Genomic DNA, 461,373 nt, shown 5'->3' on the forward strand with positions numbered 1-461,373 from the left:
GGCAGTAAGACCCCCACCTCAAAATGCAGCGAAAGCAAAGAAGTTAGGTGGGGGATCAACTGCCCATAAAAGTCCGATTGGTGAGGGCTAATAATCAGTGGGGGATGAAGAAAACCCCCACTGATTAAAGTTTCACTTTATGCATTATTGATTAGCATTGCTTATTGTGCTAACGAATCAGGATAGTGTGGCGACCGACAAACTAAATAGTTGCTTATCCTCAATTATTAGAAGGGAAGTTCTATCATTTCGCGAATTTATTAGACATAGACGAGTGCTATAATTTTCTATATGTACATAAAGAGGTGACTACGCATGAATCAAAGACCGTCAGAAGAAGAATATGCCGGGAACTCCGGCGAATATATCCGTTTGGTGCCGGACGGTAACATCATCGACATTTTGCTCGCCCAGGAAAAGCAAATGACCGAGCTCCTGGCATCGTTGACCGAAAGCCAGGCCGCATATCGGTATGCGGAAGGAAAATGGACGCTGAAAGAAGTCGTGGGCCACATTGCCGACGCGGAACGCGTCATGACCTACCGCCTGCTCCGGTTTGCAAGAGGGGACCAGACGCCTTTGATCGGTTTCGATCAGGAATTGTTCCTGCCTCCTTTCGAAAGCTGGACAACCGAGCAATTGGCCGAAGACTACCGGGCCGTACGGCAATCAACGATCACATTGCTGCGCGGGCTACCGGCGGAGGCGTGGACCCGCAAGGGCATAGCCAACGACCTAGGCATTACGGTGCGCGCCCTCGCATATGGCATCGCAGGACACGAACTTCATCACATGGGGGTCATCCGAAATCGGTACTTGAGTTAATCGTCGGCTGAGGCCTTTGGAATGGAACTAACACCTCTCATACAACCTTAGATACCGTTCTTATTGGGGTCCCGCTCCACAACCATCAACTTAAGGATTTAGACTATTTTTGAAATTAAAAGCACATTACTATTCTCTTATGTTAATGAGAAAGGGTGACGTGCTTTTTATGAATATGTACGAAAAACAAGAGTTATCTTTATTTGCCGAAGAGTTATATCGATTTTTTTCATTTGGGGGTATTTGTTTTTCTTAGCTTGATGTTGATGGGGCACTACTCTATAATGGTCAAATTAAAATTTAAAACAGTTATAGAGACTCCATTCCTCGGAAATATTGTAACTATTAAGTTGTAAAAATAACCATAGTTTTTTATTTTTGAAAAGGCTATGGTCTTTTTAGTTGTAGCAAAGATATGATGTGAGGAAGTTTTTATAAATCAAAAAAATTTGATTAACTAGTTGCATAATAAATTAATCAGCGTATATACTATAAATATCAAAAAAAGTTGATGAAGGGAGAGTGAACTACAGTGGCGCAAGATTTTCAGCTCTATGAGAAAAAATTCAAAGCATTAGCGGATCAGAAGCGTTTAGAGATTATGTATGAACTTTGTCAGCGAGGCCAGACTTGTGTATGTGATTTAACAGAGGTTTTTGACATGACGCAATCTAAGTTGTCCTATCATTTAAAGATCTTATTAGATGCAGGTTTAATTGTAAAAGAAACAAAAGGTACGTGGAGTTATTATGATTTAAATGATGCGGAAGTAAATAATTTATTATCAGAAGAATTGTGCTGTATCTTTAGAAAAACAGGCAAAGGTAGTTGTTGTTAAAATTTTGCACTATTAATCAAAAAAAATTGATTAATAACATTATAAAGAGGAGGAATAAGCTATGAGATATGTTCACGTTGGTATAAATGTTACGGATTTAGAGAAGTCTATCGAATTCTACGAAAAGGTATTTGGTGTGTCACCAGTTAAGGTGAAAGTAGAGTATGCAAAGTTTTTATTAGAGACGCCAGGACTTAACTTCACGCTGAACGTAAGAGATGAAGTGAAGGGAAATCAGGTAAATCATTTCGGTTTCCAAGTGGATACTGCTGAAGAAATTACGTTACATAAAGAAAGATTAGAAAAAGAAGGTTTCTTTGCTCGTGATGAGATAGATACGACTTGTTGCTATGCGGTTCAAGATAAGTTTTGGGTAACAGATCCTGATGGGAACGAGTGGGAATTCTTTTATACGAAAGCACATAGTGATGTTCATAAAATAGAAGAGGCATCTTGTTGCACGACTTCTAACGTAGTAGAACAAAATTCTTGTTGTTAATAGGAGATGGAAAATAAAATGAAACGTTTATCTTTTCTAGATCGATATTTAACACTATGGATTTTTCTAGCTATGGCTGTTGGGATTGGTTTAGGGTTTGTATTTCCTAGTGTAGTAGACGGACTAAATACATTACAAGTTGGAACAACGTCTATCCCGCTAGCTGTTGGTTTAATTGTCATGATGTATCCACCATTAGCGAAAGTTCGCTACGAGGAAATGGGCCGTGTATTTAAAGATGTAAAAGTATTGGTTTTATCTTTAGTACAAAACTGGATTATCGGACCTGTACTTATGTTTGTTTTAGCAATTATTTTTCTTCCTGATAAGCCAGAATACATGGTCGGACTCATTATGATTGGTTTAGCACGCTGTATTGCAATGGTAATCGTTTGGAACGATCTTGCTGATGGGGATAAAGAGTATGCAGCAGGTTTAGTGGCTTTTAACTCCGTATTCCAAATGCTCTTTTTCTCGGTTTATGCATACGTGTTTGTAACAGTCATTCCAGAATGGTTAGGAATTGAAGGGGCTATTGTCGATATTACAATGATAGAAGTAGCAAAATCCGTATTTATCTATTTGGGAATTCCTTTTATAGCAGGTATGTTGACACGCTTTGTATTCGTTAAGTTAAAAGGAAGACAATGGTATGAAAAAGTATTTATACCGAAGATTAGTCCACTTACATTACTTGCACTACTATTTACAATCATCGTTATGTTCTCATTAAAAGGGGAAATGATTGTTAGCGTGCCACTAGATGTAGTAAGAATAGCGATTCCATTATTAATCTATTTTATTGTGATGTTTTTTGTTTCTTTCTTTATGGGAAGAAAAATTGGTGCAAACTATTCGGTAACTACAACGTTAGCATTTACAGCAGGTAGTAATAACTTTGAGTTAGCAATTGCTGTAGCAGTTGGTGTGTTTGGTATTCATTCAGGCGCAGCATTTGCAGCTGTTATCGGGCCGTTAGTAGAAGTACCTGTAATGATTGCACTTGTAAACGTCGCTTTTTGGTTTAAGCGAAAATATTTTAGTGATCAGCCAGTATAATTTAAAAACAAAGGCGGAAAACAACATGGAAAACAAAAAGACAATTTATTTCTTATGCACAGGAAATTCATGCCGAAGCCAAATGGCAGAAGCATGGGGCAAACAATATGTAGGTGATAAGTGGAATGTATATTCTGCAGGTATTGAAGCACACGGAGTAAATCCAAATGCTATTAAAGCGATGGAAGAAGTAAATATCGACATAACAAATCAAACATCAGATATAATTGATGCAAATATTTTAAATAACGCTGACCTAGTTGTTACCCTTTGTAGTCATGCGGATTCTGTTTGTCCGTCTACACCAAAACATGTGAATCGTGTTCACTGGGGATTCGATGACCCAGCAGGAAAAGAATGGTCTGAATTTCAACGTATTCGTGATGAAATTGGAGAACGTATAAAGAGATTTTCTGAAACAGGGGAGTAAATAAAGGAAAGAGCCAATCTTCTATCGTATAGGAGATTGGCTCTTTCCTTTATTAGTCATGACTGCATTGGTTCGCATAAATTACTGGAAAATAGAGGATCTTCTATTGGATTTCTAAAGTTAGAAATGTATTTAATCATGTAGGTGTTCACAAATAATAAAGTCATTTAAAAAATAATAAAGTTGTTTAGAATTAGAGATGGTATGATGAATAATCACACTATCTTTTTTATCTATAATTAGATAAAACGATTTTTGGATATTAAAATAAAGGGTAGTATATTAGCGCAAGGGGGAGAATGATGGATAAGTTGTTACAAGAAATTATAAATTGGTTAAAGATGAGAGATGAACAAATTGTTATCGGTATTTCAGGACATGGTGCAGCTGGAAAAACGACGTTTACTAATAGACTCGTAAAGCTACTAAATCAAAATGAAGTAAATTATATTAATACAGATCCTTACATTGTTAGTTCAGATATCCGCAAGCATGCAGTGATTCACTATACATATCAAAATGAAAATCATCGTTATAAAATGACAGCTTGTCATCCGGCGGCGCACCATTTGGCAGCTTTAGAAAGAGATATTCATATGGTTAGAGCTGGGCTAGATTTTTATACGATAGATACGCATTATATGAAAAGTAAGTTGATTTCTTCGGAAAATAAAGTAACGATTGTGGAAGGAATGAGCGCTGCTTTTATTAATCCTGATTTATTTGATTTGAAAATTTATTTTTATACAGATGGCGAAACGGAACTAATGAGAAGATCAAGCCGGGATATAGCTGAAAGGGGAGCCGATATAAATTATTTAAGGCAGTCTCATGAAGAACGCCGGATTCAATATGAAGTATTTATGCATTCGTATAGTCAGCGTTTTGATATAATTATCAAAACTTCGGATGAAACAATATGTTTAGAAAAAAATATATTTGAGTTTTATAAAGTTTAAATGAAAATCCTCAATTTGTTAATTGCATTATGACGGTTAATTTTTCTTATTTAGTACTTGTATTAAACAAATGTATTATTTAATCAATAATACATTCACTATGAAATAACTAGATTTTTAAAAAGATTTAGTAGCCTTCTTTCATCTACATAGACAGAAGGCTACTGTAATTTTGGCGGCAAAATTACATAACTGTATTATTGCTCACAGTAGGAGATGCATCTTAAAAATCCGCACTTTAAAAGGTTTTATTCGGAAATACAAAAATGAATTTTTGTATGTAAGGAGAATAGGATGAAACACATAATAAAAGACATATTAATAAACTACTTTAAAGAAATTCATTCACTACTAGTTGAAGAAGAACTACATAAGAACAGTTGGAATACAGATTTACACTACAAAATTATAGTGAATGGAAAGCGGTATTCCGCACGGTTTATTAATAGCAAGCGAACAATCAATCCAGCTTTTGGGACTTTATCAAATGAACAATTGAAAGAGCAAGTACGGTTTACGTATTATTTACGAGAGCATGGAATTCCGTTTATGCAGATTAAGGAGAATATGGCGGGGGATTGCTTTACATTACTCACTTGGAATGAGGAACAGTACCGGTTTGTATTGTCTACTTGGATTGAAGGGGAACATGTTACTCATTGTACAGAAACGATGGCAGGAGTCTTTGGAAAGGAAGCAAGAAAGATACATGATCTTTCTAGTACGTTTCAAAGCTCGATTTTTCAAAAGAAATCTCATTTAGATGGATATGGTGAGTTTATAAAGTTGTTAGAAAATAAAGGTGGTACATGTAAGGAATTGCAGAGGTATATGAATCTAGCTAAGTATCATTTTGAATGCGCACATACGAATGGTTTGGAGTTTATTGTGCAAACAGATTTAAATCCTTTAAATGTCATATGGAACTCCGATCAATGTGTAAAAGGAATTGTAGATTTTGAATCGATTGGATATGTAGATAGAATTGAAGGATTAGCCTTTTTAATAAAATGGTATTCCCGGACAGAAGGAATAGAGTCGCATGTAGTATGTTCGAAAGTTGCTAGTGCATTTTTAAAAGGGTATGGAGCTAATAATATTTTAACTTTAAATGATTGTAAAAGACTTTCTTCGTTGCTATGGTTATCCGGTAGTCTAAATTGGAACTTCGTTAAAAAGACAATGAGTCTATTAGGTGATGAAAGGGAATTAGTAGAACATTTGAGAGTTTATAAAATAAGGGGAGAAAGACTGTTGTCATTGTTAATTTGTAGATAACATTTATCCCGCATTAACGGGCAGTAAGACCCCCCCTCAAAATTCAGCGGAAGCAAAGAAGTTAGGTGGAAGGTCAACTGCCCGTAAAATCCCGATTGGTTCAACTAATAATCAGTGGGGGATGAACAAAACCCCCACTGATTAAAGTTTCACTTTATTCTTCTAATTTGGGATTCAAAAAAGAAATCATGTGAGGTGTTCAAAAAATGAAAATACAAATTGTATTGTTTGACGGTTTTGGAGAACTTGTCTCCTTTGCACCTTTTGAAGTATTGAAAAGAGCGATAGAAGAAGGAGCTCCGTTTACAGTTGAATTCGTTTCAAGTGAGCCGAAACAAGAGGTTACTACTTCATTTGGAGTTACGGTGAAATTACATGATTTTTTACGAATGGATAATCGCCCAGATTTGTTAATTGTACCTGGTGGTGGCTGGAATCATAAAGCTGAGCACGGGGCACGAAAGGAAGCAGAACTTGGTACTTTAACTAAAATCATTAGAGAGATGCACAACGAAGGTACGATTGTTGCGGGAGTTTGTACTGGAGGTATGTTACTAGCTACATCCGGTATATTGAATGGTAAAAAGGCGACAATGCATCATTTGGCGCAGAGTGAAATGAGTGAATATGGAGCAGAACTTCTTCCTTACAGAATTGTGGAGCAAGGGAATGTTATTACCGCAAGAGGAGTTACTTCAGGACTTGATTTAGGACTTTGGATCACGGAAAGATTTGCAAGTCCCAAAATTGCAGCTGCTGTTGAAAATAGAATGGAATACGAGCGGCGAGGTGTTGTTTGGAAGTGATTTGACTGTAATCATAGTTTTTTTGCTGTAGAGTGTATTAGATATTGTAAAAGAGAAAGAGCTAACTCATACGAGCAGGCTCTTTTTTTATGTATTCATTTTCTATGTTTAATAATTAGGCTGAATATAACCTAATTTTATTCCCTTCGTGACAGCTTCCAAAATGAGGGAAGTGCAACATAATGGACATAAACGTTGCTTATACATGTAAAGTAAGATGTCATAAAAATGAATAAAGACTGCTAATTTTCGTGCACTTTGATTATGTAGAAATAGGGGAGATGACATGAAAGACAATACGCCTAAGAAAATCTTATTTATTCAATCAGGCATTCCTTTTTATTACCCAATGATCGAAGAAGCAATTTTGAATAGTTTACAAAAGGTAAACAGTAATACAATTATGGTAAACCCAGAACGAGCAATAGAAACCGCATTAAAAATGAAACCAGATTTTATTTTGGTACTCGGTGGTTTAAACGAGGGAATTATTAGTGTCATGCCAGTACTAAAGAGTGCGGGTTTTACTACTGGACTTTGGCTGACAGATGATCCGTATTATACGGATGTAACACAACATCTTGTGCCGTATTATGATTACATATTTACGCAAGATTTAAATTGTATCAAGTTTTATAGAGGGTTAGGATGTAAGAATGTGTTTCATCTTCCGTTAGCAGCAAATCAAGATGTGTTTAAACCTTCTCAGAAAGAAGATACATATAAGTATGATCTTAGTTTTATAGGCACAGCATTTGAAAATAGACTTACCTTTGTTGATTCTATTTCAGAGTATTTAGTAGAAAAAAACATAAAAATTGTGGGGTTCGGTTGGGAGAAGTTAAAGAATTATGAACGATTAAAGGATAAAATACAAGTCTTGCCACTTGCGAAGTATGAGGATGCATTGCAATATTACGTATCGACTAAAATCAATATAAATTTACACCGTTCACCAAATGATCAGGAATTGAATTGTAATGCTGCAAATATCCAAGCATATTCAGTAAATAATAGGACGTTTGAAATTAATGCTGTAGGCTCTTTTCAATTAACTGATATACGACCAGATGTAGCGAAACATTACATACCAGGTGTTGAAATAGAAACTTTTAATAGTGCACGGGAGTTTATACAAAAAGCAGAGTATTATTTGGAACATGTACAAGAAAGAAAACAAATAGCAAAAAATGGACTGGAACGAACTTTGAGAAATCACACATACGATAAACGTATAGTACAATTATTACACTATATTAATTTCATAGGCGTGAAGATGTAGTCTAACCATTAACTTAAATGATAAGCGCTTAGTACTTTCTAACTTTCGTAGTCTATAAAGACCATTTACGAAAAAGGGATTTGGATAATTTTGTTGAAGTTATTTATTATGAAAAAATAATTTTACATTCAAACTAATTTATATCTAACAATTAGAGGAGATTAAAAATGAATCACTTTTTTGTAGAATTTGGTGAATATGAAGCAAGTGTTTGTGAATGGGGAGATAAAAGTAATCCTCAAATCATTTGTTTTCATGGTCTAGGAAGTACAAAATTAAGTTTTATAGAAATAGCGGAACTTTTAAAAGATAAATTTCATATTGTATCGTTTGATCTACCTGGACATGGGAAAACACCAAGTTTCGGGAAGGATGAAGATTACGGTGCATCTCATTTAACAAAATGGGTAGTAGCATTACTTGAGCAGCTAGGAAAAGAAACATTTCATATAGTAGCACATTCATGGGGAGCAAGCGTTGCGCTTCATTATGCAGCAGGATGCCCAGAAAAAGTGAATAAAATGGTATTGTTAGATGGTGGTTATCATCATGGTAAAATGAACGCGGATTATTTTGCGAATCTATATAAAGGTGCGAAAGAAGGAGAGTGCCCACCTCGGTCATTAGAAGAAGAAATCACCCATTACGAAAAAGATTTTGATGAATATATTTTTGGCAGTAAAGAAGCATTCATCCAATCAGAAAAAATGGTTTACAGCAGGTGGTCACCATTAATAGAACGTGCGGTTTACGATTTAATGCGAGAAGAAAATAGCAAAGTGAAATGGCATGCTACTGGCGATACCGCTAGAAGTGTAATTAAGTTTCAATATACGGTGTATAGAACGTTGAAATCGCATAAAATTAAAAACGATATTTTATTGTTGTATTGCGATCTTCCAGATAATTATTTGAAAATAAGAGAATTACAAATTGCGGAATTTAAGAAGCATATTGATATTACGACTAAGCTATATGCAGATACAGGGCACCTAATGCATTGGGATAGACCGGAAGAGATTGCCGAGGATGTTTTACATTGGTTCATATAAAGGAGGTCCGTTGTTCGAATTTGAGCAACGGATTTTCTTGATACGTTACCTGAAAAAGAAACAAGTATCTCTAAACTAGAGGAAAGTAAAAAATAAAGAAAAGAGGTTGCCAAAAAGTAACTATTCAGCGACTTTTTGGGACAACCTCTTCTTTTTGTTGTGGATTTTCAAGAAAATTTAGAATAAAATAAAAATATATTCACCTACCTATTATTCACTAATGAAAAGAGGCTAGCGAAATGCAACTGAAGTATGGGAAGCACATTAATATATTATCTATTGTTCTAACTTTGTTCTCTTTTTCTGTAATTGTAAGTTTCTCTACCTGGTTGAGTAGATATTCAATTCCCAACCTTTCTACAATACTTAAGGTAACAATGTTGAGTGCATTTATTCTTGGAATTATAGGGTTTAGACAAGAGAAAAGCGCACTAGCGATTATAATTATGGGAATATGTGCCTTTGCTCTAGTCGTTCTATATACTTATGCGGTTATAAGTTTTCTTGAGCATTAAGCACCAAAAAAAGAAACGAACATATATGTTCGTTTCTTTTTTTGGGATGATTATTATAAAATAGCCTCTTCTAATGATTGAGTGCTGAATCCAAGAATTAATTTTTGAATGTTATTTTCATGATCTTTTACAATGATATATGGAACGCCCTGTACGTTAAAGGATTCAAACTCTTCTTTTTTTCTGGGGCATTAGGGGGACCCCCATATTAGAAAAAATATATTTTGATGCGAATTTATGGTGTAAGCAAGAGCATGAAAGTTCTATCACCAATTCTTTTTTTGCTATAATAGATGCGTGGCAGAAAATAGATAGAAAGATACTGCTAGTACTTTATATTTAAAATGTAGGGAGATTGAACAGAGTTATGGGGAATGAAAAAGAAATTAGTTCCGCTAAATTAATATGGAAGATGACGCGCCCGCATACATTAACGGCGACGTTTTCTCCTGTAATTTTAGGAACAGTAGCATCACTTTATGTTACAGACATTCATTGGCTTTTATTTATTGCGATGATGGTTGCATGTTTAGCATTGCAAATAGCAACGAATTTATTTAACGAGTACTATGATTTCAAACGTGGATTAGATACCGCTGATTCTGTTGGGATTGGTGGTGGAATTGTCCGTCACGGATTGAAACCAAAAAATGTGTTAACAGTTGCGCTTTTATTGTATGTAGTAGCAGCAATTATTGGAGTTTATATTTGTATGAATAGCAGCTGGTGGTTAGTCATCATTGGTTTAATTGGGATGGCGGTTGGCTACTTATATACAGGTGGTCCATTACCAATTGCGTACACTCCGTTTGGAGAATTAGTTTCTGGATTGTTAATGGGGACATGTTTTGTACTCATCGCTTTCTTTATTCAAACGAATACGATAACGATTGAAAGTGTATTAATTTCCATTCCAATTGGAATTTTAGTCGGTGCAATCAACATGTCGAATAACATCCGAGATATCGAAGAAGATATTAAAGGTGGAAGAAAGACGTTAGTAATTCTCCTTGGGAGAGAAAAAGCAATAGTAACACTAGCTGTAGCCTTTTTCATTGCTTATTTATGGATCGCCGTAATTGTATTGATGGGTTATATAAGCCCTTGGGCATTAGTTATGTTCCTAGGTTTGAGAAAGCCAATCTCTGCCATTCAAAGTTTCCAAAAAGGAGCAAAGGATCCCGGGTATATGCGCATCGCAATGAAATCAACAGCGATGACAAATACGATTTTTGGTTTCTTATTATCAGCAGGATTATTAATTAGTTATCTGTTTTAAATAAAAACTATTGTTACGTGACTAAACCCCAATTTCTCGATTTTAATATAGAGAAATTGGGGGTTTATTTTGAGTTTTTTTACGTTATAAACTATTCTTATTTGAAATGAAAATACCAATAAATTGCAACTTCATCACTTGTTATATCCAAACCTTTATAAACAAGAAAATCAAATCCACCAATTACAAATCCGCATTTTTCATAAAATTTACATGCTGCGACATTATTATTTTGCGTTTCAAGCATAATACCGGGCATATTGTTTTCTTTTGCCCACTGCTTTGCTTGATCAACTAATCTTTTACCAACTCCGATTGTACGATATTTTTTATCCACCGCTATATCTTCTATGTAAGCATAGTGATTCCAATTCTTTTTCAATACTATGAATCCAATGATTTGGTTATGTAACAATGCTATGTAAATTACTTGATTCGGCTTATTTATATATTCATTGTACGCCAGTTCTTCATTATTATTTTGATTTTGTAAATAACTTTTTTCATAACTCGGAACGTCTTCTACTGTATATTCTATGCGTCTATTTACTTTTGAAAGAGAAAGAATTAACCGAGCATTCACTATAAAACTGTCATCAATCTCCGGGAAATTATCTAAATCATTTGTTTCTAACTCTCTAATTAAAAGGCTCATCGTGATACCTCCAAATCATATTATTTCTTCTGGTTCTTTATGTGATTCAAATTCATTCCAATTACAAAATTATAATAGAATTTCAATAGTAAGGCTATCTCTGCATTTTATCTTTATACCGGTATGCTATTATCTTGATATAACTATGTTGTATGTAGTAGTGCCGGAAATAGTGAAAGATTTCTAATTGGTTAACATATAAAATGAACTATTTCTTCCTAACAATAAAGTGAAACTTTAATAAGTGGGGGTTTTCTTCATCCCCACTGATTATTAGATGAACCAATCGGACTTTAATGGGCAGCCCGACCCCCAGCTAAATTCTTTGCTTTCGCTGCATTTTGAGGTGGGGTCTTACTGCCCATTAAAGCGGGATAAAATAAATCGTGGAGAAGATAAAGGATGCAAAGAACAATATTAATTGTAGAAGATGAAGATATTTTACGTGAAATTATGAAAGATTACTTATTAAACGAAGGGTATACCGTCTTAGAGGCGATGGATGGGAGAGACATCAGTTTGACGCATACAAAATTTGAAATAGTAACGTATCTCATGCGAAATCAAGGAATTGTAATTTTGAGAGAACAACTAATCAATAAAATATGGGGTTATGAATTCGCTGGGGATGATCGCACTGTTAATAGTCATATTCGTAATTTGCGTCATAAATTAGGACAAAAAGCAGCTTGTATTGTAACTGTTGTACGAGCTGGTTATAAATTTGAGGGATAAGTATGAAAAAAGGAATTGTATTAAAGTTATTTATATTAACAACAGCATTATGCACACTTATTTTAGTAACTATTTTTATCGGACAAACTATATTTTTTAAGCAATACTATGCAAATCGAAAAGTGAATGATATTAAAACAAATATTCAATCCTTTGAAAAAGCATATGTAAAAGCTGGAGATGATGCGAAAGCAATTCAAGAATTGGAACAAAATTTCTATCAAGAAAATGCGACATGGATTACAACGTTAGATCATGCAGGTAATATAAAATATGCAAATGATTTTTCTATAGAAATTCAATTAGATCCTAACAAAAATAAGAGATTTTCTGAACGTTCCATTCACATACCGTTGTATAGTTTTATCAATTTAGAAGATATACAAAGGATGAAATATAGTCTAGAACAAGGGAGCAATATTATTATCGACGGAGTACAGAAGGGGGATATAGCAGTCCCTGCGATGTTAACGATAAAAGAGAAAAATGTTGGGCTGGAGAACAAGCAACTGTCAGAAAGATTGTATGGGCCAAAAGCTGTATCTTCAAAAGAAAGTTCACAATTATATTTAGCAGGAATCATTCAAAACGTACAATTACCGGAGGGGACTGTAGGAACGAACTTTATATATGGAAATCGTGTGCTTATAGATAGAATAAAACAATTTCAGGTTGATTTATTATTGGATCAAAAATTTAATGATGTTACTTCTACAGAAATAATGGATTACGAAGAAAATGATATTAAATATAAGCTATTAATCAAGCCAACAAAAGACGCAGAGGGTAAGACAAACTATATATTTGCTATGACATCATTGCAACCAGTTGATGAAGCGGTGCAAATGATTAAGGATTATTATGTATATTTAATTATCTTTGTACTGATTTTAATTGTTTTGATATCGTTCTATTACTCAAAAAAAATCGCCAAGCCATTATTACAAATAAATGATACTACAAAAAAAATTGCAGGTTTAGATTTCTCAGAGACGATACCTATTACGACAAAGGATGAAATAGGTGATTTATCACAAAATATTAATACACTTTCTAAAGCTTTGCATTCGTATATTCATCAATTGCAGCAAGATATAGAGAAAGAAAAGCAATTAGAAAATACACGTAAAGAATTTATCGCGGGTGTTTCACATGAATTAAAAACACCTTTAAGTATTATGAAGAGCTGTATTTCAATTTTGGAGGATGGCGTTGCTAGTAATAAAAAGGAGTATTACTTTAAAGCAATGTCAAAAGAAGTAGATAAAATGGATATGCTCATTATTGATATGCTCGAGTTAGCAAAATTCGAATCTGGTACGTATAAAATGGAAATGGATGTCTTCCATATTGATGAGATGATTGATTATATATGTGAGCAATTAACCGCAGATATAACAGCTAAGCAATTACATGTTCATAAACAACTTTCTAAAATTGAAGTTGTTGCAAACCAGCATCGCATAGAACAAGTTATAACAAATTTTATTACGAATGCGATTCGTTACACGCCAGAACAGGAGAATATTATTATTTCTACAATAGAAGAGCATGAACGTGTAAAAGTATGTGTAGAAAATAAAGGGGCTCATATCGCGCCAGAACACATAGCAAAAATATGGGATCGTTTTTATCGAGGAGATACGTCTCGTCAACGCTCAAAAGGTGGAACAGGATTAGGCCTTGCTATTTCAAAAAATATATTAGAGCTGCATGGCGCGGAATATGGTGTTTTGAATACAGAAGATGGAGTATTATTTTTCTTCTATTTAAATAAAAACGCGTAGAATTTATTCTACACGTTTTTATTATTTTTAAACAAAATCGACATTATCTGCATTTTATCTTTATCAGCATTCATTACTATTTTCATTAGAAACAGAATGAAAAGTTGATAAGGAGATTGTTAAAATGAAAAAAAGAGCGATATTGCTTTTGCTTATTATAATAATAATGGGTACAGGCGTTAGTTTCATACATGCTAAAGGGCACAAAAATATATCAAAAGAGGATTTACGATTAAAAGGAAAAACTATTGTAATTGATCCGGGGCACGGTGGAGGAGATAGAGGGACGAAAGGAAAGAAATTTGGAACGATTGAAAAAGAACTAAATTTAAAAGTAGCACAAAATATAAAGAAAGAATTAGAAGAAAGAACGGATGCACAAGTTATATTAACACGTGAAAAAGATACGAGTTTACTTCCCGAAACAAAACAAAAAGAAGAATTACAAGCGCGTGTCAAAGTAGCGAAAGAACATGCGGCGGATCTTTATATTAGCATTCACCATGATGCTTTTGAGGATACCAATGTACAAGGAATAACAACTCATTATGGATCTAATAAAAGGAAAGATAAAAAATTAGCTAAGATCGTACAAGAAGCTATTTTTGATCAAAATATAGACAGCCGAGATCGAGGTGTTCATGGAAGTGATTTTCTTGTCTTACGAGAAAATCCTTCTCCAGCTATCTTAATTGAATTAGGATTTACATCTAATGTGAGTGATGAAAAAAGAATGAATTCAGAAGAATTCCAAGCAAAATCGCAAAAAGGAATTGTGGATGGCATTATTAATTATTTTACGATGTAATAAAATAGGCAAGTAGAAAAATACTATTCTTTCTAAATCTTAATTAGAAAGAGTAGTATTTTTTATTTTGAGTGTATATCCAGTTTTCAAATTTAAGAATTAACTTTATTCTTTAACTGATTTCGACATTATCTGCATTTTATCTTTATCATTCTCTATTAATCTATGTATTGTAAACACCGGTTGAAACTAACGATTCAGTCGAGTAAAGGCTCAGCCTTTTAAATAATGAATATAAAAATTAATAGAGAAAGGATCGAAAAATAATGAAAGAATCACAAAGTAAGAAAAAAACAAGTCGATTAACTAAGGTAATAATATCTCTAGGAGTTGTTTTAGCAACGATCTTTTTCACCTTCTTTTTAATTGGGAAATGGAACTCTACCCCAGCGAAGGGAGTAGCTAATGAAAGTAGTAATCAAGTTAATACGCAACAACAAGAAAAGAAAAAAGAAACAACACCGGCAAAACAGAAAAGACCTGATGGAAAACCGGTAGGAAAGGTTGTGTATTTAACATTCGATGACGGTCCTAGCGAATTAACTGGGAAATTTTTAGATGTACTAAAAGAGCAAAATGTTGCTTCGACATTTTTTATGCAAGGTAGCAATTTACAAAATACAGGTTTTCAGGAAAACGTAAAAAGAGCGGTAAAAGAAGGACATTATATTGGTGCACATAGTATGACACATAATAGTGATAAGCTATACAAAAAGGGACAATTTGTACCAGAGATGAAAGAAACGTTAGATCTTATCCATAATATTACGGGTACATCTCCTAAACTAGTCCGTCCACCATATGGATCTGCACCAGGATTAAAGGGCGAGGAAATTCGTAATCAAATTGTAGAAGCAGCAATAAAAGTTTGGGATTGGACAATAGACTCAAATGATTGGAAATTAAAAGATAATCCAACTCAGATTATCGAAAATGTAAAGAAACAAACAACAGAAGAAGTAGAAGTTGTTTTAATGCATGAAAAGGCGCAAACATTACAAGCACTTCCTGAAATTATTAAATTTTATAAAGAGCAAGGATATGAATTTGGGGTATATAATGATGAAGATCATTTTCGTTTAAATTTCCAGAAAGATCAACGTTTATAGTATGAACATAGTTATCTTAAAAAGGTGTTTTTATTACTAAATCAATAATTAATCAACAAGTCGATTTCCTATATGATAAAGAAATCGGCTCTTTTTTTATAAAGTTGACTTTTTTATTAAAAGGGTTTATTCTACTTGTGCAAGTGACAACTTGCATTCGAGTTTGGATGTTGGATAAAGATTATGTGAAAGTTGGATGAAACGTGAATGAAATGACAAATACATCAGAACGTATTATTGAGGCTTTTTTAGAACTATTCCGCACTCATGGCTATAAAGGAACGACGACCCGCGCAATTTCGGAACTAGCGGGCGTAAACGAAGTAACCATCTTTCGGAATTTCGGAAGTAAAAAGAATATTATGGAAAAAGCTGTTGAATCCTTATCACGTGATATGGAATTGAATAAATTAATGCCTGGAGAGATGACTTGGAATCTTGAAAATGACCTGCTGTCTATTGCAGAAGGATATCTTGCATATATAGAAAAATTAAAGGATTTAATTTTGATTAGTTTTCAGGAAGCTGAAATGTTCCCAGAGCTCAAAGAAAAAATTGCATTAATTCCTAAACAATTAAAAGATAATTTGGTTGTATATTTCATTGAGATGAGAGAAAAGGGGAAGCTTATTGAAACTGATATGGAAGCCCAGGCGATGAACTTTATTTGGATGAATTTCGGTTACTTTCTTTCTAACTCACGCTTCGGTGACAATTTATTTTCAAATTCAAAAGAGACTTTTCTAAAACATAGTGTCCAACTATTTTCTAGGGGGTTAACTCCCTAGTTCTTTTTTTACACCCGATGCAAGTAAGTACTTGCTATAATAAACCAACAAGGAGTACGACAATGAAAACTTTAAAAAATTTCTTTAAATTCCCCCCAACATTCATTGGAATTGCAACAGCATTTGCCTTTCTGTTAATTTTCTTTTGTGTGTGGATGACTGCATACGATGGTGTTACTGATCGGGTAAACCAATTAAAAGTTGGGTTAGTTAATGAAGATAATCAAATAGGAGCCGATATTGAAAAAAACTTGAAGGAAAATCTGCCCTTTAAAGTTAAAAGCTATGGCTCTGTAACGCATGCCAAAGAAGATATGGATAACCGTAATTTAGATATGGTTATTCAAATTCCTGCAAATTTCTCAAGTCTATTGAAAGAAGATAATACTGCAGAGATTAATTATTTCATCAATCAAGCGAATTCATCTTTGACAAAGCAGATTATGGAAGGCGCGACAAAAGATATTACGCAAACAATTAATAAAAATGTATATACGTATAAACAAAAACTTATTTCTTCCAACTTATCTAAAGAACTAAGTACAGTGATACCATCAGAAGAGGTAGCTCAAAATGTATCAGAAAGCATTAAGAAAGTGTTACATTCGTTAAACGTTGATTCTGTGCAATCATCTGTCAAAAAAACAAACAATACAGACGGCTTTGCAGCAACCATGATTCCATTTTTAATTGTTCTTGCTTCATGGGTTGGAGCTATGCTTATGAGTTTAAATCTTAATATTGTTGCAACAATATTAAAAAACACTCACGGAAAATGGTCTATATTTTTATCAAGACAAGTTATTAATATTGTTGTATCTGTTATTTTAGCTATTATCACGTTATTATTAATGATCTTATTTAATATCAAATTGAATACAAGCTTGTTTGAAACATGGATATTCCAAACTCTTGTCTTTTTCTCTTTCTTAAGCGTAACACAAATGTTCATCGTTCTATTCGGTCCTGCTGGTATGATGTTTAATATCATATCACTGTCAGTACAATTAGTTACTTTTGGGGTAATTGTTCCAAAAGCGTTACTATCAAGTTTTTATCAAACTGTAGGTTCTCTTTTCCCTGGAACTTATGTAGCTGACGGGTATCAAACAATAATTTTTGGAGGGGGAAATCTATCACACGATATGAATATTCTTCTTTGCACTTCAATTATTACCATTTTTATAGCAGTGGGGAGAATTATGCTGCAAAGAGATAGTAAAAGTGAATTGATCAAACAAACTGCCAACAGATAAAAAGTTTATGGTACATTAGATGATGATGCACTAGAAATCGAGAGGATCTCTATATAAAAAGCACGTTTCAAAAAAATGTGCTTGATAGACATCTATTAAATAGAGCGATTGAAATTGCGATTGAACATAATAAAAAGAAAATTTGGCTAGGCACTTGAGAAAAGAATGAAAATGGGGTTTGTCCAAGTTGGAGCCCACTCTTTTTATAGGGGGTTATGAGGAACAAATAGACTTTATAATGACTAAAACACTTATATAACTTTGAAGTGCACCCGGATTGCTAAACACAGTCTAACAATCGAGGGGCACTTTTTTTATAGTCAAATTCTCTTAGCGTACGAAATTCGCGATTTTCCCCGTAGCGAAATAGGAATTACATGCTCTAACCGCATTCAATTAGTAAATGACCAGCACTCATTGTCCTCTGTACATGAAATAAATTTGGTTTGTAATATAATCTGAACTAAAATGAAGTCCATTTTTTATCCACCACATAATGATTCCTACCAATGAAGCGGTTTTAATCTCAATGGCAACATAATCTTCAGGTAGCTCTGTCTCACTATTATTTCTGCGCGTTTCTACTAATTTCTTTATTAATAGAAATAATTGTTCCTCAAAATGATTCATATTAAATAAAACAGATAAATAATTTCGATGAATATATAAATAATCAAGCAATTGTGTGAGCTGTTGTTTTTCTGATAAATTGCTTACGTGTATTAAAGCGGTAATTTTATTAGAAAGTTCGTTTAAAATTTCATCAGTGAGTTGCATGAGTAAATCCTGAATATCCTGATAGTGTAAGTAAAATGTTGTCCGATTTAACCCAGCTTTGTTTGCTATTTTCTGGACTGTTAAATTTGAAATAGTGGATTCCTCTTGTAAAAGGGAATAGACGGCATTTTTAAACATTTCTCTTGAACGAAGTGTACGAGGATCCTCTTTTTTTGATGTAGACATTTTTAAACTCCTTTATAGATTTTTCTTTGACTTTCTCGACACAGCATATTTCTAATGTCGATTAATGAACATTTTCAACAAAATTGTTTATGGTCAGGAATATGTATCTTTGTTACTATGAATTTTATCGACACTGTGTCGATAATGCAACTATAGAAAAAGGGAGTTTAGAAATGGAGAAGGGAATAACAGAAAAAAATAAAAAGGTTTTATTAATTGTACTAATTGCTGGCTGTTTTTTATCAACATTAAACCAGACGTTACTGAATGTAGCGATGAGTAATTTAATGGAGGTATTTGATGTTACGGCTGCCACTGTACAATGGCTATCAACAGGTTTTATGCTCGTAAACGGTGTGTTAGTGCCAATTACAGCATTTTTAATGAAACGTTTTACAACGAGGCAATTATTTACTAGCTCAATGTTCTTTTTATTCATCGGAACATTACTATGTGCCGGTGCTATAAATTTTAGCATGCTATTAACAGGAAGAATGATTCAAGCAATTGGGGCAGGAATTATTATGCCGCTCATGATGACAGTTATTTTATATTTATACCCTAGTGAAAAGCGTGGGAGTATTATGGGAACCATTGGCTTTGCTATAATTTTTGCGCCAGCTATCGCTCCAACATTATCTGGTTTTATTATTGAATATGTATCATGGAGATGGTTATTTATTGGATTAGCTCCATTTGTATTAATCGTCATTATTCTTGCGCTGAAATATTTAATGAACGTTACAGATACGACAAAAGCAAGTTTGGATATTGTAAGTGTCATTTTATCAACGATTGGTTTTGGTTGTATTTTATTTGGATTCAGTAGTGCGGGAAGCAAGGGATGGGATCATCCGATTGTTATTACAACAATTATTACTGGGATAATTGTTACAGCACTATTTTGCTTACGTCAAATAAAATCTAAGAATCCACTATTAAATTTATCCGTATTTAAGTATAAAATTTTTACTCTTACATCAGTGATTAACGTACTCATCACGATGATTATGTATGCTGATTTAATTCTTTTACCGATATACTTACAAAATGGAAGAGGCTTTACCGCATTTGAATCAGGTTTACTTCTATTACCTGGGGCTGTCATTAATGCATTCTTATCACCTATTACAGGTAAAATGTATGATAAATACGGGGCAAAACCACTCTTCATTACAGGATTAGTATTAATCATTATTTCGATGTGGGATGCAATTGATTTAACTGAATCCACAACGTATATGTATTTAATGGTGCGTACTATTATTTTACGGGTTGGATTAAGTTTCATTTCGATGCCTTTAAATACAGCAGGATTAAATGCTTTACCTAGAGAATTAGGTTCACATGGTTCAGCGGTAAATAATACGATTCGTCAATTAGCAGGTGCTATCGGAACAGCAGTTGTTATTACTGTATATACGGCTCAAGCAACTTCACATGCTTCCGAGTTATCTTTGGAAAATGGAAACATTACAGCTATTCAACTAGCGAAATTATCTTCTGTTTTCGGCTCAAGTGATGCGTATCTATTTATGTTATTCTTGTCTTTCGTAGCATTAATTTTTGCGTGTTTCATGCCTAAAAAAGTGGCGACTCAAAAACTTGAAAGAAAAGCAAGTAATTAGAATAGTTTATCGAAACAATATAAAAAGGACTCTTAAATTTATAAGAGTTCTTTTTTGCAATTACTATAATTTCTACTTAGGAATTGAAAATAAAATTAATCCAGATTATTATATTGTTATTGTAAATTTATTTTATTGAAGGAGGATACATAGATGAAAAGCTCAAAAGGCTCTATTGAATCAGAGATAAGCAAAGCAATTACTCACTGGGAAAAGGACTATCTAGGACGCGGGTCTATATCCGTTAAGACAGATATATTACGGGATATGATTATCGTAAATTTACAAGGTATTTTAACACCAGCTGAATATACTGTTTGCGAAACAAAAGACGGTATGCTAACGATAAAGAAAAATCGTTCAGAGTTAGTTGAATCTGGAATAGAAGATCTAAAAGAGATTATACTAGAATTAACTGGAGAGAAAGTGAAAAGCTTTCATACGGATATAAGCTCCCGTACAGGCGAACGAGTAATGATTTTTAAATTGCTTCATAATCTTGAGGGAAAGTTTTAAAAATAAAAAACACCTTAAGGTTAGGGGAAGGGTTAAGAAACCTACAAGTTTTGCACTTTATTAACATACTAATAATTAAAAGTTTGAAGTTATTTAGGTATAATAAATCTTTGAAAACTGATAAAGAAATTGACAAACTGTTTAATATGGTTTATCTTATAATTGTTTTAAAAAATTGATAGATGCTCATTTTAACAGTTTGCTATAATTAAGGCTTTAGCATTTTTTTAATATGTAATATTGACTAAATGAAAAAGTTTCTTAATGAAAAGATAGCACATAACATAAATTGATATATTGATTGTATAATTTAGGAGATCAGAAATATACTTTTCTTTTTAATAGGAGTAATACATACATTATTATCCTCTATAAAATGGGAGCTCTTCAAAAAACTTTATTGAAGTTAGTTGAAGGGAAACCGACAATCTCCATAATTCAATGATGATATAAAATCATTGAATTATGGAAGTTGTCGGTTTTTTTTATGGGAAAAAACGATGTACTAAAAAGAGTGAATGAAATTTGAAATTAAAAAAATATCTTACTTAAAAGGAATTTTTATAGGTTATTTTCGTTTGGAAGGGAGTATTGTACATGTTAATTTCGCTGAGTTCATCAACACTGTTAACATTATTTTTTATGGCGCTTAGTGCTTCTTGGCTAAGTGGATTCTTGTTTTTACATGCAAGGGTGCCTTTACGTTTTGTTCATATCCATATTGGTATCGCTGCTTTGCCTTCATTGGTTTCTTTACTCGCACTTGTTAAGCACAATGGAGATAGAGTTGTAGGACCTTGGCATTTGGATACTTTAGCTTGGTTCATGGCTTTCTTTGTTCTTACAATTGGTTTAATCATTCAACGTTTTTCTATACGTTACTTACTGGGGGATCGCTTATATCGAAAATATTTTGCACTTTTTACATGTACTACAGGTGTATCTTCAATCGCATGGTTAAGTAATGATCTTCGTTTCATGATTATTTGTTGGGGAGCAACTCTTATAGGATTGGTTCTACTCATAGGGCTAAATAAAGGGTGGAAAGTAGTTAGTGAAGCAACAAAAATTTCTAGTTATTTATTTACAATAAGTTGGATCGCTTTGCTAGTATCTATCATTTGGCTTTTTCAAATTACTGGACAGTGGCAGTTAACATCAGTTTTAACGAATGAAAATGTAGCTCAATTTGGAACGTTGGAGAAAATAGGAATTAACTTATTGATTATAGTAGCTGTGATGATTCCAGCAGCACAATGGCCTTTCCAAAGGTGGTTAATTGAGTCAGCTGTTGCTCCAACTCCTGTTTCTGCTATTATGCATGCAGGGTTAGTAAATGCTGGCGGTATCATGTTAACTAGATTTTCACCTCTTTTTCATGATGATATTGCACAAATCATTTTACTAATTTTCTCTAGTATTTCTGTCTTAATCGGAACAGGAATTAGCCTAGTTCAAGTTGATTATAAACGTCAGCTAGTGGGATCAACTATTGCACAAATGGGGTTTATGCTTATTCAATGCGCATTAGGAGCCTATTTAGCGGCTGTTATTCATTTAATTTTACATGGTTTGTTTAAAGCGACATTGTTTTTACAAGCTGGTTCTTCCGTGCAACGTTTTGGGGCAGTGAAGCCGTTTAATGAAGGGATATCTAATTTATGGATTATGGTTGGACGTGTTTTCGGATTATTTATAGCGATTGCTTTTTGGTTTACGACTTCTGGAGAAGGGTATGAATTAGTTAGTGCGTTTATCTTAGGGTGGTCATTATACTTTTCATGGAAACAGCTTGTTGTTTTTGGAGAGGGAAGAATGGGACGAATTGTTGGCGTATTTATTTTAGCTGGATTTTCTCTCATTTACTTTACCGTTCATAATTCTCTTTATAAATGGTTGCATACTGACATGTATCAAAATGTTCAACCTTCAGCTTCAGCCGTTATTTTTGTTATATGTCTCTTATTATTTGGTAGTGCTATTAGTACTCTCGTTACTCGTAATCAATCCTCTACTATATTTGCTGTAATGTATCTTTGGTTCGTTCGAGTAGGTGAGGCGAGACAAAAGTCAGTAGAAAGTCATCCAAGCTATCTGAAACATTATGTATCAAAGGGAGGTAATCAGTGATGAGCATATCGTCAGTAACGAAAGAAACTTTAAAAAAGAAAGAGACAAATATTGAAGTACAAGAAAAGAATATGAATAATTTAGTTGAATCTGCTAGCCGAGTTGTTGCACCACTTTGGCCGATCGCTACATTTGCAGCTCATCACCCTTGGATGGGACTTGAAAAACAATCATTTGAACAAGTTGCCGATTGGTTAAAAGAAATTCGTAATGTGGATATATATCCTAGTGCTTCTATGATTCATTTGGCAAAGGCGAAAGGTGAAATTGAGGAATCATTTTTACAAAGTGGCTTGTCTCGTTGGCTTGATTCACAATCTTTTCATATCAAGCGAAAGAAAGCGGAGCAGTTTTGCCAAGCAGCTTTAAAATTAGAGGAATTACCTTCTAGTCTATTATCATCGCCACAATTAAATAAACTGGCAGAAGAAATGAGTTATATAAATACAGGAAGTATGAAAGACTCTTCTATGCAACCTGTAAGTTCACTTATAGAGAGTCAAAAGGGTGAAAACCTATCAGATATTCTTAATTATCATATCATTAAATGGTGTAAATTATATCTTGATGACTCTGGGTCAAGTTGGACGATGCCAAATCGAGAGAAAGGTTTGTATCGTGCATGGCATCACCTTATTACATTTGATCCAGCGCTCAGTAAAAATGAGCGTAAAGTTTTAAAAGATTGGCCACAGGATGCCAAAGTAGCTTTAAAGAGAGCGTTATCTGAACTAGGAATTTCTGAATCTAATATGCAAGCTTACCTTGAAGGACACTTGCTTGCTTTGCCTGGGTGGGCAGGAATGATACTATGGCGTTCCCAACAGTCGACTCAGGAGCAGGAACTTCTCATAGAATATTTAGCAGTTCGAATTTCTATGGAGCTGGCCATTGTAAAACCGTATTTACCTATAAAAAATCAAAAGGGTGAGAAAAAAGTTGCGATTATCCCACTTATAGCTTCTTGGATCTATTGGGGGAATATTTCAATCCTGGAATGGTCACAAATGTCTGCAGCTGAACAAAGTGAATTATTAGCATTTGCATATCGTTTTGATGAAAATATTCGTAGGAAACTTTGGCTGGAAGCTTGGGAACAAACGCATGCAGAGCAATTAAGGGAGAAGATTGCTTCTAAACAACGTGCAACTAATGATAAAAAGCGTGTATTAGCTCAATTAGCATTCTGTATTGATGTACGTTCAGAACCGTTTCGTCGCCACGTAGAAAAATTAGGTCCGTTCGAAACGTTTGGAATAGCTGGTTTCTTTGGGTTACCAATTGCGACTAGTGAACTAGGTAGTAAAGACAACCACCCTTCTTTGCCAGTTATATTAAAACCGAAACATCAAATAAAAGAGCTCGCGGATGAAAATGAATATAAATCTTATCAACAACGTAAGAAGATAGACAGCTCAGTAAGTTATACGTTTAAAACGATGAAACAAAATGTAATGACAAGTATGTTACTACCTGAGGTAAGTGGCCCTGTACTTGGTTTACAAATGGTGACAAGGAGTTTTGTGCCAAGAAGAGTAGGTAGTTTCCTTCGTAATCTTCGTAAAACGATGTTACAAAAACCCGATACAACATTCTCGCTGAATCATGTTCATGATACAAAATGTGAGATACCTATCGGTTTTACGAAAGAAGAAAAAGTGAACTATGTGCGCCAAGCTTTAAAAATGGTGGGATTGACAGAAAAATTCGCGCCTTTAGTGGTAATGTGCGGACATAGTAGTCAAAGTACGAACAATCCTTATGCTGCAGCGCTTGAGTGTGGTGCTTGTGGCGGAGCGGCGGGAGGATTCAATGCAAAAATTTTCGCTACTTTATGTAACCTTCCAGAAGTAAGAGAGGCTTTGTCTGCTGAAGGTATTAACATTCCTGAGGACACCATTTTTGCAGCAGCTGAACATAAAACAACAGTGGATGAATTGGAATGGATTTACGTCCCAGAACTTTCGAAAACTGCACAAGAAGCATTTGATAGTATTGAGTCGGTTATGCCAAATGTCAGCCAACATGCAAATAGAGAGCGCTTAACACAATTACCTAATTTTAAAACGAAAATAAAAAATCCGAGTAAAGAGGCGCATCGCTTTGCAGAAGATTGGAGTGAAATACGTCCAGAATGGGGATTAGCCCGTAATGCATCTTTTATTATCGGACAGCGTGAATTAACTCAGGGTTGTGACTTAGAAGGAAGGGCTTTCCTTCATAATTATGATTGGAAACAGGATGAAATTGGAGATATATTAGGTAGCATCATTGCAGGACCTGGAACGGTAGCTCAGTGGATAAATTTACAATATTACGCTTCAACTGTAGCACCTCATTATTATGGTAGTGGAAACAAAACAACCCAAACCGTAACGGCAGGTCTCGGTGTTATGCAAGGAAATGCAAGTGACTTGTTGCCAGGTTTACCTTGGCAATCCGTTATGCAGTCAGATAGTGAGACGTATCATTCACCACTTCGTTTATTAATTGTCATTCAAGCACCTATTGAATATATAGAGCGTTTGCTAAATAATGATTTCACATTTCGAGAAAAAGTTCAAAATGGATGGGTTAGACTTGCAAGTGTTGATCCAGAAGGACATTGGAAAAACTGGTAACAATCATGTCATGTAATGAATAATCAACTATCGTTACTAGTTTAAAAGTTTCATAGCTACAATAATGAAGAAGGAGTGCTCCATATGAATTTAAAGAATAAAAAAGTATTATTATTAACAGAAATTGAACACGGAATAGAGCCTATTATCCAACAAGTAACTAACATTCAACAAGAAAACATGTTGACTATACACAGCTATGATTCTGTAATTATACATCCTTATGGAGATATAATGAGATCTGTTATTATTGCTATTTATGAAGAAAATGTTGAAGAGATTTTTGTTGTAGGAATAGAGGATAAAGAAACTGATGTAGTTAATCTACAAACTCAACATGATTTCATAAAAGAAAATATAGAATTAGACTATCTTTTTAAAAATTGCATGCCTGAATTTTCAAGTGGTAGCCTGAATGCATGGTTAAGTGGAAAAGAAAATGTTAGTGAAAATATTGAGAAGAGTATAGATATGATTCGTCACCATCCATTAGTGCCTTCTGATATTAAAGTTCATGGTTTCAAGATTGATAGAACAGGTGAAAAAGAAATGGTTGTTAAAATCGCTACTAATAAAATAGTTGCAAAAGTTAATTAATCTATGAAAGACAAATAAATTCTTATGTGTCAATCGCTGTTGTATAATAAATTTTATTATGTTTTAAGAATCAGAAGAGGTAGCCATGCAAAATAAAATTATTGTTATGTTTCAAAAAGATTTTCGTTTATATGATAACCCAGCTTTATTTGAGGCTGCTCAGTCCGGTGAGGTTGTTCCGGTATATGTACATGACGAAACTTTTTCAATAGGAAGTGCGTCAAAGTGGTGGTTACATCATGCTATAATAGATGTTCAAAAGCAACTTGAGGCATTGGGCTCTACTTTAATAATTCGCAAAGGAAATACACAGGAAGAAATACCTTCTCTCATAGAACAGTTAGGTATAACGGCTGTGTATTGGAATATTTGTTATGATCCGGACAGATTACAATCTAATCAAAAAATGAAACTGATGTTAGAAGGTAAAGGTATTATCTGTAAGGAATTTAATTCACATTTATTATTAGAACCGTGGATTATAAAAAAGAAGGATAACACTGAATATAAGGTGTTTACACCGTTTTACAATGCATTTCAAAAGCAGGTAATACCTAAGCCTATTAGTAAAGTGCAGCGTATAAAGGGAGGAAACTCTTCACCAGCAAGCTTATCTGTTTCAGAATTACACTTGCTTCCGACTATACCGTGGACATCTCATATTGAATCAATATGGGAGCCTACAGAAGAAGGGGCATACAAAACATGTAAGAAATTTTTCTCTAGCAAATTAGCCTCTTATAGTGAAGGAAGAGATTTTCCAAATCAAAATGCTCATTCGATGTTGGCACCTTATCTTTCATTTGGTCAAATATCGGTGAGATGGATGTATCATTATTTAATAAATAAAAGTACCGAAAGACAATGTAGTCTTTTTGAAGAACAAGTGAATAGTTTTATACGTCAATTAATTTGGCGAGAGTTTTCTTATTATTTGCTATATCATTATCCATTTACAGTATATAAACCTCTTAATAAGAGCTTTGAACATTTTCCGTGGAATAATGAAGAGGCGTTATTAACAGTATGGCAGAAGGGTGAAACTGGTTATCCATTTATTGATGCGGGAATGCGGGAACTATGGCAAACAGGTTTTATGCATAATCGGGCAAGAATGGCTGTAGCCTCTTTTCTTGTAAAGCATTTGTTAATTCCGTGGCAGGAAGGAGCGAAATGGTTTATGGATACATTGCTAGATGCTGATATTGCAAATAATACAATGGGGTGGCAATGGGTTGCTGGAAGTGGAGCAGATGCATCACCGTACTTTCGTATTTTTAATCCCATCACACAAGGAGAAAAATTTGATAAAGATGGGGAGTATATAAGAAAATGGGTACCAGAATTAAGAGGTATGCCTAATAAATATATACATAAACCTTGGGAAGCACCTGAGCATATTTTACAAAAGGCCAATATAACGCTTGGTCATACATATCCTTTGCCAGTTGTTAATCATAAGGCGGCACGGGAGAGAGCACTTTGTGCATATAAAAGTATGAAAGAGTTCGTATAAAATAGGTTAAACAATATATATTTGAAATTTAAATATTAGAATTTTATCCATTACAAGGACATACTAATCATATAAAGCTTCTATAATCTTCTAGTAAAAAGGAGAATGTTTATGAAAAAATCTAGTATTCTAGTATTTTTACTAACATATGGTTTGTTTTATGTTTCTAGTATTTTATTTCCTATTGATCGTATGTGGTACGATGCGCTAGAAAAGCCGTCTTGGACACCGACTGGTATGACAATCGGAATAGTTTGGGCTGTATTATATGGACTTATTGCATTATCAGTTGCAATTATTTACAACAAATATGGATGTAAGCCAAAAATATTTTGGTTTGTATTCCTTTTAAATTATATGTGCAATCAAGCGTTCAGCTACTTTCAATTCAGTCAAAAAAATTTATTTTTAGCAACAGTAGATTGTTTACTAGTCGCTATTACTACGTTACTTCTCATAGCGGTTTCTTCCAAATTATCTAAAGTATCAACATGGTTGCTGATTCCATATTTTTTATGGTCTACATTTGCTACATATTTATCTTGGACAATTTATAGTATAAATTAAAGACGTAAATAAAAACTTGAGCATAATAAAAATGCTCGAGTTTTTATGTTTACTAATGAAAATCTAAAATATAGAATATACACATCTTAGGGAGGGCATATATGTGAAGAAGTGGATAAAAATTATTCTGTACTCTTTACTAGGTATTTTACTTATGGGAAGTATTAGTTTTTTTGTTTGGTCTCAGTTTACTTACAAACCAACGAAAGAGGCTTTGTCGTTAGTAGATGATAAAAAAGATGAAGCTAATATAGTTTTTGGAGAGAAAGATGCTAAAGTAGGGGTTATTTTTTATCAAGGAGCTAAAGTAGAAGCTGAGGCTTATAGTTACTTAGGAGAAGCTCTTGCAAAAGATGGGCATTTTGTAGTGATGCCTAAGTTGCCATTAAATTTAGCGATATTTGGAATCAATGCAGTAGACAGTGTAATGGAACAGTATCCTAAAGTTCAAAAATGGTATGTTGCAGGGCATTCAATGGGGGGAGCTATGATTTCTAAGTATGCCTTCCAACATGACGACAAGGTAGACGGGATCATTTTCTTAGGTTCTTATCCTGCAGATGACTTCTCTAAGAAATCGATTCCGATGTTATCAATTTATGGGGAAGTAGATGCTTTAGCAACTGTAGAAAAAATAGAGAACCATAAAAAGTTAATGTCAAAGAATACAACTATGCACATGATAAAAGGCGGAAACCATGCTCATTTTGGCATGTACGGTGAGCAAAAAGGTGATAATGCAAGCTTAATTACGCCAAAAGCACAGCAAGATGAAACAGTGAAAGTAATGGAAGAATGGTTGTTAAAACAATGATAATGAATGTAATAAAGTGATCGAAAGAATTCTCCTTCCTCAAGATATCCTAATGGTAGGTTGGAGAGGTAATCAAGAGCCAGCTCATAAGAGTAGGCTCTTTTATTTAATTTCTACCTCTAATTGCTTTCTTATTTTCTCCGGAATATCCTTTCCAGAAATAACGTCGTAAGAATACACATATTTTCCTTTCACATGAATTTTCAAGTAAGTTTTTCTTATAAAATCATTAGGCGTGTTTGTTCCAACTTTATATTCTTTTTCATTGTTTAATTCATCAACACCTTTTAGGGCGTACATAGCTCGTCCTTTATGATGATAATCCGGAACACCATATCCTTTCGCGATGGCGTATACATTTTTTTCTTCAGCAATCGGATTAAATCTATCCAAATCCCCTCGTAATATGAAAGGTAGTAAGTATATAGGGAGGCCTATTCCTAGTATGCAAAGTACAAATTTCTTCATGATCATTTCTCCTCTTGTTCATTTACATGGTTCAGTATAGAAAAAAATTCTTATAAATATAGAGGGGAATTCCTTAAGGTTTTCTTAATACAGTTTAACCGTGTGAAAAAGATTAACTTGAGTATTAAATTTACAGAATGAATAGCCAAATAACCTGTTTTCTTTATTTTTTGATGGTAGGTTATTTGTTTTTATATTGGTATGAGTGAATTAAGAAATAAATGAGATTTAGGAAGTAGAATAAATGTATTTTATAGTAATAATAGAATTACCTAAATAAATTTATAGTGCGAACAATGAAAGAAAGCATCTAGTAAGATGCTTTTTTCTTTTGGAATAGAGAATCTCATGGGGTAGTTACATGTAATGCAGCGCTATGCTTCTATGTCATTGGAAAATCCAATGACAAAAAAAGAGGCTTGCCTTCCAAACAAATTGTTATTTGTAATACTGTTATCAAAGCAAAGTGCTCGTGACATTTCTTTGATATTCAAAAACATTAATAACCTATTGTATAAAGTTTTTTGAAAATTTAGGTTTAACATCTTTAAAATAGGTGTATTACATATTACATAACAACTAAATAAGAAAATAAAAAATCTAAAGGAGGAAAAATACAATGCATAAGAATGAAAGAAAACCGGTGGTTCATGAATATGAAAATGAACAGGAAGTAGTTATGAAAGTAAAAGAGCTAGAATTGCAAGGGATTCACCAAGATGACATTTACGTGTTAACACATGAAACACATCTAACAAAAAAGATTGCGGATGATACAAACATAAATACGATTGGAGTAAAAGAACAAGGATTGGGCACAAGTATTATCAATTTTTTCTCCAAAAAGGGGGACGAGCTCCGAAATCAAATGGAGGAAATGGGGTTGTCGAAGGAGGAAGCTAACTTATATGAAGAAAAACTAGATCAAGGGAGAATTTTACTTCTAGTAACAGCTGAAACACCAACGGCGAGTGATAGGCAGCCGCAAAACTATCATTCTCTCTAATAGATTGCAATATCTGATAAATAGATAAGTTAATTATTTTAGGTTGTAGCATGGAAGAAAATAAAAGTAGAGAAGGGTGAGAAAAATGAAACATACAATATTTAAATATGCTGCGATTGGGATTACGACCGGAGTCATGGTATCCCTATTAAAAAAAGAAAATCGGAAAGTCATACAAACAAAAGGAAAAAGCGTAAAAGACAAATTACAAGAAGGAAACATAAAGGAAACATTAGAGAAGGTAACTGAGACAAGTAAACAATTCTCTGTAACTGCAGCTAATGTTGCAAAACAAACATTACCACAACTGCTTACAGCCACACCGGTTGTTATTTCTACTATTAAAGATCTAACAGAAAGCGAAAATAACAAAAAGAAAAAAGATGAAAAGGATAACGAAATAAATCAAAGTAGTAAGGACATAGACGGAGAAAAAACAAAAAATGAAAAGAAATATATGAAAGAAGGGAAAGAAGAGAGTGCTTAGATTTAATTCTAAAAAGAGAAAGTGAGGAAAAAAGTATGAAATCTCTGTATGCAATTGATGTAGGAATTGGTTTTACTAAGCGGGCATATCGACAGGATGTAGATTCTGAGGTGACGATTAAGAGTGAAGCTTCTACACTAGCTCCTGTACCTAATCATGCTGAAAGTGAAGATTTAACAAAGGTAAGTTTTATAGACTTAGACTTTGCATACTACATGGGAAATGAAGCGCATCAATCTGACGCTTCATTTCTTCCTCCATTTGACGAAGAAATAGAAAATTATTATGAAAGCGAACAGTTTAAACAACAAATATTTGGTTGCATTGCAAAGGATTATAAAGAAAATGTCGTGTTACCTTTAGTTGTTACCGGGCTTCCCGTTACTTGTTTTGGTAGTCAGCATGAGCAATTACAACGTGCACTAAAAAAAGAAACTTCCGTGCAAATTGATGGGAAATTTATTAATATTACGGTGGAAAATGCTTTGATTCTTCAGCAACCGGTCGCTTTACATGCTTATTTCTTAAAAGAGGGAATCATTCAGGAACAAGATCGTATCTTAATTATTGATGGTGGATTTCGTACATTAGAAATGACAGATATGAAACAGAATGTCATTTTAAATCATTATGAGACGGAACTAGGATGTAGCAAGCCTTTGAAAAATATTAAGAATATCCTGCAAAATCATGCAGGGGAAAGTGATCACTTGCATATTAACGACATGCCAAACATATTAGAAGAAGGATATGGAGGTCGAGAAGAAAATTATCAGACAAGTCAGGTTGATACTTTGATTCAAAAAGAGTTGGATACACACTTCCAAGACGTTATGCGTGTATTACAAGAACAATTTAAGTTAGACCAGTATGACACTATTATTTGGACAGGAGGAATAGTAGACCTCCACAAAAAACGAATTGAAAAAATGCAAGGCGAAATTTCTTCTTTCCGTATGGTAGACGCTTCGAAAGAGGCTGCACTTCATGGATACTATATGATTGGAAGTCAAGTATTTGACGACATCACCAATCAATCTGCATATGAATCCAAATTATAATGACGACCGAAAAGGAGTTCGTTGAATAGACGTGCCAAATTATGTAGCTTCTTTTCCACATATAAATAAGAAAAGATAAAAAGTACTTGTATAGAGGAAATGTTTAAAATTGAGAATAAAAAATAACTAATATATAGGGGGTCTTCCTTCTAACAGAAGGAGACCTCCTATGCCATTTATTATCTAAAAACCTTTCCTCCAAGACATGAATACCTACATACAAATTTCATATTACGGATATTATTCGATGAAACATAAAACTATTCAGAAAGGAAGAATAATATGGAATGTATAAAAATGCCGAAATGGGATTGGTATCATGTGAAAACTAGTGAGCTTGAAAAACTTTCTTCTATAATCCTTCGTGATGTAACAACTTATTTCTCTCAATTTGTAAAGAAAATAAGTTCTCCTTGTGAAAATGGATTATATGTTTATACGCTATCACCAAGTCGAACTTGCGTATATGGTTCGTTTTTATATGATCAAGATAAAAAGGACGCCAAAATTCAAAAATTTCTTCATTATTTCGTAGCTCATGGAATACTGATAACGGTCCAAGAAAAAGAGGAAGAGGATTTTCAAAAATTAATACATAATTTCCCTATAGGTATAAAAAATTGTAATAGTTCCGCTGAAGGACTATGTACTATCTTATCAATATTTATATCTCACTATTTACGAAAGGTTGACTATTTTGAAAACAATTTCAGAAATGTGTTATGGGATTTTTATCATCATAATAACATAGCAGTTTTAGAAAGAATTTATCATATTCGTCATGAATTATTTATGAATACACATGTGTTTCGCTTAATACAAGAAGTGTTACAAGGCTTGGAGGAAGCTTGGTTAGAAAACATAACAAACACCCTTTGTTATAAACAAACATACGTAAAATTAGAGCGTGGATTACAACTCGTTAAAGAGTACCAAGAAGAATTAGACACGATGATTCATTTACAAGAAGTTGTTTCTTCTCATCGTGGGAATGAAATTATGAAAGCTCTTACTGTATTAACTGCTGTAAGTACGCCGTTGACAGCTTTAGGAGCATTATGGGGTATGAACTTTAAATATATGCCTGAACTAGAATGGAAATATAGCTATTTAATCGCTCTCTTGTTTATTATTTTCACAACAGGGGGTATGTATTTGTATATGCGATTCAAAGGATGGACGGGCGATTTATTACGAGTAAAGAAAAAGAAATCTTTTTTTAAATCTAATTAGTCCTGTTTATAAAAAATATGATAGATATATAGTTAATAATATTTATTAATTGGGGTAGTGCCATATCCCTATCAAGTTAAAGTTTTGATGTCCTCGCAATGATAAAAATAAACTTAGTTACCATAAAAAAAATAATATTTTCATGTAAAGGCAATGAGCTAAAATTTCATCATCTTCATCACATTTGACCTCCAGAAAATAAAAAGTTAAACTATCCTTGTACTCAAAGTACTACGATAGTACTAAAGAGATAATAACTTTACTATTTTGGTATGAGGTGAATAAATGATGAAAGATCGGATTGCCAAAACTGCTATTGCGCTTTTTCATGTAAGGGGAATAAAATTCACAATGAGTGATTTAGCTCGAGATCTAGGTGTAAGCAAAAGTACGATCTACGAGCATTTTCCATCTAAAGACGCGCTTATTGGTTATGTAGTTGAACAAATAAATGAAGAATCTCAAATACGTTTTCGGGAAATTATCGAAGATTCTAATTTGACCATACCGGAAAAATTAAAAGGGGTTCTTTTAATTGTGCCTAAGGATTTTCAGCACAGCTTCTTACGTTTATTGGTTGAACTGCGACGTTATCACCCAGAGCAGTGGCTAAAAATAGAACAAGGCATAAATGAAGAATGGGAGGTAATTACTGGACTAGTTGAAGAGGGGATCAATAGCGGCGTTTTACGTTCAATGGACATTCCAGTACTAATCCAAACACTCAAAACGTTAATGACATCAATTTTCGAACAGGGTAATATATCCTCTAACCAAATTACTCTACAAGAGTCACTTGCGATGATGGTCGATATTATATTGCATGGAATTACAAGTAAGGATTAAATAGCACTTCTACATAAAAATGAACATGATAACAATAACCATACAGGTTAATGTTATCATGTTCATTTTTATTTTTATGCTGATTTGAGGAGAGGGAAATTATACTTTACAGGTTGGAAGGTATCGGTATAATATAAAGTTAAGTACCAAAAAAAACTTTTTGGTACTGTAGGTACAAAATAAAAAAATCAGGGATATTCTTGTAGATAAAATAAAGGTATGGGAGGAATGTAAATGGATTTTTTTGAGACTGTTTTAATCATTGTGAATTTCAGTTTTCTAGGCTGTACACTGTTTTTTAGTGAAAAAATAAAACGATGGTCTGTCTTTATCCTAACAGTTGCCTTCGGCGTGGTTGTTGTGCAACTTATCGTAGAAGGCTATCGCTGGCAAATGATTCCGGCTTATTTGTCCCCAATTATTTTAACAATCTGCTATTTATTTGCTGAATCAAAAAAGAACGTTAAAAGTTGTGCGGCAGTTACAGTTAAGATATTGCTACTGGTCATTTATTTGACTCTTGCGGTCATGTTTCCTTCTCTCATGCCGGTAGTTTTATTTGAAAAAGTGAGCGGTCCCTTCAAGGTTGGTACTACACTTTATCATTGGATTGATTATGAGCGAAAAGAACCTTATATGAAAGATTTGAATGACCAGCGCGAGCTGATGGTTCAGGTTTGGTATCCTGCAAAGGAAAAAGGAGCGATGACTCGCGCACCTTATATCCATAACTCGGGTGAAATTTCTAATGGGTTGGAAAAATCATTGTCTATTCCAGCATTCGCGTTTCACCATCTAGGCTTGGTGAAATCGAATGCATTCATGGAAGCTCAATTGTCAGATTTAGAGGAACATTATCCAGTCCTAATCTTTTCTCATGGCTTAAGTGGTTTTCGCAATCAAAACACGTTTGAGGTGGAGGAGTTGGCCAGCCGAGGTTATATTGTCATAGGGATTGATCATACCTATGATGCTGCAGCAACCGTCTTTCCAGATGGTAGAACTGCTATTGTACAGTCGATTAATTTAACTAATTTTGCCGATCGAGATCGCCATATTAAACTATGGAAGGAAGATGTTGTTTTTGTGCTTAATCAAATAGAGAAGCTTAACCAAAGCGATAAAGATGGTCGTTTTACAGGAAGAATTGATACATCCCGAATTGGAATGTTTGGGCATTCTTACGGTGGAGCTACAGCTGCGCAAGTGTTAGTAGAAGACTCTCGTGTCAAAGCAGCTATCAATATGGATGGTACATTGTATGGGGAAAATGTTCCGAAATCTGGAGTCGGAAAACCGTTTTTGATTATGAATGCTGAGATTAGTGATGATTCCACGGAAGATTTTTTAGAGGGAAAAGTTCGTAGTGACCAGGCACTTACAGGTGGTGGCATGTCGATGGTTATTCCTCATACCGATCACACTAGTTTCACTGATTTTCATTTGTTCTCGCCTTTGTTACGGAGTTCAAGTGAAGATCCAAGATACGTTCACCGTATCATAAACGAATTCAGCCTTGCTTTTTTTGACAAATATGTGAAACAGGTAGACGATGGCTTTACGCTTGAAAAATTGGCAATCAAATACCCAGAAGTAAAATTTAAAGTAAATGAATGATAATATTTTTGCTAACAGTTGGATGTATTTTAAGCGTAAAGTAAGAATACAGAGGGCAATCTTTTTATTATTAATATAAAGGAGCTTTTTTATGTTTAATAGATTGCAGCATTTTCTTTTATCTGAGAAAGAAATAGTTAAAACTATGAAAAATTACAAGGAGGAAAAAATAGACTGTCCTAAAGGAAGAAAAACTTTGGGGGATTTAATCTTAATAAGAACTTTTATATTTTTAATGTTTGTTCCAATATTAACTTTTATTTTTTCAGTTATAATTTATGGAGCTGTTTTCTTTTTATCAGGTATTAAAATTATTGTTTGGGGCATCGCTATAATGTTATTTGTTCCAATAACATTGCTTTTCTATATGAATATAACTAATACATCTATTATTTTCACTGACTTAGTGAAGAAATTTTTATTAACCATAAAATATTTAAATCCATTTTACTCAATTTTAAATAAACCTTGGTTATTTATATTTGAATTATTATTTGCTTTTTTATATGTCATTGTGCTAACTTTGTTTTCTATTTGTATAGTTTTACATTCATTAGAAATAGATTTCTCTGCATTTAGTCCAGGGGACAGTCGAAGTTTTCAATTTTCAATTATTATTTTACATACAGCAATTTATTTGTTCATAAGAGTTCATGGGCAGCCTTGTAAGACAACTAAGCAAAAAATTAAAAAGCTAAAAATGAAATTTTATTTATGGTTTTGTTCTATGATTGCAAGCATTGTATATATATTTGAATCACTCTTTAATTATATGAATGGAGTCCAAGCAATTTATTTTATTTTTGTTTTAATGATTGCTTTAGAAAGAACAGTGACGCATTACAAGAAATTTATAGATTTTTTAGAATCTGAAAGCCTGTATGAAAAACAATTTTAGAGAAAAAAGTCTTTTGAGATACAAAAAGTTATACCTACTAAGTATTAGATAAGTAAATAATCCGTTATTCTTTCCCTAGAATCATAGGAAAGGGTAGCGTTTTTTTTGCATGACTATTTTTGTATTTGATGAACTATGATTAGTTGTTCAAGAAATTCAAAGTTTTTTATCTCCCAATCTCTTACGAAATCTTGTCAGAGAGTTTGTTTTCATGCAATGAACCTGTAAATTTCAAACAAAAGCTTTTCTCAATTCATGAGTACGGATGGAAAAAGAATGAGATTCTATAATATCTTATTTAATATTATTTTTGGATGGAATATATGAGGGGAATGCTATAAAGAGTAAATATGAAATAAAATCAGGCGAATATTATTTGAATGTGTATAAATTTGATTATAAAAATGGTGAATATTTATATGAAAGATTAGAGCTCTCCTACGTGAAGGGGGGCTCTAATCTTTGTTTAAAAACTATATCATATACATGGGCAGAATCATCATCTGAAATTTTCCTAGAATATGACAAAAGAGAACTTGCGTTAGAAAACAAGCTCTCTTTAAAAGAAATAACGTAATTGAGATACTTATATAATAACAATTGTTTTCTTCTAATTCCATATGTCTTATGTTGAGAAATAAATTATAAGTGGCTTGATAAAGAACAAACGAATTATTGACATAATATTTTGACGATAATATAATGAATCTCGAATTCAAGATAACTTGTAAAGGATTGGGAATTATGAGCGTGATTAAAGATGAAAGCTTATCTTTAAATTTACTCGTTATATTATCAAGGGCAGTACAGTCAATACTAAACGTATTGAAAAGGTTATAAAAAATTATGGACTTAATTCAACTGAATTTGCAGTGCTTGAGCTACTATACAGTAAAGGTGATCAGCCTATACAAAAACTTGAAGACAAAATATTATTTGCAAGTAGTAGTATCGCGTATGCGTTAAATATTTCAGAAGGTATCGAATTGATGGATACTATTTTTCCTCAGCATAAAGAGGGGATTCGGCAAATATTTGGTAGTTTGGATTATATTGAGAAAAAATGATAATTAAACAGTTGAAAAAGTTAGGATATTACGCGCAGAAATTGTAAGTTTTTAGAGGTTATTTCTGTTTAGTAATATCCTAATTAAATATAAATTAAATAAATAGGAGGAAAAATTAATAAGTGGTAGTAAATGTATTGTAATACAAAATGAATAAATCATGTAATTGCAAGTAGTATAGTAAGAAATGAGATTGTTATGTTAACGTATACATATTATCCTTTTCATTATAAATCTTTCATAAAGCGGAGAGTGGGTATCAAGAATGGAATTACGTCATTTAGAGTATTTTATTCAAGTTTGTAATAATAATAGTTTTACTAAAGCTGCGGAAGTTCTAGGTATTTCACAGCCGACTTTAAGTCAACAAATCCGTGTGTTAGAAGGTGAACTTGATACACCTTTGTTTCATCGAGTTGGAAGAGGTATTAAAATGACAGAAGCGGGTAAGCTGCTATTTGATAAAGGAAAATTTATCATGCAACAATTTGATGACGTTTATAATGAAATTTTTGAATTAAAGGGTGTAAAAAGAGGTGTAATTACTATAGGAGGTTTATTAGAGGATCTCACCTATTTAACACCTTATATTATGAAGTTTCAACAACATTATCCCAACATCGTAGTAAAAATTATAGAATCCGAAGTTGCTGTAAATCAAATCGTTGAGAAAAATATTGATTTAGGAATTACACGTAGTGCTCAAATTCCAGACACATTAACAAGTACCCTTTTGTATAGCGAAGAGCTTGTCCTTGTCATCCCAAAAAATCATCCTTTGAATGAAACATCATCGGTTTCTTTTCGAGAATTAGTAGGGCTAAGTAGAATAATGGTTTCATGTAGTTGTCGTGAATCTATTAAAATATATTGTGAGAGTTTAGGGTTATCTTTATCTGAAGCAAATATAGAAACAAAATCTTCTATTTCTTTATTGAGCCTTGTATACAATGGACATGGTGTTGCTATAATACCTCTTTCACTAGTTGACTTTGTTAATAATGATACTTTGAGCATAGTTCACATTACTGATCCAACACCAAGTCAAGATATTAATCTGATACACTTTGATGATAAATTTTTAAGTTTTGCAGCACGTATCTTTATGCAGAAGTTACATGATCCTGAAAAAGTATTAGTCTAATAGAAATAATAATGATTATAGTGTGAGAATTAAAAATGATACATAACTCTTGGGATAAGTCCTAAATTACGGTCAAAGGGCAAGTAGATTTATATTTGTGGTATAGTCGTTTCAAATGGGAGTACCATTGACTTTTACTTAAGGGAAAAAGGGCAGACTTTGCAAGGAGAGAAGGCTGTGAAAAACAAGTCAAGTTAATCAATTAACTCTTCGGTCTTATCGCATAGTAATAGATTCCATTAGGGATATATTACTATTTCTTTCTACATATCCTTATTGCATAAAGAAAACCACCGACATTATACCGGTGGTTTTGACTTAGAAAGCAAAGCAAGTACAACCAATACCCCATTTAGTTCCATCTTTTCCTATTACGGTATGAGTGTGCTGATGGAGAGGGTTACTGCAACTATGTAACTTGTGATCATGGGCATCGTGGGAAAGTATAGTGTGGGATAGGTTAGCACCACCATAACCATAAACTCCCGTCGGTGACCAATCGGGTGATGCTGGCGGCAGTTCAGGTGATAAATTTTTAAATTCATCATTTCCATAAACAACCTGCCCACCCATAATGGTGAGTAATGATTCAAGGTTCTTGATTTCTTCTTCTGGTACAGTAAAGTAGTCAGCAGACAATACAGCAAGATCAGCAAACTGACCTACTGCAAGGGTTCCTTTTTTACCTTCATCACCAGAGAACCACGCACTTCCTTTTGAATATAATTCCAGGGCTACTTTTCTATCAAGTTTATTTTTTTCATCGTATATCGAAAGTCCACCAATGGTTTTTCCGGCAACCATCCAGTAAAGAGCGACCCAAGGGTTATAGCTGGAAACCCTAGTTGCATCACTACCAGCGCCAACAGGTATACCTAGGTCTAACATACGATAAATTGGCGGAGTATGCTTTGCAGCTTCCTTTCCGTATAAATCAACAAAGTATTCACCTTGAAAAGCCATGCGGTCTTGGATGGCAATACCGCCATTTAAAGCCTTAACACGTTCCATACTACGGTCTGAGATTGTTTCTGCATGGTCAAACCACCATCGTAGACCATTAAAAGGAATTTCTTTGTTGACTTCCTCAAATACATTTAAGAATCGTGTGATTGACTCGTCATAAGTTGCATGTAAACGGAATGGCCAACGGTTTTCCACCAATAGAGAAATTACTTTCTTTAAGTCAGCTTCCATCATCGTAGCTAGTTCAGGCCGTGGCATTTGAAATTTTTCGAAATCGGCTGCCGAGAACACTAACATTTCTCCGGCACCATTCATTTTATACTTATCAGTTCCTTGACCTGGAGAAACAATTTTGGCCCATGAAGCAAAGTCTTCATATTCATGATTAGGATTTTGTGTAAATAGATTATAAGCAATACGCAAAGTTAATTGTTCCTTCTCGGCTAAATGCTCAACAACTTTGTAGTCATCAGGGTAATTTTGGAATCCGCCACCTGCGTCAATAGCACTTGTAATACCTAATCTATTTAATTCGCGCATAAAATGGCGAGTTGAATTAATCTGGTCGTCAAAATTAAGTATTGGTGCTTTACCCAAACTTGAATAAAGAATAGAAGCGTTAGGATTCGCAATTAAAAGGCCTGTTGGATTACCTCGTTTATCTCGCTCAATTAAGCAGCCTGGAGGGTCTGGGGTATCTTTTGTGTATCCCAGTGCACGCAGCCCAGCACGATTTACAAGTGCTCTATCGTAAAGATGTAGCACAAAGACAGGTGTGTCTTCAGAAACAGCATTAATCTCTTCCAAAGTTGGCAACCGTCTCTCTTTAAATTGAAATTCAGACCAACCTCCAACTACTCTTACCCACTGAGGAGCAGGTGTACGCCTTGCCTGTTCTTTGAGCATTTCGAGAGCTATGGCAAGTGAAGGCACGCCTTCCCATCGTAATTCCATATTATAATGAAGACCGCCACGAATAACGTGTATATGAGAGTCATTCAGACCTGGAATAGCTCTCTTTCTTTTAAGGTCAATTTTTTTTGTTTTTTCTGTGGCACTATTAAGAAGCTCATCTCCACCTACTGCAGTTATTAACCCATCAGTTATGGCGATAGCAGATACCTCAGGTTGAGAGGGATCAAGGGTAGTAATTTTTCCGTTATATAAGATCATATCCGGCAAATTCATATTCACACCTCGTCTACTTCCTATTATTTTGTAACCATGGATGAAATAATTTACCGAAAATCGGCATAACTAGCCATGATAGCAAGGACACTATACATACAGAAACAAAAAAAGCGGACATAATAGGATTCATATGTTTTATGATAGGTCCTATCAATTTAGGAACTAACATGCTAAGAGGCCATACACCCAGAAGGGTAACGATAGACATTTTCCATTTTGGCGGTGGAATTGGCGTTTTCGGAGTAACAAACCAATAAGCCAAACTACTTTCAGTTTTGTAACTTGGATTAGTAGCTTTAAATTGTTCTGCCTTTTTTAACAAATCTCGGCGAACATCTGATTCTTGCCAAGCACGTAGATGCTCATACGTATCAAAGCGAAAAATAACAGTATACTCTCTGGATTCGTTATTTGGGACTATTAGATTTACACCTAAATGCCCTTGGAATTTAGTAGCGGCAGCTTCGATTTCATGTCTCCATGTTTCAAACTGTTTTTCTTTACCTTGTTGAATTTTCCATGTAACAATCGTTGTTACTGGATCGGCAGCACCCATCGTGTTCCTTGTATGAGTCTCTTCGACAGCTACTCCTTCGTGTTTCATATTTTCCTGCTTGGAAGCGCGCCATGCACCATAGTATATGCGTATTCTACACCTTGACCATAAGCACCAGTGTGTTCCTTTACAATCTCCATTACAGCGTCATAAGTGTCTTTGTGTGCCCAGTCACGTTGGTATTCAAGTAAAACTTGAATTGCTGTCACTGGAATTGCACCAGCTTGTTCTACACGACGCATAGCAGCGTTATGTGCTGTCAAACTAGTACCACCTGAAGCATCATCAACTGCATACACCTCATAGCCAGCTTTAATTGCTTCAAGCACAGGGAATGCAAGGCAAACTTCAGTCCAAAGTGCTGCAAATATTAATTTCTTTCTACCTGTTGCTTTAACTGCTTCAACAAATTTTTGGTCTTCCCAAGAGTTCATTGAACTGCGTTCTATAATTTCATGGTTTGGGAATATGTCAAGAATTTGTGGCCAAAAATAACCAGAAAAGCTGCGTGTCTCCACTGTAGTAAGAATAGTAGGTACGTTAAAAGTTTTTGCAGATTTAGCAAGCAACATAACGTTATTAATCAATGTTTGTCTATCAATACTTGCAACTCCAAAAGTCATTTGAGGTTGAAAATCAATCAAAATTAAGGCACTGTTCTCCGGATTTAATAATTCTAAATTACTCATAATAAAACACTCCTTTTTTTATTATTTTCAAAAAGTTAATTTAAGTTGTAATCATAAAAATAAAAGCTTTGCTAAGCTTTTTAATTTAAAATTTAGTGCTGATTTAATCAGCACTAAATTTATACTATCTACTTTGAAAAAAGTAATTTAAAGCTATTTCTTTGGAATATATTTATGCATTTTGTTTACTAAGATCTCGTTGAGCTCCTAAATAGCTTCCAATTATATTTTGATAACCTGGAAGATTACTAGCAAGTAAATTGCCAAAACCTTCGACATCGTTGCGCCAATCGCGTTGTAATTCGCAAGCTACGCTAAACCAGTTCATAAGTTGTACGCCATTATGTGCCATACGCGTATTGGCAGCATCTGCAACTTGTTTGCTGAAAGTTCCTGAAGCATCAGTAACAGCAAATACTTCATATCCAGCTTTTATAGCAGAAAGTGCCGGGAAAGCAACACAAACGTCCGTAACTACGCCCGCGATGATAAGTTGTTTTTTTCCAGTTTCTTCGATTGCTTTTACAAAATCATCATTATCCCATGCGTTAATTTGTCCAGGTCGAGCTATTTTTTGTGCGTGAGGAAAGAGATCAACCAATTCTTGCATTAAAGGTCCATTAGGTCCGTTTTCAAAGCTAGTTGTTAAAATAACTGGTAAATCAAAAAACTTAGCAGTGTGGGCAAGAGCTAAAACATTGTTTTTGAATTCATCAACACCATAGTCACGTACTAGTCCGGACATAAGACCAGTTTGATGATCTACTAAAAGAACGACAGCATCATCTTTGTTAATACGAGAATAGAGATCAGTCATTATGTATTCCTCCTAAAAATTAAGTAATCGAAGAAATTTTAAACAGCAGAATATCATCCTAAATTTCTTCGTTTGTTACGATTAGTTTGTAACTAAACTGACCGTTCATATGAGTTATAGCAGCATTCACGGAACATGAAGCGCTATACAAATTTATAGTATTTGAAAACGAATTGGTTAATCAATTCTAAATTATCTATAATTTGTATAGGTCGTAACTATAGTTGTTTTTCACTATAAAATAGATTGATTTTACCTATACATTCTATAGATAGAACGATATTGATAGTCACCTATTTTTGTTATTAGAATTGAATAGGAGGAATTTTCAGTAAATAATTCGTGATGAAAAAGGTAGGAGATGGGGAATTGTCCATAAACAGAAATTCATCGGAACAGTAGAGTTTCATGCATAGAGTTCACAATATAAATGTGCATAAATAGGTTATGAGATTCATTCAGATTATTGAAGAGAAGGATATATATTAAAGGAGGTAGGAGAATGGCAAAAATTACTGTAGGAACCGAAAATCAAGCACCAATTGAGATATATTATGAGGATCATGGTATAGGGAAACCAGTTGTACTCATTCATGGTTGGCCGTTAAGTGGTCGATCTTGGGAATACCAAGTTCCCGCTCTTGTTGAGGCTGGATACAGAGTTATAACATATGATCGTCGAGGTTTTGGAAAATCATCTCAGCCGTGGGAAGGGTATGAATATGATACCTTTACTTCTGATTTACACCAACTATTAGAACAGTTAGAGCTTCAAAATGTCACACTCGTTGGTTTTTCTATGGGTGGAGGCGAGGTAGCCCGGTATATTGGGAAATATGGAACCAATAGAATAGAGAAGGCTGTATTTGCAGGAGCTGTACCACCATTCCTTTATAAGTCAGCAGATCATCCTGAGGGTGTATTAGATGATGTAGCAATTCAAGGATTTGAAAATGGAGTAAAAAATGATCGCCTAGCATTCCTTGATGAGTTTACGAAAGGATTTTTTGCTGCTGGAGATCGAACTGACTTAGTTAGTGAACCATTTCGACTTTACAATAGGGATATAGCTGCGGATGCATCGCCTAAAGGAACACTAGATTGTATCGCTGCTTTCAGCAAAACAGACTTCAGAGGAGATTTAGCCAAGATTAATATACCTACCCTTGTTATTCATGGTGATTCAGATGCAACTGTACCATTTGAATATAGTGGGAAATTAACGCACGAAGCAATTCCTAATTCTAAAGTAACGTTAATAAAAGGTGGTCCACATGGACTAAATGCAACGCATGCCAAAGAATTTAATGAAACACTCTTATCATTTTTAAAGGGCTGATTACAACTATATAATTGTTAATTGATACATTATAAACCAGTTGTAATTCTATCATATTTTTTCTAATAAATGGAAATACCTAAAAATGAATAATTTTGAGGAGGTTTTCAATTATGGCAGAAAACCAAGATATGAACTCTTTAGATGAACAAGACGTGAAACGTGAGACATTGACAACACGACAGGGGCACCCTGTGAAGGATAATCAAAATATCCGAACAATTGGGAATCGTGGGCCAGCAACACTTGAAAATTATCATTTCATCGAAAAAATTTCTCATTTTGATCGAGAAGAGGTTCCGGAACGTGTAGTACATGCGCGAGGAGCTGGAGCATTTGGGTATTTTGAAACCTATGGAAAAGTTGGAGATGAGCCGGCAGAAAAATATACTCGTGCGAAAGTATTTTCAGGGGCTGGCAAAAAAACACCGTTAATGGTTCGTTTTTCTACAGTAGCTGGAGCTAAGGACTCACCAGAAACAGCAAGGGATCCACGAGGTTTTGCAGTGAAAATGTATACGGAAGACGGTAACTGGGATTTAGTAGGGAATAATTTGAAGATTTTCTTTATTCGTGATGCGATGAAGTTCCCAGACATGATTCACGCATTTAAGGTTGATCCAGTTTCAAATGTGTCGAATCCTCAGCGGATGTTTGACTTTGTTTCTCGTACCCCAGAGGCAACACATATGATTACATTTTTATTTTCTCCATGGGGTATTCCAGCAACATATCGCCATATGCAGGGATCTGGTGTAAACACTTATAAATGGGTAAATGAAAAAGGCGAAGCTGTATTGGTGAAATATCACTGGGAGCCGAAGCAGGGAATTCGAAATTTAACACAAGAAGATGCAAACAGTATTCAAGCAATGAATGTTAGTCATGCGACACAAGATTTATATGAAGCAATTGAGCGCAAAGATTATCCAGAGTGGGAGCTATTTGTACAAATCATGGAGGATGGATATCATCCAGAACTCGATTTTGATCCTCTTGATGATACGAAGCTTTGGCCAGAAGAGCAGTTCCCATGGTTACCGGTAGGACGTATGGTTCTTGATCGTAATCCAGTTGATTACCATTCCGAGATTGAACAAGCTGCTTTTGGTACAGGAGTACTTGTTGATGGAATGGACTTCTCAGATGATAAAATGCTACAAGGTCGTACTTTCTCTTATTCAGATACTCAACGTTATCGCGTTGGTGCAAACTATCTGCAATTACCTGTTAATGCACCTAAAGCACCTGTTCGTACAAATCAACATCGTGGTCAAATGGATATGCGTAATCCGAAAGAGTCTGGAGAAAATCCGCATATTAACTATGAGCCATCTATGCTGGGTGGTTATAAAGATGCAAAACAGGAAAAGCATCATCCACACCAACCAACTTACAATGCGGCTGCTATGAGTGCACCAATCGATCGTCCTAATAATTATGGTCAAGCAGGTCACACATATCGTAGTTTTGAGGAGTGGGAACGAAATGAGTTGGTTAAAAATCTATCTGAAGCACTTGCAGTATGTGACAAAAGAATTCAGAATGCGATGGTTGTACACTTCACACAAGCTGATGAAGATTATGGCCGTCGTGTTAAAGAAGGTATTGAAAAGAAAATGCAAGAAGTTAAAACGGAAAACAAACTTCCAGGCCGCGAAGTAAGTAAATCCAAATATGGTCAAGGTTCATTAGCTGCAAACGAAGCAACACAAGATGCAGTGAAGAAAAGCCATGAATCAGATCCTTATTAATTAGACGTAAGCACAATAGGATATACTTAGAGGTGCCGTAAAAATGGTTAGGTAGCCTTTCATACGATTACTAAAGTAGTTTTGTTTAAAAATATGAGAGGTACTAAATATCATAAGATAGTTGATAAACAAGTGAAAAATAAAGTTTCATAAAAGATGCTCTTGGATAAATCCAGGAGCATCTTTTTAAATGCGGAGTAGTGCACTACTGTAATCAATTTAAAGAATTGAAATCCTCCATAACGAAATTTTTGTTCATTTCTAAATAGTGATATTGAGATGTTCGGTTGATAAACCTCCATTAGTTTCGAATTGAATATTCTTCTTAACAGCTAAAATGTATGGATTAGCTTTTTTTAGGTCTCTTAGGTGGATTGCTATATTACTATCAAGATAATATTTTGAATAATCCTCAAAACAAAGAAATGCACATATTCTTCTTTTGTGTAGTGAAGTTTCTTAAGTTGGGTGGGGGATCTTTATATCCTAATCTAAAAGTGTAGACTACAGCCTGCAAATAATCATCTCCCTCTTAAAATTGTCGTTTTACATCTTCGCATTTTTGAGAAAGAAATACCTTGTCAGAAAACAATAAAATCTTATTAATTTTTATAATTGATAGAATTTTTGTGGAAATAATTCTCTTAATATATTAAAATAACATCGTATTATGTCAGATTTTAATTAGGGGAGAGAAATTTTATGTTGAAAAAAATCATTCCAGTTGCTTTAGCAATAAGTACAGTTACTTTTACTAGTGTATTTGCCGCGCCTTCAGCACAAGCAAGTACAGCACCAAACCGCTACATAGATGTGCAAATGCTCGGTATTAACGATTTTCATGGGCAGGTAGACACTGTAAAAAAAATTAACAATAAAGATGCAGGGGGAATTGAGTACTTAGGGGCTTATTTACGTGATCGTGAAAAACAAAATCCGAATACATTAAAGGTACATGCGGGCGATGTTGTTGGAGCAAGTACTCCTGTTTCAGCATTATTACAAGACGAACCTACGATTGAATTTCTAAATGATTTGAAATTCGATGTTGGAACTATAGGCAATCATGAATTTGATGAAGGTGTTGCCGAAATGAACCGCCTTATTTATGGTGGATATCATGAGAAAACAGGGAATTTTAAAGGAGCAAAATTCCCATATGTTGCTGCAAATTTCTATAATAAATCCACTGGTCGTTTATTTTTACCACCATTCACTATAAAAAAGGTACAAGGAGTTCCTGTTGGATTTATCGGAGTCGTAACAACGGATGTTCCTAATCTTGTTATGCCTACTATGCTAAAGAATGTGGAAATTACAGATGAAGTTGAAGCTATTAACAAATCCGTAAAGCAATTAAAAAAACTAGGCGTTAAATCTATTGTTGTTCTTGCGCATAACGGAGGTACAACAGATGGGAACGGCGTAACAAATGGTGATATTGTCCGATTAGCAAATGAGACTGATCCAGAAGTCGATGTTATTTTTGGTGGGCATAGCCACACTTATGTAAATGGAACTGTTAATAATAAACTTGTCGTACAAGCAAATTCTTATGGTATGGCTTTTGCAGATGTTGATGTAAAGATTGATCGTAAAACACAAGATATTGTTGAGAAAAAAGCAGAAATTGTTACAACTTACCATGAAGGCATGGAACCTGATAAAAAAATAAAGAAGAAGATGGAGAAATATCAAGCAAAAATCGCACCTCTTGTTAATGAAGTTGTAGGTAAGTCTATTGCCCCACTAGATCGCAAACTAAATACGGCTGGTGAATCTACTCTTGGAAATTTAGTTGCTGATGCCCAGCGTACAACGATGGAATCACAAATTGCACTTATGAATCCTGGTGGTATTCGTAATGACTTAGATGCTGGTGATATTACATGGGGAGAGATCTATGGTATTCAACCATTTGGAAATCAATTAATAAAAGTAAATTTAACAGGCCAAGACATTCGTGATATTTTAAATCAACAATGGCAAAAAGACATAACAAGAATGCTTCAAATTTCAGGGATCCAATACACTTGGGATGCGAACAAGCCTAATGGAGAAAAAGTAACAAGTATTCGTCTAACAAATGGAGGAGAAATTATTCCTTCTAAAACTTATAGCGTCGTTGCGAACGCATTTCTAGCTTCAGGTGGAGATGGATTTGTATCCTTTAAAAACGGGAAAGATGCTGAAACAGGACCAACTGATTTTGAAGCATTAGTAGATTATATAAAAAAATCAAAAGGACCAATTCAATCTGTTATTGATGGAAGAATTCAAAAAATAAATTAGATTTTTATTAGTCTCAAAAACAAATAGATTACCTGTACGCTAACTTTTTCGTGTGCAGGTAATCTATTTTTTATGGGCTTGAAATAAAGTCTTACTGTGGCCAATGGGTATACCGTCTAGATGCAGAGTGCAGAAAACAATGGAGTAGACAAAAAATAACCCCTAAATTAACTCTATGATGAAGAGACTACAAATAATTAAAATTTGGAACTTCATATTAGCCCAATATTAACTACACTATAATGGATTGAAGTTCATGTAGTTTTATATTCGTATGAGTGAATTAAGGATTTCTTAAGAACCTATTAAGAAATAAGTGAGTTTTAGGAATTAGAATAAATGTATCTTAACAGTAATAAGAGAGGTAATGGTATTAAACGGTAGTCCTTATAGTATGTAAAAAATTAATAAATTAGTATTTCAGGAGGTTTTTATGAAAAAGAAAATAATTATTGCACTTAGTGCTTCTGCTATAATACTGACTAATTTTGTAGGAAGTACTTATGCGGATTCGAAAATAGAAGTTTCTGTTACAGCTCCCTACAATACAAATCAAATAGCGGGATGGTTAGAAGCACATGCAAAGCCTTTAAAAACAACTAATCCAACTGCATCTCTTAATGATTTAAAACCACTTAAGAATATGGTAGGTTCAGCTTCAATCGTAGGTTTAGGTGAAGCAACACATGGGGCTCATGAAGTTTTTACAATGAAACACCGTATTGTTAATTACTTAGTATCTGAAAAGGGCTTTACCAACTTAGTTTTAGAAGAGGGGTGGGACAGAGCTTTGGAACTTGATCGATATGTTCTTACTGGTAAGGGAAACCCAATCCAACATCTATCACCTACATTTAAAACGAAAGAAATGTTGGATTTACTTGATTGGATTCGGCAATATAATGCTAATCCAAAACATAAATCTAAAGTGCGTGTCATCGGGATGGATATTCAATCAGTAAATGAGAATGTTTATAATAATATAATAGAATATGTAAAGAGGAAGAATTCAGATCTTGTGCCTAGAATAGAAGCGAAGATAAAAGGTCTTATTCCTGTAACAAAGGATATGAATACTTTTGAGATTCTTTCGAAAGAAGAAAAAGAAAAGTATATTTCAGATGCTAAACAAATCAGTGCTTTATTAGAACAAAATAAAAGTTATCTAAATGGAAAATCCAAAGAGTTCGCATGGATAAAACAAAATGCCCGTATTATTGAACAGTTCACTACAATGTTAGCGTCACCTCCTGATAAAACATCGGATATTTTTTTGAAACATGATATCGCAATGTATGAAAATGCGAAGTGGACTGAAGAACATTTAGGAAAAACCATTGTATGGGGACATAATGGGCACGTTTCGAAAACAAATATGATTCCTTTTATATATCCTAAAGTAGCTGGGCAGCATTTAGCAGAATACTATGGGAAACGGTATGTATCTATTGGAACATCAGTTTATGAAGGACAATATAATGTTTATAATAGTGACGGTGAATTTGGCCCTTATGGAACATTAAAATCAGATGATCCAAACAGTTATAACTACATCTTCGGACAAGTTAAAAAAGATCAATTTTTTATTGATTTACGTAAGGCGAACGGAGTGACAAAAACTTGGTTAAACGAACAACATCCAATTTTCGCGGGGATAACTACCGAAGGGCCTACTATACCTAAAACTGTTGATATATCATTAGGGAAATCATTTGATATACTTGTTCAAATTCAAAAAGTGAGTCCATCTCAAGTGCATCAATAAAAGTAGAATCATATGTCTTAATGACAACGTGATAAATGTTTCATATAGCGCTATGAAATTTTGTTATATAGCAAGAAAAATAATCATATTAGAAAAAATCAGCAATGTAACTTATTAAGAATAAAAAGTATATTCAATATTTAAAACGCAAAAAAACACCGAAGCGACATCGGTGTTTTTTTGCGTTTTCGGCACAGATGCTACTTCAATCCTATCATTATAGAAACGATTTCGAATGTAAGGAATTCGTAAGGGATAGGTAAGGAAAAAGAGATTTTCATTGTGTAGGATAAAAATATAAAGAGGCATGAAGGGGGGATAAGTACGGCCTACATATAAAACAATCAGTAACAAGAGTGTTTTGTGAAAATAATGAGTACAATGATTGCAAATACATTTTTGCCTTTTCATCATTGAGAGAATTAGCAGCTGTATGGTTCGTATATGACACAGCTATCAACCATTTATACAATTTTAATAGAAGAGAGGAATACCTTATGAAAACACGCAGTAAAATTACATGTGCAAGTCTATCACTATTAATAGCTGGGAGTTCCCTGTTATACATAACACCAACATCAGTTGTAAAAGCAGAATCTAAGCAAAATGTATCTAGTTCGTTACAAACAAGTACGCAAAGCGATCGTACTGCCGTTAAGAAAGCAATGCGAGATGAACTGCAACTTGGATACCCCGGAATACTCGCTCAAATTTCTAAGGGTGGTAAAACTTGGAGTTATACTGCTGGGGTAGCGGATCTGAGAACTAAGAAACCAATGAAAGAAGATTTTCGCTTTCGCATTGGCAGTGTGACGAAAACGTTCATTGCAACAGTTCTGCTTCAATTATCTGGAGAGAACCGTTTAAATTTAGACGACCCCATTGAAAAATGGTTGCCTGGTGTCATTCAAGGAAACGGATATGATGGTAACCAGATTACGGTCCGGCAACTATTGAATCATACAAGTGGTATTGCTGATTATATAAATTCAAAAGACTTTGATATTACGGATATAAAAAAATCATATACGGCTGAAGAATTTGTAAAGATGGGGATTTCTCTTCCACCAGACTTTGCTCCAGGGAAGGGTTGGTCTTATTCAAACACAGGATACGTAATAATGGGGATCCTTATCGAAAAAGTAACAGGAAACAGCTATGCGGAAGAGGTTGAAAATCGGATTATTGAACCGCTTGATTTGTCAAATACATTCCTACCTGGCAATTCAAGCGTGATTCCAGGAACCAAGCATGCCCGTGGATATTTACAACTAGACGGAGCAAGTGAGCTAAAAGACGTTACTTATATTAACCCAGGTAGCTCGGATGGAGATATGATCTCTAATGCTGAAGACTTAAACAAATTTTTCTCTTACTTACTCAGTGGCAAATTACTGAAGGAACAACAACTAAAACAAATGCTTACTACTGTTCCTACAGAAAGAGAGGGAACTAGATATGGTCTTGGAATTCTTGAAATTACGCTTCCGAATGGTGTTACGGTATGGGGACACAGGGGTGCTGTTCCAGGGTTTTCCACTTTTGCTGGTGGAATACTTGGAGGAAAACGTACATTTGCTATCAACGCGAACAGTTTAAACATTCAGAATTCTGAATTTTTTAAAGATATTTTACTTGCTGAATTTAGCAAGTAGGCAAAAAGAAAAAACGAAAAAATTTTGTCATTTGTAATTTCAATCGGAATAGATTATCGCTCGAAATGAGTATAGAGGGGATGAAATATATAGAAACAATCAAACCAATCATGAGGGATAGCTAAGTAAAAGGATTAGTTTATGCATTGGTCGATTAAAAGAGTAACACATATAATGAGTGATTATGATATATACTATTGTATTTGTATGGGTATTGTCACTAATTGTAAATTCATATAAAGTGCGAAGTCTAATTTAAGACTTCGCACTTTTTTCGTTTAACAGCTTTTATTGTGAAGCTAGTAACAATAGAAAAAAGGAGGATGTAACTAGCTTTGCGGATGGATCTTGGTACATGTGCTATGTAGGAGATTTTGCTGAAAAAATATACAAGAAAAAATCAAATTTAGAAGAATATATGTATGGGAGACAAGAAAGCTGAAGTAAATTAAAAATCTTTGCCTTTTTTGTTTTGGAAATAGTATTTTATCATCTTCACACATATAAGAAACAAAGGAATTTATATAAATTATGTTTTGATAATAAAGGTTTAATTGTTTTTTTTTTATTAGTTTTATACTTATGAGTTAACTGGAAATTATAGCGATTTTGTATACGTAGTTTTTCTCGCCTTAATTGATAGCGCACAGATATGACGGTTATTTTAACCAAAATTTTCATGAAAATACCTTTAAAAAGAACGTTGGTTCGTATATAATAAGAACAAATGTTCCTTTTGTTAGGAGTGATAACCTTGTATGATTATTCTCTTTTACCGAATCGTATTATTTTATGTGTAGATCTTCGTAGCTTTTATGCAAGCGTATCATGTATTAAAAAAGGACTTGATCCACGATATACGAAATTGGCTGTCGTAGGAGATGCAAACCGGAGTGGATCAATCGTATTAGCAGCAACACCACCATTAAAAGCGTTAGGAATTAAGAAAATGGCTAGGTTGTACGAAATACCGAAGCGGCCAGATATTATTATTGTGAATCCGATTATGCATACGTATATGAAATGTTCAACTTACATAACAGGTTTAGCTTTACAGTATGTTGCGCCGGAAGATTTTCATCAATATAGTATCGATGAGTTTTTTATGGATATGACCGCAAGTATTCATTTGTTTGCGAGTAATCCGTGCGAGTTTGCATTAAAGTTCAAGCGAGAAATATATGAACGTACACGGATCGAAAGTACGATTGGTATTGGGCCGAATTTACTATTAAGTAAAGTAGCGATGGATGTAGAAGCAAAAAAGAATAAAGATGGAATAGCGCAGTGGACGTATGACGATATACCCGAGAAGTTATGGAGTATTAGACCACTCAGTAAATTTTGGGGTATATCGTATAAAACGGAAATGAAATTAAATCGAAAAGGTATACATACGATTGGGGATTTAGCGCAGTACCCGTTGAAGTATTTAAAACAATCGTTTGGTGTAATAGGGGAAGAATTACACTTGCATAGTAACGGGATTGATTTTAGCAGAATAGCAGAGAAATATGTTCCAGCGACAACATCTATAGCAAAAAGCCAAATATTATTTCGTGATTATTCAATAGAAGAGTTCGCTGTTATTTTATTAGAGCATACAGAAGAAGTTTGTTACAGATTGAGAAGCGAAAAGAAATACGCACAAACGATTCATTTTTCAGTGGGATATAGTAAGGAATACGGAGGAGGAATAAAAAAAGCACATACGTTAAATAGAGCAACAAATTTAACGATGGACATTTACAACGTTTGTACCTATTTTTTATACGAGAGGCATACAGGAGAACCGATTCGATCGGTAAGCCTTTCCTTAACAAATCTAATAAATGAAGGAGAAGAGCAAATTTCGCTTTTCGATAACATTATACAAAGAGAAAAAGAAATGAGATTAACGAAGGTTATGGACGAAATTCGAACACGATTTGGTAAGAACAGTATTTTACGTGGGATTTCCTACACAAGCGTCGCAACAGCAAGATATAGAAACACATTATTAGGAGGGCACAAATCGTGAAGAATGCTAATATGCCAAAAGGAAGAGGAATGGTAAAGTGGCAACCGTTTGCTAGTATGCCAGAGCAGTTCGTCTGTATTAAAGGCATGATACAGGAGCAAACAAAGATCCCGCGTCCAATCTTAACGCAAGATGAAAAAGAAAGGATTGAAAATAAGCTGTTAATTTCATATTTAGGTGAAGAAGAGGTTTTACTTACATATTATAAAAATGGCTCTCTATATAAAAATTACATAACAGTAGCTGATATAAATCCATTAAATCAGACGATTACTTGTACCGATGCTTTTCGTAATCAAAAAATGTTTAAGTTTGGTGATGTAATGGAAGTGGAATAAAGTGTAACTGGAATCCATATAAAGGTTTATGGCCAACCATGAATAAATAGTTGGCCATAATGATCTTAAAGATCCATATCTTTTAATCCGGGACTATGCTCATTTGGCATTTCAGGAAGTTCTGGTACAGGAAAACCTTTTGGTGGGTCAGTTACTGTTAATGTTCCTTTATTTCTACTTGGGGATTCACCTTGGAATATTTCTCCCATTCTTGTTGGATCTAAGCTGAAATTAAATTGTGCATTATGGAATCCCATGTCTACATATTTTCTACACTCTGGATATTTATTGATATCATAGTTGGGCACAGGGAAGAGTTTCCCCCATTCAACCCCTAATGTCTCTAAAGCTTTTGCAAAAGCATTTTGATGTGCATTATCACGTACAATTAAAAATGCAAGAGTTTCTCTAAATGTTTGATTGGAACTCATTTCATAAATTCTAGTTTTTTGAAGTACACCTGTAGATTCAAGTACGACATTATCTAGTAAATCGCTAATTAAGTTTCCATGACTATATACCCAAGATCCATTCCAAGGATTACCAGCTGCATCAACAGGCAATGAGCTTTGAGCACCTACAATAAAATGGTGAGGGTTTGCATGTTTAACCGCTTCATCAAGCGGTGCTTTGTCAATACCAGCATTTCCTGGCGTAGGTTCACCAGATCCAGTTAATAGCTGATTAATTGTATGTTGAACAAGTTCTACGTGGCTTATTTCCTCTAAAAAAACACCTCGAAGTAAATCACGATATTGCTTCTCTTTACCTCTAAAATTTGAGCTTTGGAAGAAATATTGCATCATTGTACGCATTTCACCATAATGCCCGCCTAATATTTCTTGTAAAACTTTTGCAGCAGCTGGGTCTGGTTTATCCGGCTTAATCATATTAATTATTTCCTCTTTATAATAAAACATGAAGTACACCTCTTTTTAAGTTAGTTAACATTGTTATCGTGTCCGCTAGTTGGTTACTTAATACTTAAATTCATTTTTTTACCAATTAACCGTTAATTTAGAATGCAAAGTCTTTTTGAAATAACCATTTTCCATGTGAGATGAAAGTGGGGGAATAGCTACTTACAATGTAATAAAAAAGATAAGATTACGGGATGTAATCTTATCTTTCATTAAGAATAATGAATTGTATCTTCAAGGTTTCAAAATGACTTTTATACAATCATCTTCACGATTATTAAAAATTTGATAACCGTAGCTCGCTTCTTCAAGGGGAATTTTGTGTGTAATAATCTCTTTTGGATCGAATTCTTTGTTTGTTATTTTTTTAAATAGTTCCGGCATAAAATGAATAACAGGTGCTTGTCCCATTTTTAGGTTAATATTTCTAACCCAAAATGCCCCGAGTGGGAATGCATTATAATTGCCACCATAAACACCAGTCATTTGAACTGTTCCGTATTTTCTTACGGCTTTCGTAGCAATTTGAATAGGACCGAGAGTACCACCTTGTAACTTCAATTTTTGTTCTAGAAATTCTAGTGGTGATTTTTTCCCATCCATGCCCACGCAATCAATGACTACATCCGCACCGCCATGTGTGATTTCCTTTAAATGTTCTCCCATATCAGGAAATTTTGTAAACTCAAATACCTCAACATTGTTAATCTTTTTTGCATAATTCATTCGGTAATCTAAGTAATCGACTGCGATTACGCGCTTAGCTCCTTGCATCCAAGCGAATTTTTGTGTCATTAATCCAACAGGTCCACAACCTAGGACGATAACAGTATCACCTGGCTTAACACCTGCGTTTATTACACTCCAATAGGCTGTTGGTAAAACATCGGATAAAAACAGTAAAGATTCATCTTCAAGTTCGCATGATTCTGGTATAACAAATGGAGTGAAATTTCCAAAAGGAACTTTTAAATATTCTGCTTGTCCACCTGGATGGTTACCAAATTTCTCTGTATAACCAAAGTATCCACCAGAATCATAATGAGGATTGGAGTTATCACATTGGCTTTCCATTTCATGTTGGCAATAAAAACAATGTCCACAAGCAACGTTAAAGGGAATAACAACACGATCTCCTTTTTTTACTTTAGTAACATCTGGACCAACTTCTTCAACAATGCCCATTGGCTCATGACCAATAATGTATCCTGGAGGTAACGGCATGTTTCCTTGATACAAATGTAAATCAGAACCGCAAATAGCGGTTGAAGTAATTTTTATAATAATATCATCTTTTTTCTCTAACTTTGCATCATCCACCTGTTTAACTTGTACTTGGTTTGGCCCTTGATAGGTTACAGCTTTCATCTCATATCTCCTTAGGAATCAGTTTTTATAATTTATCCCGCTATTTGCGGGCAGTAAGACCCCCACCTCAAAATTCAGCGGAATCAAAGAAGTTAGGTGGGGGATCAACTGTCTGTAAAACTCCCACTGATTAAAGTTTCACTTTATATGTATTTCTTGGCAAAACAGAAATCTATACATAATGTTGTTATGAAAGTACGTTATAACAACTCTTCTTTCTTATGTCTTTTGCCCTATTTTAAGAAGAAACTCAATATTTATACATAATCTAATTCCCATAAAAAGGATAACTATTATTTCATGACTCGTAGCATATTAAAAACATTGGAGGTGAAACGATATGGCAAACAATAATAGTGGAAGTCGTAATGAATTGTTAGTTCGAGGTGCTGAACAGGCTCTTGATCAAATGAAATATGAAATTGCACAAGAGTTTGGTGTACAACTTGGTGCAGATACAACAGCTCGTTCAAACGGATCTGTTGGTGGTGAAATTACAAAACGTTTAGTAGCAATGGCTGAACAACAACTTGGTGGTAGAGCTAACCGCTAAGTAAATTGGCATACAATATAGCAAATATGTAAATCAATTTCTTTTGTATATGTATAAAAATAAAAACCCTTATAGTAAATGGATTCTTACTCAAAGATTATTGATAATCTTCCTTCATAATCTTTGAGTATTTTATTTGTAAACTACTTTCCTAAACAATAAACACGCAGTGTTGGAAAGGTGTTTTCCATGCATAGTAGAAAATCTTTTGCAGGAAAAAGCATACTTAAAAATTTGATTTCAATATTGAAATCAATATTAATTATGATATTTTCGAAAGGGAGGAATTTAAAAATGGGTATTTTAAGTGGAAATCCTCAAAATGAACCGTTACATTACGGAGAAGTATTTGATATTTGGAGTTATCTTCTGGCAGCACAAGGTGGAATCGCAAGCCATCAAGTGTTTATGAATCACACAGGTGACGAAGATTTGAAAAAGTTTTTAGAAAGCTTAATTGAAAATGATATGAATTCAGAAGTAGAAGAGTTAAAAACTCTTTTAAAGGTTAATGGCGTAGCATTACCGCCTGCTCCTCCAGAACGACCAGTTGCATCTATCGAAGACATTCCTCCAGGGGCACGTATTAATGATGCTGAAATAGCAGCAGCTGTTTCTACAGGATTAGCAGCTGGACTTGTGACATGTAGTCAAGTGATGGGAAAATGTCTTCGAGAAGATGTAGGGATGCTATTCGGACAATTTCATATGAAAAAAGCGCAAGCAGGTGTAACTTTGCTGCGTTTAAGTAAGAAAAAAGGATGGGTAGTTCCACCTCCGTTGCATGTAAGAAATTCTGATCAAGCTTAATAAACAAAAATAAAAAAGTGGCATTGGCCACTTTTTTATTTTTTAGATGTATCCTCAACTTTGGATTTATTTAATGTGGAAGAATCTATATATTCATCTGACATTTCCATAGCATATTTATCATGATGAATATGATTGTGATTTCTTAATTCATCATCGTTACGCAGTACTAATCTCTTCATATAAATGTGGAAGAAAACCTCTATTCCGCCAATAATTAATGTGGCAATAAATGAAGAAAGTCCAATATTACGAGTAGCATCTAAATTAGTAAATAAGGATGTTAAAAGCCAAATTCCGAAGAAGCTTAAGCCGAAATCTGCTATTGTAGCAATCATATTTCCGTATTTAGGCAAAATGAAGAGATCGCCGATTAAATAGGCAGCTCCTGTTAGGAAAAGAGAGATGAGTAATACTCTAGGAATGGAAATGCCTTGAAAGATACCGAGTATGATAAGTAATACCGCAGTTATCGCTGTGTATTTAATTAATAAAGCAACAATATGTTTCATCATTTTCCTCCATTGGTTAAACGTATATGGAATAAAAGATTTCATTAAAAATGGATTATGCTATATAGCGTAACCCATTTTAATCAACCTTTAATGGTAAGAAGTACAACCTGGGTAAGAAGCAGGCTTATACTACAGATAGTATTTTCGGAATATCGAGTTTTATTCACAAGGTGTAGTTCCATTCTTATAGTAGTGATATTGCCTCAGTAACAGTGTTTTTTTATTTCTTAACTATAAGAATAAAAAGTATTTTCGTGCTTAATGTATATTTTTGTCTACATATTTTCCATAATCGGGTACAGCGATTTTATCAAATTCTTGAACGAGTGTTTTGAGGCTTGTTGATAGCAATTCACCTGACATTGGTATCCCATGTCCAGAAATAGCGATCAGGGGCTTTAATGCTTCTAATTTAATGACTGATTCTTTAGCGGCTTTCCAGTCTGTTGTTAAATAACGAGGGGGGCCGCTTATTTCCTGTTCCTGAGTAAATACTTTATATAGATATTCCTGTTTCACTGTAACAAAAGCATCACCAGCAATTAAAGCTCGGTCTTTTTCTCGGAATAATGAAATCTGCCCAGGAGTATGCCCTGGTGTGTGAATCCATCTAAACTCTGGCATATGGGGAACAGTTCCATCGGTAGGTAGTGCTTTTACGCTATTTCCTAAATCAATTGGTTCAGTAGGGAACAGGGGAGACATTTTGGCTACCATACCACCTTCAACTGTTGGATCTGGTTCAGGATAGCTTTGTTGTCCAGTCAAGAACGGTATCTCCATTTGATGGGCATAGACTGGAACATCCCAATATTTAATGAGTTCAATTATTCCTCCAACATGATCAAAATGCCCATGAGTTAAAATAATTGCTTTTGGACGGCTATTTGTACCAAATCGCTTCTCAGTAACAGAGATAATTTCATTTGCACATTTAGGCATTCCAGCATCAACTAAAACAAAATCATCGGTATGCGGATTCCCAACAAAACATATGTTGACGATTTGAATCGTGTAACAAAATAAATCAGGCAATACTTCGAGGCCATGACCACTTTCAATTGAAGTTGCTGGAATAAACTTGTAATCACTTCCATAATTCATTTCCTTGTCCACTTGTTATCCCCCCTTAATATGTTTCAATACGACATTATAGTTCCCTAATTTCTCGAATCCATTTTGGGGGATTTGAGAAAAGAATTAGTGGGGATTACAAAAATTAAGGTGGAGACATACCAATTTATATAAAGTGCAAACAGATAATATTGATTTCACAATTGTAGTTTTTACTATTTTTTGAGGAGGGGTTATGACTTAATAAAAGATTCATCTGAATATTTTCATGTAGGTTTATAAAAATACATAACAGTAGCTAATAGAAATCCATTAAATGAGGCGATTACTTGTACCGATGCTTTTCATAATCAAAGGATATTCAAGTTTTGTGATGTAATTGAGATTGATTAAATTATGCTTTTCTATGCAGCAGACTTATTTTTTCGAGCCAGCTGTATAGGAAGGTCCGTAGGTATTTTTCAAGGTCTATTAACAGACCTTGAAAAATACCTCTTACCACCTATTCCTCATACATCATTTTCCTCGTCATTCCACCGTCTACGACAAGGTTTATACCTGTAACAAAATCATTTTCACTGGCTGTTAAATACAGACAGGCTCGTGCAATATCATCTGGTTTTCCTACACGCTTTGATAGATGCTGTTCATGATCAATTTTACTTAATTTTGCATAATCTCCGGTTTCAATCCAACCTGGGGAAATAGCATTCACTGTAATCCTATCTTCGCTAAATGAGGCTGCGAGCGCATGTGTAATAGCAACGATTCCACCTTTTGTGGCAGCATAAGATTCTGAATTTGGCTCAGACATAATCGCCCTTGTAGAGGCGATATTCACAATAGATCCACCTTCTTTGTTATGACGCATATACTTTGCTGCTTCACGCGAACCCAAGAAAACACTTCTTAAGTTTGTATTGATCACATCGTCCCATTCTTCTAACGAAATATCGTAAGGAGACTTGAATAACTCTTTTCCGGCATTATTGATTAAAATATCTATCTGACCGTATGTTTGATTAGCTACTTCCATTAATCGAACTATATCTGTTTCGAGCCTTACATCTGTTTGTACGAAAAGCGCTTCTTTACCCTGTTCTTTCATCTTAGTAACTGTTTTTGTACCTGCTTTTTCATCTATATCTGCTAAAATAACATTGGCCCCTTTTTCTGCATAATGTAAAGCAATTCCTCTCCCGATTCCATTTCCAGCCCCTGTTATGATCACTGATTTATTAGAAAAGTCCATTATAATTACACTCCTTTTTAAAAAATATAACGTCTTTATTTTTTAATATAACATACAAAAATTATCCTTCTGCATAAGCAATAGTTAATTAATTATGCCAGTATTTTTATTCCTCACTAATAAAAGGAGTAATTATCTTTTTTTCATAAGAAGATAACACGATATTCGTTGAAGGTGTACCATATTGCATTGTATCATCAATAAATTCTTCTAAACTTTCTACAGAATATGTTGCTATTTTGACAATATAGCTAATTTCCCCTGCTACTCTGTAACATTCAAGTACATCTGGATGATTATAGCAAAAATTAGCTAATGATTTACAATCCTTTGATTTAAACAATATAAGTGCAGAAATTGGACGGTTTATTTTTTTTAGAGAAACATGTGCATGGTAACCCTCAATAATTTGTTGTTCCTCTAACTTTCGTACTCGCTCAGTTACTGACGGAGAAGATAAGTGAACGGCTTCTGCTAAATCCTTCATTGAAATTTTTGCATTTGACTGTAATAGTCCCACAATTTTTTTATCAATTTGATCCATAAATTATCCAACCTTTTTTTATAAAATATAATAACCTAAATTCCTTATATAATAAAGCCAAACAATCGAATATCCTTATTGAACTTATTTATCGGCCTTCTGAATTTGTATAAAATAAGGGTATCAGGAGGCGATTTACGATATGAAAAAGATTTTATTATTATTAGCTGACGGATTTGAAGCAGTAGAAGCTAGTGTATTTACAGATGTACTAGGTTGGAATAAATGGGAGGGAGATGGATCAACTGAGGTCGTAACAGTTGGTCTTCGGAATAAATTAACCTGTACTTGGAATTTCACTGTCATACCCGAAAAAACAGTTGATGATATTCAATTAGATGAGTTTGATGCACTAGCTATTCCAGGAGGATTTGAAGAAGCTGGTTTTTATCAGGATGCATACAGTAGCGAATTCTTACATGTTATTCAACATTTTTATGCCAAGCAGAAGCCTATTGCCAGTATTTGTGTTGCATCATTAACGCTTGGTAAAAGTGGAATTCTTACAGGTAAAAAAGCTACCACATACAGTCATCCAACGAGTATACGAAAAGAGCAGTTAAAGAATTTCGGTGCAATAGTACAAAATGATTTAATTGTTCAAGATGGAAATATTATTACATCTTCAAATCCAGGTACAGCTTTTGATGTTGCGTTTTTATTACTTGAAAAACTAACATCTAAAAAGAATGCTGAACATGTAAAGGATCTTATGGGATTTTAGGCATGTATCTTCTTATGAGTTTTTGGTGCTTGCTAGAAGTAATGTGAAAAGTCGCCGTGCTCTAGTTCTATTTGCTGAACCCGAGGAAAAAGAAAAAGGGTTTGATTACTACAATACTTATAATAGGAGAATTTTTATGATTATAACACTTTTCACATATATTTTGTTAGGTTTATCTTTAGCAATACCCGCAGGTGCTATGACAGTCCAAATGACTAAACAAGGAATGAGAAATGGTTTCCTACATGGTTGGTTTGTAGGTATAGGGGGAATGACTGTAGATTTATCTTTAATAGTCCTGATTTATCTAGGGTTCTCTAGTGTATTAACCAATCCATGGGTAGAAACAGTTATGTGGCTACTTGGTTTTGTATTTTTAATGTTTATTGGAATAGAAAGTATTAAAGAAGCAAAGTCAGAAGTTAACATGGAGGGAGAAGATCCTAATAGATCTTTATTATCAGCTTATTTATCTGGTTTTATGATTGCTATATCACCGGCTAATATTGTATTTTGGATAGGGGTCTTTGGCCCGGTTCTAGTTTCTTCATTAGGAAATGCAAGCACATCTACATTTATATTAATAGCTGTAGGTATTTTATTAGGTATCTTAATGCATGATATGATCTTACTAAGCTTTGTTCATTTTACTAGACGTTTTCTAAATCCAACCTTTATTAAAAGGGTATCTATATTTGCCGCAATAGTCCTATTCGGATTTAGTGGTTATTTTGGTTACGAGTTTATAAAACAAGTAATGACTTTTATCTCAAAAGCATAGTTCTTATACCCTTAAATAGGTTGGTTATAAGGTAAATGAAAAAGATACGTATTTTAAACGTAACGTAATTGTAAATATGTTATATCACGTAGGCACCCCCTTAGGAATTCATTGATCCCTGAGGGGGTCTTTAAATTCCTTACACGTAGCCTTTAGAAAAAGAAACGACCTCTCCTATAATTGATGTTGTATGAGCTTAGCTCGATAGCGATGAGGTACTACCCGCATTTTAACGAAAATATAGGTTAAGCAAATTTCGATATAAAAGAAGCCGAATTTTCTACTTTAAGAAACTTTCGGCTTCAATTCGTTATAAGTTAGTTGCCACTTCGTTTTCTCCATATTCTTTCACTATTTTATAAAAAGTATTTTTCTTTCGTTTCAATAGCCCCGAACTTAACTCCCGTTAGTTCTCTATTTTTTTGTTCTCTTCGAAAATTCTTCTTATGTAATCTGTTGCGATTGCTTGTAAACAAGTTCTTAAGTCCTGACTTAAATAGTGATACATTTGCAGCTGTCTTTTAACGTATTCTTGTTGTTTTGAGTTTAATTTTTTGATCATATCAATCACAGCATCGTATTCGAAAAAGAAATGTTTTTTGTTAACTTCAATTATAAAAACATCATTTTGAACAGGATTTTCAAAGAAAAATTGCTCAAAGAATGTAGGGTGGGTCTCGTTATGCACAAGTTTTAACATAGATTATTGCTCCTTTAACTGTATGATTTTATATTGTGTTAACTAATAATATTTTTAAGATGGAGTAGCACTACATCGCTATCAAGCTAAGAAATACATTCTTTCTCAACACGTAAAAAAATGAACTGGATTTCTATGTAGAACTATGAAAGGATGAAATTTTCGTTTTGGGGATACTTCAAAATCCTAGGTTGATGGACATGTATGGTGCCCCATAATTGAATCTTCTATTATTAGATATTATTTGCTTAAAAAAGCTTGCCATTAATGAAAATGGCAAGCTTTTTATCTTTATGAGTAATATTTCACTACATTAAATTAGAAATTAATTAGCTCGTTCTAATTTTTATATAAAAAGGAAGCAAAATCGTAATCAACTTATTTTGTATATATTTCCTTTTTCTAACAGTCGTAAGTGTAGTGACTATTCTTTCCAAGGTGAATGTAAAACGCAATCACAGAAATTTTTGCGTTTAAAGCCTGGAAGAAGCAATGAACAAACATCTGCTTTAATATTTCCGAAAGTAGTTTCAGGTTTATGAGCGAAACCTTCAAGGAAAGCAGGAAGAATTTTTTGTTTGAAATTATCTCGAGGGAAAGCAGATACAACTTGCTCACGAATTTCCTCTGAAATTTCTTCATATCCATCCCCCATAACATCGTATCCTACTCCAGAATAAATTAATGAAACTTGGGGTTCTTTATATTCAGCAATTCCAATCGTTGTGTGAAGTGCAATCGAGTCCCAAACCAGTCTAATTGACTCATTATCCATGCCATGTTGTTGAAGAAAACTACGTGCAGCATTTGCACCATCTACTTCAAAACGTTTGTCTGGACTACTAAATTTCTTTGTAAGCCCAAGGTCATGGAATAGAGCGCTAACATATAATAGCTCTTCATCATATTTAAGACCAGCTTTTTCCCCTTGAAGAGCACCGAATAAGTAAACACGATTTGAATGATTCCAAAGTAAATCGTTACCATATTCACGAAGGATTTCTTGCGCCTCTACTGCTATTTTACTATCTGGAATTACGATACCTGCAACTGTTTTTTGCATACAAATTGCCTCCTATAAATAATTGATATTGTCTAATTTTATTGCTAGCTCATGAGCTTAACTTAATTATATAAATCATCTATTATTTATCAATGCAATCATTTCTATCATTTTCATAGATATCGTCTATAATGGGGTCCCGCCACATGCCCATTAAGCTAAGATCTTGAAGTATCCCCAAAACGAAAATTTTTAACCTTTTACAGTTATTTATGAGAATTTGGCTCATTTCTTCCGTTTTGGAGAACAAGCAATTTCTTAAGTTGATGGAGATGTGGCGGTATCCCTTTATTTTTTAAAATAATATATGGATAACTGTGCTTATATTAGCTGGTTTAGTTACAGAACGAATATTCTTCTAAACTATTTTAGTGTAGATTTTTTATAAAAATGATCATTCATCATTTTATATCCACAATTAGCATTTTTGTTCAATTTGTTTCTTATAGTTTTTACCCCACTCTTCTAGTACTTCTAGGATTGGTATTAAACTTTTTCCTTGCTGGGTAAGAGAATATTCTACTTTGGGAGGAACAACAGGATATACCTTCCGATGAACGAGTCCATCTTTTTCGAATTGTCTTAGTTCCTTGGTTAACATTTTTTGTGTAATGTTTGGTATTAAACTTTTTAGTTCGGTGAACCGTTTTTTTCCTTTTAAGCCTAAATGACATAAAATAACAAGTTTCCATTTGCCTTCTATAACAGACAATGTTAATTCTTTTTCGCAATGAATTTTCTTATCATTTTTTTCGACTGAAATCAGGTTGTTCATCCCCCATTCATTCAATATTTTTAGAATCGGCATTAAACTTTTACCTTGTTTGGTGAAAGAATATTCCACTTTGGGAGGAACAACAGGGTATACCTCCCGATGAACGAGCCCATCTTTTTCGAATTGTCTTAGTTGGTTAGTCAGTGTTTGTTGTGTAATGTTCGGTATTAATTTTTTAAGTTCACTAAATCGAATGGTCTCGTTTCCTCCTAAGTGGCATAAAATGATAAGTTTCCATTTGCCTTCTATGACTGATAATGCTAATTCTTTATCGAAATGAAGATTTTTGAGCTTTTTTTGTGTATCGTTATTCATTACATACCTCTCCTGATACATTAGTATACTTTATAAGACTATAACAAAAAAAAGTTCCTACTTACATAATGGATGCTTAGTATTTATTATAAATTGAGTAGCTAACAGATATACAATAATATAATTCTGGTGGAAAGCTACTCATGAATTTTGTTTTTATTGTTCATGGAAATTTATTAGGAATTCTATCTGAAAAGGAGATTTACAAATGAATCGTTTTACTATTCCTAGAGACATTTACTATGGTGAAGGATCCTTAGAGACCTTGAAAAGCATTCAAGGCCAAAGAGCATCGATTGTTATTGGTGGTCAATCCATAAAAAAATCAGGTTATTTAAATAAAATTGAATCTTATTTACAAGAAGCTGGTTTGGAAATCCAACTTATCGAAGGCGTAGAGCCCGATCCTTCTATCCAAACTGTAAGAAACGGAGCCAAGTTGATGGAAGAATTCCAACCAGACTGGATTATTGCTGTAGGCGGTGGTTCTCCTATTGACGCTGCTAAGGTGATGTGGACTTTTTATGAGTACCCTGAGTTAACATTTGAAGAAATTAAAGCTCCAAATCCAGTACCAACTTTACGAAACAAAGCACGCTTTGTCGCAATTTCCACGACAAGTGGAACTGGTACAGATGTGTCACCTTTTTCTGTTATTACAGATCGTGAAAAAGGTGTTAAGTATCCAGTATTTGGCTTCGATATCACTCCAGATATAGCCATTGTAGATCCAGAGCTAACTTACTCTATGCCGCCCAATATTGTTGCATATACCGGAATGGATACAATGACTCACGGAATCGAGGCATATGTTTCAAATTTGCATAGCCAATTTACAGATCCTTTAGCTATACAATCCATTAAAATGGTAGTGGATAACATTGGGAAATCATACAAAGGGGATAAAAAAGCAAGAGGGGAAATGCATTATGCCCAAGCCTTAGCAGGTATGGCCTTCTCAAACGGATTTTTAGGAATTGTACACAGTTTGGCTCATAAGAGTGGGGCCATCTTTCATATTCCGCACGGTATGGCTAATGCCCTCTATTTGCCATACGTTATTGATTTTAATAAAAAGGCTGCTGGTTCCCGTTTTGCAGATATCGCAAGAGTACTTGGATTAACAGGAAACACAGAAGATGAACTAATCGATTCATTAACGGATCTGATTCGTCAATTCAATAAAGACATGAATCTTCCATTAACGCTACAAGAATTTGGTGTCACTGAGAGCGAATTTGAAAAATATGTGGATCAGATGGCAGCAGGAGCTATAGAGGACGCTTGTACACCATCTAACCCAAGAGAAGTATCAGTAGAGGACTTAAAAAAACTTTATGTAGCTGCATTTAAAGGTGAGAAAGTAAACTTTTAAAATATACATGAATAGGTAATGTTGATGTGAAAATGTATAGATTTTATTTTTACATCAACATCGCTAAAAGAATTAAAAATGGAAGAATGTGAAGCCTTTAACATTAGAGGTTTCGCATTTTTTTATTAACTCGCTTTCCCTTTTAATATATATAGGCTAACGCCTTAACATATTTTACAGGAGTAAAACAATTTACTAATATTTGGGGCAATGTGTTATTGGAAGAATAAAAATTAGATACACAATATTAAGTAAGATTTGATAAATAAGTAAGTTGTGGTAACAATGCTTTGAATTGCCATTATTAATATTGGAGACAATTAGAAAGCGAAAGGTATAAAAAAATGAAATTTGATAATTCTTTGTTTTTTATAAAAAGAAAAGAGTTAGAAGATAAGAAGAAGCAAGAATGAACCAACAAGAGTATGAGCTTTTGCACAAATTCATTTTTAAAATATTGCCAATGATTATACACCATGAGGGGGACTGAAATTGGTATCAATGACCTTTGTTTTATTTGGAGCGACAGGGGACTTAGCTAAAAGAAAAATTTACCCCGCACTATATAACTTATATAGAGATAAAAAGATTCCAAAGCAAATATCAGTTATCGGGCTTGGAAGACGTCAAGTATCTCATATAGATTTTCAAGAAAGAATAAAAGAATCAATAGAGACTTTTTCCCGTCATAGGGAAGAAGGTATTCTAGAACTTGAAGGTTTTTTAGATAATTTTCGCTATTGTCCATTAGATGTGAGTAAGCCGGAAGACTATGAGAGGTTATTACAAGTCGTTCGTGAAAGGGAAGAAGAACTACATATAAAAGGGAATAGAATGTTCTATCTCTCGGTCGCCCCTGAATTTTTTGAAACAATTGCTTTAAATATTAAGGAAAGCGGACTTGATAGAACGAATGGATGGAAACGCCTAATGATTGAGAAACCATTTGGACACGACCTTACATCTGCTCGTGAGCTAAATGATAAGCTTAGTCGCACGTTTGAAGAAAACGAGATATACCGAATCGATCATTATTTAGGTAAACCGATGATTCAAAATCTTGAAGCATTAGAATTTGCAAATCCTGTTCTCCAATCGATTTGGAATAAAGAACATATAGCGAATGTACAAATCACAGCTAGTGAAACAGTTGGGGTTGAAGAAAGGGCAGGATATTATGATCAGGCAGGAGCCATTCGTGATATGGTTCAAAATCATATGTTACAAATATTAATGATGACTGCTATGAATCTGCCGGAAAAAATTAACGCATCTGAAATTCGAGAGGAAAAGCGAAAGGTAATGGAGACGCTTCGTAAAGTGAAAAAAGAAGACGTTCAAAACCATATCATTCGAGGACAATACGTCTCAGGAGAGATAAAAGGCGGGCAAGTTGTAGCGTATAAAGAGGAGCCAGGAGTAAATCCTTCTTCTAACATAGACACATTTGTTGCTGCACGCTTATGGATCGATAATCCATTTTGGACTGACGTTCCCTTCTATATACGAACAGGCAAAAGAATGAAAGAAAAGTCTACTCGTATTGTAATCGAATTTAAAAATACGTTAAAACAGCAATATCAAGATAATAATCCAAATGCAGAACCTAATTTATTAATAATTGAAATTAGCCCAGGTGAGAACGTTTCACTACAGTTAAATAGTAAAAATCCATTGAAAAATGGAGAGATTGAACCAATCCGTATTAATTTTACTTGTGAGCAAGCGGATGTGGGAGTACCTGAAGCGTATGAAAGACTCATTCATGATGCTGTGAGTGGAGACCCTACATTCTTTGCACATTGGAGAGAAGTTGAATTGTCATGGGAATGGGTACAACCAATTCTTGAAGCGTTCGAGGAAAACTTATTGCCGCTACATGAATATGAGTCTGGTTCATATGGTCCAGATGCGTCTAATGAACTGTTGCAAGAAAGTGAATTTAAATGGTGGTTAGATCAAAAAACGAAAAAATAAGTACATTCTTAAATGAAAGTATTTAGGGGGACAATTACTATGGTACAAAACATGAGTCAATTAGCAGTGAATACACTTCGTACTTTATCAATTGATGCGATTAATGCTGCAAATTCAGGTCATCCAGGTCTTCCGATGGGAGCAGCACCAATAGCTTATGCTTTATGGGCGAATCATTTAAATCATAACCCTGAAAATGCTACTTGGTTTAATCGGGATCGATTTGTTCTTTCAGCAGGTCATGGATCTAGCTTATTATATAGCTTACTTCATGTAAGTGGTTATGCTGTAAGTAAAGAAGATTTAAAGAATTTCCGAAAATTGAATAGTAGAACACCTGGTCACCCTGAATTTGGACATACAGATGGAGTAGAAGCTACAACGGGTCCTTTAGGACAGGGAATTGCGAATGCGGTAGGGATGGCGATGGCAGAGGCGCATTTAGCTGCGAGGTTTAATAAAGATGACATTCCTGTAATTGATCATTACACATATGCTTTAGTTGGTGATGGGGATTTAATGGAAGGTGTTTCCTATGAGGCAATGTCTATGGCAGGACATATGAAACTAGGAAAACTAATTGCATTGTATGATTCAAATGACATTTCTTTAGATGGTTCATTAAATCTTTCTTTCTCAGAAAATATTCAAAAAAGAGCGGAATCCGCTAATTGGCAATATTTACGAGTAGAAGATGGAAACAATGTTGCGGATATCACAGCTGCAATTGAGTTAGCAAGACAAAATATGGAACAACCAACTATCATTGAAGTTAGAACGATCATTGGTTACGGTAGTCCGAAGGTTGCAGGGACGAATAAAGCCCATGGTAATCCTCTTGGAATAGAGGAAGCTAAAGTTACAAAGCAAGCCTATGGTTGGGAACATGAAGAGGATTTCTTCGTACCAGAGGAAGTAAAAGCTCATTTTGAAGAGTTAAAACAAAAGGGAATTAGTAAAGAGAATAATTGGAAGAAATTATTCGGTTTTTATAAAGAAGCCTATCCGGTACTTGCTGGTGAGTTAGAAAGTACAATTAAAGGTTACACTTTCATTGATGCGAAAGACATTTTGACTTTTGATACTGAAAAAACGATCTCTACTCGTGTTGCAAGTGGGGAAGCTATTAACCATTATGTGAAATCGATTCCTTCTATTTTTGGAGGAAGCGCAGATCTTTCTCATTCCACTATGACGGATATGAAAGATGAGGCAGCATATGCGGTAGAATCATTTGCTGGCCGTAATGTGTACTTTGGTGTACGTGAGCATGCAATGGGAGCGGCAGCGAATGGACTGGCCCTTCATGGAGGAGTAAGACCTTTCGTAAGTACATTCTTCGTATTTAATGATTACCTGCGTCCATCTATCCGACTAGCGGCATTGCAAAAGTTACCTGTTACCTATGTATTTACACATGATTCGATTGCTGTGGGAGAAGATGGTCCAACTCATGAACCAATTGAGCATCTTGCTGCTCTTCGTGCAATTCCTGGACTGACAGTAATAAGACCATCAGATGCAAATGAAACAGCGAATGCTTGGGCGTATGCTTTACAGCAGACAGATGGTCCAGTTGCACTTGTTCTGAGTCGTCAAAACTTACCAGTGTTTGATGAAACAAGAACGAATATAGAGGATCTTTCAAGAGGTGCTTATATTTTAACGCAAACAAACGAGAATCCAGAGGTAATACTTATTGCTACGGGTTCTGAAGTTTCCTTGGCTGTTAATGCAAAAGTACAATTGGAACAAGAACATATATCTGTTCGTATCGTTGCAATGCCGAGCTGGGAGTTATTTGATCGCCAATCAAAAGAATATAAAGAATCTGTTCTTCCGTCTTCTGTAACGAAACGAGTATCTCTTGAGATGGGTATATCTCTCGGTTGGGAGCGTTATGTAGGGCAAGAAGGAAAAGTACTATCAATTGAAACATTTGGAGCTTCAGGAACTGGAGCTGAAGTCATGAATCTATTTGGATTTACGACAGAAAATGTTGTTCAAATTACAAAAAATGTATTACATTCTTAAGCTATGACTGTGAATATCTTTCTGGACAGATTAACTTATCAGTGCTGAAAGGTATTCAAAATCGTAGTGATATGAATTTTTAATAGAAGAGAATTCAAGGAGGAATTATATTATGCAAGTAGGATTAATTGGTTTAGGTAAAATGGGATTAAATTTAGGAAAGAATTTAATGGATCATAAACATGAAGTAGTAGCATTTGATTTAAATACGAGTGCAGTGGAAGAAATGAAAGCGTATGGTGCAATAGGTGTATCTAGTTTAAGCGAACTTGTTCAATCATTAGAATCACCAAGGATTCTTTGGATAATGGTTCCTCACGCTGTTGTTGATTCTGTTATTAGTGAGATTACACCGTTGTTATCAAAGGGGGATATTGTAATTGAAGCTGGTAATTCACATTATAAAGAGTCGATTCGCCGATATGAGCAACTAAAGAAAGATGGCATTCACTTTATGGATGCAGGTACTTCTGGCGGAATGGAAGGCGCTCGTAATGGTGCTTGTTACATGATCGGTGGAGATCAAGAAGCTTGGGACATCGTTGAACCTATCTTCCGAGATACAGCTGTAGAAAATGGATACTTATATGCTGGAAAAGCTGGTAGTGGTCACTTCTTAAAAATGGTTCACAACGGAATTGAATACGGTATGATGGCCGCTATTGGTGAAGGATTCGAGATTTTAGAGAAAAGTGAATTTGACTACGATTACGAAAAAGTATCTAAAGTATGGAACAACGGTTCAGTTATTCGTTCATGGTTAATGGAATTGACTGAAAATGCATTTTCTAAAGATGCAAAACTAGATGACATTAAGGGTGTTATGCATTCTTCTGGTGAAGGGAAATGGACTGTAGAAACAGCATTAGACCTTCAAACAGCGACTCCTGTTATCGCAATGTCTCTATTAATGCGCTATCGCTCATTAGACAATGATACGTTTACAGGAAAAGTTGTCGCAGCTCTGCGCAATGAATTTGGTGGACATGCAGTAGAAAAGAAATAAACATTTTAAAATTATAACTCATCAACGTTTAAAAACTGGAGGGAATGAATCATGAAGTTTTTTATTGATACTGCAAATCTTGAGGACATAAAAAAAGCATATAAATTAGGGGTTTTAGCTGGTGTTACAACGAATCCTTCTTTAGTGGCGAAAGAGGGCGTTAAATTTGAAGACCGTATTGAAGAAATTTGTCAGGTAGTACCTAACGTTGAGTCTGTTTCGGCAGAAGTAACGCCAGATGCTGTTACAGCTGAAGAGATGATCACTCAAGCAGAAGAACTGATTAAAATTAACGGTGGCGATGAAAAAGTTACAATAAAACTTCCGATGACACTAGCAGGATTAGAAGCTTGTCGCTACCTTACTGAAAAAGGTGTGAAAACGAACGTTACACTTATTTTCACTGTGAACCAAGCTCTTTTAGCTGCTCGAGCAGGTGCAACGTACGTTTCTCCATTTTTAGGCCGTTTGGATGATATTTCTGAAGATGGCGTACTATTAGTTGCTAAAATTGCTGAATTATTCGATATTCATCTATTAGATACACAAATTATTGCGGCTTCTGTTAGACACCCAGACCATGTCACTCGTGTAGCAATGGCAGGTGCTCACATTGCAACGATTCCTTATAAAGTAATTGAACAACTTGCTATGCATCCATTAACAGATCAAGGTATTGAAAAGTTTGCTGCGGATTGGGCGAAGGCGCCTAAGTTATAATGGATGAAAATGAAGTGAGGATTTTCTAAGTTACTTTTCACGAGAGAACTAATCCCTAAGTAACTTCATCGTTTAAACTTGGATCTTGGGCTGGGAATCGCACAGCGTGAAATGTTGAAACAAAAAGAACTCATTCATCTTCGAAAGGCGTTAGTTTTGTTACGGGAAAATAAGGGTGGTACGTGTCATTCCTTTATAGATTTGTAAAGTATACTAACGCCTTTCTTACTTTTAATAATTAAACAATGTAAGCAAGCTCATAATATGCTTCATGAAAAGAAATGAAGAAAATAAATCCCGAGAATATCGAATTACGAACTAACATTTTATTATTTGATGTATAACGTACATATATTTTTTTGATTCGCATCATTATAACGATATAAAATGATGTTGTTAATAAAATAATTAAGGCTAGAATGCCAAGTGATGTAATTTCTTTGTTCCTCCACCATGTTTCAAATTCGCCAATTACTCCTCATCAAGAAGAAACGAGAATTAAGTGAATATAAAGCAACTTATATCATAAAAGATTATTTTTCACTTATTTATCAATCTTTGCAAAAAGACACCCAAGAATTTAACAAAGATATTGTTTCGTCTGTTCAATCTTTTACAGAAAAACGGACGAAAATCCCATAGGTATGAGAAGAAAACAGTCTTTGATATCTTAGGCGTCGTCTACAACTTTTCTATGTCTCACAATCATGTAGCGTAATTCAAAAAATTGAAACCCAATAGGGTTTATTTGATATGCAATTCTTTAAAAGACTTACACGGGATCTTTAGAAAAAAGAAAAAATCTCCGATGAAATTAACTTATATAAGCTTAGATTGATGGGCATGGGGTACCGTCCACATTTTAACAAAAATATACGCTAAGCAAATTTTGAAACAAAAAAGCCGATTTTTACCCCGTTAAGAGTACATCAACTCATTAATATTTAGCAGTAATTTTGTATCTATGTTTGCATAAAGATCTTTCCGTTATTGCTCCCTTTAATAGAATCCATTTTCACATAGGTTTTTACCAAAAGTTTGAAAAAATAAGTTTAACGACTTGATAATCCATTTTAAATGATTTATATTTATATTAAATGATAGATTTTACTATCAAAAATAACTTTGTACAGAGAAAGGAGTGAGCTTTCATAATAAAGAACGCTATAACATTATGTAGTGTTTAATACCCTTCGATTAATTTTTTTGAAAAAAATCACTATTAATTGAATCAAATTTTAGAAAGTAAATAAATGAGTAGTAGAAAAAATCCATTAGTTGTTACCATGTCTTGATGAAAAACGTAAAAAATAGACAAGATAAAATCCTGGAAAATCTGTTCAGAAAGTATGATATGAAGGCAAGCTAGTGAGGGGAATTCAAAAACAATATGACAAAAGCGAGGTAAATAATATGACTTTTGAAGAAAAATTACAAGCATATGCAGAACTTACGGTGAAAATAGGTGTCAATATTCAACCAGGGCAATATTTATTAGTCAATACATCAGTGGATGCATTGGATTTCGTCCGTTTGGTTGTAAAAGAGGCCTATAAGGCTGGGGCAGGGCGTGTTCATGTTAATTTTTCGGATGAGAAAATAGATCGTGCTTACTTTGATCATGCCTCAGATGAAGAATTTAATCGTTTCCCAGAATGGATAGTCAAAATGAATGATGAGCTGATCGAACGTAAAGGCGCACTATTAATAATAGATGCTACAGACCCTGATAAATTTACAGGTATTTCAGCTGATCGTCTAGCAACCTATCAAAAGGTATCAGGAGCTGCTCTGGGAAACAATCGCAACGCCGTAATGAAGGATTTAATAGCTTGGTCGATGGTAGGAGTGCCTTCATCAAAGTGGGCATCGAAGGTGTTTCCGAATTTAGCAGCTGAGGATCAAGTACCAGCATTATGGGAGGCTATTTTTAAAGCTGTTCGTATCTGTGAAGGAAATGCTGTTGAAAAATGGCGTGAACATGTAACAAATTTAGAATCTCGTGCGGTCCTACTGAACAATAAAAAATATACAAAGCTTCACTATACAGCACCAGGTACTGATTTAACAATTGCATTAGCACCACAGCATAAATGGATTACTGGAGGTGGTAACACGCCTGATGATACTATCTTTATGGCTAATATGCCGACAGAAGAGGTTTATACGTTACCGATGAAACAAGGTGTAAATGGCTATGTAAGCAATACAAAACCATTAGTTTATCAAGGGAATATTATCGACAGCTTTAAACTGACATTTGAAGAAGGAAAAATTGTTAAAGCTGAAGCGCAGATAGGACATGATTTATTACAGGAGCTTATTAATGTGGATGAAGGCTCTTGCTATTTAGGTGAGGTAGCACTTGTACCACATGAATCGCCAATTTCAGCATCGGGGATTTTATATTTTAATACATTGTTTGATGAAAATGCATCGAACCATTTAGCGATTGGTAAGGCTTATCCAACTTGCTTAGAGGATGGGAGGGATTTAGAAAACGATCAACTCGAAACGTTAGGTGCAAATATTTCAGTAACACATGAGGACTTTATGATTGGCAGCAGTGAGATGGACATAGATGGTATTTTACCAGATGGAACTGTAGAGCCGATTTTCCGTAAAGGTAGCTGGGCATTTTAAGTTTTTAATTTGAAGAAAGGAGTATATGAAACGATTATTAAGCATAATTGGTGCAACTATATAGGTGTTTCACATGTTTTTGCTAAGATTGAAAATTACCACTTTAATTAAAAGTAAAATGCATTCAAAGGAGATAGGCCAATGAATTTCTGGGAAATCGTTTTGATAGTTGTGAATTTCAGTCTATTGAGTTGGATACTGTTAGTAGGTGGGGAAACGAAAAAGTGGTCTAAATTAGCTACTTTGGTTGCTGTTGTAATGGTTACAGTTCAGCTATTGGTAGAAGGTTTTAGATGGCAGATGATTCCAGCATATGTATCCCCAGTTATCTTGATTTTATGCTATTTATTAGCTGGGTGGAAAAAGGGCTTTAGAAGCCGGGGTATATTCATGGTTAAAACTTTGTTGTTGTGCATCTATTTGTCTGTAGCAGTTGCACTACCTTTACTTATGCCAGTATTTTCACTTCAAGAACCAACTGGCCCACATAGGGTCGGTACGAAGCTATATCATTGGGTTGATCATCAAAGAAATGAACCATATTCGAAAAATCCAACAGATCGACGCGAATTGATGGTGCAAATTTGGTATCCTGCAGCTGAAAAAAGCAAGGGGAATCAAGAACCTTATATTCGTAACGTAAATGAACTCTCTAAGGGATTAGAAAAAACATTGTCCATTCCTGCATTTGCATTTAGCCACTTAGAATTGGTAAAATCTCATTCGTTTATGGATTTACAACTCTCAGACTCAGAGAATCATTATCCCATATTACTTTTCTCTCATGGTTTTAATGGTTTTCGTAATCAAAACACGTTTGAGGTTGAGGAGTTGGCTAGTCAAGGCTATATTGTTCTAAGTATCGATCATACCTTTGATGCTGCAGCTACCGTCTTTCCAGATGGTCGAGTTTCTTACGTACAGCCCTTCAATTTAACTGATGACGCAGGGGATAGCCACATAAAATTATGGGAGGAAGATGTCACCTTTGTGCTTAATCAGATAGAGAAACTTAACCAAAACGATGAGACCGGCTTCTTTACAGGAAGGCTTGATACCTCAAGAATTGGAATGTTTGGGCACTCTTACGGTGGAGCTACCGCAGCACAAATACTTGCAAAAGATTCTCGTGTCAAAGCAGCTATCAATATGGATGGCGCTTTGTATGGGGAAATTTTACCTGAAAGTGGGATTGGAAAACCATTTCTGCTCATGAGTGCAGTAGAGCCTGATGAAGCAGATCCCGATAAAGTGACGGAGCGATATGGGCGTGGGTTAGCTGGCGGTGGTATGTCAATGGTCATTCCTCATACAGATCATACAAGCTTCACTGATTTACATTTGTTCTCTCCACTGTTGCAGAGCCCAGGTGAAAATCCAAAGGAAGTTCATCGTATTATCAACGAATTCAGCCTGGCATTTTTTGACCAGTATGTAAAACAGAAGGATGACGGATCAACCCTTAAAAGGCTTATGACCAAATATCCGGAAGTGAATTTTAAAGTAAACCGATAACTTTATGCAGAAAGTACCTTTATTATGAAAAAACCAGCCAATGTGATCACTTTCTCTACTAAGAAAGCAACCCGTACCATTTCCTTTCGCTTTTGTACTTATTACATCAAAAAATTAATTTCTTCATCGTCATCTAAATAATAAAATGCTAAAAATGAAACATTCAAAGTATTATCAGTTTCAGTAATATAATTCTTTTGGAAAGCTACATTCAGCAGCTGGACACTTTGTTTGAGATTGTTTATCATATTATCAAATGATATATTTATCTATCAAAAAATGACGACTTTATATAGAAAAAGGGAGAGATTGACGATGAAGAAAGACTTATCAACGTTAAAAGAAGCGAGATTTAACGCAATTCTTGATTCGGCTACAATATTGCTTGTTGAAAATCCTACTGCTTCGATGAATGAAATTGCGGAATATGCGGGAATTGGCATTGCTACACTCCATCGCTACGTCGAAAGCAGAGAGAAATTGATGCTGTTCTTGGGCCATCGGGCTATACAACTTGTAAGTGATACCGTAAACCAGATCCCACTGGATGAGGAAAGAAGCGAAAACTATATTCCAGAACTCATTGAAGCATTAATCCCTTTAGGTGACAAAATCTATTTTCTAGGTCATGATGCATCTGTATTTAACAACAAAGAATTAGGTGAAGCTGAAGAGAAGCTGAGGGAACCTATACGACGCGTTATTGAGTTGTTACAACAAAGAGGTTACTTTCAGCAAACGGTTAGCAGCGAATGGATTTTGAATACGCTTTATGCCCTAGTTTTCCATACCTGGGAACAGGTACATGAAGGAAATGTGGCTAAAAAATCTGCTGCAGATCTTGTTTTAAATACATTTTATTATGGTTTCAAAGCTCGGGATGAGTCGAGAGGGAAGTGAAATGATACAAATCCATGATAATTAACATCAATAACATAGAAAGCTAAAAGGAGTAATGGGAAATGAATAAAATCTCTATTGTAAAGGCTGTTCATCAATCCATGGTCGGTGCCCAGCTAAATGTAATGGCATTGGAATACATGGCATTTGCACTTGCAGGATCTGAGGAGAAGAACACAGTCGAAGGGACTTTTTGTAAGCTATGGCGGCAGGGGAACAACCGTTTTAGTCATCAGTACGCTTATGAAGCTCAAATGGACGGGAAAACTTTAGGGATGATTACTTGCTATCCCGTCCCCGTTTTAAATCGTCTTGCTTGGCCCACTTTTAAACAACTGCTTTCATTCCGAAAGTTGGGTTTTATTTTCTATAACATTCTGAATATCAAAATGCTTTATTCAATGATTACCTTGAAGGAGGGAGAAGATGACGAGTTTCACATCGGAACAATCGCCTTATTGCCCGAAAGTCGAGGACTGGGGATAGGTACCAGACTACTTGAGTTTGCCGAGGAGCAGGCTTCCCTGCAAGGCTTTGCCAAATGCTCTCTGACGGTAAAGAAAGAGAACCAACTTGCCATTAAATTGTATCAGAGGTTAGGCTACCAGATTACAAGTGAAATCATTAAACCAAAGTTATCCTTGTACAGAATGGTCAAAAACCTATAATACACAACCTTTTATAAAAAAGTTGTATAGGTTTACTAACTTAGTAATTTGTATTTATTTCTCCCAATTTGCTAATTCTTTGTACTAGGATGTTTTCTGTATCCCCACTTAGTACCAATTGTCTAGATGAAAACGGTGCTAGTTGTAAGCACTCACCAATCATAATTGAATACATTGCATGTTGAAACATTGTAATATCATTCGCATCATTACCGAATGATATATTCTTTTACTTCCACACTCAATTGTTGCAGGCCACTCCACTTATCTATTCCATTTGAACTAATGTCTAGTATTCCTTCATTTCCGTCAGAGTGAACTACAACATTCATATTTACTACAACAACATTTTTAAACCTTCTTCAACTAAAGCGTACTTTAGTTGAAGAAGAAAAGAGACACTTATTCCACAGTTACGCCCGACAATCAAATAATGTACTTGAAGTTAAAGAAACAAAAATTCCCCCCTTGTAATGAATACAGGGGGCTGATCATGCTTATTTGAAGCAATCATTGTGACCATGCAGAATGTAAAATACACTGACAGAAGTTCTTATTTTTATATTCTGGTTGAAAATGTTGAATAATATTTTCATTCATATTGCCAAAAGTAGTTTCAGGCTTATGCTTAAATCCATCATAGAATGCTTTTATAATTTCCTCTTTGAAATTGTTACGAGGAAACGCTTTTATAATTTCTTCACGCAAGTCTTCAGGGAATTGTTCAAAGCCATCTCCCATAACATCTAAACCAACGCCGTGAAACAGCAGTGCTACTTCAGACTGTTTATGTTCTGCTACACCCGCTGTCGTATGTAGTGCAATCGCATCCCATACAAGTTGAATGGTTTCATCTGGAATTTGATACTGCTGAAGGAAACTTCTTGCCGCGTTTGCACTGTCTACCTCAAATCGTAAATCAGCACTACTGTATTTTTTAGTTAAACCTAAATCATGGAATAAAGCACTGACATATAATAACTCCAAATCATAATTCTTCTTCGCTTTTTTTCCGTTTACCGCACCAAATAAAAATACACGATTGGAATGATTCCACAATAGATCATTCCCATGCTCACGTAAAATATCGGTTGCATCTTTCGCTAACCTTGAATCTGGAATTTTGATACCTGCTATTGTTTGTTCCATGATTAAAAACTCCTTTTGCAATAAGCTTTTTATCTTTACAATTTATATTTTTTACATAATCATAAAAAATATTCTAAATGTCGTAATTCAATATCTGCTAGATGGAATGACGAGGGAAATGCTGTATGAGGGATAGGTGGTAATCAATTAAGAAATACAGATTCGTTATCAATAAAGCCTACTTTATCCAAGTTGATTTACAGAATCATCATGTGACTTTGAAATAAAGTTGAATTGTTTATAAAAAATATGCACCCAAATTTCCTATCTCTAATAAAGAAGGGATTTTGGTTTTTCTTTTGGATTAAAAATCTGTTAGGTGATAATAAAGTTATTCTATTAAAGGGCGCGATTGTTAAGCAACATAGATAGGAAGTGACCAAACTTTTTTATAAAAGAATGAACTAACTAACTGAGAATATTAAAGGCGTGTTTTAATCACTCTTTTTTAAGATCGTTTATTAAGGTTATTAGTATCAATTTAATCAACCGTTATTTTTAAAGCGACATCCTTATGAGATTTTGCTTAGCGTACGAAATTCGCGTTTTCTCTATAATTAAGATTTCAATAAATCATCAAGAAACAAACTCAAATAATAACTTATTACTTAAAAACCTTGGGCGTCTCCTATTTCAGGAATTTAATTTCCTCTTAATATAAATATTTTATGCAATCAAAATAATAGATGATATCTATGTTAACTATAGAAACTATAGAATTGATTAATGGATAACCAAGAGTTAAAATGAAGTTGCGTTACAAGATAGCAATACGAAATGATAAGTATCTTTAATAGATAAAAATTTCACGATAAGGGGTATATAAAGTATCTTGTAAAGCGTGGTTTTAGATGTAAGAATATCTGTATATATTTAGGTTAGAATTTAAAGGCGATCATTTTAATCCATTATGCTTTTTCAAAAGAGGACTAGTGTGAAATGAAGTTATTTACTTTTTAATGAATGGCTTTCATTATTCAATGTATATTAATAAAAAGTAATGAAAGCTTGTTTATGGTAAAGGATTATATTATTAATGTTTGCTTTTCATTTTTTAAGGAAGCTGATGTTTTTTAATTTCATCCAAGTATTTGAATGTATTTTAGCTAGTCCGCTATTGGAAAGTAGATTGGAGGAATAATATATGGAAGTTTTTCATTCTGGAGAGCGTACTGTACACAATTTACTAGGTGTACAAAAGATTGCAAGCACTGCAAGTACAATGATTCAACAGACAATGCCGAAGAAGTTCATGAATTTTCTAAATGGACAGAATTCATTCGTGATATCTTCTATGGATCAAAAGGGGAGAGTTTGGAGTTCATTTTTAGCAGGAAACCCTGGTATCATACAAGCTATCGAAGCAGACTTAGTTAAAATCAATACAAAAATAAATGAAGGTGATCCTTTATTTTTTAATATTTTACAACACAAGGAAGTAGGAATTTTAGTAATTGATTTTGCCTCTAGAATAAGAGTACGAATAAATGGTAAGGTTTCGATGATTTATCCAGATGGAAACTTTGAAATCAAAATTGAACAGGTATTCGGTAATTGTCCTAAATATATACAGGCGAGAAGATTCGAATATAAAGCTGTTGAAGAAATTGTAAATAAGAAACTTCATCCGCGTAACACTTTAAATAAAAAGCAACAGAATTGGATTAGTGAATCCGATACTTTTATTATTGCAAGTGCAAGTTCTGAGGGAAAGATGGACATTTCCCACAGGGGTGGGATGCCAGGATTTGTTCATGTCATTAATGAAAAATCAATTATATTTCCAGATTACTCAGGAAACATGTTGTTCAATACTTTAGGAAATATTGTTCAAAATCCCAATGTTGGGTTACTGTTTTTTGATTTTAATACTGGTGGTACATTACAAATCACAGGAGAAGCAAGTATCATTTGGAACATTGATAAAGATATTCTCTCAAAGTTCCCTGGTGCGCAACGTTTAGTACAATTTCAAATAATTGAAGTACTTGAAGCACCTTGTTATGAATCTTATAAATGGGAGTTCTCTAATTATTCTACTTTCAATCCAAAATAGAAAAGGCGGGAAAATAATATGCAAATTAATATCACTGTTACAGAAGCTGCCATTAAACATTTCGAAAGTTTAGAGACTAAATATCCTAACCATTTTCGATTTCTACAATATGAAATGGGAGGCTGCGGGCGTCCATTGGATGGGGTTGTAAGAATACAATTAATTAAATCAGATGTAGGTTTCGAAGAAATTCAAACAAACTGGAAATCGTTTTATATAAACAAAGCCTCATTAGCTTTTCTTGATGATAATTTAACTATTGATTTCTTTGAAGGATTTCAAATTAGAAGCTCTAGTCAAACTTATAGTCACAACATCCCTTTAGAAATTGAAAAATAAGGGTACTCATTGTTAAATAGATAGAAATCTTTAAGTTGAAAGGTGAAATAAATCATATATAGCCAACAAAATTTTTGTAAGGGAAAGGCTATAGGACATTAAATATACCCACTAAGCAAAATTATTATCGAATCTCAAGTAACAAAAGCGTAATTTTCTCTAGTAAATTTAATTAGAGAAAGTTACGTTTTTTTATAAATGAAGGAATAGAACATTTAGGCAATAATACAGTAAAGGGAGAGTATGGAGCAATTATAAGGCTGAAAAATTAAGGATTTCTTATAATATGAATAAAGATATGCAAAGGAATATAATTATTTTTTTAAAAAAGGAGATTATTTTTATATGGAATTAAGACAGTTAGAGTATTTCATGACACTTTATAAAGAACTTCATTTTACAAAAGCAGCAGATAAGCTAGGTATTACGCAACCTACATTAAGCCATCAAATTAAAGCTCTTGAAGACGAAATAGGTATGCCGTTATTTGACCGTATGGGAAAGAAAATAGCCATAACTGACGTTGGTTCTATTTTAGCCAACGAATGTAAAAATATTTTTAATGCATTAGATAATGTAAAAGAACAAATCAGTGAATTAAAGGAGATAAAAGGAGGTAAAATTGCAATTGCCACTTTGCCTGGCGAACTAACAGACTTAGTCTCCACTTTATTATTAGATTTTCATAAAAATTATCCAGAGGTAACAGTAAAAATTATAAGTTCAGATGAAATACTAGAATTAATAAACCAGAATCAGGTTAATTTTGCTGTTACAATTGATTCTTCCGAGTACGTATTCGAAGATGAAAAAATTGTAAAAATACCATTATACACAGAAGAGTTATTTTTAGTGGTATCAAATAACCATTCACTAGTTAATGAACAAGAAATACAATTCTCAGAATTGAGTAAATTACCATTAATCTTGTTCCCAGACAGTCATGAATGCAGAAAGTTATTGAATTATACATGTTTACCACAAAAAATAAACCTGTCTCCAATTATTGAGACTTCTAGTATCGAATCGTTATTTGATCTTGTTAGAAATGGGTTTGGAGTGACAATTGTCTCTAAAACTTTACTTGATATTACTGTAGATAATGATTTAATAGCAATTCCTATAGTAAATCCTACAATTAGTAGGAAAGTTAACCTTATTTTGCGTAGAGATAAATTTATTGGGTTTGGCACTAGAAATTTTATTGAATTACTTACAAATGAAATTACAAAATTAGGGTTCCCTATTTCTGAACAAAGTAAAGAACAGATTAGAAATTTAATTAAATAATGATTGAATTTCGAGTAACTATTAGAGGGGAGATAGAACATATCTATCATAATAATAGAAAAAGTAACATTGCTCTATGTTGTTATAGATATATAATTTAATTAAAGTTTCAATTAGTTTAGATCATCAAAAAAATGTCTTTTTTATCTAAATTTCTTAGAACTTATTTATGAGATGAATATTAATTCATAAGCATTAAATATTTGTGAAGCTTTAATTGACGAACGTATTTTTGGACTTTTATTGAAAGTGGATTACACTATAAAAACTTTAGAGAGTAGATAATTTGAAAGTAGGTAAAAAAATGTGTGGCTATGTAGGATGTTTGTATAATACTGCAAAAAGATATTCAGAAACAGAAAAAATACAATTTGAAAATATGACGAATCTGTTATACCACCGTGGTCCAGATGACCAGGGATATTTTCGTGACGAGCATGTTCAATTTGGGTTTAGACGGTTAAGTATTATTGATTTGGATGCGGGGCATCAACCGCTAGCATATGAAAATGAACGTTATATACTTATGTTCAATGGTGAAATTTATAATTATATAGAATTACGTGAAATGTTAATTAAACAGGGAGCGTGTTTTTCAACTCAGTCAGATACGGAAGTTATTGTTGCCTTATATGCCCAAGTAAAAGAAGAATGTGTAAATTATCTTCGTGGAATGTATACTTTTGTTATTTGGGACCGTCAAGAGAAAAGATTATTTGGTGCTCGCGATCATTTTGGAATTAAACCACTTTACATTGCACAACAGAACGATATAACTTTCTTCGCATCTGAAAAGAAAAGTATCTTACATGTAATGCAAGATAAGGGTGTGAATCCAACTGCTCTCCAACATTATTTTACGTACCAATACGGACCAGAACCAGAAACATTAACAAATGATATTAATAAAATTGAACCTGGTCATTATTTCATAAAAGAAATTGGAAAAGAGCTAGAGGTTTATCGCTACTGGAAACCATATTTCAATGCTTCAGATAAAACAAAAGAGGAACACATTCGAGCAATTCGTGATGTATTATATGACTCAGTAAAAGTACATATGCGCAGTGATGTTCCAGTAGGTGCATTCTTATCTGGCGGGATTGACTCATCTATTATTGCTTCTATTGCAAAAGAAATAAATCCCAATCTCCTAACATTCTCTGTTGGTTTTGAGCACCGTGGATTTAGCGAAATAGATGTAGCGAAAGAAACTGCTGAGAAATTAGGAGTAAAAAACTATAGTGTGTTGGTAACACCGCAAGAATTTATGAATGAATTCCCAAAAATCATGTGGCACATGGATGATCCATTAGCAGATCCAGCAGCAGTACCATTGTACTTTGTTGCAAAAGAAGCACGTAAACATGTAACAGTTGTTCTGTCTGGTGAAGGTTCAGACGAGCTATTTGGCGGATATAATATTTATCGTGAGCCAAACTCTTTAAAAATGTTCTCATACATTCCTACTTCCGGGAGAACGGTTTTAAAAGCTTTAAGTGGAGTGCTTAAAGAAGGGTTTAAAGGGAAAAGCTTTCTAGAGCGTGGATGTACACCAATTGAAGAACGTTATTATGGTAATGCAAAGATCTTCCGTGAAGAAGAGAAAATGAAGTTAATAAAGTCTTACAATCAAAGTGTTAACTACAAGGATGTAACCAAACCACTGTATAATGAAATTCAGGATTATGATGATGTAAGTAAAATGCAATACATTGATACGTACACATGGTTACGTGGAGATATTTTATTAAAAGCGGATAAAATGTCTACAGCTCACTCACTAGAATTACGTGTTCCATTTCTAGATAAAGAAGTCTTTGATGTCGCTTCTAAAATCCCAACAGAATTAAAAATTGCCAATAGAACTACAAAGGCTATTTTACGTGAAGCCGTACGTGGTATCGTTCCAGATCATGTACTAGATCGTAAGAAACTCGGTTTTCCAGTGCCAATCCGTCATTGGTTAAAAGATGAAATGTATGACTGGGCTCTGAATATTATTAAAGAGAGTAAAACTGAACATTTAATTGATAAACAATATGTATTAAACTTACTGGAGGCACATTGCGCAGATAAAGGTGATTATAGTCGTAAAATTTGGACAGTACTAGCCTTTATGGTATGGCACCAAATTTATATAGAACATAAATATGATACGAATTTATTTAGTGAAGAGTGTCGAGTATATAACTTAGTTTAAAATTACATGTCCATCAATTTGTGAATTATATAACGCCTCAAAATAAAAATGTCCATTTTATTTGAAGGGATAGTATCAACAAAATGCGAATTTCGTACGCTAAGCAATTTTTCACATAGAAAAGGCCGATTCCCTGTACGCTAAGGGAATTGGCCTTTTTTATCAGTGTAAGAAACATTCAACTGATCATTACATATCGTCATTAAAATACGAACGTATATACTTCAATAACAGCTAACCAAATGATAGGAAAACCACTGTAGTATATTTAACCGTTTGCTAGTATGCCAGAGCAGTTCGTCTGTATTAAAGAAATGATACAGGAGCAAACAAAAGTCCCGCGTCCAATCTTAACGTAAGATGAAAAAGAAAGGATTGAAAATAAGCTGTTAACTTCATATTTAGGTGAGGAAGAGGTTTTACTTACATATTATAAAAATGGCTAACTATATAAAAATTACATAACAGTAGCTGATATAAATCCGTTAAATGAGACGATTACTTGTACGTATCTTTTCATAATCAAATAATATTAAAGTTTGGTGATGTAATTGAGATTGAGTAAAGTATGTTTCTAGGTAACAGGCTCATCTTTAAGCTTATTGCCTAGAACGATTCGTTCATCTACCAATCGTTTTGGTGGGGAAATATGGAATGTTATGCATTTGTATGTTCTTAGAGAAAAGTTAATAATCTTATTTTTAACGAATGTACCGAAATGAATTTTTTCCTTAAGCGTGTGAAAAGCGATAGCCCCACTGAGCATTATTTAAGCTGCATAGTATTAGCTACTTATTATTTTGAGTTTAGGTGTATATCTTTTAAGAGGATATACCAAGTTCTTTTATTTAGATAATTACTTGAAACTTGAATGGGAAAAACATGATCAAGCCCCCATTCTAATTCGTTTATTTCATTTTCAAGTCCTGTTGGATAGAGGAAAAGGATCTTAAAATTATTTTTAACAATATTGGATAAAACGGTTTGTAATTCTAGCGCTTCAGTCAAGTTTCCGCCCCATCTAACAAATAAAATAGATTGTGAAGTATGCATTTTTTTGTAAAGATTATCAATTCTTCGATCTAATTTTTGTTTAAAATCATGGTATGTGATGAACCAATCTTCATTTGGAATAACAGGGAAATCATGATAAGATGTCACATTATATTTTGTGTCTTTTATAATATGAGAAAAAACAGGTTGTATCACGCCATCATTAAACACAACATTTTGATCCGGCATTGCGTGCATGTTTTTTAACTCCATAAAGTCTATAAAATTATTTTTCAATAATTCGTTGATAGACGAAAGATTCGGTGATACAAACCAATCTAGAGGACCTGAATATTTCCGCAACTTATATTTTTTTAGATGAATAGCAGTATAACAATTTTCCCCTAAACTAATAACATCATCATAAATTCCTTGAAGCTTTTTCATTTCCAATTCAATCATCCTTTTTTAGAAAAATTAGAAGGTGTATATAAATTCTAAAAAGCGTTATTATGACACAGAACATGCTTTTGAAAAATAGGAGAACTGATTCATTATAAATAATATATGTATGTATAAAAACTCCTGTGAAAAGGCTCACAGGAGGATAAAATAAAGCATATTTCGGGTTATTTACCATTTGTTGAAGCAAGAATTGTAAGTGATAATGAATGGCGTTTCTATATATAAAGGGGAATACAGAAATACATTAAAGTTAGTTGGGAGTAAATTATAGTTTAAAATTGAGCGAAAATAAGATGGCCCAGTTGCTGTTCTTCAACTGGGCCATCTTATTAATCTCTTCCTAACTTAATTATATCATGTAAATCAAGTTCGAAATAGACTGTTTATTCGTATTTACTCCTGCTACAATCAAGAACACATGCATAGTAAGGAGAGATGTTACATGAGTTCTTTCGTTCTCGATTTTCAGGAAATAGAAAAAACGCAGCTTTCATTCGTCGGTGGAAAAGGTTTGAATTTAGGGGAGTTAACAAACATTCAAGGGATACAAGTACCTGAAGGTTTTTGTGTGACAACGGTAGGCTATAAAAAGGCTATCGAGCAAAATGAAGAGCTTCAAACTTTGTTGCAGCAGCTAACAAAGTTAAAAATGGAAGAGCGAGCTCAAATTGGTGAAATGAGTAAGAAGATTAGGGAAGTCATTATGGCAGTAGAAATCCCTTCTGATGTAGTGGAAGCGGTAGCTCATTATCTCTCACGTTTTGGAAATGAACATGCGTATGCCGTGCGCTCTAGTGCTACGGCTGAAGATTTACCGTATGCTTCGTTTGCTGGTCAACAAGATACGTATTTAAATATTATTGGAGAAAAAGCGATTTTACAGCATGTAAGAAAGTGCTGGGCGTCTTTATTTACAGAGCGAGCAGTTACGTACCGCATGCAAAATGATTTTGAACATAATCAAGTTTCTATATGTGTTGTCGTTCAAAAAATGGTTTTCCCTGAGGCTTCGGGCATATTATTTACGGCTGATCCGGTTACTTCTAACCGAAAGGTGTTATCAATTGATGCAAGTTTTGGACTTGGTGAGGCATTAGTATCAGGACTGGTCTCTGCTGATAATTATAAAGTAAAAGAAGGCGAAATTACCGAAACGATGATAGCGACTAAAAAAATAGCTATTTATGCTGTAAAAGAGGGCGGAACAGAGACGAAACAGATTGATCTAGCTCAGCAAAAACTTCAAGCATTGTCTGAACAACAAATTTTACAACTAGCAAGTATCGGAAGACAGATTGAAGCTTATTTTGGTTGTCCGCAAGATATTGAATGGTGTTTAGTGGATGAGACATTTTATATTGTCCAAAGTCGCCCAATTACGACCTTATATCCAATACCAGAAGTAAATGATGGGGGAAATCATGTGTATGTATCGGTTGGTCACCAGCAAATGATGACCGATCCTTTGAAGCCATTAGGAATGTCTATATTCCAGTTAACATCTTTTGGACAGAGGTTTCAAGCTGGAGGAAGGTTGTTTGTTGATGTTGCACAAAGATTGGCTTCGCCTACTAGTAGAGAACTTTTATTAAATATGATAGGGAATTCGGAACCGCTTATAAAAGATGCATTAACGACTGTAGTAGAGCGAGATGATTTTATTACATTGTTACCAGATGATGAAAAAGAAAAGAGTGTTGGTAAAAGTGGATCACCTGCAAGTGCGCAACCACAAATAGAAAACAATCCAGCAATCGTTACGGATTTAATAAAAATGAATCAAGTATCAATCGAAGAATTAAAACGAAACATGCAAACGAAATCAGGGGTGGATGTACTTGATTTTATTTTGGAAGATATTCAGCAATTGAAGAAAATATTATTTCATCCGCAAAGTATGGCTGTCATTATGGCAGGTATGGATGCTTCAACATGGATCAATGAAAAAATGGAGCAATGGCTAGGCGAAAAGAATGCAGCAGACACGCTTTCTCAATCGGTACAAAATAATATTACGTCTGAAATGGGGCTAGCATTAATGGATGTTGCTGATGTGATTCGGCCATATCCAGAAGTTATTACGTATTTACAACATGTAGAAAACGATAACTTTTTAGATGAATTAGTTCAGTTTAAAGGCGGGGAGAAAGCTCGAGATGCCATCTCTGCTTTTTTAAATAAATATGGAATGAGATGCAGCGGAGAAATTGACATTACGAAAACGCGCTGGAGTGAAAAGCCAACAACTATTATCCCGATGATTGTAAATAATATAAGAGACTTCCAAGCGGGTGCAAGTAAACGGAAGTTTGAAGAAGGGCTGCAAGAAGCTTTGGAAAAAGAAGAAGAGTTAGTAAATCGATTGCAGCACTTACCGGATGGAAAACAAAAAGTAGAAGAGACAAAGCGAATGATTCGTAATATCCGTAATTGTATCGGCTATCGTGAATATCCAAAATACGGTATGATTAATCGTTATTTTATATATAAGCAGGCATTATTGAAAGAAGCTGAGCAACTTGTGCAGAGCGGTGTCATTCATGAAGTTGATGATATATACTATTTAACTTTTGAAGAGCTTCACGAAGTTGTTCGCACGAATAAACTAGATTACGAGCTTATTCATAAACAAAAAAATGAGTACAAATTATATGAAAAACTAACGCCGCCGCGAGTTATGACGTCTGATGGAGAAATCATTACAGGTAAATATAAACGAGAAAACCTCCCAGCTGATGCGATTGTAGGTTTGCCTGTTTCTTCTGGAGTAGTTGAGGGGAGAGCACGCGTTATTTTAAATATGGAAGAAGCGAATTTAGAAGAGGGAGATATATTAGTTACTGCTTTTACTGACCCGGGCTGGACACCGTTATTTGTGTCTATAAAAGGGTTAGTTACCGAAGTTGGCGGACTTATGACGCACGGAGCAGTGATTGCACGTGAATATGGATTACCAGCAGTCGTTGGAGTAGAGAATGCTACAAAACTAATAAAAGACGGACAACGAATTCGGGTACATGGAACAGAAGGATATATTGAAGTGTTGTAATGAAATAAAAGATCATCCGCTATTATAGTGGATGATCTTTTGTTATATAGCTGGCTTATTTCTTCAAACCAGCCGCATAAAAAGGTCCATGAACTGCGATTGTAGATAAAATACGAGCAATTTCCTCAGGTGTTTCTTTTTGCCCGTTATTTAACCATTCCTGAATAACACCAATATGAGCAGATGCCATATAAGAAGCTAAGTATTGGCTTGGAACAAGTAAATTCTCCTTATTAATGAGCGCACCATTCGTATCTTCAAATATTGTTTTCCACATAAAGTCCTTCAGTTTTGTTTGGAAAGATAAATCTCCTTTTGGACTTAATACAGCTTTCATAAAATCACTATTTTCATTTAAAAATTCAAGAATAGAAGTGATAAGTATAAACGGCATTGTTGGGGAAGGATTTGACCCAAGATCAGCAATAACTTCAGGCAATCTCTGTTTGGCAATGCTAGAAAATTTATACATAATTTCCTCTTGGCATTTCGTCATTAAATCAAATTTATCTTGATAATGCGCATAGAAAGTACCGCGATTAATGTTTGCTTTCATTGTAATATCTTTCACTGTAATGGCGTCAAAACCTTTTTCTTCAATTAGTTCCACCAATGCATTTCGTATGGCAGTTTTCGTACGAATAACGCGTAAATCTAAATTACTATCACGCAAAGTATGCCCCTCCTTCATTTTAGCCAACACATTTCAAAGATGTGTCTTATAACCGACACATTCACGATTTTTGATTATTGTATAAGGTCCAACTCGAACATATAATTCAAATATAAATAAACAACACGTTGTTGGTTATTATAAATCAAATGATAGGAGGAGAAAAGAAAATGTTTAAAAATAAACTTTTATTATTATCACCGGTTATTGCACTACTTGTAGTTTTTATTTTTTCATTAACATTATTTCCAACTGTTCAACCACAGCCGAAAAACTTGCCAATTGCAATCGTAAATGAGGATCAAGGAGTAGAAATTCCGAATCAACCGAAAATGAACATGGGGCAAACGATTGTTGATAATATGAAAAAGACATCAAAATCAGATGAAGAACCTGCGGTGAAGTGGGTAGAAGTGAAAAATAAGGAAGCGGTTCAAGAAGGCTTAAATAATCAAGAGTATTACGCAGCATTAGTTATTCCGAAAGACTTTAGTACAAAGCAGGCATCACTACGAACACCACAGCCATCTTCGTCAAAGGTGGAAATATTCATAAATCAAGGAATGAATACAGCGGCATCAACTATGGCTGGGCAAATGTTACATGGGGTAGTTGATAATATGAACAATACTGTTCGTACACAACTATTAGAAGGATTGAAAGTAAAAGGAGCTACATTAACAGCAGATCAAGTTTCAAATGTAGTCACACCTATTGCAAAGAAAGTGACAAATGTGAATGAAATCGGCAAAAATAGTGCGAACGGTAACTCGCCAATGTCTTTATTCCAGCCGTTATGGATTGCAAGTTTAGCGAGCGCAGCAATTATTTTTATTGCGATAAGTAAAATGCCAGTAGGTACAAGAAAAGAAAACTTTGTATTAAAACTAAAGCAAATTATAACTGGAGCAGTGGCGACAATTGTCATTGGGTTTGGTCTTACATGGATCGCAGATGGCATGGTAGGTTTAAATATTTCGAATTTCACGGATACGGCGCTGTTTTTATCTATTACGTCCTTTAGTTTCTTCTTAATGATATCGGCAGTACTTTCATTAGTTGGACTAAAAGGAATTGGTGTATTCGCTCTTTTACTATTCTTCGGGGCACCGTTATTATCATTAGCACCTGAAATGTTATCGTCATTTTATCAAGACTGGGTATACGCATGGTTGCCAATGCGATTTATGATTGAAGGACTTAGAGAAATATTCTTCTTCGGAAAAGGGTTAAGCTGGAGTACACCTCTTACTGTACTCGTTTGGATTGGTGCAGTAAGTATGGTGATTATTTTAGCGACTGCTTTCAAACGTAGTGTAGTAAAGGAACATAAAACAGAATTAAACACTTAGAAAAAAGAACGTTTCACTCGTAGTGAAGCGTTCTTTTTGTGATGAAATAATTATTAGTCTATAGGGAAATGAAGAGTTCAGATTTGTGGTTCTTTTTGTATACATGCTCCTGCTCTTTCAAATTGCATAAAATGTTATGCGGAATAATGGAGGGGATACGATGTATAATTCGAATTATTATGATTCGTATAGGCAAAATGATAAGCTGATTCGTGATATTGAGAAAGCAATTAACGGAGAGTTTAGTGCTATAAATTGCTATGCGAAATTAGCTAATATGGCTCCAAATGCGGCGGAACGAAATCAAATTCTTGAAATTCGTAACGATGAAATAAAGCATTTCCATCAGTTTGTACAAATCTATACAAATGTAACAGGTCAGCAGCCAAAACCACAAATTACGGAAGAATGTCCAAATACGTACTTACAAGGATTAGAATTCGCTATACAAGATGAACAGAAGACAGTAGATTTTTACTTGGAAATTTCAGATGAAACATCGGATGCGCAATTAAAAGAGTTGTTGCGCAGAATAGCTGCGGATGAACAAAATCATGCGGTGTGGTTTTTATATTACTTTGTGAAGACGAAGTAAATGCCTAGGGGATTAAGACCGTTTCACTAGTAGTGGAGCGGTTTTTTTTGTGGAATACAAGCTGTAAAATAGATATCTTGAAGTGTTAGTGATTAATTTTGGTATATAATGTATAAAAAGAAAATGAATAAAGGGAGAAGTAAGCATATGAAAGGGGAACAGCAATATGGAGAGAAACACAGTTAAAGAATATACAATTCGAACTGCTATTGAAGAGGAAAGTGATAGCATAATCACTCTATTAAAAGAAGTAGCAGAGTGGTTACAACATAAAGAAGTTGATCAGTGGCAATATTTGCTAGGTGGAGAAGCTACGGCTGAAATACTAGAAGGTATAAGAGAGAAATATACATATGTAGTTACGAAAGAAAGTGAAATTGTCGGTACGGTTACAGTATCTCCTAAACAAAATGAATGGGATGAGCGTATTTTTGGTAAGGAGGAAGTTTCAGATTCTTTATATATTCATAGATTTGCAGTGAAACGAAAGTATAAAGGGAATGGAATTGGAGAGTGGATTTTACAATGGATAGACGAGAATGTGCACTGTGACAAAGAGTTTTTGAAACTAGATTGTGTTGGGCATAATCGTACGTTGAATGACTTTTATAAGAGTAATGGTTTTGATTATATTGGAAGTACGGAGGTACTTAGTAAGTTTCAAAAGAAAAGGGGAAAATAAATGATTCACATACATACAGATTTAGCTAAAAGGTTAATAGGGGAACAGTTTCCTGAATGGGCACATTTAGACGTGAAGCCTGTAAAGTTTAGTGGACATGATAATAGAACGTTTCACCTAGGGGATGAGATGAGTGTAAGATTGCCAAGTGACGCGGCATATGCACCGCAAGTAGAGAAAGAAAATAAGTGGCTACCTATATTAAGTAAGGGGCTTTCTTTACCGATTTCTGCACCAGTTGCGAAAGGAAATCCATCTGAAGAGTATCCATTGCCTTGGTCTATTAATAAGTGGATAGAAGGAGATACTGTTACGAAACAAAATGTTCGTGACCTAAATGAATTTGCGGCGGACTTAGGTTCATTTTTAGTGGAATTGCAAGCCATTGATGCGAGTAACGGCCCCATAGCTGGAGCGCATAATTTTTACCGAGGCGGGCTTATATCTATATATGATGAAGAGGCAAGAGGTGCGATCGAAAATAATAAGGATGTTTTTGATGAAACCGTATTAAAGCATCTTTGGGATTTAGCCCTTCAGTCAACGTGGGAGCGTAAACCAGTTTGGGTTCATGGGGATGTTGCACCTGGAAACTTACTCGTTAAGGACGGAAAGCTTTGCGCCGTAATTGATTTTGGTATTTTAGGAGTAGGCGATCCGGCTTGTGATGCAGCGATGGCATGGACATTTTTTGATAAGAATAGCAGAAACGTATTTAAAGAAATATTGCGCATAGATGAAGAAACGTGGAATAGGGCGAGAGGATGGGCACTTTGGAAAGCGTTGATTACATATGATGCGAATAAGACTAGTAATAAAATAGTGGCAGAAGAATCGCATCGTGTTATTCAAGTAATTGTGGATGATTATGGGAAGTAATAGAATTATTTATTACAAAAGTGTTCATTTCTGTAAATATGCACTGTTTTTTAGAGAGGGAGATGTTTGCAGCTTTATGCTATTTATTTTGGGAGCATTTTTAATAGAATTTGCTTGCTAGTATGTGCTTAATTTTCTCTAGAGGTGATTTTAAATTTATATTATTTGATTAAAAGGTTGAATAGAGGAGAAAATAAATCTTTAGCAATAGAACCAATCCATAAGAGTGTATTGATTTTATCTATTCCGTTGTACAAACCCTAGTTCTTTAGCGAAGTTTTCCAGAAATGAAAGAGTAAGATCTTCATATAATTCTTCAGCAAATAATTGGAATTCACTATAAATCAAAAGATTCATAAAAAAGCGTTATTCTTTCTAAACAAGCTAGATTAGAAAGAATAACGCTTTTTTATACCAGAGGATAGTGAAAACTTCGTGTTTTTCTTACAAATATCGTGAATTTATTTAGAATTCGCAGTTTTCTTTTATTTTCGCAAGGACTGAATTGGATATATATGCTAATATGAGAAAGGAATTGTAAAGGAACCTGGAAAAATGGAGGGAATTATGAAAACTTTCATATATATGGTGAGACATGGGGATTCTCCGAAATCTGGAAAAGAAAAAACAAGAGGATTAACTGAAAAAGGAAAGTTAGATGTGCAACGAATAACAGATGTATTACAAGGTGAGGGAATTGACATTGTTATCTCAAGTCCATACAATCGTTCAATTCTAACTGTTCAGCAGTTAGCGAAGCAAATAGGACAAGAAGTTTTAGTATTTGAAGACTTAAAAGAGAGAATTTTTATTGCTGAAGAGGAACGAATGTCAGATAAAGAATTATTCCCTTTGATAACAAAGTCATTTTTAGAACCCGATTTTGCTTTAACGGGGGGAGAGTCTAATGTCGACTGTCAGAAACGTGCTATAAAAGTCTTAAAAGAATTATTAAACACCTATCGAGGACAGAAAGTAGTATTGGGAACCCATGGAGCTGTTATGACTTTGATGATGGGCTATTATGATAGTAAGTATGGTCTGAATTTTTTACTACAGACATCAAAACCAGATATATACAGAATGGAATTTAATGGACAGGAATTGGTGGAGATTAAAAGATTGTGGGAAATTGAATAAATTGACTTTATTCATCCATAGCTTTTCCTAGTGACGTGTATTATAAATAATAGGGTTACTGCGGTAATTTTATTCTTATGGCACTAACGAGGGATTGAGTTCAACAATCTAAAAAATTCGCGTTTTGTTCTTGCTACCCCGAGATGAAATGGGAGGGAATGTTTTTGGGCAGGATACTTTTTAAATTAATCCTATTTTTGTTCTTATGTGGTACTGTTGTTTTTTCTATATTTCAGATTATTTTTGTTTGTAGTGTTTCGACAGGATTAGGGAGGGATGATATAGTCGGATTTTCTGATAATAAGTATGTAATTGGTCGTCCACCTGTTAGCTATAATTTATATAAAAAAGATAGTGGGGAAACTATATTAGATAATGTTGTTGGTTATAAAAAGGGAAAAACTAAAAGCTATGTTCGAAATGAAATTGAATTTGCAGTGATAAATGAGATAAAGGGTAGCTATGAACTGTATAAAATAGAAAATGCTTCAGAAAAGGATATAGAACGGCTGAAAGAAATGAAGAAATTAGAATAAAAGAGACTATCTGAAAGGCGAAAATGTACGCTTGTTATTGCTAAATCTAAAAATGTTTTAGACTGGTAACTGAGTCTTATTTCATGAAAAGAGTCATTATTAAAGTAAAGTATTAGGGGTTCAGTCAAATGTCTATCAAACTAACAAATAAAAATACCGTTTTTTTACACTTAACGGTAATTAATATTTTTAAGTTGATGGGCATGGGGCGTCAATTGAATCGACTATTAATTATTTTGTAATGCTATTAATGAATATAAATACCTATATTTTTAATAATGCTTAATTGTTTTACATGAAAAAACTCCTTCGTTGAATTTATATAATAAGTATATAAATTCAACGAAGGAGTTTTGATATTGTTATATTTGGCTTCTTTATAATTAAATATTCAAAATGAATAGAAGGAATCTAACATAATTATACAGAACATTTAGACAATAGAGAGGTGTCGAATTTTGAGTGAAATTGAATTAAAAAGGAATGTAATTAAGAATGGGAGTGAGAAGAGGGTTATTCTCCGGTTTATACTCGCTAGTCTAGTTGGGGTGTTTATGTTTTTCGTACCAGTTACGATAAACGGTGCTTCGTCCATTATGATTGATCATATCGTATCATGGATCAGGACTTCGGTTCCGAGCGTCGTACCTTATTATGCACTACTCGTTATGTTAATGGGTGCGATTTATCCGTTTTATACGAAAAAATGGAATGCATCTATCGTAGACATTTGTTTTTCGATTTTAAAAGTAGTTGGCGTTGTCTTTGGTTTATTATATTGCTTGAAAGTAGGGCCAGCTTGGTTCTTTGCACCAGATGTAGGGCCGTTTTTGTATGAAAAACTAGTCATATCGGTAAGTTTACTCGTGCCAATTGGTTCGGCTTTTTTAGCGTTATTAGTCGGGTACGGATTACTTGAATTTATCGGTACGTTTTGCCGTCCTATTATGAGACCGTTATGGAATACACCAGGACGGTCAGCAATCGATGCGGTTGCTTCTTTTGTGGGGAGTTATTCGTTAGCTTTATTAATTACAAATCGCGTATATAAAGAAGGAAAGTATACGACAAAAGAAGCAGCGATCATCGCTACAGGCTTTTCTACAGTATCCGCAACATTTATGATCATCATCGCAAAAACATTAGACATTATGCATTTATGGAATATTTATTTTTGGACTACTCTCGTTGTAACATTCATCGTAACTGCTATCACCGTAAGAATCTCGCCTCTTAGTAGAAAACCAGATACATATGTAACAGAAAAAGGATTCCCAGAGCCTGTTTATAAAGAGAAAATGTTAGAACGTGCTTGGGAAGACGCGCTAGAAGTATCGAAATCTGCACCGGGTATTATGAAAAATATCGCATTGAATTTAAAAGATGGTTTTATTATGACGATGGGAATTTTGCCATCTATTATGTCAGTAGGATTAATTGGTATCGTCTTAGCGAAATTCACACCAATATTTGATTGGATCAGTTATATTTTCTATCCGTTTACATGGCTATTACAATTACCAGAAGCAGAACTAGCTGCTAAAGCGGCATCCGTTGGTATCGCAGAAATGTTTTTACCTTCTCTTTTAGTTGTAAGTGCACCACTTGTGACAAAGTTTGTCATTGCGGTTGTTTCGGTATCATCTATATTGTTCTTCTCAGCTTCCATTCCTTGTATTTTATCTACAGACATTCCGTTAAAAGTATCGGAACTTATTATTCTCTATGTACAAAGAACGATTTTAACGTTACTTATTATTACGCCGATTGCTTATTTGTTGCTTTAAAATTTTTGAAAAGATAAAGCTATAACAAAAGAAGCCTTCTGTAAAAGGAAGGCTTCTTTTGATTAAAAGCGAGGTATTCCCATATCACTATCAAGCTAAGAAAATCAAATATCCAAAAACATGAAAATGTACTATTTTCTGTTTTTAGGATGCTTTTATTTATTTTTTGAATATGACGTCATGCTTCTTAAGAAAATTCCTAGTCCTGCAAAAAAGAATCCTAAGCATAATAAGCTGCCAGGTGTTCCCCAAGTAATTTGATCTAGCATTTTTATCCCCTCCCGATTTATCATTATATAGCATTTATTGGGAATTATCAATTTTTTCCTTTTCAAATACATTCTGTTATTGTTATAAAACGTTTTTATTTTATATGATATAGTAACAATAAAGGGGGCTTTCAAATGGAAATCATTCACGAAAGAGCACAGTTACGGTTAATAGATAGTGATGATGTCGAAACTTTGTTTTCGATTGTAGAAGGAAATCGTGATATTTGGGCGTATTTAATCTCTAAAATGGATAGTGTTCAAGATATGCAGCAATACGTGCAAAAAGCGATAAAGGGTTACGGAAGGGGTAATGAAATACCTTTCGTTGTAGTGGATCAACAGACGAATACGATTGTAGGAAGTACACGTTTATATAATATTTCAGTAGAAGATAAAACAGTCGAATTAGGACAAACGTGGTATCATCCAAGTGTGCAACGTACGAGTATCAATACAGAGTGTAAGTATATGCTTCTCCAGTATGCTTTTGAAAAACTGCATATGCTGAGAGTGCAAATTAAGACAGATGCAAGAAATGAAAAAGCGCAACGAGCAATTGAGCGATTAGGAGCAGTTAAAGAGGGGATGCTTAGAAATGAAAGAAAATTGCCAAGTGGTCATGTGAGAGATGCAGTTGTGTATAGTATGATCGCAAGTGAATGGCCAGTTGTGAAAGCACGTTTATTAGAAAAATTAGAATTGTATAAAGAAAAGTTATAATTCGTGTTTTGAAAGGTATATTGTTCGTGATGTATGAAAAGTATACCTTTTTTCTTACAAAATGCTACTTTATTTTAATTCCTTTTGTTTCATCGTTCCCTTCTGAGAAAAAATTCGTTACAATGTAGTTGTATGGTAATAAACTTATGAATGTAAAACATGTAATGAAAACCGCAAATAAAAATGAATTGATAATCCTCAATTTTAAATGAAAACCCTTTTATACATAAATAACAAGTAAAGTTCCTTCTTTTAAATAAACTCAAACAAAACGATTTGATATAAATGTTTTTTTATAGAAGTATGGATGATGTACGGAGGCAATTACAAATGAAAGAAAATAAGAAGAGTAAGAAAAGACGAATCTTTCAAGTATTTTTACTAATGATTTGTTCTGCTATTTTATATGTAAGTTATGCAGCTTACGATATTTGGAGTTATCGTTTTAAAACAAATGATGGCGTGAAAACGGATGCTGGTATCGTACTAGGAGCAGCTTCTTGGAACGGAAAACCATCTCCTGTATTTAAAGAAAGAATTAATCATGCGATTTCTTTATATAAGAACGGAGACATTAAAAAGATTATTTTTACAGGTGGTACAAAGTTCGAGGCAGAACTTGAGGAAGCGCGTACTGCAAGAGTATATGCAATGAAACAAGGTGTAAAAGACGAAGATATTTTAATTGAAACAAAATCCCTTTTCACTGAGGAAAACTTAAAGAATGCGAAGGAAGTTGGACTAGAGAACGGAATACGCACATACACGATTGTAAGTGATCCACTTCATATGAAACGCGCAATGAGAATCGCAAAACATATTAATATTGAAGCGTATGCTTCACCAACGCCGACATCAGCATATAAAACGTTAGACACAGAAATTCCATTCTTCTTTAAAGAATTATTCTCGTATATTGGATATGTAACCTCTTTGCCATTAAAGGCATTGAAGGGAGACTAATATAAGAAAAGAACCTATCCTTAAATAGGAACTTTTCTTATTAGTCAAAAACATTGTATTTTTATCGGAATAGTGAAACAATAGAGAGGTAGCTTCATATAATCATAATGAAAAAGTGAGCGGTTGATGAATCGAACATAAAGGAGATTATAGTATGGCACTCTCATTTGTTGAAACAGAAGAACAATCTTTCATTATTGAACAAATAAATAAATTGATTCCGAAGTTCATGGAAAGGGAGCATCAACTAAGTGAATTAGGATCATTTCCGTATGAAAATATAAGTGATTTGAAAGATATCGGATATACGAAATTAACGTTACCGAAGGAATTTGGCGGTAGTGCGATTTCTCTATATGACTTCGTTTTATTTCAAGAGAAAATCGCGGAAGGCTGTGGGGCCACGGCATTATCGATTGGCTGGCATCTTGGTATTGTGAAAGAGTTAGCGGAAAATCGCTCTTGGAATGATGAGATGTTCGAATGGTTTTGCGAAGAAGTGCGTAACGGTGCACTCTTTAACCGTGCAGCAACAGAGCCAAAAACAGGGAGTCCGACGCGTGGTGGTAAACCAGAAACGATAGCGGTTCAACAAGGCGAGAAGTGGGTTATAAATGGAAGAAAAACTTTTACAACGATGGCGCCAATACTTGATTATTTTATTATTTCAGCAAGTATGGAAGGCCGCGAAGAAGTTGGTGAGTTTGTCATTCCAAGAAATACGCTCGGTGTATCCATTGAAGAAACGTGGGATAGCGTTGCGATGCGAGGGACTGCTAGTCATGACCTTGTCTTACAAAATGTAGAGATAGAAAGTCGCTTTTTTACGAATGTATTGGGCGGGAAAGTAAAACAAAAGGGTATTGGCTGGTTGCTACATATACCAGCATGTTATTTAGGAATTGCACAAGCAGCAAGAAATTATGCAGTTCAGTTTGCGGGATCATACAAGCCAAATAGTTTAAATCATTCTATTAGTTTATTGCCGAATGTTAGAAGATTAGTTGGAGAATTAGAACTTGAGCTTATGCAAGCTCGCGTCTTTTTATATCAAATTGCGAAAAAGTACGATGAGGCAGAGGATAAACTATCATTGCAAGCGGAATTAGCAGCAGTGAAATATGCTGTAACAAATGCGGCAATATCTATTGTAGATAAAGCAATGCGCATCGTAGGAGCAAAAAGTTTATCAGAAAAAAATCCGCTTCATCGTTACTATTTAAACGTCAGAGCAGGATTGCACAATCCGCCGATGGATGATGCAACACTGTCTATATTAGCGGATGCGGCGTTTCGGTCGTAGTTTTTTTAACTTACATTTTATTGTTTATGGACAATATAGTTGTTTTGAAAGCACGTGTTTGATTACTAATCAAACACGTGCTTTTTATGTGTACGACGTACCAAATTGAGATGTAGATTTTTGATATAAATAATTATCATGATTTTGTAAGTGTTCCTTGATGGAAAAACATTTGCCATTTTCCATCTATCAGTTTCCAAATAGAACTTCGCAAAGTATTCTGCATTCTAGTATCATCTCTTACAAGATATGTTGCCAACACAGTATCCTTCGATAAAGAGTATATTTCAAAGTTAGAAAGAGTCATTTCCCTCACACTAAGTCCGTCTCCACCAACAGATTCCTTCTTATACCAAACGTTTCCCGAACTTCCAAATTCAAAAAAGTCGTCTGCAAGTAATTTGTCCAGTTCTGCTGGATTTGTACGAGTTTTAGGTTCTAATAGTTTTTCCTCCAGTTCACATAGATGCTTTTTTAATTCAGAGTATTTTTTCATGTGATCATCCCCATACATTAATTATCGTACACAACTAAACTGCTCTTTTTAACTAACGAAAAGGATTTCGACTAGTTAGATAATTTGTTGCGTATTATTATAATGCCAGTATAGAAGTGTTGTAAACATTTGTCGTATCTAATCCCAAATTAAAGGTCTTTCCAAGTTTATCATTCGTAAATATTGTAAAAATTGCCCTGCATGAACCGCATCATGATAGGCAATTCGTAATAGCATGTCGCCTAAATATCTTTGATAGCCAACATCGCTTCTATCAATAAGGGTTGAATCTAGCTCGGCTATGCTTATTGATTGTACATATTCTATAAAGTCAGTAAAGTATACTTGTGCCCATTCAATTTCTTTTTTTACACAAGTAATTGGCTCGTCATCATACGGGAAATGTATATTATGTATTGAGCCGTTGTTTTTTAAAATCATATGATAGTAAAAAGTTGAGCTCCATACGTGACGAATCATTTCACCAAAGGACATAGCCTCATGATCAGGTTTCCAATTAAGAAAATTATCAGGAAGAGAATTCCATAATTTTTCTGAGCGCCTTCTCGTTTCTTTCAAATTTAATATACTAAGATCAATTGCATTCATAATACATTCTCCTTTACTATTAAACTTAAAATAATTGTATCAGTTTAATAGTTAGGGTATCATCGAAATATGAATGTATATCCGAATATCTCATATATAGCTAAACTAATTGCTGAACCTACAAGAGCAATTATCTTAGATTGTTTAATGAATAGTCAGGCACTACCTGCTAGCGAATTAGCTTATATGGCAAAGGTGTCACATCCAACGATTAGTTCTCATCTTTCTAAATTAGTAGAGGGGAATCTACTTACAGTTGAACAACATGGTAGACATCGTTACTATCGACTTGCTAATCAAGAGGTAGCAGAGGTTCTTGAAAAGTTAGGAACAATCGCACCAACAGTTCAAGTTCGTTCTTTAAAACAATCGAATCAACTAAAACAAGTACGTTATGCTCGAACTTGTTATGATCATCTTGCAGGCAGACTCGGTGTAGAGATAACCGAAAAATTATTAGATAAGGAATTTATTATTTTAGAGAAAGGAGAATACATTGTAACGGAACGAGGCAAGCAGTGGTTTCTGAATTTTGGAATAAATATTGAAACGGCAGATATAAAGAGGAGAATATTTGCAAAACCTTGTCTTGATTGGAGTGAACGACGCTACCATATTTCTGGTTGGTTAGGATCTGCAATAGCAAAACTGTTTTTTGAACAGGAATGGATTACAAAAACGGATAAGAGTCGGGCTGTCCATCTTACCCAAAAAGGTATGAAGTTCTTGAAAGACCAATTAGGCATGGATATGGACAATAAAACAGTCCATCAAAATGCAGTGCCTCCTGTCGAGTAAACGGCATGAAATAACCTGAGTTCTATATTTATATAGACTCAGGTTATTTCATTTCTTTTAAAATTTTTGAGGATATTTGCGCAAGGAAACTTTAAACCCATTTGCTTTACGGAAAGAGGTTAAATGAAAACATAGTAGTTGAAGCAATTCTATTAAATTAGTAATCATATTACTTAAAAATGAAGCGTAAGAATATAGTAAATGAAGGGAGATATAAAATGAATAAAGTGAAACTGAAAGTATTAAATGTAAGATATGTAGTGATATGTATTTTATTCACTATTATATGTATCCTCACTTCATTCGTCATTTCTAGTAATTCTAGCGTATTTAAGTCATATTATATGAATCAGCTATTAGGAACGAATTCTACTAAAGGTCTTATGTATATGATAGGAAGTGAAAATCGTTATTTTGCAGAAGAATTTCATAAAGAAAAAGGACGAGCGTCTTTGGAATCTTTTTTACTTTCACTTTCTACAAACATTAATGTAAATGACCTCCGCAGTTTATTAACTCGAGAACTTCCTAATATGAATCAATTTTATTCGGAAATATTAATTGCTGGGGAAGGAACAGATTATACGAACATTCCGGAAGAATCCAGTATTCCTTTAGATAATATTAAAGATAAAGGTACTGCTATTGAACACCCAAAGAGTGGGAAAGAAAACAATTCTACTGGTGAAAATTCAAATACACAAAATAACGGTGAAAATAAAGTTTTTATTTATCATACACATAGTTGGGAAGCGTTTATTCCTCTTATCCCAGGAGCTTCAATACCTGATGATGCTTCCAGTACAAATAATGAAGTGAATATTACGTTTGTTGGAAACTATTTAAAACAAAAGTTAGAAGAAAAAGGAATAGGTGTTTCACATGATACGACAAATATGAGGGATTTTCTACGAAATAAAAATTTAAATTGGGCCCAATCTTATAAAGGGTCCCGTCAAATATTACAAGATAAATTGGCACAAGATAAAAATATTATGTTTCCAATGGACCTTCATAGAGATGATGCACGAAAAAATATTACAACAAAAAATATTAACGGAAAAAATTATGCTCGGCTTTATTTTATTTTAGGGCGAGAGAATCCTAACTTTGAAAAAAATAAAAAAATAGTAACGGCAATCAATTCATATTTAGATGAAAAGTATTACGGTTTAAGCCGAGGAATTTTTATTAAAGATCGTAAAAGCGGAAACGGAGTATATAATCAAGACCTTTCTCCAAATGCATTATTGATTGAAATGGGAGGGGTAGATAATACACCAGAAGAATTGTATGCGTCAGTTGACGCATTAGTAGAAGCATTTAGCCACTATTATAATGGAGTAACTAAGAAAAATAATTAAAGTAAAAAGGAGTGATACCCAGTCAGAAGTGCTAGGGGATTACTCCTTTTTTGTAGAATATAAAATTATCAATAGATGTTAGTAGTAAAAAAATCTTTCTTTTCATTCTTCTTTTTACAGTTTTATAGGAGAAAGCTAGGTTTCTTATTTTTACTAATGTTATAATAAGAAAAAAGCACGAAAAGAGGTCATCTCATGCTAGAGGTTATTGCAACATGTTTAGAAGATGTGAAACGAATTGAACGAGCTGGCGGGAAGCGAATTGAATTAATTACATCTTATACAGAAGGCGGTTTAACGCCGAGTTATGCATTGATAAAAAAAGCGGTAGAAGCAGTACAAATACCGATTCACGTTATGATTCGTCCGCATGCGAAATCTTTTACATATACGGAAGAAGAAATTGAAATGATGAAGGAAGATATTATCATCGCGCAGAAGTTAGGTGTAGCTGGTGTTGTGTTAGGCGTATTAAACGAACAAAATGAAGTGGATGAAGAGAAGTTAGCGGATTTACTATCTGTTGTAGATGGAATAAATGTAACGTACCACCGTGCGATAGATGACATAGAAAATCCAGTAGAAGCGATGAAAACTTTAAAGAAGTTTCATAAAGTGACTCACGTTTTAACTTCAGGTGGACAAGGAAATATAGTAGATAATATTCCGGTACTTGCAGAAATGCAAAAGGTAAGCGATGGCCAAATCCAGCTTGTAGTTGGAGCTGGCGTGACGAAAGAAAATATAAAGCGATTGTTAGATGAAACTGGAATTACGCAAGCGCATGTCGGCACAGCGGTAAGAGAAGGGAAATCATGTTTTTCTGAAATTGATCTTAATTTAGTACAAGAATTAGTTCAAATCATACAATAAACACGTAAGAAAGAGGAGAAACGATGAAGGAAAATACGAAGAAAGAATTATTCTCATGGGCGAAAACGATAGGATTTACTCTTGTATTAATTGCTATTATTCGCGGTGTTTTATTTACACCTTCATTAGTACAAGGTGAATCGATGATGCCTACTTTAGAAAATAACGAGCGAGTTCTTGTGAATAAGATTGGTTATAGTATAAGTGGATTAGATCGCTTTGACATTATCGTGTTCCACGGTAAAGAAGGATACGATTTAGTAAAACGAGTAATTGGTGTACCAGGCGATACAGTTGAGTATAAAAACGATGTTTTATATGTAAATGGAAAAGCGATGGAAGAACCATATTTAAAAGAGTTTAAAGAAAAAGCAGCAGGCCGTGTATTAACTCCAGACTTTACGTTAGAACAAATCACAGGAAAAACGAAAGTGCCAGAGGGCCAAGTGTTTGTTTTAGGAGATAACCGTGAAGTTTCAAAAGACGGTCGTATGTTCGGATTTATTTCAGAAGATGAGATTGTCGGAAAAGGACAAGCTGTTTTCTGGCCATTGAAACAAGTAAGAGCGTTATAAAGCATATATGGGAGAAATATTCTTCCGGTGGATTTAAATCACATTTTTTGTAAAACTGAATGTTCATTTAAGAAAGACAGAGGTCATTTTGATTATTATTTTTCAAAATGGCCTCTGTTTATTTGAAGATAGTATTGCAAGGAGGGAATTTAAATGATAATGAAAGAAACAGAAGTTATCTTAAACAGGAAAGGAGCCAGGAAAGTAAACGAAATTCCTAAAGAGGTCTTACAATTACTACAGCAAGGGAAAGTAGAAAGTGTAAATCTAACAGAATGGCTAGCTATAAATCATATTGAACTACTTAAAAATGTCTTACCTTCAATAGGACTCAAGGATAGCTTGGAATGTATAGAAGCTGAATTAGAAAAACGGAACGTTGAAACAGGAATGAAAGTCATACGAATAACAGGAACTTTATTGGATGAAATTATACTCAAAGAGTATGAAGGAAACAAGGAAGACATACTGTTAAAATTATCTAATCATATTTCAGATAGTGTACGATGTTGGGCAGCATTTATGAATAAAAAATCAAATAACACATTAAAAGATACATTAACTTACATTCGACCTTTTGCGGCGGATCATCATTTTGGTGTTCGAGAAATTGCTTGGATGTCTATTAGAGAAGATCTTTCACAAAATATAGAAGAAAGTGTGGAATTGTTAGTAGAATGGGCAAAAAGTGAGGATGAGAATATTCGTAGATTCTCTGTAGAATCCATTCGTCCTCGAGGTGTATGGAGTAAACATATTGAAGTATTAAAACAAGAACCTGAAAAAGCACTTCCCATTCTTAATTTACTTAAATCAGATCCATCAAAATATGTACAAGATTCGGTTGGAAACTGGTTAAATGATGCAAGTAAAACGAAACCGGATTGGGTAATGAACCTGTGTGAAGAATGGGAAAAGGATACTGACATAAAATCAACGAGTAGAATTATTAAAAAAGCTAAAAGAACGATTTTGAAAAAGAAGTAATATGTAACTAATAGACTTGTTAGTTATAAGAAGGAACAATCAATCGTGTTAAAAAAGAATATTTCGAATAACTAGGAGAAGAGCATGTATTGATCAATACATGCTCTTTATATTTTCTTTTATATTAGTGTTATGAATGAAAGTTGACCAAATTTCATTTCAAATCTAAACTCCCGTACTTTTTATTGAAACTTTTATTCTAATAGTTTTGTGGCAACATGTACTTTGGAAAGTGAACCGTCTCTATTTCTAAAAATAATTTTATATTCACCTTCAGGAAGCCAATCACTCCAATATAAATTACATTCACTAATAGTTCGTTCTTTACGTGTTAAAGTTCTGTCAATCATCCAAGAGCCTTTCATTCTATGTAAATCACATATTATTTGTGTTTTTTTAATAGCGGACAAAATATATCAGATTATGTATTTGAAAAAAATATTGATAGAATTGAAAGAATATTTTATAATTTTAAATTATATGTTTGTTTCGAAAAATGGAATTTAAGTTCCGAAATTCGGAACAAGAGGGAGATAGAATGAGTATAAATAAAACAGCAGTTAAGACAATGGATATTTTAGAGTTGTTTTATGAACATGAAGAGCTAAGTTTAACAGAGATGGTTCAGCTTACGAGTATGCCGAAAACATCTGTTTATCGTTTAATTGGCTCGTTAGAAGAAATGGAGTTATTACAAAAAAATGAAAAGGGGAAATATCGTCTAGGAGTCGTTTTTTTACGATTTGGACAACTTGTTTCACAAAGGTTATCCGTAAGAAATATTGCGATTCCCTATATGAAAGAGCTTAGAGATAGTTTAGGGCAGGCAGTTAATTTAATTATTCAAGATGGTAATGATGCGATTTATGTGGAAAAGATGGAAGGGGCTCAGCCTGTACGCGTGTATACAGCGGTTGGTAGAAGAGCTCCACTTTATGCGGGTGCATGTCCGAGAATTTTACTATCGTATTTCTCTGAGGAAGAGAAGCAGAAATACGTAGAGGAAACGGATTTAAAACAGTTTGCGGATGGAACCATTGTGGATAAGGAACAATTGCTAGAAGTGTTACAAATGGCGAAAAAGGAAGGACACACAATTAGCTACTCTGAGTTAGAAAATCATACAGCCGCTATAGCAGCGCCCATTTTTGCAAGTGATGGAACGGTTGTAGCGGGGATTAGTATTTCGGGATTAGCAATTGAGTACAGCGAAAGTAACATTTCATATTTTATTGCGAAGGTGAAAGAAACAGCACATCGCATTTCGAAAGAACTCGGCTTTTTGGCATAGAAAGAGGGAGTGGGATGAAATTTTCTGCGTTAGGGGATCAAGCAATTATTGTTACATTTGGTGAAGAAATTGAGATGGAGACATACGAAAAAGTGCAGCGATTATATCAAGCGTTGAGGCGGCACCCATTTACAGGAATGGTTGAGTGTGTGCCGTCTTTCACTTCATTAGCGGTCTACTACAATGTATACGAAGTATGGAAGCGAAATGGGAGAAGTGAAGGGGCATATCATCACGTTTGCCGGTATATAAAGGAGCTTTGTAATTCGTATCAAGAAGAATTAAATCAGGATGTGAAACATATTTCTATACCTGTTTGCTACGGGGGAGAATATGGACCTGATTTAGAAGAGGTTGCACATTGTAGAGGATTACGAGCGGAGGATGTTATTCGTATACATAGTGAAACAACATATTTTGTATATATGTTAGGTTTTACACCAGGATTCCCGTATTTAGGAGGACTATCAAAAGAACTAGAAACACCTAGAAAAGAAACGCCACGGTTACAAATACCTCCTGGTTCGGTGGGTATTGGCGGAAATCAAACAGGTATATATCCGCTTGAAACGCCGGGTGGATGGAATATTATTGGCCGAACTCCGATCTCCTTATTTAATCCAGAAGAAGAAACACCAACCTATATTCAAAGCGGTATGTATTTACGATTTATCCCAATAACGAAGGAAGAGTACGTATCACTTGAGGGGGCTAAAAAATGGATGTAGAAGTTTTACATGCAGGGATGTTTACAACAGTCCAAGATTTAGGGCGATCCCATTATCAACAATACGGTGTACCAGTTGGCGGGGCCATGGATCAAAATGCACTTCGGATGATCAATATGTTGGTCGGTAATGAAGAGAATGAAGCAGGACTTGAAATGACAATTATGGGACCTAAATTGTTAATAAAGAAAACGACTTTACTTGCGATTGGCGGAGCAGATATGGAACCGTTACTGAATGGGGAGCGTATTCCATTATGGCGTCCCATTTTAGCGGAAGAAGGTAGCATGCTTTGCCTCGGAAAAGTGAAAAGTGGTTGCAGAGCGTATGTGACTTTTGCAGGTGGTATACATATTGATCGCATAATGGGAAGCAAAAGTACTTACATACGTGCTGCGATTGGTGGTATAGAAGGAAGGATGCTGAAAAAAGGAGATTATTTTCAAATTGGTACGCACTCAGAATTAGCGAGTTGTTTCATTCAAGACTTACAAAAAGATGAGCGAATCAAAACAAAATGGGTAATTAGCAGCAGTGTACTGCCAAAGTATAAGAAATATCCTAAGCTTCGCGTTATAACTGATTTTGAATATGATCAATTTACAGAAGAAAGTATAAGGGCATTTTTTACGAAAGAGTATAAAGTATCTAATTACGCTGACCGTATGGGCTATAGAGTTGAGGGAGAAGTTTTAAATAGAGTGGAAGAAAAAGAGATTTTATCGAGTCCAGTTACATTTGGGACCATTCAAGTTCCAAATGGTGGACAGCCAATTATATTAATGGCAGATAGGCAAACGACAGGTGGCTATCCGAGAATAGGAAATATTATTTCAGTAGATTTACCACTTCTTGCACAGTTAAAACCGGGGGACTACGTTTCATTTGAGAGAATTACGCTTGAAGAAGCGGAACAATTGTATATAGAACAAGAAATCAATATGAATCTATTAAAGAAATTCATCGCTTTACGAAGCTGACATTAGGAGGGTAACATCGTGACGACAATCGATTTAAACTGTGATTTAGGAGAAAGTTTTGGAGCTTATAAAATGGGGAATGATGATGAAATTCTTCCGTTCGTTTCCTCTATAAACGTTGCTTGTGGTTTTCATGCAGGTGATCCGACTGTAATGAGGAAAACGGTCGAAAAGGCACTGCAGCATAACGTAGTAATTGGCGCGCATCCTGGTTTTCCTGATTTAATTGGATTTGGAAGAAGAAATATGAACGTTTCACCAAATGAAGTATACGACTATGTATTGTATCAAATCGGTGCATTAGACGCTTTTGTGAAAGCTGCAGGCGGGAAAATGCATCATGTAAAACCACACGGTGCTCTATATAATATGGCGGCGACTAATCCGGAAATTGCAGATGCAATCGCAAAGGCAATTAATCATAGTAATCCAAGTCTATTACTTTACGGATTAGCAAATAGTGAGGCGTTTATACAGGCTGCGGAAAAATACAATATAACTCTCGTCCAAGAAGCTTTTGCAGATCGCACGTATAAGCAAGATGGAACGCTAACGAGCCGGACAGAAGAAAATGCACTTATAAAAAATGAAGACGAAGCGATAAAGCAAGTGCTTCAAATGGTGAAAGAAGGCTATGTAAAAGCGGTGAATGGAGAGAAAGTAGCAGTTCAAGCACAAACAATTTGTTTACATGGTGATGGAGAAAAAGCAGTCCAATTTGCGAAAAAAATATACAGAACATTCGAACTTAATAGTATTTCTATTTGTGCACTGAAATAAAAAATAGGGGGAAGTGCTGGAATGATTAAATTAATCGGGATATTACTTGTTGCAGTGGGCTTTTTATTTAGATTAAATACACTTTTAGTAGTTATGGTTGCAGGTATTGTTACGGGTATGGTTTCAGGATTAAGCTTTTATGATGTCATTAGCATGTTCGGTAAATTTTTCATAGAAAATAGATATATGTCTATGCCAATTATATTAACTTTACCAGTAATCGGAATTTTAGAGCGTTACGGTTTAAAAGAAAGAGCAGAAGCACTTATAACGAAATCAAAGGGAGCAACAACTGGAAGAGTGTTAATGTCATATTTTACGATAAGAGAATCATCAGCAGCACTTGGACTGAACATTGGTGGTCATGCGCAAACAGTAAGACCGCTCGTTGCACCGATGGCAGAAGGGGCTGCGCAAGGGAAATACGGTAAGCTCCCTGAAAAGTTAAGAGAAAAAATTAAAGCGAATGCAGCAGCGGCGGAAAATACAGCTTGGTTTTTCGGAGAGGATATATTTATCGCGACAGGTGCGATTTTATTAATGAAAGGATTCTTCGATTCAGTAGGTATGCATGTCGGTGTGTGGGATATGGCGCTTTGGGGCATTCCAACTGCAATATCAGCGCTTATTGTGAGCTGGATCAGATTTAGAAGATTTGATAAATATATAGAGAAAACGATGACATCAAAAGAAAAAGAAGAGAAGGAGGCAATATAAAATGAACATCATCACAATGGATACAATTTATTACGTATTAGGTATAATCGTTGCCTTTATCGCTGTTCGTATTGCATTTGATCGTGAACATCCAAACCGATTTGGTTCTAGCTTATTTTGGGCGTTATTTGCAGTTACATTTTTATTCGGAAATGTAATCCCTTCGTTTTACGTTGGTTGTATTGTACTCGCTATGGTCGTGTTAGCTTCATTAAACAAAGTAACAAAATCAGAGGAGAAAGAAGTACCAGTACAAGAACGTGTGAAACATGCGGAGAAATTAAAAAATAAAATTTTTATGCCTGCACTATTAATTCCTATTTTTACAATTATCGGTACATTAACGTTAGGGAAAATCAAATGGGGAAATGTATCCCTAGTTGATCCAGATAAAGTAACATTAGTTGCATTAGCACTTGGTGCATTACTTGCATTCGTTGCGGCGATGCGTATTACAAAATCGAACATAACAACGCCTGTTCAAGAGGGAAGCAGACTATTACAAGCTGTCGGTTGGGCTGTCATTTTACCACAAATGTTAGCAGCACTTGGCGGTATTTTCGCGAAGTCTGGCGTTGGACAAGTCGTTTCTGATTTAGTTGGACAAGTATTACCGACAGAGTATCCGTTCGTTGCTGTTATGGCGTATTGTTTAGGAATGATGCTCTTTACAGTTGTAATGGGAAATGCATTCGCAGCGTTTGCCGTTATTACTGGCGGAATTGGCTTACCTTTAATTGTACAAATGCATGGAGGAAACCCGGCGATTATGGCAGCGCTTGGTATGTTTGCTGGATATTGCGGAACATTGCTTACTCCAATGGCAGCAAACTTTAATATCGTTCCGGCGATGCTTTTAGAGTTAAAAGATAAAAATGCAGTTATTAAAGCGCAAGTACCAATTGCTCTTTCAATCTTTATCATCAATATGTTTATTATGTACGGTCTTGTATATCGTTTCTAATTAGGAGGGAAAACTATGAAAACAGTATTACTAACAGGGTTCGACCCGTTCGGTGGAGAAAGCATCAATCCAGCTTGGGAAGTCGCAAAAAGTTTGCACGAAAAAACAATTGGAGAGTACAAGATTATTAGTAAACAAGTACCAACTGTATTTCATAAATCAATACAAGTATTAAAAGAATATATAGAAGAACTAAACCCGGAAATAATTATATGTATCGGACAAGCTGGGGGCAGACCAGATATTACGATAGAGCGTGTCGCAATTAACGTTGATGATGCAAGAATTGCTGACAATGAAGGGAATCAGCCCGTAGATGTACCAGTTGTAGAAGAAGGACCAGCTGCCTATTGGTCTACACTTCCGATGAAAGCAATTGTAAAAAAGCTACAAGAAGAAGGCATACCAGCTTCTGTGTCACAATCAGCAGGTACATTCGTTTGTAATCATTTATTCTACGGTCTCATGCATGAACTAGAGAAACAGGATAAGAAAATAAAAGGCGGATTTATTCATATTCCGTTTTTACCAGAGCAAGCGAGTAACTATCCAGGCCAACCGAGTATGTCACTTTCTACTATTGGTAAAGGGATAGAACTGGCGGTTGAGGTAACGACGACAGTTGAGATAGATATTGTGGAAGTTGGGGGGACTACGCATTAAATAACAGTAGATTAAAGAGGGCTGATGTGGCCCTCTTTTTGTGTTTGTATGAAGGTGTAAAAAAGGGAGGTTGTTGTAATAGGAGCAGTCGAACTGTACTTTTTCAGGTATTAAAAGAACAACATATTTCCCTCGAATTTCTATTAGTTCCAGCTTATTCTAAGGGAGTACCGCAATCCCAACAGGCGTATTATCAACTGTGATTAAATCAATGACTATATTCGTTAGGCCATCTATTACTGAAATGGTTCCATCTATCAAATTTGCAACATATACTCGATTTGTTAATGGATTTACCGCAACTCTAAGTGGTTGTTGCCCAACCTGAATTGTGACCAGCACAATGTTTTTATCCCCATCTATTACTGACACAGTATTATCATCAAAATTAGTAACATAAATTCGAGGCGAAAAAGGATGAGATAGATTAATGGCAATTTCTGCAGGTGTTTCACCAACTTTGATTTCAGAAATTACTTTATTTGTAAAACCATCCATAACTGACACTTGCCTAGCGAACCTATTTACAATATAAATCTGATTTTTAATAGTATCCACGGCTAAACTAGTTGGAGAATTAAGACCTACAATAACATCTATAACGCTATTAAGCTCTCCATCGATCACAAAAATATTATCATCATCGGGATTTGCGACATATATCCTATTCGTATTAGGATTAACAGCAATGCCAAAAGGTACTTTCCCAACTTGTATGGTAGCAATCACTTGATTTAAAAAACCGTCAATCACCGAAATAGTCTCTGCTGCAAAATTAGAAACGTATATTCTATTGGTAACAGTATTAACTGTAATCACGCGAGGAAGTGCAGTAGGAATTCCCCCAGTACCACTTGGAATCGCAGTGATAAGCGCGTTTGTTAGAGTGTCAATTACCGAAACGGTATCCCCGAAAAAATTTGCGACATATATGCGATTCGTAATGGGATTCACCGCAATTGCTATCGAGTCAGTTCCACTCAAGACTTTTGTAACAATTAGATTCGTATTGCCATCAATCACCGAAACCGTATTACTAGCGTTATTGGGAAGGAGAACCGTATTTGTAACATAAATGCTGTTTTTTGGAGGAGGAACCGAGCATTCTACCTTTGCATTTTTGGATATGGAAGCAGTACCTTCTTTAATTTTAGTTGAAGCAGTTATTGATATGACACTGGATTGAACCCCGGACTTTATCTCAACATCTGAGGAGAATTCTCCCTTGTTATTAGTTGTAGCAGAAGATATAGGGTTAATTAAAAGAGAGTCACTTTCGAACTCCACAGTAGCATCTGTAATAGGTTGTCCACCACAAGTTACTGTCCCAAATAATTGAATAGTGCAATTAAGAGCAGGTGAAACATCGAGTGTAATTTCTGGAGTACAGGGTGATGGGGGTGGAGAGTGTTTTTGAGGTGATTTAGGAGGTTGTTTCTTATGAGCAGGCAAACTTCAAAACTCCTTTCTGAAATTGGATTTATTATATTAAATGCAATAAACAATACCACTGATAGTGTGTTTGTACGAAATAAAAAAATAATAGAGTAGTGCTGCTAATCTTCGAAGGATAAAAATAATAATCTTTGAAACTTTAATTACGGCTAAAAAAGTTTTGGTGTAGATAATGTAACATAGTAAATAAATCGAATCGTACAACACCTCCTATAAACAACTGGTATAATAAGTATAGGAAAATACATAGAGGTGATTTTTGTGCAACAATTTGAAGAAGTACGTTCAATTTTAGAAAAAGCGAAGAAAATTACAGTGTTAACAGGCGCAGGTGCAAGTACGGAAAGCGGTATTCCAGATTTCCGTTCAGCAAATGGATTGTATGCTGATGCGAATGTGGAGATGTATTTATCAAGAGGATATTATAATAGAAATCCGAAAGAATTTTGGAAGCATTATAAAGAAATCTTCCAAATTAATACGTTTCATCAATATAAACCAAATCATGGGCATCGCTTTTTAGCTGAATTAGAAGAACAAGGGAAAGATATTACGATTTTAACGCAAAATATTGACGGTTTACATCAACTAGGCGGCAGTAAGCATGTCATTGATTTACATGGAACACTTCAAACAGCACATTGTCCGAAGTGTAAATCGGGATATGACCTGCAGTATATGATTGATCATGAAGTGCCTCGCTGCGAGAAGTGTAATTTCATTTTAAATCCAGACGTTGTTTTATACGGAGATACATTGCCGCAATATCAAAATGCGATAACACGTTTATATGAAACAGATGTACTTATCGTTATGGGAACGTCGTTAAAAGTACAACCTGTCGCTTCATTCCCACAAATCGCAAAGAGGGAAATAGGAGCAACGACCATTTTAGTAAATGAAGAGTTAACGGGGCAAGAATATAACTTTGATTTTGTTTTTCAAAATAAGATTGGTGAGTTTGTTGAAGAGTTATCGTCAGTTAAATAAATTATTATTTTTATGAAAAACTGAGGTGTATAGAGAACACCTCAGTTTTTTTGTTTGAATAACATTCATGTTATTCCTTAATAAGGGAATGGTAATAAATAGGTTATAAAATTAAAATACTGAAAATTAAATCTTTTATTTCTTTAGTAATTAATATAAAATTCTATATATATCATATAAATAAATTTGATACATAATGATTTTGCGTAGAAATGTTAATAGAATGAAGCGAGGGAGCGAAATGAGACAGAAAAAGGAGCAGAAGAAACAATCAAAAAAGAAAAAGACTCACATTCCATTTCGATTAAATGTACTATTTTTTATCGTCTTTCTTTTATTTTCAGCTATTATAATTCAATTAGGTAAAGTACAAATCATTGATGGAGAAACGTATAGAAATGAAGTAAACAAAAAGGAAGATGTAACGGTAAGCACTCCAGTTCCTAGAGGGAAAATGTTTGATCGGCAAGGTCAAGTGATTGTAAATAATAAACCACTACGAACCGTTACATATACGAAAATGAAAGGAGTAGATTCGAAAGAAGTTTTACAAGTAGCAAGAAATTTAGCTCAGCTTATTGAAATGTCGCCGGAAGATATAAATAAGTTGACAGAAACCGATAAAAAAGATTTTTGGATGCAGTTAAATGAAAAACGAGCAGCAGAAAAAGTAACGAAAGAAGATGAGAGTGCATTTAGGAAGCAAGAGATAGAGGGGAAAGAATTAGATAAAAAGGTTGAAGAGTTGCGCCGTGAAAGAATTACGCCAGAAGAATTAAACGAACTATCAAAAGAGGATCTAGAAGTACTAGCAATTAAAAGTAGGATGAATGCAGGATATAAAATGACGCCGCAAATTGTTAAAAAAGATGTAAGTCAAAATGAATATGCAATCGTAAGTGAAAGATTGGCAATTTTGCCAGGAGTGGATACGACAGTGGATTGGGAACGTGAATACCCAAATGATAAAATACTTCGTTCTATCCTTGGTAGCGTTTCTACTGAAAATGAGGGTTTGCCGAGAGAACAGTTAGATTATTATTTAGTGCGTGATTATAACCGAAATGATCGCATTGGTAAGAGTTATATCGAGAAACAGTACGAAGATGCATTACATGGAACGAAGGAACAGTCTAAAAATATTACGGATAAAGCGGGAAATATTATTCGGACAGAAAAAGTGACTGAAGGAAAAAGTGGAAATAATTTAATGTTAACAGTGGATATGGAGTTACAGAAAAAAGTAGAGGAAAGTCTTGAAAAGAATTTACGAGCATTTCACTCGGCAGAGCCAATGATGGATCGTGCGTTCGTTGTAATGATGAACCCGAAAAATGGGCAAATATTATCAATGGGTGGAAAGAAAATTGTAAATAAAGATGGCGGCATGCAAATAGAAGACTTTGCTTTAGGAACGATGACAAGTTCTTATGAGTTAGGGTCAACTGTGAAAGGGGCTACGTTATTAGCCGGATATCAAACGGAAACAATTAAGCCGTATACGCATTTCTTTGATGCACCAATGTATTTTAAAGGAAGTGCTAAGCCAAAGAAATCATGGAAAGACTTTGGTGACATTGATGATTTAAGAGCTTTACAAGTTTCATCGAATGTTTACATGTTTAACACTGCTTTAAAAATGGCAGGTATAAATTATGTGCCAAACAATCCGTTAGACATTAAAAAAGAGACATTTAATAAAATGCGTTACTACTTTAGACAGTTTGGCTTAGGTGTACCAACAGGTATTGACTTGCCGAATGAATCGATTGGTCAAATGGGTAGAACGGATGACATACCTGGTTTTTTACTTGATTATGCGATTGGACAGTATGATACATATACGCCGCTACAGCTTGCTCAATATATTTCAACAATTGCAAACGGCGGTTACCGAATGAAACCACAAATTGTACAAGAAGTGAGAGAGCAACCACATAAACCAGAGGATGTTGGAAAAGTTGTTCGGTCTATTGAACCAGTTATTTTAAATCGAGTGGATATGGACACTTCATATATTAATCATGTAAAAGAAGGATTTAGAAGAGTTTTTCAAGAAACTGACGGAACAGGTACTGCAACTTTTAAAGGATTACCGTATAAACCAGCTGGAAAAACAGGAACAGCTGAAACTGTATATGGTGGAGAAAGTGATATTGGAAGAGATGAAAACTATAACCGAAAAAAATGTTATAATTTAACTCTTGCCGGTTATGCACCATATGATGCAGATCCGGAAGTTGCTTTTTCAGTTGTTGTACCTTGGGTGAATGATGACAAATCAGGAATTAATTCCGCGATTGGTAAAGAGATTTTGGATGCGTATTTTGAATTGAAAGCGAAAAGAACGGGTGGAAATCCAGTCCCAGTAGAACAACAGAACAAGGACCAGTAAAAATAGTATCACTGCATGGAGACTTATTGTGCAGTGATCTATTTTTTGAGTTAAAAAGCGTTTAAATAAGGTGGGAATGGATATGAAGCAGGAGATGAAAAGAGGCTGGGGGAAATACATACTCTTCGTGTTTGTTTTGGTAGTAGCCTATCATTCTTTTACTTTATGTAAAGTGGAAGGGAAATCGATGCAACCGACTTTATATGAAGAAGACTATGTATTTGTAAATAAAGCAGCAGTACATTTTTCTAATTTAGAGCACGGAGAAATTGTCATTATAAAGGAAGAGGATGAGTCGAAATATTATGTAAAACGAGTAATAGGACTTCCTGGTGACGTAATTAACATAACGAATGGATCAGTATATGTGAATGATAAAAAGCAAGAAGAACCGTATACAAATAAAGATTTATTCAATAATACGCAAGTGTTTTACAACTTTCAAAAGACGAAAATCCCGCCAAATAAGTTATTTGTAATGGGAGATAATCGTGAACTTAGTAGAGATAGTCGAAATGGCTTAGGGTATATTGAAGAAGATAACATAATAGGCAAAGTGGAATTTGTATATTATCCGTTTTCAAAAATGAAGATTATAGAATAAGTGGGGTTTTGTATAACCCCACTTATTAAAGTTTCACTTTACCCCGCATTAACGGGCAGTAAGACCCCCACCTCAAAATTCAGCTGTACAAAGGAGTTAGGTGGGAGATCAACTGCCCGTAAAAGCCCGATTGGTTCAACTAATAATAAGTGGGGATGAACCTCCCACTTATTAAAGTTTCACTTTATCTTCTTTAAAAAACCTTTTGGATTAAATGATATGAAGAACTTATGTTTAGATTCATCGATTATGAAGTTGTTATTTTTAGCTAAAAACTCTTCTACAGCTTCCATCGGACCAGGGCCCCAATCAGGAGAGAGGGGATTTCCGTTAATACTTGTATCTTCTACAATCAAGTAACTGTCTTTTGTTACAATAGATTTATAAAGTAAAAGTTCTTTTGCGACATGTTCTTTACTATGATCGGAATCTAAAATAACTAAAATCACATCATCAGGTTTGCGCATACTTAAAATGGTTTGGACGGCCTGTACAGAAACAGAAGAAGCTGTTAAATACGTAATCCGATTATGTGATGGGCGATTTGGTTGTGGGAATATATCGATAGTAAGTACATGACCTTTTCCAATTAAATCTAATATAGAAGCTAAATACAGTGCGCTACCACCATAGAACGTTCCACATTCAATAATTAAATCGGGCTTTAATTCGTGAATGATCTCTTGGTACAAAAAAAGGTCAGAGGGAAGTTTGCAGATTGGAACCCCGAGCCAGTGTGTATCATGTAACCAAACGTTGCTGTCGTAATAAAGTTTTAGAAATTCATTGCTTATAGTATCGATGTTAATTCTCCTTTCTAAAAAGGATTCTTTCGCTTTACGTAAAGTGTTTACGTATGAAAGTTGTACTATATATTATGTAATAAGGAATTGTAAGGCGAGTGTTTTTACTTAAAAATAAGCTAAATAACTCATGTGTAAATGAAAGGGAATGGACATATGTATAAGTACACAATTTGCTTCATTAGAAAAGGAAATGAAATACTCTTATTAAATAGAAATAAAAAGCCGAATATGGGAATGTGGAATGGTGTTGGTGGAAAAATAGAAGAGAATGAGACGCCATACGAAGGGATTATTAGAGAAACGCTTGAGGAAACGGGAATAGAGCTTCCAAGTGTAACGTATAAGGGGAATGTTATTTTTAAAGATAAAGACGAGTCTTGGGATGGTGAGGGAATGTATGTATTCCTTGCTGATTTACCAGATGGAGTACAAATGAATACACCATTAAGTACGGCGGAAGGATTATTAGAATGGAAAGAAATTGATTGGATATTGAATCATGATAATAGAGGTGTAGTTAGTAATTTACAAAAATACTTACCGATAATATTAAAAGAAGAAAATAAGTTAGAGCATATATTCACATATGATAATCGGAATATTATTAACTACACAACTGCATATTTGTCAGAAGATGATGCGAACAAACGGTATGAAAAACAACTTATTTCTCAATAGAAAAATATGAAAACATTCAATCTTATATTCTAGTAGATAATACTTTTATAGAGCAATTAGCATTTTTATGTTGATTGCTTTCATTATATATGAGAGGTGATGATATGTTTCAGAAATATATTTCATTAGGCATCATCGTCATATGTACGGTGTACCTTTTTGTAGCGTGTTCTAAAAGTGATAAAGAACTGAAAGACATTCAAAAAGCAGATTATCTTGTTTCCTATTCAAATGCAATGAAAGATGGTGGTTACATATATGCATATGATAAGAAAGGAAATGAGCTTAGTAAGATAGATGTAGATGGCCAAAGTATGATGAGTAATGCAGAAGATGAAAGAGGGTACTACTTCTCATCAAATAGAAATAACAATCATTATGCAATTGATAAGACAGTAAAGGTACAAGGGATAAATAGACCTAAAGAATTACAAAAGGTAAACGCAGGGGCATACTTCATTCATGCAGAGCAAGGGTATGTTTATTATGATGTGAATATAGGATCGGTAGATGAAAAGAAGGGTTATACAAGTGAACTTGTATATTGGAAAAATAACGACAATAGTCAAGAGAGTGTAGAACTAAAGGGAACGATTCAAGGAGCGCATATTATTGAGAATCACATATTATTTTTGGAGAGTTCAGATGCTAAAAAATAGTTTGTCTCTTGCCTTATGGTGAATTTATCCAACAATATATATAAGTAGTACGTATTATGCTACAATTTACTATAGGTGAGGAAGGAAGGTGTCTTATGAAAATATCCGTTTATGTTGCAAGTGCATTTAGCAAGGATTATAAAGGTGGAAATAAAGCAGGAGTGGTATTTATGGAGAACACATTGACCACTACTCAAAAAATGGCAATCGCCAAACAACTCGGCTATGCGGAAACCGCATTTATATCAGAATCTGAAATTGCTGATTATAAAATTGAGTATTTTACACCAAAAGAGGAAGTTGATCTATGTGGTCATGCCACAATTGGCTCTTTCGCGATACTGATGCATGTAAATAAACTTTTCAAGAATCGCTATACGATTGAAACGAACAGCGGTGTTCTTACTATTACCATAAAAGATGACATCATATTCATGGAACAAAACGAACCGATATTCTATGATGTTATATCTCCAAATGAGTTCATCGACTGCTTTGACATTAAAGATATAGACAATACATACCCAATTCAAATTGTCTCCACGGGCTTAAAAGATATTTTAATTCCTATAAAAAGCGAAACACAATTACATACAATGCAACCTAATTTTGAAAAAATTAAAGAAATCAGTAAGAATTATAATGTTGTCGGGATGCATCTATATACTTTTAATGACAATCGAATAATATGTAGAAACTTTGCTCCACTATACGACATCAATGAAGAAGCAGCGACTGGAACTTCAAATGGTGCATTAGCTTGCTACCTTTATGAACAGCGCTACTTACAAAAAGAAGTCTATGTATTTGAACAAGGTTATTCTTTACACTCGCCTTCCGAAATATTAGTTAAATTAGCAACCGATAGCGAGAATAAAATAGAAAAAGTTTATGTTGGTGGCAAAGGCTATTACTGTGAAACGAAGTGTTTAAATATAGAAAATATTGAGTGAAAATAAAAAAAGAGATGGTAGATCCATCTCTTTTTCATATGCTCCATGATTAACTGCGAATTGCCTTAATCATAAAACGATGTTGCTTCACATCAAAATAACCTTTTTGTAAGATGATTTCATGTATACGATATAATTCCTCATAGTAACCTTCGACAGTGAAATCAGGAATTTGCCACGGAATCGCTTTTAAATAATAAACGATAGCGCCAATGTCATAAAAGCGTTGAAAAGGGAATTCTTCTTTTTCTTCTAAAATAGTAAATCCATTTTGCTTTAACTCAATGCATGCTGCTTCGAGCGACCAACTTGCAAATTCGCTATTTAGCGGTGCGTTAAACTGCTCATTAAGTTCCGCACAATCAAGGCCGCCAACTTGTTGGGTAAGAAATGTTCCATTTGTAGAAAGTATTCTTTTTACTTCAGAAGCAGCATATGATTCATGTTGATTTATGATTAAATCAAACTGACCATCTTGAAATGGTAAAGCAGTATCATCCGTTACCTCTATAACTGTAACCCCTAAAGGTTCTAATTTCTTTCGAGCGATTGGCACGTTTGGAGCATAGCCCTCAGTAGCATAAATAGTTGACGGGAACGGTTGCAACATTGATAAAAACTCTCCGCCGCCAGTACCCATATCGAGCATTGATTCTGCATGCTGCATAAGCTGGAAAGTAGTGCTGCCGTACGACCACGATAAAGGCTGGCTCTTCATTCGACCCGTTTCTGAAATGAATGAGAAATCCCAACCGCTAAAATTTGTATTAGCATTTTCTAATAAAGTTAAAAATAATGGATCACGTTTCATAATTGTATCCTCCTATTTTGTAAGTAAAAGATATGATGAGAAAAGAAAAAAGGAGGACCTCTTATTAAAGTGGAACGGTTTTACGTTTCATGTTCGAATAGATTCATATAAATTCGCTCCTTGTGAGAATGATAATTTATATATTCGGGATAACCGAGTGGAATTCCTTTGAAGTTATTAGGGAAGGTAGTTGTTTAATGGCAAACTGGATGGAGTTTACAGACAAAGAGGATGGTCAAATTTTGGACCAGATATATTGTGAACTTAAGTTTTCACCAAGTGTTTCTATATTCCCATCATTTAAGGTGCCAAGTCCTTTTGTAACATATGATATTTCTCAATACTTTGGAGAGTTGGTAGATTTAAAAGTATTCGATGATTTGGAAAGTAAAGCGATACAAGCTTTCAAAGAGAAAACAGTATCGAATGAATATATCAAGGCACTGGATTGGCAACATGAGTGTTATTGGGTGAATCCACATTTAGAGTTTGAAAGAAATGAATTTGATGAGTGGATTATACCCGTATTTCCGAATGGAGATTACTATTTCTTTATTCAGAAAGACTTTAAGTGGGGCTATTTAGGTAACTCTTGGGAGAAGAGTATAACGATATTTGGAAAAGAATTTATGGAAAGCTTTGAACGAAATAAGCCGGAAATGTTTCAAAATATTTTAAGGCGAGGGTAAAATTTGAAAGAGAAAAACGCTTATACTTCATTCTTGAAGCATAAGCGTTTTTGTTTAGAATACTCAAAAACAAAAATCTTTTGGCAAATTATCATTTTTCATCACCGTTCTTAATCCATGTTTTATAATCCAAGGGTTAACAGGATGCTGTTTATCACGTAACTGCTGCAACCATTGAAAAACGAGTTCTTTATCTTCTTTCGTAATATCGTTAATATGATTGGCTACTGATTTTTGGACATATTTAGAAGGATCATTCATTAATGGTTCAAGAAGCTGTAAATTATTCTTAAAGTCACCTTTCAGAGCTCCCATTTTTTTAGCCCAAGGAAGTCTTGGTCTTGTACCTTCGGAAACTAATCTCCTAATGTGGCTGTTTTCGTCATGGATCCACTGTTGTAATATGTCTAGTGTGTTTTCATGATATGTTTCAAGAAAAGGACGAATAGCATATTCAGCAGTATTCCTTTTTGTTATTTCATACATGGCGTTAAATGAGGATTCAAAATCGTTAAGCCCATATTTTTCAACGTATTTTGCAATAGGCATATATATATAGCCGTTTGTAAATGTACCTACTTCTGTTGTGTTTTCTGGTCCCAATGTTTTCAGTAAAATATGTATTGCTTCATTAAAATCTTTTTGTAATGCAGTATGTAATTCATCTGCTATTACTTCTATACGCTGCTTTAACTCTAAATTTTCAACTTTACATGTTACAGAATCTACAAATATGCTTTTAGAGAAAGTAGGATCGTGTTTACAAATAGAATCAGCCATTTTTTCAGCTAATTCTTCATTAAATAAAAATTTTAACGGAACATATTTACCCATTTTTTCACCTCATTGATCAGCTAAAACAATTTTTATTTTTTTATCGACAACCCATAAACTAAAGTCTCACTTGGAGTCGTAATACTAAAACCTGTCGTCTTATAATCAAGTTTCACCGTATCACCAGTGTAGTCTTTCGTAAATGAATCCATTTGCACAGTAAAATCAGCATCTTCATATACAATGTCATCTGCATTATATGTATCCCAAATTAAATCCACATCAACGAAAATACTACAAGAGTTTGTCATTGTCCCTCTAATGCGAATGATCTTTTTGTCTTTGCGTTCTAATCTAAGTATAGCTGCTTTTGCTTCATCAGTAATGCGAATGTTCATCGTATCCCAACCTTTATGTATATTTTCTTTATTATTGCAAAAACAGGAGCAATAGGGAAGGGAGAAGCATCGGAATAAAAAAACGAGCAAACAAATTTGTTTGCTCGTTTCACTTTATTTCAATTCACATTTATCAAGAGGAATCACTTTCGTTTTCTTCGTAAATTTATATCCTAACCATAATACTAAGAAGAGTGGTAAACCGATGTAAGAAACGAGTACACCGTTCCAATCGATTGCTTCGCCCATAAATGCGCCGTAGTTTTGACCTAAAATTACGATGACACAAAGTGCAAATGCGAAAATTGGACCGAATGGGAACCATTTTGCTCTATATGGTAAGTCTTTTAAATCTTTTCCTTGTGCGATATATGCTTTACGGAAACGGTAATGACTAATTGCGATTCCGACCCATGCGATAAAGCCAGACATTCCAGATGCGTTTAATAACCAAATGTATACAACACCGTCACCGAATAAGGAAGCAATGAAAGCGATACTACCAACAATTGACGTTACGATTAATGCGTTAACAGGTACACCGCGGCTATCTAATTTACCAAGAAACTTTGGTGCTTTTCCTTGGCGAGCTAAATCCCAAAGCATACGAGTTGATGCATACATACCAGAGTTACCAGCAGATAGTACTGCCGTTAAAATAACAGCGTTCATAACAGAAGCAGCAAAGGCAACGCCCGCTTTTTCAAAAATAAGTGTAAATGGACTTACTGTTACATCACTTGCAGCAAGGCTTTCAGTTGTATAAGGAATTAATAAACCGATAACGAGAATCGCAAGGATATAGAATAAAAGAATACGCCAAAAGATAGAACGAATCGCTTTCGGAATATTACGCTCTGGATCAGACGTTTCACCAGCAGCAATCCCTAACAATTCAGTACCTTGGAAGGAGAAACCTGCTGCCATAAATACACCGATTATTGCCATGATGCCGCCGTTAAATGGAGCATCTGCAACAGTGAAGTTTTTGAAGCCAACAGTTTCGCCGCCCATAATTCCAAAAATCATCATGAAGCCGACAATTAAAAAGATAATAATAGTAACTACTTTAATAAGTGCGAACCAATATTCAGATTCACCAAACCCTTTAACAGATAAGTAGTTTAAAAGGAAAATAATAGCTAAACATAATCCACTCCAAATAAGAGAAGGGGTATCTGGGAACCAAAATTTCATAATTAATGTTACAGCCGCTAGTTCAGCAGCGATTGTAATGGCCCAGTTATACCAATAGTTCCATCCAAGTGCAAAGCCAAATGATGGATCAACAAATTTCGTTGCGTACGTGCTAAAAGAACCGGTAACAGGCATGTAAGCTGCGAGTTCAGCTAAGCTTGTCATTAAGAAATAAACCATAATCCCAATTGCGGCGTATGCAATTAATGCGCCACCAGGTCCAGCTGAATGGATGACACCACCGCTGGCAAGAAATAGTCCGGTACCAATTGTACCACCGAGAGAAATCATCGTAAGGTGCCTTGATTTTAAACTACGTTTTAATTCACCTTTTCCTTTTGTAGTTTGTGTTTCAGAGGTAGTTTGATTCGTTGCGCTATTCATGTTCAACACTCCTTTTCTTGTAAGATAGGAAGGAGCGGGGGAGAAAAATGCAAAAAACCGCCAAAGGAATTTGGCGGAACGTTTCACAAATAACCACCCCATCATACCCTTCCGTTAAGATAGCACCCCACGTTTACACGGTAATTTTGTAAACGTGACAGTTCTGTTCCTTTCGGAGACAGCCCCAGCTCATATTTCCAGAGAAGAAATATAAACTTCGGCAACTTTTCCTTTCAAACGGAGTCGGTGACATTCTCTGCGTCTCGTCCGTCTTACTATTAAAAGTCGCAACCTCTACCTCATCGGATTGATGAGGATTTGATATATTGCTAAGATTTTTAATATATGGCAATTGTAATGAGTTTCTGAATATATTGCAAGATATTTTGTTAGGAAAAGTCAAAAATTATCGGTTATTGTTTAGGAAACGCTTGCAAAACTCCACCCGAACCTACTGTTATGTAACAAAAAATAAAGAAAGAAATTGTTATACAAATGTTTCGCAAAAAATATTGAAAAACCCTTTAAAAATAAAAGAAAATTCTGAAAATATAATTCGACATTCATAATAAGGTCATATTTTTTGATATAATTAGAGTAACGTTTAATCAAAAAAGGGGAAATTAACATGAAATTAGAAACAGAAAGGCTCTATATAGTGCCATGTACAGAAGAGAGTATGCAAGTTGCTAACGAGCAAGGATATAATAGTGGTCCACATATTGTAGGGCATGTAGAAACTGTAAAACAAGATGCGGCTTTATTACTTTGGGGAGCATGGTATGTCATTCGAAAAGAAGATGACATCGTTCTAGGTGATATAGGGTTTAAAGGGAAACCAAATGAGGAACATACAGTAGAAATTGGTTACGGATTTATTGAGAAATATTGGAATAAAGGATATGCGACAGAAGCTGTAAGTGAACTAATAAATTGGGCTTTTCAAACAGGAGAGGTAGAAATGATTATCGCGGAGACACTTCTTGAAAATGAAAGCTCGATTCGTGTATTAGAGAAATTACATATGAAGAGAATTAGCACTACAGAAACGATGATTAATTGGAAAGTAGAAAAATAAAAAATACCGCTCGAAGTATATCGGGCGGTATTTTTATCGTTATGGTAGCATTTGTTTTTGATCATTCGGATATCCGGCTGTCGGTGCGTTAGAACGCTTGGAATGATTACGAACAGCAATGAAAATAGAAATAATAACGACAAGACCAACTGCAACGTAAGAAAGTGAAATAATAGTTGGATCCACTTTAAATGTAGTAAGCAGTGTACGAATGTTTGTAAAGATTATAAGGCCACCAACTAATACGCCGAGTAAATGAGAAGGAACGATGCGCACTAACCATGCAGCAATTGGTGCCGCAACGATACCACCGAGCATGAGAGAAAATACCCAAACCCAACTTACTTGTTCCCAGCCAAGTGAAATGAAAAAGCCGATTGTGGCAGCGAGTGAAACAGGAAACTCGCTCGTATCTACAGATCCGATAACTTTTCTAGCTTCATTTCCTCTTGCCAAAAGCACAGGTGTCGTAATCGGACCCCAGCCACCACCACCAGTTGAATCAACAAATCCAGCGAACAAACCAAGCGGAACAAGTTGTTTTGCAGACATACGTTTTTTTGAAGTGACAATTTGTTTTTGAATGAGGAATCGTAATAAAATATAAACCCCTAAAGTAAATAAAAATACGGAAATGTACGGTTTAATTACATCACCAGGTAAATTGCTTAAAAAACATGCCCCAATAAATGCGCCAATTGCTCCTGGTAATGTAAGCCTGGAAACGGTATATTTATCAACATTTCCAAATTTGATGTGAGATGCACCAGAAGCGGCGGTTGTAACGACTTCAGCTAAGTGAACAGATGCGGAAGCTACAGCCGGTGCGATACCAAACATTAATAATAGTGAGGTAGATGTTACCCCGTACGCCATTCCAAGCGCACCATCAATCAATTGAGCGAAAAATCCAATAATAGCAAAGACAATTAATTTTTGCATAAATAATCCCCCTGTAATAATAAATGAAAAAGGCACTTTTCCCGTATGAGAAAAGTGCCTTTGGTTTTTCCAATCAGCAATAATTAAATTTGTTTCATTATAATACATATTAATCGTATAAATCAACTAGGTTTTAAAGTTTTTTGAATTGAATGAAAGAAAAATAAAATATACAATAAAAGGATGGAGAGAAAGGGGAGAAAGACATGTTACGATTTGATCATCTCGTACACGCAGTACATGGTACACCGGAGGAAGCAGCAAAACAAATGCAGGCTTATGGATTTCATACTGCAATAGGCGGAGAGCATATTACTTGGGGTACTTGGAATAGTTTATGTTATTTTGATTTATCATATATAGAATTTTTAGCAGTTCAGCATGAAGAAAAAGCGAAAGAAGCAGACAATCCATTAGTACAAGAAACGGTAGTGAAATTACAAGATGGAGAAGGAATGTTACAAATCGCCATTCGAACAGATGCAATTGAAGAAATAGCAGTTAAGTTTAATAAACATGGATTACATACGATAGGACCATTTGAAGGGAAACGAATGAGAAAAGATGGTCGCCTTTTAGAGTGGAAAATGTTATTTGTAAAGCAAGAAGAAAACGGACCGAAATTACCTTTCTTCATACAGTGGAATGAAACGGATGAAGAAAGAAGAAACGATTTACGTAACATAGGAACAATCACTGAACATAAAAACAAAGTACAACAACTTGATACAATTCATTACGCAGTGAAAAACGTTCGAGAAACAGTGCAGAAATGGGAAGAAGTAATAGGGCTAACTGTAAGCTCAGTCGTAAAAAATGAAAAATGGAATGCGGAATGTCAAAGTGTATCGTTTGGTGACATTCATGTGCAGTTTTGTGAACCAATTGGAGAAGGGCTAGTACTAGAACGATTGCAGCATCATGGCGAAAATCCATTTGCAGTAGAATTTAAAGGTGAAAATAAACGAGAGCATGAAGTGCTAGGTAGTTTGTACATATATTGATAGAGGTGAACATTGTGGAAGAAATGCTTAGAGAGATAGAGAGAAAACTAGAATGGCCTCGTATTGCAAAGTGTACAGCTATTTCAAAAGGTTTTTCACATGAAGAGAAATATAAAGTTGAATTAAAGAACCAAGAAATTTATTTTGTAAAAGTATGTGATGCTGTTCATTTTGAACGTAAACAAGAAGAATATACGTATATGAAACAATTAGAGTTATTACATATTCCAACACCTAAGTTAATTCATTTCATAAAACTTGAGGAATTAAATAAATGTGTTCAAGTATTTGAATGGGTCCAAGGTGTAAATGGTGAAGAAGGTTTAGGGAAGCTATCAGTGGAAGAACAGTATCATGCAGGAAGAAAAGCAGGAGAAGTATTAAAGAGGATTCACTCAATTGAAAAAGAAAGTGCAAGTAATAAATGGGAAACGGTTCGGTGGAATAAATACGAAAGATACGTAGAAGCGTTAGCAAACTACGAAATAGACTTCCTTGATTTGAAGCCAGTATTAAGTTTTGTAGGCGAGCATAAACAATTATTGGAAAATCGCCCTATTACCTTTTTACACGATGACTTCCATCCAGCAAATAGTATGATTCATAATAAGGAGTTTATCGTTATCGATTTTGGTGGATATGATTTTGGCGATCCAATACACGATTTCTATAACGTAGCGATTTTTACTACAAGAATAAGTAAACCATTTGCGGTTGGACAAGTTCACGGTTATTGCGGAGGCGAACCATCGCTTCATTTTTGGCAACTGTACTCATTGTATGCAGCAATGACATTCCCAGCGGATATCGTATGGACAAACCGAAGCACGCCACATTTAGTAAATGATATGAAAGAGAGATTAAACCGAATTATCGAAGATCATAACAATTTTTCATCCTATATTCCAAAATGGTATCAATCACAACATGCGGATATAATAAACTATAAGTAATGGAGGGATTCATATGGATAAAATAGCAGTAATTTCAGATATTCACGGTAATATTCCGGCATTAGATTCTGTACTGAAAGATATTAAAGTAAGAGGAATTGAACGCATTATTTGTCTTGGAGATTTAGTCGGAAAAGGTCCTCATTCTAGCGAAGTGATTGAAATCATTCGTAAAGAATGTGATGGAGTTGTAATGGGGAACTGGGATGATTTTATTACAAAACCGACTGAATTTGAGGCATTAAAATGGCATCAAAAACAACTATCGGAAGAACAAAACGACTATTTAAGAAGCTTACCATTTTCAATCGAATTTTTTATGAGCGGCAAGCTCATTCGTATGTTCCACGCTTCACCGAGAAGTTTATATGAAAGAATTCAACCGCATGCTTCAAGAGAAGAGCGTATTAGTATGTTCGAAAATAGTGAGCTCACAGAGAATATAGAAGGGGAAAGAAAACCAGATGTTGTTTGCTACGGTGACGTTCACCAAGCATTCGTTCAAAATTTCAGAGGGAAAACGTTATGTAATGCTGGTAGTGTAGGTAATCCTCTTGAAATTACACAAGCTTCCTATTTAATATTCGAAGGAACTTACAATGAAAAAGAAGCAGCGAGCTTTTCTATTCAACTCGTACGTGTACCATATGATATTGAATTAGCCATCAGACTAGCAGAAGAACTCGATATGCCAGAAATTGAAGAATACAAACAAGAATTACGGACTGCATTGTATCGTGGGTTTAAGGGAAAGTAAGCTAATCATAATATATCAACGATTTTTCAAATATATCTATCATAACTTCAAATATATCAACGATTCGAATTAGGATATCGACTTACCGATAAATAATGACACAAATTGTTACCTGTAATTATGTTATGTAAATTAATTGTAGGAGGAAATATCATGACTCGAATACAACGCATGAAAGAAATTGTAGATCATATTTTAAAATTAAACTTAACCCATCCAACAAGAGTTGGAGTAAGTGGTATTACAGCTTCGGGAAAAACAACATTTGCAAACGAATTAGCAGAGGAAATGAAAAAGCTCGGAGTTCCAGTAACACGCGCCACCATTGATGATTTTCATCATCCGAGAGCGATTCGCTATGTACAGGGCAAAGAATCAGCAAGAGGATATTACGAAGATGCACACGATTATACAGCTTTCAAAGAAAGGTTATTAAAGCCTTTAGGACATAACGGGAATTTACAATATGAAACGATATCTCATAACTTAATAACTGATATGCCTGTACATAATGAACCGTTATTGGCTCAACCCAATATGGTATTAATAGTAGATGGAACGTTTCTATTGAAAAAAGACGTTGTGCATTTATTTGATTACAAAATCTTTGTAGATACAGATTTTGAGATTGCGAGAAAACGTGGTGCTAAGCGGGAAACTGAAGCTTTTGGAAGTTATGAAGAAGCTGAGAAAATGTTTTTAAACAGATATCATGCGGCCTGTAAGATGTATATAGATGAGCATAATCCGAAAGAGTGTGCGGATGTTGTATTTCGGAATAGTGATTTTGATGATACGGTAGTTGTATGTAAAGAAATTTAATACGGTTTATATAGAAAAAATCGTGAAAGGGGATGTTTTGGGTGGATAAAAAAGATAATCCGAGCGATTGGCCTGTGTGGGCGAATGAGTCAGTAGAGATAGTGAATGCAAATCCTGATTGGCAAGATAAAGGCCGATGCGAAGAACAGCAACTATATGAACTGCTTGCTCCTCACGGTATAAGCAAAGTAATACATATAGGAAGTACATCCATACCTGGTTTACCAGCAAAACCTATCATTGATTTAATGGCTGAAATAGATTCATTTGATAAAGTACTAGATATTTCTGCGGAATTGGCCATATATAATTGGCATTATGTAAGCCCAGAATTAGATGAAAGACCTTGGAGAAGATTCTTTGTGAAAGTTAAGAATAATAGGCGTGTAGCGCACCTACATTTGATGGTTAAAGGAACTGAGCGATGGGAGCAACAACTTTTATTTCGTAACCGCTTACGAGAAAATCCACAATTAGTTTATGAGTATTCAGATCTTAAACAAGATTTAGCTAAAAGATTTAACAAAGATAGAGAAGCCTACACAAAAGCTAAAACAGAATTTATTAAGCAAGTTCTAAAATGATTTAATTTTTGATTGTAACTACGTTTGATTATAAAAGAAAAAACATACTTTATTTTATCACTTAAACTGACATGAAATACATGTAAATAAAGTGAGAGACTGCGATGTTCTAATGTATTTCCTTTTATTTATCAGGATAAATTATATATAATTGAATCAAGTTCATAGAAAGATAGGTACTAAAACGATTCTAAAAATCGAATTGATTTTATAAAAAAAATTAAAGGGAATAAGGCGGAAATATGTTAATAAAGTAAAAAGGGGACAGGGAATATAATGAATGAAGTACTAGAACTAAAAGAAGAACTACTACAAATTAAAAATAATAATTATGCTGTACCAGAAGACGTAGATGCATATCCATATGCGCAGTGGATGCTAGATTATATCGGATCACCCGATGCTGAATTACGCGATGATTTAATTTATAGTACGCTTCACACATGGATTACAAATGATGTATTTAGACAAAAAGAATTACGAGGGTTAATGCTACAAGCAATTAGTCCTGATTATTTATTTTATAAAATTGGTGAAAAGGGCACAGACTCTGTATTTAAACGTGCATTCTCCGTATTAATTCCGCCACTTATTTTATCTGTTCATGAAAGAGAACCACTGTTATCTGAAGAGCAACTGTACAGTGTGGCAGAACAAGTGTTGGAATATGTATATTTAGAAGAAGATGTAAGAGGTTACGTAGAAGGAAAAGGCTGGGCACATTCTACTGCACATGCTGCTGATGCACTCGATGCGTTAGCACGTACTATACAAAATCGCGAGTTTTCATATGCAATACTAGCTGCTGTTCGCCAGAAGGTTCGATTAAGTGATTACGTATATGTGCACTTTGAAGATGAGAGATTAGTAGCGCCAATTATGTCGTTACGTAACCAAAATCTTTTAACTGAAGAAGAGTGGAGCAATTGGCTACATAGCATAGCAACTGTTGAAGACATCCGACATCCGCAGCATGCTATTTTAGTACAAAATATTAGAACTTTCCTAAGAAGTTTTTATTTCAGAGTTTTAGAGGCAGAAGGTAGTACAGCCTTTACAGATGATATATTGGAGACTTTGAAGGGTTTGCGTAGGTATTAAAAATATATTTTTTAAATAGCAGAGTACATAAAACCACCACCTCCCAACCATACTAAAAAATGTGCTGGAGGTGAATGTTATGGACGAAAAAGACTTTGAAAAAGTTTATAATGATTACTTACATCAAGGAGAAGAGCAAGCTCAATTTGAAGTAGACCATGAAGTCAATTCAGGAGCAGAACAAATTGTTGCCGTTCGTAAAAATGATGATGGTGATTTAGTAGCGTTTAAAACAAGTAGCGGGAGAGAGTTAGATTATATAACTGCTCTTAGTGAAGCAAAATCAGGGAAATTAGCTCATGTGGACGTATTTCATAAGTATGGTAGAGATATTATACGTAGTGAACCTGATGGAATAAAAGAAAATAACTTAGATAATTTACCTTCATTTTAAACGGGTAAACCTCAAGAAGAGAATGTTCATTACGATATTCTCTTCTTTTTTATTAAGCTTTCCCTACAAATAGAAGGTTCATTTTTATAGTGCAATCATACTTTTAAAGAGCGCTCTAAATTTCTCTTTATCTTCGGTTGTAAATGGTTTCGGTCCCTTTGTACGCTTACCGCTTTTTCGAACCATTGCACTTAAATATCGTGTTTGTAGTAGTTGGTCAATGTTTTCATTCGTATACTTATAGCCTTTATGGTGTAGCACGATACAGCCTTTTGCTAAAGCGAGCGAAGCAAGACCGTAATCTTGTGTTACGATTAAATCTTCTTTTTGGGCTAATTGCATAATCCGGTAATCTGCAGCATCTGCTCCGGAATCAACATAAATTGTTTCGACACCTTTTGGTTGTTCCGCACTAGAGTAATGAGAAAAGCTAGTAACGAGGGTTACAGGGATTTCTGCATTCGTAGCCTCTAAAATAATCACATCTTTTACAGGACAAGCATCTGCATCAACGTAAATTTTCATTTTTATCGCTCCTATAAAGTGAAACTTTAATCAGTGGGGGGGGTTCATCCTCCACTGATTATTAGTTGAACCAATCGGGCATTTACGGGCAGTTGATCTCCCACCTAACTTCTTTGTTACAGTTGAATTTTGAGGTGGGAGTTTTATTGCCCGTTAATGCGGGGAAACTAGGTTCGTGTTGATAATAATGGTAGATTTTTCTTTTGTCAAACGATAAAGCTTTATGTAAAGTCATTTTCCACAAACTAAAATAGCTTCGCGCAAACGAGAAATACCTTCCTCAATTTGATCAATATTTACTTTTCCATAAGATAAACGAATATAACCATCTTTCGCGCCGAAAATACTACCTGGCATAAAAGCAATCTCTTGTTTTAAGCTTTGCATAATAAGTTGTTTTTCGTTTATCGATTCTTTTAATTTTCCCCATATGTATATACCACCAGTAGGATTAGAAAAAGAGATTTTGTCGTGAAGTTGCTCGTTTAGGGCGCGAACGATAACGTCTCTTTTTTCTGCTAATTGTTTTCGTAACGGTACGATATGAGAATGAAATGGTACGGTTTCGAAAAATTGTTGCATAAGCCACTGCGGGAAAATACTCATACCTAATTCCATTTGGTGCCTTGCGTCGGATAACCTTTCTACTACAGACTGCGGAGCGACAAGCCAGCCAACTCGTAAGCCTGGTGCAATCATTTTTGATAAGGAATGTACATAAATGACAGTTCCATTTTCATCAATTGATTTTAAAGTAGGGCAAGGTTGTTTCTTTTCTAGCGTAAGTAAACTAGACGGATCATCTTCCACAATTGCAATTCGTAAGTCTGCGCAAAGTGATAACAGTTTTTTTCTACGGTTTGGATGAAGCATAGTTCCCGTAGGATTTTGGAAGTTTGGATTTAAAAAAATCATTTTAATCCGATGCTTTCTATATAATTCTTGCACATCATCCGGATTAATACCATGTTCATCGACAGGTAACGGGAAAATACGAATACCTGCTGATTGGAATAACGGTAAGGAATAACAGTGTGAAGGACTTTCGAAAGCGACCGCATCACCTGGATTTAATAAACATTGCACGATAAGGTGAAGGGCTTGCTGTGCGCCAGAAGTAATCATAATAGACTGCTCAGTCGCTTCAACTTTTAAATATTCCTTCATATATTTTACTACCGCTTGTCTTAGCGGGAGATAGCCTTGCGGATGATCGTAACTTAATGAATGTGTTAACGGTTGTTCTCGTAAAATCGTTTGTAGTTGATCGTGAGGATAGAGGTTACAACCGAGCTCTCCGTTTGCAAAATCTATAATATTTTCATTTTGTTGTACTTCCGCACGAATATGGCGAAGTAAAGGTAAGTTTGGTAAGAATGTACCACCTTCTACGAAATTTCTCCAGTTCGGCGTTAATGTTGGAGAGACGCCCCACATATGTGTACTTACACGTGTCCCTTTACCAGTCGTACTTTCTACAATTCCCATAGCACGTAGTTCATTATAAGCAGTAGTAACTGTACTTCGATTTACATTTAACTGCGTAGCTAATTTCCGTTCTGAAGGGAGGAAGCTACCTGGAGGAAGTTCTCCGTATGTAATACGTTTTTCAATAAAGTCAACAACTTGCTGATAAATAGGGATTTTACTGTCGTTATCTAGCTTCCATTCCATACAAACGCCTCCGCATCTCTTATATACATTCAGTATAACAAATTGGCTGGGTAAAAAAACAGCCAATTGGACGGTGTTATATCCAGCCAATTTTACTATGCTAAATATGGAAGGGGAGATTCGAATGAAAAGATGGCAAATGGAATGGCTCCTAGTATCAGTAGCATTAGTATGGGGAGCAAATTATACAATTGGAAAGTATGGTGTGGCATATATGTCATCCATTCAATTTAATAGTTTACGATTTTTAGTAGCATCTCCGGTATTATTACTTATTACATTTATGATGGAACGTTCATTACGTATTGAAAGGAAAGACTGGTTACGATTAGTAGCAGTCGGTATCGTTGGTACGGCAATGTATCAAACGATGTTTATGCTATCTGTGAAATACACTTCAGCAACGAACGCCTCATTATTAATTGCGATGTCACCTATTTTTACAGGGATATTAGCAGTATTACACAAACAAGAACGTTTTTCGATGAAAGTACAAATTGGTTCAATAGTAGCGTTTATTGGTGCAGCATTCGTTTTATTAACAGGACATACAGGAGGAGCTACTTATGAGTATGCGTGGCTCGGAAATGTAATTGGATTAGTCGCAGCAATTGCGTGGGGATGGTATCCAATATTAGCGCAACCTCTTATCACAAAATACTCCGCAATGAGAGTCACATCATGGTCTACTTTAATTGGAATTGTACCGCTAGTTATATACTGTTTATTCAACGTAAATTCATTAACATGGCCAGTAGATACGCCAAGCTGGGGATCACTAGCATATTCAATCATCTTCGCGACCATCTTCGGACTAGCAATGTGGTATGTCGGTATTAGTCAAATAGGCTCAACAAAAGTAATGGTTTATATGTATCTTGTACCTTTATTCGCAGTTATCTTTGCGGCAGTAACAATTGGGGAGCAAGTTAATATGATGCAACTCGTTGGCGGGCTTATAATCTTTATCGGTTTATATGTTGTAAAAAAAGGCGGAATGAAAAAGCCTGCTCTCAATTTGAAAAAAGTAAGTTAACAGTAAAAATGATCTCTTTCATATAGAAGGAGATCATTTTTATTTTCGTAATAAAAGTGCTTGTTGAACGGCCCATTTTTGATGCTCATGAATGAGAAGCTCGATAGCAAGTAAAGGAGACATCCATCGCAAAACATGATCCTCCTCACAATTTTCAGTTTGTTTCTGCACCATGTTCGCAATGTAAAAGAACCCATCATTTAAATAATATGTATCTTCCATTTCTGCATAAAAATATCGTGCCGCATTACCGATGTACTGACCAATTTCAATTTCCCATCCTAATTCCTCTAGTAGTTCGCGGTGCAAACATTCTTCTTTTGTTTCATTACCTTCCATGCCGCCACCAGGTAAAAAGTAACGGTCACCTTTTTGGATAACAGCAATCAATGAAGAAGATGAATGGAAAATAATCGCATAACAACTAGGTCTTAATACATAATGAACGGTAGATTTTTTTGAGCCAAACGTGAGTTTTGAAATCATAAAATACGACCTTTCTCTATAAAATACATAAAAGGGATATTAAGGTAAAAAGAGAATCATATAAGTATAATCTTAATAGATTGGAGTGGTAACACCATGATAAATCGAAAATGTTCAAGGTGTAAAGAAATAACGGGTACAATACATGGGGGTAAAAAAATAAAGGAAGAATTTTTGTGTGAAGATTGTCTGCAAAAAGGAATTGCAAGCGGGGAAATCGAATTATCACAAGTGGAGCAAAAAGAAACTTCGTATCTTTCTATAAAAATATTAAAAATAATGAGTGTGATTTATTTAATAGCATCTATTTTTATGGCTTTTTCAACCGGTCCATTTATACATAATATAGGATTTGATGAAATCTCCATTTCGGGCCCAGAATTAGGTCTAATAAGTATTGTTATGTTAGGTTCTATATTTCAGTCTGTTCTTGTATTTTGTGGGATTTGGGTATTCATCCTTTTAGTAGAAACAGTCATTAAAATTTACGAAAAAATGAAGTGAGTGAGAGGGAGAAATATATGCGAGTAAGAAACATCCAAGGGGAAGATTATGTAAAGATTCATTCTGTTTTAAATGATTGGTGGGGCGGAAGAGATATGGCTGATATGTTGCCAAAACTGTTCTTCGTTCATTTTCAAGAAACGAGTTTTATCATTGAAGAAGATGGGGAAACGTTAGGTTTCTTATGTGGATTTTTTTCACAAACATATAAAGATGAAGCATACGTTCATTTTATCGGTGTAAATCCGAAGTATAGAAGAAGAGGAATCGCATCGACATTGTATTCTTATTTCTTTGATGTTGCTCGTGCAAATAACCGTAAAGTTGTAAAAGCAATTACGTCACCAACTAATAAAAAGTCGATACAGTTTCATCAAGAAATCGGTTTTCGAATTGATGCCGGGGATGATGAGATAGAGGGTGTATCGGTACATACAAATTATGATGGGAACGGCGGTAGTAGAGTTTTGTTTTTGAAAAATGTGTAAAAGTAGGCTAGCTTAACGTTAGCCTTTTTGTTGTGAGGAGATAAAAGTATGGAGAGTAAACAAAGTAGAAATGAGTACTTACGACGCATTTATAAAGTGCAAGATTATATAGAATCAAACATAGATAATCCACTTTCAATTGAAGAGTTAGCAGATGTAGCAGGATTTTCAAAGTTTCATTTTCATCGGATTTTTAAGGGGATAGTAGACGAGCCATTATCACGGTATGTAAACCGATTGAAATTAGAAAGGGCAACACATTTACTTACATATCGCACAGATATGACGATTACACATATTGCGTATCACTTCGGATTCACAGATTCAGCAGTTTTCTCCCGAACATTTAAAAATTATTACGGAATAAGTCCATCTCAATATCGAAACGACAATAGCAAGAATTGCAAAGACGTAAGCGGAACTTCTCAATACAATGAGTGTAAGAAGGTTCGAGGAAATGTTGAAATTGTATCAGCGGACGATATACACGTCGCATACATAAGGCATATCGGTACATATGAAGAGTTAACAATAGCTTTTCCAAAAATGATAGAGAAATTATTTCATTACGCAGTGGAGGAAAACTATCATGTATTTGAGGATACGAAAGTATTAACCATTTACCACGATCATCATGAATTTACTGAGGACAATCATTTAAGAACTAGTTTATGTATAACAATTCCGAATGAGTCCGCAGTAGAAACGAGCGACATTGGAATAATGATAATACCTTCTGGAAGATATGCGGTAGGTCATTTTGAAATATTCCAAGATGAATATAAAGGAGCATGGGATTTCTTATACGGTGAGTGGCTTCTCAATAGCGGATATAAGCCGAGAGATTCGTATCCTTTCGAAATGTATAAAAATGACCCAAGGCAGCACCCGGAAAATAAACATATAGTTGATATATATGTACCTATCGAGCCTTTTTAATCATGGGTTAAAGGGGAATGATTAATGAAAACTGCTGAAAAGTTAGATCTGATTATAAAAGAAGAATACAAAAATATTAATGGTATGTTAGTAGTGCAGAGAGGTAATGTTGTTTTTGAAAATTATTATAATGATCACGGTCCAGATGATGCATTTCATATAGCGTCAGTCACAAAAACGATAATTTCTGCGTTGATTGGACTATGTATAGATAAAGGGTATATAAAAAGTGTTGATCAAAAAGTAATAGAATTTTTCCCGGAATATAACGTTCATTCACCTGAAATAACAGTACGACATCTGTTGACAATGACAGCTCCACATCCTTTCGTAGACTGGCAGGAACCGTTAGAAGAGCTATGTACGCAACGAGATTGGGTACAGTATACGTTAAATAGGATAGGAGCAGGCGGAGAAGTTGGGATTTTTAAATATTCATCTGCAGGAGCTCATTTATTATCAGCAATCATAATGAGCGTAGCAGAAAAAAATGCACGTGAATTTGCGAATGAATACTTATTTCAACCACTCGGTATGAGAGAAATTCCAAACTATAATATGAAGGCATTTGGATTCGATGACCTATTCGGAAAAAGTGTGAAAGGATGGGTTCACGATCCAAATGGTATTTCAACAGGCGGCTGGGGACTTACGTTAACAGCTAGAGATATGGCTAAGTTTGGACAGTTATATTTGAATGAAGGTATTCATAATGGAAAGCAAATACTATCAAAATCATGGATAAAAGAATCGACAGAAATGAACCAAAATCAATATGGTTACTTATGGTGGTTACGAGAAGAGGATGGAATCTTTTCATACTGTGCAATGGGCGATGGTGGGAATGTAATTGGCTGCGTACCAGAGAAGGAACTGGTGGTGGCGATTGCTTCTGAAGTCATACCGAATGCAGAGGATAGATGGAAGTTAATTAAAGAGTGCATACTTCCTTATTTAAAAGATTAATATGGTTATTTTTATAAAAACAAGAATAAAAGGTTTAGTTAAACTTGTTTTTTTCTTCATGATAGAAAAAAGTGATGTATTAACTAAGTTGAGCACCTAAGATTAGAAAACTTCAACACCTATACGATTATTGAATAGGTGTTGAAGTACTTTATAATTTGTTTAGGTACTTTTAACTTTTCGATGTATTAGATACATAATGCCAAACACAATTACGAGCAAGATAAATTTAATTAATTCCATTAGGCTAATATCCCATTTTGTTTCTACTCCATCTGTTAAATAAAATACATTAAACATACCATGTAAAATTGCAGGTGTTATCACAGAGCGGCTATACTCTCTCGTATATGTCAAAATTATAGATAATATAAATAATAATGAGAGATAGCTTAATATTCCTATAAGCTGAAACTCATAATTTTTATAAAAGATTGATACTGGTAAATGCCATAAAGACCAAAGTGATGCAGTAATGATTGCTGTTTGTTTTAATGAAAAATTTTTTCGTAAATGGTAATGAAAATTTCCACGCCATATGATTTCTTCTAAAAATGCAGAAAAAGCAGCAATTGTAAGACCAATGAGCAAGAGAACTCCCAATTCATTCCAATGATGAAATAAGAAATTTATATTATAAATATAAAAATAAAAATGGAGACATAGTCCTAGAAGTATTGGGGATAAAATGGAGAAAATTAATGTTTTTATTTTTGGACGTGAAATTCCAAATGTATGAACTATTTTTTGTTTCGTATATAATTTCTGATATAAAATAGCAGCTAAAAGCGGAATGACCATCGTAAACCCTAAATAATTACGACCATTTTCTATGTTCAGTAAGATGATATATACAAGCGATGTGAGGCAATACATACATAATGTTGAATGATAAACTATGTTTCTATTCATATTGTTCACCTACTTACATGTATAAGTGATTAATCAAATATCCGATATTTTAATTATATATGAAATGGAAATTACATATGTTGAACTTGTAGAAAAAGTTAGACTAACCCCGTAACTTTTCACAGCAAAAAATCGTTTAACACAAGTAAGGATTTTCAATCACGAATGGGGGAGAACTATGAAGATTCTAATTTTAGGTGGTACACGATTTTTAGGAAGAGCTTTTGTAGAAGAGGCATTAAAAAGAGGGCATGAAGTTACATTATTTAATCGCGGAACGAATAAAGAAATTTTTCCTGAAGTAGAGCAGTTAATTGGTGACAGAAATAATAATGTTTCAAGTTTAGAAAATCGAAAATGGGACGTTGTCGTAGATACGTGTGGATTTTCTCCACATCACATTAGAAATGTTGGAGAAGCCTTACACGATAATATAAAGCATTATATATTCATTTCAAGTCTGTCCGTTTATAAAGATTGGATTCCGCCTCATATAAAAGAAGATTATATATTACAATCCGAACCTACGGGTGATCAAATAAAGGCTGTGGAGAATGGTGAAGTTTCTCCTTATGAGTATTACGGTGCGCTGAAAGTATTGTGTGAAAAAGAAGCAGAGAAGTATTGGCCAGGGCGTGTTTTACACGTAAGAGCAGGACTTCTTTCAGGGATGTTTGATTATACAGATCGGCTTCCATACTGGATTGGACGTGTAGCAAAGGGAGGAAAAGTGTTAGTTCCAGGAAGAAAAGGCCGTCCAGTGCAGATAGTTGATATAAAAGACGTCGCAAACTGGGGACTAAACATGGCAGAAAACAATAAAGCAGGTACATTCAATATAACAGGTCCGAAAGATGAATTGACGATAGAAGAGCTATTAAATACGTGTAAAAAGGTTACGAATAGTGATGCTGCATTCGTTTGGGTAGATGAATCATTTATGAAGGAACATAAAGTGCAGCCTTGGACGGAGATGCCTTTATGGCTTCCGGAAACTTTTTCATTAGAAGGCGAAACGAAGCCATGGAAAGGTGGGTTTTCTATTAGTGTCGAGAATGCTGTTAAAGCGGGACTTACTTTTAGCAGATTAGAAGATACTGTGACGGATGTGTATGAGTGGATGAAGAGTATGGAGGAATGGGAATTAAAAGCAGGGATTTCAGGCGAAAGGGAGAAGGAATTGTTAGAAAAATGGTATCAATAAAAAAACTTATTTTACTAGGTGATTTAAAGCAAGGAGATGCTCTTCCTTCAATGCGTCAGTTAGCAAAAGATTTAAGAGTAAGTATTATTACAACGAAAAGAGCATATGAAGAACTGGAAAAAGACGGTTTTATTTATTCAATTGTCGGAAGGGGGTCCTTTGTAGCAGAACAAAACATTGAAACTATGAAAGAAAAAAAATTAAAGACAGTTGAAGAAAAGTTGTGTGAAGCGATTCAAAATGCTAAACAAATGGATGTTTCTTTAAATGATCTAAAAGAAATGCTTACAATTTTATACGAGGAGGAGAACTCTTGGAAAATGTAATAGAACTTCAAAATGTCAGTAAATCTTTTAAAGGATTTCAAATTAAAAATTTTTCGATGGAAGTAAAAAAAGGATTTGTTACGGGTTTTATTGGGGGAAATGGATCAGGTAAATCTACAACGATTAAAATGATTATGAATCTAATGAACCCGGATAGTGGAAATGTCTTCTTATTTGGCATGAACTATTCGACTGATGCGAAGCGAATTAAAGAAAGAATTGGTTTCGTTTATGATGATAATGTGTTTTATGATGAACTCACATTAAAGGAAATTACTAAAATTATTGCGCCTGCTTATAAAAAATGGGATTTTAACCAATTTACATATTATAAAGATCTGTTCGAATTACCATTAAATAAAAAAATGAAAACATTCTCCAAAGGAATGAAAATGAAGGCCTCTCTTGCAATTGCCCTTTCACATCATGCTGAACTAATTATTATGGATGAGCCTACTTCCGGACTCGATCCGGTATTTAGAAGAGAATTATTGGATGTTTTACAAAATATTATGCAGGATGGTGAGAAAACAATCTTTTTCTCATCTCATATTACAACGGATTTAGACCGCATTGCCGATTATATTACATTTATTCAAAATGGGAAGCATATTTTTACAAAAGATATTTATGCCATTGCAGAAGATTATATTTTGGTCAAAGGACCACTAGATATGTTAGATTTTGATACTGAACGTGAATTTATATCTGTATGTAAGGCAAATACAGGTTTCGAGGGATTGATTGAAAATGTAAATTCTATCGAAACTTTATTTAATAAAGAAGTGGTGATTGAAAAACCAAGTTTAGAGGATATTATGTATTTCATGAAAAAGGGGGAGTCAAGATGCTTAATTTAATTAAAAAGGATTTGATTTTACAAAAAACTTTTTTACCTGCTTATCTCTTATTTCTAGTTACCTATTTGTGGGCCGGCATGGATGTAGCATATGTCATAATCATTTGTAGTGCCGTTTTTGTAATTAACACATATCAATCTGATGATAAAGATAATGCTAATATTTTAGTAAACTCATTACCATATACTAGGAAAGAAATTATAAGTTCAAAATACGTTGGAACCTTATTTTTTACAATAGTAATCATCCCATTTTGTTTGGTTGGAAAATATTTCATTTTAGACAGCATGGAATTTCAACTTTCCTTAGAAAGTTACATCCTAGGCTTCTTGGCAGTCATGCTGATTACTGCATTTTACATCCCATTTTTTGTTGCATTTAAAGTGAAAACACTTGTACCAGTTTTTATATTTTTATCTATTGGAGTTATATATTTAATGCGAAATACTCCATATTTATTAAATAAATATGCTAATGGCGTATTGACCTTTTTAAAAGAGATTTCAGATTTGAAATTATATCTTATATTTGCTGTCATAGCAATGGGGTGCTATGGGGTTTCATGGATATTATCTATTCGTATCTATCAGAACAAGGCTCTTTAATAGCAAGTTCTAAAAGGAGGATCATTTAAATGACATCAAAAAAAGGGCGTCCTATTCGAATACGAAATTGGCTGAAAACTCTTGGAGCATTTTTCGTTATGCAACTAATTTTTCTCATCCTTGATATGAATTCGTGGATACCGAACTTCAAGGAAGGGGGAGTTGGGGAGCGTCTCGTTAATTCAGAGTTCTTTACGGAATGGTTCGCTCCTTATAAAACAAAGCAATTTAACGTATTAACGGTAGTTATGGCTATTTTATTATTCCTAAATGTATTAACAAGTGCAATAAAAGACGCCTTTTCTAGAAAAAGAATTAATTAGCACATAAGTTGACCTTGCGTCTTTTTTAATAATGTCTTAACAATATTTAAAAACAACAGGGGAAAGATAAAAACTCCATTTATTGAAGTTTTACTCTATCTTTCACAACGATTTTCCAAAACTTATTTGATTTCTCAGTTTGCTGGATTAATAACGTTTCCATTCGTACCCCCATAATGTTTTTCTAGTGTGCCCTGCGATTGTATTATATGTATATATACCTGTAATGATAAAGGATAAGTGTAATTATCAGAAAGTTAAAAACTTATTGAATGGAATAGAAAAATTTAGTAATCTTATTTGTACAGAACATACATAATAGTTTTATAGTGATTTTTAAATAAAGTATAGGGGGCAATCGGTATGGATCTAACATTTAAAGTTGAAGAAACATGTTTTAATTATCGCGTTGGAGCAATTTGTAAACATGATAATAAAATACTTATTCTGCAAGGTGACGGCGAAGATTTTTGGTACGTACCAGGCGGAAGAGTGAAAATGCTAGAAAATAGTAAAGATGCGTTAAAACGGGAGCTTGCTGAAGAGTTAGCTGTACCTATTGAGGTAAAGAGATTTATATGGTCAGTAGAAAATTTCTTTACACTTTCTGAGCGGAAATTTCATGAAATTAGTTTTTATTATGAAGTAGAGCTTCATGAGTTACCTGCAAATGGGGCAGAGGAATATATTTTGGAAGAAGAAGGTAGAACATATTTCTTTAAGTGGGTACCTGTAGAAGAGTTAGATACATATAACTTGCAGCCAGCGTTTATAAAAGAGAAAGTAAAGGATGTATTCGTTCATACAGAACATATTGTTTTACAAAAGTAAATGCATGCGGAGGGGAAAACGGTGAAGGGGACAAAAAAAGAGATTCATGTAGACGGCAAAGTAATTCTATATACACATATCGAAAAAGGTTCCAGTACAGTTTGCTTTATGTTCTCAGGTTCAGGATATAATTACGATAAACCGTTATTTTATTATGCGACGATGTTAATGCTTGAACATAAAATAGATGTAGTACATATTCATTATTCTTATGACGAACAAGTAATGAATAAATCAATGGAAGAAATAACGAAAGTAATGATGGTTGATATTAATCCTATAATGAAGGAAGTATTAAAGGGTAAGCAATATAACGATACTATGTTTTTAGGGAAGTCACTCGGAACAATTCCGATTGCAAATGATTTAATGAAGAGAGAAGAGTTTTTACAGTCAAAAATGATACTACTTACACCTTTACTAACGTTTGATTCTATTTTTGAGTCTATCCTACATTGTCATCATGAAGGGATATTAGTAATTGGAGATAAAGATCACCAATATAATGCAGATCAAATCGATCAGTTATATAAAACGAATTTACAGATTGAAGTTGTCAAAAACGCAAATCATTCTGTAAATGTTGGGAGATTGGAAACAGAGAATTCAATTGAAGCGATAGCAAAAATAATAGGAAAACTTAAAGAAGTTGTTAGGACAAACTAACCAATCAATACATGCAAAAAGAGGTGCAATTTGCACCTCTTTATTATTTAATAAGCCCTCAACACATGAAGCAAATAATCCTTACGATTCAGCGGATTATAATCAACACGTTTTCGAGTAGGAAAGGGAGCCTTCAGTTTATTGTAACCAGATGGCTTCGTTGTAAAAATACCTTCTCCTTCTGTAAATGAATGAAGCATTCGCTTAAAATTCTCTGTTTTCGCAACAGGTAATGAGCCTGTTAACTGGTAAGAATCATGATTTAATTTAGGCTCGCTAAAAGTTGCTGGAATGGCAGCGAGCTTATACATCGCGGTACTAATTGCTTGCTCTGGGACAGTTAATTCGAATTCGTTTACTGGTTCATATACACATGTTTCAGCTTGCTTTAAAGCATCCATTAAAACGAGTGGTGTTAAGTTTCTAAAGTCACTTGCTGTTGTAACAGGACTAGCATAACTGGTATGTGTTAACGTGACGATAATGTCCGTAACTTCCCATCCATATAATCCTTGTTTTAATGTTTGAAATACAGTATCCTCAATCGCTTTATGAAATGCTAATGGAAGTGATCCAAGCTCAACACCTAGCCTATATGTTATGCCAGAATTAAGTTCACCACGTTCGATTTTAAAACCAATTGTTGCGTAAAATGGATTCGCTTTTTCGCCCATTACTTCAACGCTATTCCCTACGCCAATTGGCTTCTCAATACATACAACTCGCGTATTTGAGAAAGTAACCTGCAAATTATATTTCTCCAAAAGTGTTGTTTCAATTACTTCTTTTTGTACTTCACCGAAAAGGCGAATATATAGTTCATTATGAATATCATCTTTCCACACTTTAATGAGCGGATCTTCTTCACATAGTTCCATAAGTGCAGCGTATAGATCATGAATTTGTTCTTTTGGTAATGCTTCAATAGCAGCTTCCATTTGTGGTTCGGCAAAGTGAATGTCTTTTATATAATCCGTTCGTTCACCGATAATATCACCAATTTTAATATCACTCAGTCCCCAAACTTTACAAAATTCTCCGCTAGAAACGGTAGAAGTTTGAACAGCATTTCCGTTATGAAACATGCATATTTTCTTAATCTTTTCTTTATGCGTCAGAGCTTCATCGCGCTGTATATCAACATATTTTCTAACGTGTAAACGGCCAGAAAAAACTCTTACATATGCAATCTTTTCCCCAGAAGGTTCACGTTCAATTTTAAAAACAACACCGGATAATATTTCATTTTCTGCCGAATTTTTAGCTGGAATTAAGTCTGAAATATTTTCGAGCAGTTCAGTTACTCCCATACCTGTCATAGCTGAACCGAAAAAGATAGGGAACACATTTGCTTGCGCTATTTGTTTAATGAGTTCCTTTCTTAATCGTGTGTCCGGTATGATTTCATTATTTACATATGACTCAAGTAACGATTCATTATATGGTGCTAACAGTTCCATACAATCGTCATATGAGTTGTATTCAATAATTCGTGCTTCCTTTGTTCCTTCGTTTTCTACAGAGTAGAAAGGGAATGCTTCATTTGAAAGAATTTCTTTTATTTGTTTCATAACTTTTTCAGTATTTGCACCGCTACGATCAATTTTATTTACGAATAATATTGTTGGTATGTTTAGTTTCTGTAATGTCCACATTAAAATTTTTGTTTGTGCTTGGACACCTTCAACAGCAGAAATAACTAAAATTGCACCGTCTAAAACGCAGAATGATCGCTCCACTTCAGCGATAAAATCAGCGTGTCCAGGTGTATCAATGACATTTACTTTTAAGTCATTGATACAGAAAGAAACGACAGATGCTTTAATCGTAATTCCGCGCTGCCTTTCTAATTCCAATGAGTCAGTTTGCGTATTACCACTATCTACTCGGCCAATTTCTTTAATCACATTCGTTTCATAAAGAATACGCTCAGTCAAACTCGTCTTGCCAGCGTCTACGTGCGCGACAATCCCTATATTTATTGTTGTCATATGTGAATATCCTCATTTCATTTTCCATTTTTAATTCCTCATTTCTATTTGTGTATTGCCGCATTACAATCACTCTCCAGTTCTTTAAATTAGTATTATTATAGTGCAATTAACATTATTTGTAACGCGACAAAGCGCCTTAATTTGGAAAAATATAAATGAAAACAAAATGCTTGCATTCTAAATAGATATAGATTATATTAATTGACATATCAACTATTGATACATCAAACGTTTTTATTTTGTGTATAAAGGAGGGATAGTTTGACAAGTTCATGCTCAAAAGAAGCGATTATTTTATATAAATTACACTTTCTAAATAAAGAAGTAAGTTCGAAGTTTGAAGGTTGTACGGGTATGAGCCAGTCCCGATTAGAGCTTATACTTCAGTTATATGAAGTAGGTGAAATTAGTCAAAAAGCACTTCAACAAGAAGTGAATATTGATAATGCTGCGATAACGAGGCATTTAAAGCAGCTTGAGGCAAATGAAATGATTACAAGACGTAAAAATCCAGATGATAATAGAATTACATTGGTTTCTCTAACTGAGGAGGGACGAAATAAAATTCAGGCGTTTCAAGAGGAAAAAGAACGTTTTGCAGCTTCAGCATTTAAAGGGTTAAGTGAAGAACAGCGCGATAATCTTTTAACTATGTTAAATCACATTCAAGAAAATATAAAAGAACTATAAAAAAGGGAGAATACAACTATGACTAACTCAGTAAAAACAAATGATTTTAACGAAATTTTAACAGGACGCCGTTCAATTCGTAAGTACGATCCTTCAGTGAAAATTAGCAAAGAAGAAATGACAGAAATTCTTACAGAAGCAACACTTGCACCATCATCTGTAAACATGCAACCATGGAGATTTTTAGTAATTGAAAGTGACGAAGCGAAAGCGACACTTGCGCCACTAGCGAAATTCAATCAATCTCAAGTAGAAACATCTTCAGCAATGATTGCTTTATTTGGCGATTTAAACAACTTTGATAACGCGGAAGAAATTTACGGTACAGCTGTAGAGCGCGGTTTAATGCCAGCAGAAGTAAAAGAAGATCAAATGAAAAAACTTTCAGCTTACTTCTCAATGGTTACACCAGAAGTTATGAAAGATACAGTACTAATTGACGGTGGCCTTGTAGCAATGCAAGTTATGTTAGCGGCTCGTGCTCACGGTTATGATACTTGTCCAATTGGTGGATTTGAAAAAGACCAAATCGCAGAAGCATTCGGATTAGATAAAGAACGTCACGTACCAGTTATGTTAATTTCAATCGGAAAAGCTGCTGATAGTGGTTACCAATCAGTACGCCTTCCAGTTGAAAAAGTTGCTGAATGGAAGTAATTTCAAAGAAAAAAGTGGAATATGAGAGGGGAAACACCATGATTATTATTCACGCAATATTTCAAGTAGATCCAGCAAAACAACAATCATTTTTAGAAGATATTCGTCCGCTCATTCATAGTTCAAGAGAAGAAAGTGGAAATGTATCTTATGACCTTTATAAAGATACAGAAAAAGAAAATGTATATACGATGGTAGAAGTATGGAAAGATGCAGAGGCAGTTGCGAGTCATAATACGAGTGAACACTTCACATCTTTCGTTAGCAAAGCAAAACAGTTTTTAACTGCTCCACTTGATATAAAAGTTTATAATGGAGAGTTAGTAAAATAATATAGTGAAAAAGATGACTGTAGCCTATAGTGCTGGGGTCATCTTTTTTGTATAAGTGGAATCTATTCTCGACATAGCTATGTTGGAACATAGAAAAATTCCACTTTTGTACGAAAAAATTCATGGGGAGACATATTTTCTATTCTTTCAAATGAATGGATTAGTGTCGTTTTTTATGTAATTATTGCAGTGGTTATTCTATATGTTTTTTATAAATTAATGAGGAAAAAGGTAACGAAATTAGAAATAGAACAGGATAAGCAATCGATAATAAAGGAAAATATGGATAGAACTGAAAAGAACAAGAAAGTGAAGCATCAGTTTGAACAGCCGTTACCTAAAGACACGATAAGGAAAACGTTAGTTGAATGGGAAAGAACTTTACCATTTCACGAACAGCGAAGATACTATGAAACGATGCAACAATGGTTAAGCAGAATTTGTAGAACGAGGGATATTATTCCGATATATGAGCCTGTCCGTTATGGAGAAAAGACGTATACGGAGTTAGATGTAGAGAAGACTGTACGATGGATAGAGCGGGACGGGAAAGGGTGACGTTAATATAAGTAAATAAAATTAATTTACAATTAATTTTATTTACTTATATTTAATTATATGGTAATGTATACTTACTTTTTTATATTGCTGCTAATGGAAAAAGTTTACCTTAGTAGAGTGTTGCTCATTACATTTTTGTGAGGCTATCTTCACTTCATCAATATAGAATGAAAAAGAGATGAAATAATTAAGAGTAGTATGTAAATAAAAAAATATTATTTATGTTTAAATTTTTGTAAGGGTGTGAAAAGAGAATGAAACCGGTATTGAAAAACATACTCCTTTCCTTTATTTTTTCTGCAGCAGGGATGTGTTGGTTTCTATTTATGTTAGTTAAAGGAGGCGGAGACTGGTTATTGTCTTGGGTAGGTGTATTAATGGCATTTTTATCTTTATACATGTTAATAGATTTATATTGTAAGTATACATACGATAAAAAATCGAGCAAATTGTTTATCAACGCAGCGGTTACTACCTTTAGTTTTGCAGTATTGGGGATCACCTTTGGTATTGTACACGAGCTTTTACAGCCATGGAGTCTCAGTTTAATGGTTTGGTATTGGTTGTTGGTGTTACTTTTGTTTGTAACGACCATAATATTATTAGTTTTTCTATTATTTGTTAATCGTAAAAATTATAATATTCCTGGGACATATAGAATACTTATACTGCTTAATCTATTTCTTACGTTAGCACCAGTACTATGGCCATTACTTCTTACTATTATCGGAAATGGCATGAACGCTAGTGCAGGATGGTAAAAGTGAATGAACTAAAAAGTTGATATAGGGTTTTAAATATGTAAAAGAACGAGTTTTCATAAATAGAGAACACGTTCTTTTTTTATTCTCATACATTTCTTTTTCCCATCTGGTCGTCTAATTTTGAAAGTAAGTATTTCGTAAGGAATGGATAAGAAAAAAGAGAGTTTTATCATTTAGGATGAAAGTATAGCTTGAATCAATACGATATGCATAGAGGAGAGAAAGCCTTATGAAAAAATGTTATTCCATTAAGTTAGCAAGTTTGGCAGTTTTATTAGCGGGTACTACTTTATTCACACCAGGTTTTACTGTGGAAGCAGAATCTACTCAAAATATTTCTAATTCGTCACAAGCACATGATCAAAAGAATCGGAATGGGTGGAAACGAGTCATGCAGGAAACTATCCAAATTGGAGCACCCGGGGTACTAGCTAAGACGTATAATAACGGAAAAATTAGTAGTTATAATGCTGGCGTCGCGGATTTAAGTACAAAGAAATCGATGAAATCGGACTATCGCTTTCGGATTGGTAGTGTGACGAAAACTTTTACTGCTACGACTGTTCTTCAATTAGTAGGAGAAAATCGTGTGCAGCTTGACGATTCGATTGAAAAGTGGCTGCCCGGCCTCATTCAAGGAAATGGTTATGATGGCAATCAAATTACGATACGTCAACTTTTGAATCATACGAGTGGTATAGCTGATTATTTAAAGTCAAAAGACGCTGATATTATGAATTCGAAAAAAACGTATACAGCAGAAGAAATAGTGAAAATAGGACTTGCTCTACCCCCAGATTTTTCGCCAGGTAAAGGTTGGTCGTATTCAAACACAGGATACGTAATACTAGGAATGCTTATTGAAAAAATAACTGGTAATAGTTATGCGGAAGAAATTGAAAAACGAATTATTGAACCTTTGGATTTGGCAAATACGTTTTTACCAGGTAATTCACCAGTCATCCCAGGAAAGAATCATGCTCGAGGGTATATGAAAATTGACGAAACAAGTGAATTGAAAGACATGACGTATTATAATCCGAGTTTAGCTAATGCAGCGGGAGATATGATTTCAGATGCAGACGATTTAAATAAGTTCTTTTCATCTTTACTCGGTAGTAAGTTATTGAAAGAACGCGAGCTAAAAGAAATGCTTACTACAGTTCCTGTAGAAGGAAAAGGGGTTGGTGATGGATATGGTCTTGGAATCTATGAGACGAAACTTCCAAATGGTGTCTCAGTATGGGGTCACGGAGGATCAATTCCTGGGTTTATGACTTTTGCAGGCGGAGTAATGGGAGGCAAGCATACATTTGCTGTCAATGTTAACTCTTTAGGTCTGGTTGATATTCTTACACAGTTTGATAAAATGATGCAAGTTGAATTTAAGAAATAGATGAAAAGAACGTGAATGGGACCCTGCTATAAAGGACAATATTAGCATTCATACTATGACATCAAGTATAATTCAATCTTATAGTTTAGTATAAAAAGGATGTCCTGTAATCGACATCCTTTTTACTGAGGAACAAAGAGGTATTTTTATGATTCTGAAAATTGTTATTTTTATAATCGTTTCATATAATGAAGGGTATAGGGGTTATACAGGGGAGTTATGAATGAAGAATACTTTAGTTTGTTAATTGTTTTTATTTTAATAAATAATAGTAAATTGATTTGGAGTGAAATTCATTGGGAGAAAATCAGTTTAGATGGAGTAACAAGCAACTAAGAGAACATGTTGAAGTAATAGATGGTAAAAGAAGTCCGCACATTTTATGTAAGAATGCAACGTATTTAAATTCCTATATGCGCGAGTGGGTGCAAGCAAATATTTGGATCTATGATGATCGCATTATTTATGTAGGAGAAAAACTACCAGCGCAACTACAAGAATGTGAAGTCATTGATTGTGATGGAAAGTATGTAGTTCCAAGTTACATAGAACCGCATGCACATCCGTATCAATTATATAATCCTGAAACGTTAGCAAATTATGCGATGCAATTTGGGACAACGACATTTATTAATGATAATTTAACTTTATTTTTCACATTACAACGTGAAGAGGCATTTCGTTTATTAGATGAATTTGAAAAGATTCCAGCAAGTATGTATTGGTGGTGTCGTTTTGATGGACAGACTGAATTGCAAAACAGGGAATCTTTATTTAATCGTGAAGAAATAATAGAGTGGCTTAAGCACGAAGCAGTACTTCAAGGCGGTGAGCTAACAGCGTGGCCAAAGTTATTACATGGCGATGATGAAATGTTACATTGGGTGCAGGAAACGAAACGATTACATAAAAAAGTGGAAGGGCATTTTCCAGGAGCATCTGAAACGACTTTAGCGAAGTTAAAACTGTTAGGTACAGATTGTGATCATGAAGCGATGACAGGACAGGAAGCTTTTGCTCGTCTTATGCAAGGTTACACGGTTTCCCTAAGAAATTCTTCAATCCGCCCAGATTTAGAAGTGTTACTGAAAGAATTGTTGGAACTAGGAGTAAAACAGTTTGATAGATTCATTCTTACTACAGACGGCTCACATCCTTCATTTTATGAAAATGGAATGACTAACGTAATGATATCTACCGCGATAAAACAAGGAGTGCCAGTTATAGATGCTTATCATATGGCAAGCTATAATATCGCCTGTTATTATAATATGGAGCATCTACACGGTTCAATTGCGACAGGTAGAATTGCTAATATTAATATTTTAGAAAGTAAAGAAAACCCGGTTCCAATAAGTGTAATTGCAAAGGGGAAATGGGCGAAGCGCGACGGAGTAAATAAAAATGAATCCTTACTTATAGACTGGAGTGAATTCCAAGTAATTCCATTATTGATAAACTGGTCCATAGAAAAAGAGGATATGATTTTTTCGCATAAAATGGGTATACAACTATTAAATAACGTTATAACAAAACCATACACGACTGAAATTGATTTAAACCGTGATGAACTTTCACTAGATCATGATGAGTGTTTTCTAATGATGATTGCTCGTGACGGTACGTGGCGAGTGAATACAGTTGTGAAAGGTTTTGCAAATAAATTAGGAGGCCTTGCTAGCTCTTATTCTGGAACCGGTGACATCATTCTTATTGGGAAGAATAAAGAAGATATGCTTACAGCTTTTCATAGAGTAAAAGAGCTTGGCGGGGGAATGGTAATAGCTGAAACAAATGAAGTATTACACGAAATCGCATTACCATTGCTCGGGATTATGTCTAATTTGAAAATGAATAAATTAATACAGGAAGAGAAACAGATGGTGAAATTACTACAAGAGCGTGGTTACGCGTATGACGATCCGGCATTTACCATTTTGTTCTTTTCTGCGACGCACTTACCTTTTATACGGATAACACCTAGAGGGCTATATGACGTGAAAAGTAGTAAGATACTGGATTCACCGGTGAATTTGATAAAGCAATGTTAATATGAAAGGCTCTATAAAAGTCCAATTTATAGGGCCTTTCACATTGTTAGCATAAGAATATTGTGAGTCTCAAATAATATAGTATCTAAATTACTTGAGGTGAAACGTAAGTATGAAAAAAATATTGTATATTTTAAGTGTATTTATAGTATGTGTATCTATTCAACAAGTTGTACATTCTCAAACAGATGCACCAGAGCTATCTTCTGATTGTCTTGAAAAAAGGAAAATTCGAGATGACAAGCATGTGAAGAATATAATAAGTGATATTAAATCCACATTTAATTTAAATATTGATGAACGTAGTTTTTGGGAAGTAAGTAAAAGAGATCTGGAGGCTGCGCATTTGATGTATGGTGGGTGGGAAAATGATTCTTATTATAATTCGCTAACTAAAATTTATGATAGTGGTGGATTTAGCGAGCAGCCTAGCTTATTCGTGAGGGTACAAGAAGCATTTTTACTTTATAAAGAGAAAGATAGTATCAATGTAATGAAACACTTAAACCTAGATGTTGAAAAAGGGGAGTGGATCGTTATAGAAACGAAAAAGAAGAAAGGGAAAAAAGTGAAATTCAAGCCGTTACAATGTGAAAAAGATTATTTGAAAAAGAGAAATGAGTACCATAATCAAAAATGAAATAACGAAAATCTAACAGGAGAATCTATTTTTAATAATTTATAAACGAGACAATAGATTTTATTAGTAATTTTTCTATAAAAAACGTCATTTTAAACATTAAAATGACGTTTCTTATATGCTTAAATCTTTTGCAGCGCACTCTCAATCTTTGCGGCTAAATCAGCAGACACTTTATGAAAATAACCCAAAATAATCTTTCTAATATCATCTGAGATAACTTTCAAATCACTAGCTAAGTTTTTAACAAGATGTTCTTTTTCTATCGGTTTTAACTTCGCATAAAATTCACTAGGCTGCGTAAAGTCATCCTGTTTCGAAATAGAAGTTCTTTCAAGTTTACCTTCAACGTATCTTCCGTCACCGCTCGTAATTTGATTAGCAGGTGTCCAATTTTGCTGTTGGTTAATCGTTAATTTGCGGAATTCAGGTCCAATTCTTCTTCTTTGAGAATCACTATAAATGTTAGCTCGCCCTTGCAACATTTTATCATCTGATAGTTCTGCACCGTCTAGTAAATTAGAAGGGGAGAAGGCGACTTTTTCTACTTGCTCCATATAATTTTCAGGATTTTTATTTAATACCATTTTGCCTACTGGTATAAGAGGATACGACTTTTCATCCCATACTTTTGTATCATCTAAAGGGTCATAAGAAAGATGTTCTTCATCTATCGGATCCATGAGCTGGACATATAATCCGTATTCCACTGGTTTACCATTTGCAATTGCATCATATAAATCTTTCCCGCTATAATCAGGGTTTTCCGCAGCCAGTTTATTTGCTTCCTCATTAGTAATGAATTGTACACCTTCAAATGGGTACCAATGATACTTTACATACTTTCGGTTACCTTCTGCATTTTTCCAAATATATGTATTTACACTATGTCCTGGGATGTGGCGCAGACTTTTGGCCGTACCAGCATCAGAGTATAAATGGACAACGAAATGAATAGATTCAGGTGCTCTAGCGACAAAGCTCCAAAATCTATTCGGGTCTAGTAAGTTATTTATAGGTGAAGGTAACAACGCTTGAATTGTTTCTGGGAAGCGCATCGGATCACGAACAGAAAAGACAGGAATGTGATTACATAAAAGATCGAAAATACCTTCTTTCGTATAGAACTTTGTGGAGAAACCGCGTACATTTCTAGAAGTATCAGGTGTGCCTTTTGTACTAACAGCTAATGAAAATCGCACCATAACAGGAACTTTCTCATTAGAATTTTGTAGAAAATGTAGTTTCGTATGTTCAGACATGGGATAGATCGTTTGAAAATAACCGAACGCACCAAATCCTTTTACATGAACAGGTCTTTCTAAAATTTTTTCGTGAATAAATTCTTGTAACGTCTCATGAAGTACAATATCTTGCTTTAGAACAGGTCCGCGTGAACCAACTGTTTGAGAGTGAGGGGTGGCTTGTTCATTACGATCACCATTTTCATTAAAGTCTTTTCCTAGTATAGATTTCCCCTGTTTTTCATAGTTTTCATCCATCGATACAGCCTCCAAATCTTTTTTGTCCATTGTTACTAAATATGATTTTATAGCGTTGATTATGTATGACACGCAAAGTTCAAAATAGTAACAGACCGCTAGATGAAAAAAACGCACATGTAGTGGACCTGTTGAAATAGAAGAAATTATGGAAAAATGAATATCGAGAAGAAAATTACTATTAAAATTACAATCTTAAAAATGAATTTATACATGACTTTATAGAGAATAAACATAAATAAACAGGGAAAATAACTAGGAGGAATTTTAAATGTCGGATTGGTTTCAATTAGATAAAGAATATATGATGCCTACGTATTGTCGTACGAAGGTTGCAATAGAAAGAGGAGAAGGGTGCAAGCTTTATGATGTGGATGGTAAAGAGTATGTAGATTTATTTTCTGGTGTCGGAGTGAACGTATTAGGGTATAATCACCCGAAAATCGTGCAAACGACAATGGAGCAAGTTACGAAATCGTTGCATTTACCGTTTCATTTTTTAAACCCAGTTGCGATTGAATATGCAAAGAAATTAGTCGATTGCTCATTAAAAAACGGAAAGGTCTTTTTTACAAACTCAGGTACGGAAGCAACAGAAACAACGTTGAAATTAATTGATAAATATAGAGCTAATATGGGTGAAGAGCGTGAAGGAATTGTAGTGCTGAAAAATAGTTTCCACGGGCGTACGTTAGGAGCACTTCATTTTACGAGACAAGAAAGTGTATATCAAAATTTCCCTAAAACATCGATTCCGGTATATGAAGTAGACCGCGAGAGTATAGAGCAATTAGAAGAAACAATTGTTAAAGAAAATCCAATTGCGATTATGCTAGAGCCTGTATTAGGGAGTGGGGGAATATATCCTTTATCAAGTGAATATTTACATGGTGTTCAAAATTTATGTAAGAAATATAATGTACTACTGATCGTTGATGAAGTACAAAGTGGTATGGGGAGAACAGGGAAACTATTTGCTTATCAAAATTTCAATATTACACCGGATATTATTCAAATTGGTAAAGGAGCAGGGGGCGGGATACCGCTTGGTGGAATAATTGTAGGTGAAAAATTATGTGATGTATTTGCACCAGGAGATCACGGCACAACGTTTGCTCATTCATCAATGGGAACGGCTTTAGGGTTAACGGTATTAAATACATTGATTGACGATGGTTTAATGCAAGAAGCGTATGAAACGTCACTATATTTACATGATAAATTGCAAGAAATTCAGAAAGAAAATTTGTATTATATTGGGGAAGTACGTCATGCTGGCATGATGTTTGGAATTAGTTTGAATGATACAAATGAAAATGTGAAGAAATTACAGGTAGAGCTAATGGAGAATGGGATATTAGTTGATGTTACACAAGGGAACATCATTCGTTTACTTCCTCCATATATAATTACAAAAGAAGAAATTGATGCATTTATTAATCAATTTATTTCTTGTATGGATACAATTGCTGCTGTAGTAAGTGCTTAAAAATTAAAAGTTATATTTTATACAAAGTGCACCCTAATTGTTGGTAATATTTTTACAATTGGAGTGCGCTTTTTATATTAGAATTTTATAAAATACAATCGTTGTTAAATGATAATGGAAAATAGAAGTGGGGTTATTAGAGTTGATACATTATTGAATGATATTAGAGTAGTGAAAAAAAGAAAAAGTAAGTAAATAAAGATAGTAGATAAAGATAGTAGATAAAACGATTGGTACTAACAACTAAGGATAGAACGTTTTAAAAATGATAGCATACGAATATATATATGATAAGAATGAGGTGATATATTGGAAAATAATGATATTCAATTTACTTCTTTACAAATGCGAAGTGATAGATTTGGTTGGGCTGGTATTCAATGTACAAATAAAAAGCAAGCCATTTTATATACTCGGAACGGAGGAGTAGAATGGGATGTTGTTAATCCTCTAAAATCAATTGTATTATTTGCATATCCAATAAACGAACAAAACTCTTGGGCATATGGTTTAACAAAAACGAATGACGATTTATTGCCTGCTATATTTTATACAGTTAATAGAGGGGAAAGATGGGGTGAGTTTAGATTACCAATTGAAGAAGAATGGGAGAAATCGACTGATGTTCAAGTACAATTGCATGCCACGAATATGGATCGTATATGGATTGTATTATCTAGAAAGCTTGCATCAAATAAATTTGAACATAATTTATACTATTTGAAAACGAAAGGGAAAGTATGGAAAGTAATTAATAATATAAGTATTAGTGATAGTATTTCAGGGATAACATTTATAAACGAGTTAGTTGGATTTATTTCATTACAAAAACAATATGAAACATCGGTGGTATTTAAAACAATTGATGGCGGGGAAAGGTGGCAGCCTATAAAAGATATGCCAAGTTGTAAAGGCATTAATAGTGGGACTGCTATGGCTTATAAAGCAATCTATAAAAATAACTTGTTAGTAATACCAACTAAAATGAATGATAATATATTTTTAATGAATTACTCATTTGATAAGGGGAATTCGTGGCAAATTTCAAATAAAACAATAAATACTACAAAAGTGGCTGTTTCTTTTTTTAGTTCCTATTATGGCTGGGTTATAAATAGTGAAAATGGAAGTGTGTATCAAATAATAAAAAAAGGATCAAAATGGATAAAAGTATCAAGTAATCCATTGTTGAAAAATATATTTTGTTTGCATTTTTTTAATCGGCGTAAAGGTTGGGCTTGTAATAAAAAAGAAATATTTACTACAAAAGATCGGGGTATAACATGGAAAAAGGTAGTATATAAAATTAATAATATTGATAAATTTATTTAAAAGAGTCCTAAAGAAATTAGGACTTTTTTGTGTTTTTTATGGTGAGAGTTGTAACAAACAATGGTAAGAAAAAGGAGGTAAGTGCAGAACTTATATTTTCAAAAATAGACGGTTGTTTTTACACAGTATAATTCACTTTTGAATATGTTAATAAAGTAGCAAATTCATAGGAAATGGTAATACTTAATATTTTATGTCACATGATGTGTAAAGGGGGCGTGTAATGAAATCGTTAACGGTTATTATGTTGTACAGTGAAGGAGCGCAAATATTAGAAGAGTCAATTCAATCTATATGTAAGCTAAATCCTCTTGAAATTATAATTTTAGTTCCTGATGATAGAAGTAATTTGTATGAAATAGCAAAGAAACATAAATGTCATATTGTTTTGATGGATAAATATAGTACGTATTATGATGAGTATGAAGCTTCTGTAAAGGCAGCTAAAGGAGATGTATTGTTATTTGTAGATAGTAATTTTTCATTATCTTCAAATGAAATGAAGAATTTTATTGAGCCACTCGTTACAAATCAGGCTGATGTAGTATTAAACAAAATAGATAAATTTATTGAAGTTGGTAAATGTCCAAATATGGATATTGTATGGAGAAAAATGTTAAATGAAATTTTATCTCGACCAGATTTAAAAAGCAATTCAATACTTTCATTACCATATGCACTTACGAAAGAAGTAGTGGTAAATATCGGCTTTGATTATATAAAAGATATCGTTCTAGCCCATATGAACATAGTGAATCAAGGCTGGCGGATTAACGATCAATATGCAATAAAAAGGTTATTTGAAGATGAAACGTTAGAAGAAGAAGGATATTTATTTAAAAAAGAATTATTAGAAAATGAAAAAGAGAAAGTGGAAAAATATTTAATCGGTATTTCTAAATGGATAGAGAAAAAGGGAAAAAGAGTAGGGTTTACGGATGCAGGAAAAAGAAGAGATATTATTCAAAAGTTAGGTGAATGCAAACGATATCCTTCTTATCATCGAGGTTGGGGTATGCATTCATCAATTTATGACGGGAAGCAACTTTCTGTCATTATACCAGTGCAAAATGAAGAAGAAACTATAGAACAAGTAATACTTGAGGCAAGAAAAATAGAACCGCTAGAAATAATTGTCGTTGTAAATGGTTCGACAGATAGTACGGCCAATATCGCTAAAAGACTTGGTGCTACTATTATTGAATATAACGAACGACTTGGTCATAATGTTGGACGTGCTATTGGAGCGTTTGAAGCTACAGGAGATATTCTCTTATTTATTGATGGTGATTTTAGTGTTTCAGGAAGTAATTTGCATCACTTTACAAAAGCGGTTTCAGCTGGCGTAGACATAGCATTAAATGATTTGAATCCGATGTTACATCCTCCGTTTTATGTTGTAGACGTCGTAAAATATATGCTTAATTTAGCATATAATCGTCCGGAATTAAGTAATGGCTCATTAGTAGCAATTCCACATGCTATGAGTAGATCATGCTTAGATGCAATAGGATGGGAAAGTTTACTATGCCCTAGTCTTGCACAAGTAAAAGCTATATTACAAGGGTATAGAGTAGAATGTGTACATTATGTTGATGTTGTAAAACCAAACAGAATTCGTTTAATGGAGAATGTAAGTCATAATGGACATCCTCCAGCAGTATTAAGAATAATTGGAGATCACGTTGAAGCTCTCTCTTACTTAATAGAACATCTCGAAATGGATGGGAAGGGTGATTAAACTGATAGATCAGTACAAAAAAATTAACATTGCATATGAAGAATTATGGCAAATAGATTTTCAAACTACGGAACCATTGATACTCAAGGTTGATTGGGATAAAGTAACGTATGAATTTTTAATTCGTATTAAGCCCGGTGCTTTTAACACTATTGTTTTCGGATCCGGAGCAGGTGGATTTCAAGAACAGCCAATTGGTCCGCCTATTTTTCATCGACATTCATGGATGGATGAATTTGAAGATACTGTTATATATTATAATGATCCTACTTTATATCTTGGAAAATTATCTTTAGGTTGGGGGCAAGGGGAGTTAAATAGATTTTATTTACAGGATATAGCTAATATTTTAGAAATAGTATTTACAAAGTTAAAAGTTGATTCAAAAAATGTGTTGTTTTATGGCAGTTCCGGGGGAGGGTTTATGTCTTTAATTTTAGCTGGATTCGTTAAGGGCTCCACAGCTTTAATTAATAATCCTCAAACAAATTTATTAAAATGGATACCTGTACCAATAAATCTAGTTTTCGATTTGTCTTATCCAGGTTTATCAAGAGAAGAAGTTGAGGAGAAATTTGGGGAAAGAATTAATGTTGTGAAATTTTTTAATCATATTAAATATGTACCGAATATTTATTTTTTGCAAAATTTCACGTGTGCATTTGATGTGCAAAATCATTTACTGCCATTTATTTCTGAATTAGAACAATTGGATGAGGATATTGAAGTGAACCAAATTGTAATAGACCTATATTTCGATAAAAAAGCAGGACATGCAGCAGTAGGAAAGAGTGAAACAATTGAATATATAAAAAAAGTAAAGTCTAATGATACTGTGAGAAAAGAACAAAAAGAAGTTAGTTTATCAGTCGTTATAGTTTTAGGAAAAGATAAATCGAAATTGGATCAAATTTTAAATAAAGTGCAGCATATAAAACCAATAGAAATTATAATTGTAGCTGATGATAGAATGAGTGCAATACAAGCTATACCTACATTTGTTGAAAGTAATGTTATTGTTATAGAAGAGAAAAATAAACGGAAAGCACCTGTTCATGGGGCGAAAATCGCCAATGGAGATGTAGTTTTATTTTTAGATGGAGAAGATCTTATCTTTTCGGTAGAACTAGAACGATTTTTAGAACCGCTACTAAAAAAGGAACAGGATGTAATTTTGAATAACATAGACTCCGTATGTTTTGAAAAGATGAGAGCAGAATGGCCAAGTATTGCTATGGTGTATAGAAAAATAGTAAATGATGTATTGGGACGTATGGATTTAAAATATGATTCGATGTTATCTATGCCATATGCTATTACAAAAAAAGCAATTGAAGACATTGGATATGAAACCTTGCAAAATCCGATTCTTTCTCAAGTAACTCTTATTGAGAAAGGGTGGCGACTACACTCCTCGTCGGCTATAACTAAAACCTCTTTAAATGACATACCCGCAAACAAAACCGCTTTCTATAAAAATGAATTAACTAAATTAGAAGCATGTGAGATTAAAGAGAGTGTAAAAGCTTTGGAACGTTGGTTACACCGAAAAGATGACAGAGGTAACTATACAGATGGGGGAAGAAAAAGAGAAATTATAGAGCAACTAAAAAAACAAAAGAATTATTCACGTTTCTATAAAGGATGGGGCATGAATTCATCAATTTATAATGGAAAACAGTTATCAATTATTATACCAGCACAAAATGAAGAATCAACGATTAAAGAAGTTATTCTTGAGGCAAGAAAAGTTGAACCGAAAGAAATAATTGTTGTCATTAATGGGTCAACAGATCAGACAGAAGTAATCGCTAAGCAATTAGGGGCAACAGTAATTGTTTACCAAGAAAGATTAGGGCATGATGTAGGACGGGCAATTGGTGCAAAAGAAGCTACAGGGGATATACTTCTCTTTATTGATGCTGATTTTGCCATTCCAGCAAAAGACCTTCATCCGTTAACGCAGGCTGTTGCGGATGGTGTTGATATGGTTTTAAATGATTTAAATTTAAATCTTAGATTTCCTCTATATATTGTAAGTTTATATAAATATATGTTGAATATTGCTTGTAATCGTAAAGATTTAGGTGTGGGATCCACAATTGCAGTTCCCCACGCTATTAGTAGAAAATGTTTAGAGGGAATCGGCTGGGACACTCTTCACACAGCATGTGTTGCGCAAGTAAAGGCAATATTAGAAGGATATAAAGTCGAATGTGTCCATTTTGTAGATGTAATGAAACCAAATCGTATTCGTCCAAACGAGCACTTTGCAACAGTAGGACATCCACCAGCTGTATTGAGAATTACTGGAGATCATGTAGAAGGGCTTTCTTATTTATTGAAGAATAGAAATTTCAAAGATTTTTTATAACAGGATATGCTGCGAATTATATGAGTCACTTAAAGGAATTTACTGAGAGAAAGTGAAAAGGTAAATGAAAAGTAAAAACTTCTTCAAATAAATGAAGGGGTTTTTACTTTTTTATTTCTGTATAAATTATTATTAAATACAAGAAAAGGTGTTTAAATATTCATGTAGAAACTAAAGTCAGTCCAAATGGATACGCAGAAATATACGTGAGGTGAAATAGAGCCAATAAGTTCGCTTTTTAAATATATATAAATATTTAGTGAAAGTTACTAATTTCTAGGTTAGAGGAACCGATGATAGAAATGTAATAAATATAAATAAATGAAAGGTTCATTTGTGGTGTAAAGGTATATATTATATAGCCTAAACCTCATTATATAAAAAGTTAAATGGGATGTAATTTTATATAAAAAGAGCATTTAATTGGACAAATAATTAATTATATGAAATAATAATGACAGATAAGGAAACGTTGCTTATCCTTAAGTGCTTCGAATTAATTTTATTCAATAAGAGAAGGTGTGCTTAAAGAAGTTAAATTAAAAAAGGAGCTGTTTTATTATATGCAACAAAATAATGATTTAAATTTTGAACCTCAAGACGTTAATATTGTCAATCCTAAACAAGCCAGGAAAGCAGTAATTGCTACTGGTATAGGGAATGCAATGGAGTGGTTTGACTTCGGATTATACGCGTATTTAGCGGTTATCCTAAGTCAATTATTCTTCTCAGGTGTTGATAATAGTGGATTGCAACTTGTACTTACATTCGGTACATTTGCAGCAGCCTTTCTCGTTCGACCAATCGGAGGTGTATTCTTTGGTAGAATAGGAGATAAGTACGGCCGAAAAATCGTGTTAAGTACTACTATTATTTTAATGGCACTTTCTACATTATTCATCGCATTACTACCAACCTATGAACAAATTGGTGTATGGGCACCAATACTACTTTTAGTTGCCCGAATGATTCAAGGCTTCTCTACAGGCGGCGAATATTCAGGTGCAATGGTTTATATCGCAGAATCTTCTCCAGATAAAAAGCGTGGTATACTCGGTAGTGGTCTTGAAATTGGAACACTCTCAGGTTACATTGCTGCATCGGTAATTGTTACCATTTTGACGTTATTGTTAACAGATGAGCAAATGCTCAGCTGGGGCTGGCGTATTCCTTTCTTAATAGCTGCACCAATTGGTTTGGTCGGTTTATATTTACGCCGTCATTTAGATGAATCTCCCATCTTTGAAGAGATGGAAAAAGCACAAGAGGAATCTGAAGACAACGAACAATTTTCATTTATAGATATATTAAAATATCACAAAAAAGACTTCTTATTAAGCACAGTAATTGTCGCCTTCTTTAATATTACGAACTATATGATTCTTTCGTATATTCCTTCTTATCTAACTCAAGTACTTAAAGTCAAAGAAACAACTGGCTTATTAATTATTTCTATTACGATGGCACTTATGATTCCACTGGCACTTTATTTCGGTAAATTAAGTGATAAAATTGGTAATAAACGCGTCGTGCAAATTGGTTTACTCGGTTTAACTGTATTTGCAATTCCAGCATTTTTACTAATAGGTAATGGACATATTGCAGCTATATTTGCAGGTATTTTCATTTTAGGATTCTTCCTAAGTGTATATGAAGGAACACTACCGTCATTATTACCATCACTATTTTTCACCGATGTACGTTATCGAGCACTTTCAATCTCCTTTAATATTTCTGTATCGATATTCGGTGGAACAACACCGCTCGTATGTTCATACTTAGTTCATGCAACCGGTAACCCGCTTGCACCAGCATTTTATTTAGCAGGTGTTAGTGTTATTGGATTAGTCGTATTTAGTGTATTATTCGTTACAACATCAGGACGTGCGCTAAAAGGTTCATATCCTACAGTAGAATCGAAAAAAGAAGCACACCAAATTGCTAAAGAAGACCCTGAAGAAACACTTTGGTGGCATGAAGAGTCATTAGAAATTGAAGCAGGGAAAAACGCTTCAATTTAAAAAGTAACGTAGAAGTATAGAAAGACTCCTATGAAAATAGGAGTCTTTTCGTTGTGTTATTTCTTTCTTTTCTTCAAACTCTTCTGATATGCATAGAGTTTATTGATCTCTTCCTTAAATTCATGTAACAGTACGGTATATCCCTCATTTGAATAACGCACTATATTATAAGCATCTATAACAATATGAATCTTAATATTTACATCTTCTTCACTATTTATTCGTCCTAACCATGCTTCAACAGTTTCTCCTCGTTTTCTATTTAAAGGAGGAATTAACTTACTTTCAAGTTTGAAAATCTCTTTTCTAATTTCGTTATGTGGCGGTTTGTTTCTTCTCAAACGTTTTTGGCTCATACCTTCTTTATCAGTAATGATAGTAGAGTCGAAGACAGGCATATTTGGTAAACTGAATTGTTTTCGTCTTTTTATTATTTTCCAAACGACGTATATAGCAATAGCAGCACAAGCTATTATGGTAATGCTATTTATGAGAGTTGGATCAAAAGAATGCTGCCCGAATTCATCTTTAATTTGAGGATCCTTTAAATTCCCTTTATTCGACCAAAAATCGTCAGTTTCTTTTGATTCAGCTGCCGAAAATAACGGATTAATGGCGTATCCAAATCCTAAAGCAACTACTTGTACGACATAAGAAAAAAGAAGCCGAATGTATGGGAAAATAGGAATAAGGAAAGCACTAATTATTCCAATCGTAATAAGAGAAGCGAAACGTAATAACTGTTGATTACGATTTGCCCCAGTTAACCAAAAAGTAATCATAATGTGTAAAATTAAAAGTAATAGTTTCCACAAAGGTGGAAAGGGCGCATAAAATATAGCTGAAATACCAAACCACACAATACCACCTAATGACTTTTGAACTGGATATCCAGGCCCAACTACATGAACGATAAAGAAGAAAAGCGGTAACATAATTGTGCCAAACAGAGAGAAAGGGAGAAAGATATAACAACCGATTATTTGAGTCATTAACAGTATGACAAAACCAGTTGTTTTTTTCTTCATTTGTTTAGGGATAAGAAGTACTCCTACATATCCTGTTGCTAAAAATATAGTAACAGCGACAAGTTCATCCCTTTCTGTTAATAACGAAAGTAGGAGCAGCAGAATAAAGTCATTAACGTGATAAAGCCAAGTTTTCAAGCTTTTCCACCATCCCTTCGTTATTTATGAGAAACGTAGGCTGAGAGAGAAGAGGGAGTTCATTTCTCTGTAAACCAATGTATATCATTGTAGACGCTCGTTCTCTTTTTCTTGTTACATAATGAAGAAATCCCTGTTTTGGAAGTAAAGTACTATCATCTGAAATACGCGCTAATTCCTCTAAAGATATTCCGTAATGTGTTTGCCCTTCATTTAATGGTAAGTGCAGAGGACCACCTTCAGCTAATACACTAATGAATAATTCAAATGGTATTTGATGCTTCGTTGCGTATTGGCAAATGTATGTTGCAAATGAAATAAGGTCTTCTATATTATCCTTCCAACCAAACCCACGATCAGCAGCTAATGAAAGACAAATCGTCCAACTATAATTTTTTACAGGTTCATATTGCTTCGCCTGTAATGATTGCATTTTAGCAGATGCTTTCCAATGGATAGAACGGAAAGACCCACGCTCATATCGTTTAACACCGATAATAGATGTTTCATCATTGTAAAAAGAAAAATTCGTTCGATAAGATCCGTTTAAAAGTTGCTGAAGTTCTTGCAAACCTGCTACTTCTTTAGGAGAAGGGTACACAATAATTTCAGTCCGTAATTTATCGAAAATAGGTAAATGTACAGTTAAAAGATGAAAAGGATCTTTCAAAACGCATTCGAACTGTTCAATTTGAAACACACCACGCTTCGTTGCGGTTAATGTTAAATCCCATTTTTGCACTGAATGAGCAGGCTGTGAAAACGGGAAAGAAAATAACGTTTTCGATATTTGTTCAATACCTTGATCTTTTTGTGATAGTAGGGACGGATTTAAATGAAAATAACAAACACCGTTAACGAGTGGTATATTTGCTCCATTTTTTAAATGAATGAAAAACTGTCCAGATTCATTTGGGAATAACCGAGTTGTTTGTTTCTCGTTTACCACTTCAAATTTTTTCTCTATATAAGCGACATATTTATAAATAAAAAACGCAAATAAATAATAGAAGAAAAAGAGAAACATAATAATTCGTTGTGGCATAAAAAATGTAAATAGTATAGCTCCTGGGACAGTTAGTTGAATAATATGGAGTTGGAAAAATAACGGTACCGTTACAACGCGCTGTCCATTCATGCTTGCTCAATCTCCACTGGTACGTCAACTTCTTTTAAAATCCTTTGCATAATTTCATTTTTTGTCGTACGTAATGCACCTTCCATTGATAAGATGATACGGTGATTCCATATAGAAGGAACTAAAAATTGTATATCTTCAGGCGTACAATATTCTCTGCCGCGTAAAAAGGCTAACGCCTGTACTGCGCGCACTAAAGCAAGTGTGGCACGTGGACTGACACCGTTAGCGATGTAATCATGATTTCTTGTAGCATGAGCAAGTTTAATAATGTAATGTTCTAACGGTTCTGATACAAAAATTTCTTTTACTCGTTTTTGTGATTCTAAAATGTCTTCTAAAGAAATAACAGATTTGACGCTTTCTAACGGTACAACGCTACGAAAACGTCGCATCATTTGTAGTTCATCCTCTGGAGATGGATAACCAATTGAAATTGTCATTAGAAAACGATCAAGTTGTGCATCTGGAAGAGGAAACGTTCCTTGTGATTCAATTGGATTTTGCGTCGCAATAACAAAGAACGGTTTCGGAAGAGGTGTAGATTGCTTTTCAAGTGTTACTTGTCGTTCTTCCATCGATTCTAATAAACTAGATTGTGTTCTAGGCATAGCGCGGTTAATTTCATCCGCAAGCAAAATATTCGTCATAACTGGTCCAAGTCTTAACTCAAATTCACTCGTTTTCGGATTGAAATATTCAATACCAGTTACATCACTCGGAAGTACATCCGGTGTAAATTGGACGCGAGAAAAATTACCACCAATACTTTTAGAAAGTGTTTTCGCAAGTAACGTTTTCCCCGTACCAGGCACATCCTCAAGCAGTACATGTCCATCAGCAAGCAAGGAAACGAGTAATAGATCAATAACATTTTCTTTACCGACAAAAACTGATCCTATGTTTTCTTTCAATTTATTTATCATATGTATCATTCCTTTCAAAATATAAACGGATATTTCTATATTTTAACGAATTATTCAGAAAATTGATATGATTTTTCAATTCAAAGAAATAAATATCCAGTTATTAAATTATACTTGCATATTTTGGAATGTAGTTATACAATATCGATATACGATGTATCGTCAGTCGATATATCAGAAAGCGATGTATCGGAGGTGGTTATAATGAATGCGAAAGCGAAAAAATATATTCCGTTAACAGAGGCGACATATTACATATTGTTATCACTAGTGAAACCAATGCATGGTTACGGAATTATGCAAATGGTAGAAGAGATGACAAATGGAGAAGTAAAGCTCGGTCCAGGTACTTTATACGGGAATACGACAAAGTTACTAAAAGAGAAGTTAATAGTTGAAGTGGCCTCTACAGATAGAAAGAAGTGCTATGAGTTAACGCTACTTGGTAAAGAAGTATTAGAGCTAGAGTATAACAGGTTGCAGAGATCTGTAAGGAATGGGAATAGTATTTTAGGGGAGTGAATGGAAGATGGAGACTAAAAGGGTATTTAAGTTTTTTACGGCATGGAATTTAGAAAAAGAAGAAGTTTTTTTACGAAAGATGCATCAGCAAGGTTGGGCATTACAAAAATACAATTTAATGTATCTGTTTAAGAAAACTGAGCCAAAAGATGTAATATATAAAGCTGATTTTAGATTAGTTTATAGAGATTCGAAAGAACAACAACAAGAGTACTTCGAAATATACGAAATGTCTGGTTGGAAACGCGTAACAAGTTTCACAAGATGGAATTATTTTTGTAAAGAGGTAGAAGAGGTAAATGAATTACCTGATATATACTCAGAAAAGGAGACGAGGGTACAAAAGCTAAATGAGTTATTGCTATTCCTTGTTATTATATCAGCAAGTATATTACCATCAATGTATAATCTATTTTTAAGCCCGATGGAATCAAGAGTGCCAATTTGGGCGAAAGTTATGACAGGTCTTACAGGTTGTATGTGGATATACTTCTTTATAAGACTCTCTTGGAAAATTAAGAAATTAAAAAGTGAAATATTATAATAAAAAGTAGAGTTAAAAAGAAGTTGATGTTTTAGGGAGAAATACCGGATTAACTTCTGTTGTTTTTATATAATTGCATTTTTGTTCACTCTTTTTTATACAATAAAAATCTATATAAAGACACAGAATTAACAGTTACGAAGAACCAGACACACATAACCCAAAAATAATAAATGAAGAAAAATGATTCATATCGAAGATCAAAAAAATAAAAGATGACTAAAGAGGCGTGGGTGTAACTTATAATCAGGAAGAAAAACATTTTTTGATTAACATATTAAATCGAAAAACCCCCTATAGAAAATTAGTAGGGGGTAATTATAATATTTAAGAAAAAGATTGATTTTGCGCAGGTTTAATAAATTGCTCCGGGTTTTCAACAAGTCCGCATACAGCACATTGAACGCGGTAAGTTGGTCCTTGATAGGACATATGAAAAGCATTCATCGTTTCATTTGTGTATTCTTCTTCCACTTGACCAGTTTGTGGATTTAACTTGACTGGTTTTACTTGTTGCTCAAGAATATTAAAGCGAGTACGGTTCGTTTTACAGCTTGGACATAGCATCGGTTCCATATGTATACACCTCCATTTGTAGCATTTCTTAAACTTATTAATTTTATGCAAGCAAAAAAACTTTCTCAATATAAATGGGTGTTTAAAGTATTCAAAATTCAGAAAAAATAAAATATAATAAGGGTACGAACTGGTTATGTCCAAACCAAATCTCCTGTTTTATGCCAATAAGCTGGGGGGCCGAGAAATCGGCCTCATTTTTTTGTGCTCTTTACTATAGGAAACAAGGTTTTTATGAGACTTTTGTCGAAATTTTAGGGATGGATACAAAGGGGGATGTAAAATGAATTTAAAAATGAAGTACATTATTTTATATGTAGAAAATTTTGAAGAATGTTTAAGGTTTTATAAAGATATTTTACAGTTACCTATAAAAGCAGAGCATGGTACATATATTGAGTTTAATACTGGTTCTACAATTTTAGCGATGAATACGAGGCAAGATGTGAAAGAATTAACAGGATTACCACTTACAGAAGGCAAGTTACAATCTTCTCATTTTGAATTGGGATTCGTTGTTGATCATGTACAAGAATCGATTGAGCAATTTAGAGAGCAAGGAATTAAGATTTTAGTTGAACCAATTGTGAAACCGTGGGGACAAACAATTGCATACATTGCCGATCCAGATGGAAATTATATTGAAATTTGTAGTTCATTAGAATAGAAGGAGAAAAAGAGATGGGGTTTCCGAAACTAGAAACAGAACGTTTACAATTAAGAGAACTAACACTGTTAGATGCAGAAACGATGTTCCGTTATTTATCAAAAGAATCTGTTATACGTTATTTCGGGATGGATTCTTTCGAAAATATTGAGCAAGCGAAAACAACAATTCAAACGTTTAAAAATCGTTATGAAGAGGGAACTGTATTTCGCTGGGGAATTGAGAAAAAGGGAACGGGCCAATTAATTGGAACGTGCGGATTTCATTTAATAAATAATCATCATAAGCGAGCTGAAATCGGTTATGAATTAGACGATACATATTGGGGACAAGGGTATGCAACGGAAGCGTTACAGGCAATTTTAACTTACGGATTTGAAACGCTGCAACTGATAAGAATTGCGGCTGTTGTATATGTAGAAAATAAAGCTTCTCAAAAATTATTAAGTAAAGCAGGGTTTCAAGAAGAAGGATTACTTCGAAAACATATGATTCAAAATGAAGTTGCTCATGATACGATTTTATATTCTTTATTAAAAGAAGAGTGGAAGAAGTAATGAGTACAAATGAGCTTATAAATATAATGAAGAAACATAAAGAAAATAGGTTCATTCTAGGTATAGATGGTTTGAGTCGATCTGGTAAAACGACATTCGTTGCAAATTTAAAAGAAAACATGAAACAAGAAAGTATTCCGTTCCATATTTTTCATATTGATGATCATATAGTAGAACGTAATAAACGGTATCATACTGGCTATGAAGAATGGCATGAGTATTATTATTTACAATGGGATATTGAGTGGCTTCGGCAGAAGTTTTTTCAAAAGTTACAAACTGAAACAAAACTGAATTTACCGTTCTATCATAATGTGGCAGATTTATGCGAAATGAAAAAAGTACAGATTCCCATAGTAGGTGTAATTGTAATTGAAGGTGTTTTTTTACAACGAAAAGAATGGAGAGATTTCTTTCATTATATAGTGTACTTGGATTGTCCAAGAGAGATACGATTTCTGCGTGAGAGTGAGGAAACGCAGAAAAACCTTTCAAAGTTTGAGAATAGGTATTGGAAAGCAGAGGATTATTACTTAGAAACGGAATTACCGAAGGAGCGGGCGGATTTAGTCATACAATGATTGAAAAATAGAAGGTGAACAAAATGAATATTTTATGGGATTTTGATGGGACGTTATTTGATACGTATCCAGTTTATACAAAAATTCTTTCTCAAGTTTTAGGGAAGGAAATAAGTGAAGAAGAAATCTATACAAAGTTAAAGGTTTCATTTTCACACGCAATTGATTATTATGAAATATCAACAAAACAATTAAGTGAAATTGATGTATTAGAAAGTCGCATTATGATAGAAGATATTAAGCCATTTGAAAAAGTGGAAGAGGTTTTAAAGTTTGCTGATAAAAATGTAATTATGACTCACAAAGATAGAGCAGGAGTATTATCAATATTAAATTATTACGGCTGGGACAAATACTTCGTAGACATGGTTACAATTGACGATGGTTTCCCCCGAAAACCGAACGCTTTATCTTATGATTATTTACATAAAAAGCACAATATTGATTTAGCTATTGGTGATAGAGAATTAGATTTATTACCTGCAAAAGAATTAGGTATTTCAACATGTATGTTCCAAGGGAGTTGTGGTGTAGCGGATTATTCTATATCGCATTACTCGGAATTTTTTAAGGTAGTGATTGATAGAGAGGTTATTTTATAAATGAATTAAATAAAACCTCTACTTTTTACTTGAAAGTAGAGGTTATTTTCTATGCTTTATAAAAACGATAGAAAATTAATACTTTCAATTATTTAGAAGGAGATTGGTATAACGATTTGAATTATATATTTATAGATAAATCTATAAATAAAAAGATTTCTATAAAGCGAGTGATCACATGAGTATTTTCATTTTAGAAGATGATGTCATACAGGCGCAGCAAATGAAGCGGCTAGTTGAAGAGATTTGCGAGAAATATATGTTGCCTTTTGATTTTATAGAGGTAACTAGTAAAAGTGAAAACATTATTACCAACATTCCAAAGGCAAGTTATGTTCCAATCTATTTTTTAGATATAGAGATAAAAAGAGAAGAGCGTAAAGGATTACAAGTGGCGCAAGAAATACGAAAGTATGATACGCAAGGGATTATTGTGTTTGTAACGACGCATTCTGAATTTGCACCTATTTCATATCAATACATGGTATCAGCTTTAACTTTTATTGATAAAGGGTTGCCATACGAGGAGAGGCGTAACGTTTTTGAACAATGTTTACTCCAATATGAAGCGCGTAATAAGCATCTTATTCCGTCCGATGACTTTATCGTTGAAAATAGTAATGCGACTGTGCGGGTTCCGTTTCATGAAGTTGAATATGTTATGACCGATGAACCACACCGTTTAGTGTTAGTGACGTTAGATCGCATCGTTTCTTTTTACGGGACTTTAAAAGAAATTGAAATAATAAATGAACGTTTATTTCGTTGTCATCAATCATATATCGTGAATACGAAGCAAATGTCTTCTTACGATGCGAAGCAAAAAATGATAGTTTTAAAAAGTGGGAAACGTATTCCAGTATCACGTCGTCTAGTGAGTAAAGTACGTAACATGTTAAAGGGTGAGATATAATGTATATTTATGATTTATTTGCAATACTGCTTACTAGTATAAGCCATACGTTTTTATACATTCAATTAATCCAGTACAATAGATTGTCATATAGAATGTTAATAGCTTTAAGTGCAGTATTCATTATTTTACTTGCTATTGTCGTAACAGTAACGAGATATCCAGAATTGAATAGTACCATTGTGTTGTTTCTAATAAGTTTAGGATTAATGCAAAATGAATTGAAATTTAAGCATAATGTATATTTTGCACTAGTGAGTATGGTGATAATAACGTTAGTGAAAATGTTGCTATTTGATTTAGGAATGAAAATCTTTATGTTAACGCCATTCAATTTATATTTATGGACAGGAAGCATGATCCATCTTACCGTATCGACACTTACTTTTATCGGTATTTTTGTAGCTCGCAAAAGAATCCAAAAAATTGCTCAATATATAGTAGGTAGTCCGCTATACTATGTAACTTATATTTTATTAATTGCCGGATTTATTATTGAACTAATCTTAACTCAGCCATCTTCTGCATTATTAGCACAATTAAATCAACAATACAGTGAAGTAAGTTATATTTCAGCGATTATTATATTTTTATTATTACTAATCATTGTGTTAATAAGCTCACACTTATCGAAAGAAAAGTTACAAGAAGAACACGAAAAACGTTTAGATAAAGAGTTATTAGATTATGTAGAGAAATTAGAGGATATGCACGATGAGCTTGCTAGTTTCCGTCATGATTATATGAATATATTATTATCGTTAGAAGAGGGCATACGTACAAAAAATGTGAAAGAAATTGAGCAAGTGTATTATGACATTATAGCTCCTACATTAAAAACAATAAATGATCATGAACTTGATATTGCGAAATTATCTCGCATACATATTCCTGAAGTGAGAAGTGTATTAAGGGCGAAAGTTGGCACTGCCCAGCAGCAACAAATAAAAGTAATGCTTGATATACCAGAGAACATTGAAAGTGTTTCGATGACGATCATTTCATTTATTCGCATCATTTCAGTTTTAGTAGATAATGCAATTGAAGAAGCGGTGCATAGTGAGGAAAAGATTTTGCAAATCGCATTCTTTAAAATGGATTCACGACAATATTTTATCGTGCGTAATAGTTCAAAGAGTGAAACAATTAATTTGCAAAAAATTTATGAAAAAAACCATTCAAGTAAAGAAGGAACTCGAGGGTACGGGCTATTCTCATTAAAAAGGATTATGAATAAAACAAATAATGCGATGTTAGAAACAAGTTATATACGTCCATATTTCACCCAAACCTTCATTGTAAATGACCATCTATGATGAAAATGAAACCGAATAGGAAAGAACTACATACTTCCTTCACCCGTTTATTTACACTTTAAGTAAGAGGTGAAGCGAGATGAATGGTCTTATTTTTACAACAATGATTAGCTGTGGTTTACCGCTTGTAGCACTTTTATATGCTTTTTGCAAAAAACGCTATATTCCATATATGTTAGGTGTATTGGCTTTTGTAGTGTCACAAATATTGATTCGCATACCAATACTGAATTATGTAAATGGAACTAGCACAGATTTTCAAATATTTTCTGTTATGCAACCTGTATTATTTGTACTTTTGCTTAGTTTATCAGCTGGAATTTTTGAAGAGATAGCTCGTTTTATTGCAATGCGTTATTTTATGAAGCAACGAGATTGGCAGTCTGGTTTTTTATTTGGAGCAGGGCATGGTGGTATTGAGGCAGTGTTGATAGTTGGAATTCCGGTAATATCCTTATTATTGTCACAAACAGCCATTCAAAATGGCGACAGTTACTATTTCGCCGGTATTGAGCGCATCTTCGCGATGGTATTGCATATTGGGCTTTCCTTCATTGTATTGCAAGCTGTCGTCCAAAAGAAATTACGTTATGTTGTATATGCAATTCTTATCCATGGGACTGCAAATGCAATAGCTAGCATTATATCGCTATATGTACCAGGGAAAAGTGGGATCATTATGTCAGAAGTTTCAATAGCAATTTGTGCTTTACTCGTTTTTAGTTATAGTTTCATTTTAAAAAGAAAGGGTGTATGAAAATGAGAAGAATGTTACTAATTATTGTAAGTACTATCGCGGCGTTCGCACTTGTGGCATGTACCGGTAATAAAGTAGATGAAAGTACGTCAAAAAAATTTATTCCGAAGGCGGAAGAAATTGTAACATTATTACATGAGGTGAAGTATAAAGACGTGCATGAAAAATTTGATAGTAAAATGAAATCAGCCTTATCAGAAGAGCAAATGAAAGAACTTACTCCTATAATTGAAAAAGCCGGTACATTCGAAAAAATTGAGAAAAAATCGATTGAAGAAAAAGATGGTTTATATACTGTTATTCTTGTAGCAAAGTATAGTAAAGAACAACGTACTTTTATCGTAACTTATAACGATAAAGAAGAAATAGCTGGGTTAGTAATTAGGTAGAAGTGTAATGGCAGATAAGGTGGTTGTGTCCACTTTATCTGTTTTTTTGTTTTAACCAAATTATGGTTATTCATGCTAATATAAACACATAGCTATAGAGAAGAGGTGGGTGAGTATGAAAACTGAAATAGTTCCTAAAAAGAAGTACAGTATAACAAGCTACATATCTTTACTCATCGGCGTTTTATGTTTTCTGTTCGTTTTTATAACACCGACAAGGATAGCCAATGCAGGTAATATAGTGGGAGATTATATTACAGTTGCCCTTACAGTTGCAGGCATCATACTTTCTGTCATTACGATGACGGAAAAAACGAGAAGAAGGGAATTGCTATTCTTTCATTCATACTGTCCTTATCATTCTTTATATTTTGGATCATCGCGATTATTTTAGTTTTGACTGGTCGAGTTAGTTTTGCGCCATAATGCCGAATAAAAAGAGTCCTTCATACGAGAAGGACTCTTTTTATTCGTTGTCTTCCGGTTGATATTCTAAAATATCCCCTGGTTGGCATTCTAACGCTTTACAAATAGCATCTAAAGTTGTAATTCTAATTGCTTTTGCTTTTCCATTTTTTAATATAGAAAGGTTAGCCATTGTAATACCAACCTTCTCTGAAAGTTCAGTTACACTCATTTTACGTTTCGCTAACATTACATCAATATTAATTATTATTGCCATGTTATTCACCTCAGACCGTTAAATCATTTTCTGATTTTATATCTATCGCATCTTTTAAAAGTCTTTGGAGAACGGCAGCAAAGACTGCGATAACCATTGAAGCAAAGATAAGGATCATTCCAATTATAATAATACCTGGCGCGTCATCTCTCTCTGCTACAAGATAGAAAAGTGGCATGCCTACTGCATATAATATACTAATTGTAACAGCACATTGTTTTATCTTTTTTAAAGCTCTAACAGATAATTTTGAGAAGGCGTTGCCATTGTCAATGTAGCTTACAAGTTTAAAGGCTTGATATAGAGCAAAATAAAAAGGTATCACTGTTGCATATAGATTGATTAAAACAAGATATTTTATATATGCGATATCCGGGTACAATTTCGATGCATAATTCCCGATATTAGGAATTAAAAATATACACAAAGCAAAAACAGGAATACCGATAAGGATGATTGCTGTCTTTAAAAAGAGTGTTGATCCTTGTTTCATATAAAGCACCTCATTTTTAAATTATCTTTTTAATTTAACACGAAATTTATCGTTTAACAATAAATTCTTATTTCTTTTAATCGGATTTTTATTGATAAATAAATTTTTGGGGAAGAGAATGATAAGACGTTTTTATAAAATAGGTGTGGTTCCTAGTTATTTGAACATAAAAAGCTATGATATGTAGCGTTCGTTGCCTTACTTATAAAAGAAAGTGAAGGTAATGATTGTTAGCTTCATGAAAATTGGGGACTAATAAAACATATATAAATGAATGTAAAACATACGGAGGAACAACAATGTCGAATTTGGGTTTACTGATGAAGAAGTTACTGTTAGTAGGAACAATCACACTAAGTATGGTATGTACGGAAAGCATGATGAATTATTATTCAGTGGAAGCGGAAGTGAAAAAAGTAGAACGGCAACCAAAAAATATAATCATAATGGTTATGGACGGAACGAGTTCTTCAGCAACGACATTAGCTCGCTTGTATAAAGGGAAATCACTTGCATTAGATGAAATGGTAACAGGAGGAGTTCGTACATATTCGGCGGAATCGGCTATAACAGACTCAGCCCCAGCAGCTACAGCTTTAGCGACTGGGAAGAAATCGAATTCAGGGTATGTAGGTGTATTGCCTTCTATTGTAAGTTCACCTGGCTTAAAACCAATAAAAGAAGAGGACAAGTTACGGCCAGTTGCCAATGTTCTAGAAGGTGCTAAACAAACTGGTCGCGCAACTGGAATTGTTGCTACAGCTGAAATTCAGCATGCTACGCCGGCCGGATTCTCTGCTCACCATGTAAACCGCAAGCATTTTGACGTAATTGCAGAGCAACAAGTATATCAAAATATAGATGTCGTATTAGGCGGGGGAAAAGCAGCACTGCTACCTATAAAAAGAAAAGATGGTGAAGATTTAGTAAAGGTGATTCAAGACAAAGGATATGACTTTGTTGAAACGAAAGATGCATTATTGAACTCTAAATCTAATAAAATTTGGGGCTCTTTTTCACATCATGCCTTAGCATTCGATATGGATCGTGAAGCAATAAATCCGGAGCAACCAACACTTTCGCAAATGACGGAAAAAGCAATTCAAACGTTATCAAAAGATAAAGGTGGTTTCTTTTTATTTGTGGAAGGAAGTAAGCCAGACTGGGCAGCTCATGTGAATGACCCAATTGGGATGATTAGTGATGTATTAGCATTTGATAACGCCGTTGCTGAAGCATTAAAATTTGCAAAAAAAGATGGTAATACGATGTTAATAGCTGTAGCTGACCATGGTAACAGTGGTATTTCTATCGGGAATAGGAATACGACAAAAGGTTATAATACTACGCCGGTCTCTGCATACATTGATCCATTAAAAAAAGCGAAAATGACGCTTGAAGGGGTAACCCATAAAATAAATAATGATTTATCAAATATAGTAGAAGTTGCTGCACTTTACGGTTTAAATAACTTAACTGAAGTTGAAAAGGAAAAATTAAAAGTTGTACGAAAGAAATCGGATATGGGTCCAATACTTACTACATTACTAGCTAACCGTGCAAATATTGGCTTCACAACAGGAGGACATACAGGTGAGGATGTGTTTTTATATTCTTACGGTCCTAAAAAGCCATATGGTTTGATCCAAAACACAGACATTGCGAAGACGATGGCGAAAGCAATGAGCTTTAACTTAGAAGAAGTAACAAATAAATTATTTGTAGAGAGTGAATCAGCCTTTAAACAAAACGGTGCAACTGTAACGATAGACAAAACTGATGCAGAAAATCCTGTGCTTATAGTAAAACGTAATAATGTAAAAGCTCAATTATTTATTAACAAAAATATAATTCGTATTAAGAATAAAGATTATGAATTAGGTAGTATTGTTGTAGAAAGCAACGGCAAGTTCTATGTACCAGAAGAAGCAATCCATTTATTCATAAAGCATTCTCGTTAGAAAAATGCCAATTCCTTAGCTAGCACTTAGGAATTGGCATTTTTTGTGTAGCTGAAATTGCATTTAAAACAAGAGTAAAGAGAATTACAATTTCTAAAATGGACTTCTTGTAAATTTATTTATCATATATTTTTCACCCTGAAAAATATTTCTCAACATTTTAGCTCTTTAAAAAGATTGAATATTCGTATTATAACGAATATTATGTTCCTATCGGCAAAAAAAACGATAATTTGCAGACACTGGGGAGGAAAAGCATTGAAAAAGAATAAGAAGTTAAAACCATTATCAGTTTTAGCAACAGCGGCAGTGCTAAGTAGTACGTTTGCTTTTGGAAGTCATACAACGTATGCTGATACGCCACCATCTCTACCAATTGATGAGCATTTAATACCAGAAGAGCGTTTGGCAGAAGCGCTGAAACAAAGGGGAGTAATTGATCAATCTGCATCACAAGCTGAGACATCAAAGGCTGTCGAAAATTATGTTGAGAAAAAGAAAGGCGAAAATCCTGGAAAAGAAATCATGACAGGAGATAACCTTACGCAAGAAGCTTCAGATTTTATGAAAAAAGTAAAAGATGCAAAAATGAAGGAAAATGAACAGGCGCAGCAGCCAGAAGTAGGACCAGTTGTTGGACAAGATGCAGGGTTGAATTCTAGAAAATTAAATGGAAAAGTACCTACTACACCAGCGAAGCAAGCTGAGTATAATGGAGCTGTTCGAAAAGATAAAGTACTTGTTTTACTCGTAGAATTTAGCGATTTTAAACATAATAATATTGATCAAGAACCAGGTTACATGTATTCTAAGGACTTTAATCGTGAACATTATCAAAAAATGTTATTTGGAGATGAGCCATTTACGTTATTTGATGGATCGAAGATTAATACATTTAAACAGTATTATGAAGAACAATCTGGCGGTAGCTACACAGTGGATGGAACTGTAACAGAGTGGCTTACTGTTCCAGGAAAAGCATCAGATTATGGTGCGGATGCGGGAACTGGTCATGATAACAAAGGTCCTTTAGGGCCACGTGATTTTGTGAAAGAGGCATTAAAAGCAGCTGTAGCAAAAGGTATCAATTTAGCAGACTATGACCAATTTGATCAATACGATCAAGATGGTGATGGAAATAAAAATGAGCCAGATGGAATTATTGACCATTTAATGGTTGTACATGCTGGAGTAGGGCAAGAAGCTGGCGGTGGTAAATTAAAAGATGATGCGATTTGGTCTCATCGTTCAAAACTAGGATCGAAGCCATATGCGATTGATGGTACAAAATCTAATGTTTCAAACTGGGGCGGAAAGATGGCTGCATATGATTATACAATCGAGCCTGAAGACGGAGCAGTTGGTGTGTTTGCGCATGAGTACGGTCATGATTTAGGATTACCAGATGAATATGATACAAAGTACTCTGGACAAGGTGAACCTGTTGAATCATGGTCTATTATGAGCGGCGGTAGCTGGGCTGGAAAAATTGCAGGAACAGAGCCAACAAGTTTTTCACCACAAAATAAAGAATTTTTCCAAAAGAATATGCAGGGTAACTGGGCGAATATCGTTGAGGTAGATTACGATAAACTGCGCACAGGAATCGGTACTGCAACATATTTAGATCAAAGTGTTACAAAATCAACAAGACCAGGAATCATTCGAGTTAACTTACCAGACAAAGATATAAAAAATATCGAATCGGCATTTGGTAAGAAGTTTTATTACAGCACAAAAGGAAATGATATTCATACAACACTTGAGACACCAGTATTTGACTTAACAAATGCAAAAGACGCTAAGTTTGATTATAAGGCATTTTATGAACTGGAAGCGAAGTATGATTTCCTTGACGTAAATGCGGTTGCAGAAGATGGAACGAAGACGCGAATTGATAGAATGGGCGAAAAAGATGTAAAAGCCGGTGTAGATACAACGGATGGTAAGTGGGTTGATAAATCATACGATTTAAGTCAATTCAAAGGAAAGAAAGTAAAACTACAATTTGAGTATGTAACAGATATTGCAGTAGCTTATAAAGGATTTGCGTTAGACAATGCAGCATTAACTGTAGATGGAAAAGTTGTATTCTCTGATGATGCAGAAGGACAGCCAGCAATGACGCTAAAAGGATTTACTGTGTCAAACGGATTTGAACAGAAAAAAAATAACTACTATATTGAGTGGCGAAATTATGCTGGATCTGACACGGCGTTACAACATGCACGTGGTCCAGTATTTAATACAGGAATGGTTGTATGGTATGCGGATCAAAGCTTTACAGATAACTGGGTAGGCGTTCACCCAGGCGAAGGGTTCCTTGGGGTAGTAGATTCTCATCCAGAGGCAATCGTAGGAACATTAAACGGTCAACCAACTGTGAAGAGCAGTACACGTTATCAAATTGCCGATGCGGCATTCTCATTTGATCAAACGCCAGCATGGAGAGTAGATTCACCAACTCGCGGTATCTTTGATTATAAAGGATTACCAGGCGTTGCGAAATTTGATGACTCTAAGCAATACATCAATAGTGTTATTCCAGATGCCGGACGTAAGTTACCGAAACTTGGATTGAAGTTTGAAGTAGTAGGTCAAGCTGATGACAAGTCTGCAGGTGCAGTTTGGATCCATCGCTAAAATAAAATGAAAAGGAGCTGTCATAAGTCGATGAAATCTGACTTGTGGCAGCTCTTTTCTTCTTGTGAGAAAAAACTGTTACATAAATACAAATCGAAAAAAATTACCATTTTGAAAAATGAAAAGATGTACAGAAGTGAAAAAGTCCTCTGCTTTTATATATATTTATTGGAAAAAATAGAAGTTTCTTTTATAATTGAAATGCTTCATCAGTCCGATTATATAAGGTTTTTTGACCGTAAGGAATTTGTAAGTAATGAGTAAGAAAAAAGAGATTTTTATATTATATAATATTTATTACAGCTACTTTTAACACCTGATACTAATAGTATGCTATAATGTGAATTAGCAACATAAAGGAAAGGAATTAGACCAATGACATTAGAAAATACTAAAAATTTAAAAAAACAAGTTGCTCCGTATGAAAAATCAACGATTAAAAAAAGTGTGTGGCAACTTATTAACACAATCGTACCATTTATTATTTTATGGTACCTTGCTTATAAAAGTTTGTCCGTTTCTTATTTGTTATCAGTAGTTCCATCTCTGTTAGCCGCTGGTTTTATGACACGGATTTTCATTATTTTTCATGATTGCACCCACTATTCATTCTTTAAAAGCCGTCGTGCAAATAGAATAGTAGGAACATGTATGGGTGTTTTAACATTATTCCCATTTGACCAATGGGGACATGAGCATTCTATTCATCACGCTACTAGTGGAAATTTAGATAAGCGAGGTACAGGCGATATTTGGACGCTTACAGTTGATGAATATGTAGCTGCGCCATTTAGACTTCGTTTAGCATATCGCTTATATCGCAATCCATTCGTTATGTTTGGATTAGGTCCGATTTATGTTTTCTTGCTTAAAAATAGATTTAACCGAAAAGGTGCTAGACAGAAAGAACGTATGAATACTTATTTGACGAATATTATAATTGTTGCTTTAGTCGCTATACTTTGCTGGGCAATTGGATGGCAATCGTTCCTACTAGTACACGGTACGATATTCTTAATAGCAGGTTCAGTAGGGATTTGGCTGTTTTACGTACAGCACACATTCGAGGATTCTTACTTTGAAGAGGATAAAGATTGGGAATATGTGAAAGCGGCAGTGGAAGGAAGTTCATTTTATAAACTTCCAAAAATCTTGCAATTCCTAACTGGTAACATTGGATTCCATCATGTTCACCATTTAAGCCCAAGAGTACCTAACTATAAACTAGAAGAGGCGCACAATAATACGCTTCCGTTAAAAAATGTACCAACGATTACTCTTGCTACAAGCTTACGATCACTCCGTTTCCGTCTTTGGGATGAGAAAAGTAACAATTTTGTGAGCTTTAAAGAATTCAAAAAAATAATTAAAAACAATGTTTCTGTTCGGGTGAAATCTGAACTATAATTTTATCTTATATAAAACTCCCCTTAATCATTTTCGATGTAAGGGGAGTTTTTGTTATATATAACTGATATCGAGGACGTGGAATACTCATGTGTAGGTATAAATATAAGAAGACGGCAATTCTATTATGTAAATAAGATAAATCATCATAATTTTTTTATTGCGAAGGACATCGTACATATATAATGGAAAGCAGAAGGTAGATGAAAGTATTGAATAGAACACATACAACGTAATAAAATAATTCTTTCAAAAGAAAGGGGACATGAAAGATGTTGAAATTACATGGAAAATACAATGAAGCGAAAGTATTTACGAATAATGTTGATGAGACTGCGACTGGACAGATTATTGATCTTTGTAACCAAGAATTCGTAAAGGATAGTCAAATTCGTATTATGCCAGATACACATGCAGGAGCCGGTTGTACGATTGGGACAACAATGACAATACAAGATAAAATTGTTCCTAATCTTGTAGGGGTAGATATTGGGTGTGGGATGGAAGTTGTTGTGATTGATAAGAAAAAAGAAGAAATTAATTTTGATTGTTTAGACGAAACAATTCGTAAATTCGTTCCAAGTGGTTTTCGTATACGAGATAAAGAACATCGATTCTCAAAAATGATTGATTTTGATGGTGTGAAGGCCCCATATACATTACAACGGGCTCAAAAAAGCATAGGTACTCTTGGAGGTGGAAATCATTTCGTTGAATTAAATGAAGATGATAAAGGGAATGTATATATTGTCATTCATAGTGGTTCTCGTAATTTAGGTAAACAAATAGCAGAGTATTACCAAAACTTCGCATATGAACAACTCATTGATGTTACATCAATGAAAGATGAGATTATTAAGAGATTAACTGAAGAGGGGAGAGCAAAAGAAATACAAGAAACTTTACGTGGAATTCAGAAGCCTAAGATTCGTAAAGAACTAGCTTATTTAGAGGGGCAAGGATTCAAAGATTATATGAATGACATGAATATTGCCCAAAAGTATGCTGCGTTAAATCGTAAAGCAATGATTGATGAAATTGTTACGAAAATGGACTGGAAAATTACGGATCAATTTACTACAATACATAACTATATTGACATGGAAAATATGATTTTACGAAAAGGTGCAATTTCAGCTCAGAAAAGTGAACGAGTCATTATTCCAATTAACATGAGAGATGGTTCAATTATTGCATTTGGTAAAGGTAATCCAGACTGGAACTTTTCTGGTCCGCATGGGGCAGGACGTATCATGAGTCGTAAGAAGGCTAAAGAATCATTGAGTCTAGAGGAATTTCAAAATACGATGACAGAGGTGTGGACTACATCGGTAGTAGAAAGCACAATTGATGAGGCACCAATGGTATATAAGCCAATGGATGAAATTATCGAAAATACGAAAGAAACAATAGATATAAAGCACATTATTAAGCCATTATATAATTTTAAAGCAAATTAGAAGGATTAAATAAGTAGCTAGAAAAAACTATTATTTGTATCTTTTGTTTGGAAACAATCTAATCAAGGGAAGTAGTTTCATTTTATGGCGATGGGATACGAAAAAAGTCGATTTCCTGTGGAGTTAAGAAATTGACTTTTTTATTTTGTGAAACGAAAGCAATCATTAGCTTAATAGCAAATGATTATAACCGTTTATTTTTCCCAAAGCTCAATTAGGCGACCTTCAGGATCTTTAATCCAAATGAACTTTCCGAATTCACTAATTTCTTCTTTCTTTTCAAGCGGTACGCCAATATGTTCAAGATGCTGAATAGTCTCATTCATATTATGTACTTGGAAATTTAACATTACTTGCTGTTCTGTTGGAAAATAATTATCATCTTCGGTAAAGAAAGAAAAAATAGTTTCATTTCCTAATTGCGGTTTAATCACAGTCCCATTCCAATTGTCTATTTTAATTTTCAACACTTCACTGTACCATTTTTTTAGAACATCAATATTTTTAGTTCTCCAAAATATTCCCCCGAAACCTTTTATCATCGTACATAACTCCTGTCTATTTTAAAGTTTTTTGGCATTATATACTCAATATATCAAAACAGTAATAGTAAGGAAAATTATTAACTTATAAAGTGAAACTTTAATCAGTGGGGGGTTTCTTCAGCCCCCACTGATTATTAGCCCTCACCAATCGGACTTTAATGGGCAGCCCGCCCCCCACCTAACTTCTTTGCTTTCGCTGAATTTTGAGATGGGGATCTTACTGCCCATTAAAGCGGGATAAACAGTAAGAAATCAAAATTGTTAGTATTCTGGCATTGAATGTTGAAACGATACAGATATCATCCTTTGCATAACTTGAAATCAAAGAAAAAGAGTATAGAAATACTGACTCGTCTTCCAAAAGTAAAGGGAAATGAAGGAACGAAAGAAAAAGTGAAAATGTTAAAGGATAAAAGACCGCACATATGGTGAAAGCTATGTGCGGTCTTTTATATAAATATAGTATTACATAGTCTCGCTAATTTTAGTTTCACTTTGAGTGTTAGTAGTAATTCTTTTCTTAACTTTAAAGTGATAGTATGTATAGCAAAAGATGATAAATGGTACAGTGCAATAGATCCCAAGTCGTTGTTCAGGGATAAAGATAAGACTGATTAATATAATGCCATACAATCCAAAACCAAGAATTGGTACAAGTGGATAAAGTGGAGTTTTAAATTTTAAGTCTTCTAATCTTCCACCGTCTGCTAAATAATGTTTACGGAAAAAGAATTGAGAGACACAAATTGACATCCAAACAATGATTGTAATGACTCCAGAAATGGAAATTAACCATAAGTAAACTGTTTCAGCAGCTACAACACTTGTTAACAGAGAAAAAGCAGAAATAGAAATTGTCAAAATTAAAGCGTTTAGAGGTATTCCTCGTGATGATAATTTCTTTAAAAAGGCAGGAGCCATTTCATTTTTTGATAATGACCAAAGCATGCGAGTTGCAGCGTACAGTCCAGAGTTTGCGACAGAAAGAACAGCAGTAAGAATAACAAAGTTCATAATATCCGCTGCATATGGAATACCAATATTATCAAAAACAGCAACGAATGGACTTTTTGTTAATCCTGCTTCTTCCCAAGGAATTAAAGCAACAAGAACAAAAATTGCTAAGACGAAGAAAAACATCGTGCGCCATATAATATTTCTAATAGAACGAGGTAAAGTTTTTGCTGGATCTTCACTTTCACCTGCTGCGATTCCAACAAGTTCTGTACCTTGGAAGGAATAATTGACTGTAACCATTGTTAATAGGATAGCTGCAAGTCCATTTGGGAATAAACCGCCGTGATTTACGAAATTTGATAATAACGGGGCTGGTTCGTCACCTTTTAAATCAATAAAACCGAACATAGCGGCGCCGCCAAGGATAATAAAAGCTATAATGGCAGATACTTTTATACTTGAAAACCAAAATTCTGTTTCTGCATAACTACGAGCAGATAATGCGTTAATAGTGAAGATTGTAACGCCAAATATTAAACACCAAACCCAGACGGGAATATCAGGAAACCAGCGCTGCATTGTAATGCCGGCAGTTGTAAATTCAAGACCGGTCGTATTCGCCCAGCTTAACCAATATAACCATCCGATCGTAAAGCCAGTTGCAGGATTGATGAACTTAGTGGCATATTCTTGGAAGGAACCTGAAACAGGCATAGCTACAGCAAGTTCACCAAGACAAAGCATAACGAAATACATTAATAATCCACCAGCCATAAAGGCAAGTACGGATCCACCAGGTCCAGCTTGACTTATAATAAAGCCAGATCCGTTAAATAACCCCGTTCCAATCACACCACCGAGTGCAATCATGAATAAGTGTCTACTTTTCATCGTACGTTTTAGTTCATTGTTTGTATTGCTTACTTGCGACATTGTTTTCCTCACTTTCGTAGTTGATAGAATAAAGTTTGATGTTTTTCCGTATTGTGGAATGTATTCCGTGATGTGAAATCTTGTTATAATTTTCAGATAATTAAAAAGAAAAGTCAATATTTTTTTGTTCGCGCTTTCAATTTATTATTAGCGACATATTTTTGTTTTTAGAAAATTGAATAAATAGATTGATTTCATTTTGAATTTTTGTTAAATTGATAGGTAATTGAGCGTACTAACATATTACAAGTCAAGTTGAGGTGAGTTATGGTACAGTCCATTGATCGAGCGATAAGTATTATAAAGTTGTTAAATTCTACTAATGAAAAAGAGTATTGGGCTATTTCTGATATAGCGGATAGAACACATCTCCCAGTTAGTACAGTACATAGATTACTTAATTCTCTAATCGAGCATGGGTTAGTTACGCAAATTTCAGAAACGAAACAGTACAAAATTGGGCCAATGTGGATGGAAATAGGATTACGTCAATTAGAGAAAGTAGACTACAGATCTGTAGCCAGAGAAGTAATGAAGCGGTTAGCCTCTGAAGTGGAAGAAAGTGTGTACTTAAACATTCCAAATGGAACGCATTCTATTATCATTGAAAGAATTGATAGCCCTTTAAAAATTCGAGTAATCGATAACTTAGGGGAACAGATTCCACTTTCAATTGGTGCTGCAAATAAAACGATGCTTGCCAATATGAAAACGAATGAAATGGAACACATTGTAGAACATTTACTGTCTTCTTTACCAGAACAAAAGCGCATTCTTTTAGAGCAAATAAAGCAAATAAGAAATGAAGGATATGCGGTAAGTTATGGTGAAAAAACTGAAGGGACGGCTTCAGTAGCTGCACCGATTATTGGATTTAATCATAAAGTAGTAGGAGCATTAAGTGTTGGGTTAATTAGTCATCGCATTAATGATGATCGACTATCTTTTCTTATTAGTAAGGTAAAACAAGCAGCTCATGAAATATCAATAAAAATCGGCAGTACATCAGAACTATAATTTTGATAACTGTCGTCATTTTTTATTCATATACTGGAATTCATTTTCATAATGTGGAAAAATAGGGGGATTTATATGTCAAAGTGGCAATCAAAAGAACAATTGATTCAATTATTAAGCAGTCTTGTTGAAATTCCTAGTATTACAGGTACAGAAGCTGAAGTAATATTGCCAGACTTTGTTGTGGAACAATTATCTGATTTACAGTACTTCAAAGAAAACCCGCATCATTTGCACAAAAATCCGACGGGGGACGGACGATATTTTGTTACAGCCCTCGTAAAGAAAAGCGATAGTACAAAAAATACAGTAATTCTAGTTAGTCACTTTGATGTTGTAGATGTACAAGATTATGGAGTGTGGAAAGAAGATGCATTCAATCCTAAAAAGTTAACGTCTATGTTTTATTCTCATAAAGATGAACTACCAAACCATGTACGTGAAGATATAGAACAAGGAGATTGGCTATTTGGTAGAGGAACAATGGACATGAAATGCGGCCTTACGTTACAAATGGCAATGATTGAGCAAGCCTGTGAAGGGAAATTTGACGGGAATGTCCTTTTATTAGCTGTTCCAGATGAAGAAGTGAACTCTGTAGGGATGAGAGCTGCTGTTCCAAGACTACTAGAGTTAGCTAGAGAACATAACTTGGATTATAAAACGGTATTAAATTCAGAGCCTATGTTTTCACGACATCCTGGTGACCAAAATAAGTATATTTATACTGGTACTATTGGTAAAGTGTTACCTGGATTTCTTTGCTACGGAAAAGAGACACATGTAGGTGAACCTTTTGCAGGCTTAAATGGGAGTTATATGGCTTCATTAATAACTGCAGAATTAGAGTTGAATACAGACCTTTGTGATATTGTAGAAGGGGAAGCGAGTCCTCCGCCAACTAACTTACTTCAAAGGGACTTAAAGGAGGATTATTCAGTCCAAATTCCACATCGTGCCGTTACATTATTTAATTTGTTTTTACTAGAAAAATCAATGACAGATGTCGTTTCATTGTTACGTCAAAAAGTAACGAAAGTAGCAGAGAAAATAGAAGAATCATATGAAAAGCAAGCATATCGTTTTTCTAAATATAATCCGTTTATACCGCCTAATATGAAAGTTAATGTATTAACGTATGAAGAGCTTATTGCATATGCAATTGAACAACATGGGCAAGAGAACATAGATGATATTCAATCTAGTATAATAAAAAATAGAGAAGATAAAGATGATCGTGCGGTAACGATTGATTTAGTAGATAAACTAGCTATTTTATGTAAAGAAAAGGCGCCGATGATTGTACTTTTCTTTGCTCCACCGTATTATCCAGCTGTAAGTTCACGCAACAATCCGTTAATTAAAGAAGTAGTTGCAGAAATGGAAAAGTATGCACACTATAATCATAACATTACATTTGAAAACCAAAATTATTTTGGAGGAATTTCAGATTTGAGCTATGTGGGCTTACAGAATCCACTACATTCAATGAGTTCACTTGTAGACAATATGCCATTATGGGATAAAGGTTACTCGATTCCGCTTCAGGAACTAGAAGAGTTTGACGTTCCAGTATTAAATATGGGACCGGTAGGAAAAGATGCCCATCAATGGACAGAACGTCTAGATGTAAATTACGCATTTGAAACATTATTAGATATGTTACCGAAATGCATTGAAAAATTACTTATTTCTAATAAAATTACACAATCATAGTAGGGAATAGGGAAGAGATAAAACTAAAATCTCAAAAGAAAATATAAATAAAATTATCTCAGTATAACCAAAAGGACGGACAAACTCAAGTATATATGAGTTTGTCCGTTTATCATTTCGTGAAAGCGAGATAGTATGTAATCCACTATTTTTTAACTAAATTCATAGCTACCGTGATCTCTTTTATCGTTTTATTTTTTTGTTTGACCAGACAGTTCAATAGACTTTTGCGTACAGCGCTGCATAGCTGAAATGATGGCTGTGCGTAAGCCTTTTTCCTCTAATGTTGCTACAGCTTCTATCGTTGTTCCACCAGGAGAACAAACCATATCTTTCAATTCACCTGGATGTATTCCTGTTTCTAGTACCATTTTGGCAGAGCCTAATACAGCTTGAGCTGCGAATTTATATGCTTGATTTCTTGGCATACCATCTAGTACAGCAGCATCTGCCATCGCCTCTATAATCATATATACGTATGCTGGTGAAGAACCACTTACTGATGTAACAACATCCATTAATTTTTCACTTACGATCTCTGCTTGACCAAAGCTATTGAAAATGTTTAGCACATCTTCTAAATCTGTTTCTGTCACCATTTCATTAGGGCATAATGCAGACATTCCTTCTCCAACAAGGGCAGGGGTATTAGGCATTACTCGTACAACTTTTAATTTCTTATCAAAAGATTCCTCTGTACTTTTGATGCTTTTTCCAGCAGCGATCGTTACGACGATAACATCGTTTTTGATTACTTCTTTTATTTCGTTAATGATTGATGCGTATAGGTCTGGTTTAATTGATAAAATTAAAATATCAGCATTTTTAGCTACTTCATTATTGTCAGTAGTTGTAGTTAGCCCATATTTTTCGTTAACGTGTTTTAAATTCGTAGTGTTTAAATCCGAACAAATAACATGATTTGCAGACACTATCTTTTTGTTTAGCATCCCGCCAATGATAGCCATCCCCATATTTCCGCATCCGATGAATCCAATTTGTTTGTCCATAATTATTCAATCTTGCTCCTTTTATAATAAATTATATCCTTTTGAAATTATTATCTTAAAATAACAATAACATCTACATGCAATATAAAGAAACATTCTAAGAGAATATATTCCTTTTTGCAACACCAAAAGTTAAAAATGAATTATATTCGACATTATGTAAATATATACACTTTAATTTAAGGTTCTATGTTGATGAATCTGAGTTAAATTTATCCCGCTTTAATGGGCAGTAAGACCCCCATCTCAAAATGCAGCGAAAGCAAAGAAGTTAGGTGGGGGATCAACTGCCCATAAAAGTCCGATTGGTTCAACTAATAATCAGTGGGGGATGAAGAAAACCCCCACTGATTAAAGTTTCACTTTATATCGATTTGTATTTTCATTCAGTAGGGTAATAATCTCATACAAGTAATTTGCCGCTCTATTTATTTTTAAAATACCTCTTGACACCAAATTAAATTATATCGCATAATATAAAAAATTAAACCGAAAATCGTTGAAGGGAAATAGTACATATGTCTTCTTGCGAAAGAGAGTGGAATTCACCGGCTGAAAGATTCCTCGTATAGAATATATCGAACCTATCCCTGAGTCTTAAATGAAAGTTTAGGCGTTCGCCTGCGTTATAGGCGCCAAGTGGATATCTATATGTATATCAATTAAGGTGGTACCGCGGAACAATGACCGTTTCGTCCTTTTTATTTTATTAAGGGCGAAGCGGTCATTTTTATTTTGCTCTTTAATAGGCTAGGTGCAGCATTGGTGAGAATAGAAGGTGCTGCACCTAGCAGAATGAATAAAAGTGTAATCTATAAAAAACTTTGATTTTAGACTTGGGGGATAAAAAAATGAAAAAACAACGAATTGTTGTAAAGATTGGGAGCAGTTCCTTGGCAGATAGTCACGGAGGCATTTCTAAAGAACAACTTTCAGATCACGTTGCCGCATTGGCTCGATTGAAAGAAGAAGGGCATGAAGTTTTGTTAATTACATCTGGCGCCGTCGCTGCAGGTTTTTCTGCTCTAGGGTATCCTAGTAGACCTGTGACAATTAAAGGGAAACAGGCTGCTGCGGCTGTCGGACAAAGTTTGTTAATGCAGGCGTATACGGAGGAATTTCGTAAATATGGCATCGTTACTGCGCAACTATTGCTGACGAGAAGTGATTTTTCTAGAAAAGAACAATATAGTAATGCTTACGCTACTTTAGGAGAATTACTAAACCGTTCTGCTCTTCCAATCATTAATGAAAATGATTCCATCTCTTTAGAGGAGCTGACGTTTGGTGATAACGATATGCTGTCAGCTTTAGTAAGCGGACTTGTTTCGGCAGATATGCTTTTGATTTTTACGGATGTGAACGGTTTATATGACAAAAATCCTCAGAAAAATGCAGATGCGAAAAAATATTATTTCCTTCCTGAAGTTACGGAAGAAATTGCTTCTCTTGCAGGAGATGCTGGTTCAAAACTTGGGACTGGCGGTATGAAATCAAAAATTGATGCTGCGAAGACAGCACTCTCTCTTGGCGTGAGTGTATTTATCGGAACAGGACGTGGACAAGAGAAATTTGTAGATGTTTTAAAGGGCAAAGGTGATGGAACGTATGTTGGAAATGCTCCTCAAAAAGAAATGAAGATGAACAAGCAATGGATCGCTTTGCATTCGCTTGTTAGCGGACAAATTGAAGTAGACGCTGGAGCAGCTACTGCTATCATTCAGCATGGTAAGAGCCTTCTTCCTGCGGGCGTTACAAACGTGTCAGGATTTTTCAAAGTTGGCGATGTCGTAGAAGTTATGACGCAACAAGGGCGCGTCATTGGAAAAGGGCAATGCACATATAGCGCAGAGGAATTAAGAGTGGTAAAAGGTATGCAAAGCCAAGATATCCAAGCAAGAGGCGACAGGAATAATTATGAAGTCATTCACAGAGATTATTGGGTTTCACTTTAAGAATAGTGATGTTAAAAAGGAGGAAATAAAGATGAATGAAGTGTTGGTAAAGGGAAAAAAAGCGAAAGAAATTGCTAGAGAACTTGTACTAAAATCTACAAGTCAAAAAAACGAAGCACTTGCTGTCATTGCGGATCAGTTAATTGTAGAAACAGTTTATATTTTAGCGGAAAACAAACGTGATATCGAAGAAGGTAAGGCAAAAGGGTTTTCTGATTCACTCCTTGATCGTCTTATGTTGAGTGAACAGCGTATTATTGATATGGCAGAGGGAATTAAGCAATTAATTGAATTACGTGATCCTGTTGGAGAATGTGTAACTGAATGGGAGCGACCAAATGGACTATCTATTCAGGAGATGCGTGTACCACTTGGTGTTGTTGGGATGATTTACGAGGCAAGGCCGAATGTAACAGTCGATGCTGCTACAATTTGCTTGAAAACAGGAAACGCAGTGATATTACGTGGTAGTTCTTCTGCTATCAATTCTAACAAAGCCATCGTTTCCGTTATTCACCGAGCGCTCAAACAAACAAGCTTACCAGAAGAAAGTGTACAGCTTATAGAAGATACAACGCGAGATAGTGCAAAGCAGTTGTTTACATTGAATGGGTACTTAGATGTACTTATCCCAAGAGGTGGCAAACAATTAATTGATACTGTAGTAAGAGAAGCGTCTGTTCCAGTACTTGAAACGGGTGCAGGAAATTGTCATATTTTCATTGATGAAACAGCGGATAAGCAAATGGCAATTGATATTATTATTAATGCAAAAACGCAGCGTCCATCTGTATGTAATGCCATTGAAACGATTGTACTTCATGAGAAGTGGGCGCAGCAATATGGTAGCGAGTTGTTTTCTTCTTTGAAGGAAAGAGGCGTGGAGCTACGTGGTGATCAGAGAGCATTGGCAATTGATTCTTCGATTGTACTTGCTTCAGAAGAAGACTGGGGTACAGAATTTTTATCTCTCACACTGGCAGTTAAAGTAGTTTCTTCTATAGAAGAAGCGATTTATCACATAAATAAGTATGGATCTATGCATTCCGAAGCGATTATTACAGAGGATGAGGAAAACGTAAATAAGTTCTTCACATCTGTTGATGCGGCGGCACTTTATCATAATGCATCCACTCGTTTTACTGATGGATCTGAATTCGGATTTGGAGCAGAAATTGGCATCAGTACACAAAAGCTACATGTAAGGGGACCGATGGGACTTCCTGCATTGACTTCTACAAAATATGTGATTCGTGGAAATGGTCAGATTCGAAAATAATAATAAAAGACACTCAATTCGATTGGGTGTCTTTTATTTTAAAGATTATTTACCATACAAATAGTCCAACAAGCATAGCGCTTAATAAGGAAACTGCCATCCCGCTAACAAGAAGCTTCCAAACATTTTTACCGATTATGGCTGATTTTTCTCCGCCAAATAATGAATTGTAAGTTCCGTAAATCATACCTACTGTACTAAAGTTAGCAAAAGAAGCTAGAAATGTAGTTGCAACTGCAACTGTATGTGGTTGCAAAGACTTTAGGTTTGATTTTAAATCCATCATTGCAACAAATTCATTCGTCGTTATTTTAATCCCCATTAATTCAGCTACATACATAGCATCATTACCTGATAAGCCAAGTAAGAAAGCAAAGGGACTAAAGATAATGGAGAAGATTTTTTGAATTGTTAAACCTGTTACGAAAAAGCTTAAAATACCGTTTAAACATGCAGTTAATGCTACATAACCAATTACCATAGCTAAAATAACGATAACCATATTCATCCCGACTAACATACTGTTTGAAATAGTAGAAAAGAAATCCTTTTTTTCATCTTTTGAAGGTGTATATACAACATCTTCTTCTTTCGTAACTTCCACAGGATTTAATACATTGGCTAAAATTAATGCGTTAATACAGTTTAAAGGGATAGCGCTGAAAATATATGTTGCCGGAACCATTGATAAATAAGCGCCAAGAATGGATCCGCTAACGCTACTCATACTCATAATTCCAAAAGTTAATAAACGATTTTCTTTTAAAACGGATAATTGATCACGAACAACCGCAAGTGCTTCGGTGTTTCCTAAAAACATCATTTGAATCGAAAAGAAACTTTCTAACTTTGGTAAACGAGAAATCTTTGAAATAATTGCACCTACTTTATCAATAATCCAAGTTAAGATTCCAAAATAAGAAAGAATATCAAAGAACGTGATAACAAAAATGATAGGAAGTAATGCACTAAAGAAGAAATCAACAGTTTGATTTTCCATAGCGGAAGGAAATACAAACCGAATACCTTCATTCGCACATGATAGTAGCCAACTGAAAAATGAAGCGATTTTATTAATGATAATACTGCCGAGCTTCGTGCCTAACATAAACCACGTAATAAAGAGCTCCAATATGATTAGAATAACGATTGGTCTCCATTTTATTTGTTTTTTATTAGGCGAACATAGGAAAACGATTAATATTACAACAAAAATCCCTAACATATTTAATATGAAATGCATCTCAACAACTCCTTGAGAGTTATTATTTGTATATAAAAAAGCTCCTATTCTTCTTAATTTAGAATGAATGTATTTGAACTCATGTTTTTATAAATTCTAAAAAAATAGAAGGGTAAATTCGATAAAAATAGAATTTAATATATAACAAACAAGGAGGGGATAAAAATGGAGGTCTATCACATAACGAGTAGAAAGAGGGAAACTTATCATGTTCAAGTGAAATATTCGATACTTTTCGAATGTGCACTAGGCATTGCGGCAATTACTCATAAAAGATTAATCGATACTCTTGAAAAGAGTCTAAATGAATGGGAAGAAATTAAGGAATCATTAACAGAAGAAATGAGAGAGCACTTACAGTTTGTAGAAGAACATAATACGTGGAAAGCGCTGCTTCAGTTATTGTATGAAGGAGAGTTTCAGGATTTATCACAGTTTCATGCTACAATCGATTCGCTTTCAGAAGAAGATTTGAAGTATATATGTTTACCGTTTTTAGGCGAGAAGTATGAAGAGAAAAGACATTTAGCAGCAAGTGGAGACGTAACTGCAATACATGAACTAATGGAACTGACACATGATCATCAGTTTTTCTCCGCGTATATTCATTTTATATGTGATGTTCATGTACAAGTGCTGAAATCCCATTTAATCGCTGTTATGACAGGATGGTATGAGAATGTTATTCAGAAAGAGGAAGAGCAAATACTATCTATATTAAAACGAGATTATGAAGCGAAAAATGAAATGAATAAAAAGATGAAACCAGAAGAGTTTGTCGAGTGGGCGACCGGCGGCGTGAACTATATGCCAGAGCCAAGTGTTCATTACGTACTTCTTATCCCGCAGATGATATACAGACCGTGGAATATTGAGGCGGATATTGAAGATACGAAAGTATTTCATTACCCAGTCGCAAACGAAAGCATCCATCCTGAAGATCTGTATGAACCGAATTATTTTTTAGTTCAAAAACATAAAGCACTTGGGGATGAAGCGAGATTACGCATTGTAAAAATGTTGTTCGAAAAAGAACGAACATTGCAGGAAATTACAGAAAGACTGCAACTCGGTAAATCGACTGTACACCATCATTTGAAATTGTTGCGTGCAGCGAAGTTAGTTGATATACATGACGGGAAATATGTATTAAGAAAGAAAGCAATACAGTCATTAGCGAAAGAATTAGATGCGTTTTTAAATAGATAATAAGCAACTAGAATGCACATAAAGGGAGGAATTTAAGAGAAAAGTTGGTGTATGAAATTGAAAAATGTGTTGAAAAATCGTTCGTTTTTTTTCATGTGGATTGGTAGCGCGATTTCAGAATTGGGCGGGGCTTTCGGAACGTTATGTAATTCGATTCTTGTTTACGAATTAACAGGGTCAAAAACAGCATTAAGTAGTATGTGGTTACTATACTTTATCCCATCGCTCATACTACAACTAATAAGTGGTCCATTTATTGATAAATGGAGCCGGAAGTGGATTATGATATTTTCGCAATGGGTGCGGGCGTCGGTTTTCTTACTACCCTTAGCCACGTTACTTACTGGTAGCATAGAAGTTTGGCATGTGTATGTCGTACAAATTATAATCGGGCTTATTACGCCGCTATATACACCTGCAAGTCAAGCAATTACACCGAGCATTGTAAGTGAAGGACAACTTCAAGACGCAAATGCGTATATTGATGGGGTGGCTCGACTTATGATGTTTCTTGGGCCAATATTAGGCGGAGTAGCCATTCATATGATTGGAGTAGAACTTACACTATCTTTTGTATGTATTTGTCTATTTGTTAGTGGCGCTTTTTTACTTTATATAAAAGAAAAGCGAACAACACAATCCATTCGGAAAACATGGCTAGGACAGTTTCTTCACGGTTTTACATATTTTTTCACAAAACCAGTTATCGTTTGGCTCGGTGTTTTTCTTACTTTCGTGCAATTGGGGGTGGGAGTAACGCTGGTTACAAATCTTCCTTATATAAAAGATGAGCTGTCAGCAGGGTATGCGGAGTTTGGTTATTTTATGGCTGGTTTCCCGTTTGGCTATGTAATTGGATCTATACTAGTCGGAAAAGTAACATATAAAAGCCGGCGTATACTTATGCTTGGTGGATTGTTTATAGGAGGACTAACATATATTTCTCTAGGGTTCAATCATAGTATAGTAATTGCGGTGTTCATTGAAGTAGTTGCAGGCATTTGTATTTCATTTTTCAATGTTCATAACACAACAATTTGCCAACAAACAGTACCAAACAATATGATAGGACAAATATTTTCAGTGCGTTTATTTTTCATACGATCCGCTATGCTGTTAGGTGTGTTATTAGGAGGCATATTAAGTGAAATGTGGGGAATAAGAGCACTATACTTTATTATCGGTGCGATTATATGTGTTACTTCTTTAATAGGATTATTCCTTCCATATTTCAAATTTTTAGATGAAGCTGTTGAAGAGAAAACAGCATAATTCAAATAATTAAAACTTTTCAATTGAAAATAATTATCATAATCAATTATAATAGAAGAATACTAGTATTCGTAATATAAAGAGGGAGTGGGATTATATGTTTATCGAAACGAAAACATTTACAGTAAAAGAAGGTACATCAAATATAGTTGTAGAACGTTTCACTGGCGAAGGTATTATTGAAAAATTTGAAGGATTCATCGACTTAAGTGTTCTTGTGAAAAAAGTAAGACGCGGAGATGAAGAAGTTGTCGTTATGATTCGCTGGGAATCTGAAGAAGCATGGAAAAACTGGGAAACAAGTGAAGAACATTTAGCAGGGCATAGAGCGAGTCGTGGGAAACCAAAACCAGATCATATCATTAACGTTGATCACGCAGTTTATTATGTAAAATCATCGAAAGCGGCTTATCAACAGTCGTAATATATATGTAAAGGTAGAGGATATTTGTTTAGTAATAAACAAATATCCTCTTTTTTCGATTTATAGTAAAATATGGATGTGATATATGTTTTATTGTTTCGTTATAAATGGAGGTAAATGAAGTGAAAAAATGTTTGGAGGTTACAAATGTTAGAAGCACAGACATCTATTAAACATGAACAACATAAAAAATTAGTGCAAACAATAGTAGCTGAAATCTTATTAATAGATAAGGTAACTGGATGTATGCTTATCGGATCTGTCGCAAGAGGTGATGCATATCCTGATTCGGATTTAGACTTATATATTCTGTTAGAAGATGGACAAAAGAAGAGGTTCCATTCTGAAACGAGAGAAGAAATTTTAGTTGAATATAAGTATGCAGACGTCAATCAAATACTAGTAAACTTTAAAAACAATCCGATGGAACTATACTCATTTTTAGAAGGGAAAATTTTATTTGATAAAAGCGGCGAGTTGAAAAGGTTAAAGGAGATAGCTACCTATGAATTTGAAAATTATCGTATTTCTAGTGACAAAGTGAAAGGTATTTCTCATTGGTTGCATAGTTCGCTCATTAAAATTCAGTCTGCTTTGAAAGCAAATGATGAGTTAAAAGCTTCATACATCGTTCATACGTCAACTTGGACATTGTTAGAAGGGATATGGACTATTAATAACCAACCCACACCGCCAGCGGGATCTGTTTTAAGGTATATTCAAGCGTTGCCCAATAAACCAATTCAATTGGAGGCATTACTTCATAAACTATTTTTAGGGGATACGACAGAGCGTACCTCTTCAGCAATTTTCTTGATTGAGTGGGTTTTACACAATTTGAAAAGTAAATAATGTGTCTATTTTATGTAGGTACATTAAAATTTCATATCGAATGGTTCATGTAATTACATTTATTAAAAAGCGTTCTAGGCTATAGAGAAAAGTATTAGACTATAAAGCATAGTCTTAGATGGAACGCTTGAATATCTTACCTTGCATATTTAAGTGTTATGAAAATGAGTCTACATACCCTGTGCTTAAAAGGAGATGAGTGAATGAAGTTAAATCATTTGAATCTATGCGTGGATGATTTGTCAGAAGCGAGACATTTCTTTGAAACATTTTTTGATTTTCAATTTTTGGAGCAAAAGGGAAAGGCACTAGTAGTGATGAGTGACGAGAGTGGATTTATACTTGTGCTAAGCGATCCAAAAGCATTTAAGGGAAATAAGGAAGTGATGTATCCAGAAGCTTTTCATATTGGTTTTTTAGTGGATACTTCAAATGAAGTTGATCAAGCATATAATCGTTTAGTAGCTGGTGGCATTGAAATAGAAAAGGCACCGTATTCTATGAGAGGTAGTAGTTATGGTTTTTATTTTACAATGTTTAACGGATTGTTAATTGAAGTGTCCTGCCTTGACTATAAAGACGGTAAGAAAGTTCAATAACGAATTAACAAGAGTAATTGTATGAAGATGTAAATAAAGCCTCTTATCCAGTTTGGAAAGGGGCTTTATTATTTTAAGGGACTTAAAAGTAAAAATAAACGGTTTTTAGTCAGCCAAATGACTTGTGAGACAACTTTTTTATAAATCTATCTTAATTTCAAATTCAAGCACATCTTGATCTTTCTTAAACGGTATATTGAGTTCTTTAAATCGTAAGCTTATTCCAGCCAAATTATCAGGAAGGGCAGGAGATATAACGAAATGATGACTAAAATGTCCATCAGTGCCGCCACCACCTTCTGACCAGCAGTCATATGTATCATCTATTGATAATTGGAAGAAACTATGATGCTTATTTTCATTAAAAACTTCATCAGTGGAATCCCAATCGCTATATAAATAAACTACACTAGCATTTGCATATTGGCGAATAAAAGTTACGGTATACATAATACCTTTATGTTCATACGTTTTAAAAACAGGTATATGTTTTTTGAATGTAATAGGTTCGACGCGAGGTTTAAATTCACCTTCGTCCATCATAGAAGAGAATAGTGAATTTAAATAGTCTGGATAAAATCCGTATTGCTTTGCCCATTTATAAATAGCTTCATCATGTGGAAAACCTGGATCACCACCTGAAAGTTCTTTCCGTTCTTTTAATAGGGCACAAATTTTTTCATCGATAGTATATAATCTTTCATCGTAATAATCAGTAGGGCGTTCAAAATTCATTCGTTTCATAATTATTCCTCCTTTTCTTTATTTTAACAAAAAAGAAAGTGCAATACATTTTTAAATATTAAGTGTAAATCAAATGTTATAGAATTAAAATGAAGTTTGAAAACAAGTTCTATTTTGCAAAGGAATTGCTTATGCATAAAATAATAATAATGTATGAATCAAGCAGGTATCCCATATGGTAAAGTACGAAACTATTATAAGTAGTACAGTGAAATCAATAGGAGGTTACCGCTATGACAGCTGTTTTTAAAGATATGGCGTTCCAGTTAAAAACGGAACGACTCGATCTGAATATGTGGGAGGAATCTGATGCAATCTGGCTGAGACAATTAATTGGTGAACGTGGTGTGGACATGCCAACCATTGAATCTGTTCGTAGCTCTCTTATCGAAATGCGCAAGAAAGCAACTGAAAATGGCATTTCTCTTCTTACTATACGTAGGCGAAAAGAAGGGGATTTTATCGGATACTGTGGCTTAATCATCGGTCGATCCACGCTTGAAGAGCCGGAAATTGCATACGAGTTGTTCCAAAGCGCTCATCGTAATGGTTATGCGACAGAAGCAGCATCAGCAGTGCTTGAGGCTGCGATTGCTACGGGTCGCCATAGACTTTGGTCTACCGTAGGTGCTTGGAATACTGCGTCTTTCCGGGTATTAGAAAAGATAGGATTTAAGCGGCATCACAGTACGTTTGGTGAACGCGGTGAGATTGTTTGGAATGTGCGCGATCTGTAGGGATTTGACTCAATTCAGAACAAAAATTGTAAAAGAAAGCCTCTATGTTAGGTTACTTAGTAATCTAACATAGAGGCTTTTAGGCTTTTCCTTATAGTAAATATTGAGTTTGTATATATGTAAGAGTAATAATCTGTCGTTTTATTTTAATTTTTTACATCTTCATATAATTGGAGCGCATCTTTCACATTCAATCCGTTTTTCACAATGCCATGTATTGCTTGAATCATGGCAGCAGGATGTTCAGATTGCCATATGTTTCGGCCCATGTCTACGCCAATTGCGCCTTCTTGCAGTGCATTGTACGTAATGTTTAATGCGTCTTCAATTGAATCTAGTTTTGGTCCGCCAGCGATTACGACTGGGGCAGGGCAAGTGCTTGTGATTTTTTCGAATCCTTCGCAGTAATACGTTTTAATAATGTCAGCTCCCATTTCAACGCATACGCGGGAAGCGAGTGCTAGAAAACGAGCTTCACGTTTTTGTAATTCTTTCGCAACAGCGGTAATGCCGAGTACTGGCAAACCGTAATCGTGAGCTTCTGAAACTACATTTGCGAGATTTGAAACTGTTTGCGTTTCATAGTCTGATCCGACGAAAACAGAAACGCCGACGCCAATTGCGTTTTGTTTCACTGCTTCTTTTACAGGTGTAACAATTGTTTCATTCGCTAAATCTTTACCGACGACAGTAGCTCCGCCTGAAACACGCATAACCATCGGTGTGCTGCAGTTTTCAGGAATACAGGAGCTAAGTACACCGCGCGTTAAAAAGAGGGAATCTGTATAAGGAAGTAAGTTTTTAACTGTCTCGAGTGGCTGTTCTAACCCGTGAATGGGTCCTAAAAAGTAGCCGTGATCTATCGCTAACATAACCGCTCTGCCATCAGGTAAAATTGTATTTAATCGATTTTTAAATCCCCAATTCATTTGAAATCACTCCTTCGTTAATGTTGGATTTTCCGTTTGTACCGTATCTTTATTTGGTAAATGTGGTGACTTAATAAAAACTGCTTTAAAAGGTTTGTCAGAATGGTTAATAAGATAGTGAGATTCATGAGGGCGAACTTGCAATACATCGCCTTGTTTAATTGGAACTCTTTCGTTATTCACATAGAAATCAATTTCACCTTCTAATGCATAAAAGACTTCCTCGCATGTTGTATGATAGTGATTTTGAAACTCTTGCCCAGGCTGAATGACAACAAGGCCAAGATCAATATTTGGACCTTGTATTAAATATTTCGGCCCGTTATCACCGAAGCGATAGGAGAAATCATTTTCATTCGCTTTTAACATACATTTCACTCCTTTATGTAATGTGTTACAGTGCACCAGGCGCAATCCACATGTGTGAGGTGAGCCCTTTATCAGCTAAAGAGAGTTGACTATCATACACGGTTTTCCATGTTTCAAAGAATTCTTTATATAGTTCATGATGTTCAGTAATTGGCTCGAATGTGTGCTCCCACTGTACAAACTGTTCGGCAGTTTCTTCCATAGATGAATATATGCCTGCGCCAACTCCAGCAGCAATCGCAGTTCCTAAAGCAGCTGCTTCTTTCACAACTGGTACTTTTACAGGAATACCAAGGACGTCTGATAGGATTTGTGGCCATAGTTTTCCTTTAGCAGCACCGCCAGCAAAAATGACTTCAGAAGGGAATATTCCTGTGAGATTTTCTATTAATTTTAAGTTACCAAGTGTAACGAAGGCAGCATTTTCTTCAATAGAACGGAACAGTTCTTTTTTTCCGCATTTGTCAGCGTCTAAACTTAAATTTAAAAAAGAAGGTGCGGCATGACGCCAAGAAATATAGTTCATAACGTTTGAAAAAGTAGGGATAATGCCATGTGAACCAACCGGTACGTCTTTCGCTTGTTCTTCTAATAATTCATAAGCATCTACACCGAGTTTGTCAGCAAGTTTCTTTTCCTCTTGGCAAAAAGCGTCTCGAAACCAGCGCATAACAAGGCCTGGGAAAAAGGCAATCGTTTCATATTGCCATAGGTTCGGAACGACGTGACAATTTATCCGAATCGCAGCTTGTGGATCTGTTATAGGCTCAGTTATATTCACTTCTTGTTGCCAAAAACTACCTCCGCATATTAATGTTTGATTAGGCTTCACGACTCCTGTTCCGAGCGATGCCATTTGAGCATCTCCGCCCCCGGCGACGATAGGAGTTCCTTCACGTAATCCAGTTAATGTGGCACACTCTTTTGTAACGTTGCCGGTAACGGTACCAGCTTCATTTACTGTTGGTGAAAATGGCAATGTTAAACCACATTCTTTAGCGATATCGTTATCCCACACTCTATTTTGTAAGTCAAAAATACCGGACGTACATCCGTTTGAGGCATCGATTTGCAGTACGCCGCTTAATTTATATAAAATCCAGTCATTTAACATCGTAAAAGAATGAATATTGATATAGACGTCTGGCTCATGTTTTTTAATCCAAAGTAGACGGGGTAAAGCACCTAATGAAAAAGTTTGACCAGATCTTGTATATAAATCTTCTTCAAGATGTGACCGAATTTCTTTTAGTTCACTAACTTCAGCGGATGCGCGCCCATCAACATTTGCACAAGCCCATATTTCTTGCCCATCTTTATCATATAAAACAAAACCTTCTCGCATACTTGTAGCGCTAATAGCTTGAATAGAAGAGGGGGAGATATTACATCTTTGTAGAACTTCTTTCGTGCATTGTTGTACTAGCTTCCAGTTTTCTATTACATCAAAATTCATAGAACCTGGGTAACGAGGATCCGTTTTATGAATCCATTCTTTTTGACTGACTGCAATTTGATTACCTAGTAAATCAAAAAGAACAGCTCGAATGCTTCCTGTACCAGCATCAAAAGCTAATAAATGAGACATTAACAATCACCATCCTTTCGTAATAAGGAGAGGGCCGTTTCCTCATCGGTAATTAATGTATGAATGAACTTTCCTTTTAAAGAACCAAAAATTGCATCTATCTTTTCTGTACCTCCAGCAACACCAATGACATGCTTCATTTTGCGAAGGATAGAGAGTGGTGTACCAATAAGGCGGTTGTGATGCGGAAGGTTTAATAAATCACCATTCGTATTGTAAAACTGCCCTAAAATATCGCCCACCCCGTTTTGACTACGAATATATGTCATCTCACGTAGCGTTAATTTTTCTTCTTTTACAATCGTAGCGTCTTGAGATAATCCTCCAATACCAACAACAGCCGTATGAGCAAGTGAAGCGACATGAAGCATATCCTTTACACTCGGTTCTGATAAAATACTTTGTGCCATTTCGGTTGTAGATGCTAGAAACGGCGTAGGGATAATATGAAGATCGCCTTGCATGTAGTGTAAATAGTTTTGTTTTCTTGGGAGATAGTGATTTACTCCGCCGGTTAGCGTTACGATTGAAAGATTAATGGAACTTTCAAAATGAATGTTTTCTAGCATTTTGCTAATTGTTTCTCCCCAGCCAATTCCGAGTAAATCACCTTGCTGGAGCTGAGTTTCTAAATATTGTGCAGCAGCTTTTCCGAGAGAAGCGTGATAATTGTCTATTGGAGTAGGGATAATAAATGCATCTTTTAAGTGGAATTTTTTCATTAGGTCACGTTCAATACTTAAACAGTGCAAACCAGTACCTTTTACGTGAAAAGTAACGATACCTTCACTACGTGCCTTATCTAATAATCGGACGACTTTATTTCTAGAAATATGAAGAAGTGAAGCGATCTCCTGTTGAGTTAATTGATCTTTATAATAGTACCAAGCTACTTTCGTTAATAAATTTTGTTCAAAGTTCAGTTGTGTCATACTCGTCATCCCTTTCAACAATTGACCAATGCTTAAACATATGTGCCGTATATTTTGTTTATTCCAGTTGAAACGATTAATAGTCTGATGAAAAAAGTGTTCTAGATATGAAAAAAGGAATATACAATGCTACAAAACAAGTAGAACAAATAATCATTTTCTCAAAAAATGTTCTGTATAAAGGCGGGTGACATCATGTGGATAACGTACCTTTATTACAAGTAAAGGCAATGAGTAAGGCGTTTTCAAATCAACTTGTGCTAAAAGAGGTGAACTTACAAGTAGAGCGTGGTGAGATATACGCTTTAGTTGGGGGAAATGGTGCTGGAAAATCAACATTAATGAAAATATTAACGGGGTTATATTCGTATGATAGTGGAGAAATGCATGTAAAAGGAATGAGGAAACAGTTTGCAAATCCGAAAGAAGCACATCAAGAAGGGGTTTACTTAATACCACAAGAACCACTCATTTTTCCGCATATGACCATTGAAGAGAATATATGTACCGGACTAAAAGGGAAGAAAAAGGAATTAAAAGTAAAGATTCGGCAATTGATTGACAATTTAGGATGGGAAATTGACCTTAAAGAATTAGGAGGATCACTATCCATTGCGCAGCAACAGTTAGTAGAAATCGTAAGAGGATTAATACGAGAAGCCGAGATTCTTATTTTAGATGAGCCAACATCTACATTAACAACTCACGAAATTAAGAGTCTTTTTGTGCTGATGAAAAATTTACAAGAAAAAGGAATTGGGATGATATATATTACGCATCGCTTTCCAGAAATCTTTGAAATTGCCAACAAAGTAGCGATTTTACGTGATGGAATGATTATAAGCCAAGGGGATGTATGTAACTATACATATGAAATGCTAATGGAGGGGTTATTACCGAAAGGGTATAAACAAGAAGAGGAAAGAGAAATAATGCAAGAGACAAAAGAAACGAAAAAAATATTAGAAGTAACGGATATAACGAGTCACGCTTTCGAAAATATATCATTCACTGTACATGCTGGTGAGATTTTAGGTATTGCTGGCATTGTTGGATCAGGCAGAACTGAATTAGCAGAAGCGATATTTGGATTGAAACCTTTAAAATCAGGTTCTATTTTATTAGAAGGAAAATCAATTGATTCATGCTCTTTGCATAAAAGACTAAGCGAAGGACTAGTTTATGTGCCAGAGGATAGAGCAAGAAATGGTAATTTTTCAATCGCATCGGTTAAAGAAAATATGACTGCAGCATGTTTACATCAGAATAGTCGCTTTTTCATCAATCAAGAAAAAGAAAGCGCTTTAGTAAGGTCGTATATAGAACAGTTTCGAATTGTTGTACGAAGCATGGATGAAGTACTAGCATCTTTATCAGGAGGTAATCAGCAAAAAGTCGTACTTACAAAATATCTTGCGTGTAATCCGAAAATTATTATTCTTGATGAGCCGACTCGCGGAATTGATGCGAAAGCAAGGCTTGAAGTATATGAGACGATAGAAAAAATGAAAAGGGAAGGGCTCGCAATATTATTAATCTCTTCAGATATTGAAGAAATTGTTCAATTAGTAAACCGTGTATATGTAATGCGAAATGGAAAATTTGTTTCTCATTTGGAGAAAGAAAAGGTGAATGTAGATGAAGTTACACGTCTTGCTTACGGAGGTGTAACGGAATGAAACGTATGTATAAAATGCACGAAACATCTATCATACTGTTATTACTAAGTTATATTGCCATTGTCGGAATGATAAATCCAAGTTTCGTTCAACTTAACTCGTTATCTTTAATGATGAAATCAAGCGTAATTTTAGTCGTGCTAGCAATTGGTCAATCTTTTGTCTTATTTACGAAAAATATAGACGTATCAGTTGGTTCCATTATGGGATTAAGCGCAGCGGTTTGCGGGATGTTGTTAACGGATGGGTTTAGTACAATCTTGTCTATTACTGCCGCAATCATACTTGGGGCTATTATTGGTTTTGTAAACGGAGTTGGCGTTGCGAAGCTTCGAGTACCCGCTATTATTATGACATTAGGTATGTTAGGGGTCATTAGAGGTGCGATGTTAATTTTCACAGGCGGAAAATGGATTGAAGATATTCCAAACAATTTTAAGCAACTCTCATCTATCGTCATACTTGGTCTGCCAATAACTGTATGGGTTGTTCTGATTATTTTACTACTACTATACTTCTTATTAAGGAAAGTACCATACGCGAGATACTTCTATGCGGTAGGTGATAATGAAGATGGCGCGAGACTTATTGGTATACCAGTTAATAAAGTGAAGATATATGCGTTTATTATATCAGGCATAAGCGCTGCGCTCGCTGGTTGCATATTTGTTATGAATATCGGGTTCGTTCCTAACCAAACAGGTACTGGGATAGAACTGCAGGTTATCGCAGCTGCTGTACTAGGAGGAGTTCATTTAAAAGGCGGAACGGGTTCTATAGTTGGAGCGGCATTAGGAGCGATATTTTTAGAGGCGATAAGCAGTTCACTCATCTTTTTAAAAATACCAGCATTTTGGAATAATGCTATTTCAGGTTTTTTATTATTACTTATCGTCATATTAGATAGTGTTATGAAAAAGTGGAGGGCAGAAAGGAGGATGAATCTATGAAGTATTTATACAGATGGGAAAGTGTTCTAATTGTATTACTTCTTATAGAATTCATTCTCTTTAGTTTTATAAGTAGTGATTTCTTAAATATTAGTAATCTACTTTTTAGTACGAATGATTTCCTCTTTATCGCAATCGCGGCGATACCAATGACTTTCGTTATTGTAACAGGAGGAATTGATGTATCGGTCGGCTCAATAATGGGGCTCACTTCAATCTTGATCGGTGTACTTTGGATGAACGGAATACCTATTTTGTTTGCTGTCATAATAGCCCTAATCATTAGTTGCTTAGCAGGAGCTTTAAACGGAATCATTATAAAAATGACAGATGTAGAGCCACTAGTCGTTACACTCGGAACGATGTTTTTATACGGCGGCATTGCACTCGTCATTTCAGGAGGGGCAGGAGCTTCTGGATATGAAGGGATAAGTGGTTTACCTGGAGTATTTGTACAACTGGCAAATGGTAGTTTTGTAGGGATACCGAATTTATTATGGTTATTGATTATCTTAACGATTTTATGCACTGTATTGTTTCATCGTACTATTTATGGGCGCCACGTCAAATTAACAGGTGCGAACGAAAACGCAGCAAAATACACCGGGATTAAAACGAAAAAAGTAGTTATCATCGCATACATACTTTCCGGGTTAGGAGGTGGATTAGGGGGCGCTTTTTTAACTGCGTATTTCGGTTCCGCGCGTGCAGATATGGGAAGTGAAACGATTTTACCAATTATTACAGCAGTTGTATTAGGAGGAACACTTATTACAGGGGGAAAAGGAAGCATTATCGGTACTGTACTGGCAAGTATTTTTATAGGGTTAATGCAGTATGGTTTGCAAATGACGGGTTTAACAAATGAACAATCCAACGTAGTAATTGGTATTATTCTTATTCTTTCAGTTATTATAAGACATTTCAAATTACATCAATTCACACCGGGGAAAAGAAAGAGTTTGCATAAGGGGGAAATGTCATGAAGAGAAAACTAGGGATTGTATTCATTGTATGTATTTGTTTAATCGGTTTAATAGCTTGTTCTAGTCAAACGGCAGATAAGAAAAAAGCGGATGATGTGAAATTTGCATTCATTCCGAAACTAACTGGGGTTGGCTTCTTTACATCTGGTGGTGAAGGAGCGAAAGAGATGGGAGATAAACTAGGCGTACAAGTGAAGTATGATGGACCGTCTGAAGCAAGCGTATCAGGGCAAGTGAAATATATAAACAATTTTATTAACCAAAACTATGATGCACTTATGATCTCCTCTACTTCAGTGGATGGTCTATCACAATCATTGCAACGCGCTAAGAAAAAAGGGATGACGGTGTTAACGTGGGACTCTGATGTGAATCCGAAAGACCGTTCATTTTATATAAGCCAAGGTACACCAGACCAACTTGCTAACTTATTAATTGAAATGACTTCAAAGCAAATTGGAGATAAAGGAAAAGTAGCCTTCTTTTATTCTAGTCCAACAGTAACAGATCAAAATCAATGGGTAACGAAAGCGAAAGAAATTATTAAAAAGAAATATCCGAACTGGGAAATTGTAACGACGCAGTACGGTGAAAATAATGCGCAAAAATCTTTATCAGTAGGGGAAAACATATTAAAAACGTATCCTGATATTAATGCGGTTATTTGCCCAGATGCAACGGCACTTCCAGCAATGGCACAAGCAGCTGAGAATTTGAAAATGGATAAAAAAGTAGCCGTAACTGGCTTCTCTACACCAAACGTTATGCGTGATTACGTAAAACGAGGAACGGTACAACAATTTGGATTATGGGATGTGAAACAGCAAGGCGCACTTGCAACGTATGTAGCAAATGAAATTGTTGTAAAAGGGAAGAAGCTAAAAGTAGGGGATAGCTTTGAAGTAAAAGGAATCGGAAAAGTGAAAGTAGAGCCAAACTCCATCCAAGGTTACGATTATGAGGCAGAAGGAAACGGAATTATCGTATTGCCAGAGCGAGTTGTATTTACGAAAGAGAATATTGATAAATATAATTTCTAGTAAAGAAAAAACGCCCGAATATATCGGACGTTTTTTTCTTTAATTATGAACCGTTTCTTTTTCATTTAATCCAAGCGTACGACCAGTCGAAGTGTGAAGGTCTTGGAATAATCTTGGATTTTCAGTTAGTGAAATGCCGTAAGAAGGGATCATTTCTTTTATTTTTCCTTCCCATTCTACCATGCGGCTTGGGAAACATTTTTCTAATACTTCAAGCATGACGTGAACAGCAGTAGAAGCACCTGGTGAAGCGCCTAGTAACGCAGCGATTGAACCATCAGCTGCACTTACAACTTCTGTACCGAATTGAAGTGTGCCTTTACCACCAGCATCAGTGTCTTTAATTACTTGTACACGTTGCCCAGCAACTACAATATCCCAATCTTCACTTTTCGCGTTCGGAATGAATTCGCGTAATTCTTCCATACGTTTTTCATGAGATAACATAACTTGCTGAATTAAATATTTTGTTAGTCCCATTTCTTTTACACCAGCAGCTAACATCGTTAAGACGTTATTTGGTTTTACAGAACCAATTAAGTCAAGATTTGAGCCAGTTTTTAAGAATTTAGGTGAGAACCCAGCGAACGGTCCGAATAGTAAAGCTTTTTTATTATCTATATATCTCGTATCAAGGTGAGGTACAGACATTGGCGGTGCGCCGACTTTAGCTTTACCGTATACTTTCGCATGATGTTGCTCTACAACTTTTTGGTTTTTACATACCATAAATAGTCCACTTACTGGGAATCCACCGATATGTTTTGATTCAGGAATTCCAGTCTTTTGTAGTAGGGGTAGACTACCGCCACCCCCGCCGATAAAGACGAATTTTGCAGTGTGATGCTCAATTTTACCACTATTCATATCGTGTACTTTTACTTCCCACAAGCCATTCTTTGTGCGTTTAATATTTTCGACACTATGTTTGTAGTTTAGCTCGATATTTTTAGTTTGTAAGTAATCAAACAACATACGAGTTAATGCACCGAAGTTAACATCTGTTCCAGAGTCAATCTTCGTTGCAGCCATCGGTTCGTTTGGTGTACGTCCTTCCATAATGAGTGGAAGCCATTTTTTTAATGTTTCAGGAGCATCGGAAAATTCCATACCTTGAAACAGTGGATTTTTTGAAAGCGCTTCAAAACGGTTTTTTAGAAACTCAACATTTTTTTCACCTTGTACTAAACTCATATGAGGTAGAGGCATAATAAAATCTTGTGGATTACGAATTAATTTGTTTTTTACAAGATATGCCCAAAATTGTCTTGAAAGCTGGAATTGCTCATTCACTTTTACAGCCTTACCAATATCTATAGATCCGTCAGATTTTTCGGAAGTATAGTTCAGTTCGCATAGCGCAGAATGCCCTGTACCTGCATTATTCCATTCGTTAGAGCTTTCTTCCCCGGCACTTGCGAGTTTTTCAAAAACTTTAATTTCCCATTCAGGTGCTAATTCTTTTAGTAATGAGCCTAACGTTGCACTCATAATTCCTGCACCAATTAAGATAACGTCTGTTTTTTGCTGCATGTTGCTCATGATAATCTCTCCATCCCCTATATTGGCAAAAAAGAGTAGGTGTTTTCTATGTCTAAGCCGTAAAAGAGAAACACCGCCTAGGCCCCACCTAGGTATTTACCTTTTTTGTCTCAATTGTATAACCATCTCATACTCTATTATAATAATTAATAGACTAAAATATCTAGTGTTATCTGATAATTTTAAACTATTTAACGTTTTATTCGCTAAAAATCTTATTTAACAAGCTCTTTTAAGGTGGTAAATAGAAAAAAATTACAGTTTGAAATTATCTCGAAAAAGCTTACGGCTACAAAAATGGGTAGAGTGGGTACCTTTTTATGGAATTTATGGCGTTTTAATAGTAAGATTATTCTGTTAAAAATAAAAGGAGGGATACCAATGCGTACACAGGAACAAATTGCGAACTTATTTCAAAATTTTTCGATAAAGGAATGTAAAGGGTCAAGTGACTTATATGAATACTTATCAATACAAATTGCTGAAGATGAGGAAGTAATTACACTATCTTCCTATGCTCAAGCAGGTCAACCAGTCCCAAACTTACTATTAGGAGCCGTACATTATTTATTACTAACAGGGAAAGAACATCCTTTAAAAACGTATTACAGTAGTTTAGTTGAAAATAAGAATACAAATTTAGATAAAGCTTTTAATCATTTTAAAGATTTCTGTAAAACGTACCGAGAAGAAATCATTACTTTATTACAAACGAAACTCGTTCAAACGAATGAAGTAAGACGATGTGCGTACTTATATCCAAGTTTCTGCTACATATTTAATAAAGTGAAAAAGCCATTAGCGTTAATAGAAATTGGGACAAGTTCGGGATTACAACTATTTTGGGACCAATATAGCTATTCGTACGGAACAGATGAAACATACGGTAATATAAATTCGAATGTACATTTAACTTCTGAAATAAGAGGGGAGAATGTGCCTCATTTTCTAAAAGAAAGTCCATCTGTCATAGAAAGAATTGGACTAGACTTACATGTAAATGATTTACATAGTGATGAAGATTATTTATGGCTACGTGCACTCATTTGGCCAGAACATAAAGAAAGACTAGAAATGTTTGACCAAGCAGCAACTTTAGTAAAAAATGAGTCTGTCAAATTAATAGAAGGAGACGGTGTGGAGCTATTACCATCTATTATTGAACAAATTAGTGAAGATGCTGTAATCTGTATTTTCCATACACACGTTGCAAATCAAATACCCGAACAAGTAAAACATAAATTAGAAAAACAAGTGCAAGAAATCGGCGCAAAACGTGATGTATTCCACCTATATAACAGCATGTGGGACCGGGACCTTCATATTGATTATTATATTAACGGAAACGAATATCGTGAAACGATTGGGGAAACGGAAGGGCATGGAAGATGGTTTAGTTGGAAGCTTGGGGATCGAACTTTATGCTAAAGAAAACCTAACAATTATGGGTTTCGTCACCAATGTTTGTAATAAAAACAGTTGACAGTTGGTAATCAGTCAACTGTTTTTTCTTTTTATTAAACTTGTTCTATGTATCCAATGTAAGTGTTAAACATGTCCTTACGGCATGTTGCAAATGGCCCATGAGATAAGGTTCTTCCAAAAGACGCTATAGAAAGTGGATTATAAAACCCTTGCTAGTGCCAAAAAAAGACGCTGGTTAATGAGCTATATTACTAGTTTAAGAATTTATAACTTCAAACGGAAAAACCAAGGGAAAGTAAATATTTAAGATGAATATATAATACATACGAGAATGAGCACAATTGGATAGGGGGCTTCCAAATGCATATGGACGAACGAATGAATTTGCAGGTAACTAGTCAGGCTCTTCAGGTAATGAATAATGGAATTGCTGTTATAAGTCATGATGGAATCGTCACATATAGCAACAAACTATTCTGTAGCATGTTACATAAAAAAGAAAATGAAATAATAGGTGAGCATATATCAACGATTATTCCTGATCGTAAAAAGTTAGTAGTGAATCAAAATGATAGTTTGTACAGGTATGAATGTAGGAGTGGCAACCAAGTTTTAAATGTGAATGAATCTCGTGTGTATCAGAATGAAACAGAATACGGATCAATTGCCATTCTGGAAAGCAAAGGGAAAAGTATACAGTCTTTGGAAAGCATCATAAGTCGATATGAAAGCGCCCTAAATTTACTGTCTGAGTGCATTCTAGGGGTAAATGAACAAGGAATTGTCAATTTTTTAAGTGGTTCTTATGCACAATTTTTAGGGATTGATGATCCGAAGGAAGCAATTGGAAAGCATTGTACAGAGGTTGTTGAGAATACGAGGATGCATATTATCGTAAAGACGGGACAGATGGAAATTGGGCATATCCAGCGTATAAGTAATCGGAATATAATTGCAACGCGCATACCTATCATAAAGGAAGGCAAGATTATTGGAGCAATTGGTAAAATTATGTTTCATGATATACAGCAGTTTAAAGCTTTGGGAGATCAAATTAGTGAAATGGAATCAAAGTTATCTTACTATCAAACTGAATTGCAGCGGCTACAAGAAGGGCGACTTTCCTTTCAAAGCATTATAGGAGAGAGTGCAAAAATGAAAGAAGTCAAAATGATGGCTTTAAAGGTTTCTAAAAGTCGGTCTACCGTTTTGATAAGAGGAGAAAGTGGTACAGGAAAAGAGCTCTTTGCACATGCGGTACATCGTGCAAGTCCGCGTGCTAATGGAACATTTATTCGTTTGAATTGTGCTGCGATTCCAAGGGAGCTTTTGGAGGCTGAATTGTTTGGATACGAAGAAGGAGCTTTTACAGGAGCGAAAAAAGGCGGTAAGCCTGGGAAGATTGAATTAGCCGATAAGGGAACGTTGTTTTTAGATGAAATTGGTGATATGTCTTTGGATATGCAGGTGAAGTTGCTTCGTGTATTGCAAGAGAAAGAGATTGAAAGAATTGGAGGTACGAAAATTCAAAAGGTTGATGTCCGTTTCATTGCGGCGACACATCGAAATCTCCGTGAAATGGTGCAAAGAGGGGAATTTAGGGAGGATTTATATTATAGGTTGAATGTGTTTGAGATTGATATTCCTCCGCTGCGAGAGAGAAAAGAAGATATGATACATATAACGGAATTTTTAATTAAGAAATTGAATGGTGAGCTAGGTAGTAATGTTCTTTCGTTGGATAAGAGAGTAAGAGACATATTCATGGAGCATGATTGGCCAGGGAATATTAGAGAGCTAGAGAATGTGTTAGAACGAGCGACGAATGTTATAGAAGAAATGATTATTCAAGTGCACCATCTTCCGGCATATTTACGGAAAAAAGATTTGGAAGAAGAGTTAAACCATGAAACATATACAATGGACCAAGATAAGCATGAGGTGAGTTATTTACTGCAGGCGGAAGTGGAAGCTGCTGAAAAACGTGCGATTACGAGAGCTTTGGAAAAAACAGCTGGAAATATAAAAGGGGCAGCCGAGCTTTTAGGAATTCATCGGGCCAGCTTATATAGAAAAATAGAAAAATACGAAATGTCATGAAGGAAAGCAAAGGGCAAACAGGCCCTTTTTTTGTTTGTAGCAATAAACATTGTCTCTCTTTTGCGACATTTTCTTATATATGCGACATGGTTGCTAATATTTGTAGCGCAAATGCGACATGTGAAATTAGACAAGTAAGGGAGAGTACAAAGGAATAAGTGAATAGGGAATGAGTCGATTTTTGGCATGCTTCTTGCTATATAAATAAAAAGGATTTTAGCAGGAAGGGGATGGAATTCAATGTTGGAAAATCAAAGTTTACCGCATTTTATTTTGCAAAGTATCGAAAAAACACCTAGTAAAGTGTATTTACAATTTGAAGAACAAAGGATTACATATGAGGAGCTTTATCATCGAATTGCAAGAGCCATAGCGGGATTTTGTGAGCTCGGTATTCAAAAAGGAGACAAGGTTTGTATTATGCTTCATAACACTCCTGAATATCTGGATGTATGGTTTGCTTTATCTTTTATGGGAGCAATTGCGGTGCCTCTAAATGTACATTTAAAAGGAGAAGGTTTGCAGTATATAGTATCTCACTCTGATTGTAAGTTAATTATCGTAGATAAGGAATTTGTTCCTCAAATTGCCTCTTGTTTGTCATATATACATAGGAACATTCAAATTGTTGCTTACCGAAAAAATGAAAGCGCGGTCATTGTAGGTAATGGTAAAGATCAATTAGTAATTGAATTGAAAGATGTACTAAATACAAATAATCATTACCTTCCAAATACATTTGTTTCCTCCACTTCTATTAACAGTATCCTTTATACCTCTGGAACGACTGGCTTACCTAAAGGGGTCATGTTAAGTCATTCTGCTTATGTAAATTCTGCGAAGTCATTTGCCAATTATATGGTTGGCGCAAGTTCAAAAGATGTCTTATTTACAGCGCTTCCGTTATTTCATATAAACGCTCAGGCCCATACAGTACTTGGATCCATTTCTTCCAATGCAACGATTGCTCTTGGTAAGCGGTTTAGTGCTTCTAGATTTTGGAATGAAATTCGCAGTCATGGCGTAACCATTTTTAATTCTTTAGGATCTATGATTCCTATTCTCTGCAAGCAGCCAGAAAAGGAAGACGATAATGACAATTTAGTAAGGGTGACGGCTTGCGCCGCTACGCCTAAGGAGTTTTGGAAGCCATTTGAGGAACGGTTTGGTGTCCGGATTGTGGAAGGTTACGGATTAACGGAAACGACGGGTTTTTGTGTAACGAATCCATTGCATGCCAATAAGCCACCTTCTATAGGAAAACCATATTCTTACGTAGAGACGAAAATTGTTAATGAGGATGGAAATGAAACACGGACTGGTGAAATTGGAGAGATTTTTATTCGTTCCTTACAGGGACAAGCATTCATGGAAGGCTATTATAAAATGCTTGATAAAACAGAGGAGGCAATGAAGGAGGGATGGTTCCATACAGGAGATCGAGGTTATCTAGATGAGGAAGGTTACTTATATTTTTGCGATCGAATTAAACAGTGTATCAGGAGGCGTGGTGAAAATATCTCCTCTTGGGAAATCGAAAAAGTTGTGAATAATCATCCAAAAGTACTTGAATCAGCGGCCATCGGTGTCCCATCAGAAGTGGGGGAAGAGGATGTTAAATTATATGTGATTGTAAAGGAAGATAAAACGATGTCCTATGAAGAGGTTATAGATTGGTGTCAAGAACATATGGCTTATTTTATGGTACCTCGATATGTTCAGTTCAGTGAAACTTTCCCAAAAACCGCGACGGAACGGATTCAAAAGTTCAAGCTGAAGGAGGAAGGGATCGGCAGCGCATGGGATCGGGAACAGGCCGGTTATGTAATTAAAAGAACGAGTTGATATGTTTATTTTACTTTATTACATATTGGAAAGAAGGGGTTGAATTGGAAAATAAGCGGGTTATTACATGGTCCAAAGAAGATGGAATCGCAACGATTATCATTGATAATCCTCCTGTGAATGTACTGAGCGTTGCTGTGGTAGAGCAACTGACGATAGCGGTCGATGAAATTGAACAGGATGATGAGGTAATTGTTGTACTTCTAACTGGCGCTGGAGAAAAGGCCTTTGTTGCAGGAGGGGACATTAAGTCGTTTCCGGAATGGATTGGGAAAGGGAGTGAATATGCGGAGAGAAAATCATTGTGGCTTCAGAATCCGTTAAATAAAATAGAAAGATTGCCGAAGCCTGTAATTGCTGCTATTAACGGATTAGCGCTTGGGGGCGGGTGTGAATTAGCTTTATCATGTGATTTACGGATTATAGAAGAACACGCCCAAATCGGGCTTCCAGAAGTGAAGTTAGGTTTGTTTCCAGGTGCGGGAGGAACGCAACGTTTGCCGCGATTAATAGGAACTGCAAGTGCGAAGGAAATGATGTTTACTGGTGAACCGCTCACTGCTGAATTAGCTTGGCGGGTTGGTTTGGTGAATCATGTTGTTCCGCGAGGCGAATCGCTGAATATGGCGAAGGAACTAGCTGTGAAAATGGCTCGGTTTTCTCTTCCTGCATTATCTTTGATGAAGCAATCTATCGATAAAGGTCTATCTTCTTCTCTTGAGGACGGATTAAAAATAGAAGCTGAAAATTTTGGACATGTGTTTCAAACGAGTGATGTAAAAGAGGGAGTGGAGGCTTTTATAGAAAAGAGGGCACCAATCTTTCATCATAAATAAAAAGCTATAACTATAATATGCAAAAAGTAATGCCTGCTCTGGCAGGCATTACCACAATATATACAAACAGAAAAGGATACAAAGTTGAAAAATCCATATTATGGAGGGGGATTGGGGTTATGGATTTATTGATTGTATTGTTATCGCTTGGCTTACTTATTTTTGTAGCTTACCGAGGATTCTCAGTCATTTTATTCGCTCCGTTATGTGCGTTGCTCGCTGTATTTTTAACAGAACCAGCGAATGTTTTACCGTTCTTTTCTAATGTTTTTATGGCAAAAATGGTCGGATTTATAAAATTATATTTTCCTGTATTTTTGCTTGGAGCGATATTCGGTAAAGTGGTAGAAATCACTGGTATAGCAGAAAAAATTGCGAAAATTATTATCCATTTTATAGGCGTGAAAAGAGCAATTCTTTCCATCGTATTAATGGGAGCGATTCTTACATACAGTGGTGTCAGTTTATTTGTCGCAGTATTTGCGATTTATCCATTTGCGGCGCAATTATTTCGTGAGGCTGATATCCCGAAACGTCTCATTCCAGCGACAATCGCATTCAGCGCATTTACGTTTTCGATGGATTCACTTCCTGGATCGCCTCAAATCCAAAATGTTATTCCAACTACGTTCTTTAAAACAGATATTTATGCCGCTCCTACATTAGGAATTATCGGAGCACTGTTTATCTTTATATGTGGTATGTTGTATTTGGAAAGGTGTAGGAAGAAGGCTGCTGCTAAGGGAGAGGGGTACTTTGGAAAAGGCGGTGCCACTTCTGAGATGGCTGCCACAACTAGTGCACAATTGGTGCAAAATCCGAGTGCTTCCAGCGATGTAATTCCAGTTAGTTACTGGATAGCTTTTCTTCCGCTTGTACTGGTTGGTGTAATGAATAAAGTCTTTACAGTGTTCATCCCTGTTTGGTATACAAAGGGATTTGATTTTGCATCCATAGGTTTGAAGGAGTACGGAACAATTGATATGGGACAAGTCGTGGGGATTTGGTCTGTGGAAATGGCACTACTTATCGGTATATTGTCTGCTATTTTATTAAATTTCCAAGCAGTAAAAGCACATTTTCAATCAATTACAAGCGTGGGCGTAAGTGGTTCAATCCTAGCTGCCATGAACACCGCAGCTGAATATGGGTTTGGTGCCGTTATAGCAGCTTTACCTGGATTTGTCATGATTCAAAACTATTTAACGGGGACTTTCTCAAATCCTTTAATTAGCGGAGCGGTCATGACGAATATATTGTGCGGACTGACGGGATCAGGCTCGGGTGGGATGAGTATTACATTAGGTTTAATGGCAGAAAAATATATTGAAGCGGCAGCGAACTTTGATATTCCGTTAGATGTGCTGCATCGTGTAATTGCAATGGCGGCAGGAGGTATGGATACTTTGCCTCATAACGGAGCGGTTATAACCTTACTTGCAGTTACAGGATTAACGCACCGGGAAGCTTATAAAGAGATTTTTGGTATTACGATAATTAAGACATTAGCTGTATTCTTCGTAGTTGGAATGTACATGATGTTTTCTATTGTATAATAGGAAGATTGATTGTCTGCTATAAATAACGCAGACTTCAATTTGAAATTTGAATAGTGGTAAATAGAAAAAGCCACCATTTCATGAGATGATGGCTAAGAGGAAGAGGAGATACTACTAGTAGTATCTCCTTTTATTTAGTTAAATATATGTACATAATATCTCCCCTGGCAATCCATCAATCTCACAAACTTTCTCTGATGTAAAACCTACATGTATTAAAATTTTGCGAGAGGGGACATTGTTCGGATCAATAATTGCTTTTAGTACGTTTATATCTGTCTGCTTCGCTATATTCATTAATTCCTTTGCAATTCTGCTACCATATCTTTTTCCCCAGTGCTTCGGCAAAATCATATAACCAATTTCAGCTTCTCTAACATTATCTTCGTTTACCGTAACATGTCCAAAACCAATATATTCATTTGTAATAGAATCATATACTTTATAAGAGCCGAATAGTTGATGGTTTTCATTACGTTTTAACAGCCTTGTAAAGTCATTTTGCGCTTCATCTAACGGAGTAGCGCGTTCGGTAATTTGCGCCATTACTTCTTTATTGAATACAAGTTGGAAGTATAAATTAAAATCTGTTTCTTCAAATTTAGTTTTTGCATAATATTCCTCCTAACAAATTTTCATTTGTTCTTCAGAAAAAAAATAAATTAAATCGTAATTTCAATTTGATTGCCTTCAGGATCGCTTATCACACTTTCGTAATAGCCATCTCCAGTGAAACGTGGCCCGTTTAGTAAAGGATAACCATCATTTTTTAATGTTGTAGTTAATTCATTTACACGTTCTTCACTACCGACAGAGAAAGCAATATGAGCATAGCCAGTTATGTTGAGGTTAGGCTTGTTTTCTATACCTTTTTTACGCATAAGTTCAAGTCTTGCTCCAGATTCGAACGTAATAAAATAAGATTCAAATTGTTTCACTTCATTATGATATAAAGAGTTCGCTTTACCATTAAAGTACTTCGTATAGAAAGAACGCGTTAATTCTAAATCATTTACCCAAATTGCAATATGTTCTATTTTCATAGTTTTCACCAATCCTAACTTAACTAATTAGGCTTTCACTTTATAAAAATTGTTTTTGCATTGCAAGAATTTTGACTGGGTGTTAAAGGAGGGGGTTAATTTTTGGTTATTTATGAGCATACAATGTGTAATTAAGTAAAGAATCAACATAGCTTTTACAGAAAAGGGTGAATGAAGCATATGAATTCATTTGAGCAAATGATGTACGTTGGTGTCATTATGTCTATTGTATTATCCGTAATGATTTTAGGATCTTTATATTATAACCCTCGTCTTTCGTTAACAGAGTATCCGAAAGATATTCAAAAGGTAGTTTTTCCAAAATCGATTCATGAAAAAAAGCAAACGATTTATTTTAACATTGCATATAATGCTATTCTTTTCGGTACTCCTTTCGTTTCTACATATATACTACATAAACATGAAAAATTATTATATATTGATGCCTATTTACATACTTTTGGTATTTTAATGATTTTTAATTTAGTAGATTTGTTTATACTGGATTGGCTAATCTTTTGCTGGATTACCCCAAGATTTGTTGTTATTCCTAGTACAGAAGGCATGAAGGGATACAAAGATTATAAGTTTCATTTAAGAGGGGCTATAGTCGGCACAAAATTTTTAGCGATTGTAAGTTTGTTTTTGGCAGGAATTGTGACAACTATTTAGTATGAAGAGTTTATAGAAGATAATGAGATTTATAATATATAGAATTAAAAATGAGAATTTGATAGTATTGGAGTAAGGAGTTTTAATAGCAGTATATTAAGTCGTATTAATATACTGTTGCAAATGCTTTCCTAATTTTATGGAAGCATTTGATAGAATTCAAAAAAATAATGGAGGCTAATATGAAAAAAATAATTGGCGCAGCAACAGCAACAGTTTTTGGGATGGGGGCTTTTACCACAGTCGCTACTGCAGAAACAATCGTAACAGCAGATGTACTCAACGTACGTGAAAAACCGACTACTGAATCAAAAGTTGTCAAAAAAGTAAAAGAAGGAGAAAAGTTAAAGGTTATACATACGGAAGAAGGATGGTCCAAAATTGATTTAAATGGTAAAGAAGTCTTTGTAAGTACGGAGTTTACAAAAGATGTGTATTATGTAACAGCGAATTTGTTAAATGTCCGTTCTGATGCAAGTACAGAATCAGAAATACTTGGCAGACTAAAAACAAATGATGTAATTGAATCAACGCATCAAGTAAAAGACGGTTGGCTACAATTTGAGTATAAAGGAAAAACAGCTTATGCAAATGTTTCTTTCCTATCAAGTACAGCACCAGTTGAAAAAAAAGCTGAAGAGAAAACGAAGCAAGTAGCAAAAGTGCAAAAAACGGTTAAAGCTAAGATAGAAGCTAAGACTCAGAAGGTAGCAAAAGCTAAGGAAGAAGCGAAAGTACAAGAAGTAGTAAAGCCTAAGGAAGAAGCGAAAGTACAAGAAGTAGTAAAGCCTAAGGAAGAAGCGAAAGTACAAGAAGTAGTAAAGCCTAAGGAAGAAGTGAAAGTACAAGAAGTAGTAAAGCCTAAGGAAGAAGCGAAAGTACAAGAAGTAGTAAAGCCTAAGGAAGAAGTGAAAGTACAAGAAGTAGTAAAGCCTAAGGAAGAAGTGAAAGTACAAGAAGTAGTACAACCTAAAGAAGAAGTGAAAGTACAAGAAGTAGTAAAGCCCAAGGAAGAAACGAAAGTACAAGAAGTAGTAAAGCCTAAAGAAGAAGTGAAAGTACAAGAAGAAGCAAAAGCTAAAGAAGAAGAGAAAGCAAGAGAGATAGCAAAAGCTAAGGAAGAGGCCAAAGCAAGAGAGATAGCAAAGGCTAAAGAAGAAGAGAAAGCAAGAGAGATAGCAAAGGCTAAGGAAGAAGAGAAAGCAAGAGAGATAGCAAAGGCTAAGGAAGAAGAGAAAGCAAGAGAAATAGCAAAGGCTAAGGAAGAAGAAAAAGCAAGAGAAATAGCCAAAGCTAAGGAAGAGGCCAAAGCAAGAGAAATAGCCAAAGTTAAGGAAGAAGAAAAAGCAAGAGAAATAGCCAAAGCTAAGGAAGAAGAAAAAGCAAAAGAAGAGTCTAAAAATAACATACAGTCTGCTAAACGTGAATTAACGGTAGTAGCGACAGCATATACTGCTGATCCAAGTGAAAATGGTACATATGGTGGACGTGTTTTAACTGCGATGGGGCATGATTTAACGGCTAATCCGAATATGAGAATTATTGCAGTAGATCCGAAAGTAATCCCATTAGGATCTAAAGTATGGGTAGAAGGTTATGGAGAAGCTATCGCTGGTGATACGGGAAGTGCTATTAAAGGAAATCGTATTGATGTTTTAATGGGTTCAAAAAGTAAAGCTATGAATTGGGGAAGACAAACTGTTAAAGTTAAAATTCTTTAATAAATATAGTTAACTAGATAGAAGTCAGTTCTCTTTATTGAGGCTGGCTTTTATTTGTGAGTTAATATGATTCATTCATGGAAAGAAAAAGTAAATATATTATATATCAAATCATTTACTATGTACTTTCACTCATAATAGTGTAATTAAGTTTAAAGTATAGGTGTATTCTAGTGTTAATCTTTTTATAATGAAGTGGATTAGATTTATATAAAGCGAGGATAGAATATGACAATGGAATTATATGGGGAACAGTACAATGACATGAAAGGGTATAGGGTAGTAGAAGGAAAAGAATCCTACAATCATTACTTTGGTGGTGAAGAGTGTAATTTACCATTTTGTAAGTTATGTGGTGAGAATATGCATCAAATTCTCTGTTTTGATTTAAAAGATGAGAGGATTGCTGAACTTAAAAGTAGTGAACTAGACATTTTACCTTTAGTTTCATGCTTGAATTGCGCGATGGTGTGGGAACCGCAATATTTTCAGTTAAGTGATGGAGGTAAAACGGTTCAAATCATTCAGCAGCAAAATGCAGAAGAATGGAAAATGGAAGAGGGATATAAGCTACCAGTTCCCTTCCCAAAAAGAAATGTAAGGCTTATAAATATGAAAAATGAAGATATACCTTCTGATGAAGATAGTTACTGGGAAGCTTTTGACTTGTTCGGTTCGGAATATATATGTAGATTATTAGGAGCACCGTTATATAATGATTTTCCAGAAGATTTGAAATTTCCGTGTTGTTCTAAAGAGATGAAGTATGTTGCTACAATTACATAAGATATCGAAGAACGCGGACTGATTTCAGTAGTTGATTTCCGGTTTGGGGAAATGAATATATACTATTATTTATGTAAAGATTGTTCAATAATAAAAACTGAGATACAAAGTACCTAACAAGACTAACATATTATGTTAGTCTTGTTTTTTGATTGCAACATCATTATGAATTGCATCAAATATATCTTTTTGCGTAAAGTTATCTGTAAAAATAGTTTCTCTGGCAACCTTAATGGTATCGTGCGGATTATACCATTTTTGTAGGGAATCTTCACCAAATTCATGCCTTTTTTCCCTTGTATTATGTCGTCGAATCGTTTCGTTTAACGATAAATCAAAGTAATATGTATAGACGTTTCCTTCAAAAAAATGTATTAATTCTTTCAGCATATCACCATATCTACGACTGTTTAAAATGCCTTCTAAAATAACAAATTCACATTTTCCTTTTCCGTACTTTGTAATTTCAAATAGTAAATTATGCGATAAATTACCCATCGTATCATTTACTCTAAGCATATCTCTACGTACAACATCTTGTGATACTAAAAGTGTACCTTGTCCAAAATGTTCTTGTAGTTGCTTTGCGATTGTTGTTTTACCACTTGCGGAGTTTCCTCTAAGAATGATTAATGTTGATTTAAGTATAGGATTAGACATAATGAATTCCCCCAGCATGAATGATTATATAGAAAATTTTAACAAATAAACTGTGGAAAGTGTATAATTAATAGGATGGAAATAAAAAGGTGGGAGTTAGATGGAACATGAATTAAATAAGGCGCAGCCGATTTGGAAACGGACATGGTTTCGCTACCTAGGGGCATTTATAATTGTTCAATTACTATTTATTATTTGTGAGATTACAGGATGGGCACCAAATTTTAAGCCAAGTGGAGAGTTTTTAAATAGAATTTTACATTCTGAATTTTTCACGAAATGGTTCACTCCATATGAAATTCCTCATTTTAATGTATTTACAGCATTTTTTGCGATTACAATGTTACCATACGCACTAGTAGGTGCAATGAAAGATTTCACAACAAGGAAAAATATAAATAATTAAAAAGAGGTAATATATGCTATTTCAAAAAGATCATGTATCGGTACGGTACGTAAAAGAAGAGGATGCACCAATCATTTCAAAATGGTTAACAGACCCAGAAGTCTTGCAGTATTACGAAGGAAGAGATAATCCGCAATCTGTAGAAATGGTACTGAATCATTTTATACATAATCCAAATAGTCATGAAAAAAGATGTTTAATAGAGTTTGATAATATGCCAATCGGTTACATTCAAATGTATCCAGTTGATTTTGAGTGGAAAGCATTATATGGCTATGAAGAATCTCAAAATGTATGGGGAATGGATCAATTTATCGGTGAGTCGACTTATTGGGAAAAAGGAATTGGAACGAAACTCGTTCAGGCAGCAATTACATATATTATGGAGAACACGGGAGCAGAAGCAATCGCAATGGACCCGAAAGTAAATAATGAACGCGCGATAAACTGTTATGAAAAATGCGGATTTAAAAAGGTGAAGATATTAAAGGAACATGAGCTGCATGAGGGGAAATTAGAAGATTGTTGGATGGTGGAATACAAACAAAAGGGAGCTGCGCGAAATGAAAAGAGCTTTAATAGTAATTGATGTGCAAGCAGGTATGTATACAGCAGGAATGCCAGTACATAATGGGGAAAAGTTATTAGAAATATTGCAAGAGCTTATTGGGGAATGTCGTTCAAATGATATTCCAGTTATTTATGTACAACATAACGGGCCAAAAGATCATCCGTTAGAAAAAGGTACAGCTGGTTGGAAAGTACATGAGGCAATTGCCCCGCAAGAAGGGGACAGTATCGTTGAAAAGACGACGCCAGATTCATTCCATAAGACAAAATTAAACGAAGTATTACAAGAAAAAGGAATTGAACACGTTATTATTTCAGGTATGCAAACGGAGTACTGTGTGGATACGACAACGCGAAGAGCGTTTAGTGAAGGGTATAAAGTAACGTTAGTGAGTGATGCACATAGTACGTTTAATACAGAAGTGTTACGTGCGGAAGACATTGTGAAGCATCATAATGTAGTGTTTGGAGCATTTGCTGATGTTGTTGCACTTAAAGATCTGAAAGTGTAAGCGTAAATAGGAAAGCGGCTGTCTCTGAAAGAGTGGCCGCTTTTTTATTTGAAATCAAGTTGTTGAAAGAATCTGCATATTAAAAATGCAAGTTAATTGAGATATATGGTCGTTATAGAGAGAGGGAATAACTTACTACGTGTTGATTAATCCGAATATAAAAGCAACAAAATCCCATGCACCATACTTACTTTCACATCTTACGAAACCCGTCTCCTACGCGAGCTGTTGAAGGATGTTTGGAGATAGAAATCGCTGTAGTTTTTCATCGAATAAATGAAACTCGTTAATAGCTAGTGATGTGGTGCTAGCCTGTGAAGAAAAAATTCATTATCACAATACGTATGATTAATGTTTTACCCTTCTCTTGTACTTTATTTTGACTCCTTAGACAGTTTGCTCTTTTTTAAATACCCAGTGTAAAAGATGGTTGATAATGTGGTATCATCCAGCCAAAAAGTTTGCCGATAAAATGGGCAGCAATTAGTGCATCGATTCTAATTGAGCCTAATGATTGAATGAAAATTACACATAATGTACCAGGCACACAAATATTTATTAAATCGCTTGAAATTTTTGCTTTACTGAATTTCAAATGAAATTTCTTTTGCTGCTTCTAAAGCTATTTTTTTAGCTTCTGTTTTAAAATTGGACGCTGCTAAAACGTATCCATATCGATGTCCCATTGATGTAGGTGGTTTTAGAAAAGTTCCTTTTTTAGGTTTTATATAAACTTTCTCTACACCAGGAAATCTAGAACTACGATTTTTGCCTGTAACTCGAATTAGTTGTCCTTTAGATTTAACTGTTAGGTAATGGGCGTACACATATTTATGATGTTTTTTGTTTAGTGAAGGTTTATTTCCTAACATTAATTTAATAGTTTCTTGTACTAAGTTGATTCCATGCCCAATTTCAATTATGTCATTCATTGCTCCACCTGATATTCGGGGATTTATCTCAATTAATTTCCAAACATCATTTATTCTCCGGAGTTCTAGATGACAAGCTCCATTTTTCATATTAAAAGCCTGAATAACAGAATTAACTGCATTGAAAAGACTATTGTATAGTCTTTTGTCTACTTGTCCTAGTAAAGAATACCCAGTAACAATAAAGCGTTCAAAAAGTGTAATTTCTTGTTCAATTATTGCTATAATATGAACTTTTCCATTTTGAACTAAAATTTCGACTAAGTACTGAGGCCCATCTATATATTCTTCAAGTAGAATTTCTTCATTAGGTAGTTTTTTTAAAAGACTTTGCATAGATAAAATTAATTGATCCTTATTTTTTACTAATAATACATCTTTTGAGCCTGTTGATTTAGGGGATTTCACAATAAGAGGGAAGTTTATCTTATTATTTTTATTAATAAAAGATGATAATGATTCTGTTGGTTTGTAAATTAAATAGTTGAGTGAGATTGGTAAACCTTTAAGTACATTACGAGTTAATATTTTGTTTTCCATATGATGGATAGCTTTAGAAGATACAATATTTGAGCAAAATTTTTCTGATAAACGCGCAGCTACATAAACATAAGGGTCAATAAAACTAAATATCCCCTTTATGTTTTTTCCTGATTTATTTAATTTTTTAATTGTTGTAATTATATTATCATAATCATTTATATCAGTGAAAATCATCTGATGTACATCAGGGAACATAGTGCGTTCATTAATAAATTTTGTTTTTTGAGTTAATAAAACAGTAAAGAAATTAAGTTTTTCAGCTGCTTTGATTGCTTCCCTACTTGATCCAGATTTATTTGTTTCAATGAAAACGATAGTATCCATTTTATGTCACCTTAACCTTTATCATTTATCATTTTATAAAATCTCAGGTTTATTATTTCTATAGGTAGAATATTAAAATGAGGTTAAGCTTGTTCTTGATTTTTCGAAAAATGGTTGAATGAGGGAGAACATGAATATATATTATTATGAATTTGATATTTGTTTTGAAAAAGATCTTTAGAAAGAAGGGAAGAAGAACAACATGACTATAATTGGTATGCTTCATCATCGGAAAAATCCGAATGACGTAAAGAAAGCATATACTTACGCTGCTGTAGCGAAAGCTGAAGGTGTAGACTTTTTTTATTTTACTTTAGGAAAAGTAAATTTAGAAACAGAGAAGATTTTAGGTAAAACTTATGAAAATGGTAAATGGATTGAAAAAGAATTTTCTTTTCCAGATGTTATTTATAATGCAAGTGTTCATATTAGTGATAAAACTCAGGGAATTTATGATTATCTACATGAAAAAGTTCCTTTTACAAGTCATTCTATTGGAAATAAATTAAGTGTATATAACAGAATAAATAGAGCAAAAAAATTTAAGCAATATCTTATTCCTTTTTATGAATTAAATGATGTTAATAAGTTTTTTGACTTGATTAATCGTTATGAAAAAATTATTATTAAACCTATTTCTGGACATCAAGGTAGTGGTATTGTTTTCATTGAAAAAAATGGGGTCGATTACAGTATGAATGAGTCAGAACAAATTTCAACTATTAATAAAAAAAAATTACAGAGCTTTATATCTGATAAGATTCATGAGCAAGGATACATAGTTCAACAGTTTATTTCATGTCAAATGAAATCTGGTCATGTTTATGATTTTCGATTGCATGTTCAAAGAAATGGGGAAGGACGGTGGGTTGTTACTTCTATATTCCCAAGAATAGGTCCATTAGGAAGTATTGTATCAAATATGGCTAAGGGTGGTTATAGTACTTATTTAGATGTTTTTTTAAAAGCGGAATTTGATAACGATTGGTATAATATTAAAAGGTATTTAGAACGATTTGCAGTAACTTTTTCTAACCATTTTAATTCTTTATTTAGGGATGTATTATTTGATGAGTTAGGAATTGATGTAGGGATTGATAAAGATCAAAAATTGTGGTTATTTGAGGTGAATTGGAGACCAGGAGTACCTAATATATTTAATCTGGAACTAGATGTAGCTAGAAATTTAATTCAATATGCTAGATATTTGGCTGATAAATCTAAATAAGAAAAGGAAAGTAGAAAATAAAATGAAACGTAGAAACCTTTATATACCAATGTTTCTACTAATCTCTATTTCTATATCTTCTATAAGGTTTTTCTCCATACATCCCGAAATTCGGCAGATGCTGTATCTAATACGAGGAAGATACCGGAACCGGATAATACACCTCTCATTGTGGGTGGGGGTACATATTTATAAAAAAATACGCTTGTCCAATCCATTATCATTCTCCAGTCATTTAATATTACAAAGGGGGGAGAATATGGAAAATAATGAAAAAATCACGTTTCGATTTGTAAAAAAAGATGGAGAAGAAATTGATTTGGGAAATCTTGCTGATAAACGAAAAATTGTCATTGTAATTAATAATCAGATTACATTTGCACCGAATACAACACAAATTGCCAGTGGAGCCGGACAAAATAGTGCAGCAGGAAGTAATGCAGCAATCGATTCATCGAATACCCGACAGCAAGGAGCAGTGGGTGCTGGAGGCGAAGCCATAAATAAAGGAATTAGCGGGGACCAGATTGAGCCGCATAAAAAGAAAAAAGAAACTCCAGTTGAAGAGGAAGAATTTGTAATTATCATCAATAATCAAATTAATAAAACTCGTAAGGAACAGGCCGGTGCTACTCAAGTGGCAAGTGGTGGTGGAGAAGACAGTGCAGCGGGAACCAATGCTGCCATTGAAAGTTCTAATACCAAACAGCAACATGCAGTGGGAGGCGGAACGGATAGTTCGGCAGAAAATGCAGGTGAAGAAGGCGACCAAATAGAAAAATGTGATTAAAAAAGGGTAGAATCTGGATCTTCGGATATAGATTCTACCCTTTCCTTTAATTGGTTATTACGGTTAAGATGGTTTACTCTCGATAAACATTGTTTTTAAATTTTTTAGATGAGGTAGCACAATATGTCATGCCTATCAACTTTAGTATTTTATTACACCAAAAAACAAAAAATGTCCAATTTCTATTGGAGATATCAATTCATTCGTTACGGGGTATTTGCTTTTTTTTACTGGATGGCGATGGTGCCCCTGCATCTAAATGTTACTTCTTCTTATCTTTATCCAATATATTCTGTTCTTCAGCAAATTCTGTACCATACGCAAAGCGGCGATTAATATGAATATTATCATTTTGGTGCCTTGTGTGTGAGTTAGAGAAGCGATGAACGATTACTTCAGATAATGTAAAGACAATAGCAGAAAGGAAACTACCCCATGCAATTTGCATGTAATTGTCTAATAAAATATTACCGAAAATCCATACGCTTAAATACGTTAGTAAGAAATCCGACATTATGGCACCAGTATTGCCAATTCGATTTAATATGATTTTATCGACGAACATATAGGATACGATTGTAACAAAAAGACTAAATGAAATAATTTGGACGAATGTTGCAGGGAAAAATAAAGCAAGTCCAATACTAAATGCGATAATGCACGATATAAACTTAATAAGAATTACAGTAAAACCATTCAATATTTACACCTCCGATTTATACATAGTTTTACAATAAATTTAGGAGTTCATACATTGTAACAAATATATTTACATAAAACTTTTTCATGTTCGATTTTTGTCTAAATATTAAAAAAACAAAGGAAAAATGTTATAGTAAAATGAGAGTATATGACATTTTTAGGTAAGGGGGAATCCATGGTGTGGATTACTTCAGAAGTAGAAATTCCAGATGAGTTAATTGATCATCTGGAACAAGGAAAGTTAGTACTATTTGTTGGAGCGGGAGTTTCTATGAAAGGGAAATCAAACTTACCGAATTTTGATGATCTAGTTGATGAAATTGCGAAGACGTTATATGTGGAAACGCGTGAAATAACAGAACCACATGATTATTATCTTGGTAAAATTGCGAAAACAAAAGACGTACATCAAGTTGCAAGAGATTTAGTTCATACTGAAAAGTCAAAGCCGAATCCGCTTCATTATGCGATTCCAAGGTTGTTTCCTTTAGATACAGAAGTCCGCATTGTAACGACAAATTTTGATCGGCATTTTACAACTGCGATGAAAGAAATGAATAGAGAATTAAACGTATATTATGCACCTGCGTTACCTACAGGTAGAGCGTTTAAAGGACTTGCTTACATACATGGCAATATAGAACAAGAGAAAGAAGCGTTAATTTTAACAGATGGTGATTTTGGAAGGGCTTACTTGACGGAAGGGTGGGCAAGAAGATTTTTAGTTGATTTATTCTCGAATTATACCGTTTTATTCGTTGGATATAGTCATAATGACCCAGTAATGAAATATTTAGCGACTGGTTTACCACCAAGTACAAGGCGTTATGCATTTGTTGCACAAGGGGAAAACACGTACCACTGGGAGCATTTAGGAATCCGGCCGATTGTATATCCGAATAAAGGCAATAATCATCAATCACTCGTTAAAGCAGTGAAGCGATGGGCGGAATTAATGGGAGATAATTATATTACAAAACGAATGCGCATTCGTGACATAGTAACAGTTCCGCCGTCAGTAGAGCAGGAACAATTATCATACATAAAACAATCCATAAAAAAAATTGAAACAGTCCGCTACTTTGTTGAATTTGCTCATGATTATGAATGGGTGGAATGGCTTGAAGCAGAAGGGAAATTACAAAATTTATTTTTAGTTACATCAAATGATAATGAGGTAGATGAACTACTTGCTGAATGGTTAGTGGAACAATTTCTTTTTAGTCATCAAAATGAATTATTTCAATTGATTTTTAAAAATCATTCTAAACTATCTCCGTTATTATGGAGAACAATTTGTAGCTACTTAAACGAGACGAAAATTGAGATGGACCCGTTGTTGTTTGCAAGATGGACACTTCTTTTATTAGAAACAGCTGAAAAAGATAGTAAATCAATTGAAAAAATTTCTTACTTACTGCAAAAATGTTCTTTTCCTGAGCATAAAGAGATTGCTTTATTATTACTAACGTTTATTTTGGACGGAAAACTGAAATTGAAGCGGGAAAGGAAATGGGGGAATGATACGCAAGAATCAATAGAACTTGAGGAATCGAGTCGTTTACCAGTGTCTACATTTTCTTATGTGGAGCAAATGTGGAATGAGAAGATGAAACCGCATATTTCCTATTACGCCTTACCAATTATGATGATGGGAATAGAGAAGATGCGAATGTTATCACTACGACAAACGGCATTGAAAAAAAGGGATAAGGAAAATGTTGAAAAAGAGTTTCAGCAAAATGATCTTGCGTTTTTAATTCAAATTGCAAAAGAGTGTTTAGCCTATTTATGTGAAAACAATGAGAAAAAAGCAAATTATTATATTACAGAAATGATAGAAGCAGACAGCGTGCTTCAGACCCGGATTGCAATTGATGCGATGAATAAAAATGTATTTGTTAGCGCCGATGACAAAATGAAATGGTTGTTACAAAAAGGACTTCTTTTAGATGTCACGTATAAACACGAAGTTTTTCAGCTTATAAAAAATCATTTCGCATCTTCTTTAGAAAAAACAAAGGAAGAAGTCATTCAAATTGTACTGAAAGACCTTGCAGAGGAGAGAGCATTTGATGTTTGTTTAGTATTAGATTTATTATTCACTTGTGATTCAAATAGTCCATCTACAGCAAAAGGTTATGAGGTAATGAAGCAAAAACATCCTCACTTTCATTCGGATCGATACAGTGTACAAAAGAAAGAGACCGCAGAACAAAGTATTACTTGTAATGTAACTGCTGATGGATTATTACAACTGAAAGACGATGAAATTATGAAGCAAGTTCGTCAATTTTCTGAAGACGGTGTTTTTGAACAACGTCATTTTTTAGAGATGTTATCGAAAGCATGTAAATTGAATACAGAATGGAGTATTTCATTTGCTTATCAATTAGTTAGCATGCATGAAATAAGTAATGAAGTATGGTTTGTTTGTATTAGAGAGTGGCGAAATAACCGAGGACTGACAAATGAACAAATCCAAAAAGTTATTCCGCTATTGCAGAAATTTGTTAGAAATACTGCTTTTCATTGGTTAATTAGTAGCTTTCTATATGAAATTAGTAACCGATTAGAAGAGTTAGAGGAAAATAGCATACGTAATGTGAAACGATTTGCTTTTTCGGTATTCCCTCAAGTAATGAAAAGTGATACAGATTTTAAGCTTGGAAAACAAGATTTTTACAATGAATCAATCCAGCATCCTGTTGGGAAAATGACAGCTGTATTATTAAAACTGTTATCATATGATCATTTATACGATCGTAACGTGTATGAATATTTATTTTTATTTGAAGAACAATTAAGAGTTAGTTCAGAGCGGACAAATTACATGTTAGCTCGTTTAGTAGCAGATATAACATTTCTTTATCATATTGAGAAACAATGGTGCCGAAAATATTTGTTACTGTACTTAGATTTAAAGAAGGAAAATGAGATTACGAAATATGCATGGGCAGGCTTATGTTACACGCAAATCAATTTACCTTTATTTACAGAAATGAAGCGATTTATTAAGTATGCGGTAGAACATTTGGGAGTATTGCATCCGTATACAAGGGAAGCTTTTTTGAAATGGCTTAGTTTTGTATTTATTAAATGTGTACTGTATTGGGAGCAAAAAACAGATTGGTTATACCCGTTGCTTATACAAGAAAATGAAGAAAATAAAATTAAATTTATGCAGTTTTTATGCTATTACGTCAAAACGTTAAGTGTAAAAGAACAACAAAAATTTTGGGCAGCTTGGCTCAGTGTATTTTTGCGAGAGCGACCGAAAATGGGTGAAATCACAGCAAGAGAATATGTAATGCTTTTGCGTATTATTTTATTTATGGATGAAATAGTAGAAAGAGGATTATCTATAATAAAAACATTTTCATATGTGGTTGGAAAAGGGAATCAAACGGAGTTAAAACAGTTATTCAATGAAATACTTGAAAAGACAGAGCGTATAAAAAAGTATAAAGAATTGTATGCAAATGTATTTTTTAACTTACTACAAACGCTTCAGGAAGCCGATTTACTTGAAACGGAAATCATTCGAATAAAAGAAGTATTAACCCGGTTTGGGGTAGAAAAGTATGTATTAAATGCAATAGATAATGAGATAATTCGCATCGGAATTGTTATGGAGAATTTACAAGAAGAAAAGTAGGACGGAAGTGGAATTTTAAAAAATATATAAAAAGTTGTTGACAGTGTTTTGAAAAGCGTTCTATAATACGAATCATACTTATTCAATTTCAAAAACATTTGAATAAACAAAGTGCAATGAAGAGATCACAGTAGTGGTTAGTCTTACTGTAACAGAGAGCTGGTGGTTGGTGTGAACCAGTACAGGGATAATCATGAATTACAGTCTTGGAGCATCTTTTTCGTAGTAAAGATAGTATTGTCTTTATGAAGAAAAAGCGGTCAATTGATCGTTAACAGTGAAGAGAGGTAGACAGAAATTTAGTCTACAACTAGGGTGGTACCGCGATAAATATCGTCCCTACTGATTTATTCAGTAGGGACTTTTTGTATTTTAGTGGCCTAACTTGAAAATTAAATATATATGCGTTGAAAGGAAAAGCAGTAGTTGTTGTTTCCCTGTAACAGAGAGCTGGTGGTTGGTGCGAACCAGTACAAAAACAAGAGCGAATTACAGTCCTAGAGCATCTTTTTCGTAGTAAAGATAATATTGTCTTTATGAAGGGAAAGACGGTCAGATGATCGTTAACAATGAAGAGAGGTAGACGAAAGAAGTCTACAACTAGGGTGGTACCGCGATAAATATCGTCCCTACTGATTGAATCAGTAGGGATTTTTTGTACAAAAAAGTGGGTTTTTATCTAGTAGATAGTGTCCTTATGATAAGTATTCGTTTAAAATAAGAAGAGGTATCGATTCCACTTAAAATTTGTATAATTTATCAGTTCAGAAAATAGAGAATTTTTCATTCTCTTACTATACTTTTAAAACATTAGAGGAGGATTTCCAAATGGCAAATCATGAATTAGATCAATTACGTAAACAGGTAGATGAAATTAACTTACAACTATTACACCTTTTAAACAAACGTGGTGAAATTGTTCAAAAAATTGGGGAGCAAAAGCAGGTACAAGGTACGAAACGCTTTGATCCAGTACGTGAGCGTGAAGTACTTGATATGATCGCAGAACATAATGAAGGACCATTCGAAACGTCAACAGTTCAACACATTTTCAAAACAATCTTCAAAGCTAGCTTAGAATTACAAGAAGATGATAACCGTAAAGCATTACTAGTATCACGTAAAAAGAAACAAGAAAATACAATCGTTGATGTAAAAGGTGAATTGATTGGAAACGGGACACAAACGTTCATTATGGGACCTTGTGCGGTAGAAAGCTTAGAACAAGTTCGCCAAGTAGGGCAAGCGATGAAAGACCAAGGCTTAAAATTAATGCGCGGTGGTGCTTTCAAACCGAGAACATCTCCATACGATTTCCAAGGTTTAGGAGTAGAAGGATTACAAATTTTACGCCAAGTAGCAGATGAATTCGACTTAGCGATCATTAGTGAAATTTTAAATCCGAACGATGTTGAAATGGCATTAGAATACGTTGATGTAATTCAAGTTGGCGCACGTAACATGCAAAACTTCGATTTATTACGAGCTGTAGGTAAGGTTAACAAGCCAGTATTATTAAAACGTGGATTAGCAGCAACAATTGATGAGTTCATTAACGCAGCTGAATACATTATTGCACAAGGTAACGACCAAATTATTCTATGTGAGCGTGGTATCCGCACATACGAAAGAGCAACACGTAACACATTAGATATTTCAGCAGTACCGATTTTAAAGAAAGAAACACATTTACCAGTTATCGTTGACGTAACGCATTCAACTGGACGTAGAGACTTATTATTACCAACAGCGAAAGCAGCACTTGCAATTGGCGCAGATGCAGTAATGGCTGAAGTACATCCAGACCCAGCGGTTGCATTATCAGATTCTGCACAACAAATGGATATTCCAGAATTCCATAGATTCATGGATGAGTTAAAAGGTTTCAAAAATAAATTATCTTAATTCCATATCATATATGCGCTGAAGAGGAAACAGTAGTGCTTATCTCCCTGTTAAAGAGAGCTGATGGTCGGTGTGAATCAGTACAAAGGTAAGCATGAATTACAGCCTTGGAGCATCTTTTCCGCCAACTGTTGGAGGGAAGGACGGTCTAATGATCGTTAAAGAAGAAGAGAGGTAGACGATAGTTGTCTACAACTAGGGTGGTACCGCGATAAACATCGTCCCTACTGAGCGCTCAGTAGGGACTTTTTTGTACAAAAAAATAGTAAAGGGGCAAGAGAAATGAGATACATTACAGCTGGAGAATCACATGGGCCGCAGTTAACAGTTATTTTAGAAGGTGTACCAGCAGGTTTAACATTAACAGCGGAACATATTAATAAAGAATTATTAAGAAGACAAAAAGGGCACGGACGCGGAAGACGTATGCAAATTGAAACTGATACAGTTGAAATTGTAAGTGGTGTTCGTCATGGGATGACACTCGGTTCGCCGATAACGTTAATCGTAAAAAATGATGATTTCAAACATTGGACGAAAGTAATGGGTGCAGAGCCAATTTCGGAAAAAGAAAGTAAAGAAATGAAACGTACAATTACAAAACCACGTCCAGGACATGCGGATTTAAACGGAGCAATTAAATACGGTCACCGTGATATAAGAAACGTGCTAGAGCGCTCATCTGCAAGAGAAACGACAGTTCGTGTAGCTGCTGGTGCAGTTGCGAAACAAATTTTAAAAGAATTAGGCGTAGAAATTGCAGGGCATGTACTTGAAATTGGTGGAGTAAAAGCAAAACATATTTCAAACTTATCAATTGAAGAGATTCAAACAATTACTGAAAACTCACCAGTTCGATGTCTAGATAAAGAAGTAGAACAAGAGATGATGGATGCGATAGATAACGCTAAAAGTAGTGGAGATTCAATCGGCGGCATTGTTGAAGTCATTGCAGAAGGCATGCCAATAGGTGTTGGTAGTTACGTTCATTACGATCGTAAGTTAGATGCAAAACTTGCTGGTGCAATTATGAGTATTAATGCATTTAAAGGTGCTGAAATTGGCATTGGTTTTGAAGCAGCAAGACAGCCAGGAAGTAAAGTGCATGATGAAATTTTATGGGATGAAGAACAAGGATACACGAGAAATACGAATAATGCCGGCGGTTTAGAAGGTGGTATGACAACAGGAATGCCAATTGTCGTAAGAGGTGTGATGAAACCAATACCTACATTATACAAACCGTTAGCAAGTGTTGATATTGATACGAAAGAATCATTCCAAGCGAGTATTGAAAGATCTGATAGTTGTGCAGTACCAGCAGCAGGTGTAGTAGCTGAGTCTGTTGTAGCATGGGAACTTGCACATGCACTAGTCGAACAATTCGGAAAAGATCGTATGGAATTAATTCAGCAAAACATTACGCAACATAATAAATACGCAAAAGAATTTTAATAAAAGGTGGTTTTAACATGCAAGTAAAAGATCAACTCTCATCATTACAACCATATAAACCAGGTAAATCACCTGAACAAATGAAAGAAGTGTACGGAGATCATTCATTTGTGAAATTAGCATCGAATGAAAATCCATTCGGTTGTTCCCCGCGTGTTTTAGATGAGTTGCAAACATCGTGGTTGGAACATGCTTTATATCCTGACGGAGGTGCTACAACACTCCGTCAAACAATTGCAAATAAGTTACATTTACAAATGGAACAAGTACTTTGCGGTAGTGGATTAGATGAAGTCATTCAAATAATAAGCCGTGCAGTACTTAAAGCAGGAGATAACATCGTGACGGCTGGTGAGACATTCCCGCAGTATCGTCATCATGCAATTATTGAAGGTTGTGAAGTGAAAGAAATTCCTTTAAATAACGGAGTATATGATTTAGACGAAATTTCGTCAGCGGTAAATAATAATACGAAAATCGTATGGATTTGTAATCCAAATAACCCGACAGGCACATATGTGAATCATCAAAAATTGACTCAATTTATTGAAGGTATTAGTGAAAATACGTTAATTGTCATTGATGAAGCGTACTATGAATACGTAACAGCAAAAGATTTCCCAGAGACATTACCGCTTTTAGAAAAACATAAAAACATTCTTGTACTTAGAACGTTTTCTAAAGCATACGGATTAGCTTCTTTCCGCATTGGATATGCGATTGGACACGAAGAGCTGATTGAGAAATTAAATGTCGTACGTTTGCCATTTAACGTATCTTCATTAGCGCAAAAAGCAGCGACGATTGCTTTTGGTGATGACGAGTTTATTGAAGAAATTGTTCGTGTGAATACAGAAGGATTACAACAATACGAAAGCTTTTGTAAGGAAAATGAAATTCCGTTTTATCCATCGCAAACAAATTTCATCTTCTTGCCAGTTGAGAATGCTGGGGAGATTTATGAAGCTTGTGCACACGCAGGATTTATTATTCGTCCGTTCCCGAATGGTGTCCGTATTACAGTCGGAACAAGGGAGCAAAATGAAGGAGTGATTTTAGTGTTACAACAACACTTTGAAAATAAAAAAAGAAAGTCTCGAGATGAGGCAAATGCGTAAAAAGGTAGTTTTAATTGGAACTGGTTTAATCGGAGGCTCTCTCGCATTAGCAATTAAAAAAGAGCACGATGTAACGATAACGGGTTATGATATTTTTCAAGAACAAGTAGAGCGTGCAAAAGAATTACACGTAGTAGATGAAGTAGCGGTAGATTTACAGTATGCGTGTGAAGAGGCGCATTTAATTGTTTTTGCTTCTCCAGTTGAAGAAACGAAGAAGTTATTACACAAATTAGCGTCATTTCGTTTACGAGAAGATGTTATTGTAACCGATGTTGGTAGTACAAAAGGGACGATTATGAATGAAGCGGAAGCTTTATTTTCAAAGGAAGTTTCTTTCATTGGTGGACATCCAATGGCAGGTTCTCATAAAACGGGCGTTGAAAGTGCAAAAGCACATTTATTTGAAAATGCATTTTACATTTTAACACCAATGAATCATGTGCCAAATGAACATGTGGAAGAACTAAAGCGTTGGTTACGAGGAACAGGATCTCATTTTCTCGTTTTAAATACGGAAGAACATGATTATGTAACAGGGATTGTAAGTCATTTTCCGCATCTTATCGCCGCTGGATTAGTAAAGCAAGTGGAGAAACATGCAGGAGATAACCCGCTCATTCATCAACTAGCTGCCGGAGGATTTAAAGACATTACACGTATCGCATCTAGTAGCCCAAAAATGTGGAGTGATATTGTTAAACAAAATCGGGAGCATTTAATGGTATTATTAAAAGAGTGGATCTCTGAAATGGAAGATTTATATGATACAGTTTCGAACGGAGATGCAGGCGAGATTCAAAACTATTTTGCAGACGCGAAAGAATACCGTGACTCTTTACCAGTACGAAAAAGAGGAGCAATTCCTGCCTATCACGACTTATACGTCGATGTTTTAGATAAAGTAGGAGCATTGGCTCACATTACGAGTATTTTAGCGCGCGAAGAAATTAGTATTACGAACTTGCAAATATTAGAAGCGCGTGAAGGATTGCTTGGAGTATTACGTATTAGCTTCCAAAGAGAAGAAGATCGTATGAAAGCAAAGCTAGCGCTTGGAGAAGAAAAATACCAAACTTATGAAACAATTTAAATGAGAAGGTGAAAACGTGAAGGAAAGAACGATACAACCTGTTAATAACGGATTAAATGGAAACATTACAATTCCAGGAGATAAATCCATTTCACACCGTGCGGTTATGTTCGGTGCGATTGCAGAAGGGAAAACAACAATTAAAGGTTTCTTGCCCGGTGCAGACTGTTTAAGTACGATTTCTTGCTTTAAGGAAATGGGAGTAGACATCGTGCAAAATGGTGATGAAGTCACTGTAGTTGGTAAAGGATTAGAAGGTTTACAAGAACCGAAAGCTGTATTAGATGTTGGTAATTCTGGTACAACAATACGTTTAATGTCAGGGATTTTGGCAAATACACCATTTTTCTCTTGCGTACAAGGTGATGCATCTATCGCAAAAAGACCGATGAAACGTGTTACAAATCCATTAAAACAAATGGGTGCAAATATTGATGGCCGCGAAGAAGGAACGTTCACACCGTTAACGATACGTGGCGGAGATTTAAAAGCAATTGAATACACTTCACCTGTAGCAAGTGCGCAAGTAAAGTCAGCTATTTTACTTGCAGGACTTCGAGCAGAAGGTGTAACAGCTGTTACAGAACCACATATTTCACGCGATCATACGGAAAGAATGCTTGAAGCATTTGGCGTTAAAGTAACTCGTGAAGGAAAAACAGTAAAACTTGCAGGTGGACAAAAGCTAACAGCAACAGACGTTCAAGTGCCAGGTGACGTATCATCAGCAGCATTTTTCCTAGTAGCGGGCGCAATCATTCCAAATAGTAAACTAGTATTACAAAATGTAGGGATGAATCCAACTCGTACAGGTATTATTGATGTTTTAGAGAGAATGGGTGCTACGTTTACTGTAGAGCCAATTAACGAAGGAGCATCAGAACCAGCTGCAAACATTACAATTGAAACATCTTCATTAAAAGGAATCGAAATTGGTGGAGATATTATACCAAGATTAATTGATGAGATTCCTGTTATCGCATTAGCGGCAACGCAAGCAGAAGGAATTACAGTAATTAAAGATGCGCACGAATTAAAAGTTAAAGAAACGAACCGTATTGATACAGTCGTTGCAGAATTAGCGAAGCTAGGAGCTCGCATAGAAGCAACTGAAGACGGGATGATTATTTACGGAAAATCAGCTTTAAAAGGCAATACAGTAAATAGTTACGGTGACCACCGCATCGGAATGATGCTTGCGATCGCTGGATGTATCGCAGAAGGAAAAACAACAATTGAAGATGCAGAAGCAGTAGGCGTATCATATCCTACATTCTTCGAAGAACTTCAAACGTTAGCTAAATAAAGTAATAAGAAGCAGATACGGGATGTATCTGCTTTTTTATATTGGATTCGTTTCGTGAAGTTCATATAATTTCATTCACCGCACTGCAATATTAAGAATTATGGTACAATTCAAACAAGGAATGGAGGAGAAATATATGAACGTTATACGATTAAAAGAAGATAGATTTAAAGAAGCATTACGCTTATCAGAATACGCTTTTCAATATAAGGTTGAAGAGGAACGATTGCAGCAACAACTTACAAAGATGAAAGAAAGTCATGAAATATACGGTATTATGGAAGGGGAAGATTTAGCAGCAAAACTGCATCTCATTCCATTTCATATATACATAGGCGAAGAAAAATTTAAAATGGGTGGCGTTGCAGGGGTAGCGACATATCCAGAGTATAGAAGAAGCGGGTATGTGAAAGAATTACTTCAACACTCACTACAAACGATGAAAAAAAATGGATATACAGTATCGATGCTACATCCATTTGCCGTTTCATTTTACCGTAAATACGGATGGGAACTTTGTGCGAACCTCCTTGTATGTCAAATGACAAAGAGCGATTTAGTCATGAAAAAACAAGTAAACGGTACTGTGAAACGATTCAATAAAGAAAATCACCCTGAAGAGGTCGAGAAACTTTATGAAACATATGCAAAAAGTTTTTCCGGTATGTTAGTTCGCGATGAAAAATGGTGGTTACAAGCTGTTTATGATGATTTAACATTAGCGATTTATTACGATGAAAATAAAACGGCAGCTGGCTACATGCTATATAAAATTGAAAACAGCAAAATGACAGTAGAAGAATTTGTTCCACTGCATAATGAAGCGCGAAATGGCCTGTGGAACTTTATTTGTCAGCATGATTCTATGATTAAAGAACTTGAAATGACTATAAGTGAAAACGAACCGTTATTATATACACTACAAGAGCCGCGAGTGAAGGCAGAAATAAAGCCGTATTTTATGGGCAGAATTGTAGATGTGGAGCAGTTTTTAAAACAATATGAATTAAGCTGGAACAATGTACAGCAAGAAGTGATTTTACATATTACAGATTCATTTGCACCGTGGAATAACGTTTCAGTGAGGCTTGCGAATCATGAAATAACAATTATGAAAGAGGAAACAATAGATAAAGGAATTAAGCTGGATATAAACGCATTATCTACAATAATGTTCGGCTACAAGCGTCCGTTACAACTTAATGAACTAGAATTCATTAGCGGAAGTGAAGAGGAAATACAAGCATTTGAGAATATAGTTCCGGTACGTAAAGCATTTATTTATGATTTCTTTTAAGTTTTAAATAGGAAATTGGGCTGTCCCAAACAAAATTTTGGGACGGTTTTCACTTTGGTTGTCGTTTTTGTCGGTAAGACGATATATTTTGAAAATCGCTGATATAAATTGATTCACAAACAAGGGATTAAAATTGCAACTATACGTAGTCACGTACTTGACTTTTATTCCCTGTAATTTATAATTAAAAACGGAATGAATTTTCATTCCTGAAAATAGAGGTGGAAAAAATGGCTAAAAACAAACAAGAGGATATTTTTGATGCTGCGATGCAACTTTTTGCAGAGCGTGGTTACGATGGTACGACAATTCCAATGATCGCTGAAAAAGCAAATGTCGGTGCGGGTACTATTTATCGCTATTTTGCAAATAAAGAGGCACTAGTTAACTCATTATTTTCAAAAAGTATGTTACAGCTTTCTGAAATGATAAAAGCGGATTTTCCTGTTGAAGCAAATATTCGTGAACAGTTTAGTCATACGTATAACCGTTTATTTGAATTTGCGAGAAACAATGTGGATGCATTTTTATTTACAAATTCTCACTGCGATAGTTATTTTCTTGACGAACAGAGTAAGAAAATATTTGACGATTTTATAGGCTTCTTTATGAATATTATTGAAGATGGAATCGCAAAAGGTTTTCTTCGTCCATTGCCTCCAGTTGCTTTAATTATTATTGTATATCAACCGTTAGAAAAATTAACGAAAGTAATTGCAACAGGGCAATTAGAATACTCGAAAGAGTTAGTAAAAGAATTGGAAGAAAGCTCTTGGAATGCTATTAGAATCATTTGATTCTATAGCTTTATAAGGATAGGAATGAATATTCATTCCTAAATAGATTTAAAAAATGAAAGTAGGAGAGGATATATTTGCAACTAAAGGAATGAACATTCATTCCGGAAAAAGTAGTTTAATAGAGTTTATAGAATAAGTTAATAGAACGATAGGAATGAACGTTCATTCCTGAAAATAGTTTCGAAATAATAGGAATGAATATTCATTCCTAAACTAACGTGAAACTTTCAAAACGGGAGATGATTAAAATGAGTAAGCTGAAAAATTGGAGAAATTTATCTTTTCTATTATGGATAGTTATTACTATTACAATGATCGTAACGATGCCTAATATGGATAAATTAGTGAAAGAAAAAGGGCATATTACGATTCCTAATACAGAGCAAAGTAGTATCGCTGACAAAATGATAAGAGAGATGGATAAAGACGGGACAGAAAAATATGATGTTATAGCTGTTTTTAATAGTGGAAGTAAAGCAGCTTTAACAACTGAGCAAAAAGAGGAAATAATAAAAACAATTAACGCTCTACAAAATGAAAAAGAGCAATTAGGAATTAAGGAAATTGTTTCACATTTAGATAATAAAGACTTGGAAAAACAATTGATATCTAAAGACAATACGACCATTTTAACGCAAATCTCTGTAGATAAAAAACATGGCGAAATATCAAAAATTGCAAATGGGCTTCATAATAAAATTAAACCGAAGGGCGTTAAAACATACTTAACAGGAAGTGATTTAATAGCGGGTGATTTTCTTACATCCTCTCAAGAGGGCGTGAAAAAGACAGAAGTTATTTCTATCATTTTCATTTTAGTTGTATTAATCATTGTATTTCGTTCACCAATTGTTCCAATCGTTTCTCTTCTTACAGTTGGTGTATCATATTTAGTTTCAATGGGGATTATTGCCCATCTAGTAGATCAATTTAATTTTCCGTTTTCTAACTTTACACAAGTGTTTGTAGTTGTTGTCCTGTTTGGGGTTGGAACAGACTATAACATTTTATTATATACAAGGTTTAAGGAAGAATTAAGTAAACAAGAAAATGCATTTTTAGCTACGAAAGAAACGTTTAAATCGGCAGGGAAAACCGTTTTATATAGCGGGATAGCAGTACTAATTGGTTTTGCATCTCTTGCTTTAGCGAGTTTTAAATTGTATCAATCTACTTCAGCCGTAGCAATTGGTGTCGCAGTATTATTACTCGTATTAACTACGTTAAATCCATTTTTTATGGTGCTTTTAGGAAAAGGAATGTTTTATCCGGTTAAAACATTTAAAGGTCATGAGGATAGTCGATTATGGGGATTTCTTGCGAAAAACTCAGTAGTAAGACCATTTGTCGCTTTAATCATTGTATTTGTGATATCGATTCCTTTCGTAATGAAATATTCTAATACACTAAATTACAATGATTTATTTGAAGTAGATAATAAATATGAGTCGAAAATGGGGATTAACGTAATAGAAGACCATTTTCCACCTGGTTTTTCTTCTCCAAGTACGTTAGGCATTCAATCGGATAACAAGTTAGACGAGGCGAGTTCTCTGCAAACTTTAGATGAACTAACTGATAAGATTTTGAAAGTGAAAGGTGTTTCCGAAGTATATTCACCGACGCGTCCAACTGGGGAAAGGATAAAAGAATTATATATAAATAAACAAGCGGGAGAACTAAATACAGGTTTAGGAGATGCTAATGGTGGTATAAAGGAAATTAATGATGGATTAACTACTGCGAAAGATAAAATGGGTAGTAAAGACTCAAATAGTCTTGCAAACGTTCAAAAGTTAATTGATGGAACAAACGAAGCGAAAAACGGTGTAACGGCATTAGGAACAGCTTTACATCAACTATCAAATGGTATAAATGGCGGAGCACAAGGTGCGCAACAAATTGAGGGTGGATTAACTTCAGTAAATGAAAATATAAATGTTTTATCTAATGCAACTTCACAACTTCATGCTGGTTATACGCAGTTAGAAAAAGGTTTAAGTTCTTACGATCAATACTTTGGAAATATTTCTCAAGCCATTGATGGTGCGAAAAAAGGTTATGAACAAATTGAAATGTTAATGACTAATTTCATTCAAACGAAATCAGAATTAGCAAATGATCCGAACATACTACAAACAATAGGAATTGCTAAAGAGGCTCAAAAGCAATTAGGTGTGCTTTCAAATGAATTAAATCAATTAGCAACGCAGCACAAAGCGGCGATGGGCTCATTTAAAGAAGCAAATCAATCGTTATTGAAAGTGGATAATGGCTTAAAAGAAATGAACAATGGAGTTACTAAATTACAAAAAGGAGCAGCTGATCTTAAAAATGGATTAGATGAAGGTGCTTCAGGTTCTAAACAAATTGCGAACAAGTCATCTGAGTTACAAACCGGATTAACAAAAATAAATGATGGGCAAGGCCAGTTATTAACTGGGCTGAAAGACTTGCAAGAACAGATGGGGCAATTACAATCAGGATTATCTAAAAGTACAGAAGGGCTTGAAAAGGTAAGTAACGGACTAGGGGATGCTCAGAAATATTTAGGAGAATTGAATGAATCAAAAAGCTCTGAGAAATTTTATATTCCAAAAGAAGTTTTAGAGGGAGAAGAATTCCAAAAAGCATTGAATACGTATATGTCACATGATAGAAAGACTGCTAAAATGACAATCATTTTAGACGTGAATCCGTATTCAAAAGAAGCGATGCCAATCATTGAAGATATTAATAAAACGATAGACGGTACATTAAATGGTACAGAATTAAAATCAACAAAAAAAGCGATCGGCGGTACAACAGCAAGAAACGTTGATTTAAAAGAAGTAACAGGCCAAGATTTCTTACGTACAGCTACGATTATGTTAATTGGAATTGCGATTGTATTACTCGTTATTACACGGTCATTTTTAAATACAATCTTTATTATTGGATCTTTAATATTAGCTTATTTTGCATCACTTGGTATAAGTGAACAAATTAGTGCACACTTACTAAACGTAGAGTCATTAAGCTGGAATGTACCATTCTTTAGTTTTATTATGATTGTCGCTTTAGGTGTGGATTATAGCATTTTCGTAATGATGCGATACAATGAGTTAGAAGGGGAGCCTGCAACGAAAATTGTAAATGCATCTCGTCACATAGGAGGAGTCGTATTATCAGCGGCACTTATTTTAGGTGGTACATTTGCTGCATTAATTCCTTCAGGTGTATTGACGCTTATACAAGTAGCATCTGTTGTTGGTGTTGCACTGTTACTACTAGCTATCATTGTGATGCCAATATTGTTACCTGCTTTAATAGGGTTAACGAATAAAATGAAGAATTATACGAAGAAATTAAGTAAAAGAAAATAAAAGGATCCCCTTTTAAAAGGGGATTCATATTTAATAAGCTCGTCCATTACATCTTTATATTTTGTAAATTCTTCATTTTTCATATCGCTATTCATTATGAAATTTGCTTCTATATAATATTGATTCGTTAAAAATATACATTTTATTCAAGGTAGAAGATGGATGAATAGCAATCAACCGTTGCTATTCATCCATCTTCTACTATATAATAGCTATAGTCTACAATAATTGAGTCGTAATATGCGATTTTTTAAGACAATCGGTGAGAAAACGCTGAAATAAGCGGTATTAGTAGGAGGACACAAATGATTACAGTAAGTAACGTTAGTTTGCGTTTCGCGGATCGCAAATTATTTGAAGATGTTAACATAAAATTCACGCCAGGTAACTGCTACGGTTTAATCGGAGCAAACGGTGCTGGTAAATCGACATTTCTAAAGATTTTATCTGGAGAAATTGAAGCATCAACAGGTGACATACATATTACGCCAGGTGAGCGTCTTGCAGTATTAAAACAGAACCACTTCGAATATGAAGAGTTCCCAGTATTAGAAACAGTAATTATGGGTCACACGCAACTTTATAAAGTTATGCAAGAGAAAAATGCCATTTACATGAAAGAAGATTTTAGTGATGAAGATGGTATGCGTGCTGCTGAACTTGAAGGTGAGTTCGCTGAGCTTAACGGTTGGGAAGCAGAATCAGAAGCTGCAATCCTTCTTAAAGGTTTAGGTATTGGTGAAGATCTTCATGATAAGAAATTGTCAGAATTAACTGGGGCAGAGAAAGTAAAAGTATTACTTGCTCAAGCATTATTCGGTAAACCTGACATTCTATTACTAGATGAGCCTACCAACCACTTGGACTTAAAAGCGATTCAATGGTTAGAAAACTTCTTAATGAACTTTGAAAATACAGTAATCGTTGTATCCCATGATCGTCACTTCTTAAATAAAGTTTGTACGCACATGGCTGATCTTGATTTCGGTAAAATTCAACTTTATGTTGGTAACTATGACTTCTGGTATGAGTCAAGCCAATTAGCTTTAAAATTAACACAAGATGCTAATAAGAAAAAAGAAGAGAAAGTAAAAGAGTTACAAAACTTCATTGCACGCTTTAGCTCAAACGCATCTAAAGCGAAACAAGCAACTTCTCGTAAAAAATTATTAGATAAAATTACATTAGATGATATTAGACCATCATCACGTCGTTATCCATTCGTTGGCTTTACACCAGAGCGAGAAATAGGAAATGACTTATTAACTGTTGAAGGTCTTTCTAAAACAATTGATGGTGAAAAAGTATTAGATAATGTGTACTTCACTTTAAATAAAGGTGATAAAGTTGCATTTATCGGTCGTAACGATATTGCGATGACAACATTATTTAAAATCCTTATGGGTGAAATGGAGCCAGATAGCGGTTCATTCAAATGGGGCGTTACAACATCTCAATCTTACTTCCCAAGAGATAACTCTAAATACTTTGAGAACAGTGACTCCAACTTAGTTGATTGGTTGCGCCAATTCTCTCCACAAGATGAGTCAGAAAGCTTCTTACGTGGTTTCTTAGGCCGTATGTTATTCTCAGGTGAAGAAGTTAAGAAGAACGTTTCTGTATTATCTGGAGGCGAAAAAGTTCGTTGTATGCTATCTAAAATGATGTTAAGTGGTGCGAACGTAATCACACTTGACGATCCAACGAACCACTTAGACCTTGAGTCTATCACTGCATTAAACAACGGTTTAATCGCATTTAAAGGTACAATGTTATTCACATCTCATGACCATCAGTTCGTACAAACAATTGCAAACCGCATTATCGAAGTAACGCCAAACGGTGTAATTGATAAAGAGGCTACTTACGATGAGTTTTTAGAAAATGAAGAACTTCAAAAACAAGTAGATGCAATGTACAAAGGTCAATAATAAATGATGAAAAACCTTGCTCTCGTAATGAGAGTGAGGTTTTTTTATAATCATTAATTTTATGAACTGTGAATAATTATACAAAAATAACTTTAGAGGTTGAAGAATATTTTGATGTTGCATATAGAGAAATGGCTGCAGCATGAATAAACTTGAATTACATGAAAGGATGTAATATACACCGAAAAAAACTAATGCTATCTATTGTGAATTTCATTATATTACATTAATGTTCCAGAACTGGAGACATATTTATTTGCGAAGCAGTGAATAAAGGTTTATAGTATGTGGTGTCATAATTAGTGGATGAATCTTGGGAGAAAACCGAAAATGTTACAAAATTATTTTGTTAAATAGAAACCAAGGTCAAAATATTTGTAAAGAAATAGTTGAATAAATAATAGCTTCAAATTATAATTACTAATATTCTTCATATAGTAAAATAAATAAAATCTATTTGGAGATTAAAAATTGAATAGAGAGACAGACTTATATCAAAATAAGCCTTGGATGATTAAAAGAGGTGGAGAGATGAAAAAGTTCTTATTAAAGAGCAAAAGTGTGTTAAGCAATCACTTTGGATTTTTTGTGTTTGCCGTTGTTTTATTCTGGTTAAAAACATACGCAGCATATGTGACAGAATTTAATTTAGGGATATCCAACACAATCCAAAAGTTTTTACTGTTTTTCAACCCGTTAAGCTCAGCAGTTCTATTTTTAGGGCTCGCATTATTTGCAAAGGGGAAACGTGCTTACATTTGGTTAATTGTTATTAATTTGTTAATGTCTATACTTTTATACGCAAACGTAGTATATTATCGCTTTTTCAGCGACTTTATTACGTTCCCAACATTAACACAAACGAATAACTTTGGAGATTTAGGTGGTAGTATTTTTGCATTACTACACGCATATGATCCACTATATTTCTTAGATACAATCATTTTAATTGTTTTAGTAGCAACAAAATTTGCAAGTCCAAAACCTATCCGTGTTGCGAAACATAAATTATCACTAGTATTTGTAGCAGGTATTTTATTATTCAGCATTAACTTAGGTCTTGCAGAATCCGATCGTCCTGAATTATTAACAAGAACATTTGACCGTAATTATATTGTGAAATATTTAGGGGCATACAACTATACGATTTATGATGGCATTCAAAGTGCGAAAGCATCAACAGAACGAGCGTTAGCTGATGGAGATAATATGACTGAGGTTAGAAATTATCTTGCATCAACATATGCAAGTCCAAATCCTGAGTACTTTGGTAAAGGAAAAGGAATGAACGTAATTTATATTCATTTAGAATCATTCCAAAACTTTTTAATTGATTATAAATTAAATGGGCAAGAAGTTACACCGTTCTTAAATTCATTTACAAAAGATGCGAATACGTTATACTTTGATAACTTCTTCCATCAAACAGGACAAGGTAAAACATCTGATGCGGAGTTCATGCTAGAAAACTCAATGTTTGGATTACCACAAGGATCTGTTTTTACAAATAAAGCTCATAACACGTTTCAATCAGCACCAGCTATTTTAGGTCAACAAGGATACACATCAGCAGTGTTCCACGGTAACTATAAAACATTCTGGAACCGTGACGAGATTTATAAATCATTTGGTTTTAATAAATTCTTTGATGCGTCATACTACGATATGAACGAAAAAGATGTAGTAAACTATGGATTAAAAGATAAACCGTTCTTTAACGAATCCATCCCATTATTACAAACATTGAAACAACCGTTCTATACGAAGTTCATTACGTTATCGAACCATTTCCCTTATCCGATTGATAAAGAGGAAGCGACGATTGAACCAGCTAAAACAGGTGATTCATCAGTAGACACGTATTTCCAAACAGCACGTTATTTAGATGAGTCCGTAAAAGGATTCTTGGATTACTTGAAACAATCTGGTTTATACGATAACTCAATTATCGTTATGTACGGTGATCATTACGGTATTTCCGATAATCATGGTGCAGCAATGTCTCAAATAATGGGTAAAGAAATGAACTCATTTGAAAATGCACAACTGCAACGTGTACCATTAATCATTCGTGTTCCAGGAATGAAGGGTGGCGTACAGCATCAATACGGCGGAGAAATTGATGTTCTTCCGACACTATTACACTTACTAGGTACAGATACGAAAAATTATGTCCAGTTTGGATCAGATTTATTATCACCAGAGCATAAACAAGTTGTTCCATTCCGTAACGGTAACTTCGTAAGTCCAACAGTTACTGCATTGAATGGAAAATACTATGATACAGCTACTGGTAACTCTGTAGAATTAACAGACGAAATAAAACAAAATGAACAAATGGTTCAAAAATCACTGAAATACTCTGACCAAGTCGTAAACGGTGACTTATTACGATTCTATACACCGGAAGGATTTACACCGGTCGATCGTTCGAAGTACAACTATAACCATCGTGATAAAAATAAAACGAAGGTAAAGACGGCTGAAGACGGAGAAACGAAATAAATATTAAAAAGCGCTACTCATAGGAGTAGCGCTTTTCTTTGTACACAAAACGTTGTCATTATATAGAGTTATCTTTAGTTTTTTGCTTCATCTTTCCAAAGAACACTACACCGGCAATGATAATAATGATAAATGCCCATTTTATGAAAGGGTTACTTTCGAAAAATCCAGCGAACCATTTCTCATCTACAATCATTTTCGCAGCAGTATAAGCTAAAACAGCTGCTCCAATTGTAATGATGACAGGGAACCGGTCTACCCATTTTAAAATTAATGTACTACCCCATACTACTACTGGAATAGATACTAATAGCCCGATGATGACTAAAGAAAAATTGCCATGCGCAGCTCCTGCAACAGCGAGCACATTATCAATACCCATTAACGCATCAGCAATGATAATGGTTTTAATAGCAGACCAAAATCCTTCTTCTGCTTTAATATCATGATCTTTGCCTTCAGCAATTAATTTGTAAGCAATCCATATAAGGAGTACACCACCAATTAGAAGTAGCCCTGGTATTTTTAATAACCAGACGACAACTAAAGTAGCGAGGGCCCTAATCGCAATTGCCCCGATAGTTCCCCATATAATCACTTTCTTTTGTTGATCTTTCGGTAATCGCCTTGCTGCTAATCCAATTACAATGGCATTATCACCAGCTAACACTAAATCAATTACAATGATGGCAAGTAGGGCAGATAAATACTCGGCTGAAAGAAAATCCATATACACATCACTCCTTAAGAGTAATATGTGCTAAAGTGTTGATAATATAAAAAATAGGATTGAATTTGTATATTCAATCCTAAATTTTTTACTGTATTTTGATATATATTTTAATTTCGTACTAGTCGTTTTTAGAATAACATGTCATGTTTTTTAGTTACATTAATGTGGTTTTTATATCCCATTGATATAAAGGAAGGAGGGGGAATCGAATATAAGAGAAGTAATGCCCAGTATGAAAAAAGACTCAATAACCTACTAGAGGAAATAGAGTCTTTCACATTACATACGATTATCGTGCCAGAAGTTTAATGGGAAGTGTTCGTTCTCATTATAACTTTCTAATTCATATCCTTTTTCTTTCAGTCCTTTAATAATTCCAGGTACTGCTTTAACGGATTGTGGATGGATATCGTGCATTAGAATAACTTCTGTTGGCTTGTCAGCTCCATTTACAACGTTTTGTACAATTTTAGCTGATGCAGCATCAACAGGCATTTTGTTGTATGTCCAGTCTAAAGAATCAATTGTCCAATCCCAAACTTTTAAGCCATTTTCGACAACTTTGTTGCGAAGAGCTTCGTTTAATCCTGGCATTGAGCCATAAGATGGACGAGTTAATACTGGTGATTTACCTAGAACGCCGGCGATTAAGCCTTGATCTTCCTTCATTTCATCTACGTAATGACCTTCTGTGTAAAGTTTCTTGTAATTATGAGTCATACTGTGCATCCCAACATAGTGGCCTTCAGCATCTTCACGTTTTACAAGATCCGGGAATGCTTTTACGTTTGAACCGATTAGGAAAAATGTTGCTTTTGCATTTTCTTTCTTTAACATATCTAAAAGCTCAGCTGTGTATTTTCCAGGACCATCATCAAATGTTAAGTAAGCGACTTTTCTAACTTGCCCGTTATATTGTTTTGGGGCTTCTTTCGGTGCAAGAGATGATTGAATTTCACTTACAAGTTGAACAGATTTTGCTTCATCCTCTGTACTTGCTAGAGCAGTATGTGCTGATCCTAAAGCTGCTTCGTATGTAAATAATACCCCCGCGCAAATCAACATAGCCCTTTTTACTAAAGTTGTCATTCGAATTCCATTGTGCATAATTTTCCTTCTCTCTATAAAAGTTCTACTCTACTATATTAGCAATTATAGGGCGGTAATTGCAAAAAAACTTTTTTACATGCGCAAAAAAGTTTGGTCAAAAGTATGCAAGATTTTGTATTAATTGCAGTCTTGAAAAAACAGGGTGTTTTTAATGTTTATTATGAAAATTTTCAAGAATCAAATTTGGTGCTTCTAATAATAATGTAGGTGGTTTTTAGGGGAATCGGTATCAAAATGAAAGGGGAGTAATCATACTTTCGTAGCACTTCATTTTCGTTCTAATTATTGATTCGAATATTTTTATTTTCTATTAAAATATTGGTATAGAAACAATTAAATTTAAAAAGGGAGTGGGAATATGGTTAATTATATTTGCACTACATGTGGAGTACAGTATCCTGAAAATGAAGAAGCACCTTCTCGTTGTAAAATTTGTAATGAGGAAAGGCAATATGTGAATCCAATTGGGCAGTCATGGACAACATTAGAAACCATGCAAAATAGCAATATATACAAAAATAAAATAATAAAAGAAGAAAGTGGTTTGTATAGCATTACTACAAAACCTAAATTTGCAATTGGACAAACAGCATTTTTAATGCAAAGTAAAACTCTAAATGTTATGTGGGATTGCATTAGCTATTTAGATGATAAGACGATTCAGAGTATATATGATTTAGGTGGTATTCAGGCAATAGCACTTTCTCATCCACATTATTACTCTACACAAGTAAAATGGGCGGAAACATTCAATGTACCTATCTATATTCATGAAGATGATAAAGAGTGGGTGGTTCGCCCGAGTAAACAAATTAAATTTTGGTCTGGGGAACATTTGATATTATCGGAAGAACTTACATTGCATCGCTTAGGAGGCCATTTTAAGGGCGGGACTGTTATGCATTGGAAAGAAGGTAACGAAGGGAAAGGAATTTTGTTATCAGGTGATATTATACAAGTAGTTTCCGATCAAAAATGGGTAAGTTTTATGTATAGTTATCCAAATCTCATTCCATTACCAGCGAATAAAGTTAGAGATATGGCAGAGAAAGTAAAAGATATCCAATTTAGTCAACTATATAATGCATTTCATGGTGTGGTGGAAGATGCGAATAAGGCTGTACAAAGATCTGCTGATCGGTATATAAAGGCCCTACAAGGAGACCTTTTTCATACGTAATAAAATATAAGGAAGAACTATTTATTTCATCTCATTATTTATATAACTATTTTTATATAAATTTAATACTAAAGTCCTACTATTTATAAACTAATAGGTCTTTCAACTTAGGCAGTTCTCACACTAATGAGGGATATGAAAGGGAATATATGTAACTTATAATGATTACTATAAAGCTTTGGAAAATGAAAAGGAGGAGATTTGCATGAAGAATTGGGTTCAATTTAGAATTGCAAGGCCAACAGATAAATTTGAAGAAGTTATAAGTTTTTATGAGACGGGGTTAGGATTAAAGCGTATAGGAGAATTTCACAATCATGAAGGATATGATGGGGTTATGTTTGGATTACCGGATGCCGAGTATCATTTGGAGTTTACAACGCACGTTAATGGAAGCCCATGTCCGGCACCGACAAAAGATAATTTACTAGTTTTTTATATGCCTAATAAAGATGAAATTGAAAAAATAGTGAATCGATTAAGTAATATGGGCTATCATGAGGTGGAACCAGAAAATCCGTATTGGATAGAGAAAGGAACCACAATAGAGGATCCAGATGGTTGGAGAATTGTGCTTATGAACGCATTTGAATAAAGAAGCTCTTTTCGTATGTAATGTAGTGTAACAAAATGATTTAGTCATAAATCCCTACAGCATTTATAGGGATTTTTATATAAAAAGATTTAGTTAAGAGAGTTATGAAAATGTAGAAAGTATTTTAGCTAAAAATAAATATGATTTATGTAGGAGGAATAGAAGTATGACATTAAAGCATTTTAATGAGTTTGCTAAAAATGTTGGGAACACACCTCTCATTAAATTAGAATGCGAAGAAACGAAGGATATTTCTATTTATGCTAAATGTGAATGGCACAACCCTACAGAATCGATTAAGGATAGAGCTGCACTTGGAATGATTAATAAATATTTACAAGAAGCGGACAAAAAACAACCTATCTTAGAGTATAGTGGTGGAAGCTTAGCGAGATCAATTAGTTATATTTGTTATTATTTAGAGGTTGAATGCACGTTAGTTTTAAGTTCTGGAACTGGTAAATCATTACTAAATGAACTTGAGTGTTATGGAGCTAACGTGATTTTAGTTGATAAATGTATGGGTTTCTACGCAGTAATTGAAAAGGCAATTGAGATTAGCAAACAAAAACCAGAGTTATACTTTTTATTCCAACATTATAATAACGCAAATCTATTAAGTCATATAGAAGGTACAGGCAGAGAAATTATTACACAAATGAATGGAAAACCAATACACGCATGGGTAGCATCTGCTGGTACTGGTGGAACTCTAATGGGAGTCTATAAAGAAGTAAAGAATTATACAAAAAATGTTGAGCTACATTTAGTAATGCCTGCTGAATTGCCATATGGTTCCGAACAACCACCAAATGATTTAAAGAAATATGCTGGATCAGGTGGGTTTGGCTTAGGAAGGAAACAACATTTCATAGAACAGGAAGACAATTTGATAGAAAAACAATGGACTTATTCATATGAAGAAACCTTGTATGAAATGGCACGTTTTTATAATGAAACTGGTATGAAAATAGGAACGTCTGCGGCAGCGAATTTATTAGCTGCTAAACAAATTGGAAAAGAAAAAGGTGCGAATTTTAATGTAGTTACAGTTTTTCCGGACGCAGGGTCTATAGAAGAGTGGTCAGATGTAAAGAGCTTACAAAAAATAAAGAGAGAATCAAACAAATAAAAGTTCTTTCAAATTCTATTTCTTACACTTTGGGAAATTGATGAAATGAAAACCTGTATATGTAAAATGTACAGGTTTTCCGTGGTTGTTTTAGTTATATATAGCAAATATAAAATTTCACATACCGTATTTTAAAAATACATATAGGAAAACCAAAAAGTAATGTAGAATATATCGTACATACATATATGAAATCAACATAAAAGAAAAAGAGGTGTGCATATGTTACTGGAAGAAGTAATGCAACAACTAGAGGAATATGGAACAGAACAAAATCGTAAAACATATAAAAATCACGGAGCGAAAGAGCCACTATTCGGAGTTAGTTTTGCCAATTTAAAATTGTTAAAAAAGAAGATAAAAAAAGATCATGATTTAGCAATTTTATTATGGGAAACAAAAAATATGGATGCAATGACTTTAGCGACGATGATTTTAAATCCGAAAAAAGTTACGACAGAACAGCTAAATAAATGGGTACAGGAAGTTGATTATTATTGTTTAATGGACGTTTTGATGACCGCTATTTGTACATCCCCAATCGCGATAGAAAGAATGGAACAATGGACAAAGTCTGATGATGAATGGATCGGAAGAGCAGGTTGGTCATTATTAGCGAATATCGCGATTAAAAATAAAACGTTACATGATGATTTCTTCTCTCCTTATATGGAAGAGATTAAAGTAAATATACATAATGAAAAAAATAGAAAAAAAGAAGCGATGAATAGTGCTTTAATTGCGATAGGAATTCGTAATGAAGACTTAGAGAGAAAAGCGATTGAAATTGCACGCGAAATTGGAAAAGTACAAGTTGATCACGGTGAAACGTCATGTAAAACACCTGATGCAGAAGCCTATATTAAAAAGACAAAAGAAAGAGCTGAAAAAAAGAAAGTGAAATAAGAATAGGGGAACGGCTATGAAACCAATGGAAGCGGCACAAAGCATCATTACATCACAATTTTCGAATTGTGATGTAGCTTTACTGGGAGGAAGCGTTGTACGAGGGGAAGCGACAAAAACATCTGATCTGGACATTGTAATAATAGATCGTAGTTTGTCATCTTGTTATAGAGAATCTTTCTATAGTAATGGATGGCCTGTAGAAGTATTTGTACATAATTTTGAAACGTATAAAACCTTTTTTAAAATGGATTGTGATCGCGGGAGACCTTCGTTACCGCAATTAGTTGCAGAGGGAATTGTATTAAAAGGTGAAAATGAAATTGTTGAGGAATTAAAAAGAGAAGCAAATGATTTACTAAATAAAGGACCAGCTAAATGGACTGAAGAAATGATGAAGCAGAAGCGATATTTTATTACGGATACTTTGGATGACTTTATCGGGGCGACAAAAAGAGAAGAAGAATTGTTTATCGCGAATTTATTAGCTGATTTAGTACATGAATATGTATTAAGAGTAAATCGTAAATGGCTTGGAAATTCAAAATGGTTTATAAGGGTACTTAGAAGATATGATGAACAATATGCAGATCAATTTGTAGCGGCGTTTGATCATTTTTATACAACGGGAGAGAAAAATAAATTAATTACTTTTGTAGAAAAAACGCTAGAACAGTATGGAGGAAGAATGTTCGAAGGGTTTTCTATCGGAAAATAAAAAGGGGATAGCACAATGAATGTACCATTCGTTCAATTAAGAGAACTGACACTAGATGATGTAGAAGATCGATATCAATGGTCGTTAGATACAAAAGTTACAAAACATCTAGTTGTACCAGATCAATATCCACCGTTTACTCGTGAAGAAACGAAAAAATGGATTGAAGCATGTATAAATCGAAAAAATGGCTATGAACAAAGAGCTATCACTGCAGAACATGGCATACATATTGGATGGGTAGATCTTAAAAATTTTGATAAAACAAATCAAAATGCAGAACTGGGAATCGCGATTGGTGATAAAGAATACTGGGGTAAAGGGTATGGAATAGCGGCTCTATATAGTATGTTACATCTAGCATTCTATGAATTTGAATTAGAAAAAGTTTGGCTACGTGTAGATGAAGATAATTTTCAAGCTAGAAAGAGTTATGAAAAGGCTGGTTTTGTTTGTGAAGGGTTAATGAGAAATGATCGATTACGTCAAGGGAAGTTCATTCATCGTTATCGTTATAGTATGTTAAGAGAAGAATACGAATCATTAAATAGTAGTTTATAAAAATATTATGTTAACTTAAAGGGGCTGGAGTAATATGATTCGATTACTTACGAAAGAAGATGCGGAAAAATATTGGGATTTACGTTTACAAGCATTACAAGTAAATCCAGAGGCATTTGTAACAACTTATGAAGAGGCGATTCGTCAGGCAAATCCTATTAAGCGAGTGGAAAGTAATTTAACAGCTACTACTAGTTGTACATTTGGTGCTTTTAATGAGGGTAATCAATTAGTTGGAGTTGTTACTTTACTAACAGAAGAAAAAGAGGCATATAAACATAAAGGTCATATCGTTGCGATGTATGTAGATATAAGTAATCGAAGAAGTGGTCTTGCACGTGAGTTAATACGTAAGGCAATTGAAAGAGCAAGAAAACTGAACTTGGAACAATTGACATTAGGTGTTGTATCTACAAACGAACCAGCAAAAAAGTTGTATGAATCAATGGGCTTTCAAACATATGGAATCGAGAAAAGAGCTTTAAAAATGAACGGTGTATATAGTGACGATGAATATATGGTGTTGTTCTTTTAAGAAAGGGAGTTTAGTATGAAAGATCTTCATTTAGAAAAAAATATGAACCCGCAAGTAGCGATTTTGTATGCGACGGTTACGGATACATATAAACGATTGCAAAAGTTAGTAGAAGGTATTGATGAGAAAGAATTGTCTTTTAAAGGATCAGAAAATAATGAAAATAACATTGGGCAACTACTTCAACATTTAGCAGTTGTCGATTTACATTGGGTGTATCGCTTAAAAGGAGAAGCAGTTCCACTGGCACTTGAAAATATATATGGACCTATGTTAAATGAAGTAGGAGAACTGCCAAGTTTAAGAAAATATACGCTGCAACAATTAATGCAAGATTATGAAGCTGTGCAACGTATGTTATATGAGAAATGTATGAAACTAACAGAAAATGATTTAACACGGGAGGTTTTTTATGAAAAGGGAGAAAGTGCGACTATAAGGTGGGGGATATGGCATATAGCCGATCATAATCGGTACCATCAAGCTCATATTAGTCAGTTAAGAAAACTATATAAAGCTAGAATAGATGCGAGATAAAGATTTTGAATTTTAATTATATTTAATTTGTTGTATAGTATTAAGAAGAAATTAAACAAGGGGTTTTATAATGAAAGCTATTGCAGTAGGGATATTGGCATCATTTTTCTTTGCCTTTACCTTCGTTTTAAACCGGGCGATGGACTTAGAAGGTGGAAGCTGGATTTGGAGTGCATCATTACGGTACTACTTTATGGTTCCAATGCTTTTACTTATTGTCATATATAGAGGAAACTTAAAGCAACTCTTTCAATATATGAAAAGTAATCCGAAAGAATGGTTAGTGTGGAGTATCGTTGGATTTGGACTCTTTTATGCTCCGCTTAGTTTTGCTGGAGCTTTTGGACCTGGTTGGCTTGTTGCATCAACATGGCAAATTACAATCGTCGCAGGAATTTTATTAACACCATTTTTTGCAGTAGATCCATTACATAAAAAACTTCCAATGAAGGAATTAGTTATGTCGGGTATTATTTTATGCGGTGTTGTACTCATGCAAGTAGAACATGCTTCTTCATTAGGAATTCGTGAAACCGTTTTATGTGTAGTTCCTGTCCTTATTGCAGCGTTTGCGTATCCTCTTGGAAATCGGAAAATGATGCAAGTTTGTAAAGGTGAATTAGATGTATTCCAGCGGGTCCTCGGTATGACATTAGCAAGTTTACCATTTTGGTTTTTACTATCTGGTTATGAAGTATCAACAGGCGGGCTACCGTCAAGTAATCAAGTTTTTCAATGTTTTATAGTAGCGGTTAGTTCAGGTTTAATCGCGACTGTATTATTCTTCTTTGCGACAGATGTTGTAAAAGATGATCCACAAAAACTAGCAACGGTCGAAGCGACTCAGTCTGGTGAAGTTTTATTTGCGCTAGCAGGAGAGCTCATCTTGCTATCTGCACCAATTCCGTCATCTTTATCTTGGATTGGTATGAGCCTCGTTATTGTTGGGATGATACTACATAGTTATGTAGCAGTCGTTGTGAAGAAAGAAGAAAAAATAACTGCGTAATGGGATTAGCTCTTTGTATTAAGGGCTAATCTTTTTTATAGAAGGGAATGAAGATATGAATTTGCAATACGTTGAACAATTTGAGGGAAATCCTATATTTAATGTACTACAGTATGCAGTTGGGCCAAGTGAAACTAGCTTAAAGAAAGCAGTTTTATTTTATGAAAGGAATAAAGGGAGTTTGCATAGATTTGAAGAAAAGGCTTGCATAGGTATTGAAATAATCGGAACAAATAAAGCGAGAATATGCCACATAGCAGTCGTCCCGCAATATCGTCATAAAGGAATTGCGTCGCAAATGATAAAGGAAGTAGTAAGAATACATCAATTGACTTATCTCGAGGCTGAGACAGACGATGAGGCAGTAGAATTTTATAAAAAAATTGGTTTTCAAGTTAAAAGTTTAGGAGAAAAGTATCCGGGGATTGAAAGGTTTCATGTGTATTTTAAAAATAAAACATATTAAAATCATCTTAGAATATAATATCCGGAATAGGATTTGAAGAAATAGTTCGTTTTATATGTATCCCGCTATTTGTGGACAGTAAAACTCCCACCTCAAAATTCGGCTGGAGTAAGGAAGCTAGGTGAAAGCCTGTAAACGCCAATTGGTACGGGGATAATAATCAGTGGGTGGATGAACAAAAGCGCCACTGATTAAAGTTTCACTTAATTTGTTCAAATTTTAATAGCAACTAGTTATAAGTTTTTGACAAAAATGTAAGAAAGGTTAGTTGATGCTAAGGAAGGAAGTAAAATATGAGTAAATCAATACATAATGGAGCAATTGAGAAGAAGCGTGCAGTCTCATTAGATTTAGCAAGAGGTACTATGTTACTATTAATCGTACTTGCCCATGCACCGCTTTACTTGTATGCTGCAGATCCTGGAATTATGCATAGGGTGGAAAGCGGTAATTTCTTTGATCAAATTGTAAACCTTTTTGGTATATTCATAATTGATAACCGTGCAAGAGCGATGTTTGCCGTATTATTAGGCTACGGTTTGGTTCTAGTACTCAAAGGGCAAATATCAAAAGGGAAAAATGAAAATCATGCTGTAAAAATAGTAAGAAGACGCTCTTGGTATTTAATACTGTTTGGGGTTGTGTTAGCAGTTTTAATTGGAGGGCAAGATATTCTTATGGCCTATGGTGTAGCGGGGCTTCTTGTTAGCCCGCTATTAAAGTGTAAAATGAAAACATTAATTCGAACATTTACGATTATCACTATATTGTATATCATTTTTATTCCAATAATATGGGGATTTAATATGCAAGCAATAGGCGATTATGGTTTTTCACCAGATGTTTCAGCAAAAGACACGTATCTAAGTACTACAATGTTGCGATTACTTTTCTTTCCTTTTATACCTGTTCTCATCCATTTTATGTTCCCAATTCTTCCTTCGGTAATTCTTGGTTTGTGGATTGCTAGATATCAATTATTAATAAAACCAGAGCAACATTTGAAAAAATTATATTTTATAACAATTATAGGATTAGCAATATCTTTAATAGGTGCTTTGCCTCTATCTTTTATAGGGACTATATGGTATCCAAGTGTGTTTACAGCTGGAATGATAAATGGAATCCATATTTTAACTGGAATTGTTGGAGGATTAGCATATGCAACGGGTTTCGGTATAATAGGGAGTAAATTGAAAAATCTAGGGTACTTTAGCTTTTCAGTAATTGCTTTGGGAAAGCGCTCATTAACATTTTTTGTTTTGAATGAGGCACTGCTTGTTATACTTTTATCACCTGTAGCGTTTGATTTAGGAGGGTATGTAAGTAACGCTCTTGCTGCATTGATAGCTATAAGTATTTGGATATTGTCTGTCATATTAGCTACAATAATGGAAAAAAACAATCTGAATGGACCATTAGAGATTTTATTGAGACGTTTAATATATAAAAATAAAACAATTGAAAGACGACCCGGGTAATAGGTCGTCTTTCAATTGTTTATAGTCTATAAATAAAATTATAATCTAATGATAGTTTGTTTTTATTTATGGAATAAAAAGCATAAAATATGCAAATGTGCATATAGAGTTTAGTTTGAAAAAATTAACATATACATTATATAATAAAGGTATCTGGAAAAATATAGATAAAAGAAATTAGGTGTATAAAACATGAGAATGGATAAAAGTAAATTTATAAAAATTGCTACTTCAATAGGGGTGTCATCTTTTTTATTAACGGGTTGTGGCGATTACGAAGAAGAAACGGCCCAGAAAGAAAGTACTGCTGTTAAAACAGATGGTGGAAAACAAGGTAATGAACAAGAAACATTAAATTGTGATGATAAAACTCCTACTAATGAAAATGTAGAAAATGATGAGTTATGTAAGGAAATGAATCCGTCATTTTCATCGTATAATGAAAATTCACATTTACCAATACTTCCATTCGTAGCAGGATATTTACTAGCAAGCAGAACTACAAATATGAATTATACAGCAAAACCAAATATAATGAAGAAACCGTATGCAAATAATGTTATTCCATATCGTGAAAAAGACCAAAGTAGAACTGGTGGAAGCGGTGGTGGAGGTTCTTACGGCGGAACTAACAGTAACAATAATAACTCTTCCAATAAAGTGGATTTAAATAAACAACAGCCAAATTCCTCAAATAAAGTGACGCCAGATACAAATACGCCGAAATCATCTACGACACAAACGCCGAAAGTGAATTCTGGTTCCAGTGGAATTGGGAATGCAAAAGCACCAGCCGGATCATAACACGAAAGGAAAATGGAGTCATGTATACAGAACAAGAGCAAAAAGAGTATATGAAAGTATGGTTTTCACTTGCGGAAGAGGCTGGTAGGAATGGATTTACATGGCCGAGCCTTTTAGAGAAGGAAGAATGGAATCAATATATGGCAACGGGTATGTATCGTATGCCCGTAAACACTTATACTGCTATTTCAAAAGCGACAGAAGAAATTATGTACGTGTTATATAGAACGTATCAATATATTGCAAATACGACAGAAGATTTTCAAACACTAGGGTTTCCAGCTGAAACGTGGGAAATTGCGAGAATGAAACATACTGGCTTGTTTTCATATTTTACAAGGTTTGACTTTATCGTAAATGGTGAAGAGATAAAGTTAATAGAAGTAAATTGTGATACACCAACAGGTTATTTAGAGCCATCTGTCGCAAATGAAGTGTTGTGCCGTTATCACGATGTGAATCATCCAAATCATATAGAAGAGCATATTGTGCAGGCGTGGGAACAAATTAAACATGACTATAATATAAGTCCTATAGAGACGATATATTTTACTAGTTATGATTGGCACGATGAAGATCATCAAACAGTTCAATTTTTAAGAAGCTATTGCTTAGATCAATCAACGGACTATATAGGCATACAAGATATCGTCGTTGCAGATGATGGTATATATACGCAAAATGGTGAACGAATCCATTATTTATATAGACTATATCCAATTGAATATTTAGTTTCAGATACTGATAAAAATGGGAGAAGAATTGGATTTCAGTTTTTAGATCATATAGCGCAAGGAAGAGTGAAAATCATTAATCCACCTGCAGCTTTTCTTATGCAAAATAAAAGTGTACTCGCATTAATTTGGCAACTGTTCGAAAAGGGAGTTTTCTTTGAGAAAGAAGAGAGAGAAATCATTCAAAACTACTTCATACCAACATATTTTACAAATAAGACGTTTATAGAAAAAAATGAATCATATGTTTCTAAGCCTTTATACGGCCGTGAAGGTGGAGGGGTATCTATATACGAAAATGATGAACTATTAGCTGAAGATAAAACGGAGTATTACTTTGAACAGCGAAAAATATACCAGCAATACATAGAAATGCCTGACTATACAATTGACACATGGGATGGTCCGTATACTGGTAAACTATTAATTGGTTCACACTGTATTAGCGGGAGAGCCGCAGGGTTATTTTTACGTGTAGGTGAGAAAATAACAGGCAACTTATCGATGTTTACAGGGGTTACAATTGAAGGATAAACGAAAGAGCTCATCAAAAATGATGAGCTCTTTCGTTTATATTAGTGTTATTATTGTTTGACGTAACGTCTTTATTTTTCTTCTGTTGTTATATAAAATTAATATATTACCATTTGTTGTGTGGATGAAAATGATTAAGTTAAAAATTAAGAAAAATATGATAATATATGTAAGTAGTAGTTTAAAACAAAATGGGGGAACAATCGTGAAAATGAATGACATAGTGGCAAGTACACCATTGCCAAGTACAATCAAAACAATTTCAAATGATTTAAGAAAATTAGGGCTAGAAAAAGGAATGACGGTTATTGTACATTCTTCGCTTAGTTCTATCGGCTGGGTATCTGGTGGAGCAGTTGCAGTAGTAGAGGCGTTAATGAAAGTGATTACTAAAGAGGGAACAATTATTATGCCAACACAATCTTCGGATTTATCTGATCCGAAACATTGGTCAAGACCGCCTGTACCTGAAGAATGGTGGCAAATTATCAGGGATAACGTACCAGCATTTGAGCCACATATTACACCAACAAGGGCAATGGGAAAAGTAGTTGAATGTTTTCGTACATATCCGAATGTAGTACGTAGCAACCATCCATTAGGAAGTTTTGCTGCATGGGGAAAGCATGCAGAAGAAATAACGATGAATCAGTCGCTATCAATGAGTTTAGGAGAGGAATCTCCATTAAGAAAAATATACGATTTAGACGGATACATATTATTAATTGGTGTTGGATATGATTCCAATACGTCTGTACATTTATCTGAAGTACGTACTGGTGCATGTGAGTTAATAAAAGTTGGGGCACCTATTATAGAGAATGGTGAAAGAGTATGGAAAGAGTTTGTTGATATGGATTACGATTCTGATAAGTTTGTAGAAATTGGTGTAGAGTTTGAGCGAAAAGGAACTGTAACAAATGGAAAAATAGGAAATGCAACGTGCCGTCTTATGAAGCAACGAGATATCGTTGACTTTGGAACAGAATGGTTTCGTAAGAAAAATCAGTAAGGGATGGTTACAATGAAGGGGAAAAAGGTATTAATTACGAGTGGTGGTTGTTTAGAAAAATGGGACCAAGTACGCGGGCATACGAATATGGCGAAAGGCACAATTGGGAGAATAATCGCCGAAGAGCTTATAAATAAAGGGGCACATGTTATTTATTTACACGGTTATTTCGCTGAAAAACCGAACGATATAAATAATCAATTGGAATTACATCCATTTGAAGGAATTGTTGATCTACAAGATAAAATGAAAAGTATAATTACGCATGAAAAAGTAGATGCGGTTATTATGGCAGCCGCTGGATCAGATTGGATTGTAGACAAAATTTGTGATCAAGACGGTAAGGTACTTGATATGAATGGGAAAATTTCAAGTGATATAGCACCAATTATTCATTTTCAAAAGGCTCCAAAAGTATTAAAACAAATAAAAGAGTGGGATCCAGAAACGGTACTCGTTGGCTTTAAACTTGAAAGCGATATAAATGAAGAAGAACTGTTTGAAAGAGCGAAGAAAAGAATGGAAGAAGCGAAGGCAAGTGTAATGATTGCGAATTCACCACATTCTTTATATTCGCGCGGAGCAGTACACCACGTAATTGGACAAGACGGTAAAGGGCAGTTATGTAACGGGAAAGATGAAACGGCGAAAGAAATTGTCAAAAGGTTAGAAGTGCTATGTGATCGTATCACTACTATGTAATTAAAAGTATTTGGATAAGAATGGATCTGCATAGTATATATAGGTAAGCGAAACTTTAATTTATGGGAATTTTACTTTTACACAAACGTTAACCATTCAAGATGGATACATAAAATAATTGGTGAGGAGTGGATTCTATGGAACATTTATTAAAGCAAGCTATAAAACTAAGAAATGAAAAGAAATATGCGCAATCCAGAGAGATACTTATGGGGTTAACAAACTTTACACGGGATGCAGAAGTGCTTTTTCAATGCGCCTGGATACATGACGTAATGGGACTTGAAACAGAGGCTGTGCCGTATTATGAACAGGCAATTGCAAATGGTCTTGATGGCGATTCACTTTGCGGTGCATATATCGGTCTTGGCAGTACCTATCGTTGTATAGGTGAGTATGACAAAGCAATTACTGTTTTAGAAACAGGTTTGCAGCAGTTTCCGGATAATGACGTGATGAAAGTATTTTTGTCATTAGCAAAATATAACGTTAACGACCATGAATCCGCGATGAAATTATTACTTGAAATGGTTATAAAAGTAGACGAAGTTAAAGAATTTGAACGTGCGATTACATTTTATAAAGATCATTTAAACGAGGTTTTTAAATAGAGGAGTGAACGTATGAATGTCACACTATCACGAAGGCGAAAAGGTATTTGGATTGGACTCGTATCTTTCATCTTGTTATCAAACTATTTATTGTATGCCCTTCCGATTGTACCAGCCGCTCCGAAAGAAGTAGTGCTTGGTTCTTTGTTAGATTGTATGTTTGTAATTCCAGTTATTACATATTTCTTTATTATTCGAAAAAGATACTCGCTAACGTATATATTTCCTGTCATAATAGCTGGATATATATTTGCAAGATTTATTATTCCAAGTGACTATTTACAAGATTTTTCAAACGTTTCTTATATTATAGTTGCGGGAGAAATTGCTTTTGTAGGTCTAGAACTACTCCTTCTGTATAAAATCGTTAAAGTGCTTCCTCATACAATCAAAAGATATAAAGAATATAAAAGAGAATATTCTTCATTTTCTTATGCGATTGATGCAGCATTTGATGCTACTATGAAAAGAAATAAATTAGTAGATATCATTGTAACAGAGTGTAAGTTAATCTATTATGCATTTTTATCGTGGCATATTAAAGTACCGGAAGGTGAATCCGTATACTCATATCACAAAAAGACCGGTGCAATAGGTGTATATATCATGATCATTCATGCAACCATAATAGAAAGTATCGGTTTTCATTATTTACTTCATCAATGGAATCCAGTAATAGCATGGACCTTACTAATTTTAAACGTATATGCAATGTTTTATTTTTTAGCTGAAATACAAGCAATGCGTAAAAATCCAATCATTGTTGCGGAAGAAAAGTTAATCATTCAAATCGGATTAGGAAAGAAAATTGTTATACCATTTACACAAATTGATAAAATTGCGTTTTATAAAGGCGAGTCTTTAAAGAAAGATGAAGAGAAAGAGGTTCTTGACGCAACTGTGATGGAATTTATAAAGGAACCTCCAACATTTGAAATAACGCTAAAAGAGTCAGTGAAAGCACAATTGTTATATGGATTTTCTAAAACAGTAAATCGTGTTCACTTAAATGTTGATGAGGAACGGAAATTTTATGATAGGGTTGCGGAGAAGTTGAAACATGAATAATGCTATTGGAGTTCCTTCTAATTTAGAAGGGGCTTTTTTGTGAAGTAGAAAATGAGATTATATAAATTTCAACTTAAAAAACAATGAATGAATAGACTGAACGCCTTCTTAGTGGAAAAATAAAGAGTTATAATGAAAGAACTAAATAAAAGGAGAATTTTAAAAAATGAGTTACTTACGTCCGTCAGGGATTAAAATTATTGAAAGAAAAATCCGATATGATGCTACAACTGTAGATCATGCTTGTTTATTAATAGAAACGCAGCCAGATAAAATTGTTTTATACCATGAAGTACAGTACTCTTTTACAATGGAAGCGAACGATAAGAAGTTAACGATCCCGAAAGGAAGTTGTACAATTGCATACTATTGGGGAAATCGTCCATATAATTTATACGTTTGGAGAAATCAGGATGGGAGTTATTTAGGTTCTTATTTTAATCTTGTAAAGAATACTTGTATAACGGACGAAGTGGTATCCTTCGAAGATTTAATCCTTGATATTATGGTACTTCCAAGTGGAGAATTATTTATATTGGATGAGGATGAATTACCTGAGCCGTTAGAGCAATTTGAAGATGGATATGTAGTAAAAGCTCTGCATACAGCCAAAAATACAATTCAAGAATCGCTTCCAAAAATCATTTTAGAAACTGATACTATGTTTAAAAATAAATAACGTTCATTAAAACCTAGTTGACTTATCGGAAATATTTGTATAATATGTAGTTAATTCTAAAACGTATAGCTGATTGGAGAAACCAAAGGCATTTCATTACAAGATGAAATGCCTTTGGTTTTTTTAGTATACAAATGTTGTATCTATTCATTTAAATGAATCATTTCAAGGAGGGGAAGAAGTGACTGTTTCAATTGATGGGGTATCAAAATATTTTCCGAAACAATCTGGTTCGGTTCAAGTTTTAGAAGATATTAATTTTCAATTAGAGAAAGGGGATTTTGTCACTGTAATTGGACCGAGTGGTTGCGGGAAAAGTACACTTTTGAAAATTGTTGCGGGGTTAGATAATGAATTTGAAGGTAAGGTTGTTATTGATGGGGAGAAAATCGTAAAACCGAGTAAGAAACAAGGTTTTATTTTTCAAGAACATCGCTTGTTTCCATGGTTAACAGTTGAAGAAAATATTGCAGCAGATTTGTCGTTAAAAGATAAGTATGTAAAAGATAAGGTAAAGGAATGGGTTGAAATTGTTCGGTTAGACGGTTTTGAAAAATCTTATCCGAAAGAAATTTCAGGCGGGATGTCACAACGTGTTGCGATTGCGAGAGCCTTATTAAGAGATCCGAATGTATTATTACTCGATGAACCATTCGGGGCACTTGATGCTTTTACTAGAAGCCATTTGCAAGAAGTACTGTTAACCATTTGGGAGCAGAAGAAAACGACAATGTTATTCGTCACTCATGATATAGACGAAGCGATATATCTTTCAAATCGAATGATCATTATGAGTGCAAAGCCTGGAAAAATACATAAAGTGATTGAAAATAATTTGCCTTACCCTCGAAATAAAACTTCTCAATCGTTCCAACAACTTCGAACGAAAGTTTTACATCAGTTTGAATATGGGGGACTGGTTCAAACGAGTATATAGGAAAAGGGTGGATTATATATGTATAAAAAATGTAAAGTTCTTTCATTTGCGTTAGCTATATCTTTATTTTTATTTGGATGCGAAAAAAGTACAGCAAGTAGCAAGAAAGAAGACGTAACCATTCAAATAGGTATACAACAAGGGTTAAGCCCACTCTTACTGGCACAGAAAAAAGGATGGTTTGAAGAAGAGTTTAAAAAAGAAGGCGTTAAGGTGAAATGGACAGAGTTCCAAAGCGGACCTCCTTATTTTGAGGCTATCGCATCAAATCGATTAGACTTTGGTGAAGTTGGCAACTCTCCAGTTATTTCCGCGCAAGCAGCAGGTATTGAATTTACCGAAATTGCTAATACAAGTTATGCGAGGAAAGGAACAGGCATTCTTGTACAAAAAGATAGCAAGATTACGAGTGTAAAAGATTTAAAAGGTAAAAAAATTGCAGTAGCAAAAGGAAGTAGCGCATTTAATTTATTGTATCGAGCATTAGAAAAAGAAGGTATCAATGCGAAAGATGTAAATGTCATTCAACTGCAACCAGATGAAGCGCAGCCCGCATTTGAATCAGGATCAGTAGATGCATGGGCCATTTGGGATCCATTCATTTCGCTACATACGTTAAATAAAGGCGCCAAGGTTATTACAGATGGTGAACGATTAAATATTTCTTCACCAGAGTTTTTAATTGCAAGAACAAAATTTTCGAAAGAACATCCAGAATTAGTTGAGAAGTTTCTCAAAGTTTATGAAAAAGCACTTGTATGGCAAGAGTCAAACTTAGATGAAGCAATAAAAATATATACTTCTGCAAAGAAAATAGATGCAGAAATTGTAAAAGAAGTGTTTACTCATGATAAACCAATTTTAGTTCCAGTAACGAAAGAAATAATAGAGGAACAGCAAAAGACAGCGGATTTTCAATATAAACTCGGTTCTATAAAGAAAGAAATTAAGACAGATAAAGTTGTAGATAATTCTTTCGTAGAAAAAGCAGTAAAGGTGAAATGAAAAGAGGTTTTGTAAATTGGTAAATACGAAAGCTGTTATGAAAAGGGCGAGTATAACGATTGGCAAAAACAATGTAAAGAAAGTGCGAAAGACGAATGCAAAAGTGGTAGTAAGAGCAATTACGATACCAATTATAATATTAATTATTTGGCAGTTAGCCGGAGTGTTCGATCTAGTTTCTAAAACAGTATTACCAACACCATTACATATATTTCTAGCTTTTCAAGAACTAATAAAAACAGGAGAGTTATTCGGTCATTTAAGTATCAGTGTATTCAGGGCTGCGGCTGGCTTCTTTATCGGCGGGAGTTTAGGAATTATTTTAGGAACGATTGTTGGATTTTCAACGAGGAGTGAGCAATATTTAGATCCATCAGTACAAATGTTAAGAACTGTACCTCATTTAGCTGTGGCACCGCTTTTCGTATTATGGTTCGGTTTTGGAGAAACATCGAAAGTATTATTAATTGCGGATGGTGCATTTTTTCCATTATACGTAAACGCGTTTTTAGGAATACGAGGTGTAGATTCAAAGTTATTTGATGTTGCGAGAGTGTTAGAGTTTAGTAAAAGAAAATTAATTACGAAACTAATTTTACCAGCAGCACTACCGAACCTATTACTTGGGGCAAGATTATCATTAGGAGTTGCATGGGTGAGTTTAGTAGTAGCAGAACTTATGGGATCTACAGAAGGTATTGGCTATATGATTATGGATGCAAGGCAATTTTCAAATACAGATATTGTATTTGTCGGTATTATTATTTTTGCGTTCGTTGGGAAGTTTTCTGATTCGCTCGTACGTTTACTAGAAGTGAAGTTTTTAAGATGGCGAGATAATTTTAAAGGAGAGACAGGGAATTAACATATAAATTATTAGGGGTAATTTATATAGGGTATTTTATTTTAAAATAAATAAGGGGTGTGTAAAGATATGGAATTGTTATGGTTTATTCCAGCTTATGGAGATGGTCGATATTTAGGAACGACAAAAAGAGGAAGAGCAGCTGAATATGGTTATTATAAACAAGTTGCGCAGGCAGCTGATTATTTAGGATATACGGGTGTGTTACTTCCAACGGGGCAAGGTTGTGAAGACCCATGGGTATTAGCGTCGGCACTTGCTGCTGAAACAGAGAAATTAAAATTTTTAGTAGCAGTTAGACCAGGGCTAATGTCACCGACAGTTGCAGCGAGGATGGCATCGACATTTGATAGAATTTCAGATGGGAGGTTACTTATTAATGTAGTAGCTGGAGGAGATCCTGTTGAATTGCAAGGAGATGGATTGTATCTTGAACATGATGAAAGATATGAAGCAGCGGATGAATTTTTAAAAGTTTGGAAAGCTACGCTGCAAGGTGAAAGTATTTCTTTAGAAGGAAAACATATTAAAGTTACAGATAGTAAAGTTGTGTTCCCACCAGTTCAAACACCGTATCCACCAATTTATTTTGGCGGATCGTCTGCTGCAGGTAAAGAAGTAGCAGCTGAACATAGTGATGTATATTTAACGTGGGGCGAACCACCAGAGCAAGTGAAAGAGAAAATAGAAGAAGTAAAAAAAATTGCGGAAAAGAAGGGGCGTACGGTACGATTCGGCATCAGATTACATGTAATTGTAAGAGAAACAGAGGAAGAAGCATGGGAAGAGGCTGAAAAGTTAATTCAATATGTAGATAATGAAACAATTGAGCTTGCTCAAAAGACATTTGCAAGATATGATTCAGTCGGACAAAAACGAATGACACATTTAAATAAAGGTACACGGGAGTCGTTAGAAATAAGTCCTAATTTATGGGCTGGCATTGGGCTTGTAAGAGGTGGTGCAGGTACTGCCCTTGTAGGAGATCCGCATACGGTAGCAAATAGAATAAAAGAATATGAAGCGTTAGGAATTGATACGTTTGTATTATCAGGATACCCTCATTTAGAAGAGGCATATGAAGTGGCAGAACTGTTATTTCCTTTATTGAAAGACGAGAAGAAACAAGAAAATAAAATTGTTGGTGAAATGATAGCTGATGCATATGCTTTAAAAAAATAGTGAGAAATAAAGTTGAACCAATCGGGCATTTACAAGTAGTTTCACCTATGTTTTGCTTCATTTTGTTTACTGCCTGTTAATACGGGATAAAAAACCCACAAGTATTTCACTTGCGGGTTTTCATCGTAAACTATTAGAAAATATGGTAAAATTAAATAGTAACTTAAGGTACGGTTGGTTGTTCAATTATCACTTCTCCAAAGTAGGAGGGGGGTGATAATACGTGAGTGAAATAGCGTTGCTACTGCAAGGTGGACTGTTTCTCGTTGCATTGTTAACGTTCGTCGTCGTTTTAATAGACAAGCTCAAAAAATAACAACCCACCTATGCCAATAGAATGTGGGTTGTTTTGTTTGTAAGAAACAAATAGGATAAATGAACAATCCAATCTGCTAAGTTACGTGGACTAGTGTGTAGCCGCACACTAGTCTTTTTTATTTATATACAATTAATAATTGGTTTATGTGATTGTATTGTTCTTTTCATACTTATTATAACACAGTGTCTTTTCATCAAGAAAGGAGACCGTATGTTCTGATTCTGATTAAATAGAAGGAGTTTTTTCTTTAAATAGCCCATCCATATACTGTTTTAAAGTTTGGACATAAAATTCCTGCTTACTTACATTATTTACGCCGACAATAGGCGATGGAAGTTCATATCTCTTTTCTGATAAATGAACAACAACGTCAAAAATATCAAATAGACGAATGAAACAGAACAGGCCATCTTTATCACTTAATAAAATAAAGTAATGGTTTTCGCTATTTGTATTTAATGTATTCCATAAAGAACTTTTGCTTAAATCGCGGACAATGCTCTTTTCTTTTAATTCCATGAAATCCGCATTTGATAGAATGTTAGAAATATCAATCGCGTCTGGATCTTCAAGATAGCCATCAACAGCTTGGACAGCGAAAGTATAAGCCATTTTTAATACGCTCATTTTGTATTTACGGTTATCTAAAAGTAATTCACGTTGAATAGAGCTAGCTACTTTCGTAACACGTTCCTCTTTCCAAATTTCATTATGTAGTGAAATATCGTGCTTTTTACATAGTTTCATAATTAATGCATTGGAATAAAGTATTTCATCACTTACTTCAACAACATCTGTTTCAGCAGCCGCAAGTTCCTCACCATGCTCATTCGTATAGAGAGGGGAATCAATTTGTTTTTTCATTTGCTCAATCTTAAATTGGCTTAATTTATGCCGAATTAAGGGACGATCAATATTTGTTGTCATTTGTTCATGACAAGTATCACAAATTGAGTTTGTGAAATAATATCCACATAATATTTCTGGGATGACATATTGTTCACTAAGTTCTTTCGTATCTTTTCTGCAAATGATGCATTGTGTCATTTTTATCACCTTTACCTGCAAATTTGTATGTAATCTCATTGTAGTGTATTTATTGGCATTTTGGAATATTGTAAAGGAAAATATTATGTGAAATTGTAGTGTATTTTGGTACAATAAAGAGAAGTGCTAGTTTAAAGGAGGAAGTTTTTTGAAATCGAAAGTGCACTTTTGGACATTAGAAGTGCTAATGGTTGTAGCGATCATATTTATTTGCACAAAAATATCGTTTTTATTTCAACCGATTGGTATCTTCATATCTACGTTGTTTTTCCCAATCTTAATCGCGTTATTTTTATACTTCATATTTAACCCATTGTTAGTCTTTTTGGAGAATAAAAAAGTACCTAGAAATTTAGCGATTTTACTGTTATATCTTTTTATTATAACATTAACTGCGGTTGGAGTTGGAGTTGTTGTTCCAACAATCTCACAACAGCTAATGGATTTAGTAAAAAATATGCCAGGTTATATTAAAGAGGGAAAACTATACATACAAGATTTATCCCATCATAGATTGTTTGAATGGTTATCTACACAAAACTATGTTTCCATTGAAACAATTGAAAAAAATGCAATTGAATACTTAAAGGATATACCAAACACAATTACGTCGAGTGCAACGGCTTTATTTGGTATTATAACGAACGTCGCATTAGTAATCTTCACAGTACCGTTCATTTTATTTTATATGTTTAAAGATGGACATGCATTCCCAGGGAAAGCAGTTAGTCTATTACCTGAGTCATACCGTGAAGAAGGACTTCGTATCATTAAGGAAACGAATGAAACATTATCTGCATATATTCAAGGGCAAGCGCTCGTTTGTATATTTGTAGGTGCGTTTACTTTTATCGGTTATTTAATTATCGATTTACCGTACGCTTTCGTTTTGGGAATTATAGCAGCATTTACAAATATTATTCCTAACTTAGGTCCATTTATCGGTGCAGCACCAGCTGTTATCGTAGGTCTGTTCGTATCTCCGATGCAAGCGTTGTACGTAATTATTATCGTAACAATTGTACAACAGTTTGAAAGTAACATCATTTCACCGCGTATTATGAGTTCAAAATTAAATATCCATCCGTTAACAATTATTATTTTAATTTTAGGGGTAGGTAACTTTGCGGGAATTATCGGAATGATTTTAGCAGTACCAGTTTATGCAGTTACGAAAACAGTTGTATCGAACTTAGTGAGACTGTTTAAGACGAAACGAAGTAATCGAAAATAGTATATGTTGAGAAAGATACACCGCTTTTTAAGTGGTGTATCTTTTATTTAATTACTCAATATTAAAAGTGCATTGGTGTAATTTTATTATATATTTATTACACATCAAATATAACGATATACTTGTGTGTTATTCTGTCAAAACTATGTGGAATCCCTCTGAACTATCCAAATCATTTCTTTAGAACGTGCTATCAACATCTTAATCGACTCCTTTCAAGTTTTATATTTTTAAAGGATTATAGGTGAGAGTAGTATTTGCTTCTACGATCTCGAATTTCGTCTATAACTTGTTTGTATTGTTGTTCTTGTTTTAATTCAGCTTCAGAATAGTTTTTTTTCTGAATTGTAATTGTTAAGAAGAAAAGGTGAAACTTCATAATACATTCCTCCTTTCGAAAGGAATTATAGATGGCTACAGTAGTGACTTTGACGTTCTTTTACATCTTCCATAGCTTTATTAATTTGTTGATCATGCAAGTTCTCACTGTCCGAGAACTTAGTTTTTTGAATCGTAATTGTTAAAAAGAATACTTTAAATTTCATTAGTTTTTGCCCCTTTATAAATTATTTAGAAAAGACGGTCGTAATAAGAAGCTTGGCGCTCTTTTACTTCGTTCATAATAGTTTGAATGTGTTGCTCACGTAAAATTTCGTTTTGAGAAAGCTTACGCTTTTGAATGGTAATCGTTAAAAAGAATGCTTTAAATTTCATGAAGGTATTGCTCCTTTAAAAGTTATTTAAAATAGTCGGCTGTAATAAGAAGCTTGATGCTCTTTTACTTCGTCCATAATAGATTGAATGTGTTGCTCACGTGAAATTTCTTTCTGTGAAAGCTTACGTTTTTGAATGGTGAGCGTTAAAAAGAATGCTTTAAATTTCATTAGGAAATTGCTCCTTAAAAATATATTTTTAATACATTTGCGTATAGTATGAACTTTTAATGTCAGTCATTTTATCAGTCAGTTTTTTTATTTGTTGTTTACGATTGATTTCAGCTTCAGTTAAAGTATTTTTCTGAAGTACAGCCGTAAAAAAGAAAATATGAAAAGTCATAAATGAATTCCTCCTTTCGAAAAGGAATTACATGTGATCACAATAAAGTGCTTGGCGCTCCTTAACATCATTCATAGCTTTTTCTATTTGCTCATTATGAAGAATTTCATTTTTGGAAATTGTATTTCTTTGAATCGTAATACTTAAAAACAATACGCTAATAGTCATCGAATGTTGCTCCTTTCTTAACAAAATGATATAAGAGGCTAAAAAATCGCACAAAAAAGCCACAGGAAGATATAGTTCTCCTATGGCAGGGCGCGAAAAAGCCACAGGAAAGTATACGACCTCCTGTGGCGAATTTATGAATTAATCGAAACAATGTACGATTTTCAATTCTCCATTAGGGTGGTCGAATTCATATTTAATTGTCCAGAAAACACAGGTGCAGTTAACGCTAAAGTTAAAGCATGTAATTGTAATTTCATCATTTCCTTCGACCTCCTTTTATAATTTTTTCTTACGTTAGTAAGTATATACAATTAATGGATAATTGTAAACATAAAAATTGAAAATTTTTAATTTTGATTAAAATGCGTATGTTTTAAAGGGCTTTGAGAAGAAGTATTGTAATGAACGAAATATCGATAAAAATGGGGGATGCTAAATGAAATATATGCATCGTAACGTGGTTGTTATGCTAATAATTTTTTTACTTATTACTGCTTGTTCTAGCGGAGAAAGAATAAACGAAATATCTGATATTGAACCTGGTGCTTTTAAGAAATATGCTGGGACATACGTTGGTAATAACTCAGTTGTGGTTGCAATTGTTAATCATTTACCTGGTGGTGATACATTTCAAAGTATTAGTTTGGAGAATGAAAATATAAAGGTAAACTATGGTGCAAAAGGAAATGGAACTCTGACAGAAGACATGGTTGAGACGTATTGGTTTGATGGTAAGGACACGATGGAGAAGAATTTTCTCTTTAACGTTATTTATCTAGCTATTTTAGTACCAAATGCGAAAAGTTACGAGTTTCAAGTAGAAAATAAAAATTTCAAGATAAAAAGAGGAGAAATACTATCAATCTTGTATGAAAAAATTGATGATTTTCCAAAAGAAGATGATATATGGGATAAAAAGAAAGTAGTAAAGTTCCTTAGCGACAATAACGAAAAAATTACAATGCTTATAAATGATAAAGATTTTCGGAAATCTTTATTTGCTAAATATCCAGTGCAGCAGTTGGAATAAAATGAAAAGAAATTGAGAACAAGAGTTGAAACTTCAAAATTTTAGAAAGAGAGTCATCCGTAAACGGATGACTCTCTTTTTTGTAAAAGAAATTTATGGAAATAAACATTTTTATGTGATATGGTTAATCACATAAGTAATGAACCTATGAACCTAAGGTGGTGAAGTTGTGAAACCTACTCTGGAGCAAAATAAATTAATATACTTACAAATTGCAGAAACGATTGAATCTGATATTTTAAAAGACATATTACTGGAAGAAGAACAAGTTCCATCAACAAATCAATTTGCGAAGATGTTACAAATAAATCCAGCTACTGCAGCTAAAGGGGTAAATGTATTAGTGGACGAAGGGATTCTATATAAAAAGAGAGGGATCGGGATGTTTGTTGCAAAGGGAGCGAAAGAAGTCGTACTTAAAAAAAGACAAAATACTTTTATGACCGAATATTTACCTAAAGTATGGGAAGAAGCAAAAGTATTAGAAATATCGAAAGACGAATTGATGGATATGATTCAAAAAATTACGAAGGAGGGAAAAGAGGGATGATTGCACTTGAAACGAAAGATGTAACGAAAAAATATAAAAAGAAAGTAGCAGTAAATGAAGTAACGATTTCATTGGAAGAGCATAAAATATATGGTTTACTCGGTAGAAACGGTGCAGGAAAAACGACACTATTAAATTTACTTGCAGGCCAAATTACTTCAAGTAGTGGTAGCGTATCAATATTTGGTGAAAATGTTTTTGAAAATAGTAAAGCAATGCAAAATATTTGTTTTGTTAAAGTGAAAGAAGAAGCACATTTAAGTTATAAAGTAAAAGAAATCTTTAAGATGTGCAGCATGTTTTATAAAAACTGGGATGGAAAGTACGCTGAAGAACTCGCTGATAAATTTCAGCTTAATATGACAGTGAAATATCATAAACTATCACACGGTATGCAAACAATCGTCGGAATTATTCAAGGATTAGCAAGTAGGGCACCAATAACAATTTTTGATGAACCGACTACAGGTTTGGACGCAGCACATCGAGAGTTGTTTTATAGTTTACTACTAGAAGATTATGGTCAGTATCCACGAACAATTATATTATCAACACATTTAGTAGAAGAAGTAACCCGTGTGATTGAAGATGTGATCATCATCAAAGAAGGAAAACTAGTTGTTCAATCATCGGTAGAAGATTTATTGCAACAAGCTCATATTATTTCAGGGAAAATAGATAAAGTAGATGAATTTTCGATAAATAAGAAAGTAATAAATCGAGAAGTCTATGGGAATAAAGGCATTACTGTTATATGGGAAGAACTTTCTAATGAAGATTATTACTCTCTTGAAAAAGAAGGTTTAGTAATTGATAGAATTACATTACAAAAACTATTTATACACATAACTGGTGGTGAAGTGAAATGACGATGTTAATGAAGCAGTTGAAGTTACATATAAATTTTCATTATAAAGCAATTATAATATTTTGGATTGTAGCTTTATTAATAAAAGGGGCTTTACATGCTGCTCATTTAAATGGAGCGAACATTGGTTATTTACCCGAAATTATAAATAACCCTTCAATAGCAATTATGCTATTTATAGTAGGGAGTGTTTTCATCATACAAGATGAGCTATTTCGTTTAGCAGTTTCATTCGGTGTAACGAGAATCCAATATTTTATCGGGGTAGTTTGTTATATCGTATTGCAATCTGCATTTTTTTCATTTCTTCAAGTTATGCTTTTACAAGATATAAAATATAATTTAGTAAATGTTAGTTTTGGGGAGCAATCGGTACAACAATTTATTTTGCAATTTTTATTTTATGTTACAACAGCATGTTTCTTCCAAGTGGTAGTGGTTTTTAAACAACGATTTCAGTGGATTGGTCTTATGATTGGTGGAACACTTTTCTTATCAACAAATAGTGTGCTTTATGGGGAAGCAGGGATAACTGGTTTATTATTTACGAGTGATGGATCTTTAGTAGATATTCCATATTTTACTGTTATTTCAATTGGATTAACTGTTCTTTATATCGTAACTAGTGGTATATTTATTCGAAAAGTATCATTCGAAAAAACGATTTGAAATAGTATTAGATTACTAAAGAGAGAAGGATAGCGAATGAGAGACACATCTTCACTCATTACCGTATTTTTATGTATTGCACTACTAATATTTTGGCGTCGTTATCGTTCTATGCATAAGCCAATTAAGGGGACGGGAAAACGTATTTTGTGGCCATTATTATTTTTAACACCAGGTGTTTTATGGTTTTTTGGTCCTATGCATCCAGCTATTTTACATGTTATTATAGCAGCATTTATTGGAGTTCTTTTTGCCGTACCACTTATAGTTTTAACAAATTATGAACGAAGAGATGATGGGAATATTTATACGAAAAAAAGTGCAGCTTTTTTAATTACTTTTATTGCACTTATCATTTTGAGGTACGGTTCAAGACAATTTATTGTTGACTTAGATCAGCAAACAATAGGTTTATTATTTTATGTTGTTGCTGTCTCGTATATTATTCCTTGGAGAATTGCATGTTTTATCAAGTTTAGGAAAGTTTGGCGGGAAAATAATAATCACACTATATGAAAACTTCTCATTTGAGAAGTTTCTTTATTTTTACATGTATGTAAAACAAGCTGTTGAAGGACAGGCTATCATAGAATATGATACATATTATAATGAGGGGAAGTTGCGGGGATAAAAATGCGTACAATTTTAGTTTTTCTAAATAACATGTCCATCGATAAAATAGAGAACATTAGACATAAACATGATCCTTTATTTGGATTAATTCCACCACATATAACAATCGTATTTCCATTTAAAAGTAATATTTCAAATGATGAATTAAAATCTCATATTTTGAATTTATCAAGAGGGGTTGGCAAAATTGAAATTGAGTTTGCAAATCGTATCACTAGTGTAGGAAACTATTTATTTTTAGAAGTTGAGGGAGGGAAAGAACAAATAGAAGAACTACATGATTTGCTGTATACAGGACCTTTAATACAATTTTTAAAAGAAGATATTCCGTATATACCGCATGTAACAGTCGGGAGAAAAGAAAGTGCGGAGTTAGCTGCTGAAGTAGCTAAGGAAATTCATAGTTTCCCTGAAAAGTTACAATGTGTAGTTGATAGAATTAGTGTAGAGCGAATTGGAGAGAATGGGGAATCAATTATTGAATTTGAAGTACCGTTGCAAAAAAGCTGACAAGTGTCAGCTTTTTTTATTCGTAACATGAAGTAAAGCACCAATCGCACCGCTATTACCACCATCGCGTAAAAAGATTGGTGTTTTATTTTGATATTTTGTGTAGTTACTAATAATATTTTGAAGGTGTACGTTATTACATAGAGTGGAACCAATATAAATAATATGGTCAATGTTTTTTGTTTCGGCGAATTGAAGGCTTAATGCAGTAACGACTTCACCTACAAGCCCTTGCACAGTTGCTAGTATGTCAGCACTACTAAAATTTGAATCTGTTTTGGTAGCTTTTCCGAAATTGCTAGCAGTTAAGCTATTATCAATAGGTGAGAGAATGCCACCATAAATATCACCAACCGTAATATCTAGTTCTTTTCTAGAACCTAATTTTGTTAAAGGAATCACATCTTCAAAATGATTTATATTTGTTAATAATTTTGAAAGCCCCATAATAGTACCACCGCCAACACCAGTTCCGCCAGCGCGAATATATTGGTCATTATAAACGTAATGAATGGAAGTACCTGTACCGATATTTGTTAATATAAAGTTATTTATATCATATTTTTCTTCTTTTAATATGTATTGGACACCTAATAGAGTAGCTTCAAATTCATTTCGTTCTACTATTTTATATGAGTCTGAAAGTAGTAGCTGTAATTGTTTTGCTTTACCACCTGTAATACATATTTGTTTTATACGAGTGTTTTTCTTAAGCCAATCTATTATTTTATCTTGTTCATTTGAATAAAATTTTTCAAAATCTAATTGCTTTTGTTCGTTCAAATAAGCAATTTTCGTTAATGTTCCTCCAGCATCGATACCGATAGTACTTTCCATTTTCCTGCTCCTAACCAAGTAATTTGTTTACTCTGCTCATGTTGGTGAGACAAATTTGTAGGAATTAGATACCCCGCGGATTAAATCGTCTCTAATCTGCTTGATATATTAATAGCTTTTCCACAGTTACAATCGGCTGATTATTAACAGTTGCAGTACCTTTACCGAGAATAAAACCTCGACGATTGCGAGTTAGCTCATAATGTAAATCAAGTTTATCACCGGGATATGCTTTTGCGTGAAATTTAACCCCATCTAATGAGGAGAGGAAGCCTAGACCTTCAGAGTCATTTGGATGTACAAATGCACTAAGCTGAGCAAGTGCTTCTACAATTAGCATATGAGGCATATGTTTTTGACTATCATTTATAAACCATACATTATTTGTAATGAGTTTATATCCGGTAACGGATTCACCATGTTTTACATTTGTTACTTTATCAATCATTAAAAATGGATAACGATGAGGAAGAGTGTCTTTAATGTGCATATGAAAGTACCTCCAATGAATAATACCCCTGCTACGGTTAAGCAGGGGAGTTATCATTAATTTTTAACTAATTCATTTACTTTTTTAAGCGAAAAAATACCACTATTTCTAATATTTTCAACAACTTGTTGTAACACTTCTTTATCTTGAACAAGTGCAATACGTACAAAGCCTTCTCCGTGAGGTCCAAATGCATGACCTGGCGTAACAACGACATTCGCACGATCCATTAATGCATAAGCGAAATCTATAGAAGTCCAGCCTTTCGGAATTTCGGCCCAGACGAACATACTACCAGCTGGTTTATCAACATTCCAACCAAATGTTCGGAAGCCATCAACTAAAGTATCTCTACGTTCTTGATATATACCGCGATTTTTCTCACAAAACGAAGCGCCATTTCTTAGTGCAGCTGATGCTGCTTTTTGAATTGGTAAAAAGACTCCGTAATCTGTATTTGATTTAAATTGCGTAAGTGCGCGAACAATTTCTTCATTACCAATCATATAACCAATACGGCTACCTGCTAAACTATAACTTTTTGACAAAGAGTTGATTTCTACGCCAACTTCTTTAGCTCCAGGTACAGATAGGAAGCTAATTGGTTTATTACCATCAAAATAAAATTCAGCATAAGCAAAATCATGGACAACAATAATGTGATGCTTTTTCGCGAATGCGATTACCTCTTTAAAGAAATCTTCATGAGCCATTGCTGGAACCGGATTCCCTGGGAAGTTTAAAATCATCATCTTCGCTTTATCGGCAATTTCTTCAGGAATGAGCTCTAAGTTAGGTAAGAATTCATTCTCTTTCTTTAATGGCATGTAATAAGACGTTGCACCAGCCATTTGAATACCTGTTTCATAAGCTGTATATCCTGGATCAGGAACTAATATAATATCTCCCGGGTTCGCATAAACCATAGGTAAATGAACGAGTCCGTCTTGTGAACCCATTAATAATAAAACTTCTTTATCGGCATTTAAAATAACGCTATGATTGTTGTTGTAATATTTAGTTACAGCTTCGTGAAATTCTTGAATACCACTTAATGTGTATCCATAGCTTTCTTTTTCACTTGCTGTATGTACCATTTCTTCTCTTACGAAGTCAGCAGGTGGCATATCAGGATTCCCGATACTTAAATCAATCATTTTGTGACCTGCTGCAATTTTTTCTTTTTTATAAGCCCCTAATTCACTAAATATAGAAGATTGGAATGCTTTCATTCTAGTTGCTAACGTGTAAGTCATCAAAACCCCTCCTAAAAACAGTGTTTTCTTTCTGCGTTTTTAATTATTCTGAAAACACATGGTTACATTTTATCATTTTTTTATGAAAATTAAAACGATTGACAAATTTAGAGGGAGGATTAGTCTTTTTTGAAAGGGCGCTGTAAATAAGGATTGGTTAACTGAACTGTTTATTATATCTTTCTATACGGTTTAGGATGTTTTATAGTTTTTATTAAGTATATCCCGTATATTTTGGATGAAAAAGAACACGAAAACGAGGCCTAATATACCACTAAGCCAATAGTATGAATTTCCTGTCGTGAATCTTTCATAAACTGAAAGTGCACTCCATAGGATTAGGATAATGGAACAGATTGTTGATACAATTAATGAACTTAAACTTCTCAAAAAAAGCACCTCGCATTAAAATATTGTTATTATATAATACTACATTTGAATTTTAAGATTTAAAAGAGGAAAATGTTTTTGGGGAGGTTTTGTAAATTAAAAATAACGCAGAAAATATTTTCTGCGTTTTAAATGAAGTGTAATCATTTCTTTTTATATGTACATAATTTTTCCACTGCATAAAAGTATACATTTAATTTGCCATCGACAACTTTTAAAGTTTGATCCGATGTAAATGACTTACCATAATCAATGTGATATACATTAGAATTCTTTACAAATGAGCCTTTGTATAAATCTTCTTTTTCCTTTGATGTTTGCATCTCCACTAAATATTGAACAATTTTTTCTTTCTTTTCTTCTTTTACAACTGTTTCAAATTTATAAGATGTAGGGCAAAGACCATTTTTGTTGTCAACGACTTCCCAAGAACCGTATATATCATTATTGCTACATCCGCTAAGTAGAACGATGAATATAGGAATAATCAATAGAATCTTTTTCATTTTGTGCTCCTTTCATTTCGTTTTCAATAAACGTGCGAATACGATAGTGATATTGTAATAAATAAAGTTTAAATTTTTATAAAGAATTATTTAATTTCACATAAAAATTGGAGGAAGGTGAGGTTTTTAAAATAAAAAGGCAGGAATCTAATGTAATCCAGATTCATGCCTAGTGTGCTATCTTATATTTTGTTTTTTGAGGATAAATGAAGTAGAAAGAAGAATGACAATACCGTTTAAAATATACACGTTTATAATAGAAGAGGTTAGGTTAATTGATCCAAAACCAGCGTTATCGAATTTAGAAGTGAGTGCCGTAGTTGTCAAAAAAATAATAGGCGTTAGCAGTAAAAATATGAAGCCTGCCACAATTCTTCTTTTAAGGCTATGTTGAGATAGGGAAATTGCTAAAAAGTTTATGATGCTAAACATAACGAATACAACAAAAAGGATAATAAATAACTGGATGCCATCAGACATTTTGCACCTCCTATAGACCGTATTTATATATTATATTCGAAAGCAAAATGGGGTACTCCTTTAAATCATTTCAGTAAACGTAATAAATAAGATTATATATAACAAAGAAGCATGGATTAATCTAATGATCCATGCTTCTTTTCTTAAGTTATAAATTCGCAGATTGTGAAGGTTGTTTTTCATATTGTTTCTGTTTAGATAATGAAATGAAAATAATTAATAGTGAAATGACACCGAAAATTAATACCATGTACTGTAAACCAATCGTATCTAAGAAGAAACCTGTGCCAAGTAAGACAATTTGGAACATAACTCTCTCAAACATATTACGGAATGAGAAAAGACGGCCGTGATAGCTTTTTTCCACTTTCGTTTGGAAAATTGTCGACATAATAGGGAAGAAGCAACCGACACTAAAACCAAACAAACCAAATGATGTAAGTGACATCCATTTTATATCGCTAAAGAACAAGGAAAGGTGTGCAAAAGCGGTACAAACTGCGAAGAAATATAATAATTTTTCAGGTTTGAAATGGTCAGATAAACGTTTAATAACGAAGGCCCCTAACATAAATGCAACACCTTCAATTGTATATATAAATCCTTTAATCGTTGGATCATGCTGCATTTCACTAATGTTAATTACCATTAAATTAAATCCGGCTATAAATAATAGAGGGATAATACTTAATATAAGTGCTGTAAAAGCAATAGGAATCCCTTTTAATATACGAAATACTTCCATAAAGCTATTATCTTTTGCAGCTTGTTTACTTGGTGTTGTTGATTTCTTATCTTCGAATTGTAGGAAGAAAGTTGAGAGGAATAATAAAGCGTACGCTGCCATTGAGAAGGCATACATATACTGTAAACTCATTACAACTAAAAGAATTCCACCTAGTGAAGTGCCTGCAATACGAGCGATTGTACCTACATTCATATGTACACCGTTCATCTGTAATAACTCATGCTCACGTACGATAAGTGGGATTACAGATTGTAATGCAGGGAAATAAAATGCTGCCGAAATTTGAAGAGCAACCATAAATGCAATCATAAAGGCGATACTTTCAAATTGGATTGCGAAAAACATAAAGATAACACTAATAACACGACCGAATCCAGCATAAAGAAGAACTTTTTTCTTTTCATACTGATCAATGACACGACCTGCCATAGGGCCCACTAGAACACCTGCTAATAATCCGATAAATAATATAACTGATTTCATGAAATCAGAAGGGACATATTTTTGCATAAATTCAAGGTTGCCAAGAATACCAAGCCATAACCCTAGACCAGCAATAAACTCCCCAATTAACACAATCCAAACATTTTTATTACGCCACATAATGTAAAACCTCTCCGTCTTTTAAAATGAAAAACTCGTATATAAAACCTCCTTATTTTATGTGTAATTTATAACGAACTTTTTTAGAGTCAGAGTCTATATTACGTGTTTCATGAGTGGATTTCAATTTTTTTGATTTGTCGAAAAGATGATTTGTTAGTTGATGAAATAACCAATGAAAATGTAAAAGAATTGTGACGAAGTGTCTATTGAAAGTAAGGATAAATTTGAACAAAATAAAAAAGCAAGAACATATATACTACGTCTTGCTTTTTTCAAGTACAAAATTAAATTTTAGATTGTTTAGCAGCATTTACGTTCTTGTCCAATAGCTAATGCGCTAAAAGATAGAGGACCAATAACTTCTGCACTTGCGCCACTAGTTAGGTTTTCTACAGTTAATGAATATTGGTGTGTTCCACTTCCAACGTTTTGATCTATAGCTTGAAATGTTTGAGCATAGAATTGTTCAGAATCTGTAGATTCAATACCTACTTGTGTATTAAAAATTTCAATGTTATCACGGAAAATTCGGAATAAAATTTGTGAAATCTCAGTTATCCCTTCTACACCAACTGTAGCGATTAATTCTACTCGGTTATTATGAGAATCTCTACTTGAAATTCTCAATTTCAAATTTGCTATAATTGCTTTATTTGGAGAAGCTGGGATTGCAAAAGTAGTTTCACCAGTTTTACTTATAGGTTGAGTAGCCTGGTAATCAATGATATGAGTCATACTCGTCACCTCCTTATATACTAAAATATGAAATTTACGATGAAATAGATTGGACAAATAATAGTATGTATTAAGAGAATGAGCACAATTGTTGAAAAGAGGGAGAGCAAATGAAAGCATCAAGAAAATACCACAATTATGTGATAGTTTTCTTGATGCTTTTTGTAGTTAAGCCGAATATTCTTCTTTACGTACCTCGAAAAATTCATTGCGACGTAAGTAATTATAAACTTTTTCGGAAACCGCTTCTTCTTCAGACATTAAGAAGCGATGATCAAAAGCATAGAATGATTGACCTTTAATTAATTTTACGTAATATATTTTACACGCCTCCTCTAGCAGAATTGGAACTTACCTAATATTATGATGGCCTATATGCTTGTGAATCATACTTGGATTTTCAAAGGATATAAGCTAAACAAATTGAAAAAGCTTACAAAATTGTAATGTTGTTGTCACGTTTTCCGATAGTTAAAAACAATCACTCTCTTCTATACTACAAATAAGTTACATAAAATAAGGGGGTAAAAAAGATGGATGAAGTAATTGGAGAAGTAGTAGTAGGTATTTGTGAATTTGTGGTTGAAGTAACGGCGGATGCTATTGGGAATTTAGTTTCCGGAAATGATGAGGAAAAAGAGACATTATAATCGTTTGTAAAAGTATAAAGATGATCAAAATATAAAGGCTGATTTCTAAAAGGGAGTCAGCTTTTTTATTTTTTACATTATATTAATTTCATTTGAATATTCATTTGTTATTATATTTGTGAAACTCATAAAGGGGGTGAATAAATAAAGATGTCGAATTCAGGGTCTGATTTATCTGATTCTCGTTTGATTGTGGCGAATGTGGAGGAAAAGGAATATCACTTTATTGTTCGTGAACATCCAATTGTAGGGAAAATTATATCGCTATTGGAAAATGGTTTGATAGATAAACAAATCGCTAATAAAGATAAATTTATTAAATCGGAGCTTACTAAATTAGATTATTTTAATGCAGATGTTCTATTTCATACACCTGGATGGATATGGATTGGCATGGATCAATTTGGTTTACATGCTCGTGAGGCTACTTATAACGAAGTAGACGTAATTATAAAGTTGAAAGAGAATTTATATTATATAGATGTATATGAAAAAGTAAAAATGTAATAGATAGTAAGTGAGGTTAGGGGACAAGTTCCCGTAGCCTTTTTTGGTTTAATAATAAAAACGTAAAATCTATATTATGTTGATGATAGGACAGCATGATAAGAAGTGAGCTGAAAAGAGGATTTGAAAATACATAAAGAGAATTTTAATTATTACATGAACTCTATATGTAAATAACAATAGAAAGAAGATGATAAAATGAGTAAAGAAGAGCTTGTGAAACAGCAGTTTGGTAATAATGCGGAGAAGTATGTGAAAAGTAAAATTCATGCTAAAGGGCCGGATTTACAATATGTAGTTCAACAAGTTGAGTCTCGTCATAATTATCGTCTTCTTGATATTGCTACTGGCGGTGGACATGTTGCGAATGTATTAGCTCCATTTTTTAAAGAAGTAGTTGCCTTAGACTTAACTGAAAAAATGTTAGAGAGTGCGAAAAATTTTATTATAAGTAATGGACATGAAAATGTATCTTTTGTCGCTGGAAACGCTGAAAGTTTACCATTTACAGATCGTTATTTTGATACGATTACGTGCCGGATTGCAGCACATCATTTTACGAACCCATCTCAGTTTATATATGAAGTAAATCGTACGTTAGAAGATAATGGATTGTTTATTTTAATAGATAATGTTTCACCGGAAAATAATGAATTTGATACGTTTTATAATTTTATAGAAAAAAAGAGGGATCCGAGTCATGAACGAGCGCTGAAAAAAACAGAATGGATGACCTTGTTAGAAAAAAACGGTTTGCAAATGCAGTCATGTCTTACTTTTGACAAGAAATTTGAATTTGACTGGTGGTGCGATATGATGAATGTACCTTTGCAGAAACGCGTGAAGCTAACAGAATGTATGATGAAAACATCAGATGAAATGCAAGAATTCTTTAACATTGAATATGAAAATAATAAAATTATATCGTTTTATACTGAAATGGCACTGTTTGTATGTAAAAAAAGTGCGACATTAAAAAGATAAATTTCTTGCAGTCTTTTCAAAGTACGTTATACTTAGTACAGAGAAAATGAGAATTGAGGAAATGTAATAATGATTCGCGTACGTATTGAAGGAACTGAAGAAGAAATGCTTGAATTTATGGAGAACATGCCGGATATTCCTGGATTTGAAAAAACACATATGAGAGAACCGAGAAAAGGAAATAATCCAAAATACGATTCAAGTAAAAGTGTACTAGCATATTTATCTTATAAAAAGATTGAAGTCGCCAATAAATAGGCGGCTTTTTTAGTTTGCACCGTTTCACAACCTTGTCTTTTTCACATAATAATAATAGTAGATTATGCTGAAGAGGGGTGAGGATAGTTAATAAGAAAATCATCTTTTTTGGAGACTTTGGTATTGACGATGCGGTGGCTTTAATTTATGCAAATAAAACATGTAAATTAGATATTATAGGTATTGTTGCTGAATATGGGAATGTATCGCGAGAAATTGTAACGGAAAATGTGTATTTTCTAGAAAGATACTATGCTACAGAAGTAAAAATCATTGAAGGTGCAGCAAGACCAATGACGGCTGAAGAGCCTTTGTTCTTTCCTGAAATTCATGGGGATCACGGTTTAGGACCAATTATTCCACCTGATATGAGGATTTGTAAACGGGAAAATTTTTGTGAATTAATTAAATTAATTGAACCTTGTCCAGAAGATATTATTATCGTAGCGACAGGACGATTAACAACATTGGCAACGTTATTTTTATTATATCCAAATGTAATGGATAAGGTATGTTCGTATTATGTTATGGGCGGTGCTTTTTTATTTCCTGGTAACGTTACTCCTGTATCAGAAGCTAATTTTTATGGAGATCCAATCGCCGCAAATATTGTGATGAAGTACGCAAAGAATGCGACTATTTATCCGTTAAATGTAACGCAAGGAGCCCTCATTACGCCTGAAATGGTGGATATTATTAATAAAGAAGGAACAGGACAGGCGAAGCTAATTAAACCCATGATTGATTTTTATTATGAAAACTTTTATAAAAAAGAATACCCGGGTATTGCTGGAAGTCCGATTCACGATTTACTTCCGTTCATTTCTTTTATTAATGATGATATTTTTGAATATAAAAAATCTGCAGTTTGGATTAGTACGACAAATGACGTAACAAGAGGACAAAGTGTGGCAGACTTTAGAAAAATAGCTGAACCGACAACGTTTGATAATAGACCTATTCAAAAAATTGCAGTTGGTTTTAACTATTCAGCTTTTAAAGAAGAGTTTATGCGGACCATATTGAAGCCTGATTGTCCCTAATATATGAAATATGAAATGTATCAACCGGAAGTCAAAAACTGGTCGTTCATTATTTTGAAATAATCTAATAGTTGATCTGTATGAATAACTAATGAAAAATGTAACATAACTAATGGTAAGCAATTGTTTCTAATTATATTTTGATTGGTAAAATATAAAGGAGGTTATCATATGATTTGGTCTTTAATCGTTGGTGGTTTATTAGGATGGTTTGCAAGCTTAATTACTGGAAAGGACGTACCAGGTGGCGTAATTGGTAATATTATTGCTGGTATTATCGGTTCTTGGATTGGTTCGAAATTACTTGGTAGTTTTGGTCCAGTCATTGGCGGATATGCAATTATTCCAGCTTTAATCGGTGCGATCGTTTTAATTTTCATCGTAAGCTTCTTATTACGAGCAATGCGAAAATGAATGTAAGGACTGTTTACATTTGTAAGCAGTCCTTTTTATATGTTATGCTAGTATTATACAATCAGGAGGTGTCAGCATTGAAAACATTTACAGTAAATTTCCATCAAGAAGATAATGCTAAAGCAACAACAGTACATAAATTAAGTGAAGAGGACTTCAACAAAGCAACAGAAAAAGGCACTCGTCATCTATTTGATTTAGATACAAACGTTGGGTTCTTCGTATTCTTTGACGCAGAAGATGCAGAAGGAAATGATCAATACTTAATGTTACAATACGAAGGCGATCATGAAGAGCCAACTGCGTGCTACGGATTTGATTTAAAACTATACTATCAATTTTTAGCACTGTACTTAAATGATCTTGAGTTCCAAGGTGAAACAGATGAAGAAGAGGAAGAATATGGTCCAATTCATCATTTAGCTCACTTACTTTACCATATTGTAGAAGATGGTAAGTCAATCGAAGTGTAAAAATACATATGTAAAGCTGTCCTTTTTGGACAGCTTTTTTATATGACATAGATTTTGTGTACTATGAGCTAAATAAATCAATAATAGAAATTTACTTATTAAATAGCATTATCTATTACTTTCATGTTTCATTTGTAAAACATCTGTTATAATGACTTTAATTAAATTTATGGAGGCTAATTCTATGCTTGTAGATGTAAAAGCTTTTATTAAAGCTGTAGGTTTAACATGCATTTCATCATTAAGTGGAGATAATACATTTGCTAATAATTTTGAAACTGTAAAAAGCATTGTTGTTACATCCTTTAAAAAGTTAAGATTCACCATTTAATTTCAGTTAAACCAGTAGGAGAAGAATAATCACTTCCTGCTGGTTTTTTTCTGTTTCAAGGAGCTGTTGTGACAATATATTTTAAGTTAAAGATAGAGGATATAATTACCGAGAAGAGAAGGTATATATAAGGAGATGAATACGATGATTAACAATATAATCCCAAGCTTTTTGAAACTTTTGGAGAGCGGTGATATAGGATTACATAACTTGAATAAATATTATGAAAGGCACACAGAAGTATTTAAAGAATACTTTACATTTCACTGTCCTAAGACGGAAGAACGTCTTTGTAGTGCGATTGAAAAGTATCCAGAAAAAATAGAAGATATACATATTGTTTCGGAAAATTTACCACGAATTATTCAAGAGATTAATGTGAACTATTACATTCAATTTGGCTTCGACGTAGAATTAACATTTTATATATTTGTTGGAGCTTTTGGCTCTAATGCATTTGTAGAAAGGGAAATCATTGGAGACATATTTTTTGCGGCAGAAAAATTATCTCCAGATTTAAATCACCTTCGTGTAATCGTCGCTCACGAAATAGGACATATATATCATAATGTTATGTTACAAAACGATGGAATGGACTGGGGGGAAGCCGAGTGGGCCGATGCGACGGTTAATTTGTATCGTGAAGGTGTCGCAACATATTTATCAAAGCAAATTATGACAGGTTTAAATGGATCAGTGTATTACTCATATGACAATGAGGGTGAACGTTGGTTACAATATTGTATAGAAAATGAAGAACATATAAAGAAACGTTTTTTGGAAGATTATATAGAAGGATGGACGTTTGATAAAGAGAAAGAGTGGTTCCGGTTATCTGGCGGACAATATTTTGGGTACAACCGACTCGGTTATTTTTTAGGAACAGCTTTTGTAGAATATGTCGTGCAAGCATTAGGTGAGAGTGAAGCATTTACATTTTGGAACAAACACAATTTGAAAAGTAGTGTAATGGATTGGTTATCGAAATGAATAAGATTATAATAAGGGGCTGAAATGTATGAAATTGTATGTAAAGATAGCTATGTTATTACTCGCTTTTACATGCATATTTGCATTAGCAGCATGTAAAGGGACAGGCGAAAAAAAGGAAACAAACCAAACATCGGAAAATAGTAAAAACGAACAGAATAACTCAGCTGAAGAAAAGAAAGAACCTGATGCAAAATCAAATAATGAAGGATCAACAAAACCAAAGTCAGATTCAAGCACGAAAGATACAGTAATAAATCAAAAATTAATTAACCAAGTTAAAGGTTTGTTCGAACTAGCGAAAGAAGGAAAAGTACCTAACGTTCCGTTCGCAGCGCATACAGGAGATATTGAAGAAATAGAAAAAGCTTGGGGGAAAGCAGATAAAACGGAACAAGCAGGTAACGGAATGTACGCTACCTTTACAAATAAAAATGTTAGCTTCGGTTTTAATAAAGGATCACAAGTTTTTGATGTACGCTCCTATCATGCAGAGCTACAATCAATTACATTACAAGAAATAGAGAAAGCATTAGGAAAACCGGCTTCAGTTAAAGTAAATGGGGAAGACAAAATATATGCATATAAAGTAAACAATCAGTTTGAGCTAAAATTCATTATTCCAAAATCGACTGGTAAGGTAAATCATATTTCGGTATTTTCGCCAGAAGATAGTATTAATAAAATGGCAGGGTAATAAAAAAGGATGTCACAATAGTCTCAAGACTATTGTGACATCCTTTTTTTTATAAAGAAAGCATCCTATAAAATATGAGTAGTATGCTCCGAAAGGTCTTTTTTCATTTTATTACGTTCTATATTTTGAATAAACATTGCTTGAATAATGCCTCCGACTACTAAGAAACAAGCACAAATATAAAATAGCATGCTCCCGTTTAGTTGACTTAATAAAACCGCACCAAGTACAGGACCGCATGTTCGAGATATGTCCCAATGTAACCCGTAAACTGAAAAATACAATCCACGTTTATCTGTAGGAGCGATTTCTGAAACGAATCGAAGTAAATGGTTTAAAGCAATACTTTCTCCAATGACTAAAAAGAGTAATGTGAAAAATAATGACGGGATTGTTGCTGAAAACCCGTAGCCAATTGCAGCTATTGTAAAGCAGGCGTAAGAAATAAGGATGATTTTCGTCATGGAAAATCGTTCAGACCATTTTACGAGGAAAATTTGTAGAATGATTTCCATAATAGCCTTGCATGTTGAAATAAAAGCGAGTATGAATACGAAATCCGGAAATATATCTTTAACGAAAATGCGATAATTTGTCTCAGTTTGAGCATAAAAAAAGCTAATAGGAAGCGTAGTGATTATAAGTCCTAAAACGGCGTAATGTTTGCGTACAAATTGCTTTGGAGATGATACTTCAAGTTTTTGCTTTGGAGCTGTAAGTACTGGAGCAGTTTCTGGAAGCTGCGTCCAAACAACGACTGCATATATCATAAGTGTAATGCTTTGCATTATAAATAAATATTCGGGGTGCGTACGATAAAAGATAGCACCAATTATTGGACCGATTACGGAACCAATTGCAGCCATCGTATGCAAAAGAGCAAAAATTTCTGCTTGCTGTTTTTGTTTTGTTAAATCAGCAATTTGTGCACGTTGAGCAGGAATATATAAGGAACGGCCCACTCCATTTATGACGTATAGCAAAGCAAATATAAAAACAGATTGAGCAAATACGAAGCTGCCGATTGCAACGCCTTGCAGCAATAAGCCGAGTAACATAATTTTCTTTCGCCCATATTTATCAGTCACTCCTCCAGCAATAAGTGTAAATACAATGTCTGAGAGAGGTTGTAGACCGAAAATAAGCATGGTGATTATTATATTACCGTTTAACATTTTATTAACGTAAATAATCATAATGAGAGCTAACATAGATTCAGTAGTTCGAGTTAATAATTCGCCGCACAGTCTAATAATAATGGGGTTATTATAACGTAGTATAAGATTATTCAATATTAATTCCTCCTTTCTATATTGAAATGATAAGATGAAAGGAGAAAGGGAAAAAGGGTAGAAATAAAAGGGGTTATTTTTCACCTTTTAGGGGGAGTATGATGTTTATTTTAGATCAATATATTGAACTATGGTGTGTCTACGGTAAAGGGAGACAAGAAGGAGAACGATTAGAAGTAACCGTACAAATGATAGCAGAAACATTATTTTGTACAGAGCGTAATAGTAAATTAATTATAAAAAAATTAGAAGAGCTACATTGGATCACTTGGTTTCCAGGTCGCGGGAGAGGGAATCGTTCTAAATTAATATTTCAAAAGCAACCAATTCCACTAATTTTAGAAAGAGGAAAAGAACTAACGAAAAAAGGAGATGTGAAAAGTGGAATCTCATTTGTAGAACGCTACAGCTCACAATTTCCATCAGTAAAGAAAGAGTATAAAGCTTGGGTAGATTCCATATTTGGTCATCAAATAGAACGGACACCTGAAGGAAGAAAAGACGTACTTCGTTTGCAAGTACAGATGAACCTGGACATCGCTTTAGATCCAGTATACGCAACAATGCGCTCAGAATGTCATATGGTTAAACATATTTTTGATACACTCGTATATGTTAATGAGGAAACAAATTGTATAGAGCCTAGACTTGCTTTTCACTGGCAATATAATGTTGCTGAAAAGATTTGGACATTTTATTTAAGAAAAAGCGTATATCTTCATAATGGAAAACGGCTTACTGCACATCATGTTATACATTCGTTGAATCGATTTATGGAAGCTGAAAACAACCCACACGCATGGATGTTACAACATGTTGAAAATGTTCGTGCAGTGGATGAATATGTTGTTGAAATTCAATTACATGCTGAAAATAGGATGTTTTTACATATGCTTAGTGCAGAACAGTGTTCTATCGTACATGAAGATGAAACTGGAAGATTCATTGGTACAGGGCCTTTTACATTACGAGAGAAGAATGCATATTTATTTGTACTAGAAGCACATGATTTATATTATCGCGAAAGACCTTTCCTTGATCGAATTGAACTGTTGAATGTGGAGCAAAGTGTAAATACATATGACGTGTTAGTAAAGGCGCAGTATAAAGATAAAGAAAAACATAATAAAGAAATTTCTCGGCTTGAATCGAACGTGACATATGTAACGTGTAATCTTGTAAAAGAAGGGCCAATGCAAGATGAGTTGTTTCGAAAGGCGCTACATCAAATTATTCATGGTGATAAAATTGTTCAAGAACTCGGCGGAGAACGTGGAGAAGTAGCGAAGAAACTAATATTAGCAAATGAAAGCATAGTAGAGATTGAAGAAGATATAGCTTGTTTAGTTAAAAGGAGTACGTATCATAATGAAGTGCTACAACTCTATACATTTACAGGACTAGATCACGTAGAAGATGCAAAATGGATACAGAAAGAGTGCGCGAAGTACGGGATTCGTGTCGAAACTAATTTTCTTGAAATAGAAAAGTTATTGGAAATAAGTACGATACAAAGGGCTGATATGATGCATGATAGTGCAACTATTAGCGAACGAATAGAAGATAGTATGCTATATATGTTTCTTACAAAAAATAGCTTTATTCATGTGCAAAGCAGCATGAACTTTCATAAAACGTTGTCCCCGTATTTTAAACAAGAACGAGTAGAAAAAAGAGTTACATTGTTACGCGATATTGAGAACACTTTGTTACGTCAAATTCATATTATTCCTTTATACCGCAACAAACAACAAGTAACTTCTCACGAAAAAGTACAAAATATAATGATTAATTCACAAGGGTGGATTGATTATTATGAAATATGGTTTACATGTTGAGATAAAAGGGTTTTTACGCATTTTATAGGATGCGTGAGAACTCTTTTTTTTTGTGAAATAGGGTTGTTTTTACACATTGTTACGCTACTTATGATAAAGGTCTATTTACAGCGTAACAGTGTTATGTTACATTGTTATCAGGAAGGAGTGTTATACAGTTGAGTACAGATTTAATTTCAAAAAAAGATTTATTAGAACTAACTGGTATTTCATACGGACAGTTATATAGGTGGAAAAGAAAAAATTTAATACCGGAAGATTGGTTTGTACGAAAGTCAACATTCACGGGTCAAGAGACATTTTTTCCGAAAGAAAAGATATTAGAGCGTATTGATAAAATCCAAACGATGAAAGAGGATTTATCACTTGATGAACTAGCAAATATGTTTTCACCGAGTGTAAGAGAAATCCTTTTAACAAAGGAAGACATATTACGTAAAGGGATTGCATCAGAGCCAGTTTTACAATTCTTCATAGAACAAACGAATAAAACAATAGAGTTTCAGTTTGCAGATATTCTGTATGTGTATATGTTAGAAAAATTACTACAATCGGGAGAGATTAGTTTAGAAGAAGGAAAAATGGTCTTGCAAGTTTTATATGAAAATTATGAAGCGATTAAGCATAAAACTTGTGATTTAATTATCGTCCGAAAGTTAGGGATTTCTACTTGTTTCTTAGTTTCAAACGTAGACGATTTAATTTTTGAAAAAGGCACCAAAATTGTTTTACGTGAAGCGATTATGAAATATACCGAAGCATTAAAAACGAAACTATTGTAGTGGGGGAGAAATTATGCGTACAGAAAATTTAATTATAAATGGTTATGGTTCATCGAATGGCGGCGAGTTTCATAAAGTGCAATTAAATGGAAAAGGGACTGTGAATGGAAATGTTGAATGTGAAAAATTTGAATGTAACGGTTACGGTGCAGTTACTGGTGATTTGAAAAGTAGCAGTGCACGAATTAGCGGATCTGGTAAAGTCGATGGCACCGTTCATGTTGAAACGATGCGAATTGATGGAAAAGCAACTATTACGAAAGATGTGAAGGCAAACAGTTTGAAAATTGCAGGAAAAGGTACGATAGGTGGGAATGTCACTGGTGAAGAATTTAAAATCAATGGTCAAGCGACGATTGATGGCAACTGTGAAGTGGATACTTTTTCTTCTGATGGCCAGTTTACAATTGGTGGATTATTAAGCGCGGATGAAATAAATATAAATATTCACGGTACATGTCGAGCGAAAGAAATTGGTGGTCAAACGATTAAAGTAAAACATAGGATGGGTACTTTTAGCAGACTGTTTAAATCAGTATTTGGTTTACAATTAGAAGCTGAACTGTTAGAAGGTGACAATATCGAAATTGATTATGCTCACATAAGAACGGTAAGAGGAAGCAATGTTACAGTAGGACCGAATTGTGAAATTGAACTGATTGAATATACGGGTGTTCTTACTGTTGATAAAAGTGCAAATGTAAAGGAAATTAAGCAGGTTTAATGGGAGGGAGAAAGTAATATGGAACATCAACATAGTCTTACTGTCAATGGCTCTGGTAGTTCAGCAGGCGGGGATTATAACAAAGTGAAGATACGCGGCGAAGGAACGATTTCTAATGATATGAGTTGTAATGAATTTAAAACGTACGGAACGAGTGATGTACAAGGTAATATGAAAGTGAAAAATTATGTTGTGTATGGGGATAGTGAAGTACAAGGAAATGTAACTGCGGAATATGTAAAAATATACGGAAATACACAAATGAATAGTGATGCTCATATTGAAAAAACGAAAGTAAGAGGTATGATAGAAGTTAAAGGGAAGTTTACTGGTGATTTCGTAGATGTGAAAGGCGCTTTAAATGTGAAAGGAGATATCGAAGTTGAAGAACTATCACTAACTGGTGGTCTTGAAAGTGATGGATTACTTAATGCTGAAAATATTGAAATTTTACTTCGTTATGAAGGAAGTAAAGTGAGAGAAATTGGCGGTAAAAAGATTACTGTTCGTAAAAAAGCGAGATTTATTCCGTTTACAAGTCATGCTGGAAGCCTCCAAACGTCTGTCATTGAAGGAGATGAAATTTATTTAGAGCATACTATCGCTGAAGTAGTAAGAGGAAACAACGTTACCATTGGTTCAGGGTGTGAAATTAGTGTTGTAGAATATCATACTAGTTTTAACCAAAAAGGTAATGCAGTCGTAAAAGAACATAAACAAATATAAGTAGTACGAGGGAGAGCAAGGTTATGGTTGAGAAGAATAATAAGCTCGGCTTTGTTGTGGCGGGCTTATTGCTAGGTATTTTAATGGCATCAATGGATAATACCATTGTCGTAACAGCAATGGGAACGATCGTTGGTGACTTAGGAGGCCTTGAAAACTTTGTATGGGTCGTTTCTGCCTATATGGTCGCAGAAATGGCAGGTATGCCGATATTTGGAAAACTATCAGATATGTATGGTAGAAAGAGATTCTTTATTTTCGGTTTAATCGTCTTTATGATTGGTTCGGCACTTTGTGGTACTGCTGAAAATATTACACAGTTAGGTATTTATCGTGCCATTCAAGGTATTGGCGGCGGGGCATTAGTGCCGATCGCGTTTACTATCGTTTTTGATATTTTCCCTCCAGAAAAGCGCGGGAAAATGGGTGGATTATTCGGAGCAGTATTTGGTTTATCAAGTATTTTTGGTCCGTTACTTGGTGCATATATTACAGATTACATAAGCTGGCACTGGGTATTTTATATTAACTTACCGCTTGGCGTTTTAGCACTTATTTTTATTACATTCTTTTATAAAGAATCACGAGTTCATAAAAAGCAAAAAATTGATTGGTTTGGCGCAATTACTTTAGTTGGTGCAGTAGTTTCTTTAATGTTTGCGCTCGAATTAGGTGGACAAAAGTATGATTGGGATTCTAGCTTTATTTTAAGTTTATTTGGTGGATTCACTATTTTAATAATCGCATTTATTTTTATTGAACGAAAAGTAGAAGAGCCAATCATTTCATTCGAGATGTTTAAACAACGTTTATTCGGAATGAGTACCATTATTGCATTATGTTACGGAGCTGCATTCATGTCAGCAACTGTATATATTCCATTATTTATTCAAGGTGTATATGGCGGTACTGCAACAAATTCGGGATTATTACTTTTACCGATGATGTTAGGATCAGTCGTAACAGCGCAGTTAGGTGGATTTTTAACGACGAAGCTTAGCTACCGAAACATTATGATTATTTCTGCTGTTATTATGCTGATTGGACTATTCTTATTAAGCACGTTAACGCCAGAAACAAGTCGTATATTATTAACGGTTTATATGATTATTATCGGATTTGGAGTAGGTTTCTCATTCTCTGTACTAAGTATGGCAGCTATTCACAACTTCGGTATGGAACAGCGCGGATCTGCAACTTCAACGAGTAATTTCATTCGTTCATTAGGAATGACACTAGGTATTACAATCTTCGGAATGATTCAAAGAACAGGTTTCCAAGATCAATTAGAAGAAGCATTTAAAGGGATGGGCGGGGGAATGAATACAAACGCTTTAGGAGATTCAAGAGCTATTCTATCAGAATCGGCAAGATCTCAAATCCCGCCGCAAATATTAGATAAAATTATTGACGCTCTTTCTAGTTCAATTGTTCAAACATTTATGTGGGCATTAGTACCAGCAGGTTTAGCATTCGTATTTATTTTCTTTATGGGAAATGAGCGCATGGTAATTAAGAAACAACAAACGAATAAAAAGAGTGAAACATCAAAAGCGTAATGAAAAAGCTACTTTCCAATTGGAAAGTAGCTTTTTCGTATGTACGGATTTAGATTAGCCTTCGATAATTTCGTATTCTTCGTCTGCTAATAATAAAACTTGTGTTTTCTTACCTTTGTTTTGGACTTCGATTACATCGTATGCACCTAAGTCTCTTAGCTTGCTTTGAGAAGCGTTAACCATAACTTCCATAGAATCAATTAAGATATCTTCTTCAATGTATGATTCAGGCAATGCCATATCTTCTGTTTCTAATACACATGCATATAGATTTTGTAAATTTTCAGCAGTTGGATTTTGTTCCTCAACATCAATGATATTTTTTACTGCTTCCATATTTTCTTCTTTTGCTTGGTACACTTTAATTTTAGCCATTGTTTTATTCTCCTTTATAACGTAATCGTAGAGGCTACACCTTATTATAACGTTTTTTTCATGAAAGATGAAATTGTTATATGTATTTATAGGGAAATTTATGTGCTATTACTCATTATTGGCGTAATTTCATTATTAACGTGATGAGTAAGTAACTATATTATGGCGTTAAAGTTATATTGTCCAAGCTTTTCTCATATTCCGCTCATATTATATGTATTAGATAAAACATATAGAGAAGGGATGGAGTGTAAGTGGGTTGTGAGCCGAAACGAAATAGTCGATGTTGTCAAAAAAGCATATGTGAATTTTTACAAAGTCTAGAACCGTTTACAAAAGTGGAGAGTATCGTAATAGTTGGAAACAAAATTGTTGTATCCTATTTTCTTTCATTTAATGAGAGGGAAGGTATTGTATCATTCGTACAAGAGGATGATGAGGTTATCTTTGTAGATTGCTCTAGGATTGATGCAATTCAAATAGGAAAGGTTTGTAGTTGTAAAACGAAAGTTAAATTTATTGAAGAGGATTTTAGTCTTCTTGGAAATGTGTGTCCGCAATGTTTAACGGAGGGAAGTACACTCTTTTTCGACTTTCACAATCCAGAATTGAATGTATCACTACAAGCAAAAACTATTGACGCACCTAGTTGTACCGAATTTATAGATGAGATGGGGAATGTCGTAAAACAAATTACTATAATTGGTGAAGCGATTGTTTCTAAAGATTTTGTTCAAGTGCCTGAACTATTAAACTTTCGATTAGTTTTATCTGATACGGCTGCGAATCCTGTAAAGTTTGGAATACTGTTCATTAATTTCCCAGATCTTACGTTTATTATTCTTTTCGCATCGAGTGGATACCTCAAAATTTCGAACTGTTTGAAAATCGAGAGTGGAGCTGGTAATACTGAGATAGAAGAGATGAAAAAGATGATATCGAATGACGATAATACGTACACATCAGTTGTTAAAGTGACTAAAGTATATAAAAATGGAGGAACAGAATCATATATTTATAAGAATGAGTTATAACATACGTATTTAAATGAACCCTCAAACGAGTATTGAGGGCTATTACATAATAAAAGATGATAATCGGTTACATGTAGATTGCAAATTATTATTAAGTATATTTACTGTTAACCTTTATACAGGACAGTCGCTTACTATTTATTAGATGTTATAATAATTTTATATTTACGAATATTTTACGATTATATATAGTTTAATAAACTTTTGTTTATATATGAAAAGTAGAGTTAAACTGATTCCAAAGAAAGCGGGAATGTAAATGATATGTGAAGCGAGTATACATACGAGAGAAAAATTAGTTACTATGTTCGAGGATTTCAATAACGTTGTTTTACTTTCTTATTTACAAGGACATATGGGTACTGCTTGGGTAAATGATCTTGAAAACCCAACAGTAGCGCAAGTTACGGTGGGGATTTTCACATTTTACGCTGGGGATCCAAATAGGAAAGAAACAGAAGAATTACTACGTAACATTCCTGATAGAATGTTAGTAATCGTAAATAGTGAAGAGTGGAAAAAGCGATTAGAAACATTTTACGAAAGAAAAATAGATAAGTTTTTACGCTATAAATTCAAACGCAATGCGGAAGTTTTTAATCGTTCAAAATTACAATCTTTTATATCAGCGCTTCCAAAAGGATACGAGTTACGAAGAATAGATGAACATATCGTAAATATCCCTACACTACATAAGGTCTCTGAAGATTTTACAAGTCAATTTCAATCAGTAGAAGATTATTTAAAACGAGGTATAGGGTATAGTATTTTGTACCAAGGTGAAGTTGTATGCGGTGCATCATCGTATAGCATTTATGATAATGGGATTGAAATTGAAGTGGCGACTGATCACAATCATAGAAGAAAAGGGTTGGCGACTATAGTTAGTGCAGCGCTAATCTTGGCCTGTTTAGAAAAAGAGATATATCCAAACTGGGATGCAGCGAATACTACGTCGGCTAAACTGGCAGAAAAACTAGGATATGTTTTTGATAAGGCGTATGATACGTATTTTGTGGATAATAGGTAAATGAATGAATTTGTACAATTGTATAACAGAAAAAGTCTAGAAAATCCTATAAAATTCATATTAATTACTCTTTTTTAAAATTACAAATTGGTATAAAAATCGACTTGAAAAAGTCGTTTTTTATTTTTTAACAATAAGGTGCATCCAATACTAATTTGCTTTTGCATAGATATTATGGAATGAAGAAATTTACAAAATTAATTTTATTTGTCTTAATAAATTTAAGAATAGATTTTTGAAAGTTTCTTCGAAAATATGGTTATCCTTTTTACTATTGAACTTAATCAACATATTATGGTGTTTTTCCGCGATAATAGTTAATAATTTTTAAATAGGTAAATATTCATAAAAACTAATTATATTAAACTGTGTGTATTTGACTAATAAAGATAGAATACTATCTTTATTTGCAAATGATAAAAGTGACTATGATACAAACCCACGCATTAATAGAAAAAGTACATATACAGTAAAGAGAGTTAAAAAACTCTAATTTTTTTATAAAGGAGATTATAAAATATGAGTGAACAATGCCCAATTAATGTACCATGTCAGGTAGCAGGACAAACTCAAACACCATTAAGTGATGCACCTGCAACGCCAATTACTACTCCAGGAGCACCAATTGTAAAAATACCAGTTGTATTAGCAGAAAGAACGATTCAAATTGTTGTAGAATCTGATATTTCATTAGATCCTCCAGCAGTTGAAATTAAACGTATCTTAAAAAATGCATTTTTAACACAATGTAAGTTAGTTCCTGTAGCATTCGAACCAGTACCAGGTACACCTTACCGAAGAGTTACAAGAGCAAAGTTATTTGTACAAGGATATATTCGGAAAAATATTGAGTATGCAAATGATGAGTGTAATGGAGTGCTATATGACCGTATTGCAAATGTTCCATTTTCTGGTTTTGCAGATTTAACAGAAGCTGATTTTCTATCATTAGCTATAGTAGCTGCTTCCTCAGATACTACTTCTCACTTTATTAATCCTAAAAATGGTGATCTACCACGTTTAGACAAATACTTCTTCGAAAATACAGTTTTTTATAACGAACAACCATATTGCGAGTTAGTTAGCGCTCAATTTTTCGAATTAGACTTTTCGCCTTGTCCAACAGACCTAAATGAACCATTTGATACTCTTCGTGAAAAAATTGTACTAGATCTTACTTTAAAAGTTTTACAAGTACAACAAGTGCAAGTATAAAACTAAAAAAGCATTGTCTTTGATAAAAAGACAATGTCTTTTTTATTATTATAAAACATATATAATGATGAAAATGAATACGTGTAAAATAACATATTTTCCTGAATTTTATTAGATGGGGGGATGGTGATGAATAAGCCATGGATTGGGAAGGCGCTATGGGATGAAATTCACAAGTATAAAGATCTGAATAAACAAGATAATTCACGAGAAAGAATAGTAAAGAAAGAGGAGGAAGTATCTGAAGTAAAGAAAGAGGAGGAAGTATCTGAAGTAAAGAAAGAGGAGGAAGTATCTGAAGTAAAGAAAGAGGAGGAAGTATCTGAAGTAAAGAAAGAAGAAGAAGTATCTGAAGTAAAGAAAGAAGAAGAAGTATCTGAAGTAAAGAAAGAAGAAGAAGTATCTGAAGTAAAGAAAGAAAATGCAACATCTGAATCACAATTAGAATCTTCAGTGCGTTCAATGGTAGTGAAAACACCATTTTCTATTATTTCTGAAGTGTCTAGTTTTAAAATGTTTCCAAAAATAAACATAAAAAATCAAGAAGCGTTTGTTTTTCAAAATGAAAAAGATGTAGGTAGGCGTGAATTAGATTCTAAGTTATTAACTACAGTACAACAGTATCATTCGGAGGCTTATTGTGAAATAGTTTCTTTTAATCTTCATGAAAAAAGAGTGCTTATGGAATTATATAATAAAAAAGTCATAGGGAATATTGAAGAGAATAAGGCAGAGACATCTTCATGGACCCCTATACATAGCATAGTATTAGAGGGTGAAAATGAAGGAGAAATAAATAATGTTATAACAGCCAAGCTACCAATAGAAATAGGAAAATATAAAGGTGAAATTATTTTACGAGAAAAAGTTATATTTAAAGAAAAAGTCATAGGAATAAAAGAGGTGGAACAGGAGATTATTTTGACAAAAACTGAATTCTTAGTGCCAAAAGTAATGAAAAATGGACAAAATACATTTACAGTTGAAAAAGGGAGCTTATTTGTAGAAGGCTATATTTATCAATGTATTGAATACATATCAGAACAAAGTACATTTCATAATAATACGTATCAATTAATGCAAAATATTGTACTGGAATTAGTCGTTCAAGTAATACAAGAACAGGAAGTACAAGTACGAATTAAATAAAAATGAATATATTCTCTAAATGCTACAAATGGTTTTTCCTCAATAAATTCAGTGTAATATTTATGAATACTAATTTTTGCTAACGGGGATAGTTACTTTATTATATGAATCTATTTAGGTATATGAAAAAATAAGTGCTAACATGTTTGAAAACAAACTTACTAACACTTATTAAAAACAGATATAAAATTTGGATTATATGTGGATTAATTTAAGAATTTAATAAAAAACATTGATAATTACTTGCTATAAATTGATGTGTAATATAAAGTGTATTCACTTCTTTTTTTACAGGACTCACAATTTAAATAGTAATACATGTTTATCATAATTTTCTAAACACCAATTATATTTTTTTAGAATAATTGGATGGGCAATTTCTTTCGTTGTATCAACATCAGTAAAGCCGTATGTTTTATAAAAACTCTCGAGTTCTTCAAAAGGAAGACAATATACGTTTTGTATTTCTAATGTTTTCGCAGTTTGTATTAAGAATGAGACGAGCTTCTTAGCTAATTGTAGACCTCTAAATTTAGGAAGAATAAAAATCCCGCCCATTTCTATAGTATCTTCATCTATTTGGACTAATCGACCCACACCTGCATACTCGTTGTTGTATGTAATAATTGCAACTTTATCTCTGTTTAAATCACTTGGTACAAAATCTATTGCATTATATTGATTATTAATCCACCCTAAATCATTAGATATAGCCAGTTGAATACTCATATGCATCCTCCTTCAGAAAACTTGTGCTATTTTCATTATAAAGAATATAATAACAGGGGGAAAATGGGTGTAATGGAATGATTTTTAATAACAGTTCAAGTTTTGAAGAATAGTGCATACAATATATAGTCTTTTCCTTTCTTCATTTAAGTTTTACGTATATAATTTAAAAGTACTATTTTTATTTTATATTTTTTATATTTATAACAGAATAGAGGTTTAAAAATGGGTGTTAAAATCATTACGGATAGTGCGGCGGATTTACCGGTAGAATTGCTGCAAGCATATGATATTGATTTAATTCCACTCCGTGTTTATGATGAAGCAGAAACAGAGTATTTAGATGGAGTTACATTAGAGTCAGTTACATTATTGCAAAACATGAGAGAAGGCGCTGTTTATAGAACGTCATTACCTTCACTTGAAACTTTCCAAGAAAAATTTGTTTCTTATGCAAAAGAAGGTAATCCTTGTATATATTTAGCTTTTTCATCTGAACTGTCCGGTACATATCAATCGTCAGTTGTTATTAAAGAAGAAGTGAAAGAAACATATGCTGATTTAGATTTAGAAATTATTGATACGAAATGTGCTTCGCTTGGTCAAGGGCTTGTCGTATTAGAAGCTGCTAAAATGGCGAAAGACGGAGCATCAAAAGAAGATATTTTAAAACGTGTTGATTTTCTAATGAACCACATGGAGCACATCTTCACTGTAGCTGACTTACAGTACCTTGTGAAAGGTGGACGTTTAAGTAAAGTAGCAGGATTTATCGGTGGTTTACTTAATATTAAGCCGATCTTAAACGTGGAAGAAGGAAAGCTTGTACCACTTGAAAAGGTAAGAGGGAAAAAGAAAGTATTAAGCCGTATTGTAGATATTATGGAAGAGCGCGGAAAAGACCTTAAAGGTCAAACAATCGCTATGACTCACGGTGATGACTTAGAAACAGCTGAAGCATTAAAAGCATTAATTACGGAAAGATTTGGCTGTGAAGTATTTATCGTAAATACAATTGGAGCAGCAATCGGAGCGCATACAGGACCTGGCGTGTTAACATTGTTCTTCTTAAATGAGGTAGAGTAAAGGATTGATCTTTTGATCAATCCTTTTTTTATTATTAATCTGTAATAATCGGTCGATATGGTATTGGTGAAGATAAAATCATCGAAGTTTTCACCGTACCAAAAGGAATAACAATATCAATCAATTCCTCTAATTCCTTCATAGAGCGGACTGCTACTTTTAAGTAATAGCTACTTTCACCTGTTACTCGATGACATTCGAGTATTCTATATTCTTCGTAGATTTTCTCCTCAAATTTTTTACAAGGAATTTTTAGATTTTCAATTCTTAAAAATGCTTGAATTGATTTTCCAACTGCATCTAATGATACACGTGCGGTATATTTCTCAATTATTCCGGTATCTTGTAATCTCTTTAGTCTTTCGGTAACACTAGGGCGGCTGAGGTGTAAGTGCTCAGTCATTTCGGTGATTGTCATTCTGGCATCTTCTTGTAGTAATAGCGTAATTTTCTTATCAATTTCATCCATGAATTATGCTCCTTTGCAAAATTGAAAGTAAATTTCTTAAACAAATACATAATATAAAATCTTATGTTAAAATACATGCACTTTTGTATATCGAATAGACTGATAACTTTCTATAATGAAAATATAAATGGAGGTGCATGTAATGTCTAATCATTTTGATGAAACAATTTCTATTAAAAAGGGAACAGCCTTATACGTCGGAGCGGTTTTAGGGTCGGGAATTCTAATATTACCTGGTATGACAGCGAGTGTAGCAGAAGGGAATGCAATTGTTTCTTGGCTTGCTATGATATCGCTTAGTATTCCACTTGCATTTACCTTCGCTTTTTTATCGATTGAGCATCCAAGTGTGGGTGGAATTGCTACTTTTTCAGAAAAAGCTTTCGGTAAAAATATAGGTGCTATTATAGGCTGGTGTTTTTTTATTGCGGGTAGCGTTGGGCAAATCGTTGTTTCAATGACTGGTGGAATGTATATAGTGAAAGTGTTTGCTTTATCATCAGATTTTTCTTACGTTATAGCGTTTATTATTTTAAGTATTTCAATAGGTTTCAATTTATACGGGTTAAAAACGAGTGGATCGTTTCAAATATGTATTGGTGTATTAACTTTCTTTATTTTAATTGTAACAGTTATTAGTTCACTACCTTATATTGAAATGAAAAATATAAATATACATATTTCTATGCAAGAAGTAAATCCGATCTTAGATGCATCTTTATTAATTTTTTGGTCTTTTTTCGGCTGGGAAGCTATTGCAAGTTTAGCTCCTGAATTTAAATCACCTAGAAAAAGAAATATTATTTTATCTACGGGATTTGCAATTGTTATTATAGGAGTTTTATATATAGGTATTGCATTATCAGTAATTGGAACGAAATCCTATCATATCAAAGCTGATAATACTACAGCTCTCGTGCTTGTAATGAAACAAACATTAGGCGACCAATCTGCATGGATAATTGGATTTGTAGCTTTTATCATTTGTTTAGGGACGACAAATGCATTTATCACAAGTATGGGGCGCTTAGGTTATTCACTAGGAAAAGAAGAAGTTGCACCGCGTTATTTAGCGCATATTAATAAAAAAAGAGAAACACCAACAAATGCAGTAAAAGTTGTTGGTTACATTGCAATAATAGGTTTATTAATAAGTTTCGTTTTTCATATAAGTATAGATAAAATTGTATTAATACCAAATTCGTTAGGAATTGTAACATATATAGTCGGTACTGCGGCTGGAATGAAATTAATAAAAAATAGGCTAGGTAAAATTTTTTCTATTGTAGCTTTTACATGTTGTGTAGTAGTTTATCCCTTTATTGGAGGAGTAGTACTTATTCCATTGGCCGTATCATTCATCTGTTTATGTTATATGCGTTTCAGTAGCATAAGCAAAGAGTCTAAATAAGAATACGTTTATATAAATCTAAATATTTAAAGATATTAAAATTTTCTTGTTTCATATATAATTGTGTAGGGAGAAATATCTGTAACTATTTGTAAAAATAGGAGGCGGCTAAAAAATGAATGAAATTGCTAGATGGGATTTAGATCGATTGTATCCGAGTGAGGATATTCTAACTCCAATATTGGTGTTGAAAAAACAATATTATATGACAAAAGATGTAGGAATCCTTTCAAAGCTTATACAAACTATTGAAAAAGCAGAATACTATTTGTATTGCCGATCATCGGCTGAAGAAAGTATTCCATCTGATCTTTCTGTATTGACTATTACAGTAAAAGATTTGAAAAGAGAAGTACAGCAAGTAATACAACAAAGTGAAGTGGAAACTTCTGATAATGTTAATACTAGGTTAATAAAAGATGAACTTCATGCATGGGAAAATATGTACATACAATTAAGAAATAAGATAGAAATAGAACACAATAATAAGCAATTATCATTCGGCCAAGCAAATAATATTGCAATGAATAGTGATAATGAAGAGGAAAGATTAGAAGTATTTGAGTTATTAACAAGTGCCTTACATAAGGAAAAAGAAATCTTCGCTACTGTTTTAAATCAAATAGGGAGATTACGTAATACAAAGAGTAATGAATTAGAAGATAGAGAGATTTTAACACAATCTCTACATGCGAATGGTATTTCTGAAACTGTATTATTACAAATGTGGAATGCGACAGAAGAAAATCTTGATACATTAGTAAGTGCTTTAAACGTGTATAAGAAGGGGGAAGCTTCGATTACATGGCATGAACTTATGACTGTAAAGGAAAATAATGAGGTTAATATCCCTTTTTCAGTAGCAGTTCAAAACATATACGATGCGTTTGAAAATATAGATAAAGAATTAGCAGAACTTGCACGGAATGCAATAGAGAGTGGATGGGTAGATGCGGAACCGAGAGATAATAAACCACCAGGTGGCTTTTGTGCTCCTTTTTTCAGTGAAAAAGAATCACGAATCTCTATGCGTTATGACGGAAGTGTTGATAGTGTAAGGATACTTGCCCACGAACTAGGACATGCTTGGCATTTTTATAATATGAGTTTTGAGCAATCTACTTCTTTTTTAGATGATTATTTGCCAATGAGTACGGCTGAATCGGCGTCTATTTTCTTTGAAACGATACTGTTAAACTATCTAATTCAAACAACAGATAGTATAGATATGAAAAAGTCATTGCTTAGTTGGAAAATAAGAAACTGTTTTAATTATGTAATGGCAATTCGAGCATCATTTGAATTTGAAAAGAATTTTTATGAAAAATGTAAAGAAGGTCCTTTAAGTGCTGATGAAATCGAGAAATTATCTATAGTAGCACAAGAAAAAGCATACGGGAATGCATTATTAGAATATCAGCCGTTTGTTTGGATGAAATATGTTCAGTTTTATATAGCAGATGTTCCTTTTTATAATTATCCATACACATTTGGGTATTTAGCTAGTTTTAGTTTATTAGAAATAGCTCATGAAAGTAAAAGTACTTTTCATTCGAAATATAAAGAGTTTTTACGAGAAACAGGAAAAGCTCCAGTGGAAGAGCTTATGAAAAAACATTTTGAAATAGATATAACAAATTATTCGTTCTGGGATAAAGCTTTTAGACAAATTTCGAAAGATGTTGATGAATATTTGAGGCTTAATTAGAGTGAAAAAGGGGACGACATACATGAACAGAATCGGCATTATCGGAGCAATGCAAATTGAAATAGACTTACTTTTAGAAAAACTAGATATAGAAGAAGAACAGACAATTGCGGGAATGCCTTTTTACATTGGCGAATTCATGGGAACTGAAGTGATTGTTACAAGATGTGGTGTAGGAAAAGTAAATGCAGCCGCGTGTACGCAAACATTAATTCATAAATTTAATGTAGATGCTATTATCAATACGGGTATTGCTGGAGGGTTACACCGAGATGTAAAAGTTGGTGATATCGTTATTTCAACGAATGTTACCCATCATGATGTAAGTAAAACTCAAATGAAAAACTTATTCCCGTTCCAAGAAGAATTTGTCGCAAGTATGGAATTAGTTGAGTTAGCACGTACAGCATGCAATAGTAGTAGTTTACATATGGAGATTCATGAAGGAAGAATCGTCAGCGGTGAATGTTTTGTTGAAGACTCAAAACTAAAAGCGAAATTAATAGACGAATATGCACCGTTTTGTACAGAAATGGAAGGTGCAGCAATAGGACATGTTGCTTACATAAATGACGTACCATTTCTCGTTATAAGATGTATTTCTGATAGTGCAGACGATGAAGCTCAAATTTCATATGATGACTTCGCGAAAACTGCCGCAAATTATTGTTCAGAAATTATCGTTGAGATGCTGAAAAATGTATCGAGTAATACTTATAGTTCAAAAGGAGAGAATGAAATGTTACAAGCATTAATTTTTGATATGGACGGAACGTTATTTCAAACAGATAAAATTTTAGAATTATCGCTTGATGATACTTTTGATCATTTACGTTCTTTAAAATTATGGGATACAGTAACACCTATTGATAAATACCGTGAAATCATGGGTGTGCCATTACCGAAAGTTTGGGAAGCTTTATTACCGGATCATTCTCTTGAAATAAGAGAACAAACGGATGCATACTTTTTAGAAAGACTAATTGAAAACATTAAGAGTGGAAAAGGTGCTTTATACCCAAACGTAAAAGAAATTTTTACATATATAAAAGAAAATAATTGTTCAATATATATTGCTAGTAATGGTTTAACTGAATATTTACGAGCAATCGTATCTTATTATGACTTAGACCAATGGGTTACTGAAACATTTAGTATTGAACAAATAAACTCACTAAATAAAAACGACTTAGTAAAAAGTATTTTAAACAAATATGATATAAAAGAAGTAGCAGTAGTTGGAGATCGTTTATCTGATATAAACGCAGCGAAAGATAACGGCTTACTTGCGATTGGATGCAATTTTGATTTTGCACAAGAAGATGAACTTGCTCAGGCAGATATAGTAATAGATGATTTATTGGAGTTGAAGGGGATATTATCTGAAGTGCAACATACGCATGCTACGAATTGAATAAAGTAACAGTCATAAAAATGCTCAGAATAAATGATTCTCGAGCATTTTTACCTATTTTTATATTAAGGGGGAATTTACTTGAAAGATATACGTATTCAACAAATTGAAGATTTAATGATATACAAACACGATTATCTTGTTCAAGAAAGCAAAGAAGAAGGATTTAATTTCCTAGAAAAACTAATAAGTGAATATGAAAATAAAATAAACACATTTAATAAAACTGGTGAATGTTTATATGGCATTTTTCAAGGGGAAAAGTTAATTGGAATAGGAGGGTTAAATGAAGATCCATATACAGAAAACAATAAAATTGGCCGATTAAGGAGATTTTATATTTCAAAGGACTACCGTCGTATAAGGCTAGGGAACTTGTTATTAAACCGGCTATTATCCCATGCGGAAAAGTATTTTAAAGTGGTTGTTTTACATACAGATACAAAGCAAGGTGGTGCGTTTTATACTGCAAATGGATTTGTGAAAGGAGAATTTTATAAAGGATCTAGTCATTATAAAGTATTATATGAGTAAAAAAAGAGACTTCTGCTTATAAAAATAAGCTTATGAAGTCTCTATTTTCTATTTAATCATGTTTAACATTCATTTCTTTCAATAATCCCTTCGGATCACCTTTTACATAATAAAAATGTGGATTATTTTCATCATCGTAAAGCATAATATAAGGTTTTTGATTAAGCGGTAGAAGAATTAATACTTCATCAATTGTTGTATGTAACCATTGATTTGTAATAGAAATTGGTTTAGATAATGGGATTTTTATCATGTGACCATCTTTCGGAACGACGTTTAAGTTTTTGAACGGGCCAGTAATGGATTTAGCATATTTAACAGCTTCTTTTTGAATAGCTGGATCTAAAGATTGTTTTTGAACGACCATTTCTTTTTGACAATCAAATACTTCAATTTGTTGATTAGTATTTGCGAACACATTTGTTGATAATAAAAAACAAAGAAGAGTAATGACCCCGATTTTTTTAATCATAATACAACACCTCGTTTTTACTATCCCCTTAAATGATTCAAATATTTTACTGTCACATTTATGTAACAAAGAAGTTGTATAATACAATTGGTTTTTGTTTAAAAGTAATGGAGGATAAAGTATGAGAGTATTAATCGCAGATGATGAACAAGATATGTTAAGGATTTTAAAGGCTTATTTTGAGAAAGAAGGCTTCGACGTTTTATTAGCGAAAGATGGAGAGGAAGCACTTCAAATATTTTTTGATGAAAAAATTGATTTAGCTATTTTAGATTGGATGATGCCGAAACATAGTGGTATTACTGTTTGTCAGGAAATAAAAAAGAACTCTAGCGTTAAAGTATTAATGCTTACGGCGAAAAGTGAAAGTGAAGATGAGCTAGCAGCGCTTCAAAGTGGGGCAGATGAATACGTAAAAAAACCATTTCATCCAGGCGTACTGATTACGCGAGCGAAAAAGCTAATACAGCATGATGATGTCATTCAAGTTCAAGATTTGAAAATAGATTTCACTAAAAATAAAGTTTATAAAAATGAAAAAGAGTTAGATATTACAAAAACAGAGCTAGAATTAATAAAGTGTTTTTTAAATCACAAAGGCATGATTTTAACTCGTAAAAAATTGTTAGATATCGTATGGGGATTTGACTATTATGGAGAAGAGCGAACTGTTGATACACATGTAAGAAGATTACGTAAAAAAGTAGGAGAAAATATTATAAAGACGCATCGTGGTTTAGGATATAGTTTGGAGGAGCAGAGTGAATAAACTTGGAAAAAAGCTTTTTCTCAGCATTTCTTTAACTGTTATTCTTATTTTTTCAATCTCTTTATTATTAATTAACTATCTTTTACCGAAATATAATATTTACAAAACGCGAGAAAGCTTAGATGGTATTACAGCTCAAATACAGGCAATACCGAGCGAACAACTGGATGAAGCAATTATTAGCATTGAAAATAAGGGGAATGTTACGATTGCGTATACATCAATTAACAATTCGGAAGATCAAATTAATGATGAGTTACGTATGCAACTTACAAGGAAAAGGGTTGCCCTTAATAAACTTTGGATTACAAAAGAGGAAAGAATAAAAGTAAAGAAATTCGGGCAATCGAATAAAATATATGATCAAGAGAAGATGAAATCTAGCTTTTTTGTGAAATACATTGCGAAAGACGATATGTTGATTTTAGTAGGGGTTTCGATCGCACATTCAAATGAAGTGATAAAAACATTAAACTCATTTTATTTATACATATTAGGTATTACGATTTTTCTCATTATCGTACTTGTATGGATACTTTCAACAACAATCACCAGACCATTGAAAGAATTAAGTGAAGTGGCAGAAGATATTTCAAATTTGAAATTTGAACGAGCGAAAGTGAAAACAAATGATGAAATAGGAGAATTAGCAAATAGTATTAATGTCATGAGTGATAAACTACATGAGGCACATGAAGATTTAACAGATCGAAATGAACATTTAAAACGATTTATGGGTGATGTGACGCATGAATTAAAAACTCCAATCTCGTTAGTTAAAGCATATTCTATGGGCATAAAAGATGGTTTAGATGATGGTACATACATAGATACAATCATTAAACAAACTGATCACATTTCAAATCTAATTGAAGAGTTATTACGATTTTCTAAACTAGAAAGAGATGTTTTACAAAAAGAAGAATTCTCTATTAAATCACTAGTCCAAAGTATATTAGATAAGCATAAGATTGAGTTAGAGTTGAAAGAAATTGATTTGCAAGTAAACTATAATGTAGGTGATGCAGTTGTTTATGCAGATGTAAATAAAATGAGAATGGTGTTTCAAAATTTAATATCTAATTCGATAAAATATACAGCAAATCAACATATAAAAATTACTTTAGAAGATCGAAATGAAAGTGTATATTTTCAAATTCAAAATGGTATGAATGCGGAACAGATGAAAGATATCGATAAAATTTGGGAACCTTTTTACGTCCTAGAATCTTCTCGTAGTAAAGACCATTCCGGTACAGGACTAGGCTTAGCAATTGTGAAAAGTATTTTAGAAAGACATGGTTTTGACTATGGAGTCTCTACTATAGATGGAGAGATACGATTTTATATGAATATGAATATGAAGAATGACTAATTCAAATACTATTAGAAACATCGTCTATCATTAGGCGATGTTTTTTATTGATTATATGAGAGAAGGAAATTAGAATATATAACCTCGAAAGCTCGTTTGAAGGGAGTTCTACCAATTTTTCAAGTTATTGCGTAAAATATAAACTGAATTTTCAGTAATTTTATTGTATAGTAAAAAGGAGACATATATGGGGAGGAAAGAATATGGGGAAAAAGAAAATAGCAATTACATTATCAACAATCGTATCTTTATCAGTTACATCAGGAGTTTCTAGCATGACTGCGTATGCAGACAAGAAAGAAACAAACTACATAAATGAGAATGACGTGAAGTTAGATGGGAAAGTTGCAGAAGGACTACAATCAAATACGAAGATTGAATTAGAAAATGGGATGACAAAGCCGATCTACTCGCTTGATGAAGCAATCATCGAAAATTTATTTGTAGAGACGGAAGTTGATAGTGATCGAGATGGTAAAAAAGATCGAGTGTCAGTAAAAGTTATGCGTCCAAAAACTGATTCGAATGTGAAAGTTCCTGTTATTTATGAAATGAGCCCATATCGATCTGGTTTAAAAGATGTACCTGTATATAATGTAGATGAAGAATTGTATGCGTATGAAGGTAAACCGTATGGAGCTGTTAATCTTGGTTCATACGGCAATTATTATGTGCCAAGAGGCTATGCAGTTATTTTAGGTGAAAGTATTGGAACTGGAAAATCAGATGGATGTCCGACTACTGGAGACGAACAAGAAATATTAGGGACGAAATCTGTTATTGATTGGGTAAATGGTCGTGCGAAAGCATATACAGAAAATGGTGAGGAAGTTAAGGCTGATTGGTCTACAGGAAATGTAGGTATGACAGGAGTATCTTATAATGGTACGTTACCGAATGCTGTTGCGACGACAGGTGTTGAAGGGTTAAAAACAATTATTCCAATCGCAGCGATCAGTAGTTGGTATGATTATTATCGTGCAAACGGTGCAGTCATTGCGCCAGGAGGATACCAAGGAGAAGATACAGATAATATGGCAGAAGCAGTACTAACAAGAGAAAATCCTGAAGTTTGCGAACAAGTAATAAAAGAGTTAACAGCTGGACAGGACCGAAAAACTGGTAATTATAATGATTTTTGGGATAAACGTAATTATGTAAAAGATGCTAAAAATGTAAAAGCAAGCGTATTTGTCATTCATGGTTTAAATGATTGGAATGTTAAGACGAAGCAGTTCGCACAATGGTGGGATGCACTTGGAGAAAATAATGTTCCTCGTAAAATGTGGTTACATCAAGGTGGACACGGTGGGACATCAACGAATGACTGGCAAAGAACACAAAATAAATGGCTCGATTATTGGTTGTATGGAATTGAAAATGGAATTATGAATGAACCAATGGTTGATGTACAACGTGAAAATAAAACTTGGGAAAAATTAAAAAACTGGCCGGATCCATCAGCTGTGCCGTCAAAAGTTCGTATGTATTTAAGTAACAAAGCAGTTAATGTACCGTTAAGTATGGGCTCTGCAAATAAGGTTTTCTCATTCGTAGATGATGCAAAAATGAAATCAAATCAATTAATAGCAAACCCAGAATTAGAAGTAGCCAATCGTTTAGTGTATACAATGCCGGTGTTACAAAAAGATATGAGAATAAGTGGGACACCAAAGATTTCAATTACAGGAAATATTGATCGTCCTGTATCAAATTTAACAGCATTACTTGTTGATTATGGCGGAGCAAAGCCTGAAATTGTTACGAGAGGTTGGATGGACCCACAAAACTTAAATAGTATAAAAGATTCAGCAGCACTTAAACCAGGTAAAGATTATACATTCACATGGGACATGCAGCCAGATGATTATGTATTTAAATCGGGGCATCAAATAGGGGTTGTTTTACTCGCTAGTGACTATGATTATACAATTAGACCGAAAGCTGGAACGAATCTTACAGTAAAATTAAGTGAAGTGACATTGCCAATTGTGAAATAAATAGTTATGGATAAAGAGCTTACTGCATAGTAAGCTCTTTACATTTTAAAATAGGAGTTTAATGTGAATTTTTATTGGTAGATACAAAAATGCTTACAATAAATAAAAAAATGGCATTTATGATCAGTAGGACACTAAAGGTAAGCCCCGCAAAACCTCCAGCAAATCCATCTCCTACTTTTTCACCAATTACGTGTAAAGCGGTGAAGAAAACAATGGGGGAAGAAAGAATGAAAATACCACTGGCTATTTTCCATATTTGTTCATACTTCTTTGCTATAAAGAAAATCAGAGTATTAAAAGAAATAAGAAGAAAAACAAATCCAATTAATGAATTCATCATATCCTCCTTTCAGTATAAGTCTGAATTTTCATATGTTCATTTTGAATGGAATATTATACAATATAATTATATTGTATGGAAAGCGAGTGATATATTATGACAGTCAGCTCTTTCAAATTTTTATTAAAAATAAAGGTACAGGAAGATTAATTGAAAGAAAATCTTCCGTACGTAAAAAACGGAGGAGAAAATAAATGTTTAGTTTTTATAGTACACTTTGCACGGAACTTTATGATTTCACTAAGCCTGTTGGTTATTCTTTAAATGGTGATATTGAGTATTACCAAGAACGTTTAAAAAATTGTAGTGGAAGAATTCTCGAAGCAGCAGTAGGATCAGGGCGTGTCATCATCCCGCTTCTTGAAGCTGGTTTTACAGTAGATGGGATAGATTATTCACCTGAAATGCTAGAATCGTGCCGCATACGATGTAAAGAGAGAAGCTTACATCCTAATTTATATGAAGGAAGTTTACAACAATTTTCACTGCCGCATAAATATGAGGCAATTATCATTCCGACTGGATCTTTTTGTTTAATTGAAAATCGTACGGATTCGATAAACGCATTGAAATGTTTTTATGAACATCTTAATCCAGGCGGGCGATTAATCGTAGATATTATGCTTCCTCATGACTGGAAAACAGGAGAGATTCATACATCGACTTTTTCTTTGCCGAGTGGAGATGGAATTACATTAGAAAATAAATCAATTGAAATAGATTGGCTGAACCAAGTTACTCTATCATATTTAAAATATGAAAAATGGAGTAAAGGACAGTTAGTACAAACAGAACTACAACGCTTCGTGCTGCGCTGGTATGGAATAGAAGAGTTTAAACTTCTGTTAGAAAGTATAGGTTTCTCTAATATTACTTGCTCCGCTGACTATGTTTATGAAAAAGAACCGTCAAATGCAAATCAAATGTTTACTTTTGAAGCGGTGCGAAACGAAAAATAAAGAACTATGTATGAAAATAAGGCAATCGATACAATATTGATTGTCTTATTTTCATTTGTATATTACTTACATGTTATTACGTTTTCATTGTCCAAGCATCCTTCTACTAAATACATATACTACTTATATTAAAGGCAGTCACTATTTTAAATAGAACTGTTATTCTTCTATAAATGATAGTTTAGAGCAGTAGGGGGGATAAATTTGGAAAACGTAGAACAAGGAAGAATTGAAAATCAAGTGTATTCAAATCGTGTAGTAAGATCTGAATTTGATGCAAATTGGGAAACATGTATATCTAAAAGTGGTTATGTAATTTATGTAGCAACGAGTAATAATGCTGAAGTAATAGTACTTCTTGCAGATGGTTCAAGTAAATTATTGATTTTTGAAAAAGGCGGTAAAGTAGTAGTAGGCGGTGGTGGAACAAGCCATTACAGTAAGCCGCATATTGCAAAAAATATTTAAGGTAGAACGTGTTAATTGAGAAGAAGCTGGAAAACGGTTCGTCATTCATGTTTAGACCATGTATGATAAACCGTTTTTATTTATTTAAAGCATTTTAGAAGAACTCGATTTGTTTATAAATACTTTTAGATGATCAGAAAAATTAGGAGGGAATTGTACGGGTAAGAGTTTAAGATATAATGTAGGTTTGGAAGTACCATATTAGTGACATAGAAAAAGCATTTCCTATTTCGGGAAATGCTTTTTCTATGTTATAGTATAATAGTGTTTTAAAATGATGTTATTTTAATATACTTCAAATTTTGTTGTGTATTATTTTTATATTAAATTAGGGGTACAAGTATTTTTTTATATAAGGAGTAGTAATTAGAGAAATGAAAAATATAGACTTTATACTAGAAAGTGACGAGGCATTAAAACCGTCTGAACGATTAGTACTATTATTATTAGAGAAGCATAGAATGTTATATACGAACGATCTATTAGCATTATCTAATTTATCATATAAAACATTAACGGATTCATTAACGGCGCTTGTTTTAAAATCATATGTGTTAAAGGAAACTGGTAAGGGAAGAAGGCAGAACTGTTATAGGTTGGTATGATAAGACTGCTGATTTTAGAGAGTATATGCTGATTTTTTTCGAATGTAAGGAGAAATGACGTTTTTGTTTTCAAATGAAAAATGCACTGAGATGCACGCTTATATATTTGAATTTCATTTTTGTTAATGATAATTCTGTTAGTGTTAAAAATGGAAAAATAAAATAAACTGCATAAAAAAGAAATAAAAAAACAATCCGTTTTAAAAATGGATTGTTTTTTTATTGGAATAATATTATTTGATATGTTGAAAGTATGAATGATTATTCTACTTCGCTTGTATACTTTTCAGGTAATAATTCCATTACGTTACATTTTACAAGTTCACCATTATAAGAAAGTATAACATTCGTATTTTTTCCATAATCACTTATCAATTCTCGGCACATACCACACGGAGCAACAACCCAATATTTTTCTATATCTTCATGAGGGTGAGGGTGAGCAACTGCTACAATGGTATCACATTCATGATCGCCTTCTGAAATAGATTTTCCAATCGCCATAGCTTCACCACATACTGTTATTCTTCCAACATTCGCTTCAACATGCACTGCTGCATAAATATTACCTGTTTTAGTTCTTACAGCTGAACCGATATGATGACGACCATATTTATAGTTTTTTTCAATTGCTTTTTCAGCAGCTGTAATTAAATCATAGTCTTCACTATTTAAAGTCATTACTTCTAACATAATTTCTCCTCCGTATTAAACATGATTATTTTATTTTGACAGAAAATTTTAATATTTAAAATAAAAGATGGGAATCAGTTAGATAATATTATTATGTAAACTTCTGTTTTAACAGGAAAATAGCATAATCAATAGAACATATATATAGAAGGGTATACTTAAATATTTTGAAAGATGGGGAGCAGCATGTGATATTGCATTAGAAAAAGGATATGATCACCTTTTACATCATTTAAAACAGGAAGTGAACGTATGATAAATAAATGGAGTGTAGGCATATTTTTATTTAACGAGGTAGAAGTATTAGATTTTGCAGGGCCATTTGAAGTTTTTTCTGTAACCGAAGCAGATGAAGAAAAACCATTTACTGTTTATACAGTTAGCCAAATTGGAGAAATGATTACAGCAAGAAACGGATTAAAGGTACAGCCGGATTATAGTATTGAAGATTTACCACCCGTTGATATTTTAATCATTCCAGGTGGTAAAGGCGTTAGGGAAAATGAAGTGAAAAATGAAACTATAATAAATTGGGTTCGCCAGCAAATGAAAGAAGTAAAGCTAATGACTTCAGTTTGTACTGGAGCTCTATTACTCGCGAAAGCTGGTTTACTGGAAGGATTACAAGCAACAACGCATTGGGCTAGTATTCAAACTTTCAAAAAAGACTTCCCGAATGTAGAAGTAATAGAGAATGTAAAATTCGTAGATGAAGGACACATTATTACATCGGCAGGTATTTCAGCTGGTATTAACATGTCATTTCATATTGTGAAAAATTTGTTAGGTGTGGAGGTTGCTGAGGAAACAGCGAAAAGTATGGAATATGATATTGATTTACAAAATTAAAAAAGCCCGATTTGGGCTTTTTTATATTGAATGTATATAGTATATAGATAATTGCCTTTAGAGTTGATCTATGGTCCAACTTCTAATTCTGAATCAGTAATTCCAGTTTTATCGAATGTACGAAAATGCATCTTTTTTCTCCTTGAATCATGTGAAAACGAGGAGAAATTTCGTATGTAAAAAAACTCTTCTACAATAGTAGAAAAAGAATAACAGAAACTACTATTTTATGGCAGCATACATAAAAAAAATCAATGCAAATATGGAAATGTCGTCGAATGCTATCTTTAATTGGTTAATTTGTGAGATATTTTTGAGAAGGAGCTTATTTTATAAGGATAGAATTACAGTTAGTAAGAGATCATGCCGATGGTAGTGAAAAAATATGTGTTAGGGGGATTTCATAATGAGGAAACTCAAGCGAATAAATGTTCCTAATATACAAGAACAACTATCACAGTCTAATGAGAATCGAGCAGTTAATAAGAAAAAACTAAGGCGATTTATATTCATGTTTATATTTATTGCGGCGGCTACTTTGTATGTTCAATTTATTTTAACAAAACAACAAGAAATAATCGTAGAAAAAAAAGATACAATAACGAATCAAAAAAAGCAATTGGTTTCTTTAAAGAAAAATCAAGCTTCTCTAAAGACTAACATAGAAAATTTAACAGACGATGAGGAAGAAATTTTGAAGTTTGCGAGAAAAGAATATCAATTTTCTAAGTCAAATGAAACTATATTTGTGTTGCCGAAGTAATGTAATAAAACAGTTAGCGATTGCTAGCTGTTTTTTCATGTATGGATGGCATGGTACAAGAAGCAATCGCATATTGTAAAAATGAAGAGTTTGAATTGTTTTCATAATTATGGAATATATACCGAAATAAATGTTGTTAAAATTCTGTCAATTGTATTATAATACAAGGTAAGCGGATACATTTCTTAATCAACGTTGAGTTTATCGCTCATACAACTATTAAGAAAACCGTTATCCCGTATTAGAAAGGAAGATAGCTGTGTACGCTTCAAATACAATTTATGTCGTAGGGGATGCGAAAGCACCTCAAAATAATCCTATTACCGAAAAGTTCAAAAGTTATTTTGTAGCATTTGTACTTGTTAAGGAAACAGGGGAAATTGTAGATGCAGATTGCTCAGCGACAATTGCATTAACATCACAATTTGTTAAATATTTGTTTCTACATAAAAATATTAATGATCCACTATTGGTAACAGAAATAAAGAATAGATATTTTGGTTCGTCTCAAAAAGCACTCCTTGTAGCTTTAAAAGATGCGCAAAAAAAATATAATCAAATCGCTGCTTTGTCTACCCATTCCTAGACAAAATCCAGCCGTAAGAATCTTCTTATGGCTGGATTTTTTTTATTTCACATTAATTTCTTGCATGAAAGGTAAGTGAAAGAGGAGATTTATTACTCTAAAAACTGGGAATTAAGGTTCCACTTTGTCAGACAACGAAAGGATGAACAATATGAAAATTACTGATGTAAAAGTAAATCGTAGACGTGTTAATCTTCATACACCGTTTAAAACGGCGCTTCGTACCGTAACCGAAATAGAAAGTATAGATGTTTATATTCATACAGATAAAGGAATTGTTGGAAAAGGGGCTGCAGCCGCAACACCAGTTATTACGGGGGATTTTGCTAATGGGATTGAAGCAGCCATTTTAGGGCCGATGCGTTCCTGTTTAATTGGTCAAGATATTATTCAATTTCAGCAGTTACTAAAGCACATTCAAATGAGTTGTATTGGAAACCCAAGTGCGAAAGCGGCAGTAGATATCGCTTTATATGATGTGTATTGTCAATATCAAAACGTTCCACTTTACGCATTATTAGGCGGGAAGAAAGAAATTCACACAGACATTACGGTGAGTGTAGATGAGCCTTTCGTTATGGCAAAAGAGGCAAAGCAGCATGTAGAAAAAGGATTTCAAACTTTAAAAATTAAAGTGGGCAAATCTGCTCTTTTAGATTTAGAACGTATTGAAGCGATTCGAAATAGTGTACCAAAAAATACGACGTTACGATTAGATGCAAATCAAGGTTGGAATCCAAAAGAAGCAGTTACTATCATTAAAGAGATGGAAAATCGCAATTTAAATATTGAATTTATTGAACAACCTGTTCATGCGAGAGATTGGGATGGATTAAAGTACGTCAAAGATCATGTACAAACGCCCATTATGGCAGATGAAAGCATATTTTCAGCGGGTGATGCATTGAAAATCGTTCAAGGAGGGTATGCAGACTTAATTAATATTAAATTAATGAAATGTGGTGGTATACGTGAAGCGTGGCGTATTGCCGATATCGCTGAAACAGCGGGTATAAAATGCATGGTCGGAAGTATGATGGAATCCTCACTTTCTGTTAGTGCTGTAGCACATTTAGCAGCTGCCCATCCTAATATTCATTACTTCGATCTCGATGCACCGCTTTGGTTAATGGAAGAACCAGAAGGAATGACTTATTCAGGGGCAAAGGTAAACCTTCAATCGACAGTGAATAGTAAATCTTAGGAGAAAAGACTAGTAAACTATCTTTTAAGGGGGATATGTATGAAAAAAGTAGGAACTGCATTTTTAACAACTTTATTTATATTTTCATCGTTTACATCAGCACATGCTGAAGATAAGAAGGATAGTAAAGCATTTATCGATGTATCTGCGGCAACACTTTGGACTGCACCTGATTCATTACGTCCAATTGATGCACCGAGTGCTACAAATCCAGTTGATTTATGGAAGTGGACGAAATCAATGACGCTTGATGAGAAACTTTGGTTAACAAATGCAAATAAATTAGAAACGCAAGCGCTATTAGGTCAAGAAGTAACGGTTGTTGATAAAAAAGGAGACTGGGTGAAAGTGCTAGTCCATGGTCAGCCAACACCACGAAATGAAGAAGGGTATCCAGGTTGGATGCCTGAAAAACAATTAACATATAATCAAGAATTTGCAGATAAAACAAATGAACCTTTCGTTTTAGTAACGAAACCGACAGCTATTTTATATATAAATCCTTCTGAAAAACATAAATCGCTTGAAGTGAGCTATAATACGCGACTGCCGCTACTTAGTGAAGATACAATTTCATACCGCGTGTTGTTACCAAATGGGCAGAAAGCTTGGCTACGAAAAAATGATGGAACGGTTTATCGCTCTCAAAATGATATTCCAGCTCCGGCGGCCGATGATTTAATAAACACTGGAAAAATGTTTTTAGGATTACCGTATATATGGGCTGGTACAAGTGGTTTTGGATTTGATTGCTCTGGATTTACACATACAATTTATAAATCGCACGGTATTACTATTCCGCGAGACTCTGGTCCGCAATCGAGAAATGGAGTTGCGGTTGATAAAGAAAACTTACAAAAAGGAGATTTAATTTTCTTCGCACATGATCAAGGAAAAGGTAGTGTTCACCATGTTGCTATGTATATTGGTGATGGAAATATGATTCACTCACCAAGAGCTGAAAGATCGGTAGAGATTATACCGCTGAATACACCAGGATATATAGAAGAGTACGCTGGTGCTCGTCGTTACTTACCTTAAAAAATAGAGGGGGTTTTCAAATGAAAAAAGTTGTTCGTTACTCATTAGTTAGTACTCTATTAGTTTCTTCAATTTTAGTTGGCTGCTCAAAAGAAAAAACAACAACAAAGCCAAAAGATGAGAAGAAAGTATTACAGTTACTAGAAACGGGTGAAATTCCGTCGTTAAATTCAGGGAAAGTAACAGATGCGGTATCGTTTAACGTTTTGAATAACGTTATGGAAGGATTATTCCGCTTATCAAAAAATGATGAAGTGATTGAGGCGGGAGCACAAAAATATGAGGTGAGTAAGGACGGGAAAACATATACATTCCACTTGCGTGATGCGAAATGGTCTAACGGAGATCCTGTAACAGCACAAGATTACGTATACGCTTGGAAGCAGCTTATTAATCCGGATACTGCTTCTCAATATGCATACATTGCGTACGATGTGAAAAATGCGGAGAAAATAAATAAGAAACAATTAGGGTTAGAGGAATTAGGAGTGAAAGCGACGGATGATAAAACATTCGTTGTAGAACTAGAACATCCAGTGCCGTATTTTACGAAATTACTAATTTTACCGTCCTTCTATCCAATTAACGAAAAATATGCGAAAGAGCAGGGCGATAAATACGGATTAGAAGCAAATAAAGTGGTGTATAACGGGCCGTTTACATTATCTGATTGGAAGCATGAAGCAAGCTTTACAATGAAGAAAAACGATAAGTATTGGGATAAAAAAGAAGTAAAGCTAGATGAAGTAAACTATCAAATCGTTAAAGAAATTTCAACTGCGGTAAATTTATATGAAACAGATAAAGTTGATAGAGCTGTCATTTCAACAGAATTCGTAGATAAATATAAAAATAATAAAGAGCTAAAACAATATACAGATCCGGTTATGTACTTCTTCCGATTCAATGAAAATGTACCAATTCTTAAGAATAAAAATGCAAGGCTTGCGCTAAGTACAGTGTTTGATAAGAAAGGACTTGCAACTTCATTTTTAAATGATGGTTCGGTTGCTGCAAACTATTACGTGCCAAAAGGATTTTTAAAAGGTCCAGATAAAAAAGACTTTAGAAGTACGGCTGGTGAGTTTAATAAGACAGATGTAAAACAGGCGAAAGAATATTGGGAAAAGGCGAAGCAAGAAACAGGTACAAATGAAGTGACGCTTGAGTTATTAAACTATGACTTAGAAAACTTCAAAAAAGTAGGAGAATACATTAAAGAAGAGCTAGAGAAAAACTTACCAGGCCTAAAGGTAAATGTAAAATTACAACCACACACGCAAAAACTAGCGTTAGAGAAGAAGAAAGAATATGAAATGTCATTATCACGCTGGTTACCGGATTATCCAGATCCAATGACTTACTTAGAAGTATTCCTTTCTGGAAGCAGTGTAAACAATACAGAGTATGCAAATCCAGAATATGATGCATTAATTAAGAAGATTAAAACAGAATTAGGCAATGATGAAAAAGCTCGTTGGAAAGCGATGCAAGATGCGGAGAAAATGTTATTGGATGACGCAGTAATTGCACCAGTATTCCAGCGTGGATTATCATACTTACAAAAGCCATATGTGAAAGATTTATATGTACATCAGTTCGGTCCAGCTACAAGTTTAAAGTGGACAGATGTACAGAAATAAAATTATGGGGAAACAGACTTCACGTATGTGATTGTCTGTTTTTTTGTACAGTTTCAAATGTATAGACATTTTATATGTTTTTTCATGTCTTAAAAATAAAATTATTAGTAAAATTCCAGTGTGAAATTTATGTAGAATCTTGTATAATTAACGTGTTTCTATGGAAACATTTTCTTGCGCTATTTGTATAAGACTTAATAGAACAAGGAAAGAAATACATACATGTATATAATAGATAAATAGAATGGAACATGTATAGAGAAAAAGGAGAGAAATGATGGCGTGTCAAAAACAAGGGTTACAATTTAATAGCAATAGAAAGAGGAAGAGACGATGAAAATGAAGCATGCTTTTGGTCCGATAATTTTAGCATGTGTGCTTTTTTTCATTATTATATTAATCCCATCGAAAAGTTTAGTATCACTTATTAGTGATAAGAAGGTAGAAGATGCGGCAACTTCCTTACAAAAAGAAAAACTACAAAGTGTTTTCTTACAGCAAAAAATGTTAGAGAATTCGCAGTATTTACCGATGTATGGTTCATCTGAATTTTTACGAATGGATGCATATCATCCGTCTAATTACTTTAAAGTAAATCCCGCAGGTTTTACACCATATTTAATGGGGATTGGCGGTACGCAAAGTTTAGCTCATATATTAAATATGACGTCTACAATGGATGAATTAGAAGGTAAAAAAGTAGTCTTTGTTTTATCACCACAATGGTTTACTAAAACTGGTGTATCACAGGGAGATTTCACGAACAATTTCTCCAAACAACAAGCATATCATTTTATTTTTAATGATGAGATAAGTGTTGAAATGAAGAAGCAAATTGCGAAACGATTATTAGACTATAAAGTTGTTCAAAAAGATGATATATTAAAAAATTCATTAGAAGGTATTGTATATAATGATACGAAACATAACATAAAAGCAGGTATAGCCAAACCACTTGCTTATATGCATCGAAATATTTTAGATCATAGAGATTTATTTAACTCCTTATTTAAGATTGAGCCGATGAAAGAAAAAATAAATATGGGATTACGTTCGATTTCTTGGGTAGATGCACGTAAACATGCAGAAGAAGAAGGGAAAGCGGAATCTACTACAAACAAATTTGGAATTGAAAATCCGTATTACTATAAACATAATTTAAAGAAAAAATTAAAAGGTTTAAAAAACTTTAGAGCAAATGAATCGTATGAAGAATCACCTGAATATGATGACTTACAAATTGTTTTAAATATTTTTAAAGAGAAAAATGTCAAGCCACTCTTTATTTCTGTACCTGTAAACGGACCGTGGTATGATTACGCTGGTTTCCCTAAAGAGCGCCGTGAAGTGTATTATAAAAAAGTTCGGGAACAAGTTGAGAATGCAGGATACCCAGTAGTTGATTTCTCTGGCCATGAATATGATAAGTATTTCTTAAAAGATACAATTCATTTAGGTTGGAAAGGCTGGATTTACTTTGATGAAGCAGTACAAAACTTTTATACTGAGAAATAAGTGTGGAGAAAAAGGAACGGCTATAAGCTGTTCCTTTTTTTAGTATAGAGGATTTTGATGTGGGCAATTCGGAAAGGCATGTATATCTTGAATTTGTCTAAAATCATAATGCTTCATTGCAAATTGCGCTTGATAAAGGTATTCATACACATATAATTGACCATCATGTGCTGAACATAATACACCAGAAGTACCTTGCCCGTTCATGAAAGAAATACCGATAGGGCGTCCGATTAAGTATTGTATTTTTTGTTGCCAATGCATAGGGAGATCACGCCTTTTAGAGATAATATACGAAATGGACGAGTGAATTGTTGCTTATCCACATAATTATGGAGGCTTTTTATACAATTTCTAGAAGATATTCATATGAATGAATTATAAGTGTGAGAAAGGAATGAGTAATGAAGAAAGAAAATATTTTGGAAGAAAAGTCAAATTTAATAAAATGGTGTCAAACATTGAAGGAAGTACCTGGTGATATATGGTTTCAATCATTTAAAAATGGTTCGTGGGGAATTGCAGATGTGATTTCACATTTTATCATTTGGGATGATTTTGTAATGAAGTATCGAATTCCTTATTTTCTTAGTGCCCAACCAGTACCTCATTTTCCAACAGATGTTGAGGAAATGAATAAGGGTGCAACGATATATGCAAGATCAGGTATTTCAAGAGAAGAACTTATCAACCAGTTTAGCTATACTCGTAAACAATTAGTAGACGAAATTGAGCGAATTCCTGCGTATGATTTTCATAATGACTTTCAAATTGGTACTAAAAAAGTAAGGCTGAATCATTATTTTTCATCACTCATTCAGCATGACTTAAAGCATAAAGAAGAGATAATCCAATTTTTAATTCATAATCAAGTCTATAATAAAAACCGCTAACATTCGTAATGAATTTTTAGCGGTTTTTATTATTTTAAGCAAGATTTTTACGTTTTTTCGTCCATTTTTTAATGATGAAGTATAAAAGAATGAGTATGACAGCGCCAATTGCGAAAGATTTCACATAAGGCCCAGCTACATCGTTAATATTCTCCCAATTTTGACCTAGTTTTTCACCTAAGTAAATGAAAATGATAGACCAAGGAATGATTGCAAGTGCTGTTAATGTAGTAAAACGTAGTAATGGCATTTTTGTAATACCAGCAGGTATTGAAATCGCATGGCGTACTACTGGAATAAAACGTGCTGTAAAAATTACACCAGTTCCGTAACGATTAAACCAATCTTCAGCTGCATCTATTTGTTTTTTATGAATGAAAATATATTTTCCGTATCGTTCTAATATAGGTCGTCCACCGTATCGTCCAAGCCAATAAATAAAGATTTGGGCAATAACACCGCCAATTGTACCAAATACAACTGCGCCTATAAATGAGATACTACCGTTGAATACTAAGTAACCTGCATAAGCTAGGACGATTTCACTTGGGATAATCTCAATCATTAGACCAAGCATAATGCCCCAATAACCTAATCCTTCAAAAAACGTTAATACTGAATGAATAAAACTACTTACCATTGTTGCACCTTCTAGTTTATGTATTTTTGAATAGGTGAACCTTTTACTTAATAACATAAAAGGTTCACTATGTGTAGATTATACCTTATTTGTATAGGGGATTGCTATTTCAATTCTTTTATGTCCTTTATAAGTATTATAGTAAAGCATATAAGTTCAATTTTCATGAAGAGATAATGAAAAGTTTGTTAAGAATTTCTCATATATAAATGATAATGTTATGGGCTTTTAATTTACAAAGTGAGTAGAGTAATGTATCCAAAGTAAGAATCAAATCTATGGACTATTTTCTATTTGGGATAGATATATGATTCGGTTGATAAAAACAAAAGTATTTCAAAGGTTGGCTTTTAGGTTCAAAAATATAAAAATAATTCAAGGAGAATAAAAACATAAATATTCTCTTATCACCTAGACAGGTACTTGACTTTCAAATAACGAATTATAATGTTAATAAAATTTTTATAGAAAATTAACATGATGAAGGTGAAAATATGAAAAAAGCATTATTAGAAAAGGCCTCATATCTACATAAAGAAGAAGTAGAACAATTAAATAAAGCTATATTAGTTTCCGAGAAAGCACATGAAGGACAATTCCGCGTTTCCGGTGAGCCGTATATTACTCATCCATTTGCAGTTACAGAAATTTTGTTAGATTGTAAGGCAGATATTATAACTTTAATTGCAGCATTACTACATGATGTGGTAGAGGATACAGATTATACAATTGAGTATATACGTGATATATTCGGTAAAAAAGTTGCAGCTATTGTTGAAGGGTTAACTAAAATTGATAAAAAACAAATCCCTAATAAAGAAGAGTATGAAGCAATAAATTTAAAGAAATTATTGTTAGCTACGCAAGGAGATATAAGAGTAGCTATTATAAAAGTGATAGATCGTCTACATAATATGAGAACTTTACAGGTGAAAGCTGTAAAGAAACAAGTTTCTTACGCAAATGAAACACTCAAAATTTTCGCTCCGATTTGTAAAAGACTAGGGCTATTACATATTCAACACGAGTTAGAAGATTTAGGTTTTTATTATCTTAACCATTCTAAATATAAGGGAATGAAAATTCTTTTACAAAATTATGTTAAGTTATTAGAGGGTTTGTCTCAAAATATCATGCAAGATATAAATAATTTTCTAAATCCATCTTTAATATTTGAAGTTAACTATGAAGTAAGCCCTATTTATACAGCTTATTCTCGTCTCCAAGATATTCAAGACATTACAGCAGTGTCAAAAATAATTATCACGGCCTCAAATAATTTAGACTGTTATAAAATATTAGGAGTTATACATCAACTATACCAACCAATTCCATATCAATTTGAAGATAATATAGCAATTGAAAGTGATGTATTAAACAAATACTTAAAGACTAAAGTTGTGATCAATAACCATGAAATAGTGATATGTATTGAAACAAAAATAAATCAGGAGATACGAGATAAAGGAGTATTTCAGGTACTTACAAAAAGTATAACTGATAAGGAGATGCAAAATATAATTCATAAATTGATGGATCATTTTATTAAGACAAATGATCTAGTAACTCAAGATGCGATTGAATTTTATGATTTAGTATCGTATGAACTATTCCAAGATAATATTGTTGCATTTACTCCTAAGTTAGATTCCGTAAACTTACCGCAAGGTGCTACTGTAATTGATTTTGCTTTCGCATTAAATCCTGAGATAGCTAAGTATATGTCAGGTGCTAAAGTTAATGGTATAAATAAATCGATAATAACGAATGTTTCACATCTAGATATAGTTGAACTTTTGGTAACTGAAAACATTAGTAATGTGAGACAGGGTTGGTTAAGTTTTGCTAATAGCTCAAGAGCTCAAATCGAAATTTATAAAGAGTTACAAAGATGAAGGAATTAAATTTATCGAGAAAACTTGTTCGAAATATAATAGAATGAAATGATCATTTTTGAATTAATAATAGGCGATTATGGTTTTTTATAATTAATATCTAAAGAAACAAGCATCAACCTGTTCTAAGTATGTAACAGGTTGATGCTTGTTTTCGTTATAAAAAAATAGAAGCATTTCTGCTTCTATTTTTTACGGTTTCACATCTAAATTTTGTAAAAATAAAGTTGCTGTTACGTAACGTTTCGCTAACATTTGTACATAAGCGGTATGCACAGATAATGTGGCGATAATAATAGCGTTACGAATTGCTTCACGTTGTTCGTTGTTAACCTGATCAAACTTGCTTGCAATTTTATCAGCTCTTTCTTTTACGATGTTTTCAATTGTATGGATTGTATCTGTTGCATTTAATTGTAAGCAATTCCCTTGATTGAGTTCTTCAAATAGAGAAGAGTATGCTCCATATAAATGAACAGGATTGATTAAGTCATCACTTCGATCGGCTGGGTCATTTACGATAAGGCGTAATAGCTTACGAATGGATTCAAAATCAAGTGCTGTTTTTAAATCTTCGACAATGAATAGTAAGGCTGCTTGTTCAATTGAATATTTTTTCCCTTTTTGAGGGGAGCCAATCATTTCTTTAATATCTCGTTTTACCCAGTTTTGCATGGCCGTTACTGAGAAACTTGTATTTTCAATCTGATTTCCAAGCGCAACTATTTCATTTAATGAAAAACCGACGTCTGTATCTTCAATTTTAATCAGTTTTTCAAAAATAGGTGAAAGTGCGGTAGTAATAAAAGCAGTTACGCTTTGTCCGCTTTCAATATCTTTTTTATGTGACTTTGCCCACGCTTCTTGTAAAATACCGAGAGGCTTTTTCGTATTCCATCCTCTTAAAGATAGAAGAAGGGTAGCCATTTCGTTTCGTGTGAGATGAAATGTTTCCATCTTTTCACCTCCAAAAATAATAAAAAGTTCTTATGAACCTATAATATGTTTTGTTTCATTTAAAGTCAATTCTGTTTTGCTTAATTTTTCCTTTGTCACCAAACTGTTGTAAGTAAATAATGCTTGCATATTTCGACAAAAGTTCATATAATAAGTTCATAAGAACCTTTAAAATGTTTTTAAAAACAAATCTATCATTCTGAATTTACTAGAAAGGTAGATTTCACATATATCTATATAAAAGGAGAATGGATATAATATGTTGAAAAAACTTGTAGCAGTCATGACAGCATTCATGGTTATCTTTGGAGCTAGTAGCTTCATGTTTGTAGATCACGCAGCAGCGAAGAGTTACAAATCTGGTAAAAAATCATACACACCAAGTTCTGGTCAAAAGTCAAAAGTTGATTTGAACAAAAAAGATAATAACGTGAATTCACAAAAAACAACAACAGATTCAAAAACAAAAGCAACAAACACAGCACCAAAAAGTAATAAAGGAAGCTTTATGAAAGGTTTATTACTAGGTGGTCTTGGTGGTTTATTAATGGGTAGCTTATTTGCAAATATGGGAGCTCTTGGTTCTGTATTAGCGTTTATGGTAAATATGTTAGTAATGGCTGGTATCGTAATGTTAGCAGTTCGTGCATTTAAATACTTCAAAGATCAACGTAAGAAAAAGGAAGATGAAGTAGCATGGAAACAATAAAAATTTCTGAACAAGAACTTATCAATGCACTTTGCGTATATATCGCTGAAAAAAGACAAGTTGGTCCAGAAGAAGTTTTAGTTGAATTAATGTATGACGATGACTACGGTTTCTCTGCTGAAGTAGAGGTAAATGGTCGCAAACAAATTTTAATTCAAGCGAACTTAATCGAAGCACTACGCTTATTGCTTGACAGAGAATATAATGTCAATTCATTTGCAGCAAGATTACAACTTGAATTAGACGATGAAGAAGGCATTTACGCATTAGCGAAATTTAATAACTCAGAAGAGTAGAAAAAAGAGCTGTTGAGAGTAATCTCAGCAGCTCTTTTTAGTATGTGCATATGCTAGGGAATAATCACGCCAAATTTCATTCATTTTCCGTCTACCGACATCAATCATCGGATTAAATTGAATGGCAGCTTGTTGTCGTACGGTATGTACATGTTGCATCGCCTGTTGCAAGTGTTTTTCAACCGAATGAGATTTTGGATTTGCTTGTTTTACGATTGAATATCCAGCAACAGTTCCTTGTGCCATTGCGATTTTCCCGCTTTCAATGCCAGTTATATTACCGGCAACAAATAAACCGGGAAGAGGGGTTTCCATTGTTTCGGAATGCATTGGAACATGTCCGCCTAATTCCAGAATGTAACGGAAAGGACAACCAGCTACAGCAGCAAGCTCAGCAAGAGGGTATAAGCCACCAGCAATACAAACGAAGTCTGCCTCATATATTTGTTCCGATCCAGTTAAGATGTTTCCTTTCGTATCAATTTTAGCGACGCGTACACCTTCAACTTGCTCTGTTCCGATAATTTCAATAGCTGCTTTTCTAAGGTGAAGAGGTGTGCCGTTTATTTTCATACCTTTATTTGGATAGAAGCTTAATCCGACTTGTTTCGCACAATTATATTTCATCAATCGACTACCTATACGTAATAAAGGTGACGGGGCAAGATGTGCAGCATGTAAGAGAGAATTTAATACTGCTTCTGGTTCACCAGCCTTTTGACTTAATTCACTTTTTTCAGGAAGTACGATATGTTCCACTTTAATTCCTGCTAATTGTAATTCATTTAAAATAGCGAATGACAAAATGTTAGCACCAATAATGATACCTTTTTTTCCAACTTGAACGCGATGTACATTTGTCATTACTTGGGCTGCCCCGATTGACATAACTCCTGGAATTGTCCAGCCAGGAAGGGGAATGGAGTACTCAGCAGCTCCAGTAGCAAGTAAAACGAAAGGTGCTTCTAACGTACCGATATTCGTATGTACGAACCAAGAATTTTCATCTTTATCTAAATTATAGACGGAAACACCGCATCGAATATCAACTGAAAGAGATTGTGCTTCTTCGTGAAGGCGTTTTGATTCTTCTATCCCGTTCCACCATTCTCCAGTAGGTTCTTGATGTAATTGACCGAGCAACCTTCCGCCAGGCTTCATAAATTCATCAATAACAAGTACATTTAGTCCAAATCGAGCGCAAGAGATGGAGGCTGATAAACCTGCGGGTCCAGCTCCGATAATAATGACATCGTTCATCGCTTTTTCACCATCTCTCTGACGATATTGGGATGCTGTTTGCCGCTATCAACTACCATATCTTTTTCAACAACGGTTAAGCATGCTCGTACGTTCGTTTGATTGTTTACTGTGACGCGACATTCAGAACAATGTCCAATATTACAGTAAATACCTCGTGGCGTCCCACTATCTTCATGAACTCTTAAAGTTCTTATACCGTTTGCAAGTAAAGCGGCCGCAATCGTTTCATGTTCATATGCTTCATATTGTTGCCCGTTAAATTGGAAAGTGATGCGTTTACTACTATTTAAACTTCCTAATATAGGGTGATGTGTAATTCTATTCATTGATTTTCACCTACCGCTCCAAAGGTAACTGCGCGTACAGGTGGTTGATATTTTAATGGGATTTCATTAGTAGTTACGTCAGGATTTGCACTTTCAATCATTCGATCTATCATCAACCTACATGTGCGGCCACCGCAAAATCCCATACCAGCACGTGTTCTTAGTTTTAATTCTCTTGCCGAGCATTTATATTCAGCAATTGTCGATTGAAGTTGATCGTATGTAACTTCTTCACATCGACAAACAATTAAGTGATCTTTATTCGTCATATGAATTCCTCCTCTAGTTCGATTTGCACAAATTATTATGCAAAAACTATGCCAATATAAAGGAGGAAATGGTTATTGTAACCCAAGTTTTTTTAAACGATTATATAAAGTAGCCCTCGTAACACCAAGCCGTTTCGCGCATTCTAATTTATTCCCATTCAAAATACGTAATGCTCTCTCAATGACTTTCTTTTCATGTTCATCCATCTCTTCTTGCAAAGAGAGGATTGTATGATTGTTGCTGAGTAATAGAGAATGAGCCGTAGTATTTTCTACCGTTTCAGTTGTATGGAATGGTAAATATTCTTGTTTTATAATACCGTCAGTCGCAAATACGACAAGTCTTTCAACAACGTTACGAAGCTCGCGAATATTACCTGGCCAATTGTAATGAAGCAGTTCATGCATAATGCTGGAAGGTAAGTCACGAATTGGTCTGTTATAGTTGATTGAAAAATCGTTTAAGAAAGAATAAGTTAATTCAATAATATCCTCACGTCTTTCGCGCAGCGGTGGAATATGCAAGCTAACTACATTTAGGCGATAGTATAAATCTTCTCGGAACGTGCCTTTTCTCATTTCCTCTTGTAAATCACGATTTGTAGCAGCGATAATGCGGAAATTAATATGAATTTCTTTTTCTCCACCAACACGGTAATATTTTCGTTCTTGTAGTACACGCAAAAGCTTTACTTGCATATCGAGCGGCATTTCTCCTATTTCATCAAGAAATAATGTACCGCCTTGTGCGAGCTCTATTTTCCCTTTTTTCCCTTTACTACTTGCACCAGAAAACGCCCCGCGTTCATACCCGAATAACTCACTTTCAAATAACGCTTCTGGAATGGCGCCGCAGTTAATTGAAATGAAAGGTGCCTTAGCTGCCTCACTTGCTTCATGGATCGCTTTCGCGAATACTTCTTTTCCAACACCACTTTCTCCGAGTATTAAAACAGTTGATTTCACTGAGCAAACCTTTCTAGCTAATTGTATCGTTCTTTGTATAACAGGGCTCTTTCCATTCATCGCAAGGAAAGGGTCTGATTCATCTTTATATTTTGCGACCTCTTGTTCTAATCGGTGCATTTCATGTGACATATTAAATAGCTTTTCATTTAAAGCGACTTGATTTGTAACATCAGTTTCTGAAACGACAGCTCCGATAATTTCATCGTCACAATACACTGGGTTTGAATTTATTAATACGAACAAATCTGGACGGGGCTGATGGAACTGAGCGATTATGCTTTTTCCGTCATGTAATGATTGCAAAATTTCTAAATCTTTATAGTCAAAAAAACGAGTGATAGGTTGTCCGATAATTTCATTATGATTGACTGAAAAAATCTTTTCGGCGCCATCTGTCCAAGTACGAACATGTTCTTTCTCATCGATGACTGTAACGGAAGAATCAGTTGTTTGTATTACGGCGTTATAAAAAGATTGCAGCTCATTGTACGACTTAAAAAGAAACGGAATGATTTGCTGAGTCGTTATACAGCATATAGGCTCTTTATTTTCGTTCATTATGATAACGACTATTTCATTGGAAAACGCGTTAATTAAAGCGGTGAATGAGTCATTTTCATATATTACTGCACAGTTATATTCTTCTGTAGTAGAAGGGCGGTAATAATACTTTTCGTTAACTTGCTGGGTATGTTGCAAGCTGTATGTAAAATCAATGGACAAAGTTTTTAGAAAATCTTTTATTGTCGGAAATGAGAATGCCATATTGTCCTCCTGTTATGTATAAAAATTTTGACAGTGATAAAAAAATAATACACCTATTTACGATGAATTTAAAATATTTTTACAAATAAAAATATTATTTATAAAAAGTGTATATATGTACAGTTGGCACGTCAATTGCATAAAAGAAAGTGAGGGATTAAAAAGAAGGGAGGGGTGCTACGTGAGGCACTGTGACGTTTTAATAATAGGCGGTGGTATTATAGGCTGTTCTATCGCTTATTACACATCAAAATACGGAAGAGACGTAACAATCATTGAAAAAGAAGAATTTGTCAGTGGGACGTCTTCACGGTGTGACGGAAATATTTTGGCTATTGATAAAGACCCAGGGTTTGATAGTCAAATGTCATTAGTAAGTCAAAAATTAGTAACTGATTTAAGTGAAGAGTTAGAGCACTCATTTGAATATAGGGCGCCAGGAAGTATTCTCGTATGTGAGTCGGACGAAGAGATGGAAGCAGCGCAGCAATGGGTAAATCGTCAAAAAGAAGTTGGATTACCGTTTCGAATGCTTGATAGGCAAGATATAAGAGAGGAATCCCCATTTTTCGCGGACGATTTATTAGGCGGGTTAGAATGCGCGACGGATTCGACTGTAAATCCATATCTTCTCGCTTTTTCACTTCTTGCAGAATCGAAGAAATTTGGTACGAAAGCTTTTAATCATACGGAAGTAAAAGCTATGAAAAGAGATATAGATGGTTCCTTTATTGTAGAAACGACTAACGGGACGTTTACTGCGAAGCAAGTGGTGAACGCAGCTGGTGTGTGGGCTCCGAAAATCGGAGAAATGTTGGATGTAAATATCCCAATTGAACCGAGAAAAGGACATATTATTGTAGCTTCAAGGCAACAACACGTTGGTTGCCGTAAAGTGATGGAATTTGGTTATTTAATTTCTAAATTTGGCGGAAAGCGTAAAGTGGATGCTTTAACTGAGAAATATGGGGTAGCTCTTGTGTTTGAGCCGACAGAAAGCCAAAATTTTTTAATTGGTAGTAGTAGGGAGTTTGTAGGCTTTCATACGAAGATAAACAACGAGGTTATTAAATGTATTGCAAACAGAGCAATTCGTTTTTATCCGAAAATGGCGGATATGATGGTGATTCGTTCATATGCTGGATTACGCCCATGGACAGAAGATCATTTGCCAATCATTTCACGCGTGGAACATATCCCGAACTACTTTATAGCAGCGGGGCATGAAGGGGATGGCATTAGCCTTGCAGCGGTTACTGGAAAAGTGATTGAAGAGTTAGTAAATGAAAAAGAAACAATCATTCCTATTGAACCACTTCGTTTGAGTCGTTTTACAGAAAGGGTGTTAAACGGATGAGGTCACAAAGAGTTTTTACGACGATTGATACACATACGGGCGGGAATCCAACGAGGACATTGGTAAGCGGACTCCCAAAGTTAATTGGAGAGACGATGGCAGAGAAGATGTTACATATGAAAAAGGAGTATGACTGGATTCGCAAATTGTTAATGAATGAGCCGCGTGGTCATGATGTAATGTCAGGAGCATTATTAACAGATCCATGTCATCTTGAAGCTGATATTGGTGTTATTTACATAGAGACAGGCGGATATTTACCGATGTGTGGTCACGATACAATTGGTGTATGTACAGCTTTAATTGAATCAGGTTTAATTCCGGTAGTTGAACCGATTACTTCGTTAAAGTTAGACACACCAGCTGGCTTAGTTGAAGTGGATATCTTTGTTCAAGATGGAAAAGCGAAAGAAGTCTCCTTCTGTAACATACCAGCTTTTTTACTGAAACATATCACTGTACAAGTCGAAGGAATTGGAACTGTAGAGGCCGATATTGCGTATGGAGGGAATTTTTATGCCATTATCGATGCGAAATCAGTAGGTTTAGAGTTAGTACCAGAAAACGCATCTACAATCATCGATAAGGCAATTCATATTAGAAATATCATAAATGAGAAATTTGAAATCGTTCATCCAGAGTATTCGTTTATTAGAGGATTAACTCATGTTGAATTTTATACAGATCCTACTCATGAAAGTGCGCATGTGAAAAATACAGTTGTCGTTCCGCCAGGAGGAATTGATCGTTCTCCATGTGGTACAGGAACATCAGCGAAATTAGCGGTATTATACGCTAATCAAAAAATCGAGATTAATGAGGAGTTTATTCACGAGAGTATCGTTGGCTCTCTATTTAAAGGGTGCGTCATTAATACGACAAATGTTGAAAATATGGAAGCTGTCGTAACAAAAATTACAGGTTCAGCTTGGCTTATGGGAATGCATAGATTTTTTTACAATGAAATGGATCCACTTAAAGAAGGCTTTTTGCTAATTCCGCCGATGGAACATGAAACGGAGGATGTAAAATGAACATTCAAAAAATGTATACAGCAGTAGACATACATGTAAATGGTGAAGCATTTCGTGTAATAAAAGATGTACCATGCAAATACTACTACAGTTTAGAACATTTAAATGAACAATTTTCTGGTGAATTAGCAGAAGAAATGAAGCTTTTATTAAATGAACCACGTGGTTTTATCGGTTTAAATGGATGTATCGTCGTTCCTTCCATTCATAGGGAAGTCGATGCAGCTGTATTATTTTTTAATCATGAAGGTTCCATCCCTCTTCATTATGGAGGCATTGTCGCAGTCATTACGATGTTACTAGAAAGCGGTTATTTAAAAAAGAGAGAGACGAATCAATACAAAATCGAAACGTTAGCTGGCATATTTTCAGTCCATGCGTATGTAGAGAATGATGAAGTTGTATCTGTTTCATTTGAAAGTAAATTATGTTATATGATTGAGAAAAATTTACAAATTGGTAATATAAGTTACTCTCTTATACAGGCAGATAAAATATATGCAGTTGTAGAAAAGGATGCATATTCACCAGAAATCAGTATTGAAAACATCTCTAAATTAAAAAAATGGGGTGAAGTTACACTTCAAGCTATACAAAAACAGTCATTAATAAAAAGACTTATTTTAGTAGAATCTATGCAAACAGAAAAGAACCATATAAAGTCGATTACATTTCATGAAGATAACTTTATGGTACGTTCGCCTGGTTTTGTTTCTACTATTGTATCTTATGTTCATACATTATTTAAAAATGATTATATAGCGGATAAACCTTTTAAAAATGAAAGTATTTTTAATAGCTTTATAACAGTGGAACAAGTGAAGAAAGAAGAACTAGGCTACATTTTTCGATTTGAAAGTAGAGGATTTATTACAGGGATGCAGACGTTTCTATTAGACCCTACAGATCCGTTTCCGACAGGATTTTTACTAAAATAAAATGGTAAAGGGAGAGATAAATATGAAAAAAATTAAAGGGGCATTTCCAGTATTAATCACACCGATGGATGGGTTACAAGAAATTAATTGGAACGGTGTAAAACAAAACGTAAACTTTTTTATTGAGCAAAAAGTAGCTGGCATTATTATTAATGGAAGTACAGGGGAATTTGTTAGTTTATCAAAAGAAGAACGATTTAAAATGGTAGAAACAGTTTTAAAAGAAGTAGATGGCCGTATTCCAGTTATTGTTGGAACTGCAGCAGAAACGACGAAAGAAACGATTGAATTTACGAAACATGCAGAAGCGCATGGAGCAGATTGTGCATTAATTATAAACTCGTACTATTGTAAACCGAAAGAAGAGGAAATTTATTTTCACTTTAAAGAAATCTCAAACGCTGTAAATATACCAATTATGTTATATAATAACCCGTTTACATCTGGTGTTGATATGAGTACGGAACTCATGCTACGTATTGGAAAAGAATGTGAAAATGTTACACATATTAAAGAATCAAGCGGCGATATTCGAAAAGCTAGAGATTTAGTAAGACAAGGCGAAGGTGCTTTTCAAGTCTTCTGTGGGTCTGAAGATTTAGTTATGGAATCTTATTTAGTTGGTGCAACGGGATGGGTTTCAGTGGCAGGAAATATTGTACCAGGACTTGTTACGAAAATGTATGAGCATTTCCAAAACGGTGAATTAGAAAAAGCTTGGGAAATAAACGATGCGATTTTACCACTTTGTGAGTTTCTTGAAGGATCAGGAAAATATGTACAAATCGTTAAACGCTCAATGGAATTACACGGGCAAGCCGGGGGACCTTCTCGTTATCCAAGACTCGGATTAACTGAAGAAGAAGATCAAAAACTTCAAACGATTATTTCAAAAATTGCAGCTCATGCAGCTGTTTAAATAAGGAGGAAATCATATATGTTAACGACAAACATTGAGCTGAGACCAAAAGTGAAAGCGTTTTTAAATGAAGAAATTAAAATGTTTATTAATGGTGAATTTGTTCCTTCCATTAGCGGGAAGACATTTGAGACATACAATCCAGCAACAGAAGATGTTCTAGCTGTCGTATGCGAAGCGCAAGAAGAGGATATTGATGTAGCAGTAAAAGCGGCAAGATCTGCATTTGAATCAGGACCTTGGGCAGAAATGACTACTGCTGAAAGAGCGCATCTTATTTATAAATTAGCAGACTTAATTGAAGAGCATGGAGAAGAATTAGCACAGTTAGAAGCATTAGATAACGGGAAACCATATCAAGTAGCGCTGGATGATGATATTGCAGCGACTGTAGAAAATTATCGTTATTATGCGGGATGGGCTACAAAAATTATCGGGCAAACAATTCCGATTTCAAAAGATTACTTAAATTACACACGCCATGAACCTGTTGGGGTTGTAGGGCAAATTATTCCTTGGAATTTTCCGCTCGTTATGTCTTCTTGGAAAATGGGAGCTGCATTAGCAACAGGTTGTACGATTGTCTTAAAACCAGCAGAACAAACGCCTTTATCGTTATTATATACAGCGAAACTCTTTAAAGAAGCAGGTTTTCCAAACGGTGTCGTAAACTTTGTGCCAGGTTTCGGCCCTGAAGCGGGAGCTGCAATCGTAAACCATCATGATATTGATAAGGTAGCCTTCACAGGTTCAACTGTTACAGGGAAATATATTATGCGTCAATCTGCAGAAACAATTAAACATGTAACGTTAGAACTTGGTGGTAAATCACCAAATATCATTTTAGAAGACGCTGATTTAGAAGAAGCGATTAACGGCGCATTCCAAGGCATTATGTATAATCATGGCCAAAATTGTAGTGCCGGTTCTCGCGTGTTCGTTCACCGAAAACATTACGAAACAGTCGTAAATGAATTAGTGAAAATGGCGAATAACGTGAAACTTGGAGCAGGTATGGAGAAGGAAACGGAAATGGGTCCACTCGTATCTAAAAAGCAACAAGAGCGTGTGCTACATTACATTGAACAAGGAAAAGCTGAAGGCGCTACTGTTGCTGCTGGTGGTGAACGGGCATTTGAAAAAGGATATTTTGTACAACCAACAGTATTCACAAATGTTACTGATGATATGACAATTGTGAAAGAAGAAATTTTTGGACCAGTTGTCGTTGTACTTCCATTTGATTCAACAGAAGAGGTCATCGAAAGAGCAAATCGCTCTTCATACGGACTTGCTGCAGGCATATGGACACAAAATATTAAAACAGGACATCAAGTTGCCAATAAATTAAAGGCAGGGACAGTATGGATCAATGATTATAACTTAGAAAATGCAGCTGCACCATTTGGTGGCTTTAAACAATCTGGTATCGGACGTGAGTTAGGTTCATATGCGCTTGATAACTATACAGAAGTGAAAAGTGTTTGGGTAAATATAAAGTAATAGAGAATCTAACTGTTATTAAATAGAGGGATGAAATAATGAGAGATACGGACAACTGTAAGGATTAATAATAGTTGTCCGTTTTCTTATATTTAAAATAGTTTTCAAAAGAATGTTAAGGGGGATTTGGATGGAGCAATTAGTAGAGTGGTTAGTAGGGCAAGTATGGAGTATTGGGTTAGTTGTTTTCGCATTAGGGGCAGGTGTGTATTTTACAATTGCAACTCGTTTTCTACAAATTCGTTATTTTAAAGAGATGATTAAACTATTATTTGAAGGGAAGAGCTCGGAGACGGGAATTTCATCCTTTCAAGCATTTTGTTTAGCGTTATCTGGTAGGGTTGGAATAGGTAATATTGCAGGGGTCGCGACAGCTATCGCTTTTGGCGGACCTGGAGCTGTATTTTGGATGTGGGTAATGGCACTTTTAGGTGCAGCGAGTGCATTTGTTGAATCAACATTATCTCAAGTATATAAAAGTAAAGTCGGAAATGAATACCGTGGTGGTACACCATATTTTATTGAAAAAGGCCTGAAAATGAAATGGTTTGCAGTCATTGTAGCGGTCGTTGTAACACTTTCATATGGCGTTTTATTACCAGGTATTCAATCTAGTAGTATCGCAGTTGGTTTTGAAAACTCTAATGGCATTAGCAAATATATAACTGGTATATTGTTAGTCGTATTATTAGCAGCGATCATTTTTGGCGGCGTAAAGAGAATTGCTGGCGTTTCGCAAATGCTTGTTCCATTTATGGCAATTGGCTATGTAATTGTTACATGTATCGTATTAATTGCGAATGTAACAGAAATTCCAAGTATGTTCGCTTTAATTTTCTCTAGTGCTTTTGGTGTAAATGAAATGTTTGGCGGAATCGTCGGTGCAGCAATAGCATGGGGAGTAAAGCGCGCTGTATTTTCAAATGTTGCTGGCGTTGGAGAAGCGACGTATAGCTCTGCTGCCGCTGAAGTATCTCATCCTGCAAAACAAGGGTTAGTTCAAGCATTTTCTGTTTATATTGATACAATTGTTGTTTGTACAGCGACAGCTCTTATGATTTTAATAACAGGTATGTATAATGTTATACCGGAAGGGAAAAGCGCTATTGTAAAAAATATAGGGAATGTTGATGCAGGTCCAATCTATACACAACAAGCAGTTGAAACTGTTATGACAGGGTTTGGTCCATTATTCATTTCAATCGCAATTTTCTTCTTCGCATTTACAACATTACTCGCATACTACTATATCGCTGAAACGACACTTACTTATTTAGATCGTGATCTTAAACATAGCTGGTTAAAACCAGTTTTAAAAATTGGATTTTTAATTATGGTTTACATCGGTAGCGTAGAATCAGCGTCGCTTTTATGGAATCTTGGAGATTTAGGAATCGGTAGTATGGCATGGTTAAACTTAATTGCGATTCTACTATTAAGTAAAGTCGCACTAAAAGTGTTAAAAGATTATGAAGCACAGAAAAAAGAAGGGAAAGATCCTGTATTTGATCCTAAAAATGTGGGAATTGAAGGATTAACATTTTGGGAAGAAAGAAGTAAAGAAATTGAAAGGAAAAACTATAAGGAACAATCAGTAGTGGATGATAGTCTGAAATTGCAGCTATAATAAACTGAATATTCATTCTTTTTAATGAGGTATATTGCCTTCTTTTCATCACATACTACAATAGGTACACATAATTAGAATGGGGGTAAGAATAAGATGGAACACGAACAACATAGTTCAGTAAATGACGTTCTACATCACTATAAAGAAGGAATCGGTAGTTTTACAAACCAAATTCCTGAAATTGCAGAAACATATAATGCATTCACGCAAGCTTGTTTTCAAGAGGGCGCTTTAACAAAAAGGGAAAAACAACTTATCGCATTAGGAATTAGTCTAGCAACGCAAGATGAATATTGTACCGTTTATCATACAAAAGGCTGTATTGATCAAGGATGCTCAGATAAAGAAATTCTGGAAGCATGTGGTGTATCAGCAGCATTTGCTGGTGGAGCTGCAATGAGTCAAGCTGTAACTTTAGTGCAGGAATGTTTAACAGAACTGAAAAATCAAAATCATTGAATGTAAAAAAACGTTTTAAACTTTATGTTTAAAACGTTTTTTATGTGAAATTAAATTTGTACTCACTTTAATATTCTATGTCTTTATAAATTGATTTCTCTACATCAGAAAGAACTTTGTATATGCTCTAACCAATTATAGATTCTAATAATTTCATCTTAGTATTTCATTGTTCCTTCGTTTAAAATTGGTACAATGAAACAAAAGGGGGATTAGTAATGCAAAATATAGTAATTGAAGAAATTAAGCAAATAGAAGATGATGTGGAAGAGCTTTCTAAACTTTTGAAAACGGTTGTAGATGATGGGGCGTCAATTGGTTTTTTACCTCCATTGGAACTAAAAGAATCCGCGAAGTATTGGGGAACTGTATTAGCACCAGAAGTGATCTTGTATGTTGCTAAAATAAATAATGAAGTGGCAGGGAGTATTCAATTACATTTAGTTACAAAGCCTAATGGGATTCATAGAGCAGAAATTTGCAAATTAATGACTCATCCAAACTTTAGACGTAATGGCATTGGACGTTTACTTATGCAAAAAGCAGAGGAGCGAGCAAAGCAAGAAAATAGGTCTCTTTTAGTGCTAGATACGAGAGAAGGAGACCCTTCTAATAGATTGTATAAATCATTAGAGTATCAAGAAGTTGGAAATATACCAGAATACGCAATTTCTCCGAGTGGTAATTTAGACGCGACAGTTATTTATTATAAAGTTTTATAGTTATCATGCTCAAAATAATAAATCCCGATTTTTAATACCGTCTATATTTCTCTAGCGGTGTTATTTGAATTTGTTTAATGTACTAATTGAATTTGAGAAAGTTTTTAGAGGGTTCATTTCGTTATGCTACTCGACTTATAATGAATGTAGAGGAGATGACTAGGCAACTATAGTTGTTTTCGCTTTATTATGCGAAAGGGGATGTCGGGATGAAAGCGAAAGGTTTACAAAAGGTGAAGAAAGTTATATTAAGTGGTGGTATATTACTTACGGGATTGTTAACTTTCGGTTTTTCAGAAAAAGCTTCAGCTCATGGATATGTAGAATCACCAGCGAGCCGTTCTTATTTATGTAAGCAAGGGGTAAATGTGAATTGCGGTCCGATTCAATATGAACCGCAAAGTGTAGAAGGAATAGGTGGATTCCCTCTATTAGGACCTTCTGATGGACAAATCGCAGGAGCTGGCCATTTTCCTGCTTTAGACGTTCAAACAGTAGATAGGTGGAAGAAAGTTACGTTAAACGGCGGGACGAATACATTTAAGTGGAAACTAACCGCACCTCATAGTACGAAAGAATGGAAATATTATATTACGAAAAAAGATTGGAATCCAAATAAACCATTATCACGATCTGATTTAGATTTAGTACCATTCTATGTGAAAAATGACGGAGGAGCTAAACCAGGAACTTCCGTAACACATGAAGCAAATGTTCCTACTGATAGAAATGGATATCACCTTATTTTAGCTGTATGGGAAATTGCAGATACGGGGAATGCATTTTATCAAGTTATAGATGTTAACCTTGTAAATAACGGTTTGGCATCGAATTTCGCGCAAAATCATGTAGTGCAAGTTCCTACACTATTTTAAATAAAAAATACATTTTGATCATCTAATTCATTTTAGATGATCTTTTTTACGAAAAACGATGAAAAATATAGAAGAAAGTGCAATTATTTATAAAAAATTCGGCTTTAAATATTGTCATATTTGCTTCTTTAAGATATCCTTTTCATGAAGAGGTGGAAAACATGGAAAAAGTACTAGTTTTCGGGCATAAAAACCCAGATACAGATGCAATTTGTTCTGCAATTGCATATGCAGAATTGAAAAAAGAATTAGGAATGAATGCTGAGCCTGTACGTTTAGGCGAAATCAGCGGTGAAACTCAATTTGCGTTAGACTATTTTAAAGTAGAAGGACCGCGTTTTGTTGAGACAGTTGCAAGCGAAGTGGACAACGTTATTTTAGTTGATCATAACGAGCGTCAACAAAGTGCTAACGATATCGAATCTGTTCGTGTGTTAGAAGTTATTGACCATCACCGTATTGCTAACTTTGAAACAAGCGATCCTATTTACTACCGTTGTGAGCCAGTTGGTTGTACAGCTACAATCTTAAACAAAATGTACAAAGAAAACGGCGTTGCAATTCGTAAAGAAGTTGCAGGTTTAATGTTATCTGCAATCATTTCAGATTCTTTACTATTCAAATCTCCAACTTGCACAGAGCAAGACGTAGCAGCAGCTCGTGAATTAGCAGAAATCGCTGGTGTAGATGCTGATAGCTACGGTTTAGAAATGTTAAAAGCTGGTGCTGACTTAAGCGGAAAAACAATGGAGCAATTAATCTCTCTTGACGCTAAAGAATTCCAAATGGGTAATGCGAAAGTTGAAATCGCACAAGTAAACGCTGTTGATACAAACGACGTTCTTGTACACCAAGCGGAACTTGAAAAAGTTATCTCTGCAGTAGTAGAAGAAAAAGGTTTAGACCTATTCTTATTCGTTGTAACTGATATCTTAACTAACGATTCTGTCGGTCTTGCGATCGGTAAAGCAGCAAGCGTTGTTGAGAAAGCATACAACGTATCTCTAGAAAACAACACAGCTACTTTAAAAGGTGTTGTATCTCGTAAAAAACAAATCGTACCAGTATTAACAGAAGCATTCCAAGCTTAATAGTATTGAGCACGGTTTAACAAAAAAGGACAAGTAGTCAGATTGGCTACTTGTCCTTTTTATCTCTAAAAAACAGAAAATTAAAAACAGGAGGATTGTGTATGTTTAATGATTTAGAAAGTAAACTACAGTCACTTTTAGAGCGAAATATAACTTCTGTTTCAGAATTAGAGCGTTGGCTTTTAGAGGAATTGCGTATAACCGCTGAAATAGAAGAGGAGATCACTAGTAGTTTAATTGCTACGTATAGAGATACAAATGACAGAAATAACCGTAATTTACATATGTATAATCAAAATACAATTCAACCACTTTTAAAAAGATACAATGCAAAATTTGACCAGAAATTTAGAGAGTGTCCATTTTCAAATTTATTAGATGAACAGGAATATGGATTTATGAAAAAAGCAAGAGTAGTAAAAAGTAAAATGTTTAATGAAAAGAACATTGCTCTTTCTATTAAAGAGCAAGAACTTATTACGAAATATAGAGAAATAATGTCTAACATATCTATTAATTGGAAAGGTGAGCAAAAGACGTATGCATACGTAAAAGCAAAGCTAGATAATCCTAATAGAGCTATTCGTGAAAAAGCTTGGTACGCTTTATGTGAAGCAAGAAGTGCAGTAAAAATAGAAATAGATTGTATTATGAATGAACTCTTACAATTGCGGAATGAGATCGCTTTACATGCAGGATTTAATAATTATAGTGAATATGCTTTTAAACAAAAAAATAGAGATTATAGTACGGAAGAGTGTTATATGCTTCATGAATCTATAGAAAAGTATGTTGTACCAATTTGGAAACAGTTAGGAAGTCTTTCTAAAAAGAATCTCGGTGTAAAAACGTATCACCCTTGGGATCTTACGCCATGTAATTTACCAAAAGCTCCATTTCAAAATGCCATTGATTTATTGGACGGGGTGGAAGAAATGTTTCGGAAGACTGATTTATATTTTTATGAGAAATTTATTCATATAAGGAAAGCGGGATTCCTTGACGTAGAAGAACGTGAAACTAAAGCACCAGGAGCTGCTTGTTTTACCTTGCCTCATAGTAAAGAGGTTTTTGTGTATTCTAATTTTAGTCCATCATTTTATGCAATTAATGCACTCATACATGAAGTAGGGCATGCCTTTCATTTTTATAAACAATTTAACAATGATAGCAGTATGCAGGAAAGATATCTTCGTGAAGAAGTGGCTGAGCTTTATTCCCTTAGTCTTGAGTTGCTAGTAATGGATAAGCTGGATATCTTTTATAAGCAAGAGGATGAATATAAAGAAGTACAGTGCGTACAATTATATCGTGCCTTGTCTTTATTAATGTCGTCAATTGCAGGAGATGTATTTCAGCACTGGCTCTATACAAATCCAAACCATACACCAGAAGAACGTGATAAGAAATACGCTGAAATATGCAAAAGGTATCAATATTCATCAGTCGAAATTACAGGATTAGAGAATGAAATCGGTGCAAGCTGGTTAGAGTCATTTCACTATATTCAGTTTCCTTTTTATCAAATTGAATACGCCATTGCACAAATAGGAGCAATGCAATTGTTTCAAATTTATCGGAAAGATCCAGAAAAAGCGATTGCTTTCTTTAAAGAGGGAGCGAGTACAGATTGGAATTTAACTATACAAGAAATATATGAAAAAACAGGTGTCACGTTTGATTTTTCGGAAGAAAGGATTGAAAGTACTGCAAGTGTTATTTTGGATCTGATTAGCGAATTAAAATAAGGATAGCATTAGCTATCCTTATAACTGTTTATTCGTAGATTTTTTCTTGTTTATATAAAATGTAATAATAGCCGCAATGATGAAAATAGGTATGGCATACGCTTGCCCAACAAACAATTTCCAGCCAATATGATTATAACCTTCAGATGCTGGAGCAATCATAGCGATTATGCAAACAATAATATAGAGTACTAGTGCAGGGATTATATTTTTCATTTATTCACCTCCTTTTCATAAAATCATCACATGTATATTTATATAATACATTATAGTTTTAGAAAAGATATATATTTTTCTAACATTTATGTAAATAAAAGGGTTTATTTTAAGTGGAATAGAATAGGTGTATGTAGAATGATATAGGGGTGTTACATATAATGAACAATATATTAAATCGAATAAAGAAAGATGTAAATATAGAATTATTGAATACGCTATGGCCTGGTTTCAATAGGACTGCATTTGCATTATATAATGATGAACATGTGTATGTATTTCATCATCCAATATTTTTGAAAGATGATGGTGAGTATGCCGTTTTAAAGCGGGATGAACAATTTAAGGCTGATACATTTATCTTATTAAAAGATTATCCGACTGCCATCGTGAATATGAATAGGTATAGAGATTATGAAAGTTTACTTGCAGTTGTGGTGCATGAACTTTTTCATTGCTATCAATATTTGAATAAAGAAAGTAGATTTCCAAATGAATCTTTAGGATTTCAATATCCTATAACAGAAGAAAATATAGAGTTGCGAAATAAAGAGCGAATTTGTTTATATAATGCTGTGCATTGTAAGTCACAAGCTGAGAAAAATAATTATATTAAGCAATTTATCGAATTAAGAGAACAAAGAACTCATTTTATAAAAGAAGAGTTTATAACTTATGAGTGTATGGTTGAAAGTATAGAGGGGCCTGCTTGGTATGTTGAAATGAACGCCCGCATTGAAGTATGTATAAATGATGAAAGTGAAACATTACGAAAATATAGCGGACTTATTTTAGATACATATGATGCTAATTATAACATTAGGAAGAGCTGCTATAGCTCAGGAATGCTTTTATGTTTATTATTAGATGAAATCCATCCTGAATGGAAAACGAACTTCTTTAATAGTGATAAATCGTTATATGCTTTTTTAAAACAAAATATGAATGTTGTTTTAAGTTTAAATAATGAATTTGCAATAAGCAGAGAAACGAAGCAAATCCTTCATTTTGTTCAAAACGAAAGAGACAAGGAATTTAAACAATTTTATAAGGAAAAAGGATATCATTTGTATATTGTAGGGAATATACAATTAAATTCGTTTAATCCAATGAATGTAAAATTAAACAAAAATAAAGCGTTACATAAAACCTTTTTAAGTGTACGTATACATAATAAAACGTATATGATAAATCAACCTGTTTTAGCATCTTTTGAAGAAGATTTTAAAAATATGACACAAGTTCATATTATAATAAAGGAAAAGCCGATAGAAACAAATAATGGTTGGAACGTGGTGGGTATTGGTGATATAGAAGCTGAGTATGAAGAAGAAGGGAATTCTATATTTTTATATTTAAAAAGTTAGAAGTGGGGTAAGAAATAAAGATGAAAAGGTTATGCATAATTCCATGCGGAAAAAAGAAAATTTGGGATAAGTATCCGGATTACGGACCGATGGAGGCAAAAGATGTATATATTAGCCCGTTCGGAAAAGCATGTCAGGCGTATGCAACTATGTTTTTTGAGAATTGGGTTATATTATCAGCGAAGCATGGATTTTTAAGACCAAATGATATTGTACTAGAAAACTATGATCTTGCCTTTGATTCAAAGAGCGATGAAATTATTAGTATGGAACAATTAAAACAACAATTGATTGAAAAAGACTTACTTCAGTATGATGAAATTGTTTTACTTGCAGGCCAGAAGCATAAGAAAGTAGTGACACAATTGTATCCAGTAGACATCATTACGTACCCATTAGCTGGGTGTAAAGGAATTGGATATATGTTGCAGAGGTTGAAGCGGGCAGTGGAGGCGCAGAAGGAAGTATAGGGATAAATTAGTAATATAGATTCAAATTATACCAAATGAATACATTTAAAATAGACTAGTAAACAAGCCTTTTTCGTTTTTAAACATAGAATATGATGAACGCTATAGAGGGGAGAGTCATATTCATGTGTAATAATTGTGGTTGTAGACGTAGAGATTGTAATAGATTTTGGGATGATTTAATGTTTGGACGATGCAGACGCAGAGATTGTGATGATTGTGGTTGTAGACGTAAACGTGACTGTGATTGTGATGATTGCCGTCGTAATCGTAAACGTGACGACGATGATGATAAATGTCGTAAGTGGTAATATTTTTAAAAGAGTACTTTGAAGTAAAGTACTCTTTTTTTGTATGAACCTTTTAAATTCCAGCTTGAACAGATTTTTTTACAATTTCCCACGTGTCTTGTTTTTTAATCTGTATAGCTACATTAGTTCCGGTAGACTCCGTATAAAAGATATATCCATTGTTCTCATCCACATATGTTAATGGTTCACCTATGCAATCTCGCGCACAAGATGTATTAATTAGCTCGATTAGTGATAGTTCGCTCGGATCGGTTTTACTTGTATCTATAATAGTGTCAAGGTCTGTTTTACGATAACCTTGTAAGTTCACATGGAAATTCTGTTCAATTTCTCCTGTAATACTAGTATTCATTACTTCAACTGAATTTTTCTTTTCTTGAAGAAAGCCGTTTTCATAAAGTGATTTTGTATATCCAAGCCATCCAATTAAAACTAGCATAATAAACATACTAGATATTTTAAGTGTTCGAAGCCGTTTACTAACAATCGTTTCTGAGTATTTCATTCAGTTTAATCCTCCAATGTTTTTAATTAAAAGTATGCCTAGATACATACTTTTAGAAGAAGGATAGAACTTAACGAGTTCTAGATTCAAAAAAAGAAAGCATCTAACTTCGGATGCTTTCTTTTTTGCATATTTTTCACTATCTGTTTGTTACTTGTTTCATAAGTGGTCTTATTTCTTTAACGGGTGGTTTTTTATCATAGGCATCAACGTAAGAGAAATAGTAATTTAAGTTTCTGAGAAGTCCTTTTCCTATTTTAGCGCTTAAGAATGGAAATACTTGTCCAGTATAATCGTCGAGAGATTTACAGTAGTATTTTTCATCTAAATATATACTGTATTTACATGTTAGTTCTACTAACGAGTTACCTTCAGCATCAATTACTTCCTTAGAATCAATAATGTCTATTAATGCGAATTTTTCATTTAGATAAACTTTCTTTTTTTTCTCGTGTTTATTTGTAAGTATAAATACGAGACCAATTGCGTTAATCAAAAGATTTCCTCCTATAAAAAACGGATATAAATAAAATATATCGATATACGTTAAATGTAAAGAGGAGAGGTGAAATTTCATTGAAGGAAAGTTTAATAAGCCGATTTGTTTTTTCAAATCGGCTTATTGTTATTGAAATACTTGCGGGAATTGCTTTACGATTGCGCTTGTTATCATGTCGGCCATTTCTAATGCTTCTTTTTCAATTTTATCGTATAGTTTTACGCTTGCTTCAAAATCTTTATTTAGGAAGGCAAGTGCTTCCGCTTTTGTTAAGGCTAAATGTTCATAAAACATTTTTCGAAATGCTTCTTTTTCTATATACGGATTGATGCTAGTGAGAAACGCCACAATTTCATCACCGTTAGCGTACCATTTCTTCTCTATAGCGGCAGCTGCATTTTGGTCACCAGCTTTTGCGGCTTTAACAAGATCCGCTGCAATGACTAAGTGATCTTTAATTAATGCACTATATTTTTTTACAGCATCTTCACCATAGAATGGTTCAAGTGATAGTCCCATATGTGTTGCGTTTTGAAGAAGTCGCCCAACTGTAACGTTAACGTCTGGTAAATTAAAGACAATACTTATAATAGCTAATCTCGTCCAAGCAACGTGTTGTTCCCATAAAGAACGCATATAACCTTTTAAAAAGTTTTCGTTTTTACTAATTCGGTAATTACGGACAGATGTATCAAAGTGCACATAAGGGTTATGATAGGGGGCGTAATACGATTGCCAATAAGTATACATAAACGGTAACACTCCTTTGAACATGTATAACTCAAAGTATGATGGGAATTTATTTTTAGTTACGTGTCCTAGATTAATTTCAAAAATTGATATGGAAAAAGATGAAGAATTTCATTGTGGTATATATAAATAAAATGAATATAAAGTAAAAGAGGCTCTGCAAGGGAAGTTGCAGAGCCTCAAAAGGGTATTGCCGAGATGTCGGACTCGACTACGTAATATTATCATAAAATTCTTTTTAAAAAAACTGGTAAATGTGTCCAAATCAAAGTGGGTCTTTAATAAAGTCAAAGGAATCCGCTTCCCGCAGCAGATCCCTTTAACTAGATAATGTAGATGAGCAAAAACTCATCTAGAGTACTATTATTGTAACAAGTGAAAATCATTTTGTGTATTGAGAAAAAAAGAATTGAATAATTAAATGTTAAGAATTTACATTTTATCTTTTGTGATTATCACCATTTGTGGCGAGTGGAGTTTGGTAATAAAATAGAGAAAAAACTTGCAAGCATTTATAAGTGTACTGAAATATATAATATTAAAAAAAAGACCTGCTAATATAGGGAGGTCAACTTAAGGGATTTATAAAAGCAGAATATTTCATATGATAACAGCTGTATTGTAGTAAGTCTAAAAGGTTTATATTGAGAAAATATTTGTGAATGATATATTTCGCACACGTATTAACGTTTAAAAAGTTGAGAAAGAAAATGAAAAAGCTTTTTATAAGAAAATAATGGCTGGTATTTATAATACGATTCATATTTCCACGCATCATGATTCGAGAATTGGAGTTGGTTCGGTACAGTTTTCTGCTTGATGAAACTAATATTCTGCTGTTTCATATAGTAACCTCCTGAATTCATATGTATAAGATTAGTAGTATTCAAGAAAGAGTAATAAAATGTATATTTATTTTGTAATTCATTTTATATGTGCTTTATTTATGTTTTAAAATTTATAAACACAAATCGCCATTAAAACACCGTTGCTAACCAACCTTTAAAACGTAGAGAAGCGTAAAATAATGAAAAGCAAGCTGTTAGTCATGTATTCATCACTTTCAAGACGCTTAAGTGATGATATAATAGGAATAGATGAAAGATATAGAAAAGCAGGTGACTCTTTTTTGTTTACAAAAGCACAAGAACTTTTAGCGTCTTATTTCGGTTATTCGTCATTCCGAAGAGGACAAGATGAAACAATTAAAAATGTATTAGATGGGAAAGATACAGTTTGTATTATGCCTACGGGCGGTGGTAAGTCAATTTGTTATCAAATTCCCGCATTAGTATTCGAAGGAACGACATTAGTTATTTCACCTTTGATTTCACTTATGAAAGACCAAGTAGATACATTAGTACAAAACGGTATTTCAGCTACTTATATTAATAGTTCTATTTCTATTACAGAAGCAAATCAACGAATTCAATTAGCGAAACAAGGCCATTATAAGTTACTTTATGTGGCGCCTGAGCGTCTTGATTCAATGGAGTTTGTTGACCAACTTATTGATATGAAAATCCCGATGATTGCAATTGATGAGGCGCACTGTATTTCGCAGTGGGGACATGATTTCCGTCCAAGTTATTTACATATACATCGCATATTAGATTATCTTCCAAAAAAGCCGCTCGTATTAGCATTAACTGCTACGGCAACACCACAAGTTCGTGAAGATATTTGCAACACGCTTGGAATTAGTCAAGAAAATACGATTATGACAACGTTTGAGCGCGAGAACTTATCATTTTCTGTTATTAAAGGACAAGATCGTCATGCATATTTAGCGGATTATATTCGTCAAAATCAAAAAGAATCTGGGATTATATATGCAGCTACTAGAAAAGTAGTTGATCAATTGTATGAGGATTTAATGAAGGCGGGCGTTTCGGTATCAAAATACCATGCTGGTATGAGTGATACCGATCGAAATGAGCAGCAAGAACTCTTTTTACGTGATGAAGTGAGTGTAATGGTAGCGACATCTGCATTTGGGATGGGGATTGATAAATCGAATATTCGTTACGTAATCCATTATCAACTGCCAAAAAATATGGAAAGTTATTACCAAGAAGCAGGACGTGCAGGACGTGACGGATTAGATAGTGCATGTATATTGTTATATTCTTCTCAGGATGTGCAAGTACAGCGCTTTTTAATTGATCAATCGACTGGAGAATCTCGTTTTTCAAATGAACTTGAAAAGCTGCAAAATATGACTGACTACTGTCATACAGAACAATGTTTACAATCATTTATTTTGCAATACTTTGGAGAAGAGCCGAAGGAAGATTGTGGACGCTGCGGTAATTGTACGGACGACCGCGAAAGTATCGATGTGACGAGAGAATCACAAATGGTTCTATCTTGCATGATTAGAACGAACCAACGATTTGGTAAACAAATGATTGCACAAGTTTTAACTGGATCTAAAAATAAGAAAGTTATTGAATTTAATTTTCATACGTTACCAACATACGGATTACTATCAAATCGTAGCGTAAAAGAAGTTAGTGAATTTATTGAGTTTCTAATTTCGGATGAGTTAATTGCAGTTGAACATGGTACGTATCCGACATTAAAAGTAACGGAAAAAGGGAAAGAAGTGTTACTTGGTAAAGTGAATGTTTTACGTAAAGAACGAGTAGAGACGAGACAAATTGTTCAAGATCATCCTTTATTTGAAGTACTTCGTGAAGTACGTAAAGAAATTGCGCAAGGAGAAGGTGTACCTCCATTCGTTATTTTCTCTGACCAAACATTGAAAGATATGTGCGCGAAAATGCCGCAAAGTGAATCTGAACTTTTAACTGTAAAAGGGATTGGCGAACATAAACTTGTGAAGTATGGTTCGCACTTCTTACAAGCAGTTCAGCACTTTATTGAGGAAAACCCAAATTATGCTGAAACAGTTAAGACAGAAGTCGTGACAGAGCGGAAAAAGTCAGGGAAAGCTTCAGCAAATTCTCATTTGGAAACGTATGAAATGTATAAACAAGGCATAGATCTAGATGAAATTGCGAAAGAACGTGGCTTATCAAGACAAACGATTGAAAATCATTTAATTCGCTCTTTTGAAGATGGAATGGAAGTAGACTGGAACAGTTTTGTTCCTGCAGAATATGAATCACTGATTGAAACTGCCGTGCAAAATGCAGAGGGTGGTTTGAAATCGATTAAGGAACAACTTCCAAATGAAGTGAGTTACTTTATGATTCGTGCTTATTTACAAATTAGAAAGTAGAGACATATAAAGGGGATAGGGATATATGTATCGCGTCTTTGTGTATGGTACGTTAAGAAAAGAGCAAACGAATGCTCATTTTATGCAAGGTGTAATATGCATCGCAGACGAAGCATGGACGTATGGAAAATTATTTGATACAAACGAAGGGTATCCGGCGATGATTTGTTCAAATAAAGACAAAGTATATGGAGAAGTTTACGAAGTAAATGATGATACTCTGCAAAAATTAGATGAACTGGAAGAATACACAGGTAATGCAGAGAGTGACCTATATGACCGAATCACCGAAACGATTTATTTAAGTGATAGAGAAATACGTGCATTTGTGTATGTCGCTCAAGATAAAGAAATGCTAAAGAAAGTTATCATTTCTGGTGATTGGGTGAAGTATCAACAAGGACAATAAAGCCGTAGAAGCAGATAGTGGGAACATCCATTATCTGCTTTTAAATTGATACTTTAAAAATTCTGATTATTTTGATAAAATGCAAATAAAGGGAAATCAAAAGGAGGATTTTTCATGGGTATCAGAAATTTAGTTTCTCACCTGTAGCAGAAAAATAATATACAGGAGGAGAATATTAATGAACGAATTAAATGTAAAAGAATTTTATAAAAAACAATTTGAACTACTAAGCTATGATGTAAATAATGAAAGTTGGTTACAGGAAGTTGCTAAAGAAGTACAAGAACAAGTTGGATATACATTTCAATCGATGTTAGAACTAGGAGCCGGAAATGGTGGATTTGCAAGAGCGATGTCTAATTTGAATGTAAAGATGACTACAGTGGAGCTAGTACGAGAGTTAGTTATGTTTGCGAAAGAACATTCTACTAATGATATTGTTATTCACTGTGCTGACTTTTATAAAATTAATTTTGAAGAAAAGTTTGATGTCGTTACTTATTTGGACGGATTTGGTGTAGGAACGGATGCAGAACAATTATTTTTATTAAAACGCATCCATAGTTGGTTGAAAGATGATGGGTGTGCACTTATTGATATTTATCAACCTTTATATTGGGAAAAAGCAAATGGACAAGAAATGCCGATTTATTCTGCAATGCGAAAATATGAATATGATAGTGAAAATGCTAGAATGCTGGACCATTGGTGGGAAACGGATTCTTCAAATGATATTGTGACACAATCTTTACGTTGCTATACTATAGATGAGATTAATAATTTATGTGCAGAGGCTCGCTTCAGTATAGTTGGGATTTTCCCAGGAGGGGCGTATGACTTTGAAGAGAGTAGATATAAAGAGCAAGCGTCATTAAATGAATGTTTATCATATCGTATAAAAGTAAAAAAGAGTAAGGATTAATTCCTTACTCTTTTTTACTTTTATAGTGTGAATAATTGACTGTCTTTCGTATTTAATTGTCGTTCTTTTTTTATCCTTATGGATCTTAGTACAATCCCGATGCCAAGAAATAAAACAGTGGCAACAACTCCGCTAATAGGGTTTAACCAAAAATCACTGCTGTTGGTAAGTGTAATAATACCTGTTATTGTAACTAAAACGGTAGGAACGGCATCTTCAAGTGCATGCATGAACACACATGGCCACACTGATTTTGTAAGTCTATATATTTCGACATACATAATAGACCAACAAACCATAAGTATACAGCCTGATAAAAGCATATTTAATCTTGAAATGGATTCGAAATATTCATTTGGTAAAAAAACTATATAATAAGCAGCATGCCAAAGAGCCCAAATAAAACCAGAAACTAAATAAATTAGCCAATCGTTTAACTTTAATTCAATAAGCTTTGGGGTTAAATAACCGCGCCAAGAGAACTCTTCGAAAATATTTTTAATAAAATTACCTATAGTAGACATGAGTATGAGTGAACATAATGAGGACATCTCAAAGTTAGATATGTTAACGACTCCGAAAGATAGAGCTAAGCTTATAGTTATTAGTGTAACGAATGGATAAATAAGTATTGCTACGAAATACCATTTAAAGTTTCCTTTTAAATTTGGTTTGATACCAAAATCATGCCAATCTCGGCTAAGAACTCTAAGTAATATGCTGACGAAGAAAGGAAGTATAAGCCATAAGCCCATGCCTAAAGAATTTCCTTCAGGCTGATCTGTTAGAAGAGAATCAAGAAATACACCAATCCAGCCACTTGCTAGCACAATTAACACAAAAATAATTAAATGTAACTTTATATGTTTTTTATTGGTTGTAGTCATTTCGAATAAACTCCTTTTTTATTTTTGGTATTTACCTATTGACACTTCTCATTATTTTACAAGTGAAAGGAGGAAATCGATAGAAAGGGAGATGAGAGTTTAGTAAGTTAGTTTATAAATCGATATTATTAATAGAAAGTAATAGCATTTATATGCATTATTTTATTATATGTAAAGTGTTGTAATTTAGATGTTTTATATTTTTATAATGTAAAAATAACGATAAGATTTCAAAATTAGAAAGATGAAAAGTGAGTTTTTTCGGAAAATTTAAATTGAAACTATTGACTTTATAAATGGATTTTTAATACAATTGTATTTCGACTGAAAAAATTAGAACGGACAGGAGGGAATCATCAAATGAACAACATTTTTGAAGAAGAGTTACAAAAAATGAAAGATACGTTAAGTACGATGGATGATCAATTAGAAAAACTTGAAAAAATTCCAGTTTATTATGGGGAAGATTTTAAAGAACAAATTCTAGAAAGTATGAGAGAATCTAATAGACAAAACTTACGTATTGGAGTGCAAGAGCCATACTTTGGAAGATTAGATTTTCAGGAGGATGGCAAGGAAGATGTTATGCCGATCTACATCGGTAAAGTAGGTGTTTCACATAAAGATACGATGAAACCAATTGTAATTGATTGGCGGGCACCTGTCGCAAGTATGTTTTATTCGTTTACCGGTGGTGACGAATTAGCGTTTTATCAATCGCCAGACGGATTAGTAGAAGGTGATGTGTATTTAAAGCGAAACATTTCTATCCGAAAAAGAGAACTAGAACGTGTTGTTGATACATATGTAAAAGGAAATGAAGATGTATCGCATGCCGATGATTTTCTTCTATATCGATTAGGTGAGAATAAAGATAATAAACTAAAGGATATTGTTTCGACAATACAATCGGAGCAAAATGATATTATTCGTGCGGAAAGAAACTTACCACTACTTATTCAAGGGGTTGCAGGGAGCGGAAAAACAACAATCGCTTTACATCGCCTTGCTTTTTTAATTTATGAATATCGTGAACAATTAGAAGCAGAGAGAATGATTGTATTCGCTCCGAATAGTCTGTTTTTAGACTATATTTCGAGTGTGCTTCCGGAGTTAGGTGTAGGGAATATTAGTCAAACAACATTTGCAGATTGGGCATTACGTACGTTAGATGATTCGGTGAAACTAAAGCAAACAGAAGAAAAGTTGATAGAGGCATTTTCTATTAATCGTGATGAAGACAAGGTTATGCTCGGTAAATTGAAAGGCACGCTGGAATTTAAGTCCTTTATTGAAGAGAGAATGGTTCAATTTGAAAAAGAATTAATACCAACAAGTGATTTTGAGGCATGGGACAAAGCTATTATTCCAGTAGAAGACATAAAAAAATGGATGCAAGTTGAATATAAACACTATCCATTAAAGAAAAGAAGAGAAAGATTAGTCGGCAGAATGAAGCGCTGGATTGAAATTGAACTGAAAAAGTATGGAGAAACAAACGAGAAGAAATTACTAAAAAAAGAAGCAACAAAGAGATTGAACACATATATGAAGTTTTGGCCGAAAATGAGTGCACTTTCACTATATAGTTCAATATTGAAAGGTAAAGAAATACTCGAAGTATTGCCTGAAGAACTTGTAAAAGAAACTGAAAAGAATTGTCGTAAAAAAGAATTGTATGTAGAAGATTTACCAGCTTTAATTTACATACATCACCGAATAACAGGTATTGAAATCGGACAGAAATTCCATCACGTCGTTATTGATGAAGCACAAGATTTCTCACCATTCCAAGTGTATGTATTAAAAGAAATTACACTAGGTAATTCTTTCACTATATTAGGTGATTTATCTCAAGCAATTTATGATTATCAAGGGATTGAAGATTGGAGTGCTTTTAAGGAAGTATTTCAAGAAACAGGTTATTATGAATTAACGAGAAGTTATCGTTCTACAAAAGAAATTATAGAATTTGCGAACGAAATAATTAAAAATGCAGAGATTCCAGTTGGACTCGCAACACCAGTTTTTCGTAGTGGTGAAGAGGTTAAAGTAATCCATGTAGAGGATCAATTTAATGAGATTATGAAGACGTTAAAACATCTACAAAATGAAGATGTGAAAACAATTGCGGTAATAGGAAGAACAGACGATGAATGCCGCGATATATATGAGAAATTAACAAATGAAGGATTAGCTGTAAACGTCATTGAAGCAGATCAAAGTAAATATGAAGGCGGTATTTCAGTAGTACCTGTATACTTGGCGAAAGGGCTAGAATTTGATGCCGTTCTATTAATGGACGTTGATGAAGAACATTATAAAAATACAAAACACGATGCGAAGTTATTGTATGTCGGATGTACAAGATCGCTTCATGATTTATGGATTTTGCATAGCGGAGAAGCATCGCCTTTAATTAAAGGATTAAAATAAATATGAAAAACAAGAGGATTTTCTAGTAACAAAAAGAAGAACCTCTTGTTTTTCTATATAAAGACATGGAGAGAAACTAACTATGATTACAAAGGTAATAACAAAAAGAAATTGGGAAATTGCAAAGATAAATGGAGAAATTAATGAAACTTCACTAAGAGAAGAGGGGTTTATTCATTGTTCATTTTTAAAACAAGCTTTAGAAGTTGCTGAAAAACATTTTAGTCATGAAGAAGATGTTTTATTACTGACAATTGATCCATCCTTAATAAAAGCAGAAATAAAATATGAACTTGCTTCTAATGGTCAAGAATATCCGCATGTATATGGAGTAATTCATATTGAATCAGTTGTAAATGTTACCCCATTTATTAAAGAAAAAGGAGAGTTTATATCACAAGAGGTACAAAATTAAAATTGTTATAAGCATTTAAATTGGCCAGAAAAGCACAAAATATATAGTTTGTGCTTTTTTATTTTCTATTTTTTGTAAATGCTTATTGTTTTTATCACATTAATACTGTACGATACATAGTATAAAACACATACTGTATGACATATAGTAATGAAAATGAGGTGAGTGAATGGATGCTTTATTAAATTCGTTAATTACTGAACTAAGAAGAGGTACATTAACATTAGCGGTTTTAAGCCAGTTAAGAACACCGCAGTATGGGTATTCACTTGTCCAATTATTGGAACAATCAGGGATTACAATCGATCAAAGTACGTTATATCCACTACTTCGTCGATTAGAAAAGCAGGAGCTAGTAACGAGTAGTTGGGATAAAACGGAGAGTAGACCTCGTAAATATTACGTTTTAAGTGAATATGGATTAGAGATATTTTTGCAGCTGAAGAAAGAATGGATAAAGGATTCGAAAGAGCTTTATAACCTATTAAAGGAGGAGGACAAAAATGAATTTGATTGATATTTATGTAGAAGAAGTAGCGAAGAGATTACCTGAAAAAAATCGTGACGATATTATTCTTGAATTACGGTCAACAATCGAGGATATGTTACCTGATGATTATAGTGAAAACGACGAAAAAAGAGTTCTTGAAAAATTGGGAAGTCCCGTTTCATTGGCAAATGGATATTTGGATAGACCGATGCATTTAATTGGACCACGTTATTTTGATGTATATACGACGTTATTAAAAATGATTATACCAATTGCAGCTGTTATCGCACTCATTGCAATGGTTGCAGAAAATTTTGTAGGATATAATGGTGAGCAGGCGGTATTAAACGTTATTTTAAATTTGGTAGGTAAAGGAATTGGGGAAATTATCGAAGTAGGCCTCCATGTGTTTTTCTGGTTGACACTTGTATTTGCAATTTTAGAAAGAACAGATAAAGACAAAGGTACCCAACCGTTGACGACAAGTTTAAAAAAATGGACGCCTGATGATTTAAAAAATACTTCGTATGTTCCAAAGAAAAAGTCGATTTCAAAGTTCGAAGTATTTGGAGGGTTAATGTGGACGGCAATATGGGGAACACTTTATTTTTATGCGAATCATCTTGTAGGTGTATATCATGGTACAGAAAGCGGACTGAAGTTTGTCGCGCCAGCATTTAATCAAGATGTGTTACTGCAGTATTGGCCAATCGTTGTAATGATGATGGTGTTTGAAATAAGTATATCTCTTTATAAGTTAGTACAAGGACAATGGACGAAAAAGTTGGCAATTGGAAATGCTATACTCCAAATAGCTGGAACAATAGTATTCATTGTAATTGTAGTAAATCCGCATTTATTTAACGAAGGATTTATTCCGTATGTGGCAAATGTGTTTACTACTTCTCCAGAGGAATTTAAAAGGTGGTTAATGGGTGGAGGTATTATCATTTACATTATATCTGCGGTATTAAATATATTTGATGGTTTCCGAAAAGCTCGTATTCGTATGTAGTAGTGAAAGGAAAGAAGATAAACTTTAGGAAAGGAAGAAAACAATGATAAGGGAAGCAAGGAATCAAGATGTAGCATACATGTTAGATATTTATAATGATGCCATACTGTATACAACAGCCGTATATACGTATAAACCTGTAACCCTTGAAAATAGAATAGACTGGTATGAAACAAAAAAGGCTGAAGGTTATCCAATTTTAGTATACGAATTAGATAATAAAGTAGTAGGGTTTGCGACATTCGGGCCATTTAGAGCTTGGCCTGCCTATAAATATTCAATTGAGCATTCTGTGTATGTTCATAAGGAATATAGAAAAAATGGGATAGGAACTTCTTTAATGAAAGCATTGATCACAGTTGCAAAAAAAAGGGAATATATGACCTTAATTGCTGGAATAGATGCAGAAAATGAGAAAAGCATTGCCTTACATGAAAACTATGGATTTGTTCATGCGGGGACAATTAAGAAGGCTGGTTATAAGTTTAATAGGTGGTTAGATTTAGCTTTTTATCAATTGGAGCTTAATGGTCCTAAAAAGCCTACGGAAGAGTAAATGTTTGCATTATGCGAATTATGTATTTTAGAAAGGTAGCATGGAAAAATTTCATGCTATCTTTTTTATTGTATACATAAATATCATGTAACAAAAAAAGGTTTTTAATATTCTATATCGAATTTTGAGAAGATGATAAAACTATATAAAAAGAGGTAAGAATATGTATTTACAAAAAGCATACTAGGGGGGAGCGATTGAAAAGAAACTTAAAAACTCCAACAATTATCATATTAATTTTAACAATAATCGCTATTGAGGTTGGAATTGCGACTTATGATCATAATCTGTCATTAGATACGATTTACTTTGCAGCAATCCTTATTTGTATTGTATTGCTTTTTGGCACACGTGTTTCTGAAGAGAAAGTAAGTATATCGAAAGAGAGACGAAGAAAAACAGCTCTTATATTTTGGCCATTTATTTTATTGTCTATCGCTTGCTTTGCGGTAACTAGTTATATAAGAACAGGGTATGTCTCTATACCAGGCATAATTGGTTTTTCATGCTTTGTTACTTATGGTGGATTCGTGTTTATTAGTATTTTAAAAAGGAAAAATTAAAGGTGGCTTACTAAGTTGAAAGGAAGAAATATATGAAACACATAGAAAATGGTACTCGCGCTGAAGGAGAATACATAAAAAATAAAGTAATTCAATATAACATGTCGATTTTAAGAGATGAAGCAAAACAGCCGATGGAACAAGTAAGTTTTGTAGTGAAAGATGAGGATGGAAAAATATTTGGTGGGGTAACAGGAACGATGTATTTTTATCATCTTCATATAGATTTTTTATGGGTTGATGAAACAGTTCGTCATGATGGTTATGGTAGTCAACTGTTACATAAAATCGAAGACATTGCGAAGGAAAAATGTTGTAGATTAATATTATTAGATTCATTTAGTTTTCAAGCACCAGATTTTTATAAAAAGCACGGCTACCAAGAATACGGTGTTGTTGAAGATCACCCTAAAGGACATAGTCAACACTTTTTAGAAAAGAGGTTATAGGAATCGTGTTCGTACCCTAGAAGAAAAGTGGATTTTAAAAGCATCACCAATAAGGTGATGCTTTTTTACTTTTGTTTATGGCAATTACTTAATCTGATGCAATTATGGAAACAAATAGTACGATTCGTATTACTATGATTTTCTTTTTTATTTGAAATGAGTTACTGTCTTTGTAGAGGACACTTGTAGTATAGGTTTTTCTAACAAATGCTGTTGAATTATTAAGAGCAGAAGAGCAATAAGACGAGCTCTGAATATAATACTAATAAAGGAGGTGTTAAGCAATGGGTTACATTGTAGATATTTCAAAATGGAACGGTAACATTAACTGGGATGTAGCCGCTCCACAACTAGATTTCGTAATCGCTAGGGTACAAGATGGATCAAATTATGTAGATCCTTTATATAAAAATTATGTCCAAGCAATGAAAACTAGAAATATTCCATTTGGTAACTATGGATTCTGTCGCTTTATTTCAATTGCTGATGCGAAGAAGGAAGCGCAAGATTTTTGGAATCGCGGTGATAAGAGTGCTACAGTTTGGGCTGCTGACGTAGAAGTGAAAACAATGGATGATATGAGAGCTGGTACACAAGCTTTTATCGACGAGTTACGCCGATTAGGTGCTAAGAAAGTTGGCTTATATGTTGGGCATCATGTATATGAGCCTTTCGGTATGGCGAACGTAAAAAGTGATTTTTTATGGATTCCTAGGTATGGCGGTAATAAACCAGCATATCCTTGTGATATTTGGCAATACACTGAGACAGGTAATGTACCAGGTATCGGTAAATGTGATTTAAACCAATTAATAGGAAATAAGCCCCTTTCTTGGTTTACTGAATCGGTACCAAAACAAGAAAACATACAAGCGCAAGTTTCTAAACAAAATATTATCCAATCGGGTGCTTTTTCACCATATGAGGCTCCTGAAGCTATGAGGGCTTTAACATCGGTAAAAATGACTGCGACCTTCATTTTACAATCAGATGGCTTAACGTATTTTATTTCGGATCCAACTAGCGATGCGCAATTAAACGGTATGAAAGGTTGGCTTGATAGGAAGGGTTGGTGGTATGAAGTTAAATAATAAAAAATAACTAGCTGCTATTTGTGCAAAAAAAAGAGCCATCCTTTTGGAGGGCTCTTTTTTCTATTCAAATAGCTTATTCATTAAATCTTGGATTTCACGTCTTCTTTTATCTGTTTCGTTCTTATCAATTGTATACTTATCATTCTCGATTATAAGTACATCACCTTCTTTTGCAGTGGAAGGGATTTTGGATTTAGGTACATCAATTGTTACGTTATTCACTTCAATAACTGCTAGTTCGCCTTCAAAACGGTCAATAATACCTCTTTTCATAATTATCTCTCCGTTCTTACAGAAATATTTGAACCATCACTATTAATAACTACAGTGCCATTTAAATCTGTTCTATATACCTTAACAGACATTGCATTCAACTTTTCTAAAGTTTCCTGCGTAGGATGGCCATAGCGGTTACCTGCACCTGCACTAATCACAGCGATACTTGGTTTCACTGCATCTAAAAATGGCTGAGAAGAAGAAGTCTTACTTCCGTGATGACCTGGTTTTAATACATCTGATTTTAGGTTAGAACCATGTGTTGCAACCATATCTTTCTCACTTTTAGATTCAGCATCACCTGTGAATAAGAAGGATTCGCTACCGTGTGTTACTTTTAATACAGCACTCCACTCATTTAGATCGTTACCGTATTCTTTAACGGGAGCTAAAAATTGTGAGTTTAAACCATTGATTGGTAAAGTTACACCAGATTTTGCTTCTTTAATTGTTAATTCTTTGTTTGCTACTGCAGTTAGGAAGTCTTTAAACGTTTGTGTCGTATGACTTACTTTAGGAGCGTAAACGTTTTTTACATTCATGGAATAAAGGACTTCATCTAATCCACCTACATGATCAGCATCAGGATGCGTAGCAATCATATAATCAATAGTTTGGAATCCTAGTCCTTTTAAATAATTTGCTACTACTTTACCTTTTCCGTTGTTACCAGCGTCAATAAGGATAGTTTCTCCACTTGGGGATTTAATAAAAGTAGCATCACCTTGTCCGACATCAATATAATGAACCTCTAAATTACCTTTAGGCTTAGGAAGAGCTGGACGGAAATTTGGTTCTAATACACGAGCCAAGAATGCAGCGAATTGCTCACGAGTTACTTTTACATCTGGACCAAATGTACCATCAGGAAATCCAGCAGTGATATTATTTTGAGCTAAAATTTTGACATAATTGTAACCCCAGTGATTAGATGGAACATCAGGGAAATTGACGTCGGCACCTGTAGGTTTCAAATCAAAAGTTTTAACAAGAACTACAGCCATTTCTGCACGAGATAATGAGCGATCCGGGAAGTAGTTTTTTTCACGTTGTACAATGTTATTGTGTGCTAACTTATGTACAGAATCGTAATAATAGATACCTTTAGTTACATCTGAAAAAATATGATTATAACTAGATGGCTTTTCTAATTTTAAGGATAAATCTAGCATTAAGGCCATTTGTCCACGCGTTACATGATCGCTAGGCTTAAAATATCCTTCTGGAGTACCATTAATTATACCTTTATCCGATAAATAGTTAATTTCTTTAATTGCCCAATGATTAGATTGGACATCTGGAAAAGCTTTAGCACTTGTAAAACTAGGGATGCATAACGATAAGATTATGACAAATGCTGTTAGTAATAAACTAAACTTTTTCAAAAAATCGCCTCACTTTATGTATTTTTCACCTAATTAACTTTACTAGTTCTTGAAAAAAATTCAAGCTTTAATAGTTAAATAGTATATGAGAAATGCTTTTGGTATTTTATTCACTGGTTTTCTTTTATCCTGTATATTTAGTATAAGGAATGTGAAAAGGAGAGTAACGATTGCAATTGTAAAATTGATATTATAAATTAATCTTATGTAGGTTTTCATAACAAGATGGATTCTATAGTTTTATATTGAAGAAAGTAAGATAAAATAAATATAATGAGCAGTTTGATGGGAGAAAGTAAATGTACACGTATAAATTGCAACATGAACAACCAATCTGCGTAGGCAAAATAAAAAAACTTTATGACTCTGTCGGCTGGTGGCCAGAAAGAAAAGAAATCGATATTCAAAATATGTTAAAAAATAGTATAGCGATTGGAGTATGGGAAGAAAATGAATTAATCGGATTTGCTAGAGTTATTTCTGATGGTGTTTTTCGAGCGTACATAGAAGATGTTGTCGTACATAAGAGTGTAAGAAATCAAGGTATTGGGGAGAAGATGCTTACAATATTACTTCAAGAGATATCTCATGTTCATATTGTTAGTCTATTTTGCGGAGAGAATTTAATAAAGTTTTACGGCGAACAGCAATTTCAAGCGACGAAACAAATTGTAATGCATCGTAATCAAATCGTGAAAGAATAAGAGGTGCCAATAAGAATGAATGCAACTAGAACATATTGTTTATCGAAAAGAAAAGCAACAGAAGATTCACCAGATGGTTGGAATGCAACATGTATGAGGCTTAATAATAAAATATTTGCGATTGTAAATCATGAAGAAGGAGAAAAAGCTGCGATTACATTAAAATGTGACCCAGAACTTGCACTAAGGTTAAGAGAAGACTTCCCAGAAACCATAATTCCTGGTTATCATATGAATAAAAAACATTGGAATACAGTGTATATACATAAAGATGTAGAGCAGGAGCAAATTAATAAGATGATTGATTGGTCATATGATTTAGTTCTACAATCATTTTCAAAGAAAAAGCAGCAAGAGTTATTAGATTAGTATGTATAAGGGGTGGATGTATTGAAAGACACGATCAAAGGTACATATGATAAATTAGCGAGTACATATAAAGAAAATTTAGATGTGGCAAATCCATATAACAGTTATTACGAAAGACCAGCGATGATGGAGATGATTCCAAAGAAGTTAGAAGGGAAGAGTATACTAGATGCTGGATGTGCAGCTGGATGGTATACTTCTCAATTTGTAGAAAGAGGAGCAAACGTTACTGCAATTGACGTAAGTTCTGAAATGATAAAAGCTGCAAAGGAAAGTATGGGTGATAAAGCAAAGTTTCTTTGTCAGGACCTACAAGAAGTATTACCATTTGAAGATAATACATTTGATATTATTGTAAGTTCGTTAACGCTTCATTACTTGAAAAATTGGAATATAGTATTTCAGGAGTTTCGCCGAGTATTGAAGCCTGGTGGAGAATTTATATACTCCATTCATCATCCTTTTATGGATTTTACAAAGTTTACTAGTGAAAATTATTTCGAAAAACAATTATTAGTCGATACTTGGGTTAAACCAAATATTACAATAGAAGTTAGCTTTTTTAGAAGGTCACTTCAAGACATAATTAATGAAACAACAAATTATTTCGTGTTAGAAAAAATGGTGGAACCGAGGCCAATTGAAAAGATGAGGGAAGTAAACGAAAAATCATATCATTATCTAAATACAAATCCACATTTTCTTATTACGAAAGCCATTAAAAAATAGGTAGTAAAATTTTTATATTTTACTACCTATTTACAATTTCAAATTACATATTAGGAGATCTTGAGATGAAAACGAAACGAAATAGACTATTATATGTACTGTTTACTATCGTTGTAATTATTTTAGGTCTTAGCTCTAGAAAGTTGGCTTTTGCGTTACCTCAGCTATTAAATGACTACTTAGGCGATGCTTTATGGGCATTGATGATTTTTACTGGATTCGGATTTTTATTTCCTAAAATAGAAACGAAGAAATTGGCTTTTATTAGTTTGCTATTTTGCTACGGGATTGAAGTGAGCCAATTGTATCATGCTGAATGGGTAGATAGTATTCGTGCAAAGACTTTAGGTGGACTTGTATTAGGTTACGGATTTTTGTGGAGTGATTTAGTTGCTTATACAATTGGTGTTGGAGTAGGATTTCTTTTTGAGTTTATATTACGGAAGAAATAAGAGATGTAAAAAGGGGTATTTATGAAAAAAACCATATTAATAGGTTCTGGTGGTTCAGGAAAATCTACATTAGCAAAGCAATTAGGAAATAAATTAAATATTAAAGTACATCATCTTGATGCGTTATTTTGGAAACCAAATTGGGAGGGTGTACCGAAAGAGGAGCAAAGAAAGGTTCAAAATGAATTAGTTAAAGAAGATGAGTGGATTATTGATGGGAATTATGGCGGGACAATGAACATAAGAATTAACGCAGCTGATACAATTATCTTTCTTGATATTCATAGAACAATATGTGTTTATCGTGCTTTTAAAAGGGTTGTACAATATCGGAATAAAACAAGACCGGATAGGGGTGCTGGATGTGAGGAAAGGTTTGACTTGCAATTTTTTAAATGGATATGGGAATATCCTAAAACAAAACGACCTTCAATTTTAAAGAGGCTAAATCAATTGAGTAAAGATAAAGAAGTTATTATTTTAAAATCCTCAAATGAAGTAAGACTATTTTTAGAGAAGTACGATACCATAAATAGTTAGATTATAAAAAGAAGTAACATGGGGGGATAGGATTGAATAGATTCATTGGCCCGGTTGATTCTAATATGGTGAAAATTCCAGAAGGAAAAGTAGTATTAAGAGATGATCGAATTAAAAAAGAATGGCAAGTCCAAGTTAAACCATTTCTTCTAGCAAAGTACGTTGTAACGATGGAATTATATGATGCGATTGCAAATAATAAACCAAATTTATTCAAAGATAAAAATAAACCAGTTGTAAATATTTCTTGGAATGATGCCATTGTATTTTGTAATTTACTTTCAAAAAAAGCAGGATTAAAAGAATATTATTCTATTAGTGATGATGGTCTAATTGTTAGTTGTAATTTAGATTCAATTGGCTACCGATTACCTTTTGAAGCAGAGTGGCAATATGCATGTAAAGCGGGAACTACTGGATACATATATGGAGATCTGAAAGGAATTGCTTGGTATAATGAAAATTCAGATGGACGTATTCATGAGGTCGGAAAAAAAGAGCCGAATGCATGGGGCTTGTATGATATGTTAGGAAACGTTTGGGAATGGTGCTATGATTTGTATGATGAAAAGGTATATGGATCGTACCGAATTTTCCGAGGCGGTAGTTGGGCTGAAGAAGCTAGAGGTTGTGGGGCGACTTGTCGCCGGCGTAGCCATCCTACATTTCATATAGATGATCTTGGATTTAGGCTTGCAAGGTCAATTTAATAAAAGCATGGTATATAACAAAGTGTTTGGAGAGTATCTATATTCTTAACATAATAGACAAGATTTGACGTAAGGAGTGTTCATAATGGCACGTGTTTTATTCATTAATACTGGATCAGAAGGACATATAAATCCAACATTGCAAGTCGTAGAAGAATTAGTTTCACGTGGGGAAGAGGTAATTTATTTTTCAATAGAATCTTTTAGAGAGTGTATTGAAAAGACAGGTGCTACTGTACGAACAATTGACGAGCAAAAGTTTATAAAAGCTTTTCTTTCCGGTGGTCGAAATTATTTATTAGAAAGAATTAACGGCCTTTTGCATACAGTGGATGTTGTGATACCTAGTGTTCTAGAGCAAATTGAAGGGGAACATTTTGATTATATTATTCACGATTCGATGTTTGGCTGTGGCCATATAATTTCTCAAATTCTAAAGCTTCCAGCAATAAATTCTTCTGCATCTTTTGCACAGGATGAAAAAGCATTTGAACAAATGTTAGCCCACTTGTCTAAAAATATCCCAGTGGAAGATCAAGATAGGATACATAATGATTTTGAAAGCTTAACAAAGGGAATTGCGGAAAAATACGGAGTTAAAATAAACTCGCCGTATGAAGTTTTCTGTAATCCAGCGCCACTTACTATTGTGTATACAATAAAGGAGTTCCAACCTTTTGGAGATATGTTTGATGAAACATTTACATTTGTAGGTCCATCTATCTCTACACAAGTGAAAAATGAAGAGTTTGATTTTACTGCAATTGAAGAAAAAAGCCCGATTTACATTTCATTAGGTACTGTTTTTAATGAATCCCTTGATTTTTATAAACTATGTATGAAGGCGTTTGAGAATAGTGATTATACTATTGTGATGTCTATTGGCAATAAAACGAAAATAAGTGATTTAGGTAAAATTCCTAAAAACTTCATTGTGAAAAATTATGTACCACAAACAAAACTACTTACATATACAAAGTTATTTATTACACATGGTGGGATGAACAGTACACATGAAGGACTATATAACGGGATTCCGCTTATTGTAATTCCGCAAAGTGCAGATCAGCCAGCTATCGCAAAGCAAGTGGAGAATCTTGGAGCTGGGGTTAAGTTGTCAATGAAGGAACTAACTGAAGAACAACTACGTGAAAGTGTAGAACTCATATTAAATAATCCTTCATTTAAAGAAGTTGCTTTGAATTTGAAGGAGTCTTTCCGAAAATCCGGTGGGTATAAACAAGCTGTTGATGAAATTTCTACATTTGTAGGTCAGTTATAAATAGAAAATTATACATGAGAAGAGTGTCTATATGAAATGATATAGACACTCTTCTTTTATATGAAGCGGAGAATTCGTTGTTTTGAAATGTTAAATATTCTGTTTTATAAATTCGGACCATAGTTTTACGTGTTACTAATGCTTTCATCATTTCTGCACAACTTCTGCACATACTTTGATGATTTCTATGTCATGATATATTCATCAAGTGAAATATTTCACAAGAAATGAAATGTATTTTCACTGCGGTGTATGCATAATTAATACATACATCGATACAAGATTGTCTCTTGTTATTCTTTTACATCGAAGCCCAAATTACACTACAAAGTATAACAAGAAGGGGACAGGAACATGAATAATCGATTATTAAAACAACTACAAAACATGAAAATGAACAAAAAAAGTCTAGGAGCTGTTGCATTAACAGCTGGGATTATTGGCACGACTCTTATTCCTCAAAACGCATACGCACACGGTTTTGTTGAAAAGCCTGCCAGCCGATCTGCTTTATGTAGTCCAACTTATGGCGCACTAAATGTAAACTGCGGAAGTGTTATGTATGAACCGCAAAGCTTAGAAGCACCAAAAGGATTCCCGCAAGGTGGCCCAGTTGATGGACAAATCGCTTCTGCAGGCGGAAAGTTTGGCGGTATTTTAGATCAACAAACTGAAAATCGTTGGTTTAAAAATACAATCACAGGCGGAGAAAATAGTTTTACTTGGAAATATACAGCACCTCACTTAACGAGTAAATGGCATTACTATATTACCAAAAAAGGATGGAACCCAAATAAATCGCTTACAAGAGCAGATTTTGAACCAATTGGAACTGTACAACATGATGGTTCTGCAGCTTCAAATCATTTAACTCACAAAGTTAATGTACCTACTGATAGAAGTGGATACCATGTGATTTTAGCAGTATGGGATGTAGCTGATACAGCAAATGCATTCTATAATGTAATTGATGTTAATCTTATCAATGATGTGAAACCAGATATAGAAGCTCCAAGTAGTCCAAATGGAATTCAGGCACAAAAAGTAACATCGAATAGTATAGAACTAACATGGAATCCTTCTACGGATAATGTAGGGATAAAAGGGTATCAAATCTTCCGTAACGGAGAGATGATTGACACAGTCCCAGGAACTCATTTTATTGATAAAAAATTAAAACCAAGTACAGAATATTCGTATACTGTAAAAGCAATTGACGCAGCTGGAAATGTCTCGAAAGAAAGTACAGCACTTTCAGTAAAAACAACAGTTGAGGCTCCTGATACAGAAGTACCAACACAACCAACAGGATTACATAGTATGGGAACGACAGCGTCAAGTGTAGATTTAATGTGGAGTCCATCTGACGATAATATTGGTGTAGACCATTACGATATTTATAGAGAAACAGAAGGATCAATGAAAAAGATTGCAACATCCAATACGACTTCTTATATGGATAAAAATTTACTGCCTAATACTACTTATAAATATGTAGTGAAAGCTGTTGATGTAGCTGGAAATGAATCTGTACAGAGTGATATGTTCACAATTACTACAAAAACTGAAAGCGTTTCATATGAAGAGTGGGATGCAAAGAAAGTATATGAAAAGGGAGATAGAGTTCTACACGAGGGTAAAGTATATGAAGCAGTCCAGAGTTATAAAGGAAATGGGGATCCAAACTGGATTTATGCCTTATCATTATGGAAAACAGTGTAAGCTTTATCTAGGTATGAACTAAGAGATGATGGGCTTTGATGCAAAAGGAAATCTTGAGAATTCACTTTTCTATTAATAAAAAAGGGTAGTATATGAATTCATATACTACCCTTTTTATTATGATAATACTCTCGTCATAAGAACGTGCGGAATACCATCTTCCATAAATGCATCTGAAGAAGTTTGATAACCTAGTTTTTTATAAAATCCTTCAGCTTGTGTTTGACCGTGTAGTTTTACTTTTGTTGCTTCTTTGTCACGAGCAATTTCTTCTAGCGCTTTGATTATTACTTTTCCTAATCCGTATTTACGATAGTCTTTTAAAATACAAATACGTTCTAATTTTCCTGCACCGTCAACAAATCGTATACGACCTGTACCTACAGGAAGTTCGTTATAATAAACTAAAATGTGTTTACATTTGTCACTGATTTCATCGAATGTATCAAATTCATCTTCAAGAGGGACATTTTGTTCTTTTACAAATACTTCTTTTCGAATATGAAAGGCAGTTTCTAAATCAGTAAGTTCTGTTATGAGTTTGGAGTGCAAATTGTTCAGCCCTTTCTAGCGTGATGTGCTTTTGTTTTCATAGTATATCATAATACCGCGCTATAAAGAGAAAATATAAAAAGCTGACTGTAAGAGTCAGCCTTCATTATAGTTCCTTTATCCCATTTTTTGTTCCAATAATTGCCTTATTAGTCATGTTAATAAACAACCCTGTTTCAACTACGCCTGTAATCATTTTTAATTTAGTGTGTAAATTGGCGGGATGCGTTATGTTTTGAGGGAATACACAATCAATAATCACATTATTGTTATCGGTAATAAACATTTCATTATTTTTTAAACGTAACGTTGTTTGACAACCTAAAGATTGAATATTCCTTTCGGTTTGTTTCCATGAAAAAGGTGTAATTTCAACAGGTAATGGGAATGTACCTAAATGCGTTACGAGTTTTGATTCATCAGAAATGATAATTAGTTCTTTAGAAGATGAGGCAACGATTTTTTCACGAAGTAATGCGCCACCGCCGCCTTTTATAAGCTGTAAATTTGAATCAATTTCATCTGCACCATCGATTGTAAGATCGAGTATATCAATTTCGTTTAAGGAGATTAATGGAATAGAAAGTTGTTTAGCTAGAGATTCCGTTTCTTTTGAAGTTGGTACAGCTTGAAATGATAAGCCTTCCTTTACACGCTCACCTAATTTTTGTATCGTCCAATATACAGTAGAACCTGTGCCTAGTCCAACTTTCATCCCTTCTTTTACAAAGTTAGCAGCATATTCACCTGCGAGCTGTTTTAAATTTAGCATATTATTCTGCTGGACGCGGGCCTGCATCAAGACCTGAATTTTCTACTGTAAGTATAGGGCGAACGACTATATCTTTATGTACGTGCATTTGGCATGATAAACGTAAGTGATCTTCAATTCCTTTTTCCGTAATCGCATTTTTTTCATTAGAACCAGCTTCACAAAACTCACCTGCTATAATTTCTACTCTACAAGTTGTGCAGCGTGCTTTCCCGCCGCAGCGATGGAGAATGTGTACACCGTTATCTTCAATCGCTAATACTAATTTGGTGCCTTCTTTTACATCAAAAGTTCCCGCACCTTCAATTGTTAATTTTGGCAAAATTGTTCCTCCTCAAGTAAAATTGTACATAACATATTTATGACCGCGAATTATTAAACATAAACATAATTTTTTTATATGCCCCGTAACTTTTTTATTTGTTGAATCGTTAATTAAGTAAGCGCTGAAAAGGAGTGGTTATTTTGTGCACAAAAGTAACTCATATGTTTAAAAATCATATCGATACGAATCATTCAAATATAAATTTTTTAATTGAGCAATACGAAGAGGTAAAAAGGTACTGTACATTTTTAACGAAAAACAAATGGGACGGTGAAGACCTTGCCCAAGAAACAATTTGTAAAGTTCTTCAAAAATATAGTAATAAAGATATTTGTATGACGCTTGTATATAAAATAGCTCGAAATCGTTGGATAGACCAGATGAAATCAAAATCAGTTCATGAAAAAATAAAGGACCAAATTACTTTTGAAGAACCACAAGAGAACATTGCAGATTTGCATGAAATGGTAGGGAAAGTATTATCGTTACTCAATGTACAACAATCCACAATTTTATTATTAAAGGATGTTTTTCAGTATAGTATCGCTGATATTGCTAAAGTATGTTCCGTAACAGAAGGTGCAGTAAAAGCTTCTTTATTTCGGAGTAGAAATAGGCTGAAAACTGTAAGTGAAGAAGGGATTGAGATTGTAGAATTCACAGATGATATTGAAGTTGTAGTAACATCTATTCGTGAGGAAAAACCGGAATTGTTAACAAAGCTTCTTCCGACAATAGATTTTACTAAGTTACCATCTAAACAGCCAGTCTTATTATTTCATGCAAAAACACCTTCTTCCTACAGTTGTATGCTTTGCGCGGCATAACAATTATTGGAGGGATTAAAAATGAATGCAATTCCATATGTAGTAGAACAAACGAAATTAGGAGAACGTTCCTATGATATATATTCAAGGTTATTAAAAGACCGCATTATTATTATTGGTTCAGAAATAAATGATCAATTAGCAAGTAGTGTCGTAGCTCAATTATTATTTTTAGAAGCGGAAGATGCCGAGAAAGATATATTTTTATACATTAACAGCCCAGGCGGCTCAACGACAGCAGGTTTTGCCATATTAGATACGATGAATCTCATTAAACCAGATGTACAAACGCTATGCATGGGATTTGCAGCATCATTTGGTGCATTGTTATTATTATCAGGTGCAAAAGGGAAACGGTTTGCACTCCCTAATAGTGAAATTATGATTCATCAGCCACTTGGTGGTGCGCAAGGTCAGGCAACAGAAATTGAAATCACAGCGAAAAGAATACTAAAGTTAAAGCGTGATATTAATAAAATGATTGCAGAAAAAACAGGGCAATCAATTGAAAGAGTAGCACATGATACAGAAAGAGATTATTTTATGACTGCAGAAGAAGCGAAAGAATATGGGATTGTAGATGATGTTGTTACGAAAAAATAAGATAAAACAGGCTAGAGGATATGCTAACCCTCTAGCCTGTTTTATTAATCTTTTACCCATTCATCAACTAGCGCTTGATTCTTTTTAATCCATTTGCGCGCCGCTTCTTCAGGATCTTTCGTTTTATTTAACATGACCATTAATGTACCAAGCTGTTCATCGTTCATTTGCCATTTGTCAAAGTATTTTATGATATCCGGATGATCTTTTTCGAAACCTTTACGAACAGAGTAATAAATGTCATCTTTTTCACCATATACTTTCTTAGGGTCTTTTAAATATTTTAAGTCAAATTCCGAAAAGCCCCAATGCGGATTCCAAAGCGTAACAGCGATTGGTTTCTTCTTCGTATATGCTTTCTTTAGTTCGCTCATCATCGCAGCTTCAGAAGATTGGACAAGTTTTAGTTTAATATCATATTCCTTCATTGCTTTGTTCGTTAAATTCATAAGACTACTACCGGGCTCGATTCCGACAATTTTGTTATCTAGCTCATCTTTATGTGCATTTAAATCCTCAATACTGTTAATGTTTTTCATATAAGAAGGGACGACGAGGCCAAGTCCAGTACCTTCATACCATTTGGATTTTAAGACAATGTCATCTTTATAACGAGCATTTAACGGTTTATCCGTAACGGGTAGCCACACTTCTAAATTAGCATCAACATCACCGCGAGCAACGCCAGTCCAAATTGCCGCTTTTTCTAAGTACATGAGTTCAACCTTGTAGCCTTTTTGTTCTAATAGAACTTTCCACATATTTGCCGTTGCAATGTTTTCTTTCCAACTTGTTACACCTAGTTTAATTTTTCCTTTCGAATTTGCATTTGTTGCATTACATGAAGAGAAAATCATAGTAATAAATAATGCAAGGCATATAAGCCATATTTTCTTTTTCATTGAGAACCTCCTAAGAAACGTTTGCCTTTTAAATAAATGTATAAGTAAGCATTCTTATTATGAACGGAAACGAGAATTTTAAATAAATCTTATGAATGTCATTTTTATGTAATATTTCTTTGCAAAATCGCAACACTATGTGAATAGATGGGTAGAAAAGGAGTAGTGACATGGATAATACAAAGGTGCGTGTTGAAAACGTAACAAAAGTATTTGGGAAACACCCGCAAAGAGCGCTTACCTTATTAAAAGAAGGAAAAAGCAAATCGGAAATTTTGAAAGAGACAGGAATGAATGTTGGTGTAAAAAAGGCAACGTTCGAAGTATATACGGGAGAAATTTTTGTAATTATGGGTTTGTCTGGTAGCGGGAAATCAACGTTAGTTCGTATGTTAAATCAACTAATTAAACCAACAGCGGGGCATATATACATAGATGGTGAAGACATCGCAACAATGGGGAAAGAAGAGTTACGAAGAGTGAGAAGAACGAAGATGAGTATGGTGTTTCAGAAATTCGCTCTATTCCCGCATCGTACCGTTTTGCAAAACGTTGCATATGGATTAGAAATACAAGGAGTTCCAGTAGAGGAACGAGAGAGAAAAGCGTTAGAGTCTTTGAAATTAGTTGGATTAGACCATCATAAAGATAATTATCCTAGTCAACTTAGTGGTGGTATGCAGCAGCGTGTTGGCATTGCAAGAGCACTTACGAATGATCCAGATGTTTTACTTATGGATGAATCATTTAGTGCATTAGATCCACTAATTCGAAAAGAAATGCAAGATGAACTGTTAGAATTACAAGATAAAATGGAAAAAACAATTATTTTTATTACGCATGATTTAGATGAAGCCCTTCGAATTGGTGATCGAATTGCGTTAATGAAAGATGGAGAAGTTGTTCAAATTGGAACACCAGAAGAAATTATGATGAGTCCTGCCAATGAATTTGTAGAGAAATTCGTGGCGGATGTAAATTTAGGAAAAGTAATTACGGCGGAATCTATATTAAAACGACCAGAGACGTTATTGATTGATCGTGGACCTCGTGTAGCACTTCAAATTATGAGGAATGCAGGTGTTTCTACTGTATATGTTGTTAACAAAAAATATGAGTTTTTAGGGATATTAACTGCAGATGATGCGAGTAAAGCAGTACAAAAGCAATGGCCAATTGCTGATTTATTGCTTAACGATATCCCGCACGTGTATGTAGATACTTTACTGGAAGAAACGTATGCGAAAATGGCGGAGATGAAATATCCGTTACCAGTAATCGATGAGAAGAAAAGGCTAAGAGGAATTATTAAACGCGAAAGTGTCATTCAAGCTCTTGCAGGTAATATTGAGGAAGAGGTGAAAGACGATGAGTAGTATACCACGTATTCCATTAGGGGAATGGGTCGACTCATTTGTTGCAAGTTTATATGAGCACCTTGAAGGCTTATTCCGAGGATTCTCTTATATTATCGGCGGATTCGTTGATTTACTCACTAATTTTTTAACAATAATACCGGCCATATTGATGATTATTATCCTTTGTTTCCTCATTTGGTACACAACGAGAAAAGTGTCTTTAATTATTTTTACACTGATCGGTTTATTATTTATTTTAAATATTAACTACTGGGCACAAACGATGCAGACATTAGCACTTGTACTTACGTCTGTTATTATTTCAATTATTGTAGGAATCCCAATTGGAATTTTAGCTTCTCAAAATGAACGCTTTTCAAAATTTTTAAAACCGACATTAGATTTTATGCAAACAATGCCGGCTTTCGTATATCTTATTCCTGCGATTACATTTTTCGGAGTAGGTGTAGTACCTGGGATTATTGCATCAGTAATCTTTGCGATGCCACCGACAATTCGGTTTACTGACTTAGGAATTAGACAAGTTCCAGAAGATTTAATAGAAGCAGCAAATGCGTTTGGTTCTACTGCATCACAAAAATTATTTAAAGTACAATTACCACTCGCAACTGGAACGATCATGGCTGGTGTGAACCAAAGCATTATGCTTTCCTTATCTATGGTAGTAACAGCATCTCTTGTAGGAGCACCAGGTCTTGGGGTTGATGTATACCGCTCTGTAACACAAGTAAATATCGGAATGGGATTTGAAGCTGGACTAGCTATTGTTGTCATTGCGATTATATTAGACCGTATTACACAAGGTTTTCATCAAAAAAGAAGATAAAGAAAAAACACACTTTATTATACAAAGTGTGTTTTTTTGTTTGAATAGATTACATACGAACAATGACAGAACCGCCAGCTGGGGCACAAACTTGGTTTTGTTTCTGTTCCATTGACTTAATTAAATGATTATTTTCTTCGATTAATGAGATTAATTTCGCTAATTGGTTTTCAAGACTTGCGATACGCTGCATCATATATTGAGAATCATGATGCAGCTTATTCTTCATAGTATGGGGGAAATACACTTATTGTTGATTTATATTTGGATTCCAGCGAGTATGCATTCGAATCGTTCTTATATTAAATGCCTACATATAATTAATGGTTACTTGAAATTTTTCATTATAAAAGGAGTATGTACAGAAAATGGAAAATATTATATGTGAAGTTAAAGTACATTTTTTAGAAATATTCAAGTGAAACAGTGAATATATTAATACATTCAAGTAAATGTATGTTATTTAGGGAGAAATGATGAGAGGAGATGCAATTGTGGCTAAAAATAATAAAAGGAATGATGCATTGGCAATCGGTGTCAGTATAGGGGTTGTAATCGGTGTGTTTCAAGGATTCTTTACTAATAATTTAGTAATAGGAATTGTGATTGGAATAGTAATAGGAATTGCGTTTTTGAAGAAATAGTAAGTTTTAAATTTATTTCAAAAAATGCCTAATTAAAAGAATGAATTTTCGGAATATAAATCCTGTTTTTCCTTTTTTTATGATATTATTAATAAAAAGGATGGTGAAGGATATGTCAACAAACAATCAAGTAGAACAAAAATGTTTTATTTGCGAAAAACATAGAGGAAACATTACAGTTCCAGGTGGAGCTATTTACGAAGATGAGCTCGTTTACGTGGGACATGTCCATTGGGATAGCGAAGAAACATACCTTGGTTATGTAATGATAGATATAAAAAGACATGTACTTGGCCTTGCTGAATTAACAGATGACGAAGCGAAAACGTTCGGACTTATAACAAGTAGAATAAGTAAAGCGCTAAAAGAAAGTGAAGGTGCAGAACATATTTACACTTTTGTTTCAGGGAATGGTGTACCACATATGCATATGCACATTATACCGCGTTATCCAAATACACCCAAAGAGTTTTGGTCACCAACTGAAGTAGCGAAATGGACTGGTGCGCCATATGGTGGCGCAGAGAAAATCAAAAAACTATGCGAAAGAATACGAAAGTATATGGTGAGTGAATATGCATACAACAAATAATAGACAATATTCATGGGTTGGAAATACGAAGATGTGTTTAGACGAAGTTTCAGTAAAACAATATGGTGATATCGTACTCGGTACATATGGTGGGAATATAAGTGCTGGAGCTAAAAAGAACGAAGATGGTGCGTTAGTTTGGTCGAATGGGGATTGGGAATTTGCAGCTATTTTAGATGGACATAATAGTGCGGAAAGTGTTGATTTAGTAGTAAATACAATCCAAAAAGAATATGAAAATATAAAAGTAATAATGAATGAATCGATTAATACAGTATTTCGATCTGTTGAAAATCATATACTTACAATTTTTCAGTCCACTTCATTTAAAGAAAAGTGCCAAAAAATTAAAGGTGAAACTGCTTGCTTAATATGTGTAAGAAAAGAAAATTATATATGGTGGTTATCTATTGGTGATTGTTTAGTTTATGTATTTCATGAAGAGCTACATAAGTTAGGACAATATGCATTAAATCAACGTCAGTTTTACGAATGGATAGGAAATGTAAATACATTTCATTTACCAGTTCCTTGCTACTCAACAGGCATTCGTGAATTACGTACTGGAAAGAATCGAATTGTCATGGTTACAGATGGGGTATTAGAATGCGGGGAAAGACACTATGAAACACCATTAAATCTGTATAACGATATGAACAGAAATACAATAGACCTTGAAGAAAGTGTTCATCATGTATTAGAGCACGTTCATTATCAATTCGGACGAGATAGTGCGACTATTATTAGTTGGGACGTTGAAAACAAAGAAAATGCTACGTATCCGAGTGATCAGCCGGATAAAAGGTAAAGGAGGAGACATCACTGCTTTTAGCTAAAGGGATTTTATTAGTATTATGGATCATATTCTTAGTTGTTTTGGAAAGAGTAGTGAGAAAAAAATTAAATATACCGAAACAAACTGGCTAGAATAGTAAATATGTAAATAAAGCTCATAAATGGGGCACTAGAGCTCTTATTATTTCTTATATAATTGTTACGATGATATGTGCAACTTTAAATCCTATTTATATTAGTAATTTACCCATATTATTTTTAATAACCTTATACTGCTTTCAATCATATATGGAGTGGAAATATGATAAAGAATCGAGGGAATATGTCATTTCTTTAGGAACAGTTCCATTATTAATAATAACAGGAATTATGATTAATCTTTTCTTTTATAGTTATTGGATTTAATAATCCTATGTGGAATGAATGGGGAGACAAAATAAAAATACCTAAATTACGTGCTGAAGTAATGATTTTAAATGAAGATCGTTCTGAAGTACTTGTACAATGTGATTTAAGTGAAACATTTTATCGTTTTCCAGGCGGTTCTATCGAATTTGGTGAAACTAATTGATAATACGAGAATTAATGGAAGAATACGATTTGAAGATTGATGTCCAAGAATTAGCCATTGTAAATGAGCATATTTTTGAGTGGAACAACGAAAAAGGACATCATTGCACATTGATACATTGGGGAACGGTTGAAGAGATAATTACAAATGAAATAAGACATAAAGAACATGAAGATATTATATTAATCTGGAAAAGTCTAGACGAATTAAAGGAGAAACGAACGTATCCTGAAGGGATTGTAAGTTATTTAGAGGAGAATAACCGAAATATAGTCCACTTTATTTCTAAAAATAAATAAAGTAATAGGAGGGGAACAACAATGAGTACCTCTACAATTTTGATGATTATTATCGGACTGGGTATTGGTGGATATTTCTTAGAACAGTTTTTAAGAAGAAAATTGAATATGGAGATAAGGGGCTTCTTTGGATATAAGCATGTGAATAGTTTACATGTAAAATTAGAAATAGGGCTTATTATTATTTATATAATAGGTAGTTGTTATTATATGTTTAAATTTGAAAACTCTAAAATGGCTTATGTCATGTTCACTTATTTAGGGATATCATGTACTTTAAGAGCATGGATGGAATGGAAGTATGATAGAGAATCAAAAGAATATATACTTTCGATAACGGGAATGGTTGCATTTATATTGATGATCTCAATACTAGTTTATTTCGTTCCACCTGCTGCATAATAAGGTGATTATTGATGGTACAAATCAATAGTTAACTAATAAATAAGAAACCATTTAGTAGTAAATGGTTTCTTATTTAAATTCATCATTTATTTTTGCTAATATGGCTGTAACGAAATTTGTTTTATCTTCAGCATATCGATGTTTATCATTAGGATTAGCTTGTGAAAGTAGAATCTTTAACTGTTCATACTGTATACGAGAAGTTTTGTTGTTTATTAAGTAATCTCTGAATTGTAATTGTTCTATTAAATATGTATTTCCTTGTTCATACATATGAATTTGATGAGTTCTTGGCTCTCCTTTATTAAAATAGTATCGTTCAGGCAGTACATCTTTTCTGTATTTATAGTTTAGTAGTTCTAATTTTTTAATACATTTTAAACCGTCCTTATAATCTTTTAATTCGATTGCAATATCAATAATTGGCTTTGCACTTAGATGTGGAATAGAGGTACTACCAATATGGTGTATCGCTAAAATATGTTCGCTAATTTGTTCCTCAATGAATTGTTTCTCTTTTATAAACTCAATTTCCCATTCTTCAGTCCACGGAACTAAAAACACTTTCCCATACGGTAAACCTAACATTTGATTCGCACCTCTTTCAAAATGGTTTTCAAAAGTCTATTACATTTTCTTGAAAGTTCTCAAAACAAGGTATTCCCACAATCTCCATGGAAGAATCTTCTTCGCAATGATCATAAATTTTACACCTTTTCCAATCGGATATCGTAAATTCGCACGCTTAGATTCAGCGATTTCTACGATTTTATTAGCAACATCTATCGGATTACCAAACGTCTCACTGCCGCTATTAATATGTTTTTGTATTTTATCCATATATTCTTTGTAAGGAGAAGATGTATTAGATTGGTTTGTAACTAGTTGTTTACCAACTTCCCAAATATTTGTGCTATAAGAACCTGGTTCTATTAAAGCAACATTTATTCCGAACGGTTTTACTTCTAAACGAAGGGATTCACTCCATCCTTCTAATGCATATTTTGAAGAAACGTAAGGGGATAGACCAGGGAATCCAATTTGACCACTGATGCTGCTTATATTAATGATTTTTCCGCTTTTTTGTACTCTCATATAAGGTAAAACAAGCTGAGTGATTGAAATAGCGCCAAAAAGGTTCGTTTCAAATTGTTTACGGTATTCCTCTACTCGAATTTCTTCTACAAAGCCCCCATGTGCATATCCTGCATTATTAATGAGAAGGTCTACTCTGTTTATTTCTTTTAAAAATAATTGAAAGTTATGTATAGAGTTTTGATCGGTTACATCTAATTGTTGAATTTTTATGTTTTGTTGTAAGTTGATTTTAGTAGCTTGAGATATTAAATCTTCTTGTTTATTAAGGTTTCGCATTGTAGCAATGACCAAATAGTCTTTTTTTGCAAGCTCAAGTGTTGTTAATAGACCGAAACCACTTGATGCCCCGGTAATAACTGCGATTTTTTTATTCATTTTTTGCTCGCTTTCTTTTTCTTTTATCATAACGAGTTATGAAAAGAAAATCTATTAATCTTACATTCGTTTTGAGAGCAATACCGTTAATTCTATTTTAAAAGAGGGAATTATTCGGACTCAGCGTATATAAAGAAGTGAGTATAAATACGTTAATGAAATGAGGGGGAAAAATGACTCATGTGAAAGATGTATTAGCAGATCAATTATTAGCGAATGCGAATGATCCTAGTTGGTATATGCCATTTTCAGATGCAGTGAAAGATCTATCTGAGAGAGAGGCTTTCTGGAAACCGAATGAAGAGAGTAATAGTATAGCTGAGATTGTACAACATTTATTGTATTGGAACTCAACGTGGCAAACTAGGTACAAAGAATCGAATGTGAATGCCGTGCCCGCTATTGGTGATAATAACAAAAGTTTTATGCTTTCAGATAATCAATCATTCGATGAGTTAAGAGAAAAACTACTAGAGAAACTGTTACAATGGCAAAAGCTTATAAATGAAGAGAAAGTTGAAAGCGATGTAGTTGGATTTCCTGTTTCTGCAAAGTGGTGGGAAGTGCTAGCAAATGTAACAACTCATAATGCCTATCATATTGGTCAAATTATTTATATCCGGAAGTTACAGAAGAGTTTTGATAATGAATAAGATAATAATTCTCAAAATAGGTGAACAAAAGTGGACAAAACGAGACAGATGTCTCATTTTGTCCACTTTTTTATTTTTAAAAGAAAGAGAAAACCCATGAAATCAATGATTAGAATTTGGCACAGTACTTGCGATATAAAAGATGAACAAAAAAATAGGAGGGCTGGACATGTTAAAAACAACTGAAAGTAAAGGGAATGAAATTACGAAAGAACAAGCTCGTTGGATGTATGAAAAAATGTTAGAAATTCGTAAGTTTGAAGATAAGGTACATGAATTGTTCGCGCAAGGCGTTTTGCCAGGTTTCGTTCATTTATACGCAGGTGAAGAAGCGGTAGCGGTTGGTGTATGTGCCCACTTAACAGATAGTGACAGTATTACAAGTACGCATAGAGGACATGGGCATTGTATTGCAAAAGGCTGTGACTTAAATGGGATGATGGCTGAACTTTTTGGGAAAGTGACAGGGTTATGTAAAGGTAAAGGCGGTTCCATGCATATTGCCGATTTAAATAAAGGAATGCTTGGTGCAAATGGGATTGTAGGCGGAGGTTTTCCACTTGCTTGCGGTTCAGCATTAACAGCTAAATATAAAGGAACGAAAGATGTGAGTGTTTGTTTCTTTGGTGACGGAGCAAATAATGAAGGGACATTCCATGAAGGGGTTAATTTAGCGGCGATTTGGAAGTTACCAGTTATTTTTATTGCAGAAAATAACGGTTACGGTGAAGCAACAACATTTGAATATGCTTCAAGTTGTGATTCCATTGCCGATCGGGCGAAAGCTTATAATATTCCAGGTGTTCAAGTAGATGGAAAAGATTTACTTGCAGTATATAAAGCAGCTGAAGAAGCGGTGGAGCGCGCACGTAATGGCGGTGGTCCAACAATAATTGAATGTATGACATATCGCAATTATGGTCATTTCGAAGGTGAAGCGCAAACATATAAAACTTCAGAAGAAAAAGAAGAACATTTAAATGAAAAAGATGCGATTGTGAATTTCCGTAAGCATTTAATTCATGAAGCTTTATTAACTGAATCTGAACTTGTGGATATGGAAAAGGCAGTAGATGAAGCAGTACAAAAATCAATTGAATTTAGTGAAAATAGTCCATATCCAGAGGATGAAGAATTATTAAAAGATGTATACGTTTCTTACAAATAAGAGGAGGGTGAAAAATAATGACTAGAACAGTAAGTATGTCAACTGCAATCAATGAAGCGATGAAAATATCAATGCGTCGTGATGAAAATGTAATTTTAATCGGAGAAGACGTTGCAGGCGGTGCACAAGTGGATCACTTGCAAGATGATGAAGCTTGGGGCGGTGTACTCGGCGTTACGAAGGGGCTTGTACAAGAATTTGGGCGGAATCGTATTTTAGATACTCCAATTTCTGAAGCAGGTTATATGGGAGCAGCAATGGCAGCTGCGGCAACGGGATTACGTCCGATTGCTGAATTAATGTTTAATGATTTTATTGGAAGCTGTCTTGATCAAGTATTAAACCAAGGTGCAAAATTCCGTTATATGTTCGGTGGTAAAGCGAAAGTGCCAGTTACAGTACGTACGATGCATGGTGCTGGTTTTAGTGCAGCGGCACAGCATTCACAAAGTTTATACGCTTTATTTACGAGCATTCCAGGGATTAAAGTTGTCGTTCCTTCCACTCCATATGACGCAAAAGGCTTATTATTAGCAGCAATTGAAGATGACGATCCAGTAATCTTCTTTGAAGATAAAACACTTTACAATATGAAAGGCGAAGTACCAGAAGGGTACTATACAATTCCTTTAGGAAAAGCAGATATTAAACGCGAAGGTTCTGATGTAACAATCGTCGCAATTGGAAAACAAGTTCATACAGCACTTGCAGCTGCTGAGCAATTATCGAAAAAGGGACTTGAAGTAGAAGTCATCGATCCACGTTCTTTATCACCACTGGATGAAGATACGATTTTAGCATCTGTTGAAAAAACAAATCGCCTAATTGTTATTGACGAAGCAAATCCAAGATGTAGTATCGCAACAGATATTGCAGCAATAGTAGCGGATAAAGGATTCGATATGTTAGATGCACCTATTAAACGAATTACAGCACCACATACACCAGTTCCGTTCTCGCCACCACTTGAAAAGTTATATTTACCAACGCCGGAGAAAGTAATTGAAACTGTATCAGAAATGATCGGAGACCAATCTTTATTACATGTGTAATGAAACGATGAGAAGGGAGAGAGAAACATGGCTGTAGAAGTTGTAATGCCGAAATTAGGTATGGCGATGAAAGAAGGTTTTATTACGAGCTGGAATATTAAAACAGGCGATCATGTAGTAAAAGGTGAACTAATTGCTAGTATTAACTCGGAAAAAATCGAAACTGAAATAGAAGCACCAGCGGATGGAACTGTACTTGATATAGCTGTAAGTGAAGATGAGGGAGTTCCACCTGGCACTGTAATTTGCTACATCGGTAAGCACAATGAAAAAGTAGAAGTCTATGAAAGTACAAATGTTGTAGAAGAAAAAATACCTAATTTAGAATCTAAAAATGTACAACATCCAGAACCATATGCGAAAGAAGTAGCAAAGCAAAGAATCAAAATTTCACCTGTAGCGAAGAAAATTGCAAAGTCTGAAAATCTAGATATCAAGGCATTAGTTGGTACAGGTCCTGGTGGAAGAATTACAAAGGTAGATGTGTTAAAGGCGCTTGAAGAAAGAGTGCTGATTCCAGAAGTACTTGAACAAGAAGAAAGTAAAGTCATTCCTGTGACTGGTATGCGGAAAGCAATCGCAAACCGTATGCATGCAAGTTTACAAAATAGTGCGCAATTAACATTAACGATGAAAGTAGATGTGACAGATTTAGTGGCTTTACATAAAGACATAGCGGAAGCTGTACAAAAACGATACGATAACAAACTAACCATTACGGATTTTGTTTCTCGTGCTGTAGTATTAGCTCTTGGGGAGCATAAAGAAATGAACAGCGCATATATAGATGATGCAATTCATCAATTTGAACATGTTCATTTAGGCATGGCAGTCGCGTTAGAAAAAGGATTAGTTGTTCCAGCTATTCGCTTTGCTCATAATCTATCTGTAGTAGAGTTATCTAAAGAGATTAAGAATGTGGCACAAAAGGCACGAGCAGGCAGTTTAAATAGTGATGATATGCAAGGAACAACATTTACAATTAGTAATTTAGGTAGCTTCGGTATTGAATATTTTACGCCGGTATTAAATACACCTGAAATTGGTATTTTAGGTGTAGGTGCAATTGAACATGTTCCTGTATATAAAGGGAAAAAATTAAGAAAAGGAAGTATGTTACCTTTAAGTTTAACATTCGATCATCGTGTATTAGATGGTGCACCAGCAGCTGCATTTTTACGCACAATTAAACGTTATTTAGAAGAACCTGTAACAATTCTTTTATAAAGAGAAGGTGAGAGAATGAGTAAATTAGTCGTTATTGGAGGCGGACCTGCTGGCTATGTAGCAGCAATTACCGCGGCCCAAAATGGGAAAGATGTCATTCTTATTGATGAAGCGGATCTTGGCGGGACTTGTTTAAATGTTGGTTGTATGCCTACGAAATCATTGTTAGAAAGTGCAGAAGTGCATGACATTGTGAGAAAAGCGAATCATTATGGAATTGCACTTAACAATGGAAGTATATCAATTGATTGGAAGCAAATACAGGCGAGGAAATCACAAATCATAACGCAGCTCGTCCAAGGAATTCAATATTTAATGAAGAAAAATAAAATACAAGTTATACAAGGTAAAGCGAGATTTGAAACGGATCACCGAGTGAGAGTTACACATGGTGATAAAGAAACCGTAGTAGATGGAGAACAATTCATTATAGCCGCAGGTTCAGAACCAACTGAATTACCTTTTGCTCCGTTTGATGGGAAGTGGATTTTAAATAGTAGCCATGCAATGTCCCTAGAAAATATACCGAAATCATTGCTAATCGTTGGCGGTGGTGTAATAGGGTGCGAGTTTGCAAGTATTTATAGTCGTCTTGGAACGAAAGTTATAATTGTTGAAATGGCACTGCAATTATTACCTGGTGAAGATGAAGATATCGCACATATTTTAAGAGAGAAACTAGAAAATGATGGTGTAGAAGTATTTACAGAAGCAGCTTTAAAAGGATTGAATAATTATAAGAAGCAGGCTTCATTTGAATATGAAGCAAGTATTCAAGAGGTAAATCCAGAATATGTTCTCGTTTCTGTCGGCCGAAAACCACGTGTACAAGAATTAAATTTAGAAAAAGCAGGTGTTCAATTTTCAAATAAAGGAATTTCTGTGAATAAACATATGCAAACAAATGTATCACATATTTACGCAGCAGGTGATGTGATTGGTGGAATCCAGCTTGCTCACGTTGCTTTCCATGAAGGAACGACAGCAGCATTACATGCGAGTGGAGAAGATGTGAAAGTTAACTATCATGCAGTACCTCGATGTATATACACATCCCCAGAAATCGCAAGTGTAGGTTTAAATGAAAAAGATGCAAGAGAGCAGTACGGTGACATACAAATTGGCGAATTTCCTTTTACAGCGAACGGAAAAGCGCTTATTATTGGAGAACAAACGGGGAAAGTAAAAGTTATTGTGGAACCTAAATATCAAGAAATTATGGGGATTTCAATTATCGGTCCTCGTGCAACCGAACTGATTGGACAAGGAACCGTAATGCTTCATACAGAAGTTACCGCTGATATAATGAGAGATTATATTGCAGCGCATCCAACTTTATCTGAAGCGATTCATGAAGCATTATTGCAAGCGATAGGACATGCTGTATATGCTTAAATAGAAATATAATAAACCACTATTCTCTAAATATATGAGAGAATAGTGGTTTGAATTTTTATAGAAGAAATTAAATAACTTTTTACTTTTTAACGTCAATCGCTGAAGTAATATCGTTCCAATCAGCAGCTAAATTAGCAGTTTTACCGTACCAATCAGCATGTTTGAATACAACACCTTTTCCATATCCTTGTGTTGAAGTATGCTCCCAAAGTGTCGTTGAATAACTTGCTGAAGGCGATGCTGTACTTACAGAAGAAATTCTGTCATTCCAGCTAGAAGGCAAGTTTTTAAAACCGCTGCTCCAGTAAATATATTGGCCACCTTTATCTTTATGTTCATAAAAATCAGTACTACCAGCACCGCTACCTAAAGGATTAATTTTATTTTTAAGTGCTTTTTTATCCTTTTCAATATAAGCATCTAATGTTTCACGGCTAGTAAAACCATAAGCTAGCCAATCTCCATTTTCATTTTGCTCAGGTAATACCATAGTAATTTGGATGTCTTTTTTCTCCTGATCACTTAATTTTGCAAAGGAAGTAACATTCTGTTCATCAACTTTTAAATAATCAAATGATTTAATTACATTACTTTTTTCTTCAGCACTTGCTACTCCTAGTCCTCCAGTTAATGCAAAACCCGCTACTAATGTCCCTGCTACTAATTTCTTCAACATATAACCATCCCTTTTTGTTTAGATTTTTGTACAGGTGAATCTTTGTACTAGTAAAATGTATTCCAAATGAGGACTATTGTAAATATTCTGAAGTTTTAGAAATAAAAGGCGGAATATTTACAGTTTTGCATTTTTTCTTTAGAAAAAATAGTTATCGGAATGATAAAATAAATAGATATATCGCTTTTGTTGGATGTTAAAATGTTTTAGGAGGAAAGCCATTGAAGTATTTCAATAAAGATTGGTATAAAGAAATGCAAGTATCTGGATTTTTAATTTTCCCAGAAACAGTAGAAGAATGGGAAGAGTTGTTGCGAGAGAGCGAAAAGATAGGAATGGATTACAAGCAAAGTTTAAGAAAAGACGCGGAAGAAAAGAAAGAAGATCTATTAAAGTTTCTACCTAAGTCATTACATCCATACATTCATGAAAATACAATTAATTCAGAATACCCATCGGAAAAATTAAAGAAACTTATGCTTGAGTGGACAGTAGATTATGAGAAAAGAATGAGTGATTTAGAACAAGCGTATTTAGATAATTATAATACTATAAAAGAAAAGCTTGCGCAGAATGTCGTTCAACTACATGAATACTCACTGCATGACAGTGTAGTCAAGTCAGTAGAGAGAATATCAAAAGATACGCTAATAATAATTTTAGATTGCAGTGGGACTTTCAGTGAATTTGATAAACTGAAAGTAACTTTTACAGGCGTAACGAAGTGTTCAATTCCGGAAAATTTTGAAGGTGCTTGGTGGTTATGTCATGAAATAGATCTTACTAATGAAGGGTTCGAATTGGGTGTTTTATTTGATTGCCCATTTGAAGAAGTGACGATTTGTGCAAAAGACGTATTGCTTGAGATAGGTAACTAGTAAACTTTATAACTTTATAAACAAAAAAACAGTCTTATAAGACTGTTTTTTATTTAGATGCTAAATTATCAAGTTTCCAATATGTATCTGTTAACGGCGCAGCTTTACTATCTATATATAAATACATAGAATTTAAATCTTTTGGTGAAGTCTTCATATTAAATACAATATCGCTAGTTAAAGAATACTCAAATGGAACCTTTTTAGCATTTTCATTTTGTATAACTTCACCTTCGTATTTTTCACCTGTTTTTTCATCTTTTATGAAGTATTTTATTTCTGAAAGATCTATCGTTTGTCCGTCAACACGAGCGTTATTTATAGTAACGCGAGCTGTGAGACGCCACTCTTTGTCTATTTTCTCGAATTTTGCATTTTCAACAGTTGCTCTATAGTATTCATTTTTATATATTTCCCCATAGTGCATTGCATCCTTTTCAAGAGCGCTCTTTTCTTGTTTCGGTGTAGTATTCCCATTACATCCTGCCATTAGTCCTGTAAATAATAATGCTGTACAAGTTACTTTAATTATAGATTTCATAATAATTCCTTTCTGCGTTAAAAAGTAAAGCATAGGAATAATTTTACATCAATAGGAAAGGAAATGGAAGTATATTTATGTAATATATAGATGTACATTTATTTTAGTTGTCAAGTTAATGGGATAGAAAGTGGGAGTAAACGGTATAAAACTGAATAAATAAGAATTGAAAATATTGTAATACAGAAAAAGCATGCATATAATTAAAATAAAGATGAAATTTCAGAATCTTCAATGACGGTGGTGGGTACATGTTTACTGAAGAGCGTAGAGAGAAAATTTTAGAGTTACTTAAGAAAGAGGGAAGAGTAATCGCTAAGGATCTTGCGGAAAGTTTCGATATGTCTATTGATTCGATAAGAAGAGATTTATCTATTATGGAGAAGGACGGCCTATTAAAAAGAACACATGGAGGTGCAATCGAACTTACGCGAGTGAGAAACTTAGCTGCCGAACCAACGAAACGTTATCGTGATAGTTCAATAGAGGAAGATACGATTGCGAAAGTTGCTGTATCCTACATACAAGAAGACGATTCCGTTTTTATTGGCGGGGCTTCTATTCATTATGCCATGTTAAAATGCTTACCTGAAATGTCATTTACAGTGATTACGAATTCTTTAGAAATTGCTAGTAAGTTACGGGATTATAAGAATGTAGATACATACTTAATTGGTGGAAAGGTGAAACCATCAGGAAATATGACAGATACACTTGCCTCTGAAATGATCAGTAGATTATCAATTGATATTTATTTCTCTACAGGTGGTGGTATTTCATTGAATGGTATAAGTAATACAACGCCGGAAGATGTTTATTTTGGAAAAGCAGTAAGTAAAATTGCGCGAAGAAACATTTGTTTAGCTCCTCATACGAAACTCGGAATAGACTGCTTTGTAAAAGGAGAGTCAATGAGTGAGATTGACCTTATAATAACAGATGAAGAGGCTAGTAAAGAAACGATTCAACAATTTGAGAAACAAGGTAAAGAAATTGTAATAGCATTAATAGACTGACTACATTTAAAAGGAGTTTCAAATGATTATAAAAGGACAAGAGTTTCATATAAATGGATTAACTTATACAATTCGTTCTGCAGCTGAAACAGATGCGGAGCAGTTATCAGAAATTAGAGTTCAGATCGATGGTGAAACTGAAAATATGGATAGAGAAGCTGGAGAGGGATTTATAGATAAGGTAGGTTTTCAAAAAATAATAAAAACAGATAGTGAAGAGACGAAAAATCTCTTTTTAGTTGCAGAAGTAGACAATCGAATCGTGGGGTTTTCAAGATGTGAAGGATCAAATTTGAAGAGATTAACTCATAAAGTAGAATTTGGTGTTTGTATTTCAAGAGAGTTTTGGGGATATAGAATCGGTAAGAGTCTATTGCAACAATCTATTCAGTGGGCTGATGAAAATGAAGTGAAAAAGATATCATTACAAGTGTTAGAGACAAATGAAAAAGCCATTCAACTATATAAAAAATTAGGTTTTGAAGTAGAAGGTATTTTGAAACATGATAAAAGACTATCGGATGGGAAGTATTATAATACGGTTGTAATGGGAAGATTCATAAAAGAGGTGTAGTGGGATGTTTTACAGAAGAAAGTACTATATAGTAAAGAATGAATTTGTAGAAACATTGAATGAGCATTTTACTAACACGAACTTACCCAATCAATTAAAGAATGGTTCCAGGCTAATAGGACGCTGGATGAAAGATAATAATGATGGTACAACAGAAATATTCGCCATATGGGAATATGATAGTTATGAACAGTATAAAGAAATTGAATCAAAAATTAGAAGTGACGAGATGCATGTTAAAAGAATACAGGATTGGTATGAAAAACATGGCGGGAAAGAATATGTTTTTCAGAAGTACATAGTAGAGTTAAAAAATGAAGAGTTAGTATGTACTGTAAAGCGATAGAGGAGTGAGGGATAATGAAAATTAAAACAAAATTATATTTTAGTTTAGCATCCACCATTTTATTTGCCATAGCTGTAATAGTTTTCTTTATAAATGATACTCCACAAAAGTGGTTTTGGTTATGTATTTTCTTTGCGTCCATTATACAAAATATAGTTCTACTAAAAAAGAATAAAGAAGCGCATTAAGATATTCAAATTATTAACGTTTTTGTGTCGTCTTTCTAGTTTTATTGAAAACGCTTTTATACAGTTTTATAATAAAAGTATGTTTTTACAGATCTCCAAAACAATGAATAGGGAGATGATACAATGTTAGCTTCACCATTTTACTTACATACATGGAAAAAGTTTGTTGATGAAGGTGTCCTTGATTCGAACCGTATGAACGAAAGAATTTCAGAGTCATGGCATAGATGTAAACAAGCAAATGTGAATCCTCATATGAATAAAGGTCAGAAAATTTTGTCTTCTAATATTTTTCAGGATCAAAAGAAAAAGAGTGAAATCTTCCTAGATATAGCAATACCTCAAATACAAAATATGAGAAAAACCATTGATGAACTGCAAATGATGGCATTATTAATTGATCCAGACGGTTACGTTCTATCGTTAAGCGGAAATCAACAAACGTTAAAACGAGCGAAACATATTAACTTCATTGAAGGTGTGAAATGGACGGAAGCAGCTGTTGGTACAAATGCGATAGGAACGGCGTTACAGATTGAAGAGGCTATTATGATAAGTGGTACAGAGCATTATTCTGTCGCATCTCATAGCTGGAGTTGTGCGGCCGCTCCGATTCATAATGATGACGGGAAATTAATTGGAGTTCTAGATTTCTCCTGTCCAATTGAATTTTCACATCCGTATATGCTCGGGATGGTAACTTCGATTGCACATGCGATTGAACGTGAATGTAGTATTCGAGTGCATCAAAATGAATTACATTTAATCCATCGTTTTTTAGATGTAATTGACAGTGATGAACAAGTTGTTATATGTAATCATCGTGATGTTGTTGTTTCTGCAAGCAAGAGTGTACGGGAACGAGTTTCGAATTGGTCACGAATGAAACTTGAAGATTTAATGCAAAATGGATTGAAATCTAAATTAGAAGTACCGGTATATAGTAATGATAGAATGATCGGGAAATGTATTTATATAAAGGAAAATAAACAAGGAAATGTATTTTCAACTGCCCCATTTATAAACGGAATTACTTTCCCTGGAGTTATTGGGACAAGCCATGCTTTTAAACATACTTTAGAAGAAATTAAGCTTGTATCTCCAACTGATGCTAGTGTATATGTTTGTGGTGAAACAGGTGTAGGGAAAGAATATGTAGCGAGGTCGATTCATGAAAATAGCCCAAGAAAAAATGGTCCTTTTATAGCTGTTAACTGCGGTTCATTGCCAAAAGAATTAATGGAAAGTGAATTATTTGGTTATGCTGAAGGAGCGTTTACAGGTGCACGGCGCCAAGGATATAAAGGGAAATTCGAACAAGCGGACGGAGGGACAATATTTTTAGATGAAATTGGTGAAGTGCCTCCAGAGATGCAAGTCGCATTATTGCGTGTTTTACAAGAACGAACAGTAACCCCGATCGGCAGTTCAAAAGAGGTACCAGTCAATATTCGCATTATTACTGCGACACATAAAGATTTACTGCGATTAGTAGAAGAAAGGAAATTTCGTCAAGATTTATATTATCGTTTACATGTGTATCCGCTATATGTTCCATCGTTAATAGAAAGAAAAGAGGATATTCCGTACTTCATACAACATTTTTGTGAACGAAAGAATTGGAATGTTGTATTTCCAAAAAGTATTTGTAATCAATTTTCTCAGCATACATGGCCCGGAAATATTCGAGAATTATTAAATGTATTAGAACGCATTTACATTTTGTCACAAGGTCGGGAAATATGCGAAAAACAAATTTCTTTTTTATTACAAACCATGATGAGAAATCAACATCAACTTGCATTGCAAGTAGAAAATAAAACGGAGCATACATTAAATTTCCGTGAAAAAATACAGCGTGATAGCATGATTGAAGCGCTAGAAAAGACGAACGGAAATGTTTCATTAGCTGCAAAACTTTTAGATGTACCTCGAAGTACATTTTATAAGCGAATGCAAAAATATAAGCTATAAAGTAGATTTTTGTAATCTACTTTTTCTTTGTGGCTCATGTTCTGTCGGAATGTGCGCTTGCCGGGGAAATAATAGAATAGTTAGAAAATAATTTCCGGAAGGTGGAATATGTGAAGTATATTGAAATTGGCATCGGAAATAGGTGGTTCGTTCGAACGGAAACTGAAAATAAAGATGGAACTGAATTTGAGGAAAGAGGAATTATAAAACCTATTTATTTTGAGTCTTTATATGTACGAATTTGGTTTCGGAAAACGTGTTTTATTTTTGATACGAAAGAAGGGTTTAAGAAAGCAAGAAAAAGTAGAGATGAGTATAAGTTTATTGTTGGAATCGTAAGTAGGTTAAAACAATAGAATTAAATAGGGGTGTTTTTATGATTAGAATTACCACATTCATACTCGCTTTTATTGTAATGGGCTATTCTATTTACAGTTGGAATGATGATTCGAAGCAAAGCATGCTTATTTTGCAATTATTATTAGGTTTTATGCTTGCTAGTATGGGGATACAAAATGTTAAGAAGGATGAAAAAAAGAATAAGAATATGGGACTGTTGCTTTTACTTACATCGTTATTTTGTATCATTGTATCTTTAATAAAATATTTAAAATAAACTTTTCTCATTAAAATTCTAGTAGCTGTTTTGTACATATTTTTAACAATACAAAATCTTTCTGTTATCCAATAAGTAAGTTCAGAAGAGGTGAGAATACATTCTTTTTTCTTACCTTGGAAATATTGCTAAAACATTCCTGTTATTTAAAACAACACTTTTAGCATAACCATACCCACATATAGACCATACAATAGCACACTTATATAAATGAGTGTGCTATTTATATAACCCCGTCGTATACATTTCCGTCAATATATGTACTATCTCTTCTAACTCTAATTTTTTATCATTTTTCACAATCGTCCAAAGAAACATCTCATTCATTGCGAACCAAGCACGAGCTACAATTTCTTTATTTAATTCAGGTTGTGCTAATCCACTTTCTTGAGCGTATGTAATATCCTGCGTAATATTGTTTATAAAGCGTTCCCGTATCTCGTCCCATTTTTGACGTATCTCTTTTGATAATCCGATCGCTTCTTCTACAACTTGCAATATAGCTCGTTCTTTCTCTGCTAATTGTAGAAATGCTCTAACTTGATTTTGAATCATGCTACGTGCTTCTTCTTTTGTTTGAGGCGAAAAGGAGCGCTCGGCAATATCATAAAATTGATTCATGACATCTTCCATTAAAACGATGAGGAGGTCGTCTTTGTTTTTAAAGTATACATATGCGGTTCCATAACCGGTTTCTGCATGTTTAATAATTTGTGTAATTGTCGTTTTTTGAAATCCGTTCTGTATAAAAATAGTGTAACCAGCGTGTAATAGTTTCTTCTTTGTTTCTAAGGAGCGGTGTTTTCTTGATGAAAGAGTATTGTTTTTCAAAGAATCACCTCTTTATACTGAAATATCTGAAAATATAACTGTATTGTAAAAGAAATTCATATATAAAGTCAACTGACATAATATCATTGACGTTATATCAACTATGGTGATATATTTCAATTAGTTAGAATAAAAAGAAAATTAAAAGAAGGTGACACCATGTATAAAGAACCATTTCAATCAACTTATGAATATGCGCTTGAATGTGATAAACATGATGAACTGAAAGATTTTCAAACTGAATTCTATAAAAAAGAAGGAACAATATATTTAGATGGAAACTCATTAGGACTACTTTCAAAAAGAGCAGAGAAATCGTTACTTACGTTGCTCGATTCATGGAAGGAGTATGGAATTGACGGCTGGACTGAAGGAGAGCATCCGTGGTTTTTCCTTTCGGAGAAATTAGGTGAATTGACAGCGCCTCTTATTGGAGCTTTACTGGAAGAAGTTATTGTAACCGGTTCCACAACAACGAATATACACCAAGTGATTGCGACATTTTATGAGCCGAAAGGAATACGTACAAAAATCCTTGCTGATGAATTAACATTCCCGTCAGATATATATGCACTTCAAAGTCAAATTCGTTTAAAAGGATTAGATCCAGATGAGCATTTAGTACGAGTGAAAAGCCGAGATGGTAGAACACTTTCTGAAGATGATATTATTCAAGCGATGACAGATGATATCGCGTTAATTTTATTGCCTTCTGTACTATATAGAAGCGGCCAAATTCTTGATATGAAACTTTTAACAGCGGAAGCACATAAGCGTGGTATTCATATCGGATTCGATTTATGTCATTCAATCGGTTCTATTCCGCATCATTTCAAAGAATGGGATGTTGATTTCGCTATTTGGTGTAATTATAAATATTTAAATGCAGGACCTGGTGGAGTTGCGGGGCTTTATGTGAATAAAAAGCATTTTAATAGACTTCCAGGATTATCAGGTTGGTTTAGTTCTAGAAAAGAAAAGCAGTTTGATATGGAACATACATTAACAGCTGCTGATCATGCAGGTGCTTATCAAATCGGTACACCGCACGTATTAAGTACTGCACCGTTAATCGGTTCTCTTGAAATCTTTAAAGATGCTGGGATAGAACGTTTACGTGAAAAATCGTTACATATAACAAGATACATGCTTAATTTAATTGATCATGAATTAAAAGACTTTGGATTTACAATTGGGAATCCATTAGAGGATGAAAAACGAGGCGGCCATATTTATTTAGAGCATGCTGAAGCAGCACGCATTTGTAAAGCGTTAAAAGCAAATGGAGTTATTCCTGATTTTCGTGCACCTAATGGAGTAAGACTTGCGCCAGTTGCTTTATATAACACATACGAAGAAGTGTGGCATTCTGTTCAAATTTTAAAGAAAATCATGAAAGATGAAGAATATAAGCAGTTTGAAAATAAGCGAGAGGTTGTGGCATAAGTATGAAAACTTTAGAGTGGATTGATATTTCACAACCGCTAAATAATGATATTGCCACTTGGCCAGGAGATACACCGTTCTCGTATGAAGTTTCATGGTCAAAGGAAGAGAGTGGGTCAGTAAATGTCGGAAAGTTAACAATGAGTATTCATACAGGTACTCATATTGACGCACCGTTTCATTTTGATAATGATGGAAAGAAAGTAATAGATTTAGATGTTCAAGTTTATGTCGGTCCAGTGCGCATCATAGATGTTTCTAATCTTGAAAGCATTGGGCAAAAGGAATTAGAAAGCTTTCATTTAGAAGGCGTAGAAAGATTGTTGTTACGCACATCTTCACATGGTAAAGCAAATGAATTCCCAGATGTAATCCCGCATTTACGTGCTGATATTGCACCATTTCTTTCTGAAAAGGGAATTCGTTTAATCGGGGTGGATGTACCATCAGTTGATCCATTAGATGATAAAGAATTAGCAGCGCATCATCAATTGTTTAAACATGGCATACACATTTTAGAAAATGTCGTACTAGATCATGTAGTAGACGGTGATTATGAATTAATCGCATTACCACTTGCCTTAACAGATGCAGATGGAAGTCCAGTTCGAGCAGTTATTAGACCAATATAAGTAGAAATATATAAAAGGGGCGTTTGGCTAATATGAAAGAAAACGAAAAGGTAATTATGGAAAAAGGAATTCATACGGACTTTAAAGAGAATATGACGTACGGGGAGTATTTACAATTAGATAGTTTACTATCTTCTCAAAAGAGATTATCAGATCATCATGATGAAATGTTATTCATCGTGATTCACCAAGCAAGCGAGCTTTGGATGAAATTAATTTTACATGAGTTAAATGCAGCGATTGAATCTATTAAAAATGATAAATTACAACCGGCTTTTAAAATGTTAGCACGTGTATCAAAAATTCAGTCGCAAATTATTCAATCTTGGGATATTCTTGCGACATTAACACCATCTGAATATATTGAGTTTCGTGACTCACTCGGTCAAGCCTCAGGGTTTCAATCGTATCAATATCGTATGATTGAGTATGCACTTGGCTATAAAACACCGCACGCATTAAAAATTTATGAAAAGGATCCAGAATTACACGCTCGACTTCATACAGCACTACATGCACCAAGTTTGTATGATGTGGCAATTCAAGCTCTTGTAAAAGAAGGATTCCCTATTCATAAAGATGTGTTAAATCGTGATATTACGCAGCCTTATGAAGAAGACGCAACAGTAGAAGCAGCATGGATAGAAGTGTATGCAGATGTGAAGAAATATTGGGATTTATATCAGCTTGCTGAAAAATTAATCGATATTGAAGATTGGCTACAACAATGGCGTTTCCGTCATATGAAAACGGTAGAACGTATTATTGGTCATAAAATGGGAACAGGTGGATCTTCTGGTGTATCTTATTTGAAAAGGGTACTTGATCAATGTTTCTTCCCAGAGCTTTGGAATGTTCGTACGAAATTATAAAAAAACAAACCTGTCAGTTTATTACTGACAGGTTTGTTTTTTATTTGAACACATTTATGTTTTAATTAAAGCTACAGGATATAATAAATAAGTTAATGATTTAATTGGAGGTAAAGTTTTGGATTTCAAGCTAATAGAAAATAAATTTGAAAAGAAAAAAGTAAATACATTTCTCGTTTATCAAAAAGGTGAGCTAACCAATGAATATTATAAAACGATAGAATGTTCAAGTAATTTATATAAAATAAATTCGATTACAAAAAGTATTGTATCCATATTAATAGGTGTTGCAATCGATAAAGGATATATAAATGATATACATACACCAATTACAAAATGGATTCCAAATATACCAGAAGAAAAAAACGAATTAACAATTTATCATCTATTAACGATGACTACAGGTGAAGATTGGAAAGAGTTCGGAAATGGAGTAGTGTTCCCAAATGATTTTGTAGAATCGGAAAACTGGGTGCAATACATATTAGAAAAAACAATAATTGAAAAACCCGCTACAAAAATGAATTATAACTCAGGGTCTTCGCATTTGCTTAGTTACATTATTCAAGAAGCTACCGGAATGTCGACAGAACAATTTGCAAAAAGATATTTATTTGATCCGTTAGAAATTACCGAATATGAGTGGCAACAAGATCCTCAAGGCATACATGTCGGTGGTTTCGGTATGAAAATGAAATCTAAAGATTTATTAAAGCTAGGAATTTTATGTTTGCAGAATGGATATTGGCAGGGGAATGAAATTGTATCATCGAAATGGTTAGAAGAATCAAGTACACCTCTATTTGAAACGTATGAACATGTCGGGGCATATGGATATCACTGGTGGGTATTGAATAATGAAAGATTTCACATACCGTATTGTATGTACTTTGCTATGGGGTACGGCGGACAATACATCGTTATCATACCTCAATTAGAGCTTGTTGCTGTAATAAGTAGTCATATGCCAAAACGTGGACTCGTTCCATTAAAATTATTTATTGAACATGTACAAGAGAATGATAAGTTGATATAAGAAATGGAGAGAATGTATGAGAAGTGTAAAAACATTATCTTTATTTAGACTATGTTTAAGTCTTCTAGCATGTAGCGCCGTTATTACGCAATTTATAATAAGGGCACAAGTGAAACCGTTCAATCCAGTTAACTTTTTTAGTTTCTTTACAATCGAAAGTAACATCTTAGTTGCATGTATTCCCCTTTTAAGTAGCATTGGAACAGCTACATTTGGTCGGTTAGAACAATTTAGTATACTTCGTGGTGCGGCAACTGTATATATACTTACGACAGGGCTCATTTATTTTTTACTATTAAGAGGATTAGAAGAATCGCTTCAAACCGCAATACCATGGGTAAATACGGTGCTGCATTATATCATGCCAATTGCCATGCTTTTAGATTGGATTATAAATCCACCTAGTAAGAAAATCACTTGGAAACAAGCTGCAAGTTGGCTCTTATTCCCGTTCTTTTACGTTGTGTACAGCTTAATACGTGGCACGATTGTGAATTGGTATCCTTATCCGTTTTTAGATCCGAGAATAGGGGGATATGGTAAAGTGTTTTTATACAGTATAGGGATAGCAGTTATAATAGGCGCTATTTGTATATTGGTAAGGTTTTTAGGGAATCGAAACTTTAGGAAAGAATTTTAGAAATAAAAGAACCCGACTGTTTATATTTTAAACAGTCGGGTTCTTTTATTTTATCTACTCGTCTTCTGAAATGACATTTTTATAAATTTATCTGTCTTCGTTTCAAATTCTACATCAACAAAAACACCATATTCTTTTCCATCTTCACGTAGCCACAATTTAAATTTTTCAACCGTTATTTGAACAGTTTTCGGTTTTCTACCTATATGAAGGTAATCAATAATCTCCGCTTTGGGGTATTGTTCTTTCGTCTTTTCTACAGCAAGTTTCCCCCATTTTGCATACGGAGGCTGCGCATGAACAATTGATGAGCCAATATATATATTTGAACATGTTGTTATGAACAGAATGACGAGTGCGATACGCTTTAAGAATTTTTTCATGATGAACTCCTTTTATCTTTTTTTATATTGTTTACATATTTTTTTAACGATATGAGTTTGGATTTTTTTGTCTTCTTTACATAAAAGCGAGGCTTTTACAAAACATAACCAAGAAATCATTTACATAATTAAGGAGGGAAAATTATGCGCCAAAAAGCTATTTTTAAAATAGCAGTTTTACTTGCGTTCATCGGGCTATCTTTGATGGTAAGTAGTATACAACTAAAAAATGTAGAAGCTTTTTCTAATCAAGTCATTCAAAGAGGAGCATCTGGCGAAGATGTCATTGAACTGCAATCTCGTTTGAAATATAACGGATTTTATACGGGAAAAGTGGATGGTGTTTTCGGATGGGGTACATACTGGGCACTTCGAAATTTTCAAGAGAAATTCGGATTACCTGTTGACGGTTTAGCTGGAGCTAAAACGAAGCAAATGCTCGTGAAGGCAACGAAGTATGACAAGTCAACTGCTAATAAAGGAACGACAACGAATAAAGGAAATAGTGGTGGTACTGCACAAGAAAATAAACCATCTCAAAATAAAGGGACAAATGTTCCAAATGGTTATTCTCAAAATGACATTCAGCTCATGGCAAACGCAGTATATGGAGAATCTCGAGGTGAGCCATACTTAGGACAAGTTGCAGTAGCAGCGGTTATTTTAAATCGTGTTACAAGTGCATCGTTCCCAAATACCGTTTCGGGTGTAATTTTTGAGCCAAGAGCATTTACAGCGGTAGCAGACGGACAAATATATTTAACGCCAAATGAAACAGCGAAAAAAGCTGTATTAGATGCAATTAATGGATGGGATCCAACAGGAAATGCATTGTACTACTTCAATCCTGATACCGCAACAAGTAAATGGATCTGGACTCGTCCACAAATTAAAAAGATTGGGAAACATATTTTCTGTAAATAGAGCGGAGGTGGAACTATGTTACGAGGTATTGTAATTGTATTATTAACAATCGGTGTAGTTGGAACTGGATACTGGGGCTATAAAGAGCACCAAGAGAAGAATGCGGTATTAATTCGAGCAGAAAATAGCTATCAACGAGCGTTTCATGATTTAGCATATGAGGTTGATTTATTGCACGACAAAATTGGAACAACGCTTGCGATGAATTCACGTGCATCTTTATCCCCTGCATTAGCAGATGTATGGAGATTAACATCTGAAGCTCGTTCGGATGTAGGGCAATTACCATTAACGTTAATGCCATTTAATAAAACGGAAGAATTTTTAGCGAATATTGGTGATTTTAGTTATCGTGCAGCCATTCGTGATTTAGAAAAAGAGCCGTTAAATGATCAAGAGTACAAAACGTTGGAAACTTTATATTCAAATGCGGGAAATATACAAGATGAGTTACGAAAAGTACAACATCTGGTTTTGAAGAATAATTTACGCTGGATGGATGTTGAGATGGCACTCGCATCAAATCGTGATCCTGCAGACAATACAATTATTGACGGATTAAAGACAGTAGAGAAAAACGTAACATCGTATTCGTCTACAAACTTCGGACCGACCTTTACTAGTGCACAAAAAAATAAAAAAGGCGGATTTGAAGCAGAAGGGAAAGCAATTTCTAAAGATGAAGCAGCGAAAATTGCAAAATCGTTTTTGAACTTAAAAGGAAATGAAAAAGTAGATGTTGAGAAAAGCGGTAAAGGTGCGAAAGAATCTTTTTATAGTGTGAAAATTAAAGATAAAGCAACGAATAATGAGTTTTATATGGATATTACCGGCAAAGGCGGATATCCAATTTGGGTAATGAATAATCGAGAAATTAAAGAACAGAAAATTAGTTTAAACGATGCAGGAAGTAAAGGTTTGAAATTTTTAAAGGACCATAAATTTAATAATATGGAGCTTTTTGATAGCTCGCAATATGATAATGTTGGTGTATTTACGTATGTAGTAAATGAGAATGGTATACGAATTTATCCAGAAGCAATCCAAATGAAAATTGCTTTAGATGACGGTTCTATCGTTGGATTCTCAGCAAAAGAATATTTAGCATCACATCAAAAACGAACAGTGCCATCAGCAAAGCTAACTGCAGCAGAAGCAAGAAAGAAAATCAATCCAGATGTTAAAGTTATGGAAGAACGAAAAGCTGTCGTAGTAAATGATTTGCATAATGAAGTACTTTGCTATGAGTTTGTAGGTACTTTAGGGAAAGATACGTACCAAATTTTCATTAATGCAAATAGCGGCGCAGAGGAAAAAGTGAAGAAAATGCAAGCTGTTGAAAAAATTTATGATTAAACTTTAATAGTAAAGTGGTGAGAATAATGAAGATCCTAATATATATGTTGATGCTTTGCTTTTTAATAACTGGATGCAGTATTGGAAAAAAGGACAATCCAAACGGAAAAACAGAGCAAAAAAACGTTTCGACGAAAAATGTTAATTACACGAACAAATCAAATAAGCCAAATGAAAAAGCAGCGGATCATTTAGCATCTTTAGCCGCAAGTGTGCCAGGTGTAAATGATGCAACGGCCGTAGTGGTCGGCAAATATGCTATTGTAGGTATAGATGTAAAAGCGAAACTTGATCGAACTCGTGTTGAGTCTATTAAATACTCTGTTGCAGAAAGTTTAAAAAATGATCCGGATGGTGCTAATGCAGTTGTTGTAGCAGATGTTGATACGTATGAACGACTGAAACAAATTGGAAAGCAAATTAAAAAAGGAAAAACAGGAGAAGGTATTCTTGATGAATTAGCAGCAATTGTTGGTCGAGTAATGCCACAAGTTCCAAATGACATGATTGAAAATCGAGAAACGAATCCAGTTAAAGATAATGATAAACAATTACCAAAAGATGAAGAACGAGAACTGAGAAAAGAACAGAATGACCAATCAAATAATCATTTGAATAAAAAGAGTTAACCTTAACCCTGTACAAAATTGTACAGGGTTTTTTAATACAATATTAAATATTCAGTTTATTTTTAAGGTAATATATGGTTTAATTATGATGGGAGGGACAACTGTTATGATGAAAAAAAGCGCATTAATAGTATGTAGTTTATGCTTAGGTTTCAGTATGACAGCGTGTGAACAGAAGAAAGAAGTAAAAAAACAAACGGCGACTTCTTCTACTGTGATGGAAAGGCAGCAGAAAGATTCTATCAATATAAATCATTTCTTGAACATAAATAAAGGAATGACTTATACAGAAGTGAAAGATTTAATTGGTTTTGATGGTAATTTGCTTATAGAAGAAGGTGTAGAAGATTCTACACAAATTAAACAAATTTTTGCTTGGAAGGGAAGCAATCCAACTTCATTAGTTGAAATTACCTTTTTAGATGGAAAAGTGCATTCAAAAGAGCAGCAAGGTTTAAGTTAATAAGTTGAAAAATGGGAGAGTTTCGCATGAACATACATACAGGGGAAATTCAATTAGTTCCGTATAAGGAGAAATATAAAGAAGTTATACAAACATTTACTTTACCAAGTGAACAAGTTCAATTTACATCAGACCCAGGTGAATTATTGGAGAAAGCAAAAAATGATCGAACAAAAAATGTGATTGTTATTTTAGATTACAACGGGGTACCTGTTGGTCTTTTTGCATTGCAAACAGGGGATAGAGTACAGGAGTTCACAGACAATCAAGATGCTTTACTTTTAACTTCATTTTCTATAAATCACAATAGACAAAGAAAAGGATATGCTAAAAAATCATTGGCATTATTACAAGAGTTTGTAAAACGTTATTTTCCGATAAAAAATGGGGTTGTACTTGCTGTGAATGAAAAAAATATTCCGGCACAAAATTTATATGAAAAAGTTGGCTTCCAAGATAAAGGCATTAGAAGAATGGGACCAATTGGTCAACAAATTATAATGCATTTACCTATCATGAAATAACGAGAAGAAAAACTTACTCTTGCATAACAAAGTAGTAAGTTTTTTTATTTAGAACGATAAAAGAATATATATGAAAAGGCTTTATTTAAGAGTAAAGAAATTATAGCTAGATACATAAAAAAATAAAGATACTTGCAAAACATCAAATTTAGTTAGTTCTACAATTATTAAATAATACTTTTTGGGGGCGTACCTTTATGGAAATTATTCAATTACTAAAGAAGGATGACTTATTTAATAATGCAATAGATGTTTTTTGGAAAGAATGGGGTGAGGAAGGTGGTCGTGCATTCTATAAAGATTGCATGACTAATGCTTTAACTAATCCCAATGACATACCGAGTTTTTACATTGCAAAAGTAGATGATAAAATTATCGGAACATATGCATTAATTCGCAATGATTTAAATAGTCGTCAGGATTTGAGCCCGTGGCTAGCATGTTTGTTTGTAGATGAAAAATTTAGGGGTAACTCTATTGGTGAAAAATTGTTGAATCATGGACTGCTAGAAGCTGCAAAAAGAGGGTACCATTTTCTTTATCTTACTTCAGACCTTAACAGCTATTATGAAAAATATGGGTGGGAAAAAATTGGAGTTGCTTATGGACCTAGTGGAGGGTGTATACCTTTGTTTAAAAAGTCAACGGATCTATAACGAAAGTACTTTTTATTCAACAAACAGATGCTGTTGTTAAATAAAATTAAACCGCTGTAAGAACCTTACTATAATAAAATGTAGTAAGGTTTTTATAGGATATTAAATATTTTCACATCAACTTTGAAACACATTTAAACGAGGAGAAATGATATGACAATTTATATTGCATTACTAAGAGGAATCAATGTAGGCGGGCATAAGGTAATTAAAATGGCTGATTTAAAACAAATGTTTGAATCAATAGAGTTAAAACAAGTAAAAACATATATTCAAAGCGGTAATATTGTGTTCGAATCTGAAAAAGATATTGATTTTTTAAATAAACGAATACAATCGGAAATTAAAAACGTTTTTGGTTTTGATGTTCCGGTCATGTTAAGAACATATGATGAATTTATAAATATAATAAAAAGGTGTCCTTATGAAGTCGATTCTTTGCTAGAAGGGGAAAGTATACATGTGGTCTTCTTAGCAAATGAACTTTCTGAAAAAGAAAAGGATCAGCTACTTATGCAAAAAAATGAGACTGAAGATTGTTTTATACATGAAAAAATTGTGTATTTATTTTTCAAAAATAGCATTCGAAATTCTAAATTAATGAGTCAATTTCAGAAGCTACATACACCAGCTACAGTAAGAAATTGGCGGACTGTGAATAAATTAAATGCGATAGTTGAGGATATGTAAATTTAAAAAGGTGAGATTTTCTTTATATAGAAAATCTCACCTTTTTATTTATATTGTTTTGCGACTATAAGTTCGATAATAGGATAAATAAAGAAAGAAGAACAAAGGGCTATAAAAAGAGGAAGATTCTTAATTTCATTGAGTAATAGGAATGCAAATCCTTGAGATAATATTAAAATAAAAAACATAAGGCCTATTAGTACAAAATAAGCGATTTTAAAGCTTTTGTATGTAATTTGTTGTCCCATTTCATCTTGGCTTTCTTCCGATACTCCGTTTGGATCTCCCCAAGTAATTTGATTAATTAAATTACCAAGTATTAACGAAAAAGCGAATATTGTTCCGCCTAAAATTGAACCTTCTGTTACATATTTATATGCGCCATGTAAGAGGATTCCGAGTAATGATATAACGATAATTATGAAAATGATTTTTTTATGATTCAATTTAGAAATGACACCTCCTATAATGTAAAAAACTATTTACACTCATAGTATAAAATTGGAAAAGTCTTATGTCAAATACTTTTTACATAAAGGGGCAATAATATGATATTTTGTTTTTACGATAAACAAAAAATTACATTACATTTGAATGTAAAAGAATGGGCTCGCATATATTTGGAAGGGATGTCAGATTAATTTAGGGGGTAGTTATGTCTATTCTATTAAAAGCTGGTGCTGATGCAGGAAATAACGGTTTGAAGTTAATGGTGAAAGGGCAAGACCCTATTTTTATTCCGAGTATATATTCTTTATATATAGGAGAGCCTACAGGATTGTTAGATGAGGGAGATGTTTCATTATCTGAATTAGAAAATCACATTGACGTGACCATTAGTTCTCCATCGCTAATGTTAAATAACGTGCGGTATATCGTTGGAGAAAAAGTCATTCAAGATCAATTAAAAGGTACTGAGGTTGAGAAAAAATCGAATAAGTCAACTGATGAGTTAATGGTTATTACAATTCTATCTGGTTTAGCGGTAAGTGCTATGCGTCAAAGTCCAACTTCTAGTCATATTAATATTCGTTACGATTTATCTGTTGCTCTTCCTATGCAGCTTATTACACAAGAAATAGCTGCGGAAAATGCGAAACGTTATATGGGTAATCATAAAGTTGTGTTCCATTATCCAAACGGACGTGATGTTACGATTAATGTATCTATCGAGTTTTGTAAATGCCTACCTGAAGGTGCTTCTGGGACGTGGGGCATTGTATATGATGAAGAAGGAAATGTTGTGAAACATAAAATAGAATGTGAACAAAATCAAGTTTCAGAAATTGATTTTGTTGATAAAACACTATTATCTTTTGATATTGGTGCAGGGACGACAGAAGAGGTAGTTTCATTAGGCGTCAACTTTAGGCCACAACTTAGTAAGGGCTTATCATATGGTGTGAAAGAAACGTTGCTACAAATTATTACGAGATGGAACCGGAAGTATCCCACAAAAACGATTGATAGCATTACAGAATTTAACCAAATTTATTTACAGGAAAAGCATCCAAGAAATGCGTTATTGGTTGAAGAATCACAACCAGCATTATTAGGTTTAGCTGCGCGTGTCGCAACGGATATCATAAATAAAATTGATGATATGAAAGACGATCCATACGTATTTATTTATGGCGGGGGCGCAGTAATTATTAAAAACAGTTTGAAAATGATTTTAAAGCAAAAAGGACGATTAACAAATGTAATTTTTGTAGATAATCCGTTATTTACAAATGCACGCGGATTATTAGTATACACTTGTTCACCAAAATATAGAGAGCATAAGCAAAAAGAGTTAGGGTTTACAAACTTAACGATAAGTTAGTTGGTGGAAGCATGCGATCTAGGCGATATAAACGTGGTGATCGAGTAAAAATCAATATTCATAAGTCGGTATCACCTGAAATGCTTGCATGGCTAAATAAACAATCGAACCCAACGAATTTCTTTTTCTTTGCAGCGCAGCAACTTTTTAAACAAGTAGGAGATATTGATGTGTCAAAAGCTATACCTAGTAGCCATGTTTTCTCATTATACGTAGAGCCATCTTCCATATTAAAAGTTGAAGTAAACCCTTTTAAAAACGTACCACTTGAAGCTAATAAATCCACCGAAAATATAAAAAAAAAATCATGGGAATCTGTTGATCAATTAGATTGTCCGTTTTTTTAAACATAGAAAAATATAAGAAGTGCCCATCACTATACATATGGATACAGTGATGGGCTTTTTTCATGTAACGAATAAAAGGGCACAAATTGTGGTGTGCCCCTTCTATACGTTTTTTATCTATATATTAGAAGTGTGTTCAGTAACAGCATGAATTATGTCTTTCCAGTCATCAGGATGATTCTCATGTCCTGCGCCTTCGAGGGTTAATAGAGCTGAGTTAGGGATTTCATCAAGAAGTGCAAGACCGTGTTCAAAAGGGAGTGCGGTATCGTCTGTTCCGTGAATGACTAATGTAGGTGCTTGTATGGAGTGAAGCACACCTTCATATGCATCATCTCCTTGTAGTAGAGCGTGATTAAACATACTTAATAAATTGTTAGCTCGTTCTATTTCTTGTTTCACTTGTTTATAGACTCTTTTTTCATCAAATGTTCGTGTTGATCCACATAATAGCCTGGATCCTGAAACTAAATATTCTGCTACAACTTTTTCATTTGTCCAATCTAAATGTGTGCCATTAGCGTGATGTGTTAAAATTCTTTCATCCATCGGAGGTAAATCGCGCGTGTTATCGTCAGAGCCTATTACACTTGTAGCTAATAATGTTAGCGATAAAATTCTTTCGGGGTGTTTTACAGCAGCAATTTGAGCTATCATACCACCTAATGACATACCAAATAGATGTGCTTGATCAATGTGATAAGCATCAAGTACTCCAAGTGCATCTTCTGCCATATTTGTAACTGTATAATTGGAAGTACCGGGTTCATATGCAACAGAGCGCCCTACATCACGGTTATCAAAACGAATAACAAATTTCCCTGTGTTAGCCAACTGTTCACAAAATTCTTCATCCCAATAAACCATTGAACACGTAGCGCCCATAATTAATAAAATAGCTGGATTTTTAGGGTTCCCAAAGCTTTCTGTACATATATCAATCCCGTTTATTTTAAATATCTTTTCAGTCATAAAGTTATCCCCATTTCTTTTTTAATGTAATTAAAAATACAGTTTTGAATGATTCTAATGTGTGTGTAAGGTTCATTTTGGAATTCATAATGTTTCTTACGTAATTACCTCCAAAAATAAGTTTATGATAATTCGAAGCAAAAAATTTTGAGAAATATTTGTATGTTATTAAAATAAACAGCAAGGAGGAATGGAAATGAAAGCAATTGTTATAGATCAATATGGTAGTGTTGAAGAATTAACAGAAAGACAAGTTTTAAAACCGGTTGTTAAAGATAACGAGGTATTAATACGCATTCTCGCAACATCTATAAATCCTGTTGATTGGAAAATAAGAAAAGGAGACTTACAACAACAGTTACGATTTTCATTTCCAATCATTTTAGGGTTAGATGTTGCTGGAATTATTGAAGAAGTTGGGGAAGAGGTAGAGTGTTTCAAAACAGGTGATAAGGTGTATACGAAACCTGAAAATATAGGACAGGGCTCTTATGCTGAATTCATTACAGTAAAATCGGATTTAGTATCCTATATGCCTACAAATCTAAGTTTCGAAGAGGCAGCTTCGATTCCTCTTGCAGGACTTACAGCGTGGCAAAGTCTTGTAGATTACGCAAAAATAGAAGAACATGACCGAGTACTCATTCATGCGGGAGCTGGTGGAGTTGGAAGTTTAGCAATCCAAATCGCAAAATCATTTGGAGCTTATGTTGCGACAACTGCGAGTAGTAAGAATGAAGAGTTTTTAAAGTCTTTAGGAGCAGATCTTGTTATTGATTATAAAAAAGATAAATTTGAAGAACTACTATCAGATTTTGATATTGTGTTAGATACAATTGGTGGAGAAGTACAGGAAAAAAGTTTTCAAACTATAAAACCTGGTGGTGTTTTCGTTTCGATTGTTCATGAGCCAATTCAAAAAGTAAAAGGGATAAAATCAGGTTTTTTATGGCTAAAACCAAATGGAAAGCAACTAGAAGAATTATCAGATTTAATTGTACATGGAAAAATAAAACCAATCATAAGTAAAGTGGTTCCGTTTAATGAAGCAGGCGTTAGAGAAGCTCATATTTTGAGTGAAGGTCAACATGTTAGAGGTAAGATTGTAATGAAAGTGGAATAAAAATGATTAAGTATCCTTCAAGAAGTAAATACCACAAACCAAAAGTATTTGTGGTATTTACTTTTTAGCTTAAAGATATTGTGCATATGCTTCTATAGCTTATAGTTTCGTACTGTATCATGTAATTTCTCTAAACCAATCAACATATCTTTTTCATTTAACATAGAATAGCTAAGCCTTAATTGGTTATTATTTGTATCATTATTTAATAGACAAGCTGTTCCTGGTAAAAAAGAGACATCTACTTCATTTGCTTTTTGTAATAAGCTAAAGGGATCTATCGAATCAGGAAGTGTAATCCATAAATTAAATCCACCAGTTGGTATTTCAAATCGTATTTCTTTAAGTGGTGATAATATATCAATCGTTATATCACGTCTAATTTGTAAAGCGGTACGTAATTTTTCTAAATGATTTTTCATACGTTCTGCACGTAAAAACGGTAGAAGTGCTTTTTGTGTTAATAAAGGACTACCGATATCCATTGAACCTTTTACAGCAAATAACCATTCGAAAATAGGTCCATCAGCAATAAGCGAGGCGATACGCAGTCCAGGTGCTAACGTTTTACTAAATCCTTTTATATATATTACGTGGCCATTCGTATCAAATTTTTTGATAGGAGGGGGAACAGTCGCACCCTCAAAATATATTTCTCCGAAAGAATCATCTTCAATTATAAAAAACTGATATAGCTCTGCTAGTTCTATAAGTTCCATTCTCCTTTCTTTACTCATTACTGTACCTGTTGGGTTCTGAAAAGTCGGATTCGTATACAATAATACGGGATTTTTACTTTGACAAATATCATCGACTAAGTCGGATCGAATTCCATGATTATCAAGAGAAACTGGAATGATTTGAGCGCCTTTATTAATAAAAATATCAAGTGCAGCACTGTAACACGGACTTTCCACTAATACAATATCACCAGGTTTTAATAACGTTTGAGCGATTAAATCAATTCCTTGTTGTGCTCCACTTGTAATTAATAATTGAGATGGGTCTGTCATTAATTGCTGGTGTTCATCTAAGTAATTTGCTATTTCAACTCGTAGTTCATAATCGCCTTGAATTGGCCCATACGTTGCAAGGATCATATGGTCTTTATTCAGTATTTTATGCATTTCATCAGCTAAGAATGGATTTGGCAATAAACGAGGATACAAAATCGCTTGTGAAAAATCGTAATATTTCCGGTGCTGATTCATTGCATATTGAGATCGCATAACATTTATCGTTTTCGTATGTTGCCAGTTATACGGAATTGGTTTGAAATCTTTCTTTCCATGTTTATGTATATAAGCACCTTTCCCTTGCTCAATGCGTATATATTCTTTCTTTTCTAATTGCTTATATGCTTTGCGAACAGTTAATAGGCTAATCTGTAAATCTTCGGCCATAGAGCGCAAAGATGGGAGTGCGTCACCATGCGAAAGCATGCCACTTTGTACTCTTTCAACAATTTGCATATATATTTGCTGATAATACGGTATGTTGGATTCTTTACGAAGGACAATCTTCATGGTTTCACCTTTTTCGTTTTTATTTAATTAAAGCGAAAAATTTAAAGAGAATCAACTACGATTTTAGGTAACTGTTATATACATAGTTACACTGTTATACACCACACCTTCTATACTCATGGTAAGAGTAAAAAGGAGGAAGAAAAATGGTCATTTTCAATTATATTTTAGTATGTATTATTTTCGGAACAACATTTTTAACGATAAAAATTGGGATTGAGGCAGGAGCGCCGCCATTATTTTCGGCGGGCATTCGTTTCTTTTTAGCAGGCGTAATTTTGATGATTATATTTAAATTAAAGCGAAAAGAAATTATGCCACATGTATTTTCGAAGCGTATTATGTATGCTGGTTTTTGCTTAACGTTTATGACATTCGCTACATTGTACTGGGCGGAACAATATATTTCTTCAGGGTTAGCTGCTGTGCTTTCTGCTACGGGACCGATGATGATTTTGTTATTACAGGCAAGGAGAAATAAGACGAAATTACAAAAGGAGCAACTACTAGCTTTAATTATTGCACTAATAGGTGTCATTTTTGTTTCTTTACCAGGAATGCATCAAGAATTAAGTTTCATATGGAGTATCGCTTGTGTTGTTTTAATAATAGGTGAGTTATTTTATGGAATAGGTTCTATTCGCTCAAAAGAAATACTTTCGGATTTACAAAGTGTATCACCATTTCTCATTAATGGTATTCAAATGTTTTATGGAGGGGTTTTACTACTAATCGTCTCCGTCATAGTAGAACATCCGAATGTATCTGTATTAGCTTCATGGAGTGTACAGTGGCCTATTTTATATCTTATCTTTATTGGATCAATTGGTGGGCACGGATTATACTACTGGCTCTTATCAAAAACAAACCCTGTATTCCCGTCAACATGGTTATACGTATCACCCTTAATTGCTATTATTGTAGGATATATCATATTAGGAGAACCTTTAAATCCTACAATCGGCATAGGTGCTTGTTTCATTTTGGTTGGTGTATTTTTAGCTAATCGATCCACACTCCGGTCTTATTTCAAACAAGGGAGATTATTTGAGAAGGAAATGTAGTTGTATAAAGAAGCAGCCCTGTATAAAATAGGGCTGCTTTAATTTTATTAAAGATACGGATTGACTTTATTTATGGGAAAGTCGTAATATTATTAAGCTATATGAAAGAAACCAAAAAAAGAGGGGGAGTTATTATGAAAATAAATTGGACTGAAGTAAAGGAAAAAATTCGACCACAAATTTCAAAACCATCATATGAAACTTGGTTTACTAATACAACTGTTTATTTAGAGGATGATATATTAACAATTTATTGTCCAAATGAATTTACACGTGACTGGTTAGAATCTCATTACAAAGAATTAGTATTTCATACATTAAGAGAAATGTTTAATACGACATTTGAAATTCAGTTTGATCTATGTAATGGCGAACCATCTAAGTTGAAAAATATTCAAAAAGAAAGGCTTAGTAGCTGGGATGAAGTAAAGAAAGCATTAAGGCCAAAATTAGCAGAGAAAACATTTATGACGTGGATTAGAAATACAAATGCTACGATAGAAGATAATACATTAATAATCTATTGTGAAGATGCGTTTCATCGTGACTTGCTTGAAGGGGAGTATAAAAATATAATTTCAAGTACCGTACAGAATCTTACTAATGAAGAATATCAAATTTGGTTCGAAATAGAATCAAAAACCACTTCTATCACACATATTCATCATATGCAAAATAATTCACTCACTTTCGGACAAGAAGAAACCAATACAATTTGGAATGAAATAAAAGGTAAAATGCAATTAATTATTTCAAGACCTTCATATGAAACGTGGGTTAAAGAAACGACAGCAAGAATAAATGAAAATTCATTGATCATTTATTTTGAAAACGAATTCCAACAAGGATGGGTTGAAAAGTCCTATAAAGATTTAATTGCGGAAATAGCTAAAGAGTTAACTGGAAATACATATGAACTTCAATTTGAATTAGAATCAAATAAAGATGCAACCAGTAATGATGAAAAATCAAAATCACCTACTGAAAATACTATTTTCGAATTAGGGGAGCAGTTCAAATCGTCCAATGATGCGTTAAAATATAATAATGTAGAGAATAGAGAAAAACGCATTCAAGCATTAGAAGAAAAAATTGTGAACATGGAAAAAGTGATCGATACATTAGTGGGAAAATTAGAGGTAGTAGAATCAAAAAAACAGTTGGAAAAATAACCAACTGTTTTTTTACTTAATTTACTTTTTTTATAAACCCTTTATAATGACGTTTCACAAGCTGACTTTCTAACGTCTTCATTGTTTCAAGTGCTACACCGACGATGATAAGTAAGCTTGTACCACCAATTTGTGCAGAAGGTGGTAACGTAGCAATTTTTGTGAATACGAGCGGTAAAATGGAAATTGCAGCTAAGAAAATCGCACCGATAAATGTTAATCGATATAAAATTTTAGTTACGTATAGTTCTGTTGACTTACCAGGACGAATACCAGGCACATATCCATTTTGCTTTTTCAAATTCTCAGCCATTTGTTCAGGATTTACTTGAATAAATGCGTAGAAGTATGTGAAAGCAACGATAAGACCGACATAAAGTGTCATTCCAAATGGATGTGCAAAATCAAGATTTGCAACTATCCATTTGGAGACGCTTGAATCAGGGAAGAGCTGGGCAATTGTACGCGGCGTCATTAAAAATGCGGAAGCAAAGATTACTGGGATTACACCAGCACTATTTACTTTAAGAGGTAAATGAGTGTTTTTTGCTCCTTGATATTGAGTGTTTCCTGAAACAGCTTTTGCATATTGAATCGGTATTTTACGCACGGCTTGTTGTATGTAAATTACGCCAACAACTATCGCTAAAATTACGAGACCAATTAAAACCATCTTTATGATATGCATAAATAATTGATCGCCTGCATTTTGGAATTGTTGCAGATAAACTTGGTTCGCAACATTTGGAATTGCTGCTACAAGTCCTGCGAAGATAATCATCGAAATACCATTACCAACTCCGTTAGCGGTAATTTGTTCACCTAACCAAAGTAAAAATGCAGTACCTGCAGTTAACACTGTCGCAATAAATAAGTATGTAGTCCAGCTTTGATCTGTTATTAATTGTCCACCTGCTATATTATTAAAACCATAAGACATCCCAATGGCTTGTATAAATGCGAGAATGATTGTAAAGTATCGAGTGAATTGAGCTGATTTCTTACGGCCCATCTCTCCTTGCTTTGCCCATTCCGAAAATTTAGGTATAACATCCATTTGTAGTAATTGTACTATGATGGAAGCTGTAATATAAGGTGTAATACCTACAGCAAAGATTGAGAAGTGTTGCAGTGCTCCTCCGCCAAATACGTTTAGCATACCTAAAACGTTAGCTTGATCTTGTACTTTTAATACCTCTGCGTTAGTATGAGGAACTGGAATAAACGTGCCAATTCGAAAAACGATTAGCATCGCTAATGTAAAAAGAATTTTGTTTCTTATCTCAGCTACTCTCATGAAATTTGAAATCGTACGAAACATTTTGTCGCCTCCTATATTTTTATCAGTTCAAAACTGATTATTATATCCCGATGAAGTAACCACAAACCTCCTTCCGCATTAAATTCATTTGACAAATGGATTTACATACATTTTGTAGTTTTCATGGATATAAAATATAAGGTGTTAAATAAGCGACCTATAAACTTTTCGTAATCATTCAATACACATAATATATCGAATAAATTAACAAATGTACATACATATGCATGAAAAATGCTTTTAATTATTGTATTCTAGTAATTTACTAGGAAAATAAAAGGAATTTTATTATGTTATTAAAAGTTAAGATAAAAGTATAGCGTACCTATAATTTCTACAAATATAGTGATGTAATATCAATTCTAAAATAGCGATCTATGTTTCGTTTAAAGTTTTTGCCATTATAGAATTTGATTTATTTTAGTATAAACCCCACTCTTATATATAGTTGAGAGTGGGGTTTATGTTGTTATTAAGAAAAAAGTTTACTTTAATTAATATAAATATTTATTTAGAAGATAAACGGATGTAGTAGTACAAAATAAAAAAATTTTGTCACAAAAATAAGCTTTCTGGTTTCTCTATAATGCAGGCATCAAACGAGAGAGAGGTTTTACTTACATGCAAACAATAAAACGTGAAGAGAGGAATGTTTCACATATAACATTTGAAGAGTTGTTTAAACAAAATTATGCGTATGTTGTTAAACAACTCATATGGATCATAAAAGAACAGACAATTGCAGAGGAATTGGCACAAGAGGTGTTTTTACAACTATATCATTCAGATTGGAAAGCAATAGAAAATCTACGTGCTTGGCTTATAAGGTCTTCTACGTATGTCGCCTATAACTACATTCGCTCTGAAAAGAGACATCAGGCAAGAATCGAAAAAGAAACCCAGTATCAAGAAGTACAAATTGATTCGTCACTAGATGATGAATGGATTAGAAAAGAAGAAATTACAAGGGTACAAATGGTGTTGCGGCAAATGAAAGAACAAGAACGAACGATATTATTAATGAAATTTTCAGGGTTTCGATACAAAGAAATCGCGCAAGTACTTCAGATAGAAGACTCTTCTATTGGAACGTTGTTGGCACGAGCTAAAATAAAGTTCCGGAACATTTTTGAACAAATGGAGGAAAAATAAATGACTTGTTATGAAATGGGATCCATTCAATCATATATTGATGGCGAACTTTCCCGTGAGGAAAGAAAGCAATTTATAAAGCATTTAGACAAATGCAAGAAATGTCAAAATTTATTAATTGAGCTAACAGAATTAAATCAATGGGAAAATTCAACACTTGCAGAGGAGAAGCTTCAAGAGAGTTCAGAAATAAATATTGATGTGGAAAAAGCATGGAAAACATTTAAAAGTCATAACCAGTCTAATAATGTACTTAGTACAAATCAAACGATAGAAAGAAAACAGGGAGTATTTTCAAATATGAATAAAAAATCAAAACGTTTCATATATACGGCTGCTGCTGCGGTAAGTATTTTTACTATATCCATGATCCCACAAGTTCAAGTTGCAGCAACTAATATTGCTTCTTACTTTGCTAATGAGGTTTTAAATGATACGGTTGTGAATGAAGGAAGTAAAGATGAAAACGGTGTACAACAAGAAGGTATGTTGAAAGGTCAGTTTATACCTATCGATGAAAAGATAACGGATCAAGGGGTAACTGTACATTTTAAAGAATTATATGTGGCAGATGCGCGTATATCTGTTCATTATAGAGTTGAAAAAGTCGATGGAACTCTAATGCCATTTGAGTTTGATACAAACGGATTAGATATAAAAAGCGATGGAAAAGTAAACGGACAACAAGAAGAAAATCCGGAATATAACATAGGAAATGGTATGTTTTCACAATTATCATTTATTCAAAGTGAAGACAATTTACCATTCGAATTAATGTCAGGTGGAAAAAAGTTAGAGCATGTAGGCATACGTGATAAAGATAGACCAGAAGGTGTTATTACATTTGTTGAAGGTCCTGAAGGAAAAGGTTCCTTTAAACAACCTTTAACATTAGATGTAAACATAAATAAAATAGGAAAAATAGCTGGAACTTGGAAAGGGCAATTTCAAATTAATCCTGAAAAAGTAAATAAGTAAAACAAATTTATATGAAAAAAAGAATAACACAGTACATGTCGAGTGCTATCTTTATCTATTGGTTTGCTTTTATAATGCTTATCTCTTACATTATTTTAACTATCTCTTTTATTTACTAATCAAATAGTAACGGAGAATTTCAATGTATTAGATAACGGATTTTTAATGGTTAATGTGTAGAGAAATCACCAAATAAACAATTGAATGAGACGAGCATATACTAATAAATGACACAATGCATTTATGATTTATAATCGTATGTAAAGAGCACCTTAGGGAGCTCTTTTTTTATTGAAATTAATGCACTTATATGAGTTGTTCTTTATTTATATCATCGTCCTTATATTATGTAATTTTGCATAATGTTACATAAATTTTGTATTTTCCCTTTTTTTCGACAGAAACAAAAAGTATACTTTGTACAAGCTTTCTATTTCAAAAATTATACGAGGTGAAAAAATGAAAAACAAAAAGACATTAACTAAGGTAGCTTTAACAACAGGCTTAGCTTTAACAGCTGTAGCACCATACGGAGTAGGTCATGCAGAGGAAACAGACCAACTACAAGTTCAAATTCAGGAAGAATCGTTCCGTTCGGGTGAACTTACACAACCGTCACAAAAGGCACCAGAGAATGTAGTAAAAGATGCTCTTAAGGAGAAAACAGAACAAGCTCTTTCTCCAAAACAAGTCAATGGAGAAACAGGGGTAGATTATAAAGTTCTTCAAAAACGTGGTTCATATGATGGGACTACACTTGTACGTATACAACAAACATACGAAGGAAAAGAAGTATATGGCCATCAATTAACTGCACACGTAGATAATAACGGTGTTATTAAAAGTGTTTCAGGCGATAGTGCGCAAAATTTAAAACAAGAAGAATTGAAAAAACCTATCAATCTATCAAAAGATGAAGCAACACAATATATTTATACGAAGTACGGGAACGATATCAATTTTATTTCTGAGCCAGAAGTTAAAGAAGTTATTTTTGTTGATGAAAATAATGGACAAGCTAGCAATGCATACCAGGTTACATTTGAAGCTGCAACACCAAAATATGTTTCCGGAACTTATTTAGTAAATGCACAAAATGGTGATATGTTAAAAAATATGGTACAAGAATCTAACTTAAAAGCAAGTGAAAAACTAGTTGGAGCATTAAAGAAAAGTAAAAAAAGCAATCTTACATCATTAACTGGAACAGGAAAAGATGATTTAGGTATATCACGTACATTTGGTATCTCAAAACAAAGTAATGGAAAATATGCTCTCGCTGATTATACTAGAGGGCAAGGGATTGAAACATATGATGTGAATTATAGAGATATTACGAAAGAAGAAAGCTATTATCCTGGTACATTAGCAACTAGTACTTCGACAACATTTAACGATCCAAAAGCAGTAAGTGCTCATTACTTAGCAACAAAAGTATTTGATTTTTATAAAGATAAATACAAGCGTAATAGCTTTGATAATAAAGGACAAAAGGTAGTTTCAGTTGTACATGCTTGGGATTCCGGAGATACGAATGATCCGAAAAATTGGCAGAATGCTTTAAGTGCGAATAATGGAAGTATGCTTGTATATGGAGATCCTATCGTCAAAGCATATGACGTAGCTGGCCATGAATTTACACATGCTGTTACTTCTAGCGAATCTAATCTTGAATACTACGGTGAATCTGGTGCGATTAATGAGGCGCTATCTGATATTATGGGAACATCTATTGAGAAATACGTAAATAATGGAAGCTTTAACTGGACGATGGGAGAACAAACTGGATCTGTTTTCCGTGATATGGAAAACCCGGCTTCTGTTCCTTCTTCACTTGGTGTACCTTATCCAGATGATTACAGTGAATTTAATGATTTTAATGGATGGGATCAAGGTGGCGTTCATTTTAATTCAAGTATTATTAATAAAGTTGCGTATCTCATTGCAAAAGGTGGAAGTCATAACGGTGTAACTGTTAAAGGGATTGGTGAAGATAAAATGTTTGATATCTTCTATTATGCAAATACAGATGAGTTAAACATGACTTCTAATTTCAAAGAATTGAGATCAGCATGTATTCGAGTGGCAACGAATAAATATGGAGCAAATACAGCTGAAGTTCAAGCAGTTCAAAAGGCATTTGATGCAGCAAAAATTAAGTAAGTTAGAAATATAGTTTTTATTCATATATTATTACATTATGAAAAAACAGCTACTTTCATTTTAAAGATAGTAGCTGTTTTTTTTTATGCAGCAGTGTATGAGTGATAATAAAGCTATCTATCTTCTATAAGTTGCGATAAATATATAAGGATTAAAATTAAAAAACTGAAAATTAATAATATATTGACCCATTGATAGGAAGTACTATAGAATGAAAGCGATAACAAACGATTGCTTTAAAATGATTTCCCTGATCTTTTAGTATTTACAAATATATGAAGACATAAACAAATCTATTTTTTTGAACATCAATGCAAACGTTTTCGTATTAAAAAGATCATTGAAATACATATGTGAAATTAGCCAATATGGGGGTGAAGTAAAAGAGACTTCTAGATTAATTTAAATAGTGTAATTTAGTACGAGCATAATAAATTGTGCCTACTATTTAAAGAAAGGGTGTATGTGGTGCAAATGATAAAAAGATTAGTTAACAAATCAGTTTTATTACTTACTATAATTGTAATGTTATCATCTGTTTTCTCTTTTCAAAGTGTAAAGGCCGTTTCAAATTCGAAAACAACTGAAGTTATCATTCATTACAAAGAGCAATCTGGAAATACAAAGAACTGGAACCTTTGGACATGGGGAGAAAACGCAAATGGTAAATCATATGAATTTACTGGTGAAGATGAATTTGGAAAGTACGCTAAGATTCATATAGATGGTGAATATAATCGTGTAGGATTTATCATTCGTACAAATGAATGGGAAAAAGATGGTGGCGATCGTTGGATTGAGAATATAAACGACGGTCGTGCTGAAGTGTGGATTCTTTCTGGTGATGATAAAGTATATAACTCTAAGCCTTCTTCGGATCTATCCATTCAAAAAGCAACTATTGATAGTTTCAATGAGATTACTGTAATGACTAATGTCCCGTTTCATATTAAGGAACGGAACATTGAAATTGAAGGCATTAAAATTAAGGATATTAGTCCTTATGATAGAAACAGTGGAAATGTTACGAATAAGTTTAAAATAATTACGGAGCAGAAAATTGATTTAAAACAATCATACAAAGTGAAAATCGAAAACGTAGCTGATGCGTATACGGAAATCGGTAAAGTCATTCGTAGTGAGGAATTTGATCATTCATTTTATTATGGTGGTAACGATTTAGGTAATATATATACGCCGCAACATACGAAGTTCCGTGTATGGGCTCCTACTGCAAGTGAAGCGAAGTTAGTTACATATAAAAAGTGGACCGATAAAATAGGTACTGAAATAAACATGCAACAAGGTGAAAAAGGAACTTGGAAAGCAAAACTTAAAGGAAACCAAAAAGGTCTCTATTATACGTATAAGGTGAAAATTGGTGATAAGTGGACTGAAGCAGTTGATCCGTATGCACGTGCTGCTGCAGTAAATGGAGATAAAGGTGCAGTTGTTGATTTAGAAGAAACAAATCCGAAAAAATGGAAAGCAAACAAAAGTCCAAAATTTAAAAATCCGGAAGACGCAATTATTTATGAATTGCATGTACGTGATCTTTCTATTCAGCCCGAAAGTGGCATTAAGCAGAAAGGGAAATATTTAGGGGTAACAGAAAAAGGAACAAAAGGGCCTCAAGGTGTGAAAACGGGGCTTGATCATATAAAAGATCTTGGTGTTACGCACGTTCAACTTTTACCGATATTTGATTATGCATCAGTAAATGAAAAGAATTTAAACGAACCACAATATAACTGGGGATATGACCCGAAAAACTTCAACGTTCCAGAGGGATCCTATTCTACAAATCCATATGAGCCTACTGTTCGAATTACTGAATTAAAGCAAATGATTCAAACACTGCATGATAATAATCTTCGTGTTGTGATGGATGTAGTATATAACCATATGTATAATGCTACTGAATCTAATTTTCATAAGTTAGTCCCAGGTTATTATTATCGTTACAATGAAGACGGAACATTTGCAAATGGAACTGGAGTAGGAAATGATACAGCTTCAGAACGAAAAATGATGAGAAAATTTATGGTGGATTCGGTCACATACTGGGCAACAGAATATAATTTAGACGGATTCCGTTTTGATTTAATGGGTATTCATGATTATGAAACAATGAATGAAATACGTAAAGCTGTTAATCAAATTGACCCTACTATTATATTGCATGGAGAAGGTTGGGATTTAAATACACCTCTTGCAGCGGAGTTGAAAGCAAATCAAAAAAATGCAGAGAAAATGAACGGGATTGCTCATTTTAACGATAATATACGTGATGGATTGAAAGGTAGTGTATTTGAAGAGAAAGAAAATGGCTTTGTAAATGGGAAGGAAAACATGGAAGACCGTATTAAAAAAGGGATTACAGCAGGCATTGACTACGATATAAATTCGTCTACTTATCAAGATCCAGAGCAGGTGCTAACGTATGTGGAGGCACATGATAATCATACATTATGGGACAAACTTGAGTTGACTAATCCAGGTGACAGTGAAGAAGTGCGAAAACAAATGCACAAATTGTCTTCTTCGATTTTATTAACATCACAAGGTATTCCATTCTTACATGCAGGACAAGAGTTTATGCGCACGAAATATGGTGATCATAACAGTTACAAATCTCCTGATTCAATTAACCAAATGGACTGGTTGCGCCGTGCAGCATTTAATAACGAGGTAGAATATATGAAGGGCTTAATAGATTTACGCAAAAACTACTCAGCTTTTCGAATGACATCTGCCGAACAAATTAAAAAACAAGTCTCTTTTATTGATGCTCCCAAAAATATTGTGGCTTATTCAATAGACGGTAAGGGCAATGGAAATAAAAACGAATACTTTATGGTGGCTCACAATGCAAATAGAGAAACCGTAGACATAACGCTTCCATCGAAAGGTCCTTGGAAGGTACTAGTAGACGGTAAGCAGGCAGGTAGTAAAACGCTTTATGTTGTTCATGATAATAAAATTAAAGTTCCTGCATTAAGTTCATTAGTTTTAAAAACAGAGAAACCGATTAAATAAATGCAAAAAAATGCAAAAAGCGGAGTGAATGTTGTTTTCACTTCGCTTTTAAAGTTTAAGTAATATAATTTCACATACTGTAATTTTATTACAATTCACTAAAAAACATAATAAAAAGGAGAAGAACTCAGCAAGGTTCTTCTCCTTTTTATTATGTAATTAGGTAATCATTGCTGCAGAACTAACCGTTGCATACCGAAAGAACAATATAAACCTAGAGTTACAAGAGTTTTGAAAATAGCGAAAAAGAAGGTGGTGAATCCATTTATTAAGTGACGAGAAAATGACAAAACTGTAAGAATGCACGAATATTTGTAAGGAAGTTCGATGTTTTCCTTTTTCTTTTTTTATTAAAGTGAAAAAGAAGAAAGCGATGTCATAAGAGATTGATATTTAGACGAGTACAATAACCAAAACTATTCATGTAATGAAGACATATGAAAATCAGTAAAACAACTTACAAAAAGGAGGTATTTGAAAATGTCTTTTTCACAGTTCAATATTGATATTTTCCGAGCAATTAATGATTTAGGTAAACAATATTCATTTCTAAACTCAGCCATGATATTTTTGGCAGAATATATGGTATATATTTTCGCTTTAATTGTTTTAGCTTATTGGTTTACTAGGCCCAGAAAAAATAAGATGATGGTTATTCAAGCTATGGTTGCTTTTGTAATTGCTGAGGTGATTGGAAAAATAGCAGGGAAATTCCATCTAAATTATCAACCGTTTGCAGTATTGCCTGATGTGAATAAACTTGTCGACCATACTGTAGATAATTCATTTCCTAGTGACCATGCGATTCTCTTTTTTTCGATATGTTTTTCGTTTTGGCTTGTTCGTAATAAAGCTGGTTGGTTATGGCTTATACTTGCATTTTGTGTAGGTATCTCTCGTATTTGGGTAGGGGTTCATTATCCTTTTGATGTTGCAATAGGGGCTTTAATAGGATGTGTTTCAGCATTGTTTTCTTATTGGTTAGTACCGAAATTTTCTTTTATTAATCAATTGCTTACGATATATGAAAAAGTAGAGAAACATGTTTTACCATTCAAAAACAATTCAAAGGGATTTTGAGTATAGAAGTATAAAAAAGACGTTATCCTTTCCTATAATTCTACAGAAAGGATAACGTCTTTTTTGTTTTATGGATAGTGCAAAATATTAGGTTGATGGGCATGTGCTACTACCCGATATAAGAGAACATTTAACAATCCCTATTTAGATATTTAAATAGGTTCTCTATATTTATTGTATATAAATTACACAATAAATATTTTTTGTATTACATACATTAAATTAAGCTTAACCTCTCTCTTTTTCTATAATTCACTTAAATGGACAAACTTCTTACCAATATTCAAGACCGATTACGCTTTTGGATTTGTTTTTCGGTTTTCTTGACCAGGCCAATGAATAACTACACATAAACTCCTTATATCTCTAGATAAACTACCGATTAGCTCCATATAGACTCTAGATAACATATATAGAATACAAGTTATCAAGGAGGTAAGAGAAAATGAATTTTATGAAACGCGCAATTCTCAGTATGAAAAAAAGGATAGGAACATCATTAATTTTGATGGCAGTATTTCTAATTGTTACAAATTTGGTTCTTTCAGGGTTCACAATCCAAAATGCATCAAAAAAAGCAGCGGATGCTGCAAGAAAAAAACTGGGCGCAGATGTTACTTTAGGACTTGATTTTGATAAATTAGGTCAACAAGCTCGTGAAACTGGAGAGATGCCTAATCCACCAAAGCTTAACACGAAAGAAGCAGATCAATTAGCGAAGTCAAAATATGTAAAAGACTATAATTATATAGGCAACTCTTTCGGAATCTCTGATGGACTAAAACTAGTAGGAGCTTCAGATGAAGAAGAAGGGCAAGGTAAAGTGGGAATGGCGGCTGTACGAGGCGGTTCAAGCTCAGGTACAGAAATAGATATGAATGCATCCTTTACGATTGAGGGAGTTCGCAAGACAGCATTACAAGAAAGCTTTAAAAGTGGAAAAAGTAAAATCATTGATGGAAAACCAATTACAGAACAGATGAAAGATCAGAATGTAGTTTTAATGGAAAAACGATTAGCGGAATTAAACAATTTGAAAGTAGGAGACAAAGTAAAAGTGCAATCAGGGGATAAGAAGCAAACCCTCGAGATTGAAATTATCGGTATTTACGAAACGAATGAACAAGCAATGGGTCAACAGGCCCCTCCTATAATGGATCCAGCTAATAAACTATATATGCCGCATTCAACTATGAAAAAATTAGAAGTAGATCAAGGTATAAATAGTGTTCAAGTCGTGTATTTCTTGAATGATCCACAATACATTGATGCATTTAAAAAAGAAGCAAAAAAATCTGATATTGATTTTAATTATTTAAAATTAGATGCACATGATTCATTGTACAAACAAATGATTGGTCCTATCGAAAATATCTCTTCTACTTCTCAAATGATTATTTATATTGTATCGATTGCAGGTGCGATTATATTAGGGTTAATCATTATGCTATCAATTAAAGGCCGCCGTAAGGAAATGGGGATTCTGTTATCTATTGGAGAGAAAAAGTGGAAACTGATGGCGCAGTTCGTAGTAGAAGTAGTATGTATCGCTATTTTGGCATTTGGATTATCCATAACAACAGGAGCCAAAGTTTCTCAATATATAGGGGATAATTTGCTTTCGAGTGAAATCGCTATAGCAAGCGAAGAAACAGACACTCCGCAAAATGGAACTGTAATGGTGTCTGGACCTGGTGGCACGTTACAAAATCAAAAAGAAGATCCAATTGATAAAATTGATGTAAGTGTAACAGGAGAAGATGTAGGGAAAATGGGAGGGATTGGACTAGCTATTGCTATAATAGCAACGCTTCTTCCGGCATTATCTATTCTACGTTTAAACCCAAAACAAATTCTTTTAAAAGATGAATAAGGAGGCTTAACATGGAAACGATTTTACAATTTAAAAATTTGGATTATTATTATGAAAGTAATGGGAAAAATGTAGCGATACTAGACAATGTTAACTTTTCTTTTCAAAAAGGGCATTTCTACACGATTTTAGGACCATCTGGATCTGGTAAAACTACAACTCTAAGCTTAGGTTGTGGGCTGGATATCCCTAAAAATGGTTATGTACTGTATAATGGCAAAGATATTCGAAAAATTGGTTTGGATCGATATCGTAATCAAAATGTATCTGTAATTTTCCAATCTTATAATTTGATTACTTATATGACTGCTCTTCAAAATGTCCTAACAGCGATGGAAATTACAGGTGTCAAAGTGAAAAATAAGACGGTAAGGGCATTAGAATTATTAGAGAAAGTAGGACTCACAGAAGTAGAAGCGAAACGAAACGTCTTGCAACTAAGTGGCGGGCAACAACAACGTGTAGCAATTGCTCGAGCATTATCTTGCAATGTTGATTTACTTATTGCAGATGAGCCGACGGGAAACCTCGACGAAGAAACGGCAATGGATATTATAGAACTGTTTCAAGAACTTGCACATAAAGAGAATAAATGTATTATTGTTGTAACGCATTCACAGGAAGTTGCAAAAAAATCCGATCGTGCAGTGTATTTAAGTAAGAAAAAGTTGGTCGTAAACCAAATCTAATACAAACATCTTAGTTTTCCGATTCACATAATTTTCAAAAAAATCCATTTCGAAAGTTTATATTTGATATATAATAAAATCAAGTCATAATCAAAATGGTCTCCCTGTATTGAATGTGAAGATAGATTTTTGCTTCCTTTTTAACAATATTTGAAAAAGAACTTGTAGGATATTCTACAGGTTCTTTTTGTTATGATCAGTTACCTATATTATTGAGGAATTACATATAAAAATCGGGACATTAATTAGATGTAAAAACTAAATAATGTCCCGTTAAATTGTTTATCTGCATAGTTATTGAAGAATTAAACCTACTATCATAATTAAACTAAATACTATCATCCAGCCAAATGCACAATAGCCGAAGATTCTAATCCATTTAGGTAATTGATTCATGTTAACTTTATTTGTGGGAACTCCTTGCATAGAAAACATCATTTTTTGATCTCTATCCCTATTATTTTGTTGTTCATACATAACATCATCACCTTTCTAGAATAGTTGTATGTATAATATATCAGTGTGGAGAAAACTAAATACCGAATATTAGGCGAAATAAAAGTGATTCGACAAATATAGTGGATGGTTCTCTTTTCCAATACTGTATACTATATTTCAAAAAAACGAAAATTTGATTACTCAAAAGCTATATATACTAAAGTATTTGCTCATTTAAAATGTAGTAAACCTTTACCAAGAGATATTTATTATTCGATATTGATTAATTCGGATAAACTCACTAATACTTCTTAGTGTATAGACACGTATATGTCTTTCAAAATATAAGTACCGTAAAGTAGGAGTAATTATTTATTCGTTATTTTTAAAGCGTTTAACACTATTTTGGTTACATCTGCAATAAGTTTATCATCGTATTTCGCATCCTCATTAGCATGATTAGAAAGTACCGCAAGAACAATTGGCTTTTTATTTGGTGGCCAAATAATTGCGATATCATTCCTTGTTCCATAAGACCCAGAGCCAGTCTTATCGGCTACTTCCCATTCTTCTGGAACTCCAGCACGAATTAAATTGTCCCCCGTAGTATTTCTTTTCATCAAATCTATTAAAAAATTTCGTTTCTCCATTGAAAGGATATCTCCTAGCGCGTAAGTTTGGAGACTAGTAGCTAATGCCTTTGGGGTACTTGTATCACGAGTGTCTCCTGGCTGCACTTCGTTTAATTCTGGTTCAAAACGTACAGGATTTGTAACAGTATCGCCTATTACTCTCAGTGATTTTTTGAATTCACTTGGCCCACCTAATTGCTTAAGAATAAGATTTTGTGCAGTATTATCACTATATCGAATGGAAGCATCAGCAAGCTCCTTCAGAGTCATACCTGTATCTACATATTTTTCTGTAATTGGATTGTAATTAACAAGATCTTGGCTAGTATACTTAATTTTTTGATCTAAATCCTCTATTGATTTCTTTTGTAACAGTGCTCCAACAGCAAGGGCTTTGTGGGTAGATGCGTATGCAAAGCGTTCATCTGAACGATAAGTAACAGTTTGATTCGTACCTGTGTCCAATGCATAAATACCAAGTTTAGCATCATATTCTTTTTCAAGCTTTACAAAAGAATGCCTACTTGTATTTTCTTGTTTGGTTTGTTTCGATGGTTCGGATTGAATATTACTATTGGAACAGCCTATAAGCGTTACACATGAAAACAATACTACAGGTAGCATCTTTTTATAATGTGCAATGTGAAAAAACTTCTTTGAAACTATCATACATTTTCAACCTCTTTCAAGAATATATGGATTTTGTTTAGATATTTTTTACATACCGATACAATTAACAAATGTACCAGATAATACTCCTCATGTTTTTCTTGCATTACAAAATGAGAGAACTACCAAAAACACCTTTTTTATACGTAATAGACAGTCTAAGTGACACATTTGTTCCATTTTTGATTAAGATTTTTAACATATCTATTAACTTTATTTTTAAGCATCGCAAACTCCATTTTTTTGAACTCTACTTAATTTAATATGGATTTAGATCGAGTTTTTCTTGTAACGGGAATTTCAATTGGATATCGCATATATAACAATCTCGTCTCGGATAGAATAAGTAATAACAACTACTGATTTCATTTTAAAGTTGGATTGTAGAAATAAAGAGCTTAAAAAACGAAAAGTCCCCCTTATTGATTCCTAATAAGATTATACTTGCTACAAAAACAAACAAACTCGTCCTACTAAGAGGGGAGTTTGTTTGTTTGTTGTTTATATATAGGAATGTTCATGCAAAATTGCACACTATGTTCCATATTTTTTATAGAATACTTTATATTTAGCGTTTCAAGAATTTGTTTAACAATATATAGCCCCAAACCACTTCCACCAGTATTTCGATTCCTTGATTTTTCAATTCGATAAAATGGTTTGAAAATTTGTTGTATATCTTCATCTTTAATATTGATACCTGTATTTATAATTTGCATTTTAATTTGATCTTGTTTAGAATCCTTACTTAACTTTATATAGACTTTTTCATTATGTGGTGAATACATAACTGCATTATGGATAATATTTTTACATGCTTTTTCAAAAAGTACACGATCTGTATAAATAGAAAGGTTAGAGTCAATTTCTTTTATTATTTGGATGCTTTTTTGAGAAGCGAAAAATTCGAGATCTTTTGTGATTGTACCTATTAACTTTGAAAGATTAACTTCTTCTATTTTTTGTTTAAAAGTGTGTTGTTCTAACTTTGACATACTTAAAATTTCACGAACTAATTGTTCCATACTTTCAATAATTTGATGATTTTTCTTTAAATATTGATCACGATTTTGATAAGGGCCAATATTGTATATCATCCCTTCTAAGTATCCTTTCATTACAGTAAGAGGGGACTTTAATTCATGTGCTACAATCGCAAAAAACTCTCTGCGTTTTGTTTCTATTTCTCTTTCTTTTTCAATATCATTTTTTAATTGTTCATTTGCTTTTTTTAAATCAAACATAGCTTGTTGTAAGTTAATAGACATGTCATTCAAACTATTAGATAATTCTCCTAACTCATCTGTGGAGCGAACCTCAATTTTTTCGGAGAAATCTAAATTTGCCATCTTTTGTGCACCCTCATTAATATAAATAAGTGGCTTTGTAATAAACCTGGAATAGAAATAAGCACTCCCTATACCAATTACGATCACAATGATACTAATATAGGGGAGAAAGCGCGCTAATACTTGCGAAGCTTCATCAATCGGTTGGAATGTTGCGAACACTACAAGCGTTAAACTACCATCTTGGAATTGAATTGGTTCCGCAACATTATATGAATTGCTAATGGTACCTGCATTCTCAAATCGTGCTGCTTTAGTAACTACTGTTGTTTGTGTACCACTTTGAATAAAAGAAAATGAAGGCGAGTAAATAATTATTCCTTCTTTATTTTGAAGCGAAAGCATCGCGTTATTTTTTTTTGCGTATTCATCAAAAAGTGGTATCGCATCTTGAAACGTAAGATCTTTGGATTTATCAATTATTTTTTTTATCCCTGTTTGAAGTTGATCTGTTTTGTATTGCTCATAAAACGTAGGGAGAAAGAAATATAAAGTTAAATAAATCAACACTGCAAAGGATAACAAAATGAGAGATGTAGTCATAAAGAGTTTATAAGTAATTTGCTTCATCTTCATGACTTTTAAAATTTTATTCATCAATTTTATAACCAATACCCTTTATTGTTTTAATATAGGGGATAGCTAGTTTTTTACGTAGGTTTTTAATATGTGTATCTATTATTCGTGTTTCTCCAAAATAATCGTATCCCCAAACCTTTTCTACGATATTTTCTCTTGTAAGTACTTTTCTCTCATTTTGAAATAGTAGTTGTAGAATTTCGAACTCTTTTGTCGTTAGCAAAATTTCAACATCATTTACATATACTCGATATGCATCAATATCAATGCACACTTCTTTAAATACCAAATGATTATTTACATTTTTATCATAACTTCTTCTAAGTACAGCTTCGACTCGTCTAATCAAAACATGAAACGAAAAGGGTTTTGTTATATAATCATCAATCCCAAGATCGAACCCTTTCATTTGATCTTCCTCTTCTTCTAACGCAGTTAGCATAATAATTGGTATGTTTGACTGACTTCGAATCATTTTAGCAACTTCAAATCCATTAAGATTGGGCATCATTACATCTAGAAGAACTAAATCAAAGGATTGCTTATTAAATTGTGTCATGCCCTCTAGTCCATCTGAAGCAACTACCACTGTATACTGTTGTGTCATTAAAAATTGTTTAATTAATTCCTGAATTTCTTGATCGTCCTCAACCACGAGGATATGATAGTTTTTCATAATATCACCTCTGGTAGTCATTATAGCCGTACTATCTGTAGTTTATGTGGAGATACAGTAGGAAACTTCATAAGATGTTTAACATATTAACTCTATTTTTCAAGATTGTGTATTCTCCGTAAAAAAGTATTATTACCCATATTCCCTTTTTATGGAGAAATATTTGTTTGCATAAAAAAACTTATCATATAAAAAAACTGAACGATTAATATTTACGAAAAACTAATGTATAATAATGTAAAATGTATGTAGTTTTTTAAACTTTTTGAAAATACACTTTCGGAACTTTAATAGAAGGGAGAAAGTGAGATGAATTTAAATATAAAAGAAGCTAGCGAAATTCTAGAGCGTACACCACAAACTTTGGAGTTTTTTTGCTAATTTAGTAAAGGCCTAAGGTGCGAACTAAGGATTATTTAAATTATGTGAGAAAGGTTGTGAAATTATTTAATGAGTTATAAAGCGATGCTGTTTGATTTAGATGATACGTTACTTGATAGGGATAAGGCAGTAGATAAATTGTTTTTATTAGTTTTAGAAAAATGTTATGAGGATGTTAGTGATACGGTCAAAAACAATATGTTACTGAAATTCAAAGAATACGATAAAGGAAAATACGGCAATAGTGATAAAACGATAGTTTTAGAATCATTATTTGATGAATTTGCGCCGAAATATAGATTACCACACAATTATATCCAAGATTTTTGGAATGAAAATTTCCCTAAATGTTTTTCAATTGACCAAACTACTATTCATTTCTTAAATCATATAAAGAGGCACTTTAAAGTTGGAATTATTACAAATGGCTCAACTCAAAGGCAAAAGGCTAAAATAATTAATACGAATTTAAACAATTACTTTGATACATTCATTATTTCTGAAGAAGTGGGATTAAGTAAACCTGATAACCGTATATTCGAACTAGCATTAAATAAGCTAAATGCACAGCCGCAAAATACTTTATTTGTTGGGGATGACTTAGAAAAGGATATTGCTGGTTGTCAAAATGCAAATATAAAAGGAATATGGTTTAACCCTCAGATAATCAAGAACACTACCGAAATACAACCATATGCCGAGATTCATACTTTGGATAGTTTGTTAAGTTATGTTTCACCACAATATTTTTATAACAAGTAAAACCAATTTCGATATTTAATAATTTCATTGACCGTATTAGTAATATAAATAATCTATATTTGAAACAAAAAGAGGCTACTTTATTCACTGTATCTAATTTGAACTATGATGACTATGAAGAGCTGCAATACAAATTTACTCATACTTTGTAAGTATAAAAGGGGTGGGACTATGGAAATAAAGAAATTAGTTATCGATGGAATAAATATAGCGGTCATAAAAAACGATAAGGTATTAATTTCCGATGTTCAAACTGCATTGGATCTTATGGCAACAGTACAATATGAGGTGGATGCGAAACATATTATCATCGACAAATCATTAATAAGTGAAAGTTTCTTTGACTTAAAAACACGCTTTGCTGGTGATATTCTTCAAAAGTTTATAAACTACAGTGTAAAGATTGCTATCATTGGAGATTTCTCTATATATACTAGTAAAAGCTTAAAGGATTTTATTTATGAATGTAATAAAGGAAAAGACATTTTTTTCTTGGCAACCGAACAACAAGCAATTGAAAAACTAAGTACATCGAAGCTTTAATAATGCTCCAGTAAAATCTCCTTCTTTTTCACGTCGCTTATTATTTACAACATATAAGAACTGATGTTTGTGATAAACTAAGAGATGACTAAAGGGGGAGTTTTCTTGAACAATTTGAATGATACAATCCGAAATGTAAACAATTTAGTTTACAAACCTAACAATTTAATGATTACGAATCTAAAAGAAGAAAAGCAAAATGCAGAATATATAGGATGTTTATTTAACTTAAATAACAAGACTATCCGTTTTAGAGTATCAAAAATTACGCCTAATAAAATTGGGCAATTTGTTTCTTTTTGGGAGAAAGATGACAATATGCAAAATCAAGCATTTTCTTATAACGCTGCTCCTGACTTATTAGTTATTACTTGTATTGATGATAATAAACTAGGACAATTTATTTTCCCTAAAGAAATTCTTCTTAAAGAAAAAGTATTAAAAACGCAAAGTCAAAAAGGGAAGATGGCTATGAGAGTTTATCCAATTTGGGATACCCCTGTTAGCAATCAAGCGAAAAAGAGCCAAACGTGGCAACTTCAATATTTTGTTGATTTAAGTGATCATAATAATTTACCTATAGACAAACTATTACATTTGTATTCGTAGCTTCTTGTTTTAGTTTTGAATGTCAATTCGTTGCCGAATGCCAGAGTATGATACTAATTTTTCTCGTAGAATATTTTTTGTACCGGTACAGTTAGATGAAATGTACATTGTTACAGTACCCCATCAAATTTACAATCAACATATATTATTTTAACTTATACATGTTAAGGGGTGCTGACTATGACAAGTTTACAACATAAGCTCTTTACAAGATTGAATCTTGCAAACCGTACTGAAGTGAAGTTTGAAGAATTAAATACAATTCTCTTTGCATTTGCACACACTATACCATTTGAGAATTTAGATGTTATAGCACGTAATACGAATACAATTACTATGGGGAATTTACAGAATAAAATTTTAAATACATCCCGCGGCGGACTTTGTTATGAATTAAATACTCTTTTTTACTACTTTTTACAAGATTGTGGTTATGATGTACAACTTGCACTTGGTACCGTATATAAAAATGATATAAACGCATGGGCACTTGAGGATGGACATATAACAATTATTTTAAATCATGATAACGTACGTTACTTAATGGATGTAGGTATTGCTTCCTTAGTACCTCTAGTCCCTGTACCTTTTACTGGTGAGTCTGTCTCCTCTAAAAACGGTACGTATCGAGTGGGACGAAAAGATACGAGTAAAGGAAATTACGTTCTAGAAAGAAAAGATACGAACGGAGAGTGGAAAGTTTGTCATGCATTTTATAATTGTATCATTGATGAGGCAGTAGTGAATGATGTTCAAAAAAGAGTAATAGAAGATGAGAAATCTATTTTCAATAAGGGACCAATTGCAGTTAAATTGTCGGACTCTGGCTATGTCTCTTTAACGAATACTAGTTTAACTGAAATGATACACGAGAAAAAAACGAAACAGGTAATTACAGAAAATCAATATAGAGAGCTATTAAATACTTTATTTGCTATTGAGTTGTGATGAAACGAATAGCTAGCCGGTTCTTATGCAGAATCGGCTATTTTATTAACTTTGATTTATAATTACTATTAAAGTTTGATTTTCTAATTAGATATAATACACTAGAACAGTATGAAAAATTATAAACAATGAATTTTGAATGTAAAGGAAGATTTTTATGTCAATTATTGATAAATTGAAACTTAATAAGTATACAAATATGGTCGTAATTAATGAACCTAGTGATTATGACATTTTTACAGGGAAAGAAACTGCATTTTCAAAAGAACACGATGTCATTTTTATTTTTGTAGAAACACTTGATGAAATGGTGAAACAAACGAATTATATTATTAGTAATGAAGAATTACTAATTGAAAAAGGCTACATATTCTTCGCGTATCCGAAAAAAGGTAATTCTCGTTACAGTACGTTTATTCACCGTGATGAAATGTTTCCAGCATTAAACGTTGGGGAAGATGGGTATGTAGGACAGAGTGATATTAAATTTGCACGAATGGTAAGTATGGACGATGTCTTTACTGTTGTAGGTTTAAAGCGTGAAAAGAAAAAAGAGAAGAAAACGCCTGCTATGAGTCAATGTGTTGCCGATTATGCAGATCGTATTAAAGATGTTGAAGCACTATTGGCTAATCATCCAAACGAACTTAAGTTTTATCAAAGTTTAACACCTGGATATCAAAAAGATTGGGCACGTAATTTATTTTCTGTAAAACAAGAAAAAACACGTGATAAACGTCTGGAGAAAATGATTGAAATTCTTTCACAAGGCTATAAAACAATTGAATTATTCCGTAAGAAGAAAAAATAATGGTTAGGAACGTCACAATGATGCAACAATTAATTACACTTTGCACATTGAAAAAAGAATTCCTTTCAGTATACTAAAGTATGTTCTTATATTTAAATAATTAGCAAAAGAAAAAAGGTGTTTGAAATGAAATCGTATATTGTAGTTGGAGCTGGAATATTAGGAGCATCTACTGCTTATCATCTTGCTAAAGCAGGTGCAAATGTTACTATCGTTGATCGCCAACAATTAGGTCAAGCAACTGATGCAGCAGCAGGTATTGTATGTCCTTGGCTTTCACAGCGTCGTAATAAAGCGTGGTATAAAATCGTTAAAGGCGGTGCACGTTACTATTCTTCGTTAATCCAACAATTAGAAGACGACGGTGAAACGGATACAGGTTACAACCGTGTAGGTGCAATTAGTTTACATACTGACGAGAAAAAACTAGATCAAATGGAAGGGCGAGCTTATAAACGACGTGAAGATGCACCAGAGATCGGAGAAATTACTCGCTTATCAGCTGAAGAGACGAAAAAATTATTCCCAGCATTATCAGAAAAATACAGTTCTGTTCATATTAGTGGCGCTGCACGAGTAAATGGAAGATTATTACGTAACGCATTAATAAGTGCTGCGAAAAAACATGGTGCTACTTTTATAAAAGGAGATGCTGTATTAGTTCGCGAAGGGAATCGTATTACTGGAGTTACAGTAAACGACGAAACAATTGTAGCAGAAAAGGTAATTGTAACTGCAGGCGCATGGGCGAATGAAATCTTGAATCCATTAGGAATTAATTTCTTAGTTACATTCCAAAAAGGACAAATTGTTCATTTACAAATTGAAAATACAGCAACAGAAAATATGCCAGTTGTTATGCCGCCAAACGATCAATACATTTTAACATTTGACAATGGTCACGTCGTAATTGGTGCAACACATGAGAATGATACTGGTTTCGATCACCGTGTAACAGCAGGTGGTTTACATGAAGTATTCCATAAAGCATTAACAGTTGCGCCTGGTTTAGAAGATAGTACTATGCTTGAAACGAGAGTTGGATTTAGACCATTTACTCCAGGGTTCTTACCTGTTATCGGACCACTGCCTAACTTTGAAGGCATTCTCGTTGCAAACGGATTAGGTGCTTCTGGTTTAACTGCCGGTCCATATTTAGGATCAGAATTAGCTAAACTAGCACTCGGACAACCAATTCAATTAGATTTAAACGATTATGACGTTGCTGGTGCAATTGAATAATAAAAAAGATTAGGATTCGCTCCTAATCTTTTTTATTTGGGGTAGCATGACATACCCATCAAGCTTATATTTTTAATTACTCCCATAAAAATATTATGCATCGTTGACTACAGATAAGGTGGTTATATTAATTGAAGACAATTGATTTTAATCGCGAAATTTATATAAAAAAGATAAAATGGAAGAGTCTTTGAAATATTTAGATGAAAAAGTGGGCGAGATAATATAATTGGGGTACAGCCGAGATACGTGTAAAAATAGGTCATAGACTTATATTTATTTCCATATATAAAATCAGCTTTTTCTTAATTATTAGGGGTCACCATACATCGCCATCAAATTAAGGAGACGATTGTCCCGAAAAATGAAAAAACGTTTGCAATAAGACTTATAATGAAACAATGCTTTAATAAAGGAGTTGTATAAAATGAATGTAAAAAAAGATACAGAAATAAAATGCTCTTCAAAAGCAGAAAACATCCTACCTCAGATCAATAGTAAAACTAAGCTAGGCGACTTACGAAAAATCGCGAAGGGCATAAAAAAAGATCACAAACTAGCTATGGAACTTTGGTCAACCGAAGAGTTTTTGCCCAGGCTATTAGCAATTTTAATTATGGACAAAAAACTTCTTTCACAAGATGTGCTAAATAAGCTTGATAAGGATATGCAAACTCACACTTTTGATGAGCAAAATAACTTAATGGATTGGTTAATGGCTAATCAGCTTACCAAAGACAAGAAGAAAATTGCGTTGATGGAGTCATGGGAAAATAGTCCTTCTGCTCTTCAAAGGCGAGCTTTCTGGTATTATCAAGGGCGCTTGAGATGGACTGGACAAACACCGCCTAATAACACAGCAGACTTGCTATCTGCATTAGAAGCTAATATTACGCAGGAAGAACCGGAAGTTCAATGGGCTATGAACTTCACTGCAGGCTGGATAGGCGTTTATGATGAAAAAAATCGTGCGCGTTGTATTAAACTTGGTGAGAAAACAGGTCTTTACAAAGATGTAATAGTAGCAAAAGGATGTACTCCTAGCTATTTGCCAGAGTTCATTACGATTGAAGTTAACAAACGACATAATGATTAAATTACCTTTGAATAATTTATTAGGGTTTAATGCAAAAAAATAAAGTCATTTAGTGCCTCAATAATTGTATTATTTTTTAATACTATGCATCTCAATAATGTATTTTATAGAAATAAGTAATATAAAAAGAGATTAAATGACACATATTAATCATTAAGAAAGGAACGATCACAATGACGAAAGTATCTTATAGTGGTTTGAAATATGGGAAAAGTGATGTGGAAATAAAATTATTAGTGGATATACAAAATGATTGGTTTGAGGTAACACATACCAAGGAAGTGTCTCAAGTAATGAATAAATCAACAGGTAAATATATCATAGTAAAACGAAATACCTTGCAATGTGAGTTTGTTTCATAATACAAAGAAACTGTGAAATAACTAAATTTTATACAACAGACTATATCAGTCTCTTTATAGTCTGATCAGATAACAATATTCTATATGAAAATAGCGAAATTAAAAGAATATAAATAAAACCCTTGATTTATCTACGTTGAGTAGAAAATCAAGGGTTTTTGATTTGAAAAACGTCTTAGAATATAGCCTTCGCAAAATACTGGTAAGGTGATTTTTATGCATATTAGAGTAAGGGTAACTGTCATACAATGTAGATAGCATATTAAATTACAGAGGGGATGAAAATGAAAAAATTTATAGTTAGTTATTTAGTATGTCTCATATTTTTTTCTATACTTACACCTAATTGGAAATTAGAAAAATTAAAAACCTTGCTGCTTATGAAGCGTAGCAAAGTTTTTGAAGTTGTTTAATTCTTATTTCACTAACGGCTCTGTTAGCTAATACTGTAATTGTTTTAATAGCCTCTTGTTTAATTCCCACAACGCTGTTTTGTTACTATCCCATTTCAACAGCATTACTGCTTCCTCAAAGCATAACCATTTATAATTGGAGTGTTCTTTGGATAATGAAATATTTTTTGTAGGAACTTTAACCCCAAAAGAAAATTCTTTTATTACATAAATATCTTCTCCCCAAAGAAATCCTCCAACTACATCCTCTACTGGTAGTGAAGACACAGAATCTAATTTTATATAGGGAAATTCTCTTAAAATACCAGCCTCTTCAAAAGCTTCCCGTTTTGCTGATTCAATAGGAGACTCACCATCTTCTCCACCACCAGCTATTCCTTGCCAATAACCATAATCGCTTCGATTAAAAATAGCGTATTGAATAGAATTTCCAGTTATTATATAAGGAAATATCAATACTTGATAGGGTGCTCTCATTATATAACCCCTCCCGAAAAAAGCTTTAAATAAATATGAATAATTGTTAAATATTATATGGAGTGGGTGTTCTTTTGAATAAAAACACTACTGATAAAATAAAGATTACAGCCTTCAAACTTCCCCAATATGGATAAACAGTATGATTTGTTAAACTAGCATATTGAAAGATATTCTCTAAACCGAAAATCCCTATAATGACCGCCAAAAGAAATGCAGCTGATCCATACGTTCCATTACGATAGAGGGTAAATAAGTATATTGCACATATAAGTGGTACGATGATTTGTAGTAAGATTGCCATGGATTGTCCCCCTAATTTACATTTTATACTTACATTATATCAAAAAAATTCAATAAAAAGGAATGTAAGTTAATTGATGCTAAATAGAAAACAGACTAGTACGAACAGGGATATTACGCTTTCAGGTCTATAGTTTTAATACTAATTGAACTACTCTAATCATATTCTTCTATTAAAAAGAATGAAAAGGGGTGTACAGTGAATTGACAAACGTTAAGGTTCGTTTACGGCCCATCGTTCATAACTTAAATTTACCAACTGTAATAAAAACAGCTATACTTCCAGGTGAATCGACCGAAAGGTTATTTATCGCAACTCAATTAGGAGAGGTTTTTTACATAGGAGACGGAGCTATAAAGACATTTTTAAATATTCGTCACCGAATTATTAAATTAGGTACATTTGAAGAAGGTGTTTCTAGTAGCGGTTATGATGAACGCGGATTGCTAGGACTAGCGTTTCATCCACAATTTAATCATAATGGCTTATTTTATCTTCATCATTCAGTAGCCGGGACTCAAGGACCAGGAGCACTTTCAGAACAATTTAAACCGAATCCTTGTGACGAGAAAACTTTAAACTTAAAGTGGACAAATAGAGATACTCAATATGATCATATTGATACAATTGAAGAATGGATTTTACAATCAAATGGTAAACCTCAAAAAAGAAGAACTTTACTTAATATAAGAAGGCCATTTTTTAATCATAACGGCGTAAATAGTTTAAACTTTTCACCAGAAACAGGAAAACTTGTTTTTACAAATGGAGATGGCGGTTCAGGATATGATCCATTTAATTTAAGCCAGGATGATTTAGAAGTAGCGGGTAAAATAGTTGAAATCGATGTAAGTAGAGATACATTCATAACCAATCCTCCAGTAGTTACACGCTTTAATGAACTTCCTTTATCTATACAAGAAACACTTACGGTAATTGCAAAAGGGGTTCGTAATATAACAGGTATTTCATTTCAAAGGTTTTATAATCAATATATTAAATATGCCGGAAATGTGGGCCAGGATATTGTAGAGTCTATTTTTTCTTTTGTTCAATATAAACCAATACCAGTTACCGAAATCGTTCAAACCCATTTAATGAGAGATACACATGATCAATATGGATTTATTAATTTTGGGTGGAGAGGATGGGAAGGAGAATTACCTACTTCTTTTATAAAGCACTGTTCTGAGAATCCTACTTTAGATGAGAGAATAATGGCTTATTATAATGAAACAATAGAAACATCCGCAAAACGTATCCAGCCTCTAATCAGTTATTTTCATAAAGATTCCAGACCCGATAAATTTGGAGGAACTTCACTTACAGGAGTCCAGCCATATATGGGAACCGCAATACCTAGTTTAACGGGGAGTATCGTGTTTACTGATCTTGCTAAGAAAGAAAAATCTCAGTCTCCAGTAAAGGGTGCGTTAGCTTATTCTAGAGCTGGTATAGACGGGACACATAACGATTTTCAAGTTATTGGAACTAATTATGATTTTGGTGAGCAAGCAGCTTATTTTATGAGTTTAGGAACAAACTTAGATCAAACTAGATTATATTTAGGAGTTTATGGTTCTATGAAAGTAACTGATTTTAACAAAGGTACTATTTTTGAAGTTGTTCCTTAATACGATATAAACTCTCAGATTCATTCTTAATACAATTATCCATTGTATAATGATCGATTCCTTGAAGAAGGTAACAAATAATCAATAAGTGCATGAATAAGAAGAGAAAGTGATAAATTAGATGTCTTTAGGGGGATTTTGATGAATCACTTTAGAAACTATTGGTATCAACCGATGATCGCGCATGATACCAATTTTGTCCACAAAAGAAAGATGACGGCAGCAAAGAGGTTAGTCATTACAGCGTTACTCGGTTCACTTGCTGCTATTTTTCAATCGGCGGGGAACTTAATCCCTGGTATTGGCTTATTTATTAGTCCTTTTGCTACGCTACCGATTTTTCTAGCTATTTGTTATTCTATTCGCGAGGGAATGTTTTCTTATATTCTAACTATTTTCCTAATATTTATTATTGAGCCAAGTGAATTAATTGTCTTTCCTTTTACTACAGGTTTATTAGGTATAGCATTAGGAATATCTTTTATACAATTCAAGAGAAGGATTTTTGTTGTTTCCTTTTCGGCGATATGTTTACTTATAGGAATTATGGTTGTTCTTGATGTCTTTCGATTTCCTGTATTAGGTCCTACTGTTCATACAACTATGGATACCAAAATTATATTATCGATATTTATACTGAGCTTTCTATATTGTTGGATCTATGCAGGCCTTTGTAGAATAATGTTGAATAGAGTATATAAAGTATGGTCTTAACAATTTCTTATATATTTTCAAAGATTGGAGATTTAAGTCGTGTATAACGTTAAAATAAGAAGGCCAAATTCGGATGATTTAGATGAACTTAATTTGCTTTTTCGTCTTGTTATTACTCATACATTTAAAAATGAAGGGTTATCACAATTATTGGATGACATAGAAAATGAAATACATACGAAAAAGCAGTATTTGAAAAATGATTTGGAGAGTAATGGAGAAAGTCGTTACTTTTTATTAGCGATTGATACAAGTAACGATAAAATCATTGGAACAATTGAAATCGGTCCAGCGAGTACATTGATTCATAGTTGTACAGGTGGTGTTCTTAAAGATTTATATGAAATAGGAACAGTATTTGTACTACCTGAATATCAACGAAATGGCATAGGTAATGTGTTACTAAATGCAATGTATATTACATTACTTAGCAGAGGAATAACAGAATACTGTTTAGATAGTGGATACAAAAAAGCGCAAAGTATATGGACGAAGAAGTTTGGAGAGCCTAGTTATGTACTGAAGGATTATTGGGGAGAATCAAGTGATCATTTCATTTGGAAGAAAAGTTTACATGATACACCTATAATATTTGAATTATAAAATGAAATATGCCTATGAACGTAGATTTTCTTACATATGTATGCTATTATTTATCTTTATAATAAAAGAGGACGTGAATGAACTTGATTAAAATTAATATTCCTGAAGCTGATGTTTCAATTACTGAACGTAAACAAGTTATTAAAGGAGACGAGCCAATCATTACTCCAATTAATGGTTTTATCGATTTCCACTTGTTCCCTAGAGATAAAGGCGGCATTTTTATGTTTTACAATATTAATGACGAACTTCTTTTCGTAGGTAAAGCTCGTAAAATTAGACAACGTATTAAGAAGCATTTTGAAGACAATGTTTCACCAATTAAAAATCACCGTGATGAAGTATACCGCATTGATGCATGTATCGTAGAAGATCCAACAGAAAGAGAAATTTACGAAACATACATTATTAATGAATATAAAGCAAAATATAACGTTGATAAAGTGTTCTATAAATAAGTAATAAAAAAACAATCCTAGCACATATACTGGGATTGTTTTTTTATTTAAATTTAGTCCTCATATTTTTCTCCTTTTTTCAAATGATTCGCAACAATAAAGCAGCACACACCTATACAAATAAGTACAATTCCAATCGTTTTATGTTTCCCCTCAAAGAAAGGAATATCAGAAATAACATTTGTCATACATAACCCAACAAACACAAGAATAGGTCCTAACCACAGTAATATATTTCCTAATTTCGTATGTTGCCACATAGTAACCCTCCCGACCCCTTTTTACATATATATCCACAAAATGAAAGTAAATTCATAGAGAAATATAGTTTTTTTCATATCGAAAATTTAACCTTCATATATTGGTACAAGCAAACGAGAAAGGGGACTATCATGAATTGGTTAGAAGCTTTTATTTTAGGGATCATACAAGGTTTAACAGAGTTTTTGCCGATAAGTAGTACGGGTCATCTTTATTTAGGAAGACATTTGTTTCAATTAGATGAAGCTGGATTGTTTTTAGATACGATGCTGCATATTGGGACTTTGCTTGCGGTGTTTATTTATTACAAAAAAGAATTTATTTATTTAATTAAAAATCCATTTTCAAAACTAATGCTACTACTTATTGTCGGGACGATACCCGCAGTTGTAATTGGCTTGTTATTTAAAGACTTCTTTGAGGATATTTCAAAAACAGGTATTACGATTGGCTGGGAGTTTTTAGTAACAGGTTTATTTCTATATATGGCCGATAAACAAAAAAATGGTCGTAAAAAAATGGAGGACATTACATATAAAGATGCATTAATTATCGGTTCCTTTCAAGCGGCTGCTATTTTTCCGGCAATTTCTCGTTCTGGAATGACAATCGTCGCTGCATTATGGAGGAAGTTAGACCGTGAAACTGCTGCTTATTTTTCTTTCTTGTTATCAACTCCAGCTATTGTCGGAGCTATCATTTTGCAATTAGCAGATGTTTATCAAGGGAAAGCAGAATCTATTTCTAGTACATCTTTAATTGTTGGAACGTTATCAGCTGCGTTTTTTGGTTACATAGCCGTTTCATGGATGATTCAATATTTAAAACGCCACTCTTTAAAAGTATTTGCGTACTACGTATGGGGATTAGGTATTTTAATTTTAACGTTGCAATTTACGAATGTGTTTTAATGTAGTAACAATTCGTTTAGATCCTGTTTCAATTATACAAGGCAGGGTCTTTTTTCATTAAGGAGGAAAATATGTTTAATAAAGCTATCGTTATTGGCGGAAGTATCGCAGGAAAACTCGTAGCAAAAGCATTATCAACTGCTTTTAAAGAAGTAATCATTATAGAAGCTGATGAAAGATGGGATGGAAAAGCCACGAGAAATAGAGTCCCACAAAGTAATCATCCTCATGTGTTATTAAAAGGTGGAGAAAAAGCGATTGAGAAATTGTTTCCTACTATCACTAATGAATTAATTGAAGCAGGTAGTATCGTAAATAATTTTACTCGTGATATAAAATGGCATCAATTTGGTTTATGGAAACAGCAATTCATAGGAAAAGTACATATGGTTCAACAAAGTAGGTTTTTGCTTGAATGGCATATCCAAAAACGAATTGGTGATATTTCAAATGTTACCACTAAATATCGAACATTGGTTGAAGGGTTATTAGTAGATAGAAAACTCAACAGAGTATGTGGAGTAAAAACTAAATGTTTAGAGACTGGCACGCAAGAAGAAATTCAGGCAGATATTGTCGTTGATGCGAGTGGATTTGGTTCAAAAAGTATAGCGTGGTTACGCGAACACAATATCGAAGTACGAGAAGAGAAAGTGCGTATTGATTTATTTTACGCAACTAGAATGTTTAAACTTAAAGAAAATGAGAAATTAGACTGTTGTAATATGCTAATGTCTCCAAGTTTCCCTGACAATCCGTATGGTGTTCTTATTCAAACAATCGAGGATTATCGTTATTTTGTAACTTTCAGCGGGTATGCAAATGAGAAAGCACCACAAACTGATGAAGATTTTTATAATTTTGCTGAAAACCTATCAATTTCTAATGTTACAGATTTTCTAAATAAAGCAGAAGCCATTTCAGATATCAAAACGTACAAAATTCCTTATCAAGTACGTCGGCGATTTGATTTAGTGAATAATCTACCCGAAAGACTGTTAGTAGTTGGGGATGCACATTGTCGTTTTGATCCTGTATTCGGGCAAGGTGTTTCAGTTGCTGCTATGGAAGCTCACCAATTGCAGTTACTTTTACAAAGGAGACAAAAGCTTGATAAAGCATTTACACAGCAGTTTTATAAAAGGACCGCTCATATCATACAAACGCCTTGGGAAATGACTACAACGGAAATATCACGTCATCCTCAGCTAAAAAGAGAATTAACGATAAAGCAAAAATTTCAGCTATGGTATACGAAACAAATATATCAACTCTCTGCGACTGACTCTGACATTTATATTCGATTAGTAAGAGTGATGAATTTAATTCGTAGTCCATTGCACCTATTTCATCCGAAAGTACTACTTGCTGTGTTACTGAAGCGAAAGAAATAGAAGGAAAATAGTTGATTAAAAAAGAATATATAACAGTTAGTAGATATAGAAGGAGTAGTTGAGATGAAAATATACATAGAACAATTAATGAAACACGATGCGAAAGATTTATTTACGTTTGAACTTACGAATAAATCTTTTTTTGAAACAATGGTACCAAATCGTGGCTCGCAATATTATGATTTTGATTATTTTCAAAAACTACTAGATGATTTATTAATAGAACAGGCAGATGGAGATTCTTATTTTTATTTAATTCGTAATGAAGAAAAAGAAATTGTAGGACGAATAAATTTAGTAGATATAGATACGGAAACTCGAAGCAGTTCGTTAGGTTATCGAGTCGGAGAAAAGTTTACTAAAAAAGGAGTTGCAACAGCAGCTGTAAAATTAGTATTAGACGCGGCGAAAAATAATGAAATTAATGAGGTTCTTGCTAAAACAACTACTAATAATTTCGCTTCACAAATTGTACTAGAAAAAAGCGGATTTTCTTCTTATCATAACGAAGCAGATACAAATTCTGTAGAATTAAACGGGGAAGATGTGAAGTTTGTACATTATATATGGAGAAATACTTCGCGCTTATAATAAGGGGGACTTATACATGAATGATTTACGTTATCCAATTGGGCAATTTACATACAAACGTCCTATAACTGAAAAAATGATAGATACATGGATTCAAGAAATTGAAGATTTACCTAATGAACTAACAAAGGCAATTAAAGATTTAGATCAGAAGCAGTTAGACACACCGTATCGAGTTGGTGGATGGACAGTTCGTCAAGTTGTACATCACGTTGTTGATAGCCATATGAACAGCTACATACGCTTTAAATTAGCACTAACAGAAAAGAACCCAACGATTAAACCATATAAAGAAGAGAAGTGGGCCGAACTACCTGATTCTAAATTACCTGTAGATGTTTCACTAGTAATGTTAGATTCATTACATAAAAGATGGGTTAACCTTTTATATTCTCTAGAACTAGAAGATTTAGAAAAGACATTTAACCATCCGGATACTGGCGAAACAAAACTTGCTGCTGCAATTGGACTATATGCATGGCACGGACGTCATCATACAGCTCATATAACTTCATTAAGAAATCGACTAAATTGGTAACATGGAGATTACTTTAAAGAAGGCGACAGAAAATGATGCAGCAGTTTTATTTCAAATGCAAATAGACACGTTTAATCCTTTATTAAATAAATGTAAAGACTATGAAACAAATCCAGCAAATGAATCTATTGAAAAAACTATTTTAAGGATAAATAATCCTAGCAGTAACTATTATAAGATGATAATAGATTCTAACCTTGTTGGAGCAATATGTATATCCCAAAAAGAAATACCCTATAAATTTTGGATTAGTCCAATGTTCATTCATCCAAACTATCAAGGGAAAGGAATCGCTAAGAAGGTACTTATTTTAATTGAAGCGATGTTTCCAGAAGCACGGAGCTTTGAACTTGCTACGATTTTAGAAGAAGAAAGAAATTGTTGTCTATACGAAAAGATGGGGTATATAAGAACAGAAGTAATAAAGAAATTAAATAATAAAACTACACTTGTTTATTACAAAAAAGAAAGGTAAAGCATTTGAAATACGCTTTACCTTTTTATGTTATTTAAGATTAAATATACAAAATCAATGCATATTCTTCCAAAATACTCGGGTTAGTAATTTCCGAAATGAATAAACATACGAAAAGACGTTATTTTGTCGTATATGTTACTAACGCTTTTTGAATGCTTAAAACACTATCATCACCTTTAAATTCTTTCGTAATTGGCGTACTCAAACTAGATACCCAAATCTTAAGCTCAGCATCTAAATCAAAATGCCCAGCTGTTTCTATGCTAAATTGTGTAATGCTTTTATAAGGAATAGAATGATACTCAGTTTTTTTACCTGATATCCCTTGTTTATCTACTAAAATAAGACGACGATTTGTAAATACGATTAAATCACGAATTAATTTATAAGCATGTTCAACTTTCTCGTCATCTAACATAATCTTCTCTAAATCACGTTCTACACTTTCTGTACTCGCATTTGATGCATTTCCTAAAATACCGCTAAATAAACCCATAGGAAATTCCTCCTCCATTATTTGTGGATTGTGTTAATTACATTGTACCATGCAATTTACTAAGAGGTTATGACATTACTTTAGTAGTTTCTGGTTATAGTTGCAATTCATTTATATAACCTCATATATAACCTCATCTTAAAATCTTATGCTAACATGTAAGTAAGAAAAAAGAAGCAGAGGGATATAGCATGAAAAATATCGGTTTAGTATTAGAGGGCGGAGGAATGAAAGGGTTATATACTGCGGGAGTACTCGAATATTTTATGGAAAAGAACTTATATTTTCCTTATGTAGTCGGCGTATCCGCTGGAGCATGTATGGGAGCCACTTATATATCACGTCAAAAAGGGAGAAATAAGAAAGTGAATACAGAGCTCGTGTCAGATCACCGTTATATATCTTATCGGAATTTGATCCGAAAACGTGAATTATTTGGAATGGACTTTTTATTTGATGAGGTCCCTAATAATATTGTTCCATTTGATTTTCAAACATTCTTAAACTCAAGTGAACAGTTTGTTATAGGCACGACGGATTGTAATTCAGGAAAAGCAGTTTATTACAATAAAATAGAACACGGAAATGATATTTTAAAAATCATTCGTGCATCAAGTTCTGTCCCGTTTATAGCACCTGCTGTAGATTATGACAATCGAAAATTACTAGATGGAGGGATTATAGATCCTATACCGGTTTTAAAAGCACAAACGGATGGTTATGAAAAGAACGTTGTTATTATGACAAAGCCAGAAGGATATGAGAAACAGCGAAATAAATTATCTGGACTAGCTAAAATTTTATATAGAAAATATCCGAATATCGCAGAGTCTTTAGTAGAACATTATCGTTTTTATAATGAGACGATATCTTATATGAATCAAATAGAACAAAAAGACAACTTTTATGTCATTCAGCCTAGCGTACAGCTTCCTATAAGCGGAATAGAAAGAAATAAAGAAAAACTTGTCAATTTATATAACCTTGGCTATACAGATGCTCAATATCATTATGAAAAATTATTAAGTTGGATAGTGAAATAAAGGGGTGGAAAATTGCTATTAGGTAAAAAGGTTATTTTTAATGAATTGCAGAAAATGCATAGCCCGTTGCATAAACCGTTTCCGTATCGTGATACAGGAAAATTGCAGCGATATTTAAAAAGTAAATTTACCGAAGATGACTATATAAACGCTGATTTTAATCATTATTGGATGCATATAGCAGGTACTTTAAGTTCTGTAATAACTGGAAACGAACAGAACATTACGTATCAGCAAATACAATGGCTAAGGAAATCATTTTATGAATGGTTTCCACAATATCATTTTATAGAAACAGAAATTGTGAAGTATCCCGTTTTGTATAGAGATTTCATGAATTATGAGAAGACCCGAAAACTATTATTATATTATCTTACTGAATAAAAATAAAAACGTACAAGTTATGCTTCTTGTGCGTTTTTTGTTCATAAAAAATCCCTATTTATACCTTGTTTAAATAGGGATTTTTAAGTGCAGAAAGAAGTACTTATAGAATGATGTAAGAGAGGAGAGCGGGATTTAGCGATTGTTTTCCTTTAATGCATTGTCCACTCAAATAAAGTTTGTTATTTATGTTAAAATATTTCGAGTAAAATTAAGTGCTTATTTTATCAATAACAAAACGAGAAGGGACAACATTAAAATGGAAAACGTATCAAATATAGATAAATTGGAATCAATAAAATCATTACAATCAACAATTCATAAACTTGAAAATGCACTATCACAGATGACTGAAAAAGGTGCAAATACTACATTAGTAAAAAAACGACTTAAAGCCGTTTGCGTAGGTTTAGCGGTGCTAGAAAACGTGTGGAATCAAGAAAGTCACCAGTATAGTCAAGAAGAGTTAGCAGAAGCTCGAAATGTCCTTGCTGGTTTACTTCCATCAATTAAGAAGGCCTATGATAAGTCTAAAGCTGGAAGTCCTCAAAGAACACTTTTAATAAGACGGATAAAAGCATTGGAACTTTCTATTCAGGCAATTGATAAACTTTCTAATAAATAACTCACCTAAATACATAACATCCTAATCCTAAATTTTATAAAAGCAATCTAGTGAAAAGAAATACAAAGGAGGAAGATGGGTGACTTCAATAATTAGTCCTAAGTTAGAGGAGCTTTATAATCAATTAAAGAATGGAAACGAGCAAGCTTTTTATACTTTTTTGCATGAAATAAAGTCGAATAGTACGCCACTAGTAGAACAATCCCCTGTAGATAGTCAGTATAGGCTTATAACGTATATATGATTAGGGGACCGAAAAACTGAAAATGTTTATGTATTCGGTAGTTTTCCTGGTAGGGATCTGTCTGTAAATCAATTAAAACGATTGTTACAGACAGATATTTGGTATGCGACGTTTAGGACGGATAAGAGTTTTATTTCAACGTACTATTTTTCAGTAAACGATGTTTTCGAAAATGATTGGATAAAGCGTAGTGAACAGTACGAACTAGGCCAATTTAATAGAAATACATTTGGAGAAGGTGCCCATAAAGCGTCTGTGTTAAACATAGGCATGGAAGTGCAGTATAGCAGTCGTTTTCCTTCAAACCATTATCCATCTGGTAGAATTGAAACATATTCTTTTCATAGTACGATTTTAAATAACACACGTAAAATTCATATTTATACGCCTCATGATTATTCTCACACTTCATATCTTCAAGAACTTCTCATTGTATTTGATGGAAATTCATTCATTAATAACCTTTCAATTGCAAAAACACTAAATTATTTAATTTACAAAAAAGAAATCCCACTTTGTATTGCTGTTGCTATAGAACCAGTTAATCGGCTAGAAGAGCTAACTTATAACGATAAAATGAATGCATTTTTAACGGAGGAATTACTTCCATGGATTCAGGCGAAGTATCGTGTGCATCAAGAAGCGAAACATACAACAATTGCCGGTTTCAGTCTTGGTGGCTTAGCAGCTTGTTATGCAGCGCTTCAAAATCCACAAATTTTTGGGAACGTTTTGTCAATGTCTGGATCCGAACATTGGAAAAAGGATGCTTATGAAAATAAAATTTCATCTATACATTCTAATAGAACTCAACCAAATTTTTACATTGCAGCCGGAGAGATTGGAAACGAACCTCTTTTAACGGCTAATAGACGCCTATATAAAGCTTTAAAAGAAAATAGATACCAAATTACTTATGAAGAGTTCCAAGGTGGTCATGACGGCATTTGGTGGCGAGAAAAGTTATTTGACGGGTTGAAAGCTTTAAAACTTACAAAAAACACACTATAAAATAAAAAGGGGAGAGAATCTATGAATCAAGAAGAGCTAGATAAAAAACTAAAAAAACAAGAGATATTAGTAAAAGATGAGAAAGTTTGGTCCTATACGTATGAGGATCATATTAGTTCTATCGTTAAAGAAGCAGAAAAGAAAGGGTCTTTTGATAATATGCCTGGTAAAGGGAAACCTCTAAATCTAGATAAAGACCTTTCGTACAATCCTGAAAAACAACTGTATAGAACGTTAAAGAATAATCATGTTTTACCTAGGTGGATTGAGCTTTCAAAGGAAATTGATGATTTAAAAGAAAGATTAAAAGAAAATACAAATACTGCAGAAGCAGCGGATCTAATTCGAACTATTAATAAAAAGGTTTTAGAACATAACTTACTTTGTCCACCAAGTGCGCAAAAAACAAGGGTAAAAACGGACTTTTAACAATTTTCAATGAAACCATTTCTTGCTATATAATTAAGTGAGGCATTTTCAATTCATTATTAAAGGGAGGCAACTGTGATGAAGAATACGTATCAACTTCAAATTCCGAAAGAACTAGAGCAGTATCGTAGTATTTTAGAAGAGAGTGTGAAACCGTATATAAATGTGTCTGGAACATTAGCAGAGACAACGCTTTTTGAGAGTAAGTTTGGTGGTTATCCGTATTTACCTATAGATCAAGAGCATCCTAAAGATTCAAATGGACAACCTATGATGTTACTTGCGCAGCTAAACTTTGAAGAAATGCCGTACGTTGAATTTATGCCTCAAAAGGGAATGTTACAGTTTTTCGTAAGTGCTGATGATGAGCTTTTTGGAGCAGATTTTGACCATCCAACAACCCAAAAAGACTTTCGAATTATTTATCATTCTACAATTATAGAAGATTTGAATAAGGTTATTACTGATTTTAGTTATTTAAATACTTTAGAATTAGAGGACTTTATCATACCTGAAGCAGCAAAATTAAAATTTGAATTAGGTTATCAACCAGTAACACCAAGGGATTATCGATTTGAAAAGATGTTTAGTGAGGAAATTGATTGGGAAGAAATTGTTGATGAAGAAAATAATACCGAATTAGGCGAACTGTATGATGATTTATGTAAAGATCAAGGGCATAAAATTGGTGGTTATCCATTTTTCACACAGACAGATCCGAGAGAATGGGAAGAAAAATACCAGCAACATGATGTATTATTGCTGCAAATCGATACAGATGATTCATTAAATATTATGTGGGGAGATTCTGGTGTTGCTAATTTCTTTATAAAGAAAGACGATTTGTTAAATCTAGATTTTTCCAATGTTATTTATAATTGGGATTGTTATTAAAAATATATAAATGAAATACTAGCAAGGTAAAAAATCTTCCTGAAGGTAAGGGAGATTTTTTTATGTTAAAAATAAACATTATGTTAACTAGAATAAAGAACAACGTATGTAATGAAAGTCAAGCGTAAATAACAGAAACAACAACAAATAATCTAAAGTTATAAAACGTGTGTAAATAGCATTAAATCCATAAAGTAAAACATAAAATAAAATTATTGATTTATATTTTGTATAGAAATAATTTTTCTGTATAAAAATTTCTTGCCGATTAAAAATATTTTTGATTCGTTAAATCTTAATCGATAATCGCTTAAGATTTGCTGTGATGGATTTATAACAAAAAAACGATAAAAACTGTAGAAATTCGTTTAGATAAAGTTTTATGCGAATCTCACTAAAAATCTCTGTTTCGTCTCATTAAGTATAGTTTACTTGGTTTTTGATACCTGAGATTGCTTCGTTTCTTTAACTGCCTATAATATATATTATGTTAACTAACTAAAAATAATAAACTTATTATATGTTAGTTAATGTTGTTAGGCTCCCCTTTTCATTGGATTCATTCTGTGTGATCAATTGTGTGCTTATTTGTTGTTGTTTTATGAGTTGATAATGATATTGTCTCCAGATATAAATTATATTTAAGGCAATAAAAAATACAATTCGTTTTAAATGAACGCATTAAACGAATTGTATTGATATGATTACGAATAAGTTTTTAAAATTAGTTTGCTACAGCAATTGCTTCGATTTCAATTAATAAGTTATCGTTAATTAACTTTCTAACTTCTACAGCCGAACTTGCTGGTGGATTTTTAGTATCAATGTATTGATCTCGTATATCTCTAACAATGGCCATTTGAGAAATATCTGTTAAGAAAAATGTTAATTTTACTACATCATTAAATTGTAATTCCAAAGTTTCTAATGCACTTTTTATGTTTTCGAATACTTGTCGCGTTTGTGTAGCTAAATCACCAACGCCAACTATGTGACCATCAGTATTGATTGCTACTTGCCCAGATTGGTGGCATCATTTCTGGATTGATAAATTTCTTATGCAAGGTGTCTCTCTCCTTTTTTAGTAAATTAATTGTAAAATCTATGTATTTATTATGTTCCATAAATAAAACTAAGAATCCTTTAATGATTTCAAATTAAAAACCTTAGTATAGATATCTTCATACCAATACTAAGGTTTTCTAGAGTTATTTTCTTTTTGAGATATACTGACACATTGATTTTCTTTCTGTATAACACCATCTGCTGCTATAAATCCTACAATATAAGCCATATTGTTTGACCACGTTTTAAAATAATCTTCTGTTATAACATACTTTCTCTTCCAACTCCCTATAGCGCGTCTTGGTACGTTATTGTCTGTTAAAACCATACGTATATACCTAGCAGACACATTAGCAAGTATAGCGATTTCTGAGGTACTCTTCCCTTCTGCATATAGCTGCGTTATTTCAGATTTTGATAGTTTACATTTTGATTGCTTTTCTCTCTCTATTTGCACTTACATCCTCTCCTTCCAACTCTTAATTAGAGACATGCTTTCTTCTATAACATACAACGAAACGTATGTTCTTTGTTGCGTATAAGAATGAATTTACTAAATTAAAACAATTTACATTTACTTCATATTAGTTTCATCTGCTGCTATATGATTTTTATTTTATATATAAGAATAATGAATTTGACAAATTTATGAAATGTACTGTATTTAAGATGAAAGGTAAGATAATTTCGTTTACACTACAATTAGCTACAATAACAACATACGTATATTGTTAAACGTAAAAAGGAGAACGAATGAAAAAGAAATATATAAATCAAATTCATACTGATGTAAGTTTTAAACCGAAAGATATTATGGGTTTAATGACTGATTACTTTAAAATGAAATCAAAGCTGCGTCCTTTAAAAAATTTACCTATTGTTTTATCGAATAAAAATAATGAGCCTTTAGAGAGTGTGACATGGTTTGGGCACTCTGCTTCCCTTTTGAAAATAGAAGGTAAAAAATTGTTATTAGATCCGATGTTTGGAGATACATCTTCCCCATTTCCTGTCTTTACTAGTAAACGTTATAGTGGTGTTTTTTCTTTAGAACGTGAAGATCTTCAAGAAATTGATGCGATTATCATTTCTCATAATCACTATGACCATTTGAATTACAAGAGTATTATGCTGTTAAAAGATCGTGCAAAACACTTTTACGTTCCAACTGGAGTTGCGCAATATTTAATTAAATGGGGTGTTTCACCTAGCAAAATTAGTGAACATAATTGGTGGGATGAAATTATGTTTGATAATATTAAGTTGGTATGTGCTCCTGCAAGGCATTTCTCTGGACGGAGTATGACAGATAGAGATTGTTCGTTATGGTGTTCATGGCTTATTCTTGGTCAAGAGACTAGAGTTTTCTTTAGTGGCGATAGCGGTTATGCTCCTCACTTTAAGGAAATTGGTGATAAGTACGGTCCATTCGATCTTACATTGATGGAATGCGGACAATATGATCCGAGGTGGTCTGCTATTCATATGTTGCCTGAAGAGACGGTTCAAGCTCATATTGACGTGAAAGGAGATCTACTTCTTCCGATTCATTGGGGTGCTTTTACATTGGCATTACATGAATGGAGTGATCCAATTGAACGAGTTACGAAAGAAGCTAAGCGTTTAGGAGTTAAAATCGCAACGCCGCAAATTGGTGAATCGATTACGTTAAAATCTACAAACTATCCATCATCAACTTGGTGGAACGAAATCTAATTATAAATAAAAAAGAGCGAACCTTCTTATACGTGATTCGCTCTTTTTCTGTATTCTACTTGTTTGTACAGAGGTGCATTCCTGCTTTTTACAATCGAATTATATTCTCTATAGAACTATCCTACTTAATCAATTCTGCATTCCTATAATCTATTAATTTATGATTAGATAAAACAAAATTGTGCTCTAATATTAATTCATTGTGGAGTAATTCCGGTAAAAAATTAGGTATCATCTCTCCTACGCCGTAATTATAGTCACTTAGAATCCAAGAAATCTCTTTCCAGTCTAGAATGCCTTCTGAGACTTTTTTTGGCGTGTGATATGTAAATTCATTCATTACCTCTATTATATAAACATACATGCCGCCAGAATAAGAAGAGTCCTCCCATTTAATAATTCATTTAAATCGAATTTGGTCATACGTAACCTTTATATTAGTCTCTTCTTCTATTTCACGAATTGCATTTTCTAAAGGTGTTTCTCCCTTTTCAATCTTTCCTCCTACTCCATTCCACAATCCTTTTACAGGGTCATATTCTCTATTTAACATAAGTATCTCTTCATTTCTTTTTATAAAACATAAAGTATGCTTGTACATAATGTGATTCCTTCCTATGTTTTTAATAAGCTCTTACTGGTGATATAAGATGTACTGCTGCAGATTGCGTCCCTGCTTCAATTAATATTGGTCTCATAGAACCGCTGAAACTCAAAGTAACCGTTTCTTCTTTTATCGCCTTTAAAGCATCCATCATAAATCGTCCATCAAAAGATATATTTAATTCTTTTTCACCTTGAATCGCATCTATTTGTTGTGTCTCGGATATTTTCCCAATCTGAGAAGCGTTAGAAGAAATTTTCAATGTGGATGCGTCTATGATTTCTAAGTTGACATTGTTATTTGCCCATTCACTTGCTAATAAGTTTGATCGATCTACACCTTGTAAAATCTTTTTTCTATCTATATTAATGACTGTCTGAAAATCATTTGGAATTAAACTAAATATATTAGGATATTTCCCTTCAATTAGTCTTGAATATAAAGTAGCTGTGCCAAATGTAAAAATAATGTGACTTTCTGAAAGGTAGATGTATACGAATTCTGAATTACTACTCATTAATTTTAGAAGTTCATTAATAGTTGCGCTTGGTACGATACAACTTGCTTTCACATCTGTAGATATCATCGTTTCGCGTATAGCAAGTCTATGTGAATCAGTTGCTACGCAAATTAATTTATTATGATCTAACTCTAAATGAACGCCAGTAAGAACCGGTCTTGATTCATTTTTAGCTACTGCAAAGACAGTTTGTTTAAATACTTCAATTAATTGTTCTGATTCCACTTTTATTTTTGTATGACCGTCTATAAGTGGTACATTCGGAAACTCATATGCTGGAAGTCCGTTTAAGTTTAATGTAATTTCTTCTGATTGTATCGTAATGATTTGCTCATTCGTACTTTTTATTGATACATCACTTGGCATTTTCTTTATAATTTCAATGAAATATTTTGCAGGTACTACAATAGTTCCTGCTTTTACTATAGTTGTAATTTGGTCGTCTTCGTTGGAACTAGGGATGAATTTTTCAATGAAAATATTTGAATTACTTGCGATTAAAGTAATTCCAGATTGATCTGCAGTTATTTTTATACCAGATAATATAGGTATTATAGCTTTAGTAGATACAGCTTTACTTACTTCTGAAAGTGCTTGAGTGAAATATTTATGATTTACGATAAACTCCATTCTTCCCCCGCCTTACATGAAATGATAATGTTATGAAGATTGATGAACGATTGTTCCGTTAAAAAAGTAAGGTACTGTTTCTTTCCTTTGTAATATATTTAATAAGTGTTCTGGTATACGTAAATGTGGTGCTGCTCTATGTAATTCCATCCAAGTAATCTCTTCAATTTCTTTTGGCCTTGTTATATTTGTCTCTCCGCCAATTATTTCACCTAAAAAATTAAAGAAAATTGCATGGTGTCCTCTCTCTTCGAAAAAAGCTTCGCTAATGTAACAAATGCCGTTTACAGTTATATGGAGTCCGGTTTCTTCTTTCACTTCCCGAATTACTGCCTCTTCTAAAGTTTCTCCAAATTTAACTGCGCCACCTGGTAGCGTGTAATATGAACCATTCTTCCCTTTGTTTTTTACCATTAGAATTTTTTCGTTTGTTTTATCGTATAAAAGTGCATATGTAACATTTACTTTTTTCATCTAAGTCCACCTTCAATAACGAGAATTTTCTGTCTTTGTTACATTCTACCATTTAATCGTTTTAAAATATAAAAAAGTTAATAGAGTATTTCATTTATCTACTCTTAGTAAAGTTAATAATCGATAACCTTTCATTGCTATATAAAAAAGAACGTATTTTGAAAGTAATTATTCAATGTACGCTCTTTATGCTTTGATTTATTTTGGGATTCTATATATTTTCTAACCTTTTTTCTAAATAATATCGATTGTGCCCTATTGGATGATCTTCACTTACTCCAATTACTTTATATCCATGCTTTTTATAGAAATCAGGTGCTTGAAAGCTAAAAGTATCTAAATTGATTAACCTACACTCTTTTTCAATTGCAAATTCTTCAATAAGTTTTAATAACTTGCTTCCGTAGCCTTCGTGTCTATACTCTTCAGAAACCCAAAGTAAATCGACATGTACGTGGTGCCAAAATGTAATTGCAGTTATTCCGCCTACAATTTCTTCCTTTTCATTTTTTACTATAAAACTAATTTTTTCTGAAGGCTTTTTTTCTTCATCCGAAATATGTTTTTGGTTATATTCAATTACTTTTTTTCTTATGTAATCACTATCTTCTTGGACCCATTGTTTTACTATTTTCATTTTAATTATCACGCTCCTTTAAAAGTATCTATTCAATTTAATAATTCTAATATCCTGTCTAATTTAATAGTCGTAGAGCACTATTTCACTAAAATAAAAAAAGCCTTTCTACATTTTATCTGTAGAAAGGCTTTATACGACGTTTGATTCTTTTTAATTAATACATCCGTTAGTTTCAACATATTAGTAAAATAATTCAATTGTATTACTGCGAAAAAGAATGAACATTCCTAAACCAATTAGAACTACTGGAACGATAATATGACAATTTTTTTCAAGTGCTTTAGCTAAAATAGGAGTCCTTAACAATTTGTAGCTAATAAAACACCATATTGCTATCATGCAATAAAAGATTACTAATGTAACAATATTGGCATTAAGATTTTGACTGGCAAACATTGGTAAATAAATCGAAATATTATCAGCTCCATTAGCTAATGTAATTAAAGCTACTTTAAATATTGAACTAGAAGCGTTATCAATGACTTCATTATTTTTATAAGAACGAAGTGACAATAGTCCTTTCACTCCCATATAAATTGGCACGAATCCTAATAATCCGATCCACGAAACAGAAATGAAAAAAGAGCTTAAAGAACCGATGATACTTAGAAAAATAATGAAACTAAACCCAAAATATTGTCCGATAACAATATAAAGTTCTTTCATTTTATTTTTTCCTCGGATCGTTCTACCTTCTTTCTTAATTACTCCTGTCCTTACTTGTGAAAATAAAACAAGGAGTATAAAAATGTCATCAATATTTGTTGAAGTGAATGCGATAAAAGAAGAAATTATAGTTGTAACCAATATAAGCCAACTACCCTTATAATAAAATAATGGTGTACAAATGAATTGCATATCTAATAGCAAAGGTGATTAATGTAGGTTTATAACATGATTTCAGTGCCTTTATAAAACAATATGAATATTTTACTAATCTGCTACTTAGTTGCTAAAGAAATAAAATACTTTATTGCTTTTCAAATCATTTTCACTTATTTTGTAATATAAAAAGAGCCCTATACAAGGACTCTTTTTTTAATTAAGCTACTTTCCGATATAAATGTCGTGTTTCTTTTTTCTTTTCCGCTTTTGGTGGACGAATTAAAATCGAAATAATGAAGGAAATAACGCTTAATACACCGATTATTATAAATGTCGGTTGAAATCCACCAAGTAACGCTCCAATGAATGCTCCTGCAAGTGCACCAAACCCGAAACCTTGATATACAATCCCGTAATTTGTACTATGATTTTTTAATCCAAAGAAATCTCCGACAATGGCTGGAAAGATTGTGATATTACCACCAAAGCAAAAGGCGACACTTGCTACACAAGCGAAATAAATTCCGTAATTTAGAGGAATGAAACTTAAAGTAAAGACTGACAATCCAATAATAATAAACGTTGCAGAGACAATTTTCATTCGACCAATTTTATCTGATAACGTTCCAAGAACGATTCTACCTACTGTATTAAAAATGGCAATCATTGCGACGGCGTTAGCTGCAGTTGCTGCGCTAAGTCCAACGAGCTGTACACCGATATCTTTTACCATACCGATTAAATATAGACCGCCCATACACGATGTGAATAGCATAAAAAACAAGAGATAGACTTGTTTCGTTCGCATCATTTCACGAGGCGTATAGTCATTGTGTAATGATTCAGTTACAGTGTTACTTACGATTGCTTCACGTAAAAAGAACGATCCAGTTAATACTAAAAATAAAACGATGATACCCCAATATAAAAATGCTTGTGATACACCAAGACTATCAATAAGACTTCCGTTTATATATCTAAAGATCAAACTACCCATTCCATATGCTGAAACAGATATGCCAGAAATAAGTCCTTTCCGATTTGGAAACCATTTAATTAAATTAGATAGTGATGTAATATAAGCAGTTCCATCTGCATAACCAACAACGACACCAGCTAATAAATATAGTAATGGTAAGGAAGAAACTTGTGAACTAAGTATTAACCCAAGTCCCAGAACAATCCCTGCCGTAGCGATGAGTTTGCGAAGTCCTAACTTTTGTTGCAACTTTCCGGCAAATAAGGTTGAAAATGATAATGAAAAGCTTGTTATGGAGAAAGTTATCGCAACGGCATTGAGGTTCCATCCAAACTTACTAACAAGGGGTTGATTAAATAAACTCCATGTATAAATTGTTCCAAGGCCAATTTGAACAATGATTGTACCTAGAACAATTAGTAACGGATTTATAGAAGTTTGTTTCATACTAACTGTCCCCTTCTTTAATCATGACATGAATTTTCACAGTTAGTATATCCATCATAAATTACAAAATACTGTACGGAAAATGGTAATTCAGCTCATATACACAAAAAGACACTCCATAATGAAGTGTCTTTTTGCAGGTTATATTAGATTTACTTAAAGAAAGCTTTGTTAAGATAAGACATTTTCAAATGCTTATGTATATAGCATACCAAAAGATTTCTTTCATGTGATGGGACTTAAGATGTATTTTTTTATCATCATATAGTCGGATGGATAAAAATTAATATTCGATTTCATCAAAATCCTTCGGCTGCGGTACCGTCTGCATATTAGCTGCGTCTTTTGGATCGCTATAAATTGCATTTTGTTCTGTATTTACATCTTCAATGTTTTGCTTTTTATTTTTATTCATTTTATCTTTCAATTTTCTCACTCCTTTTCATTATAGGAGTCATTATGCCCTATTACTGTTACGAAATGTATCAGCGACTAAATTGCTAAATTCACGTAAATAATATAAATAATTATCACCGCCGTAGTTATATCTTTTATTATACATCTTCGCAACAACTACATTATATTCAGGTATTACTAATATAGTCGGTCCGGTAATTCCTAATATTTGATACGATTCTTTTGGAACTCGTTCACCAAGCTCACTTAAAAGCGCAGGTTCATTTTGAACGAACCAAAATAACCCGTTTTGTGGTAATTCTTTGTTAGTAAATGTTGGACTTTGCAAACTCGTAGCAATTTTTATAACTTCTTTTGGAACAATTTGTTTTCCGTTTATCACACCTTGATTTAAATGAAGATTGCCCCACTGCGCAAATTCTCTAGCTGAGACAAATAGATTTTTTTCAGTACCATCATCTACTGTACCAATTTCACTGATTGCGTCTTTATTTGGGTCATTAACAACTTCAACTAAATTTTCATCTTGCTTAATTCTCCAACCTGTTTCTTGAAATTTAGCAGGTGTAAACACACGCTCTTTTAATAATTCAGGAAAACTTTTACTATAGAGCTGATAAATAAGACGTGTTATCATTCTTACATTTATATCTCTATACGCCCATGATTGTCCAGGTTCAAATTCACGAAAAATCTTCCCGTCATTCGTTTCTCCTAAACCGTGCGAATGAGTTACTAAATGTCTTATCGTTGTTTTACCAAGTAATTCAGGATCAAAGTCTTTAAAATACTTTATCGCTTCATCGTCAATAGAGTTTATTTTTCCCTCGTAAAGCGCATATGCTACCATTAAACCTAAATAACTTTTTCTAGCAGAAGCAACATTAAACTGTGAAGATGCGTTCACTTTTTTATTAGTCGATGTATTTGAGTGATATCCACTATAATGTTCTAGTACAATTTTGTTATCTTTTATAATACAAAGTGCAGTTGCAGAACTATGATTTTTTTCTTTTATATTTTCTACCCAAGAAATTAACTTATCGTAAGTATACAAATAAATCCCCCTTAATACACATAACAATTACAGTTGAAAGAAAAGTGCAAAATTATTTTCACACCTTTCTTTCAAGTAAAATAGTTTTCTTTCTATAATTAAATGATCCACCAGTTCCAGC

The 461,373-nt window shown here is 34.0% G+C and carries 465 protein-coding genes, 22 pseudogenes, 1 riboswitch and 4 other annotated features (1 of these 492 only partly in view); of the genes and pseudogenes, 353 read left to right on the top strand and 134 right to left on the bottom strand.

The window, feature by feature from the left end:
- Nucleotides 1–315: 315 nt before the first annotated feature.
- The 12 genes from ACXVYO_RS10630 (at nucleotide 316) to menA (ending at nucleotide 10,822) form a co-directional block, all read left to right on the top strand.
- Nucleotides 316–825, top strand: a complete 510-nt coding sequence (locus ACXVYO_RS10630) for a DinB family protein (protein WP_458466954.1) — start codon at nucleotides 316–318, stop codon at nucleotides 823–825.
- 532 nt (nucleotides 826–1,357) lie between these two features.
- Nucleotides 1,358–1,663 (top strand): arsenical resistance operon transcriptional regulator ArsR, encoded by a 306-nt coding sequence (gene arsR / locus ACXVYO_RS10635; protein WP_025708626.1) that lies wholly within the window; start codon nucleotides 1,358–1,360, stop codon nucleotides 1,661–1,663.
- 61 nt (nucleotides 1,664–1,724) lie between these two features.
- The gene (locus ACXVYO_RS10640; RefSeq protein WP_458466955.1) at nucleotides 1,725–2,162 is read left to right on the top strand and encodes an ArsI/CadI family heavy metal resistance metalloenzyme; all 438 of its coding nucleotides are present in this window, start codon (nucleotides 1,725–1,727) and stop codon (nucleotides 2,160–2,162) included.
- Nucleotides 2,163–2,180: 18 nt separating this feature from the next.
- The gene (gene arsB / locus ACXVYO_RS10645) at nucleotides 2,181–3,221 is read left to right on the top strand and encodes an ACR3 family arsenite efflux transporter (RefSeq protein WP_458466956.1); all 1,041 of its coding nucleotides are present in this window, start codon (nucleotides 2,181–2,183) and stop codon (nucleotides 3,219–3,221) included.
- A 25-nt stretch (nucleotides 3,222–3,246) separates the two neighbouring features.
- A complete protein-coding gene (gene arsC, locus ACXVYO_RS10650; RefSeq protein WP_061656580.1) occupies nucleotides 3,247–3,651 on the top strand; it encodes an arsenate reductase (thioredoxin) in 405 nt (134 codons plus the stop codon).
- A gap of 302 nt (nucleotides 3,652–3,953) precedes the next feature.
- Entirely contained in the window at nucleotides 3,954–4,610 is a 657-nt protein-coding gene (locus tag ACXVYO_RS10655; RefSeq protein ID WP_098603276.1) for a uridine kinase family protein, read from the top strand.
- Nucleotides 4,611–4,904: 294 nt separating this feature from the next.
- A complete protein-coding gene (locus tag ACXVYO_RS10660; RefSeq protein ID WP_458466957.1) occupies nucleotides 4,905–5,888 on the top strand; it encodes a phosphotransferase in 984 nt (327 codons plus the stop codon).
- A gap of 206 nt (nucleotides 5,889–6,094) precedes the next feature.
- On the top strand, nucleotides 6,095–6,694 hold the full coding sequence (locus ACXVYO_RS10665; RefSeq protein ID WP_458466958.1) for a DJ-1/PfpI family protein: 600 nt from the start codon (nucleotides 6,095–6,097) through the stop codon (nucleotides 6,692–6,694).
- A gap of 286 nt (nucleotides 6,695–6,980) precedes the next feature.
- A complete protein-coding gene (locus ACXVYO_RS10670) occupies nucleotides 6,981–7,976 on the top strand; it encodes a CgeB family protein (protein ID WP_458466959.1) in 996 nt (331 codons plus the stop codon).
- Between the two features lie 167 nt (nucleotides 7,977–8,143).
- On the top strand, nucleotides 8,144–9,028 hold the full coding sequence (locus ACXVYO_RS10675; protein WP_458466960.1) for an alpha/beta fold hydrolase: 885 nt from the start codon (nucleotides 8,144–8,146) through the stop codon (nucleotides 9,026–9,028).
- 239 nt (nucleotides 9,029–9,267) lie between these two features.
- A complete protein-coding gene (locus tag ACXVYO_RS10680; RefSeq protein WP_042514860.1) occupies nucleotides 9,268–9,543 on the top strand; it encodes a hypothetical protein in 276 nt (91 codons plus the stop codon).
- Nucleotides 9,544–9,910: 367 nt separating this feature from the next.
- Nucleotides 9,911–10,822, top strand: coding sequence for a 1,4-dihydroxy-2-naphthoate polyprenyltransferase (gene menA / locus ACXVYO_RS10685; protein WP_458466961.1), 912 nt, complete (start codon nucleotides 9,911–9,913; stop codon nucleotides 10,820–10,822).
- A gap of 97 nt (nucleotides 10,823–10,919) precedes the next feature.
- On the opposite strand, the gene satA is transcribed toward menA, so the two are convergent.
- Nucleotides 10,920–11,477, bottom strand: coding sequence for a streptothricin N-acetyltransferase SatA (gene satA / locus ACXVYO_RS10690; RefSeq protein ID WP_458466962.1), 558 nt, complete (start codon nucleotides 11,475–11,477; stop codon nucleotides 10,920–10,922).
- 402 nt (nucleotides 11,478–11,879) lie between these two features.
- Here satA and ACXVYO_RS10695 point away from each other — a divergent pair, with 402 nt between their 5' ends.
- From ACXVYO_RS10695 to ACXVYO_RS10725, 7 genes and pseudogenes are all read left to right on the top strand, one after another.
- On the top strand, nucleotides 11,880–12,212 hold the full coding sequence (locus ACXVYO_RS10695; RefSeq protein ID WP_458466963.1) for a DNA-binding response regulator: 333 nt from the start codon (nucleotides 11,880–11,882) through the stop codon (nucleotides 12,210–12,212).
- Between the two features lie 2 nt (nucleotides 12,213–12,214).
- On the top strand, nucleotides 12,215–13,999 hold the full coding sequence (locus tag ACXVYO_RS10700) for a sensor histidine kinase (RefSeq protein ID WP_458466964.1): 1,785 nt from the start codon (nucleotides 12,215–12,217) through the stop codon (nucleotides 13,997–13,999).
- A gap of 124 nt (nucleotides 14,000–14,123) precedes the next feature.
- Nucleotides 14,124–14,807, top strand: coding sequence for an N-acetylmuramoyl-L-alanine amidase family protein (locus tag ACXVYO_RS10705; RefSeq protein ID WP_458466965.1), 684 nt, complete (start codon nucleotides 14,124–14,126; stop codon nucleotides 14,805–14,807).
- Between the two features lie 266 nt (nucleotides 14,808–15,073).
- Nucleotides 15,074–15,916 carry a polysaccharide deacetylase family protein gene (locus tag ACXVYO_RS10710; RefSeq protein ID WP_458466966.1) on the top strand — a complete coding sequence of 281 codons (843 nt, stop codon included), beginning with the start codon at nucleotides 15,074–15,076 and terminating at the stop codon, nucleotides 15,914–15,916.
- A 203-nt stretch (nucleotides 15,917–16,119) separates the two neighbouring features.
- Nucleotides 16,120–16,704, top strand: a complete 585-nt coding sequence (locus ACXVYO_RS10715) for a TetR/AcrR family transcriptional regulator (protein ID WP_458466967.1) — start codon at nucleotides 16,120–16,122, stop codon at nucleotides 16,702–16,704.
- 62 nt (nucleotides 16,705–16,766) lie between these two features.
- Complete coding sequence (locus ACXVYO_RS10720; RefSeq protein ID WP_458466968.1) at nucleotides 16,767–17,960, top strand: YhgE/Pip domain-containing protein; 1,194 nt, start codon at nucleotides 16,767–16,769, stop codon at nucleotides 17,958–17,960.
- Nucleotides 17,961–17,975: 15 nt separating this feature from the next.
- Nucleotides 17,976–18,219 (top strand): annotated as a pseudogene (locus ACXVYO_RS10725) (GNAT family N-acetyltransferase); the annotation flags it as partial.
- 155 nt (nucleotides 18,220–18,374) lie between these two features.
- Here the strand turns inward: ACXVYO_RS10725 and ACXVYO_RS10730 are convergent.
- A complete protein-coding gene (locus ACXVYO_RS10730; protein ID WP_044584625.1) occupies nucleotides 18,375–18,923 on the bottom strand; it encodes a TetR/AcrR family transcriptional regulator in 549 nt (182 codons plus the stop codon).
- Nucleotides 18,924–19,096: 173 nt separating this feature from the next.
- Between ACXVYO_RS10730 and ACXVYO_RS10735 the strand changes: the two genes are divergently transcribed.
- From ACXVYO_RS10735 to ACXVYO_RS10770, 8 genes are all read left to right on the top strand, one after another.
- Nucleotides 19,097–20,551, top strand: a complete 1,455-nt coding sequence (locus tag ACXVYO_RS10735; RefSeq protein ID WP_458466969.1) for a DHA2 family efflux MFS transporter permease subunit — start codon at nucleotides 19,097–19,099, stop codon at nucleotides 20,549–20,551.
- Nucleotides 20,552–20,704: 153 nt separating this feature from the next.
- Nucleotides 20,705–21,067: a Na-translocating system protein MpsC family protein gene (locus ACXVYO_RS10740; protein WP_098202385.1), complete on the top strand. Its 363-nt coding sequence runs from the start codon at nucleotides 20,705–20,707 to the stop codon at nucleotides 21,065–21,067.
- A gap of 597 nt (nucleotides 21,068–21,664) precedes the next feature.
- Nucleotides 21,665–23,197, top strand: coding sequence for an NADH dehydrogenase subunit 5 (locus ACXVYO_RS10745; RefSeq protein ID WP_458466970.1), 1,533 nt, complete (start codon nucleotides 21,665–21,667; stop codon nucleotides 23,195–23,197).
- Entirely contained in the window at nucleotides 23,197–25,818 is a 2,622-nt protein-coding gene (locus ACXVYO_RS10750) for a DUF2309 domain-containing protein (protein ID WP_458466971.1), read from the top strand. Before ACXVYO_RS10745 ends, ACXVYO_RS10750 begins: the two co-directional genes overlap by 1 nt.
- An 84-nt stretch (nucleotides 25,819–25,902) precedes the next feature.
- On the top strand, nucleotides 25,903–26,415 hold the full coding sequence (locus ACXVYO_RS10755) for a carbonic anhydrase (protein ID WP_458466972.1): 513 nt from the start codon (nucleotides 25,903–25,905) through the stop codon (nucleotides 26,413–26,415).
- An 85-nt stretch (nucleotides 26,416–26,500) separates the two neighbouring features.
- A complete protein-coding gene (locus ACXVYO_RS10760; RefSeq protein WP_458466973.1) occupies nucleotides 26,501–27,931 on the top strand; it encodes a cryptochrome/photolyase family protein in 1,431 nt (476 codons plus the stop codon).
- Nucleotides 27,932–28,042: 111 nt separating this feature from the next.
- Complete coding sequence (locus ACXVYO_RS10765) at nucleotides 28,043–28,498, top strand: TspO/MBR family protein (protein ID WP_458466974.1); 456 nt, start codon at nucleotides 28,043–28,045, stop codon at nucleotides 28,496–28,498.
- A 103-nt stretch (nucleotides 28,499–28,601) separates the two neighbouring features.
- Complete coding sequence (locus tag ACXVYO_RS10770) at nucleotides 28,602–29,312, top strand: alpha/beta hydrolase (RefSeq protein ID WP_458466975.1); 711 nt, start codon at nucleotides 28,602–28,604, stop codon at nucleotides 29,310–29,312.
- Between the two features lie 102 nt (nucleotides 29,313–29,414).
- Here the strand turns inward: ACXVYO_RS10770 and ACXVYO_RS10775 are convergent, their stop codons facing one another.
- Complete coding sequence (locus ACXVYO_RS10775; RefSeq protein WP_458466976.1) at nucleotides 29,415–29,780, bottom strand: YxeA family protein; 366 nt, start codon at nucleotides 29,778–29,780, stop codon at nucleotides 29,415–29,417.
- A gap of 374 nt (nucleotides 29,781–30,154) precedes the next feature.
- A complete protein-coding gene (locus ACXVYO_RS10780) occupies nucleotides 30,155–30,280 on the bottom strand; it encodes an acyl dehydratase (RefSeq protein ID WP_458466977.1) in 126 nt (41 codons plus the stop codon).
- A 119-nt stretch (nucleotides 30,281–30,399) separates the two neighbouring features.
- On the opposite strand from ACXVYO_RS10780, the gene ACXVYO_RS10785 reads away from it, so the two are divergent.
- The 9 genes and pseudogenes from ACXVYO_RS10785 to ACXVYO_RS10825 all read left to right on the top strand — a co-directional run bounded on the left by ACXVYO_RS10785 (nucleotide 30,400) and on the right by ACXVYO_RS10825 (nucleotide 39,139).
- Nucleotides 30,400–30,786, top strand: a complete 387-nt coding sequence (locus ACXVYO_RS10785; RefSeq protein WP_458466978.1) for a general stress protein — start codon at nucleotides 30,400–30,402, stop codon at nucleotides 30,784–30,786.
- A gap of 85 nt (nucleotides 30,787–30,871) precedes the next feature.
- Nucleotides 30,872–31,273 (top strand): peptidase U61, encoded by a 402-nt coding sequence (locus ACXVYO_RS10790; RefSeq protein ID WP_458466979.1) that lies wholly within the window; start codon nucleotides 30,872–30,874, stop codon nucleotides 31,271–31,273.
- A 35-nt stretch (nucleotides 31,274–31,308) separates the two neighbouring features.
- Nucleotides 31,309–32,334 (top strand): ParM/StbA family protein, encoded by a 1,026-nt coding sequence (locus ACXVYO_RS10795; RefSeq protein WP_458466980.1) that lies wholly within the window; start codon nucleotides 31,309–31,311, stop codon nucleotides 32,332–32,334.
- A gap of 282 nt (nucleotides 32,335–32,616) precedes the next feature.
- The gene (locus tag ACXVYO_RS10800) at nucleotides 32,617–33,567 is read left to right on the top strand and encodes a magnesium transporter CorA family protein (RefSeq protein WP_458466981.1); all 951 of its coding nucleotides are present in this window, start codon (nucleotides 32,617–32,619) and stop codon (nucleotides 33,565–33,567) included.
- A gap of 288 nt (nucleotides 33,568–33,855) precedes the next feature.
- Nucleotides 33,856–34,413 carry a TetR/AcrR family transcriptional regulator gene (locus tag ACXVYO_RS10805; RefSeq protein WP_458466982.1) on the top strand — a complete coding sequence of 186 codons (558 nt, stop codon included), beginning with the start codon at nucleotides 33,856–33,858 and terminating at the stop codon, nucleotides 34,411–34,413.
- A 234-nt stretch (nucleotides 34,414–34,647) separates the two neighbouring features.
- The gene (locus ACXVYO_RS10810) at nucleotides 34,648–36,030 is read left to right on the top strand and encodes an alpha/beta hydrolase family protein (protein ID WP_458466983.1); all 1,383 of its coding nucleotides are present in this window, start codon (nucleotides 34,648–34,650) and stop codon (nucleotides 36,028–36,030) included.
- Between the two features lie 91 nt (nucleotides 36,031–36,121).
- Entirely contained in the window at nucleotides 36,122–36,928 is an 807-nt protein-coding gene (locus ACXVYO_RS10815) for a hypothetical protein (protein WP_458466984.1), read from the top strand.
- A 744-nt stretch (nucleotides 36,929–37,672) separates the two neighbouring features.
- Nucleotides 37,673–38,042: pseudogene (locus tag ACXVYO_RS10820) on the top strand (MarR family transcriptional regulator).
- A 218-nt stretch (nucleotides 38,043–38,260) separates the two neighbouring features.
- Entirely contained in the window at nucleotides 38,261–39,139 is an 879-nt protein-coding gene (locus tag ACXVYO_RS10825) for a LysR family transcriptional regulator (RefSeq protein ID WP_458466985.1), read from the top strand.
- 318 nt (nucleotides 39,140–39,457) lie between these two features.
- On the opposite strand, the gene ACXVYO_RS10830 is transcribed toward ACXVYO_RS10825, so the two are convergent.
- The 4 genes from ACXVYO_RS10830 to ycaC form a co-directional block, all read right to left on the bottom strand.
- The gene (locus tag ACXVYO_RS10830) at nucleotides 39,458–41,293 is read right to left on the bottom strand and encodes an amidohydrolase (RefSeq protein ID WP_458466987.1); all 1,836 of its coding nucleotides are present in this window, start codon (nucleotides 41,291–41,293) and stop codon (nucleotides 39,458–39,460) included.
- A 13-nt stretch (nucleotides 41,294–41,306) separates the two neighbouring features.
- A complete protein-coding gene (locus ACXVYO_RS10835) occupies nucleotides 41,307–41,900 on the bottom strand; it encodes an antibiotic biosynthesis monooxygenase (RefSeq protein ID WP_458466988.1) in 594 nt (197 codons plus the stop codon).
- Nucleotides 41,897–42,541 (bottom strand): hydrolase, encoded by a 645-nt coding sequence (locus tag ACXVYO_RS10840; RefSeq protein WP_000067164.1) that lies wholly within the window; start codon nucleotides 42,539–42,541, stop codon nucleotides 41,897–41,899. Before ACXVYO_RS10840 ends, ACXVYO_RS10835 begins: the two co-directional genes overlap by 4 nt.
- A 172-nt stretch (nucleotides 42,542–42,713) precedes the next feature.
- Complete coding sequence (gene ycaC, locus ACXVYO_RS10845; RefSeq protein WP_000131218.1) at nucleotides 42,714–43,358, bottom strand: isochorismate family cysteine hydrolase YcaC; 645 nt, start codon at nucleotides 43,356–43,358, stop codon at nucleotides 42,714–42,716.
- A 502-nt stretch (nucleotides 43,359–43,860) separates the two neighbouring features.
- Between ycaC and ACXVYO_RS10850 the strand changes: the two genes are divergently transcribed.
- The 7 genes from ACXVYO_RS10850 (at nucleotide 43,861) to ACXVYO_RS10880 (ending at nucleotide 54,521) form a co-directional block, all read left to right on the top strand.
- Complete coding sequence (locus ACXVYO_RS10850) at nucleotides 43,861–44,697, top strand: alpha/beta fold hydrolase (RefSeq protein ID WP_458466989.1); 837 nt, start codon at nucleotides 43,861–43,863, stop codon at nucleotides 44,695–44,697.
- 113 nt (nucleotides 44,698–44,810) lie between these two features.
- Nucleotides 44,811–46,451 carry a catalase gene (locus ACXVYO_RS10855; protein ID WP_458466990.1) on the top strand — a complete coding sequence of 547 codons (1,641 nt, stop codon included), beginning with the start codon at nucleotides 44,811–44,813 and terminating at the stop codon, nucleotides 46,449–46,451.
- Nucleotides 46,452–47,153: 702 nt separating this feature from the next.
- On the top strand, nucleotides 47,154–48,743 hold the full coding sequence (locus ACXVYO_RS10860) for a bifunctional metallophosphatase/5'-nucleotidase (RefSeq protein WP_458466991.1): 1,590 nt from the start codon (nucleotides 47,154–47,156) through the stop codon (nucleotides 48,741–48,743).
- A 433-nt stretch (nucleotides 48,744–49,176) separates the two neighbouring features.
- Nucleotides 49,177–50,508, top strand: coding sequence for an erythromycin esterase family protein (locus ACXVYO_RS10865; protein WP_458466993.1), 1,332 nt, complete (start codon nucleotides 49,177–49,179; stop codon nucleotides 50,506–50,508).
- Between the two features lie 497 nt (nucleotides 50,509–51,005).
- Nucleotides 51,006–52,163 carry a serine hydrolase domain-containing protein gene (locus ACXVYO_RS10870; RefSeq protein WP_458466994.1) on the top strand — a complete coding sequence of 386 codons (1,158 nt, stop codon included), beginning with the start codon at nucleotides 51,006–51,008 and terminating at the stop codon, nucleotides 52,161–52,163.
- A gap of 754 nt (nucleotides 52,164–52,917) precedes the next feature.
- A complete protein-coding gene (locus ACXVYO_RS10875; RefSeq protein ID WP_458466995.1) occupies nucleotides 52,918–54,183 on the top strand; it encodes a Y-family DNA polymerase in 1,266 nt (421 codons plus the stop codon).
- Nucleotides 54,180–54,521: a YolD-like family protein gene (locus ACXVYO_RS10880; protein ID WP_458466996.1), complete on the top strand. Its 342-nt coding sequence runs from the start codon at nucleotides 54,180–54,182 to the stop codon at nucleotides 54,519–54,521. Before ACXVYO_RS10875 ends, ACXVYO_RS10880 begins: the two co-directional genes overlap by 4 nt.
- Before the next feature lie 65 nt (nucleotides 54,522–54,586).
- Here ACXVYO_RS10880 and ACXVYO_RS10885 read toward each other — a convergent pair whose 3' ends face one another.
- Together ACXVYO_RS10885 and ACXVYO_RS10890 are read right to left on the bottom strand one after the other, a co-directional pair.
- Nucleotides 54,587–55,441 carry a manganese catalase family protein gene (locus ACXVYO_RS10885; protein ID WP_060487291.1) on the bottom strand — a complete coding sequence of 285 codons (855 nt, stop codon included), beginning with the start codon at nucleotides 55,439–55,441 and terminating at the stop codon, nucleotides 54,587–54,589.
- A gap of 234 nt (nucleotides 55,442–55,675) precedes the next feature.
- Nucleotides 55,676–56,809: a zinc-dependent alcohol dehydrogenase gene (locus ACXVYO_RS10890; RefSeq protein ID WP_458466997.1), complete on the bottom strand. Its 1,134-nt coding sequence runs from the start codon at nucleotides 56,807–56,809 to the stop codon at nucleotides 55,676–55,678.
- A gap of 340 nt (nucleotides 56,810–57,149) precedes the next feature.
- On the opposite strand from ACXVYO_RS10890, the gene sasP reads away from it, so the two are divergent.
- Nucleotides 57,150–57,362, top strand: coding sequence for a small acid-soluble spore protein, SasP family (gene sasP, locus ACXVYO_RS10895; protein ID WP_000002841.1), 213 nt, complete (start codon nucleotides 57,150–57,152; stop codon nucleotides 57,360–57,362).
- Between the two features lie 294 nt (nucleotides 57,363–57,656).
- Nucleotides 57,657–58,172: a DUF3231 family protein gene (locus ACXVYO_RS10900; protein ID WP_163094949.1), complete on the top strand. Its 516-nt coding sequence runs from the start codon at nucleotides 57,657–57,659 to the stop codon at nucleotides 58,170–58,172.
- 35 nt (nucleotides 58,173–58,207) lie between these two features.
- Here the strand turns inward: ACXVYO_RS10900 and ACXVYO_RS10905 are convergent, their stop codons facing one another.
- The 4 genes from ACXVYO_RS10905 to ACXVYO_RS10920 all read right to left on the bottom strand — a co-directional run bounded on the left by ACXVYO_RS10905 (nucleotide 58,208) and on the right by ACXVYO_RS10920 (nucleotide 61,557).
- Nucleotides 58,208–58,684, bottom strand: a complete 477-nt coding sequence (locus ACXVYO_RS10905) for a YndM family protein (protein ID WP_458466998.1) — start codon at nucleotides 58,682–58,684, stop codon at nucleotides 58,208–58,210.
- A gap of 261 nt (nucleotides 58,685–58,945) precedes the next feature.
- Entirely contained in the window at nucleotides 58,946–59,803 is an 858-nt protein-coding gene (locus ACXVYO_RS10910) for an MBL fold metallo-hydrolase (protein WP_458466999.1), read from the bottom strand.
- 460 nt (nucleotides 59,804–60,263) lie between these two features.
- On the bottom strand, nucleotides 60,264–61,013 hold the full coding sequence (locus ACXVYO_RS10915) for a glucose 1-dehydrogenase (protein ID WP_458467000.1): 750 nt from the start codon (nucleotides 61,011–61,013) through the stop codon (nucleotides 60,264–60,266).
- Nucleotides 61,014–61,119: 106 nt separating this feature from the next.
- The gene (locus ACXVYO_RS10920) at nucleotides 61,120–61,557 is read right to left on the bottom strand and encodes an Lrp/AsnC family transcriptional regulator (RefSeq protein WP_410491164.1); all 438 of its coding nucleotides are present in this window, start codon (nucleotides 61,555–61,557) and stop codon (nucleotides 61,120–61,122) included.
- A gap of 142 nt (nucleotides 61,558–61,699) precedes the next feature.
- Between ACXVYO_RS10920 and ACXVYO_RS10925 the strand changes: the two genes are divergently transcribed.
- Nucleotides 61,700–62,281, top strand: coding sequence for a DJ-1/PfpI family protein (locus ACXVYO_RS10925; RefSeq protein ID WP_098568078.1), 582 nt, complete (start codon nucleotides 61,700–61,702; stop codon nucleotides 62,279–62,281).
- Between the two features lie 136 nt (nucleotides 62,282–62,417).
- The gene (locus ACXVYO_RS10930) at nucleotides 62,418–63,062 is read left to right on the top strand and encodes a LysE family translocator (protein WP_098289877.1); all 645 of its coding nucleotides are present in this window, start codon (nucleotides 62,418–62,420) and stop codon (nucleotides 63,060–63,062) included.
- A 406-nt stretch (nucleotides 63,063–63,468) separates the two neighbouring features.
- Here ACXVYO_RS10930 and ACXVYO_RS10935 read toward each other — a convergent pair whose 3' ends face one another.
- The 4 genes and pseudogenes from ACXVYO_RS10935 to ACXVYO_RS10950 form a co-directional block, all read right to left on the bottom strand.
- Nucleotides 63,469–63,762: a hypothetical protein gene (locus ACXVYO_RS10935; RefSeq protein WP_048568568.1), complete on the bottom strand. Its 294-nt coding sequence runs from the start codon at nucleotides 63,760–63,762 to the stop codon at nucleotides 63,469–63,471.
- Between the two features lie 424 nt (nucleotides 63,763–64,186).
- A complete protein-coding gene (locus tag ACXVYO_RS10940; protein WP_098637142.1) occupies nucleotides 64,187–64,825 on the bottom strand; it encodes an HD domain-containing protein in 639 nt (212 codons plus the stop codon).
- Nucleotides 64,826–65,243: 418 nt separating this feature from the next.
- Entirely contained in the window at nucleotides 65,244–65,600 is a 357-nt protein-coding gene (locus ACXVYO_RS10945; protein ID WP_438889167.1) for a winged helix-turn-helix transcriptional regulator, read from the bottom strand.
- Nucleotides 65,601–65,936, bottom strand: a pseudogene (locus tag ACXVYO_RS10950) (winged helix-turn-helix transcriptional regulator); the annotation flags it as partial.
- A 187-nt stretch (nucleotides 65,937–66,123) separates the two neighbouring features.
- On the opposite strand from ACXVYO_RS10950, the gene ACXVYO_RS10955 reads away from it, so the two are divergent.
- From ACXVYO_RS10955 to ACXVYO_RS11000, 10 genes and pseudogenes are all read left to right on the top strand, one after another.
- Nucleotides 66,124–67,290, top strand: a complete 1,167-nt coding sequence (locus ACXVYO_RS10955; RefSeq protein ID WP_458467001.1) for an iron-containing alcohol dehydrogenase — start codon at nucleotides 66,124–66,126, stop codon at nucleotides 67,288–67,290.
- 501 nt (nucleotides 67,291–67,791) lie between these two features.
- Nucleotides 67,792–69,267: a glucose-6-phosphate dehydrogenase gene (gene zwf / locus ACXVYO_RS10960; RefSeq protein WP_438889170.1), complete on the top strand. Its 1,476-nt coding sequence runs from the start codon at nucleotides 67,792–67,794 to the stop codon at nucleotides 69,265–69,267.
- 39 nt (nucleotides 69,268–69,306) lie between these two features.
- Nucleotides 69,307–71,301, top strand: coding sequence for a transketolase (tkt, locus tag ACXVYO_RS10965; RefSeq protein ID WP_458467002.1), 1,995 nt, complete (start codon nucleotides 69,307–69,309; stop codon nucleotides 71,299–71,301).
- A gap of 112 nt (nucleotides 71,302–71,413) precedes the next feature.
- Complete coding sequence (gene gnd, locus ACXVYO_RS10970; RefSeq protein WP_458467003.1) at nucleotides 71,414–72,307, top strand: phosphogluconate dehydrogenase (NAD(+)-dependent, decarboxylating); 894 nt, start codon at nucleotides 71,414–71,416, stop codon at nucleotides 72,305–72,307.
- A 51-nt stretch (nucleotides 72,308–72,358) separates the two neighbouring features.
- Entirely contained in the window at nucleotides 72,359–73,027 is a 669-nt protein-coding gene (fsa, locus tag ACXVYO_RS10975) for a fructose-6-phosphate aldolase (RefSeq protein WP_458467004.1), read from the top strand.
- Nucleotides 73,028–73,465: 438 nt separating this feature from the next.
- Nucleotides 73,466–73,745: pseudogene (locus ACXVYO_RS10980) on the top strand (IS4 family transposase); the annotation flags it as partial.
- A gap of 695 nt (nucleotides 73,746–74,440) precedes the next feature.
- Complete coding sequence (locus ACXVYO_RS10985; RefSeq protein WP_458467005.1) at nucleotides 74,441–75,670, top strand: aminopeptidase; 1,230 nt, start codon at nucleotides 74,441–74,443, stop codon at nucleotides 75,668–75,670.
- A 141-nt stretch (nucleotides 75,671–75,811) separates the two neighbouring features.
- The gene (locus ACXVYO_RS10990; RefSeq protein ID WP_458467006.1) at nucleotides 75,812–77,185 is read left to right on the top strand and encodes an alpha/beta hydrolase family protein; all 1,374 of its coding nucleotides are present in this window, start codon (nucleotides 75,812–75,814) and stop codon (nucleotides 77,183–77,185) included.
- Nucleotides 77,186–77,500: 315 nt separating this feature from the next.
- On the top strand, nucleotides 77,501–78,085 hold the full coding sequence (locus ACXVYO_RS10995) for a TetR/AcrR family transcriptional regulator (protein WP_458467007.1): 585 nt from the start codon (nucleotides 77,501–77,503) through the stop codon (nucleotides 78,083–78,085).
- Between the two features lie 62 nt (nucleotides 78,086–78,147).
- On the top strand, nucleotides 78,148–78,753 hold the full coding sequence (locus tag ACXVYO_RS11000) for a GNAT family N-acetyltransferase (protein ID WP_458467008.1): 606 nt from the start codon (nucleotides 78,148–78,150) through the stop codon (nucleotides 78,751–78,753).
- Between the two features lie 510 nt (nucleotides 78,754–79,263).
- On the opposite strand, the gene ACXVYO_RS11005 is transcribed toward ACXVYO_RS11000, so the two are convergent.
- On the bottom strand, nucleotides 79,264–79,902 hold the full coding sequence (locus ACXVYO_RS11005; RefSeq protein WP_458467009.1) for an HD domain-containing protein: 639 nt from the start codon (nucleotides 79,900–79,902) through the stop codon (nucleotides 79,264–79,266).
- 1,144 nt (nucleotides 79,903–81,046) lie between these two features.
- Between ACXVYO_RS11005 and ACXVYO_RS11010 the strand changes: the two genes are divergently transcribed.
- The 5 genes and pseudogenes from ACXVYO_RS11010 to ACXVYO_RS11030 all read left to right on the top strand — a co-directional run bounded on the left by ACXVYO_RS11010 (nucleotide 81,047) and on the right by ACXVYO_RS11030 (nucleotide 86,355).
- Entirely contained in the window at nucleotides 81,047–81,958 is a 912-nt protein-coding gene (locus tag ACXVYO_RS11010; RefSeq protein ID WP_458467010.1) for a pyridoxamine 5'-phosphate oxidase family protein, read from the top strand.
- 18 nt (nucleotides 81,959–81,976) lie between these two features.
- On the top strand, nucleotides 81,977–82,297 hold the full coding sequence (locus ACXVYO_RS11015) for an iron-sulfur cluster biosynthesis family protein (protein ID WP_001166648.1): 321 nt from the start codon (nucleotides 81,977–81,979) through the stop codon (nucleotides 82,295–82,297).
- Between the two features lie 345 nt (nucleotides 82,298–82,642).
- Nucleotides 82,643–83,587 (top strand): LysR family transcriptional regulator, encoded by a 945-nt coding sequence (locus ACXVYO_RS11020; protein ID WP_458467011.1) that lies wholly within the window; start codon nucleotides 82,643–82,645, stop codon nucleotides 83,585–83,587.
- Between the two features lie 304 nt (nucleotides 83,588–83,891).
- On the top strand, nucleotides 83,892–85,790 hold the full coding sequence (asnB, locus tag ACXVYO_RS11025; RefSeq protein WP_458467780.1) for an asparagine synthase (glutamine-hydrolyzing): 1,899 nt from the start codon (nucleotides 83,892–83,894) through the stop codon (nucleotides 85,788–85,790).
- Nucleotides 85,791–86,074: 284 nt separating this feature from the next.
- Nucleotides 86,075–86,355 (top strand): annotated as a pseudogene (locus ACXVYO_RS11030) (YolD-like family protein).
- Nucleotides 86,356–86,585: 230 nt separating this feature from the next.
- Here the strand turns inward: ACXVYO_RS11030 and ACXVYO_RS11035 are convergent.
- A complete protein-coding gene (locus tag ACXVYO_RS11035; protein WP_458467012.1) occupies nucleotides 86,586–87,245 on the bottom strand; it encodes a DUF1796 family putative cysteine peptidase in 660 nt (219 codons plus the stop codon).
- 445 nt (nucleotides 87,246–87,690) lie between these two features.
- On the opposite strand from ACXVYO_RS11035, the gene ppsA reads away from it, so the two are divergent.
- A complete protein-coding gene (gene ppsA / locus ACXVYO_RS11040) occupies nucleotides 87,691–90,297 on the top strand; it encodes a phosphoenolpyruvate synthase (protein WP_458467013.1) in 2,607 nt (868 codons plus the stop codon).
- 55 nt (nucleotides 90,298–90,352) lie between these two features.
- On the opposite strand, the gene ACXVYO_RS11045 is transcribed toward ppsA, so the two are convergent.
- Complete coding sequence (locus tag ACXVYO_RS11045; protein WP_458467014.1) at nucleotides 90,353–90,970, bottom strand: TetR/AcrR family transcriptional regulator; 618 nt, start codon at nucleotides 90,968–90,970, stop codon at nucleotides 90,353–90,355.
- A 170-nt stretch (nucleotides 90,971–91,140) separates the two neighbouring features.
- Here ACXVYO_RS11045 and ACXVYO_RS11050 point away from each other — a divergent pair, with 170 nt between their 5' ends.
- From ACXVYO_RS11050 to ACXVYO_RS11095, 10 genes are all read left to right on the top strand, one after another.
- Nucleotides 91,141–92,322, top strand: a complete 1,182-nt coding sequence (locus ACXVYO_RS11050; RefSeq protein ID WP_458467015.1) for a YhgE/Pip domain-containing protein — start codon at nucleotides 91,141–91,143, stop codon at nucleotides 92,320–92,322.
- A gap of 160 nt (nucleotides 92,323–92,482) precedes the next feature.
- Entirely contained in the window at nucleotides 92,483–92,917 is a 435-nt protein-coding gene (locus ACXVYO_RS11055; RefSeq protein WP_458467016.1) for a ferritin-like domain-containing protein, read from the top strand.
- Between the two features lie 166 nt (nucleotides 92,918–93,083).
- The gene (locus ACXVYO_RS11060) at nucleotides 93,084–93,599 is read left to right on the top strand and encodes a GNAT family N-acetyltransferase (RefSeq protein WP_458467017.1); all 516 of its coding nucleotides are present in this window, start codon (nucleotides 93,084–93,086) and stop codon (nucleotides 93,597–93,599) included.
- Nucleotides 93,600–94,478: an aminoglycoside phosphotransferase family protein gene (locus ACXVYO_RS11065; RefSeq protein WP_458467018.1), complete on the top strand. Its 879-nt coding sequence runs from the start codon at nucleotides 93,600–93,602 to the stop codon at nucleotides 94,476–94,478.
- Between the two features lie 567 nt (nucleotides 94,479–95,045).
- A complete protein-coding gene (locus ACXVYO_RS11070; RefSeq protein WP_283793193.1) occupies nucleotides 95,046–95,618 on the top strand; it encodes a histidine phosphatase family protein in 573 nt (190 codons plus the stop codon).
- A gap of 143 nt (nucleotides 95,619–95,761) precedes the next feature.
- A complete protein-coding gene (locus ACXVYO_RS11075) occupies nucleotides 95,762–96,154 on the top strand; it encodes a hypothetical protein (protein WP_458467019.1) in 393 nt (130 codons plus the stop codon).
- A gap of 458 nt (nucleotides 96,155–96,612) precedes the next feature.
- Nucleotides 96,613–97,941, top strand: a complete 1,329-nt coding sequence (locus ACXVYO_RS11080) for a YjiH family protein (RefSeq protein WP_458467020.1) — start codon at nucleotides 96,613–96,615, stop codon at nucleotides 97,939–97,941.
- A 404-nt stretch (nucleotides 97,942–98,345) separates the two neighbouring features.
- On the top strand, nucleotides 98,346–98,933 hold the full coding sequence (locus tag ACXVYO_RS11085; RefSeq protein WP_458467021.1) for a GNAT family N-acetyltransferase: 588 nt from the start codon (nucleotides 98,346–98,348) through the stop codon (nucleotides 98,931–98,933).
- Between the two features lie 330 nt (nucleotides 98,934–99,263).
- Nucleotides 99,264–99,896 (top strand): YdcF family protein, encoded by a 633-nt coding sequence (locus ACXVYO_RS11090; RefSeq protein WP_063260365.1) that lies wholly within the window; start codon nucleotides 99,264–99,266, stop codon nucleotides 99,894–99,896.
- 154 nt (nucleotides 99,897–100,050) lie between these two features.
- Nucleotides 100,051–101,199 (top strand): acyl-CoA dehydrogenase family protein, encoded by a 1,149-nt coding sequence (locus tag ACXVYO_RS11095; protein WP_458467022.1) that lies wholly within the window; start codon nucleotides 100,051–100,053, stop codon nucleotides 101,197–101,199.
- 136 nt (nucleotides 101,200–101,335) lie between these two features.
- Here the strand turns inward: ACXVYO_RS11095 and ACXVYO_RS11100 are convergent, their stop codons facing one another.
- Both ACXVYO_RS11100 and ACXVYO_RS11105 read right to left on the bottom strand, forming a co-directional pair.
- Nucleotides 101,336–101,695 (bottom strand): nuclear transport factor 2 family protein, encoded by a 360-nt coding sequence (locus ACXVYO_RS11100; protein ID WP_458467023.1) that lies wholly within the window; start codon nucleotides 101,693–101,695, stop codon nucleotides 101,336–101,338.
- Nucleotides 101,696–101,833: 138 nt separating this feature from the next.
- Nucleotides 101,834–102,304 (bottom strand): DinB family protein, encoded by a 471-nt coding sequence (locus tag ACXVYO_RS11105; protein WP_458467025.1) that lies wholly within the window; start codon nucleotides 102,302–102,304, stop codon nucleotides 101,834–101,836.
- Nucleotides 102,305–102,373: 69 nt separating this feature from the next.
- On the opposite strand from ACXVYO_RS11105, the gene ACXVYO_RS11110 reads away from it, so the two are divergent.
- The 5 genes from ACXVYO_RS11110 (at nucleotide 102,374) to ACXVYO_RS11130 (ending at nucleotide 106,901) form a co-directional block, all read left to right on the top strand.
- Nucleotides 102,374–103,102: an ArsR/SmtB family transcription factor gene (locus ACXVYO_RS11110; RefSeq protein ID WP_458467026.1), complete on the top strand. Its 729-nt coding sequence runs from the start codon at nucleotides 102,374–102,376 to the stop codon at nucleotides 103,100–103,102.
- Nucleotides 103,103–103,320: 218 nt separating this feature from the next.
- Nucleotides 103,321–104,466, top strand: a complete 1,146-nt coding sequence (locus tag ACXVYO_RS11115; protein ID WP_458467027.1) for a stage II sporulation protein P — start codon at nucleotides 103,321–103,323, stop codon at nucleotides 104,464–104,466.
- A 195-nt stretch (nucleotides 104,467–104,661) separates the two neighbouring features.
- A complete protein-coding gene (locus ACXVYO_RS11120) occupies nucleotides 104,662–105,339 on the top strand; it encodes a copper homeostasis protein CutC (protein WP_458467028.1) in 678 nt (225 codons plus the stop codon).
- Between the two features lie 23 nt (nucleotides 105,340–105,362).
- Nucleotides 105,363–105,914 (top strand): signal peptidase I, encoded by a 552-nt coding sequence (gene lepB, locus ACXVYO_RS11125; protein WP_000662492.1) that lies wholly within the window; start codon nucleotides 105,363–105,365, stop codon nucleotides 105,912–105,914.
- 153 nt (nucleotides 105,915–106,067) lie between these two features.
- Complete coding sequence (locus ACXVYO_RS11130) at nucleotides 106,068–106,901, top strand: DNA alkylation repair protein (RefSeq protein ID WP_458467029.1); 834 nt, start codon at nucleotides 106,068–106,070, stop codon at nucleotides 106,899–106,901.
- A 194-nt stretch (nucleotides 106,902–107,095) separates the two neighbouring features.
- Here ACXVYO_RS11130 and ACXVYO_RS11135 read toward each other — a convergent pair.
- Nucleotides 107,096–107,275 (bottom strand): annotated as a pseudogene (locus ACXVYO_RS11135) (hypothetical protein); the annotation flags it as partial.
- A 164-nt stretch (nucleotides 107,276–107,439) separates the two neighbouring features.
- On the opposite strand from ACXVYO_RS11135, the gene ACXVYO_RS11140 reads away from it, so the two are divergent.
- From ACXVYO_RS11140 to pcp, 7 genes are read left to right on the top strand one after another with little or no spacing between them, the layout of a single operon-like run.
- Complete coding sequence (locus ACXVYO_RS11140) at nucleotides 107,440–108,192, top strand: IclR family transcriptional regulator (RefSeq protein WP_458467030.1); 753 nt, start codon at nucleotides 107,440–107,442, stop codon at nucleotides 108,190–108,192.
- A gap of 14 nt (nucleotides 108,193–108,206) precedes the next feature.
- Nucleotides 108,207–108,920: a 5-oxoprolinase subunit PxpB gene (gene pxpB / locus ACXVYO_RS11145; RefSeq protein WP_458467031.1), complete on the top strand. Its 714-nt coding sequence runs from the start codon at nucleotides 108,207–108,209 to the stop codon at nucleotides 108,918–108,920.
- A complete protein-coding gene (locus ACXVYO_RS11150) occupies nucleotides 108,911–109,900 on the top strand; it encodes a 5-oxoprolinase subunit C family protein (protein WP_458467032.1) in 990 nt (329 codons plus the stop codon). Before pxpB ends, ACXVYO_RS11150 begins: the two co-directional genes overlap by 10 nt.
- Nucleotides 109,901–109,918: 18 nt before the next feature.
- The gene (pxpA, locus tag ACXVYO_RS11155) at nucleotides 109,919–110,680 is read left to right on the top strand and encodes a 5-oxoprolinase subunit PxpA (protein ID WP_458467033.1); all 762 of its coding nucleotides are present in this window, start codon (nucleotides 109,919–109,921) and stop codon (nucleotides 110,678–110,680) included.
- A 21-nt stretch (nucleotides 110,681–110,701) separates the two neighbouring features.
- A complete protein-coding gene (locus ACXVYO_RS11160; protein WP_061676954.1) occupies nucleotides 110,702–111,397 on the top strand; it encodes a DUF969 domain-containing protein in 696 nt (231 codons plus the stop codon).
- 1 nt (nucleotide 111,398) lies between these two features.
- Complete coding sequence (locus tag ACXVYO_RS11165) at nucleotides 111,399–112,361, top strand: DUF979 domain-containing protein (RefSeq protein ID WP_458467034.1); 963 nt, start codon at nucleotides 111,399–111,401, stop codon at nucleotides 112,359–112,361.
- A gap of 15 nt (nucleotides 112,362–112,376) precedes the next feature.
- Nucleotides 112,377–113,024, top strand: coding sequence for a pyroglutamyl-peptidase I (gene pcp, locus ACXVYO_RS11170; RefSeq protein WP_458467035.1), 648 nt, complete (start codon nucleotides 112,377–112,379; stop codon nucleotides 113,022–113,024).
- Nucleotides 113,025–113,183: 159 nt separating this feature from the next.
- Here the strand turns inward: pcp and ACXVYO_RS11175 are convergent, their stop codons facing one another.
- On the bottom strand, nucleotides 113,184–114,476 hold the full coding sequence (locus ACXVYO_RS11175) for a hypothetical protein (RefSeq protein WP_458467036.1): 1,293 nt from the start codon (nucleotides 114,474–114,476) through the stop codon (nucleotides 113,184–113,186).
- A gap of 255 nt (nucleotides 114,477–114,731) precedes the next feature.
- Between ACXVYO_RS11175 and ACXVYO_RS11180 the strand changes: the two genes are divergently transcribed.
- The 3 genes from ACXVYO_RS11180 (at nucleotide 114,732) to lepB (ACXVYO_RS11190) (ending at nucleotide 118,468) form a co-directional block, all read left to right on the top strand.
- Nucleotides 114,732–115,469 carry an NAD-dependent protein deacylase gene (locus tag ACXVYO_RS11180; RefSeq protein WP_458467037.1) on the top strand — a complete coding sequence of 246 codons (738 nt, stop codon included), beginning with the start codon at nucleotides 114,732–114,734 and terminating at the stop codon, nucleotides 115,467–115,469.
- Nucleotides 115,470–115,710: 241 nt separating this feature from the next.
- Nucleotides 115,711–117,864 (top strand): peptidoglycan D,D-transpeptidase FtsI family protein, encoded by a 2,154-nt coding sequence (locus tag ACXVYO_RS11185; protein WP_458467038.1) that lies wholly within the window; start codon nucleotides 115,711–115,713, stop codon nucleotides 117,862–117,864.
- Between the two features lie 82 nt (nucleotides 117,865–117,946).
- The gene (lepB, locus tag ACXVYO_RS11190) at nucleotides 117,947–118,468 is read left to right on the top strand and encodes a signal peptidase I (RefSeq protein WP_098274003.1); all 522 of its coding nucleotides are present in this window, start codon (nucleotides 117,947–117,949) and stop codon (nucleotides 118,466–118,468) included.
- A gap of 179 nt (nucleotides 118,469–118,647) precedes the next feature.
- Here lepB (ACXVYO_RS11190) and ACXVYO_RS11195 read toward each other — a convergent pair whose 3' ends face one another.
- A complete protein-coding gene (locus ACXVYO_RS11195; protein ID WP_458467781.1) occupies nucleotides 118,648–119,271 on the bottom strand; it encodes a cephalosporin hydroxylase family protein in 624 nt (207 codons plus the stop codon).
- A 138-nt stretch (nucleotides 119,272–119,409) separates the two neighbouring features.
- Here ACXVYO_RS11195 and ACXVYO_RS11200 point away from each other — a divergent pair, with 138 nt between their 5' ends.
- The 3 genes and pseudogenes from ACXVYO_RS11200 (at nucleotide 119,410) to ACXVYO_RS11210 (ending at nucleotide 121,564) form a co-directional block, all read left to right on the top strand.
- Entirely contained in the window at nucleotides 119,410–119,952 is a 543-nt protein-coding gene (locus ACXVYO_RS11200) for an NUDIX hydrolase (RefSeq protein ID WP_458467039.1), read from the top strand.
- 104 nt (nucleotides 119,953–120,056) lie between these two features.
- A pseudogene (locus ACXVYO_RS11205) lies at nucleotides 120,057–120,578 on the top strand (hypothetical protein); the annotation flags it as partial.
- 128 nt (nucleotides 120,579–120,706) lie between these two features.
- Nucleotides 120,707–121,564, top strand: a complete 858-nt coding sequence (locus tag ACXVYO_RS11210) for a PhzF family phenazine biosynthesis protein (protein WP_458467040.1) — start codon at nucleotides 120,707–120,709, stop codon at nucleotides 121,562–121,564.
- Between the two features lie 49 nt (nucleotides 121,565–121,613).
- Here ACXVYO_RS11210 and ACXVYO_RS11215 read toward each other — a convergent pair whose 3' ends face one another.
- Nucleotides 121,614–122,375 carry a class I SAM-dependent methyltransferase gene (locus ACXVYO_RS11215; protein WP_458467041.1) on the bottom strand — a complete coding sequence of 254 codons (762 nt, stop codon included), beginning with the start codon at nucleotides 122,373–122,375 and terminating at the stop codon, nucleotides 121,614–121,616.
- A gap of 197 nt (nucleotides 122,376–122,572) precedes the next feature.
- Between ACXVYO_RS11215 and ACXVYO_RS11220 the strand changes: the two genes are divergently transcribed.
- On the top strand, nucleotides 122,573–123,064 hold the full coding sequence (locus ACXVYO_RS11220; protein ID WP_458467042.1) for a DUF2716 domain-containing protein: 492 nt from the start codon (nucleotides 122,573–122,575) through the stop codon (nucleotides 123,062–123,064).
- A gap of 63 nt (nucleotides 123,065–123,127) precedes the next feature.
- On the opposite strand, the gene ACXVYO_RS11225 is transcribed toward ACXVYO_RS11220, so the two are convergent.
- From ACXVYO_RS11225 to ACXVYO_RS11235, 3 genes are all read right to left on the bottom strand, one after another.
- Nucleotides 123,128–123,898 (bottom strand): DNA alkylation repair protein, encoded by a 771-nt coding sequence (locus ACXVYO_RS11225; RefSeq protein ID WP_458467043.1) that lies wholly within the window; start codon nucleotides 123,896–123,898, stop codon nucleotides 123,128–123,130.
- A 32-nt stretch (nucleotides 123,899–123,930) separates the two neighbouring features.
- Nucleotides 123,931–124,236 (bottom strand): iron-sulfur cluster biosynthesis family protein, encoded by a 306-nt coding sequence (locus ACXVYO_RS11230; RefSeq protein WP_458467044.1) that lies wholly within the window; start codon nucleotides 124,234–124,236, stop codon nucleotides 123,931–123,933.
- 114 nt (nucleotides 124,237–124,350) lie between these two features.
- Nucleotides 124,351–125,817 (bottom strand): amino acid permease, encoded by a 1,467-nt coding sequence (locus tag ACXVYO_RS11235; RefSeq protein WP_458467045.1) that lies wholly within the window; start codon nucleotides 125,815–125,817, stop codon nucleotides 124,351–124,353.
- 112 nt (nucleotides 125,818–125,929) lie between these two features.
- Nucleotides 125,930–126,122: riboswitch (Lysine riboswitch) on the bottom strand.
- Nucleotides 126,123–126,445: 323 nt separating this feature from the next.
- Between ACXVYO_RS11235 and ACXVYO_RS11240 the strand changes: the two genes are divergently transcribed.
- On the top strand, nucleotides 126,446–126,895 hold the full coding sequence (locus ACXVYO_RS11240) for a GNAT family N-acetyltransferase (protein WP_458467046.1): 450 nt from the start codon (nucleotides 126,446–126,448) through the stop codon (nucleotides 126,893–126,895).
- A 39-nt stretch (nucleotides 126,896–126,934) separates the two neighbouring features.
- Here the strand turns inward: ACXVYO_RS11240 and ACXVYO_RS11245 are convergent, their stop codons facing one another.
- On the bottom strand, nucleotides 126,935–127,945 hold the full coding sequence (locus ACXVYO_RS11245; RefSeq protein ID WP_458467047.1) for a sulfite exporter TauE/SafE family protein: 1,011 nt from the start codon (nucleotides 127,943–127,945) through the stop codon (nucleotides 126,935–126,937).
- Between the two features lie 98 nt (nucleotides 127,946–128,043).
- Here ACXVYO_RS11245 and ACXVYO_RS11250 point away from each other — a divergent pair, with 98 nt between their 5' ends.
- From ACXVYO_RS11250 to ACXVYO_RS11280, 7 genes are all read left to right on the top strand, one after another.
- Nucleotides 128,044–128,841, top strand: a complete 798-nt coding sequence (locus ACXVYO_RS11250; RefSeq protein ID WP_458467048.1) for a VOC family protein — start codon at nucleotides 128,044–128,046, stop codon at nucleotides 128,839–128,841.
- 14 nt (nucleotides 128,842–128,855) lie between these two features.
- A complete protein-coding gene (locus ACXVYO_RS11255; protein ID WP_458467049.1) occupies nucleotides 128,856–129,794 on the top strand; it encodes an aminoglycoside phosphotransferase family protein in 939 nt (312 codons plus the stop codon).
- 13 nt (nucleotides 129,795–129,807) lie between these two features.
- On the top strand, nucleotides 129,808–130,551 hold the full coding sequence (locus ACXVYO_RS11260; RefSeq protein WP_431072346.1) for a metallophosphoesterase family protein: 744 nt from the start codon (nucleotides 129,808–129,810) through the stop codon (nucleotides 130,549–130,551).
- Between the two features lie 153 nt (nucleotides 130,552–130,704).
- Entirely contained in the window at nucleotides 130,705–131,373 is a 669-nt protein-coding gene (locus ACXVYO_RS11265; RefSeq protein WP_458467050.1) for a hypothetical protein, read from the top strand.
- 41 nt (nucleotides 131,374–131,414) lie between these two features.
- Nucleotides 131,415–131,957 carry a GrpB family protein gene (locus ACXVYO_RS11270; protein WP_458467051.1) on the top strand — a complete coding sequence of 181 codons (543 nt, stop codon included), beginning with the start codon at nucleotides 131,415–131,417 and terminating at the stop codon, nucleotides 131,955–131,957.
- Between the two features lie 276 nt (nucleotides 131,958–132,233).
- Nucleotides 132,234–133,058 carry a DUF2785 domain-containing protein gene (locus tag ACXVYO_RS11275; protein WP_193672592.1) on the top strand — a complete coding sequence of 275 codons (825 nt, stop codon included), beginning with the start codon at nucleotides 132,234–132,236 and terminating at the stop codon, nucleotides 133,056–133,058.
- A gap of 79 nt (nucleotides 133,059–133,137) precedes the next feature.
- Complete coding sequence (locus tag ACXVYO_RS11280; protein ID WP_458467052.1) at nucleotides 133,138–133,452, top strand: DUF3892 domain-containing protein; 315 nt, start codon at nucleotides 133,138–133,140, stop codon at nucleotides 133,450–133,452.
- Nucleotides 133,453–133,536: 84 nt separating this feature from the next.
- Here ACXVYO_RS11280 and ACXVYO_RS11285 read toward each other — a convergent pair whose 3' ends face one another.
- Together ACXVYO_RS11285 and pdxR (ACXVYO_RS11290) are read right to left on the bottom strand one after the other, a co-directional pair.
- Nucleotides 133,537–133,977, bottom strand: a complete 441-nt coding sequence (locus tag ACXVYO_RS11285) for a YaiI/YqxD family protein (protein WP_458467053.1) — start codon at nucleotides 133,975–133,977, stop codon at nucleotides 133,537–133,539.
- Nucleotides 133,978–134,208: 231 nt separating this feature from the next.
- Complete coding sequence (gene pdxR, locus ACXVYO_RS11290) at nucleotides 134,209–135,651, bottom strand: MocR-like pyridoxine biosynthesis transcription factor PdxR (protein WP_458467054.1); 1,443 nt, start codon at nucleotides 135,649–135,651, stop codon at nucleotides 134,209–134,211.
- Nucleotides 135,652–135,775: 124 nt separating this feature from the next.
- Between pdxR (ACXVYO_RS11290) and ACXVYO_RS11295 the strand changes: the two genes are divergently transcribed.
- Nucleotides 135,776–136,687 (top strand): DMT family transporter, encoded by a 912-nt coding sequence (locus ACXVYO_RS11295; protein WP_458467055.1) that lies wholly within the window; start codon nucleotides 135,776–135,778, stop codon nucleotides 136,685–136,687.
- Nucleotides 136,688–136,726: 39 nt separating this feature from the next.
- Here ACXVYO_RS11295 and ACXVYO_RS11300 read toward each other — a convergent pair whose 3' ends face one another.
- Nucleotides 136,727–137,173: an NUDIX hydrolase gene (locus ACXVYO_RS11300; RefSeq protein WP_458467057.1), complete on the bottom strand. Its 447-nt coding sequence runs from the start codon at nucleotides 137,171–137,173 to the stop codon at nucleotides 136,727–136,729.
- A gap of 96 nt (nucleotides 137,174–137,269) precedes the next feature.
- Here ACXVYO_RS11300 and ACXVYO_RS11305 point away from each other — a divergent pair, with 96 nt between their 5' ends.
- Genes ACXVYO_RS11305 through ACXVYO_RS11320 form a run of 4 tightly spaced genes read left to right on the top strand, consistent with a single transcriptional unit; the run spans nucleotide 137,270 to nucleotide 140,070 of the window.
- A complete protein-coding gene (locus ACXVYO_RS11305) occupies nucleotides 137,270–137,677 on the top strand; it encodes a DUF3980 domain-containing protein (RefSeq protein ID WP_458467059.1) in 408 nt (135 codons plus the stop codon).
- A gap of 17 nt (nucleotides 137,678–137,694) precedes the next feature.
- Nucleotides 137,695–138,165 (top strand): GNAT family N-acetyltransferase, encoded by a 471-nt coding sequence (locus ACXVYO_RS11310; RefSeq protein ID WP_144535903.1) that lies wholly within the window; start codon nucleotides 137,695–137,697, stop codon nucleotides 138,163–138,165.
- Nucleotides 138,166–138,213: 48 nt separating this feature from the next.
- Nucleotides 138,214–139,104 (top strand): AraC family transcriptional regulator, encoded by an 891-nt coding sequence (locus tag ACXVYO_RS11315; RefSeq protein WP_458467060.1) that lies wholly within the window; start codon nucleotides 138,214–138,216, stop codon nucleotides 139,102–139,104.
- 24 nt (nucleotides 139,105–139,128) lie between these two features.
- Entirely contained in the window at nucleotides 139,129–140,070 is a 942-nt protein-coding gene (locus ACXVYO_RS11320) for a serine hydrolase domain-containing protein (protein WP_458467061.1), read from the top strand.
- Nucleotides 140,071–140,232: 162 nt separating this feature from the next.
- On the opposite strand, the gene ACXVYO_RS11325 is transcribed toward ACXVYO_RS11320, so the two are convergent.
- On the bottom strand, nucleotides 140,233–140,871 hold the full coding sequence (locus ACXVYO_RS11325) for a CPBP family intramembrane glutamic endopeptidase (protein ID WP_206704229.1): 639 nt from the start codon (nucleotides 140,869–140,871) through the stop codon (nucleotides 140,233–140,235).
- A gap of 289 nt (nucleotides 140,872–141,160) precedes the next feature.
- Between ACXVYO_RS11325 and ACXVYO_RS11330 the strand changes: the two genes are divergently transcribed.
- From ACXVYO_RS11330 to ACXVYO_RS11350, 5 genes are read left to right on the top strand one after another with little or no spacing between them, the layout of a single operon-like run.
- The gene (locus tag ACXVYO_RS11330) at nucleotides 141,161–142,186 is read left to right on the top strand and encodes an SDR family oxidoreductase (protein WP_000697712.1); all 1,026 of its coding nucleotides are present in this window, start codon (nucleotides 141,161–141,163) and stop codon (nucleotides 142,184–142,186) included.
- Nucleotides 142,174–142,512 (top strand): GntR family transcriptional regulator, encoded by a 339-nt coding sequence (locus ACXVYO_RS11335; RefSeq protein ID WP_458467062.1) that lies wholly within the window; start codon nucleotides 142,174–142,176, stop codon nucleotides 142,510–142,512. Before ACXVYO_RS11330 ends, ACXVYO_RS11335 begins: the two co-directional genes overlap by 13 nt.
- The gene (locus ACXVYO_RS11340; protein ID WP_063260320.1) at nucleotides 142,500–143,372 is read left to right on the top strand and encodes an ABC transporter ATP-binding protein; all 873 of its coding nucleotides are present in this window, start codon (nucleotides 142,500–142,502) and stop codon (nucleotides 143,370–143,372) included. Before ACXVYO_RS11335 ends, ACXVYO_RS11340 begins: the two co-directional genes overlap by 13 nt.
- Complete coding sequence (locus ACXVYO_RS11345) at nucleotides 143,360–143,977, top strand: ABC-2 transporter permease (RefSeq protein WP_458467063.1); 618 nt, start codon at nucleotides 143,360–143,362, stop codon at nucleotides 143,975–143,977. Before ACXVYO_RS11340 ends, ACXVYO_RS11345 begins: the two co-directional genes overlap by 13 nt.
- A 29-nt stretch (nucleotides 143,978–144,006) precedes the next feature.
- A complete protein-coding gene (locus tag ACXVYO_RS11350) occupies nucleotides 144,007–144,300 on the top strand; it encodes a YfzA family protein (protein ID WP_071723693.1) in 294 nt (97 codons plus the stop codon).
- 94 nt (nucleotides 144,301–144,394) lie between these two features.
- On the opposite strand, the pseudogene ACXVYO_RS11355 reads toward ACXVYO_RS11350, so the two are convergent.
- Nucleotides 144,395–144,463: pseudogene (locus ACXVYO_RS11355) on the bottom strand (WGR domain-containing protein); the annotation flags it as partial.
- Between the two features lie 200 nt (nucleotides 144,464–144,663).
- On the opposite strand from ACXVYO_RS11355, the gene ACXVYO_RS11360 reads away from it, so the two are divergent.
- Together ACXVYO_RS11360 and ACXVYO_RS11365 are read left to right on the top strand one after the other, a co-directional pair.
- Entirely contained in the window at nucleotides 144,664–145,131 is a 468-nt protein-coding gene (locus tag ACXVYO_RS11360) for an NUDIX hydrolase (protein WP_458467064.1), read from the top strand.
- Nucleotides 145,132–145,797, top strand: coding sequence for an alpha/beta hydrolase (locus ACXVYO_RS11365; protein WP_458467065.1), 666 nt, complete (start codon nucleotides 145,132–145,134; stop codon nucleotides 145,795–145,797).
- A gap of 47 nt (nucleotides 145,798–145,844) precedes the next feature.
- Here ACXVYO_RS11365 and ACXVYO_RS11370 read toward each other — a convergent pair whose 3' ends face one another.
- Nucleotides 145,845–147,788, bottom strand: coding sequence for a GTP-binding protein (locus ACXVYO_RS11370; RefSeq protein WP_458467066.1), 1,944 nt, complete (start codon nucleotides 147,786–147,788; stop codon nucleotides 145,845–145,847).
- Between the two features lie 264 nt (nucleotides 147,789–148,052).
- On the opposite strand from ACXVYO_RS11370, the gene ACXVYO_RS11375 reads away from it, so the two are divergent.
- From ACXVYO_RS11375 to ACXVYO_RS11410, 8 genes and pseudogenes are all read left to right on the top strand, one after another.
- The gene (locus tag ACXVYO_RS11375) at nucleotides 148,053–148,481 is read left to right on the top strand and encodes a MarR family winged helix-turn-helix transcriptional regulator (RefSeq protein WP_000204169.1); all 429 of its coding nucleotides are present in this window, start codon (nucleotides 148,053–148,055) and stop codon (nucleotides 148,479–148,481) included.
- Between the two features lie 18 nt (nucleotides 148,482–148,499).
- Complete coding sequence (locus ACXVYO_RS11380; protein ID WP_458467067.1) at nucleotides 148,500–149,138, top strand: nitroreductase family protein; 639 nt, start codon at nucleotides 148,500–148,502, stop codon at nucleotides 149,136–149,138.
- 38 nt (nucleotides 149,139–149,176) lie between these two features.
- A complete protein-coding gene (locus tag ACXVYO_RS11385) occupies nucleotides 149,177–149,470 on the top strand; it encodes a putative quinol monooxygenase (RefSeq protein WP_458467068.1) in 294 nt (97 codons plus the stop codon).
- A 105-nt stretch (nucleotides 149,471–149,575) separates the two neighbouring features.
- Nucleotides 149,576–150,028: pseudogene (locus tag ACXVYO_RS11390) on the top strand (signal peptidase II); the annotation flags it as partial.
- A gap of 257 nt (nucleotides 150,029–150,285) precedes the next feature.
- Nucleotides 150,286–150,792 (top strand): DUF3902 family protein, encoded by a 507-nt coding sequence (locus tag ACXVYO_RS11395; RefSeq protein ID WP_458467069.1) that lies wholly within the window; start codon nucleotides 150,286–150,288, stop codon nucleotides 150,790–150,792.
- 232 nt (nucleotides 150,793–151,024) lie between these two features.
- On the top strand, nucleotides 151,025–152,191 hold the full coding sequence (locus ACXVYO_RS11400; RefSeq protein ID WP_458467070.1) for a serine hydrolase domain-containing protein: 1,167 nt from the start codon (nucleotides 151,025–151,027) through the stop codon (nucleotides 152,189–152,191).
- 296 nt (nucleotides 152,192–152,487) lie between these two features.
- A complete protein-coding gene (locus ACXVYO_RS11405; RefSeq protein ID WP_458467071.1) occupies nucleotides 152,488–154,242 on the top strand; it encodes an adenine deaminase C-terminal domain-containing protein in 1,755 nt (584 codons plus the stop codon).
- A 112-nt stretch (nucleotides 154,243–154,354) separates the two neighbouring features.
- Nucleotides 154,355–154,882, top strand: coding sequence for a hypothetical protein (locus tag ACXVYO_RS11410; RefSeq protein ID WP_458467072.1), 528 nt, complete (start codon nucleotides 154,355–154,357; stop codon nucleotides 154,880–154,882).
- 122 nt (nucleotides 154,883–155,004) lie between these two features.
- Here the strand turns inward: ACXVYO_RS11410 and ACXVYO_RS11415 are convergent, their stop codons facing one another.
- Nucleotides 155,005–156,384, bottom strand: coding sequence for a catalase (locus ACXVYO_RS11415; RefSeq protein ID WP_458467073.1), 1,380 nt, complete (start codon nucleotides 156,382–156,384; stop codon nucleotides 155,005–155,007).
- 271 nt (nucleotides 156,385–156,655) lie between these two features.
- On the opposite strand from ACXVYO_RS11415, the gene ACXVYO_RS11420 reads away from it, so the two are divergent.
- The 5 genes from ACXVYO_RS11420 to ACXVYO_RS11440 all read left to right on the top strand — a co-directional run bounded on the left by ACXVYO_RS11420 (nucleotide 156,656) and on the right by ACXVYO_RS11440 (nucleotide 165,341).
- Nucleotides 156,656–157,873, top strand: coding sequence for an aspartate aminotransferase family protein (locus ACXVYO_RS11420; RefSeq protein ID WP_458467074.1), 1,218 nt, complete (start codon nucleotides 156,656–156,658; stop codon nucleotides 157,871–157,873).
- Between the two features lie 309 nt (nucleotides 157,874–158,182).
- Entirely contained in the window at nucleotides 158,183–159,205 is a 1,023-nt protein-coding gene (locus ACXVYO_RS11425) for a hypothetical protein (protein WP_458467075.1), read from the top strand.
- A 223-nt stretch (nucleotides 159,206–159,428) separates the two neighbouring features.
- On the top strand, nucleotides 159,429–160,946 hold the full coding sequence (locus ACXVYO_RS11430; RefSeq protein ID WP_458467076.1) for a glycosyltransferase family 2 protein: 1,518 nt from the start codon (nucleotides 159,429–159,431) through the stop codon (nucleotides 160,944–160,946).
- The gene (locus tag ACXVYO_RS11435) at nucleotides 160,930–163,320 is read left to right on the top strand and encodes a glycosyltransferase family 2 protein (protein WP_458467077.1); all 2,391 of its coding nucleotides are present in this window, start codon (nucleotides 160,930–160,932) and stop codon (nucleotides 163,318–163,320) included. Before ACXVYO_RS11430 ends, ACXVYO_RS11435 begins: the two co-directional genes overlap by 17 nt.
- Nucleotides 163,321–163,883: 563 nt before the next feature.
- The gene (locus ACXVYO_RS11440) at nucleotides 163,884–165,341 is read left to right on the top strand and encodes an MFS transporter (protein ID WP_458467078.1); all 1,458 of its coding nucleotides are present in this window, start codon (nucleotides 163,884–163,886) and stop codon (nucleotides 165,339–165,341) included.
- A 56-nt stretch (nucleotides 165,342–165,397) separates the two neighbouring features.
- Here ACXVYO_RS11440 and ACXVYO_RS11445 read toward each other — a convergent pair whose 3' ends face one another.
- The 3 genes from ACXVYO_RS11445 to ACXVYO_RS11455 are packed head-to-tail and all read right to left on the bottom strand — an operon-like array spanning nucleotide 165,398 to nucleotide 168,571.
- Nucleotides 165,398–166,507, bottom strand: coding sequence for a DUF4018 domain-containing protein (locus ACXVYO_RS11445; RefSeq protein ID WP_458467079.1), 1,110 nt, complete (start codon nucleotides 166,505–166,507; stop codon nucleotides 165,398–165,400).
- Nucleotides 166,482–167,645, bottom strand: coding sequence for a DUF58 domain-containing protein (locus ACXVYO_RS11450; protein WP_458467080.1), 1,164 nt, complete (start codon nucleotides 167,643–167,645; stop codon nucleotides 166,482–166,484). Before ACXVYO_RS11450 ends, ACXVYO_RS11445 begins: the two co-directional genes overlap by 26 nt.
- Complete coding sequence (locus ACXVYO_RS11455) at nucleotides 167,642–168,571, bottom strand: AAA family ATPase (protein ID WP_458467081.1); 930 nt, start codon at nucleotides 168,569–168,571, stop codon at nucleotides 167,642–167,644. The genes ACXVYO_RS11450 and ACXVYO_RS11455 overlap by 4 nt, the downstream gene beginning before the upstream one ends.
- A gap of 204 nt (nucleotides 168,572–168,775) precedes the next feature.
- On the opposite strand from ACXVYO_RS11455, the gene ACXVYO_RS11460 reads away from it, so the two are divergent.
- The gene (locus tag ACXVYO_RS11460) at nucleotides 168,776–169,093 is read left to right on the top strand and encodes a PadR family transcriptional regulator (RefSeq protein ID WP_000991836.1); all 318 of its coding nucleotides are present in this window, start codon (nucleotides 168,776–168,778) and stop codon (nucleotides 169,091–169,093) included.
- A gap of 7 nt (nucleotides 169,094–169,100) precedes the next feature.
- Nucleotides 169,101–169,637 carry a DUF2812 domain-containing protein gene (locus ACXVYO_RS11465; protein ID WP_458467082.1) on the top strand — a complete coding sequence of 179 codons (537 nt, stop codon included), beginning with the start codon at nucleotides 169,101–169,103 and terminating at the stop codon, nucleotides 169,635–169,637.
- Between the two features lie 327 nt (nucleotides 169,638–169,964).
- On the opposite strand, the gene ACXVYO_RS11470 is transcribed toward ACXVYO_RS11465, so the two are convergent.
- Nucleotides 169,965–170,213 (bottom strand): hypothetical protein, encoded by a 249-nt coding sequence (locus ACXVYO_RS11470; RefSeq protein ID WP_048547666.1) that lies wholly within the window; start codon nucleotides 170,211–170,213, stop codon nucleotides 169,965–169,967.
- Between the two features lie 283 nt (nucleotides 170,214–170,496).
- On the opposite strand from ACXVYO_RS11470, the gene ACXVYO_RS11475 reads away from it, so the two are divergent.
- From ACXVYO_RS11475 to ACXVYO_RS11515, 9 genes and pseudogenes are all read left to right on the top strand, one after another.
- Nucleotides 170,497–170,880, top strand: coding sequence for a VOC family protein (locus ACXVYO_RS11475; protein WP_097843599.1), 384 nt, complete (start codon nucleotides 170,497–170,499; stop codon nucleotides 170,878–170,880).
- A 14-nt stretch (nucleotides 170,881–170,894) separates the two neighbouring features.
- Nucleotides 170,895–171,437, top strand: a complete 543-nt coding sequence (locus tag ACXVYO_RS11480; RefSeq protein WP_458467083.1) for a GNAT family N-acetyltransferase — start codon at nucleotides 170,895–170,897, stop codon at nucleotides 171,435–171,437.
- A complete protein-coding gene (locus tag ACXVYO_RS11485; protein WP_458467084.1) occupies nucleotides 171,437–172,018 on the top strand; it encodes a kinase in 582 nt (193 codons plus the stop codon). Before ACXVYO_RS11480 ends, ACXVYO_RS11485 begins: the two co-directional genes overlap by 1 nt.
- Nucleotides 172,019–172,041: 23 nt before the next feature.
- Nucleotides 172,042–172,620, top strand: coding sequence for an HAD-IA family hydrolase (locus ACXVYO_RS11490; RefSeq protein ID WP_458467085.1), 579 nt, complete (start codon nucleotides 172,042–172,044; stop codon nucleotides 172,618–172,620).
- A 178-nt stretch (nucleotides 172,621–172,798) separates the two neighbouring features.
- Nucleotides 172,799–173,533 (top strand): LytR/AlgR family response regulator transcription factor, encoded by a 735-nt coding sequence (locus tag ACXVYO_RS11495; RefSeq protein WP_458467086.1) that lies wholly within the window; start codon nucleotides 172,799–172,801, stop codon nucleotides 173,531–173,533.
- Complete coding sequence (locus tag ACXVYO_RS11500) at nucleotides 173,533–174,849, top strand: GHKL domain-containing protein (RefSeq protein ID WP_458467087.1); 1,317 nt, start codon at nucleotides 173,533–173,535, stop codon at nucleotides 174,847–174,849. Before ACXVYO_RS11495 ends, ACXVYO_RS11500 begins: the two co-directional genes overlap by 1 nt.
- Before the next feature lie 79 nt (nucleotides 174,850–174,928).
- A complete protein-coding gene (locus ACXVYO_RS11505) occupies nucleotides 174,929–175,606 on the top strand; it encodes a YhfC family glutamic-type intramembrane protease (protein ID WP_458467088.1) in 678 nt (225 codons plus the stop codon).
- 2 nt (nucleotides 175,607–175,608) lie between these two features.
- Nucleotides 175,609–175,995 (top strand): DUF3887 domain-containing protein, encoded by a 387-nt coding sequence (locus tag ACXVYO_RS11510; RefSeq protein ID WP_458467089.1) that lies wholly within the window; start codon nucleotides 175,609–175,611, stop codon nucleotides 175,993–175,995.
- Between the two features lie 115 nt (nucleotides 175,996–176,110).
- Nucleotides 176,111–176,421 (top strand): annotated as a pseudogene (locus ACXVYO_RS11515) (hypothetical protein).
- A gap of 40 nt (nucleotides 176,422–176,461) precedes the next feature.
- Here ACXVYO_RS11515 and ACXVYO_RS11520 read toward each other — a convergent pair.
- Together ACXVYO_RS11520 and ACXVYO_RS11525 are read right to left on the bottom strand one after the other, a co-directional pair.
- Entirely contained in the window at nucleotides 176,462–176,677 is a 216-nt protein-coding gene (locus ACXVYO_RS11520) for a helix-turn-helix domain-containing protein (RefSeq protein ID WP_097843590.1), read from the bottom strand.
- A gap of 10 nt (nucleotides 176,678–176,687) precedes the next feature.
- On the bottom strand, nucleotides 176,688–177,170 hold the full coding sequence (locus ACXVYO_RS11525) for a DUF2975 domain-containing protein (protein ID WP_458467090.1): 483 nt from the start codon (nucleotides 177,168–177,170) through the stop codon (nucleotides 176,688–176,690).
- Nucleotides 177,171–177,469: 299 nt separating this feature from the next.
- On the opposite strand from ACXVYO_RS11525, the gene ACXVYO_RS11530 reads away from it, so the two are divergent.
- The 4 genes from ACXVYO_RS11530 to ACXVYO_RS11545 all read left to right on the top strand — a co-directional run bounded on the left by ACXVYO_RS11530 (nucleotide 177,470) and on the right by ACXVYO_RS11545 (nucleotide 184,641).
- Nucleotides 177,470–179,131 carry an alkaline phosphatase gene (locus ACXVYO_RS11530; RefSeq protein ID WP_458467091.1) on the top strand — a complete coding sequence of 554 codons (1,662 nt, stop codon included), beginning with the start codon at nucleotides 177,470–177,472 and terminating at the stop codon, nucleotides 179,129–179,131.
- Nucleotides 179,132–179,389: 258 nt separating this feature from the next.
- Nucleotides 179,390–181,774, top strand: coding sequence for an immune inhibitor A domain-containing protein (locus tag ACXVYO_RS11535; protein ID WP_458467092.1), 2,385 nt, complete (start codon nucleotides 179,390–179,392; stop codon nucleotides 181,772–181,774).
- 375 nt (nucleotides 181,775–182,149) lie between these two features.
- Nucleotides 182,150–183,181 carry a Delta(5) desaturase DesA gene (gene desA, locus ACXVYO_RS11540; protein WP_458467093.1) on the top strand — a complete coding sequence of 344 codons (1,032 nt, stop codon included), beginning with the start codon at nucleotides 182,150–182,152 and terminating at the stop codon, nucleotides 183,179–183,181.
- Between the two features lie 272 nt (nucleotides 183,182–183,453).
- Nucleotides 183,454–184,641, top strand: a complete 1,188-nt coding sequence (locus tag ACXVYO_RS11545) for an RtcB family protein (protein WP_458467094.1) — start codon at nucleotides 183,454–183,456, stop codon at nucleotides 184,639–184,641.
- A gap of 194 nt (nucleotides 184,642–184,835) precedes the next feature.
- Here ACXVYO_RS11545 and ACXVYO_RS11550 read toward each other — a convergent pair whose 3' ends face one another.
- Nucleotides 184,836–185,183 (bottom strand): VOC family protein, encoded by a 348-nt coding sequence (locus tag ACXVYO_RS11550; protein WP_458467096.1) that lies wholly within the window; start codon nucleotides 185,181–185,183, stop codon nucleotides 184,836–184,838.
- Between the two features lie 468 nt (nucleotides 185,184–185,651).
- Complete coding sequence (locus tag ACXVYO_RS11555) at nucleotides 185,652–187,076, bottom strand: amino acid permease (protein WP_458467097.1); 1,425 nt, start codon at nucleotides 187,074–187,076, stop codon at nucleotides 185,652–185,654.
- A 267-nt stretch (nucleotides 187,077–187,343) separates the two neighbouring features.
- Here ACXVYO_RS11555 and ACXVYO_RS11560 point away from each other — a divergent pair, with 267 nt between their 5' ends.
- Both ACXVYO_RS11560 and ACXVYO_RS11565 read left to right on the top strand, forming a co-directional pair.
- Nucleotides 187,344–188,093: an IclR family transcriptional regulator gene (locus ACXVYO_RS11560; protein WP_063259450.1), complete on the top strand. Its 750-nt coding sequence runs from the start codon at nucleotides 187,344–187,346 to the stop codon at nucleotides 188,091–188,093.
- Between the two features lie 75 nt (nucleotides 188,094–188,168).
- Nucleotides 188,169–189,809: a M20/M25/M40 family metallo-hydrolase gene (locus ACXVYO_RS11565; protein ID WP_458467098.1), complete on the top strand. Its 1,641-nt coding sequence runs from the start codon at nucleotides 188,169–188,171 to the stop codon at nucleotides 189,807–189,809.
- A gap of 191 nt (nucleotides 189,810–190,000) precedes the next feature.
- Here ACXVYO_RS11565 and proC read toward each other — a convergent pair whose 3' ends face one another.
- Entirely contained in the window at nucleotides 190,001–190,819 is an 819-nt protein-coding gene (gene proC / locus ACXVYO_RS11570) for a pyrroline-5-carboxylate reductase (RefSeq protein ID WP_458467099.1), read from the bottom strand.
- Between the two features lie 490 nt (nucleotides 190,820–191,309).
- Nucleotides 191,310–191,522 (top strand) — a binding site (T-box leader).
- A gap of 148 nt (nucleotides 191,523–191,670) precedes the next feature.
- Between proC and proB the strand changes: the two genes are divergently transcribed.
- The gene (gene proB, locus ACXVYO_RS11575) at nucleotides 191,671–192,774 is read left to right on the top strand and encodes a glutamate 5-kinase (protein WP_458467100.1); all 1,104 of its coding nucleotides are present in this window, start codon (nucleotides 191,671–191,673) and stop codon (nucleotides 192,772–192,774) included.
- 31 nt (nucleotides 192,775–192,805) lie between these two features.
- Nucleotides 192,806–194,053, top strand: coding sequence for a glutamate-5-semialdehyde dehydrogenase (locus ACXVYO_RS11580; protein WP_458467101.1), 1,248 nt, complete (start codon nucleotides 192,806–192,808; stop codon nucleotides 194,051–194,053).
- Nucleotides 194,054–194,102: 49 nt separating this feature from the next.
- Here the strand turns inward: ACXVYO_RS11580 and ACXVYO_RS11585 are convergent, their stop codons facing one another.
- Nucleotides 194,103–195,296, bottom strand: a complete 1,194-nt coding sequence (locus ACXVYO_RS11585; protein ID WP_458467102.1) for a NupC/NupG family nucleoside CNT transporter — start codon at nucleotides 195,294–195,296, stop codon at nucleotides 194,103–194,105.
- A 165-nt stretch (nucleotides 195,297–195,461) separates the two neighbouring features.
- Between ACXVYO_RS11585 and ACXVYO_RS11590 the strand changes: the two genes are divergently transcribed.
- From ACXVYO_RS11590 to ACXVYO_RS11610, 5 genes are all read left to right on the top strand, one after another.
- On the top strand, nucleotides 195,462–196,505 hold the full coding sequence (locus ACXVYO_RS11590) for an ArsR/SmtB family transcription factor (protein WP_458467103.1): 1,044 nt from the start codon (nucleotides 195,462–195,464) through the stop codon (nucleotides 196,503–196,505).
- A 51-nt stretch (nucleotides 196,506–196,556) separates the two neighbouring features.
- A complete protein-coding gene (locus ACXVYO_RS11595) occupies nucleotides 196,557–197,777 on the top strand; it encodes an MFS transporter (protein ID WP_458467104.1) in 1,221 nt (406 codons plus the stop codon).
- 97 nt (nucleotides 197,778–197,874) lie between these two features.
- On the top strand, nucleotides 197,875–198,201 hold the full coding sequence (hmoA, locus tag ACXVYO_RS11600; RefSeq protein WP_000469503.1) for a heme-degrading monooxygenase HmoA: 327 nt from the start codon (nucleotides 197,875–197,877) through the stop codon (nucleotides 198,199–198,201).
- Nucleotides 198,202–198,348: 147 nt separating this feature from the next.
- On the top strand, nucleotides 198,349–199,053 hold the full coding sequence (locus ACXVYO_RS11605; protein ID WP_458467106.1) for a nucleotidyltransferase domain-containing protein: 705 nt from the start codon (nucleotides 198,349–198,351) through the stop codon (nucleotides 199,051–199,053).
- A gap of 203 nt (nucleotides 199,054–199,256) precedes the next feature.
- On the top strand, nucleotides 199,257–199,652 hold the full coding sequence (locus ACXVYO_RS11610; RefSeq protein WP_073515448.1) for a VOC family protein: 396 nt from the start codon (nucleotides 199,257–199,259) through the stop codon (nucleotides 199,650–199,652).
- Nucleotides 199,653–199,790: 138 nt separating this feature from the next.
- Here the strand turns inward: ACXVYO_RS11610 and ACXVYO_RS11615 are convergent, their stop codons facing one another.
- Nucleotides 199,791–200,396 (bottom strand): hypothetical protein, encoded by a 606-nt coding sequence (locus ACXVYO_RS11615; RefSeq protein ID WP_458467107.1) that lies wholly within the window; start codon nucleotides 200,394–200,396, stop codon nucleotides 199,791–199,793.
- Nucleotides 200,397–200,629: 233 nt separating this feature from the next.
- Here ACXVYO_RS11615 and ACXVYO_RS11620 point away from each other — a divergent pair, with 233 nt between their 5' ends.
- On the top strand, nucleotides 200,630–201,133 hold the full coding sequence (locus tag ACXVYO_RS11620) for a GNAT family N-acetyltransferase (RefSeq protein ID WP_458467108.1): 504 nt from the start codon (nucleotides 200,630–200,632) through the stop codon (nucleotides 201,131–201,133).
- A 146-nt stretch (nucleotides 201,134–201,279) separates the two neighbouring features.
- Here the strand turns inward: ACXVYO_RS11620 and lsrF are convergent, their stop codons facing one another.
- Genes lsrF through ACXVYO_RS11640 form a run of 4 tightly spaced genes read right to left on the bottom strand, consistent with a single transcriptional unit; the run spans nucleotide 201,280 to nucleotide 204,951 of the window.
- Nucleotides 201,280–202,062, bottom strand: a complete 783-nt coding sequence (gene lsrF, locus ACXVYO_RS11625; RefSeq protein ID WP_458467109.1) for a 3-hydroxy-5-phosphonooxypentane-2,4-dione thiolase — start codon at nucleotides 202,060–202,062, stop codon at nucleotides 201,280–201,282.
- A 6-nt stretch (nucleotides 202,063–202,068) separates the two neighbouring features.
- Nucleotides 202,069–202,431 (bottom strand): cupin domain-containing protein, encoded by a 363-nt coding sequence (locus tag ACXVYO_RS11630; RefSeq protein WP_000909986.1) that lies wholly within the window; start codon nucleotides 202,429–202,431, stop codon nucleotides 202,069–202,071.
- A gap of 25 nt (nucleotides 202,432–202,456) precedes the next feature.
- Nucleotides 202,457–204,019 (bottom strand): autoinducer-2 kinase, encoded by a 1,563-nt coding sequence (lsrK, locus tag ACXVYO_RS11635; RefSeq protein WP_458467110.1) that lies wholly within the window; start codon nucleotides 204,017–204,019, stop codon nucleotides 202,457–202,459.
- Nucleotides 204,019–204,951, bottom strand: a complete 933-nt coding sequence (locus ACXVYO_RS11640; protein WP_458467112.1) for a sugar-binding transcriptional regulator — start codon at nucleotides 204,949–204,951, stop codon at nucleotides 204,019–204,021. The genes lsrK and ACXVYO_RS11640 overlap by 1 nt, the downstream gene beginning before the upstream one ends.
- 197 nt (nucleotides 204,952–205,148) lie before the next feature.
- Here ACXVYO_RS11640 and ACXVYO_RS11645 point away from each other — a divergent pair, with 197 nt between their 5' ends.
- From ACXVYO_RS11645 to lsrB, 4 genes are read left to right on the top strand one after another with little or no spacing between them, the layout of a single operon-like run.
- A complete protein-coding gene (locus ACXVYO_RS11645) occupies nucleotides 205,149–206,630 on the top strand; it encodes a sugar ABC transporter ATP-binding protein (protein ID WP_458467113.1) in 1,482 nt (493 codons plus the stop codon).
- On the top strand, nucleotides 206,627–207,580 hold the full coding sequence (locus tag ACXVYO_RS11650) for an ABC transporter permease subunit (protein ID WP_458467114.1): 954 nt from the start codon (nucleotides 206,627–206,629) through the stop codon (nucleotides 207,578–207,580). The genes ACXVYO_RS11645 and ACXVYO_RS11650 overlap by 4 nt, the downstream gene beginning before the upstream one ends.
- Nucleotides 207,577–208,566 (top strand): ABC transporter permease, encoded by a 990-nt coding sequence (locus tag ACXVYO_RS11655; RefSeq protein ID WP_458467115.1) that lies wholly within the window; start codon nucleotides 207,577–207,579, stop codon nucleotides 208,564–208,566. The genes ACXVYO_RS11650 and ACXVYO_RS11655 overlap by 4 nt, the downstream gene beginning before the upstream one ends.
- Complete coding sequence (gene lsrB / locus ACXVYO_RS11660) at nucleotides 208,563–209,606, top strand: autoinducer 2 ABC transporter substrate-binding protein LsrB (protein ID WP_097863413.1); 1,044 nt, start codon at nucleotides 208,563–208,565, stop codon at nucleotides 209,604–209,606. The genes ACXVYO_RS11655 and lsrB overlap by 4 nt, the downstream gene beginning before the upstream one ends.
- A gap of 39 nt (nucleotides 209,607–209,645) precedes the next feature.
- On the opposite strand, the gene ACXVYO_RS11665 is transcribed toward lsrB, so the two are convergent.
- Complete coding sequence (locus ACXVYO_RS11665; RefSeq protein ID WP_458467116.1) at nucleotides 209,646–211,148, bottom strand: malate:quinone oxidoreductase; 1,503 nt, start codon at nucleotides 211,146–211,148, stop codon at nucleotides 209,646–209,648.
- Nucleotides 211,149–211,529: 381 nt separating this feature from the next.
- On the opposite strand from ACXVYO_RS11665, the gene ACXVYO_RS11670 reads away from it, so the two are divergent.
- The 5 genes from ACXVYO_RS11670 (at nucleotide 211,530) to ACXVYO_RS11690 (ending at nucleotide 218,910) form a co-directional block, all read left to right on the top strand.
- Nucleotides 211,530–212,576 (top strand): DUF2332 domain-containing protein, encoded by a 1,047-nt coding sequence (locus ACXVYO_RS11670; protein WP_458467117.1) that lies wholly within the window; start codon nucleotides 211,530–211,532, stop codon nucleotides 212,574–212,576.
- 357 nt (nucleotides 212,577–212,933) lie between these two features.
- A complete protein-coding gene (locus ACXVYO_RS11675; protein WP_458467118.1) occupies nucleotides 212,934–214,673 on the top strand; it encodes a sigma 54-interacting transcriptional regulator in 1,740 nt (579 codons plus the stop codon).
- A gap of 240 nt (nucleotides 214,674–214,913) precedes the next feature.
- Nucleotides 214,914–216,518 carry an ATP-dependent acyl-CoA ligase gene (locus tag ACXVYO_RS11680; RefSeq protein ID WP_458467119.1) on the top strand — a complete coding sequence of 535 codons (1,605 nt, stop codon included), beginning with the start codon at nucleotides 214,914–214,916 and terminating at the stop codon, nucleotides 216,516–216,518.
- Between the two features lie 44 nt (nucleotides 216,519–216,562).
- Complete coding sequence (locus ACXVYO_RS11685; protein ID WP_458467120.1) at nucleotides 216,563–217,354, top strand: enoyl-CoA hydratase; 792 nt, start codon at nucleotides 216,563–216,565, stop codon at nucleotides 217,352–217,354.
- A 119-nt stretch (nucleotides 217,355–217,473) separates the two neighbouring features.
- Entirely contained in the window at nucleotides 217,474–218,910 is a 1,437-nt protein-coding gene (locus ACXVYO_RS11690; protein WP_458467121.1) for a GntP family permease, read from the top strand.
- 141 nt (nucleotides 218,911–219,051) lie between these two features.
- Here ACXVYO_RS11690 and ACXVYO_RS11695 read toward each other — a convergent pair.
- Nucleotides 219,052–219,516: pseudogene (locus ACXVYO_RS11695) on the bottom strand (GNAT family N-acetyltransferase); the annotation flags it as partial.
- Between the two features lie 59 nt (nucleotides 219,517–219,575).
- Nucleotides 219,576–219,956: a VOC family protein gene (locus ACXVYO_RS11700; RefSeq protein WP_458467122.1), complete on the bottom strand. Its 381-nt coding sequence runs from the start codon at nucleotides 219,954–219,956 to the stop codon at nucleotides 219,576–219,578.
- Between the two features lie 180 nt (nucleotides 219,957–220,136).
- Between ACXVYO_RS11700 and ACXVYO_RS11705 the strand changes: the two genes are divergently transcribed.
- The 3 genes and pseudogenes from ACXVYO_RS11705 to ACXVYO_RS11715 all read left to right on the top strand — a co-directional run bounded on the left by ACXVYO_RS11705 (nucleotide 220,137) and on the right by ACXVYO_RS11715 (nucleotide 223,252).
- Nucleotides 220,137–220,628: a nitroreductase gene (locus ACXVYO_RS11705; protein WP_458467123.1), complete on the top strand. Its 492-nt coding sequence runs from the start codon at nucleotides 220,137–220,139 to the stop codon at nucleotides 220,626–220,628.
- 182 nt (nucleotides 220,629–220,810) lie between these two features.
- On the top strand, nucleotides 220,811–222,349 hold the full coding sequence (entB, locus tag ACXVYO_RS11710; RefSeq protein WP_458467124.1) for a cell wall-binding protein EntB: 1,539 nt from the start codon (nucleotides 220,811–220,813) through the stop codon (nucleotides 222,347–222,349).
- Between the two features lie 228 nt (nucleotides 222,350–222,577).
- Nucleotides 222,578–223,252: pseudogene (locus ACXVYO_RS11715) on the top strand (hypothetical protein).
- 18 nt (nucleotides 223,253–223,270) lie between these two features.
- Here the strand turns inward: ACXVYO_RS11715 and ACXVYO_RS11720 are convergent.
- On the bottom strand, nucleotides 223,271–223,795 hold the full coding sequence (locus tag ACXVYO_RS11720) for a kinase (protein WP_458467125.1): 525 nt from the start codon (nucleotides 223,793–223,795) through the stop codon (nucleotides 223,271–223,273).
- Nucleotides 223,796–223,895: 100 nt separating this feature from the next.
- Between ACXVYO_RS11720 and ACXVYO_RS11725 the strand changes: the two genes are divergently transcribed.
- The 3 genes from ACXVYO_RS11725 to ACXVYO_RS11735 are packed head-to-tail and all read left to right on the top strand — an operon-like array spanning nucleotide 223,896 to nucleotide 225,283.
- Nucleotides 223,896–224,201, top strand: coding sequence for a YfzA family protein (locus ACXVYO_RS11725; RefSeq protein ID WP_458467126.1), 306 nt, complete (start codon nucleotides 223,896–223,898; stop codon nucleotides 224,199–224,201).
- A 13-nt stretch (nucleotides 224,202–224,214) separates the two neighbouring features.
- On the top strand, nucleotides 224,215–224,790 hold the full coding sequence (locus ACXVYO_RS11730) for a GNAT family N-acetyltransferase (protein ID WP_458467127.1): 576 nt from the start codon (nucleotides 224,215–224,217) through the stop codon (nucleotides 224,788–224,790).
- Entirely contained in the window at nucleotides 224,765–225,283 is a 519-nt protein-coding gene (locus ACXVYO_RS11735) for a cysteine hydrolase family protein (RefSeq protein WP_458467128.1), read from the top strand. Before ACXVYO_RS11730 ends, ACXVYO_RS11735 begins: the two co-directional genes overlap by 26 nt.
- Before the next feature lie 118 nt (nucleotides 225,284–225,401).
- On the opposite strand, the pseudogene ACXVYO_RS11740 reads toward ACXVYO_RS11735, so the two are convergent.
- The 3 genes and pseudogenes from ACXVYO_RS11740 to ACXVYO_RS11750 all read right to left on the bottom strand — a co-directional run.
- A pseudogene (locus tag ACXVYO_RS11740) lies at nucleotides 225,402–225,574 on the bottom strand (IS4 family transposase); the annotation flags it as partial.
- A 96-nt stretch (nucleotides 225,575–225,670) separates the two neighbouring features.
- Nucleotides 225,671–225,890: pseudogene (locus ACXVYO_RS11745) on the bottom strand (hypothetical protein); the annotation flags it as partial.
- Nucleotides 225,865–227,082: an ATP-grasp domain-containing protein gene (locus ACXVYO_RS11750; protein ID WP_458467130.1), complete on the bottom strand. Its 1,218-nt coding sequence runs from the start codon at nucleotides 227,080–227,082 to the stop codon at nucleotides 225,865–225,867. The gene ACXVYO_RS11750 and the pseudogene ACXVYO_RS11745, both read right to left, overlap by 26 nt.
- Nucleotides 227,083–227,284: 202 nt before the next feature.
- Here ACXVYO_RS11750 and ACXVYO_RS11755 point away from each other — a divergent pair, with 202 nt between their 5' ends.
- Nucleotides 227,285–228,310, top strand: a complete 1,026-nt coding sequence (locus ACXVYO_RS11755; RefSeq protein WP_458467131.1) for a YheC/YheD family endospore coat-associated protein — start codon at nucleotides 227,285–227,287, stop codon at nucleotides 228,308–228,310.
- A gap of 259 nt (nucleotides 228,311–228,569) precedes the next feature.
- Entirely contained in the window at nucleotides 228,570–229,100 is a 531-nt protein-coding gene (locus tag ACXVYO_RS11760; RefSeq protein WP_458467133.1) for a hypothetical protein, read from the top strand.
- 262 nt (nucleotides 229,101–229,362) lie between these two features.
- Here the strand turns inward: ACXVYO_RS11760 and ACXVYO_RS11765 are convergent, their stop codons facing one another.
- Entirely contained in the window at nucleotides 229,363–229,800 is a 438-nt protein-coding gene (locus ACXVYO_RS11765; protein ID WP_458467134.1) for a YndM family protein, read from the bottom strand.
- 150 nt (nucleotides 229,801–229,950) lie between these two features.
- Between ACXVYO_RS11765 and ACXVYO_RS11770 the strand changes: the two genes are divergently transcribed.
- From ACXVYO_RS11770 to ACXVYO_RS11820, 11 genes are all read left to right on the top strand, one after another.
- Nucleotides 229,951–233,460, top strand: a complete 3,510-nt coding sequence (locus ACXVYO_RS11770) for a DUF4020 domain-containing protein (protein ID WP_458467135.1) — start codon at nucleotides 229,951–229,953, stop codon at nucleotides 233,458–233,460.
- 107 nt (nucleotides 233,461–233,567) lie between these two features.
- Nucleotides 233,568–233,804 (top strand) — a binding site (T-box leader).
- 54 nt (nucleotides 233,805–233,858) lie between these two features.
- Nucleotides 233,859–234,094 (top strand) — a binding site (T-box leader).
- Nucleotides 234,095–234,288: 194 nt separating this feature from the next.
- The gene (locus tag ACXVYO_RS11775) at nucleotides 234,289–235,365 is read left to right on the top strand and encodes a bifunctional 3-deoxy-7-phosphoheptulonate synthase/chorismate mutase (protein ID WP_088096758.1); all 1,077 of its coding nucleotides are present in this window, start codon (nucleotides 234,289–234,291) and stop codon (nucleotides 235,363–235,365) included.
- Between the two features lie 9 nt (nucleotides 235,366–235,374).
- Nucleotides 235,375–235,594, top strand: a binding site (T-box leader).
- Between the two features lie 53 nt (nucleotides 235,595–235,647).
- Complete coding sequence (gene aroC, locus ACXVYO_RS11780; protein WP_458467136.1) at nucleotides 235,648–236,820, top strand: chorismate synthase; 1,173 nt, start codon at nucleotides 235,648–235,650, stop codon at nucleotides 236,818–236,820.
- 17 nt (nucleotides 236,821–236,837) lie between these two features.
- Complete coding sequence (gene hisC, locus ACXVYO_RS11785) at nucleotides 236,838–237,938, top strand: histidinol-phosphate transaminase (protein ID WP_458467137.1); 1,101 nt, start codon at nucleotides 236,838–236,840, stop codon at nucleotides 237,936–237,938.
- The gene (gene tyrA, locus ACXVYO_RS11790) at nucleotides 237,931–239,031 is read left to right on the top strand and encodes a prephenate dehydrogenase (RefSeq protein ID WP_458467139.1); all 1,101 of its coding nucleotides are present in this window, start codon (nucleotides 237,931–237,933) and stop codon (nucleotides 239,029–239,031) included. Before hisC ends, tyrA begins: the two co-directional genes overlap by 8 nt.
- Nucleotides 239,032–239,047: 16 nt before the next feature.
- Complete coding sequence (aroA, locus tag ACXVYO_RS11795; protein WP_458467140.1) at nucleotides 239,048–240,337, top strand: 3-phosphoshikimate 1-carboxyvinyltransferase; 1,290 nt, start codon at nucleotides 239,048–239,050, stop codon at nucleotides 240,335–240,337.
- Nucleotides 240,338–240,473: 136 nt separating this feature from the next.
- Nucleotides 240,474–241,634 (top strand): GNAT family N-acetyltransferase, encoded by a 1,161-nt coding sequence (locus ACXVYO_RS11800; RefSeq protein ID WP_458467141.1) that lies wholly within the window; start codon nucleotides 240,474–240,476, stop codon nucleotides 241,632–241,634.
- Between the two features lie 230 nt (nucleotides 241,635–241,864).
- Complete coding sequence (locus ACXVYO_RS11805; protein WP_458467142.1) at nucleotides 241,865–242,431, top strand: TetR/AcrR family transcriptional regulator; 567 nt, start codon at nucleotides 241,865–241,867, stop codon at nucleotides 242,429–242,431.
- Between the two features lie 251 nt (nucleotides 242,432–242,682).
- Nucleotides 242,683–245,799, top strand: coding sequence for an MMPL family transporter (locus ACXVYO_RS11810; RefSeq protein ID WP_458467144.1), 3,117 nt, complete (start codon nucleotides 242,683–242,685; stop codon nucleotides 245,797–245,799).
- Nucleotides 245,800–246,104: 305 nt separating this feature from the next.
- Nucleotides 246,105–247,730: an ABC-F family ATP-binding cassette domain-containing protein gene (locus ACXVYO_RS11815; protein ID WP_000633855.1), complete on the top strand. Its 1,626-nt coding sequence runs from the start codon at nucleotides 246,105–246,107 to the stop codon at nucleotides 247,728–247,730.
- A 531-nt stretch (nucleotides 247,731–248,261) separates the two neighbouring features.
- Nucleotides 248,262–250,235: an LTA synthase family protein gene (locus ACXVYO_RS11820; RefSeq protein ID WP_458467782.1), complete on the top strand. Its 1,974-nt coding sequence runs from the start codon at nucleotides 248,262–248,264 to the stop codon at nucleotides 250,233–250,235.
- 58 nt (nucleotides 250,236–250,293) lie between these two features.
- On the opposite strand, the gene ACXVYO_RS11825 is transcribed toward ACXVYO_RS11820, so the two are convergent.
- Together ACXVYO_RS11825 and ACXVYO_RS11830 are read right to left on the bottom strand one after the other, a co-directional pair.
- A complete protein-coding gene (locus tag ACXVYO_RS11825; protein WP_075307552.1) occupies nucleotides 250,294–250,965 on the bottom strand; it encodes a TerC family protein in 672 nt (223 codons plus the stop codon).
- A gap of 282 nt (nucleotides 250,966–251,247) precedes the next feature.
- Nucleotides 251,248–252,075, bottom strand: a complete 828-nt coding sequence (locus ACXVYO_RS11830; protein WP_458467145.1) for a peptidoglycan-N-acetylglucosamine deacetylase — start codon at nucleotides 252,073–252,075, stop codon at nucleotides 251,248–251,250.
- A gap of 361 nt (nucleotides 252,076–252,436) precedes the next feature.
- On the opposite strand from ACXVYO_RS11830, the gene ACXVYO_RS11835 reads away from it, so the two are divergent.
- The 23 genes from ACXVYO_RS11835 (at nucleotide 252,437) to ACXVYO_RS11945 (ending at nucleotide 271,647) form a co-directional block, all read left to right on the top strand.
- Nucleotides 252,437–253,258, top strand: coding sequence for a hypothetical protein (locus ACXVYO_RS11835; protein WP_458467146.1), 822 nt, complete (start codon nucleotides 252,437–252,439; stop codon nucleotides 253,256–253,258).
- Nucleotides 253,259–253,463: 205 nt separating this feature from the next.
- Nucleotides 253,464–253,853: a VOC family protein gene (locus ACXVYO_RS11840; protein ID WP_172553261.1), complete on the top strand. Its 390-nt coding sequence runs from the start codon at nucleotides 253,464–253,466 to the stop codon at nucleotides 253,851–253,853.
- Between the two features lie 166 nt (nucleotides 253,854–254,019).
- Nucleotides 254,020–254,985, top strand: a complete 966-nt coding sequence (locus ACXVYO_RS11845; protein WP_458467148.1) for a PLP-dependent cysteine synthase family protein — start codon at nucleotides 254,020–254,022, stop codon at nucleotides 254,983–254,985.
- Between the two features lie 222 nt (nucleotides 254,986–255,207).
- Entirely contained in the window at nucleotides 255,208–255,891 is a 684-nt protein-coding gene (locus tag ACXVYO_RS11850; protein ID WP_458467149.1) for a DNA alkylation repair protein, read from the top strand.
- Between the two features lie 16 nt (nucleotides 255,892–255,907).
- Nucleotides 255,908–256,609 (top strand): nucleotidyltransferase domain-containing protein, encoded by a 702-nt coding sequence (locus ACXVYO_RS11855; protein WP_458467150.1) that lies wholly within the window; start codon nucleotides 255,908–255,910, stop codon nucleotides 256,607–256,609.
- A gap of 15 nt (nucleotides 256,610–256,624) precedes the next feature.
- Nucleotides 256,625–257,170, top strand: a complete 546-nt coding sequence (locus ACXVYO_RS11860; RefSeq protein WP_458467151.1) for a GNAT family N-acetyltransferase — start codon at nucleotides 256,625–256,627, stop codon at nucleotides 257,168–257,170.
- Nucleotides 257,171–257,204: 34 nt separating this feature from the next.
- Entirely contained in the window at nucleotides 257,205–257,705 is a 501-nt protein-coding gene (locus ACXVYO_RS11865; protein WP_458467153.1) for an N-acetyltransferase family protein, read from the top strand.
- Nucleotides 257,706–257,720: 15 nt separating this feature from the next.
- Nucleotides 257,721–258,242, top strand: coding sequence for a DinB family protein (locus ACXVYO_RS11870; protein WP_458467154.1), 522 nt, complete (start codon nucleotides 257,721–257,723; stop codon nucleotides 258,240–258,242).
- A 70-nt stretch (nucleotides 258,243–258,312) separates the two neighbouring features.
- A complete protein-coding gene (locus ACXVYO_RS11875) occupies nucleotides 258,313–259,251 on the top strand; it encodes a DMT family transporter (protein ID WP_458467155.1) in 939 nt (312 codons plus the stop codon).
- 55 nt (nucleotides 259,252–259,306) lie between these two features.
- The gene (locus ACXVYO_RS11880; protein WP_431144877.1) at nucleotides 259,307–259,717 is read left to right on the top strand and encodes a GNAT family N-acetyltransferase; all 411 of its coding nucleotides are present in this window, start codon (nucleotides 259,307–259,309) and stop codon (nucleotides 259,715–259,717) included.
- A gap of 293 nt (nucleotides 259,718–260,010) precedes the next feature.
- Nucleotides 260,011–261,198 (top strand): DUF418 domain-containing protein, encoded by a 1,188-nt coding sequence (locus ACXVYO_RS11885; RefSeq protein WP_458467157.1) that lies wholly within the window; start codon nucleotides 260,011–260,013, stop codon nucleotides 261,196–261,198.
- A gap of 192 nt (nucleotides 261,199–261,390) precedes the next feature.
- On the top strand, nucleotides 261,391–262,002 hold the full coding sequence (locus ACXVYO_RS11890; RefSeq protein ID WP_063260002.1) for a hypothetical protein: 612 nt from the start codon (nucleotides 261,391–261,393) through the stop codon (nucleotides 262,000–262,002).
- A 20-nt stretch (nucleotides 262,003–262,022) separates the two neighbouring features.
- The gene (locus ACXVYO_RS11895) at nucleotides 262,023–263,270 is read left to right on the top strand and encodes a glutathionylspermidine synthase family protein (RefSeq protein ID WP_458467158.1); all 1,248 of its coding nucleotides are present in this window, start codon (nucleotides 262,023–262,025) and stop codon (nucleotides 263,268–263,270) included.
- A 211-nt stretch (nucleotides 263,271–263,481) separates the two neighbouring features.
- Nucleotides 263,482–264,282, top strand: a complete 801-nt coding sequence (gene aacC, locus ACXVYO_RS11900) for a BA2930 family N-acetyltransferase (protein ID WP_458467783.1) — start codon at nucleotides 263,482–263,484, stop codon at nucleotides 264,280–264,282.
- A gap of 12 nt (nucleotides 264,283–264,294) precedes the next feature.
- Nucleotides 264,295–264,984 (top strand): phosphopantothenoylcysteine decarboxylase domain-containing protein, encoded by a 690-nt coding sequence (locus ACXVYO_RS11905; RefSeq protein WP_458467160.1) that lies wholly within the window; start codon nucleotides 264,295–264,297, stop codon nucleotides 264,982–264,984.
- 137 nt (nucleotides 264,985–265,121) lie between these two features.
- Nucleotides 265,122–265,595 (top strand): tetratricopeptide repeat protein, encoded by a 474-nt coding sequence (locus ACXVYO_RS11910; protein ID WP_458467162.1) that lies wholly within the window; start codon nucleotides 265,122–265,124, stop codon nucleotides 265,593–265,595.
- A gap of 12 nt (nucleotides 265,596–265,607) precedes the next feature.
- A complete protein-coding gene (locus ACXVYO_RS11915) occupies nucleotides 265,608–266,663 on the top strand; it encodes a hypothetical protein (RefSeq protein WP_458467163.1) in 1,056 nt (351 codons plus the stop codon).
- Between the two features lie 166 nt (nucleotides 266,664–266,829).
- Nucleotides 266,830–267,342 carry a DUF402 domain-containing protein gene (locus ACXVYO_RS11920; RefSeq protein WP_458467165.1) on the top strand — a complete coding sequence of 171 codons (513 nt, stop codon included), beginning with the start codon at nucleotides 266,830–266,832 and terminating at the stop codon, nucleotides 267,340–267,342.
- Between the two features lie 181 nt (nucleotides 267,343–267,523).
- Entirely contained in the window at nucleotides 267,524–268,279 is a 756-nt protein-coding gene (locus tag ACXVYO_RS11925; protein ID WP_458467166.1) for an ABC transporter ATP-binding protein, read from the top strand.
- A gap of 18 nt (nucleotides 268,280–268,297) precedes the next feature.
- Nucleotides 268,298–269,284 carry an aliphatic sulfonate ABC transporter substrate-binding protein gene (locus ACXVYO_RS11930; RefSeq protein ID WP_458467168.1) on the top strand — a complete coding sequence of 329 codons (987 nt, stop codon included), beginning with the start codon at nucleotides 268,298–268,300 and terminating at the stop codon, nucleotides 269,282–269,284.
- 16 nt (nucleotides 269,285–269,300) lie between these two features.
- On the top strand, nucleotides 269,301–270,149 hold the full coding sequence (locus ACXVYO_RS11935; RefSeq protein ID WP_458467169.1) for an ABC transporter permease: 849 nt from the start codon (nucleotides 269,301–269,303) through the stop codon (nucleotides 270,147–270,149).
- A gap of 69 nt (nucleotides 270,150–270,218) precedes the next feature.
- Nucleotides 270,219–271,331, top strand: coding sequence for an FMNH2-dependent alkanesulfonate monooxygenase (gene ssuD, locus ACXVYO_RS11940; protein WP_458467170.1), 1,113 nt, complete (start codon nucleotides 270,219–270,221; stop codon nucleotides 271,329–271,331).
- Between the two features lie 223 nt (nucleotides 271,332–271,554).
- The gene (locus ACXVYO_RS11945; protein ID WP_001289320.1) at nucleotides 271,555–271,647 is read left to right on the top strand and encodes a putative holin-like toxin; all 93 of its coding nucleotides are present in this window, start codon (nucleotides 271,555–271,557) and stop codon (nucleotides 271,645–271,647) included.
- 228 nt (nucleotides 271,648–271,875) lie between these two features.
- On the opposite strand, the gene ACXVYO_RS11950 is transcribed toward ACXVYO_RS11945, so the two are convergent.
- Nucleotides 271,876–272,697, bottom strand: coding sequence for an HNH endonuclease (locus tag ACXVYO_RS11950; RefSeq protein ID WP_458467171.1), 822 nt, complete (start codon nucleotides 272,695–272,697; stop codon nucleotides 271,876–271,878).
- A 148-nt stretch (nucleotides 272,698–272,845) separates the two neighbouring features.
- On the opposite strand from ACXVYO_RS11950, the gene ACXVYO_RS11955 reads away from it, so the two are divergent.
- Nucleotides 272,846–273,931: an AI-2E family transporter gene (locus ACXVYO_RS11955; protein WP_000837880.1), complete on the top strand. Its 1,086-nt coding sequence runs from the start codon at nucleotides 272,846–272,848 to the stop codon at nucleotides 273,929–273,931.
- A gap of 238 nt (nucleotides 273,932–274,169) precedes the next feature.
- Here ACXVYO_RS11955 and ACXVYO_RS11960 read toward each other — a convergent pair whose 3' ends face one another.
- Genes ACXVYO_RS11960 through ACXVYO_RS11985 form a run of 6 tightly spaced genes read right to left on the bottom strand, consistent with a single transcriptional unit; the run spans nucleotide 274,170 to nucleotide 275,155 of the window.
- Nucleotides 274,170–274,310, bottom strand: coding sequence for a YrzI family small protein (locus tag ACXVYO_RS11960; RefSeq protein ID WP_088321443.1), 141 nt, complete (start codon nucleotides 274,308–274,310; stop codon nucleotides 274,170–274,172).
- A gap of 25 nt (nucleotides 274,311–274,335) precedes the next feature.
- A complete protein-coding gene (locus ACXVYO_RS11965; RefSeq protein WP_458467172.1) occupies nucleotides 274,336–274,476 on the bottom strand; it encodes a YrzI family small protein in 141 nt (46 codons plus the stop codon).
- Nucleotides 274,477–274,501: 25 nt separating this feature from the next.
- Entirely contained in the window at nucleotides 274,502–274,645 is a 144-nt protein-coding gene (locus ACXVYO_RS11970) for a YrzI family small protein (RefSeq protein WP_458467173.1), read from the bottom strand.
- Between the two features lie 26 nt (nucleotides 274,646–274,671).
- The gene (locus tag ACXVYO_RS11975; RefSeq protein WP_071723558.1) at nucleotides 274,672–274,815 is read right to left on the bottom strand and encodes a YrzI family small protein; all 144 of its coding nucleotides are present in this window, start codon (nucleotides 274,813–274,815) and stop codon (nucleotides 274,672–274,674) included.
- Nucleotides 274,816–274,843: 28 nt separating this feature from the next.
- Nucleotides 274,844–274,987 carry a YrzI family small protein gene (locus tag ACXVYO_RS11980; protein WP_458467174.1) on the bottom strand — a complete coding sequence of 48 codons (144 nt, stop codon included), beginning with the start codon at nucleotides 274,985–274,987 and terminating at the stop codon, nucleotides 274,844–274,846.
- Between the two features lie 27 nt (nucleotides 274,988–275,014).
- Nucleotides 275,015–275,155 carry a YrzI family small protein gene (locus ACXVYO_RS11985; RefSeq protein WP_071723554.1) on the bottom strand — a complete coding sequence of 47 codons (141 nt, stop codon included), beginning with the start codon at nucleotides 275,153–275,155 and terminating at the stop codon, nucleotides 275,015–275,017.
- A 439-nt stretch (nucleotides 275,156–275,594) separates the two neighbouring features.
- Here ACXVYO_RS11985 and ACXVYO_RS11990 point away from each other — a divergent pair, with 439 nt between their 5' ends.
- The 6 genes from ACXVYO_RS11990 (at nucleotide 275,595) to ACXVYO_RS12015 (ending at nucleotide 279,418) form a co-directional block, all read left to right on the top strand.
- Nucleotides 275,595–276,188, top strand: a complete 594-nt coding sequence (locus tag ACXVYO_RS11990) for a DUF4825 domain-containing protein (protein WP_458467175.1) — start codon at nucleotides 275,595–275,597, stop codon at nucleotides 276,186–276,188.
- Nucleotides 276,189–276,357: 169 nt separating this feature from the next.
- Nucleotides 276,358–276,738 (top strand): GntR family transcriptional regulator, encoded by a 381-nt coding sequence (locus ACXVYO_RS11995; protein WP_000805194.1) that lies wholly within the window; start codon nucleotides 276,358–276,360, stop codon nucleotides 276,736–276,738.
- A complete protein-coding gene (locus ACXVYO_RS12000) occupies nucleotides 276,735–277,607 on the top strand; it encodes an ABC transporter ATP-binding protein (RefSeq protein WP_458467176.1) in 873 nt (290 codons plus the stop codon). Before ACXVYO_RS11995 ends, ACXVYO_RS12000 begins: the two co-directional genes overlap by 4 nt.
- On the top strand, nucleotides 277,604–278,275 hold the full coding sequence (locus ACXVYO_RS12005) for a DUF4052 family protein (protein WP_458467177.1): 672 nt from the start codon (nucleotides 277,604–277,606) through the stop codon (nucleotides 278,273–278,275). The genes ACXVYO_RS12000 and ACXVYO_RS12005 overlap by 4 nt, the downstream gene beginning before the upstream one ends.
- 36 nt (nucleotides 278,276–278,311) lie before the next feature.
- Nucleotides 278,312–278,791: a CcdC family protein gene (locus ACXVYO_RS12010; protein WP_458467178.1), complete on the top strand. Its 480-nt coding sequence runs from the start codon at nucleotides 278,312–278,314 to the stop codon at nucleotides 278,789–278,791.
- Nucleotides 278,792–278,908: 117 nt separating this feature from the next.
- Nucleotides 278,909–279,418, top strand: a complete 510-nt coding sequence (locus ACXVYO_RS12015; protein WP_001259223.1) for a 2'-5' RNA ligase family protein — start codon at nucleotides 278,909–278,911, stop codon at nucleotides 279,416–279,418.
- Nucleotides 279,419–279,424: 6 nt separating this feature from the next.
- Here the strand turns inward: ACXVYO_RS12015 and coaW are convergent, their stop codons facing one another.
- From coaW to ACXVYO_RS12055, 8 genes are all read right to left on the bottom strand, one after another.
- A complete protein-coding gene (coaW, locus tag ACXVYO_RS12020; protein ID WP_458467179.1) occupies nucleotides 279,425–280,255 on the bottom strand; it encodes a type II pantothenate kinase in 831 nt (276 codons plus the stop codon).
- A 91-nt stretch (nucleotides 280,256–280,346) separates the two neighbouring features.
- Nucleotides 280,347–280,745, bottom strand: a complete 399-nt coding sequence (locus ACXVYO_RS12025) for a 3-hydroxyacyl-ACP dehydratase FabZ family protein (RefSeq protein ID WP_458467180.1) — start codon at nucleotides 280,743–280,745, stop codon at nucleotides 280,347–280,349.
- Nucleotides 280,746–280,801: 56 nt separating this feature from the next.
- Nucleotides 280,802–282,001 (bottom strand): LL-diaminopimelate aminotransferase, encoded by a 1,200-nt coding sequence (locus ACXVYO_RS12030; protein WP_458467181.1) that lies wholly within the window; start codon nucleotides 281,999–282,001, stop codon nucleotides 280,802–280,804.
- 533 nt (nucleotides 282,002–282,534) lie between these two features.
- Complete coding sequence (locus ACXVYO_RS12035) at nucleotides 282,535–282,897, bottom strand: hypothetical protein (RefSeq protein ID WP_458467182.1); 363 nt, start codon at nucleotides 282,895–282,897, stop codon at nucleotides 282,535–282,537.
- A 177-nt stretch (nucleotides 282,898–283,074) separates the two neighbouring features.
- Nucleotides 283,075–283,377: a hypothetical protein gene (locus ACXVYO_RS12040; RefSeq protein ID WP_341519592.1), complete on the bottom strand. Its 303-nt coding sequence runs from the start codon at nucleotides 283,375–283,377 to the stop codon at nucleotides 283,075–283,077.
- A gap of 148 nt (nucleotides 283,378–283,525) precedes the next feature.
- On the bottom strand, nucleotides 283,526–284,728 hold the full coding sequence (locus ACXVYO_RS12045) for an MFS transporter (protein WP_061679667.1): 1,203 nt from the start codon (nucleotides 284,726–284,728) through the stop codon (nucleotides 283,526–283,528).
- 303 nt (nucleotides 284,729–285,031) lie between these two features.
- Entirely contained in the window at nucleotides 285,032–285,466 is a 435-nt protein-coding gene (gene exsC, locus ACXVYO_RS12050) for an exosporium protein ExsC (protein WP_458467183.1), read from the bottom strand.
- A 168-nt stretch (nucleotides 285,467–285,634) separates the two neighbouring features.
- Nucleotides 285,635–285,787, bottom strand: a complete 153-nt coding sequence (locus ACXVYO_RS12055; RefSeq protein ID WP_080000137.1) for a YqbF domain-containing protein — start codon at nucleotides 285,785–285,787, stop codon at nucleotides 285,635–285,637.
- 479 nt (nucleotides 285,788–286,266) lie between these two features.
- Here ACXVYO_RS12055 and ACXVYO_RS12060 point away from each other — a divergent pair, with 479 nt between their 5' ends.
- From ACXVYO_RS12060 to ACXVYO_RS12100, 9 genes are all read left to right on the top strand, one after another.
- Complete coding sequence (locus ACXVYO_RS12060) at nucleotides 286,267–286,623, top strand: hypothetical protein (RefSeq protein WP_458467184.1); 357 nt, start codon at nucleotides 286,267–286,269, stop codon at nucleotides 286,621–286,623.
- 198 nt (nucleotides 286,624–286,821) lie between these two features.
- Nucleotides 286,822–287,607 (top strand): class I SAM-dependent methyltransferase, encoded by a 786-nt coding sequence (locus ACXVYO_RS12065; RefSeq protein WP_458467185.1) that lies wholly within the window; start codon nucleotides 286,822–286,824, stop codon nucleotides 287,605–287,607.
- A gap of 69 nt (nucleotides 287,608–287,676) precedes the next feature.
- On the top strand, nucleotides 287,677–287,865 hold the full coding sequence (locus ACXVYO_RS12070; protein ID WP_097820362.1) for a DUF3970 family protein: 189 nt from the start codon (nucleotides 287,677–287,679) through the stop codon (nucleotides 287,863–287,865).
- Between the two features lie 77 nt (nucleotides 287,866–287,942).
- Nucleotides 287,943–288,908, top strand: a complete 966-nt coding sequence (locus tag ACXVYO_RS12075; RefSeq protein ID WP_242256838.1) for a nucleoside hydrolase — start codon at nucleotides 287,943–287,945, stop codon at nucleotides 288,906–288,908.
- A gap of 171 nt (nucleotides 288,909–289,079) precedes the next feature.
- A complete protein-coding gene (locus ACXVYO_RS12080) occupies nucleotides 289,080–289,322 on the top strand; it encodes a GlsB/YeaQ/YmgE family stress response membrane protein (RefSeq protein WP_137053678.1) in 243 nt (80 codons plus the stop codon).
- 77 nt (nucleotides 289,323–289,399) lie between these two features.
- Nucleotides 289,400–289,795: a hypothetical protein gene (locus tag ACXVYO_RS12085; protein WP_000847587.1), complete on the top strand. Its 396-nt coding sequence runs from the start codon at nucleotides 289,400–289,402 to the stop codon at nucleotides 289,793–289,795.
- A 184-nt stretch (nucleotides 289,796–289,979) separates the two neighbouring features.
- Nucleotides 289,980–290,126 carry a chorismate mutase gene (locus ACXVYO_RS12090; RefSeq protein WP_242256836.1) on the top strand — a complete coding sequence of 49 codons (147 nt, stop codon included), beginning with the start codon at nucleotides 289,980–289,982 and terminating at the stop codon, nucleotides 290,124–290,126.
- A 144-nt stretch (nucleotides 290,127–290,270) separates the two neighbouring features.
- On the top strand, nucleotides 290,271–291,116 hold the full coding sequence (locus ACXVYO_RS12095) for an aminopeptidase (protein WP_458467186.1): 846 nt from the start codon (nucleotides 290,271–290,273) through the stop codon (nucleotides 291,114–291,116).
- Between the two features lie 28 nt (nucleotides 291,117–291,144).
- Nucleotides 291,145–291,813, top strand: a complete 669-nt coding sequence (locus ACXVYO_RS12100; RefSeq protein WP_458467188.1) for a YjgB family protein — start codon at nucleotides 291,145–291,147, stop codon at nucleotides 291,811–291,813.
- 65 nt (nucleotides 291,814–291,878) lie between these two features.
- On the opposite strand, the gene ACXVYO_RS12105 is transcribed toward ACXVYO_RS12100, so the two are convergent.
- Complete coding sequence (locus tag ACXVYO_RS12105) at nucleotides 291,879–293,105, bottom strand: MDR family MFS transporter (protein WP_458467189.1); 1,227 nt, start codon at nucleotides 293,103–293,105, stop codon at nucleotides 291,879–291,881.
- Between the two features lie 101 nt (nucleotides 293,106–293,206).
- Between ACXVYO_RS12105 and ACXVYO_RS12110 the strand changes: the two genes are divergently transcribed.
- The 5 genes from ACXVYO_RS12110 to ACXVYO_RS12130 all read left to right on the top strand — a co-directional run bounded on the left by ACXVYO_RS12110 (nucleotide 293,207) and on the right by ACXVYO_RS12130 (nucleotide 298,734).
- Nucleotides 293,207–294,943 (top strand): ABC transporter substrate-binding protein, encoded by a 1,737-nt coding sequence (locus ACXVYO_RS12110; RefSeq protein WP_458467191.1) that lies wholly within the window; start codon nucleotides 293,207–293,209, stop codon nucleotides 294,941–294,943.
- A gap of 158 nt (nucleotides 294,944–295,101) precedes the next feature.
- Nucleotides 295,102–295,725, top strand: a complete 624-nt coding sequence (locus ACXVYO_RS12115; protein ID WP_458467192.1) for a YhbD family protein — start codon at nucleotides 295,102–295,104, stop codon at nucleotides 295,723–295,725.
- Between the two features lie 13 nt (nucleotides 295,726–295,738).
- Nucleotides 295,739–296,449, top strand: coding sequence for a polymer-forming cytoskeletal protein (locus ACXVYO_RS12120; RefSeq protein WP_458467193.1), 711 nt, complete (start codon nucleotides 295,739–295,741; stop codon nucleotides 296,447–296,449).
- An 18-nt stretch (nucleotides 296,450–296,467) separates the two neighbouring features.
- Nucleotides 296,468–297,175 (top strand): cytoplasmic protein, encoded by a 708-nt coding sequence (locus ACXVYO_RS12125; RefSeq protein ID WP_458467194.1) that lies wholly within the window; start codon nucleotides 296,468–296,470, stop codon nucleotides 297,173–297,175.
- Nucleotides 297,176–297,198: 23 nt separating this feature from the next.
- Nucleotides 297,199–298,734, top strand: coding sequence for an MDR family MFS transporter (locus tag ACXVYO_RS12130; protein ID WP_458467195.1), 1,536 nt, complete (start codon nucleotides 297,199–297,201; stop codon nucleotides 298,732–298,734).
- A 54-nt stretch (nucleotides 298,735–298,788) separates the two neighbouring features.
- Here ACXVYO_RS12130 and ACXVYO_RS12135 read toward each other — a convergent pair whose 3' ends face one another.
- On the bottom strand, nucleotides 298,789–299,109 hold the full coding sequence (locus ACXVYO_RS12135; protein ID WP_001062734.1) for a hypothetical protein: 321 nt from the start codon (nucleotides 299,107–299,109) through the stop codon (nucleotides 298,789–298,791).
- A gap of 254 nt (nucleotides 299,110–299,363) precedes the next feature.
- On the opposite strand from ACXVYO_RS12135, the gene ACXVYO_RS12140 reads away from it, so the two are divergent.
- The 4 genes from ACXVYO_RS12140 (at nucleotide 299,364) to ACXVYO_RS12155 (ending at nucleotide 303,537) form a co-directional block, all read left to right on the top strand.
- The gene (locus tag ACXVYO_RS12140) at nucleotides 299,364–300,143 is read left to right on the top strand and encodes a BC_2878 family exosporium-associated protein (protein WP_458467197.1); all 780 of its coding nucleotides are present in this window, start codon (nucleotides 299,364–299,366) and stop codon (nucleotides 300,141–300,143) included.
- A gap of 259 nt (nucleotides 300,144–300,402) precedes the next feature.
- Nucleotides 300,403–301,173 (top strand): GNAT family N-acetyltransferase, encoded by a 771-nt coding sequence (locus ACXVYO_RS12145; protein WP_458467199.1) that lies wholly within the window; start codon nucleotides 300,403–300,405, stop codon nucleotides 301,171–301,173.
- Between the two features lie 519 nt (nucleotides 301,174–301,692).
- A complete protein-coding gene (locus ACXVYO_RS12150) occupies nucleotides 301,693–302,388 on the top strand; it encodes a CsxC family protein (RefSeq protein ID WP_001294980.1) in 696 nt (231 codons plus the stop codon).
- A 129-nt stretch (nucleotides 302,389–302,517) separates the two neighbouring features.
- Nucleotides 302,518–303,537: a BC_2427 family protein gene (locus ACXVYO_RS12155; RefSeq protein WP_458467201.1), complete on the top strand. Its 1,020-nt coding sequence runs from the start codon at nucleotides 302,518–302,520 to the stop codon at nucleotides 303,535–303,537.
- Nucleotides 303,538–303,834: 297 nt separating this feature from the next.
- Here the strand turns inward: ACXVYO_RS12155 and ACXVYO_RS12160 are convergent, their stop codons facing one another.
- Nucleotides 303,835–304,266, bottom strand: coding sequence for a GNAT family N-acetyltransferase (locus ACXVYO_RS12160; protein ID WP_458467203.1), 432 nt, complete (start codon nucleotides 304,264–304,266; stop codon nucleotides 303,835–303,837).
- 225 nt (nucleotides 304,267–304,491) lie between these two features.
- Here ACXVYO_RS12160 and ACXVYO_RS12165 point away from each other — a divergent pair, with 225 nt between their 5' ends.
- Nucleotides 304,492–305,352, top strand: coding sequence for a DegV family protein (locus ACXVYO_RS12165; protein WP_458467204.1), 861 nt, complete (start codon nucleotides 304,492–304,494; stop codon nucleotides 305,350–305,352).
- Nucleotides 305,353–305,386: 34 nt separating this feature from the next.
- On the opposite strand, the gene ACXVYO_RS12170 is transcribed toward ACXVYO_RS12165, so the two are convergent.
- On the bottom strand, nucleotides 305,387–305,821 hold the full coding sequence (locus ACXVYO_RS12170; protein WP_458467205.1) for an Lrp/AsnC family transcriptional regulator: 435 nt from the start codon (nucleotides 305,819–305,821) through the stop codon (nucleotides 305,387–305,389).
- A 142-nt stretch (nucleotides 305,822–305,963) separates the two neighbouring features.
- Between ACXVYO_RS12170 and ACXVYO_RS12175 the strand changes: the two genes are divergently transcribed.
- The 4 genes from ACXVYO_RS12175 (at nucleotide 305,964) to ACXVYO_RS12190 (ending at nucleotide 310,888) form a co-directional block, all read left to right on the top strand.
- Nucleotides 305,964–307,232, top strand: coding sequence for an APC family permease (locus ACXVYO_RS12175; protein WP_458467207.1), 1,269 nt, complete (start codon nucleotides 305,964–305,966; stop codon nucleotides 307,230–307,232).
- A 115-nt stretch (nucleotides 307,233–307,347) separates the two neighbouring features.
- Nucleotides 307,348–308,940 (top strand): M3 family metallopeptidase, encoded by a 1,593-nt coding sequence (locus tag ACXVYO_RS12180; RefSeq protein ID WP_458467208.1) that lies wholly within the window; start codon nucleotides 307,348–307,350, stop codon nucleotides 308,938–308,940.
- 22 nt (nucleotides 308,941–308,962) lie between these two features.
- Nucleotides 308,963–310,354, top strand: a complete 1,392-nt coding sequence (locus ACXVYO_RS12185; protein ID WP_458467210.1) for a 5'-methylthioadenosine/adenosylhomocysteine nucleosidase — start codon at nucleotides 308,963–308,965, stop codon at nucleotides 310,352–310,354.
- Nucleotides 310,355–310,435: 81 nt separating this feature from the next.
- Nucleotides 310,436–310,888, top strand: coding sequence for a GNAT family N-acetyltransferase (locus tag ACXVYO_RS12190; RefSeq protein WP_458467212.1), 453 nt, complete (start codon nucleotides 310,436–310,438; stop codon nucleotides 310,886–310,888).
- 52 nt (nucleotides 310,889–310,940) lie between these two features.
- On the opposite strand, the gene ACXVYO_RS12195 is transcribed toward ACXVYO_RS12190, so the two are convergent.
- Nucleotides 310,941–311,360 (bottom strand): hypothetical protein, encoded by a 420-nt coding sequence (locus ACXVYO_RS12195; RefSeq protein ID WP_458467213.1) that lies wholly within the window; start codon nucleotides 311,358–311,360, stop codon nucleotides 310,941–310,943.
- Nucleotides 311,361–311,481: 121 nt separating this feature from the next.
- Here ACXVYO_RS12195 and ACXVYO_RS12200 point away from each other — a divergent pair, with 121 nt between their 5' ends.
- From ACXVYO_RS12200 to ACXVYO_RS12210, 3 genes are all read left to right on the top strand, one after another.
- The gene (locus ACXVYO_RS12200; protein ID WP_458467214.1) at nucleotides 311,482–312,129 is read left to right on the top strand and encodes a response regulator transcription factor; all 648 of its coding nucleotides are present in this window, start codon (nucleotides 311,482–311,484) and stop codon (nucleotides 312,127–312,129) included.
- The gene (locus ACXVYO_RS12205) at nucleotides 312,122–313,504 is read left to right on the top strand and encodes a sensor histidine kinase (RefSeq protein WP_458467215.1); all 1,383 of its coding nucleotides are present in this window, start codon (nucleotides 312,122–312,124) and stop codon (nucleotides 313,502–313,504) included. Before ACXVYO_RS12200 ends, ACXVYO_RS12205 begins: the two co-directional genes overlap by 8 nt.
- 203 nt (nucleotides 313,505–313,707) lie before the next feature.
- Complete coding sequence (locus tag ACXVYO_RS12210; protein WP_458467216.1) at nucleotides 313,708–315,504, top strand: Xaa-Pro dipeptidyl-peptidase; 1,797 nt, start codon at nucleotides 313,708–313,710, stop codon at nucleotides 315,502–315,504.
- Between the two features lie 58 nt (nucleotides 315,505–315,562).
- Here ACXVYO_RS12210 and ACXVYO_RS12215 read toward each other — a convergent pair whose 3' ends face one another.
- A complete protein-coding gene (locus ACXVYO_RS12215; RefSeq protein ID WP_458467217.1) occupies nucleotides 315,563–315,844 on the bottom strand; it encodes a hypothetical protein in 282 nt (93 codons plus the stop codon).
- Between the two features lie 197 nt (nucleotides 315,845–316,041).
- On the opposite strand from ACXVYO_RS12215, the gene ACXVYO_RS12220 reads away from it, so the two are divergent.
- From ACXVYO_RS12220 to ACXVYO_RS12230, 3 genes are all read left to right on the top strand, one after another.
- Nucleotides 316,042–316,806, top strand: a complete 765-nt coding sequence (locus ACXVYO_RS12220) for a class I SAM-dependent methyltransferase (protein WP_458467218.1) — start codon at nucleotides 316,042–316,044, stop codon at nucleotides 316,804–316,806.
- Nucleotides 316,807–317,010: 204 nt separating this feature from the next.
- The gene (locus ACXVYO_RS12225; RefSeq protein WP_458467219.1) at nucleotides 317,011–317,274 is read left to right on the top strand and encodes a hypothetical protein; all 264 of its coding nucleotides are present in this window, start codon (nucleotides 317,011–317,013) and stop codon (nucleotides 317,272–317,274) included.
- 374 nt (nucleotides 317,275–317,648) lie between these two features.
- Complete coding sequence (locus ACXVYO_RS12230) at nucleotides 317,649–317,879, top strand: hypothetical protein (RefSeq protein ID WP_000789031.1); 231 nt, start codon at nucleotides 317,649–317,651, stop codon at nucleotides 317,877–317,879.
- A gap of 261 nt (nucleotides 317,880–318,140) precedes the next feature.
- Here ACXVYO_RS12230 and ACXVYO_RS12235 read toward each other — a convergent pair whose 3' ends face one another.
- The gene (locus ACXVYO_RS12235) at nucleotides 318,141–318,572 is read right to left on the bottom strand and encodes a cytidine deaminase (RefSeq protein WP_458467220.1); all 432 of its coding nucleotides are present in this window, start codon (nucleotides 318,570–318,572) and stop codon (nucleotides 318,141–318,143) included.
- Between the two features lie 184 nt (nucleotides 318,573–318,756).
- Here ACXVYO_RS12235 and ACXVYO_RS12240 point away from each other — a divergent pair.
- The 8 genes and pseudogenes from ACXVYO_RS12240 to dltD all read left to right on the top strand — a co-directional run.
- Nucleotides 318,757–318,828 (top strand): annotated as a pseudogene (locus tag ACXVYO_RS12240) (ankyrin repeat domain-containing protein); the annotation flags it as partial.
- On the top strand, nucleotides 318,825–319,421 hold the full coding sequence (locus ACXVYO_RS12245) for a DJ-1/PfpI family protein (RefSeq protein ID WP_458467222.1): 597 nt from the start codon (nucleotides 318,825–318,827) through the stop codon (nucleotides 319,419–319,421). The pseudogene ACXVYO_RS12240 and the gene ACXVYO_RS12245, both read left to right, overlap by 4 nt.
- A gap of 406 nt (nucleotides 319,422–319,827) precedes the next feature.
- Nucleotides 319,828–320,184 carry an FtsB family cell division protein gene (locus ACXVYO_RS12250; RefSeq protein WP_073515348.1) on the top strand — a complete coding sequence of 119 codons (357 nt, stop codon included), beginning with the start codon at nucleotides 319,828–319,830 and terminating at the stop codon, nucleotides 320,182–320,184.
- A 259-nt stretch (nucleotides 320,185–320,443) separates the two neighbouring features.
- A complete protein-coding gene (locus ACXVYO_RS12255; protein WP_046954146.1) occupies nucleotides 320,444–320,770 on the top strand; it encodes a DUF3870 domain-containing protein in 327 nt (108 codons plus the stop codon).
- 142 nt (nucleotides 320,771–320,912) lie between these two features.
- On the top strand, nucleotides 320,913–321,974 hold the full coding sequence (locus ACXVYO_RS12260) for a dipeptide epimerase (RefSeq protein WP_458467223.1): 1,062 nt from the start codon (nucleotides 320,913–320,915) through the stop codon (nucleotides 321,972–321,974).
- Between the two features lie 39 nt (nucleotides 321,975–322,013).
- A complete protein-coding gene (locus tag ACXVYO_RS12265; protein WP_458467224.1) occupies nucleotides 322,014–323,015 on the top strand; it encodes a C40 family peptidase in 1,002 nt (333 codons plus the stop codon).
- Between the two features lie 20 nt (nucleotides 323,016–323,035).
- A complete protein-coding gene (locus ACXVYO_RS12270) occupies nucleotides 323,036–324,658 on the top strand; it encodes a peptide ABC transporter substrate-binding protein (RefSeq protein ID WP_458467226.1) in 1,623 nt (540 codons plus the stop codon).
- Between the two features lie 333 nt (nucleotides 324,659–324,991).
- The gene (gene dltD / locus ACXVYO_RS12275) at nucleotides 324,992–326,173 is read left to right on the top strand and encodes a D-alanyl-lipoteichoic acid biosynthesis protein DltD (protein WP_458467228.1); all 1,182 of its coding nucleotides are present in this window, start codon (nucleotides 324,992–324,994) and stop codon (nucleotides 326,171–326,173) included.
- A gap of 39 nt (nucleotides 326,174–326,212) precedes the next feature.
- Here the strand turns inward: dltD and ACXVYO_RS12280 are convergent, their stop codons facing one another.
- Entirely contained in the window at nucleotides 326,213–326,437 is a 225-nt protein-coding gene (locus tag ACXVYO_RS12280) for a hypothetical protein (RefSeq protein WP_098094608.1), read from the bottom strand.
- Nucleotides 326,438–326,577: 140 nt separating this feature from the next.
- Here ACXVYO_RS12280 and ACXVYO_RS12285 point away from each other — a divergent pair, with 140 nt between their 5' ends.
- Nucleotides 326,578–327,066, top strand: a complete 489-nt coding sequence (locus ACXVYO_RS12285; protein ID WP_458467229.1) for a DinB family protein — start codon at nucleotides 326,578–326,580, stop codon at nucleotides 327,064–327,066.
- A 34-nt stretch (nucleotides 327,067–327,100) separates the two neighbouring features.
- Here ACXVYO_RS12285 and ACXVYO_RS12290 read toward each other — a convergent pair whose 3' ends face one another.
- A complete protein-coding gene (locus ACXVYO_RS12290; RefSeq protein WP_458467231.1) occupies nucleotides 327,101–327,706 on the bottom strand; it encodes a DedA family protein in 606 nt (201 codons plus the stop codon).
- 494 nt (nucleotides 327,707–328,200) lie between these two features.
- Between ACXVYO_RS12290 and ACXVYO_RS12295 the strand changes: the two genes are divergently transcribed.
- Nucleotides 328,201–329,601 carry an HD domain-containing protein gene (locus ACXVYO_RS12295; protein ID WP_458467232.1) on the top strand — a complete coding sequence of 467 codons (1,401 nt, stop codon included), beginning with the start codon at nucleotides 328,201–328,203 and terminating at the stop codon, nucleotides 329,599–329,601.
- Between the two features lie 192 nt (nucleotides 329,602–329,793).
- Here the strand turns inward: ACXVYO_RS12295 and ACXVYO_RS12300 are convergent, their stop codons facing one another.
- A complete protein-coding gene (locus ACXVYO_RS12300; RefSeq protein ID WP_000447235.1) occupies nucleotides 329,794–330,558 on the bottom strand; it encodes a DUF1836 domain-containing protein in 765 nt (254 codons plus the stop codon).
- Between the two features lie 259 nt (nucleotides 330,559–330,817).
- Here ACXVYO_RS12300 and ACXVYO_RS12305 point away from each other — a divergent pair, with 259 nt between their 5' ends.
- Together ACXVYO_RS12305 and ACXVYO_RS12310 are read left to right on the top strand one after the other, a co-directional pair.
- Nucleotides 330,818–331,267 carry a hypothetical protein gene (locus ACXVYO_RS12305; RefSeq protein WP_063259931.1) on the top strand — a complete coding sequence of 150 codons (450 nt, stop codon included), beginning with the start codon at nucleotides 330,818–330,820 and terminating at the stop codon, nucleotides 331,265–331,267.
- Entirely contained in the window at nucleotides 331,255–331,563 is a 309-nt protein-coding gene (locus tag ACXVYO_RS12310) for a YxcD family protein (protein WP_061679711.1), read from the top strand. The genes ACXVYO_RS12305 and ACXVYO_RS12310 overlap by 13 nt, the downstream gene beginning before the upstream one ends.
- Nucleotides 331,564–331,587: 24 nt before the next feature.
- Here ACXVYO_RS12310 and ACXVYO_RS12315 read toward each other — a convergent pair whose 3' ends face one another.
- The 4 genes from ACXVYO_RS12315 to ACXVYO_RS12330 all read right to left on the bottom strand — a co-directional run bounded on the left by ACXVYO_RS12315 (nucleotide 331,588) and on the right by ACXVYO_RS12330 (nucleotide 335,155).
- Complete coding sequence (locus tag ACXVYO_RS12315) at nucleotides 331,588–332,823, bottom strand: NAD(P)/FAD-dependent oxidoreductase (protein WP_458467233.1); 1,236 nt, start codon at nucleotides 332,821–332,823, stop codon at nucleotides 331,588–331,590.
- Complete coding sequence (locus tag ACXVYO_RS12320; protein ID WP_001080017.1) at nucleotides 332,820–333,152, bottom strand: (2Fe-2S)-binding protein; 333 nt, start codon at nucleotides 333,150–333,152, stop codon at nucleotides 332,820–332,822. The genes ACXVYO_RS12315 and ACXVYO_RS12320 overlap by 4 nt, the downstream gene beginning before the upstream one ends.
- Nucleotides 333,149–333,421, bottom strand: a complete 273-nt coding sequence (locus tag ACXVYO_RS12325) for a (2Fe-2S)-binding protein (RefSeq protein WP_458467234.1) — start codon at nucleotides 333,419–333,421, stop codon at nucleotides 333,149–333,151. Before ACXVYO_RS12325 ends, ACXVYO_RS12320 begins: the two co-directional genes overlap by 4 nt.
- A 72-nt stretch (nucleotides 333,422–333,493) precedes the next feature.
- Nucleotides 333,494–335,155 carry a sigma-54 interaction domain-containing protein gene (locus tag ACXVYO_RS12330; RefSeq protein WP_458467235.1) on the bottom strand — a complete coding sequence of 554 codons (1,662 nt, stop codon included), beginning with the start codon at nucleotides 335,153–335,155 and terminating at the stop codon, nucleotides 333,494–333,496.
- A 181-nt stretch (nucleotides 335,156–335,336) separates the two neighbouring features.
- Between ACXVYO_RS12330 and ACXVYO_RS12335 the strand changes: the two genes are divergently transcribed.
- The 11 genes from ACXVYO_RS12335 (at nucleotide 335,337) to ACXVYO_RS12385 (ending at nucleotide 347,431) form a co-directional block, all read left to right on the top strand.
- A complete protein-coding gene (locus tag ACXVYO_RS12335; protein ID WP_458467236.1) occupies nucleotides 335,337–336,512 on the top strand; it encodes an NAD(P)/FAD-dependent oxidoreductase in 1,176 nt (391 codons plus the stop codon).
- Nucleotides 336,509–337,546, top strand: a complete 1,038-nt coding sequence (locus ACXVYO_RS12340; protein ID WP_458467237.1) for a proline racemase family protein — start codon at nucleotides 336,509–336,511, stop codon at nucleotides 337,544–337,546. Before ACXVYO_RS12335 ends, ACXVYO_RS12340 begins: the two co-directional genes overlap by 4 nt.
- Complete coding sequence (locus tag ACXVYO_RS12345; protein WP_458467238.1) at nucleotides 337,543–338,484, top strand: proline racemase family protein; 942 nt, start codon at nucleotides 337,543–337,545, stop codon at nucleotides 338,482–338,484. Before ACXVYO_RS12340 ends, ACXVYO_RS12345 begins: the two co-directional genes overlap by 4 nt.
- 1 nt (nucleotide 338,485) lies before the next feature.
- Nucleotides 338,486–339,403 carry a 4-hydroxy-tetrahydrodipicolinate synthase gene (gene dapA, locus ACXVYO_RS12350; protein ID WP_458467239.1) on the top strand — a complete coding sequence of 306 codons (918 nt, stop codon included), beginning with the start codon at nucleotides 338,486–338,488 and terminating at the stop codon, nucleotides 339,401–339,403.
- A gap of 18 nt (nucleotides 339,404–339,421) precedes the next feature.
- Complete coding sequence (locus ACXVYO_RS12355) at nucleotides 339,422–340,906, top strand: aldehyde dehydrogenase family protein (RefSeq protein WP_458467240.1); 1,485 nt, start codon at nucleotides 339,422–339,424, stop codon at nucleotides 340,904–340,906.
- 130 nt (nucleotides 340,907–341,036) lie between these two features.
- The gene (locus ACXVYO_RS12360) at nucleotides 341,037–342,533 is read left to right on the top strand and encodes an alanine/glycine:cation symporter family protein (RefSeq protein WP_458467241.1); all 1,497 of its coding nucleotides are present in this window, start codon (nucleotides 341,037–341,039) and stop codon (nucleotides 342,531–342,533) included.
- Nucleotides 342,534–342,629: 96 nt separating this feature from the next.
- The gene (locus tag ACXVYO_RS12365; protein WP_458467242.1) at nucleotides 342,630–342,995 is read left to right on the top strand and encodes a carboxymuconolactone decarboxylase family protein; all 366 of its coding nucleotides are present in this window, start codon (nucleotides 342,630–342,632) and stop codon (nucleotides 342,993–342,995) included.
- 218 nt (nucleotides 342,996–343,213) lie between these two features.
- Nucleotides 343,214–343,717: an N-acetyltransferase family protein gene (locus tag ACXVYO_RS12370; protein WP_458467243.1), complete on the top strand. Its 504-nt coding sequence runs from the start codon at nucleotides 343,214–343,216 to the stop codon at nucleotides 343,715–343,717.
- 209 nt (nucleotides 343,718–343,926) lie between these two features.
- Nucleotides 343,927–344,592 (top strand): lytic polysaccharide monooxygenase, encoded by a 666-nt coding sequence (locus tag ACXVYO_RS12375; protein WP_458467244.1) that lies wholly within the window; start codon nucleotides 343,927–343,929, stop codon nucleotides 344,590–344,592.
- Nucleotides 344,593–344,753: 161 nt separating this feature from the next.
- Nucleotides 344,754–345,683, top strand: a complete 930-nt coding sequence (ppaC, locus tag ACXVYO_RS12380) for a manganese-dependent inorganic pyrophosphatase (protein ID WP_242252625.1) — start codon at nucleotides 344,754–344,756, stop codon at nucleotides 345,681–345,683.
- Nucleotides 345,684–345,784: 101 nt separating this feature from the next.
- Complete coding sequence (locus ACXVYO_RS12385) at nucleotides 345,785–347,431, top strand: M3 family oligoendopeptidase (protein ID WP_458467245.1); 1,647 nt, start codon at nucleotides 345,785–345,787, stop codon at nucleotides 347,429–347,431.
- A gap of 18 nt (nucleotides 347,432–347,449) precedes the next feature.
- Here ACXVYO_RS12385 and ACXVYO_RS12390 read toward each other — a convergent pair whose 3' ends face one another.
- Nucleotides 347,450–347,647 carry a DUF4017 family protein gene (locus tag ACXVYO_RS12390; protein WP_046954126.1) on the bottom strand — a complete coding sequence of 66 codons (198 nt, stop codon included), beginning with the start codon at nucleotides 347,645–347,647 and terminating at the stop codon, nucleotides 347,450–347,452.
- 161 nt (nucleotides 347,648–347,808) lie between these two features.
- Here ACXVYO_RS12390 and ACXVYO_RS12395 point away from each other — a divergent pair, with 161 nt between their 5' ends.
- The 3 genes from ACXVYO_RS12395 to ACXVYO_RS12405 all read left to right on the top strand — a co-directional run bounded on the left by ACXVYO_RS12395 (nucleotide 347,809) and on the right by ACXVYO_RS12405 (nucleotide 349,795).
- Nucleotides 347,809–349,014, top strand: a complete 1,206-nt coding sequence (locus ACXVYO_RS12395) for a peptide ABC transporter permease (protein ID WP_458467246.1) — start codon at nucleotides 347,809–347,811, stop codon at nucleotides 349,012–349,014.
- 20 nt (nucleotides 349,015–349,034) lie between these two features.
- Complete coding sequence (locus tag ACXVYO_RS12400; protein WP_458467247.1) at nucleotides 349,035–349,484, top strand: DUF6884 domain-containing protein; 450 nt, start codon at nucleotides 349,035–349,037, stop codon at nucleotides 349,482–349,484.
- A 125-nt stretch (nucleotides 349,485–349,609) separates the two neighbouring features.
- Nucleotides 349,610–349,795 (top strand): hypothetical protein, encoded by a 186-nt coding sequence (locus tag ACXVYO_RS12405; protein ID WP_002085081.1) that lies wholly within the window; start codon nucleotides 349,610–349,612, stop codon nucleotides 349,793–349,795.
- 52 nt (nucleotides 349,796–349,847) lie between these two features.
- On the opposite strand, the gene ACXVYO_RS12410 is transcribed toward ACXVYO_RS12405, so the two are convergent.
- The 4 genes from ACXVYO_RS12410 to ACXVYO_RS12425 form a co-directional block, all read right to left on the bottom strand.
- The gene (locus ACXVYO_RS12410; RefSeq protein WP_458467248.1) at nucleotides 349,848–350,300 is read right to left on the bottom strand and encodes a hypothetical protein; all 453 of its coding nucleotides are present in this window, start codon (nucleotides 350,298–350,300) and stop codon (nucleotides 349,848–349,850) included.
- 139 nt (nucleotides 350,301–350,439) lie between these two features.
- The gene (locus ACXVYO_RS12415; RefSeq protein WP_458467249.1) at nucleotides 350,440–350,796 is read right to left on the bottom strand and encodes a cytoplasmic protein; all 357 of its coding nucleotides are present in this window, start codon (nucleotides 350,794–350,796) and stop codon (nucleotides 350,440–350,442) included.
- 129 nt (nucleotides 350,797–350,925) lie between these two features.
- Nucleotides 350,926–351,549, bottom strand: a complete 624-nt coding sequence (locus ACXVYO_RS12420; RefSeq protein WP_458467250.1) for an acetylglutamate kinase — start codon at nucleotides 351,547–351,549, stop codon at nucleotides 350,926–350,928.
- A 683-nt stretch (nucleotides 351,550–352,232) separates the two neighbouring features.
- Nucleotides 352,233–352,394 (bottom strand): hypothetical protein, encoded by a 162-nt coding sequence (locus tag ACXVYO_RS12425; RefSeq protein WP_458467251.1) that lies wholly within the window; start codon nucleotides 352,392–352,394, stop codon nucleotides 352,233–352,235.
- 284 nt (nucleotides 352,395–352,678) lie between these two features.
- On the opposite strand from ACXVYO_RS12425, the gene recQ reads away from it, so the two are divergent.
- The 3 genes from recQ to ACXVYO_RS12440 all read left to right on the top strand — a co-directional run bounded on the left by recQ (nucleotide 352,679) and on the right by ACXVYO_RS12440 (nucleotide 356,127).
- Nucleotides 352,679–354,796, top strand: coding sequence for a DNA helicase RecQ (gene recQ, locus ACXVYO_RS12430; RefSeq protein ID WP_458467784.1), 2,118 nt, complete (start codon nucleotides 352,679–352,681; stop codon nucleotides 354,794–354,796).
- Between the two features lie 25 nt (nucleotides 354,797–354,821).
- Nucleotides 354,822–355,205, top strand: coding sequence for a gamma-glutamylcyclotransferase family protein (locus ACXVYO_RS12435; RefSeq protein ID WP_458467252.1), 384 nt, complete (start codon nucleotides 354,822–354,824; stop codon nucleotides 355,203–355,205).
- A gap of 178 nt (nucleotides 355,206–355,383) precedes the next feature.
- Nucleotides 355,384–356,127: a class I SAM-dependent methyltransferase gene (locus tag ACXVYO_RS12440; protein ID WP_458467253.1), complete on the top strand. Its 744-nt coding sequence runs from the start codon at nucleotides 355,384–355,386 to the stop codon at nucleotides 356,125–356,127.
- A 20-nt stretch (nucleotides 356,128–356,147) separates the two neighbouring features.
- On the opposite strand, the gene ACXVYO_RS12445 is transcribed toward ACXVYO_RS12440, so the two are convergent.
- On the bottom strand, nucleotides 356,148–357,014 hold the full coding sequence (locus ACXVYO_RS12445) for a CPBP family glutamic-type intramembrane protease (RefSeq protein WP_458467254.1): 867 nt from the start codon (nucleotides 357,012–357,014) through the stop codon (nucleotides 356,148–356,150).
- A gap of 360 nt (nucleotides 357,015–357,374) precedes the next feature.
- Here ACXVYO_RS12445 and ACXVYO_RS12450 point away from each other — a divergent pair, with 360 nt between their 5' ends.
- The 8 genes from ACXVYO_RS12450 (at nucleotide 357,375) to ACXVYO_RS12485 (ending at nucleotide 364,029) form a co-directional block, all read left to right on the top strand.
- Complete coding sequence (locus ACXVYO_RS12450; protein ID WP_458467255.1) at nucleotides 357,375–359,450, top strand: HelD family protein; 2,076 nt, start codon at nucleotides 357,375–357,377, stop codon at nucleotides 359,448–359,450.
- An 82-nt stretch (nucleotides 359,451–359,532) separates the two neighbouring features.
- A complete protein-coding gene (locus tag ACXVYO_RS12455; RefSeq protein WP_458467256.1) occupies nucleotides 359,533–359,865 on the top strand; it encodes a DUF952 domain-containing protein in 333 nt (110 codons plus the stop codon).
- Nucleotides 359,866–360,034: 169 nt separating this feature from the next.
- Entirely contained in the window at nucleotides 360,035–360,382 is a 348-nt protein-coding gene (locus ACXVYO_RS12460; RefSeq protein WP_061679735.1) for a PadR family transcriptional regulator, read from the top strand.
- On the top strand, nucleotides 360,369–361,370 hold the full coding sequence (locus ACXVYO_RS12465) for an HAAS signaling domain-containing protein (protein ID WP_458467257.1): 1,002 nt from the start codon (nucleotides 360,369–360,371) through the stop codon (nucleotides 361,368–361,370). Before ACXVYO_RS12460 ends, ACXVYO_RS12465 begins: the two co-directional genes overlap by 14 nt.
- Before the next feature lie 43 nt (nucleotides 361,371–361,413).
- A complete protein-coding gene (locus ACXVYO_RS12470; protein ID WP_458467258.1) occupies nucleotides 361,414–361,926 on the top strand; it encodes an N-acetyltransferase family protein in 513 nt (170 codons plus the stop codon).
- A gap of 197 nt (nucleotides 361,927–362,123) precedes the next feature.
- Nucleotides 362,124–362,489 (top strand): hypothetical protein, encoded by a 366-nt coding sequence (locus tag ACXVYO_RS12475; protein WP_458467259.1) that lies wholly within the window; start codon nucleotides 362,124–362,126, stop codon nucleotides 362,487–362,489.
- A gap of 32 nt (nucleotides 362,490–362,521) precedes the next feature.
- Nucleotides 362,522–362,938, top strand: coding sequence for a GNAT family N-acetyltransferase (locus ACXVYO_RS12480; RefSeq protein WP_458467260.1), 417 nt, complete (start codon nucleotides 362,522–362,524; stop codon nucleotides 362,936–362,938).
- Nucleotides 362,939–363,222: 284 nt separating this feature from the next.
- Nucleotides 363,223–364,029: a GH25 family lysozyme gene (locus ACXVYO_RS12485; RefSeq protein WP_458467261.1), complete on the top strand. Its 807-nt coding sequence runs from the start codon at nucleotides 363,223–363,225 to the stop codon at nucleotides 364,027–364,029.
- A gap of 63 nt (nucleotides 364,030–364,092) precedes the next feature.
- Here ACXVYO_RS12485 and ACXVYO_RS12490 read toward each other — a convergent pair whose 3' ends face one another.
- Together ACXVYO_RS12490 and ACXVYO_RS12495 are read right to left on the bottom strand one after the other, a co-directional pair.
- A complete protein-coding gene (locus ACXVYO_RS12490) occupies nucleotides 364,093–364,305 on the bottom strand; it encodes a DUF3006 domain-containing protein (protein WP_073515308.1) in 213 nt (70 codons plus the stop codon).
- A gap of 2 nt (nucleotides 364,306–364,307) precedes the next feature.
- On the bottom strand, nucleotides 364,308–365,693 hold the full coding sequence (locus ACXVYO_RS12495) for an S-layer homology domain-containing protein (RefSeq protein ID WP_458467262.1): 1,386 nt from the start codon (nucleotides 365,691–365,693) through the stop codon (nucleotides 364,308–364,310).
- 299 nt (nucleotides 365,694–365,992) lie between these two features.
- Between ACXVYO_RS12495 and ACXVYO_RS12500 the strand changes: the two genes are divergently transcribed.
- The 8 genes from ACXVYO_RS12500 (at nucleotide 365,993) to ACXVYO_RS12535 (ending at nucleotide 372,201) form a co-directional block, all read left to right on the top strand.
- Nucleotides 365,993–366,397, top strand: a complete 405-nt coding sequence (locus tag ACXVYO_RS12500; protein ID WP_458467263.1) for a GNAT family N-acetyltransferase — start codon at nucleotides 365,993–365,995, stop codon at nucleotides 366,395–366,397.
- 15 nt (nucleotides 366,398–366,412) lie between these two features.
- Entirely contained in the window at nucleotides 366,413–366,766 is a 354-nt protein-coding gene (locus tag ACXVYO_RS12505; RefSeq protein ID WP_458467264.1) for an MmcQ/YjbR family DNA-binding protein, read from the top strand.
- 21 nt (nucleotides 366,767–366,787) lie between these two features.
- Complete coding sequence (locus ACXVYO_RS12510) at nucleotides 366,788–367,495, top strand: class I SAM-dependent methyltransferase (protein WP_458467265.1); 708 nt, start codon at nucleotides 366,788–366,790, stop codon at nucleotides 367,493–367,495.
- A gap of 65 nt (nucleotides 367,496–367,560) precedes the next feature.
- On the top strand, nucleotides 367,561–367,947 hold the full coding sequence (locus tag ACXVYO_RS12515) for a ribosomal maturation YjgA family protein (RefSeq protein ID WP_458467266.1): 387 nt from the start codon (nucleotides 367,561–367,563) through the stop codon (nucleotides 367,945–367,947).
- A gap of 21 nt (nucleotides 367,948–367,968) precedes the next feature.
- Nucleotides 367,969–368,487, top strand: coding sequence for a DNA topology modulation protein (locus ACXVYO_RS12520; RefSeq protein WP_458467267.1), 519 nt, complete (start codon nucleotides 367,969–367,971; stop codon nucleotides 368,485–368,487).
- A gap of 32 nt (nucleotides 368,488–368,519) precedes the next feature.
- Nucleotides 368,520–369,197 carry a formylglycine-generating enzyme family protein gene (locus tag ACXVYO_RS12525; protein ID WP_458467268.1) on the top strand — a complete coding sequence of 226 codons (678 nt, stop codon included), beginning with the start codon at nucleotides 368,520–368,522 and terminating at the stop codon, nucleotides 369,195–369,197.
- An 85-nt stretch (nucleotides 369,198–369,282) separates the two neighbouring features.
- Nucleotides 369,283–370,479 carry a macrolide family glycosyltransferase gene (locus ACXVYO_RS12530; RefSeq protein ID WP_458467269.1) on the top strand — a complete coding sequence of 399 codons (1,197 nt, stop codon included), beginning with the start codon at nucleotides 369,283–369,285 and terminating at the stop codon, nucleotides 370,477–370,479.
- A 354-nt stretch (nucleotides 370,480–370,833) separates the two neighbouring features.
- The gene (locus ACXVYO_RS12535; protein ID WP_458467270.1) at nucleotides 370,834–372,201 is read left to right on the top strand and encodes a lytic polysaccharide monooxygenase; all 1,368 of its coding nucleotides are present in this window, start codon (nucleotides 370,834–370,836) and stop codon (nucleotides 372,199–372,201) included.
- 117 nt (nucleotides 372,202–372,318) lie between these two features.
- On the opposite strand, the gene ACXVYO_RS12540 is transcribed toward ACXVYO_RS12535, so the two are convergent.
- From ACXVYO_RS12540 to ACXVYO_RS12550, 3 genes are all read right to left on the bottom strand, one after another.
- A complete protein-coding gene (locus tag ACXVYO_RS12540; protein WP_458467271.1) occupies nucleotides 372,319–372,753 on the bottom strand; it encodes a GNAT family N-acetyltransferase in 435 nt (144 codons plus the stop codon).
- 106 nt (nucleotides 372,754–372,859) lie between these two features.
- Nucleotides 372,860–373,525, bottom strand: coding sequence for a ribose 5-phosphate isomerase A (gene rpiA / locus ACXVYO_RS12545; protein ID WP_458467272.1), 666 nt, complete (start codon nucleotides 373,523–373,525; stop codon nucleotides 372,860–372,862).
- Nucleotide 373,526: 1 nt separating this feature from the next.
- Nucleotides 373,527–373,847 (bottom strand): 2Fe-2S iron-sulfur cluster-binding protein, encoded by a 321-nt coding sequence (locus ACXVYO_RS12550; RefSeq protein ID WP_001125374.1) that lies wholly within the window; start codon nucleotides 373,845–373,847, stop codon nucleotides 373,527–373,529.
- Nucleotides 373,848–373,990: 143 nt separating this feature from the next.
- On the opposite strand from ACXVYO_RS12550, the gene ACXVYO_RS12555 reads away from it, so the two are divergent.
- Nucleotides 373,991–374,677 (top strand): RNA polymerase subunit sigma-70, encoded by a 687-nt coding sequence (locus tag ACXVYO_RS12555; protein WP_458467273.1) that lies wholly within the window; start codon nucleotides 373,991–373,993, stop codon nucleotides 374,675–374,677.
- Between the two features lie 21 nt (nucleotides 374,678–374,698).
- Complete coding sequence (gene clpP, locus ACXVYO_RS12560) at nucleotides 374,699–375,280, top strand: ATP-dependent Clp endopeptidase proteolytic subunit ClpP (protein ID WP_458467274.1); 582 nt, start codon at nucleotides 374,699–374,701, stop codon at nucleotides 375,278–375,280.
- 44 nt (nucleotides 375,281–375,324) lie between these two features.
- Here the strand turns inward: clpP and ACXVYO_RS12565 are convergent, their stop codons facing one another.
- On the bottom strand, nucleotides 375,325–376,182 hold the full coding sequence (locus ACXVYO_RS12565; RefSeq protein WP_458467275.1) for a glycine betaine ABC transporter substrate-binding protein: 858 nt from the start codon (nucleotides 376,180–376,182) through the stop codon (nucleotides 375,325–375,327).
- A 170-nt stretch (nucleotides 376,183–376,352) separates the two neighbouring features.
- On the opposite strand from ACXVYO_RS12565, the gene ACXVYO_RS12570 reads away from it, so the two are divergent.
- Nucleotides 376,353–377,558 carry a quaternary amine ABC transporter ATP-binding protein gene (locus ACXVYO_RS12570; protein ID WP_088030224.1) on the top strand — a complete coding sequence of 402 codons (1,206 nt, stop codon included), beginning with the start codon at nucleotides 376,353–376,355 and terminating at the stop codon, nucleotides 377,556–377,558.
- On the top strand, nucleotides 377,551–378,387 hold the full coding sequence (locus tag ACXVYO_RS12575) for an ABC transporter permease (RefSeq protein ID WP_000095064.1): 837 nt from the start codon (nucleotides 377,551–377,553) through the stop codon (nucleotides 378,385–378,387). Before ACXVYO_RS12570 ends, ACXVYO_RS12575 begins: the two co-directional genes overlap by 8 nt.
- A gap of 49 nt (nucleotides 378,388–378,436) precedes the next feature.
- Here ACXVYO_RS12575 and ACXVYO_RS12580 read toward each other — a convergent pair whose 3' ends face one another.
- Nucleotides 378,437–378,616, bottom strand: a complete 180-nt coding sequence (locus tag ACXVYO_RS12580; RefSeq protein WP_458467276.1) for a hypothetical protein — start codon at nucleotides 378,614–378,616, stop codon at nucleotides 378,437–378,439.
- 247 nt (nucleotides 378,617–378,863) lie between these two features.
- Here ACXVYO_RS12580 and ACXVYO_RS12585 point away from each other — a divergent pair, with 247 nt between their 5' ends.
- From ACXVYO_RS12585 to ACXVYO_RS12610, 6 genes and pseudogenes are all read left to right on the top strand, one after another.
- Complete coding sequence (locus tag ACXVYO_RS12585) at nucleotides 378,864–379,031, top strand: septum formation initiator (RefSeq protein ID WP_270344207.1); 168 nt, start codon at nucleotides 378,864–378,866, stop codon at nucleotides 379,029–379,031.
- Nucleotides 379,032–379,071: 40 nt separating this feature from the next.
- On the top strand, nucleotides 379,072–379,623 hold the full coding sequence (locus ACXVYO_RS12590; RefSeq protein ID WP_458467277.1) for an HIT family protein: 552 nt from the start codon (nucleotides 379,072–379,074) through the stop codon (nucleotides 379,621–379,623).
- Nucleotides 379,607–380,431 carry a PP2C family serine/threonine-protein phosphatase gene (locus ACXVYO_RS12595; RefSeq protein WP_458467278.1) on the top strand — a complete coding sequence of 275 codons (825 nt, stop codon included), beginning with the start codon at nucleotides 379,607–379,609 and terminating at the stop codon, nucleotides 380,429–380,431. The genes ACXVYO_RS12590 and ACXVYO_RS12595 overlap by 17 nt, the downstream gene beginning before the upstream one ends.
- Nucleotides 380,432–380,511: 80 nt before the next feature.
- Nucleotides 380,512–380,823 (top strand): annotated as a pseudogene (locus ACXVYO_RS12600) (DUF4181 domain-containing protein).
- 7 nt (nucleotides 380,824–380,830) lie between these two features.
- Nucleotides 380,831–381,288: pseudogene (locus tag ACXVYO_RS12605) on the top strand (NUDIX domain-containing protein).
- Between the two features lie 21 nt (nucleotides 381,289–381,309).
- Nucleotides 381,310–381,690 (top strand): DUF4181 domain-containing protein, encoded by a 381-nt coding sequence (locus tag ACXVYO_RS12610; protein WP_000108055.1) that lies wholly within the window; start codon nucleotides 381,310–381,312, stop codon nucleotides 381,688–381,690.
- Nucleotides 381,691–381,762: 72 nt separating this feature from the next.
- Here the strand turns inward: ACXVYO_RS12610 and ACXVYO_RS12615 are convergent, their stop codons facing one another.
- Together ACXVYO_RS12615 and ACXVYO_RS12620 are read right to left on the bottom strand one after the other, a co-directional pair.
- On the bottom strand, nucleotides 381,763–382,281 hold the full coding sequence (locus tag ACXVYO_RS12615) for a GrpB family protein (protein ID WP_458467279.1): 519 nt from the start codon (nucleotides 382,279–382,281) through the stop codon (nucleotides 381,763–381,765).
- Nucleotides 382,282–382,320: 39 nt separating this feature from the next.
- The gene (locus ACXVYO_RS12620) at nucleotides 382,321–383,166 is read right to left on the bottom strand and encodes an SDR family oxidoreductase (protein ID WP_458467280.1); all 846 of its coding nucleotides are present in this window, start codon (nucleotides 383,164–383,166) and stop codon (nucleotides 382,321–382,323) included.
- A gap of 173 nt (nucleotides 383,167–383,339) precedes the next feature.
- Between ACXVYO_RS12620 and ACXVYO_RS12625 the strand changes: the two genes are divergently transcribed.
- From ACXVYO_RS12625 to lpdA, 5 genes are all read left to right on the top strand, one after another.
- Entirely contained in the window at nucleotides 383,340–383,819 is a 480-nt protein-coding gene (locus ACXVYO_RS12625; RefSeq protein WP_458467281.1) for a DinB family protein, read from the top strand.
- A 169-nt stretch (nucleotides 383,820–383,988) separates the two neighbouring features.
- Nucleotides 383,989–384,987 carry an acetoin:2,6-dichlorophenolindophenol oxidoreductase subunit alpha gene (gene acoA / locus ACXVYO_RS12630; RefSeq protein ID WP_000921294.1) on the top strand — a complete coding sequence of 333 codons (999 nt, stop codon included), beginning with the start codon at nucleotides 383,989–383,991 and terminating at the stop codon, nucleotides 384,985–384,987.
- A gap of 17 nt (nucleotides 384,988–385,004) precedes the next feature.
- The gene (acoB, locus tag ACXVYO_RS12635) at nucleotides 385,005–386,039 is read left to right on the top strand and encodes an acetoin:2,6-dichlorophenolindophenol oxidoreductase subunit beta (RefSeq protein ID WP_000198895.1); all 1,035 of its coding nucleotides are present in this window, start codon (nucleotides 385,005–385,007) and stop codon (nucleotides 386,037–386,039) included.
- Nucleotides 386,040–386,066: 27 nt separating this feature from the next.
- Nucleotides 386,067–387,266, top strand: coding sequence for a dihydrolipoamide acetyltransferase family protein (locus ACXVYO_RS12640; RefSeq protein ID WP_458467282.1), 1,200 nt, complete (start codon nucleotides 386,067–386,069; stop codon nucleotides 387,264–387,266).
- A gap of 15 nt (nucleotides 387,267–387,281) precedes the next feature.
- On the top strand, nucleotides 387,282–388,661 hold the full coding sequence (gene lpdA / locus ACXVYO_RS12645) for a dihydrolipoyl dehydrogenase (RefSeq protein WP_458467283.1): 1,380 nt from the start codon (nucleotides 387,282–387,284) through the stop codon (nucleotides 388,659–388,661).
- Between the two features lie 82 nt (nucleotides 388,662–388,743).
- Here the strand turns inward: lpdA and ACXVYO_RS12650 are convergent, their stop codons facing one another.
- Nucleotides 388,744–389,340 carry a hypothetical protein gene (locus ACXVYO_RS12650; RefSeq protein WP_000914461.1) on the bottom strand — a complete coding sequence of 199 codons (597 nt, stop codon included), beginning with the start codon at nucleotides 389,338–389,340 and terminating at the stop codon, nucleotides 388,744–388,746.
- 221 nt (nucleotides 389,341–389,561) lie between these two features.
- On the opposite strand from ACXVYO_RS12650, the gene ACXVYO_RS12655 reads away from it, so the two are divergent.
- Complete coding sequence (locus ACXVYO_RS12655) at nucleotides 389,562–390,218, top strand: DUF4085 family protein (RefSeq protein WP_458467284.1); 657 nt, start codon at nucleotides 389,562–389,564, stop codon at nucleotides 390,216–390,218.
- 49 nt (nucleotides 390,219–390,267) lie between these two features.
- Here the strand turns inward: ACXVYO_RS12655 and ACXVYO_RS12660 are convergent, their stop codons facing one another.
- Nucleotides 390,268–390,759, bottom strand: coding sequence for a hypothetical protein (locus tag ACXVYO_RS12660; RefSeq protein WP_458467285.1), 492 nt, complete (start codon nucleotides 390,757–390,759; stop codon nucleotides 390,268–390,270).
- 251 nt (nucleotides 390,760–391,010) lie between these two features.
- On the opposite strand from ACXVYO_RS12660, the gene ACXVYO_RS12665 reads away from it, so the two are divergent.
- The 7 genes from ACXVYO_RS12665 (at nucleotide 391,011) to ACXVYO_RS12695 (ending at nucleotide 395,473) form a co-directional block, all read left to right on the top strand.
- Nucleotides 391,011–391,775 (top strand): DeoR/GlpR family DNA-binding transcription regulator, encoded by a 765-nt coding sequence (locus ACXVYO_RS12665; RefSeq protein ID WP_458467286.1) that lies wholly within the window; start codon nucleotides 391,011–391,013, stop codon nucleotides 391,773–391,775.
- A gap of 22 nt (nucleotides 391,776–391,797) precedes the next feature.
- Entirely contained in the window at nucleotides 391,798–392,349 is a 552-nt protein-coding gene (locus ACXVYO_RS12670) for an N-acetyltransferase family protein (protein ID WP_458467287.1), read from the top strand.
- Nucleotides 392,350–392,353: 4 nt separating this feature from the next.
- Nucleotides 392,354–392,695, top strand: a complete 342-nt coding sequence (locus ACXVYO_RS12675) for an NIPSNAP family protein (protein ID WP_458467288.1) — start codon at nucleotides 392,354–392,356, stop codon at nucleotides 392,693–392,695.
- Nucleotides 392,696–392,709: 14 nt separating this feature from the next.
- Complete coding sequence (locus ACXVYO_RS12680; RefSeq protein WP_458467289.1) at nucleotides 392,710–392,883, top strand: hypothetical protein; 174 nt, start codon at nucleotides 392,710–392,712, stop codon at nucleotides 392,881–392,883.
- A gap of 123 nt (nucleotides 392,884–393,006) precedes the next feature.
- Nucleotides 393,007–394,857 (top strand): sigma-54-dependent Fis family transcriptional regulator, encoded by a 1,851-nt coding sequence (locus tag ACXVYO_RS12685; protein ID WP_458467290.1) that lies wholly within the window; start codon nucleotides 393,007–393,009, stop codon nucleotides 394,855–394,857.
- Nucleotides 394,858–394,967: 110 nt separating this feature from the next.
- A complete protein-coding gene (locus tag ACXVYO_RS12690) occupies nucleotides 394,968–395,213 on the top strand; it encodes a DUF3977 family protein (RefSeq protein WP_458467291.1) in 246 nt (81 codons plus the stop codon).
- Nucleotides 395,214–395,233: 20 nt separating this feature from the next.
- Nucleotides 395,234–395,473, top strand: a complete 240-nt coding sequence (locus tag ACXVYO_RS12695; RefSeq protein ID WP_064475465.1) for a DUF3953 domain-containing protein — start codon at nucleotides 395,234–395,236, stop codon at nucleotides 395,471–395,473.
- Nucleotides 395,474–395,692: 219 nt separating this feature from the next.
- On the opposite strand, the gene ACXVYO_RS12700 is transcribed toward ACXVYO_RS12695, so the two are convergent.
- On the bottom strand, nucleotides 395,693–396,304 hold the full coding sequence (locus tag ACXVYO_RS12700; RefSeq protein WP_458467292.1) for a TetR/AcrR family transcriptional regulator: 612 nt from the start codon (nucleotides 396,302–396,304) through the stop codon (nucleotides 395,693–395,695).
- A gap of 159 nt (nucleotides 396,305–396,463) precedes the next feature.
- Between ACXVYO_RS12700 and kynU the strand changes: the two genes are divergently transcribed.
- The 5 genes from kynU (at nucleotide 396,464) to ACXVYO_RS12725 (ending at nucleotide 400,930) form a co-directional block, all read left to right on the top strand.
- Nucleotides 396,464–397,750, top strand: a complete 1,287-nt coding sequence (kynU, locus tag ACXVYO_RS12705; RefSeq protein WP_458467293.1) for a kynureninase — start codon at nucleotides 396,464–396,466, stop codon at nucleotides 397,748–397,750.
- Between the two features lie 2 nt (nucleotides 397,751–397,752).
- Nucleotides 397,753–398,382, top strand: a complete 630-nt coding sequence (gene kynB, locus ACXVYO_RS12710; RefSeq protein ID WP_458467294.1) for an arylformamidase — start codon at nucleotides 397,753–397,755, stop codon at nucleotides 398,380–398,382.
- A gap of 32 nt (nucleotides 398,383–398,414) precedes the next feature.
- Nucleotides 398,415–399,254 carry a tryptophan 2,3-dioxygenase gene (gene kynA, locus ACXVYO_RS12715; protein ID WP_199694243.1) on the top strand — a complete coding sequence of 280 codons (840 nt, stop codon included), beginning with the start codon at nucleotides 398,415–398,417 and terminating at the stop codon, nucleotides 399,252–399,254.
- Nucleotides 399,255–399,372: 118 nt separating this feature from the next.
- Entirely contained in the window at nucleotides 399,373–400,290 is a 918-nt protein-coding gene (locus ACXVYO_RS12720) for a serine hydrolase domain-containing protein (protein WP_458467295.1), read from the top strand.
- Between the two features lie 16 nt (nucleotides 400,291–400,306).
- Nucleotides 400,307–400,930, top strand: a complete 624-nt coding sequence (locus ACXVYO_RS12725) for a Pr6Pr family membrane protein (RefSeq protein WP_458467296.1) — start codon at nucleotides 400,307–400,309, stop codon at nucleotides 400,928–400,930.
- Nucleotides 400,931–400,980: 50 nt separating this feature from the next.
- On the opposite strand, the gene ACXVYO_RS12730 is transcribed toward ACXVYO_RS12725, so the two are convergent.
- Nucleotides 400,981–401,313, bottom strand: coding sequence for a DUF3889 domain-containing protein (locus ACXVYO_RS12730; RefSeq protein ID WP_458467297.1), 333 nt, complete (start codon nucleotides 401,311–401,313; stop codon nucleotides 400,981–400,983).
- A gap of 144 nt (nucleotides 401,314–401,457) precedes the next feature.
- Between ACXVYO_RS12730 and sleB the strand changes: the two genes are divergently transcribed.
- From sleB to ACXVYO_RS12765, 7 genes are all read left to right on the top strand, one after another.
- Nucleotides 401,458–402,237: a spore cortex-lytic enzyme gene (gene sleB, locus ACXVYO_RS12735; protein WP_306182889.1), complete on the top strand. Its 780-nt coding sequence runs from the start codon at nucleotides 401,458–401,460 to the stop codon at nucleotides 402,235–402,237.
- A 15-nt stretch (nucleotides 402,238–402,252) separates the two neighbouring features.
- Entirely contained in the window at nucleotides 402,253–403,593 is a 1,341-nt protein-coding gene (gene ypeB, locus ACXVYO_RS12740) for a germination protein YpeB (protein ID WP_458467298.1), read from the top strand.
- 26 nt (nucleotides 403,594–403,619) lie between these two features.
- Entirely contained in the window at nucleotides 403,620–404,222 is a 603-nt protein-coding gene (locus ACXVYO_RS12745; RefSeq protein WP_458467299.1) for a YhcN/YlaJ family sporulation lipoprotein, read from the top strand.
- 106 nt (nucleotides 404,223–404,328) lie between these two features.
- Nucleotides 404,329–404,685 carry a hypothetical protein gene (locus tag ACXVYO_RS12750; RefSeq protein WP_458467300.1) on the top strand — a complete coding sequence of 119 codons (357 nt, stop codon included), beginning with the start codon at nucleotides 404,329–404,331 and terminating at the stop codon, nucleotides 404,683–404,685.
- 26 nt (nucleotides 404,686–404,711) lie between these two features.
- Nucleotides 404,712–405,209: a GNAT family N-acetyltransferase gene (locus ACXVYO_RS12755; protein ID WP_458467301.1), complete on the top strand. Its 498-nt coding sequence runs from the start codon at nucleotides 404,712–404,714 to the stop codon at nucleotides 405,207–405,209.
- Nucleotides 405,210–405,406: 197 nt separating this feature from the next.
- A complete protein-coding gene (locus ACXVYO_RS12760) occupies nucleotides 405,407–405,865 on the top strand; it encodes a GNAT family N-acetyltransferase (protein WP_458467302.1) in 459 nt (152 codons plus the stop codon).
- 153 nt (nucleotides 405,866–406,018) lie between these two features.
- The gene (locus tag ACXVYO_RS12765) at nucleotides 406,019–406,555 is read left to right on the top strand and encodes a DUF1697 domain-containing protein (RefSeq protein ID WP_458467303.1); all 537 of its coding nucleotides are present in this window, start codon (nucleotides 406,019–406,021) and stop codon (nucleotides 406,553–406,555) included.
- A 44-nt stretch (nucleotides 406,556–406,599) separates the two neighbouring features.
- On the opposite strand, the gene ACXVYO_RS12770 is transcribed toward ACXVYO_RS12765, so the two are convergent.
- Nucleotides 406,600–407,001 (bottom strand): hypothetical protein, encoded by a 402-nt coding sequence (locus tag ACXVYO_RS12770; RefSeq protein WP_458467304.1) that lies wholly within the window; start codon nucleotides 406,999–407,001, stop codon nucleotides 406,600–406,602.
- A gap of 209 nt (nucleotides 407,002–407,210) precedes the next feature.
- On the opposite strand from ACXVYO_RS12770, the gene ACXVYO_RS12775 reads away from it, so the two are divergent.
- The gene (locus ACXVYO_RS12775) at nucleotides 407,211–408,380 is read left to right on the top strand and encodes a ParM/StbA family protein (RefSeq protein ID WP_458467305.1); all 1,170 of its coding nucleotides are present in this window, start codon (nucleotides 407,211–407,213) and stop codon (nucleotides 408,378–408,380) included.
- Nucleotides 408,381–408,391: 11 nt separating this feature from the next.
- Nucleotides 408,392–408,727, top strand: a complete 336-nt coding sequence (locus tag ACXVYO_RS12780; protein WP_061679806.1) for a hypothetical protein — start codon at nucleotides 408,392–408,394, stop codon at nucleotides 408,725–408,727.
- A 117-nt stretch (nucleotides 408,728–408,844) separates the two neighbouring features.
- On the opposite strand, the gene ACXVYO_RS12785 is transcribed toward ACXVYO_RS12780, so the two are convergent.
- Nucleotides 408,845–409,699: an alpha/beta fold hydrolase gene (locus ACXVYO_RS12785; RefSeq protein WP_458467306.1), complete on the bottom strand. Its 855-nt coding sequence runs from the start codon at nucleotides 409,697–409,699 to the stop codon at nucleotides 408,845–408,847.
- Nucleotides 409,700–409,895: 196 nt separating this feature from the next.
- On the opposite strand from ACXVYO_RS12785, the gene ACXVYO_RS12790 reads away from it, so the two are divergent.
- On the top strand, nucleotides 409,896–410,822 hold the full coding sequence (locus ACXVYO_RS12790; RefSeq protein ID WP_458467307.1) for an NADP-dependent oxidoreductase: 927 nt from the start codon (nucleotides 409,896–409,898) through the stop codon (nucleotides 410,820–410,822).
- A 92-nt stretch (nucleotides 410,823–410,914) separates the two neighbouring features.
- Here the strand turns inward: ACXVYO_RS12790 and pdxR (ACXVYO_RS12795) are convergent, their stop codons facing one another.
- Nucleotides 410,915–412,348: a MocR-like pyridoxine biosynthesis transcription factor PdxR gene (pdxR, locus tag ACXVYO_RS12795; RefSeq protein ID WP_458467308.1), complete on the bottom strand. Its 1,434-nt coding sequence runs from the start codon at nucleotides 412,346–412,348 to the stop codon at nucleotides 410,915–410,917.
- Between the two features lie 146 nt (nucleotides 412,349–412,494).
- On the opposite strand from pdxR (ACXVYO_RS12795), the gene ACXVYO_RS12800 reads away from it, so the two are divergent.
- Together ACXVYO_RS12800 and ACXVYO_RS12805 are read left to right on the top strand one after the other, a co-directional pair.
- Nucleotides 412,495–413,412 carry a DMT family transporter gene (locus ACXVYO_RS12800; RefSeq protein WP_458467309.1) on the top strand — a complete coding sequence of 306 codons (918 nt, stop codon included), beginning with the start codon at nucleotides 412,495–412,497 and terminating at the stop codon, nucleotides 413,410–413,412.
- Nucleotides 413,413–413,546: 134 nt separating this feature from the next.
- On the top strand, nucleotides 413,547–414,584 hold the full coding sequence (locus ACXVYO_RS12805; RefSeq protein WP_458467310.1) for a DnaA N-terminal domain-containing protein: 1,038 nt from the start codon (nucleotides 413,547–413,549) through the stop codon (nucleotides 414,582–414,584).
- A gap of 16 nt (nucleotides 414,585–414,600) precedes the next feature.
- Here ACXVYO_RS12805 and secY read toward each other — a convergent pair whose 3' ends face one another.
- Nucleotides 414,601–415,905 (bottom strand): preprotein translocase subunit SecY, encoded by a 1,305-nt coding sequence (secY, locus tag ACXVYO_RS12810; protein ID WP_458467311.1) that lies wholly within the window; start codon nucleotides 415,903–415,905, stop codon nucleotides 414,601–414,603.
- A gap of 621 nt (nucleotides 415,906–416,526) precedes the next feature.
- Here secY and ACXVYO_RS12815 point away from each other — a divergent pair.
- From ACXVYO_RS12815 to ACXVYO_RS12845, 7 genes are all read left to right on the top strand, one after another.
- Nucleotides 416,527–417,057, top strand: a complete 531-nt coding sequence (locus tag ACXVYO_RS12815) for an RNA polymerase sigma factor SigX (protein WP_458467312.1) — start codon at nucleotides 416,527–416,529, stop codon at nucleotides 417,055–417,057.
- A complete protein-coding gene (locus ACXVYO_RS12820) occupies nucleotides 417,058–418,035 on the top strand; it encodes a DUF4179 domain-containing protein (RefSeq protein ID WP_458467313.1) in 978 nt (325 codons plus the stop codon).
- Between the two features lie 459 nt (nucleotides 418,036–418,494).
- The gene (locus ACXVYO_RS12825) at nucleotides 418,495–420,198 is read left to right on the top strand and encodes a M4 family metallopeptidase (protein ID WP_458467314.1); all 1,704 of its coding nucleotides are present in this window, start codon (nucleotides 418,495–418,497) and stop codon (nucleotides 420,196–420,198) included.
- Nucleotides 420,199–420,666: 468 nt separating this feature from the next.
- Nucleotides 420,667–423,237: a type I pullulanase gene (pulA, locus tag ACXVYO_RS12830; protein ID WP_458467315.1), complete on the top strand. Its 2,571-nt coding sequence runs from the start codon at nucleotides 420,667–420,669 to the stop codon at nucleotides 423,235–423,237.
- A 480-nt stretch (nucleotides 423,238–423,717) separates the two neighbouring features.
- Nucleotides 423,718–424,317, top strand: a complete 600-nt coding sequence (locus ACXVYO_RS12835; protein ID WP_458467316.1) for an undecaprenyl-diphosphatase — start codon at nucleotides 423,718–423,720, stop codon at nucleotides 424,315–424,317.
- A 445-nt stretch (nucleotides 424,318–424,762) separates the two neighbouring features.
- Nucleotides 424,763–426,190, top strand: a complete 1,428-nt coding sequence (locus tag ACXVYO_RS12840) for an ABC transporter permease (protein WP_458467317.1) — start codon at nucleotides 424,763–424,765, stop codon at nucleotides 426,188–426,190.
- Between the two features lie 11 nt (nucleotides 426,191–426,201).
- Nucleotides 426,202–426,879 carry an ABC transporter ATP-binding protein gene (locus ACXVYO_RS12845; protein WP_073515243.1) on the top strand — a complete coding sequence of 226 codons (678 nt, stop codon included), beginning with the start codon at nucleotides 426,202–426,204 and terminating at the stop codon, nucleotides 426,877–426,879.
- A gap of 294 nt (nucleotides 426,880–427,173) precedes the next feature.
- On the opposite strand, the gene ACXVYO_RS12850 is transcribed toward ACXVYO_RS12845, so the two are convergent.
- From ACXVYO_RS12850 to ACXVYO_RS12865, 4 genes are all read right to left on the bottom strand, one after another.
- Nucleotides 427,174–427,356 carry a hypothetical protein gene (locus ACXVYO_RS12850; RefSeq protein WP_002172101.1) on the bottom strand — a complete coding sequence of 61 codons (183 nt, stop codon included), beginning with the start codon at nucleotides 427,354–427,356 and terminating at the stop codon, nucleotides 427,174–427,176.
- Between the two features lie 329 nt (nucleotides 427,357–427,685).
- Entirely contained in the window at nucleotides 427,686–428,618 is a 933-nt protein-coding gene (gene bla, locus ACXVYO_RS12855; RefSeq protein WP_458467318.1) for a class A beta-lactamase, read from the bottom strand.
- Between the two features lie 473 nt (nucleotides 428,619–429,091).
- Complete coding sequence (locus tag ACXVYO_RS12860) at nucleotides 429,092–430,564, bottom strand: ATP-binding protein (protein WP_458467319.1); 1,473 nt, start codon at nucleotides 430,562–430,564, stop codon at nucleotides 429,092–429,094.
- Complete coding sequence (locus ACXVYO_RS12865) at nucleotides 430,557–431,222, bottom strand: response regulator transcription factor (RefSeq protein ID WP_458467320.1); 666 nt, start codon at nucleotides 431,220–431,222, stop codon at nucleotides 430,557–430,559. The genes ACXVYO_RS12860 and ACXVYO_RS12865 overlap by 8 nt, the downstream gene beginning before the upstream one ends.
- Nucleotides 431,223–431,672: 450 nt before the next feature.
- On the opposite strand from ACXVYO_RS12865, the gene ACXVYO_RS12870 reads away from it, so the two are divergent.
- From ACXVYO_RS12870 to ACXVYO_RS12905, 8 genes are all read left to right on the top strand, one after another.
- On the top strand, nucleotides 431,673–432,365 hold the full coding sequence (locus tag ACXVYO_RS12870; RefSeq protein WP_458467321.1) for an HAD family hydrolase: 693 nt from the start codon (nucleotides 431,673–431,675) through the stop codon (nucleotides 432,363–432,365).
- Nucleotides 432,366–432,536: 171 nt separating this feature from the next.
- On the top strand, nucleotides 432,537–432,908 hold the full coding sequence (locus ACXVYO_RS12875; RefSeq protein ID WP_458467322.1) for a DUF4180 domain-containing protein: 372 nt from the start codon (nucleotides 432,537–432,539) through the stop codon (nucleotides 432,906–432,908).
- A gap of 105 nt (nucleotides 432,909–433,013) precedes the next feature.
- On the top strand, nucleotides 433,014–433,517 hold the full coding sequence (locus tag ACXVYO_RS12880; RefSeq protein ID WP_458467323.1) for a MepB family protein: 504 nt from the start codon (nucleotides 433,014–433,016) through the stop codon (nucleotides 433,515–433,517).
- A gap of 180 nt (nucleotides 433,518–433,697) precedes the next feature.
- A complete protein-coding gene (locus tag ACXVYO_RS12885) occupies nucleotides 433,698–434,465 on the top strand; it encodes an arylamine N-acetyltransferase family protein (RefSeq protein ID WP_458467324.1) in 768 nt (255 codons plus the stop codon).
- A 157-nt stretch (nucleotides 434,466–434,622) separates the two neighbouring features.
- Nucleotides 434,623–435,276 (top strand): YdeI/OmpD-associated family protein, encoded by a 654-nt coding sequence (locus ACXVYO_RS12890; protein ID WP_458467325.1) that lies wholly within the window; start codon nucleotides 434,623–434,625, stop codon nucleotides 435,274–435,276.
- Between the two features lie 126 nt (nucleotides 435,277–435,402).
- Nucleotides 435,403–436,518 carry an NAD(P)/FAD-dependent oxidoreductase gene (locus tag ACXVYO_RS12895; RefSeq protein ID WP_458467326.1) on the top strand — a complete coding sequence of 372 codons (1,116 nt, stop codon included), beginning with the start codon at nucleotides 435,403–435,405 and terminating at the stop codon, nucleotides 436,516–436,518.
- A 427-nt stretch (nucleotides 436,519–436,945) separates the two neighbouring features.
- Nucleotides 436,946–437,614 carry a DNA alkylation repair protein gene (locus ACXVYO_RS12900; RefSeq protein WP_458467327.1) on the top strand — a complete coding sequence of 223 codons (669 nt, stop codon included), beginning with the start codon at nucleotides 436,946–436,948 and terminating at the stop codon, nucleotides 437,612–437,614.
- A 173-nt stretch (nucleotides 437,615–437,787) separates the two neighbouring features.
- Entirely contained in the window at nucleotides 437,788–437,976 is a 189-nt protein-coding gene (locus ACXVYO_RS12905) for a hypothetical protein (RefSeq protein WP_458467328.1), read from the top strand.
- Between the two features lie 440 nt (nucleotides 437,977–438,416).
- On the opposite strand, the gene ACXVYO_RS12910 is transcribed toward ACXVYO_RS12905, so the two are convergent.
- Both ACXVYO_RS12910 and ACXVYO_RS12915 read right to left on the bottom strand, forming a co-directional pair.
- Nucleotides 438,417–438,866, bottom strand: coding sequence for an NUDIX hydrolase (locus ACXVYO_RS12910; RefSeq protein WP_458467329.1), 450 nt, complete (start codon nucleotides 438,864–438,866; stop codon nucleotides 438,417–438,419).
- Between the two features lie 46 nt (nucleotides 438,867–438,912).
- Nucleotides 438,913–439,170 (bottom strand): hypothetical protein, encoded by a 258-nt coding sequence (locus tag ACXVYO_RS12915; protein ID WP_458467330.1) that lies wholly within the window; start codon nucleotides 439,168–439,170, stop codon nucleotides 438,913–438,915.
- 203 nt (nucleotides 439,171–439,373) lie between these two features.
- On the opposite strand from ACXVYO_RS12915, the gene ACXVYO_RS12920 reads away from it, so the two are divergent.
- From ACXVYO_RS12920 to ACXVYO_RS12935, 4 genes are all read left to right on the top strand, one after another.
- On the top strand, nucleotides 439,374–440,804 hold the full coding sequence (locus tag ACXVYO_RS12920) for a PQQ-dependent sugar dehydrogenase (protein WP_458467331.1): 1,431 nt from the start codon (nucleotides 439,374–439,376) through the stop codon (nucleotides 440,802–440,804).
- Between the two features lie 141 nt (nucleotides 440,805–440,945).
- On the top strand, nucleotides 440,946–441,518 hold the full coding sequence (locus tag ACXVYO_RS12925) for a hypothetical protein (RefSeq protein WP_458467332.1): 573 nt from the start codon (nucleotides 440,946–440,948) through the stop codon (nucleotides 441,516–441,518).
- 39 nt (nucleotides 441,519–441,557) lie between these two features.
- Nucleotides 441,558–442,121 (top strand): GNAT family N-acetyltransferase, encoded by a 564-nt coding sequence (locus ACXVYO_RS12930; protein ID WP_458467333.1) that lies wholly within the window; start codon nucleotides 441,558–441,560, stop codon nucleotides 442,119–442,121.
- 77 nt (nucleotides 442,122–442,198) lie between these two features.
- A complete protein-coding gene (locus ACXVYO_RS12935) occupies nucleotides 442,199–442,579 on the top strand; it encodes a nucleotide excision repair endonuclease (RefSeq protein WP_001048941.1) in 381 nt (126 codons plus the stop codon).
- Between the two features lie 53 nt (nucleotides 442,580–442,632).
- On the opposite strand, the gene ACXVYO_RS12940 is transcribed toward ACXVYO_RS12935, so the two are convergent.
- A complete protein-coding gene (locus tag ACXVYO_RS12940; RefSeq protein ID WP_375811287.1) occupies nucleotides 442,633–442,839 on the bottom strand; it encodes a hypothetical protein in 207 nt (68 codons plus the stop codon).
- 132 nt (nucleotides 442,840–442,971) lie between these two features.
- Here ACXVYO_RS12940 and ACXVYO_RS12945 point away from each other — a divergent pair, with 132 nt between their 5' ends.
- The 5 genes and pseudogenes from ACXVYO_RS12945 to ACXVYO_RS12965 form a co-directional block, all read left to right on the top strand.
- On the top strand, nucleotides 442,972–443,751 hold the full coding sequence (locus ACXVYO_RS12945) for an undecaprenyl-diphosphate phosphatase (RefSeq protein WP_458467334.1): 780 nt from the start codon (nucleotides 442,972–442,974) through the stop codon (nucleotides 443,749–443,751).
- Between the two features lie 71 nt (nucleotides 443,752–443,822).
- A complete protein-coding gene (locus ACXVYO_RS12950) occupies nucleotides 443,823–445,145 on the top strand; it encodes an FAD-dependent oxidoreductase (protein ID WP_458467335.1) in 1,323 nt (440 codons plus the stop codon).
- 63 nt (nucleotides 445,146–445,208) lie between these two features.
- Nucleotides 445,209–445,736 (top strand): GNAT family N-acetyltransferase, encoded by a 528-nt coding sequence (locus ACXVYO_RS12955; RefSeq protein WP_458467336.1) that lies wholly within the window; start codon nucleotides 445,209–445,211, stop codon nucleotides 445,734–445,736.
- 16 nt (nucleotides 445,737–445,752) lie between these two features.
- Nucleotides 445,753–446,274, top strand: coding sequence for a YfiT family bacillithiol transferase (locus ACXVYO_RS12960; protein ID WP_458467337.1), 522 nt, complete (start codon nucleotides 445,753–445,755; stop codon nucleotides 446,272–446,274).
- Nucleotide 446,275: 1 nt separating this feature from the next.
- Nucleotides 446,276–446,749, top strand: a pseudogene (locus ACXVYO_RS12965) (GNAT family N-acetyltransferase); the annotation flags it as partial.
- A gap of 121 nt (nucleotides 446,750–446,870) precedes the next feature.
- Here ACXVYO_RS12965 and ACXVYO_RS12970 read toward each other — a convergent pair.
- Nucleotides 446,871–447,248, bottom strand: a complete 378-nt coding sequence (locus tag ACXVYO_RS12970) for a PH domain-containing protein (protein ID WP_000522465.1) — start codon at nucleotides 447,246–447,248, stop codon at nucleotides 446,871–446,873.
- A gap of 191 nt (nucleotides 447,249–447,439) precedes the next feature.
- On the opposite strand from ACXVYO_RS12970, the gene ACXVYO_RS12975 reads away from it, so the two are divergent.
- The 6 genes and pseudogenes from ACXVYO_RS12975 (at nucleotide 447,440) to ACXVYO_RS13000 (ending at nucleotide 451,878) form a co-directional block, all read left to right on the top strand.
- Nucleotides 447,440–448,291 carry a patatin-like phospholipase family protein gene (locus tag ACXVYO_RS12975; protein ID WP_458467338.1) on the top strand — a complete coding sequence of 284 codons (852 nt, stop codon included), beginning with the start codon at nucleotides 447,440–447,442 and terminating at the stop codon, nucleotides 448,289–448,291.
- 12 nt (nucleotides 448,292–448,303) lie between these two features.
- Entirely contained in the window at nucleotides 448,304–448,675 is a 372-nt protein-coding gene (locus ACXVYO_RS12980) for a YxiJ-like family protein (protein ID WP_458467339.1), read from the top strand.
- Nucleotides 448,676–448,934: 259 nt separating this feature from the next.
- The gene (locus ACXVYO_RS12985; protein ID WP_458467340.1) at nucleotides 448,935–449,300 is read left to right on the top strand and encodes a hypothetical protein; all 366 of its coding nucleotides are present in this window, start codon (nucleotides 448,935–448,937) and stop codon (nucleotides 449,298–449,300) included.
- A gap of 79 nt (nucleotides 449,301–449,379) precedes the next feature.
- Nucleotides 449,380–450,555, top strand: a pseudogene (locus ACXVYO_RS12990) (alpha/beta hydrolase).
- Between the two features lie 21 nt (nucleotides 450,556–450,576).
- Nucleotides 450,577–450,984, top strand: coding sequence for a DnaJ family domain-containing protein (locus ACXVYO_RS12995; RefSeq protein ID WP_166703855.1), 408 nt, complete (start codon nucleotides 450,577–450,579; stop codon nucleotides 450,982–450,984).
- Between the two features lie 78 nt (nucleotides 450,985–451,062).
- The gene (locus ACXVYO_RS13000) at nucleotides 451,063–451,878 is read left to right on the top strand and encodes a YwqG family protein (protein ID WP_458467341.1); all 816 of its coding nucleotides are present in this window, start codon (nucleotides 451,063–451,065) and stop codon (nucleotides 451,876–451,878) included.
- A 724-nt stretch (nucleotides 451,879–452,602) separates the two neighbouring features.
- On the opposite strand, the pseudogene ACXVYO_RS13005 reads toward ACXVYO_RS13000, so the two are convergent.
- Both ACXVYO_RS13005 and ACXVYO_RS13010 read right to left on the bottom strand, forming a co-directional pair.
- Nucleotides 452,603–452,942 (bottom strand): annotated as a pseudogene (locus ACXVYO_RS13005) (RidA family protein).
- Nucleotides 452,943–453,088: 146 nt separating this feature from the next.
- Nucleotides 453,089–453,400: pseudogene (locus ACXVYO_RS13010) on the bottom strand (hypothetical protein); the annotation flags it as partial.
- A 296-nt stretch (nucleotides 453,401–453,696) separates the two neighbouring features.
- Here ACXVYO_RS13010 and ACXVYO_RS13015 point away from each other — a divergent pair.
- A complete protein-coding gene (locus ACXVYO_RS13015) occupies nucleotides 453,697–454,659 on the top strand; it encodes an MBL fold metallo-hydrolase (protein WP_458467342.1) in 963 nt (320 codons plus the stop codon).
- Nucleotides 454,660–454,780: 121 nt separating this feature from the next.
- Here ACXVYO_RS13015 and ACXVYO_RS13020 read toward each other — a convergent pair.
- The 9 genes and pseudogenes from ACXVYO_RS13020 to ACXVYO_RS13060 form a co-directional block, all read right to left on the bottom strand.
- A pseudogene (locus ACXVYO_RS13020) lies at nucleotides 454,781–455,260 on the bottom strand (NUDIX hydrolase).
- A 22-nt stretch (nucleotides 455,261–455,282) separates the two neighbouring features.
- Nucleotides 455,283–456,413, bottom strand: a complete 1,131-nt coding sequence (gene dnaN, locus ACXVYO_RS13025) for a DNA polymerase III subunit beta (protein WP_458467343.1) — start codon at nucleotides 456,411–456,413, stop codon at nucleotides 455,283–455,285.
- Nucleotides 456,414–456,443: 30 nt separating this feature from the next.
- Complete coding sequence (locus ACXVYO_RS13030; protein ID WP_458467344.1) at nucleotides 456,444–456,887, bottom strand: NUDIX hydrolase; 444 nt, start codon at nucleotides 456,885–456,887, stop codon at nucleotides 456,444–456,446.
- A gap of 211 nt (nucleotides 456,888–457,098) precedes the next feature.
- A complete protein-coding gene (locus ACXVYO_RS13035; protein ID WP_458467345.1) occupies nucleotides 457,099–457,524 on the bottom strand; it encodes a GNAT family N-acetyltransferase in 426 nt (141 codons plus the stop codon).
- Between the two features lie 183 nt (nucleotides 457,525–457,707).
- Nucleotides 457,708–458,334, bottom strand: coding sequence for a cadmium resistance transporter (locus ACXVYO_RS13040; RefSeq protein ID WP_458467346.1), 627 nt, complete (start codon nucleotides 458,332–458,334; stop codon nucleotides 457,708–457,710).
- A 235-nt stretch (nucleotides 458,335–458,569) separates the two neighbouring features.
- A complete protein-coding gene (locus ACXVYO_RS13045; RefSeq protein ID WP_458467347.1) occupies nucleotides 458,570–459,778 on the bottom strand; it encodes an L-lactate MFS transporter in 1,209 nt (402 codons plus the stop codon).
- A 283-nt stretch (nucleotides 459,779–460,061) separates the two neighbouring features.
- Entirely contained in the window at nucleotides 460,062–460,205 is a 144-nt protein-coding gene (locus ACXVYO_RS13050; protein ID WP_000653368.1) for a hypothetical protein, read from the bottom strand.
- A 30-nt stretch (nucleotides 460,206–460,235) separates the two neighbouring features.
- Entirely contained in the window at nucleotides 460,236–461,252 is a 1,017-nt protein-coding gene (locus tag ACXVYO_RS13055; RefSeq protein WP_458467348.1) for a serine hydrolase domain-containing protein, read from the bottom strand.
- 98 nt (nucleotides 461,253–461,350) lie between these two features.
- Nucleotides 461,351–461,373 carry the 3' end of a heterocycloanthracin/sonorensin family bacteriocin gene (locus ACXVYO_RS13060; protein ID WP_141524356.1) on the bottom strand. The gene runs 241 nt beyond the window's last position, so the window shows 23 of its 264 coding nt (coding positions 242–264); the start codon falls outside the window, past its right edge — the gene reads right to left on this strand; the stop codon is at nucleotides 461,351–461,353.

The organism is Bacillus sp. BC08, assembly GCF_054326875.1.

Coding starts and splice junctions, on each gene's coding strand:
- ACXVYO_RS12360 (WP_458467241.1), top strand. CDS start 341,037: ATGGAGCAATTAGTAGAGTGGTTAGTAGGGCAAGTATGGAGTATTGGG.
- ACXVYO_RS12135 (WP_001062734.1), bottom strand. CDS start 299,109: ATGGCTAAAATTAAAGTGTACCAAGCAAAAGAAGAAAATATGGAAGCA.
- ACXVYO_RS10990 (WP_458467006.1), top strand. CDS start 75,812: ATGAATTTCTGGGAAATCGTTTTGATAGTTGTGAATTTCAGTCTATTG.
- ACXVYO_RS11200 (WP_458467039.1), top strand. CDS start 119,410: ATGAAAGGGAATGGACATATGTATAAGTACACAATTTGCTTCATTAGA.
- ACXVYO_RS11845 (WP_458467148.1), top strand. CDS start 254,020: ATGACATTAAAGCATTTTAATGAGTTTGCTAAAAATGTTGGGAACACA.
- ACXVYO_RS11655 (WP_458467115.1), top strand. CDS start 207,577: ATGAAGTATTTATACAGATGGGAAAGTGTTCTAATTGTATTACTTCTT.
- ACXVYO_RS11950 (WP_458467171.1), bottom strand. CDS start 272,697: ATGACACAATGCATCATTTGCAGAAAAGATACGAAAGAACTTAGTGAA.
- ACXVYO_RS12895 (WP_458467326.1), top strand. CDS start 435,403: ATGAAATCGTATATTGTAGTTGGAGCTGGAATATTAGGAGCATCTACT.
- ACXVYO_RS12500 (WP_458467263.1), top strand. CDS start 365,993: ATGTACACGTATAAATTGCAACATGAACAACCAATCTGCGTAGGCAAA.
- ACXVYO_RS12970 (WP_000522465.1), bottom strand. CDS start 447,248: ATGGGTTTATTTAGCGGTATTTTAGGAAATGCATCAAATGCGAGTACA.
- bla (WP_458467318.1), bottom strand. CDS start 428,618: ATGATAGTTTCAAAGAAGTTTTTTCACATTGCACATTATAAAAAGATG.
- ACXVYO_RS10630 (WP_458466954.1), top strand. CDS start 316: ATGAATCAAAGACCGTCAGAAGAAGAATATGCCGGGAACTCCGGCGAA.
- ycaC (WP_000131218.1), bottom strand. CDS start 43,358: ATGACTGATCTCTATTCTCGTATTAACAAAGATGATGCTGTCGTTCTT.
- pdxR (WP_458467308.1), bottom strand. CDS start 412,348: ATGAAGATTGTCCTTCGTAAAGAATCCAACATACCGTATTATCAGCAA.
- ACXVYO_RS11545 (WP_458467094.1), top strand. CDS start 183,454: ATGTTGAAATTACATGGAAAATACAATGAAGCGAAAGTATTTACGAAT.
- ACXVYO_RS11700 (WP_458467122.1), bottom strand. CDS start 219,956: ATGAAAATAGAACATATTGCAATTTGGGTAAATGATTTAGAATTAACG.
- ACXVYO_RS10665 (WP_458466958.1), top strand. CDS start 6,095: ATGAAAATACAAATTGTATTGTTTGACGGTTTTGGAGAACTTGTCTCC.
- ACXVYO_RS11755 (WP_458467131.1), top strand. CDS start 227,285: ATGACTATAATTGGTATGCTTCATCATCGGAAAAATCCGAATGACGTA.
- ACXVYO_RS12820 (WP_458467313.1), top strand. CDS start 417,058: ATGACTTGTTATGAAATGGGATCCATTCAATCATATATTGATGGCGAA.
- ACXVYO_RS11830 (WP_458467145.1), bottom strand. CDS start 252,075: ATGCACAATGGAATTCGAATGACAACTTTAGTAAAAAGGGCTATGTTG.
- ACXVYO_RS11520 (WP_097843590.1), bottom strand. CDS start 176,677: ATGGCAATAATAATTAATATTGATGTAATGTTAGCGAAACGTAAAATG.
- ACXVYO_RS12860 (WP_458467319.1), bottom strand. CDS start 430,564: ATGAATAAAATTTTAAAAGTCATGAAGATGAAGCAAATTACTTATAAA.
- ACXVYO_RS11885 (WP_458467157.1), top strand. CDS start 260,011: ATGAGTAAATCAATACATAATGGAGCAATTGAGAAGAAGCGTGCAGTC.
- ACXVYO_RS12570 (WP_088030224.1), top strand. CDS start 376,353: ATGGATAATACAAAGGTGCGTGTTGAAAACGTAACAAAAGTATTTGGG.
- sleB (WP_306182889.1), top strand. CDS start 401,458: ATGCGCCAAAAAGCTATTTTTAAAATAGCAGTTTTACTTGCGTTCATC.
- ACXVYO_RS12675 (WP_458467288.1), top strand. CDS start 392,354: ATGTTTTACAGAAGAAAGTACTATATAGTAAAGAATGAATTTGTAGAA.
- ACXVYO_RS12730 (WP_458467297.1), bottom strand. CDS start 401,313: ATGAAAAAATTCTTAAAGCGTATCGCACTCGTCATTCTGTTCATAACA.
- ACXVYO_RS12885 (WP_458467324.1), top strand. CDS start 433,698: ATGACAAGTTTACAACATAAGCTCTTTACAAGATTGAATCTTGCAAAC.
- ACXVYO_RS12400 (WP_458467247.1), top strand. CDS start 349,035: ATGAAAAGGTTATGCATAATTCCATGCGGAAAAAAGAAAATTTGGGAT.
- ACXVYO_RS11500 (WP_458467087.1), top strand. CDS start 173,533: ATGTATATTTATGATTTATTTGCAATACTGCTTACTAGTATAAGCCAT.
- ACXVYO_RS12905 (WP_458467328.1), top strand. CDS start 437,788: ATGACGAAAGTATCTTATAGTGGTTTGAAATATGGGAAAAGTGATGTG.
- ssuD (WP_458467170.1), top strand. CDS start 270,219: ATGGAATTGTTATGGTTTATTCCAGCTTATGGAGATGGTCGATATTTA.
- ACXVYO_RS12365 (WP_458467242.1), top strand. CDS start 342,630: ATGGAACACGAACAACATAGTTCAGTAAATGACGTTCTACATCACTAT.
- secY (WP_458467311.1), bottom strand. CDS start 415,905: ATGTTTCGTACGATTTCAAATTTCATGAGAGTAGCTGAGATAAGAAAC.
- ACXVYO_RS12185 (WP_458467210.1), top strand. CDS start 308,963: ATGAACAGAATCGGCATTATCGGAGCAATGCAAATTGAAATAGACTTA.
- ACXVYO_RS12260 (WP_458467223.1), top strand. CDS start 320,913: ATGAACAATATGAAAATTACTGATGTAAAAGTAAATCGTAGACGTGTT.
- lsrB (WP_097863413.1), top strand. CDS start 208,563: ATGAAGAGAAAACTAGGGATTGTATTCATTGTATGTATTTGTTTAATC.
- ACXVYO_RS12345 (WP_458467238.1), top strand. CDS start 337,543: ATGAACATTCAAAAAATGTATACAGCAGTAGACATACATGTAAATGGT.
- aroC (WP_458467136.1), top strand. CDS start 235,648: ATGAGATACATTACAGCTGGAGAATCACATGGGCCGCAGTTAACAGTT.
- ACXVYO_RS12595 (WP_458467278.1), top strand. CDS start 379,607: ATGCATACAACAAATAATAGACAATATTCATGGGTTGGAAATACGAAG.
- fsa (WP_458467004.1), top strand. CDS start 72,359: ATGAAGTTTTTTATTGATACTGCAAATCTTGAGGACATAAAAAAAGCA.
- ACXVYO_RS11285 (WP_458467053.1), bottom strand. CDS start 133,977: ATGAAAATTTACGTTGATGCAGATGCTTGTCCTGTAAAAGATGTGATT.
- pdxR (WP_458467054.1), bottom strand. CDS start 135,651: ATGGAATGGAAGCTAGATAACGACAGTAAAATCCCTATTTATCAGCAA.
- ACXVYO_RS11840 (WP_172553261.1), top strand. CDS start 253,464: ATGAAGAATTGGGTTCAATTTAGAATTGCAAGGCCAACAGATAAATTT.
- ACXVYO_RS12100 (WP_458467188.1), top strand. CDS start 291,145: ATGAAATTGTATGTAAAGATAGCTATGTTATTACTCGCTTTTACATGC.
- ACXVYO_RS11565 (WP_458467098.1), top strand. CDS start 188,169: ATGTCAAAGTGGCAATCAAAAGAACAATTGATTCAATTATTAAGCAGT.
- pcp (WP_458467035.1), top strand. CDS start 112,377: ATGAAAACAGTATTACTAACAGGGTTCGACCCGTTCGGTGGAGAAAGC.
- ACXVYO_RS11480 (WP_458467083.1), top strand. CDS start 170,895: ATGGGGTTTCCGAAACTAGAAACAGAACGTTTACAATTAAGAGAACTA.
- ACXVYO_RS10785 (WP_458466978.1), top strand. CDS start 30,400: ATGCATAAGAATGAAAGAAAACCGGTGGTTCATGAATATGAAAATGAA.
- ACXVYO_RS10940 (WP_098637142.1), bottom strand. CDS start 64,825: ATGCAAAAAACAGTTGCAGGTATCGTAATTCCAGATAGTAAAATAGCA.
- ACXVYO_RS10795 (WP_458466980.1), top strand. CDS start 31,309: ATGAAATCTCTGTATGCAATTGATGTAGGAATTGGTTTTACTAAGCGG.
- coaW (WP_458467179.1), bottom strand. CDS start 280,255: ATGGAAAGTACTATCGGTATCGATGCTGGAGGAACATTAACGAAAATT.
- ACXVYO_RS10935 (WP_048568568.1), bottom strand. CDS start 63,762: ATGTTAAAACTTGTGCATAACGAGACCCACCCTACATTCTTTGAGCAA.
- ACXVYO_RS12060 (WP_458467184.1), top strand. CDS start 286,267: ATGTCGAATTCAGGGTCTGATTTATCTGATTCTCGTTTGATTGTGGCG.
- ACXVYO_RS12745 (WP_458467299.1), top strand. CDS start 403,620: ATGAAGATCCTAATATATATGTTGATGCTTTGCTTTTTAATAACTGGA.
- ACXVYO_RS11760 (WP_458467133.1), top strand. CDS start 228,570: ATGGAAAATAATGAAAAAATCACGTTTCGATTTGTAAAAAAAGATGGA.
- ACXVYO_RS11920 (WP_458467165.1), top strand. CDS start 266,830: ATGAGTTACTTACGTCCGTCAGGGATTAAAATTATTGAAAGAAAAATC.
- ACXVYO_RS11435 (WP_458467077.1), top strand. CDS start 160,930: ATGGGAAGGGTGATTAAACTGATAGATCAGTACAAAAAAATTAACATT.
- ACXVYO_RS12080 (WP_137053678.1), top strand. CDS start 289,080: ATGATTTGGTCTTTAATCGTTGGTGGTTTATTAGGATGGTTTGCAAGC.
- ACXVYO_RS11110 (WP_458467026.1), top strand. CDS start 102,374: ATGAATGTATATCCGAATATCTCATATATAGCTAAACTAATTGCTGAA.
- ACXVYO_RS11335 (WP_458467062.1), top strand. CDS start 142,174: ATGGTATCAATAAAAAAACTTATTTTACTAGGTGATTTAAAGCAAGGA.
- ACXVYO_RS12110 (WP_458467191.1), top strand. CDS start 293,207: ATGTTTATTTTAGATCAATATATTGAACTATGGTGTGTCTACGGTAAA.
- ACXVYO_RS10890 (WP_458466997.1), bottom strand. CDS start 56,809: ATGAAAGCTGTAACCTATCAAGGGCCAAACCAAGTACAAGTTAAACAG.
- asnB (WP_458467780.1), top strand. CDS start 83,892: ATGTGTGGCTATGTAGGATGTTTGTATAATACTGCAAAAAGATATTCA.
- ACXVYO_RS11810 (WP_458467144.1), top strand. CDS start 242,683: ATGAGTAAGCTGAAAAATTGGAGAAATTTATCTTTTCTATTATGGATA.
- ACXVYO_RS11495 (WP_458467086.1), top strand. CDS start 172,799: ATGAGTATTTTCATTTTAGAAGATGATGTCATACAGGCGCAGCAAATG.
- ACXVYO_RS12420 (WP_458467250.1), bottom strand. CDS start 351,549: ATGTATACTTATTGGCAATCGTATTACGCCCCCTATCATAACCCTTAT.
- ACXVYO_RS11580 (WP_458467101.1), top strand. CDS start 192,806: ATGAATGAAGTGTTGGTAAAGGGAAAAAAAGCGAAAGAAATTGCTAGA.
- ACXVYO_RS11870 (WP_458467154.1), top strand. CDS start 257,721: ATGAAAGATCTTCATTTAGAAAAAAATATGAACCCGCAAGTAGCGATT.
- ACXVYO_RS10660 (WP_458466957.1), top strand. CDS start 4,905: ATGAAACACATAATAAAAGACATATTAATAAACTACTTTAAAGAAATT.
- ACXVYO_RS12150 (WP_001294980.1), top strand. CDS start 301,693: ATGAGTGAACAATGCCCAATTAATGTACCATGTCAGGTAGCAGGACAA.
- ACXVYO_RS11865 (WP_458467153.1), top strand. CDS start 257,205: ATGATTCGATTACTTACGAAAGAAGATGCGGAAAAATATTGGGATTTA.
- ACXVYO_RS11990 (WP_458467175.1), top strand. CDS start 275,595: ATGAAATATATGCATCGTAACGTGGTTGTTATGCTAATAATTTTTTTA.
- ACXVYO_RS12840 (WP_458467317.1), top strand. CDS start 424,763: ATGAATTTTATGAAACGCGCAATTCTCAGTATGAAAAAAAGGATAGGA.
- proB (WP_458467100.1), top strand. CDS start 191,671: ATGAAAAAACAACGAATTGTTGTAAAGATTGGGAGCAGTTCCTTGGCA.
- clpP (WP_458467274.1), top strand. CDS start 374,699: ATGAATGCAATTCCATATGTAGTAGAACAAACGAAATTAGGAGAACGT.
- gnd (WP_458467003.1), top strand. CDS start 71,414: ATGCAAGTAGGATTAATTGGTTTAGGTAAAATGGGATTAAATTTAGGA.
- ACXVYO_RS12035 (WP_458467182.1), bottom strand. CDS start 282,897: ATGAAAAAGATTCTATTGATTATTCCTATATTCATCGTTCTACTTAGC.
- kynB (WP_458467294.1), top strand. CDS start 397,753: ATGAAAACTTTAGAGTGGATTGATATTTCACAACCGCTAAATAATGAT.
- tkt (WP_458467002.1), top strand. CDS start 69,307: ATGGTACAAAACATGAGTCAATTAGCAGTGAATACACTTCGTACTTTA.
- ACXVYO_RS12805 (WP_458467310.1), top strand. CDS start 413,547: ATGAAAATAAATTGGACTGAAGTAAAGGAAAAAATTCGACCACAAATT.
- ACXVYO_RS12665 (WP_458467286.1), top strand. CDS start 391,011: ATGTTTACTGAAGAGCGTAGAGAGAAAATTTTAGAGTTACTTAAGAAA.
- ACXVYO_RS11235 (WP_458467045.1), bottom strand. CDS start 125,817: ATGAATAGCGCAACGAATCAAACTACCTCTGAAACACAAACTACAAAA.
- ACXVYO_RS10730 (WP_044584625.1), bottom strand. CDS start 18,923: ATGTCTACATCAAAAAAAGAGGATCCTCGTACACTTCGTTCAAGAGAA.
- ACXVYO_RS12935 (WP_001048941.1), top strand. CDS start 442,199: ATGAACTTGATTAAAATTAATATTCCTGAAGCTGATGTTTCAATTACT.
- ACXVYO_RS12180 (WP_458467208.1), top strand. CDS start 307,348: ATGAATGAAATTGCTAGATGGGATTTAGATCGATTGTATCCGAGTGAG.
- ACXVYO_RS11910 (WP_458467162.1), top strand. CDS start 265,122: ATGGAACATTTATTAAAGCAAGCTATAAAACTAAGAAATGAAAAGAAA.
- ACXVYO_RS12395 (WP_458467246.1), top strand. CDS start 347,809: ATGAACAATATATTAAATCGAATAAAGAAAGATGTAAATATAGAATTA.
- ACXVYO_RS10995 (WP_458467007.1), top strand. CDS start 77,501: ATGAAGAAAGACTTATCAACGTTAAAAGAAGCGAGATTTAACGCAATT.
- ACXVYO_RS12755 (WP_458467301.1), top strand. CDS start 404,712: ATGAACATACATACAGGGGAAATTCAATTAGTTCCGTATAAGGAGAAA.
- ACXVYO_RS11750 (WP_458467130.1), bottom strand. CDS start 227,082: ATGGATACTATCGTTTTCATTGAAACAAATAAATCTGGATCAAGTAGG.
- ACXVYO_RS12845 (WP_073515243.1), top strand. CDS start 426,202: ATGGAAACGATTTTACAATTTAAAAATTTGGATTATTATTATGAAAGT.
- ACXVYO_RS12580 (WP_458467276.1), bottom strand. CDS start 378,616: ATGAAGAATAAGCTGCATCATGATTCTCAATATATGATGCAGCGTATC.
- ACXVYO_RS11210 (WP_458467040.1), top strand. CDS start 120,707: ATGAAAATATCCGTTTATGTTGCAAGTGCATTTAGCAAGGATTATAAA.
- ACXVYO_RS11470 (WP_048547666.1), bottom strand. CDS start 170,213: ATGGAACCGATGCTATGTCCAAGCTGTAAAACGAACCGTACTCGCTTT.
- ACXVYO_RS11770 (WP_458467135.1), top strand. CDS start 229,951: ATGACATTTTTAGGTAAGGGGGAATCCATGGTGTGGATTACTTCAGAA.
- ACXVYO_RS10710 (WP_458466966.1), top strand. CDS start 15,074: ATGAAAGAATCACAAAGTAAGAAAAAAACAAGTCGATTAACTAAGGTA.
- ACXVYO_RS11895 (WP_458467158.1), top strand. CDS start 262,023: ATGTATACAGAACAAGAGCAAAAAGAGTATATGAAAGTATGGTTTTCA.
- ACXVYO_RS12680 (WP_458467289.1), top strand. CDS start 392,710: ATGAAAATTAAAACAAAATTATATTTTAGTTTAGCATCCACCATTTTA.
- ACXVYO_RS11065 (WP_458467018.1), top strand. CDS start 93,600: ATGATTCACATACATACAGATTTAGCTAAAAGGTTAATAGGGGAACAG.
- ACXVYO_RS11055 (WP_458467016.1), top strand. CDS start 92,483: ATGTATAATTCGAATTATTATGATTCGTATAGGCAAAATGATAAGCTG.
- kynU (WP_458467293.1), top strand. CDS start 396,464: ATGTATAAAGAACCATTTCAATCAACTTATGAATATGCGCTTGAATGT.
- ACXVYO_RS10855 (WP_458466990.1), top strand. CDS start 44,811: ATGGCAGAAAACCAAGATATGAACTCTTTAGATGAACAAGACGTGAAA.
- ACXVYO_RS12215 (WP_458467217.1), bottom strand. CDS start 315,844: ATGAATTCATTAATTGGATTTGTTTTTCTTCTTATTTCTTTTAATACT.
- ACXVYO_RS12040 (WP_341519592.1), bottom strand. CDS start 283,377: ATGTCTGATGGCATCCAGTTATTTATTATCCTTTTTGTTGTATTCGTT.
- ACXVYO_RS10925 (WP_098568078.1), top strand. CDS start 61,700: ATGAAAAAGATTTTATTATTATTAGCTGACGGATTTGAAGCAGTAGAA.
- ACXVYO_RS12890 (WP_458467325.1), top strand. CDS start 434,623: ATGTCAATTATTGATAAATTGAAACTTAATAAGTATACAAATATGGTC.
- ACXVYO_RS11970 (WP_458467173.1), bottom strand. CDS start 274,645: ATGAAATTTAAAGCATTCTTTTTAACGATTACCATTCAAAAGCGTAAG.
- ACXVYO_RS12780 (WP_061679806.1), top strand. CDS start 408,392: ATGCGATCTAGGCGATATAAACGTGGTGATCGAGTAAAAATCAATATT.
- ACXVYO_RS11275 (WP_193672592.1), top strand. CDS start 132,234: ATGAATGAAGTACTAGAACTAAAAGAAGAACTACTACAAATTAAAAAT.
- kynA (WP_199694243.1), top strand. CDS start 398,415: ATGAAAGAAAACGAAAAGGTAATTATGGAAAAAGGAATTCATACGGAC.
- ACXVYO_RS12005 (WP_458467177.1), top strand. CDS start 277,604: ATGACGATGTTAATGAAGCAGTTGAAGTTACATATAAATTTTCATTAT.
- ACXVYO_RS12940 (WP_375811287.1), bottom strand. CDS start 442,839: ATGTGGCAACATACGAAATTAGGAAATATATTACTGTGGTTAGGACCT.
- ACXVYO_RS11120 (WP_458467028.1), top strand. CDS start 104,662: ATGCTAGAGGTTATTGCAACATGTTTAGAAGATGTGAAACGAATTGAA.
- ACXVYO_RS11730 (WP_458467127.1), top strand. CDS start 224,215: ATGCTATTTCAAAAAGATCATGTATCGGTACGGTACGTAAAAGAAGAG.
- ACXVYO_RS12435 (WP_458467252.1), top strand. CDS start 354,822: ATGTATCGCGTCTTTGTGTATGGTACGTTAAGAAAAGAGCAAACGAAT.
- ACXVYO_RS10700 (WP_458466964.1), top strand. CDS start 12,215: ATGAAAAAAGGAATTGTATTAAAGTTATTTATATTAACAACAGCATTA.
- ACXVYO_RS11385 (WP_458467068.1), top strand. CDS start 149,177: ATGATTATTATTCACGCAATATTTCAAGTAGATCCAGCAAAACAACAA.
- ACXVYO_RS10850 (WP_458466989.1), top strand. CDS start 43,861: ATGGCAAAAATTACTGTAGGAACCGAAAATCAAGCACCAATTGAGATA.
- ACXVYO_RS11230 (WP_458467044.1), bottom strand. CDS start 124,236: ATGAACATTCGCATTACTGATGAAGCAAAAGCAGCTATACTTAGATTA.
- ACXVYO_RS12030 (WP_458467181.1), bottom strand. CDS start 282,001: ATGACTTACACGTTAGCAACTAGAATGAAAGCATTCCAATCTTCTATA.
- ACXVYO_RS12615 (WP_458467279.1), bottom strand. CDS start 382,281: ATGTTAGGTTTACCGTATGGGAAAGTGTTTTTAGTTCCGTGGACTGAA.
- ACXVYO_RS11450 (WP_458467080.1), bottom strand. CDS start 167,645: ATGAATGGACAGCGCGTTGTAACGGTACCGTTATTTTTCCAACTCCAT.
- ACXVYO_RS11305 (WP_458467059.1), top strand. CDS start 137,270: ATGATAAATCGAAAATGTTCAAGGTGTAAAGAAATAACGGGTACAATA.
- ACXVYO_RS12015 (WP_001259223.1), top strand. CDS start 278,909: ATGCGTACAATTTTAGTTTTTCTAAATAACATGTCCATCGATAAAATA.
- ACXVYO_RS12590 (WP_458467277.1), top strand. CDS start 379,072: ATGAATTTTCGGAATATAAATCCTGTTTTTCCTTTTTTTATGATATTA.
- ACXVYO_RS12625 (WP_458467281.1), top strand. CDS start 383,340: ATGACTCATGTGAAAGATGTATTAGCAGATCAATTATTAGCGAATGCG.
- ACXVYO_RS12900 (WP_458467327.1), top strand. CDS start 436,946: ATGAATGTAAAAAAAGATACAGAAATAAAATGCTCTTCAAAAGCAGAA.
- ACXVYO_RS10670 (WP_458466959.1), top strand. CDS start 6,981: ATGAAAGACAATACGCCTAAGAAAATCTTATTTATTCAATCAGGCATT.
- ACXVYO_RS12585 (WP_270344207.1), top strand. CDS start 378,864: ATGAGAGGAGATGCAATTGTGGCTAAAAATAATAAAAGGAATGATGCA.
- ACXVYO_RS12095 (WP_458467186.1), top strand. CDS start 290,271: ATGATTAACAATATAATCCCAAGCTTTTTGAAACTTTTGGAGAGCGGT.
- ACXVYO_RS12045 (WP_061679667.1), bottom strand. CDS start 284,728: ATGTGGCGTAATAAAAATGTTTGGATTGTGTTAATTGGGGAGTTTATT.
- ACXVYO_RS12975 (WP_458467338.1), top strand. CDS start 447,440: ATGAAAAATATCGGTTTAGTATTAGAGGGCGGAGGAATGAAAGGGTTA.
- ACXVYO_RS12170 (WP_458467205.1), bottom strand. CDS start 305,821: ATGGATGAAATTGATAAGAAAATTACGCTATTACTACAAGAAGATGCC.
- ACXVYO_RS12640 (WP_458467282.1), top strand. CDS start 386,067: ATGGCTGTAGAAGTTGTAATGCCGAAATTAGGTATGGCGATGAAAGAA.
- ACXVYO_RS11675 (WP_458467118.1), top strand. CDS start 212,934: ATGCATATGGACGAACGAATGAATTTGCAGGTAACTAGTCAGGCTCTT.
- ACXVYO_RS12280 (WP_098094608.1), bottom strand. CDS start 326,437: ATGCATTGGCAACAAAAAATACAATACTTAATCGGACGCCCTATCGGT.
- ACXVYO_RS12315 (WP_458467233.1), bottom strand. CDS start 332,823: ATGAACGATGTCATTATTATCGGAGCTGGACCCGCAGGTTTATCAGCC.
- ACXVYO_RS10750 (WP_458466971.1), top strand. CDS start 23,197: ATGAGCATATCGTCAGTAACGAAAGAAACTTTAAAAAAGAAAGAGACA.
- zwf (WP_438889170.1), top strand. CDS start 67,792: ATGACCTTTGTTTTATTTGGAGCGACAGGGGACTTAGCTAAAAGAAAA.
- ACXVYO_RS12870 (WP_458467321.1), top strand. CDS start 431,673: ATGAGTTATAAAGCGATGCTGTTTGATTTAGATGATACGTTACTTGAT.
- ACXVYO_RS11490 (WP_458467085.1), top strand. CDS start 172,042: ATGAATATTTTATGGGATTTTGATGGGACGTTATTTGATACGTATCCA.
- ACXVYO_RS11725 (WP_458467126.1), top strand. CDS start 223,896: ATGGAACATGAATTAAATAAGGCGCAGCCGATTTGGAAACGGACATGG.
- ACXVYO_RS10885 (WP_060487291.1), bottom strand. CDS start 55,441: ATGTTTTATTATAAAGAGGAAATAATTAATATGATTAAGCCGGATAAA.
- acoB (WP_000198895.1), top strand. CDS start 385,005: ATGACTAGAACAGTAAGTATGTCAACTGCAATCAATGAAGCGATGAAA.
- ACXVYO_RS11980 (WP_458467174.1), bottom strand. CDS start 274,987: ATGACTTTTCATATTTTCTTTTTTACGGCTGTACTTCAGAAAAATACT.
- ACXVYO_RS11220 (WP_458467042.1), top strand. CDS start 122,573: ATGGCAAACTGGATGGAGTTTACAGACAAAGAGGATGGTCAAATTTTG.
- ACXVYO_RS12370 (WP_458467243.1), top strand. CDS start 343,214: ATGCAAAATATAGTAATTGAAGAAATTAAGCAAATAGAAGATGATGTG.
- ACXVYO_RS11085 (WP_458467021.1), top strand. CDS start 98,346: ATGGAAATCATTCACGAAAGAGCACAGTTACGGTTAATAGATAGTGAT.
- ACXVYO_RS12010 (WP_458467178.1), top strand. CDS start 278,312: ATGAGAGACACATCTTCACTCATTACCGTATTTTTATGTATTGCACTA.
- ACXVYO_RS13045 (WP_458467347.1), bottom strand. CDS start 459,778: ATGAAACAAACTTCTATAAATCCGTTACTAATTGTTCTAGGTACAATC.
- ACXVYO_RS12800 (WP_458467309.1), top strand. CDS start 412,495: ATGGTCATTTTCAATTATATTTTAGTATGTATTATTTTCGGAACAACA.
- acoA (WP_000921294.1), top strand. CDS start 383,989: ATGTTAAAAACAACTGAAAGTAAAGGGAATGAAATTACGAAAGAACAA.
- tyrA (WP_458467139.1), top strand. CDS start 237,931: ATGCGTAAAAAGGTAGTTTTAATTGGAACTGGTTTAATCGGAGGCTCT.
- ACXVYO_RS12995 (WP_166703855.1), top strand. CDS start 450,577: ATGAATCAAGAAGAGCTAGATAAAAAACTAAAAAAACAAGAGATATTA.
- ACXVYO_RS11250 (WP_458467048.1), top strand. CDS start 128,044: ATGTTACGATTTGATCATCTCGTACACGCAGTACATGGTACACCGGAG.
- ACXVYO_RS10810 (WP_458466983.1), top strand. CDS start 34,648: ATGGATTTTTTTGAGACTGTTTTAATCATTGTGAATTTCAGTTTTCTA.
- desA (WP_458467093.1), top strand. CDS start 182,150: ATGACATTAGAAAATACTAAAAATTTAAAAAAACAAGTTGCTCCGTAT.
- lpdA (WP_458467283.1), top strand. CDS start 387,282: ATGAGTAAATTAGTCGTTATTGGAGGCGGACCTGCTGGCTATGTAGCA.
- ACXVYO_RS11590 (WP_458467103.1), top strand. CDS start 195,462: ATGGAGGTCTATCACATAACGAGTAGAAAGAGGGAAACTTATCATGTT.
- ACXVYO_RS11525 (WP_458467090.1), bottom strand. CDS start 177,170: ATGAAACAAGGATCAACACTCTTTTTAAAGACAGCAATCATCCTTATC.
- ACXVYO_RS11320 (WP_458467061.1), top strand. CDS start 139,129: ATGAAAACTGCTGAAAAGTTAGATCTGATTATAAAAGAAGAATACAAA.
- ACXVYO_RS11460 (WP_000991836.1), top strand. CDS start 168,776: ATGAATGCGAAAGCGAAAAAATATATTCCGTTAACAGAGGCGACATAT.
- ACXVYO_RS12025 (WP_458467180.1), bottom strand. CDS start 280,745: ATGCACATTAAAGACACTCTTCCTCATCGTTATCCATTTTTAATGATT.
- ACXVYO_RS10640 (WP_458466955.1), top strand. CDS start 1,725: ATGAGATATGTTCACGTTGGTATAAATGTTACGGATTTAGAGAAGTCT.
- ACXVYO_RS12120 (WP_458467193.1), top strand. CDS start 295,739: ATGCGTACAGAAAATTTAATTATAAATGGTTATGGTTCATCGAATGGC.
- ACXVYO_RS11775 (WP_088096758.1), top strand. CDS start 234,289: ATGGCAAATCATGAATTAGATCAATTACGTAAACAGGTAGATGAAATT.
- sasP (WP_000002841.1), top strand. CDS start 57,150: ATGGCAAACAATAATAGTGGAAGTCGTAATGAATTGTTAGTTCGAGGT.
- ACXVYO_RS11370 (WP_458467066.1), bottom strand. CDS start 147,788: ATGACAACAATAAATATAGGGATTGTCGCGCACGTAGACGCTGGCAAG.
- lsrK (WP_458467110.1), bottom strand. CDS start 204,019: ATGTCTCATTTATTAGCTTTTGATGCTGGTACAGGAAGCATTCGAGCT.
- ACXVYO_RS11350 (WP_071723693.1), top strand. CDS start 144,007: ATGACATCAAAAAAAGGGCGTCCTATTCGAATACGAAATTGGCTGAAA.
- arsB (WP_458466956.1), top strand. CDS start 2,181: ATGAAACGTTTATCTTTTCTAGATCGATATTTAACACTATGGATTTTT.
- ACXVYO_RS11890 (WP_063260002.1), top strand. CDS start 261,391: ATGAGAATGGATAAAAGTAAATTTATAAAAATTGCTACTTCAATAGGG.
- ACXVYO_RS12250 (WP_073515348.1), top strand. CDS start 319,828: ATGAGGAAACTCAAGCGAATAAATGTTCCTAATATACAAGAACAACTA.
- ACXVYO_RS11665 (WP_458467116.1), bottom strand. CDS start 211,148: ATGAGCAACATGCAGCAAAAAACAGACGTTATCTTAATTGGTGCAGGA.
- ACXVYO_RS12465 (WP_458467257.1), top strand. CDS start 360,369: ATGAATTTGATTGATATTTATGTAGAAGAAGTAGCGAAGAGATTACCT.
- ACXVYO_RS10865 (WP_458466993.1), top strand. CDS start 49,177: ATGAAAAAGAAAATAATTATTGCACTTAGTGCTTCTGCTATAATACTG.
- ACXVYO_RS12065 (WP_458467185.1), top strand. CDS start 286,822: ATGAGTAAAGAAGAGCTTGTGAAACAGCAGTTTGGTAATAATGCGGAG.
- ACXVYO_RS11115 (WP_458467027.1), top strand. CDS start 103,321: ATGAATAAAGTGAAACTGAAAGTATTAAATGTAAGATATGTAGTGATA.
- ACXVYO_RS12290 (WP_458467231.1), bottom strand. CDS start 327,706: ATGGTAAGTAGTTTTATTCATTCAGTATTAACGTTTTTTGAAGGATTA.
- ACXVYO_RS11735 (WP_458467128.1), top strand. CDS start 224,765: ATGAAAAGAGCTTTAATAGTAATTGATGTGCAAGCAGGTATGTATACA.
- ACXVYO_RS12070 (WP_097820362.1), top strand. CDS start 287,677: ATGATTCGCGTACGTATTGAAGGAACTGAAGAAGAAATGCTTGAATTT.
- ACXVYO_RS12535 (WP_458467270.1), top strand. CDS start 370,834: ATGAATAATCGATTATTAAAACAACTACAAAACATGAAAATGAACAAA.
- ACXVYO_RS11835 (WP_458467146.1), top strand. CDS start 252,437: ATGGTTAATTATATTTGCACTACATGTGGAGTACAGTATCCTGAAAAT.
- ACXVYO_RS12125 (WP_458467194.1), top strand. CDS start 296,468: ATGGAACATCAACATAGTCTTACTGTCAATGGCTCTGGTAGTTCAGCA.
- ACXVYO_RS12915 (WP_458467330.1), bottom strand. CDS start 439,170: ATGGCAATCTTACTACAAATCATCGTACCACTTATATGTGCAATATAC.
- ACXVYO_RS10835 (WP_458466988.1), bottom strand. CDS start 41,900: ATGAAACACGAAGGAGTAGCTGTCGAAGAGACTCATACAAGGAACACG.
- aacC (WP_458467783.1), top strand. CDS start 263,482: ATGAATGACATAGTGGCAAGTACACCATTGCCAAGTACAATCAAAACA.
- ACXVYO_RS12750 (WP_458467300.1), top strand. CDS start 404,329: ATGATGAAAAAAAGCGCATTAATAGTATGTAGTTTATGCTTAGGTTTC.
- ACXVYO_RS11300 (WP_458467057.1), bottom strand. CDS start 137,173: ATGATTTCAAAACTCACGTTTGGCTCAAAAAAATCTACCGTTCATTAT.
- ACXVYO_RS12410 (WP_458467248.1), bottom strand. CDS start 350,300: ATGAAATACTCAGAAACGATTGTTAGTAAACGGCTTCGAACACTTAAA.
- ACXVYO_RS11130 (WP_458467029.1), top strand. CDS start 106,068: ATGATAATGAAAGAAACAGAAGTTATCTTAAACAGGAAAGGAGCCAGG.
- ACXVYO_RS10985 (WP_458467005.1), top strand. CDS start 74,441: ATGACTTTTGAAGAAAAATTACAAGCATATGCAGAACTTACGGTGAAA.
- ACXVYO_RS12245 (WP_458467222.1), top strand. CDS start 318,825: ATGATAAATAAATGGAGTGTAGGCATATTTTTATTTAACGAGGTAGAA.
- ACXVYO_RS12455 (WP_458467256.1), top strand. CDS start 359,533: ATGATTACAAAGGTAATAACAAAAAGAAATTGGGAAATTGCAAAGATA.
- ACXVYO_RS11020 (WP_458467011.1), top strand. CDS start 82,643: ATGGAATTAAGACAGTTAGAGTATTTCATGACACTTTATAAAGAACTT.
- ACXVYO_RS12775 (WP_458467305.1), top strand. CDS start 407,211: ATGTCTATTCTATTAAAAGCTGGTGCTGATGCAGGAAATAACGGTTTG.
- ACXVYO_RS12565 (WP_458467275.1), bottom strand. CDS start 376,182: ATGAAAAAGAAAATATGGCTTATATGCCTTGCATTATTTATTACTATG.
- ACXVYO_RS11005 (WP_458467009.1), bottom strand. CDS start 79,902: ATGGAACAAACAATAGCAGGTATCAAAATTCCAGATTCAAGGTTAGCG.
- ACXVYO_RS11850 (WP_458467149.1), top strand. CDS start 255,208: ATGTTACTGGAAGAAGTAATGCAACAACTAGAGGAATATGGAACAGAA.
- ACXVYO_RS11670 (WP_458467117.1), top strand. CDS start 211,530: ATGCGTACACAGGAACAAATTGCGAACTTATTTCAAAATTTTTCGATA.
- ACXVYO_RS10930 (WP_098289877.1), top strand. CDS start 62,418: ATGATTATAACACTTTTCACATATATTTTGTTAGGTTTATCTTTAGCA.
- ACXVYO_RS11825 (WP_075307552.1), bottom strand. CDS start 250,965: ATGGATTTTCTTTCAGCCGAGTATTTATCTGCCCTACTTGCCATCATT.
- ACXVYO_RS12265 (WP_458467224.1), top strand. CDS start 322,014: ATGAAAAAAGTAGGAACTGCATTTTTAACAACTTTATTTATATTTTCA.
- ACXVYO_RS11415 (WP_458467073.1), bottom strand. CDS start 156,384: ATGGATGAAAACTATGAAAAACAGGGGAAATCTATACTAGGAAAAGAC.
- dltD (WP_458467228.1), top strand. CDS start 324,992: ATGAAAATGAAGCATGCTTTTGGTCCGATAATTTTAGCATGTGTGCTT.
- ACXVYO_RS10775 (WP_458466976.1), bottom strand. CDS start 29,780: ATGAAGAAATTTGTACTTTGCATACTAGGAATAGGCCTCCCTATATAC.
- ACXVYO_RS12985 (WP_458467340.1), top strand. CDS start 448,935: ATGGAAAACGTATCAAATATAGATAAATTGGAATCAATAAAATCATTA.
- ACXVYO_RS10915 (WP_458467000.1), bottom strand. CDS start 61,013: ATGGACTTTTCTAATAAATCAGTGATCATAACAGGGGCTGGAAATGGA.
- ACXVYO_RS13015 (WP_458467342.1), top strand. CDS start 453,697: ATGAAAAAGAAATATATAAATCAAATTCATACTGATGTAAGTTTTAAA.
- ACXVYO_RS11015 (WP_001166648.1), top strand. CDS start 81,977: ATGCAAATTAATATCACTGTTACAGAAGCTGCCATTAAACATTTCGAA.
- ACXVYO_RS11165 (WP_458467034.1), top strand. CDS start 111,399: ATGAACATCATCACAATGGATACAATTTATTACGTATTAGGTATAATC.
- ACXVYO_RS12825 (WP_458467314.1), top strand. CDS start 418,495: ATGAAAAACAAAAAGACATTAACTAAGGTAGCTTTAACAACAGGCTTA.
- ACXVYO_RS12485 (WP_458467261.1), top strand. CDS start 363,223: ATGGGTTACATTGTAGATATTTCAAAATGGAACGGTAACATTAACTGG.
- ACXVYO_RS10840 (WP_000067164.1), bottom strand. CDS start 42,541: ATGAGTAATTTAGAATTATTAAATCCGGAGAACAGTGCCTTAATTTTG.
- ACXVYO_RS11000 (WP_458467008.1), top strand. CDS start 78,148: ATGAATAAAATCTCTATTGTAAAGGCTGTTCATCAATCCATGGTCGGT.
- dnaN (WP_458467343.1), bottom strand. CDS start 456,413: ATGGAGTTTATCGTAAATCATAAATATTTCACTCAAGCACTTTCAGAA.
- ACXVYO_RS11605 (WP_458467106.1), top strand. CDS start 198,349: ATGTTAGAAGCACAGACATCTATTAAACATGAACAACATAAAAAATTA.
- ACXVYO_RS10735 (WP_458466969.1), top strand. CDS start 19,097: ATGGAGAAGGGAATAACAGAAAAAAATAAAAAGGTTTTATTAATTGTA.
- ACXVYO_RS11095 (WP_458467022.1), top strand. CDS start 100,051: ATGGCACTCTCATTTGTTGAAACAGAAGAACAATCTTTCATTATTGAA.
- ACXVYO_RS12295 (WP_458467232.1), top strand. CDS start 328,201: ATGAAAAAAGCATTATTAGAAAAGGCCTCATATCTACATAAAGAAGAA.
- ACXVYO_RS11510 (WP_458467089.1), top strand. CDS start 175,609: ATGAGAAGAATGTTACTAATTATTGTAAGTACTATCGCGGCGTTCGCA.
- ACXVYO_RS10740 (WP_098202385.1), top strand. CDS start 20,705: ATGAAAAGCTCAAAAGGCTCTATTGAATCAGAGATAAGCAAAGCAATT.
- exsC (WP_458467183.1), bottom strand. CDS start 285,466: ATGACTCATATCATTGATTACCAGGCTACTCAACCTATAAGTAAAACT.
- ACXVYO_RS11140 (WP_458467030.1), top strand. CDS start 107,440: ATGAGTATAAATAAAACAGCAGTTAAGACAATGGATATTTTAGAGTTG.
- ACXVYO_RS11690 (WP_458467121.1), top strand. CDS start 217,474: ATGGATTTATTGATTGTATTGTTATCGCTTGGCTTACTTATTTTTGTA.
- ACXVYO_RS12155 (WP_458467201.1), top strand. CDS start 302,518: ATGAATAAGCCATGGATTGGGAAGGCGCTATGGGATGAAATTCACAAG.
- ACXVYO_RS10905 (WP_458466998.1), bottom strand. CDS start 58,684: ATGAAACATATTGTTGCTTTATTAATTAAATACACAGCGATAACTGCG.
- ACXVYO_RS10705 (WP_458466965.1), top strand. CDS start 14,124: ATGAAAAAAAGAGCGATATTGCTTTTGCTTATTATAATAATAATGGGT.
- ACXVYO_RS12460 (WP_061679735.1), top strand. CDS start 360,035: ATGGATGCTTTATTAAATTCGTTAATTACTGAACTAAGAAGAGGTACA.
- ACXVYO_RS10805 (WP_458466982.1), top strand. CDS start 33,856: ATGAAAGATCGGATTGCCAAAACTGCTATTGCGCTTTTTCATGTAAGG.
- ACXVYO_RS11960 (WP_088321443.1), bottom strand. CDS start 274,310: ATGAAGTTTCACCTTTTCTTCTTAACAATTACAATTCAGAAAAAAAAC.
- ACXVYO_RS12865 (WP_458467320.1), bottom strand. CDS start 431,222: ATGAAAAACTATCATATCCTCGTGGTTGAGGACGATCAAGAAATTCAG.
- ACXVYO_RS11875 (WP_458467155.1), top strand. CDS start 258,313: ATGAAAGCTATTGCAGTAGGGATATTGGCATCATTTTTCTTTGCCTTT.
- menA (WP_458466961.1), top strand. CDS start 9,911: ATGGGGAATGAAAAAGAAATTAGTTCCGCTAAATTAATATGGAAGATG.
- ppaC (WP_242252625.1), top strand. CDS start 344,754: ATGGAAAAAGTACTAGTTTTCGGGCATAAAAACCCAGATACAGATGCA.
- ACXVYO_RS12620 (WP_458467280.1), bottom strand. CDS start 383,166: ATGAATAAAAAAATCGCAGTTATTACCGGGGCATCAAGTGGTTTCGGT.
- ACXVYO_RS12340 (WP_458467237.1), top strand. CDS start 336,509: ATGAGGTCACAAAGAGTTTTTACGACGATTGATACACATACGGGCGGG.
- ACXVYO_RS13035 (WP_458467345.1), bottom strand. CDS start 457,524: ATGAAAATAGTAAAACAATGGGTCCAAGAAGATAGTGATTACATAAGA.
- ACXVYO_RS10830 (WP_458466987.1), bottom strand. CDS start 41,293: ATGAATTTGCCGGATATGATCTTATATAACGGAAAAATTACTACCCTT.
- lsrF (WP_458467109.1), bottom strand. CDS start 202,062: ATGAATTGGGGATTTAAAAATCGATTAAATACAATTTTACCTGATGGC.
- ACXVYO_RS11905 (WP_458467160.1), top strand. CDS start 264,295: ATGAAGGGGAAAAAGGTATTAATTACGAGTGGTGGTTGTTTAGAAAAA.
- ACXVYO_RS11505 (WP_458467088.1), top strand. CDS start 174,929: ATGAATGGTCTTATTTTTACAACAATGATTAGCTGTGGTTTACCGCTT.
- ACXVYO_RS11325 (WP_206704229.1), bottom strand. CDS start 140,871: ATGGTCATTCCGCTTTTAGCTGCTATTTTATATCAGAAATTATATACG.
- arsC (WP_061656580.1), top strand. CDS start 3,247: ATGGAAAACAAAAAGACAATTTATTTCTTATGCACAGGAAATTCATGC.
- ACXVYO_RS12210 (WP_458467216.1), top strand. CDS start 313,708: ATGGGGAAAAAGAAAATAGCAATTACATTATCAACAATCGTATCTTTA.
- ACXVYO_RS11060 (WP_458467017.1), top strand. CDS start 93,084: ATGGAGAGAAACACAGTTAAAGAATATACAATTCGAACTGCTATTGAA.
- ACXVYO_RS12785 (WP_458467306.1), bottom strand. CDS start 409,699: ATGACTGAAAAGATATTTAAAATAAACGGGATTGATATATGTACAGAA.
- ACXVYO_RS12910 (WP_458467329.1), bottom strand. CDS start 438,866: ATGAGAGCACCCTATCAAGTATTGATATTTCCTTATATAATAACTGGA.
- ACXVYO_RS13030 (WP_458467344.1), bottom strand. CDS start 456,887: ATGAAAAAAGTAAATGTTACATATGCACTTTTATACGATAAAACAAAC.
- ACXVYO_RS11295 (WP_458467055.1), top strand. CDS start 135,776: ATGAAAAGATGGCAAATGGAATGGCTCCTAGTATCAGTAGCATTAGTA.
- ACXVYO_RS11985 (WP_071723554.1), bottom strand. CDS start 275,155: ATGACTATTAGCGTATTGTTTTTAAGTATTACGATTCAAAGAAATACA.
- ppsA (WP_458467013.1), top strand. CDS start 87,691: ATGAGTTCTTTCGTTCTCGATTTTCAGGAAATAGAAAAAACGCAGCTT.
- ACXVYO_RS10860 (WP_458466991.1), top strand. CDS start 47,154: ATGTTGAAAAAAATCATTCCAGTTGCTTTAGCAATAAGTACAGTTACT.
- ACXVYO_RS11215 (WP_458467041.1), bottom strand. CDS start 122,375: ATGAAACGTGATCCATTATTTTTAACTTTATTAGAAAATGCTAATACA.
- ACXVYO_RS12305 (WP_063259931.1), top strand. CDS start 330,818: ATGTTGAAAAAACTTGTAGCAGTCATGACAGCATTCATGGTTATCTTT.
- ACXVYO_RS11240 (WP_458467046.1), top strand. CDS start 126,446: ATGAAATTAGAAACAGAAAGGCTCTATATAGTGCCATGTACAGAAGAG.
- ACXVYO_RS11345 (WP_458467063.1), top strand. CDS start 143,360: ATGCTTAATTTAATTAAAAAGGATTTGATTTTACAAAAAACTTTTTTA.
- ACXVYO_RS11105 (WP_458467025.1), bottom strand. CDS start 102,304: ATGAATGCAATTGATCTTAGTATATTAAATTTGAAAGAAACGAGAAGG.
- ACXVYO_RS12145 (WP_458467199.1), top strand. CDS start 300,403: ATGATATGTGAAGCGAGTATACATACGAGAGAAAAATTAGTTACTATG.
- ypeB (WP_458467298.1), top strand. CDS start 402,253: ATGTTACGAGGTATTGTAATTGTATTATTAACAATCGGTGTAGTTGGA.
- ACXVYO_RS11265 (WP_458467050.1), top strand. CDS start 130,705: ATGACTCGAATACAACGCATGAAAGAAATTGTAGATCATATTTTAAAA.
- ACXVYO_RS11550 (WP_458467096.1), bottom strand. CDS start 185,183: ATGATAAAAGGTTTCGGGGGAATATTTTGGAGAACTAAAAATATTGAT.
- ACXVYO_RS12490 (WP_073515308.1), bottom strand. CDS start 364,305: ATGAAAAGAGGTATTATTGACCGTTTTGAAGGCGAACTAGCAGTTATT.
- ACXVYO_RS12385 (WP_458467245.1), top strand. CDS start 345,785: ATGTTTAATGATTTAGAAAGTAAACTACAGTCACTTTTAGAGCGAAAT.
- ACXVYO_RS12310 (WP_061679711.1), top strand. CDS start 331,255: ATGGAAACAATAAAAATTTCTGAACAAGAACTTATCAATGCACTTTGC.
- ACXVYO_RS11615 (WP_458467107.1), bottom strand. CDS start 200,396: ATGAAACGAATGAATTTTGAACGCCCTACTGATTATTACGATGAAAGA.
- ACXVYO_RS11820 (WP_458467782.1), top strand. CDS start 248,262: ATGAAAAAGTTCTTATTAAAGAGCAAAAGTGTGTTAAGCAATCACTTT.
- ACXVYO_RS10680 (WP_042514860.1), top strand. CDS start 9,268: ATGCAACTGAAGTATGGGAAGCACATTAATATATTATCTATTGTTCTA.
- ACXVYO_RS11585 (WP_458467102.1), bottom strand. CDS start 195,296: ATGCATTTCATATTAAATATGTTAGGGATTTTTGTTGTAATATTAATC.
- ACXVYO_RS10720 (WP_458466968.1), top strand. CDS start 16,767: ATGAAAACTTTAAAAAATTTCTTTAAATTCCCCCCAACATTCATTGGA.
- ACXVYO_RS12285 (WP_458467229.1), top strand. CDS start 326,578: ATGAAGAAAGAAAATATTTTGGAAGAAAAGTCAAATTTAATAAAATGG.
- ACXVYO_RS11185 (WP_458467038.1), top strand. CDS start 115,711: ATGAGACAGAAAAAGGAGCAGAAGAAACAATCAAAAAAGAAAAAGACT.
- ACXVYO_RS13000 (WP_458467341.1), top strand. CDS start 451,063: ATGAAGAATACGTATCAACTTCAAATTCCGAAAGAACTAGAGCAGTAT.
- ACXVYO_RS11280 (WP_458467052.1), top strand. CDS start 133,138: ATGGACGAAAAAGACTTTGAAAAAGTTTATAATGATTACTTACATCAA.
- ACXVYO_RS10780 (WP_458466977.1), bottom strand. CDS start 30,280: ATGTTTTTGAATATCAAAGAAATGTCACGAGCACTTTGCTTTGATAAC.
- entB (WP_458467124.1), top strand. CDS start 220,811: ATGAAAAAAATAATTGGCGCAGCAACAGCAACAGTTTTTGGGATGGGG.
- ACXVYO_RS11330 (WP_000697712.1), top strand. CDS start 141,161: ATGAAGATTCTAATTTTAGGTGGTACACGATTTTTAGGAAGAGCTTTT.
- ACXVYO_RS11610 (WP_073515448.1), top strand. CDS start 199,257: ATGAAGTTAAATCATTTGAATCTATGCGTGGATGATTTGTCAGAAGCG.
- ACXVYO_RS11310 (WP_144535903.1), top strand. CDS start 137,695: ATGCGAGTAAGAAACATCCAAGGGGAAGATTATGTAAAGATTCATTCT.
- ACXVYO_RS12530 (WP_458467269.1), top strand. CDS start 369,283: ATGGCACGTGTTTTATTCATTAATACTGGATCAGAAGGACATATAAAT.
- ACXVYO_RS12685 (WP_458467290.1), top strand. CDS start 393,007: ATGTTAGCTTCACCATTTTACTTACATACATGGAAAAAGTTTGTTGAT.
- ACXVYO_RS12670 (WP_458467287.1), top strand. CDS start 391,798: ATGATTATAAAAGGACAAGAGTTTCATATAAATGGATTAACTTATACA.
- ACXVYO_RS12195 (WP_458467213.1), bottom strand. CDS start 311,360: ATGATTAAAAAAATCGGGGTCATTACTCTTCTTTGTTTTTTATTATCA.
- ACXVYO_RS11475 (WP_097843599.1), top strand. CDS start 170,497: ATGAATTTAAAAATGAAGTACATTATTTTATATGTAGAAAATTTTGAA.
- ACXVYO_RS12760 (WP_458467302.1), top strand. CDS start 405,407: ATGGAAATTATTCAATTACTAAAGAAGGATGACTTATTTAATAATGCA.
- ACXVYO_RS12515 (WP_458467266.1), top strand. CDS start 367,561: ATGAAAACGAAACGAAATAGACTATTATATGTACTGTTTACTATCGTT.
- ACXVYO_RS11225 (WP_458467043.1), bottom strand. CDS start 123,898: ATGGGTAAATATGTTCCGTTAAAATTTTTATTTAATGAAGAATTAGCT.
- ACXVYO_RS11560 (WP_063259450.1), top strand. CDS start 187,344: ATGGTACAGTCCATTGATCGAGCGATAAGTATTATAAAGTTGTTAAAT.
- ACXVYO_RS11440 (WP_458467078.1), top strand. CDS start 163,884: ATGCAACAAAATAATGATTTAAATTTTGAACCTCAAGACGTTAATATT.
- ACXVYO_RS12165 (WP_458467204.1), top strand. CDS start 304,492: ATGGGTGTTAAAATCATTACGGATAGTGCGGCGGATTTACCGGTAGAA.
- ACXVYO_RS11530 (WP_458467091.1), top strand. CDS start 177,470: ATGTCGAATTTGGGTTTACTGATGAAGAAGTTACTGTTAGTAGGAACA.
- ACXVYO_RS11880 (WP_431144877.1), top strand. CDS start 259,307: ATGAATTTGCAATACGTTGAACAATTTGAGGGAAATCCTATATTTAAT.
- ACXVYO_RS12470 (WP_458467258.1), top strand. CDS start 361,414: ATGATAAGGGAAGCAAGGAATCAAGATGTAGCATACATGTTAGATATT.
- ACXVYO_RS11555 (WP_458467097.1), bottom strand. CDS start 187,076: ATGTCGCAAGTAAGCAATACAAACAATGAACTAAAACGTACGATGAAA.
- ACXVYO_RS10760 (WP_458466973.1), top strand. CDS start 26,501: ATGCAAAATAAAATTATTGTTATGTTTCAAAAAGATTTTCGTTTATAT.
- ACXVYO_RS11595 (WP_458467104.1), top strand. CDS start 196,557: ATGAAATTGAAAAATGTGTTGAAAAATCGTTCGTTTTTTTTCATGTGG.
- ACXVYO_RS12925 (WP_458467332.1), top strand. CDS start 440,946: ATGAATCACTTTAGAAACTATTGGTATCAACCGATGATCGCGCATGAT.
- ACXVYO_RS11720 (WP_458467125.1), bottom strand. CDS start 223,795: ATGTCTAATCCTATACTTAAATCAACATTAATCATTCTTAGAGGAAAC.
- ACXVYO_RS11070 (WP_283793193.1), top strand. CDS start 95,046: ATGAAAACTTTCATATATATGGTGAGACATGGGGATTCTCCGAAATCT.
- ACXVYO_RS11010 (WP_458467010.1), top strand. CDS start 81,047: ATGGAAGTTTTTCATTCTGGAGAGCGTACTGTACACAATTTACTAGGT.
- ACXVYO_RS12375 (WP_458467244.1), top strand. CDS start 343,927: ATGAAAGCGAAAGGTTTACAAAAGGTGAAGAAAGTTATATTAAGTGGT.
- ACXVYO_RS12650 (WP_000914461.1), bottom strand. CDS start 389,340: ATGTTGAAGAAATTAGTAGCAGGGACATTAGTAGCGGGTTTTGCATTA.
- ACXVYO_RS12230 (WP_000789031.1), top strand. CDS start 317,649: ATGAAAAATATAGACTTTATACTAGAAAGTGACGAGGCATTAAAACCG.
- ACXVYO_RS10655 (WP_098603276.1), top strand. CDS start 3,954: ATGGATAAGTTGTTACAAGAAATTATAAATTGGTTAAAGATGAGAGAT.
- ACXVYO_RS11245 (WP_458467047.1), bottom strand. CDS start 127,945: ATGTATTATAATGAAACAAATTTAATTATTGCTGATTGGAAAAACCAA.
- ACXVYO_RS10755 (WP_458466972.1), top strand. CDS start 25,903: ATGAATTTAAAGAATAAAAAAGTATTATTATTAACAGAAATTGAACAC.
- ACXVYO_RS10675 (WP_458466960.1), top strand. CDS start 8,144: ATGAATCACTTTTTTGTAGAATTTGGTGAATATGAAGCAAGTGTTTGT.
- ACXVYO_RS11430 (WP_458467076.1), top strand. CDS start 159,429: ATGAAATCGTTAACGGTTATTATGTTGTACAGTGAAGGAGCGCAAATA.
- ACXVYO_RS10695 (WP_458466963.1), top strand. CDS start 11,880: ATGCAAAGAACAATATTAATTGTAGAAGATGAAGATATTTTACGTGAA.
- ACXVYO_RS10900 (WP_163094949.1), top strand. CDS start 57,657: ATGGGTATTTTAAGTGGAAATCCTCAAAATGAACCGTTACATTACGGA.
- ACXVYO_RS12220 (WP_458467218.1), top strand. CDS start 316,042: ATGTTTAGTTTTTATAGTACACTTTGCACGGAACTTTATGATTTCACT.
- ACXVYO_RS11410 (WP_458467072.1), top strand. CDS start 154,355: ATGAAAAAAATATTGTATATTTTAAGTGTATTTATAGTATGTGTATCT.
- ACXVYO_RS11075 (WP_458467019.1), top strand. CDS start 95,762: ATGAAATGGGAGGGAATGTTTTTGGGCAGGATACTTTTTAAATTAATC.
- ACXVYO_RS11150 (WP_458467032.1), top strand. CDS start 108,911: ATGGATGTAGAAGTTTTACATGCAGGGATGTTTACAACAGTCCAAGAT.
- lepB (WP_000662492.1), top strand. CDS start 105,363: ATGAAGGAAAATACGAAGAAAGAATTATTCTCATGGGCGAAAACGATA.
- ACXVYO_RS11455 (WP_458467081.1), bottom strand. CDS start 168,571: ATGATAAATAAATTGAAAGAAAACATAGGATCAGTTTTTGTCGGTAAA.
- ACXVYO_RS12235 (WP_458467220.1), bottom strand. CDS start 318,572: ATGTTAGAAGTAATGACTTTAAATAGTGAAGACTATGATTTAATTACA.
- ACXVYO_RS10800 (WP_458466981.1), top strand. CDS start 32,617: ATGGAATGTATAAAAATGCCGAAATGGGATTGGTATCATGTGAAAACT.
- ACXVYO_RS12270 (WP_458467226.1), top strand. CDS start 323,036: ATGAAAAAAGTTGTTCGTTACTCATTAGTTAGTACTCTATTAGTTTCT.
- ACXVYO_RS11860 (WP_458467151.1), top strand. CDS start 256,625: ATGAATGTACCATTCGTTCAATTAAGAGAACTGACACTAGATGATGTA.
- ACXVYO_RS12695 (WP_064475465.1), top strand. CDS start 395,234: ATGATTAGAATTACCACATTCATACTCGCTTTTATTGTAATGGGCTAT.
- ACXVYO_RS11395 (WP_458467069.1), top strand. CDS start 150,286: ATGAAACCGGTATTGAAAAACATACTCCTTTCCTTTATTTTTTCTGCA.
- ACXVYO_RS11260 (WP_431072346.1), top strand. CDS start 129,808: ATGGATAAAATAGCAGTAATTTCAGATATTCACGGTAATATTCCGGCA.
- ACXVYO_RS11805 (WP_458467142.1), top strand. CDS start 241,865: ATGGCTAAAAACAAACAAGAGGATATTTTTGATGCTGCGATGCAACTT.
- ACXVYO_RS11800 (WP_458467141.1), top strand. CDS start 240,474: ATGAACGTTATACGATTAAAAGAAGATAGATTTAAAGAAGCATTACGC.
- ACXVYO_RS11035 (WP_458467012.1), bottom strand. CDS start 87,245: ATGATTGAATTGGAAATGAAAAAGCTTCAAGGAATTTATGATGATGTT.
- ACXVYO_RS11050 (WP_458467015.1), top strand. CDS start 91,141: ATGTTTAAAAATAAACTTTTATTATTATCACCGGTTATTGCACTACTT.
- ACXVYO_RS12725 (WP_458467296.1), top strand. CDS start 400,307: ATGAGAAGTGTAAAAACATTATCTTTATTTAGACTATGTTTAAGTCTT.
- ACXVYO_RS12445 (WP_458467254.1), bottom strand. CDS start 357,014: ATGACTACAACCAATAAAAAACATATAAAGTTACATTTAATTATTTTT.
- ACXVYO_RS12610 (WP_000108055.1), top strand. CDS start 381,310: ATGAGTACCTCTACAATTTTGATGATTATTATCGGACTGGGTATTGGT.
- ACXVYO_RS12355 (WP_458467240.1), top strand. CDS start 339,422: ATGTTAACGACAAACATTGAGCTGAGACCAAAAGTGAAAGCGTTTTTA.
- ACXVYO_RS12850 (WP_002172101.1), bottom strand. CDS start 427,356: ATGTATGAACAACAAAATAATAGGGATAGAGATCAAAAAATGATGTTT.
- ACXVYO_RS11930 (WP_458467168.1), top strand. CDS start 268,298: ATGTATAAAAAATGTAAAGTTCTTTCATTTGCGTTAGCTATATCTTTA.
- ACXVYO_RS12300 (WP_000447235.1), bottom strand. CDS start 330,558: ATGGAAACATTTCATCTCACACGAAACGAAATGGCTACCCTTCTTCTA.
- ACXVYO_RS12945 (WP_458467334.1), top strand. CDS start 442,972: ATGAATTGGTTAGAAGCTTTTATTTTAGGGATCATACAAGGTTTAACA.
- ACXVYO_RS12000 (WP_458467176.1), top strand. CDS start 276,735: ATGATTGCACTTGAAACGAAAGATGTAACGAAAAAATATAAAAAGAAA.
- ACXVYO_RS10945 (WP_438889167.1), bottom strand. CDS start 65,600: ATGAACAACCTGATTTCAGTCGAAAAAAATGATAAGAAAATTCATTGC.
- ACXVYO_RS11360 (WP_458467064.1), top strand. CDS start 144,664: ATGGATCTAACATTTAAAGTTGAAGAAACATGTTTTAATTATCGCGTT.
- hisC (WP_458467137.1), top strand. CDS start 236,838: ATGCAAGTAAAAGATCAACTCTCATCATTACAACCATATAAACCAGGT.
- ACXVYO_RS11465 (WP_458467082.1), top strand. CDS start 169,101: ATGGAGACTAAAAGGGTATTTAAGTTTTTTACGGCATGGAATTTAGAA.
- ACXVYO_RS11400 (WP_458467070.1), top strand. CDS start 151,025: ATGAAAAAATGTTATTCCATTAAGTTAGCAAGTTTGGCAGTTTTATTA.
- ACXVYO_RS12835 (WP_458467316.1), top strand. CDS start 423,718: ATGTCTTTTTCACAGTTCAATATTGATATTTTCCGAGCAATTAATGAT.
- ACXVYO_RS12815 (WP_458467312.1), top strand. CDS start 416,527: ATGCAAACAATAAAACGTGAAGAGAGGAATGTTTCACATATAACATTT.
- ACXVYO_RS12440 (WP_458467253.1), top strand. CDS start 355,384: ATGAACGAATTAAATGTAAAAGAATTTTATAAAAAACAATTTGAACTA.
- ACXVYO_RS12090 (WP_242256836.1), top strand. CDS start 289,980: ATGCTTGTAGATGTAAAAGCTTTTATTAAAGCTGTAGGTTTAACATGC.
- ACXVYO_RS11815 (WP_000633855.1), top strand. CDS start 246,105: ATGATTACAGTAAGTAACGTTAGTTTGCGTTTCGCGGATCGCAAATTA.
- ACXVYO_RS12405 (WP_002085081.1), top strand. CDS start 349,610: ATGTGTAATAATTGTGGTTGTAGACGTAGAGATTGTAATAGATTTTGG.
- ACXVYO_RS11640 (WP_458467112.1), bottom strand. CDS start 204,951: ATGACACAACTGAACTTTGAACAAAATTTATTAACGAAAGTAGCTTGG.
- ACXVYO_RS11420 (WP_458467074.1), top strand. CDS start 156,656: ATGTCGGATTGGTTTCAATTAGATAAAGAATATATGATGCCTACGTAT.
- ACXVYO_RS11975 (WP_071723558.1), bottom strand. CDS start 274,815: ATGAAATTTAAAGCATTCTTTTTAACGCTCACCATTCAAAAACGTAAG.
- ACXVYO_RS10825 (WP_458466985.1), top strand. CDS start 38,261: ATGGAATTACGTCATTTAGAGTATTTTATTCAAGTTTGTAATAATAAT.
- ACXVYO_RS12425 (WP_458467251.1), bottom strand. CDS start 352,394: ATGAAACAGCAGAATATTAGTTTCATCAAGCAGAAAACTGTACCGAAC.
- ACXVYO_RS12950 (WP_458467335.1), top strand. CDS start 443,823: ATGTTTAATAAAGCTATCGTTATTGGCGGAAGTATCGCAGGAAAACTC.
- ACXVYO_RS12955 (WP_458467336.1), top strand. CDS start 445,209: ATGAAAATATACATAGAACAATTAATGAAACACGATGCGAAAGATTTA.
- proC (WP_458467099.1), bottom strand. CDS start 190,819: ATGGACAAACAAATTGGATTCATCGGATGCGGAAATATGGGGATGGCT.
- ACXVYO_RS12505 (WP_458467264.1), top strand. CDS start 366,413: ATGAATGCAACTAGAACATATTGTTTATCGAAAAGAAAAGCAACAGAA.
- ACXVYO_RS11160 (WP_061676954.1), top strand. CDS start 110,702: ATGATTAAATTAATCGGGATATTACTTGTTGCAGTGGGCTTTTTATTT.
- ACXVYO_RS12130 (WP_458467195.1), top strand. CDS start 297,199: ATGGTTGAGAAGAATAATAAGCTCGGCTTTGTTGTGGCGGGCTTATTG.
- ACXVYO_RS12320 (WP_001080017.1), bottom strand. CDS start 333,152: ATGAATAGAATTACACATCACCCTATATTAGGAAGTTTAAATAGTAGT.
- lepB (WP_098274003.1), top strand. CDS start 117,947: ATGAAGCAGGAGATGAAAAGAGGCTGGGGGAAATACATACTCTTCGTG.
- ACXVYO_RS11680 (WP_458467119.1), top strand. CDS start 214,914: ATGTTGGAAAATCAAAGTTTACCGCATTTTATTTTGCAAAGTATCGAA.
- ACXVYO_RS12175 (WP_458467207.1), top strand. CDS start 305,964: ATGTCTAATCATTTTGATGAAACAATTTCTATTAAAAAGGGAACAGCC.
- ACXVYO_RS11100 (WP_458467023.1), bottom strand. CDS start 101,695: ATGAAAAAATACTCTGAATTAAAAAAGCATCTATGTGAACTGGAGGAA.
- ACXVYO_RS12160 (WP_458467203.1), bottom strand. CDS start 304,266: ATGAGTATTCAACTGGCTATATCTAATGATTTAGGGTGGATTAATAAT.
- ACXVYO_RS11915 (WP_458467163.1), top strand. CDS start 265,608: ATGAATGTCACACTATCACGAAGGCGAAAAGGTATTTGGATTGGACTC.
- ACXVYO_RS11090 (WP_063260365.1), top strand. CDS start 99,264: ATGAAAGAAAATAAGAAGAGTAAGAAAAGACGAATCTTTCAAGTATTT.
- ACXVYO_RS11855 (WP_458467150.1), top strand. CDS start 255,908: ATGAAACCAATGGAAGCGGCACAAAGCATCATTACATCACAATTTTCG.
- ACXVYO_RS12575 (WP_000095064.1), top strand. CDS start 377,551: ATGAGTAGTATACCACGTATTCCATTAGGGGAATGGGTCGACTCATTT.
- ACXVYO_RS11485 (WP_458467084.1), top strand. CDS start 171,437: ATGAGTACAAATGAGCTTATAAATATAATGAAGAAACATAAAGAAAAT.
- ACXVYO_RS12330 (WP_458467235.1), bottom strand. CDS start 335,155: ATGGCATTCTCATTTCCGACAATAAAAGATTTTCTAAAAACTTTGTCC.
- ACXVYO_RS12960 (WP_458467337.1), top strand. CDS start 445,753: ATGAATGATTTACGTTATCCAATTGGGCAATTTACATACAAACGTCCT.
- ACXVYO_RS11965 (WP_458467172.1), bottom strand. CDS start 274,476: ATGAAATTTAAAGTATTCTTTTTAACAATTACGATTCAAAAAACTAAG.
- ACXVYO_RS11705 (WP_458467123.1), top strand. CDS start 220,137: ATGAATTCATTTGAGCAAATGATGTACGTTGGTGTCATTATGTCTATT.
- ACXVYO_RS10745 (WP_458466970.1), top strand. CDS start 21,665: ATGTTAATTTCGCTGAGTTCATCAACACTGTTAACATTATTTTTTATG.
- rpiA (WP_458467272.1), bottom strand. CDS start 373,525: ATGCTAAATTTAAAACAGCTCGCAGGTGAATATGCTGCTAACTTTGTA.
- pxpB (WP_458467031.1), top strand. CDS start 108,207: ATGAAATTTTCTGCGTTAGGGGATCAAGCAATTATTGTTACATTTGGT.
- ACXVYO_RS10790 (WP_458466979.1), top strand. CDS start 30,872: ATGAAACATACAATATTTAAATATGCTGCGATTGGGATTACGACCGGA.
- ACXVYO_RS10870 (WP_458466994.1), top strand. CDS start 51,006: ATGAAAACACGCAGTAAAATTACATGTGCAAGTCTATCACTATTAATA.
- ACXVYO_RS11380 (WP_458467067.1), top strand. CDS start 148,500: ATGACTAACTCAGTAAAAACAAATGATTTTAACGAAATTTTAACAGGA.
- satA (WP_458466962.1), bottom strand. CDS start 11,477: ATGAGCCTTTTAATTAGAGAGTTAGAAACAAATGATTTAGATAATTTC.
- hmoA (WP_000469503.1), top strand. CDS start 197,875: ATGTTTATCGAAACGAAAACATTTACAGTAAAAGAAGGTACATCAAAT.
- ACXVYO_RS12875 (WP_458467322.1), top strand. CDS start 432,537: ATGGAAATAAAGAAATTAGTTATCGATGGAATAAATATAGCGGTCATA.
- dapA (WP_458467239.1), top strand. CDS start 338,486: ATGGTAAAGGGAGAGATAAATATGAAAAAAATTAAAGGGGCATTTCCA.
- ACXVYO_RS10815 (WP_458466984.1), top strand. CDS start 36,122: ATGTTTAATAGATTGCAGCATTTTCTTTTATCTGAGAAAGAAATAGTT.
- ACXVYO_RS12660 (WP_458467285.1), bottom strand. CDS start 390,759: ATGAAATCTATAATTAAAGTAACTTGTACAGCATTATTATTTACAGGA.
- ACXVYO_RS12790 (WP_458467307.1), top strand. CDS start 409,896: ATGAAAGCAATTGTTATAGATCAATATGGTAGTGTTGAAGAATTAACA.
- ACXVYO_RS11365 (WP_458467065.1), top strand. CDS start 145,132: ATGCATGCGGAGGGGAAAACGGTGAAGGGGACAAAAAAAGAGATTCAT.
- ACXVYO_RS12325 (WP_458467234.1), bottom strand. CDS start 333,421: ATGACGAATAAAGATCACTTAATTGTTTGTCGATGTGAAGAAGTTACA.
- ACXVYO_RS11620 (WP_458467108.1), top strand. CDS start 200,630: ATGACAGCTGTTTTTAAAGATATGGCGTTCCAGTTAAAAACGGAACGA.
- ACXVYO_RS12765 (WP_458467303.1), top strand. CDS start 406,019: ATGACAATTTATATTGCATTACTAAGAGGAATCAATGTAGGCGGGCAT.
- ACXVYO_RS10920 (WP_410491164.1), bottom strand. CDS start 61,557: ATGGATCAAATTGATAAAAAAATTGTGGGACTATTACAGTCAAATGCA.
- ACXVYO_RS12390 (WP_046954126.1), bottom strand. CDS start 347,647: ATGAAAAATATAATCCCTGCACTAGTACTCTATATTATTGTTTGCATA.
- ACXVYO_RS10955 (WP_458467001.1), top strand. CDS start 66,124: ATGAATCGTTTTACTATTCCTAGAGACATTTACTATGGTGAAGGATCC.
- ACXVYO_RS12450 (WP_458467255.1), top strand. CDS start 357,375: ATGAACAACATTTTTGAAGAAGAGTTACAAAAAATGAAAGATACGTTA.
- ACXVYO_RS12200 (WP_458467214.1), top strand. CDS start 311,482: ATGAGAGTATTAATCGCAGATGATGAACAAGATATGTTAAGGATTTTA.
- ACXVYO_RS11650 (WP_458467114.1), top strand. CDS start 206,627: ATGAAACGTATGTATAAAATGCACGAAACATCTATCATACTGTTATTA.
- ACXVYO_RS10765 (WP_458466974.1), top strand. CDS start 28,043: ATGAAAAAATCTAGTATTCTAGTATTTTTACTAACATATGGTTTGTTT.
- ACXVYO_RS12480 (WP_458467260.1), top strand. CDS start 362,522: ATGAAACACATAGAAAATGGTACTCGCGCTGAAGGAGAATACATAAAA.
- ACXVYO_RS11315 (WP_458467060.1), top strand. CDS start 138,214: ATGGAGAGTAAACAAAGTAGAAATGAGTACTTACGACGCATTTATAAA.
- ACXVYO_RS12520 (WP_458467267.1), top strand. CDS start 367,969: ATGAAAAAAACCATATTAATAGGTTCTGGTGGTTCAGGAAAATCTACA.
- ACXVYO_RS11630 (WP_000909986.1), bottom strand. CDS start 202,431: ATGTTAAAAGCGAATGAAAATGATTTCTCCTATCGCTTCGGTGATAAC.